Source organism: Streptomyces sp. NPDC048560, from assembly GCF_040650955.1.
Lineage (GTDB): Bacteria > Actinomycetota > Actinomycetes > Streptomycetales > Streptomycetaceae > Streptomyces.
In genome coordinates, this window is the sequence record NZ_JBEZIJ010000006.1 from 1 (window position 1) to 448,209 (window position 448,209).

Here is a 448,209-nt window from a genome sequence, read left to right on the forward strand (position 1 = left end):
CCCGTTTCACCGGGGCCCTCCGGGCGCTTCCCTTCGTTCTTGCGTTTCCGACTCTATCAGACTCTTTCGTGTCCGATTCCCGGTCGAAGCGGGTTTCGCTTTCCAGTTCTTCGCTTTCGCGTTTTCCCTTTCCGGCGGTTCCAACCTTACCAGACCCATTTCGTTCCGTTTCCGGTCCGAATTTGATTCCGGCGGCCTGTTGGAGGGCCTTTTGCCTTTCGGCGTGTCCACTACGTTAGCCGATTTCCATGGCTGCTCATAATCGAGCCGATGGGGCGAATTACGGCACGCCGAATTCGCACCCGCCAGGGTGACTCGTAGGTAGTGGTTGGCCGCTCCGAGAAGCCAGGACCCGGTTCGATGAACCGTTCCGACAACAGCATTCGTTCAAGCGGCTCGGACTACATTAGGGGCCGCCAGGTGGCGAGTCAAGTCGCGCGACGGCGGGGCGCGTGGGCCCGGTACCGGCTCACGGTCGGGTCGCCCTCGATCCAGAAACGCCAGGGCTGATGCGCGCCCCCGCCTCCCACGCCCGTGCGCGGACCGCTGCGTACGTGGTCGCGGGGCGGCGGGCTGCCGTGCAGTACATACAGAGGCGAGGACGGGCCCGCGACGACGTCGTCGCCGTTGAGTGCCCTGTCGACGCCGAGGGCCGTGGCGAGACGTGCCGGGCCTTTGGCCAGTTCCATGTCGCTGCGGGCCGAGTGCCTCCGCTTACGGGCCCGCTCCACACCGGCTTCGACGGCGCCGGCCCGGAGCAGGACACCGCTCGCCATACCTTCCGGGCCGCACACGAGATTGAGGCAGTGCCACATGCCGTACGTGAAGTAGACGTACGCGTGACCGGGCGGGCCGAACATGGCGTGGTTGCGCCGCGTGAGGCCGCGGAAGGCGTGCGAGCCCGGGTCGACCTCACCCGCGTACGCCTCCACCTCGGTGAGCCGTACCTCGATGGGTCCGTCCTCCGTCGTACGGACGAGCGTGCGGCCCAGCAGGTCGGGTGCGACCTCCAGTACGGACCTGTCGAAGAAATCCCGCGTCAGCGGCGTGCGTGCCATGCCGTCGGTCATGGCGTCCGAGGGTACTGGGGCCGCGCGTCCGGGAACCGGCTACGGTCGTGGCGCGTATGTAGGGGTCAGGACCAAGAAGGAGAGAACATGGGCTTCAAGAGGCTTCTCGCGAGCATGGGTGCCGGTGGCGCTTCGGTGGAGACCGAGCTGACCGAGCTGAACGTCGTCCCCGGTGGGGTCGTGCAGGGCGAGGTACGTATCCAGGGCGGGTCCGTGGACCAGCAGGTGGAGGCGCTCTCCGTCGGCCTGCAGGCGCGGGTCGAGGTAGAGGGCCAGGACCAGGAGACGAAGCAGGACATCGAGTTCACCAAGCTGCGGCTGGGTGGTGCCCTGGAGGTGAAGGCCGGTGCGGTGCACGTCGTCCCGTTCGGGCTGGAGATCCCGTGGGAGACGCCGATCACGATGTTCGGCGGGCAGCACCTGCGCGGCATGAACATCGGTGTGACGACCGAGCTGGAGATCGCCCGCGCGGTGGACTCCGGTGACCTGGACCCGATCAACGTGCACCCGCTGCCGGCGCAGCAGGCGATCCTCGATGCCTTCGGGCAGCTCGGTTTCGGCTTCCGCAGCGCCGACATGGAGCGCGGTCACATCCGCGGCACGCGTCAGCGCCTGCCGTTCTACCAGGAGATCGAGTTCGTCCCGCCGCAGCAGTACCGCGGACTGAACCAGGTCGAGCTGACGTTCGTCGCGGACGACCGCGAGATGGACGTCGTGCTGGAGATGGACAAGAAGCCGGGGCTCTTCAGCGAGGGCAGCGACTCGTACCGCACGTTCAAGGTCGGTCACAACGACTTCCAGGGCACCGACTGGGTGGCGTACCTCAACCAGTGGCTCGCCCAGGTCGGTGGACAGCGCAACTGGCTCTAGGGTCGGTGGGAGACCGCTGACCGCAGAAGAGCCGATTCAGGAGAGGTGCTGACGTGACCCACTCGAAGAGGGCGCCGCTGCCGCACGATTTCCATCCCGGGGTTCCCCCGTTCACCGTGGTGAGCCAGGACCTGGAGCCGGGGGGTGTGCTCGCGGACGCGCAGGTGCTCGCGGGAGGGAACACTTCGCCGCAACTGCGGTGGGAGGGCTTCCCCGCGGAGACCAGGAGCTTCGCCGTGACGTGCTTCGATCCCGATGCCCCTACGGGCAGCGGGTTCTGGCACTGGGTGCTCTTCGACATCCCGGCGTCGGTCACCGAACTGCCGGCCGGTGCGGGCAGCGGGAAGTTCGACGGACTGCCCGCCGGGGCCGTCCACGTCCGTAACGACTACGGATCCAAGGAGTTCGGCGGAGCCGCGCCGCCGGCCGGGGAGAACCACCGCTACGTGTTCACCGTGTACGCGGTGGACTCCGAGCAGCTCGGTGTGGACAGTGACGTGTCGCCGGCGGTCGTCGGATTCAATCTGCGGTTCCACACGCTGGGCCGTGCTCAGCTCGTCGGTGAGTACGAGGCTCCGGCGAGCTGAAAGTTCCGCCGCTGTTTGCCCTGCCCTGGTCTTGGAGAGATCAGGGCAGGGCATTTTTTAATTGCGTTGTCCATCACGGCCCGCCCAGCCAGAGTTGATCCGGGCCTGCCAGGGGGCGGGCGGCACACGGGAGGTGGGCGAGATGCGGGACACGCTGGTTCTGAATGCGAGCTTCGAGCCGCTGTCGACGGTGACTCTCAACCGTGCGGTGGTGCTGATCCTGACGGACAAGGCCGTGGTCGAGCAGTCGCATCCAGACCTCCGTATGCGCGGTGCCGCCGTCGACATTCCGGTGCCCCGGGTGATCAGGCTGTGCCGGTACGTACGGGTGCCGTTCCGAAGACAGGCCCCGTGGTCCAGACGGGGTGTGCTCATACGGGACCAGCACCGGTGTGCGTACTGCGGGCGCAGGGCGAGCACGGTCGACCACGTGGTGCCGCGTGCCCAGGGGGGTCAGGACTCGTGGCTGAACACGGTGGCCTCGTGCGCCGAGGACAACCACCGCAAGGCGGCGCGGACGCCGGAGCAGGCGGGGATGCCCTTGCTGCGGCAGCCCTTCGTCCCGTCGCCCGCCGAGGCGATGCTGCTGGCGATGGGGGCCGGTGACCGGTCGGCGCTGCCGGAGTGGCTGGAGCGGTCCGCGGCGTAGTCCGGGTGGGCCCTTCGACGTATCGGAAGCCCGCCTCCGGGGGGAGGCGGGCTTCCGCACGTCAGCGGAGCAGCAACTGGACGATGGCGGCCATGCCGACCACCACGATGAAGGCGCGCAGGAAGGCGGGGCTGAGACGCCGGCCCACCTTCGCGCCGATCTGGCCTCCGATGGCCGAGCCGACGGCGATGAGGACGACGGCCGTCCAGTCGAAGTCGGCGACGAAGAGGAAGAAGAGTGCGGCGATGCTGTTGACGACGGCCGCGAGGACGTTCTTGACGGCGTTCAGGCGCTGCATCGTGTCGTCGAGCAGCATTCCCATCAGGGAGAGATAGATGATGCCCTGGGCGGCGGTGAAGTAGCCGCCGTAGACGCTGGCGAGGGTCAGCCCCGTGTAGAGGGCCGGTCCTCCGTCGGGGTGGGGGCGGGTGCCGTTGCGCTCCCGGCGGCGCTGCACCACTTTGCTGATGCGGGGTTGCAGGATGACCAGCACGAGGGCGAGTGCGACGAGGACCGGGACGATCGTCTCGAACGCCGTCGAGGGCAGGGCCAGGAGAAGCGTGGCTCCGGTGAGGCCCCCGATGGCGGCGCCGACGCAGAGTTTCAGTACGCGGCGCCGCTGCCCGGCGAGCTCCTTGCGGTAGCCGATCGCGCCGCTCACCGAGCCGGGGATCAGGCCGAGGGCGTTGGAGACGGTGGCGGTCACGGGTGGCAGGCCGGTGGCGAGCAGGACGGGGAAGGTGATCAGCGTGCCCGAGCCGACGATCGTGTTGATCGTGCCCGCGCCGACACCCGCCGCGAAGATCGCGAGGATTTCCCAGATGGACAAGGCCATCTCCTTCGATGGTCAGTGATGCCTCCCCGCCATGAAGGTCGAGGGGCCGCACTGATCATGCACGAAGGTGGATTCCCGTCAGCTGACGGGGGGTTCCTCGCGGCGCTCCTGGCCGCTGTTGCCGTTGCCGTTGCCGTTGCCGCCGGTGTTGAAGCCGGGGGCGCCGCTGCCGAGGTTGCCGAAGGCGCCGCTGAGGCCCTTCAAGGCGTCGCCGATCTCGCTCGGGACGATCCAGAGCTTGTTGGCGTCGCCCTCGGCGATCTTCGGGAGCATCTGGAGGTACTGGTACGAGAGGAGCTTCTGGTCGGGGTCTCCTGCGTGGATGGCCTCGAACACCGTACGGATGGCCTGGGACTCGCCTTCGGCGCGCAGGGCCGATGCCTTGGCCTCACCCTCGGCGCGCAGGATCGCGGACTGCTTCTCGCCTTCGGCGGTGAGGATCGCGGACTGCCTGATGCCTTCCGCGTTGAGGATCGCGGCGCGCTTGTCGCGGTCGGCACGCATCTGCTTCTCCATCGAGTCCTGGATGGAGGTGGGCGGTTCGATGGCCTTGAGCTCGACGCGGTTGACGCGGATGCCCCATTTGCCGGTGGCCTCGTCCAGGACCCCGCGCAGCGCCGCGTTGATCTCCTCGCGGGAGGTGAGGGTCCGCTCCAGGTCCATGCCACCGATGATGTTGCGGAGGGTGGTGACGGTGAGCTGTTCGATCGCCTGGATGTAGCTCGCGACCTCGTAGGTCGCGGCGCGGGCATCGGTCACCTGGTAGTAGATGACCGTGTCGATGTTGACCACCAGGTTGTCCTGGGTGATCACCGGCTGGGGCGGGAAGGGTACTACCTGTTCGCGGAGGTCGATCCGGTTGCGGATGGAGTCGATGAACGGGACGACGATGTTCAGCCCGGCGTTGAGGGTGCGGGTGTAGCGGCCGAAGCGCTCGACGATGGCGGCACTGGCCTGCGGGATGACCTGGATCGTCTTGATCAGCGCGATGAAGACGAGCACCACCAGGATGATCAGGACGATGATGATCGGTTGCATCGTGTGCCTCGTGCCCTTCGGTTGCCGACGGATCGCGGTGATCTTGGTCGAGATCTCATGACTGTCGAATTCTCATGATGATCGACATCGAGTTTGTCAGAACTCCGGCTGCCGTGCGCGCAGTTCGGTCACATGACGACGGCGGTGGCCCCGTCGATGTCGACGACGTCGACCTGTTGACCGGGTTCGAAGGCCTGGTCGCTGTCGAGTGCGCGGGCGGACCAGATCTCACCGGCGAGCTTGATACGGCCGCCGCTGCCGTCGACCCGTTCCAGCACGACCGCCTGACGGCCTTTCAGGGCGTCGATGCCCGTCGCGTGAGGTGGGCGGGCGCCTCGGTGCCGGGCGGCGATCGGGCGCACCACGGCGATCAGGGCCACGGACACCGCGACGAAGACCAGCACCTGGGCCACGATGCCGCCGCCGAGGGCGGCGACGATCGCCGCCGCGACGGCTCCCGCGGCGAACATTGCGAATTCGGGCATCGCGGTGAGGACGAGGGGGATGCCCAGTCCCACCGCTGCGATCAGCCACCACACCCACGCGTCGATTTCCACATCGTCATCGTAGGACCGCGAGGGCCCCCGCCAACAGGGCGCGGGCGGGGGGCTGTTCCGCCAAGTGTCAGGAGAGCGGCAGTCCGTGGGCCGTGTAGCGGTCGCCGGTGTGCTCGACGACGAGGGGCAGACCGAAGCAGAGGGAGAGGTTGCGGGAGCTGAGTTCGGTCTCCATGGGGCCCGCGGCGAGGACCTTGCCCTGACGGATCATCAGGACGTGCGTGAACCCGGGCGCGATCTCCTCGACGTGGTGGGTGACCATGATCATGGAGGGTGCGAACGGGTCGCGGGCGAGCCGGCCGAGACGGCGGACCAGGTCCTCGCGGCCGCCGAGGTCGAGACCGGCGGCGGGCTCGTCGAGGAGGAGCAGCTCGGGGTCGGTCATCATCGCGCGGGCGATCAGCGTGCGCTTGCGCTCGCCCTCGGAGAGGGTGCCGAACTTGCGCTCCAGGAACTCGGTCATGCCGAGCCGGTCGAGGAATGCGCGGGCGCGGTCCTCGTCGACGGCGTCGTAGTTCTCGTGCCAGGTGGCCGTCATGCCGTACGCGGCGGTGAGCACCGTCTGCAGCACGGTCTGGCGCTTGGGCAGCTTGTCGGCCATGGCGACGCCCGCGATACCGATGCGGGGGCGGAGGTCGAACACGTCGGTGCCCACGCCGCCGAGCTGCTCGCCGAGGACCGTGGCGGTGCCGGTGCTGGGGAAGAGGTAGCTGGACGCGATGTTGAGGAGGGTGGTCTTTCCGGCGCCGTTCGGTCCGAGGATGACCCAGCGCTCACCCTCCTTGACCGACCAGGAGACGTCGTCCACCAGAGCGCGTCCGTCGCGGACCACGGATACGTCCACCAGCTCCAGTACATCGCTCATGAGCGCGTTGTCTCCCCATGCAGTCTCGAGATCGTCGCGTGCCTGAAGGCACAGCTCCCAGGGAAAACCTACGCCACCCCGGGAGCGCTTCAGCCGCTGGGCCGGTGTGATGACGGGCCCGGCGCGCATTCCCTAGGCTGTCGCCATGCTTTCGGAACCACGCTCAGGGCTCTTCGCGGCCTGGGGAAACGCGCTTGTGGCAGGACTCGTATCACCGGACGACGCGGCGCTCGCGATCGTCGGGGAGGACGCGGTGCACCGCGTGGAAGGGGTGCCCGGTGAGGCCGGTCCGGTCGGGCTGACGCTGGCGCTCGGGCGGCTGCGGGCGCTGGGGGCGACCGGTTTCCGGGTCGCGCTGCCGGTGTCGGGGCATCCGCTGGGGCTCAGCGGGCCTCCGGAGTTCAACGCGCGGGCGCTGGAGGCGGAGGAGGCCGTGGTGGCTTCCGGGGTGCCGTACGGGCTCGTGCCCGAGGTACGTGAGGTGGGGCCCGCGGGGGATCTGCACGTCGAGGTGGTGTGGCGCTGCCTGCCGGTGCGGGACGCGCCGCCCGCGGACGTGCCGTCGCTCGGCGAGGCGGAGCGGGAGCTGGCGGAGGCGTTGCGGGATGCGACGGCGGTGCTGGCGCGGCTGGACGTGGCGGGCTCCGGGCCGGTGGCCGAGGCCGCGGTGGACGCGTACCGGGCACGGGCGGAGCGGGGGCGCGAGGTGTTGGCCCCGGGATATCCGCCGCGGGCGGTGCGGGTGCTGGAGCTGGCGCAGCGGGTCGGGCTGCTGGTCTCGGTGGCGTACGAGAACGGGCCGGGCGGTGCGGTGACCGCTGCGGAGATCTCGGCGCGGGGGGAGGCGCTGCGGCCGGTGGAGCGGGTGGCTCGGCGGGCTCAGGTGGCGGCGTACAACGCGTATGTGGAGGAGGGCGAGAGGGGGCGGCGGTAGCGGGTGCGGTGCGCGGCGGGGTGGGTGCCCGGGGTGCTCTTGTCCTCGGACGCCGGACGGGCTTGATCCGGGGCACCGCTCCTGTGCGCGAGATCCGTCCTCGAACGCCGGGCGGGCTGGGGGAATGGGCCCGCCCGGCGGTCTGGCCGACGAGTCGGTCAGTGGTTCACGCCGAAGTTGCCGAACGCCGGGTTGAGCAGGCCGATCACGTTGACCGTGTTGCCCACGACGTTGACGGGGACGTGCACCGGGACCTGGACGAGGTTGCCCGAGCCGACACCCGGGGAGTTGACGGCCGTGCCGTGGGCGCCCGCGCCGTGAACGGTGGCGGAGGCGGCGCCCGCACCGGCGGCGATGATCCCGCCGGCGATCATGGTGACGGCAGCGGCCTTCTTGAGGTTCTTCACTTCTGGCTCCTCCTGGAAACGCTGCGGCCTACCGCCGCAGCACGCCATGGAGAACGCCCGGGAGCCCCACAGGATGCGCCGTGTGGGTGACATACACCCGACAGTATGAATCTTCGGCTATCAGTCTGCCGCCCCGTTACGCACCGCCCATAGTGCCGCCTGGGTTCGGTCCGAGAGGTCCAGCTTCATCAGGATGTTCGAGACGTGGGTCTTGACCGTCTTCTCCGAGAGGACCAGCGCCCGGGCGATCTCCCGGTTGGAGCGGCCGTCGGCGATCAGTCCGAGCACCTCGCGTTCCCGCTCGGTGAGGGTGCTCCCCCGGCCCGTACCGCTGCCCGCGTCGTCCTGGGCGAGGAGTGCCCCGGCGACCTCGGGCTGGAGCAGCACATGCCCCGCGTGGACGGAGCGGATGGCGCCGGCCAGCGCGTCCGGGTCCACGTCCTTGTACACGTAACCCGAGGCTCCGGCGCGCAGTGCCGGGACGACGGTCCGCTGTTCGGTGAAGCTGGTGACGATCAGGACCTTGGCCGGGTTGCCCAGCTCCCGGAGCTTGCGCAGGGCGTCGATGCCGTCCGTGCCCGGCATCTTGATGTCCATCAGGACGACGTCGGGACGCAGCTCCTCGGTCCGGGCGACGCCCTCGGCGCCGTCCGCGGCCTCTCCGACGACCTCTATGTCGTCCTGGACCTCCAGGAACGTACGCAGCCCTCGGCGCACCACCTGGTGGTCGTCCACCAGCAGCACCTTGATGGTCTTGTCAGCCACTGGGCACCTCCATCTCGATCGTGGTGCCCTTTCCGGGCGCCGATTCGACGGTGAGTCTTCCGCCGACGCTGCCGGCGCGGTGGCGCATGGACACCAGGCCGAGGTGACGGCCGGCCTTCCGGACGGCCGCGGTGTCGAAGCCGCTGCCGTCGTCGGTGATCCGCAGGACGGCGCCGGCGCCGTGGCGTACCAGGGAGACGGCGACGTGTGCCGCGCCGGAGTGGCGCAGTGCGTTGTGCAGGGCCTCCTGGGACACCCGGAGCAGCGCCTCCTCCTGGGTGGCGGGCAGGGCCCGTACCCCCGCGCTCTCGAAGGTGACCTGGGCGGTGTGCGCGCGGTCCAGGACCTGGCTCTGGGTCCGGAGCGTGGCGACCAGGCCGTCCTCGTCCAGGGCGGCGGGACGCAGCTCCACGACGGCCGCGCGCAGTTCGTCCACCGCTTCCGCGGCGAGGGCGGCGACCTGCTGGAGCTCGTCCTTGGCGCGGGCGGGGTCCCGGTCGACGAGGGCGGCGGCGGCCTGGGCGGTCAGCCGGAGAGAGAAGAGCTTCTGGCTGACCGCGTCGTGCAGCTCGTGGGCCAGCCGGGAGCGCTCCTCCACGATGGTGAGCTCGCGGCTCCTCTCGTAGAGCCGCGCGTTGGTGAGGGCGATCGCCGCGTGCTGGGCGAGGATCGAGAGGAGCTCCTCGTCCTCGGCGGTGAAGCCGCAGCTGCCCGCCGGTTTGGGGCAGCGCTTGTTGGCGAGGAAGAGCGCGCCGATGATCTCGTCGCCGTCCTGGATGGGCAGGCCGAGGAAGTCGGACATGTCGGGGTGGGCGTCGGGCCAGCCCCCGAAGCGGGGGTCCTCGCGGACGTCCGCGAGCCGCTCGGGCTTCGCCTGGTGGAGCATCGCGGCGAGGATGCCGTGCTGTCTGGGCAGGGGGCCGATGGCCTTCCACTGCTCGTCACTGACGCCGTCCACGACGAACTGGGCGAAGCCGCCGTGGTCGTCGGGGACGCCGAGGGCGGCGTATTCGGCGTCGAGCAGTTCGCGGGCCGAGGCGACGATCGTCTTGAGGACGTCACGCATTTCGAGATGCCGGCTCATGGCGAGCAGCGCGGCACTCACCGCGGCGAGGCCCGACGGTGGGCGATGGCTCATGGGCTCACCGTACCGGCGGGGGTGCGACAGCCGTATCGGGCTGTGGACGGCCGGTCCGCGGGGCGGGGGGACTAGGACTTCCGGCGGGTGGCGGTGGCCGGTCCTAGGACCGGACGGGCGTAGGACGAAGTGCGGGGCACGGGTGCGGCTCGCGGACGAGGCGCGGCGCGGGGGGCTGTTCCTACGTTGGTTTCACCGGGGGCTGCCCGGTGGAGGCCGAGGTTTCGAGGGGACGGTTGTCATGCCGGTCGCGTTGATCACGGGTGCGTCGAAGGGACTGGGGCGTGCGCTGGGAGCGGCGCTCGCGCGGCGGGGATGGGATCTGGTGCTGGACGCCAGGACGGCCGGGGCGCTGGAGGGGACGGCGCAGGAGCTCGGCAGCCGGTACGGGACCCGGGTGGTGGCCGTGCCGGGGGATGTCAGGGACGCGGCGCACCGCGGGGTGCTGGTGGCCGCCGCCGGGGAGCTGGGCGGGCTGGATCTGCTGGTGAGCAACGCGAGTGCGCTGGGGGCCGAGCCGCTCGTACGTCTGGAGGAGCTCCCGCTGGACGGGCTGCGGCTGGCCCTGGAGACGAATGTGGTGGCGGCACTGGGTCTGGTGCAGGAGTCCTTGCCGCTGCTGCGGGCGTCGGCGGCGGGGGCCGTGGTGGTGGTGAGTTCGGACGCGGCGGCCGAGCCGTACGAGACGTGGGGCGGTTACGGGGCCTCGAAGGCGGCCCTCGACCAGCTGGCGGCGGTGCTGGGCGAGGAGGAACCGGGGCTGCGGGTGTGGGCCGTGGACCCCGGGGACATGGGGACGGAGCTGTACGCGGCGGCGGTGCCCGGGGACGACGGCCCGAGGCCGCTTCCGGAGAGTGTGGCTCCCGCGTTCCTCCGGCTGCTGGCGGAGCGGCCGGCGAGCGGCCGTTATGCGGCGGTGTCGCTGCTGGACCCCTCCGGTGCCGGGCGATGACCGCGCTGGAGTCCCTGCGGGTGCCCGAGGAGCTGTCGGCACGGGTTCCGGCCGAGCAGCGGGGTACGGGGCGTGACGACGTACGGCTGCTGGTCTCCCGGGGGCCGCGGGTCTCGCACCACGCGTTCCGGGAGCTGCCCGGGCAGCTGAGGGCCGGGGACGTGCTGGTGGTCAACACGTCGATGACGCTGCCGGCCGCGGTGAACGGGCGGGTGCGCGGTGAGCGGGTCGTGGTGCATTTCTCGACCCTGGGTGAGGACGGGCGGTGGTCCGTGGAGCTGCGGCGGCCGGACGGTGCGGGGGCGACGCTCCCCCGGCACGGCGGGCCGCGGGGGACGCGGGTGCGGCTGCCGGGCGGGCACGGGCTCGTACTGGAGGAGCCGCTGGGGCCGTCGGGGGCGGCGCGGCTGTGGTGGGCGGCGGCGCCGTTCGACGTACCGGAGCTGCTGCGGCGGTACGGGCGTCCCATCCGGTACGGGTACACGGAGCGGGATCAGCCGCTGTCCGCGTACCAGACGGTGTTCGCGGTGCCCTCGCGGGACGGCCGGGGTTCGGCGGAGATGCCGAGCGCGGCCCGGCCGTTCACTGAGCCCGTGGTGGCCTCGCTGGTGCGGCGCGGGGTGCAGTTCGCTCCCCTGTCGCTGCACACGGGTGTGGCTTCGGCGGAGGTGCACGAGCCGCCGTACCCGGAGTGGTTCTCGGTGCCGGGCTCGACGGCGTGGCTGGTGAACGCGGCACGGGCGGGCGGGGGGCGGGTCATCGCGGTCGGCACGACGGCGGTGCGGGCCCTGGAGTCCTCGGTGGGGGCGGACGGGGCCGTCCGGGCGGCCGAGGGCTGGACCGGACTCGTGGTGACGCCGCGGCGGGGCGTCCGTGCGGTGGACGGCCTGCTGACCGGGCTGCACGAGCCGGAGGCCTCGCATCTGCTGATGCTGGAGGCGGTCGCGGGCCGGGAGGCGCTGCGGCACGGATACGCGGAGGCCCTGCGGCGGTCGTATCTCTGGCACGAGTTCGGCGACGTCCATCTCCTGCTGCCCGAGGAGCCGGGAAGGCCAGAAACAGAGCCTCACATTCCGCATTGCTGAAGCAACACATCGTGAGCTCGCCCCATGCCCCATGTGAGCCCAGGCATAGGACCCAGGTCACTTACGAAGTCCACTAGTGGATACAAAAGGGGCATCAATGCTGGAATGAGTGCGGGCAAGACGGGCAGACCGGGCACCTGATCCACTACCCGGCTTCGTACGTCACACCTTTGCCAGGGCATTTTGCTGGAGCTAAGAATTGCGGCTGTCCCCGACGGAGATGCGCAGCGCGGCGCTTCCGTCTCGTCCTCCGTGAGGACACCTGCTATTCGAAGAGGTATGCCTGTATGTTCGCGTCCAGCACCCCCAGCCGTAGCCGTCGTCTGAACAAGACCCAGAAGCTCTCCGTCGCCGGAGTCTCCGCCCTTGGCGCGGCTGCCCTCGCCTTCTCCCTCGTTCCCGCCGAAGCGGGAGCGGAGACCAAGACCCAGGCCCTGTCCGCCGCCCCGGTCGTCTTCGCCTCCGCGGCAGGCGCCCCGCAGGCCAAGACCGTGCAGGCCAGCATCATCGAGCAGCACTCCACCGCCGAGAGCCTGGTGAAGGCCGCCGACGCCGCCCGGGCCAAGGCCGCCGCCGCGAAGGCGAAGACCGCCGCGCAGGCCAAGGCGAAGGCCGAGGCCGCCGCGGACGCCAAGGCGAAGGCCGCTGCCGCCGCGAAGGCCAAGGCCGACGCCAAGAAGCGTTCCGCCGAGGCCGCCAGCCGCAGCGTCGACCGCAAGCCCGTCTACGCCGACAACCTGGACGGCTGGATCCGCGAGGCCCTCGCGATCATGAAGGACAAGGGCATCCCCGGCACGTACAACGGGCTGCACAAGAACATCATGCGTGAGTCCAGCGGCAACCCGCGTGCCATCAACAACTGGGACATCAACGCGATCAACGGTGTCCCGTCCAAGGGCCTGCTGCAGGTCATCAAGCCGACGTTCGACTTCTACCACGTCGCCGGCACGCCCAAGGACCAGTACGACCCGGTCGCCAACATCACCGCCGCGGCCAACTACGCCGCGGACAAGTACGGCTCGATCGACAACGTCAACAGCGCGTACTGATCGGCATCCGAACCTGACCGGCCTCGGCCGGACCGGACATGCGCCGGAGGGCGGCACCCCGTGCGGGGTGCCGCCCTCCGGCGTCCGTGCGTGCGCGGTGGGTGGGCCGGCTGCGCGCGGCCCACCCGTTACTTACGCATGACCTCCGGCTCGTGGCGGCGCAGCAGTCGCGCGACCGCGACGCCGCAGAGGATGCCGATGAACAGCAGCACCGAGATGTTGAAGCCCCACTGGCCGGCCGTGCTCTCCCAGAGCGGGTCCAGGTTGGTGGGGTCCTTCTGGTCCCACGGCGGCATGAGGTGGGCCAGGTCGAGCGTCGAACCGGCCGCGGCGATGGCCCAGCGCGAGGGCATGAGCCAGGCGAACTGCTCCAGGCCGGGCGAACCGTAGACCTGGAAGAGGATGCCGGTGAAGACGACCTGGACGATCGCGAACATGACGAGCAGCGGCATCGTCTTCTCGGAGGTCTTCACCAGCGAGGAGATGACCAGGCCGAACATCATCGAGGTGAAGCCGAGCGCGATGATCGTGACGCAGAGCTCGACGGCCGGCGGCATGATCAGGCCCTCGGCGGGCAGCTCGCGGGTGGCGAAACCGATGCCGCAGATGATCACGCCCTGGATGGCCGTGATCACTCCGAGGACGATCACCTTGGACATCAGGTACGCGGAGCGGGAGAGGCCGGTGGCCCGCTCGCGCTCGTAGATGACCCGTTCCTTGATCAGCTCTCGTACGGAGTTGGCCGCGCCCGAGAAGCACATGCCGACCGCGAGGATCAGCATGATCGTGCCCGCGTCGCCGTTGAACCGGGACGGCGGCGTGGGCGGTGCCAGGCCGAAGTCGGCCGGGATGACCACGCTGACGATGCCGAGCACCGCGGGCAGGATCACCATCAGACCCATGAAGCCCTTGTCGGACGCGATCACCGAGGTGTACCGGCGGATCAGCGTCCACAGCTGCGTGCCCCAGCCCTGCGGCTTCGGCGGGCGCATCTGCTGCGGGGGAGGCATGTGTACGGACTGTGCGGCGACCGCGTCGATGTCCGCGGCGTACATCTGGTAGTGCTGCGAGCCGCGCCAGCGTCCCGCCCAGTCGTAGTCGCGGTAGTTCTCGAACGCGGAGAAGACGTCGGCCCAGCTGGTGTAGCCGAAGAAGTTGAGCGCTTCCTCCGGCGGGCCGAAGTAGGCGACCGAACCGCCGGGCGCCATCACCAGGAGCTTGTCGCAGATGGCCAGCTCGGCCACGGAGTGCGTGACCACCAGGACCGTACGGCCGTCGTCGGCGAGGCCGCGCAGCAGCTGCATGACATCGCGGTCCATGCCCGGGTCGAGACCGGATGTCGGCTCGTCCAGGAAGATCAGCGAGGGCTTGGTGAGCAGCTCCAGGGCCACGGAGACGCGCTTGCGCTGGCCACCGGAGAGCGAGGTGACCTTCTTGTCCTTGTGGATGTCGAGCTTGAGCTCGGCGAGGACCTCAAGAATGCGGGCCTGGCGCTCGGCCTCGGTGGTGTCCGCGGGGAAGCGGAGCTTGGCCGCGTACTTCAGGGCGCGGGTGACGGTGAGTTCCTTGTGCAGGATGTCGTCCTGCGGGACCAGACCGATGCGCTGGCGCAGCTCGGCGAACTGCTTGTACAGGTTCCTGTTGTCGTAGAGGACGTCGCCCTGGTTGGCGGGCCGGTAGCCGGTGAGCGCCTTGAGCAGGGTGGACTTTCCGGAACCGGAGGGGCCGATGACGCCGATCAGCGACTTCTCCGGGACGCCGAACGACACGTCCTGGAGGATCTTCTTGCCGCCGTCGACCGTGACCGTGAGGTGACGGGCGGCGAAGGAGACCTCACCGGTGTCGACGAACTCCTCGAGGCGGTCGCCGACCAGCCGGAAGGTCGAGTGACCGACGCCGACGATGTCGTTCGGGCCGATGAGGGCGGACCCGGACTTGCTGAGCGGCTGACCGTTGACGTACGTGCCGTTGTGCGAGCCGAGGTCACGGATCTCGAAGCGGCCGTCGGGCGTCGCGTGGAACTCGGCGTGGTGGCGGGAGACCTGGAGGTCGGAGACGACCAGCTCGTTCTCCAGCGCACGGCCGATGCGCATCACCCGGCCGAGGTCCAGCTGGTGGAACGTCGTGGGGCTGCGGTCTCCGTACACCGGCTGGGCACCCGGGAAACCACCGGGACCGCCCGTGCCGGGCGCCTTCTGGACGCCCTGCTGGTGCGGGACCTGCGGCGGGGCGTACCCCTGCTGGGCCTGGGCCGGCTGCTGGGGCTGCTGCTGCCAGGCCTGCTGCTGGGGCTGGGCCGGGTCGGGCCCGGCCGGGCCGCCCTGCTGCGGGTGGCCGGGGGCCGGGGCCTGGGCGCCTCCCGCGGCCTGGCCGCTGTAGAGGTCGGCGGCGGCCCCGCTGAGGCTGAGCCGCGGTCCGTCGGTCGCGTTGCCCAGGTGTACCGCCGAGCCGGGCCCGATCTCCATCTGGTGGATCCGCCGGCCCTGCACGTAGGTGCCGTTGGTGCTGCCGTGGTCCTCGATGAACCAACTACGGCCCCCCCAGCTGATCGTGGCGTGCCGCCACGACACCCTGGCGTCGTCGACCGTGAGATCGCCCTGCGGATCACGTCCGAGGGTGTACGACCTGGACGGATCGAGCGTCCAGGTCCTGCCATTCAATTCCAGTACGAGTTCCGGCACTCCGCGCCCCACTAATCGTCCCCCGAGAGACTCCCGTCACAGGGAGTCTAGGGATGCTGAACATCGTGGGGAACTATTCCAGGAGCAGTCGCCGATCGGAAAGCCGGGCGGAGTGAAGAGCCCGGAGAGACCTGTGCCTCCGCACCGTTGACTCGGACGAAACGGGCTCGGACAGTGGTAACCACGCACGAGTACGCACGGATCATGAGCGAATAGGTCAACTCAGGGCATCTCGGCGCAGATTGGGGGGGTCCTGTATGGCTGCGGACACGCGGGCGGGCTCGGGGGCGGGAACGGGGGCGGGAACGGGGCCGGGCGGGCCCCGGGGCGCCGCGGGCCGGGGCATCCCCTGGCCGGACATCGTGCTCGCTTCGGTCGCCTCGGTGAGCTGGGCGCTGGCCGCGATGGCGGGGACGGCGGCCCTGGGCCTGCACCTTCTCGGCGCCGGTTCCGTCGGTGAACTGGCCCCGATGGCCGCGGCGGTGGTGGTTCTGGGGGCCGGCGGCACGGTCACTCCCTCCGGTGACGTGTCGGCCTTCGGGCTCGACGGGGCAGAGGCCCGTACCGCGGTCGACATGACTCCGCTGGGGGTCGGCCTAGTGGGCGCGCTCGCCCTCTCCTACTTCTTCCTGCGCTCGCTGCGGGGTGCGGGCGCGGGCCCTTCCTGGGGCGAACTCGGGGCTCGTGTGGGGGTGATGGTGGCCCTGTTCCTGGCGATGGTGGGGGGACTCGCCTGGGCAGGTCACGATGTCGTGACGATCGACGGGGGCCGGCTGCCGGGGGCGGGTGAGGGCGCCGCCGGCGGTGTGCCGGACGGGCTGGGTGATCTGGGCGGGCTGCTGCCCGACCGGCTCGCCGATCTCGGGCGGGCCGAGGCGCGGGTGGGGTTCGCCGTCGACACCGGGGCCTCACTGGCGGGCGGGGCGTGCTGGGTGCTCGGGGTGCTCGCGATCGGTCTGCTCGCCTCCCGTACACCGCTGCCGGGCGCCGCCGCACGGTTCCACGGGATGGTGCGGCCCGCCGTCTCGGCGCTGGTCGCCGTGCTGCTCGTCGCGGTACTGGCCGGGTGCGCGGCTGCGGCGTACGCGGCGGTCGGTGACGCCCACCCGAAGCGGATCGCGGGAGCCGCGCTGCTCGGGGCGCCGAACGGTGCGTGGCTCGGGGTGCCGCTCGGGCTGTTCGTGCCGTGGGACGGCGAGGCCACGGGAGAGCTGTCCGGGGTGCTCCCGGACCCGTTGGACGAGTTGTTACGAGGCTCCGCGGAGCAGCCGGTGACGGTCGGGAGGCTGGCCGAACTGGACGGCAGGATCTGGCTTCTGGCGCTGGCCTCGGGGATGACGCTGCTGTACGCGGGGGTGCTGGCGGCGGCCCGCACGCCACGTGCGCCGGGGATGTCGGCCGCCGGGTTCGCGGGGCGGTGTGCGGTACGGCTCGGGGGCGTGAGCGCGGTCGCGCTGCCGCTGCTGGTGTGGCTGACCGAGGTGTCCGTGGACGCGTCGCTGTCGGTGCTGGGCTTCGACGCCTTCGGGGCGGGGATCGAGCTTCACGGGCGGGCGGGCGCGGCGGCGGGGCTGGGTGCGGCGTGGGGAGCCGGAGCGGGAGCGGTGGGGGCGGCGCTCGCGTGGGCGGTGGGAGCGGTACCGGTGGCGGGCGGCGGGTATCCGGGGGCTGATCTCGCCGGGCCGTACCGGCCTTCGCTCCCCTACCGGGCGTCGAACCCGGATACGAATCCGTATCTGCGGATACCGGAGGGGATGCATGGCGCGCCGACGGTGATGGGGCGGACCGGGCGTCCCGTGCCGCCGCCACCGGGCCCGGGGCCCGGGGCGCCGCCGGAGGAGTCACCGGGGCGGAGGTGAGGGCGGTGTTCTCGCCCTCCCATGGCCGGCGGGTGCGGGAGGTTGCCCGGACGGCCCTGGCGTGGCGGCCCTTGTCGTGCGGGAGACGGGTGGGGACTGCGGGGAGAGCTGTCCGGGTGGCGGGACAGGGGGCCGGTGCTGCGGGCGGGACCGATACGGTGGGAGCACCATGAGCGCATCTCAGCCACCTCAGTCTCGTCCGTCTCCTGAGTTCCCTGAGTCCCGTCAGGGCATCGACGATCCCACCCTTCTCGTGAAGATCTTCGGGAAGGACCGTCCCGGCATCACCGCCGGACTCTTCGACACACTCGCCGCGTACTCCGTCGATGTCGTGGACATCGAGCAGGTCGTCACCCGGGGCCGCATCGTCCTGTGCGCCCTGGTCACCGCCCCGACCGCGGGCGGCACCACCGAGGGCGACCTGCGGGCGACCGTGCACAGCTGGGCCGACTCGCTGAAGCTGCAGGCCGAGATCATCTCCGGCACCGGCGACAACCGTCCCCGCGGCTTCGGCCGCTCCCATGTGACCGTGCTGGGACACCCGCTCACCGCGGAGTCGACCGCCGCCATAGCGGCCACGATCACCTCGACCGGCGGCAACATCGACCGGATCTTCCGGCTGGCGAAGTACCCGGTCACCGCCGTCGAATTCGCCGTCTCCGGCACGGGCACCGAGGAGCTGCGGACCGCGCTGGCGGTGGAAGCCTCGCAGATCGGTGTCGATGTCGCCGTCGTTTCCGCGGGGCTGAGCCGCCGGGCGCAGCGGCTGGTCGTCATGGACGTGGACTCCACGCTCATCCAGGACGAGGTGATCGAGCTCTTCGCGGCCCACGCGGGCTGCGAGGCCGAGGTCGCCGCCGTGACCGAACAGGCCATGCGGGGCGAGCTCGATTTCGAGCAGTCGCTGCACGCCCGGGTCGCGCTGCTCGCGGGGCTCGACGTGTCGGTGGTGGACAAGGTGCGGGCCGAGGTCCGGCTGACGCCCGGTGCCCGCACCCTGATCCGTACGCTGAAGCGCCTCGGCTACCAAGTGGGGGTCGTCTCCGGTGGGTTCACCCAGGTCACGGACGACCTGAAGGAACGTCTCGGCCTGGATTTCGCGTCCGCCAACACGCTTGAGGTCCTCGACGGGAAGCTGACGGGCCGGGTCATCGGCGACGTGGTGGACCGGGCAGGCAAGGCGCGGCTGCTGCGGAGCTTCGCGGAGCAGGCGGGCGTACCGCTCGCCCAGACCGTGGCCATCGGTGACGGTGCCAACGACCTGGACATGCTGAACACGGCCGGGCTCGGTGTGGCCTTCAACGCCAAGCCGGTCGTGCGCGAGGCCGCGCACACGGCGGTGAACGTGCCCTTCCTGGACACGGTGCTGTATCTGCTCGGCATCACACGTGAAGAGGTCGAGGCCGCCGACGGCCTGATCGACTGAGCGGGTGTACGCAAGGAAGGGCCCCGGTGCGGATGCCGCACCGGGGCCCTTCCCTCGTTCTCCCGCGGTCAGTCGTTCGGAGTCCAGTAGTCGACCAGCTTGCCGACCCCGTGCTCCAGCGACTTCCAGGTGCCGGTGAACTCGATGACACCGTAGGCGGCGGTCGGGAACCCGTCCCGGGCCACCCTCGCCAGTTCGTCCCCGGCGGCAGAGCCCGAAAGCGCGTCCACGGCCGCGTGCATCCCGGGGTTGTGGCCGATGACCAGGAGGTTGTGTACCTCGTCGGGAGTCTCGTTGAAGACGGCGATCAGTTCGCCGAGCGAGGCGTCGTACAGCCTCTCCTCGTACACGGTCCTGGGACGGTGCGGGAACTCGTGGACCGCGAGCTTCCAGGTCTCACGCGTCCTGACGGAGGTCGAACACAGGGCCTGATCGAAGTCGATGCCGGAATCGGCGAGCTTGCGGCCCGCGACGGGCGCGTCTTTGCGGCCGCGTTCCGCCAGCGGCCGCTCATGGTCGGATTCCTGCGACCATTCCGCTTTGGCGTGCCTGAGAAGGACGATCCTGCGAGGTGTATCGGCGCTCATACACCTCAGCTTCGCACGAAATGTGCCGCCGGGCGCAGGGTGTTGACGTGCTGCCCCGGTCCGGGTGAATCACTCGAACGGCCCACCGGACGGGTGTCAGCGGGAGAGCAGGGCCATGATGTGCGCGAGCAGCCGGCCGAGTGCCGGATCGCCGGTGGCGGCGCGCGCCTCGCCCGGTCCCACGATCAGTAGCAGGAGGGCGGCGAACGCGAGCGCGGGCAGCGCGACGGCCCACCAGGGCAGCCGCACCTCGATGCCGTCCGACGGGGGCGTGGTGGACCGGGTGTGCGTACGGGCCGGCATGTCGCCTCCGTGGGTGTTCGGTTCGGTACTCAGAACCTACGGACCCGGCGGCGCCGGTCACATCCGGTGACCCACCCACTTCACCCTGACCCTGTCCCCCTAGGGGATGGTGGGGCCAGCCCCACCATCGGAGCCTCAGGGTGAGGCGATGGAGGCGATCACACCGATGATCACGGTGATGAGCAGCATCGCCCCGAAGACGAGGAGGAGCTTCTTCTGGCCGTTCTGGGGGTTCGGGTCGAGCACAGGAGACATGGCTCCAGTCTCGCATCTCAGCATTCGTCCTCGATGGTCCGGTCCCGTCCGGCGAGCACGCCCGCGGCCATCTGCGGCAGCATGAGCGCGGCCATGAGCGCGATCGGCAGCTCCCAGCCCCCGCTGTGCTGGTAGAGCACGCCGACGAGCAACGGTCCGGGGATGGAGATCAGATAGCCGGTGGACTGCGCGAAGGCCGACAGCCTGACGACGCCCGCGCCGGTGCGCGAACGCATGCCGATCATCGTGAGCGCGAGCGGGAAGGCGCAGTTGGCGATGCCGAGGAGCAGCGCCCAGACCCAGGCGCCGGCGGCGGGCGCCAGGTAGAGCCCCGCGTAGCCGATGAGACCGCAGATGCCCAGGAAGACGGCGATGGGGCCCTGGTTGCGCATACGGGAGGCGACGCGGGGGATGACGAAGGCGAGGGGTACCCCCATCGCCATCGTCACCGCGAGCAGGAGGCCGGCGGTGCCCGCCGGGACTCCGGCGTCGCGGAAGATCTGCGGCATCCACCCCATGGTGATGTAGGCGGCGGTGGCCTGGAGGCCGAAGAACGAGGCGAGGGCCCAGCCGGTCCTGCTGCGGGTGATCCGGAGGACCGGGGCGTTCCGCTGCTGGTGGGCGGTGGGCTGTCCGGGCGCGTTGCCCCGGTCCCGTACGAGGAGGATCCACGGCAGGACCGCGACGGCCGCGAGCCCGGCCCAGACCGCCAATCCGGCCTTCCAGCTGCCGCCGAGCGCCTGCGTCATGGGCACGGTGAGCGCCGCGGCGAGCGCGGTGCCCAGGGCCAGGGCCATGGAGTAGAGGCCGGTCATGGTGCCCACGCGGCCGGGGAACCAGCGCTTGACGATCACCGGCATCAGGATGTTGCTGACGGCGATGCCCATGAGGGCGAGTGCGCTGGCCGCGAGGAAGCCAGCCGTGCCGCCGGCGAAGGGGCGGATCGCCAGGCCCGCGGCGATGGCCACCATGCCCGCGAAGACGACCGCGCCCGCGCCGAAGCGGCGGGCGAGGCGGGGCGCCATGACGCCGAAGAGCGCGAAGCACAGGGGCGGTACGGAGGTGAGGACACCCGCGACGCTGCCGCTCATGCCGAGCCCGTCCCGTACCTCTTCGAGGAGGGCGCCGAGGCTGGTGATGGCGGGGCGGAGGTTGAGCGCGGCGAGAACGAGTCCCGCCATGACCAGTCGCAGGAGCCACGGGGAGGGGCCCGTGGCGGGCGCCTCGGGCAGCGGGTCGAGGCGCGTCGTCTCCGGGCTCAGGGTCCGTGTCTCGTCGTCGGGCATGTGCCCATCATAGAATCATGGGATGATTGGTTGTCCAATCCCGAACAAGGAGCACCATGGCGCTGACGTCTCCGCGGCGTTCGGCACTCGCCGACCAGGTGATTGCCCAGCTGAGGAACCAGATCACGTCGGGCGAGTGGCCCGTGGGGTCGCGGATCCCCACCGAACCCGAGCTGGTCGAACAGCTCGGGGTGGCCCGCAACACCGTCCGTGAGGCGGTGCGCGCCCTCGCGCACAACGGCCTGCTGGACATCCGGCAGGGCTCCGGCACGTACGTCGCCGCCACCAGTGAGCTGGCCGGGGTCATGCACCGGCGCTTCGCGTCCGCCGATCCGCGCCATGTCGCCGAGCTGCGCTCGACGCTGGAGTCGTCGGCGGCCCGGCTGGCCGCCGTCCGGCGCACGGACCGGGACATGCGGCAGCTCGACGCGCTGATGGCACGGCGTGAGGAGGCCTGGGGCACGGGCGACGCCGAGGCCTTCGTGGCGGCCGACGCGACGCTGCATCTGGCCGTGGTCGCCGCCTCGCACAACGACTTGCTGACGGAGCTGTACGCGGATCTGGGTGATCTGCTGCGCGACTACCTCCGCGACGACGTCGGCCCCGAGCTGCGGCCCGAGAAGCACATGGACCACGCACGGCTGGTCGAGGCGATCCGGGCGGGCGACGCCGAGACGGCGGCGGCGGAGGCCGCGAGCCACGCGCTGAACTGCCTGGTGGACCGGCCCTGAGGGCTGTACGTAACCCCTGGCGGGCGCACGACGACAGCTACGGCACCTCGCCGTGTCGTCGGAACGCCCGGATACATCCAGTACGCGGACGTCCCTCCGCCTTGCGATGCACCGCATCCGACGCCGCGCGCTGATCCACCAGGGATTACGGGAGAGCCCCTAGCCCGGGCGGTGGCTGACCCAGGCCGACGCGACCTCTTTCCAGCAGCGGTCGTCGAGCCGGACCGTCCGGCCGGGCTCCACCGCGACCGCCTCGCCGTCCGCGTCGACGTCCCACCAGCGGGTGCACTCGGTGTGCAGCTGCACCAGGTCGATGGAGGGGTACGGGTTGTGGCAGTACGCGATGACCCGGGAGCCCTCGACCGACGTACGGCATTCCGAGCCCGCGGGCTCGGGGGTGGGGGCGAGGGGGGCGGCGGCCCCGGAGCCGGCCCGGTTCGCGGCGTACACACCGACGGGGGTGACGAGGCCGGCGACGGCGGCCGAGACAGCCAGCAGGGCCGAGGTTCGGCGACGCGTGGGGCGCACAGCAGTCTCCTCCCCGCAGCCTGACCAAAAGTCCGGTTCCACCACATTCTGCGGTGGATCGACCAGCTTTTCGACTTGAGGCGGCGGGTTCCGGGCGGAGGCCACGTCCCGGAACGCACGACGGCCGCGCACCGGATACCGGTACGCGGCCGTGAGACGTGAGACGTGAGACGTGAAGGGTCAGGCGCCCATCATGTGCACGCCACCGTCGACGTGGATGATCTCGCCCGTGGTCTTCGGGAAGAAGTCCGAGAGCAGCGCGACGACACCGCGGCCGGCCGGCTCCGGGTCGGACATGTCCCACGCCAGCGGGGAGCGGTGGTTCCAGACGTCCGCGAGCTCACCGAAGCCCGGGATGGACTTGGCGGCCATGGAGCCGAGCGGTCCTGCCGAGATCAGGTTGCAGCGCAGGTTGTCCTTGCCCAGGTCACGGGCGAGGTAGCGGGAGGTGGCCTCCAGCGCCGCCTTGGCCGGGCCCATCCAGTCGTACTGCGGCCAGGCGAACTGCGCGTCGAAGGTGAGACCGACGATCGAGCCGCCTTCGCTCATCAGCGGCTTGCAGGCCATGGCCAGCGACTTCAGCGAGAACGCCGAGACGTGCATCGCCGTGGCGACCGACTCGAACGGGGTGTTGAGGAAGTTGCCGCCGAGCGCGTCCTGCGGCGCGAAGCCGATGGAGTGCACGACGCCGTCGAGCGAACCGAGCTCGTCGCGGACCAGGCCGGCGAGGCGGTCCAGGTGCTCCTCGTTGGTCACGTCCAGCTCGATGACCTTCGCCGGCTTGGGCAGCTTCTTGGCGATGCGTTCGGTCAGCGTGGGCCGGGGCCAGGCGGTGAGAATCACCTCGGCGCCCTGCTCCTGGGCCACCTTCGCGGTGTGGAAAGCGATGGACGACTCCATCAGCACACCCGTGATGAGGATGCGCTTGCCGTCGAGAATTCCGCTCATGGTGATCAGTGACCCATGCCCAATCCGCCGTCAACGGGGATGACGGCTCCAGTGATGTACGACGCGTCGTCGGAGGCGAGGAAGCGCACCGCTGCGGCGATCTCCCCGGGCTGCGCGTAGCGGCCGAGCGGCACCTGGGCGACGATGCCCTTGCGCTGCTCCTCGGTGAGCACCTGGGTCATGTCGGTGTCGACAAACCCGGGCGCGACGACGTTGAAAGTGATGTTCCGCGAGCCGAGCTCACGGGCCAGCGACCGGGCGAAGCCGACGAGGCCCGCCTTGGAAGCGGCGTAGTTCGCCTGTCCCGCCGAGCCGAGGAGGCCGACGACGGAGGAGATCAGGACGACGCGGCCCTTCTTGGCGCGCAGCATGCCGCGGTTGGCACGCTTCACGACCCGGAAGGTACCGGTGAGGTTGGTGTCGAGTACGGACGTGAAGTCCTCCTCGGACATCCGCATCAGCAACTGGTCCTTGGTGATACCGGCGTTGGCGACCAGTACCTCGACAGGACCGTGCTTCTCCTCGATCTCCTTGTAGGCCTGCTCCACCTGCTCGGTGTCCGTGATGTCGCAACGGACGGCCAGGCAGCCCGCCTCGGTGAGTTCCTCGGGCGGCTCGCCGGAGCGGTAGGTGATCGCGACCTTGTCGCCGTTGTCGGCGAAAGCGCGGGCGATGGCGAGGCCGATGCCCCGGTTTCCTCCGGTGACGAGAACCGAGCGGCTCAACGGATCACCCTTTCCTTGGCGGTCTGGTACATCGAAAACCTATCGGTACCGTGCCGTCTGCGGGCAATCGCCCTCTGACAGCGCCGCCGGGCGGCCTCTGTGGGGTTCCTACAGAACGGCGCCGTGCACGGAATCCGGACAAGGAAACCGGACAGGGAAAAGCGAAGGCCCCCGGGAGGCCGTACCCCTCATGATTCACTGCGGAGACATTGCAGAGGTGGAGAAGGGGAGGCCCACGTGGCCCACGAGGTAGATCAGTCATTCCTGGCGCTGCCGCTGCGTGCCCTCGCCGACGCGGCGCTCGCACGGGCACGCGCGCTCGGCGCGGTACACGCGGACTTCCGGTTCGAGCGGGTACGGAGCGCGACCCGGCGGCTCCGTGACGCCCGGCCCTCCGGGTCGTCGGACACCACCGACCTCGGATACGCGGTACGGGTCGTGCACGGCGGGGCGTGGGGGTTCGCGTCCGGGGTCGATCTGACGATGGACGCAGCGGCGAAGGTGGCCTCGCAGGCCGTGGCCATGGCAAAGCTGTCGGCGAAGGTGATCGCCTCGGCCGGCTCGGACGAGCGGGTGGAGCTGGCCGACGAGCCCTCGCACGGGGAGCGGACCTGGGTCTCGGCGTACGACGTCGACCCGTTCTCCGTACCGGACGAGGAGAAGGCGGCGCTGCTCGCCGAGTGGAGCAGCCGGCTCCTGGGGGCCGAGGGTGTCGCGCACGTGGACGCCTCGCTGATGACGGTCCACGAGAACAAGTTCTACGCGGACACCGCGGGCACCGTCACCACGCAGCAGCGGGTGCGCGTGCATCCGCAGTTCACGGCGGTCGCCGTGGACGGGACCACCGGCGAGTTCGACTCGATGCGGACCATCGCTCCGCCGGTCGGGCGCGGCTGGGAGTACCTGACGGGCACCGGCTGGGACTGGGACGCCGAGCTGGAGCGGATTCCCGGGCTGCTGGCCGAGAAGATGCGTGCGCCGAGCGTCGAGGCCGGGTCGTACGACCTGGTCGTCGACCCGTCCAATCTCTGGCTCACCATCCACGAGTCGATCGGCCACGCCACCGAGCTCGACCGCGCTCTGGGGTACGAGGCGGCGTACGCGGGAACCTCGTTCGCCACCTTCGACCAGCTGGGCAAGCTGACGTACGGCTCCCCCGTCATGAACGTGACGGGCGACCGGACCGCCGAGCACGGGCTCGCGACCATCGGGTACGACGACGAGGGCGTCGAGGCGCAGTCGTGGGACCTGGTGAAGGACGGCACGCTGGTCGGCTACCAGCTGGACCGCCGGATCGCGAAGCTCACGGGCCTGGGCCGGTCCAACGGGTGCGCGTTCGCGGACTCGCCCGGCCATGTCCCCGTCCAGCGCATGGCGAACGTGTCGCTGGCGCCCGATCCCGGCGGACTGTCCACCGATGATCTGATCGGCGGGGTGGAGCGCGGTATCTACGTGGTCGGCGACCGCTCGTGGTCGATCGACATGCAGCGCTACAACTTCCAGTTCACCGGGCAGCGCTTCTTCCGGATCGAGAACGGCAAGCTGGCCGGTCAGCTCCGCGACGTCGCCTACCAGGCGACGACGACCGACTTCTGGGGCTCGATGGAGAAGGTCGGCGGCCCGCAGACGTACGTCCTGGGCGGCGCCTTCAACTGCGGCAAGGCCCAGCCGGGCCAGGTGGCGGCCGTGTCGCACGGCTGCCCCTCCGCTCTTTTCCGCGGCGTGAACATCCTCAACACCACGCAGGAGGCCGGACGATGAGCCGGGTCAGCAAGCCGTACGAGATCGTCGAGCGGGCCCTCGGGCTGTCCACCGCCGACGGATGCGTCGTCATCGCCGACGAGAACTCCTCCGCCAATCTGCGCTGGGCCGGCAACGCGCTCACCACGAACGGGGTGACCCGGGGGCGGACGCTCACCGTCATCGCCACGGTCGACGGCGCCGAGGGCACGGCGACCGGCGTGGTGTCCCGCTCGGCCGTCACCGCCGACGACCTGGAACCGCTCGTCCGTGCCGCCGAGGCCGCCGCGCGCGGCGCCGGTCCCGCGGAGGACGCCCAGCCGCTGGTCTCCGGGGTACCGGCCTCCCCCGACTTCACGGACGCGCCGGCCGAGACGGGCGCCGACGTGTTCGCCGACTTCGCCCCCTCGCTCGGTGACGCCTTCGCCCGCGCCAGGGCGGGGGGCCGTGAGCTGTACGGCTTCGCCAACCACGAGATGACCTCGACGTACGTCGGTACGTCGACGGGGCTGCGGCTGCGTCACGACCAGCCGAACGGCACGCTGGAACTGAACGCCAAGTCCCCCGACCGCGCGCGGTCGGCCTGGGCGGGCCGCTCCACCCGGGACTTCAAGGATGTCGACCCGGCGGCGCTGGACACCGAGCTCGCGCAGCGGCTCCGCTGGGCGGAGCGCCGTATCGAACTGCCCGCCGGACGGTACGAGACGCTGCTGCCGCCGACCGCCGTCGCGGATCTGCTGATCTACCAGCTGTGGTCCTCGACCGGCCGGGACGCCGCGGAGGGCCGGACGGTCTTCTCCAAGCCGGGCGGAGGCACGCGGCTCGGCGAGACGCTCTCCGGGCTGCCGCTGACGCTGCGCAGCGACCCGCACGCCCCGGGCCTGGAGTCGGCGCCGTTCGTGATCGCCCACACCTCGGGGGACGGCGGTTCCGTCTTCGACAACGGTCTGCCGCTCGCGCCGACGGACTGGGTGAAGGACGGCAGGCTGGAGCGCCTGACCACGACGCGGCACTCGGCGGGCCTGACGGGACTGCCCGTCGCCCCGGCCATCGACAACCTGGTGCTCGACGCCGGTGGTGAGCGGTCGCTGGAGGAGATGGTCGCCGCGACGACCGGCCGCGCCCTGCTGCTGACCTGCATGTGGTACATCCGGGAGGTCGATCCGGCGACGCTGCTGCTGACCGGGCTGACCCGCGACGGGGTGTATCTCGTCGAGGACGGGGAGGTCGTCGGCGAGGTGAACAACTTCCGGTTCAACGAGTCGCCCGTCGATCTGCTGTCGCGGGCCACGGAAGCGGGCCGTACGGAGAAGACGCTGCCGCGGGAGTGGGGCGACTGGTTCACCCGGGCCGCCATGCCGGCGCTGCGGATTCCGGATTTCAACATGAGCTCGGTCAGCCTCGGCGTATGACCGCCATAGACTGACCGGTGCCAATCGACACGAGTAGAGGAGACACGGAACCGTGACGGACATCGTCGACGAGCTCAAGTGGCGCGGGCTGTTCGCCCAGTCCACTGACGAGGACGCCCTGCGCAAGGCTCTCGCGGACGGTCCGGTCACCTTCTATTGCGGCTACGACCCCACGGCGGCCAGCCTCCACGTCGGGCACCTGGTGCAGGTCCTCACCATGCGCAGGCTCCAGCAGGCCGGGCTCCGGCCGCTCGCGCTGGTGGGCGGGGCCACGGGGCAGATCGGTGACCCGCGCCCGACCGCCGAGCGCACGCTGAACGATCCGGAGACGGTCGCCGCCTGGGTGTCGCGGCTGCGGGCCCAGATCGAACCGTTCCTCTCCTTCGAGGGTGAGAACGCGGCGGTCATGGTGAACAACCTGGACTGGACCGCGGGCATGTCCGCGATCGAGTTCCTGCGGGACATCGGGAAGCACTTCCGGGTCAACAAGATGCTGACGAAGGACTCGATCGCCCGGCGGCTGGAGTCCGACGAGGGCATCAGCTACACCGAGTTCAGCTACCAGCTGCTCCAGAGCATGGACTTTCTGGAGCTGTACCGGCGCTACGGCTGCACCCTGCAGCAGGGCGGCAGCGACCAGTGGGGCAACCTCACGGCGGGTCTCGACCTGATCCACCGCCTGGAGCCGGGCGCCGCGGTGCACGCGCTGGCGACGCCGCTGATGGTGAAGGCCGACGGGACGAAGTTCGGCAAGTCCGAGAGCGGGGCCGTCTGGCTCGACGCCGAGATGACGACGCCGTACGCGTTCTACCAGTTCTGGCTGAACGCGGACGACCGGGACATCTCCCGGTACATGCGCATCCTCAGCTTCAAGAGCCGCGAGGAGCTCGAAGAGCTGGAGAAGCTGACCGAGGAGCGTCCCCAGGCCCGTTCGGCACAGCGTGCGCTGGCCGAGGAGCTGACCACGCTGGTGCACGGCGGCAAGCAGTGTGCCGCGGTCATCGCCGCGTCGAAGGCCCTCTTCGGGCAGGGTGACCTGGCCGAGCTGGACGAGGCGACGCTGAGCGCCGCGCTCTCCGAGGTGCCCCACGCACGGGTCACCGAGCTCGGACCGCTGGTGGACCTGCTGGTCGAGGTCGGACTGGCGCCGAGCAAGTCGGGTGCCCGCCGGACGGTGAAGGAGGGCGGCGCCTACGTGAACAACGTGAAGGTCGCGGACGGCGAGAGTGCTCCGGCCCGCGAGGAGCTTCTGCACGGGCGCTGGCTGGTACTGCGCCGGGGCAAGAAGAACCTGGCGGCGATCGAGGTCACGGCCGGCTGACACCGGTAGGGCCGGGTCTCCCGGCACGAACGCGGCACTGCGGCCGGACACGCACTTCGTGTCCGGCCGCAGTGCTCCACGGGAGCAGAGCTCCCGTGGCGGTCCTCAGGTTTTCCGTCTGCCGCGGACGGAGGCCCACAGCATGTCTCCCACACCGACCACCACCACGGCGCCGATCAGCTGCAGCAGGTGACGCGTCCAGTCGATGCCCTTGGTCTCATTGACACCGATCCACGTCGCGACGGCGTTGCCGAGGACGCTGCCGAGGATGCCGAACACGGTCGTCAGCCAGAGGGGGATGTCCTGCTTGCCCGGCAGGATCGCCTTGGCGATCAGGCCGAGCACCAGACCTACGATGATTGCCCACAGCCAGCCCATTTCGCCTCCTGGTGCGGCGCGGTGTGCGCACGTCCGGCCAGTCTCCGGCCGTCGTGGGTACGCCGCATTCCGGAGCGGTCCGTACGTGGGCGGGCCGGAGCCGTTCGCCCGGACGGACCGGCCCCCGCTCTCGAACACGGCGCATCCCCGGCGTACCGTGGAAGGGACCGGGTCCGGGAGTGTCCGGCGCAGTGATCTGGTGGTGGAGCATGACACGGAAGCGGAGCGACGCAGAGGTCTTCCGCATCACGGGCGCGCGACAGGGCCTCGCCGACGACGTACGGGGCAGGCAGCGGCGCTATGTGATCTCGATGTCCGTGCGCACCCTCGCGGTGGTGCTGTCGGCGGTGCTGTGGAACGTCGAGAGGCATGTGGCGGTCGTGGCGCTCGTCCTGGGTGGACTACTGCCCTATGTGGCGGTCGTCATCGCCAACGCGGGCCGGGAGAAAGCGTCTTCACTTCCGTCGACCTTCGTGCCCGCGCCCATGCGGCCGGCCATCGACGCCGCTCCCGTGGTGGACGGACAGGAAGCCGACGAGGAGGCGGAAACGGCCCGGGAGGCCCCGTTTCCGCAGGCGCACGGCTGAGCCGGAGGCGTCCCCGAAGCTCAAGAACAGCTCAGATCAATCATGAGGTTCCGGTGCACCGCACCATGGTCCCCGTGGCATACTTCGTACGCGCTCCGCATCCCCCGTCGGAGCGACGGACCGACGCCGGGCAGCTCCCCCCGTGGCTGCTCGGCGTCGCCTTTTCTCCGGCGGGGACGATGCGTCGGCAGGTGGCCGGAACAGCTCATCTAGGGTTGGGCCCGTGAACCTCTTCGAGACCCACGCCGAGAGCGCCGCCCCTTCGCCGATCTGTTCAGCCAAGGGCTGTCGTGACGCCGCCGTGTGGGTGCTCGCCTGGAACAATCCCAAGCTTCACACTCCCGAGCGCCGCAAGACCTGGCTGGCCTGCGACGACCACCGGGAGCACCTTTCGTCGTTCCTCGACGTGCGCGGCTTCCTGAAGGATGTCGTGACCCTGGCGGAGTGGGAGTCCTCGGCAGCCGACCGCTGAGATCAGCCGCCGATCGCGGACATCGGACGGTCGGGCTGGAGGAACGACGGGTCGTCCAGTCCGGAACCGGCCTTCTTGCCCCACATCGCCAGCTTCCAGATCCTGGCGATCTCCTCGTCGGGAGCCGTCGAGCGCAGCGCGCCGCGCAGGTCCGTCTCCTCGCGGGCGAAGAGGCAGGTGCGGATCTGGCCGTCGGCGGTGAGCCGGGTGCGGTCGCAGGCGCCGCAGAACGGCCGGGTGACGGAGGCGATGACGCCCACGCGGTGCGGTCCGCCGTCCACGGTCCAGCGCTCGGCGGGTGCGGATCCGCGCTCCTCCTCGCCCTCGTCGGTGAGTGTGAAGCGGGTGCGCAGCGAGGCGAGGATGTCGCCCGCCGTGATCATCCCGTCCCGTTTCCAGCCGTGCTGGGCGTCGAGGGGCATCTGCTCGATGAAGCGGAGCTCGTAGTCGTGGGCCACGGCCCAGGCCAGCAGATCCGGTGCCTCGTCGTCGTTGAGTCCGGGCATCAGGACGGTGTTGACCTTGACGGGGGTGAGGCCGGCGTCCCGGGCCGCTGCCAGTCCGTCGAGCACGTCCTGGTGGCGGTCGCGGCGGGTGAGGGTCTTGAAGACGTCCGGGCGCAGGGTGTCCAGGGAGACGTTGACCCGGTCCAGGCCGGCCGCCTTGAGGGCGGCGGCGGTGCGCTTGAGTCCGATGCCGTTCGTCGTGAGCGACATCCTGGGGCGGGGCTCCAGGGCGGCGCACTGTTCGACGATGGAGACGAGGCCGGGGCGCAGCAGCGGCTCGCCGCCGGTGAAGCGGACTTCTGTGATGCCCAGGTCGGTGACGGCGATACGGATGAGCCTGACGATCTCGTCGTCGCTCAGCAGGTCGGTCTTGGAGAGCCACTGCAGGCCCTCTTCGGGCATGCAGTAGGTGCATCGCAGATTGCATTTGTCCGTCAGCGATACACGCAGGTCGGTGGCGACCCGGCCATAGGTGTCGATGAGCACTGTGGGCCCCCTCCCCCGGTGGTGTCCGCGGTTGCGGTCTGACAGCTCCGAGACTACGCGAGACCTGTGACATCGACAGGGGCCCGTTTGCCACGAGGTGCGGCGCGGCCGCGTCGTAGGACTCTACGACGCGGCCGGGCCGACACGGTTGAGCGGGGGTGGAACAGCTCCGTGAACTCTTGCTCTCAGTGCGCTCCGGTGCCGGTGAGGGACTTGACCTCGAGCTCGGCGTACTTGCCCTTGTCCGGCTCCTCCTTCGAGATGAGGGAGCCGGCCCAGCCGAGCAGGAAGCCCAGCGGGATGGAGATCAGGCCCGGGTTCTCCAGCGGGAACCACGCGAAGTCGAGGTCGGGGAACATCGACGACGGCTTGGAGGAGACCACCGGGGAGAACAGCACCAGCAGGACGGACGAGGCGAGACCGCCGTAGATCGACCACAGGGCGCCCTGGGTGGTGAAGCGCTTCCAGAACAGGCTGTAGAGGATCGTCGGCAGGTTGGCCGAGGCGGCGACCGCGAAGGCGAGGGCGACGAGACCCGCGACGTTCATGTCGCGGGCGAGCGCGCCGAGTGCGATGGAGACGACGCCGATGGCGACGGTCGCCCAGCGCGCTGCGCGGACCTCCTCCTTCTCGGTGGCCTTGCCCCTGCGGATGACGTTGGCGTAGATGTCGTGCGCGAAGGACGACGAGGACGCCAGGGTCAGTCCGGCGACGACGGCCAGGATCGTGGCGAAGGCGACCGCGGAGATCACCGCGAGCAGGATGGCTCCGCCGGTCGAGCCGGAGCCGCCGCCGATCTCCAGGGCGGCCAGCGGGGCCGCCGTGTTGCCCGCCTTGTTCGACGCGATGATGTCGTCGGGCTTGAGCAGGGCCGCCGCGCCGAAGCCGAGCACGATCGTCATCAGGTAGAAGGAGCCGATGATGCCGATGGCCCAGTTCACGGACTTACGGGCGGCCTTGGCCGTGGGCACGGTGTAGAAGCGGATCAGGATGTGCGGCAGGCCGGCGGTGCCCAGGACCAGGGCGATGCCGAGCGAGATGAAGTCCAGCTTCGAGGTGCCGGTGGCGCCGTACTTCAGGCCGGGCTCCAGGAAGGCCGAGCCCTGTCCGCTGTTGCTCGCCGCCGTGCCGAGCAGGTCGGAGATGTTGAAGTTGAACTTCAGCAGGATCAGGAAGGTGATGAGCAGGGTGCCCGCGATGAGGAGGACGGCCTTGACCATCTGCACCCAGGTGGTGCCCTTCATGCCGCCGATGGTGACGTACACGATCATGAGCAGCCCGACCAGGGCGACGATCGCGATCTTGCCGCCGTCGCTGGTGATGCCGAGCAGCAGGGAGACCAGGACGCCCGCTCCGGCCATCTGGGCGAGCAGGTAGAAGATCGAGACGACGATCGTCGAGGCGCCCGCGGCGGTCCGGACGGGGCGCTGGCGCATCCGGTAGGCGAGGACGTCGCCCATCGTGTAGCGGCCGGAGTTGCGCAGGGGTTCGGCGACCAGCAGCAGGGCGACGAGCCAGGCGACCAGGAAGCCGATGGAGTAGAGGAAGCCGTCGTACCCGAAGAGGGCGATGGCGCCCGCGATGCCGAGGAACGACGCGGCGGACATGTAGTCGCCGGAGACGGCGAGGCCGTTCTGGAAGGCGGTGAACTGGCGTCCGCCCGCGTAGAAGTCCGAGGCGCTCTTGGTCTGGCGGCCTGCCCAGACGGTGATGAAGAGGGTCGCCACGACGAACGCCCCGAACAGGGCGATGATCAGCGGCCGGTGCTCGCTCGCGCCTTCGGCTGCGAGCTGGACGCTGGGGTGGGCGAGAGCGGCGGCGCTCATGCGTCGGCCTCCATACGGGACTTGATCGCTGCGGCCTTCGGGTCGAGCTGGGTGGAGGCGTGGCGTGAGTAGAGCCAGGCGATGAGGAACGTGGTGACGAACTGGAGGAGCCCGAAGACGAGGGCGACGTTGATGTTGCCCACGACCTTGGTGCCCATGAAGTCGCCGGCGTAGCTGGACATCAGCACGTACAGCAGGTACCAGAGCACGAAGGCGATGGTCAGGGGGAAGGCGAAGGCGCGGTGCGAGCGGCGCAGCTCACCGAACTCCGCGCTCTCCTGCACCTCGATGAAGGCCTCGGTGGTGGGTTGGGCCGGCGCCGTACTGGCCGGGGGCGGGAGTGCATCGGTAGCCACGGAATCTCCTCGCGACGCGGGTGCGGTGGTGGTGGGAAGGGTGTTCTTCATGGGCGTGACCTCTGTGTCGGGAGCGGTGGTACGACTCCCTGACAACGGCACGGAGAGCGTCGCGAAGCGGTTCACCACCGCTCTCGTTGTCTCCGGATCACCTCTTCGGCCGCATGTCCGTCACGACACGCTTCGAACTCACTTGCCCTTAGTCATTGATGCGCCGGGATGATCAGAGATAACTTCACTCGTCATGTACGCGACCGCACACACCCCGTGTCCGGTCGCCTGACACGGATGATGTGGAGAACCCATGGCTCATCTGGCATCCAGACGGACTCGCGCACTCGCGCTGCCCGTCGGACTTGCACTCACCGCTTCGCTGGGCTTCCTCCCGACGGCGGTGGCCTCGGCCGCGCCGACGGACGGATCGTCCACCGCCGCGGTCACGACCGACGGGCCCAAGCTGTCCTACGTCGTGAACACCAAGGCCGGCTACGGCTCGGTGAAGCAGGTCAAGAAGGCCATAGCCGCCGCGGGCGGCACGATCGTCATCTCGTACGACCAGATCGGCGTCATCGTCGTCCACTCGCAGAACCCGGACTTCGCGAAGACGATCCGCCAGGTCAGGGGCGTCTCGTCGGCCGGTGCCACGCGCACCAACCCGATAGTGCCCCAGGCGACGAACGACGTGGGCGCTGCCGCCCAGGCGCTCTCCGCCGACGAGGCGGCCGCCGCGGCGGCCGACGCGACGGCGGATCAGGACCCGCTCGAGCCCCTGCAGTGGGACCTGCCCGCCATCAAGGCGGACAAGGCCCACGCGATCTCGCAGGGCAGCAAGAGGGTCACCGTCGCCGTCATCGACACGGGTGTCGACGACACGCACCCCGACCTCGCGCCGAACTTCGACCGTGCGGGCTCGGCGAACTGTGTGACCGGTGCGCCGGACACCACCGAGGGTTCCTGGCGGCCGATGGCCGGCGAGAGCGACCACGGCACGCACGTCGCCGGAACCATCGCGGCGGCGAAGAACGGCGTCGGTGTGACCGGTGTCGCGCCCGGCGTCAAGGTTTCCGGTATCAAGGTGTCGACCCCGAGCGGCTTCTTCTACAGCGAGGCCGTCGTGTGCGGCTTCATGTGGGCAGCCGAAAAGGGCATCGAGGTGACCAACAACAGTTATTACACCGACCCGTGGCTGTTCAACTGCAAGAACGACCCGGACCAGAGCGCCCTGGTCGAGGCGGTCGGCCGTGCCTCCCGTTACGCGGAGCGCAAGGGCACCGTCAACGTCGCGGCCGCCGGTAACTCGGACCACGACCTGGCCGTCGAGGCGATAGAGGACACGACCAGCCCGAACGACACCACGCCGGTGACCCGCACGATCAACCCGGCGGAGTGCCTCGACATCCCGACGCAGCTGCCGGGCGTCGTGACCGTCGCCGCGACGGGTGCGAAGGGCCTGAAGTCCTCCTACTCGAACTACGGTCTCGGTGTCATCGACGTGGCCGCCCCCGGTGGCGACTCGACCGTGTACCAGCCGCCGGCGGCGCCTGCCGTCAACGGACGCATCCTGTCCACGACGGTGGGCGGTGGCTACAACTACAAGGCCGGTACGTCCATGGCGTCCCCGCACGTCGCGGGTGTCGTGGCCCTGATCAAGTCGTCCCACCCGTACGCCTCGGCGTTCCAGGTGAAGGCGATGCTGACGCACCAGGCCGACGCCACCGCGTGCGGTGCGCCGTACGACATCAACGGTGACGGCACGGTCGACGCGGTCTGCGAAGGCTCCACGAACTACAACGGCTTCTACGGAACCGGTCTCGTGGACGCGCTGGACGCCGTCCGCCGCTGATCCGGCCGGACACCATGAGGAAGGGCCGGGGACGGCGGTCCCCGGCCCTTCCTGCTGCTCTGGGGGCTTCTACGGCTTGATGAGGACCTTCAGGGCCGTGCGCTCGTCCATCGCCTTGTAGCCGCCCGGCACCCCGTCGAGGCCGACCGTCAGGTCGAAGACGGGCGACGGGTCGATCGTGCCGTCCAGTACGTCGGGGAGCAGCTCCGGGATGTACGTGCGCACCGGGGCGACGCCGCCGCGCAGGGTGATGTTCCGGTCGAACATGACGTCGAGGTCGAGTCCGGTGCCGCTGCCGTGCGGGACACCGACGTAACCGATGGCGCCGCCGTCGCGGACGATGCCGGTCGCCGTACGCATCGACTGCTCGGTGCCGACGGCCTCGATCACGCAGTGGGCGCCTTCGCCCCGGGTCAGTTCCCTCACGGCCGCGAGGGCCGCCTCGCCGCGCTCGGCGACGACGTCCGTGGCGCCGAAGGCGCGGGCGATGTCCGTACGGGCGCTGTGGCGGCCCAGCGCGATGATCCGCTCGGCACCGAGACGCTTGGCGGCCATGACGCCGCACAGGCCGACCGCTCCGTCGCCGACGACGGCGACCGTGCTGCCCGGCTTCACGCCCGCGCCGAGGGCGGCGTGGTGGCCGGTGCCCAGCACGTCGGACAGGGCCAGGAGCGAGGTGAGCAGCCGCTCGTCGGCGGCCGCGGCGGCGGGGAGCTTGACGAGGGTTCCGTCGGCGAACGGCACCCTGACCGCCTCGCCCTGGCCGCCGTCGGAGCCCACCGAGCCCCAGAAGCCACCCTGCGGGCAGGAGGTGGTGAGGCCCTCCGCGCAGTACGTGCAGGTGCCGTCGGACCAGACGAACGGCGCGACCACGAGGTCACCCGCCGCGAAGCCGTTGACCTCGTGGCCCGCCTCCTCGACGATGCCGAGGAACTCGTGCCCGATGCGCTGGCCCGGCTGCCGGGCGGACTCTCCCCGGTAGGCCCACAGGTCGCTTCCGCAGATACAGGCCCGCAGGACCCGCAGGACCACGTCGGTGGGCTGCTGGATCGTGGGGTCGGGCACCTCCTGCACGCGGATGTCGTGGGGAGCGTGGATGACGGTGGCGCGCATGGGGCGGTGTCCTCGCTGGTCTCAGATGGTGATACGCCGTTCACGGTACGCCCCGGGGCCGTCCGGCGCCGCATCCGCGCGGTGTGCGAGCACCCCGGTGGTCAGGAGGTACTGGGCCGCGAGATAGGTGAGCATGACCCAGAAGTCGGGGGCGGGCAGCTGGGGCCAGTCCGCGATGCCGGTGGCGATCAGCGCGTCGGAGAGCAGGAAGAGCGCCCCGCCGGCTGCGGCGTACCGCCCGATGACACCCGCACGCCAGGCCATGGCGGTGAGCAGCAGGCTGTAGCCGGTCAGGGGAATCCGCAGGCCGGCGGGGAGGTCCGGCCAGATGAGCACGAGGAAGCCGGTGAGCACGACGGCGTACACGGCGGCGGCGGTCACCGGTCCCCGGGCGCGGCCGAACAGGCGCAGGTAGCAGACGTGACCGAGCGCGAAGGAGCCCATGCCGAGGAGGAAGGCGATGTCGTGGTCGGCCAGCAGCAGGACGTCGCCGCCCCAGCCGAGGAGCAGGGCGGCGACGAGCAGCCCGGGACCGCGGCGGGCCACCGCGTACGCGGCGAGCAGCGGCATCAGCAGGGGCTTGGCGATCAGGTGCACGAGGGACATGCCGGCCAGCACCCCGATGAGGTCGACGGCCGCGGCGACGAGGAACGCGAGGAGCAGGGCGCGGACGAGCCGGTCCCGGCGCTGCACGGGAGCGCTCATCGGGTGCCTTCCTGGACGGCGGCCGTGGTGACGGGGGCGACAGCGGCGGTGGTGGCCGCGGGCTGCCAGCCCGGTCCGCCGAAGACCCGTCCGGCGCGCTCGCGCCAGGTGCGCGCCGCGCGGACGTCGCGGGCGATGGCCGCGTACTCATGGGTGGCCACGCGCAGCGGGTTGTTCGTCGCGATGTTCTTCGTGAGTCCGAACACGGGCCGCTCGGTCTCGGGGGTGAACGACCGGAAGAGCCTGTCCCAGACGATCAGGATGCCGCCGAAGTTGCGGTCCAGGTAGCCGCCCTGGGAGGCGTGGTGCACCCGGTGGTGGGAGGGCGTGTTCAGGACGTACTCGAAGGGCCTGGGCAGCTTGTCGACGCGCTCGGTGTGCACCCAGAACTGGTAGACGAGGTTGACCGCCGAGCAGAAGGCGAGGGCGGCCGGGTGGACCCCGAGGGCGACGAGCGGGACGTAGAACGGCCAGACGGTGAGTGAGGTCCAGGGCTGGCGGAGCGCGGTGGTGAGGTTGAACTTGCGGCTGGAGTGGTGGACCACATGACACGCCCAGAGGATCCGGATGACGTGGTGGCCGCGGTGGGACCAGTAGTAGAAGAAGTCCTGGGCGAGCAGCATCAGCAGGACCGTCCACCAGAGGACGGGGACGCGGAGCGGGGTCAGTTCGTAGACCGCGGTGTAGATCGCGACGATGGGGATCTTCCACAGCAGGTCGAAGACCAGGCTGCCGAGTCCCATGGTGACGCTCGTGGCGGCGTCCTTGGTGTCGTATCCGGCGGCGTCCTCGTCCGGATGGAACCGGTAACTGACCATTTCCACCACGGTGAGCAGGACAAAGGCCGGTATCGACCACAGCACGACATCGGGCAGGTTCGGCTCCATGCGAGCACCGTAGAGGCGCCGGTCGGCTGCCGCTAGACGTTGTTACCCACAAGTATGCGAGACAGGGTGTCAGCAGTCTTCGGTGACTTCCGCCAAGCGCCGCAGCGGTGAGGGGGAGAGTCCCGGCCCATGCGACAGCTCCCGGCGCCCGGCCGCCGGTGCGGCCCCCCTCGGGTCGCGCCGGATCCGGACCCACGCGTACCACGGGCCGCCCGGCCGAACCGGCCCCCGCCTCGCGGGAGTTGCCCGTACGGCGCCGGGGCGGCGCCCGGCGCGCACAGCCGCCGCCCCGGCTTCGACCCGGCGCCCGGCCGTTCACGGAGACGGCCGAATAGGGAACTGTCAGTCGCGGCCCGTATTCTCTGTGACCATGCTCGACGACCGTCAGACCGCAGCGCCGTGGCCGACCGCGTATCCCAAGGGGTACGCGGTCGTCGACGTGGAGACCACCGGACTCGCCCGTGACGACCGGATAGTGTCCGCTGCCGTCTACCGGCTCGACGCCCAGGGCAACGTCGAGGACCACTGGTACACGCTGGTCAATCCCGAGCGGGATCCCGGCCCCGTCTGGATCCATGGCCTGACCAGCGACGTCCTCGCAGGCGCCCCGCTCTTCCCCGAGGTGGCCGCGCAGTTGTCCGAGCGGCTGGCGGACCGGGTGCTCGTCGCGCACAACGCGGCGTTCGACTGGTCGATGATCGCCCGGGAGTACGCACGCGCCTCGGCCGTCGCCCCCGTGGAGCACCGGCTGTGCACCATCGCCCTCTCCAAGGAACTGCGGCTGCCGCTGCCCAACCACAAGCTGCAGTCGCTGGCCGCGCACTTCGGCGTGGTGCAGCAGCGCGCGCACCACGCGCTCGACGACGCCCGGGTGCTGGCCGAGGCGTTCCGGCCGAGTCTGCACGCGGCGGCGCTCGGCGGTGTACGGCTGCCCCTCCTGGAGTGCCGGCCGCTGACCGAGTGGTCCGACTCCCCCGTCACACCCCGGGTCGGCTATCAGGCGTCGCACGGCCAGAACAGCTGGCGGGCCTCACGCAAGCTCCCGGCGTGCCCGTATCCGAATCCGGGACGGTACGAAAGCGACAAGCCGCTCATGCAGGGAATGCGGGTGGCGTTCTCCGGCGACACCTCGATCGACCGCGAGCTGCTGGAGGACCGCGCCGTGGAGGCCGGGCTGCACGTGGCGAGCAGCGTCTCCCGGCTGACCAGCCTGCTCGTCACCAACGATCCGGACGCCACGACGTCGAAGACGGTCAAGGCGAAGTCGTTCGGCACGCCGATCCTGGAGGAGAGCGCCTTCACCCATCTCCTGCGGGATGTGGCGGCGGCACCGTCATCGGAGTGAACCGGGCGCGACTCGCCCGCCACCCGCTCGCCCGCCGACGTCCCGCGTCACACCCTGTGGCGCATGGCACGTTGTGAGGTTTGCGGAAACGACTACGGCATGTCCTTCGAGGTGCACGCGCAGGGCGCGGTGCACGTCTTCGACTGCTTCTCCTGCGCCATTCACCGCATGGCGCCCATCTGTGAGCACTGCCGGGTCCAGGTCATCGGCCAGGGCGTCGAGGTCGAGGGCCACTGGTTCTGCGGCGCCCACTGCGCCCGGGCCGAGGGAAGGGCGGGCATCGTGGACAAAGTGTGACGCGCGGGCCCGACCCCACCCCCTGCGTCCGGCACCCCATGACCCAGTTGTACCGTCATGGGGTGTACCGCTTCCTGTTGACCCGGCAGTGGGTGATCCTCACCCTGCTCGCGCTCGTCCTGATTCCGACGATGGTCGAGCTGGGTTTCTGGCAGCTGCACCGGCATCAGCACCGGGTCGCCCAGAACTCGCTGATCTCCCAGAACCTCAAGGCGAAGCCGGTCCCGGTCTCCGAACTGACCTCCCCGGGGCACATCGTCCCGCGCGCCGACTACTGGCGGGCGGTCACGGCCACGGGCACGTTCGACACCGCGCACGAGGTGGTCGTACGGCGGCGGACCTCCGACGACGACCGGCTCGGGGCGCACGTCCTGACCCCGCTCGACCTCACGGACGGCGGCACCGTCCTCGTCAACCGGGGCTGGGTGCCCACCGACGGCGACCAGCGCGCGTTCCCGAAGGTCCCGGCCCCTCCGCGGGGTGAGGTGACCGTCACCGGACGCCTCAAGGCCGACGAGACCACGGGCACCAGCGGCATCAAGGACCTGTCCGGTCTGCCGGACCGCCAGGTCATGCTGATCAACAGCGACCAGCAGTCCGAGCTGCTGTCCAGGCCCGTGCTCGGCGGCTATCTCGAACAGACCGGCCCCGAGCCCTCCGGCGGCCTCCCCGAACAGATCGCCTCCCCCGACGACAGCTCCATCGGCCCGCACATGGCATACGCCGTGCAGTGGTGGCTGTTCGCCGCCGGTGTGCCCGTCGGCTGGGTGGTCCTCGTACGCCGGGAGAGGCGTGACCTCCAGGATGCCGCGGCACGGGACGGGAGCGCCGGTGAGCCGGGCCGGCCCGAGCCCGCCGCCGCGACCGTCTGACACGTCGGCGCGTTCCTCCGGGAAGCGCGCCCGCCCGTTCCGGTCTGCTTAACAGGGCACTGGTTCGGGAACACGCCAGAGCGTGACCCCACGCATCGAGGACTACGCCCTCATCGGCGATCTCCAGACCGCCGCCCTGGTCGGCAGGAACGGTTCTGTCGACTGGCTCTGCCTGCCCCGCTTCGACTCCGGCGCCTGCTTCGCCGCGCTGCTCGGCGACGAGGACAACGGCCACTGGCGCATCGCCCCCAAGGGCACGGACAGTTCGGACAACTGCACCAGACGCGGCTACGCGGGCGACACGCTCGTCCTGGAGACGTTCTGGGAGACCAGGACAGGCACCGTCAAGGTGACCGACTTCATGCCCCAGCGCGACAAGGCCCCGGATCTCATGCGGATCGTCGAGGGGATCAGCGGCAGCGTGGACATGAGTTCCGTGCTGCGGCTGCGCTTCGACTTCGGCTCCGTCGTGCCCTGGATGCGCAAGTCGCACGGCCACCGGGTGGCGGTCGCCGGACCCGACTCCGTATGGCTGCGCAGCGATCCGCCGGTCAAGACGTGGGGGCAGCAGTTCTCCACCTGCTCCTCGTTCACGGTGGCCGAGGGCGAGCAGGTGGCGTTCGTCCTCACCTGGCACGCCTCGCACGCGCCGCGTCCCAGGCTCGTCGATCCGTACAAGGCCCTCAGGCACGCGCTCTCCGACTGGTCGAAGTGGTCGGCGCTGTGCACCTACGACGGCAAGTACCGCGAGGCGGTCCTGCGCTCCCTCATCACGCTGAAGGCACTCACCTACGCCCCGACGGGCGGCATCGTGGCGGCCCCCACCACCTCGCTGCCGGAGGAGATCGGCGGCGTACGGAACTGGGACTACCGCTACTGCTGGCTGCGGGACTCCACACTGACGCTCAACGCCCTGCTCTCGGCCGGGTATCTGGACGAGGCCGCCGCCTGGCGGGACTGGCTGCTGCGCGCCGTGGCCGGGGACCCGGCGGACCTGCAGATCATGTACGGCCTGGCCGGCGAGCGCAGACTCCCCGAGACGGAGCTGTCGTGGCTGCGCGGATACGAGCACTCCCAGCCGGTCCGCTCGGGCAACGAGGCGGTGAGGCAGCGGCAGCTGGACGTGTACGGAGAGGTCGTGGACTCGCTCAGACTGGCCCACGACGCGGGACTGGAGAACAAGTCGCACGTCTGGAAGCTCCAGCTCAGCCTGCTGGGCTTCCTGGAATCCACCTGGCGCGAACCGGACGAGGGGCTGTGGGAGATCCGCGGGGAGCGCCGCCACTTCGTGCACTCCAAGGTGATGGCGTGGGTCGCGGCCGACCGGACGGTGCGCTCCCTGGAGGAGAACCCGGATCTGCCGGGTGACGCCGACCGGTGGCGGGCGATGCGGGACGCCGTGCACGAGGAGGTCTGCGAGAAGGGCTACGACCCCGTGCGCAACACCTTCACGCAGTCGTACGGATCCAGGGCTCTGGACGCCGCGACGCTGCTCATCGTGCGGACCGGGTTCCTTCCGCCGGACGACCCCCGGGTCGTCGGCACGGTCGACGCGGTACGGGCGGAACTGGGCAGCGACGGTCTCGTACGCCGCTACAGCACCGACGGTGTGTCCCTCGACGGACTGCCGGGCGGCGAGGGCGCGTTCATCGTCTGCTCGTTCTGGCTGGCGGACGCACTGCTGCGGACGGGGCGGCCGGCGGAGGCTGCGGAACTCTTCGAGCGGCTGCTCGCACTGCGCAACGACATGGGCCTGCTCGCCGAGGAGTACGACACGGTGGCCGGACGTCAGCTCGGCAACTACCCGCAGGCGTTCAGCCATATCGGACTGGTGAACACCGCGGTCGCACTCGCCGCACAGGACCCGGCAGGATAGGGCCATGGATCTTGGACTGAAGGACCGTGTGTACATCGTCACCGGCGCGTCCCGTGGGCTGGGCGGCGCCACCGCGCGCGCCCTGGCAGCGGACGGCGCGAAGGTGGTCATCACAGGCCGGGACGAGAAGAGCGTCACCGCGGCGGCCGGCGAACTGGGGCCCGGCGCCGTGGGGCTGGCCGCCGACAACGCCGACCCGGCGGCCGCGCAGCTCCTCGTCGACACCGCGAAGGAACGGTTCGGCCGACTGGACGGCATTCTCATCAGCGTCGGCGGTCCGGCGCCGGGCTTCGTCGCGGACAACAGCGACGAGCAGTGGCGGACCGCCTTCGAATCGGTCTTCCTCGGGGCCGTACGGCTGGCCCGCACGGCGGCGGCCGCGCTCGGCGAGGGCGGGGTCATCGGCTTCGTGCTCTCCGGCTCGGTCCACGAGCCGATCGCCGGTCTGACCATCTCCAACGGGCTGCGCCCCGGTCTCGCCGGCTTCGCCAAGTCGCTGGCCGACGAGCTGGGGCCGCGCGGCATCCGTGTCGTGGGGGTGCTGCCCGCCCGCATCGACACCGACAGGGTGCGGGAGCTCGACGCGCTGTCCGGCGACGCGGAGGCCTCCCGTACGGCCAACGAGGCCCGGATTCCGCTGCGCCGCTACGGCACGCCCGAGGAGTTCGGGAAGACCGCGGCCTTCCTGCTCTCCCCCGCCGCCTCCTATCTGACCGGGATCATGGTCCCCGTCGACGGCGGTTCGCGGCACGGGTTCTGACCGCGCTGCCGGGCCGGATCCGTACTGTCCCGGTGTCAGCTCACGCGCTCCGCACGGTGCTTCACGGCTGCCAGACGGACCTCGGCCGGCAGCTCGTCCAGACCGGCGGAGTCCCTGGCGTGGGCCAGTGCCTCGTCGGCGAGGCCGCGCAGCACCTGGTCAGGAGCGGCGTGCGGCTCCATCACCAGCCGGACCCTGGCCTGCGGTGCCGAGCGCCGGCCCGTCAGCAGGACGTCGGCGCGTGAGACCCCGTCCAGGGAGCCGGCCTCGCTGGAGAGCACGCCCTCCAGGGCCCGGCCCCGCAGGAGGGCCCCCTCGCCGTCCCCGCTGTCGACCAGCACCTCGGCGAGGCGGGCGCGGCGGAGCTGAGCCAGCAGCCACCACAGGGCGAGGACGACCACGACCGCGAGGACCGCGATCACCGTGGGCCACCACCAGCCGCTGTCCCGCCAGCGGTCCCGGTCGGCCTCGCTGAGAAGCACGTCGTCCGTGCCGTCCCACGGCCACCAGGAGGGCAGGTTCGCGCCGAGCCCGGCGGCGAGTACGGCCCCGCCGGTGACCGTCAGCAAAAGCCCTGCCAGGCCGAGCAGTACCCGGTTGACGGTCCTGCGCACGCCGCTCACCCCTTCTTCGCCGGCCGGCGGACATGCACGGAGAGGCCCGGCGGCTTGGCCAGGCCCAGCTCCTTGATGCCCGTTCCCAGTACGGAGTCCAGGTCGGCCCGTACGTCATCGAGTTCACGGAAGTGCGACACGGCCCGCACCGCGACCTTGCTCCGCCCCATCCGCACCCGCACGGACTGCACACCGGCCACCTCCACGGCCCGGTCGCGCAGCACCATGGCGGCGGCGGTGCGGTCCAGCCCCGCCCTGACGTCGGCGTGTGCACGGCGCATCGGGAGCAGTTCCCGCAGCCCGGGAGTGAGCGCGAGGAAGATCAGCCACAGGCCGAGCGCCGCCGCGACGGCGGCGCCTGTCAGTACCCATACGTCGTCCAGGGGCCGCTGGGCCAGCTCGTCCGCGAGCGAGCGCCGCCAGCTCATCGCCGGATGGTCGGCGCGTACCGCGGCGACGTCGTACAGCAGGATCCCCGCGCCGCCGATGACCACCAGGGCGAGGAGTGCCGCGGGGATACGGCGTGCCGACCAGAACCGGCCCGCCTTGCCGCCGTGTTCCAGCGTGGGGACGGGCTCGTGTTCGGCGGCCGAACTCGACTGGTCCAGTTCCTTGACGTCACCCTTGGCCAGGGGGTCGGCGGTGGGCAGCCGCTGGGTACCGCTCTCGGTGCTGCCCGTTCTTTCGGTGCCTTCGCCGTGGGGCTCGCTCATCGGATCCTCCCCTGCGCCGCGGCGCCCGGTCCTGTGGCGTGGAGCCGCTCGACCTGCACGGCCACCTCGGGCACCTCCATTCCCGCCAGCGTTCCTACCCGCTCGACGACCTGACGACGCACGGCCCCGCACTGGCGGCCGATGTCGGACGGGTAGCCGAGCTCCAGGCTGACCCGCACGCGGGCCATGTCACGGTGCACCGTCACCGTGGCGCGCGGGGCAACGCCCTCCTTGGGCAGCTCGCTGATCGCCTCCCTGGCCGCCTGTGCGGCGATCTTGGCGACGACCCGGTCGGCGATCCGGGTCTCCCCGCGCTCGGCGGCGGCGACCCGGTCACTCACCGCCGTCACCGTCGCCGGTCGCCGCGCTCGCGACCCCGGAAGGAATCGCCGCGCTCGCGGCTCCGGAAGAAGTCGCCGGGTTCCAGGTCACCGTCCACGAAACGGCCGGCGATGAAGCCGACCGCGCCCAGGGCGGCCACCAGCAGAAAGGCTCCGAATCCACCGAAGTATCCGGCGAATCCCAGCGCCATGCCGGCCAACAGGCCGACCACAGCCATGCTCATCGTGCGCTCCTCAACTGCCTTTCGGCGCAGGGCTACTGCAGACGTGGCTCGGGCTCGGACTCCTCGTCCTCCTCATCGGGCAGCTTGACGTCGCTGACCGCGATGTTGACCTCGACGACTTCGAGACCCGTCATGCGCTCGACGGCCGCGATCACGTTCTCGCGTACGTCGCCGGCGACATCGGCGATCGACACGCCGTAGTCGACGACGATCTCCAGATCGAGTGCGGTCTGCGACTCGCCGACTTCGGCCTTGACGCCACGGGTGACGGACTTGCCGCCGCCGGGGACGCGGTCGCGAACGGCGCCGAAGGTCCGGGAGAGGCCGCTGCCCATGGCATGGACTCCGACCACATCACGTGCGGCCATACCGGCGATCTTCTCTACGACACCGTCGGCGATCGTGGTGCGGCCCCGTGTCGCGGGGGGTCCCCCGCCGCGCCGGGTCAGCGTCCTGCCGTCGCCACCGGTTACCTTCTCAGGGGTGCGCTGCTGTTCGGTCATCGCCGCTCTTCCCTTCGGGACGGATTTGGACTTCGCTGCCCACATTAAGTGTGCTTGCCCCATTCCGCGCCGTGGATGCGGCAGGCTGGGTTCATGACGACGGCGGACAGCCCCCAGCGGGCCGATGGATGGACGGCCGCGGTACGGCAGCGACTCGGCCTCGGCCGGTTGCTCCCTCTGGGCGGGCCCGGGGACGGAACCTGGATCGCGGAGAGGGCCGCGGCCGCGGTGCTGCGGGACGCCGCCACCGGATCGGGCGCGGTGCTCGGGAAGCTCCGGATCGGGCCGGTGGACCCCGACACGGCGCCGGCACCCGCGACGGACGGCCCCACGGTGGTGCCCGCTCCCCCCAGCGCCTATCCGGCCGGACAGCTGCGGATCGAGGCGGAGTTCTCGGCCATGACGGACCAGCCGCTGCCCGCCGCCGCGGAGGACCTGCGCGCGGTGCTGCTGGACACGGCTCGGGAGCGGCTCGGGATGGTGGTCACCGAGGTCGATCTCCGCGTGACGGAGCTGCTGGACACCGCGCCCGAGCCGGCCGCGGCCGCGACCCCCTCCGAGGTGCGTGCGGCGAGGACGGACGGAGTGGCGGCGACAGCCGCTGCCGCGGTGCCCGGCGTCGTGGCGCTCACCGGGGTCCTGGGCAGTCCTGTCCACACCGGCGAGGACCACGTCCGGGTCGAGGTGGCGACGGCCGGGAACCACCGGGCGCTCGATGTGGCCCTGGCGGTGCGCACGGCGGTGACGGCGGCGGTGGAGGGCCACCCGCCGGTCGGTGTGCTCATCACCGCCGTGGTCGCTCCGGTCTGACGGGGCGCCGGTCAGTCGGTGACGCCCGCCAGGTCACGCAGCCTGCGGGCCTGGGCCGCTCGCTCGGCGGTGCGCTGCTCCTCGTACGAACGGGAGCCGGCGCCGCTCAGCAGGGCCTTGGTCTCGACCACGGCGTCACGAGGGGCCGCCAGAAGCGCCGCGGCCAGGTCGTGGGCGGCTGCTTCGAGCTGGTCGGCGGAGACGACGAGGTTGGCGAGGCCGGTGCGCTCGGCCTCCTCCGCGTGAACGAATCGGCCGGTGGCACAGATCTCGAGCGCGCGGGCGTACCCCACGAGGCTCACCAGGGGATGGGTGCCCGTCAGGTCGGGGACGAGACCGAGGCTGGTCTCACGCATGGCGAACTGCACGTCGTCGGCGACGATGCGGAGATCGCAGGCGAGGGCGAGCTGGAAGCCGGCACCGATCGCGTGACCCTGGACGGCCGCGATCGACACGATGTCGTTGCGGCGCCACCAGGTGAACGCCTCCTGATATTCGGCGATGGTCGCGTCGAGCTCGGTCTCCGAGCCGCGCGCCATGTCGAGGAAGGACGGCTCACCGTCGAACCCTTCCGGGGTGAACGCCTGCCGGTCGAGTCCCGCGGAGAAGGATTTCCCCTCGCCACGGAGCACGACGACCCGCACACTGCCGGGCAATGCCCGTCCGGCCTCCGTCAACGCCCGCCACAGAGCGGGAGACTGAGCGTTGCGCTTGGCCGGATTGGTGAGAGTCACTGTGGCAACCGCGTCATCGACGGTGAGCCGTACGCCGTCCTTGTCGAGCACAGAGTCGAGCGAGGTCATGGGACGCCTCCGGATCGGGTGCTGTCAGCACTTCACTGGTAAGTGACTGAACAGTAACCACCCGGACGACCTTGCGGCCGGTCGGGTGGCCACCACGATGTCCGGTGAACCCCGAGGCCGGTCCGTGGACCGCCCCGACCGTCGTCGGCGGTCAGGCCGCAGGGGCCTTCTTGCCGCGTGTCGCTCCGCCGCGTCCCCGCAGCGTCACTCCGGACTCACTGAGCATCCGGTGAACGAATCCGTAGGAGCGGCCGGTGTCCTCGGCCAACGCCCGGATGCTCGCACCGGAGTCGTACTTCTTCTTCAGGTCTGCCGCGAGCTTGTCACGCGCGGCGCCGGTAACCCGGCTGCCCTTCTTCAGAGTCTCGGCCACCCGTGCCTCCTCATAGGAAGTGCGCTCTGGACTCTCATGATCACCCCTCCCGCGCTTCCTGGCCACCCATTCGGCAAGGTCTGTGCGAGCGGTTTCGCGGTCCGGGCGCACGACGACACGAACGGAATCTTGGATTCCGCAGCTCAGGGCGGGCGGTGCGGAAGAGCGGCCGGAAGAACCGCCAGGTCAGGGCTGTGGGGGCTCAGCGGCCATAAACGGGTGCGCCCGGCAGGTATCTGCCGGGCGCCACACCGAGGTACGAGAGCCGCTCACTCAGATGATGGATCACGCGTACGCCGAATGATCCAGACGGAGTGGATCAGTGAGCGGAACAGCCGGCACCGCCCCCTCCTGGGAGGGGTCGGGCGGGCCTCTGGAACGGTCAGGCCAGGGCGACCAGGTCGCGGTAGTCCGCGCCCCACAGGTCCTCGACACCGTCGGGCAGCAGGATGATGCGCTCCGGCTGGAGCGCCTCGACGGCACCCTCGTCGTGCGTGACGAGGACGACGGCGCCCTTGTACGTACGCAGGGCGCCCAGGATCTCCTCGCGGCTGGCCGGGTCGAGGTTGTTCGTGGGCTCGTCGAGGAGCAGGACGTTGGCGGAGGAGACCACCAGGGTCGCCAGGGCGAGACGGGTCTTCTCGCCACCGGAGAGCACTCCGGCGGGCTTGTCGACGTCGTCCCCGGAGAACAGGAACGAACCGAGCGTCTTGCGGACCGCCACGAGGTCGAGGTCGGGCGCGGCGGAGCGCATGTTCTCCAGGACGGTGCGGTCCGGGTCGAGGGTCTCGTGCTCCTGGGCGTAGTAGCCGAGCTTGAGGCCGTGGCCCTCGATGATCTCGCCGGTGTCGGGCTTCTCGGCGCCGCCGAGGAGGCGGAGCAGGGTGGTCTTGCCCGCGCCGTTGAGGCCCAGGATGACGACCCGGGAGCCCTTGTCGATGGCGAGATCCACATCGGTGAAGATTTCGAGCGAGCCGTAGGACTTGGACAGGCCCTCCGCCATCAGCGGGGTCTTGCCGCACGGCGACGGGTCGGGGAAGCGCAGCTTGGCGACCTTGTCGGAGACCCGTACGGCCTCCAGTCCCGAGAGCAGCCGGTCGGCGCGCTTGGCCATGTTCTGGGCGGCAACGGTCTTGGTCGCCTTGGCGCGCATCTTGTCGGCCTGCGCGTTGAGGGTCGCGGCCTTCTTCTCGGCGTTCTGACGCTCGCGCTTGCGGCGCTTCTCGTCGGCCTCGCGCTGCTGCTGGTACAGCTTCCAGCCCATGTTGTAGACGTCGATCTGGGCGCGGTTGGCGTCGAGGTAGAAGACCTTGTTGACGACGGTCTCGACGAGGTCGACGTCGTGGGAGATCACGATGAAGCCGCCGCGGTACGTCTTGAGGTAGTCGCGCAGCCAGACGATCGAGTCCGCGTCGAGGTGGTTGGTGGGCTCGTCGAGGAGCAGGGTGTCGGCGTCCGAGAAGAGGATGCGGGCCAGCTCGACGCGGCGGCGCTGACCACCGGAGAGGGTGTGCAGGGGCTGGCCGAGCACCCGGTCGGGCAGGCTGAGCGCGGCGGCGATGGTGGCGGCCTCGGCCTCGGCGGCGTACCCGCCCTTGGTGAGGAACTCCGTCTCCAGGCGCTCGTACTTCTTCATCGCCTTCTCGCGGGTGGCGCCCTGGCCGTTGGCCATGCGCTCCTCGTTCTCCCGCATCTTGCGCAGGATGGCGTCCAGCCCGCGGGCCGAGAGGATGCGGTCGCGGGCCAGGACCTCCAGGTCGCCGGTGCGCGGGTCCTGCGGGAGGTAGCCGACCTCGCCCGAGCGGCTGATGGTGCCGCCGGCGGGGGTGCCCTCACCCGCGAGGCACTTGGTGAGCGTGGTCTTGCCCGCTCCGTTGCGGCCGACGAGGCCGATGCGGTCGCCCTTGGCGATGCGGAAGGAGGCGGACTCGATGAGGATGCGGGCGCCGGCGCGCAGCTCGATGCCGGAAGCGGTGATCACGGGGAAAACTCCAGGGCGGTATGGACGGCGGAGGGAGGACTACGGGTTCACGACTCGACGCCGTCTAATGCACAAGGAGAATTGCCATAGAGCCATTCTACTGGCGGTGTGCAACTTCTTTTCCGCGTGCTGCGCGGGACGGACCGCCCGTCCGGGGGCGCCGGACGGCTCGCCGACGCCCCGTCCGAGGGTCTGCCCGGAGGTGTCGCGGCACTCCACGGCGCCGGCGCCCCGGCCGGTGGAGAACCGCCGCAGGCGCCGCGCGACCCGCCCGGAAGGCGGTCCAGCCCAGGGCATTGCCGGCGCCCGGTGGAACACTGAGACACAGATCACATCAGAACGGTGGGACGCGGAAAGAGGGTGGCCGTCATGGCAGGGGCAGCGAAGGGCGTACCGACGATCTATCCGACGATTCTCTACGCGGACGCGAAGGCCGCGATCAGGACCCTGACCCAGGCCCTCGGCTTCACCGAGGAGGCGGTGTACGAGGGGGAGAACGGCTACGTGCTCCATGCCGAGCTGTCCTGCGGCAACGGGCGCGTGATGCTCGGGTCCAAGGGGCGCGAGGGGGTCTTCGCCAAGGCGATGGAAGGGGCGGGCCCGGCGGGTGTGTACGTCGTCGTGGACGAGGTCGACGAGCACCACGCGCGGGCGGTGGAGCACGGGGTGGAGATCCTGATGCCGCCGACCGACCAGGACTACGGCTCGCGGGACTACATGGCGCGGGACGCGGAGGGCAACGTGTGGAGCTTCGGTACGTACGCCCCGGGATCATCCGACTGACCCCGGGAGCGTGCGTCACGGTGCTCGTTCACGCGCCGCCGGTGTGGACCTGGAAGGCGGCGCGGCGTACGGCTTTGGCCAGGGCGGGGTCCGGATGCGCGGCCGCCAGGGCGACCAGTACCTGGACCGTGCGCGGGTGGCCCACGGCACGGACCTCGTCCAGCAGGGCCGGGACGGTGCCCTGGACGGCGGTGTCGAGGTGGCGGACCAGCAGTCCGGTCTCCCCGTGGTCGGCGACGGCGGCGGCCGTGTCGACCCAGAGCCAGGTGGCCTCCTCGCGGCTGAGGACCTCCTGGGCGTCGTCCGGGTCGGCTCCCTCGTACTCGGCGAGCCACAGCAGGGCGTAGGGCCGCAGCGACACGTCGGTGACGACGGAACGCACCACGGGTTCGGCGGGGGCGCCGACGACGCGGAGCGCTTCGAAGGCGAGGCCGCGCAGGAGCGCGTCCTCGCCGCGGGCCACGGCGAGGAGCTCCGCGACGGCGCTGCCGACCGGGCGGGCGGCGAGCCAGGCGCGGTATTCGGCACGGGCGGGGCCGGGGGTGAGCCGGGCGCAGCCGAGCAGCATGTCGGCGGCGGGCTGCTCGATGTTGCCGGCCGGGCTCTGGGCGGCGACGCAGATCTGTTCCAGCTTGACCCAGACCGCCCAGTTGCCGAGCGGGGTGAGAGTGGCGTGTCCGGAGCCGAGGGTGAGGGCTCCGACGGCGGCCAGTCCTTCCAGCGCCCAGTCGAGCAGCAGCGCGTTCAGGTCGGCGGGCGCCTCTCCCGGCCTGGCGGTCGGCGCCGGGGCGGGCTCGGCGGGCAGATGCGGGCCGTAGGCCACCTCGCACCGCTCCTCGTGGAGTTCCGCGACGCGCTGGCCGAGGAGATCGAGGAGGGCGGGGACGGTGACCGGCCCCGCGGAGAGCTGGAGGAGGGAGAGCACCTGGGGCACCGCCTCGACCGCTTCGGCGACGGTGGTCGCCTCGATGTCGCGGGGGGCCGCGTGGACGAGCGACCAGGCGTCGAAGAGCGCCACCCAGCCCCGGAGCACGGCGGAGTCGTCGCGCTTCCAGGCGCGCAGCCGCCAGCCGGGGCGCACGGTGTCGCCGTGCAGCTCGACGAGTCCGGCGAGCCTGGCACGGTCCCAGCCCGCCCGTACCCGGGCCGGGGAGAGGTCCAGTGCCGCAGCGGCCCGTTCGAGGGCGTCGGCGGTCAGCGGGGCCGGGCCGGGGTTCGCGTCGTCGGACGCCCAGTGGGCGATCCGTACGGCGTCGGCGAGCACGGTCCTGGCCTGACGGGCCAGTTCCGCCGGGGGCGGGGTGCCCTCGGGAGGGCGGGGGGCCGGCCGGGTGCGCCGGGTCGTCACGGCCTTGCGGGCGGTGGCAAGGGGTCGCGGGCGGACAAGTCGCAGCCTGGAGTCGCGCGGAGTACGGGACGTCACGGGGAGCAGTCTTGCCTCTGACGGCCCGAAAGCCCAAACGGAAGCCGGCCCGACGGTTTGCGGGGGCCTCCGCGGCCCGTTCACCAACCGGGCCTATCGGTCACAACGTCTCACATCAGAGGGGTGAGGAAGCGCCTGAGCGTCTCTTCGTACCGCGCCGGGCCGGCATTCCACATCGCCGCATGCGGAGCCTGCGGTACGGCGTGCAGCGCGATCAGGTCGGGGCGGAGTCCGGCGAGGGCCTTCGTCGCCGCCCAGGGGGCCAGGGTGTCGTCGGGGCCGTGGAAGATCAGCGTCGGGACGTGCAGGGCGGCGGGGAGGGAGGTGTCCAGCAGCCGGGCGCCGTGAAGGCCGGTCTTCCCCTGGGCGGCGCGGACCGCGAGCGGCAGCAGCGCGGCGGGGACGCCGCGGGCGAGGGCCAGGGCGCGCAGGGTGGTCCGCCAGTCGAGGACCGGTGAGTCGAGGACGAGGCCGCCGATGCGGTCGCGGAGCGCGCAGTTCACCGCGGCGTGCAGGGCCATCGAGGCTCCGGTGGACCAGCCGTGGACGATGACGCTCTCGGCTCCGTAGCGCACCGCGTAACGGATCGCCGCGTCCAGGTCGCGCCACTCGGACTCGCCGAGGTGGCCGAGGCCGTCAGGGGGGCGGGGGGCGCCGGCGTCGCCCCGGTAGGCCAGGTCGAGCACCGGGAGCTGGTGGGCGTTCAGGAACCCCAGCAGGTTCATGGGGTGCTCCCGGGTGGTCCCCAGGCCGTGCACCGTGATCACCCAGACGTCACGGGGAGCGGGCACGAACCAGGCGGGCAGGACTCCCAGCTCTCCGGGGATCTCGACCTCCTTGAAGTCGAGCCCGAGTGCGCTGCCCGGGTCCCCGCTGTACAGCTCGGGGGTCATACGGACCTTGGCCCCCGGCTTCAGGGTGCCGTGGACGACGCGCTCCAGCCTGCGTACGACGGTGTCGGCGCCGTGCTCCGCCAGCTCGACCACCGGTCCCACGACGGCGTGGACGCCGGGGCCCACCAGTCCGTACCTGCCGGGCCGGAGCGCGGCGAAGGAGCGGGTCAGGGTGACCTGCCCCGCAGCCGTGGCGTGCACGGTGAGTCTCCGGTCCCCGGGGAAGGGGCGTCCGGACGGCACCTTGAGGGCGGCGTCACTGGCGTACCGGCCGGCGGCGACCGCTGCCGCGCCGGCGCCGAGGATCGTGGTGACGGCCGCTGCCGTCGCTGTAGCCGGGCGCATTCTGTCAGTGTCGGGGCGCCCGGCGCGGGGGGCCAGCGGGCGGGGCCGTCCGGTGCCCGCCGGTGGGCGCGCAGCCGGGAGTCAGCCTGGCTGGCCGTAGTTCTGCAGGGCGTCCCGCACGTCGCTCAGCTGGGCCGCTGACAGCAGGTTCGGACGGTGGCCCGGTACGGAACTGGCGGTGATCCAGAGCCTGCACAGCCATTCGAGCTGGGCGGTGCGTTCGAAGGCCTCGTCGAGGGTGTCCCCGTAGGTGACGGTCCCGTGGTTCTGGAGGAGGCAGCCCGTGCGGTCGCGCAGGGCGACGAGCATGTTCTCGGCCAGCTCCCTGGTTCCGTAGAGCGCGTAGGCGGCGGTGCGGACGGGCCCGCCCAGCAGGGCGGCGGCGTAGTGCACGAGCGGGACCTCGGCGACGAGCGCGGAGACCGCGGTGGCGTGCACGGCATGGGTGTGGACGACCGCGGACGCGCCGGTGTCCGCGTAGACGGCGAGGTGGAGCGGTAGTTCGCTCGTCGGTGCGAGCTCGCCGAGCACCTGGCGCCCCGCGAGGTCCACGCCGACCGCGTCCTCGGGGCGGAGCCGTTCGTAGGGCACGCCGCTGGGGGTGACCAGGACGACGTCCCCGACCCTGGCCGACACGTTGCCCGAGGTCCCGACGACGAGGCCGTCGGCCGCCGTCCTGCGGGCCGTCGCGACCACGCCGTCCCAGGCCCGCCGGACCGCTTCCCGATGCTGATCACTCATAGGGAAATCCTATGGGCCCACAGGGGACGGGGACCGGCGGTGCGGCTCGGGTGACCAGGATCTCTTCGGGGTCTGAAAATGGCCGAAATGAGCCCCCGACGTCCGGTACGGAATGACTTCCTCCGGGCGCAGGACGGGCTCTACCGCCCCTCCCCGCCAAAGCGGAGGGGTGGCACTCCGGTTGGGGTCACCACAGCGCCCTACTCAGTTCACCTTCCGTTCATCCAGGTTGCCTACGGTCCACGTGCCACTGACGTCGAGCGATTGCCTGGGTAAATGGAACACATCACACTGCTGCTTGCGATTGTGATCGTGACAGCTCTCGTGTTCGATTTCACGAACGGTTTCCATGACACCGCCAACGCGATGGCCACCACCATCTCGACCGGCGCTCTGAAGCCCAAGACAGCGGTGGCCATGTCCGCCGTCCTCAACCTGATCGGCGCGTTCCTGTCGGTGGAGGTCGCGAAAACGATCTCCGGCGGGATCGTCAACGAGGACGGCCTCAGAACCGAGGTCATCTTCGCGGCGCTCGTCGGCGCCATCCTGTGGAATCTGCTGACCTGGCTGGTGGGTCTGCCCTCCAGCTCCTCGCACGCGCTCTTCGGCGGTCTCATCGGCGCCGCGGTCATGTCGGCCGGCTGGTCCTCCATCGACGGCGGCACCGTCGTCACCAAGGTCCTGCTCCCCGCCATCGCCGCCCCGCTCGTCGCCGGTCTCGCTGCACTGCTGGCCACGCGGCTGACGTACCGGATCAACCGGAAGGTCACCGACGAGGCGCAGCTGAAGTCGACCGCCAAGGGCTACCGGGCCGGCCAGATCGCCTCGGCCGGGCTCGTCTCCCTCGCCCACGGCACGAACGACGCGCAGAAGACGATGGGCATCATCACCCTGGCCCTGGTCACCGGCGGCGTCCTGGCCCCCGGCTCCAACCCGCCGGTCTGGGTCATCGTCTCCGCGGGTGTCGCCATCGCCCTGGGTACGTACCTCGGTGGCTGGCGCATCATCCGCACCATGGGCAGCGGCCTCACCGAGCTCAAGCCGCCGCAGGGCTTCGCCGCCCAGACCAGTGCGGCCACGGTCATCCTGGCCTCCTCGCACCTCGGCTTCTCCCTCTCCACCACCCAGTCCTGCTCCGGCGCCGTCATGGGCGCGGGTCTCGGACGCAAGGGCGGCGTGGTCCGCTGGTCCACCGCCACCCGGATGTTCATCGCCTGGGGCCTGACCCTGCCGGCCGCGGGACTGGTCGGCGCGGGCGCCGAGCTCCTCACCAAGCAGGGCAGCTGGGGCGTCGCCGTCGTCGCGGCCCTCCTCATCGCGGGCTCCGGAGCCATCTGGCTGCTGTCGCGCCGCAAGCCGGTCGACCACACCAACGTCGTCGACACCCAGGAGCCCGAGCCCGCCGGAGTCGTCACGACGGCCATGGCGGCCGTGACGACTCCTCCCACCGCCACCGCGGCCATGGAGATCAAGTCCACCATCCCGGCCCCGGCCGGAACCACCGCCGACCCGGCCCGCCCGGCCACGGTCTAAAGGGCAGGAACTACCACCATGAAAATCGACTGGGCAGCTCTTGCCTCCGTCTTCGGCGTCAGCCTCGTGGTCACCGTGGCGCTCGTCGGCCTGTTCACCCTCGGCATCATCGGCCTGTCCAAGCAGGCCGCCGCCACCTCGGCCGGCGCCACGGGCGGCTCGTTCGCCCTGGCCCGCAGCGGCGCGTACCTCTGCTTCGGGCTCTGCGCCGCGGCAGTGTCCTACGGGATCTACCTGATCGTCGTCTGACGAAGCGGCCGCGGTGGACGCGGCCGGGTATCCCCCCTCGCCGTTGATCTGCGTGCGGTATCGCAGGTCAACGGCGAGTTGACGGGCGTTCGCACAGCGTGGTGGACTGCCCGTGCCGTTTACGGCGACAGAAGAGGAAGCCGGTGCGAATCCGGCGCGGTCCCGCCACTGTCACCGGGGAGCACTCCCCCCACACCGGAAGTCACGGTCCGTTCGCGGACTGGAAGGCCGGGGGGAACTGCGGATCCGGAAGCCAGGAGACTCTCGTCGCCGGTCACGTCGAACCAGGGCGCGGACCCTGAGTGAGGACATACGTCATGCCTGGCCGCCGTGCGCCCGATCCCGTGTCACCTGTCTCCAGAACGTCCCGTGCATCGGCGGGCTGAGCCATGCGTGCCGACCGCATATTCGCGTACGGCGCCACGACCGGTCTGATCGGCGATCTGCTCCTGGGTGACCCCCGCCGCGGGCATCCCGTCGCCGCGTTCGGGACGGCCGCCGCGAAGGTCGAGGACCGTCTGTGGCGCGACCACCGCGGGTGGGGCGCGCTCCACACGCTGATCTGCGCCGGAGGCGCGGCGGGCGCCGCCGCGCTCACCGCCCGTGCCGTACGGGGCCGGCCCGCCGCCGCCGTCGCACTGACCGCCGCCGCCACCTGGTCCGTCATCGGCGGAACCTCTCTGGGCCGCGAGGCGCGCGCCATCGGCGGCGCCCTCGCCGCCGGGGACATCGAGGTGGCCCGGGAGCGGCTGCCGCATCTGTGCGGGCGCGACCCGCACTCACTCGACGGGCCGCAGATGGCCCGTGCCGTGGTCGAATCCGTCGCCGAGAACACCTCGGACGCCGTCGTCGGCGCGCTCGTCTGGGGTGCGCTGGGCGGAGTGCCGGGTCTCGTCGGCTTCCGGGCCGTCAACACCCTCGACGCCATGGTCGGGCACAAGTCGCCCCGGTACCGGCGGTACGGCTGGGCCTCGGCCCGCCTCGACGACCTCGCGGGCTGGCCGGGCGCCCGCCTCACCGCCGCACTCGCCGTGGCCGCCGGGGGGCGGCCACGGCAGGCGGTACGGGCCTGGCGGGCGGACGCGGGCAAGCACCCGAGCCCCAACGCGGGGCCGGTCGAGGCAGCGTTCGCGGGCGCGCTCGGCGTACGGCTCGGCGGGACGCTCGCGTACGGCGGCCGGGTCGAGCACCGGCCGGTACTCAACGGGGCGGCCGGCCGCGCGGTGGAGACCGCGGACATCGAACGTGCGGTGCGGCTGTCGCGCCGGGTGAGTGCGCTGGCCCTCGGCGTCTGTGTGGCCGGCCGGCTGATCGCGGGACGGAGACGGATATGAGCGGCGGACTGCTGGTCGCGGGGACCACATCGGACGCGGGCAAGAGCGTCGTCACGGCGGGGATCTGCCGTTGGCTGGTGCGGCAGGGGGTGAAGGTCGCGCCGTTCAAGGCGCAGAACATGTCCCTCAACTCCTTCGTCACCCGCGAGGGCGCCGAGATCGGACGCGCGCAGGCCATGCAGGCACAGGCCGCCCGGGTGGAGCCGACCGCGCTGATGAACCCGGTGCTGCTCAAGCCCGGAAGCGACCGGTCCAGCCAGGTCGTCCTGATGGGGAAGCCGGTGGGCGAGATGAGTGCGCGCGGCTACCACGGAGGGCGGCAGGAATCACTGCTCGGGACCGTCGTGGACTGCCTGGAGCAGCTTCGGGGCACGTATGACGCCGTGATCTGCGAGGGGGCGGGCAGTCCGGCCGAGATCAACCTGCGGCGCACGGACATCGTGAACATGGGCATCGCGCGGGCCGCCCGCTTCCCCGTGCTCGTCGTCGGCGACATCGACCGCGGAGGTGTCTTCGCCTCGTTCTTCGGCACGACGGCCCTGCTGAGCGCGGAGGACCAGGCGCTGGTCGCCGGGTACCTCGTGAACAAGTTCCGGGGCGACGTCTCGCTGCTTGAGCCGGGTCTCGACATGCTGCACGAGCTGACGGGGCGGCGGACGTACGGGGTGCTGCCGTTCACCCACGGGCTGGGTATCGACGAGGAGGACGGGCTGCGGGTGTCGCTGCGCGGCGCCGTACGGGAGTCGGCCGTCAGCGCGCCGCACGGCGAGGACGTCCTGCGGGTCGCGGTGTGCGCCGTCCCGCTGATGTCGAACTTCACCGATGTGGACGCGCTGGCCGCCGAGCCGGGAGTCGTGGTGCGGTTCGTGGACCGGGCGGACGAGCTGGCCGACGCGGACCTCGTGATCGTGCCGGGCACCCGGGGCACGGTGAAGGCCCTGGCGTGGCTGCGCGAGCGGGGGCTCGCGGACGCGCTGGTGCGGCGGGCCGCGGAGGGACGGCCGGTGCTGGGCATCTGCGGCGGGTTCCAGGTGCTCGGTGAGCGCATCGAGGACGACGTGGAATCGCGTGCCGGGCGGGTCGAGGGGCTGGGGCTGCTGCCGGTACGGATCCGCTTCGACCGGGAGAAGACGCTGGCGCGCCCGGTGGGGACGGCGCTCGGGGAACCGGTCGAGGGGTACGAGATCCACCACGGGGTCGCCGATGTGCGGGGCGGTGAACCCTTCCTGGACGGGTGCCGGGTCGGCGCGGTGTGGGGGACGCACTGGCACGGGTCGCTGGAGAGCGACGCGTTCAGGCGACGGTTCCTGACCGAGGTGGCGCGGGCCGCGGGGCGGCGGTTCGTGGCCGCGCCGGATACGAGCTTCGGGGCACTGCGGGAGGAGCAGCTGGATCTGCTCGGGGACCTGGTGGAGGAGCACGCGGACACGGACGCCTTGTGGCGGCTGATCGAGAGTGGGGCGCCGGCGGGGCTGCCGTTCGTGCCGCCGGGGGCGCCGGTGGGGGTGGCGGGTCCTGGTGCGCCTGCGGGGGGCGAGGCGGGGGCGCCTGCGGGGGCGGGGGTGCCTGCGGGGGGCGTTCCCCTGCCCGCCCCTTTCCGAGACCGGGGCTCCGCCCCGGGCCCCGGTCCTCAATCGCCGGACGGGCTCGAAAGGCCCCTAGGCGCAGCCCCGGGCCCTGGTCCTCGAACACCGCACGGGCTTGAAGGGCCCGGAAGCACCGCGCCGGAATCGCCGTATGCCGAGAAGGAGACTCTGTGAGTACGCCGTATCCGTTCACCGCCATCGTCGGGCAGGACGATCTGCGGCTCGGGCTCCTGCTCAATGCCGTCAGTCCGGCCGTCGGCGGTGTCCTCGTGCGAGGGGAGAAGGGGACGGCCAAGTCCACGGCCGTGCGCGCACTCGCGGCGCTCATGCCCGAGGTCTCCGTCGTACCGGGGTGCCGGTTCTCGTGTGATCCCGTGGTTCCCGACCCGGCGTGTCCCGACGGGCCGCACGGTGCCGCGGGCGAGGTGTCGCGGGCCGCTCGGACCGTCGAACTGCCCGTCGGGGCCTCGGAGGACCGGCTCGTCGGGGCGCTGGACATCGAGCGGGCGCTCTCCGAGGGTGTGAAGGCGTTCGAGCCGGGGCTCCTCGCCGACGCGCACCGCGGCATCCTCTACGTCGACGAGGTCAACCTGCTGCACGACCACCTCGTGGACCTGCTGCTGGACGCGGCAGCCATGGGTGCCTCGTACGTGGAGCGGGAAGGCGTCTCCGTACGGCACGCGGCGCGTTTCCTGCTGGTGGGGACGATGAACCCCGAAGAGGGCGAGCTGCGGCCGCAGTTGCTGGACCGGTTCGGGCTGACCGTCGAGGTCGCGGCCTCCCGCGACACCGATCTGCGGGTCGAGGTCGTACGGCGCCGGCTGGCCTACGACGACGACCCGGCGGGATTCGCCGCCCGGTGGGCGGACCAGGAAGGGGAGTTGCGCGAGCGGATCGCCGCCGCGCGCGCCCTGCTGCCCCATGTGGTCCTCGGCGACGGCGTGTTGCGGCAGATCGCGGCGACCTGTGCGGCCTTCGAGGTCGACGGGATGCGTGCCGACATCGTCATGGCGCGTACCGCCACGGCCCTGGCCGCATGGGCCGGGCGCGAGGAGGTGCTCCCCGAGGATGTGCGCCAGGCTGCGCTGCTCGCGCTCCCCCACCGGCGCCGGCGCAACCCGTTCGACGCGCCGGGGCTCGACGAGGACAAGCTGGACGACACCCTCCGGGACGCCGCGCGGGACGAGGGCGGGGACGAGGGCGAGGGCGACAACGAGCCCGATCCCGACGGGCCCGGCGGCGGGGGCGGCGGGGTGCCACCGCAGAACGACGGCCCCGAGGGTCCCGCCGGGGCCGACACGCCGGGTCAGCAGCCGGAGAGCGGTGGTGACGCGCCCGGGCAGGGCCGGCTGCCGGGCGGCGGGGAACAGCAGCCCGTACGCGCGGCGGAGCCGTTCCGCACCAAGATGCTGAGCGTGCCGGGACTGGGCGAGGGAGCGGCGGGGCGCCGCTCCCGTGCGCGCACCGAGCACGGCCGTACGACCGGGTCGCGGCGGCCCGAGGGGGCGCTCACGAAGCTGCACCTGGCGGCGACCGTGCAGGCCGCCGCACCGCATCAGCGCGCCAGGGGCCGGTCGGGGCGGGGCCTCGTGGTCCGGCGCGACGACCTGAGGCAGGCGACGCGGGAGGGCCGCGAGGGGAATCTCGTGCTGTTCGTCGTGGACGCCTCGGGGTCGATGGCGGCCCGGCAGCGGATGAGTGCCGTGAAGGGCGCGGTGATGTCCCTGCTGCTGGACGCGTACCAGCGGCGGGACAAGGTCGGCCTGATCACCTTCCGGGGCAAGGGCGCCGAGGTGGTGCTGCCGCCGACGTCGTCGGTGGACGCGGCTGCCGCCCGGCTGGAGTCGCTGCCGACCGGCGGGCGCACCCCGCTGGCCGCCGGCCTGCTGAAGGCGCACGACGTACTGCGCGTGGAGCGGCTGCGCGACCCCTCACGGCGCCCCTTGCTCCTCGTGGTGACGGACGGGCGTGCGACGGGGGGTCCCGACCCGCTGGCGCTCGCGGCGCGGGCGGGGCGGCTGCATGCCGCCGAGGGCACCGCGTCCGTCGTCGTGGACTGCGAGTCGGGCATCGTGCGGCTCGGCCTCGCCGCGCAGCTGGCCAGGGATCTCGGCGGCAGCGCCGTCACGCTCGACGAACTGCGGGCCGACACGATCGTCGGGCTCGTGAAGGACGTATCAGCAGCCGGGAGGGCCGCGTAATGCCACAGGGACAGCCGACATCGGTGCCGGACGACGGCCTGACCACCCGGCAGCGGCGCAACCGCCCGCTGCTGTTCGTCCACACGGGCACAGGCAAGGGGAAGTCGACGGCGGCCTTCGGTCTCGCGCTGCGCGCCTGGAACCAGGGCTGGCCGATCGGGGTGTTCCAGTTCGTGAAGTCGGCGAAGTGGAAGGTCGGCGAGGAGAACGCCCTGAAGGTGCTCGGCGCGAGCGGCGAGGGCGGCACCGTCGACTGGCACAAGATGGGTGAGGGCTGGTCCTGGGTCCAGCGGGACAACCAGCTCGACAACGAGGAGAAGGCCCGCGAGGGCTGGGAGCAGGTCAAGCGCGACCTGGCCGCCGAGACGTACAAGCTCTACGTCCTCGACGAGTTCGCCTACCCGATGCACTGGGGCTGGATCGACACCGACGAGGTCGTCCAGGTGATGCGTGACCGTCCCGGGACGCAGCACGTGGTGATCACTGGGCGCAACGCCCCGGACAAGCTGATCGAGGCCGCCGACCTGGTGACCGACATGTCGAAGGTCAAGCACCCGATGGACGCCGGTCAGAAGGGCCAGAGGGGCATCGAGTGGTGAGCGTTCCCCGTCTGGTCATCGCCGCCCCGGCGTCCGGCAGCGGCAAGACGACCGTCGCCACGGGTCTGATGGCGGCCTTCGCGGGCCGCGGACTCGCCGTGTCCCCGCACAAGGTGGGCCCCGACTACATAGACCCCGGATACCACGCGCTGGCGACGGGCCGCCCGGGACGCAATCTCGACGCGTACATGTGCGGTCCCGAGCTGGTCGCCCCGCTGTTCGCCCACGGGGCGGGCGGCTGCGACCTCGCGGTGATCGAGGGCGTCATGGGGCTGTACGACGGTGCCTCCGGGCAGGGCGAACTGGCCTCGACCGCCCAGGTGTCCAAGCTGCTCAGGGCGCCTGTGGTGCTCGTGGTCGACGCCTCGTCGCAGTCGCGTTCGGTGGCGGCCCTGGTGCACGGTTTCGCTTCCTGGGACCCGCAGGTGCGGATCGGCGGGGTGATCCTGAACAAGGTCGCCTCCGACCGGCACGAGGCGTTGCTGCGGGAGGCGCTCGACGAGTCGGGTCTGCCCGTGCTCGGGGTACTGCGGCGGTCCGCGCAGATGGCGACGCCGTCCCGCCATCTCGGGCTCGTTCCGGTGGCCGAACGGGCCTCGGACGCCGTCGACGCCGTACGGGCCATGGGCGACCGCGTCCGGGCCGGCTGCGATCTGGACGCCCTGATGGCGCTGGCCAGGACGGCGCCGCCGCTGCCGGACGAGGTCTGGGAGCCGCGTCCGGCGGCGGGCACGGAGCCGGCGGCGGGCGCGCGGCCCGTGGTGGCCGTGGCGGGCGGGGCCGCGTTCACGTTCGCGTACGCCGAACACGCCGAACTGCTCACGGCGGCCGGCGCCGAGGTCGTGGTCTTCGATCCGCTGCGTGACGAGAAGCTCCCCGCGGGCACCTCGGGGCTCGTCATAGGGGGCGGCTTCCCCGAGATGTACGCGCCTGAACTGTCGGCGAACGAGCCGCTGCGCCTCGCCGTGACGGAACTGGCGCGCGGCGGCGCCCCGGTGGCGGCCGAGTGCGCGGGGCTCCTGTATCTGGCGCGCGAGCTCGACGGCCGCCCGATGTGCGGGGTGCTGGACGCGGACGCCCGGATGTCGGAGCGGCTGACGCTCGGATACCGGCAGGCGGTGGCGGTGTCCGACAGCGTGCTGGCGGTGGCCGGGACCCGTATGCGTGGCCACGAGTTCCACCGCACGGTGCTGGAGCCCGGTGCCGGGGACACACCCGCCTGGGGGATGCACCAGCCGGAGCGCCGCGTGGAGGGGTTCGTCCAGGGGGGCGTGCACGCCAGCTATCTGCACACCCACTGGGCCGCTTCGCCGGGTGTGGCCGCGCGCTTCGTGGAGAAGTGCCGGGAATGAGTTCCATGGAGGCGGGCCGGGGCACCCTCGTGGAGGCGTTCCGGCGGTGAACGGATGAGTGCGGGTGCCGCGGTCCGTCCGGCGGCGCCGCACTCACTCGGCGACGCCCACGACCAGCCAGATGAAGCCCACCCCGGCGACCGTGCACAGCAGAGTCGAACGGGCCGGGTGGGTGTGGTGTGCCTCGGGCAGGATCTCGGCGGCGGCGAGGTAGAGCAGGGCGCCGCCGAAGAAACCGAGATAGCAGCCGAGCAGCTCCTCCGGAAGGGTGAACAGGAGCGTCGTCGCCGCGCCCACGATCGGGGCCAGCGCGTCGGCGAAGAGCATCAGCAGGGCCTTGCGGCGGGCGTTCCCGTAGAGCCTGGTGAGGGTGTACGTGTTGAATCCGTCGGCGAAGTCATGGGTGATGACGGCGAGCGCGACTGCGGCACCCATGCCGCCGCCGACCTGGAAGGCGGCGCCGAGCGCGATGCCGTCCATCAGGCTGTGCCCCACCATCGCCGCCGCCGCTGTCATACCGACCTGCGGCACGCGTTCGTCGCCCGCCCCGTGTGCCGCCTGGCGTCCGGCGAGCAGGCGCTCGACCAGATGGGCCACCAGGAAGCCGCCCACGAACAGCAGCAGGGCGGCCGGCACCCCGAACACCTCGGTGCCCGCCGCCTCGATCGCCTCGGGCAGGAGGTCGAGGCCGACCACACCGAGCATCAGCCCGCCCGCGAGGCCGAGCACCAGGTGGCGGCGGTCGGTGACGCGTTGAGCGACCCAGCCGCCGGCCAGAGTCATCAGGAACGCGCCGAGCGCGACGAACACCGCCATGGCCCCTTGCTAGCCGATCGGCACCCCCGCGCGCATCTCAGGGCGCCCTCACCCCGCGCGGTCCCCGTGACCCGCGGTCAGGGCGTCCTCGTACGAAAGGAATCCGTACCGTGAACCGCCCCGCCTCCCTCGTCGTGGGCGTCGGTGCCCGCAAGGGGGCCACGGCAGACGAGCTCCTGGAGCTGATCGCCGGGACACTCCGCACCGCCGGGCTCGACCCGGCCGAGATCGCGGAACTGGCCACCGTCGAGACGAAGGCGCAGGAGCCGGGCATCGTGGACGCGGCGGCCGCACTCGGGGTGCCTGTGCGCTCCCACCGGGCGCGGGAGCTGGCCCTGGTGCGTGTCCCGCACCCCTCGGGTGCGGTAAGGGACGCGGCGGGCACGCCGTCGGTCGCCGAGGCCGCCGCGCTGATGGGCGGGGGTGAACTGCTGGTCCCGAAGCGGAAGTCGGCCCCCCCGGGCGGCGGCCCCTCCTCGGTGACCTGCGCGGTGGTCCGGCGTTTCGTCGCCGAATCGATGTCCGCTGCACCGGTGACGTACGGCTCCGGGCCGTTCACCATGGCTGCCATGAAACCCCCCACGCACGACCTCGATGTCAGCGCGCACGATCTGCGCCACCACGGGGACGCGGAAGTACGCGGCCACGATCTGACCGACCTCGCCGTGAACGTGCGGACCGGCACACCCCCCGGCTGGCTCCGGGACCGGATCGCCCTGTCGCTGAGCGCGCTGGCCGCCTATCCGGACGGACGGCCCGCGCGGGCTGCGGTCGCCTCGCGGCACGGACTGCCGGTGGAACGCGTGCTGCTGACGGCGGGCGCCGCGGAGGCGTTCGTCCTGATCGCCCGTGCGCTGCCCGCCAGGCGCCCGGTGGTCGTGCACCCCCAGTTCACCGAGCCCGAGGCTGCGCTGCGGGCGGCCGGGCACGAGGTGGAGCGGGTTCTGCTGCGCCCCGAGGACGGTTTCCAGCTGGACCCGGCGGCGGTGCCGGACGAGGCCGATCTCGTGGTGATCGGCAATCCGACCAATCCGACGTCCGTGCTCCACCCGGCGGGCGTCCTGGAGAAGCTGGCCCGGCCCGGGCGGACGCTGGTGGTCGACGAGGCGTTCATGGACGCGGTGCCGGGCGAGCGGGAGGCGCTCTGCGGGCGCACGGACGTTCCGGGACTCGTCGTCCTGCGCAGCCTCACCAAGACCTGGGGTCTCGCGGGTCTCCGGATCGGTTACGTGCTGGCCGGCCCGGAGACGATCGCCGCCCTCCAGGAGGCGCAGCCCCTGTGGCCGGTGTCCTCCCCCGCCCTCGCGGCGGCCGAGGCGTGCATGGAGCCGCGGGCGCTGGCCGAGGCGGCCGCGGCTGCGGACCGGGTCGCGGTGGACCGGGCCCATCTGCTGGCCGGGCTGGCGGAGTTCGGTGAGGTACGGGTGGTGGAGCCGGCCCAGGGGCCGTTCATCCTGCTCCGCGTGGAGCGGGCCGCGGAGATACGGGAGCGGCTGCGGTGCCTGGGGTTCGCCGCACGGCGGGGTGACACCTTCCCGGGCCTGGGGCCGCAGTGGCTGCGGCTGGCCGTACGGGACCGTGCGACGACCAACCGCTTCCTCCAGGCGTTCGACCAGGCGCTCCAGGCGCTGCCCCGGAGACCCTAGGCGTCACCGCCGGGCGGGCCGGTTCCTTCCCCGGACCGCCCGGCGGGACCCCTTGTCAGCCCTGGGCGCGCCTACGGGCCACCACGGTGGCCGCGGCGCCGACGGCCAGCAGGAGGGCCGCACCGCCGGCGATGTACGGGGTCGTGGAACTGCCTCCGGTCGCCGCGAGGTTCGGCTCCTCGGCGGCCGGGGCGGGATCGGAGCCGGTCTGCGGCTTCACCTCACCGCCGGACGAACCACCGGAGGAACCACCGGACGATCCACCGGTCGCCCCGTCGGTGGAGCCGCCGCTCGAACCGCCGGTGCTTCCGCCCGTGGAGCCGCCCGAGGTGCCTCCGTCGGTGCCTCCCGGCTTCTCCGGGGCCTTCGGCGTCTCGCAGGTCGCCTCGGCCAGCGTCACCTCTCCGTACACCTCTGCGACGTTGAGCTCGAGCGGGTTCACCGACACCTTGAGCTGCAGCGCGACGGCCGCCGCGGTACGCGAGGTGGTCGACGTCTTCGACAGGTCGAGGGTCACCTCACCGACCTGCGGCACCTGCACGCTGGTGGTCCCGCCCGCGGTGAGCGTGACCTTCTTGCCGAGGACCGAGACGTGGCCCAGCACGTTCGACTCCGCGACCGGCTTCCTGCCCACCTCGCAGACGGCGCTGGAGGTGACCTTCTCGACCTCGATGAGAGAGAGCAGCGGGAGTCCCGGCACATGGACGGTGGCGTTGGCGAGGTTGGAGCGGCCCTCGGCCCTGTGCCCGTCGACGGTCGCCTTCGCCGTGGCGACATCGGCCTTCAGGAGGCTGAAGGGGTTTCCCCCGTCCACGCCGTCGAGCCGGACGCTGAGCGCGGTCTTCTCGGCGCTCGCGGGAGCCTGCACCTCGTTGAGCGTGGCCTTCAGCGGGACGTTGACCGTCTTGTTGACGAGTGAGACATCGAGCGCGGTACGCAGGACGACCGCGCTCGCCTTTCCGTCGCCGGTGGCCGGGGTCGCGGGTGCGGCGTGCGCGGGAACGGCGACGAGCAGCGCGACAGGGGCGGCGGCCGCCAGGGCGGCGAGGCGGAAGGTGTTGCTGTTCAAGATGGTGGAACCCCCACAAGAGACATGGAGCCACCGGCGCCGCCCAATGGGGGACATCGCGGGCGCCGGTGACCTCGACTCCGTGAATCCTTACGCACAGAGGGTGAACTGGCGGATACCTGGCGTGAGTTCACCCCAAAGGGGGGTTTCCGTGTGCGTATTCGATTCTTCCGGCACGTGCGTTCCCTGGAGTCACCCGTTTCACGGCGCCTGGAGGCGCGGGAGTTGACGAAACGGGGTGTGCGCAGAGGTGCTTCAACGAAACAAGCCCGCCCCGGTCACCGGCCGTCAACAGGGCGCCGCACCCGGCCCGATCATCGGGTCAGCCGGTCACGCGCCCGTCGAGGACGATCCTGCGGGGCGCCGCGAGCACCCGTACGTCCGCCCTCGGATCCTCGTCGTAGACCACGAGGTCGGCCGGGGCGCCCTCCTCCAGGACCGGGCGGCCGAGCCACCGCCGCGCGCCCCAGGCCGTCGCCGAGAGGGCTTCGAGGGGCGGGATCCCCGCCTTGACCAGTTCGGCGACCTCCTCCGCGACCAGGCCGTGGGCCAGTGAGCCGCCCGCGTCGGTGCCGACGAAGACCGGGATGCCGGCGTCGTAGGCGGCGCGCACCGTGTCGTAGCGGCGCTCGTGCAGCCGGCGCATATGGGCCGACCACCGGGGGAACTTCGCCTCTCCGCCCGCCGCCAGGTCCGGGAACGTGGCGATGTTGACCAGCGTCGGGACGATCGCCACGCCCCGCTCGGCGAAGAGCGGGATGGTGTCCTCGGTCAGACCCGTCGCGTGCTCGATGCAGTCGATCCCGGCTTCCACGAGATCCCGCAGAGCCGCCTCGGCGAAGCAGTGGGCGGTGACCCGGGCCCCGAGCCGGTGCGCCTCCGCGATGGCCGCCTCGACCTCTTCGCGCGGCCAGCACGCCGTCAGGTCCCCGGCGTCCCGGTCGATCCAGTCCCCCACGAGCTTCACCCAGCCGTCGCCGCGGCGCGCCTCCCGCGCGACGTACGCGACGAGGTCGCCGGGCTCGATCTCATGGGCGTAGTTCCGGATGTACCTGCGGGTCCTGGCGATGTGGCGGCCGGCCCTGATGATCTTCGGCAGGTCCTCGCGGTCGTCGATCCACCGGGTGTCGGAGGGTGAACCGGCGTCCCTGATGAGCAGCGTGCCGGCCTCCCGGTCGGCGAGTGCCTGCTTCTCGCTGGTCGCCTCGTCGACGGGGCCGTGGCGGTCCAGGCCGACATGGCAGTGCGCGTCCACCAGACCCGGCAGCGCCCAGCCGGTGACGGTCACCGCGTCGTCCGCGCCGGGTGGGCGCTCGTAGGAGATCCGCCCGTCGACGGCCCACAGTTCCTCCCGGACCTCGTCCGGGCCGACGAGCACCCGCCCCTTCACCCGCAGCACCCGCGGTTCTTCGTGATCGCTCATACGCGGCACTGTACGAGGCCCTCGGTACCCTCGACCAAGCACTGTTCGTACGCGGTCGGCCGACCGCGCGCCGAACCCCTGACCCGTACCGGAGAGAGCACCACCGTGACGCACCCCTTCCTCGACCTCGCCCCGCTCACCGCCGCCCACTTCGCGGCCGTCGAGCGGCGGGTGGCCGGCCTCCTCGCCACGCGTGCGGACGTCGTGATCATGCAGGGCGAGGCGCTGCTGCCCCTCGAAGGCTGCATCCGGGGCGGCGCCCGGCCCGGCTCGACCGCGCTGAACATCGTCACGGGGCCCTACGGGCAGACCTTCGGGAACTGGCTGCGGGACTGCGGGGCCGAGGTCGTCGACCTCGCGGTTCCCTTCCACACGGCGGTGACGGCGGACCAGGTCGCGGCGGCGCTGACCTCGCACCCGGAGATCGACTTCGTGTCGCTGGTCCACGCCGAGGCCGCGACCGGCAACACCAACCCGGTCGCCGCGATCGGTGAGGTGGTCCGGGCGCACGGGGCTCTGTTCATGCTGGACGCAGTCGCCTCGGTGGGCGCCGAACCGCTGCTGCCCGACGAATGGGGGGTCGACCTCTGCGTGATCGGCGCGCAGAAGGCGATGGGCGGCCCCGCCGGGGTGTCGGCGGTGTCGGTGAGCGAGCGCGCCTGGGAGCGCATCGCCGCGAACCCGCAGGCCCCGCGGCGGTCCTACCTCTCGCTCCTGGACTGGAAGGAGCGCTGGATCGACGGCGGCCGTTCCACCCTGCTGCACGCGCCCGCGCAGCTGGAGATGCTGGCGCTGGAAGCCTGTGTGGAGCGGATCGAGAGCGAGGGCCTGGACGCGGTGACGGCCCGCCACGCCTCGGCCGCGGCGGCCACCCGGGCGGGAGCGCTGGCGCTCGGCGGGGGCCTGGAGCCGTATGTCGAGGACGCCCGCGACGCCGCTCCGGTCGCCACGACGCTGCGCACCCCGGCGGGCGTCGACGCCGCCTCGCTGGTCGCGCGGGCACGCGCGGCCGACCCGTCGCTGCCGCTCGTCGCGGGGGGCGGGGCGCTGTCCAAGGAGATGATCCGGGTCAATCACTACGGGGTGGACGCGACGCGGGGCGTGGTGCTGTCCTCGCTCGCGGCTCTGGGGTCGGCGCTGGCCGACCAGGGCAGGCAGGTCGATGTCGAAGCTGCCCGCAAGGCCGTGTCGGAAACCTGGCCGAACGAATAAATCAAAAGAATTCACAAATGCGGGGAGCTGCTTTATCGAGAGTAGCTTCCCGCATTCTTCTGCCCGCTTTCCCTCACCCTAAACGCCAGAGTTCCATCACGAGTGATCTTCGTGATCCAGGCATGTCTCCGACGGGTCACGCGCCTGTGACCGACTCCACACCGCAGGCGTTATGTCGGATAAATTCTGGTCAAAGGGGGCGAATTCACCGCCGATTCGCGCGAAGGCACGCGCCCGCGTGATAACACGAGAGCCGCGCTCACCCAACCCCTCTCCTCGATGCAATTTTGATTTTTGCTGGGTAAATTCAATTCGCATGACCGCCGCACCAGCAGACTTTGCAAGTGCCCGAAGCGAATTCCTGAGAATCGACACCCCGCGAGTGGAGGACGGAGCCGCGATCTGGCGCATAGCCCGCGACTCCGAGGTCCTGGACCTCAACTCCTCGTACAGCTACCTGCTGTGGTGCCGTGACTTCGCGGCGACCTCCGTGGTCGCCCGCGACGAGAACGGCGACGCGATCGCCTTCGTGACGGGATACCTCCGCCCCGACCGCCCGCAGACGCTCGTCGTCTGGCAGGTGGCCGTCGACGAGGCGCACCGGGGGAAGGGACTGGCCGCCACCCTGCTGGACGCGCTGACCACACGGGTCACCGCCGACCAGGGACTGGTCGCGGTCGAGACCACCATCACCCCGGACAACACGGCGTCCGACCGGCTGTTCACCTCGTACGCGCTGCGTCACGACGTGGGCGTGGAGCAGGAGGTCCTCTTCGACGGCGATCTGTTCCCCGAGGGAACACATCTGCCGGAAGTGCTGTACCGCATCGGCCCGTTCCACGCCTGAGAGCTCCCCCCGCTCCCGGGCACCGTGCCGTACGAACCACCTGCGCACCGCCGAGCGCAGCCCGTCACACCCCCCCTCACCCGCAGGAGATCCGCTGTGACCATCACCCCGCCCGCCGACCTGTCTCCCGCCACCGCCAACGGGCAGGCCTACGGCCTGACTCCCCCCGACATGAGTGTCTTCGAGACCCTGGAATCCGAGGTACGGAGCTACTGCCGCGGCTGGCCGGCGGTCTTCGACCGTGCCCAGGGCGCCCGGCTCACGGACGAGGACGGCCACTCCTACCTCGACTTCTTCGCCGGGGCCGGCTCACTCAACTACGGCCACAACAACCCGGTGCTGAAACGCGCGCTGATCGACTACATCGAGCGTGACGGCATCACCCACGGCCTGGACATGGCAACCACGGCCAAGCGCGCCTTCCTGGAGACCTTCCAGAACGTGATCCTGCGTCCGCGCAACCTGCCGTACAAGGTCATGTTCCCCGGCCCGACCGGCACCAACGCCGTCGAGTCGGCGCTGAAACTGGCCCGTAAGGTCAAGGGCCGCGAGTCCGTCGTCTCGTTCACCAACGCCTTCCACGGCATGTCGCTCGGCTCGCTCGCCGTCACCGGCAACGCGTTCAAGCGGGCGGGCGCCGGCATCCCGCTGGTCCACGGCACGCCGATGCCGTTCGACAACTACTTCGACGGCCAGGTGCCGGACTTCCTCTGGTTCGAGCGGCTCCTGGAGGACCAGGGCTCCGGGCTCAACAAGCCCGCCGCCGTAATCGTGGAGACCGTCCAGGGCGAGGGCGGCATCAACGTGGCCCGCGCCGAGTGGCTGCGCGCCCTCCAGGACCTGTGCCACCGCCAGGACATGCTCCTGATCGTCGACGACATCCAGATGGGCTGCGGCCGCACCGGCGGCTTCTTCTCCTTCGAGGAGGCCGGGATCACGCCGGACATCGTGACCCTCTCCAAGTCGATCAGCGGGTACGGGATGCCGATGTCCCTCTGCCTGTTCAAGCCGGAGCTGGACATCTGGGAGCCGGGCGAGCACAACGGCACCTTCCGCGGCAACAACCCGGCCTTCGTCACCGCCGCCGCCACTCTCGACGCCTACTGGGCCGACGGCCAGATGGAGAAGCAGACCCTGGCACGCGGCGAGCAGGTCGAACAGGCGCTGCTGGCGATCTGCGACGAGAACCCCGCATCGGGCGGGCAGTTCCGTGGCCGCGGTCTGGTCTGGGGCCTGGAGTTCTCCGACCCGACCCGGGCGAGCGCCGTCTGCGCCCGCGCCTTCGAGCTGGGACTCCTGCTGGAGACCTCGGGCCCCCAGAGCGAGGTCGTGAAGCTGCTGCCGCCGCTGACCATCACTCCCGAAGAGCTGGACGAGGGCCTGCGCACACTGGCCCGCTGCGTCCGTGAGACCGCCTGACCCGGAGAGAACCGGGCCGGGCCCGAAGAAGCACCACCGCAGAGAGAAAGGCACCACCCACCGTGATCGTCCGATCGTTCAGTGACATCGAGAACACCGACCGGCATGTGAAGGCCGCCTCCGGCACCTGGGAGAGCAAGCGCATCGTGCTCGCCAAGGAGAAGGTGGGCTTCTCGCTCCACGAGACCGTGCTGTACGCGGGCACGGAGACGTCGATGTGGTACGCGAACCACATCGAGGCCGTGCTGTGCACCGAGGGCGAGGCCGAGCTCACCGACGACGAGACCGGCGAGAAGCACTGGATCTCCCCCGGCACGATGTACCTGCTGGACGGGCACGAGCACCACACGCTGCGGCCCAGGACGGACTTCCGCTGCGTCTGCGTCTTCAACCCTCCCGTCACCGGACGGGAGGACCACGACGAGAACGGTGTCTACCCACTGCTGACCGAGGAGGCCTGAACCATGACCACTGATGTACGCGCAGACCTGTACCCGTCGCGCGGCGCCGCCGAGATGACCACTCCCCGCCAGGACCCGGTCATCTGGTCCGCGCCCGGCGCACCAGGGCCGGTCGCCGTGAAGGACCTCCAGGGGTTCGAGCGGGACGGCTTCCTCACCGTCGACCAGCTGATCACGCCGGACGAGGTCGCCGTCTACCACGCCGAGCTGAACCGGCTGATCGCCGATCCGGCGGTGCGGGCCGACGAGCGTTCCATCGTCGAGCCGAAGTCGCAGAAGGTCCGTTCCGTGTTCGAGGTCCACCGGCTCAGCGAGATCTTCGCCGGGCTGGTCAGCGACGAGCGGGTGGTGGGCCGGGCCCGCCAGATCCTCGGCTCGGACGTGTACGTCCACCAGTCGCGGATCAACGTGAAGCCCGGCTTCGGCGCCTCGGGCTTCTACTGGCACTCGGACTTCGAGACCTGGCACGCCGAGGACGGTCTGCCGAACATGCGGACCGTGTCCGTCTCGATCGCGCTGACCGAGAACCACGACACCAACGGCGGGCTGATGATCATGCCCGGCTCGCACAAGTCGTTCCTCGGCTGCGCGGGCGAGACGCCGAGGGACAACTACAAGAAGTCCCTTCAGATGCAGGACGCCGGCACCCCGTCCGAGGAGGCGCTGACGAAGATGGCCGACCGCCACGGCATCAAGCTCTTCACGGGCGCGGCCGGTTCGGCGACCTGGTTCGACTGCAACTGTATGCACGGTTCGGGGGACAACATCACCCCGTACCCGCGCAGCAACGTCTTCATCGTCTTCAACAGCGTGGAGAACGCGGCGCAGGAGCCCTTCTCGGCTCCGGTCCGCCGCCCGGAGTTCATCGGGGCCCGGGACTTCACCGCGGTGAAGTGACATACCGGCGCGGTTCGGGCGGGGGCGGGTGCCCCGCCCGAACTCACTGGACCGGGAAGGTCAGATGACGCGACAGTGGCGCACATGAGTTCTCATGTACACCACATCACGATCGACTGCGCCGACGCCTACGGACTCGCGAAGTTCTGGGCCGGGGTGCTGGGCGCCGAAGTGTCCGACGCGGACGAGCCCGGTGATCCCGAGGCCCTGGTCGAGGCGCCGGGCGCCGCCCTGCTGTTCATCGCCGTGCCCGAACCGAAGAGCACCAAGAACCGTATCCACCTCGACATCCAGCCCGACGACCGCACCCGGGACGAGGAGGTGGAGCGGCTCCTGGCGCTCGGCGCCACGATGTCCGCCGATCACCGCAGGCCTGACGGGCGTGGCTGGGCGACCCTGGCCGATCCGGAGGGCAACGAGTTCTGCGTGGAGTGCGGCGCCGCCGAACGGGCCAGGCTGACCGGGAGCCGGCTCCCGGTCACCGCGGACGACGTCACCCTCGCGGTGCGGCTCGCGGTCGACACCCTCGCGACAGCCGGTGCCGCCGACTGGCGCACCCCGGCGGGCTCGTTGGACTGGGACTGCTGGGAGACCGCGGAACATCTGAGCGACGACCTCTTCGCGTACGCCGTCCAGCTCGCTCCGCGCAAGCCCTCGGTGGAGAGCGAGGTGCCCTACCGCTGGGCCCCCGTGCGCGAGGGCGGCCCCTGGAACGCGGTCCTCCCGGACCCGGAAGCGGGCACCGCCGGCCTGCTCCAGACGCTGGAGGCGAGCGGCGCACTCCTGGCCGCCATGGTCCGTACGACCGCTCCGGAGGTCCGCTCGTACCACGTGTACGGCGTCTCAGACGCGGAGGGCTTCGGCGCGATGGGCATCGTGGAGACGCTGGTGCACACGCACGACATCGCCGAGGGTCTCGGCATCACCTGGTCCCCGCCCCGCGACCTCTGCGACCGGGTACTGGCCAGGCTCTTCCCCGACGCCCCTGCCGACGAGGACCGGTGGACCGTCCTGCTCCGGTCCACCGGCCGCGCCGAGCTGCCGGGCGGTGACCGTGTCACCTCGTGGAAGTGGCACGGCGCGCCGCTCGGCTGAGTCCGCTACCGGTGGGAGAACCAGCTCGCTGCCGGGAGCAGCTTCCCGTTGTAGTCGAACACCGCCTGGTTCTCCCACGCGTTGCCCGATGACGGGTCCGCCGGGTCCCAGCCGCTGCCGGTGACGGCGGTCCAGGAGGGCTCCCAGTAGACGGCGCCCAGACCGCGGCCGTTCGGCACGGCCTCGACGACGTTCATGACGTCCCGGAGGTTGGCGGCCTGGCCGGCCGGGGTCGCCGGGTAGCCGGCCACGAGCTGGTCGGCCGTGGCCACGTTGTTCTCCAGGCCGTCGTCGTCGGCGAGCGTGTGGGCGTAGGCGGTCTCCGCGACGAGAACGGGCTTCCCGTACCGTGCGGCGGCGTCGTCCAGGTTGGTCTGGAGCTCGGCCAGGGAGCCGTGCCAGTACCCGTAGTAGGAGAGCGCGACGACGTCGAACGGCACGCCGCGCGACACCGCGTTGTCGAACCACCAGCGGGTGCCCGCGTTGTCGCCGCCCTTGGCGAGGTGCAGGGCCACCTTCGTACCCGGGGAGACGGCCTTGGCGGCGTGGGCCCCGGAGGTGAGCAGACCGGCCAGCTGGGGCCAGTTGTCGGTGGAGCCCTCGGGCCAGAGCATCCCGGCGTTGGTCTCGTTGCCTATCTGCACCATGTCGGCGGTGGTGCCCTGTGCCTTGAGGGCGTTCAGCACGTCGTACGTGTGGTTGTAGACGTCCGTCCTCAGCTGGGTGTAGCTGTGGCCGGCCCAGGCGGCGGGCTTGATCTGCTTGCCCGGGTCGGCCCAGGCGTCGGAGTAGTGGAAGTCGACGAGGACCTTCATGCCGAGTGCCTTGGCGCGCTTGGCCATGGCCAGGACGTGGGCCTTGTCGTTGTAGCCGTCGGCGGGGTTCACCCACACCTTGAGGCGTACGTAGTTCATCCCGGAGTTCTTCAGGATGCCCATGGCGTTGCCGGCCGCACCGCTCGCGTCGCGGTACACCGCGCCCTTCGCCTCGTTCTTGGGGAGGGTGGAGAGGTCTCCGCCCCTCACGGCGAGACCGGTGGTCCCCTGGGTGAAGGTGATGTCGTCGAAGTTGGCCCACTCCCCCGCGTGCGCGTCGGAGTTGAGACTGAGGGTGCAGGCCCCGCCGGTCACCTTGACGGAGGTGACCAGGCGGATCCAGGCGCCGTCGGCGGTGGGCGGCAGGTCGGTTCGCTGCTCGGCGCTGCCGCAGTTGCGCAGTGCGAGGTACGCGGAGTTCTGCCCGCCGCTGGAGCGGACCCAGGCGCTGAGGGTGTACGTGCCGGCGTTGAGGCCGGAGAGGTACTGGTAGGTCTCCACCTTGTAGGCCGACGAGGACCAGTGGCTGAGCCGGGTGCTGCCGCTGTGGCCGCCCGCCTCGGTGAAGGAGGCGGCGTTCTGGCCGCCCGCCGAGTAGGTGGCCCAGCCGGTGGCTCCGGACTCGAAGCCCGGGTTGGCCGGGGTGGTGGCCGCGTGGGCGGTCGTGGCGGGGAGTGCGGCGAACAGCAGCCCCCCGAGGGCTGCCGCTGCCGCGGCTCTGAGCTTTCCGTGCGACGTTCCGTACATCGTCGATGTCCCTTCGACAGTTGTGCGGTGCGGGTGTGTGGTGCGGGTGGTTCGCCTCAGCCGTCGAGCCGTACGACTCGGACCGCGCCCGCCGGAACGGCGAGGTGGTCCTTGGCGGGCTCTCCGGTGAGGAGTTCGGTGCCGGGGGCGTCGAGCGGCACTTCGGTGTCGCCCTCGGTGTGGTTGATCACGAAGAGGTACGTCCCGCTCTCGCCGGTGCGGCGTACGACCTCGACGTCGTGGGGCAGGCCGGTGCGGGGCACGATCCCGGCGTCCGCGCAGGCCCGGTCGAGGACGGCGTCCAGAGCGGGGCCGGTCAGCCGGGTGGAGACGTACCAGGCGGTTCCCTCGCCCAGGCGGTTGCGGGTGACGGCGGGGCGGCCGGCGGGGATGCCGTCGGCGTACGACCAGACGGTCTCCGCGCCGCGCGGGATCACGACGTCCGACCAGAGGTCACCGGTCAGTTCGGGACCCTCGGGCGCGCCCTCGGGGGTGATGAGCCGGACCGTGCCGCCCTCGCCGAGCGGGGAGAACTCCTCGATGTGGAGGCCGAGGACGTCCCGCAGGACACCCGGGTACGGCCCGGGGTGCACGGCGTCGTTGGTGTCGACGATGCCGGAGAAGTACGAGACGACGAGGGTGCCGCCGCCTTCGACGTAACGGCGCAGATTGCGGCCGGTCTCCTCGGTGGCGAGGTAGAGAGCCGGGACGACGATCAGCGGGTAGCCGGAGAGGTCGGCCTCGGGGTGGGCGAAGTCGACGGTCAGGTGCCGGTCGTAGAGCGAGGCGTAGAACGCGTCGGCGCGCTCGCGGGCGTCGTGCTCGTCGCTGGGGCGCCACTCCAGGGACTGCGCCCACCAGGACTGCCAGTCCCACAGCATCGCGGCGTCCGCGACGGTCCGGGTGCCGCGGATGTCTTCCAGCAGGCCGAGGTCCGCGCCGAGCGCGGTGACCTCGCGCCAGATCCGCGAGTCCGTTCCGGCGTGCGGAACCATCGCCGAGTGGAACTTCTCCGCGCCCCTGCGGGACTGGCGCCACTGGAAGAACATCGCGCCTTCGGAGCCCCGGGCGACGTGGGCGAGGCTGTTGCGGGCCATCTCGCCGGGGCGCTTGGCCGGGTTGCGGGGCTGCCAGTTGACCCCGCTGGTCGAGTGTTCCAGCAGCAGCCAGGGGGCGCCGCCCGCCACCGAGCGGGTGAGGTCGGCGGCCATGGCGAGGTTCACGTGGGTGCGGCGGCCGTCGGTGATCAGGTAGTGGTCGTTGCTGACGAGGTCGACCTCGCGGCCCCAGGCCCAGTAGTCGACGGAGTCGCACTGGCTGAGCGCGGTCATGAAGTTGGTGGTGACGGGGGCGCCGGGGGCGAGGCGGTGGATGATGTCGCGCTCGGCGCAGAAGTTCTCGCGCATGGTGGCGTCGGCGAAGCGGGCGTAGTCCAGCTGCTGGGCCGGGTTGCCGACGGTCGGGGTCGTGCGGGGCGGGTCGATCTCGTCGAGGGAGCGGTAGCGCTGCCCCCAGAAGGCGGTGCCCCAGGCCTCGTTCACGGCTTCGACCGAGCCGTGCCGTTCGGCGAGCCATAGGCGGAAGTGGGCCGCGCACCGGTCGCAGTAGCAGGCGCTGACCGGCACACCGTACTCGTTGTGGACGTGCCACATCGCGAGGGCGGGGTGGCCGGCGTACCGGAGGGCGAGCTGCTCGGTGATGTTCGCCGCCGCCGCGCGGTAGGCGGGTGAGCTGTGGCAGATCGCGCCGCGCGAGCCGAAGGCGTACCGCACGCCGTCGCGGCTGACCGGCAGCGCGTCGGGGTGGGCGCGGTAGAACCAGGCGGGCGGCACGACGGTGGGGGTGCCGAGGTCGACGCGGACACCGTTGGCGTGCAGCAGGTCCAGGAGCCGGTCGAGCCAGCCGAAGTCGTGGACGCCCGGTTCGGGCTCCAGGAGGGCCCAGGAGAAGATCCCGACGCTGACCATCGTCACGCCGGCCTCCCGCATCAGGCGCACGTCCTCCTGCCAGACCTCCTCGGGCCACTGCTCGGGGTTGTAGTCACCGCCGAAGGCCAGCTTGTGCAGGCCGAGCGGGGCGCTCGCGCTGGCGGGGTGCGGCATGGGTGTCTCCTGGGCTCTTTGGTACAACTTCTGGGAACGTGCACACACACTCTCGGTGGCGTAGAGCCAACATAACCGCACAGCAACAACCATTGACAAGTGTCGGTTTGGTTTCTCTACTGTGAACGCTCACAGCGCACGTCGTCGCTGCAGCCCGCTTTCTCGCCAGGGGAGAAATCCATGAAGTACCGCATCGCCGCGGCATCCACGGCCACCGTGCTCGCCGCCACCGCCCTGCTCTCGGGCTGCGGCTCGCCGGACGGTGACGGCCCCAGCTCCTCGGGCCCGGTCGAGCTCACCTACTGGGCCTGGGCGCCCGGTCTGGACAAGGTCGCGGACCTGTGGAACGCGGGCGAGGGCAAGAAGTCCGGCATCACCGTCACGGTGAAGAAGCAGGCATCGGGCGACGACCTGGTCACCAAGATCATCACCGCGGCCAAGGCGCACAAGGCGCCCGACCTGGTCCAGGCCGAGTACCAGGCGCTCCCCACGCTCGTCTCCAACGACGTCCTGGCCGACATATCCAAGGAGGCCGGCGACGCCGAGGACGAGTTCGCCGCTGGTGTCTGGCAGCAGGCGACACTGGGCTCGGACGCCCTGTACGCGATGCCCCAGGACTCGGGCCCGCTGATGTTCTACTACCGCCAGGACCTGTTCAAGCAGTACGGCCTGACCGTCCCCACCACCTGGGACGAGTTCGCCGAGACGGCCCGCGCGCTGAAGGAGAAGGCGCCGGAGAAGGACCTCACCACGTTCTCGTCCAACGACTCCGGTCTCTTCGCCGGCCTCGCCCAGCAGGCGGGCGCCACGTGGTGGACCACCGGCGACGACAAGTGGAAGGTCGCGATCGACGACCCGGCCACCCGGAAGGTCGCCGACTTCTGGGGCGGCCTGGTCAAGGAGGGCGCCATCGACAACCAGCCGATGTACACCCCGGCCTGGAACAAGGCGCTCAACACCGGTAAGCAGGTCGCCTGGGTCAGCGCGGTCTGGGCACCCGGCACCCTGACCACGGCGGCCCCCGACACCCGGGGCAAGTGGGCCATGGCGCCGCTCCCCCAGTGGAAGACCGGCGAGAACGTCACGGGCAGCTGGGGCGGCTCCTCCACCGCCGTCACCAACGACTCCGAGCACAAGGAAGCCGCCGCGACCTTCGCGAAGTGGCTGAACACGGACGCCACCGCGCTCACCGCCCTGGTGAAGGAGAGCGGCATCTACCCGGCCGCCACGGCCGCGCAGACCGGCGGAGCGCTCACCCAGGCCCCCGTCTTCTTCTCCAACCAGCCGGACTTCTACGCCACGGCCGCCGAGATCGCCAAGGGCACCGCCCCCGCCGCCTGGGGCCCGAACGTGAACGTCGCGTACACCGCCTTCAAGGACAACTTCGCGCAGGCCGCGAAGAACAAGTCCGGCTTCGGCCCCGCCCTGACCGCGATGCAGGACGCCACCGTCGCCGACCTCAAGAAGCAGGGCTTCGGAGTCTCCGAGTGACACGCGCACGCCGCAGGACGCCGTACGGGGTCAAGAGCGCCCCGTACGCGTTCCTGATCCCCGCCACCCTGCTCTTCCTGCTCTTCTTCGCCCTGCCCATCGGCTACGCGCTCTACCTCAGCTTCCGCAGGACCGAGGTCTCGGGCCTCGGTCTGGGCAAGGGCGCGCGCACCGAGATCTGGGCGGGCCTCGCCAACTACACCGACGCGCTCACCGACTCGGAGCTGCTGCACGGAGCGCTGCGCATCCTCGGGTACGGCGTGATCGTCGTCCCCGTGATGCTCGGCCTCGCCCTGCTGTTCGCCCTGCTCCTGGACACCGACAAGGTCCGGCTGCGCGGCTTCACCCGGCTGGCGATCTTCCTCCCGTACGCGATTCCGGGCGTCGTCGCCGCGCTGATGTGGGGCTTCCTGTACCTGCCGGACGTCAGCCCGTTCTACTACCTGCTGGACAGGGCGGGACTGCCGCAGCCCGATCTCCTGGACGGCGGGCCCCTGTACTTCGCCCTCGCCAACATCGCGGTCTGGGGCGGCACCGGCTTCAACATGATCGTGATCTACACCTCGCTGCGGGCGATCCCTGCCGAGGTGTTCGAGGCGGCGCGGCTGGACGGCTGCTCGCAGCTGCAGATCGCGCTCCGGATCAAGATTCCGATGGTGGCGCCCTCGCTGGTGCTGACCTTCTTCTTCTCGATCATCGCCACGCTCCAGGTGTTCAGCGAACCGACGACCCTGAAGCCGCTGACCAACTCCCTCTCCACCACGTGGAGTCCGCTGATGAAGGTCTACCAGGACGCCTTCGTCAACAACGACATCTACGCGGCCGCGGCGCAGGCCGTCATCATCGCCTCCGCCACCCTGGCCCTGTCCTTCGGCTTCCTCAGGGCGGCCAACTCCCGTACGAAGCAGGGAGATTCCCGATGAGTGACCTGGCCACCCCGCGCCTGCGCAAGGCGGCGCCCGCCGCCGGAACCACCCCCGGCACCCCCCAGGGTCCGCCGGCCCGGCGCCGTCCCGCCCTCGTCCCGACCGCCGTACTGCTGATCGGAGCCGTCTACTGCCTGCTGCCCGTCGCCTGGATCCTCGTGGCCTCCACGAAGTCCGGCAGCGAGCTCTTCTCCACCTTCACCTTCCTGCCGGGCACCGGCCTCGCCGACAACGTCGCCGATCTGTCGGCGTACCGGGACGGCGTGTACTGGAAGTGGATGGCCAACTCGGCCTTCTACGCCGGACTCGGCGCCCTGCTGTCCACGGCCGTGTCCGCGATCACGGGCTACGCCCTGGCCGTGTACCGCTTCCGCGGGCGCGAGAGCGTCTTCAACATCCTGATGGCCGGGGTGCTGATGCCTCCGGTGATCCTCGCCGTGCCGCAGTACCTGCTGATGGCGAAGGCCGACATGACCGACTCCTACCTCTCGGTCCTGCTGCCGGTCATCCTCTCGCCGTACGGCGTCTACCTCGCCCGCATCTACGCGAGCGCCGCGGTGCCGGCCGACGTGATCGAGGCCGGGCGCATGGACGGCGGCAGCGAATGGCGGATCTTCCGGACCATCGCGCTGCCGATGATGCTGCCGGGCCTGGTGACCGTCTTCCTGTTCCAGTTCGTCGCGGTGTGGAACAACTTCCTGCTGCCGTACATCATGCTCGGCGACGACGAGAAGTTCCCGGTGACACTGGGTCTGTTCACGCTGCTCCAGCAGGGGTCGAACACCCCGGCGCTCTATACGCTGGTGATCACGGGCGCACTGCTGGCGATCATCCCGCTCGTCGCTCTGTTCCTGGTCATCCAGCGCTTCTGGAGCCTCGATCTGCTCTCCGGCGCCGTAAAGTCCTGACAGCTCCTCACCAGGGCTTCACTTGATGAAAGATCATGCACCATGAGCCGCTCAGAACAGCCCGGTCACTCCGGTAGCCCGGGGCAGTCCGCACAGTCCGCCTCGCAGTACGGACCGTACGGACAGTCCGGCACGGGGCGGCGCCGGCCGCCGACGATCCATGACGTGGCACGTGAGGCCGGCCTCTCGCGGGGCACGGTCTCCCGGGTGCTCAACGGTGGGCACAACGTCAGCCCCTCCGCGCTGGAGGCGGTCAACGCCGCGATCCGCAAGACCGGGTACACCGTGAACCGCCATGCCCGCTCGCTGATCACCGGCCGGTCGGACTCGGTGGCGTTCCTGCTGACCGAGCCCCAGGAGCGGTTCTTCGAGGACCCGAATTTCAACGTGCTGCTGCGCGGGTGCACCACCGCGCTGGCCGCGCACGACATCCCGCTGCTGCTGATGATCGCGGGCACGGAGGCGGAGCGCCGCAGGAACATGCGGTACATCGCCGGTCACGTGGACGGCGTCCTGCTGGTCTCCAGCCACTCGGGGGACCCGGTCTCCGCCCAGTTGCACGAGGCGGGGGTACCGCTGGTGGCCTGCGGGAAGCCGCTCGGGCACGGCTCGAAGGTCAGCTACGTGGCGGCGGCCGACCGCGACGGGGCGCGCGACATGGTGCGGTTCCTGTACGAGTCGGGGCGCCGCCGCATCGGTACGGTGTGCGGCCCCCTGGACACCCCGGGCGGAGTGGAGCGGCTCGCGGGCTACCGGGAGATGATCGCCGACTGCGGGCTGCCGGCCGACGACTCGCTGATCGTCCCGGGCGACTACAGCCGGGCCGGCGGCCAGGCCGCCGCCGCGCTGCTCCTGGAGCGCGCCCCCGACGTGGACGCGGTGTTCGTGGCGTCGGACCTGATGGCTCAGGGGGTGCTCGCCGCGATGGAGAAGGCGGGACGGCGCGTGCCGGAGGACGTCGCCGTCGGCGGCTTCGACGACTCCCCCGCCGCGCTCGCCTCCCGCCCGGCCCTGACGACGATCCGGCAGCCGTGGGACCGGATCAGCTCGGAGATGGTACGGGTGCTGCTGGCCCAGATCGGTGGGGAGGATCCGTCGGCGGTGATACTCCCCACGGAACTGGTGCGGCGCGAATCGGCGTAGCCGCCGTACACGCGGCGGGCGCCGACGGGCCTGGCGCTACAGGGGCTGCACCGGTTACGCGTCGAGCGGCGCGTAGTCGGTGTAGCCCTTCGCGTCTCCGCCGAAGAAGGTGGCGGCGTCGGGGGTGTTGAAGGGGCCGCCGGCCTTCAGCCGGGCCGGCAGGTCCGGGTTGGCGAGGAACAGGGCACCGTAGGAGATGATGTCCGCGATCCCGTCGTCGATCACCGTGTGGTCCCCGGGACCGGTGGGGCCCTCGGTCAGCGCGTTGATGACGAAGGTGCCGGTGAACTGCTTGCGCAGCGCGAGCGTCAGTTCACGGATCTCCACACCCTCCAGCACGTGCAGGTACGCGAGCCCGAGCGGCTCGATCTCACGGACCAGCGCGGTGTAGACGGCGTCCGGCGCGGGCTCCTCGATGCCGTTGTACGGGTTGGAGGGCGAGATGCGCAGCGCGGTCCGCTCCGCGCCGATCTCGGCGGCGACGGCCTTGACCACCTCGACGGCGAAGCGGATGCGCGCCTCTTCGGAACCGCCCCAGGCGTCCTCGCGCAGGTTGGTGTTGGGGGCGAGGAACTGGTGGATGAGATAGCCGTTGGCCCCGTGCAGCTCGACGCCGTCGAAGCCGGCCTCCACCGCGTTGCGCGCGGCGGTGACGAAGTCGGCGATCGTGGCACGCACCTCGGCGTCGGTCAGCTCGTGGGGCACCACGAAGTCCTTCGGGCCCTCCTGGGTGTAGACCTGGCCGGGAGCGGCGACCGGGGACGGTCCCACAGGCACCAGCCCGTCGGGCAGCAGCACCGGGTGGCCGATCCGGCCGGTGTGCATGAGCTGGGCGAAGATCCGGCCGCCCGCCGCGTGCACGGAGTCGGTGACCTTGCGCCAGGAGGCGACCTGCTCGGCGCTGTGCAGACCGGGGGTGGCGGGGTAGCCCTGACCCACGACGGAGGGCTGGACCCCCTCGGTGATGATCAGTCCGGCCGAGGCGCGCTGCGTGTAGTACTCGGCGACGAGGTCGGTGGCCGTGCCACCCTCGCCGGCCCGGCTGCGGGTCATCGGGGCCATGGCGATCCGGTTGGCGAGCTGCGTACCGGCGAGGTCGATGGGGTCGAACACGGTGGTCATGAAAAGCTCCCAGGAATATGTGGCCGACCAATATTGGGTCGGCCAAGTAATCGCTCCACCGTCACTGTAGCGCAATGCTTGGCCGACCAAGGTAAAGTTTCCGGCAGGGAGCCGGGAACGACGTGGACCGGTCGGCCCCCACCGCGAGCATCACCCCGAGGAGTCCCGATGAAGGCCGATTCCACAGCCGCCGCAGACCCCGCCTGTACGGAGAGCCTGCTGCCCGTGGCCGCCCGGGGCGGCCCGGTGAGCCATGCCCTCTCGCGGGTGGCACGGCTGCACCGGATCGCGGCGGGCAAGCTGCTCAAGGGGCTCGGCCTCTACCCGGGCCAGGAGCACCTGATGATGCACCTGTGGGACTCCGGGGCCGTACGTCAGTCGGACCTGATCAGGGCCATGGACCTGGACCCGTCGACGGTCACGAAGATGCTCCAGCGCCTGGAGCAGACGGGGTACGTCAGCCGCCGCCCCGACCCGGACGACCGCAGGGCGGTCCTGGTCGAGGCCACGGGCGGCAGCTGCGGCCTGCTGTCGGACGTCCAGGCGGCGTGGGCGAGCCTGGAGGAGCACACGCTCGTGGGGCTGGACCCCGCGGAGCGCGCGGAGCTGGCCCGGCTGCTCGGCAAGGTCGAGGAGAACCTCTGCCAGGAGACGGCCAACTGCCCCGAGAGGCTCTGAGCGGACTCAGCCGCCCAGGGCGTCCAGTGCCCGGTCCACGTCCGCCTCCGTGTTGTAGAGGTGGAAGGAGACCCGCAGATTCCCGGCGCGGTCCGAGACCATGATCCCGTCCTTCGCCAAGTCCGGGGTGCGCGGGCCGAGTCCGGGCACAGCGACGATCGCCGACGTACCGGGCACCGGTTCGTGGCCGAGCGACGCGAGGCCGCCGCGGAAGCGGGCGGCGAGTCCGGTGGCGTGGGCGTACAGGGCGTCGACACCGATCTCCGCCAGAAGCGCGAGGGACCGCTCCGCCCCGTGGTACGCGAGGAACGCGGGCGGTTCGTCGAAGGCACGGGCGGTGGAGGCGAGCCGCTCGACCGGGCCGTACGTGCTGTTCCACCGGTCCTCGGCGGAGACCCAGCCGGCGAAGAGCGGCGGCAGGGTCGCCTGCGCTTCCTCGGTCACGGTGAGGAAGGACGCGCCCCGCGGGCAGAGCAGGTACTTGAATCCGCCGGTGACGGTGTAGTCGTAGGCCCCGGCGTCGAGCGGGAACCAGCCCGCCGACTGGGAGGCGTCGAGAAGCGTCCGGGCGCCGTGCGCGGCGGCGGCCGCCCGGACGGCGTCGAGGTCGGCGACGCGGCCGTCGGCGGACTGGACGGCGGAGAAGGCGACGAGACCCGTCTCGGGCCGCACCGCGGCGGCGAGTTCGTCCAGGGGGACGTACCGCATCCGCAGATCCCCACGGAGTGCGAACGGACTCACCACGGAACTGAACTCGCCCTCAGGGGCCAGGACTTCGGTCCCCGGCTTCAGCGAGGCCGCGACCAGCCCCACGTGGACGGTGACCGACCCGCCGGTGGCGACCCGGTCGGGGCCGACCCCCGCGAGCCCGGCGAACCCGGCCCGGGCCGCGTCCACCGTGTCGAAGCTGCCGGCCCCGCCGAACGTGCCCGCGGCGCTCTGGTCGGCCAGGGCCCTCACGGCCTCCACCGTGCGGCGGGGCAGAAGCCCGCACGTGGACGTGTTGAGGTAGGTGGTCTCCGGTGCGAACTCGGCAGCTGCCGCTTGGCTGAGCGTCGTCGTCTACATACGCCCAGCCTGGGCGCCCCTCAACCCATAGTCAATTGCAAGGAGTTGAGGGGCAGACCCAAGGAGTGCTTATGCATAACGCCGGTGACCGGGCTGCTCAGGCGGAGACTCCGGGCTGCGGAACCTCGCAGGAACCGTCCGCGTCACATGCGGCCGCCTCGTCGCCGAGCGTCGTGAGCGCGGTGACGGGGCGGTCCTTCCACGCCTGCTCGAGCGCCTTGAGGAACACCTCGGAGGGCTGCCCGCCCGAGATCCCGTACCGCCGGTCGAGCACGAAGAACGGCACCCCGTTGGCACCCAGCTCGGCCGCCTCGCGCTCGTCGGCCCGGACGTCGTCCGCGTACGCGCCGGGGTCGGCGAGCACCGCGAGGACCTCGTCCCGGTCGAGCCCCGCCTCGACGCCGAGCTCCACGAGGACGCCGTCGTCGAAGACCGAACGCTCCTCGGCGAAGTTCGCCCGGTAGGCAAGATCCAGCAGCTCGTCCTGACGGCCGCGCGCCTTGGCCAGGTGGAGCAGCCGGTGGATGTCGAAGGTGCTGCCGTGATCGCGCCCCTCGGTCCGGTACGCCAGCCCCTCGGCCTGCGCGTTCCCCGCGACGTTGGCCTCCATGGCCCGCGCCTGCTCACGGGTACGCCCGTACTTCTGCGCCAGCATGTCGATCACCTGCGCGGTGTCGCCCTTGGCCCGCCCCGGGTCGAGCTCGAAGGAACGGTGCACCACCTCGACCTCGTCGCGGTGCGCGAACTCGGCCAGGCCCTTCTCGAAACGGGCCTTCCCGATGTAGCACCAGGGGCAGGCGATGTCGCTCCAGATCTCGACGCGCATGACTCTTCTTCTCTCCAGGATCTCGGCACCATGAATCGGCACCCACGGATGTGCACCCGCGGACGCGCACCACGGAGGCACCCTCCGCTACCCCCGTTCAACATTCAACGGCTCTGGCTGATTCCCCGGCGGGAGAGTGCCTCGCTCGTCCGCCGGAGGGGCGGCGGGGCGCGACGCCGAACCGGCCGGGGAGTGGGAGTGAAGCGGCCCCACCCCCCGACCGGGGATGGGGCCGTATACCGGGCCGGTGCGGGTTAGGGGCCTACGCGAGGTGCCCGTCCACCCGGCGGGGCAGGCCCAGCGGGTTGGACTCGCGGAGCTCCGGGGGCAGCAGGGCGTCCGGGGTCGTCTGGTACGTGACCGGGCGGAGCCACCGCTCGATCGCCGTGGCGCCGACCGAGGTGGACGTCGACGTGGTCGCCGGGTACGGGCCGCCGTGGTGCTGGGCGGGGGCGACGGCCACGCCGGTCGACCAGCCGTTGACCAGGACGCGGCCGGCCAGCGGGGTGAGCGCGGCGAGGAGCCGTGCGGCGCCCTCGTCCGTCTCGTCGGTGGCCGTCTGGAGCGTGGCGGTGAGGTTGCCCGGGAGCCGGGAGAGGACCGCGGTGATCTCGTCCTCGGTCTCGTAGCGTGCGACGACGGTGACCGGGCCGAAGCACTCCTCCAGGAGCGCGTCGTGCGGGCCGTCCCCGGTGAGCCGCTGCGCCGGTACGGTCAGGAAGCCCGGGGCCACCGTGTGCTCGCCGCCCGCGCCCGGGGTGACGGGGGTCGTCACGTCCGGGAGTTCGGACCGTTCCCGTACGCCCGCGACGAAGGCGTCGCGCATGCGCCGGTCGAGCATGACCGCCGACCCGCTGTCGCTGACCGCGTCGGTCAGGGACTTCAGCAGCTGGTCGCCGGACCCGCCGGCCGGCAGGAGGACGAAGCCGGGCTTCGTGCAGAACTGGCCGGCGCCCATGGTCATCGAGCCCGCGAGCCCGGCCCCGATCTGCTCGCCGCGCTCCGCGGCGGCGGCTTCGGTGACGACCACGGGGTTCAGCGAGCCGAGCTCGCCGTGGAACGGGATCGGGGTGGGCCGGGCCGCCGCCGCGTCGAACAGGGCGCGTCCACCGCGGATCGAGCCGGTGAAGCCGGCGGCCGAGACGAGGGGGTGCTTGATCAGGTCGACGCCCGCGTCGAAGCCGTGCACCAGGTTCACCACGTCCTCGGGCAGGCCGTTCCGCACGGCTGCCCGGCGCAGGACGGACGCGCAGAGTTCGGATGTGGCGGGGTGGTCGGGGTGCGCCTTGATGACGACGGGGCAGCCCGCGGCGAGCGCGCTGGCCGTGTCGCCGCCGGGGACGGAGAAGGCGAGCGGGAAGTTGCTGGCCGCGTAGACGGCGACGACGCCGAGCGGGATCTTGTAGCGGCGCAGGTCCGGCCAGGGCGGGGTCCGCGTCCCGTCCTCGTGGTCGATGTGGATGTCGAGGTACGCGCCCTCGTCCACGACCTCCGCGAACGCCCTCAGTTGCGCCGCCGTGCGGGCGAGTTCACCGGTGAGCCGGGCCGGGCCGAGCGCCGTCTCGGCGTCGGCGGCTTCGATGATGTGCTCCCCCGCCTCCGCGAGCAGATCGGCCGCGGTGCGCAGGAACGCGGCGCGCACCGTGCGGTCGGCGAGCGAACCGCGTACGGCGTGGGCAGCCCGGACGGTCCGGTCGACCTCCTCCGCTGTAGCCTCCACCGCAACCTGCTCGCGCTGGTTCCCGGTTCGGGGGTCGACACTCCAGACTGGTGCTGCTGCCACCGTGATTCCTTCCCGCTCCTCTACCGCACAACCAGGAGTTGTTCGGTATTCTGAACAGAGTTCCTGATCGTGAACTTGTTGCGGACTCTATTTCCGGGCGATCAGTGTTGGCAAGAAGTCGCAGGGTTTTGCCGTGAAGGTTGGAAGGGGCGTAGGGCATGTCGGTTGCCGAGTCTGGTGGGGCGCAGGTCAAGTCCGCGGTACGGACGGTTGAGCTGCTCGAATACTTCGCGGGGCGGCCCGGTATGCACGCCCTGGCCTCCGTGCAGGAGGCGGTGGGATACCCCAAGTCCAGCCTCTACATGCTGCTGCGGACGCTGGTGGAACTGGGCTGGGTGGAGACCGACGCCACGGGCACGCGGTACGGGATCGGCGTACGGGCCCTGCTCGTCGGCACGTCCTACATCGACGGGGACGAGGTCGTGGCCGCCGCCCGGCCCACTCTGGACCGGCTCTCCGACGACACCACCGAGACCATCCACCTCGCCCGGCTCGACGGGACGAACGTCGTCTATCTGGCCACCCGGCAGTCCCAGCACTATCTGCGCCCCTTCACCCGCGTCGGCCGCCGGCTGCCCGCCCACTCCACCTCCCTCGGCAAGGCGCTGCTCGCCACCCACAGCGACGAACAGGTCCGCAAGCTGCTCCCCGAGACGCTGCCCGCGCTGACCGAGCACACCATCACCGACCGCGAGAAGCTCATCGACGAGCTGAACGTCATCCGCGAGCAGGGGTACGCGGTGGACCGCGAGGAGAACACCCTCGGACTGCGCTGCTTCGGCATCGCGATCCCCTACCGGACCCCCGCGCGCGACGCGATCAGCTGCTCGGTGCCGGTCGCCCGCCTCACTCCGGGACACGAGCAGATGGTCAAGGACGCCCTCTTCGACGCCCGCGACCGCCTCACCCTCGCCACCCGCAGGCTCTGACGGTGGACGGCGTGGACGTGACGCTGCGCGAGGTGCGGGACGGGGACCTGCCCCTCTTCTTCGCCTTCATGAGTGACCCGGAAGCGAGCCGGGTCGCCGCCTTCACCAGCAAGGACCCCACCGACCGGGCGGCCTTCGACGCCCACTGGGCCCGTATCCGCGCGGCCGACCACATACTGATGCGGACCGTGCTCGCCGACGGAGTCGTGGTGGGCAACACCGGGGTGTACGGACCGCCGGACGACCGGCAGGTCACGTTCTGGATCGACCGGGCCCACTGGGGGCGCGGCCTGGCGACCGCCGCCCTGCGCGCGCTCCTCGGTCTCGTACCGGAGCGTCCGCTGTACGCACGGGCCGCCGCCGACAACCTCGGCTCGGCCGGGGCGCTGCGGAGGTGCGGGTTCGTCGTGACGGGCCGCGACCGCGGCTTCGCCGAGGCGCGGGGCGAGGAGACCGACGAACTGCTGCTCACCCTGGACGCCTGAGGAGCGCCCCGGGGCCACCCCGGGGCGCGCTCTCCCGCGAAGTGGGCGCCGGGTGCGTCGGCTGCGGGGCACGTGAGAAATGGGTGAGAAGGGGCACAGACGGGAACGTCCCGCCCGGCCCCGCTCGTCCCTCCAGCAGATGAACAGGACGATCAAGCGTGCGTCGGTCTTCTGTCTGCTGATGGTTCTCGCCCTGCTGGTGCGGGCGACCTGGGTGCAGGCGTACGAGGGCCGGGCGCTCGCAGACGACGAGCACAACCGGCGGAACACCATCGCGCAGTACGCGCAGCCGCTCGGTGACATCATCGTGGCCGGTTCCCCGGTCACCGGATCGAAGAGGACCAGCGGCGGCGATCTCGAGTACAAACGCACCTACACGCGGGGAGATCTGTACGCGTCCGTCACCGGCTACAGCTCGCAGGCGTACGGCGCGACCCAGCTCGAAGGCATCTACAGCGACGTCCTCGACGGCACCGACGACCGGCTGAAGAACCCGGCCGACATGATCACCGGGAAGCAGACCGCGCCGGGCAGTGTCGTGACGACGATCGACCCGGGCGTCCAGAAGGCCGCATCCGAGGCGCTGGGTGACGACAAGGGCGCCGCCGTGGCGATGGACCCCAGGACCGGCCGGATCCTGGGCATGGTCTCCTCCCCCTCGTACGACCCCTCCGGCATCAGTGGGACAGCGGACGGCGACACCTGGCAGAAGCTGCTGGAGGACAAGGACAAACCGCTGGTCAACCGGGCGCTGCGGCAGCCGCTCGCCCCCGGTTCCACGTTCAAGCTGGTGGTCGCCGCGGCGGCCCTGGAGGACGGGCTGTACAGCTCCGTCGACGAGCCGACGGACAGCCCTGACCCGTACACACTGCCCGGGACCACGACGGTCCTGAAGAACGAGAGCTCCACCGCCCCCTGCGAGAACGCCACCCTGCGCACCGCCCTCAAGTACTCCTGCAACACCGTGTTCGCCAAGATCGCCGCGGACCTCGGCCAGGACAAGGTGAAGGCGATGGCCGACGGTTTCGGCTTCGACAGCAAGGAGCTGGACGTACCGGTACGGGCGTCGGAGAGCGTCTACCCGACCGGTATGGACAAGGCGCAGACGGCCCTGACGGGCATCGGCCAGTTCGAGGTGACCGCCACCCCGATGCAGATGGCCATGGTCTCCGCGGCCCTCGCCAACGGGGGCGAGCTCGCCTCCCCGCACATGGTCTCCCAGGTGACCGACGCGGACGGGAGCGCGCTGCAGGAGTTCGCGGACGGCGACACCGAGCGTGTCGTGTCCGCGTCGACGGCCGAGCAGCTGCGCAGCGCGATGGTCACCGTCGTGGAGGAGGGCACCGGCACGAACGCGCGGATCGCCGGGGCCGAGGTCGGCGGCAAGACGGGCACCGCGCAGAACGGCGTGGACAACAGCAACACCCCGTACGCCTGGTTCACCTCGTACGCGAAGGACAGCTCCTCCGGCAAGGAGGTCGCGGTCGCCGTGGTCGTCGAGGACTCGGGCTCGGCCCGGTCCGAGGTCAGCGGCAACGGTCTCGCGGCGCCGATCGCCCAGAAGATGATGAAGGCCGCGCTCGCCGGCTGAGGCCGGGTGGCGGTGGGGCTCCCCGGACGGGAGGGGCCCGGCGGGGAGCGGCCCCTCGCCGAAGCGCCCGTGGCGGGCGCTGGTACGCTCTCGCCCCGCCTGCTCCCCGCGGGTGCCCGGGCGCGGCAGAGCGGTCGGGTCCTCGCGCCGGGAGGGATTCGACCGCAGAGGGAGGTACCCGTGGGCAGGGCCGTCGACGATGCCGCCGCCGCCGAGTTCCACGTGTTCTTCGAGAGCCACTACGCCGAACTCGCGCGGCTGGCCCACATGCTGACCGGCGAGGCGGACGCCGCCGACGACCTGGCGGCGGACGCGCTCATGGCCCTCTGGCACCGGTGGGACCGGGTGCGGGCCGCCGAGCATCCGGTGGCGTACGCGCGGGGTGTCGTCGCGAATCTGGCGCGTACCCGCATCCGCAGCGCGGTGCGGGAGCGTCGCAGGGTCGCACTGTTCTGGGCGCCGCGTGGTGACGGGGACGGATCCGGGGTCGAGGGCCCCGACGTGTCGGCGGTCGTGGACGTCCAGGAGGCACTGCGCAGGCTGCCGTTCCGCAAGCGGGCGTGCGTGGTGCTCCGGCACGCCTTCGACCTGTCCGAGCGGGACACCTCGCTGGTGCTCGGGATATCGGTCGGCACGGTGAAGAGCCAGACTTCGCGCGGTGTCGCGGAGCTGCAACGCCTGCTCGGGCCGCGGGGGGACGCCGCGCAGATACAGGTGGCCGCCTCGGCGCGGCGCAGCGAAGGAAGGCACTGATGGACGACGAGCTGCGGCAGCGGCTGCAGGACGCGGCACGGGCCCACCACCCGGACAGGGAGCGGATGCTGGCCCGTGTCGAGCGCGGGATGGCGCAAGAGCGCCTGGCGCGCCCGGGACGGGCCTGGCGGCCCTTGCGTGCACCGATGCCGTGGCTGCGGGTCGTGGGCGCGACGGTGGCGGTGTGCGGGGTGCTGGCCGTGGGCGCGCTCACGGTCACCTCGGCGGGCGAAGGCGACGGGGGTGCTCGGCAGGTGGCAGGGCCGGCGCCGGCTCCGACGGCGGATCCCGTCCGCGGCGGCGCGCTGCCCGCCGAGGACGGACCGCTGCGGTCGGACAGTTCGGTGAGCACGAACAGCAACCGCTACTGGGCGCAGAGCCATGTCACGGTGACGACCGGAGAGGCCCTCTCGGCGCTCGTCGTCGAGCTGCGGGTCGCGCAGACGGGCGGGGTGAACTCCACCGGGTCCTGGCGTTCCCTCCCGGTGGAGGACTTCACCGTCTCGGCGCGGGAGACGAACGGCTTCCTGGTCTACCGCTGGACGCTGAAGCAGGGACGGACCGTCCCCGTCGGAACGCACACGTTCGCGGGCCAGTACAACCACGCCGAGGGCGCCAGGTCGGCGCGGCGCGACGACTACACGGTCCGCGCCGGCATGTCGGGCCGGCAGACGGCGGTGGGAGGGAAGTTCACCTCCGCCGCCCGCTGACCCGGAGGGCGCCGGGGGCGCGGCCGGCCGCCCGGCGTCACCCGTCGCCTCAGAGGTGCGGGTGCCAGTCGCCCAGGTAGGTGGCGCGTGTGTGCAGCCTCGCCTCGGCGGAGCTGAGCCGGGGGCGGTTCTCGGGAACCAGGACGCGCGCTCCGGGGCCGGTGTTGGCGTACTCCGCGAAGCGCTGCTCCTGCCAGGGGTATCCGGCCGCCATGTCGGTGTAGGGGGCGGCGGCGTCCGTGCCCGGGCCGATGACCGAGTCGCGTACGACGAGGGACGGCCAAGCGGTGGGGTCGGAACTCGGCACCCACGGCCTGGCCAGCTTGTAGGCCGCGTCCTCCGCGCCGCTGGTGAAGCGGGACCGCACCGCGAGGTAGCCGTGCGGGTTGGCGCGGGCCGTGGAGGGGGCGAAGACCATGCCCTTGGGGGTGAAGTCGACGTCCCGGGCCAGGGTGTGGAAGCGGCAGTGCTCGAAGACGCTGGTCGCGCGCCCGAAGACGAAGTCGACGTCACCCTCGGCGTAGCAGTGCGAGAAGTAGTGCCGGGCGAAGACCGGCAGCGACGTCGTGTCGGAGTACAGGGTGTCCTGGTGTCCGAGGAAGCGGCAGTGGTGGAAGGCCGAGCGGTCGCCCATGACCTTGATGGCCACGGCCTGGGTGCCGGTGATCGTGGGATGGTCGGCGCGCAGCCAGTCGTTGGCGAAGGTGATCCGGTGCGCGGTGAAGTCCGCCGCCCTGACGGTGGTGGTCGCCGATCCGCTGGTCCCGTAGGTGCCGGAGCCGTCGGGCTTGGGGGTACCGGCCGCGTTGTCGTACACGATGACCGTGGCGCGGGGGTCCTCGCTCGCACCGATCAGGGTGAGGCCGGCGCGGGCCTCGGTCACCGAGACGGTCTCGCGGTACACGGCCGGGGCCAGCACGAGGAAGTGGCCGGTGCCGGAGGCGTCGACGGCCGCCTGGACGGTGGTGTGGTCGCCGCGGCCGAGCGGATCGACGTACAGGGTCCGCTCGTTGAGGCGCCTGGACGGCGATCCGTACCGGCCGAAGGCGGCCGGCCCCGTGGCGTACGCCCGGGGGGCGAGGGCGAGTCCGGCGGTGGCGAGGGCTCCCGCGAGAAGGGAGCGACGGGCGAGGGTGGCGTGCGGGGTCATGCGGGAGGTACCTCCGTTGCTGCGCGGGAACAGGAGGGGCCGGGGCGGGCGGAGCGGCAGGACCCGCCCCGGCGTCGTGGGGCGGTCAGCAGACCTTGCCCGCACCGGCCTTCCCGGTGACAAGGCCGGGGAGCGCGCGCGGGTCGTTGACCTTGGTGCGGAGCTCGGGGGTCCAGCCCGCGCCGGACGCCAGCTGCTCGGCCGGGTACTGCGCGTTGTGGACGGCGATCAGGTCGGTGGCGGCGCCGTTGACGTAGTTGCCGGCGGCCGTCAGGGGGGCCTCCTTCCACTTCTTGAGGACCGCGCCCGCCTGCACCGACGGCGGCAGGGAGATGGAGTTCTTCTCCGCGACGAGCTGGGACTCGATGCCGATGCCGAAGGAGTAGCCGTACTTCTGGCCCGCGGTGACGGTGAAGTGGTTGTTGTACGCGTCGACCTTGCCGAAGCGGACGCGGGGGGCGCGCTCGACGACTCCGTCGAAGTGGTTGTGGTGAAGGGTGACGCGCAGCTTGCCCCGGTCGTCGGCGCCCGCGCTGTCGCTGTTGCCGATCATGAGGGTCTTGTCGTGGTCGGTGAGGACGTTCCACGAGGCGGTGACCAGGTCGGCGCCCCGGACGATGTCCAGCAGGCCGTCGTGCTGCTGGTAGATCTCGCCGAAGTAGGTCGGGAGGGTGGAGTCCGGGTAGCGGCCGTCGGTCAGGGTGTTGTGGTCCACCCAGACGTGGTGGGAGCCGTAGACGACGACCGCGTCGTACTCGGAGTTCCAGGCGCCGGTGGGACCGTCGGTCGGGTCCCAGGCGGGGAAGCAGTCCAGCGGGGCCTCGATGGTGAGGTTGCGCAGGATGACGTTCTGCACGCCCTTGATCTGGAGGCTGGCGCCCCTGATCCCGGCGTTCCTGCCCACGCCCACGATGGTCGTGTTCGCGGGGACGAACGCCATGATGCCGAGCTTCTGGTTCTCGGCCGAGGCGGCCCGCAGTTCCTCCTGCTCGCCGGTGAGGGGGTTGTCCAGGCCCCAGACCGCCGGGTCGTAGTCGGCGAGGTACCGGGCGAAGTCGTAGCCGGGTGCCTCGAAGGAGGCGCAGCCCTCGGACGTGGCGTCGATGACGCCCTTGACCTTGATGATCGAGGGGGCGTCGGCGGCGGCGGTGAGCGCGGCCTTGAACCCGGCCCAGGTGGTGACGGTGAAGACGTGGCCGGCGTCGGCCGCCGAGCCGCCGGTGGTGCCGGGGCCCTCGGAGGCCCAGCCGTCCTGCGCGGCGAGGGTCTGGCGGGCGGGGTCGCTCCGGTGGTGGTCCGCCTGGGCGGTCCCGGTGGCGGCGAGGACGAGGGCGGTGCAGCCGACCAGTGTGGTCATGACGCGCCCATGACATGTTGGGGTTCTCATCGTGCGGCTCTCCTTCGTGCGGTTCAGGCTTGGGGCCAGGTGATCCAGGACTCGGGGATCTCGTCGTCGAGGCGGCGCACCTCTCGCGGGGCGAGTGCGCGGTGCTCCAGCAGCCCGGTCGCGACGAGGCGGGCCACGGCGATCGCGCCCGGCGGGTTGAAGTGGGTGTTGTCCTGCTCGGTCGCGGTCCAGTTGAAGTACGTCTTGGTCGCCTCGGCGCCGAGCTGCTGCCAGAGGGCGATCGACCGTGCCTGGATGTCGACCAGCGCCACGTCCTCCTCCTCGGCCAGCGCCCGCATCGCCGCCGGGTACTCCCCGTGGGTGGGCACGGCCGTGCCGCTCGTGTCGAACTTCCTGCGCTCGACGGAGGTGGCGAGGACGGGCAGCGCGCCACGGGCCCGCGCACCGTCGATGTACTGGCGCAGGTGTTCCTGGTACGTCGACCAGGGCTCCGTGTAGCGGGCCGGGTCGGCGCTCTTCGCGTCGTTGTGCCCGAACTGGATGAGTACGAGGTCGCCCTCGGCGACGCCCTCCAGGAGCACGGCGAGGCGGCCCTCGTCGATGAAGCTCTTCGAACTGCGGCCGTTCACGGCGTGGTTGGCGATGCCGACGCCATGACCGAGGAAGAAGGGCAGCGCCATGCCCCAGCCGGTCTCGGGTGCGGCGTCGGCGTACTTCTGGGCGGCCGTGGAGTCGCCCGCGATGTGCAGGGTCCGAGGTCTCGGCCGGCCGCCGCCGCTTCCGGCGAAGGCGGGGGTTGCGGCGAAGGCCAGGGGCAGCGCGAGCAGTGCGGCTGCCGTCCTTCTGCGGGTGAGGGACACGGGGGACTGCCTCCCTGGGCGGTGGTGGTGCTGGGTGGAGCGGGACCGGCGGCGGGGCGCGACCCGTACCGCCGCCGGTCCCGGTCAGGGGAGCGGGGCCGGCCTGGTCAGCCGTTGCCCAGCTCGATCCACTCCTTCTGGGCGGCGTTCAGCTCTTCGGCGATCTTGTCGAGGAACTGCTTGGCCGTGACCTTGCCGAGGAGCAGCTTCTGGAACTCCGGCTCGTTGTCGGCCTTGCTGATGTTGTTCCAGTCGGGCAGGTAGTACGGCAGCTGCACGATCGAGGTGGAGCCGTCCGTCAGGGCCTTGGCCCCGAGCGCGGTCGGCTCGGACGCGGCGATCCACGGGTCCTTCGCCGCCTCGGTGTTGGCGGGGATGGCACCGGCCGACTCGTTCCACTTGCTGTTGGCCTCGTGCGAGGCCGCGAACTCGATGAACTTCCAGGCCGCCGTCTTGTTCTTGCTCGCGCGGAACATGCCGAGCCCGTCGACGGGGTTGGAGACCTGGACCCGCTGGCCGCCGTCACTCAGCGGGTTGGGGATGCCGGCGAACTTGTCGGGACCGAGGGCCTTCAGGTGGTCCTGGTAGGAGCCGAGGTTGTGGCTGAGCATCCCGATGCTGCCGGTGTCCCACTGGGCGACCATCTTGGTGAAGTCGTTGTTGACGTCGGCGGACGGCGTCGTCTTCTTGAAGAGGCCGGCGTACTTCTCCAGCGCGGCGACGTTCTTCGGGTCGTTGAGCGTCGTCTTGTCGCCGTTCCAGAACTCCGTGATGCCGGACTGGCCGTACGAGGCGTCGATGGCCTGGGCGATGGAGCCCGCGCCGCCGCGGATGGTGTATCCGAACTTGTTGTTCTTGGAGTCGGTCAGCTTCTCCGCGGCCTCGTAGAACTTCGCCCAGGTGGTGGGCGCCTCAAGGTTGGCGGCCTTGAACAGGTCGGTGCGGTACCAGAGGGTGCCGTTGTTCGCGGAGGTCGGCACCGTGTACATGTCCTCGCCACGGCCGCCCGCGACCTTGACGCTCGCGACCATGGACTCGACCAGCTTGCCGTCCAGCGCCGATCCCTTGATGCGGTCCTGAACGGGCTCCAGCGCCTCCTGCGAGACGATGTTGGACAGGTACGCGGTGCCGACGCCGCCGACGTCCGGCAGCCCGCCGCCCGCGATCGCGGTGTCGTACTTGGACTGGACGTCCGCGATCGGGATCGGGACGTACTTGACCTTGATGTCCGGGTTCTTCTTCTCGAAGTCCTTGATGATCTCGGTCCAGATGGCCGTGCGCGGGCCGCCGTTGTTGTCCCAGAACGTGATCTCGCCCTTGCCGCTGCCCTCTTTGCCGGAGCTGCTGCCGTCGTCGCCGCAGGCCGTGGCCGTCAGCGCGAGCACTGCCGTGAGGGAGACCGCTGCCGCGGTACGCCCCCGGTACGTCTTCGAGATGTTCATGGTCGGCTCTTCTCTCTCGGTTCGGTCGCTGTGCTGTATAGCGGGGGGATTTCGGGAAGGGAGTTCAGTGCTGCGTACTGCGGTGGGGGGTCCAACCGTCCTCGCCCGCGAGGTAGTCGGCCACGTCGTGGTGTGCGGCGTCCCGCGCCGGCATCTGGGGGCGGTCCGCGGTGACGGCGGCGCCGGGGCCGTACGTCCGGTACTCGCTGAACCGCGCCTCCTGCCAGGGGAAGCCGCTCATGCCGGTCCAGGGACTCGCCTTGACTGCGGCCGGCAGCAGGGTCTCGCGGACGAGGACCTGGCCGATCGCGTCGGGGTTGCCGCCCGGGTGCCAGGGCCTGCCGAGGTGGAAGGAGTCCGCGGGGGCGTCGCTGATGATCCGGCTGCGGGTGATCAGGAAGCCGTACGGGTTGCCCTTCCAGGTCGAAGGGGCCGTGATGTAGCCGTTGTTCGTCTCCGAACCCCGGCTGAGCGCCTTGATCACGGAGCGTTCGACGACGGTGGTGGCGCGCCCGTAGATGAAGTCGACGTCGCCCTCGATGTAGGAGTCCCGGATGTGGACGCGGGCCTTCTGGGTGAGGGTCGGGGTGTCGGTCATCAGGGTGTCCTGGTTGCCCAGGAAGCCGGTGTCCGTGAAGGTCAGCCGGTCGCCCGTGGTCTTCACGGCGAGCGCCTGCTCGCCGTTCAGCTCGACGGCCGCCTCGTCGAAGTCGTTGGAGAAGGTCAGGTTGCGGGCACTGAAGTCGTGCCCTTCCACGACGAGGGTCGCACTGCCCCAGGAGCCCTGGGTGGTGCCGTCGGGCTTCAGCTCACCTGCCGGGGTGTCGAACACGACGAGGGTGTCGTCGCGGTGCTTTCCGGTGCCGACGAGGGAGACGTAGGGCTGATTCTTACCGACCCTGACGTGTTCGCGATAGGTGCCGGGAGCAAGTCGCACCGTGATCCGCCCGTCGTTGCCGGCGGGCACCGCGTCGACGGCCGCCTGCACGGTCGGGTAGTGCGCCGGTACGCGCAGCACGGTGTCGGTGCCGATGCCCCTCTGCGGCCCGGAGTAGCGGGTGACCAGCTTCGGGACGTCGGCTGCGCGGTCCAGGGTGTACGGGTAGAAGTCACGCGGCGTGAAGGCGGCGCCCCAGGCGTCGGTGCGGCCCGTGGTGTCCTTCAGGATCGAGCCGCGCTGGACCAGTTCGGCGGTGGCGTCGGCCTGATAGGGGTGCTGGACGCCCTCGTAGTAGCTGTTCTCGATGACCATCTTCGTGCCGCCGCGCGCCCAGTTGCCGTACGTCCACAGCGGGTCCCCGTCCGCGACCTGCGCGGAGAGGTAGTTGTTGTAGAGGTGCGCGTAGGCGCAGTTGTCGGCGGACGGGTTGCGCTGCTTGGTGCCGCTGAACCAGTTGTGGTCGATCGTGATCTGCGTCCTGACGTTCGGGGTCCAGCCGATGCCGAGCGCCTTGTTGTGGTTGTCGAAGTGGTTGTAGGAGACGGTGACGTACTCGCTGTCCTTGCGGATGTCGAGCAGGCCGTCGCCCATGTGCGTGAGGCGGTTGTGGTCGATCCAGACGTGGTCGACGGAGTCCATCTGGATGGCGTCGAAGTCGGTCGTCTTGCCGTCCCAGTCACCTTCGACATAGGAGTCGCGGATGGTGAGGTTGCGGATGATGACGTTGCTGGTGCCGGGGTTGAGATGGAGCTCGCCGTGCACGATCTCCGCGGTGTCGCCCACGCCGACGATGGTCTTGTCCGAGGTCACGTCGATGTCGCCGCCGAAGGGCTCGACCGCGAGCGAGCCCGCGACCCGGATGATGTAGGGCCCTTCGGCCCCCGCGTACCTCGCCAGGTCCGCCTGGGTGGAGACGGTGACGACCTTGCCGCCGAGTCCCCCGGTGGTCCCGCCGGCCAGTGACGCGAAACCGTGCGGGGTGTCGGACCAGACGCGGTGGCCCGCGGGGTCCGGCGCGGCGGTACCGGCCGCGGCGGCCTGACCCGGCGCGCTCGGTACGAGGAGGGCCGCGCCGAGGGCGAGTGCCGTGGTGAGCGTTCTGACGTGGGTGCGCTTGGTACGGAGGTGCATCGTTGCGGCTCCCATACAGGCGGGTTGCGAAGGTGGGGCGGAGTTTCAGTCCGCGGTGCGGAAGGCGGTGAAGTCGGCGGTGCCGGCGGGTCCCGTCCCGGCCGGCGCGGTGGCGAACAGTCCGAGCAGTGCGCCGACCCAGCGCCAGGGCGTGGCCGCGAAGACCTGGCCCGAGGGACGGAGACCGGCGCCGTCGCCCGTGTCCGCGTAGAAGCGGCAGCGGGCGCCGGCCGTGACCTCGATACGGAGGCGGACACGGCCCTGCGGCGCCGGGCGCGGGTGCTCGGCGTCGCGTTCGTGCTCGGCGACCGTCTCCGCGTACCGGTGCACGAGGCGCGGAGCCCCGTCGTCCCCCGCTTCGAGGCCGATCCAGCTGAACGCGTCGCCCAGGACGGCGAGTCCGGCCTTGGCCCCGGGCTCGTCGCTCCTCAGGACCAGCCCCGTCTCGACGGTGAACGTCTCGGCCGGCAGCCGCTGGACCAGCACGTTGGGCAGCGCCCGCAGATCGTGTGCGTACGCGGTCCGTACGCAGCTGAGCCGCAGTCCGTCGCCGGCGTGCTCGACCGTCCAGCCGGGCCGGGGCGCGGCCGTCCACTGCCACTGCCGGCCGAACCGTCCGCCGGGGAAGTCGTCGTCGAAGGCGGGGACCTCCCGGGGCTGCTCGGGGGCGAGGGGCTTGGCGTGCACGGAGACGGGTTCGCCCTCGTCGCCGATGACGGGCCAGGGGCCCGCGTCACCGTCGGTGCTCCAGCGCATCGGCTGGAGGTGCACGACGCGTCCGTACGCGCCCTTGGCCTGGAAGTGCAGGAACCAGTCCTCGCCCTGCGCCGTACGCACCCAGCCGCCCTGGTGCGGTCCGTTGACCGTCGTGCCGCCCTGGGCGAGGACGACACGCTCCTCGTACGGTCCCGCGAAGTCCCGGGACCGGAAAGCGCCCTGCCAGCCGGTCTCCACCCCGCCCGCCGGGGCGAAGATCCAGAAGTACCCGTCGTGGCGGTAGAGCTTGGGGCCTTCGAGGGTGAACCAGCCGGGGATCCGGTCGGCGTCGATCAGCGTCTCGCCCTCGTCGAGCAGTTCGCGCCCGTCGGGGCTCATCCGGTGGCCGGTGAGCCGGTTCTTGATCCCGGAACGGGACTTGGCCCAGGCGTGCACGAGGTACGCCTCGCCGGTCTCCTCGTCCCACAGCGGGCAGGCGTCGATCAGCCCCTTTCCGGCCTTGATGAGGTGCGGTGCGCTCCACGGGCCCCGGATGTCCTCGGCGTTGATCTGCTGGATGCCGTGGTCCGGGTCGCCCCAGAAGATCCAGAACCGTCCGTCGTGGTGGCGCAGGGACGGCGCCCACACCCCGCAGTCGTGGCGCGGGACGGCGAAGTCGGCGGCTGGTTCGAGGCTCTCCAGGGCGTGCCCGACGAGGGTCCAGTTGACCAGGTCACGGGAGTGGAGCAGAGGCAGCCCGGGGACCCTGCCGAAGCTGGACGCGGTCATGTAGTAGTCGTCGCCGTGGCGCACGACGTCCGGGTCGGACCAGTCGGCGTCCAGCACCGGGTTGCGGTAGGTACCGTCGCCGAGGTCGGCGGAGCGGAGCGTGGTGGAGCCGTTCATGCGGTCACGACCTTGCGGACGTACGCCTCCGCGGCGTCCCGGTCGAGGGTGCCGTCGGCGACGACGGTGACGACGCGGCGTACGACGGTGGCTCCGGCGGCGACGTCGAGGCGCCGGTCGGCGGCGAGGGAGGAGCCCACTCCGGGGTACTCGGTGCTCCGGACGAACCAGGGGTCGTCGCGGGTGTCCCCGGTCGCGCCGGCGAAGACGAGGGTCCAGCCGTTCCCGGCGAGGGCCACCCAGTCGGCGGCGGTGCCGTGGACGGCCTCCTCACCGTCCAGATCGGCGCTGAACACGGCCGGAGCCGCGCTCTCCTTGGGTGCGCGCCAGAAGAAGCCGCCGTAACCGGCGCCGGGGCGGCCGTTGGTGGCGGGGCTGCCGATGGACAGGTCGCCGCTCCCCCGGTTGGTGAGGGAGAAGGAGAAGTCGAGCGCCCAGGCGGTGTCGGAGAGTCCGGTGACGGCGACCGTTCGGTGCTCGCGGAGCAGTTCGGTGCCGTCGGCCTCCCAGCTCAGCTCCTCCACGAAACCGTCCGGATCGCGGAGCTTCCAGCCGAGGTGCCGCTGCACCCCGTGGTTGTCGAGCTCGGTGGGTCCCTGGTCGCGGACGAAGGTGCGTCCGCCCCAGAAGTTGTACCCGGCCACGTCGGGTACGGCGATGGATGCTCCGAGGTGGTGGATGTGGTCGTCGGGCCGTTCCTCGGTGACGGGGATGCCGGCCAGGGTGGTGACGGGGTGCAGGAACGGGCGGCCGTCCTGGGCAGCGGGGAGGTAGCTGTAGCGGCCGACAGGGCGGCCGGCGCAGCTGAGGAGTGCGGTGGTCACGGTGTACTCACCTCGCTGGGGTGCGCCCAGGGGGCGCCGAGTTCGGAGAAGAGGCTGAGGGTGTCCGCGCCCGCGGCGACCATGCCGTCGATGCCGCGCACGACGCGCCGTACGCCGGTGGTGGCCGCTGCCGGTGCGGTGTACCAGGAGCCCATGGGCAGCGCGGCGGGTTCCGGTGCGGTGCGCACGGCCTCGACGACGCGCATGAACGCGCCGGTGCGGTGCGGCGGTACGAGGAGCGCCGTGCCGTGCGCGAGGTGGCCGGCCAGGTTCTCCAGGAGGTCGGTCCGCCCGTGGACGACCTCCTCGGGGCCCCGGCCCGCGCGCTGGACGAGAACGCGGTCCTGCTTGTACCAGAAGGTGATCCGGCCCCGGTCGCCGTGGACGATCACGTACGGTTCGGCGGCCTGTTCGGCGCAGAGGGTGACGGCGACGGTGACCGGCGGCCCGCCCGCGGTGGTGACGCGGAGGCAGGAGGTGTCGTCGGCCTCGATGTCGTTGGCCCGGAACAGCTGGGTCTCGATGGCCAGGACGTCCTCGGCCGTCCCGCTGTCCGCGAGTTCGAGCGCGGTGGCGACGGCGTGGGCGAGAGGGTTGGTGAGGACCCCGTCGACCACGTCGGTGCCGCCGATCCTGCGGCGCCCGGCCCAGGGTGCCCGCCGGTAGTAGGCCTCGTCGCGGACCCAGGCACCGGCGGCGCCGAAGCCCTGGACGGCGCCGATCGCGCCGGTGCCGATGAGTTCCCGGATGGCGGGGACGGAGTGCGAGCCGAAGGACTGGAAGCCGATCTGGCAGGCGACGCCCGCTTCCCGCACCCCGTCGGTCATACGGACGTAGTCGGCGTACGTGGCGGCGGGCGGCTTCTCCAGGAGGAGGTGTACGCCCCGGGCGGCGGCGGTGAGCGCCAGTTCCGTATGGGTCTGGATCGGGGTGCAGATGACGGCGGCGCGGGCCCCGGTGGAGTCCAGGAGCGCACCGAAGTCGGCCGACTGCTCCGGGAGTTCTCCGGCGAAGGCGTCCAGTTCGGCGGGGTCGAGCGGGGTCAGTTCGCAGATTCCGGCGAGCCGGACGACGCCCTGGTCCTGGAGCCGGCGGATGTTGGCGAGGTGCCAGCGGCCGTGGCCGCGTGCCCCGGCGAGGACGATCGGAAGGGGGGTGGCGGTCGTGTTCATCCGGCCCTCCCCGCGCCCGCGCCGCGTGCCACGTCGGCGGCGGCCCGTGCCGCGCTGTCGACCGGTCCGTGCAGGGTGGGCGTCCAGCCGACGTCCGCGGTGAGGTCGCGTTCGCTGCCGGAGTTGTACGCGTTGTAGATGGCGAGGAGGTCCACCGGGAAGCCGTTGAACTCGTTGCCGCTCTGGGCCAGCGCGCTGCCGTTCCAGCTCTTCAGCAGGTCGGCGACCTCGATGTGGCCGGGGGCGGTGAACGCGTTGTTCTCGGCGACGGTCCGGGACTCGGTGGAGACTCCGATGGAGTACCGGTAGGCGGCGCCCTCCGGGACGACGTACCGGTTGTTGTAGAGGTGGACCTGGCCGAAGCGGACGCGCGGGGCGCGCTGCACCACGGCGTCGAACTCGTTGTGGTGCAGGGTGACCCGCAGCTTGCCCCGGTCGGTGGTGACGCCGTCCCCGTTGCCGATCAGCATGGCCTTGTCGTGGCCCTGGAAGCGGCTCCAGGAGACGGTGACCAGGTCGGAGCCGTTGGTGATGTCCAGCAGACCGTCGTGCCGCAGGTAGTTGCGGCCGAAGTGGGTGGGCTCCTTCTCGTCGGGGTGGCCCTTGTCGCTGGCCGTGACGTGGTCGACCCAGACGTGGGTGGCGCCGCGCAGCCAGAGCGTGTCGTACGCGGTCTTCCAGTCGCCGAGGCCACCGGTGTTGGGCTGCCAGACGGGGAAGCAGTCGTAGGCGTCCCGGAGTTCGAGGTTGCGGACGATGACGTTGTCGGCGTCCCTGACCTGGAGGCTCGCGCCCTTGAGCACGGCGCCGCGGCCGAGGCCGAGGAGCGTCGTGTTGGAGCCGACGAGCAGCTCGACGCGTTCCGCCTGCCGGGCGGCGGATGCCTTGCGGGCCTCCTCCTGCGGCCCGGAGGGCTTCGCCGCGCCCCAGGTGCGGGGGTCGTACGCGGCGAGGTAGGCCGGCAGGCCGTAGCCGTCGGTGGCGTAGTCCTCGCAGTCCAGTGCCCGTCCACGGTCGTCGGTGTTGGCGTCGATGGTCCCCGCGACACGGATGATCTTCGGTACGGAGCTGCCGCCGTCCAGCGCGGCGGCGAGCTGCGCCCGGTTGCGTACGGTGAAGACATGGGCGTCGTCGGCGGCCGAACCGCCCGTCGTCCCGGCGCCCTCAGCGGCCCAGCCGTCGCCGGCCGCGAGGACCTCGCGGTCCAGGTCCGGTACGGCTGCCGCGGGCGCGGCGGACGTGACGGCCTGCGTTGCGGCCTGGGCTCCTGGCTGGAGCGCGAGACAGCCTGCGAGCAGGACGAGCGCGGCGGCGGCGCGGCGGCCGGTGCGGGGCCGGAGCGCCGGGCGGGTTCGTGCGGTCATGTGCGTCAGCCCTTCACTGCGCCGGCGCTGAAACCGGTGATCAGCCACTTCTGGATGAAGGCGAAGACGATCACCACGGGCACGGCGGCGATGACACCGCCCGCGGCGAGCGCCCCCAGGTCGACGCTGTCGGCGCCGATGAGGGTGTTCAGGCCGACCGGGATCGTCTGCTTGTCCTGCTCGCTGAGGAACATCAGGGCGAACAGGAAGTGGTTCCAGCTGTGGACGAAGGCGAAGGAGCCGACGGCGATCAGTCCGGGCCTGAGCAGCGGAAGTACGACGGCGCAGAAGGCGCGGAAGCGCGAGCAGCCGTCCACCCACGCGGCTTCCTCCAGCGTCATGGGCACGTTTTTGATGAAACCGCTGATCAGGATGATCGACAGCGGGAGCTGGAAGACCGTCTCGGCGATGATGACGCTCCCGAGGGAGTTGATCATCTGGAGGTTCTTGAAGATCTCGAAGAGCGGTACGAGCATCAGCGCGCCCGGGATGAACTGCGAGCACAAGAGCGCCAGCATGAACCCGTTCTTGATCCGGAAGTTGAAGCGGGCCAGTGCGTAGCCGCCGGCCAGGGCGACCAGGGTCGTGGTGAACAGGGTGGCGACCCCGACGATCATGCTGTTCTGGAAGAAGATCGCGAAGCTGCGCTCGTTCCAGACCTTGGAGAAGTGCTCGCCCGTCATCGGCCAGGGCACCAGCGAGGTGGAGCCCGCGGGCCGTACCGCGAAGAGGAACATCCAGTAGAACGGGATGAGCGTGAAGAGCAGATAGATGCCCAGGGGCACGTAGATCTGCCAGCGCGGTACGTCGTCGAAGGCGCGCTCGCGCCCGCGGCGGTGCCGTGCGGGGGGCGGCGGCGGGGTGCGTACGGGTTCCGGGGCCGTGCCCGAGTGCTTCTCGGCGAGTGCGGCAGTCACTTGTGGTCGCCTCCGAACTTGCTCAGGCGCAGATAGACGATCGAGCAGAAGAGAAGGATCACGAAGGCGACGGTGGTGAGCGCGGATGCGTAACCGAAGTCGTGGCCCTCGATACCGGTGTTGGCTACGTAGAGCGGCAGCGTGGTGGTCTCGCCCGCAGGTCCGCCGCCGGTGAGGGTGTACAGCAGGTCGACGTTGTTGAACTCCCAGACCCCGCGGAGCAGGGTGGCGAGGATGATCGCGTCGCGCAGGTGCGGCAGGGTGATGTGGACGAACTGACGTATGCGGCCGGCGCCGTCGACCGACGCCGCCTCGTACAGCTCCTTCGACACGGACTGCAGGTCGGCGAGGATGAGGATGGCGAAGAAGGGGACTCCTCGCCAGAGTTCGGCGACCGTGGCGGCCCAGAAGACGGTGCCGGTGTCGGAGAGCACCGAGGTGCCGTAGTCACCGATTCCGGCGTCCGCGAGGTAACGGCTGAAGCCGGTCGAGGAGTTGTAGAGCAGGATCCAGATGGTGCTGGTGAGGACGCCGGAGACGGCCCAGGGCGAGAAGACCATCGCCCGGGAGATGCCGCGGCCGATGAAGGTCTGGTTCACGATCAGCGCGAGGGCGAGGCCCAGCGCGAGCTGGAGCGAGACCTGGACGCCGACCCACTGGGCGCTGAAGCCGAGGGTCGACCAGAAGTGGTCGTCCTCGGTGAAGATGCGGGTGAAGTTGTCGAAGCCGGCGAAGCCGTTCCGCCACGGCTTCGTGACGTTGTAGTTCTGCAGGCTGTAGTAGAAGACGCTGATCACCGGGTAGGCGATGAAGCCCAGCATCAGCAGCCCTGCGGGCGCGATCAGCAGGTAGGGCAGTCGGCGCGGGCTCGCCGATCGGCGCTTGGGCACCTTGGGCGGTTTGGCCACGGCTGCGGCTTGGGCCATGACACGTCTCCGTTCTTTGCGGTGTGCGGGTGTCGTACGTGCGGTGCGTGTGGTGCACAAGCGCTTGCCGCATGTCGTTCGGCCTGCCGAACGAGGCGGTGCGCAGGAATTCTCGGCGCCGGTCGAGCGGCGGTTCAGCCTGCGTACGGGTCGGGCACGTCGCCCTGCCGGGCGAGGAAGGCGAAGTCGCAGCCGGTGTCGGCCTGGGTGATCTGGTCCTGGTAGAGCGCCCCGTAACCGCGCCCGTACCGGTTGGGCGGCGGGGTCCAGTCGGCCCTGCGGCGCTCCAGCTCCTCATCGGACACGTCGAGGTGGAGCAGTCGGGCCCCCACGTCCAGCGTGATCGCGTCACCGGTACGGACGAGGGCGAGCGGCCCGCCGACGTACGACTCGGGCGCCACGTGCAGGACGCACGCCCCGTAACTGGTGCCGCTCATCCGGGCGTCGGAGATCCGCACCATGTCCCGTACGCCCTGCTTCAGCAGGTAGTCGGGGATCGGCAGCATTCCGTACTCCGGCATACCGGGCCCGCCCTTGGGGCCCGCGTTGCGGAGCACCAGGACGTGGTCGGCGGTGAGCGCGAGCGCCGGGTCGTTGATGGTGGCCTGCATCTCCCGGTAGTCGTCGAAGACGACCGCGGGGCCGGTGTGACGCAGCAGGTGCGGCTCGGCGGCGATGTGCTTGATGACCGCCCCGTCCGGGCAGAGGTTGCCGCGCAGCACCGCCACGCCGCCCTCGTCGGCGAGCGGGTTGTCCCGCTCCCGGATGACGTCCGCGTTGTGCACGAGCGCCCCGTCGATCTGCTCACGCATCGAGGTGTGCGAGACGGTGGGGCGGTCCAGGTGCAGTACGTCGGTGAGGCGGGCCAGGAACCCGGGCAGCCCGCCGGCGAAGTGGAAGTCCTCCATCAGGTACTTCCCGCCGGGGCGGAGGTTGGCGAGTACCGGCACGGTGCGGGCGATGCGGTCGAAGTCGTCCAGGGTGAGCTTCACTCCCGAGCGGCCCGCCATGGCGATCAGGTGGATCACGGCGTTGGTGGAACCGCCGAGTGCGAGCACCGTGGCGACGGCGTCCTCGTAGGCGTCCGCCGTGAGGATCTTCGACAAGGTCAGCTGCTGCCACACCAGTTCGACGATCCGGATGCCCGACTCCGCCGCCATCCGGTCGTGACCGGAGTCGACGGCCGGGATGGAAGAGGCGCCCGGCACCGTGACGCCCAGCGCCTCGGCGGCGGCCGTCAGGGTCGAGGCGGTCCCCATCGTCATGCAGTGGCCGGGCGAGCGGGCGAGCCCGTTCTCCAGTTCGGCCATCTCGCAGTCGCCGATGAGACCGGCCCGCTTGTCGTCCCAGTACTTCCACATGTCCGTGCCTGAGCCCAGGACCTCGTTGCGCCAGTGCCCCGGCAGCATCGGGCCCGCGGGGACGAACACGGTCGGCAGGTCGACCGACGCGGCGCCCATCAGCAGCGCGGGGGTCGACTTGTCGCAGCCCCCGAGCAGGACGGCGCCGTCGACCGGATAGGAGCGCAGCAGCTCCTCGGTCTCCATCGCCAGCATGTTGCGGTAGAGCATGGGCGTCGGCTTCTGGAAGGTCTCCGAGAGCGTGGAGACCGGGAACTCGAGCGGGAAGCCGCCCGCCTGCCAGACCCCCCGCTTGACCGCCTGCGCGCGGTCGCGCAGGTGGACGTGGCAGGGATTGATGTCCGACCAGGTGTTGAGGATCGCGATGACCGGCTTACCCAGGTGCTCCTGCGGGAGGTAGCCGAGCTGACGGGTGCGGGCACGGTGGCTGAACGAGCGGAGCCCGTCCGTGCCGTACCACTGGTGGCTGCGCAGTTCCTCGGAGGTGAGTCGAGCTGTCATATGGACCACCCGGCGACCTGGTCGGCGACCTCGGCGCGCTGGGCCTGGGGCAGCACCCTGCTGGGGGCGCGGACATCGCGCCGGCAGAGTCCGAGCGAGGCCAGGGCCTCCTTGACGACCGTGACGTTGTTGGCGGACTGCCGGTCCGCGCGCAGCTCCTCGAAACGGCGGATCTGCTCCCAGACCTTCATCGCCGCCGCGTAGTCCCCGGCCCGCAATGCCTCCAGCATGGTCAGCGAGACGCCGGGGGCGACGTTGACGAGGCCGGAGGTGAAGCCGGTGGCGCCGGTGGCGAAGTAGGAGGGGGCGTACAGCTCGGCGAGGCCCGCCACCCAGACGAAGCGCTCCAGGCCCGCGTCCCGGGCGAAGGCGCCGAAGCGGGCCGCGTCCGGCACGGCGTACTTCACGCCGATGACGTTGGGGCAGCTGTCGGCGAGGGTGCTCAGTGCCTCGCCGCCGAGCAGCGGGTTGCGGATGTAGGGGACGACTCCGAGCTCGGGTACGGCTTCGGCGATCGCCCGGTGGTAGTCGATCCAGCCGTCCTGCGAGACGTAGGGGTGCACCGGCTGGTGCACCATCACCATCTCGGCGCCGGCGTCCCTGGCGTGCCGGGCGGCGTCGACGGCGGTCGGCACGTCGTGTCCGACGCCCACCAGGACGGTGGCGCGGTCGCCCGTCTCCTCGATGGTCAGTTCGGTGACGGCCCGTCGCTCGTCGGGCGTGAGCGCATAGAACTCCCCGGTGTTGCCGTTCGGGGTGAGGATGCGTACGCCGCCGTCGAGCAGCCGTCGCAGCAGGGCGCGGTGCGCCGCCGTGTCGATGGTCCCGTCCTCGGCGAACGGGGTCACCGGGATGGCCACGACATCTGCGAGGGCCGCCTTCAGCGGAGTGAGGTCCATGCGGACACGCCTTTCGTCTGTGTGCTGGTGGTTCACGCCGCGTCACCCCCGTCGACGTCGTCGGGGAAGGCGCGGCGCACGAACGACGCGATGTGGTCGTGGAGAGCCCCGGCGGCCGCGGTGGCGTCGGCGGCGAGCGCGAGCCGCAGGATCTCCCGGTGCTCGGCCGCCTCCCGCTCCCAGGTCGGGATGGCCGACCAGGCGACGGTCGAGACCAGGGCCGCCTGGTCGCGGACCTCGTCGAGCATCCGGGCGAGCAGCGGGTTTCCGCAGGGCAGGTAGAGCGCCCGGTGGAAGTCCCGGTTGGCCAGGGAGCGTTCGGCCTTGTCCTGCGCCGAGTCGGCCCGTTCCAGGGCCTCCTGGGCCTCGTCGAGCGAGCCCCTGCGGGTGATCGAACGGCGCAGCGCCTCGGGCTCCAGGAGGAGCCGTACGTCGTACACCTCGCGGGCCATGGTCGCGTCGACGAGCCGCACCGTGGCGCCCTTGTACTGGCTCATGACGACGAGCCCGGTACCGGCCAAGGTCTTCAGCGCCTCCCGCACCGGGGTCTTGGACACCCCGAACTGTGCGGCGAGTTCGGTCTCCACCAGTGCCTGCCCTGGGCTCAGCTGCGCGGTGAGGATCGCGTGCTTGATCGCCTCCAGCACGTACTGGGTGCGGGACGGAATCGGGGTGGGCGCAAAGGTCATGGGTGAAGGGCTCTCGCATCTCGCGTATCGCGTCTCATATATGACGTACGAAGTACGACGCGATGAAGCTAGAGCTGCTCCGAATGTTTCGTCAACGCTTCTGACAAAAGAAGTTTCACGGCTCGTCGTGCGCCGCTGCCGTTATGTCCTCAATGAGGCCGCACGCCGTGCGCGCCGGGCATCCGCCCGATGCCCGGCGCCCCCCTCGGTGACCAGCGTCGGCAGCGTGAAAGACGTACTGCGCGACGGCACGGCGACCCTCTTCCCGGCCGATGTCCTCGTCTTGAGGTTCGGGACCTGGGCGATGCGGCTGAACGCCGGGATCCGGGTCAAGTTCCGCGCGGGCCCCGACAGTTCGGCGGCGCTGACTGTTCGCGACGCGGCGGCCGGGATCGCCCCGTTCTCGGTGGGCGCGGGGGCGAGGGCGCCGCCGTACGACGCGGTGACCCTGGGGGCGAGCGCGGCGATCGGGGTGGGGCTGCCGCGTGTGCTGAGCGCGGCGATGACGGCGGTGCGGCGGGAGACGACCGCGGCCTTCCTGGGACGCACTGCGGCCACCGCGGGCTCCCTGATGACGGCGCCGAACGCGGTGGCACCGACGCTCGGCACGGGACTGCTCGCGGTGGCCTACGTACGGGTAGTGCTGCCGCCGAGCGCGGCGGCGGGGACGCTGACGGCGGCCCTGGTGGTCACGGGCCGGCGGGGGAGGCTGACGGGCTCCCCCACCGGCCCGGTTCCTTCATCGCCCGACGTGGGAGAGCGCGTCGGCGACGGCTTCGAGGTCCGGGCCCGAGGCAAGACCGGCGTGGTAGAGGCGCAGTTGGTTCGCGCCGAGCGAGGCCGCGTGGGCGGCGTCGCGGGCGAGGGTGCCGGGGCTGCCGCCCATCCCGGAGACGACGCCGAAGTTCGCGGCCAGCACGCCGGCCCCGCCCGCGAACGGCTCCAGGACCGCCTCGCGCGCCGCGTCGCCACCGGTGCAGGGCAGCACCACGCCGTCGGCGACGGAGAGGATGTGCCGCGCGTCGACACCCACGTTGGCCCCCGTGCGGTACGCGGCGGGGTCGGCGTGCAGCAGCACCTGGAACCCGGCCCCGGCAGCCGCCCGCACGGCGGCGACCGCGGACTCCTGCAGCGTACGGGCGACCTGGCCGCGCCACCGGAGGGTGGCCTCGGCGAGCTCGGCGCCGAGCAGCTCGCAGACGGCGGACCATCCCGCCCCGGCGGTGGCGGAGCCGGCCCAGACCGGCTCCAGGGCGCGTCGCACCGACGCGCCCAGCTCATCGGCGTCCAGGCCCTGCCCGCCGTACCCGGCCCGGCAGTGCGGGCAGAAGCACAGCGACATCAGGTACTGCGCCGCGTCCCCCAGACCGACCCCCGCGGTCTTGTCGTGGGCGTGCAGGTGGGCGAGGCCGTACCAGCCGCAGGACTCCAGCTCGGTGCCGAGCGCCCCCTCGCGGACCGCGGCCTCGGCGGCCAGGGCGACCAGATAGGCGTGGACGTCCGGCTGGGCGATGCAGGGCGCCCACGGGTAGCGGTCGCCGTAGGCGTTGACCACCGAGGTGTCCGGATGTTCGGCTCCCAGCCGCGAGTTGTGCGCCAGCACGACCCAGCTGTGGACCTGGAGCCCGGCATCGGTCAGCGCCCGCGCCGCCTCCGCGTACGGGTCATCGCCCGGCACCCAGGACTGCCCGTAGGGCCGCAGCGCGCGCCCCGACCAGCGTTCCGCGTCCGGCGGGTAGAGCACCGCGGCGTGCTCGGCGGTGACGATGCGGCGGCCCGGATGACGCGGGGTCAGTGCCCGGGTCGAGTGGTAGGCCGAGGCGAGGGTGACCTGCTGGACCCCGAGGGCGGCGACGCGCGCCGCGGCGTCCGGGTCGCCGACGACGTCCCAGGGGTAGAGGAAGGCGGACGTCTTCACCCGCGTGCCACCGCCTCCGGCGCCTCGGCCCCGGGCGTACCGGCCTCGCGTGCCTCCAGCACGGCGCGTCCGCCCGCGATGATCCCGACGAGCTCCTCGATGTGGGCGGCGGGCGGCTCCATGAGCGGGGTGCGCACCTCTCCGACCTCCCGCCCACCGAGACGGACAGCCGCCTTCACCAGCGAGACGGCGTAGCCGTGCCCCTTGGCGCGCAGCTCTACCAGTGGCCGGTAGAAGTGGTCCAGCAGGGCATTGGCCAGCTCGTCGTCACCCGAGTCCAGCGCCCGGTAGAAGGCGAGGGCGATGTCGGGGGCGAAGGCGAAGACGGCCGAGGAGTAGAGCGTGATGCCGATGCCCCGGTAGGCGAGCCCGGTGAGTTCGGCGGTCGGCAGGCCGTTGAAGTACAGGAAGTCCTGGCCGGGCGACCCGGTGCGTACGGCACTGACGATCCGCTGCATCAGGTCGAGGTCACCGAACCCGTCCTTGAGCCCGATGATCCCGGGCGTCCCCGCGAGCGCGACGACGGTCTCCGGAGTGAAGACGGCGTTGTCGCGCTGATAGACGATCGTCTCCAGTCCGGTGGCGGCGGCGAGCGCGGTGTAGTGGCGCAGCAGCCCTTCCTGACCCGCGACGACAAGGTACGGGGGCAGGGCGAGAAGTCCGTCGGCGCCCGCCTCCTCGGCGATCTTCGCGTACTGGATCGCGAGCGCGGTGCCGTATCCGGCGCCCGCGACGACGGGCACCTGTCCGGCGGTCTCCTCGACCGCCGCGGCGACCAGGAGCCCGAACTCGTCAGGGGTCAGCGCGTGGAACTCGCCCGTGCCGCAGCACGCGAAGACCGCGGCCGCACCGGCGTCGATACCGTCCCGCACATGCGCACGGAACGCGGTCAGGTCGACGGCACCGTCCGGCCCGTACGCGGTGACGGGGAAGAAGAGCGGCCCGGCGACTCGCGTGAGCCGGGCGGCAAGGGGGGCTGAGGTCACGGGCGCTCCCTGAGCGGATTCAGGCGTGCACAACTATGATTGACGTCCATATTCATGAACGGCGCCACGCTAAGGCAGGCACCGGGGCAAGGTCAAGACGGAAACGCCGAGCTGGAGGAGGGACCCGCTCCGGATCCACCCGGCCCACGAGACACTTGACGTGATCCGTCGGGCGTTCGTAACTTGTCCATGCATGTGAATGTCATCCATGGATTTGATGTGTTGCGCACGTCCGTCACGTCCGCGACCGCACCGAGGAGAACCCCGAATGCCCGCTCCCCGCACCGTCCTGCTCACCGGCGCCGCCGGTGGTCTCGGCACCCTGATGCGCGCGCTGCTGCCCGCGCACGGCTACGAGCTCCGGCTCCTCGACCTCGTCCCCATCGAGGGCGAGCCGGACGCGATCGTCGCCGACCTGGGCGACAAGGAGGCGCTCCGCGAGGCCGTGCGGGGCGTCGACGCGATCATCCACCTCGCGGGCATCTCCCTGGAAGCCTCCTTCGACAAGATTCTGCGCGCGAACATCGAGGGGACCTACAACCTCTACGAGGCCGCGCGCGAGGAGGGCGTGCGCCGCGTCGTGTTCGCCTCGTCCAACCACGCCATCGGCTACACCCCGCGCCCGCTGCCCGGCGACCCGCTGATCCCGGTCGGCGTCACCCGCCGCCCGGACACCTTCTACGGCCTCTCCAAGTCCTTCGGCGAGGACCTCGCCCAGCTCTACTGGGACCGGTACGGCCTGGAGACCGTATCCGTGCGCATCGGCTCGTGCTTCGAGGAGCCCACGTCGGTACGGATGCTGTCGGTCTGGATGAGCCCCGCCGACGGCGCCCGGCTCCTCGACGCCGCCATCACCGCCGAGAACGTCGGGCACACGGTCGTCTACGGCTCCTCCGACAACACGCGCCTGTGGTGGGACCTGAGCTCCGCCCGGTCCCTGGGCTACGAGCCCCAGGACGATTCCGAGCCCTACGCGGACAAACTCATCGCCGAGCAGGGCGAACTGGACCCCGCCAAGCCGGAGCACGCGCACATCGGGGGCCACTTCGTCACCGACCCGCCGATCTGGCCCCACTGACCGGGCGCCCGGGCCGGCCGAAACCCCGGTGACAGCCCGCCGCCCCGCCCGGCATCATGCGGGCCATGCCGAAACCTTCCGGATTCCTGTACGAGCGGCACGCCCACGCGAGCGTCACCATCACCCATCACGGCCGCCCGGCGGGCACACTGCGCGGGAGCCGGGCGGAGAAGTTCGTGGCCGAGGTGACCTCGGGGGACGCCCAACTGGTCATGGCCCGCTGGACCGGCGCGTACAAGCACGGCAACGAGCGCGCCGCCCGCAACCACCCGCGCAACCAGCGGGGCGGTCGCTGAAATCGAACGCCGAAGCCCCTGCGGAGCTCGCGCGGGCAGAAGCGGAACCCGTACGGAGCAGGGTGCGGGGAGAGCGGAACCCGTACGGAGCAGGCGGGGCAAAGGTAAGGGAACGGCAAAGCGGGGTCGTTCGTTACCCCGTGCATGACCGCAATGACCCCCGGCTCGAACATCCCTCTCTCCGCCGTCCGCGTGGCGGTGGACGTCGCCGCTCCCGTGCGGCTCGACGTCTCGGGCCTGCTGCTCACCGCCGATGGCAAGGTGCGCTCCGACGACGACTTCATCTTCTACAACCAGCCCACGGGCTCCGGCGTGACCTACCGGTCCGGCGGCGGCTCGGCGCCCGACGCGATCGTGGTGGACACCTCGGCGATCCCGCCCGGCATCGAGAAGGTCGTCGTCACCGCGAGCCCCGACGCCGCGGGCCAGTCCTTCCAGGGCATCGAGCCCACCGCCACCGTGCGCAACGCGGACGACGGCACGGCGCTCGCCACCTTCACCCCGCCCCGGCTGGGCTCCGAGACAGCGCTCGTGGTCATCGAGATCTATCTGCGCAACGGCGCCTGGAAGGCCCGCGCCGTAGGCCAGGGCTACGCCAACGGGCTGGCGGGTATCGCCACGGACTTCGGCGTCTCGGTGGAGGAGCCCGCCCCGGCCGCCGCTCCCGCCCCGCAGGCCGCCCCCGTCGACCCGAGGATCGCTCCCCCGGCCCCGGCGGCGCCGCCCGCCCCGCCCGCGGCCGCACCCGCGGGCTCCGGCAAGATCAACCTGGACAAGGGCCGCGTCAGCCTCCAGAAGAACCAGACGGTGTCCCTGGTCAAGGGCGGCAAGCCGCTGCTCTCCCAGGTCAAGATGGGCCTCGGCTGGGAGCCGGCGTTCCGCGGCAAGGACATCGACCTGGACGCATCCGTCATCGCGTACGGGCCCAACCGGAATCACCTGGACAGCTGCTACTTCGGCAAGCTCTCCATCCTGAACGGCGCGATCAAGCACTCGGGCGACAACCTCACGGGTGAGGGCGCCGGAGACGACGAGGTGATCGTCGTGGACCTGGGCCGCATCCCCGCGGAGGCGACCGGTCTGGTCTTCACGGTCAACTCGTTCACCGGCCAGAAGTTCACCGAGGTCGCCAAGGCGTACTGCCGGCTGATCGACGCGGCCACCGGCGAGGAGCTGGTCCGCTTCGACCTGACCGGCGCCGAGCCGCAGACCGGTGTGCTGATGGCCAAGCTGATCAAGCAGTTCTCCGGCGAGTGGGAGATGACCGGCATGGGCGAGTTCGTGAAGTCGCGGACCGTCCGGGGCATGGTGAAGCCCGCCGCCAAGTCCCTGTAACCAGGCGACGGGCCTGGCCCGGAAACGGCTTCCGGGGCACCTGATGACTCTCAGGTGCCCCGGGTCCGGAGATTCTCCAGGCGGACGCTGTGTGAGCTCGTGATCCTTCTCAGAGCTTGGTCAGCTTGGAGTACGGGCTCAGAATCCTCCCCTGTCGCCCAGAGAAGTCGATGAGGACCGCATCGTTGTCGCCCTCGACAGCGAGGATTCTGCCGAGCCCGAACTGGTCGTGCGACACCCTGTCGCCCACATCGAAACATTCGACCGGTGGGGCCGCCTGGGCCGGGCGGTTGAAGGGACTGGAAGGCAGGTGACGCCGGGAACCGGCTGACTGTTTCATTAAGTCGAGTATGCGCCTTGAGAGCGCCCGACGCCATGCCCGACCACTCCTGGGGGCCCAGTAGTGCCGGATTCGTAATCAGCCGTTCCGGTGCCCGGCACGGCTTCTGCGCGCTGCCACCAGGGGAGCTATCCGGAATCCCGTCCGCGAACGCCCCCCGAAGGTGTGGCGGTTCTCGCTTCCCGACGGGGCGCGGCCGGCCCGCCCGCCGGCCTCCCCGGCGGCATCACCACGCACGGTGCGCGTGGTGTGCCGCTGCGTCGTGGTCAGTCCGACGCCGCCGCACCCGCGTGGCCGGGCCGGTTCGGCTGACGCTTCCAGGGGCCGGTGATGGCGAGCAGGATTCCGGGCGTCTGGATGTTGGCGAAGAGCGTCCTCCCGTCGGGCGAGAACGTCACTCCGGCGAACTCGCTGTACTGGGGGCTCTCGGTCGTGCCCACATTGAGGTCGTTGCGCGCGATCGGGTACGTACGGCCGTTCTCCGTCGCACCGAAGAGGTGCGAGATCCCCTCGCCGTCCTCGGCGATGACGAGACCGCCGTAGGGCGAGACGGTGATGTTGTCCGGGCTGTCGAACGCGCCGTCCACGGACGGGTCGGGGTTGACGCCGAGAAGCACCTTCAGGGTCAGCGTGCGGCGCTTGGGGTCGTAGAACCAGACCTGGCCGTCGTGCGGGACGGGGCTCTCGTCCCGGGCGTAGGACGCGACGAGGTAGGCGCCGCCGTCGCCCCACCACATGCCTTCGAGCTTGCGGCCCCGGGTGACGTCCAGCTGGCCGAACTGCTTGCGCACGGGGACGGTCTTCGCGTCCCGGTCGGGGACGTCGGCCCAGTCCACGCCGTACACGGTGCCGATCTTCGTGGCGCGGGACAGGTCGTCGACGAACATGCCGGCACGGTCGAAGCACTTGGCGGCCTGGAGGACACCGGCGTCGTCGGCGAGGGTGCGGAGCCTGCCGCGGCCGTGCTCGAAGCCCTGCGGCGGGACCCAGCGGTAGAACAGCCCGTTGGGGCCGGAGGCGTCCTCGGTGAGGTAGGCGTGGCCGCTCCTGGGGTCGATGACCACGGCCTCGTGGTCGTACCGGCCGAACGCCTTGACGGGCCGCGGGTCACGGTTGGCGTGACGGTCGTACGGGTCGACCTCGAACACGTAGCCGTGGTCCTTGGTCATTCCGTTCTGACCGGCCTTGTCGGAGTTCTCCTCGCAGGTCAGCCAGGTCCCCCAGGCGGTGGAGCCGCCGGCGCAGTTGGTGGAGGTGCCCGCGATGCCGACCCACTCGGCGGTGCGGCCGTCCCTGCGGGTCTCGACGACCGTGCAGCCACCGGACGCGGCGGGGTCGTAGACGAGGCCCTCGGCGAGCGGGACGGGGTACTGCCACTTGGAGCGAGGGCCCTTGAGCTCGTGGTTGTTGACGAGCAGCGTCACTCCGCGGGGGCCCGCGAAGGCGGCCGTGCCGTCGTGGTTGGAGGGCGTGGACTCACCGGTCTCCAGCTTCGTGACGCCGCTGCGCGTGAGGATCCGGTACGAGAATCCGGCGGGCAGCGCCAGGATGCCCGCGGGGTCGGGCAGCAGCTCCCCGTAGCCGGGGGCCTTGTCGTGCCCGTGCCCGTGACCGTTCTCGGAGCCGTGACCCCGGCCGTGCTCCGGCTCCTCGGCGGCGAGGGCGCCGGGCGCGGTGGCGAGTGCGCCGACGGCGCCGGTGAGGGCGATGCCCGCCCCGGTGAGGGCGGACTGCCGGGTGAATTCCCTGCGGGTGAAGGACATCGCGGACTCCATGTGAGGTTTCGGGCCGGGGGGGCGCGCCCAGGCTTCCCTCCTCACACCAACGGAGGTTGAACAAGAAACGACATTGAGCGGCACCCTTCCTGTGATGCCGTGGCCACGGAAAGCCTGTGACCTGCCGTCCGTCCACCCGCGAGGCACGGCGCGCACGTGACGGCGCCCTCGACCACCGGGGGTGCCGTCACGTGAGCCCGCCGGGACGCCCGTCCGGCGAGCGCGCCCGCCGGTCGGTGACCAGCCGTCAGCCGCTCTTCCTGGAACGCGCCTTGAACGCCGCCTTCCGTGCTTCCTTCGCCGCCTTCTTGTCGCTGTGCAGCCGCCCCATCGCCTCAAGGACCTCGGCCGTGCCGGGATGGTCCACCCGCCACACCTCGTCGAAGAAGCCGCTGTGCTGTCCGGAAAGCCCCTCGACCAGACCCTGGAGCTCGTCCAGATCGCTGTCGGCGTCGAGCTGGGCGGCGATCGTGTCGACGGCCAGCCAGAAGATCATCGACTCCGGCGGCGCCGGTACGTCGGCCGCTCCCCGCTCCGCGAGCCAGACCCGCGCGAGGCCGCCCAGCTCGGGGTCGTCGAGCACCGCCCGCACGGCGGGCTCCGCCTCGGGACCCGCCAGGGCGAGGGCCTGCTGGCAATGGAGCCGGCGCAACGGCGCGCCCGCGTCGGAACCGCGCGAGGCACTCAGCAGCTCGCGGGCGGCCGTCACCGCGCCGGCGCTCCCGTGCCGGCCGAGCCACAGCTCGGTCTCGGCGCGGACGGCCGCCTCGGGGTAGTACGCGATGCCCGCGAGAAGCTCCTCGGCCCCCTTCTCCGCGAGGTCCCCGATTGCGGGGGCGTCCACGCCCGCCTCCAGCATCCTGGCCCGGATGCCGTACAGGCCGAGGGGAGTGAGCTTCACGAGACCGTAGCGGGTGACGTCCTCCTCGTCGGCCGGCGGTGCGCCGTCCCCGCCCTCCTCGGTCAGCAGCGTCTCGTCCAGCGGGCGGTACTCGACGATGCCGATGGGTTCGAGCACCCGGAACTGGTCGTCGAGGCGCATCATCGCCTCGGACACCTGTTCCAGCACGTCGTCGGTGGGCTCCCCCATGTCATCGGGCACGATCATCGAGGCGGCGAGCGCGGGCAGCGGAAGCGGGCCCTCGCCGGGACCGGCCTCCGAGACGGTGAGCAGATACAGGTTGCCGAGGACGCCGTCGAGGAACTCCGCCTCCGCCTCCGGGTCCCAGTCCAGGGCGTCGAAGTCGATCGTGCCGTCCTCGTTGACGAGGTCGGCGAAGTCGTCGAAGGCCGGGGCGGTGGCATCGGCGTACACGGCCTCCAGACCGTCGAGCCAGATCGCCAGCACGTCCTGCGGTGAGCCACCGGTCAGCAGGGCGAGGTTCTCGCCGACGGTGACGGTGCCCTCCGCCTCTCCGCCCCCGGGACCGCCGTCCTCGCCCGCTCCCCCGTCCTCGGAGTCCGCGGGGTCCTCCACGTCCAGGAGCCCGGTGTCGACCGCGAGGCGCCACGCCTCGCTGGCGTACGCGGCGCCGTCCTCGTCGTCGTCGAGGCCCAGGTGCGCGGCAGCCGCCGGCAGCTGCGCCTCGGCCAGTTCGCCGCCCGCGCCGACCCGTGTCCCGGGGCCGGCCCAGCGAGCGAGCCTGACGGCGCGGGCGAGCAGCGGAGCGGCGAGCGCGTCCCGTGCCAGTTCGGCCTCGGAGTGCAGCCGCACCGGCGGCAGGGAGGGGCGCTCTGCGGACATCAGGTGGTTCTCCTCGGGAGAGTGACTCGGGCGTACCTGAGGGGTACGGAGTTCAGGCCGCCCAGCCTAAGGGCTGTCCCGCGATCCCTGGCGGGCGCACGACGACAGCTGCGGCCCCTCGTCGCGTTGCCGGAACGCCCGGACACCTCCGGCAGGCGGACGTTCCTCCGCCTCGCGATCCGAGGCCTCCGGCGCCGCGCGCTGATCCACCGGGGACAACGGCACAGCCCTCAGCCGCACTTCACACCTCGCCGCCCGGGACCATGCTCAACGCGGGCGTGTAGCGGTTCACGCGGCCGCCGGTCACTCCGGGGAACGTCTGCACCTTCCGCCATTGCGGAGTGAGTGACCCGATCCCGTCCCCGGGCCCGGCGAGCGCGTCGATGTGCGCCTGCGCGCTTTCCCACTCCGCGTAGTTGAGCACGCGGGTCCCGTCCGTCCCCAGGTGGAAGTGGCCGGAGATTCCGCCGGGGGCGGGCGCCGGATCCGTGCCGAGCGCTTCGAACACCGCGTCCACCCACTGCCGTTGTCTGGCCGGGCCGGGTCCCTCGAACTCGACGTCGACGATGACGACGGCCCCCGGCTCGCGGACGTCACCCGCCGCGAGTGGCGTGGAGCGGTACAGCTCGAACGAGTGCGTGCCGAGCCGTTCGATGCCCGGTACGGCGGCGTCGACGGCCGCGTCGCGGTCGTCCCTGCCGTCGGCGACGAAGGCCAGGTAGCTCTCCTCGCCGGTCCACTGCGCGTAGGTCAGCAGCGTCCTGCCGTCCTCCCCGGTGTGGACGGTGTACGAGAGCAGCCCGGGGTGCGGCCACGCGCGGCCGGCCCATGCCGTGCGGATGGCGTCGACCGCCCGCCGCTGCCGCTCGGGGGTGTCTACGTCCCAGGTGCTCGCCTTGACGGTCCGGGCGTCCGGACGGGTGAGGTCGGGCCGGGAGATGAACTGCGCGGGCATGACGGTGATCCCTTCTCGGCCCGCCCTCGCGGCGTGCCTGCGTTCATCACCCTCGTGGCTCAAGCGCGCTTGAGGTCAAGGCAGGGGAAGCACCGGGGTCAGGGCTGGGCGCTTCGCCGTGCGGCCGTCACCGGAGGAGCGCCCCCTGATCCGGCGGACCGCCCACGGCCCCAGGAAGCTCGCGGCCCAGCCCGCCTCCACGGCCGCCCTGCGGACGAGGGAACGGGCGGGCGAAGGCGGCAGGGGCGCGGCCCAGTCGGCGTGCCCGGGCACGCCCAGTACGTGAGCCATGCCGGAGGCGATACGGGAGTGGCCCAGCGGCGCCGCGTGCAACCGGTCCTGGCTCCAGAGGCGGGGGTCCACCATGGCGGCCTGCGGGAACGTGTCGAGGACGAGGGCGCCGTGCCGGGCGGCGGCCTCCCTGATCCGGGCGTTGAGGTCGAGGACCCGGGGCACCGCCCGGCGGGCCATCGGTGAGATGCGGCCGATGTCGGGGAAGGTGACGGTGACCACCGTGGCGCCGGACGCGGTCAGCGCGGCGAACATCTCCTCCAGGTCCGCGGCGATCCGCGCGGCGTCGAAGCCGGGGCGCACGAGGTCGTTCATCCCCGCCATGACGGTGACGAGATCGGGCCGCAGCGCGAGGGCGGGTTCCATTTGCTCCGCCTTCACGCGGCCGGCGAGCCTGCCCCGTACCGCGAGGTTGGCGTAGAGCAGTTCCGGGGAGTCGGCTGCCAGGATCTCCGCGAGGCGGTCGGCGAAACCACGATGACCACGGACGTCGTCGCCGTCCCCCAGTCCTTCGGTCTGGCTGTCGCCGATGGCCACGTACCGGGTGAAGGTGCGTCGTGCCGTCATGCCCGGCTCTCCTCGGGTCAGTTGGGTTCCTGTACGTGCCAGGCGGTCATGTTCAGTTCGTCCATCAGCCGGATGTCGTGCCCCACCAGCGGGAAGACACGGGCTCCGGCGTCCGGGGCCGCGGCGATCTCCAGCGCGTCGCCCTCGATCAGGTCGCCGCCCTCCCGCGTCGGGACCCAGGCGAGGATCGAACGCAGGGCGCTGCCCGGCTTCAGCGTGACCGGCTCCGCGCCGGGGTCGGCGCCGAAGTACGAGCCGCCCGGGTTGACCTTCACCGCAAGCCGTTCACCGTCCTCGCCGAGGGCCTGGACCGACGGATAGCCGGCGACGGCGTACGGCTTCCCGCCGCAGTTGGTGAGGGTGAGGACGACGGCCCGGTGGAACATCGCCGTTTCGACCTGCCCCATGTCCACGCGCGCACCGGAGGCGGGACAGCCGCCCCTGGCGGAGGCGGGCGCGGAACCCCGCGCCGTGACGTCGGCCGTGGGCGGCGCGGGCGGAGGAGCGGTGGTGCGTGCCGGGCTCACCGTCGGCCCGGGTTCGCCCTCGCCCGCCGGGACGAGGAACCCGGCACAGCCCGAGAGGACCAGCGCGCCCGCCAGGACGAGGACCGCCGCAACCGGTCCGCGTACCCCGTCACCTGGCCGTGCTGCCATGCGTCCGCCCCGCTTCGGCCCGTCGTTCGTGCGTTCGATCATGCCAGACGCGGTGCCGCATTCGGGATACTGTTCAGCACATCTACGACATCACTCCAAGAAGAACTAAGTAGACCTTCACGATCCTACGGCCGAGACTGCGGGCATGACAGCCGACACCCGTACGCCGCCACCCTTCGGCCGCACCCTCTGCGCCATGATCACGCCCTTCACCGCCACCGGCGCCCTGGACCTGGACACCGCCCGGCAGCACGCCTCCCGACTGGTCGCCGAGGGATGCGACGGGCTCGTGCTCAGCGGCACGACGGGCGAGTCACCGACCACGACGGACGCCGAGAAGGCCGCACTGCTGCGGGCGGTACGGGAAGCGGTCGGCCCCGCGGTCCCGCTCGTCTCGGGAGTCGGCGGTCCGGACACCCGGCATACGCTGCGGCTGGCCCGGGAGGCCGAAGAGGCGGGCGCCGACGGCCTGTTGCTGGTCTCGCCGTACTACAGCAGGCCGCAGCAGTCCGCCGTGGAGACGTACTTCACCCGGGTCGCGGACGCCGCCGGCATCCCGTTGATGCTGTACGACATCCCGGGACGCACGGGCACCCGGATCGAACCGGACACCCTGCTGCGCCTCGCGGAACACCCCCGCATCGTGGCCGTCAAGGACTGCAGCTACGACCTTCTCGGCGCCACGAAGGTGATGTCGAGGACCTCGCTCGCCTACTACTCGGGGTGCGAGGAGCTGAACCTGGCGCTGTACGCACTGGGCGGAGCGGGCTATGTGAGCACGGTCGCCAACGTGGCGCCGCGCCAGATGCGGGCCGTACTGGACGCGTTCGACGCCGGGGACACCACCGGGGCGGCCCGCCTCAACGGACTCACCGTCGAGCTGGTCGAGTTGATGATGGCGTCCGGACTGCCCGGCACCGTCACGGCCAAGGCCCTGCTGCCCACGGGCCCGGTCCGCGAACCCTTGCAGCCTGCCGGGGAAGAGGCAGCCGACGCACTGCGGGAGGCGCGGAGGAGACTGGTCGCGACTACGCCACCCAAGAGCCCCTGAGGGAGAACGAAATGGAAAGTGCGGGCAGTGCGCCGGCGCTCCTGGTGTGGGGCGCACCCGTCGCATCCATGTTCCTGGTCGCTGCCGTCGCCGTCCTGGTGACCCGGTGGCGCAGGGCCGCGATCGCGGCCCTGCGCCAGGAGCAGGACGAGGTCGTCGTTCCGGACCCCTCCGGCGACCGATGACACGGCGGATACGGACCGGTTCCGCGTCCGCCCACCGCTCGTCGTCCTAGTTGTGGTGGTGCAGGATCTCGTTGAGGCCGCCCCACACCGCGTTGTTCGGGCGGGCCTCCACCGTGCCCGTGACCGAGTTGCGGCGGAAGAGGATGTTCGAGGCGCCGGAGAGCTCACGGGCCTTGACGATCTGTCCGTCGGGCATCGTGATCCGCGTACCCGCGGTGACGTACAGCCCGGCCTCGACGACGCACTCGTCACCCAGCGCGATCCCGACGCCTGCCTCCGCACCGACCAGGCAGCGCTCGCCGATCGTGATGCGGACGTTGCCGCCGCCGGAGAGCGTGCCCATCGTGGACGCGCCGCCACCGATGTCGGAGCCGTCGCCGACGACGACGCCCGCGGAGATGCGGCCCTCGACCATCGACGTACCGAGCGTGCCGGCGTTGAAGTTGACGAAGCCCTCGTGCATGACGGTCGTACCGGCCGCGAGGTGCGCACCGAGCCGGACACGGTCGGCGTCGGCGATCCGTACGCCCTTGGGCGCGACGTAGTCCGTCATCCGCGGGAACTTGTCCACCGAGGTCACCTGGAGGTGCAGACCGTCGGCGCGCGCGTTCAGCCGGACCTTCTCCAGGTCGTCGACGGCGACCGGACCGAGCGAGGTCCAGGCGACGTTGGCGAGGAGGCCGAAGACCCCGTCGAGGTTCTGCCCGTGCGGCTGGACGAACCGGTGCGAGAGCAGGTGCAGACGCAGGTACGCGTCGTGCGCGTCGAGCGGCTTGTCGTCCAGCGAGGAGATGACCGTGGCGACGGCCACGACCTCCACACCGCGGCGGGCGTCCACGCCGATGGCCCGGGCCGCGGCCTCGCCGAGCCGGTTCACGGCCTCGTCCGGCGTGAGGCGCTGCGTACCGGCCGGGCCGGGCTCGGCCGAGAGCTCGGGGGCGGGGTACCAGGTGTCGAGAACGGTGCCGTCACCGGCGATGGTGGCGAGGCCGGCGGCGACGGCGCCGGTGGTACGGGGGGAAGCCTGGGAAGTCGTGTCGGTCATGACCAAAACCTAACCGCCCGGGGCCCGAGCGGGCGAACCGGTCTCACACAGCCAACCCCGTCAACCGCCCGCGAGCACCGCGCGGACCGGCCGGAGCGGCGCGGGCGCGGTCGCGTACAGCACTCCTCCCAGCGCCGCGAGGCCCTGGCCGCTGAACGGGACAGCGACGTACCGCCCTGAGCGGCCCCGCGCGTGGGCGGGAGCCTGATCGGGGGCGTACGAAGCGGCGGTCGTCCCCGACACAGGATCGGTGGTCCGGAACAGCGCGAGCCGCTGAGCGGCGCCGGGGGACGCTACGGTGTCCCGACCGGTACATCGGACGACTGTACGAACAACAACATGACGGAGAAGCAGTGTCGCAGGACGCAGGGTGGGGCGGCGGCGCATACAGAGGCGCGCATCTCGGGGGATCGCCGTACGGCGAGGGTGTGTACGGCGGGCCGCCGGGATGGGGCGGCTGGACGCCGCCGCCCAAGCCCGGGGTCATACCCCTCGCACCGCTGAGACTCGGTGACCTGCTGGGCGGCGCCTTCGCCACGATGGGCCGGTACTGGAAGCCGCTCTTCGGCATGGGCCTCGCCCTGTGGGGCGGATCCGCGCTGGTGATGGTGGCGGCGCTGGTGATCGCCTACTCCGCCGTCTCCGACACCTTCGAGAAGGTCGTCGCACTCCCCCAGGGCATCGAGCCCGACTCCTCGGACGTCGTACCGCTGGTGACCGCCTTCGGCGTCGTCGCGCTGCTCGGCATCGTCCTCGTGGTGCTCGCGTCCGCCCTGATGTACGGGGCCGTGCCGGCGATCCTCCAGGACGCCGTGCTGGGCCGGCAGGTCGGCTTCGCCACGGTGTGGCGGCGGTCCCGTGAGCGCATGGCGTCCATGATCGGCACCGTGTTCCTCATGGGCCTGGTCGGAGCCGTCCCGGTGCTGCTCGCCATGGTGGCCTTCTTCGCCATGACGGTCGCCATCATCGCCCTGGACGGTGGCAACGGCGCCCTCACCATCATGTCGATCGGCGCACTGTGCGCCCTGCTCACGGCGCCGATCGCTGTCTGGCTCTGGGTGAGGTTCTCTCTGGCCCCCGCGGCCGTGGTCTTCGAGGGGCAGCGTCCCGTCGAGGCCCTGCGCCGCTCGTCGCAGCTGGTGCGCGGCGACTGGTGGCGGGTGCTCGGGATCACGTGGCTGTCCTCCGCCATCGCGGGCGTCGCCGCCTACCTCATCCAGATGCCGTTCTCGATCCTCGGCATGTTCCCGACCATCATCAGCAGCGCGAACCTGGACGCCGATCCGAGCCCCACCGCCGTGATCATCGCGATGAGCGGCTACGGGGTGGCGATCATGGTCGGACAGATGGTGGGCCAGGTCGTCTCGGGCCCCTTCCCGCTCCTGGTGAACGGCCTGCTGTACGTCGACCGCCGGATACGCACGGAGAACCTGGGCCCGGTGCTCGCCGAGGCGGCGGCCGTACCGCCGCAGGGTGGCGCTCCCCAGGACGCCGTCCCGCAGCACGGCGGATAACCCGGCATGGCGCGGTGCCGGACCGCTGCCCGGCACCGCGCACAGCACCGCGGGGCGCCTCTCCCCTCTACAAGGGAAGAGACGCCCCGCGGTGAACGTGTGTGCTGACCGGTCAGACGTTGAAGCCGAGCGCGCGAAGCTGCTCGCGGCCGTCGTCCGTGATCTTGTCCGGGCCCCACGGCGGCATCCAGACCCAGTTGATCCGCAACTCGCTGACGATGCCGTCGGTCGCGGACTTCGCCTGGTCCTCGATGACGTCGGTCAGCGGGCAGGCCGCGGACGTCAGCGTCATGTCGAGGGTGGCGATGTTGGCGTCATCGACGTGGATGCCGTAGATGAGGCCCAGGTTGACGACGTCGATGCCCAGCTCGGGGTCGACTACGTCGTACAGAGCCTCGCGGACCTCCTCCTCGGAGGCCGGCTTCAGTGCGACTGTCTCTTCACTCATGCGGTCTTCCCTTCGGACAGCGCCTGCGCCGTCGCGTCCTTCCACGCCATCCAGCTCAGCAGCGCGCACTTGACCCGGGCCGGGTACTTGGAGACACCGGCGAACGCGACCGCGTCCTCCAGCACCTCCTCCATCGCGTCGTCCGGCTCCAGCTGGCCCTTCGACTGCATCAGCTCCAGGAACGCGCCCTGGATCTTCTGCGCCTCGCCGAGCTGCTTGCCCACGAGGAGCTCGTTCAGCACGGACGCACTGGCCTGGCTGATGGAGCAGCCCTGACCGTCGTAACTGATGTCGGCGATCTTCTCGCCGTCGTACTTCACCCGGAGTGTGATCTCGTCGCCACACGTCGGGTTGACGTGATGCACCTCGGCGTCGCCGTCCCGCAGGCCGCGCCCGTGGGGGTGCTTGTAGTGGTCCAGGATCACGTCCTGGTACATGGAATCAAGCTTCACCAGTCAACCCTCAGCAGCTGTGGCATTTAACCGAAAAAGTTCCGGACGTGTTCGAGACCGTCCACCAGGGCGTCGACCTCGGCGGGCGTGGAGTACAGATAGAACGACGCTCGCGTCGTCGCAGGAATTCCGTACCGCAGGCACACCGGCCGGGCGCAGTGGTGACCGACCCGGACGGCGATGCCCTGCTCGTCCAGGACCTGGCCCACGTCGTGCGGGTGGATGTCACCCAGTGTGAAGGAGATCGTCGCACCACGGTCCACGGCCGTCGACGGACCGATGATCCTGAGGTCCGGGACCTCCAGGAGCCGCTTCACCGCGTACTCGGTGATCGCCTGCTCGTGACGGTGGATGTTCTCCATGCCGACCGCCGTGAGGTAGTCCACGGCCGCACCGAGGCCGACGGCCTGGGCGATCGGGGGCGTACCCGCCTCGAACTTGTACGGCGCGGGAGCGTACGTCGACGAGTGCATCGACACGGTCTCGATCATCTCGCCGCCGCCGAGGAACGGGGGCAGGTCCTCCAGGAGTTCCTGCCGTCCCCACAGCACGCCGATACCGGTCGGACCGACCATCTTGTGACCGGTGAAGGCCACGAAGTCCGCCTGCAGCGCCTGCACGTCGAGCACCATGTGCGGTGCCGCCTGCGAGGCGTCGATGCAGACCAGGGCTCCGACCTGCTGGGCACGGCGGATGATCTTCTCGACCGGGTTGATCGTGCCCATGATGTTCGAGACCAGGGTGAAGGAGACGATCTTCGTCTTCTCCGTGATGATCTCGTCGATGTTGGACAGGTCGAGACGGCCGTCGTCGGTGATGCCGAACCACTTCAGCTTCGCGCCGGTGCGCTGCGAGAGCAGCTGCCAGGGCACGATGTTGGAGTGGTGCTCCATCTCCGTGGTGACGATCTCGGTGTCACGGTCCACCCGATAGGGCTCGTCGGCCCAGCCGAGCATGTTCGCGACGAGGTTGAGCGACTCGGAGGCGTTCTTCGTGAAGATCACCTCGTTGCGGCTCGGCGCGTTGATGAAGGCCGCGACCTTGTCACGGGCACCCTCGTACAGCGCGGTGGCCTCCTCCGCGATGGTGTACACACCGCGGTGGACGTTGGCGTTGTGCCGCTCGTAGTACTCGTTGAGCGCATCGAGGACCTGGCGCGGCTTCTGCGACGTCGCAGCGCTGTCCAGGTAAACGATCTTCTTTCCGTCGTGGACCGTGCGGTCCAGGATCGGGAAGTCCTTACGGATCGCCTCGGTGTCGAGGAGGCCGGTGAGCCCCTGTCGGGCGTCAGTCACGCGGAAGCGCCACCCTTCGTGTAGGCCTCGTAGCCCTCGTTCTCCAGCTTGTCGGCGAGCTCGGCTCCGCCGGACTCGGCGATGCGGCCGTTCGCGAAGACGTGAACGAAGTCGGGCTTGATGTAACGCAGGATCCGCGTGTAGTGCGTGATCAGCAGCGTGCCGACCTCGCCGGTCTCGCGGACGCGGTTGACGCCCTCGGAGACGACGCGCAGGGCGTCGACGTCGAGGCCGGAGTCGGTCTCGTCGAGGATGGCGATCTTCGGCTTGAGGAGCTCCAGCTGAAGGATCTCGTGGCGCTTCTTCTCACCGCCGGAGAAGCCCTCGTTGACGTTGCGCTCGGCGAAGGCCGGGTCCATCTGGAGTTCCGCCATCGTCTCGCGGACCTCCTTCACCCACGTACGCAGCTTGGGCGCCTCGCCGCGGACGGCGGTGGCGGAGGTGCGCAGGAAGTTGGAGACCGAGACGCCGGGGATCTCGACCGGGTACTGCATGGCGAGGAAGAGACCGGCGCGGGCGCGCTCGTCGACGGTCATGTCCAGGACGTTCTCGCCGTCCAGGGTCACCGTGCCGTTGGTGATCGTGTACTTGGGGTGACCGGCGAGCGAGTACGCGAGGGTGGACTTGCCGGACCCGTTGGGGCCCATGATGGCGTGGGTCTCGCCCTGCTTCACGGTCAGGTCGACGCCCTTGAGGATCGCCTTCGTGGTGTTGTCGGCCTCGACGGTGACGTGCAGGTCGCGGATTTCAAGCGTTGCCATGGGTGACTCAGGTCTCCTGGGTGACGGAGACGAGCACATCGTCCCCTTCGATCTTTACGGGGTAAACGGGAACGGGGCGCGTCGCGGGAAGGCCGGAGGGCTTGCCGGTACGCAGATCGAAACTCGATCCGTGCAGCCAACACTCGATCATGCAGTCCTCGACCTCGCCCTCCGACAGCGAGACGTTCGCGTGCGAGCAGATGTCGTTGATCGCGAACACCTCGCCCTCGGTGCGCACCACGGACACCGGCGTGCCTTCGAGCTCCACCCTCTTGGGGGTGTCGTCCTCCAGCTCGCTCAGCGCACAGGCTTTGACGAAGGCCATCAGACGGAGGCCTTCAGCTCGGTCTCGATCTTGTCGAGGAGACGGGCTTCGACGTCCGGCAGGCCGATCTGCTGGACGAGCTCGGCGAAGAAGCCGCGCACGACGAGACGGCGGGCCTCCTCGGCGGGGATTCCCCGCGACTGGAGGTAGAACAGCTGCTCGTCGTCGAAGCGGCCGGTCGCGGATGCGTGACCGGCGCCGACGATCTCGCCGGTCTCGATCTCCAGGTTCGGCACGGAGTCGACCCGGGCGCCGTCCGTGAGGACGAGGTTGCGGTTCATCTCGTACGTGTCGGTGCCCTCGGCCTTGGCCTGGATGAGGACGTCACCGATCCACACGGCGTGCGCACCCTCGCCCTGCAGCGCGCCCTTGTAGGCCACGTTGGACTTGCAGTGCGGGGTGTTGTGGTCGACGAGGAGGCGGTGCTCCTGGTGCTGGCCCTTGTCGGTGAAGTACAGACCGAAGAGCTCGGCCTCGCCGCCGGGGGCCGCGTAGCTGATCCGCGGGTGGATCCGGACGAGGTCGCCGCCGAAGGTGACGACGATCGACTTGAACGAGGCGTCCCGGCCGATCAGCGCGTTGTGCTGGCCGACGTGCACCGCCTTCTCGTCCCAGTCCTGGACCGAGACGACGGTGAGCTTGGCACCGTCTCCCAGGACGTAGTCGACGTTGGCGGCGAGCACCGCGTCACCGGTGTGGTCGATGACGACGACGGCCTCGGCGAAGGCTCCCAGCTCGATGAGCTGGTGACCGTACGCGACGCCGCCCTCGCCGTGCACGGCGATCCGGATCGGCTCGGTGAGCACGGCCTCCTTGGCGACCGTGACGACCGAGGCCTGAGCGAAGGACGAGTACGCCTGGGCGGCGACGCGGTCCACCGGGGTGCCGGCCTTGCCGAGCCGCGAGTCCTCGCGGCCGACGGTCTCGACGGTGACCCCTTCCGGGGCCTCGATCGCGACCTTCACGGCGTCGCCGGTGACGACGGCGGTGCCGTCGTGCAGCCCACGAAGGCGCTCCAGCGGCGTGAACCGCCACTCCTCCTCACGGCCGTGCGGGACGGGGAAGTCCGCGACGTCGAAGGACGGGGGCGCGCTCATGCGCGTGGCGACGGTCGACTCGGCGGCCACCGCGATGGAACCGGCGGTCGTCGAACCGGCCGGGATGTTCTGAGCCTCAGCCATGGCTGTCGTAGTGCTCGCTTTCTCAGTCAAGAAGTAGGGGGACGCGGTCGGCGGGCGTACTAGCCGACCGAACCCTCCATCTGCAGCTCGATCAGCCGGTTGAGCTCAAGTGCGTACTCCATGGGCAGCTCCTTGGCGATCGGCTCGACGAAGCCGCGCACGATCATCGCCATGGCCTCGAACTCGGTGAGTCCGCGGCTCATGAGGTAGAAGAGCTGGTCCTCGGAGACCTTGGAGACGGTCGCCTCGTGACCCATGGACACGTCGTCCTCACGGACGTCGACGTACGGGTAGGTGTCGGAGCGCGAGATCGTGTCGACCAGCAGCGCGTCACAGAGCACGTTGGACTTCGCGCCCGGCGCGCCCTCGCCAATCTCGATGAGGCCGCGGTAGGAGGTGCGGCCGCCCCCTCGTGCCACCGACTTGGAGACGATGTTGGACGAGGTGTTCGGGGCCATGTGGACCATCTTGGCGCCGGCGTCCTGGTGCTGGCCCTCGCCCGCGAAGGCGATGGACAGGGTCTCGCCCTTGGCGTGCTCGCCCATCAGGTAGATGGCCGGGTACTTCATGGTGACCTTGGAGCCGATGTTGCCGTCGACCCACTCCATGGTCGCGCCCTCGTACGCCACGGCGCGCTTGGTGACGAGGTTGTAGACGTTGTTCGACCAGTTCTGGATGGTCGTGTAGCGGCAGCGGCCGCCCTTCTTCACGATGATCTCGACGACCGCGGAGTGCAGCGAGTCCGAGGAGTAGATCGGCGCGGTGCAGCCCTCGACGTAGTGGACGTAGGCGTCCTCATCGACGATGATCAGCGTCCGCTCGAACTGGCCCATGTTCTCCGTGTTGATACGGAAGTAGGCCTGGAGCGGGATCTCCACGTGCACGCCCTTCGGCACGTAGATGAACGAGCCGCCGGACCACACGGCCGAGTTCAGCGAGGCGAACTTGTTGTCACCGACGGGGATGACGGTGCCGAAGTACTCCTGGAAGAGCTCGGGGTGCTCCTTCAGCGCGGTGTCGGTGTCCATGAAGATGACACCCTGCGCCTCCAGCTCCTCGTTGATCTGGTGGTAGACGACCTCGGACTCGTACTGCGCGGCGACACCGGCGACGAGGCGCTGCTTCTCCGCCTCGGGGATGCCGAGCTTGTCGTACGTGTTCTTGATGTCCTCGGGCAGGTCCTCCCAGGACTCCGCCTGCTTCTCCGTCGACCGCACGAAGTACTTGATGTTGTCGAAGTCGATGCCCGAGAGGTCGGAGCCCCAGTTCGGCATCGGCTTCTTGCCGAAGAGCTTCAGGCCCTTGAGCCGCAGCTTCAGCATCCAGTCCGGCTCGTTCTTCTTCTCCGAGATGTCGCGCACGACAGCCTCGGAGAGGCCGCGCTTGGCCGCAGCGCCTGCCGCGTCGGAGTCGGCCCAACCGAATTCGTACGTGCCCAGACCCTCGAGCTCAGGGTGGGCAGTCTCCGTGGGGAGCGTCATGCGGGGTTCCTCCCGGCAGTGCTTGCAGATACTGAGGTGGTCTCTGGTGTTGCGTGGCCGCGGCGCGGCACGTACGTCGTGCACACGCCGTCGCCGTGGGCGAGGGTGGCCAGACGCTGCACATGGGTCCCGAGCAGGCTGGAGAAGATTTCCGTCTCCGCCTCGCACAGCTGCGGGAACTGCTCGGCGACATGTGCGACCGGGCAGTGGTGCTGGCACAGCTGCTCACCCTGCTGAGGGCCGGGCGCGCTTCGCGCCGTAGCAGCGTACCCGTCGGCCGACAAGGCCTTGGCCAACGCCTCGGTACGGTCTTCGGGGTCGGCCGCCTCGACCGCGGCGCGGTACATCTCGGCCTGTGCCGCCATACGGGCGCGGGCGAACGCGATGACCGCCTCGTCGCCCGCGGTCTCGGCGATCCAGCGCAGTGCGTCCGCGGCGAGCTTGTCGTACGACTGGTCGAAGGCGTCACGGCCGCAGTCCGTCAGGGCGAACACCTTGGCGGGCCGCCCCCGGGTCCGCGCCCCGTACACCCGCTGTTCGCGGGCTTCGACGACTCCGTCGGAGACGAGGGCGTCGAGGTGACGGCGGACGGCGGCCTGGGTGAGACGCACGCGCTTCGCGAGATCGGCGGCGGTGGACGGGCCGTGGTCCAGGATGGAGCGCGCGACCCGGTTGCGCGTGGAGCGCTCGCCGGTCGCGAGATCCTCCTGCGGAGCCTCGCCAACGTATTTCACAACGCCATTGTTGCGTAATTCACCGGAGCCTGACAACCCGGCCCCCGATCATGACCCGATGGGCTTCGTCACTTAGGCATACCTAAGTTGACCTGCGGAAATGATCAGCCCGCCCTCCCGCGCCACCTGCTCCACCCGTGCCACGGCCCGCCCGGCGGGGCCGGGCGGGCGTGGACGCCGCTGTGTCAGATACCGCTGGTCAGCCGGTCAGGTCCGGCCGCTGGGAGACCCGGATCGAGTTCACCAGGGACTTGCCGTGGATGGCCGACAGCCGGACGTTCAGCTGGCCGTCGGTGACCTCCACGGTGAGGGTCCTGTCCAGGGCCACGTACACGCCCTTCTCCAGCGCGATGTCGAGGTTGGGGACGAACTCCCTGCCCTCGGCGAGGACGTCGAAGACGCGCGCGCCGGGCTTGGTGCCGCTCACCTCGGCGAAGCCGAGCTCGACCCGGTAGACGCCGTCGGGGACGTTGTCGAAGCGGTACTCCAGCGCGCCGCTCCGTGCGGTCCGGTACAGCGCCTGCTCGTCCGTGCCGGAGATCGTCTTCGTCGTCGCGACCTTGCTCGTCGTGCCGATGTGGCCGTACGACCCGGCGGCGTACGCCCGGTCAGGACCCCAGGTGTCGCCCAGCAGGTCCGTCACCGAACCGGCTGCGCCGGTGTCGAGCGCCGTCTGATAGGCAGGGACGACGACCTTCAGCGGGATCTCGACGACCGGTCGACGGCCGCTGTCCGACGAGACGAGCAGCGTGCCGGTCAGGACCGAGCCCGGGGTGACGCCCGAGGTGTCGAACGTCAGCTCCACCTTCTGCTCGGCGCCCTTCGCCAGCTCGCCGGACGCGGGCGTGGCCGTGACCCAGGCGGCGTCGCCCCGCTCCCTCACCGTGTACGGCGTGGCGGTGCCCGCGTTGCCCACGGTCAGGGTGCGGGTGCGGTCCCGGTCCGCCGGGACCACCAGGGTGTAGTCCGCCGCGGAGGCCGTGACCAGCCCCGTTGCCAGGACGGCGTCGGCCACGGCGACGCCCTTGGCCTTCAGCGCGCGCTCCGCGGTGACGCCGGCGTAGTGATCGGCCCCGACCGTGATGCCGTAGCCGGCCTCGGTGGCCTCGGCCGGGACCTGGACGAGGTAGGCGCCGTCGGCGCCGGTGGTGCCGGTGGCGAGGGCGGTCCCGCCCCGGCCGACCTTCACCGTGGCGCCGGCCACCGGTTCCCCGTCGTTGGCGTCGGTGACCGTGCCGGTGACCACCGCGCTCCTGCTGGTGCTGAAGGAGAGAGACATGCCGTCGGCGACGGTCGCCTGGTTGTACGAGTACAGGAGGGCGTCCGTGCCGGTGTCGCTCTCGATCCCGACGGTGGCGCTCGACCCGTTCTCGTACGTGCCCGGTCCGATGTCCTTGTAGTGGTAGGAGACGCTCCCGTCCTCACCGATGACCGCGGCGAAGCTGATCCGCTGGGTGGTCGAGGCGGTGATCTGCACGTCCCGCCACTCGACGACCACGGAGCGGTGCGGCGCGGTGCCGCGGGCCGCCCAGTAGACGCCGGACTCGCTGGAGGCGCTGTCGATCTGGAGGTTGTCCCAGAAAGGGTAGAGCGCCCCGTTGGGCCCGCCCGTCGTCGGCAGGCTCGCGTTGACCGAGGAGGAGCTGACGGTGCCGAAGGCGAGGACACCCTCGGTGGTGGCACTGGCCGCCCGGTAGGTCCTGCCGTAGAGCCCGACGGGGAACGGCAGGTCGAAGCGGCCCGTGCCCGCGGTCTGGCTGCTCATGGCCAGCTTCGTGTCACCGGCCGGGAAGGCGCCGGCGCCCAGCCGGCAGGTCGTGCCGAAGGTGTCGGACCGGCCGGCCAGTTCGATGTTCCGGGTGAGTGGAGCGGTCAGCTCCACGCTCACGCTCGTGCCGGTGGCGCAGCGGCTGACGGGGGTCACGGCGATGTCGTACGTGCCGACCGGCAGGGTCAGGGTGTACGAGCCGTCGGCGGCCGAGACCGTCTTGACCGGGGTGCCCCGGACGGTGACGCCCGCGCCCGCCTCGGCGCCCGCCTCGGTGGTCACGACGCCGCTGAGGGTGGCGCTGGGAGCCTGCACGAGGGCGAAGTCCTTGGTCGCCGTCTCGTTCTCGACGACGGTGACGGTGGCCTCGGCCGCGTGGAAGCCGAACTTGGACGCGTTGACCCTGTAGTCGCCTGCCATCACCTTGGGCAGGGCGTAGGAGCCGTCGGCGCCGGTGGTGACGGTCGCCTTCATCGGCCCGTCCAGCGTGATCGTGGCGTCGGCGACGGCCGTGTCACCGAAGCCGACCCGGCCGCCGAGTGCGCCGAGCGGACCGCGCGGGGTGGCGCCGACCGCGGCGTACGCGTCCAGGCGCCCTTCGCCCCAGACGTTGTTCCTGGCCGCGGTGCCGCCGCAGGCCGTGTTGTCGGTGTCGATCGCCGTTTCGTCGAGGAGCTTCTCGGTCGCGGCCACGTCGCCGCGGATCGCGGGCGAGGCGGACCACATCAGCGCCACGGTGGCGGCGGTGTGCGGGGAGGCCATCGACGTACCGGAGATGGTGTTGTAGCCGCCGCCCATCCAGGAGGAGCGGACATTGACGCCGGGCGCGGAGAGGTTGGGCTTGACGGTGCCGGCCTCGCCCGTGCCGCGCGAGGAGAAGCTCGCGATGGCGTTGTCGACGTCGAAGGCGCCCGATGAGTAGCTGTTCGCGTAGGCGCCGGGCGAACCCGCGGTGTTGCAGCCGGAGCCGTTGTTCCCGTTGGAGAAGGCCGGGAAGATACCGGCGTCACGCCACGACTGCACGGTGGCCTTGTACCAGGTGTCGATGACGTTGGAGCCCCACGAGTTGTTCACCACGTCCGGGGCGAGGTCCGGGCGCGGGTTGGCGCCCGAGGCGTCCGTGGGCGCGACGATCCACTGACCGGCGGCGAGCAGCGTCGCCTGGGCGCAGGAACTCGTGCCGCAGCCCTTGGCGGCGATCCAGCGGGCGCCGGGAGCGACGCCGACCTGGTTGCCCGCGCCGTCGTCACCGACCATCGTGCCCATGGTGTGGGTGCCGTGACCGTTGTTGTCGCAGGGCGCGGTGCCGGTGCACACCCCGGTGGGGTCGAACCAGTTGTACGCGTGGTCGTACGTGCCGTCGGACTTCAGCCCCCGGTACCTGGCCGCGACCGCGGGGTGGTCGAACTGGACGCCGCTGTCGATGTTGGCCACGACGATGCCGTCACCCCGGACGCCCAGGTCGTTCCAGACCTTGGGCGCGTTGATCCGGTCGAGGTTCCACTCGACGGCGTCGACCTCGGGCTCCGTCGTTCCGGGCAGCGGGTCGGGGATCGTCACGGGGTCGTCGGCCTCGATGGCCGCCACGTCCGCACGGGCCGCGATCTTCTCGGCGAGCGCCTTGTCACCGGTGATCTGCACGGTGTTGGCGATCCAGAACGAGGTGTACGTCGCTCCGGCCTTCCTGGCCAGCTCGATGACTCCGGCCTGGGACTTCCTGGCGAACGCGCTCTTCGTTTCGAGAACTGCGCGGGCCTTGGCCGCCTTGCCCTTCGCCCTGTGGGCGGACGAGACGTCGGCCTCCGCCTTCAGGGCGACCCAGAAGGTCACCTCGTCCCGCGTGGCGAGTTGCCGGAGGAGTCCGCTCTCGGTCTTGTCCCGGTACGCGGACCGCGCCGCCGGCTCGGTCTCTGCGGCCTGGGCCGGCGCTGCGCCGATCAAAAGGGGTAACGCGGTCGCTGCCGCGGTGAGGAGTGCGGCGGCTGACCGCCGTCTGAGACGCGTGGAACGTCGGATCACGAGCTCTCCTTCAGGGAGCGGCGGGGGTCGCCCGCCGTAGGGGGGATGAAGGAACAGGCGCGGGTGCCACTCACAACCGCCGCTGCCCGTGAGCGTGTGGGGGGCACAGCAACCGCATGAGCTCAGGGAGGAGCATGGGGGACGTGACGCAGGACACGGAAGTGGGCGCCGGGGAGCCCGGGGCGGCATTGGCCGAACTTTGAGGTGTGCCGAGGTTTGGCCCAGGGAAGTACGGCCGACGCACTCGGGAGACCCCCTGCCCCGGCCCGGAGCCACATTGGCGAAATCGCGCGCCGCGGGACCCGCGCCCCGGTGCCCCGCGGTCACTGCCTAGACTTACCGGCCATGAACAGCGAGTCGGTCGTCCAGGTCGCCGGCCTGGTGAAGCGGTACGGCACCAGGACCGCGGTGGACGGCCTCGACCTCGACGTCCGGGCCGGTGCGGTCACCGCGGTCCTCGGCCCGAACGGCGCCGGCAAGACCACCACCATCGAGACCTGCGAGGGATACCGGCGGCCGGATGCCGGGACTGTACGCGTCCTCGGTCTCGACCCGGTCACCGACGCGGCGGCCCTGCGCCCCCGGGTGGGCGTGATGCTGCAGTCGGGCGGCGTCTACTCCGGTGCGCGGGCCGACGAGATGCTGCGCCACATGGCCAGGCTGTACGCCGACCCGCTGGACGTGGACGCGCTGGTCGAACGGCTCGGCCTCGGCAGCTGCGGGCGCACCACCTACCGGCGGCTGTCGGGCGGACAGCAGCAGCGGCTCGGCCTGGCGATGGCCGTCGTGGGCCGTCCCGAGCTGGTCTTCCTGGACGAGCCGACCGCGGGTCTGGACCCGCAGGCACGCCGCTCCACCTGGGATCTCGTACGGGAACTGCGCGGCGACGGTGTCTCGGTCGTGCTGACCACGCACTTCATGGACGAGGCCGAGGAGCTCGCCGACGACGTCGCCATCATCGACGCGGGCCGGGTCATCGCCCAGGGCAGCCCGGAGTCGCTCTGCCGCGGCGGCGCCGAGAACACGCTGCGCTTCACCGGCCGCCCGGGGCTCGACATCGGCTCGCTGCTCAAGGCGCTGCCCGACGGCACAGCGGCGGCCGAGCTGGTTTCGGGCGCGTACCGCATCACGGGTGACGTCGATCCGCAGCTGCTGGCCACCGTGACCTCCTGGTGCGCCCAGCACGGAGTGATGCCGTCCGGCATCTCCGTGGAGCGGCACACGCTGGAGGACGTCTTCTTGGAACTGACCGGCAAGGAGCTGCGCGCATGAGCGCCGGTACGTACACCCCCCGTCCCGGTGCGGCTCCGCTGCCGCGCATGATCGCCGCGCAGACCGCTCTGGAGACGCGGATGCTGCTGCGCAACGGCGAGCAGCTGCTCCTCACGGTGATCATCCCGACGCTGCTCCTGGTGCTGTTCAGCGTGGTCGACGTCGTGGACACCGGCGCGGGCGAGCCGGTCGACTTCCTGACCCCCGGCGTCCTGGCGCTGGCCGTGATGTCGACGGCCTTCACCGGCCAGGCCATCGCCACCGGCTTCGAGCGGCGTTACGGGGTGCTCAAGCGACTCGGTGCCTCACCGCTGCCGCGCTGGGCGCTGATGACGGCGAAGACTCTGTCGGTGCTGGTCACCGAGGTGCTGCAGATCGTGCTGCTGACCGGGATCGCGTTCGCGCTGGGCTGGTCCCCCGAAGGCAACCCCTTCGCCGTACTGCTGCTCCTGGTGCTGGGCACCGCCGCGTTCTCCGGCCTCGGGCTCCTGATGGCCGGGACGCTGAAGGCGGAGGCGACGCTGGCCGCCGCCAACCTGGTCTTCCTGCTGCTCCTCGTGGGCGGCGGCGTGATCGTGCCGCTCGACAAGTTCCCGGACGCGGCCCAGGCGGTCCTGGGGCTGCTTCCGGTCTCGGCCCTTTCGGAGGGGCTGCGGGACGTCCTCCAGCACGGCGCGGCGATGCCGTGGGGCGAGGCCGCGGTCCTCGCCGTCTGGGCGGTGCTCGGACTGGGCGCGGCTGCGAGGTTCTTCCGCTGGGAGTAGGCGCCCGGGGCCGCGAACGGGGGCATTCCGGCCTGACCCACCCCTCGTGAAAACGTGCACAAGCCCCCGCTTACGATGGTTCGCGTGGAAACCCCCCTCTCCTACATCGCCAAGCGCTGGACTCCGTCCACCGAGGTGGTGCGGCGCGCCGCTCTCTCGGCCGTCGTGATGAGCGTGTTCATCATCGTCACGGGCGGTGCCGTCCGGCTGACCGGTTCCGGCCTGGGCTGCGACACCTGGCCCAAGTGCACGGACGACAGCCTGTTCGCGACGCCCGAGCAGGGTCTGCACGGCGCGATCGAGTTCGGCAACCGGATGCTCACCTACGTCCTGTCGGCCGCGGTCGGCTGGGCGATCATCGCGGCACGTTCCGCCAGGCCCCGCCGTCGCACGCTGACCCGGCTCGCCTGGTCCCAGTTCTGGCTCGTGATGGGGAACGCCGTGCTCGGCGGGATCACGGTGTGGGCGGGACTCAACCCGTGGACGGTGGCCGGTCACTTCCTGCTCGCCAACGCTCTGCTGGCGGTCACCGTCATCACCTGGGTGCGCGCCGGTGAGGGCGACGGCGCCCCCCGCCCGCGTGCTCCCCGGCCCGTGCGCGGCCTGTCGCTGGCGATCGTCGTCACCACGGTCGTGCTGATCGCCCTCGGCACGACGGTGACCGGATCCGGCAAGCACGCCGGGGACAGCAGCGACGTGCCGCGTATGCCCTGGGACTGGGCCGCGGCCGCGCATGTGCACGCCATCGCCGCGTGGGTCGTCTGCGCGCTGGCCATCGCGATGTGGCTGGCGCTGCGGGTGGTCGACGCCCCGGCCGACTCCCGGGCCCGCGCCCGTGACCTGCTGCTCGTGCTGCTGGCGCAGGGCGCGATCGGTTACGTGCAGTACTTCAGCGACGTCCCCGAGATCCTGGTCGGCGTCCACATGCTCGGCTCCGCCCTGATGTGGATCGCCGTGCTGCGGCTGTTCCTGACCATGAGGGAGCGTCCGCAGGTCACGGCCGGCGTCCCCGTGCGGGAGACCCCGGCCGTGACCGTCGCGAGCTGAGCCCGGCCGCCGCGGCGGGTCAGCCGTCCAGTCCGTAGACCCGCCGGGCGTTGCCCGACCCGACCATCGTGGCGACGCGTGCCGCGTCCTGGCGCGACCAGGCCCCGTCGGCCACCCAGGCGCCCAGCACCCGGCCGAGCGCCTCGTGGAACTGCCGTGCCGCGACGAGATGGAGCTCGGGCAGCGCCCGCGCCCCGCTGGAGTACATCAGCTTGCCGAACGGGGCGAGTTCGAGGAACTCCGCCAGTACGTCCCCGCCACGCGCTCCCGTCCGGGCGCAAGCGGGGCCGATGTCCGCGTACACGTGCGGGTAGGCGGAGGCCAGCAGCGCGGCGCCGCGATGGTGCGGGTAGCTGTGCAGCAGTACGAGGTCGGTGCCGAGACCGGCGGTGGCGGTGACGAAGCCCGCCAGCCGCACCGGGTCAACCGCCCCGAGGGGGAGCTGGAGCGGCAGCCCGCACGCGACGGCGGTCCACATCAGGTGTCTCAGCAGCACGGGATCGGCCGGCGGCCCGCAGCCGCTTCGGCGGTCGCCGGCTCCGCTGCGGGCCGCGCGGCGCTCCGATTCCCGGCCCGCCAGCCACCGGCCCGCCGCGATGCGCACCTCCCCCGGCCCCGGCGGTCCGGCCTCCTGTGCCGGGACCGCGCGCGCACCGGCCACCGACGTGAAGGCGACGGCGGAGGCGGAGGCGGCGTGGACGGCCTCGGCGAGGTTCACCAGAAAGGAGTCGACGGTGCCGGAGGTGTCGGCGATCTGTGTCGCCAGCACTTCGAGCCGGACGATCTCCCGGGCCTCGGCTCCGGCGGCCGATGAGAGCTCCTTCGGGCTGAGGAGGTCCTCCGGGAGCCCGGTGTCGACGAGACGGGCGCGGACTCCGGTGGCGCGCAGCAGGCGGCGGGTGGTCTCCACCACGCCCAGTTCCCTGCGCCTGGCCAGATAGTGCGCGGGCGCGCTGTGCGCCTCCAGGCCGAGCAGGGGCGGGCACCAGCGGCGTACGGCGAATCCGGTCTGGGTGTCGAAGAACGTGGTGCCCGGGGCGGGCCCTGAGCCGGCCGTGGACAGCTGGGCCTCGAAGGTGGCGAGGCCCAGCTCGGCGCGGAGCACCCCGTGGCAGTTCTGGTCGACCAGATCCGCCACGGGCAGTGTGTCGGTCATCCGGGGCTCCCTGCGATGGCGTGCGTATGCACGGCCTAACGGGTGAGCCCCGTGTCAGGTGTTGCCCGTGTGCTGTCCCGAACGGCTCAGCGGTTGTTGGAGGGCCCGCCGAGCTGGATGCCGGCCATCCGGGACCACTCGTACGGTCCGGTGCGGATCCTGGCCGCGAAGTCGCCGTCGAACTCGGCGTGCATCGTTATCCCGGACTTCAGGGCCGCGCTGTCCGCCACCTCGTACGAGGGAGCGACGAGGTCGCCCCAGCCGCCGTCCTGTCCTACGAGGACGATGCGGGTACCCGTCTGCCCGGTGTGCGCGAGGTGGCCCTCGGCGCCGCCGTGCTCCTTGGCGAACGCGCCGATCTGCTTGGCCAGCTTCGCCGCCCTGCGCTCCGCACGCGCCGCCTGCCTGCCGTCCACCTGCTGGGTCTCTGCCGTCTCTGCCATGTAATGGATGCTATCGAGCGGTAGATCAACTGGCGACGGGCGGGCCACGTGGTCTGTGCCACGTGACCCGCCCGTAGGCCGGAGCGTCTGCTGGGAAACGCCGCAGAAGGCGTGGTCAGCGCAGGAAGGGGTCCACCGCCACGGCGACGAAGAGCAGCGAGACGTAGGTGATGGACCAGTGGAACAGCCGCATCTCCTTGAGCTTGGCCCCGGTCACTCCGGACTTGGCCCTGGTCTGCAGGCCGTGCGCCTCCCAGAGCCAGAAGCCGCCGGTCACGAGGGCCACCGCCGTGTAGAACCAGCCGGTGTAGCCGAGCGGGGTCAGCAGCAGCGACACCGCCACCATCACCCAGCTGTAGATCACGATCTGGCGGGCGACGACCTGATTGGTGGCGATGACCGGAAGCATCGGCACGCCGACCCGGGCGTAGTCATCCTTCACCTTCATCGACAGCGGCCAGTAATGCGGCGGCGTCCAGAAGAAGATGACGGCGAAGAGAATGACCGCGGCCCACGAGAGGGAATTGGTCACGGCCGACCAGCCGATGAGCACCGGCATACAGCCGGCGATTCCGCCCCAGACGATGTTCTGCGAGGTGCGGCGCTTCAGGAGCATCGTGTAGACGACGACGTAGAAGAGCAGTGCCCCGAGAGCGAGGGCCGCCGAGAGCCAGTTGACGAGCAGCCCGAACCAGACGGTGGAGACCACCGCGAGCGAGATACCGAATACGAGGCACTCGACGGGGCTCACCATGCCGGTGACCAGCGGACGCTGCGACGTGCGGTCCATCAGCGCGTCGATATCGCGGTCGATGTACATGTTCAGCGCATTGGCACCACCCGCGGAGAGATATCCGCCGATGGTGGTAGTGAGAACGAGCCACAGGTCTGGAACACCTTGAGCGGCGAGGAACATCACCGGAACAGTGGTGATGAGCAACAGCTCGATGATCCGCGGCTTGGTAAGCGCCACGAATGCCTTGATGCGGGCCCCGAACGGGCGATGGCCCCCTGGGCTCGGAGTCAAGGCGACCCCTGCGGGTCGGGACTCGACGGCCGTCACGCACACCCCTGACAGAGAAATCCCAGCAAGCTCCGGGAGTGAAGGCCCGGTAAAGACTTGCGCGAACCAGACCACTGTAGACGTTGCGGATACGCCGCCCTTCGCGGGGGTGGGCTCGTGTTGGGGTTGCGCGGTAATGAACGGACAGCTTCGGTCAGGAGGCGAACTCCGCAGGTCGCCGTCACCCTGGTAACTACTCGAAAGCAGCGCGTGGCGTCGGGGGTAGGCTCGACATCGCCCGGTGCGGTAGACAGCCACCGGCTTACGACAGTGGAGAGGAGCCCTGACTCAGGGTGAGCACCAAGCCGACCACCACAGACCTCCAGTGGACCGAATTGGACCAGCGGGCCGTGGACACTGTCCGCGTCCTCGCCGCGGACGCCGTACAGAAGGTCGGAAACGGCCACCCGGGTACGGCGATGAGCCTGGCTCCCGCCGCGTACACCATCTTCCAGAAGGTGATGCGGCACGACCCCGCGGACGCGGAGTGGGCCGGACGTGACAGGTTCGTGCTCTCCGCGGGCCACTCCAGCCTGACCCTGTACATCCAGCTCTACCTGGCCGGATACGGCCTGGAGCTCGACGACCTCAAGGCGTTCCGCACCTGGGGCTCCAAGACCCCGGGTCACCCGGAGTACGGCCACACCACGGGCGTCGAGACGACGACCGGGCCGCTCGGCCAGGGTGTCGCCAACGCCGTGGGCATGGCCATGGCCGCTCGTTACGAGCGCGGCCTGTTCGACCCCGAGGCGGCCCCCGGCACCTCCCCGTTCGACCACAACGTCTACGTCATCGCCGGTGACGGCTGCCTCCAGGAGGGCATCTCCGCGGAGGCGTCCTCGCTGGCCGGGCACCAGAAGCTCGGCAGCCTCGTCATGCTGTGGGACGACAACCACATCTCGATCGAGGGCGACACGGAGACCGCGGTCTCCGAGGACACCCTCAAGCGGTACGAGGCGTACGGCTGGCACGTCCAGCGCGTCGAGCAGCTGCCCAGCGGCGACCTCGACCCGGCGGGCCTCTACAAGGCGCTCCAGGCGGCGAAGGCCGAGACGGAGCGCCCGTCGTTCATCGCGGCCCGCTCGATCATCGCCTGGCCCGCCCCGAACGCCCAGGACACCGAGGCCGCGCACGGCTCGGCGCTCGGCGACGACGAGGTCGCCGCGACGAAGCGGGTGCTGGGCTTCGACCCCGAGAAGAGCTTCGAGGTCTCCGACGAGGTCATCGCGCACACCCGCGAGGCGCTGGACCGCGGCCGCGACGCCAAGGCCGAGTGGGAGAAGTCCCTCGCCGCGTGGCGCACCGCCAACCCGGAGCGCTCCGCCGAGTTCGACCGGATCTCCTCGGGTGAGCTGCCCGTGGGCTGGGAAGAGAAGCTTCCGGTGTTCGAGGCCGGCAAGGGTGTCGCCACCCGCGCGGCCTCCGGCAAGGTCCTCCAGGCCCTCGGCGAGGTCATCCCCGAGCTGTGGGGCGGCTCCGCCGACCTGGCGGGCTCGAACAACACGACGATCGACAAGACGTCGTCGTTCCTCCCCGCCGGCAACCCGCTGCCCGAGGCGGACCCGTACGGCCGGACGATCCACTTCGGCATCCGCGAGCACGCCATGGCGGCTGCCATGAACGGCATCGCGCTGCACGGCCACACCCGCGTCTACGGCGGCACCTTCCTGGTGTTCTCCGACTACATGCGTAACGCCGTGCGCCTGTCCGCGCTGATGCACCTCCCGGTGACGCACGTGTGGACGCACGACTCGATCGGTCTCGGCGAGGACGGCCCGACCCACCAGCCGGTGGAGCACCTGGCCTCGCTGCGCGCGATCCCGGGCCTGAACGTCGTGCGCCCGGCCGACGCGAACGAGACCACCATCGCCTGGCGCGAGATCCTGCGCCGTTACACCAAGGTGTTCGGCAAGGGCGCTCCGCACGGTCTGGCACTGACCCGGCAGGGCGTGCCGACGTACGAGGCGAACGAGGACGCGGCCAAGGGCGGTTACGTGCTCTTCGACGCCGAGGGCGGTGAGGCACAGGCCGTGCTGATCGGCACGGGCTCCGAGGTGCACCTCGCCGTCGAGGCGCGCGAGCAGCTCCAGGCCGCCGGTGTGCCGACGCGAGTCGTGTCGATGCCGTGCGTCGAGTGGTTCGAGGAGCAGGACCAGGCGTACAAGGACAGTGTTCTGCCGCCGTCCGTGAAGGCCCGCGTCGCCGTCGAGGCGGGCATCGGCCTGACCTGGCACCGGTACGTCGGGGACGCGGGCCGGATCGTCTCGCTGGAGCACTTCGGTGCCTCCGCCGACGCGAAGGTCCTCTTCCGCGAGTTCGGTTTCACCGCGGAGCACGTCGCCGCCGCCGCCCGGGAATCCATCGCCGCCTCCGCGCGCTGACGCACTTATACGACAGTAGGAGATGCAATACCAATGACAGACGCACTCAAGCGCCTCTCCGACGAGGGCGTGGCGATCTGGCTGGACGACCTCTCGCGCAAGCGGATCACGTCCGGCAACCTCGCCGAGCTGATCGACCAGTCGCACGTGGTGGGTGTCACCACGAACCCGTCGATCTTCCAGAAGGCGATCTCGCACGGTGACGGTTACGAGCAGCAGCTCACCGACCTCGCCGCCCGCAAGGTCACCGTCGACGAGGCCATCCGCATGATCACGACGGCGGACGTCCGTGACGCCGCCGACATCCTGCGTCCGGTGTTCGACGCCACGCAGGGCCAGGACGGCCGGGTCTCCATCGAGGTCGACCCGCGCCTGGCGCACCACACGGTGGCCACGATCGCCGAGGCCAAGCAGCTCGCCTGGCTGGTGGACCGCCCGAACACGCTCATCAAGATCCCGGCGACGAAGGCCGGTCTGCCGGCGATCACCGAGGTCATCGGGCGGGGCATCAGCGTCAACGTGACGCTGATCTTCTCGCTCGAGCGCTACCGCGAGGTCATGGAGGCCTACCTGACGGGCCTGGAGAAGGCGAAGGCCGCCGGCCTGGACCTCTCCAAGATCCACTCGGTCGCCTCCTTCTTCGTGTCCCGCGTGGACACCGAGATCGACAAGCGCCTGGACGCGATCGGCAGCGACGAGGCCAAGGCCGCCAAGGGCAAGTCCGCCCTGGCCAACGCACGCCTTGCCTACGAGGCGTACGAGGAGGTCTTCGCGGGCGACCGCTGGGCCGCCCTCGACAAGGCCCAGGCCAACAAGCAGCGCCCGCTGTGGGCCTCGACCGGCGTGAAGGACCCGTCCCTCAAGGACACCCTGTACGTCGACGAGCTCGTCGCCCCGAACACGGTGAACACCATGCCGGAGGCCACGCTCGACGCGGTCGCCGACCACGGCGAGATCACCGGCAACACCATCGCGGGCAGCTACGACCAGGGCCGTGCCGACCTCGACGCCATCAAGAAGCTCGGGGTCAGCTACGACGACGTCGTCCAGCTCCTCGAGGACGAGGGCGTCGAGAAGTTCGAGGCGTCCTGGATCGACCTGCTCAACTCCACCGAGGCGGAACTCAAGCGCCTCGCCCCTTCGGAGGGCTGACCACTTGTCTGGTGTTCCCGGAGCCAACCCGCTTCGTGACGCCCAGGACCGACGGCTCCCGCGTATCGCGGGGCCGTCGGGCCTGGTCATCTTTGGCGTCACGGGCGATTTGTCCCGTAAAAAGCTGATGCCCGCTGTCTACGACCTGGCCAACCGCGGCCTGCTGCCGCCGGGCTTCTCGCTCATCGGCTTCGCGCGCCGCGAATGGCAGAACGAGGACTTCGCACAGGAGGTCCACGACGCCGTAAAGCAGCACGCCCGTACGCCGTTCCGCGAAGAGGTCTGGCAGCAGCTCATCCAGGGGATGCGCTTCGTCCAGGGCAACTTCGACGACGACGAGGCCTTCGAGACCCTGAAGGCCACCATCCAGGAGCTCGACAAGGCGCAGGGCACGGGCGGCAACTTCGCCTTCTACCTGTCCGTGCCCCCGAAGTTCTTCCCGCAGGTCGTCCAGCAGCTCAAGAAGCACGGGCTGGCCGACCAGAAGGAGGGCTCCTGGCGGCGTGCCGTCATCGAGAAGCCCTTCGGGCACGACCTCACCAGCGCGCAGGAGCTCAACCAGCTCGTGCACGACGTGTTCCCGCCCAACGAGGTCTTCCGTATCGACCACTACCTGGGCAAGGAGACCGTCCAGAACATCCTGGCGCTGCGCTTCGCCAACACGATGTTCGAGCCGATCTGGAACAGGTCCTACGTCGACCACGTCCAGATCACGATGGCCGAGGACATCGGCATCGGTGGCCGGGCCGGTTACTACGACGGCATCGGCGCGGCCCGTGACGTCATCCAGAACCACCTGCTCCAGCTGCTGGCGCTGACGGCGATGGAGGAGCCCGGCTCCTTCCACCCCAAGGCCCTGGTCGCCGAGAAGCTCAAGGTGCTTACGGCGGTCGAGCTGCCGGACGACCTGGGCAAGCACACCGTGCGCGGCCAGTACGCCCACGCCTGGCAGGGCGGCGAAGAGGTCCTCGGCTATCTGGAGGAGGACGGCATCGACCCCAAGTCGGTGACCGACACCTTCGCCGCGATCAAGCTGACGATCAACAACCGCCGCTGGGCGGGCGTGCCGTTCTACCTCCGCACGGGAAAGCGGCTCGGCCGCCGGGTCACGGAGATCGCGGTCGTCTTCAAGCGCGCCCCGTACCTGCCCTTCGAGTCCGGTGCGACCGAGGAGCTGGGCGGCAACGCCCTGGTCATCCGGGTCCAGCCGGACGAGGGCGTGACGGTCCGGTTCGGCTCGAAGGTGCCCGGCACCTCCATGGAGGTCCGGGACGTCACGATGGACTTCGCGTACGGCGAGTCCTTCACGGAGTCCAGCCCCGAGGCGTACGAGCGGCTCATCCTCGACGTGCTGCTCGGCGACGCCAACCTCTTCCCCCGCCACCAGGAGGTCGAACTCTCCTGGAACATCCTCGACCCGATCGAGGAATACTGGGACAAGCACGGCAAGCCCGCTCAGTACGCGGCCGGCACCTGGGGTCCGGCCGAGGCTGACGAGATGCTCGCACGCGACGGACGGAGCTGGCGCCGGCCATGAAGATCGATCTCACGGAAACCACGTCCAGCAAGATCAATCAGGCGCTCGTGTCGGGCCGCCGTGCCATCGGCACCCCGGCGATCGGCATGGTGCTCACCCTCGTCATCGTCACCGACGAGGAGAACGCCTACGACGCACTCAAGGCGGCGAGCGACTCCTCCCGCGAGCACCCCTCGCGGATCATCGCGGTGATCAAGCGGGTCAGCCGTTCACCGCGCAGCCGGCGCGACGCACGGCTCGACGCCGAGGTGCGGGTCGGTTCCGACTCGGGCACCGGCGAGACCGTCGTCCTGCGGCTGCACGGCGAACTGGCCAACCACGCCCAGTCGGTGGTCCTTCCGCTGCTGCTGCCGGACGCACCCGTCGTGGTGTGGTGGCCGCAGGACGCGCCCGCCGACCCGGCGAAGGACCCGCTCGGCGCGCTGGCCCAGCGCCGCATCACGGACACCTACTCGGCGGTCAGGCCGCTCGACGAGCTGGCCGTGCGCGGGGCGACGTACAGCCCCGGCGACACGGACCTGGCGTGGACCCGCATCACACCGTGGCGTTCCATGCTGGCCGCCGCGCTCGACCAGCAGGCCGCGGAGGTCGTGGCCGCCTCCGTCGAGGGCGAGTCGGACAACCCGAGCTGCGAGCTGCTCGCCATGTGGCTCGCGGACCGGCTCGGCGTCCCGGTGGAGCGGACGCAGTCCGAGGGTCCAGGTCTGACGGCCGTCCGCATGGAGACGAAGAACGGCACGGTCACGCTGCACCGGCCCGACGGGTCCCTGGCCACGCTCTCCATGGAGGGCCAGCCGGACCGCGGGGTGGCGCTCAAGCGCCGGGAGACCGCCGAACTCCTCGCCGAGGAGCTGCGGCGTCTCGACCCGGACACCACCTACGCCTCCGCGGTGAAGTTCGGCCCGGACAAGCTGGCCGGACCCGAGGCGGAGTCCGGGAAGTCCGGGGAGAAGGCCCCGGCCGCCACCCCCGCTGCCACCCCGGGAGCCGCCAAGAAGGCCGCTGCCAAGAAGGCGGCCTCGAAGTGAACGCTCCCCAGCTGGTCGTGCACCGCGACAAGGAGCTGATGGCGCAGGCCGCGGCGGCCCGGCTGATCACGAAGGTCGTGGACGCCCAGGCCGCTCGCGGATACGCCTCGGTGGTGCTGACCGGCGGGCGCAACGGCAACGGCCTGCTGGCCGCTCTCGCTGCCACGCCCGCACGGGACGCGATCGACTGGTCGCGGCTCGACCTGTGGTGGGGGGACGAGCGTTTCCTGCCCGAGGGCGATCCGGAGCGCAATGTCACGCAGGCCCGCGAGGCCCTGCTGGACTCGGTGGCGCTCGACCCGTCCCGGGTGCACGCGATGCCCGCATCCGACGGCCCGTACGGCGACGACGCGGACGCGGCCGCCGCCGGGTACGCGGCCGAGCTCGCGGCGGCTGCGGGTCCGGAGAACCACGGCCCCGTACCGACGTTCGACGTGCTGATGCTGGGCGTCGGACCGGACACGCACGTCGCGTCGCTCTTCCCCGAGCTGCCCGCGGTACGGGAGACCGAGCGCACCGTCGTCGGTGTGCACGGTGCGCCCAAGCCGCCGCCGACCCGCGTCTCGCTCACACTGCCCGCCATCCGGGCGGCGCGTGAGGTGTGGCTGCTGGCGGCGGGCGAGGACAAGGCGGAGGCCGCGGCGATCGCCCTGTCCGGCGCCGGGGAGATCCAGGCCCCGGCGGCGGGGGCGTATGGACGCAGCCGCACGCTGTGGCTGCTGGACGCGTCGGCGGCCTCGCAGCTGCCGCGCGCCCTCTACCCCCCGGCCTCTCCCTGAGGGACCGTCAGCAGGATGATACGGAGGCCCGGTCGCTCTCAGGAGCGGCCGGGCCTCCGTCATGAAAGCCTCGTGCCCATGATGCGTATCGGAACCGTGGTGATGGGTGCGTCGGACGTGCGGCGTGCGGCGTCGTTCTGGAAGTCGGCGCTCGGCTATGTGGAGCGGGAGCCGCTGAAGGAGGACTGGGTGGTCCTGGTCCCGGCCGGGGGAACGGGCGTGGGCCTGTCCCTCGGGCGCAGCGAGGTACCCGTGCAGGAGGTCCCCCGGGTCCATCTCGACCTGTACACCGACGAGCAGGACACCGAGGTGGAGCGGCTGCTCGCCCTCGGGGCGCGGCGGGTGGCGTGGGAGCTCTACCCGCCGGACCCGGACTTCGTGGTGCTCGCCGACACGGAGGGCAACCGCTTCTGCGTCATCGACACGACGCACGGTCAGCCGTAGGGGCTTTGGTGGTGCGCTCCAGGAAGGGCTCCAGCAGGCCGGGTACGGCCTCGGCGGCGAAGCCCAGGCCCTCGGAGGCATCGGCGTCGTGCACCGTGTAGGCGCCCGCTCCCGCGGCCGTCGTGGCGGTGACGCTCAGGAGCCCGGCCCGCCGCTGGAAGTACGACTGCCGCACCGTCCAGCCGATCACACCGGCCCGTTCCAGCGCGGCCGTCGAGCGCCGGACCGTGCCGGAGCGGGTCACCAGGTAGGAGCCGACGACGGCGTGGCCCAGGGCGCGGTACGCGTCGAGGGCGAGGAGGACGGCGAGCGGCAGGATCAGCACCGCGCAGGCCAGGGCGATCCAGCTGAGGACGGGCGTCAGCAGGGCGCCGATGAGGGCCGAGGCCGCCACGGGCACCAGCACGGACCACAGGGCCCAGCCGAGCCGTCGGCGGCGGGCGGCGCGCGGGTGACCGGTCAGCGCGGCGCCCGTGGGCGTCGTGCGCTCGCGCAGGACATCGGCGGCGACCCTGCCGGCGAGCTGACGCGGCACGGCCGGCAGGAGGGTGTTGCGGGACCCGTGCTGTTCCTCGTCGTCCTCGGCGAGGCCGGTCGTGATCGCGTCCAGCCTGGCGGCCCCCATCAGCCGCACCCCGAGCGGTTCGACGAGGTCTACCCCGCGCAGCCGCCGTTCCTCGATGGAGACCGACCGGGAGGTGAGGAGACCGCGGCGCACCCGCAGGGTGCCGCCCGGTTCGCGCTCCAGGCGGTAGCTCCACCACATCTCGACCCAGAGTCCGAGCGCGCCGACGACACCCGCGACCACAGCGGCCAGGACCAGCACGAGGACGGTCCACAGGAGCGGGGTCTCGCGGAACAGATCCTCGGCCCAGGCGATCACCTGCCCCTGTGCCCCGACCCATTCGCTGACCTGCATCACGGCCCCGGCCGCCGCGCCGCCCAGCATGGGGGCGACGAAGGAGACCGGGGCATATCTGATCCACCTGAGGTCCAGCGCGACCAGTTCGCCCTCGCGGTGGCTGCCCGCGGCTCCGGTGTCCGCGCGCTCCAGGAGCAGACGGCGCAGCCGCTCGCCCTCGGCGCGGGTCACCGGGTCGAGTTCCAGGGCCGAGTCGCCGCCCACGTGCTCGCCGGTGCCGATACGGACCGTGACGAGCCCCAGGAGGCGCAGCAGCGGACGGGCGGTCAGGTCCACGCTGCGGATGCGCTCACGGGCCAGCGAGCGCTCCTTCACCAGCAGGAGGCCGGTGTGCAGCGCGACGCGCTCGGCACCGACGCGGTAGCGGGTGCGGCGCCAGCGCACGTGGTCGATACCGGCGGAGCAGCCGGTGATCACCACGACGGCGACGGGGACCCAGGTCACGGCGCTGCCGGTGCCGAAGCGGCCGGCCAGGGCGAACCCGACCGGCACGGCCGCGCCCAGCAGCACCCCCGCCGTGACGAGTGCGGTGACCAGGACCGTACGCCGGTCCAGGCGCCGCCAGTCGTCGGCGGGGGTGCTCATGTGGCGTCCCCCGGAGTGTCCCGGGTGATCCGGGTCAGCCGCTCGGCGAGCTCCGCCGCCACCTCGTGGTCGAGGCCCTCGATCCGTACGGCGCCCTTGGCGGAGGCCGTGGTCACCGTGACCGTGGCGAGCCGCCAGAGCTGCTCCAGGGGGCCGCGCACGGTGTCCACGGTCTGGATCCGGGACATCGGCGCGATCCGCCACTCCTGCCGGAGGACTCCGGTGCGGACGTAGACCGCTTCGTCGGTGACTTCCCAGCGGTGCGTGCGGAACCACCAGAGGGGGAGGAGGACGGCACAGACCGTCCCGGCGGCCGCCAGTACGACGGCGGCCGTCAGGAGCCAGAACCGCGCGGGCGCGAGGTACGCGCCCAGTACACCCAGCACCAGCACGGGCACAGCCGTCAGCAGCAGCCACTGGGCCCGCCACCAGCCGACGGCTCTGCGGTCCAGCGTGTTGCGCGGCGGACGCAGCCGTACCGTCCCCTCCCCCGTCACCACGTCGCTCAGCGTCCCCGCAGGGTGCGGTAGGCGGCGACGAGCGCGGCGGTCGAGCTGTCGAGCCGCTCTCCGCCGGTGCCCTCGGTCAGTACCGGCTCGATCTTCTTGGCCAGGACCTTGCCGAGTTCGACGCCCCACTGGTCGAAGGAGTCGATGTTCCAGACGGCTCCCTGGACGAAGACCTTGTGCTCGTACAGCGCGATGAGCTGGCCGAGCACCGACGGGGTGAGCCGGTCCGCGAGGATCGTGGTCGTCGGGTGGTTGCCGCGGAACGTCTTGTGCGGCACCAGTTCCTCGGGCACGCCCTCGGCCCGGACCTCGTCAGGCGTCTTGCCGAAGGCCAGCGCCTGGGTCTGGGCGAAGAAGTTGGCCATCAGCAGGTCGTGCTGGGCGACCAGCCCGGGCAGCAGGTCATCGACCGGCTCCGCGAAACCGATGAAGTCGGCGGGGATGACCTTGGTGCCCTGGTGGATCAACTGGTAGTAGGCGTGCTGCCCGTTGGTCCCGGGCGTGCCCCAGACGACCGGTCCGGTCTGCCACTCCACCGGATTGCCGTCCCGGTCCACGGACTTGCCGTTGGACTCCATGTCCAGCTGCTGCAAGTACGCGGTGAACTTGGACAGATAGTGGCTGTAGGGCAGCACGGCGTGGGACTGGGCGTCGAAGAACCCGCCGTACCAGACTCCCAGCAGGCCGAGCAGCAGCGGGGCGTTCTCCTCGGCCGGGGCGTTGCGGAAGTGCTCGTCGACGAGGTGGAAGCCGTCGAGCATCTCGCGGAAGCGGTCCGGACCGATGGCGATCATCAGGGAGAGCCCGATCGCCGAGTCGTACGAGTAACGGCCGCCGACCCAGTCCCAGAACTCGAACATGTTGGCCGTGTCGATGCCGAAGTCGGCGACCTTCCCGGCGTTGGTCGAAAGCGCCACGAAGTGCTTGGCGACGGCGTCCTGACCCGCGCTCAGGCCCGTCAGCAGCCAGTCGCGCGCCGAGGTGGCGTTGGTGATGGTCTCGATCGTGGTGAACGTCTTCGAGGCGATGACGAACAGCGTCTCGGCCGGGTCCAGGCCCTGCAGGGCCTCGTGGAGGTCGGCGCCGTCGACGTTCGACACGAAACGGAGGGTGAGCGAGCGGTCCGTGAAGGAGCGCAGTGCCTCGTACGCCATGGCGGGACCGAGGTCGGAGCCGCCGATGCCGATGTTCACGACGTTCTTGATGCGCCTGCCCGTGTGGCCCGTCCACTCCCCCGACCTGACACGGTCGGAGAAGGCCGCCATCTTGTCCAGGACGTCGTGCACGGCGGGCACCACGTTCTCGCCGTCGACCTCGATCACGGCGTCGCGCGGAGCGCGGAGCGCGGTGTGCAGGACGGCGCGGTCCTCGGTGGTGTTGATCTTCTCGCCGCGGAACATCGCGTCCCGCAGCTCCGCGACCTGGGTGGTCGCGGCGAGCTCGCGCAGCAGGCGGAGCGTCTCGTCGGTGACCAGGTTCTTGGAGTAGTCGACGAGCAGGTCGCCGACCCGGAGCGAGTAGTCGCTCCCGCGGTCCGGTGCCTCGGCGAACAGCTGTCGCAGCTGGGTCGCGCCGAGTTCCTCACGGTGCTTGCCGAGAGCCGTCCACTCGGGCGTCTGATTGAGCTTCGTTCGGCTTTGTGCGTTCATCCCGGGTATCAGCCCACTTCTTCTCGTACCTGCACATGCCCCGCTGCCCCACCAACCTAATTGATCCGAGGGGTGTGCGGCGCGAGGGCGGTATGCGGCACGGGAAAAGCGGCCCGGCCGGGCACCCTTGGGGTGACCGGCCGGTGAACAACAGGCGGGGAGCTAGATTTCGCCGCGGAGTTTCGCGAGCGCTTCGGCAAGAATGGCCTCGCCGTCCGCGTCGCTGCGCCGCTCGCGTACGTACGCCAGGTGCGTCTTGTACGGCTCGGTGCGCGGCGGGTCGGGCGGGCTGTCCCGGTCCTGGCCGGCCGGGAAGCCGCAGCGCGGGCAGTCCCAGGTCTCCGGGACCTGCGCGTCATGGGCGAAGCTCGGCTGCGTCTCGTGCCCGTTCGAGCACCAGAAGGAGATGCGGAGGCGCGGCGCGGACTCGCCCCGCTCGGCCTCTCCCATCGGCCCCGCTCCGACCCGGCTTCCCCGGATCGCGTTGCCACTTGCCACGGTCGTAACTCCCTGCGTGATGGTGCTCGAAGATGCCCCAGTCTACGTAAGGCCCAACGCGCGTCCAGTGATTGGAGTTACTTCACCGGGAATCGCGGACGCCGGGTCAGTTGTCCAGCTTCATCAGCAGACCAAGTACGACAATGCATGCGAACCATGCCAGACCGACCACCACGGTGATGCGGTCGAGGTTGCGCTCGGCGACGGAGGAGCCACCGACGGACGACTGCATACCGCCACCGAACATGTCGGAGAGGCCGCCGCCCTTTCCCTTGTGCATCAGCACCAGCAGCATCAGCAGCAGGCTGAAGACGATCAGGGCGATCGAGAACCCCATAATCACGGCTGGTCCCTACTTTCCGGAATTACCTTGGACTGCACACACGGACAACGGGGGCCGGAGGGTAACCCCCCTCGGCCCCCGCTAGGGTACGACGGATCCGCGCTACCGCATACTCACTGGTCGCGGAAGCGGACGATCTTGACGAACTCCTCGGCGTCCAGCGCAGCGCCGCCGACCAGTGCGCCGTCGACATCGGGCTGCGCCATGATGGCCGCCACGTTGCCGGACTTCACGGAGCCGCCGTACTGGATGCGGACGGCGTCGGCCAGCTCCTGCGAGTACAGCTCGGCCAGCCGGCCACGGATCGCTCCGCAGACCTCCTGGGCGTCCTCGGGGGTGGCGACCTCGCCCGTCCCGATGGCCCAGACCGGCTCGTAAGCGATCACGATGGACTCGGCCTGCTCGGCCGGGATGTCCTTGAGGGCGCCGTCGAGCTGCGCGAGGGTGTAGGAGACCTGGTCACCGGCCTTGCGGATGTCCAGGCCCTCGCCGACGCAGAGGATCGGGGTCAGGCCGTGCTTGTACGCGGCCTTCACCTTGGCGTTGCAGATCTCGTCGTTCTCGCCGTGGTACTGGCGGCGCTCGCTGTGGCCGACGGCCACGTACGTGCACTTCAGCTTGGCAAGCATGGCGCCTGAGATCTCACCGGTGTACGCACCGGACTCATGCGCCGAGATGTCCTGGGCACCGAACTTGATCTTCAGCTTGTCACCGTCCACCAGCGTCTGCACGGAGCGCAGGTCGGTGAAGGGCGGCAGGACGGCGACCTCTACGGCGTCGTAGTCCTTGTCGGCCAGGGCGAAGGCGAGCTTCTGGGTGTGGGCGATGGCCTCGAGATGGTTGAGGTTCATCTTCCAGTTGCCCGCCATCAGCGGGGTGCGGGTAGTCATTGAGTGTCAGTCCTCCAGTGCGGCGAGGCCGGGAAGCGTCTTGCCCTCGAGGTATTCGAGGCTGGCGCCGCCACCGGTCGAGATATGGCCGAATGCATTCTCGTCGAAGCCCAGGATGCGCACGGCGGCGGCACTGTCTCCGCCGCCGACGACGCTGAAGGCCGGGGAGTCGACGAGGGCCTGGGCGACCGCCTTGGTGCCCTCGGCGTAGTCGGGGTGCTCGAAGACACCCATGGGACCGTTCCAGAAGACCGTGGCCGCGTCGGCGAGCTTCGCGGCGTACAGCGCGTTGGTCTCGGGGCCGTTGTCCAGACCCATCGAGCCGGCCGGGATGGCGTCGGCGGCGACCGTGACGGGGTGGCTCGGGGCCTTGGTCTTCAGGTCCGGGAACTGCTCGGAGACGACGACGTCGACGGGGAGGACGAACTCCACGCCCTTCTCCTCGGCCCGCTTCAGGTACTTCAGCACCGCCGGGATCTGGTCCTCCTGCAGGAGGGAACTGCCCACCTCGTGGCCCTGGGCCTTGAGGAAGGTGTACGCCATGCCGCCGCCGATGAGGATGCGGTCGGCCCGCTCCAGGAGGTGGTCGATGACGCCGAGCTTGTCCGAGACCTTGGAGCCGCCGAGTACGACGGCGTACGGGCGCTCGACGTCCTCGGTGAGCTTCTTCAGGACGCCGACCTCGGTGGCGATCAGATCGCCGGCCGCGTGCGGCAGCCGGGCCGGGAGGTCGAAGACCGACGCGTGCTTGCGGTGGACGGCACCGAAGCCGTCGCCCACGTACAGATCGGCGAGCTCCGCCAGCTGGTCGGCGAAGGCACCGCGCTCGGCGTCGTCCTTGGACGTCTCACCGGCGTTGAAGCGGAGGTTCTCGACGACGGCGACGTGGCCGTCGGTGAGGGCGGCGACCGTGGCCCGGGCGGAGTCGCCGACCGTGTCGGTCGCGAACGCGACCTCGGCGCCGAGCAGCTCGCCGAGGCGTGCCGCCGCGGGTGCCAGCGAGAACGCCGGGTCGGGTGCGCCCTTGGGGCGGCCGAGGTGCGAGGCGACGATGACCCGCGCGCCGGCTTCGGCGAGTTTGGCGATCGTGGGCGCGACGGCGCGGATGCGGCCGTCGTCCGTGATCGTGGTGCCGTCGAGCGGCACGTTGAGGTCGGCGCGGACGAATACCCGCTTGCCCGCGACCCCTTCGGCGAGAAGTTCGTCGATCGTCTTCATCTGTTCCGGTACTCCTTGGAAGGGCGAGAGAGCACACGACGGGGCTCGAACGGCGCCACGTTGCGCCGTCCGAGCCCCATGCTCACATCGAGTTGCCTGCCGCTCCGAAGATCAGAGCTGGCCGCCGACGAATTCCGTCAGGTCGACGAGACGGTTGGAGTAACCCCACTCGTTGTCGTACCAGCCGAGGATCTTCACCGTCTTGCCTTCCTGAACCATCGTCATGGAAGAGTCGAAGGTGCAGGACGCCGGGTCACCGACGATGTCCGAGGATACGATCGGGTCCTCGGTGTACGCGAGGTACCCCTTGAGGTCACCGTCGTCGGACGCCTTCTTGAACGCGGCGTTGACCTCGTCCTTGGTGACCTCGCGGCCCAGCTCGACGACCAGGTCGGTGGCCGAACCGGTCGGGACCGGCACGCGCATCGCGATGCCGTCGAGCTTGCCCTTGAGCTGCGGAAGGACCAGAGCGGTGGCCTTGGCGGCACCGGTCGTGGTCGGGATGATGTTCTCGGCGGCGGCGCGGGCGCGACGCAGGTCCGAGTGCGGGAAGTCCAGGATCCGCTGGTCGTTCGTGTACGCGTGGACCGTCGTCATCAGGCCCTTGACGATGCCGAAGTTCTCGTCGAGAACCTTGGCCATCGGCGCCACACAGTTGGTGGTGCAGGAGGCGTTGGAGATGACGTGGTGGTTGGCCGCGTCGTACTTCTCCTGGTTGACGCCCATCACGATCGTGATGTCCTCGTCCTTGGCCGGAGCCGAGATGAGGACCTTCTTGGCGCCACCGGCGATGTGCTTCTCGGCGTCGGCCTTCTTGGTGAAGATGCCGGTCGACTCGATGACGACGTCGACGCCCAGCTCGCCCCAGGGCAGGTCGGCGGGGTTGCGCTCGGAGAGCACCTTGATGGTGTGACCGTCGACGGTGATGGTGTCGGCGGTGTGGCTCACCTCTGCCTTGAGACGACCCAGAATGGTGTCGTACTTCAGCAGGTGGGCCGTGGTCGCAGTGTCACCCAGGTCGTTGACAGCCACGATCTCGATGTCCGCACCCTGCTCCAGCAGCGCGCGGAAGTAGTTACGTCCGATGCGGCCAAAGCCGTTGATGCCTACGCGGATCGTCACGAACCGATCTCCTCGTTAGGTACGCCGGTTTTCGACGCCGGCGAGTTGTATAGGGATGTCCCCGACCGCCTCCGACCCTACCCCTCCGGGGACCGGGAAGTGACATCGAGAGCGCCCTGACGGGGCCGGGAAGTCCTACTCCCGAGTAGGACTTCGCGCCTCCGCTCCTGGGTCGCGCCACGGCCGGGAGCCCGGCGACGGCCCGACGACGGAGCCGGGCGCACCCGCCGTCGGGCGCCAACACCCCTGTGTCCTGCGCCTCTTTCCGGCAGGACATGCTTGCGCGCGGCCGCGCCTGTGAGGTATCCGGACCCGGACATGCCACTGCCGGCGCACCGTTGCGGGGCGCCGGCAGTGGCATGTCCGGGCGAGATGTCCGGGCTGGATATCCGAGGGAGTATCCGGGCGAGGTGTCCTGACGGGAGAGCGGTCAGCCGACGAGGCCGTCGGCCAGCTCCTCGCTCAGGGTGGACTCCGTCCCCGGGATGCCCAGGTCCTGGGCCCGCTTGTCGGCCATGGCCAGCAGCCGGCGGATGCGGCCGGCGACCGCGTCCTTGGTCAGCGGCGGCTCGGCCAGCGCTCCCAGCTCCTCCAGGGACGCCTGCTTGTGCTCCATGCGCAGCCGTCCGGCCGCCGCGAGGTGCTCGGGAACCTCTTCGCCGAGGATCTCAAGCGCGCGCCCCACACGGGCGCCCGCGGCCACCGCCGCCCGTGCCGAGCGGCGCAGGTTGGCGTCATCGAAATTGGCGAGGCGGTTCGCCGTGGCGCGGACCTCGCGCCGCATCCGGCGCTCCTCCCAGGCCAGCACGGCGTCGTGTGCGCCGAGCCGGGTCAGGAGCGCGCCGATGGCATCGCCGTCGCGGACGACGACGCGGTCCACGCCGCGCACCTCGCGCGCCTTCGCCGCGATGGAGAGCCTGCGGGCCGCGCCGACCAGGGCGAGCGCCGCCTCGGGACCCGGACAGGTCACCTCCAGCGAGGACGAACGGCCCGGCTCGGTGAGCGAGCCGTGCGCCAGGAAGGCCCCGCGCCAGGCCGCCTCGGCATCGCAGGTGGCCCCCGAGACCACCTGCGGGGGCAGCCCGCGGATGGGACGGCCGCGGCCGTCCACCAGTCCTGTCTGGCGGGCCAGCTGGTCGCCGCCCGCCACCACCCGTACGACGAAGCGGGAGCCGCGCCGCAGCCCGCCGGGCGCCATCACGATCAGTTCCGAGCTGTGCCCGAAGATTTCGAGAATGTCCCGCTTCAGCCGGCGCGCCGCGTTCGCGGTGTCCAGCTCCGCCTCGATCACAATCCGGCCGCTCACCAGGTGCAGCCCACCCGCGAACCGAAGAATCGCCGAGACTTCTGCCTTCCTGCAGCAGGTCCGGGTTACGGGAAGCCGAGAGATTTCGTCCTTCACCGCTGGCGTCATCGCCATGGGCCGATCCTTCCATGCATCCGAAAAATACGGTCGTACGCGGCGGCCAACAGCTCCGGATCATGGATCGGAACGCCATCGGGTGAAGCAACCGGCGCCAGCTCGACCGCGGCGCCGAGCCGTTCTGCGGCGTCGGCGAGGGACTCACGGTCGGGCACGGCGGCCTCGTCGGCCAACACCACGTCCAAGGCGAGTTTAGGGGCGTGTCGTCCCAAAACCTCCAAATGACGCTGCGGTGAGAAGCCTTCTGTTTCACCGGGTTGCGGCGCGAGGTTCAGCGAGAGCACCTTCCGGGCCTTCGTGGCGACCAGCGCGTCGAGCAGTTCCGGGACGAGGAGGTGCGGGATCACCGACGAGAACCAGGATCCCGGACCGAGCACCACCCAGTCGGCGTCCAGGACGGCGGCGACCGCTTCCGGTACGGCGGGCGGGTCGGCCGGGACGACGTGCACGGACTGCACCTCGCCCGGGGTGAGCGCCACGGTCGCCTGCCCGCGCACGGTGACGATGTCCTCGGGGTGCTCCGGGTCGTGCCCCCGCACGAGCGCCTGGAGCTCCAGGGGCACGGCCGACATCGGCAGCACCCGGCCGTGGGCGCCGAGGAGCTTGCCGACGAGGTCCAGCGCCTGTACGTGGTCGCCGAGCTGCTCCCAGAGGGCGACGATCAGCAGGTTGCCGACCGCGTGTTCGTGCAGGTCGCCCTTGGACTCGAAGCGGTGCTGGATGACCTGGGCCCAGGTCTGGCCCCATTCGTCGTCGCCGCAGAGCGCGGCCAGCGCCTTGCGGAGGTCGCCGGGGGGCAGCACGCCGAGCTCCTCGCGGAGCCGGCCGCTGGAGCCCCCGTCGTCGGCGACGGTGACCACGGCCGTGAGATCGCCCGTTATCCGGCGCAGAGCCGTGAGGGAGGCCGACAGTCCCATGCCGCCGCCCAGGGCGACGACCTTGGGCTGGGCGCCACGCTTGCGTCCGGACAGCGCGGAGGTCGCCCTGCTCAACCGCCGGAGACGCAGGTTGCGATTGGTCACTCGCGCCCCATGTCCCTGTGGACGAGGACGGTCTCGATGCCTTCCGTGGCCAGCCGGGCGGCCAGCTTCTCCGACATCGCCACGGAGCGGTGCTTGCCGCCCGTGCATCCCACGGCGACGGTCACGTAGCGCTTGCCCTCGCGGCGGTACCCGGTGGCGATGAGCTGGAGCAGCTCCGTGTACTGGTTCAGGAACTCCTTGGCGCCCGGCTGGTCGAAGACGTACGCGGACACCTCCTCGTTCAGCCCGGTGAACGGGCGCAGCTCCGGGACCCAGTGCGGGTTCGGCAGGAAGCGGCAGTCCACGACCAGGTCGGCGTCGACCGGAAGCCCGTACTTGTAGCCGAACGACATCACCGTGGCCCGCAGCTCGGGCTTCTCGTCGCCGGCGAACTGGGCGTCCATCTTGGCGCGCAGCTCGTGGACGTTGAGGCTGGAGGTGTCGATCACCAGGTCGGCGTCGCCGCGCAGCTCGCGCAGCAGATCGCGCTCGGCGTCGATGCCGTCGACGATGCGGCCGTCGCCCTGGAGGGGGTGCGGGCGGCGGACCGACTCGAAGCGGCGCACGAGGGCGTCGTCCGAGGACTCCAGGAACACGATGCGCCGGGTGACGTGCTTGGCCTCCAGGTCCGCGAGGGACTCCCGGAGGTTGTCGAAGAAGCGGCGGCCCCGGACGTCGACGACGACGGCGATCCGGGCGACGTTGCCCTGGGACCGGGCGCCGAGCTCCACCATGGTGGGGATCAGCGCGGGCGGGAGGTTGTCGACGACGAACCAGCCGAGGTCCTCCAGACACTTGGCGGCGGTGCTTCGCCCGGCGCCGGACATGCCGGAGATGATCACCAGTTCGGGGATGGCCGGCGCGGTGGCCTCGTCCGTCTCGTTCGTGGCGCCCGTACTCACGTGTGCTGCTCCGTCTGCTCGGTCGGTGCTGTGATGCCCGGCTTCGGTCTCGTGTGCGCGTTCGTTCTCGTGCTCAGTCATGACGTTCCCCCGTCGTCCTCTTCAATGATCTCTCCTGTGGCCGTGTTCACGGCGGGCGCGGCCGGGGCGGTCGAGGCGAGGGCGGCGGCCACTGATTCCGCCGTCCTGCGTCCTATCCCCGGAACCTCGCAGATCTCCTCGATTGTCGCCTGCCGCAGCTTCCTCACGGAACCGAAATGCTTGATCAGAGCCTGCTTCCGGCTCTCTCCGAGACCCGCGACGTCGTCCAGGGGGCTGCTGCGGATGCGCTTGGCGCGCTTGGCGCGCTGATACGTGATGGCGAAGCGGTGGGCCTCGTCACGGATCCGCTGGAGGAGATAGAGCCCTTCGCTGGAGCGGGGCATGACGACGGGGTCGTCGTCATCGGGCAGCCAGACCTCTTCGAGGCGCTTGGCGAGGCCGCAGACGGCGATGTCGTCGATGCCCAACTCGTCGAGGGCGCGTTTGGCTGCGGCCACCTGGGGCTGCCCGCCGTCGACGACGACGAGCTGCGGCGGATACGCGAACCGCTTGGGCCGGCCGTCGTCCTCCCGGGGCTCGCTCCCGGAGTCGCCGTCGGCGGCCAGGAGGCCGGTGGGAGCCGGTACGGGGCCGGTGGGAGCGGGGCCGCCCGGGGCCGCGCCTTCCGGGGCGAGGGCCGTCGGAAGCGTGCCTGCCGGGGCGACGCCTGTCGGAGCTGGGCCTGTCGTGGCGGTGACTGCAGGGGCGGGGCCCGTCGGGGCGGGGCCCGTCGGGGCGGGGGTCTCCTCCCACTCGCCCGTCCGCTCCTTGTCCTGGAGGTACCGCCTGAAGCGGCGTCCGATCACCTCGTGCATCGACCGGACGTCGTCCTGGCCCTCGAAGCCCTTGATCTGGAAGCGGCGGTATTCGCTCTTGCGTGCGAGGCCGTCCTCGAAGACCACCATGGACGCCACCACGTCGTCACCCTGGAGGTGGGAGATGTCGTAGCACTCGATGCGCAGCGGGGCCGTGTCGAGGCCGAGCGCCTCGGAGATCTCCTCCAGGGCGCGGGAGCGGGTCGTCAGGTCGGAGGCACGCTTGGTCTTGTGCAGGCCGAGGGCCTGCAGGGCGTTGCGCTGGACCGTGGCCATCAGGTCCTTCTTGTCGCCCCGCTGCGGAATGCGCAGGCTGACCTGCGAACCCCGGCGAGCGGCGAGCCACTGGGCGACGGCCTCCGCGTCCTCGGGAAGTGCGGGAACCAGGACCTCCTTGGGCACGGAGTCGCCCGTCTCCTCCCCGTACAGCTGCTGAAGCGCGTGCTCGACGAGACCCGCGGTGTCGACGGCCTCGACCTTGTCGGTGACCCAGCCGCGCTGGCCGCGGACCCGGCCGCCGCGGACGTGGAAGATCTGGACGGCCGCTTCGAGCTCGTCCTCGGCGACGGCGATCAGGTCGGCGTCGGTCGCGTCGGCCAGGACGACGGCGCTCTTCTCCATGGCCCTCTTGAGGGCCTCCACGTCGTCGCGGAGCCGCGCCGCCCGCTCGTACTCCATCTCCTCGGCCGCCTGCATCATGTCCTTCTCCAGGCGGCGGATGTACGTACCGGTCCGGCCCGCCATGAAGTCGCAGAAGTCCTCGGCGAGCTCGTGGTGCTCCTCGGGGGTCACGCGGCCGACGCAGGGCGCGGAGCACTTGCCGATGTACCCGAGGAGGCAGGGCCGGCCGGTCCGCGTGGCGTTCTTGAAGACGCCCGCGGAGCACGTCCGCACGGGGAAGACCCGGAGCATCAGGTCGACGGTCTCGCGGATCGCCCACGCGTGCCCGTACGGCCCGAAGTAGCGCACGCCCTTCTTCTTGGCCCCTCGCATCACCTGGACGCGCGGAAATTCCTCGTTGAGGGTGACCGCGAGATAGGGATAGCTCTTGTCGTCGCGGTACTTGACGTTGAACCGGGGGTCGAACTCCTTGATCCAGGAGTACTCCAGCTGGAGCGCCTCGACCTCGGTGGAGACCACGGTCCATTCCACGGAGGCGGCCGTGGTGACCATCGTGCGCGTGCGCGGGTGGAGATTGGCCAGGTCCTGGAAGTAGTTGGCCACGCGCTGGCGCAGGTTCTTGGCCTTCCCGACGTAGATCACCCTGCGGTGCTCGTCGCGGAACTTGTAGACCCCCGGGGAGTCGGGGATCTGTCCCGGCTTGGGGCGGTAGCTGGAGGGGTCTGCCATGTCTCACACCCTACTTGTGAGCAGTGACAGCGCGGTTTCCTCGGCGGACCCGCGGAGTGGGCCGAAGGCGCGGCCGGGGCCCCGCTGCCGGTCCGTCAGGCGTCGGGGCCCGCGACGAGCCTGCCTCCCTCGGCGGTGACCGGGACGGAGGGCAGCGGCACGGTGGCCGGGCCGTGCAGCACCTTGCCCGTCATGGTGTCGAAGCGGCTGCCGTGGCAGGGGCAGTGGCCCTCGGTGCCCTCGACCTTGTCCAGGACGCAGCCCCCGTGGGTGCACTGCGCGCTGAACGCCTTGTACTGGCCCTTGGCGGGACAGCTCACGACGAGCCGCTGCTCCCGGTAGAGCTTGGCTCCGCCGACCGGGACCTCGTCCGCCGCGCCGAGCGCGACGGGCGCGGTGGGCGTGGGCGTCTTCGCGTGGCCGAGCTTCGACTCGGTCGAGCAGGCGGCCACGCCCAGCCCGGCGGCACCGGCGAGAGCGGCGCCCTTCAGCACGGTACGGCGGGCGGCGGGCAGGCCTGACATGCGGGCTCCACGGGGTGAGGGGGCAGAGCCGCCAGGACACCCGAGGAGTCGGGGCCCGGAGGCGGCAGCGACAGAACCGACGATACCGGCGGAGATCGGAGGCCTTTCCGCCGGGCCGGTTCCGGCAGGTGACAGGGCGGATGAGGCCCGACGCGAGGTGGCGGCCCCCGGGCCGGGGACCGCCACCTCTTCACCGCCGTACCGGACAGCGGGTCGCTGTCCGGTCAGCCCGTGCTCACGCCTTCTTGGCGGCCGCCCTCTTCGCGGCGGGCTTCTTCACGGCCGCCTTCTTGGCCGCCGCCTTCTTCGCGGCGGGCTGCGCCGACGTCTTGGCCGTGGCCGTCTTGGCCGTGGCCGTCTTGCGGGCCGGGGTCGTCCTGGCCGCCACCGCCTGCTTGGCGGCCGCCTTACGGGCGGGCTTGCGGGCCGCCGGCAGAGCGGCTTCGCTGATCCGGTCCGCTCCCAGGATTCCCTGGAGGAACTTCCCGGTGTGGCTGGCGGGCACCGAGGCGATCTCCTCGGGCGTGCCCTCGGCGACGACCAGGCCGCCTCCGTTGCCGCCTTCGGGACCCATGTCGATGACCCAGTCCGCGGTCTTGACGACATCGAGGTTGTGCTCGATGACGATCACCGTGTTGCCCTTGTCGACCAGACCCGAGAGCACCGTGATCAGCTTGCTGATGTCCTCGAAGTGCAGACCGGTGGTCGGCTCGTCCAGCACGTAGACCGTGCGGCCCGTGGAGCGCTTCTGCAGCTCGCTCGCCAGCTTCACACGCTGTGCCTCACCACCGGAGAGCGTCGGAGCGGACTGTCCCAGCCTGACGTAACCGAGGCCCACCTCGTTGAGGGTGCGCAGATGGCGGGCGATCGTCGGGACGGCCTCGAAGAACTCGAGCCCCTCCTCGATCGGCATGTCCAGCACCTCGGCGATGGACTTGCCCTTGTAGTGGACTTCCAGGGTCTCCCGGTTGTATCGCGCTCCGTGGCAGACCTCGCACGGGACGTACACGTCGGGCAGGAAGTTCATCTCGATCTTGATGGTGCCGTCACCGGAGCAGTTCTCGCAGCGGCCGCCCTTGACGTTGAAGGAGAAGCGGCCCGGCAGATAGCCGCGCACCTTCGCCTCCATCGTCTCGGCGAAGAGCCGGCGGACGTGGTCGAAGACTCCGGTGTACGTGGCCGGGTTGGACCGCGGCGTACGGCCGATCGGCGACTGGTCGACGTGCACCACCTTGTCGACGAGGTCGTCGCCCTCGACGCGGGTGTGCCTGCCGGGCACCGACTTGGCGCCGTTCAGCTCGCGGGCCAGGTGGGTGTAGAGGATGTCGTTGACCAGGGTCGACTTTCCCGATCCGGAGACACCGGTGACCGCGGTGAGCACACCGAGCGGGAAGGAGACGTCGATGTCCTGGAGGTTGTTCTCACGGGCGCCGTGCACGGTGAGCTGTCGCGTCGGGTCGGCCGGGCGCCGGATGTCGGGCAGCGGGATGGCGCGCTTGCCCGCCAGGTACTGGCCGGTGATCGACTCCTTGTTGGCCAGCAGGTCCTTGAGCGAGCCCGAGTGGACGACCTCTCCGCCGTGCTCACCGGCGCCGGGGCCGATGTCGACGACCCAGTCGGCGACCTTGATGGTGTCCTCGTCGTGCTCGACGACGATGAGCGTGTTGCCCATGTCGCGGAGCCTGACCAGGGTCTCGATCAGCCGGTGGTTGTCCCGCTGGTGCAGTCCGATGGACGGCTCGTCCAGTACGTACAGGACGCCCACGAGGCCGGAGCCGATCTGGGTGGCCAGCCGGATCCGCTGGGCCTCGCCGCCGGACAGGGTGCCCGCGGCGCGGTTCAGGGAGAGGTAGTCCAGGCCGACGTCCACCAGGAACTTCAGCCGCTCGTTGACCTCCTTGAGCACCCGCTCGGCGATCTTCTTGTCGCGGGCGTTCAGCTTCAGGCGGCCGAGGAAGTCGGCGCACTCACTGATCGACATCGCGGCGACCTCGGCGATGGACCTCTCCATCACCGTCACCGCGAGGACCAGCGGCTTGAGGCGGGTGCCCTCACAGGTCGGGCAGGGCACCTCGCGCATGTACCCCTCGAAGCGCTCCCGGCTCGAGTCGCTCTCGGCCTCGGAGTGACGGCGCTTGACGAACTGCACCGCGCCCTCGAAGGAGGGCGTGGTGTAGGCGCGCTCGCGCCCGTACCGGTTGCGGTAACGCACCTCGGTCTGGATCTTGTGACCGAAGAGCAGGGCCTTCTTGGCGCGCTGGGGCAGTCCGGCCCAGGGGATGTCCGTACGGAATCCGAGGGCTTCGGCCAGTGCGCCGATCTGCCGCCCGAAGTACTCCTTGGTGTGCCCGTGCGACCAGGGGTGGATCGCGCCCTCGTCGAGGGACTTGTCCTCGTCCGGGACGATCAGCTCCGGGTCGACCTCCATGCGCGTACCGATGCCCGTGCAGTCGGGGCAGGCGCCGAAGGGCGAGTTGAAGGAGAAGGAGCGGGGCTCCAGCTCCTCGAAGGAGAGGTCGTCGTACGGGCAGTAGAGGTGCTCGGAGAACATCCGCTCACGCTCGGGGTCGTCCTCCGGAAGGTCGACGAAGTCGAGCACGACCATGCCGCCGGAGAGGCCGAGCGCGGTCTCCACCGAGTCGGTCAGACGGCGCTTGGCGCTGTCCTTGACCGTGAGGCGGTCGATGACCACCTCGATGGTGTGCTTCTCCTGCTTCTTCAGCGTGGGCGGCTCGGAGAGCTGGATGGTCTGCCCGTCGACCCTCGCCCGGCTGTAGCCCTTGGTCTGCAGGTCGGAGAAGAGATCGACGAACTCGCCCTTGCGCTCACGGACCAGCGGCGACAGCACCTGGAAGCGGCTGCCCTCGGGCAGGCCCAGCACCTTGTCGACGATGGCCTGCGGCGACTGACGCGAGATGGGACGCCGGCACTCCGGGCAGTGCGGCTTGCCGATCCGGGCGAACAGCAGCCGGAGGTAGTCGTAGACCTCCGTGATGGTGCCGACCGTGGAGCGCGGGTTGCGCGAGGTCGACTTCTGGTCGATGGAGACCGCGGGCGAGAGGCCTTCGATGAAGTCGACGTCCGGCTTGTCCATCTGGCCGAGGAACTGCCGGGCGTACGAGGAGAGCGACTCCACGTAGCGTCGCTGGCCCTCGGCGAAGATCGTGTCGAACGCGAGGGACGACTTGCCCGACCCGGAGAGCCCGGTGAAGACGATGAGGGAATCGCGGGGGAGGTCGAGCGAGACGTTCTTGAGGTTGTGCTCGCGCGCGCCACGGACGATGAGACGGTCGGCCACGCCGGTCCGCACCTTTCTTGAGAGAAGCGGGGGAACTGAGCCCCTGTCCCAGGGTATGGGGGGCGCCACAGCGATGGAGAAGGCTTTCAACTCCGAGCGTATAGCACGCACATTCGATTTACGGCCGTGCTCCGACTCCTTCACCCGATCGAGTGGCGGAGCTAGGCTCGGCGTCATGATTGATCATGTGCGCGACCTGGGCGCTGTACGCGAGGCAACCGATCGACTGCTCAACGCGACGGGCAAATTGGACAACGTTTCGCTCGCCGAGCCGTCACGGCTTCCGGGGTGGAGCCGGGGCCATGTACTGGCCCACCTCTCACGTAACGCCGACGCCCTCGCAAATGTTCTCCAAGGGCGTCCGATGTACGCGAGCAGCGAAACCCGGGACCGGGACATCGCCCGCGACGCCCCCCGGCCGCTCGACGAGCAGCTGGCCGACCTCCGCGGGAGCGCCGCCGGATTCCTGCAGGCGGCGGCCGGCACGGCCGACTGGGCACGCACCGTCACCCTGCGCAACGGTGTGACGGACACGGCCTCCCGTGTCCCCTTCCGCCGGCTCATCGAGGTCGAACTGCACCACGTCGATCTGGGGATCGGCTATGAGCTGGAGGACCTGCCGGAGGACTTCGTGGCCCGGGAGAACGACTTCCTGGCGAAGCGGTTCACCGGGCACCCCGACGTCGTCGCGACGACAGTGGTCGGCGACGGCCGGACGTGGACCACGGGCGGCGGCGCCGACGGCGGCCCCGTCACGGTCCGCGGGACGGCCCCCGAGGTTCTCGGCTGGCTCTGCGGGCGCCGCGACGGCTCCGCGCTGACCGTGGAGGGAGGCCCCCTTCCCGTACTGCCTCCGCTATAGGCTGAGTCGTATGACGTACAGCGGAGCAGTCAGGGTCGGCGGACCTGCGGACGTGCACGAACTGACCGATCTGATGATCTCCAAGGTCGCGGTCGGGCAGATGGACAACAACGCCTATCTGCTGCGCTGCCGGGCCACAGGCGAGCAGCTCCTCATCGACGCGCCCACGGAGGCCGGAACCCTGCTGCGGCTGATCGGTGACGACGGCATCGCGTCCGTCGTCACCACGCACCGGCACGCCGACCACTGGCAGGCGCTGGCCGAGGTCGTGGCCGCCACCGGAGCCCGTACGTACGCCGGGCGGTACGACGCCGAGGGCATCCCGGTCCCGACCGACGTGCTTGTCGAGGACAACGACATCATCCGGGTGGGCCGGGTCGAGCTGACCGCGCGCCACATCGCCGGACACACCCCGGGCTCCATCGCCCTGGTCTACGACGACCCGCACGGGGCACCGCACCTGTTCACCGGGGACTGCCTCTTCCCGGGCGGGGTCGGCAACACGCGCAAGGACCCCGAGGCCTTCGCGACCCTGCTCCACGACGTGGAGACGAAGTTCTTCGAGCCGCTCCCGGACGAGACCTGGGTCTACCCCGGGCACGGGCACGACACCACGTTGGGCGACGAGCGGCCTCATCTGCCGGAGTGGCGCCGGCGCGGCTGGTGAGCGTTCCCGGCCACCGAACACCACACCGGCCGGGGTGGGCGGAACGTTCCGCTCACCCCGGCCGGTGCCGGTTGCTCTGATTCTCTTGTTCCTCTACGCCACGGGGTCAGCCGTTTCAGGCGTCGATGCTCTTGCTTTCCTCGTCGGTCGGCCCGGCCGCCTTCGGCCCCGCCTCGGCAGCCTCGGCCGCCTCCTGCTTCTTGTTCGCGATCAGGCTGGTGATCGTGGTGACCACCAGGACGCCGCAGATGAAGGTCAGCGAGAACGGGATGGAGATCTCCGGGACGTGCACCCCGGACTCGTGGAGCGCGTGCAGCACCAGCTTGACGCCGATGAAGCCGAGGATCACCGACAGGCCGTAGCTGAGGTGGACCAGCTTCTTCAGCAGACCGCCGATGAGGAAGTACAGCTGACGCAGACCCATCAGGGCGAAGGCGTTGGCGGTGAAGACGATGTACGGGTCCTGGGTCAGGCCGAAGATCGCCGGGATGGAGTCCAGCGCGAACAGCACGTCGGTGGTGCCGATGGCGAGCATGACCACCATCAGCGGGGTCAGGACGCGCTTGCCGTTCTTCACGATGAAGAGCTTGGTGCCGTGGTAGCTGTCGGCCACACCGAAGCGCCGCTCGACGGACTTGAGCAGCCGGTTCTCCTCGAACTCCTCTTCGTCCTCACCGGCCCGCGCCTCCTGGATGAGCTTCCAGGCGGTGTAGATGAGGAACGCGCCGAAGATGTAGAACACCCACGAGAAGTTCTCGATGACCGCGGCCCCGGCGGCGATGAAGATCGCTCGCAGGACGAGTGCGATCAGTACACCGATGAGCAGCACGCGCTGCTGGAGGTGCGAGGGAACCGCGAACTTCGCCATGATCAGGACGAAGACGAAGAGGTTGTCGACGCTCAGCGACTTCTCGGTGATGAATCCGGCGAAGAACTCGCCCGATGCCTGGCTCTCGCCGGCCACGAGCAGGCCGAGCCCGAAGAGGACGGCCAGCACGATCCAGACGATCGTCCAGATTCCGGCTTCCTTGGTCGACACGTCATGAGGCTTGCGCCCGATGAAGAAGTCGACGGCGATCAAAGCACTGAGACCAAGAATGGTCAGTGCCCATAGGGTCCATGAAACGTCCACTGCGCCTCCGGCAGTTCGCTACGGCTACTGATCAGCGTCGTCGCTGCCGGAGGTCTCTTCCACCGGAACGCGCGGGATGCGCGGCCGACCGACGCCCCGGGACCGGTCACAGTCCGTACTGACGGGAACGTCGCGTATGGGAATACTCCCCTCCGTCCCAGAAACAGTACAGGAAACACCAAGAGAAGGTAAAGGAAAGGGTAAAGAAGTCCCTAGGGGCCAGGTCAGAGGCATGACGAGAGGCCGTTTCCCGGCGCCTGAGGTCAGCGACCGCCGTTTCGGCGTGCCTCGGCGACCCTGGCGAGCACCTGCTCCAGCACGCGGCTGCCGGCCGGCAGTCCCAGGGGTTCGTACGTCCACGCGTGACCGACCCAGGGGTCTGCCAGATGGTCGTCGGCGACGGGAGTGATCCGCAGAAGCGAACGCCAGAGCGGGTCGAGCACCGGGCCGTACGCCGAGGCGTCCTCCCGGTCCGCCACCATCAGCAGATGGACGCCCACCGAGGGGCCCTCGTCCGCCAGGTAGCGCAGCTGCGTGACGGCCCGGTCGTCGAAGCCGTGCGGGAAGTCGTTGACGATGAGCAGCTGCTCCCCGGTGTCCAGGTCCGGCGGGAGCGAGTCGGCGGCGCCTGCCCGGATCGCCATCTGTACGAGATCGACGCGCCTCGTCAGGTGGGCGAGGACCGAGGAGACTCCCCCGGGCCCGGCGGCGGGCTGCCCCGCGAGGACACCGGACCGGACCAGGGGCGCGAGCGCTCCGGCACCCGAGCCCGCCGGGTCGATGACGTGCACGGAGAACTCGCCCGCGGGATAGACGGCGAGCATCCGGGCCGCGTGCGTGACGGCCGTCTCCATCGCGAGACGGCGCAGCTGGTCCGTCTCCATCAGCGCGGCCGCCTCCGAGGCGGTACGCCCGCTGTCGACCCAGATCCCGCGCTCCAGGGGCAGCCGTACGAGCAGGGGGATGCGCAGTTCGGTGGCCTCGGGCAGGTGGAGGTCGCCGATGCGCAGGGCCATCGGCATCTCCATCGGGACCCGGTAGGCGTGCCAGACGGGGTTGGCCCAGCCCGCGTACGCGGCGGGAAGCGCGGGTTCGACGACGGCTGCCTCGGCGGCGAGCTGGGTGAGGTCCCTGTCGAGGGCTTCCCGGGCCCGGGAGGTGAGCTCGTCGCGCTTGGCTCGGGCCGCTTCACGGGCCCGGTCGCCCGCCCCGCCGATCCGGCTGCGCGGGTCGGACAGGGCGCGGTCGAGCTCCTGGTCCATGCGGGACTCCGCGAAGTCGACCGCGCTGCGGTACGCCGCGGTGGCACGGGCCAGGTCCTCGAACATGCCCCAGATCTGGTTGTAGAGGCGCTCGTCCATGGACCAGCCGGTGGCGTCGCCCGCGACCGGCGGGGCCGGTGATCCCGGCGGCGCGGACGGAGCCGCGGGCGGGGGCGGCGGGGGTGCGGTGGCCCGGCGGGGGTGCGCGTAGTTGATGGGGCCGCCCGGCGGTGACGCGGGGGCGGGGCTCCCGGCGGTGGGGCCCCCGGCCGATGGGCCGGGCAGCGGTTCCGGGGCAGCCGGGGCGGGTGATGCCGGGGGCTGCGGGTCGAGCGAGGACGGTGCGGGGCTCGCCTGGCCCGCTCCATGGCGCACCCGGTCGCCGTCGGGTGTGCGGGGCGGGGGCGGGGCCACCGAACGCGCGAGGCCCCGGGCGACCGCGGCCTGGATCGAAGCGGCCAGCTCGGCCGCCTGGGCGACCCCCTGGTCGGCGAGCATCTCGGCGAGCCCGTCCGCGTACCCCTGTCCGACGGCGCGGACCTTCCAGACGCCCTGGCGTCGGTAGAGTTCGAGGGCGGTGACCGCTGATTCGGCGTCCAGGCCGGTGAGGGTGAAGGTGGCGATCTCGGTGCCGTCGAGGCCTGTGACGGCGACGAAGGGTGCGGCGACCGCGCCGAACCTCACCGGGCCGCCCGCTCCGACGGGCAGGGCCAGCAGCACCGTCACCCGGTGGACCGAACCGGGCAGTGCGTCGAGGTCTACGGCGAGCCGGTGATCGGCGGCGGCCTGCTTGGAGACTTCGAGGCCGGGCAGCTGCGGGGATCCGGGGTGGGCGATCCACTCGACGCCGTGCACCGTGCCCTGTTCGTCTCCGAGGGTGGCACCGGCCACGACGGGTGAGCCCGCCGATACCCGGATCTCCAGACGGGTCTGGGGCAAGGTGTGGTTCTGCCCCCGGACCAGCTCGGCCGTCATTGCCCTGTCCCCTCGACGATGCGTCGTTGCCGTACGTGCGGTGCTGCGGTGGATGCCGCGGTGCGACGGTCGTCGCGGCGCGGTGGATGGTTGGCGCGGTGCGGAACGCGGCCGCCATGCGGTGCAGCTCCCGGCGGCGGGTGCCTCCGGGAGCTGCTCGGACCGATGCGTGCCAGGTCTGCCGTGCCTACAGGTGCGGCAGGATGGAGGGCATCAGGTCCTGGAAGGTGCGGCCGTTGGCCGGGTTTCCGAGGGCGGTCATCTGCCACCCGTTACCCGCGCGGTGCACCTTCGCCATGATCTGGGCGGTGTACTGCCCCCCGCCGTCGAGCGTGTAGCGCGCGAGCTCCTGGCCGTTGGTCTCGTCGACGATGCGGCAGAAGGCGTTCTGCACCTCCTGGAACGTCTGGCCGGTGAAGGAGTTCACCGTGAAGACGATCTGGTCGATGTGGACCGGGACCCGCTGCAGGTCCACGAGGATGGCCTCGTCGTCCCCGCCCGAACCGGCTCCGCCGACCAGGTTGTCACCGGTGTGCTTGACCGAGCCGTCGTCGCTGACGAGGTGGCGGAAGAACACGACGTCGACGGGCTGCTTGTCGGCGAACAGCACCGCCGAGGCGTCCAGGTCGATCTCCCGGGTGCGGGAGCCGAACAGGCCCCGGCGCGGAGCCGCCTGCCAGCCGAGCCCCATCCGCACGGCGGTGAGCGCTCCCCCGCCCCGCTTCTCCAGGCTGATGGCCTGCCCCTTGGTCAGATTGACGCCAGGGCCCCCGGGCGCATTGCCCTTGGATACGTCCACCACGCGCTGTCCCCTCTCAGAGTGTTCCCGCAACCACCTGTGTGTGCGGTTGTCCCGCACCCTACGCAGTCGCACTGACAGCGCAGGAGGGCCGGGGGGCTTTTGTGTCGGTCCTGCAACACAGCAGGTGCTCTGCCGTCAGGCGAGCCCCGCCTCCCTCATCTGCCGCAGTTCCTTCTTCAGTTCGCCCACCTCGTCGCGCAGCCGCGCGGCCACCTCGAACTGGAGATCCGCGGCGGCTGCCCGCATACGGTCCGTCATCTCCTCGATGATCCCGGCGAGTTCCGTCGCGGGCCGGTCCGTGACGACCGTGCCGCCCTTGGCCGCCTTGCCGCCGAGCGTGGGGACGGGCGCCTTGGCTCCCTTCGTCTGGCGGTAGCCGGAGCCGAGGAGCTGCTCGGTGTCGATCTCCTCGCGGGCGATGGTCGCGACGATGTCGTTGATCTTCTTGCGCAGCGGCTGCGGATCGATGCCGCGCTCGGTGTTGTAGGCGATCTGCTTCTCGCGCCGGCGGTTGGTCTCGTCGATGGCCTGCGCCATGGCCGGGGTGACCTTGTCCGCGTACATATGGACCTGCCCCGACACGTTGCGCGCCGCGCGGCCGATGGTCTGGATGAGCGAGGTGCCGGAGCGCAGGAAGCCCTGCTTGTCGGCGTCGAGGATGGCCACGAGCGACACCTCGGGCAGGTCGAGCCCCTCACGGAGGAGGTTGATGCCGACCAGGACGTCGTACTCACCGGAGCGCAGTTCGCGCAGCAGCTCGATGCGGCGCAGGGTGTCGACGTCGCTGTGCAGATAGCGGACCTGGATGCCGAGTTCCAGGAAGTAGTCGGTGAGGTCCTCGGACATCTTCTTGGTGAGGGTGGTGACCAGGACCCGCTCGTCCCGCTCGGTGCGCTTGCGGATCTCGTGCACCAGGTCGTCGATCTGGCCCTCGGTGGGCTTGACGACGATCTCCGGGTCGATGAGGCCCGTCGGGCGGATGATCTGCTCCACGAAACCGTCGCCGCGCGAGAGCTCGTACTTCCCCGGGGTGGCGGAGAGGTAGACGGTCTGGTCGATCCGGCCGAGGAACTCCTCCCACTTCAGCGGGCGGTTGTCGAGGGCGGAGGGCAGCCGGAAGCCGTGGTCCACGAGAGTGCGCTTGCGGGAGGCGTCGCCCTCGTACATCGCGCCGATCTGCGGCACGGTGACGTGCGATTCGTCCAGGACCAGGAGGAAGTCCTCGGGGAAGTAGTCGAGGAGGGTGTTGGGGGCGGTGCCCGGTGCGCGGTCGTCGAAGTGCATCGAGTAGTTCTCGACGCCGGAGCAGGTGCCGATCTGGCGGAGCATCTCGATGTCGTACGTGGTGCGCATCCGGAGCCGCTGGGCCTCCAGCATCTTGCCCTGCTTCTCCAGCTCGGCGAGGCGCTGTCCGAGCTCCTGCTCGATGCCCCTGACCGCCTTCTCCATGCGCTCGGCGCCCGCGACGTAGTGGCTGGCGGGGAAGACGTGGAGGGACTGGTCCTCGCTGATGACCTCGCCGGTCAGCGGGTGGAGGGTGGAGAGCGCCTCGATCTCGTCACCGAACATCTCGATGCGGACGGCGAGCTCCTCGTACACCGGGAAGATCTCGATGGTGTCGCCCCGCACCCGGAAGGTGCCCCGGGTGAACGCCAGGTCGTTGCGCGTGTACTGGATCTCCACGAAGCGGCGCAGCAACTGGTCGCGGTCGATCTCGTCGCCGACCTTGAGCTGGACCATGCGGTCCACGTACTCCTGGGGCGTACCGAGGCCGTAGATGCAGGAGACGGACGCCACCACAATGACGTCACGCCGGGTGAGCAGCGAATTCGTCGCGGAGTGGCGCAGCCGCTCGACCTCCTCGTTGATCGAGGAGTCCTTCTCGATGTAGGTGTCCGACTGCGGTACGTACGCCTCGGGCTGGTAGTAGTCGTAGTACGAGACGAAGTACTCGACGGCGTTGTTGGGCAGGAGCTCGCGGAACTCGTTGGCGAGCTGGGCCGCGAGCGTCTTGTTGGGTGCCATCACCAGGGTCGGGCGCTGCAGCTTCTCGATCATCCAGGCGGTGGTCGCCGACTTGCCGGTGCCGGTCGCGCCGAGCAGGACGACGTCCTTCTCACCTGCACGGATGCGCCGCTCCAGCTCCGCGATGGCCGCGGGCTGGTCGCCGCTGGGCTGGTAGGGACTGACGACCTCGAAAGGCGCCACCGAACGTTCGATCTTCGAAACGGGCCGCATGGAACCACCGTACGACCCACCACTGACAACGGGGCGGGATCACCGGTTCCGCGGGACCCGGGAACCCCGTTCCACCGGTGTCCGGTGGGGCGCGTAGCCGCGCTGGGCGGGAATGACGGACTGCCGGCCCGCCCCGTGGACGGCGCGCCCCGGCGCGTACGCGGCCCGCTCCGGGGTGCCCATGACGACCAGGGGGTCGAACATCACGACCACGCCGGCGAGCAGCAGGAAGCAGCAGGGCCCGACCAGCATCGGGACGAGCAGCGAGGCCGGGGTGTCGCCGCCCGCGGCCGCCGCGGTTTTGACGGCCGGGTGGAGATGCACGCTGAGCGCGGCCATCCCGGTGTAGTGCATACCGCTCACCGCGACGCCCATCACGACACTCGCGCCGAGGCTGGGCAGGAAGCCGTGGATGGACACGGCCGCCCAGAGCGCCGTCGTCGCCGCGACGACGGCGATGACGACCGAGAGCGCCACGGTGACCGTGTCGTACTCGAACTGCCCCTGGAACCGCATCCCGGCCATTCCGAGGTAGTGCATCGACGCGACACCGAGGCCCATGATGACGCCGCCGGTGATCAGTGCCATGCGGGTCGCTCCGCGGTAGCCGACAATGAAGATGCCGATACCGACCATCACGATCGCCAGGGCCAGGCTGGCGAACGTGATGGGTTTGTCATAGCCGACCGGCGCCTCCCGGACGGTGAAACCCATCATCGCGACGAAGTGCATCGTCCAGATGCCGGAGCCTATGGAGGTCGCCCCCAGCGCCAGCCAGCCGGCTTTGAAGGAACGCTCGGCACGCAGCGACCGGGTCGTGCAGCGCAGCCCCAGGGCGGCGCCGAGGCACGCCATGACGAAGGCGACGAGCGGGGTCACGAGGCCGTAGCTGAATCCGTCAACTGTGCCCTGCATGCTGGTAAGCCCTTCGCGGAAGCCCGGAATCGGGGGTGCCCCAAAGGGCGAGGCCCGGCAGGCAAACATAGGAATCGCATGGTATCGGCACGGAATCCCGACCGGGATCCGGTACCGAAGGTTCCGTTCACGTGGTGGCCATCGCCGCCCTGTTCTCCGTTTGTGATCGGCTGCCACGCTCGTTGTGCCCGCATCTCTGACCGCGAGGAGAACCCGTGTCCGTACGCACCGTAACCGCTTCGGCGACTGCCGCCGCTCTGCTCGGCGGCAGTGCTCTGCTGCTGACCGCTTCCCAGACGCAGGCCGCCGGGACGCAGGCACCCGGGGCGCAGACAGCCAGGACGCAAGCAGCCGGAACGCACGACGCCCCGGTCGTCTTCGCGCACCGGGGCGCTTCCGCGTACGCCCCGGAGAACACCCTGGCCGCCGTGGACGCGGCGGACGATCTGGGCATCGACTGGGTCGAGAACGACGTGCAGCGCACCCGGGACGGCGTTCTGGTCGTCATGCACGACACGAACCTCAAGCGGACCACCGACGCCGAGCAGGTCTTCCCCGACCGCGCACCCTGGGCGGTCAAGGACTTCACCGCCGCCGAGATCGGGAAGCTCGACGCGGGCAGCTGGTTCGGGGCGCGGTACGCGGGAGCCCGGGTCCCGACGCTCGAACAGTACGTGCGCCGGGTCGAGCGCAACGATCAGAAGCTGCTCCTGGAGATCAAGGCTCCGGAGACCTATCCGGGCATCGAGAAGGACACCCTCCGGGTCCTGCGCGAGCAGGGCTGGCTCAACCACCGGCACGTCCAGGACAAGCTGATCATCCAGAGCTTCGGCGCGGAGAGCGTGAAGCGGGTCCACGCGCAGAGCCCGGACGTGATCACCGGATTCCTCGGCACACCCGCGGTGGGAGACCTGCCGTCCTACGCCGAGTTCACCGACCAGATCAACCCCGCCCACGGCACGCTCAGCCTCGGCTACGTGGCCGCCGTGCAGGCGTTGAAGGGCGCACACGGCAAGCCGCTCCAGGTGAACACCTGGACGGTCAACGACGCGGCGACCGCGGCCAAGGTCGCCGGCTACGGCGTCGACGGCATCATCACCAACTACCCCGACGTGGTGCGGGACGCCACCCGCTGACGCACGGGGCCGCGGGCGGAGCGCCGGACGGACCGTGCGTTGTCGGTGCCCGGCCGTACGGTGGTTCGCATGAGGAGCACCGAGCAGGACGTGCAGTGGTCCGCTGTCGCGAGCGACATCGGTCCACTGCTGCTTGTCGCGACCGGCACAGGTCTCGTGAGCGTGATCTTCCATGCCCGTCCCGCCGTGCGGGAGAAGGCACTCGGTCAGCTGGGGGCCCGGCTCGGCTCGGCACCCGTGGAGGCGCCGCCCGGTTCCGTGCGGCTGGCCGAGCCGATACGCCAGTTCGCGGCGTACTTCGCGGGTGAGCTGCGCGCCTTCACGCTGGACCTGGACTGGTCGCTGACGTCCGGATTCAACCGTGAGGTGCTGCGGGAGCTCGCCTCCGGTGTGCCGTACGGGACCGTCGTCGGATACGGGGATCTGGCGCGACGGGTGGGACAGCCGGGGGCCGCCCAGGCCGTGGGGGCCGCCATGGGGTCCAATCCGCTGCCGGTGGTGGTGCCGTGCCACCGGGTCGTGGAGAGCGACGGCGGTCTCGGGGGCTTCGGCGGCGGTCTGGAGACCAAGCGGCAGCTGCTCGCGCTCGAAGGCGTCCTGCCGCAGCCGTTGTTCTAGGTGGCTCGCCCGCATCGGGCTCGACGGGGCTGGACGGTGCTCGACGGTGCTCGATCAAGCGGAAGCAGGCGGGATCAGGCCGGGTCGCGGGGTTCAGGCCGGGGTCGCGCAATTCGTTTTCGTACCCGCGTACGAGCTGGCACACTGCGCCAGTGACGAAGGCTCTCTCCGCATCTCCTGTCACGGTCGCCGATCTGCCTGCCCTGCAGCGCCGGACGTCCGCCGTGCTCATCGCCAGTCAGATACTCGGCGGCCTCGGCGTGCCCATCGGCATCGCCCTGGCCCCGGTCCTGGCGACGGAGGTGAGCGGTTCCGAGGCACTGTCCGGTCTCGCTCCCACCGCCTCGGTGGCCGGCACCGCTCTGCTGTCGCTGCCGCTGGCCGCACTGATGACCTCCCGGGGCCGCCGCCCGGGCCTCGTCCTCGCCTACCTGATCGGTGCGGTCGGCGCGGGTCTCGTGGTGCTCGCCACCGTCGTGGACAACTTCCCGCTGCTGCTCATCGGCATGGCGGGCTTCGGCGCCGGCTCGTCGGCCAACCTTCAGGCCCGGTTCGCCGCCGCCGACCTGGCGGAGCCGGACAGGCGCGGCCGGGCGATCTCCACCGTCATCTGGGCGACCACGATCGGCTCGGTCCTCGGACCCAACATCGCGGCACCGGCCGGCCGGGCCTTCCGGGACACCGCCATCCCCGAGACGGCGGGCCCGTTCGTGTGGGCGGCCGCCATCTTCCTGCTCACGGGGCTCGTCGTAGCGGTGCTGCTGCGCCCGGATCCCCTGCTCACCGCACGGGCCCTGGCCCCGGCCGGCACCCAGAGCGCGGCGAAGCGCTCGCTGCGCGCCGGCGTCGCCGCGGTGCGTGCCTCGCCGATGGCCAGGCTCGCACTGGTGACCGTGGCCGTGTCCCATACCGCCATGGTCTCGATCATGGTGATGACGCCGGTCCACCTCGGTCATCACGGGGCCGGCATCCAGCTGATCGGGCTGGTGATCAGCGGACACATCGCGGGCATGTACGCGTTCTCGCCCGTCATGGGCTGGCTGGCCGACCGGTTCGGCCGGCTCTCCGTCATCGGACTGGCTGTCGGCCTGCTGTCCCTTGCCGCGCTGCTGGCCGGCACCGCGGGTCCCAGCCACGGCCGGACCGCGGCCGGACTGTTCGTGCTCGGGCTCGGCTGGTCGGCCGGGCTGGTAGCCGGTTCGGCGCTGCTCACCGACTCCGTGCCGCAGGCCGCCCGGGCCGCCGTGCAGGGTCTGTCGGACCTGACCATGAACACGGCGGCGGGCATCGGCGGCGCGGTCGCCGGGGTGATCGTCTCCCAGTGGAGTTACAGCTGGCTCAACGTGGTCGGCGCCTGTCTGCTGCTGCCGATGGCCGCGCTTGCCCTGCGGCGGGCGCTGACCCGGCCGGCCGCCGCGCCCGGCGCGGTCCCGGACGCGCGCGCCGACGCGACAGTCGCTGCCGCGGTCACCGACAAGCCCTGAGCTCCTCAGCCCTCAGAGGCTGATGTGGTAGGCCTTGCGCAGGGTCTCGTGGACGGTCCACGTCGTACGGTCGCCCTCCCGCAGCACGCAGGCGTCCCCGGGTCCGATCTCCAGCGTCTCGCCGCCCTCGACCACGACCGTCGCCCGTCCGCTCACCACCACGAACAGTTCGTCGGCCTCGGTGTCGGTGACCACGCCCGGCGTGATCTGCCAGATTCCGCGGACCTGCTTCCCGTCGGCGGACTCCCAGAGCACCTTGCCGCTCACCTCGGGGTTCCCCGAGACCACCTGGGCCGGGTCGAGCGGGTCGGGTTCGAGTTCCGCGTCCGGGATGTGCACGGCGAAGGAGGCGGGCCCTTGATCAAGTGTCGTCATGGCCGGTCACCCTAGCGAGGGGTCAGCGGCCACCCGCCCGCAGGGGCAGGCGTGCGCTCCTCCCGTGGTTTGCGGCCGCCCCGCGCGCGACAGGGATGGGGGCATGTCATACAACGCACCGGAGCACACACCCGAGGACGGCGCCCGACGGTACGAACCGGCGCTCTCCGTCGAGGTCCGCGACGCTCTCTCCGCCCGGCGCCCCGTCGTCGCCCTGGAATCGACGATCATCGCGCACGGTCTGCCGCGTCCCCGCAACCTCCAGGTCGCCCTGGAACTGGAGGAGCTCGTACGGTCGGCCGACGCCGTCCCCGCCACGATCGCCGTACTGGACGGCCGGGCCCGTGTCGGCCTGGACAAGACGCAGTTGGAACGGGTCGCCGGCGACCCGGCGATGCGGAAGCTCGGCCACCGGGACCTCGCGCCCGCGCTGGCGGCGGGCGCGAGCGGAGCGACGACGGTGTCCGCCACGGCGTTCCTGGCGGCCCGGGCCGGACTGCGGGTGTTCGCGACCGGGGGGCTCGGCGGCGTACACCGGGAGTGGACCGAGACCCAGGACGAGTCGGCGGATCTGCGGCTGCTCGCCCGCACGGCCATCACCGTGGTGTGCGCCGGGGTGAAGTCGATCCTGGACGTTCCGGCCACGCTCCAGCGCCTGGAGACGCTCGGGGTGGGCGTGCTCGGTTTCGGCACCTCGCACTTTCCCGGCTTCTACCTCAGCAGTTCGGGCGAGCCGGTCGACTGGACGGTGCGCACCCCTGAGGAGGTGGCCGAGGTGATGCGGGCCCGGGAGGCGCTCGGCGGGCCGCAGGCGGCGCTGATCGTCGCCAACCCCGTACCGGAGGAAGACCAGTTGGATCCCGGCCTCCACGACCGGGTGCTGGCCGACGCTCTCGCCGCGTGCCGGGAGCACGGCATCACGGGACAGGCCGTCACGCCGTTCCTGCTCGGCCATCTGACGCGGCACACCGAGGGAGCCTCCCTGGAGGCCAACCTGGCCGCGGTACGCGGGAACGTGACGCTGGCCGCCCGAATCGCCGCAGCGGCGGCGCGGTGAACAGCACCGGTCCGCGGAGCGGGTGCGGGCTGCTCGTCGTCGGGGACGTGGTGACGGATGTGGTGGTGCGGCACGGTGCGCCGCCGGTCCGCGGCACCGACACGGCGGCGCGCATCCGTACGCTCCCCGGCGGGGCCGGGGCCAACGTCGCCTGCTGGGCCGTGCGTTCGGGGTGCCGCGAGGTCCGTCTGCTGGCTCGGGCCGGCGCCGACTCCGCGGCCTGGCACCGGGAGATCCTGCTGCGCGCCGGTGTACGGGCCGAACTGGCGGTGGACGAGGAGGTGGCGACCGCCACCGTGGTCGCGCTCGTCGACGGCAGCGCGGAGCGCACCTTCCTCACCGACAGCGGCTCGGTGCTGCGCCTCGCCCCCGCCGACTGGTCGCCGGCACTGCTCGACGGCGCCGGCCACCTCCACCTCTCCGGCTATCTCCTCTTCGCCCCGACGAGCCGGGCCACCGCCCTGCTGGCCCTGGGTGAGGCGCGGCGGCGGGGCATCCCTGTGAGCGTGGATCCGGCGTCCGCCGGGTTCCTCGCCGGGCTCGGCGTAGACCGGTTCCTGGACATCGTCGAGGGGGCGGACCTGCTGCTGCCGAACGCCGACGAGGCCTGCCTGCTGACCGGGCTGCCTGATCCCGCCGACGCGGCGGCGAAGCTGAGCCGCCACGTGCCGCTCGTCGCGGTCACCCTCGGCGAGCGGGGCGCCCTGCTGGCCGCCGCGGGAGCGGTGACCGCGCGCGTCGCGCCCGTGGCGGTCCGGGAGCCGGTCGACTCGACGGGCGCGGGGGACGCCTTCACCGGCGGCTTCCTCGCGGCGCGCCTCGCCGGAGCGGACGCCGTGGAAGCCGCCGCGGCGGGCTGCCGGGCGGGGGCCGAGGCCGTCACCACGGTCGGCGGGCGCCCCGCGCAGGACGGCCGCCCGCCGCGAGCGAGCGCCTGAGGGAAGACTGGGGCTCATAGTCAGGACCAGGCCGGATCAGGAATCCCGCGAGCCGGGCATGGTCCGGACGAGAGGTTCTGGCTAAGGGCTGTCCAGCCCGGACCAGGCGGGGTGGAGCGGGTCGTCGGCCCGTACCACCGCGTCCGCGCGATCGGCGGGCGCGACCTCGTCCTCGTACCGGGCGAACGCGGGCAGGGTCCACCGTTCACCCTCCTCGGTGCGACGGCGCAGCGCACCGGGTGAGAGCCGCACATGGACGCTCAGGTCGAACGGGAACCAGTGCCCGAGCAGGAACGGACCGTCCACGACGACCACCCCGCCCTCCGGCAGGAGCTGGTACGTGCTCCTCGTGGCCCGGTCCTTCACCGGATCCCAGAAGTCGGGCAGCACCCTTCCGCTGCCGCCCGCCTCCAACGGCCCGAACACCTCGCGCCACAGTGCTCCGGTGTCGAACCATCCGTCGAGGAAGGAGTCGGGGTCCTCCTTGCCGTACTCGTACCGCAGACTGGCCGGACGCAGGAAGCCGCTGGTGGGGATGGTCAGCACCGAACGGCCACGCCCCCGCAGCGCCTCGGCGGTCCGTTCGGCGAGCTCGCCCGTGCGTGCGGCAGGCGCGCCGTCGACGGCGAGCTTCAACCAGGGGCCGCCGTCGGAGGGCTTCAGCGTGTCGGCGTGGACGGCGAGGGCCTCGGCCAGCCGGTCCCAGGTGATCGGTTCGAGTCGCACCCCTCCATCATCGCCCGGGCGCCGCGCGGCCGGCGTATCTCATCCACAGTCCACGGCCTCGGCGTCGTCGGAGAGCGCGCGGCCCTCGGGGAGCAGATAGGTCACCCACAGCACTACCGGCTCGCTGCCGGCGTTACGCCCGATGTGCCGGTGTCCGGATCCGGACGGCTCGACGAAGGACGTGCCCGCGGGCGTGACCTCCACCGAACAGTCGCTGAGCGTCCGGGTCAGCGTCCCCGACTTCACCACGGCGATCAGCTGACCGGCATGGGTGTGCCAGCCCGTCGAGCCGCCCGGCTCGATCGTGATCGTCCGGAAGGTCACGTCCGCCCGCCCCTTCGGGCTCGCGATCTTCAGCTTGCCCACCGAGGTGCCCTTGGCGACGACGGTGCCACTCACCCCGCTGCCCGGTGTCGCGGTCGCGGCCGTCGGCACGAAGCCGAGCGCAACCACGCATCCACCGACGAGCAGAGCCTTGCGTACGCCTGAACGCTGCCGCATGTGTGACGCCTCATTCTCCAGTTGTGGCCGAAATGGCTACGCTACGCGGGAGTTGAGTGGCGGGAAAGCTTCGGTGCGCGTTCATTCACCCCGGATCTCGGCGGCGAGCGGGCCGTCTCCGGACACGGTGATCCGTCCGTCCCCGACCGCCTCGGCGAGGGTCACATCGCCGCGCCCCAGCTCCAGGCACAGCGCGGCGTCGAGCGCGATACGGACCTCGGGACGCTCCGCGGGACCGAAGCCGTACACCTCCGCAGCCGCTCCTCCCCCACCGGCTCGCACATGGAAGTCCCCCTCGTTTAGGGCCACTTCCACCACGCCCTCGTGGGTCAGGCCGTCCAGGGCGCGCAACAGCGGGAGGGCGAACCAGTGGGCACGCACCGCGTCGGTCGGGCGGCGCTCGTCCAGGGCGTGCGTCCCCCACGCCGCGAGGGCCGCCAGCACCGGCAGCAGGCCATGGCCGCGCTCGGTCAGCTCGTACACCGAAGCGGGCGCCGGCGGCGGCAGCCGGCGGCGCACGGCCAGCCCGTTGTGTTCCATGTCCTTGAGCCGGGAGGCGAGGACATCGGTGCTGACGCCGGGCAGATCGGCGTGCAGATCCGTGTACCGGCGCGGCCCTCCCAGGAGTTCACGGACGATCAGCAGCGTCCACCGGTCCCCGACGGAGTCGAGAGCACGGGCGTTGGCGCAGAACTGGTCGTAACTCCGGCGGCGGACCGGTCGTGCCGCCTGCTGTTGCTGACGTGGCATGAGACGCAGTCTAGACATGTTGTTGGACTTTCCAAGCTCGAACTTGGTAAAACCAAGTATCGCAATCGCGTCGGGGAGGCACCGCATGGAGTTCCGGCAGTCCAGCAAGCTCAACGAGGTCTGTTACGAGATCCGGGGCCCGGTCATCGAGCACGCCAACGCCCTTGAGGAGGCGGGGCACAGCGTGCTCCGGCTGAACACGGGCAATCCGGCGCTCTTCGGCTTCGAGGCGCCCGAGGAGATCGTCCAGGACATGATCCGGATGCTCCCGCAGGCGCACGGCTACACCGACTCCCGGGGCATCCTGTCGGCGCGGCGCGCCGTGGCCCAGCGCTACCAGGCGATGGGGCTGACCGAGGTCGGCGTCGACGACATCTTCCTCGGCAACGGTGTGTCCGAGCTCATCTCCATGGCGGTGCAGGCCCTGCTGGAGGACGGGGACGAGGTCCTGATCCCCAGCCCCGACTATCCGCTGTGGACGGCGGTGACCACACTCGCGGGCGGCAGGGCGGTGCACTACACCTGCGACGAGGGCGCGGACTGGAACCCGGACCTCGCCGACATGGCGGCGAAGATCACGGACCGCACCAGGGCCGTGGTGATCATCAATCCCAACAACCCGACCGGCGCGGTCTATCCGCGCGAGATCCTGGAAGGGATCCTCGACCTGGCCCGCAGGCACGGACTGATGGTGTTCGCGGACGAGATCTACGACCAGATCCTCTACGACGACGCCGAGCACCACAGCGTCGCGGTCCTCGCCCCGGACCTGGTCTGCCTCACGTTCAGCGGACTCTCGAAGACGTACCGCGTAGCCGGCTTCCGCTCGGGCTGGATGGTGGTGTCCGGTCCGCAGCAGCACGCCCGCAACTACCTGGAGGGGCTGACCACGCTCGCTTCGATGCGGCTGTGCCCCAACGCGCCCGCGCAGTACGCCATCCAGGCCGCCCTCGGGGGCCGGCAGTCGATCAGGGAGCTCGTCGTACCGGGAGGGCGGCTGTACGAGCAGCGCAACCGGGCATGGGAGAAGCTGAACGAGATCCCCGGGGTGTCGTGCGTCAAGCCGAAGGGCGCGCTCTACGCGTTCCCCCGCATCGACCCCAAGGTGCACAACATCGTCGACGACGAGAAGTTCGTCCTCGATCTGCTGCTGCGGGAGAAGATCCAGGTGGTGCAGGGCACCGGCTTCAACTGGTCGCGCCCGGACCACTTCCGCATCCTGACGCTCCCTCACGTCGACGACCTCGACGCGGCGATCAGCCGGATCGGCCGCTTCCTGAGCGGCTACCGCCAGTAGGGGCGGTCAGCCGCCGAGCAGTGCGGTGAGCGCGCCCACCGGGTCGTTGTCCGGGACGGCGCGCGGCCACCAGTCGTCCTCGCCGGCGTCCGATTCGTAGCCGTACCAGCGGCCGTCGCGGCCGAAGCGCAGCTGGAGGGTGCCCTGCGGGTGGGTGAGGTGGTTGCGCCAGGGCTGGAAGCGCGGGAAGTCGGCCGCCGCGAGAGCGGGGCGGGCCCGGTCGAAGGGGCCGGCCGGCGGGTCCCAGGGAGTCTCCAGGACGGCCAGGCCCTCGGCGCCGCCCTGCCGCCAGGCGGCCACGGCACGTGCCAGGTCGGTGGTGGAGCGGCCCGTCGCGTAGGCCAGCTCGCGGTAGAGGGCCCGGGTGGTCGCGGTCAGTCCGGCGGTGGGGCGGGCGGCGGCGAGCCGGACCGCGTCCTGCCAGGTGGTGAGACCGGCCAGCGGGTCGGCGCCCGTGGTGAGCAGCGCGTGGGCGCGGGCCGCCGCGTCGGTGGCGAGGTGGTCGAGCGAGAGCGGGTCGCGCGCCCCGGGCAGGTCGGGGTACGAGGGGGGCTGGCCGGGGTGCGTCGGGACCGGGAGGGGCGCGGGCAGCGGGGGCAGGAAACGCTCGGCCACGGCATCCCGGGCCTGGACCGAGGGGGTCGCGGATGCGGCGGGGCGTTCCCGGGCGGAGTGCTCCGCGTTGCGGCGGCCCAGCTCGTCCAGCAGTTCCCGCTCTCCTCTGCCGCGCATCAGCAGGAGGACGAACGGGTCGGTGTCCAGCAGCCGGGCCGTCTGGAAGCAGAGCGCCGCCACGTGCTTGCAGGGCCAGCCGTGATCGGGACAGGAGCAGTCCGGGTCGAGGTCGCCCGCGGTCGGCAGCAGCCGGATGCCGGTCTCCCCCGCCGTCTCGACCAGGGAGTGCGGCATCTCCTTGTCGAGCAGCGCGGAGAGGTGTCCCGGCCGGGCGGCGACGGCGTCGAGGAAGGTGTCCCAATCCGTGTCCGAGAAGGTGCGCAGGCGCAGTTCAGCACGGTAGGGGCGGGGGCGGCTGCCGTGCACGTACGCGATGACCCGGCCGGGCGTCACGGTGATCGCGGCGACGTGACCGCTGTCCGCGTACGTACGGCCCCGGGCGAGCCGCCCCTCGTCCATGGAGAGGGACTCCAGGGCGTCCACCCAGGCGCGGCCCCACCAGCTGTCCGCGAACGGCCCCTCGTCCTCGCGGGTGCGGGCCGGAACCGCTTCGAAGGTACGCCGCAGGTCGTCGGGGCCCGGACGGGAGCGGGGAGCCGCCGAGGTCCGGGACGCCGCCGCGGAGCGGACCTCGGGCGAGCGGCCGGGGCGGGAGGCCGGGCGGGGGCTCATGCCGGCCTCCTGAGGGAGACGAGATCGGCCAGGTCGCGGTCGCTGAGCTCGGTGAGCGCCGTCTCCCCGGTCCCGAGGACGGCGTCCGCCAGGGCCCGCTTGGACTCCAGCAGCTCACCGATCCGGTCCTCGACCGTGCCCTCGGCGATCAGCCGGTGCACCTGCACCGGCTGGGTCTGGCCGATGCGGTAGGCACGGTCGGTCGCCTGTTCCTCGACCGCCGGGTTCCACCAGCGGTCGTAGTGGATGACGTGGGCGGCCCGGGTGAGGTTCAGTCCGGTGCCGGCGGCCTTGAGGGAGAGCAGGAAGACGGGGACCTCGGCCGACTGGAAGCGGTCCACCATGCGCTCCCGCTCGGGCACCGGCGTGCCCCCGTGCAGCAGCTGTGAGGGGATGGCCCGGGCGGCGAGGTGCGCGGAGAGGAGCCGGGCCATCGTCACGTACTGGGTGAAGATCAGGACCGAGCCGTCCTCGGACAGGATCGTGTCGAGGAGTTCGTCGAGCAGGGCGAGTTTGCCCGAGCGGCCGGTGAGCCTGGTCGGCTCCTCCTTGAGGTACTGCGCGGGGTGGTTGCAGATCTGCTTGAGCGAGGACAGCAGCTTCATGATCAGTCCGCGGCGGGCGATGCCCTCCGACGCCTCGATGTGGGCCATCGTCTCGCGGACCGCGGCCTCGTAGAGCGTGACCTGTTCCCGGGTGAGGAAGACGGCGTGGTCGGTCTCCGTCTTGGGCGGCAGTTCGGGGGCGATGCCGGGGTCGGACTTCTTGCGCCGCAGGAGGAAGGGGCGGACCAGCCGGGAGAGCCGCTCGACCGCTTCCTCGTTGCCCAGTCCGGCCGCCGTCCCGGTGTTCTCGACGATCCGCGCGTGCCGGGCGCGGAACGCCTTGAGCGGGCCGAGCAGTCCGGGGGTCGTCCAGTCGAGCAGGGCCCAGAGCTCCGAGAGGTTGTTCTCCACGGGGGTGCCGGTGAGCGCGACGCGGGCGGGGGCCGGGATGGTGCGCAGCGCCTTGGCGGTCGAGGAGTGCGGGTTCTTCACGTGCTGGGCCTCGTCGGCGACCACGAGGCCCCAGGTCTGTTCGGCGAGTTCGACGGCGCTGGAGCGCATGGTGCCGTACGTCGTGAGGACGAAACCGCCGTCGGGCTCCGCGAGGGACCGGTCGGTGCCGTGGAAGCGGCGGACGGGGACCCCCGGCGCGAAGCGGTTGATCTCCCGGTGCCAGTTGCCCAGGAGGGAGGCCGGACAGATGACCAGCGTGGGCGCCGGATGGGCGCGGTGCAGATGGAGGGCGATGACGGTGATCGTCTTGCCCAGTCCCATGTCGTCTGCGAGGCAGCCGCCCAGGCCGAGGGAGGTCATCCGGTCGAGCCAGGCGAGCCCGCGCAGCTGGTAGTCGCGCAGCGTCGCGTCGAGCCCGGGCGGCGGCGGGACGGTGGCGTCGTCGGAGACGATACGGGCGCGGAGCGCGGCGAGGGCGCCGACCGGCACGGCCTCGACCTGCTCCCCGTCGACCTCCGCGCTGCCGGTGAGGGCGACGGCCAGGGCGTCCACCGGGTCCAGCAGGCCCAGCTCCCGTTTGCGTGCCTTGCGTACGAGCGCGGGGTCGACCACGACCCATTGGTCACGCAGTCGCACCACGGGCCGGTGCGCCTCGGCCAGCGTGTCCATCTCGGCCTCGGTGAGGGGTTCGTCGCCCAGTGACACCTGCCAGTTGAACGAGAACAGCTGCTCGGCGTCGAAGAACGAGGTGCCGTCGGTGGCGGAACCGGGAGCGGTCCTGACGACGGCCGCGGCGGTCAGCGAGCGCGCCAGCTCCCGCGGCCAGTGGACGGTGACGCCCGCAGCCGCGAGCCGCGCCCCCGCGTCGCTCAGCAGCTCGTAGAGCTCGTCCTCGGTGAGCGCGAGCACATCGGGGACCGGCTGGTCGAGGAGCCGCTCCAGCGGCGACCACACGCGAGCGGCCCGGCGCAGTGCCAGCACCGCGTCGATCCTGGCCCGGGGGCCGAACGCGTCCCCTCCGCCGTCGTGCCACAGGGCCGCCGCGTCGATGACGTACGTCGGGTCGGCCAGGCTGTGGATCTGGGTGACGGCCGCGGCGGCATGGCGGGCGGCGGGCGCGCGGTCGCTCCCGTCGTCCCCCTCCCGGTCACTGCCGGCGCCGTAGGTGTCCGCCGTGTCGAACAGTTCGTACGCCGAAAGATCCAGGCGCAGCGAGACCCTGACCCCCGCGTCCAGACCGGCGGCCACCTCGACGGCCCAGGCGCGCGCGCCGGGCAGGTGCTGCGCCTCGCGGGCGGCGAAGGGCGCCCCCATCGCGTGCGCGGCGGCCGGTGTGCGGGGCAGGGTGTCGGCGACCGCGTCGAGGAAGGAGCTCAGGAGGGCGGCCGGCTCGGGGACCCGGAGCGGTGTCGGGCCGGGCAGCGGAACCGCGTGGCCCTCGGACGGCATGGCGGCGGCGACGGCTCTGAGGTGGGCCACGTCCTCCGCGTCCCTCGGCCCGGCACGCCAGGCGTCGTGGTCGTCGGCCGTCAGTCCGGGAAGGAGCCTGCCGCGCGCCACCAGATTGAGCGCGTGCAGTGCGGCGGCGCCCCAGCACCGGGTGGCGGGGTGGGCTGAGGCGAGGTGCCGGGCCCGGACGAGCAGGGGCACGGCGTCGGCGACGGACAGCAGCACCGCCCGCACCGTATGCCTGCGGACGCCGTCCGTGCCGTGGCGCCGGACGACGGTCAGCTCAGCCGTGGTGCACGGCAGGCCGTCGACGGAAGCGGGTTCACCGGGCGCCTCCGGGTCCCAGAAGGCGATCCGGCCGTCCCTGGGCAGGGCCGCGGGAAGGAACACGGCGGGTCGGCGCAGCAGACGGTCGACGGCGACGGCCTGTTCGTCCCGATCGCCGCGCACGCCCCACCGGTTCTGTCGATCCCGTTCGTTTCGCACCCTGATGCCGCCCCCCCTTCCGCCTCGATACGCGATTGCGTCCCTATGACCGGCGAGTCTAGGCGGGCGGTCTGACAGCGGGCCCCACGCCTGGATCACCGCAGGCCGGAGCGGGCCGAGCAGGGTTCGGAGCAGGCAGGTGCGCTCCGATCAGTGCGAGGTGAGCTGCCCGGTGTCCGAAGGCGTCGGCACCGGCGCCGCGGCATCCGGTGGCTGCTGGGGCCACACGGGGGGCTGCGGCTTCTCGCCGAGCCGCTCCGGGGCGGGTTCCTGCTGCTGCGCGGCCCGTTCCAGGAACCGCAGGAGCTCCACGGGGAACGGCAGCACGAGGGTGGAGTTCTTCTCCGCCGCGACGGCGACCACGGTCTGCAGCAGTCGCAGCTGCAGCGCCGCCGGCTGCTCCGACATCTCCTTGGCGGCCTCCGCGAGCTTCTTGGACGCCTGAAGCTCGGCGTCGGCGTTGATGACCCGCGCGCGACGCTCGCGGTCGGCCTCGGCCTGCCGGGCCATGGAGCGCTTCATCGTCTCCGGCAGGGACACGTCCTTGATCTCGACCCGGTCGATCTGGACGCCCCAGCCCACGGAGGGGCTGTCGATCATCAGCTCCAGCCCCTCGTTGAGCTTTTCGCGGTTGGACAGCAGGTCGTCCAGGTCGCTCTTGCCGATGATCGAGCGCAGCGACGTCTGCGCCATCTGCGAGACGGCGAAGCGGTAGTCCTCCACCCGGATGACGGCACTCGCCGCGTCGACCACCTTGAAGTAGATGACGGCGTCGACCCTGACCGTGACGTTGTCCCTGGTGATGCCGTCCTGGGCCGGCACGGGCATCGTCACGATCTGCATGTTGACCTTGTGCAGCCGGTCGACCCCCGGAACGATCATGGTGAAGCCCGGCTGGCGCACCTCCCGGCGGAGCCGGCCGAGGCGCAGCACGACCCCGCGCTCGTACTGCTTGACGATCCGGGCGGCCGAGGCAAGGTAGACCACGCCTGCCACCCCTGCTCCCACCGCTGCGATCACTAGCTCCTGGACCATCACGGCCCCCTGACAGCCGACCCGAGAAATGCTCCTATTACCACGGTATGCCCTATTCGGATAGTGCCCGAACCTCCGTTCGTGCGGCTGTCGCCCGGCCGGCCGCACACCGGATGCCGGACCGGTGGGGAGCGGGCAGGCTGGCCAGCGCCAGCATGTCTCCGCGACGTAAAGAAGTGCCGGACGAGCAGACGAGGACCCGCCCATGGCCGTGACCGTGCCCGATCGCCACCGCCGACGCCGTCTCGGCATCTCAGCCGGAACAGCGCTCCTGACCCTGACCGTCGCGGGCTGTTCGGGCCTGGGACGCACCGCCGTCGGGCCTGTCATCTACACCACCCCGCGGCACGCCGTGATCTCCGTGAACAGTCCGAGCGTGAAGGGCTGCCACCGGCTGCCGCTGGGGGCCCACGAGGTCCACAACGGCACCCTGGTCGACATCGTGCTCCACCGCACCCGCGACTGCTCCGGTGACGACACCACGTACCTGGCGACCACGCTCACCGACAACACCGAGCCCCGCACCGGCCCCTGGCGCAGCTACACCGTCATCCACTGAGCGCCCGCACCACCGCAACAGAGGGCGCCCCGCCCCGTCGATGACCGCCGGCCGGAACGGCCGCGGGTCGCCGAGGCCGGGGCGCGAAGCGGAGCGCTCACGCACGCCTGTTCAGAAGCGCGAGCAGTCCGGTCGTCCGGTCGTGCCGGTCGCGGGCGATCAGCGCGAACACGAAGACGAGCAGGGCGGGCATGACCGCGAGCGGCGGGTCCAGGAGCGTCAGTTGCACGATCGAGGCGCCCGCCGACAGCGCCGCCAGCGCGATCGCGGCCACTCCTGAGAGCAGCGGGACCAGAAGGGCGACGGCCCCCGCCAGTTCCAGGCCGCCGATCGTGTACATCGCGCCGTCGCCCCAGCCCATCCGGCCGAAGGACTCCACCGCCGACTCGTGCGCCATGAGCTTGGCGGACGCGCTGAAGGCGAAGAAGAAGGCGAGGAGCCACCGGGCCCCGGACAGCGCGAGGGCGCCGCGGCCGCGCTTCGGCCGGGCGGGGGCTGCGGTCCGGGCGGGAGCGGCGGTCTGGGCGGGAGCGGTGGAACGCGTGGTCGCGGACATGACAGAGGTCTCCTCGGGGGTGTGTGAGGCGGAAGGCCCGGGTGCCGCGCTTCCGCGGCGTTTCAAGGAGGTAGACCGGGCCGGGGCCCGGAACTCATCGCCTTCCTGGCCACCGATTCCCTTCTTTCGGGCGCTACTTGGGACGCGCGCGCACCCATACGCCGTCATCGGTGAGATACCTGTCCACCATCAGACCGGCCGCGTCGAGATGGTTCTCGAACTCTTCGACGGAGAGCTCACGGGAGAGGAACGTCTGTGTCCACAGCGCGTCATCGAAGTGGTACTCGGCGCGCACCGAGCGCACCCCGTCCCCCACCGGTTCGGCCGAGACGATCCGTATGGTGCAGCCCGCGTCGACGTCCACACGCTCACGAGGCAGGTTCGTGCCGTAGTCGGCACCCTCCCGCTGGACGAGGACGACCCCGCCGTCCTTGACGTGCCTACGGCAGGTCCGCAGGAGTCCCTCGCGGACCCGGTGGTCGCTCGTGTGCACCAGGAACGACGCGAGCATCACCACGTCGAAGGTCTCCCCGCCGAGATCGAGCGACTCGGCAGGGCTGCGCACGGTGCGCACGCCCTGTACGCACTCCAGCATCTGCGGTGACTCGTCGACGGCTGTCACCCGGAAGCCGCGCGCGGCGAGCGCGTGAGTCACCCGGCCCGCCCCGCAGCCCAGTTCAAGGATGCTCGCCCCAGCGGGCACGGCCGCCTCGATCACATCAGGTTCGTCGCCGACCGACAGCCGGGAGTAGAGCTGCACCGCGCAGCCGTCCGGGGTGATGACGCCGGGCCCCGTCCCTGAGTGCCCCTCACGTATCCGCTGTCCGCTCATGCCGGTCGAACGTGCCGTGGACGGCGCCCGTTCCCGGGCGGCAGGGGCAGGGGACAGGGGGCCGACGGCACGCGCCGGGCCCGGATGGTCACACCGCGTCGCCGCACTTTTCCGCGAAGGGCGGGAGGTCCATGCTGGAGGGGAGGCGATGCGTATGCGTACCGGCAGCGAACCCGCGACCGCCCGCAGCCCGCTGCGGATGCGGCTGGCCCTGGCCCTGTTCGGCCTGGTGTGGACGACTTTCGGCCTGGTGGCGTTCACCCTGACCGACCGGGTCGGATGGGCGGTGGCCTGCGGCATCCTGGTGGCGCTGACCCTCACGGATGTATGCGTAGTCGTCCACCGCATCCGGCAGGGGCCGCACTACCAGCCCGGACCCGACATCCCGCCCTACGAACCGGATCACGGCGGAGGCGGCAGACCGCGCCGCTGAGTCCCGACGCGCAACGGCGCCGCGGACCCGGGCCTCGGCGGGACCGGGGAAGGGACGGGATCAGGCCCGATCGTCGAAGCGGGCGGCCTTCAGGTACTCCGGATTCGGGTCGAGCGCCGCGGCGAGCCGGAAGTGACGGGTGGCCTGCTCAGGACGCCCCGCCCGCTGGAACGTGCGGGCCAGCGCGAAGTGCGCGAAGGCGTTGTCCGGCTCGCGCTCCAGCACGAGCTCGAATTCCAGCTCGGCCGGGCGCAGTTGCGCCGCGGCGAAGAAGGCGCGAGCCCGCAGCAGACGCGCCGCCGTGTTCTCCGGATGGGCGGCTATCACCGAGTCGAGCAGCTTGACGGCACCCCGCGGATCGCGTGCCGCCAGCAGATGCTCGGCAGCACGGAAGTCGATGACATGGGTTTCCGGGTTCCTCTCGGGCACGGTGGCATCCTTCCCCTCACTCGCCCGGTTCCAACGTCCGGCCCGGAAACGGTATTCCGTACGGGCGGGCCCGCGGCCGGGTGCGGATCAGCCGGCCGCCGCTCGCTCCACCAGCTCGGACCAGACCTTGCGGACCTGCGGTTCCAGCGCCTCCAGCGGCCCGTCGTTGTCGATGATCAGGTCGGCGACGGCCCTTCGCTGCTCACGCGTGGCCTGGGCCGCCATCCGCGCGCGCGCATCGGACTCCGTCATCCCGCGCAGCCGTACGAGCCGGTCGAGCTGGGTCTCCGGACCGGCGTCCACGACGACGACCAGGTCGTAGAGGGGCGCGAGGCCGTTCTCGGTGAGGAGCGGGACGTCGTGGACGACGACGGAGCCGGGGCCCGCGGCACGCTCCAGCTCCGCGGAGCGTGCGCCGACCAGCGGGTGGACGATCGCGTTGAGCGCGGCGAGCCGGCCGGGATCGGCGAAGACGATCGCACCGAGTGCGGGCCGGTCCAGGGTGCCGTCGGCGCCCAGGATCCCGGCCCCGAAGGCGTCCACGACGGCCGCGAGCCCGGGAGTCCCGGGCTCGACGACCTCGCGTGCGATCCTGTCGGCATCGATCAGCACGGCGCCGAGGCCGACGAGCAGCCTTGACACCTCGCTCTTGCCGGCTCCGATACCGCCGGTCAGGCCCACTTTCAGCATGAACGGCAGCCTAGGCCCTTTCGTTCGGGTCATGCCAGGCTCACGAGGTCCGGCAGGCACGGTCGCGGCGCCCGCCGGGCCGTCGGGGCCCGGTCAGACGTCGCCCTCGCGCTCCGCGAGGAACCGCTCGAATTCGAGACCGATCTCCTCCGCGGAGGGCAGATCGACGGGCTCCGCCACGAGATTCCCCCGGGTCTCCGCGCCCGCGACCGCGTCGTACTGGTGCTCAAGGCCCTCGACGAGGGTCACGAGTTCCTCGTCGCCCTGCCCGATCTGCCGGTCGATCTCGGTCTGTGTGCGATGTGCCTCCGTACGCAGCGTGTGCGCGACGCTCGGCAGGACCAGGCCGGTCGCGCCGGTGATCGCCTCCAGCGCGGTGAGCGCGGCGTCGGGGTAGGCGGAACGGGCCACGTAGTGCGGTACGTGGGCGGCGACGCCCAGCACGTCGTGCCCCGACTCCATCAGGCGGTACTCGACGAGAGCCTCCGCCGAGCCGGGCACCTGCGCCTCGTCGAACGGGCTGCGGTGGCCTGGCATCAGGTCGGTGCGGTTGCCGTGCGGGGTGATGCCGACCGGGCGGGTGTGCGGGACGCCCATGGGGATGCCGTGGAAGTTGACCGCGAGGCGCACCCCGAGCCGCTCGACGATCTGCTCAACGGCGACCGCGAAGCGCTCCCACTCCGTGTCCGGTTCGGGTCCGGACAGCAGGAGGAAGGGCGCTCCGGTGGCGTCCTGGACGACGCGGACGTCCAGGGTCGGGGCCTCGAAGGACTCCCAGCGGTCGCGCTTGAAGGTCAGCAGCGGGCGCCGGGCACGGTAGTCGACGAGCCGGTCGTGGTCGAAGCGGGCCACGACCTGGTGGGGCAGCGTTTCGAGCAGGCCGTCGACAATCTGCTCGCCGGTCTCACCCGCGTCGATGTATCCGTCGAAGTGGTAGAGCATGACCAGGCCGGCCGACTCCTGGGCGAGCGCCATGTCGACGACGGCCAGGCCCTTCGGCTCCCATTCATACAAACTCTGCGGATCAGGCACGGTTACCGCTCCTCCTCGTATTCCTCCGGAAGAACGCCTCCGGGGGCACGGGCATTCCCAGGCCTGTACCCGTTTCACAGCCGGTCAGCCCGGAACAGGGCCACGCAGCGCGGCAATCAGCTTCCCGGAGCGGCGACATCACGGCCCGTCAGCTTCCCGCCGCCCCATGCGGCTCCCTCCGCCCACCACACCCCCAAGAAACGCATTGGTCCAGACCTTGACATGCTCACACTCGCTCCCTACCGTCACTGGGCAACACGTTCAGTCACACACTCGATGTTCATGTAGGAGAACGACGCAGCTCTCCGACGGGAAGGCACCCCCACATGCGAACCCGCACCTCACTCATCGCACTGCTCGCCACGTCTCTGGCGACCGGCGGCCTCGCCCTGGCCTCCGCCGGCCCCGCGCAGGCCGCCGTCATCGACGTGAGCACGACGGCCCAGCTCAAGTCGGCACTGGCCGCCGCCGCCCCGGGCGACACGATCCGGCTCGCCGACGGCACGTACACCGGCAACTTCAAGGCGACCACCCCGGGCACGGCCACCGCCCGGATCACCCTCACCGGCTCCAGCCGGGCCGTGCTCACGGCGGGCGGCGGCTACGGGCTGCACCTGAACGGCGCGTCCTTCTGGACCGTTCACGGGGTCACCGTCACCGGCGGACAGAAGGGCGTCATGGCCGACGCCGCGAACAGTGTCGTCATCGACTCGGTGACCGTGCACGACCTCGACATGGAGGGCGTCCACTTCCGCAAGTCCAGCCGGAACGGGATTCTCAGGAACTCCCGCGTCTACGACACCGGACACGACGGCCGCGGCATGGGCGAGGGCGTGTACGTCGGCACGGCCGGCGATCTCACCGACCGCAGCGACCGGGCGCAGATCCTGAACAACGTGATCGGCCCCGGGGTGGGCGGCGAGAACATCGACATCAAGGAAGGCACGACCGGCGCCCGGATCATCGGAAACACCTTCGACGGCAGCGGCCTGACCGGAGCCAACTTCGACGACTCCTGGGTCGACGTGAAGGGCAACGACGTCCTCGTCGAGGGCAACAAGGGCTCCCGCACCACCAACAACGGCTACGAGACACACACCCAGCAGAGCGGCTGGGGCTGCGGCACCGTCTTCCGCGGCAACGTCTCCGACCTCACCGGCGCCACCGGCGGCAAGCAGCTCGCCATCAACGTCACCAACAGCTCGGAGAGCTGCCGCACCACCGTGTACGGCAGCAACACCGTGACCGGCGGCAAGGGGCTGACGAACATCACCGTCACGCCGTAATCCCTGGCAGGCCCGGAGACATGAGTGAGGCCCGCCCCCCGAAGGGAGCGGGCCTCACTCAGTGCTCTACAGCTACTGCCGATGAGCGACCGGGGTCAGAGCGTCAGCTCTGGCCGCCCGCCAGCTTCTCGCGCAGCGCGGCCAGTGCCTCGTCCGACGCCAGGGCGCCGGAGTTGTCATCGGACTCCGAGGAGTACGAGCCGCCGCCACCGGTGCCGCCCGAGGCAGCCGGAGCGCTGCCGGCCGGGGCGGCAGCGCCCTCGGCAGCAGCGGCCTCGTCGGCCTCGCGGGACTTGATGACCTGGGCCTGGTGCTGCTCGAAGCGCTGCTGCGCCTCGGCGTACTGGGTCTCCCACACCTCGCGCTGAGCCTCGAAGCCCTCGAGCCAGTCGTTGGTCTCGGGGTCGAAGCCCTCGGGGTAGATGTAGTTGCCCTGGTCGTCGTACGACGCGGCCATGCCGTACAGCGTCGGGTCGAACTCGACCGAGGCCGGGTCGCCACCGAAGGACTCGTTGGCCTGCTTCAGCGAGAGGCTGATGCGACGACGCTCGAGGTCGATGTCGATGACCTTGACGAAGATCTCGTCGTTGACCTGGACGACCTGCTCCGGGATCTCCACGTGGCGCTCGGCCAGCTCGGAGATGTGGACCAGACCCTCGATGCCCTCGTCGACGCGCACGAACGCACCGAACGGAACGAGCTTCGTGACCTTACCCGGGACGACCTGACCGATCTGGTGCGTCCGGGCGAACTGCTGCCACGGGTCTTCCTGCGTCGCCTTGAGCGACAGGGACACGCGCTCGCGGTCCATGTCCACGTCGAGGACCTCGACGGTGACTTCCTGGCCGACCTCGACAACCTCGGACGGGTGGTCGATGTGCTTCCAGGACAGCTCGGAGACGTGCACGAGACCGTCGACGCCACCCAGGTCCACGAAGGCACCGAAGTTGACGATCGAGGAGACGACGCCGGAGCGGACCTGACCCTTCTGCAGGGTCGTGAGGAACGTCTGGCGAACCTCGGACTGGGTCTGCTCGAGCCAGGCGCGGCGGGACAGGACCACGTTGTTGCGGTTCTTGTCCAGCTCGATGATCTTGGCCTCGAGCTCCTTGCCCACGTAGGGCTGGAGGTCGCGGACACGACGCATCTCGACGAGGGAGGCCGGCAGGAAGCCACGGAGGCCGATGTCGAGGATGAGACCACCCTTGACGACCTCGATGACGGTACCGGTGACGATCCCGTCTTCTTCCTTGATCTTCTCGATGGTGCCCCAGGCACGCTCGTACTGAGCGCGCTTCTTCGAGAGGATCAGGCGGCCTTCCTTGTCCTCCTTCTGGAGAACCAGGGCCTCGATCTCGTCGCCGACCTTGACGACCTCGTTCGGGTCGACGTCGTGCTTGATCGAGAGCTCGCGGCTCGGAATGACGCCTTCGGTCTTGTAACCGATGTCGAGGAGAACCTCGTCCCGGTCAACCTTGACGATGACGCCGTCAACGATGTCGCCGTCGTTGAAGTACTTGATCGTCTCGTCGATCGCCGCGAGGAACGCGTCCGCGTCGCCGATGTCGTTGACCGCAACCTGCGGAGTGGTGGCGGTGGTCTCGGTGCTGCTCGTCATGTGGGAAAGGGCTCCGGTACGGACAGTGAGTCGTAGGTACTGCTACGCCGAAAGCCCGTATCGCCTCTGCAGAAGCCGGACAGCCTGGAAAGCGACCAACCCGTTGTGCGGGCGCCGCCTCGACAACCGAGGGGACATACAACAGACGCGAGCGCGGCCTGCTAGGTCTGAGGCGCGCAGGCTCGCAGCGCAACTTGTAGCATACGGGGGCAGCCGGACAGGGTCAATGCGCGAAGGCGCACACCCGGGGCACAACGGCCCATTTCCGGCACAACTCATGTTCAGCGAGGCCACATCGGCCACGGCGATGTGTCGCACGCACCGCCCCCGCGCGTGGCGGGTGAAGGCAAACTACAACGACGGGCACGATGAGCCAAGAGATCCACGGGGCAGAACCGGAAGCGACCCGCCGGAACGCCGGAGAATCGGAAAGCAGCCGGGCAAGTCGCGGCTGGTGGGACCGGAACGCGGACGAGTACCAGAGCGACCACGGGGCCTTCCTGGGGGACGACCGCTTCGTCTGGGGACCGGAAGGACTCGACGAGGCCGACGCGGCGCTGCTGGGCCCCGCCGGGTCACTGAAGGGCCTGGACGTCCTGGAGATCGGCGCCGGCGCCGCCCAGTGCTCCCGCTGGCTGGCCGCGCAGGGCGCGCGCCCGGTGGCCCTGGACCTCTCCCACCGCCAGCTCCAGCACGCGCTGCGCATCGGCGAGGGCCTCCCCCTCGTCGAGGCGGACGCGGGGAAGCTGCCGTTCCGGGACGCGTCCTTCGACCTCGCGTGCTCGGCGTACGGCGCGGTGCCGTTCGTCGCCGATCCGGTGCAGGTGTTCCGGGAGGTGCACAGGGTGCTGCGGCCAGGTGGCCGGTGGGTGTTCTCGGTGACCCACCCCATCCGCTGGGCCTTCCCCGACGAGCCCGGCCCCGAGGGGCTGTCGGTCGCCGCCTCGTACTTCGACCGTGTCCCCTACGTGGAACAGGACGAGGAGGGCAACGCCGTGTACGTCGAGCACCACAGGACGCTCGGGGACCGGGTCCGGGACGTGGTGGCGGGAGGCTTCAGGCTGGTCGATCTCGTCGAGCCCGAGTGGCCCGCGTGGAACAGCCAGGAGTGGGGCGGCTGGTCCCCGCTGCGCGGCAATCTCATCCCCGGGACGGCGATCTTCGTCTGCGAACGGGACTGACGCCTCCGCCGCGTGGGGCGGCCGGTGCCTCCCGGGCGTACGGGCCGCAGGCGCGGCGTACGAGACTGGGGGCGTGATCCGTACCGACGCGCTGGACCAGCTGCCCGTACGCACCGCCGTGCCCGCCCTGGAGCGGGCCCTCGACGAGCGGGGCGTCGCCGTGCTCTGCGCGCCGCCCGGCACCGGCAAGACGACCCTCGTCCCGCTGGTCCTGGCCGGGCTGACCGGTCCGGGACCGGCGCGGCGGGTCGTGGTCGCGGAACCCCGGCGGATCGCTGCACGGGCGGCGGCACGGCGGATGGCCTGGCTGCTCGGGGAGCAGCCGGGCGGCCGGGTGGGGTTCACGGTCCGCGGGGAGCGGGTGGTGGGGCGCGACACGGTGGTGGAGGTCGTCACCACGGGGGTGCTCCTCCAGCGGCTCCAGCGCGACCAGGAGCTCGCCGGGACCGATGTGGTGATCATCGACGAGTGCCACGAGCGGCACCTTGACGCGGACACGGTCGCCGCGTTCCTGCTCGACGTACGGGCCGCGCTGCGCCCGGATCTGCGGCTCGTGGCCGCGTCGGCGACGACGGACGCGCAGGGCTGGGCGCGGCTGCTGGGCGACGCCCCGGTCGTGGAGGCCCACGGCGTGTCGCACCCGGTCGAGGTCGTGTGGGCGCCGCCCGCCCGGCCGGTGAGGCCGCCGCACGGGATGAGGGTCGATCCGGCGCTGCTGACGCATGTCGCGTCGGTGGTACGCCGGGCGCTCGCGGAGCGGGACGGGGACGTGCTGTGTTTCCTGCCCGGGGTCGGGGAGATCGGGCGGGTCGCCGGGCAGCTCGGCGGGGTGGCCGCCGAGGTGCTCCAGGTGCACGGGCGGGCTCCGGCCGCCGTGCAGGACGCGGTGCTGGCCGGCTCGTCCGGCGTGCGGCGGGTGGTGCTGGCGACATCCGTCGCCGAGTCGTCGCTGACGGTGCCGGGGGTACGCGTCGTCGTCGACTCGGGCCTTGCCAGGGAGCCCCGTACGGACCATGCGCGGGGCCTGAGCGCCCTGACGACCGTACGGGCCTCGCAGGCGGCGGGACGGCAGCGGGCGGGGCGGGCCGGGCGCGAGGCCCCGGGCGCCGTGTACCGGTGCTGGGAGCAGGCGGAGGACGGCCGGCTCGCGCGGTTCCCTTCGCCGGAGATCAAGGTCGCCGACCTCGCGGCGTTCGCGTTGCAGGCGGCGTGCTGGGGAGATCCGGACGCCTCGGGGCTCGCGCTGCTCGATCCGCCGCCCGCCGGGGCGATGGGCGCGGCCCGGGAGGTGCTGACGGCGGTGGGCGCCGTGGACGCCGCGGGGCGGGTGACGGACCGGGGCGTACGCATGTCCCGGCTGGGCCTGCACCCCCGGCTGGCACGGGCCCTGCTGGACGGCGCGGCGGAGGTGGGCGGGCGGCGGGCGGCCGAGGTGGTGGCGCTGCTGAGCGAGGAGCCGCCCCGGGAGTACGGGGACGACCTGGCGGCGGCGCTGCGTACCGCGCGGCGGGGACAGGACGGCTATGCGGCGCGCTGGCGGCAGGAGGTGCGGCGGCTGTCGTCCTCCCTGGGGTCACCCAAGGGGGAGGGCCATGGATCCGACGACGCCGCGGTCGGCCTGGTCGCGGCCCTGGCATTCCCGGAGCGGGTGGCGCGGGCGCGGGGTGAGGGAGCGTTCCTCATGGCGTCGGGGACGGGGGCGGAGCTCGGGGCGGGTTCGCGGCTCCGCAGCGCGCCCTGGCTGGCGGTCGCGGTCGCGGACCGGCCGGCGCACTCGGCGTCCGCCCGCGTACGGCTGGCGGCCGTCGTCGACGAGGACACCGCACGGCTGGCGGCCGGGCACCTTCGGTTCTCGGGCGAGGAGGTCCGCTGGGTGGACGGCGATGTCGTGGCCCGTTCCGTGGAGCGGCTGGGGGCCGTCGAGCTGTCGGTGCGCGCGCTGAAGCAGCCGAAGCCGGAGCTGGTGCGCGGGGCGCTGGTGGAGGGCCTGCGGCGCGAAGGGACCGGGCTGCTGCGGTGGACCCGGGACAGCGAGCAGCTGCGGTCCCGGCTCGCCTTCCTGCACCAGGAACTGGGGGCGCCGTGGCCCGACGTGGCGGACGAGGCCCTGCTGGCCCGCACCGAGGAGTGGCTCGAACCCGAGCTGTCGCGGGCGCGGCGCCGTTCGGACCTGGCGCGGATCGATGCCGGTCAGGCCGTGCGGCGGCTGCTGCCGTGGGCGACGGGCGAGGCGGCCCGGCTCGACGTACTGGCACCCGAGCGCATCGAGGTGCCGAGCGGGTCCCGTATCCGGGTGGAGTACGGCGGGGCGCAGCCCGTACTCGCGGTGAAGCTCCAGGAACTGTTCGGACTGCGGGAGACGCCCAGGGTCGCCGGGGTGCCCGTACTGGTCCACCTCCTGTCCCCCGCCGGGCGTCCGGCGGCGGTGACGGCGGATCTGGCGTCGTTCTGGCGCGAGGGCTACAAGGCGGTGCGGGCCGAGCTGCGCGGCCGGTATCCGAAGCATCCGTGGCCCGAGGACCCGACCACGGTCGAGGCGACCCGTTTCACGTCGGCGCGGCTCAGGCGGGAGTAGCCTCCGGCCCCGGCGAGGGTGCGCCGGTGCGGCGGGAGCGGGCCTCGAGCCAGAGGGCGAGCGCCAGGAGTCCGGCGGCCAGGACCAGGAAGCCCCAGGGCAGGTACGAGGTCAGCAGGAGGATCAGGACGCGCTGGGACTTCACCAGCTCGACGGTGTCCACGATGTAGTCCTCGCGCATCTTCACGTGCCCGGCGAACGCGGTGACGGTGTCCTGCGACATGCCCATCTTCTTCGCGTCGCGCAGCTCCTCGCGGTGGATCTCCTCGCCGTTGACGGGTGCTCCGGTGACCGGGTCGACCCAGAACATCCGCTTGGTGGTGTACCAGCGGGTCATGCCCGTCTCGGCCACCTGCGCCGCGGTGACGCCCTCGATGGGCATCTTCTTCGGCATCGGCACCCGGGTCCACGGGATGGTCTGCTCGAAGTAGTAGACGTCCATGCCGCGGAACGTGCGGGTGCCCTTGTAGTGGATGGGCGAGGTCGTACGGCTCTGGGCGTCGAAGTACTCGTAGTCACGTTTCTCGGTGAGGAACGGCCACTTGTACTCGATGCCCTCGCGTCGGACCGGATCTCCGTCGACCATTTCACCGGTCGCGTGGACGGGGGCCTGGCTGTGGGCGTCGAAGATGTAGCGCTCGGGGATCTGGGAGACCATCTTGCCGTCGGGGCCCTCGATGTAGGAGAGCGAGTCCCAGACGACCACATCGCGTCCGGCGCTGCGCTCGATCCGCTCGGACTCCTCCACGTTGCCCTTGAGGGTCTGCACGATGGTGACCTTCTCGACCTCCTCGGACCTGAGGGTGGCGTAGTCGAGGAGGGTGGCGGGCTTCGCCTCCAGGACCATCTCCTGGTACTGGCTCGGCGGGACCTTCGCCAGCCTCGGAAAGGCGTACCAGCGCAGCAGCGGTGACATGGCGGCGAAGAAGACGGCGAAGGCCAGGAGTACGAGGCCGGCTCGGCGGCGCATGGTGGTGTCCTCCCTCTGTGTGCAGCCCGGACGCGGCCCGCGGCTCGCTACTTCTTGGGGCCCGGGACGGTGGTCAGCAGGGGTTCGGGCGAGGTCTCGCCGGGCGGTGCTCCGATCGCGGTGACGGTGAGAACGAGCGCGAGGGCCGCGGCCAGTCCGATGGCGGCGGCTACGAGGGCACGCATGGCTCGGCCTCCCGGGAGTACGGATCTGATGGGGCGTCAGGGTTGGGCACCGTAGCAACAGAGGCGCGAGATGAGAACACGCGGGCGCGAAGGGGACACAAGCAGAACCGCCCCCGCGCCCGGTGAGGGCGCGGAGGCGGCTGGGTGCCGTGATGCCCGGACGGGCTGCGGTCAGGACACCGTGAGCACGATGTCGAGCGTGGCGCCGCCCTCGGTGGTGAGGCGCAGCGTGTACGTGCCCGGGGTGCTGTCGGCGTGGATCGCCGGGAGCGTCAGGAGGCCGTCGGCACCGGTCGTGAGCCCCGTGAGGGTGCGTACGGGAGCGCCGTCCGCGCCCTCGAAGTACGGGCCCTTGTCGTTCGCGGCCGGCTGCTCGGCACTGGTGATCATCGTGGCGGTGACCGCGACGCCCGCGGCAGCCGCGCCCTTGTAGGTCGCCTTGACCTGGACGGCTTCGAACACGGCGCCGGCGGCGGCCGTCACGGCCGCGTCCCCGGTCCTGGCGATGGCGTCGGCCTGGCGGGCGGTGACGGTCGCGCCGTAGGTCAGCGTGCGCGGGTTTGTGGTGCCCGCGACGGCCGTCACCTTGAACTCGCCGGTCTTCTCGCCCGCTTGCAGCACCGGTGAGGTGACCGTGCCGTCGGCCGCGGTGCGCAGGGTGACGGCGGTCAGCCCGCCGGAGAAGCGCGTGTCGGTGTCGCCGGTGATGGTGAAGGTCACGGAGGCCTTGGCGAGCGGAGCGCCGAGGGTGCTCCTGGCCCGCACGCTGACCCGCTCGCCGAACGCCTGGCCCGCCGTGGCCCTCAGCGGGCCGGTGCCGGCGTTCTCCAGGCTGCCGAGCCGCGGAAGCGGCGTGGGACTGGGGGTGACCGGCGGGGTGGTGGGGGGCGGAGTGGTGGGCGGAGTGGTGGAGGGCGGCGTCGGTGACGGGGTGGCCGGACCGTCGGCCGCGGGCGGCGTCTTGCCCGGAGACGTACCCCCGCCACCGCCGGAGGCGGGCGGCGTGGGCGAAGGGCTCGCCGAGCCCCCACCGTTGCCGCCACTTCCGCCACTTCCGCCACGGGGACCGGCCGGCAGGACTCCGGTGCCGTCGGGAACCTCGTGGGTGCCGCGCTTGTAGTAGTCGAACCAGGAGCGCACCGTCCGCAGGTACTCGCGCGACTGGTTGTAGCTCAGTACCGCCCGGTCGAGGTCCGTGGCGACCGACAGGTCGCGGGGACCGGCGCAGAGGTAGAGCCCGGCCGCGAGTGCGGCGTCGTAGATGTTGTTGGGGTCCTCACGGCCGTCACTGTTGCCGTCCTGGCCCCAGGTCGCCCAGGTGGAGGGGATGAACTGCATGGGGCCGACCGCGCGGTCGTGAGTGGCGTCGCCGTCGAAGGCTCCGTCGTCGGTGTCCTTGATCAGGGCGAAGCCCTGGCCGTTCAGGGCCGGTCCGAGGATCGGGGAGAAGGTGGTGCCGTTCGCGTCGACACGGCCGCCGCGGGCCTGGCCGGACTCGACCTTGCCGATCGCGGCGAGGAGCTGCCACGGCAGGCGGCAGGCGGCGTCGCTCCCGGCGACGGACTGCTCGGCCTTCTTGTACGCGGCCAGGATCGAGGCCGGTATCCCCGCTTCGGCGCTGCCGGTGACCGGCAGATTCACCGACGTACCGGGCTTGTCGGGCGTGGTGAGCGGCGGCAGGTCCGTGAAGTAGGGCGAGTTGCCCGTGGCGGCGCCGTCACCGGACGACGAGGAACCGGCTGTCTTGTGGTCTCCGCCTCCGGCACCGTCGGCCGATGGTGAGCCGGGACCCTGCGAGGCGGTGAGGGCTGCCACAGCAGCCGCGGCCACCGCTGTGGTGGTGGCCCCCCTGCGCAGTCGGCGGCCGAATTGCGCTGCCATACGTTCTGGTCCCTCCCCATCGACGGCTGCTCACGCTCCCCAGCGCGAGAGTTCAGGCGACCCTACGACAACTCCTGCCGCCCGGACACCGTGCGTTGACCGGTTCTTACCGTATTTTCACGTTCCCGCCAGCAAGTTGTACGGCATGGCCCGAGCGCGGTACAGGGCGCCCCGACGGCTCGCTCATACTTGCCGCCATGCCCTTCACGCTCAGCCATGCCGCCGCCGTGCTGCCGGGGATCCGCAGGACGGGGAGCGGACGTGGACCGCTCATCGCCTCGGCCCTCGTCGCCGGTTCGTTCGCACCCGATATGACCTACTTCGCGGACACCGCGATCCCGGGGGCGATGGAATTCGGCCAAGTGACGCACGCCGTATGGGGCGTGTTCACCGTGGACGTCCTGATCGCCGCGATGCTGGTGGCGTTGTGGCTGCTGCTGCGTGAGCCGCTGGTGGCGCTGCTGCCCACCCGCCGGCAGGGGCAGGTGTACGCGTTCCTGCGGGGGCGGTCGCGGGAGCCCGGCCGGCCGAGGCCGCCGGAGGCCCTCCGGTTCGCACTCTCCGCCGCCATCGGGGCTGCCACCCATGTCGGCTGGGACGCGTTCACCCATCACGACCGGTGGGGAACGGAACTCGTCCCTGCCCTCAACACGAGCGTGGCGGGCTTCCCCGCCTACCAGTTCGTGCAGTACGGCAGTTCGGCGGTGGCGCTGACGGGCATCGTCTGGTTCACGGTGTCGGCACTGCGGCGCACCGGCACGGTCCCGGTGCCGGACTCCGTCCCCGCGCTCGGCCGGCGCGAGCGCCGGTGGGCGTGCGGGCTGCTGGCCCTCTGCGTGCTCCTCGGCGTCATCCACCGCTGCGCGCGCTGGTACGCCTACTTCGGGCAGGTCTCCACGCCCCTGGACATCATCCCGACGGCCTGCTTCGGCGCCGGGGCCGGGCTTGCGGCCGGACTCGTGCTGTACGGGGTGGGGATGCGGCTGCGGAGCGACGGACGCACCGGAGCGGGGACCGGCCCCGGGCGGGCGCCGAGCACCGGCCCCACGGAACGCTCCCGCCCGGGACGGCGCTGAATCGACCGGGACCGCACTGCGCCTCCCGGACCCGCTGAACCGGCCGGACGTGACCGGTGCGGCGCGTCCCGGCTACCGGGCCCGCAGGGCCACGCCCCGGGAGCGCGCCGCAACCCGTCTCGTCTCCTGCCTCAGTGCGCGGCGGACTCCCAGTCAGGACCCACGCCGACGGAGACGTCCAGCGGGGCGCGCAGCTCCACCGCCGTCGACATCTCGTGGCGCAGGATCTCCTCGACCCGCTCGCGCTCGCCCGTGGCGATCTCCAGGACGATTTCGTCGTGGACCTGGAGCAGCATCCGCGACTCCAGCTTCGCTTCGGTCAGCGCCCGGTCCACGTGCAGCATCGCGACCTTGACGATGTCGGCGGCCGTCCCCTGGATCGGGGCGTTGAGCGCCATCCGCTCGGCCGTCTCACGACGCTGGCGGTTGTCGCTGTTGAGGTCGGGGAGGTAGCGGCGGCGGCCGAAGACCGTCTCCGTGTAACCGGTGGCCCTGGCCTCCTCCACGACACGGTGCAGATAGTCACGGACTCCGCCGAAGCGCTCGAAGTAGGTGTCCATCAGACCGCGTGCCTCACCGGCCTCGATGTTCAGCTGCTGGGAGAGACCGAACGCGGAGAGCCCGTAGGCCAGTCCGTACGACATGGCCTTGATCTTGCGGCGCATCTCGGCGTCGACGGACGACTTGCCGACACCGAACACCTGCGAGGCGACCGTGGTGTGCAGGTCCTCCCCGGAGGTGAACGCCTCGATCAGGCCCGCGTCCTCCGAGAGGTGGGCCATCACCCGCAGTTCGATCTGGCTGTAGTCGGCCGTCATCAGCGACTCGAAGCCCTCACCGACGACGAACCCGCGGCGGATCGCCCGGCCCTCGTCCGTACGGACCGGGATGTTCTGCAGGTTCGGGTCGGTGGAGGAGAGCCGGCCGGTCGCCGCGACCGTCTGGTTGAACGTCGTGTGGATGCGGCCGTCCGCCGCGATCGTCTTGACGAGGCCCTCGACCGTGACCCTGAGCTTCGCCTGCTCGCGGTGGCGCAGCATGATGACGGGCAGCTCGTGCTCGGTCTGCGCCGCGAGCCAGGCAAGGGCGTCGGCGTCCGTCGTGAAACCGGTCTTCGTCTTCTTCGTCTTCGGCAGGCCCAGCTCACCGAAGAGGACCTCCTGGAGCTGCTTGGGCGAACCGAGGTTGAACTCGCGGCCCACCGCGGCGTGCGCCTCCTTCACCGCCTGCTGCACAGCACCGGCGAACTGCTGCTCCATGCCTTCCAGATGAGCGCGGTCGGCGGCGATGCCGTGCCGCTCCAGCCGGGCCAGGAGGATCGAGGTGGGCAGCTCCATGTCGTGCAGCAGCTCAAGGGCGCCGACCTCCTTCAGCCGCGTCGTGAACGCGTCACCGAGGTCGAGGATCGCGCGGGCCTGCGCCATCAGCGCGTCGGCCTCGGCCTGGTCGTCCGCCCCGAAGGCCAGCTGCCCGTCCCCCGCCGCCGCGGGGGCGAGCTCGCGGCCGAGGTACTCCACGGCCAGCGCGTCCAGCGCGAAGGAACGACGCCCCGGCTTGACCAGGTACGCGGCGAGCGCGGTGTCCATCGCGACGCCCTCGATCCGCCAGCCCTGGTCCGGGAAGACCCGCATCGCGCTCTTCGCGTTGTGCAGGACCTTCGGCCGCAGCGGGTCCGCGAGCCAGGCGGCGAACGCCTGCTCGTCGGCCTCGCCCAGCTGCGCCGGGTCGATCCAGGCGGCCGCCCCGTCGGCCGCGGCGAGCGCGACCTCCGTGACCGTGCCCGTCCCCAGCGCCCAGGTGTCGACCGAGGCGACGCCGAGCGTCTGACCGCCGTGGGCCTCCAGCCAGGGGGCCACCTCGCCCGCGCCCAGCACCGCGCCGTCCAGCTCGACACCCGCCGCGGGGACCGGACTCTCGTCCTCGACGCCGCCCGGGTCCACGGCCAGCAGCCGCTCGCGCAGGCTCGGGTTACGGATCTCCAGGACGTCCAGCACCCCGGTGACCGCCGTGCGGTCGTACGGAGCACGCTCCAGGTCGAGCGGCGTCTTCGGCAGCGCCACGTCACGGACCATCTCGGTCAGCCGGCGGTTCATCTTCACCGCGTCGAGATGATCACGGAAGTTCTGGCCCGCCTTGCCCTTGACCTCGTCCGCGCGCGCCACGAGGTCGTCGAACGAACCGAACTGGTTGATCCACTTCGCGGCCGTCTTCTCCCCCACGCCCGGGATACCGGGGAGGTTGTCCGACGGGTCACCGCGCAGCGCCGCGAAGTCCGGATACTGCTGAGGCGTGAGCCCGTACTTCTCCTCGACCTTGGCCGGGGTGAAGCGCGTCAGCTCCGAGACGCCCTTGGTCGGGTACAGCACCGTCACGTTGTCCGTGATCAGCTGGAAGGAGTCCCGGTCGCCGGTGACGATCAGCACCTCGAAGCCCGCCGCCTCCGCCTGCGTCGCCAGCGTCGCGATGACGTCGTCGGCCTCGAAGCCGTCGATCGCGAACCGGTCGGCATGCATCGCGTCGAGGAGCTCACCGATCAGCTCGACCTGCCCCTTGAACTCGTCGGGGGTCTTGGAGCGGTTCGCCTTGTACTCCGGGAACTCCTGCGAGCGCCACGTCTTGCGGGACACGTCGAACGCCACCGCGAAGTGCGTGGGCGCCTCGTCGCGCAGCGTGTTCGCCAGCATCGACGCGAAGCCGTACACGGCGTTCGTCGGCTGCCCCGTCCCCGTCGTGAAATTCTCCGCGGGCAGCGCAAAGAACGCCCGGTACGCCAGGGAGTGCCCGTCCATCAGGAGCAGGCGCGGTCGGTTGTCTGCCGTCTTCTTCGATGCCGTCTCAGCCACGCCCCCGATCCTGCCACGGCCCACTGACAATCCGGACCGGGCACGGCGCCGCACCCCACCGTGCGAAGGCCCCCGGCGCCGACGCGTGACAGGATCGTGAGCAGGAACACCCGCGGGGCACGGACCCCGTGGACACCACATACACGCACCACCGTGCGGGCTCGGCAGAACCGCGCAGGCTCAAAGGGGAGCATCATGGCCACCAGGCCCCCGACCGGTGACCCGGTCCAGGACGCGCCGCAGGTCGAAGCGGTCCAGCACTCGGCGGCCGGACTGCCCGCCGTCGCACACACCCTGCGCGCCGCCCACCAGCAGATGGGCGTGCGCCGCACCGCGCGGACGCTCCTCAAGGTCAACCAGAAGGACGGCTTCGACTGCCCCGGCTGCGCCTGGCCGGAGGGCGACAAGCGCCACACCGCCGAATTCTGCGAGAACGGCGCGAAGGCCGTCGCCGAGGAGGCGACACTGCGCCGCGTCACCCCCGACTTCTTCGCCGCGCACCCGGTCGCTGACCTCGCCACCCGCAGCGGCTACTGGCTGGGGCAGCAGGGCCGCATCACCCAGCCGATGTACCTGCCCGAAGGCGCCGAGCGGTACGAAGCCATCCCCTGGGAGAAGGCCTTCGCCGTCATCGCCGAGGAGCTGAAGGCACTCTCCTCCCCCGACGAGGCCCTCTTCTACACCTCCGGCCGCACCAGCAACGAGGCCGCGTTCCTGCTCCAGCTCTTCGCCCGCGAGTTCGGCACCAACAACCTTCCCGACTGCTCGAACATGTGCCACGAGTCGTCCGGCTCCGCACTCACCGAGACGATCGGGATCGGCAAGGGCAGCGTCTCCCTGGAGGACCTCCACCACGCCGACCTGATCATCGTCGCCGGACAGAACCCGGGCACGAACCATCCCCGGATGCTCTCCGCCCTGGAGCAGGCCAAGTCCGCCGGCGCGAAGATCATCTCGGTGAACCCGCTGCCCGAAGCCGGCCTGGAGCGGTTCAAGAACCCCCAGACCCCCCTCGGCATGATCAAGGGCACCAACCTCACCGACCTGTTCCTCCAGATCAGGCTCGGCGGCGACCAGGCACTCTTCCGCCTCCTCAACAAGATGATCCTGGAGACCGAAGGCGCCGTCGACGAGACCTTCGTACGCGAACACACCCACGGGTACGAGGAGTTCGCGCAGGCCGCCCGCACCGCCGACTGGGAGAGCACCCTGACGGCCACCGGCCTCGACCGCGCCGCGATCGAGGAGGCCCTCGCCATGGTCCTCGCCTCGAAGCGCACCATCGTCTGCTGGGCCATGGGCCTCACCCAGCACAAACACTCGGTGCCCACCATCCGCGAAGTGGTCAACTTCCTCCTGCTGCGCGGCAACATCGGCCGCCCAGGCGCCGGCGTGTGCCCCGTGCGCGGCCACTCCAACGTCCAGGGCGACCGCACCATGGGCATCTTCGAACGCCCCTCGACCGCCTTCCTCGACGCCCTCGACAAGGAATTCGGCATCACCTCGCCGCGCCACCACGGCTACGACGTCGTGCGCTCCATCCAGGCCCTGCGCGACGGCGACGCCAAGGTCTTCTTCGCCATGGGCGGCAACTTCGTCGCCGCGACACCCGACACCACCGTCACCGAAGCCGCCATGCGCCGCGCCCGCCTCACCGTGCACGTGTCGACCAAACTCAACCGCTCGCACGCGGTCACCGGCACCCGCGCCCTGATCCTTCCCACCCTCGGGCGCACCGACAAGGACACCCAGGCCGGCGGCAAGCAGTTCGTGACGGTCGAGGACTCCATGGGCATGGTCCACGCCTCCCGCGGCAACCTCACCCCCGCGAGCCCCCACCTGCTCTCCGAACCGGCCATCGTCGCCCGGCTGGCACGCGCCGTCCTCGGCACCGGATCCGCCACGAACTGGGAGGAGTTCGAGAAGGACTACGGCACGATCCGCGACCGCATCTCCCGCGTCGTCCCCGGCTTCGAGGACTTCAACGCCCGCGTCGCCGTACCCGGCGGCTTCACACTCCCCCACGCACCGCGCGACGAACGCCGCTTCCCCACCGCAACGGGCAGGGCCAACTTCACCGCGGCCCCCGTCGAATACCCCGAACTCCCCGAAGGCAGGCTGCTGTTGCAGACCCTTCGCTCGCACGACCAGTACAACACCACCATCTACGGCCTCGACGACCGCTACCGCGGCATCAAGGGCGGCCGCCGCATCGTCATGGTCAACCCCGCCGACGCCGAGGCCCTCGGCCTCACCGACGGCGGATACACCGACCTCGTCAGCGAGTGGAAGGACGGCGTCGAACGGCGCGCCCCCGGCTTCCGCGTCGTGCACTACCCGACCGCACGCGGCTGCGCCGCCGCCTACTACCCCGAGACCAACGTGCTCGTCCCGCTCGGCGCCACCGCCGACACCAGCAACACCCCGGCCAGCAAGTCGGTCGTCGTGCGCTTCGAGAACACGCGGTGACCCGTCTCGCGGCGGCCACCCACTAAGCGTTCGCTCAGCGGTCTGATAAGAACAGTGCACACAGCAATCAGTCAGCGCAGACGATCGGAGCCGGACCCCATGGGCGAGCACACCACACCCACGTTCCCCCAGGAGATCATCGCCGAGTACGCCGCACTCGGCATCGACCTCCCCGCCCTCTTCTCCGCCGGACACCTCGGCGAGCGCATGGGCGTCACCGTCGTCGAGGCCTCCCCCGACCGCGTCGTGGGCACCATGCCCGTCGAGGGCAACACCCAGCCCTACGGACTCCTCCACGGCGGCGCCTCCGCCGTACTCGCCGAGACCCTCGGCTCCATCGGCTCCATGCTCCACGGCGGCAGCTCCAAGCTCGCGGTCGGCGTCGACCTGAACTGCACCCACCACCGGGGCGTGCGCAGCGGACTCGTGACCGGCGTCGCCACCCCCGTACACCGCGGCCGCACCACCGCCACGTACGAGATCGTCATCACCGACGAACAGGACAAGCGGGTCTGTACCGCTCGCCTCACCTGCCTGCTCCGAGACGCCCCGGCCCCCGCCGCCGGATAGTCACCGACAGCCGCACACACCCGCCTGCCCGGCCCGGAACGCAACGCGCATTCCGGCCGGGCAGACCCATATCCCCGCCGGCGCCGAGCCGTTGACCAGCAGAATCTTCCAACTCCCTTGACCACAGCGCCCGTTCCGTGAGGAACTCGTCACTCACACGTACGACAGCGGCCGGGTACACCTACTCCCGATGTAACACTGCGTAACGTGCGCGCAATGAGGCGCCCGCCCCGGCGACCGCCCCCCGGGGCGCGGGGGCAGCTGCAACGCGCCCCTCGGCACCCCCCGAGCGCGACAGCACCAAGATCACTTCAAGCGCCTTAGCAGAGCTGCACGTTCTCAGCATGCGGTCACTTCTGCGTCAAGCGATAAAGCCGCACATGTCCACACAGTCACCTCAAGCCTTCCTCAAGGGCATAACAAGAGCGTCACATCCTGCCGCTGCCCATCCCGCACCCCCGGCACTGCCCATAGAGTCACGGCCAGTCACCGCGCCGCCGGGCGTGTCTACTGCACGGCCTAGTACCAACCCAGTACGGCCCGGCGAAGCCACGGCACCTCATGCAGAGGAGGCCGCGCCAGGGAAAGGACCTTTCGTGCGACACCGTTCTTTGATCATCCTCACCGCAGTGCTCACCACCGGAGCACTCACCCTCACCGCCTGCGGCTCGCGCGACGACGACAAGAAGAGCAGCGACGGTGACAGCAAGACCACCGTCGTCATCGGAGTCGACGCCCCGCTGACCGGTTCCCTCTCCGCACTCGGCCAGGGCATCAAGAACTCCGTGGACCTCGCGGCCAAGACCGCGAACAAGAACAACGAAGTCCCCGGCATCGAGTTCAAGATCGAGGCCCTCGACGACCAGGCCGTCCCCGCCTCCGGCAAGGCCAACGCCGCCAAGCTCGTCGGCATGAAGGACGTCATCGGAGCCGTCGGCCCGCTGAACTCCGGCGTCGCCCAGTCGATGCAGGGTGACTTCGACAAGGCCAAGATGGTGCAGGTCTCCCCGGCCAACACCAACCCGGCACTCAGCCAGGGCGACAACTGGGGCAAGGGCGACTTCAAGCGCCCCTTCGCCTCCTACTTCCGCACCTGCGCCACCGACGTCGTCCAGGGCAAGTTCGCCGCCCAGTACCTCTTCAACGACGCGAAGAAGAAGAAGGTCTACGTCGTCGACGACAAGCAGACCTACGGCGCCGGCCTCGCCGCGATCTTCTCCGCGGAGTTCAAGCGCCTCGGCGGCAAGATCGCCGGCACCGACCACGTCACGGTCAAGGAGACCGACTTCTCCAGCACCGCCGACAAGGTGAAGAGCTCGGGCGCCGACTCCGTCTACTTCGGCGGCCAGTACCCCGAGGGCGGCCTGCTCTCCGACCAGATCAAGAAGACCGGCGCGAAGATCCCCACCATGGGTGGCGACGGCATCTACGACCCCGCCTTCATCAGCGCGTCCGGTGAGGCCAACGAGACCGACCTGGCCACCTCCATCGGCTACCCGGTCGAGGCGCTCCCGACCGCGAAGAAGTTCATCGCGGACTACAAGACCGAGGGCTACAAGGACCCGTTCGCCGCATACGGCGGTTACTCCTACGACGCCGGCTGGGCCATCATCCAGGCCGTCAAGGCCGTCGTCGCCGAGAACGACGGAAAGCTCCCCGAGGACGCCCGCGCCAAGGTCGTCGAGGCCATGTCCAAGGTCTCCTTCGACGGCGTGACCGGCAAGGTCGCCTTCGACGAGTTCGGTGACACCACGAACAAGCAGCTCACCGTCTACGAGGTCAAGAACGGTGCCTGGAAGGACGTCAAGAGCGCCACGTTCGAAGACTGATCCCCGGCACAACCCCTAGCCCAACCTGCACTTAGCCGCGCGAGGGCGCAAACAGCGCCCTCGCGCGGTGTCATATCCGACAAGCTCATCGGAGGCACTGCGGTGAACGAACTGCCGCAACAGCTGGTCAACGGCCTCGCCCTCGGCGCACTCTATGGCCTCATAGCCATCGGGTACACCATGGTGTACGGCATCGTCCAGCTCATCAATTTCGCCCACGGCGAGATATTCATGATCGGGGGCTTCGGCGCCCTCACCACCTACATCGCGCTCCCATCCGGAACGTCGCTGATGGTGACCATTCCCCTCATGATCGTCGGCGGCGCAATCGCCTCCGTCGCCGTAGCCACAGCCGCGGAACGCTTCGCCTACCGACCCCTGCGAACAGCCCCCCGGCTCGCCCCCCTCATCACCGCGATCGGCCTCTCGATCGTCCTCCAGCAGCTCATCTGGGGCTTCTACCCCGACGCGAAGAAGCCCCGCAGCTTCCCCGAATTCCAAGGGGAAAGCTTCAAGCTCTTCGACAACCTGTACCTCCAGCGAGCCGACGCCTTCGTCCTCGTCCTCGCCCCCATGTGCATGCTCGCCCTCGGCCTCTTCGTCGCCAAGAGCCGCAGCGGCCGTGCCATGCAGGCCACCGCACAGGACCCCGACACGGCCAAGCTCATGGGCATCAACACCGACCGCATCATCGTGATGGCCTTCGCCATCGGAGCCGCGTTCGCCGCCATCGCCGCAGTCGCCTACGGCCTCGACAAGGGCCAGATCAACTTCGAGATGGGCTTCATCCTCGGACTCAAGGCGTTCACCGCCGCCGTCCTCGGAGGCATCGGCAACATCTACGGAGCCATGGTCGGCGGAGTCGTCCTCGGCCTCGCGGAAGCCCTCTCCATCGCGTACATCGAAGAGATCCCCGGCATGCAGCAGCTCGGCGGCGGCGCCTGGGCCAACGTATGGGCATTCGTACTTCTCATCGTCGTCCTCCTCGTCAGGCCACAAGGCCTGCTCGGTGAGCGCGTCGCGGATCGGGCGTGAGAGCCATGACAACCGACACCACCCAGATCACGGCCGCCACCCCGGCCGACTCCGCCTCACGGACCACCGGCCTGCGCCGGCTCACCGCCCTCGGCGGCGCAGCCACCCTCGCGGCCACGTTCCTGTCCTGGACCTACACCGACGAATTCCCCGGCGACCTCACCGTCTACGGCTACCCCGGCGGCCTCCAGGTCCTCAGCCTCGTCGCAGGAGTCCTCGTACTCCTGTACGCACTCGCCGCACTCGACATCCGCGGCCTGCGCTGGCTCGCCCCCACGGGCACCACCAAAGCACTCCAGCTCCTGGCACTCGGCGCCTTCGGAACCACCTGGTTCACCGTCATCGCCATCACCGTCGAACTCGGCGGCATCGTCAACCTCGAACCCGGCGGATTCGTCGCAGCCGTGGCCTCGGCCATCCCGCTCGTGGCCTTCCTGCTCCCCGACGACACCCGCAAGGCCACCCGGCCCAAGGACCTCCCCTCCTGGGCCGAGATCCTCATCATCGTCGCCGCCTTCGGCATCGGCCTCTTCGTCGTCACCTACGGCATCGACACCGCGTACGCCGAACTCTTCACCGGCTACATGATCGTCGCCGGCTTCGCCGTCACCGCCCTGTTCAAATCAGGGCTCATGGCACGGCTGTCGGCACTCACCACCAAATACCGCTCCATCGCCCTGTCAGCCGCGTTCGTCGCGGCGGCAGCGTTCCCCTTCACCCAGAACACCGACGAGTTCACCCTCATCGCGGTCAACATCCTCATCTTCGCGACCGTCGCACTCGGACTGAACATCGTCGTCGGCCTCGCCGGACTCCTCGACCTCGGATACGTCGCCTTCCTCGGCGTCGGCGCCTACACAGCCGCCCTCGTCTCCGGAACAACCGCCTCCGCGTTCGACGTCCAGTTCCCCTTCTGGGCATCCGTCCTCACCGGCGCAGCCGTCTCCCTGATCTTCGGCGTCGTCATCGGAGCGCCCACCCTGCGCCTCCGCGGCGACTACCTCGCCATCGTCACCCTCGGCTTCGGCGAGATCTTCCGCATCACCGTCGGCAACCTCGACGGCGTATCCGGACCCCAGATCACCAACGGCCCCAACGGCGTCCCCAACGTCCCCGACCTCAACTTCTTCGGGTACGACTTCGGCGACTCCCACACCGTCCTGGGCTTCGAACTCGGCGCCTACGCCAACTACTACCTGCTCATGCTGCTCGCGATGATCTTCGTGATCCTCGTCTTCAGCCGCGCAGGCAGCTCCCGCATCGGCCGCGCCTGGGTCGCCATCCGCGAAGACGAGACAGCCGCCACCGCCATGGGCATCAACGGCTTCCGCGTCAAGCTCATCGCCTTCGCACTCGGCGCCACGCTCGCCGGCATCGCCGGCACCGTCCAGGCCCACGTACAGAGCACCGTCGTCCCGGAGATGTACGTCTTCGCCGGCCCCGTGCCGCCCAACTCCGCCTTCCTCCTCGCCGCGGTCATCCTCGGCGGCATGGGAACCATCAGCGGACCCCTGATCGGCGCCACCCTCCTGTACATGATCCCCGCGAAGCTGCAGTTCCTCCAGGACTACCAGCTCCTCGGCTTCGGCCTCGCCCTCATCCTGCTGATGCGCTTCCGCCCCGAAGGCCTCATCGCCAACCGGCGCGCCCAGCTCGAATACCACGAGACCGACCAACTCGACACACCCGGGGGCACGTTGCCCGAATCCGGCGTCGGCACCGTGAAGGCTGGGGCGTGAACGACATGACGACCACCACCACGAACGAGACCACCCCGGTGCTGGACGCCAGCGGCGTCACCATGCGCTTCGGCGGCCTCACCGCCGTACGCTCCGTGGACCTCACCGTCTCCGCAGGCGAAATCGTCGGACTCATCGGCCCCAACGGCGCCGGCAAGACCACCTTCTTCAACTGCCTCACCGGTCTCTACGTCCCCACCGAGGGCAAGGTCAGCTACAAGGGCACCGTCCTGCCCCCCAAGCCCCACCTCGTCACCCAGGCAGGCATCGCCCGCACCTTCCAGAACATCCGGCTCTTCGCCAACATGTCCGTCCTGGAAAACGTGCTCGTCGGACGCCACACCAGGACCAAGGAAGGGCTCTGGTCCGCCCTCGTACGCGGCCCCGGCTTCAAGCGCGCCGAAGCAGCGTCCCACGCACGCGCCATGGAACTCCTCGAGTTCATCGGCCTCCAGGACAAGGCCGACAACCTGGCGCGCAACCTCCCCTACGGAGACCAGCGCAAGCTCGAAATCGCCCGCGCGCTCGCCAGCGACCCCGGCCTCCTCCTCCTGGACGAGCCCACCGCCGGCATGAACCCGCAGGAAACCCGCGTCACCGAAGAACTCATCTTCGCCATCCGGGACATGGGCATCGCCGTACTCGTCATCGAGCACGACATGCGCTTCATCTTCAACCTGTGCGACCGCGTCGCCTGCCTCGTCCAGGGCGAGAAGCTCGTCGAAGGCACCCCCTCGGTCGTCCAGGGCGACGAACGCGTCGTCGCCGCCTACCTCGGCACCCCCTTCGAGGCCGACACCCCCGCCGAGCCGGCGAAGACCCCGGCCGAAGCGGACACAACCGAAGCCACCACGACGGAGCCGGCCCCCGAAGCCGACCCCGCACCGGAGGCCGAAGCGCCCGAGAACGCCACGGCCGAGACCGACAAGGCGGCCAAGGCGGACACAGCGCAGCGCACCACCAGCACGGAAGGAGAAGACCAGTGACCGCTCTGCTCGAGGTCGAGGACCTCAGGGTCGCCTACGGCAAGATCGAAGCCGTAAAGGGCATCTCCTTCAGCGTCGAAGCCGGCCAGGTCGTCACCCTCATCGGCACCAACGGCGCCGGCAAGACGACCACCCTGCGCACCCTGTCCGGGCTCCTCAAGCCCTCAGGCGGCCGGATCCTCTTCGAAGGGAAGCCCCTCCAGGGCATCCCCGCACACAAGATCGTGGCACTGGGCCTCGCCCACTCCCCCGAGGGCCGCCACATCTTCCCCCGCCTCACCATCGCGGAGAACCTCCAGCTCGGCGCGTTCCTGCGCACCGACAAGGCAGGCATCGAGAAGGACATCCAGCGCGCCTACGACCTCTTCCCCATCCTCGGGGAACGCCGGAAGCAGGCCGCAGGCACCCTCTCGGGCGGCGAGCAGCAGATGCTCGCCATGGGACGCGCCCTCATGTCCCAGCCCAAGCTGCTCATGCTCGACGAGCCCTCCATGGGCCTCTCCCCGATCATGATGCAGAAGATCATGGAGACCATCGTCGAACTCAAGGCGTCGGGCACCACGATCCTGCTCGTCGAGCAGAACGCCCAGGCGGCCCTGTCCCTCGCGGACCATGGCCACGTCATGGAGGTCGGCAAGATCGTCCTCACAGGCACCGGGTCGGACCTCCTGCACGACGAGTCGGTCCGCAAGGCGTACCTCGGCGAGGACTGACCCCCGCACGCGTACGCGAAGGAGGCCCGCACCCCGATCGATCCGGGGGTGCGGGCCTCCTTCGTACGTGGATCCGGTACGGGCTACTCGGCCGCCTTCTTCTTCTCCTCGGCGTCCTCGATCAGCGCCTCGGCGAGCTGCTGCATGGAGAGCCGGCGGTCCATCGACGTCTTCTGGATCCAACGGAACGCGGCGGGCTCGGAGAGGCCGTAGTCCGTCTGCAGGATGCTCTTCGCCCGGTCGACCAGCTTCCGGGTCTCCAGACGCTGGGAGAGGTCCGCGACCTCGCCCTCCAGAGCCTTGAGCTCCGCGAACCGCGACACCGCCATCTCGATGGCCGGCACCACGTCGCTCTTGCTGAACGGCTTCACGAGGTACGCCATCGCACCGGCGTCCCGGGCACGCTCGACGAGGTCGCGCTGCGAGAACGCGGTGAGCATGAGGACGGGGGCGATGGACTCCTCCGTGATCTTCTCGGCGGCGGAGATCCCGTCGAGGACGGGCATCTTCACATCGAGGATCACGAGGTCCGGCTTGTGCTCCCGGGCGAGCTCGACGGCCTGCTGCCCGTCACCGGCCTCGCCGACGACCGAGTAGCCCTCCTCCTCCAGCATCTCTTTGAGGTCGAGGCGGATGAGGGCCTCGTCCTCGGCGATGACGACACGGGTCGTCAGCGGCGGGACGTGCGACTTGTCGTCGTCGACGGCGTCTACGGGCTGGGGCGACTCGGGGGTGGTCACGGGGCTCCTCGCTCAGGGCATACGGCTCCCCATGAGCCTACCTAGCTACGGTATGGTGTCACTACGCAGGGCACTCGTTGCCCTTCCTTTCTAAGGCCCCAGTACTCCAACTGGTTAGAGAGGCGGCTCTCAAACAGCCGACAGTGTGGGTTCGAATCCCACCTGGGGCACTTTCCTTCGATTCGAAGGTTGCAAGGAATCGGCAAGCATTCACGTGATCGTGTGACTGCAGTGCCGTTTTCACTTCCGTACCGGTCGATCCGATCAGGCTCGGCAATATGTACGACGTCGAATCGCGCAAGCGCGTTGGCCCTCCTCGATCAGGGTTTCAGCCAGAACTCGGTAAGTAAGCAGACCGGCATATCCCGTGCCGCGATCCGCTCATGGTCGGTCCGGATCGCTCCACTCGACCGCTCCACGCCGTGCCCCAGATGCTGCGACAAACCCGTGGCGCCTCAAGATCCCGTCGCCTACAGCTACTTACTCGGTCTGTACCTCGGTGACGGCTGCATCAGCGCCACCCGGCGGGGCGTGTACTCGCTGCGCATAGCTTGCGCCGACGCCTGGCCTGGTCTCATCGACGCCTGCGCCGACGCCGTAGGGAAGGTTCGACCGTCCAACAAGGTGTGCAGGGTACGAAGTCAGGGGTGTCAGTACGTCACGAGTTTCAGCAAGCACTGGCCGTGCCTCTTCCCCCAGCACGGCTCCGGCAAGAAGCACGAGCGGAAGATCGCTCTCGAACCCTGGCAACAGAAGATCGTCGATGCGCATCCCTGGGAGTTCGTCCGGGGACTGATCCACTCCGACGGCTGCCGCGTCATCAACTGGACCACCCGGCTCATCGGCGGGAAGCAACGCCGCTATGAGTACCCGCGCTACTTCTTCACCAACCTGTCCGACGACATCGTGGGGCTGTTCACCGGCACACTGGACCGGGTCGGCGTGGAGTGGAAGCGCTCCAACTCGCGCAACATCTCCGTCGCCCGACGGGCGTCCGTGTCGCTGATGGACGCCCATGTCGGGCCGAAATACTGAGCTCCTACTTCGGGCTGTCGTCCTCGCCGATGTGGTGGACGCGGACCAGGTTCGTCGAGCCGGCCACCCCGGGCGGGGATCCTGCCGTGATCACCACCACGTCACCCTTCCGGCAACGCCCGATGCGCAGGAGTTCCTCGTCGACCTGGGCCACCATCGCGTCCGTCGAGTCGACGTGCGGGCCCAGGAAGGCTTCCACGCCCCAGGTGAGGGTGAGCTGGGAGCGGGTGGCCGGGTCCGGGGTGAAGGCGAGCAGGGGGATCGGGGAGCGGTAGCGGGAGAGGCGCTTGACCGTGTCGCCGCTCTGGGTGAAGGCGACCAGGAATTTCGCGCCGAGGAAGTCGCCCATTTCTGCGGCCGCGCGGGCGACGGCGCCGCCCTGGGTGCGGGGCTTGTTGCGGTCGGTGAGGGGCGGGAGGCCCTTGGCGAGGATGTCCTCCTCGGCGGCTTCGACGATGCGGGACATCGTGCGGACGGTTTCGACGGGGTACTTGCCGACGCTGGTCTCGCCGGAGAGCATCACGGCGTCCGTGCCGTCGATGATCGCGTTGGCGACGTCGGAGGCCTCGGCGCGGGTGGGGCGTGAGTTGTCGATCATCGAGTCGAGCATCTGGGTGGCGACGATGACCGGCTTGGCGTTGCGCTTGGCGAGTTTGATGGCGCGCTTCTGGACGATCGGGACCTGTTCCAGGGGCATTTCGACGCCGAGGTCTCCGCGGGCGACCATGATGCCGTCGAAGGCGGCGACGATGCCGTCGATGTTCTCGACCGCCTGGGGTTTTTCGACCTTGGCGATGACGGGGAGGTGGCGGTTCTCCTCCTTCATGATGCGGTGGACGTCGTCGATGTCGCGTCCGCTGCGTACGAAGGAGAGGGCGATGATGTCGGCGCCGGTGCGCAGGGCCCAGCGGAGGTCGTCGATGTCCTTTTCGGAGAGGGCGGGGACGGAGACGGCGACGCCGGGGAGGTTGAGTCCCTTGTGGTCGGAGACCATGCCGCCTTCGATGACGGTGGTGCGGACGCGGGGTCCGTCGACTTCGGTGACTTCGAGGGTGACGCGGCCGTCGTCGACGAGGATGCGTTCGCCTGCGGTGACGTCGGCGGCGAGGCCGTCGTAGGTGGTTCCGCAGGTGTGGCGGTCGCCTTCCATGGGTTCGACGGTGATGGTGAAGTCGTCGCCGCGTTCAAGGAGTACGGGGCCTTCGGCGAAGCGTCCCAGGCGGATCTTCGGGCCTTGAAGGTCGGCGAGGATGCCGACGCTGCGGCCGGTTTCGTCGGATGCGGTGCGTACGTGGTGGTAGCGCGCTTCGTGTTCCGCGTACGTGCCGTGGCTGAGGTTGAAGCGGGCGATGTCCATTCCGGCTTCGACCAATGCCTTGATCTGGTCGTATGTGTCGGTTGCGGGTCCCAGGGTACAAACGATTTTTGCTCGGCGCATGGTTTGAGCCTAGACCTTACCTATGGGTAGGTAATTGGCTCTGCATGACTCCTCAACAACCTTTGCGTGAAGGGTTATTGACAAGTGTTGAATTGTGCGGCGGGGTGCTCTGATGAGCGTTTCCCGAGGGGCGGGCGGGGTGTGTGAGCGGGGTCGGTTCGAAGGGTTCGGTACGGGGTCCGAGCCGTAGGGGCGGGGTGTCCGGTCGGTCACGTGTTCGCTGCGGCGTGGCGTGGGTGGGGTCCGTGCGGGGTGTGCGTGCAGTGGTCATCAGATCGAAACCTGCACGGGGTGTTGCGGAGGGTACTTACTGAGCCAGAATCTACGCGCGTTGCTCAACTGAACGAGGAGTCAAGGATGCCGTTGAACCGTAGGACGTTTCTGGGCCGATCGGCTGCTGCCGGTGCGGGTGTGGCGATAGCGGGCGGTGCTGTCGCGGGGCAGGCCGTGGCGGTGGAGCCGGCGAGCAGCCGGCGTCCGGCGAAGCGGTACTCCTTCACCGTGATGGGGACGACCGACCTGCACGGCAACGTCTTCAACTGGGACTACTTCACGGACAAGGAGTTCGACGACAAGGCCCACAACGATGTGGGTCTGGCGAAGATCTCCACGCTCGTCGACCGGATCCGGGAGGAGCGGGGACGCCACAACACGCTGCTGATCGACGCCGGTGACACGATTCAGGGCACACAGCTCTCGTACTACTACGCGAAGATCGACCCGATCACGGCGAAGCGTGGTCCGGTGCATCCGATGGCGCAGGCGATGAACGCGATCGGCTACGACGCGGCGGCGCTCGGCAACCACGAGTTCAACTACGGGATTCCGGTGCTGCGGAAGTTCGAGGAGCAGTGTGATTTCCCGCTGCTGGGTGCGAACGCGCTGGACGCGAAGACGTTGCGGCCGGCGTTCGCCCCGTATGTGATCAAGCGGCTGCGTACGCCGCACGGGCGTGATGTGCGGGTGGCGGTGCTGGGGCTGACGAATCCGGGTATCGCGATCTGGGACAAGGCGAATGTGGGCGGGAAGATGGTGTTCCCGGGTCTTGAGGAGCAGGCGGCCCACTGGGTTCCGAAGCTGCGGTCGATGGGCGCGGATGTGGTGATCGTGTCGGCGCACTCGGGTTCGAGCGGTACGTCGTCGTACGGGGACCAGTTGCCGTATGTGGAGAACGCGGCCGGTCTGGTGGCGGAGCAGGTTCCGGGGATCGACGCGATTCTGGTGGGGCACGCGCATTCGGAGATTCCCGAGTACTTCGTGACGAACGCGGAGACGGGGAAGCAGGTCGTGCTGTCAGAGCCGTTGAAGTGGGGGCAGCGGCTGACGTTGTTCGACTTCGATCTGGTCTGGGAGAAGGGCCGTTGGTCGGTGGAGAAGGTCGGCGCCGAGGTGCTGAACTCCAACGTGGTGGCCGAGGACCCGAAGATCACTTCTCTGCTCGGTGACGAGCACACGAAGGTGGTTGCCTATGTGAATCAGGTGATCGGTACGTCGGTGGTGGCGATGTCGACGGCGCGGGCGCCGTGGCTGGATGAGCCGATCATCGATCTGATCAATCAGGTGCAGGCGGAGACGGTGAGGGCGGGGCTGGCCGGCGGGGCGTACGCGGCGTTGCCGGTGTTGTCGCAGGCGTCGTGTTTCTCGCGTACGGCGGGGATTCCGGCGGGCGAGGTGACGATCAAGGATGCGGCGGGGCTGTATCCGTTCGAGAACACGCTTGAGGCCCGGCTGCTGACGGGCGCGCAGTTGAAGGATTACCTGGAGTACTCGGCGCGGTATTACATGCGGACGGCCGTGGGTGTTCCGGTGGATACGTCGAAGCTGACGAACGCGGACGGTATTCCGGATTACAACTACGACGCGGTGTCGGGGGTGGCGTACGACATCGATATCGCGCAGCCGGTGGGTTCGCGGATCGTGAATCTGACGTTCGAGGGTGCGGCGGTCGATCCGGCGGCGGAGTTCGTGTTGGCGGTGAACAACTACCGGGCGAGTGGTGGGGGCAACTTCCCGCATGTGCCGGGTGCGAAGCAGGTGTGGGCGGATTCGGACGAGATCCGTAACACGATCATCAACTGGGTGAAGGCGAAGGGGTCGGTGGATCCGGCGGAGTTCGCGACCGTGGGGTGGCGGCTGACGCGGGAGGGTTCGCCGGTGTTCTAGGCGGTTGGTCGTCTGTGTGGCGGTGTGCGGCCGTTCCCCGGGTTGGGCTGGGGGGCGGCCGCTTTTGTGTGCCGTTGGTCAGTTGCTCTGGACGAGTGGGGTGAGGGCGGGGCTCTGGTTGGGGATGCGGGGGTGGTTGGAGGGGGTGAGGCCGAAGGTGGTGAAGGCGGTGCGGTCGGGGAGGGGGTAGGGGTTGGTGCCGGTGAGGTTGTTGAGGATGGTGGCGCTGCGCCAGGCGGCGAGGCCGAGGTCGGGGGCGCCGACTCCGTGGGTGTGGCGTTCGGCGTTCTGTACGTAGACGTGGCCGGTGACGGTGGGGTCGAGGACGAGGCGGAAGTGGTCGTCGATGCGGGGGCGTGCGGAGGCGTCGCGGCGCATGTAGGGGTCGAGGCCGGTGAGGAGGCCGTCGAGGGGGCGTTCGCGGTAGCCGGTGGCGAGGACGACGGCGTCGGTGGTGAGGCGGGAGCGGGTGCCTTGCTGGGTGTGTTCGAGGTGGAGTTCGACGCGGGTGGTGGCGACGCGGCCTGCGGTGCGTACGGAGACGCCGGGGGTGAGGGTGGCGTCGGGCCAGCCGCCGTGGAGGGTGCGTCGGTAGAGCTCGTCGTGGATGGCGGCGATGGTGTCGGCGTCGATGCCTTTGTGGAGTTGCCATTGGTGGGGGACGAGTTCGTCGCGTACGGATTCGGGGAGGGCGTGGAAGTAGCGGCTGTAGTCGGGGGTGAAGTGTTCGAGGCCGAGTTTGGAGTACTCCATGGGGGCGAAGGCGGCGGTGCGGGCGAGCCAGTGGATCTTTTCGGCGCCGACGGGGCGGGCGCGGAGGAGGTCGAGGAAGATTTCGGCGCCCGACTGGCCGGAGCCGATGACGGTGATGTGTTCGGCTTCGAGGAGGCGTTCGCGGTGGTCGAGGTAGTCGGCGGAGTGGATGACGGGGACGGAGTGGGCTTCGGCGAGGGGTTTGAGGGGTTCGGGGATGAAGGGTTCGGTGCCGACGCCGATGGCGACGTGGCGGGTGTAGGAGCGGCCGAGTGCTTCGGCTTCGCCGTCGGCGTCGAGTTGGGTGAAGTCGACTTCGAAGAGGGCGCGTTCGGTGTTCCAGCGGACGGCGTCGACTTGGTGGCCGTAGTGGAGTCCGGGGAGTTGGTCGCTGACCCAGCGGCAGTAGGCGTCGTATTCGGCGCGTTGGATGTGGAAGCGCTCGGCGAAGTAGAAGGGGAAGAGCCGGTCGCGGCTGCGTAGGTAGTTGAGGAAGGACCAGGGGCTTGCGGGGTCGGCGAGGGTGACGAGGTCGGCGAGGAAGGGGACTTGGAGGCTGGCGCCGTCGATGAGGAGGCCGGGGTGCCAGTGGAAGGCGGGGCGTTGTTCGTAGAAGGCGGCGTCGAGTTGCCGGGGGTGCCGGGGGGTGCGGGGTACGCCGTGGGCGAGGGCGGCGAGGGAGAGGTTGAAGGGGCCGATGCCGATGCCGACGAGGTCGTGTGGCTGGTCGGGTTCGGGGGTGGGCCGGTCGGTCATCGGGGTGTGCTGCCTTCCGCGAGGTCGTCTGTGACGGTGGTGACGAGGTCGATGAGGGTGTGGAGGTCGTGGGGGGTGGTGTGGGGGTTGAGGAGCGTGGCTTTGAGCCAGCGGCGGCCGTCGGCTTCGGCGCGGCCGAGTACGGCGTGGCCGCGGTTGAGGAGGGTGCGGCGGATGGTGGCGACGGTGTGGTCGGTGGCGCCGGTGGGGCGGAAGAGGACGGTGCTGATGGTGGGGCGGTCGTGGAGTTCGAGGGTGGGGTGTTGGGTGATGAGGTCGGCGAGGTGCTGGGCGGTGGTGAGGGTGCGGTCGATGAGGTCGGCGAGTCCGGTGCGGCCGAGTGCCTGGAGGGTGACGGCGATCTTGAGGGCGTCGGGTCTGCGGGTGGTGCGCAGGGAGCGGCCGAGGAGGTCGGGGATGCCCGCTTCGGTGTCGTCGTCGGCGTTGAGGTAGGGGGCGTGGTGGTGGAGTGCGTCGAGGTGGTGGTGGTCGGGGACGGCGAGGAGTGAGGCGGAGGCGGGCTGCCAGCCGAGTTTGTGCAGGTCGAAGGTGACGCTGTGGGCGCGGTCGATGCCGTGGAGTGCGGTGCGGTGGGTGGGGCTGAAGAGGAGGGGGCCGCCGTAGGCGGCGTCGATGTGGAGTTCGGCGCCGTGGGCTGTGCAGAGGTCGGCGATGGTGTCGAGGGGGTCGATCTGTCCGGTGTCGGTGGTGCCGGCGGTGGCGGTGACGAGGAGGGGGTGGTGGTGGCGGGTGAGGGCTTCGTGGAGGGCTGCGGGGTCCATGACGCCGGTGGGGGCGGGGATGACGATGGGTTCGGGGAGTCCGAGGAGCCAGGTGGCGCGGGTGATGCTGTGGTGGGCGTTGGCGGCACAGATGGTCTGTACGGGGCCGTGGCGTTCGCGGGCGAGGAGGAGGGCGAGTTGGTTGGCTTCGGTTCCGCCGGTGGTGATGACGGCGTCGGGTGTGGTGGCGTGGGGGTAGATCTCGGCGGCGAGTGCGGCGGTGAGATCGGCTTCGAGGGCTGAGGCGGCGGGGGCCTGGTCCCAGGAGTCCATGGAGGGGTTGAGTGCGGAGGCGGCGAGGTCCGCGGCGGCGGCGAGTGCGAGGGGTGGGGTGTGGAGGTGTGCGGCGCAGTGGGGGTGTGCGGGGTCGGCGGCGCCTTCGGTGAGGGCGGTGACGAGGGTGCGCAGGGCGTGTTCGGCCCCGGTCCCGGTGTGGGGGATGCGGGGGCGGCCTGTGGCGCGTATCCGGGCGGTGGTGGTGTCGGGTCCGCCTGCGGGGAGCGGTCCGCCGCGCCGGGTGGCTCCCTGTTCGAGGGCGTTGAGCACCGTTTCGAGGAGGGGGCGCAGGGCTGTGGGGCCTGTGGTGCCTCCGGCGAGGGGTGTGGGCATGGGTGATGTGGCCCTTCGGGTGCGCGGTGGTGGACATGCCAGCTTGTCCAGGTTTCGGGCGGCGCGGCCGAAGAGCTCAACGATCTGAACCCTAAAGGGGTACTGCTGGTCCGTGGGGTCTGTTTGCCGGGGGTTCGCCTGCTATGGGTGTGCCCGGCCGCCCTTGGGCGGGTGGCCGGGCACGGGTGGTGCGTGGGTCGTGCGGTCAGTGGGTCTCGCGGACGGTGAGGGCGCGGCGGAGGTCGTCGAGCTGGTCGATGAGTTTGCGGCGCAGTGCGGGGATGAGTGCCTGGTCGTCCAGGGCTGCCTTGCCGAGCTTGAGGCTGTGGGTGTCGATGGTGGTGGCGGGGAAGGCGTAGCGGCCTGCGGCGTCGGCGATGGCGGGGCCCCGGCGGATGGCGAGTGCGGTCGCGTCGGGGTAGTAGCGGGGTACGTACTCGCGTACGAGGTCGTCCTGTTCGGGTTGCCAGAAGCCTTGGGCGGTGGCGGTGAAGAGGTAGTTGGAGAGGGTGTCGTCGCCGAACATGGCCTGCCAGGCGGCGGCCTTGGCCGTCGGGGTGGGGAGGGCGGCGCGGCAGCGGGCGGCGCCTTCCTGTCCGGTGGCGCTGGGGTCCTTGGCGAGTTCGGCGTCGATGGCGGTGTCGTCGGTGGCGCCGAGGACGGCGAGGCGGGTGAGGATGCGCCAGCGGAGTTCGGGGTCGAGTTCGGGTCCGCCGGGGACGGTGCCGCCGGCGAGCCAGTCCTGGATGCCGTCGGGCTGGGTGGCGGCGTCGATGAAGTGGCGTACGGCGATGAGGCGCAGGCCGGGCGCGGAGCCGTCCTCGGTGCGCCGGATGAGGTCGCGGCAGATGGCGGTGAGGGTGGCCAGGGCGGTGGGGCGGTCCTGGGGGGCGAGGTAGCGGTCGGCGATGTGGAGGGACGCGAAGGTGAGGACGCCCTGGACGACGGCGAGGTCGGTTTCGTACGGGAGGTGGGTGCGGGCGGCGGACAGGTAGGCGGCGGGGGCGAGTTCGCCGTCGCGGACCATGTCGCGGGCGGTGTTCCAGACGAGGGCGCGGGTCAGGGGCTCGGGGATGCCGGAGAGCGACCGCAGGACGGTGTCCCAGGACTGGGGGTCGAGGCGGACCTTGGCGTAGGTGAGGTCGCCGTCGTTGAGGACGAGGAGGGCGGGGCGGCGGCCGGGCCGGGGGGTGACGGTTTCGCCTTGGGGGACGTCGATGTCGAAGCGCTCGCGCAGGACGAGGCGGTCCGGTCCGGACTGGGTGTCGAGGGTGTGTTCGTAGGTGCCGACGGTGATGCGGTGGGGGCGGCTGCCGTCGCGGTCGACGGTGAGGGTCCACCGGCCGTCGCTTTCGGCGACCTGGGCGGTGAGGGTGTCGATGCCGGTGGTGCGGAGCCAGTGTCCGGCCCAGGCGTGGACGTCGCGGTCGGTGGCGGATGCCAGGTTGTCGATGAAGTCGGCGAGGGTGGCGTTGGCGAACTTGTGGCGGGCGAAGTGGGTGTTGATGCCGGCCAGGAAGTCCTTCTCGCCGAGCCAGGCGACGAGCTGGCGCAGGGCGGACGCGCCCTTGGCGTAGCTGATGCCGTCGAAGTTGAGGAGGGCGGACGCGGTGTCGGGGACGGCGTCGGGGTCGGGGGCGACGGGGTGGGTGGAGGGGCGCTGGTCCGCGTCGTAGCCCCAGCCCTTGCGGGCGACGCCGAATTCGACCCAGGTGTCGGTGAAGCGGGTGGCTTCGGTGAGGGTCTGGTAGCCCATGTACTCGGCGAATGACTCGTTGAGCCAGATGTCGTCCCACCAGGAGAGGGTGACGAGGTCGCCGAACCACATGTGGGCCATCTCGTGGGAGATGACCATGGCGCGGGTCTGGCGTTCGGTGTCGGTGACGGCGGAGCGGTAGACGAATTCGTCGCGGAAGGTGACGAGGCCGGGGTTCTCCATGGCGCCCGAGTTGAACTCGGGGACGAAGGCCTGGTCGTAGGAGTCGAAGGGGTACGGCTCGTCGAACTTCTCGTGGTACCGGTCGAAGCAGGCCCGGGTGATGCCGAGGATCTCGTCGGCGTCCGCGTCGAGGTAGGGGGCGAGGGAGCGGCGGCAGTGGATGCCGAAGGGCAGTCCGGCGTGTTCGGTGGTGACGGAGTACCAGGGGCCGGCGGCGACGGCGACGAGGTAGGTGGAGATGAGGGGGGTGGGGGCGATGGTCCAGCGGCCGTCGCCGGTGTGTTCGGCGATGCCGTTGCCGAGGACGGTCCAGCCGTCGGGGGCGGTGACGGTGATCTCGAAGACGGACTTGAGGTCGGGCTGGTCGAACGCGGCGAAGACGCGCTGGACGTCGTCCATGAAGAGCTGGGTGTAGACGTAGGTCTCACCGTCGGTGGGGTCGGTGAAGCGGTGCATTCCCTCGCCGGTGCGGGAGTAGCGCATGGCGGCGTCGGCGCGCAGTTCGTGGGGTCCGGCGGTGAGCCCGGTGAGGGGGTAGCGGTTCTCGACGAGGAGGTCGGGGTCGAGGGGCTGTCCGTCGAGCGTGACGGAGCGCAGGGTGGCGGGCTTGAGCTCGACGAACGTGTCTCCGGCCGCGTGGGCGGTGAAGTGGATGACGGTGCGGGAGTCGAAGGTCTCCTCGCCAGCGGTGAGATCGAGGTCGATCGTGTACCGGGTCACGTCGAGGAGCTGGGCTCGGGTCTGCGCTTCGTTGCGCGTCAGTACGGACATGCGCCCATGCTGCCGTACGCGTACGGGGGTGTGCAGTGGGGTTCTCGCAGGGCTGATCACGGGCCGGGCGGGGCGGTGGGGTTTTCGCAGGGCCGGTCGCGGCCGGGCGGGGGCGGTGGGGTGGTCGCCGTCGGTGGTGGTGCCGGTGGGCGGGGTGTGCCGGCCACGGTGCGGGGTGGTGCGCCCCGCACGGCGGCTCGCCTACGGGGTGTCGCCGTTCGCCGATTCGTCCGCGATGCGTTCGTGGTGGCGGATGACCTCGGCCACGATGAAGTTCAGCAGTTTCTCGGCGAACGCGGGGTCGAGTTTCGCGCTTTCGGCGAGCTGTCGCAGCCGGGCGATCTGCCGGCCCTCGCGGGCGGGGTCGGCGGGCGGCAGCTGGTGCTCTGCCTTGAGGAGGCCCACCTGCTGGGTGCACTTGAAGCGCTCGGCGAGCATGTGGACGACTGCGGCGTCGATGTTGTCGATGCTCTCGCGCAGCCGGTTCAGTTCGGCGCGTACGGACTCGTCGATGTCGCTCGTGGTCATGGTCAGGGAGCTTAAACGAAGGTGGTCATCCCCTGATCGTGGGCGGGTGTTCCGGGTCGGGGACGGTGTCGCTCCAGCCGCCGGGGACACTGCGTCCCTGCTGGTCGCGGAAGCGTACGGGGGCTGCGCCGACGCGGCGGGCGAACAGCCGGGAGAAGTAGGCCGGGTCGTCGTAGCCGACGCGGCGGGCGACCGCGGCGACGGGCAGGTCCGTCGCGGCGAGGAGTTCCTTGGCGCGGCCGAGCCGGATGCCGAGGAGGAAGTCCTTGGGGCTGCATCCGGCGCCTCGTCGTACGGCGGTGCGCAGTTCGGCGGGGGTCATGCCGTGGCGGGAGGCGTGTTCGGCGACGGACAGCGGCTGGAAGGCGTCGCGGGCCAGGGCCTGGAGCACGGGGTCGCCGTCGGGGCCGATGTCGGCGCGGGCGCGGCGCAGGGAGACGAGGAGTTCGTGGACGGCGGCGCCCGTCTCGACTTCGAGGAGGGGATTGCCCCTGCGGGCGGCGCGCACGATGCGGCCGACGGCGGCGCGTGGTCCCGCGGTGTCGGAGAGCGGGACGAGGGGGCGGTCGGGTTCGATGCAGCCGAGTTCGGTGTACGTCGTGGTGGCGGGGCCGGTGAAGTCGACGAAGCTCTCGTCCCAGCCGGCGCCCGGGTCGGCCCCGTAGTGGTGCGGGGTGCCGGGGGTGAGCCAGATGAGGCTGGGGGCGGTGACGGTCAGGCGTCTGCCGTCCGGGCCGATGAACCAGCCGCTGCCGGAGTTGATGATCACGGCCACGTGGTGGTCGAGGGTGCGTGGGCCGACCGGCGGCAGGGCGCCGTGCTGGAGGCCCACGCCGAGACAGACCAGGCCCAGGCGGTGGTGGAGCGGGCTGGGAGTGAAGAAGCGCATCCATGTGTGGTACATCGGCCGGCTCCCCTCCCGTTCTTCGTTCTGCTTCACGTTGTGTCCAAACAGCAGTGATCTTTGTCCATGGACCCGTCGTACGCCAGAGGGCGACAGTGGGTCCGGCCGGCCGGTGGGGAGCCGGCCTCGGACACCGAGGCACACAGGAGAGTACGAGCACGATGCCTGACTTCACCGTGGGGGACGACCACTTCCTGCTCGACGGCGAGCCCGTACGTCTGCTGTCGGGGGCGATGCACTACTTCCGGGTGCATGAGGAGCAGTGGGATCACCGGCTGGCGATGCTTCGGGCCATGGGGCTCAACTGTGTGGAGACGTATGTGCCGTGGAATCTCCATGAGCCCCGGCCCGGCCGTTTCCGTGACGTGGAGGCGCTGGGCCGTTTCCTGGACGCGGCGCAGCGGGCCGGTCTGTGGGCGATCGTCCGCCCGGGGCCGTACATCTGCGCCGAGTGGGAGAACGGCGGGCTGCCGGTCTGGGTGACGGGGAGGTTCGGGCGGCGGGTGCGCACGCGTGACGCGGAGTATCTGGCCGTTGTGGGGCGGTGGTTCCGGGAGTTGCTTCCGCAGGTGGTGCGGCGGCAGATCACCCGGGGTGGGCCTGTGCTCATGGTGCAGTGCGAGAACGAGTACGGGAGTTACGGCAGCGACCGGGTCCATCTGGAGGAGCTGACGGGGCTGCTGCGGCAGTGCGGGATCACCGTGCCGCTGTTCACGTCCGACGGTCCGGAGGATCACATGCTGACCGGTGGTTCCGTGCCGGGGCTGCTGGCCACGGCGAACTTCGGGTCGGGGGCGCGGGAGGCGTTCGGGGTGCTGCGCCGTCATCAGCCGAGGGGGCCGCTGATGTGCATGGAGTTCTGGTGCGGCTGGTTCGAGCACTGGGGTGCCGATCCGGTCGTACGTGATCCGGCGGAGGCCGCCGGGGCGTTGCGGGAGATCCTGGAGTGCGGGGCTTCCGTGAACGTCTACATGGCGCACGGGGGGACGAACTTCGGGGGCTGGTCGGGTGCGAACCGCTCGGGTCCGCTCCAGGATCAGGAGCTGCGGTCCACGGTGACGTCGTACGACTACGACGCGCCGGTCGACGAGTACGGGCGGCCGACGGAGAAGTTCCGGCTGATGCGTGAGGTGCTCGCCGGGTATGCGGACGGGCCGCTTCCGGAACTTCCGGCGCCGCTGCCCGTTCTGGCGGGGACGGTGCGGGTCCAGCTGACCGAGTGGGCGCCCCTGGGGGGCGTGCTGGAGGCGCTGGGCGATGCGGAGACGGCGGAGAGCGGGGTGCCGCCGACGTTCGAGGAGCTGGGGGTGGACCGTGGTCTGGTGCGTTACCGGGTCGATGTGCCGGGTCCGCGCCTGCCGTACGCGCTGGGGACGGTGGGGCTCCGTGACCGGGCGGTGGTGTACGTGGACGGTGTGCGGGCGGGTGTGCTGACCGAGGAGGAGGGCACTCTCGCCGAGCCGGTCGGAGGGCCGGCGGAGGTGGAGTTGTGGGTGGAGTCGCTGGGCCGGGTCAATTACGGGCGCCGGCTGGGTGAGCCCAAGGGCATCACGGGCGGGGTGCTGCACGAGCGGCAGTTCCTGCACGGGGTGCGGGCGCGTGCGCTGCGGCTCGATGCCTTCGAGGGCGCGCGCGGGGTGTCGGCGGTCGCGTTCCGGTCGATCGGCGACTCGGCGGCCGGGCTGACGGGTCTGTTCCGGGGGACGTTCGAGGCTCCGGCGTCGGGTGTCGGTGATGGCGGGCTGGAACTGCCTGGCTGGGTGCGGGGGTTCGTGTGGGTGAACGGCTTCTGTCTGGGCCGGTACTGGTCCGCGGGTCCGCAGGGGACGCTGTACGTGCCGGGTCCGGTGCTGAGGGCCGGCTCCAACGAGGTGTGGGTGCTGGAGCTGGAGGGGGCGGGCGAGCCGTTCGTGGAACTGGGTCCGGGGGTGCCCGTCCGGACGGGCACCCCCGGGGATGTTCAGACGTGACCGGACTGTCGGGCCGGCCGGTGCCGTCGGTGGCAGCGGGCCGGCGGGTGCTGCCGGAAGCCGCGGGTCAGAGTGTGGCCGCCGCTGCCGCTATGGAGGAGGCGAAGGTCGAGACCTCGGTGTACACACCGGGGTAACCGGCCCGTGCGCAGCCCTCGCCCCAGCTGACGATGCCGACCTGGAGCCAGGCTCCGGCGTTGTCCTTGCGGAACATCGGGCCGCCGGAGTCGCCCTGGCAGGTGTCTACGCCTCCGGTGGCGAGGTATCCGGCGCAGAGTTCCTCACCGGGGACGAGGGAGCCGCCGTACGCGTCCTGGCAGTCGGCGTCGGAGACGTACGGCACGTTCGCCTTGAGGAGGTAGCGCTGCTGGCCGCCGCCTTCCCTGGCGGCGCCCCAGCCGGCGACGGTGAAGGTGCCCTGGTTGTAGGCGGTGGTCGTGGCGATCTTCAGAGTCGGCTGGTTGACGGGCGAGGCCAGTTTGATCAGCGCCCAGTCCTTGCCCGTGCCGTTGTAGCCGGGGGCCCGCAGGACCTTGGTGGACCTGACCTTGACGGCTGTGGACGACTGGAGGTCGACGACGCCCGTGGTGGCGACGATAGACGTGTTGTTGCCGGAGCCGCTGACGCAGTGGGCGGCGGTCAGGACGATGTCCTTGGCGTAGAGCGCACCGCCGCAGCCCATGGAGAGCCGGACCATGAAGGGGAACTCGCCCTGGGCGGCGCGGGTTCCGCCGACGACGGGGGCGGGGGCCGCGGAGGCGGCGGGCTGGAGGCTGACGGTGGCGAGGGCCACGGCGGCTATGACGGTGCATCTTTTCAGTGCACGCAGAAGCTGCTTCAAGGAACTGCCTTCTTTCGTGGGGGGTGCATGGGGGGTTTCGTGGGGGTGCGCGCCCGGACCGGAGTCCCGCCACAGGCAGTTCTCGGCATGACCCCGACAAGAGCGTGGTCGGATTATCGGGAAGTGATCACCGTGTTCACAAGGCGTACTTTCCGGCCACGCCCACCGGGTGAACGACGGCGCGTCGCCGCACCGGTCGGCATACAGTGGAGCTCCGTCGAGCGTCACGGATGGGGGTTGCGGCGTGAGTGACGGCAGCCCGGTGGTCCATGGTTTCCCGCATCTCGGCACGGTCCGGTCCGCGATCACGGCGCTCTACCGGCGGATCTCCCCCGACGGGATGTACGCCTACGCCACGAGCCTCGCGCCCGCCGACGCCGCCTTCTCGGACGTGGACGATCTGCACCTCGGAGCCCAGCGGGTGGCTCACGCGATGGTCCAGCACCTGCGGCTGCCCGATGCGCGCATGATCGTCGGCTTCCGGCGGATGGACCATGCCGCGAGCGTCGAACTGGCGGCGGGGCCGGAGTACTTCATCGAGCTCAACGACCGCTTCCGCACGCACCGCCGGGACATCGGTGCCGCGCTGGCGCACGAGGTGATGCACGTACTGCTGCACCGGCTGGGGCTCGAATTCCCCGGCACGCGCGACAACGAGATCCTCACGGACACGGCGGCGGCCTATCTCGGCGCCGGGTGGCTGCTGCTGGACGCCTTCCGGGAGGACGCCACGTCCAGCCAGAAGCTCGGATACCTCACGCCGGAGGAGTTCGGGTACGTCCTGGCGAAGCGGGCGCTGGCCTTCGACGAGGACCCGTCGCCCTGGTTCACGAGCCCGCAGGCGTACACGGCGTACGCGAAGGGGCGGGAACTGGCTCTGCGCGACGGGCGGCAGCCGCCGTTGACGGCGGCGGGGTGGGCGGGCCGGCGCCGCTACGCGAAGGACCGGCGGCACGCGCGGGACCACCCTGGAGGCGTGGCGGACCCGGAAGTTCCGTACGCGTTCGAGGGCGGCGGTGAGGGGCTGCGGGTGTCGTTCGGCTGCCCCACGTGCCACCAGCGCATCCGGGTCGCGGTGCGGGGGCGGGTGCGCGTGCGGTGCGGGGTGTGCCGGACGGTGGTGGAGTGCGATACGTGACGGGAGCGAAGGCCTCCCCTGCCCGGCGGCTGCAGCAAACCTCCCGGCGACTGCGCCCACAGGCACCCGCCCCGCGCCCGCACCTGGGGCAGCCCTTCCCCGGCCCCGCCTGCCCCTGACCTCGGCCGGGCCGCGCCGCCCGGGCGCCGGCCCTCAGGCCCCGGAAAGGCCGGGACCGGCCGGCCCAGCCGGGGGTGAGCCGGGACCGGCCGGCCCCGCCGAGGGTGGGACCGCGTCGGGCGGCCGAACCGGCGGGGCGGGAAACGTCGCCCCGTACACCGCGCCCGGGGCCTTCGCCTCGTTCAGCAGGGCCCGGACCGTCTCCCCCGCCTCCTCCGGCGTCCAGCGGGCTCCCCGGTCCTTCGCGGGGCCCGGGTGCCAGCCCTCCATGACCGTGATCCGGCCCGCTTCCGCCTCGAAGACCCGGCCCGTCACCCCCGCGCTCGCGGGCGAGCCGAGCCACACCACGAGCGGGGAGACGTTCTCGGGCGCCATCGCGTCGAAGGCCCCGGCCTCGGGGGCCGCCATCGCCTCGGCGAACGTCCGCTCGGTCATCCGGGTCCTGGCGGCCGGGGCGATGGCGTTGACCTGGACTCCGTAGCGGTCCAGTTCGGCGGCGGCGACCAGTGTCAGGGCGAGGACGCCGGCCTTCGCGGCGGCGTAGTTCGCCTGGCCCACGCTGCCTAGGAGTCCGGCGCCCGAGCTGGTGTTGATCACCCGGGCCGATGGCGCCCGCCCCGCCCGGGCCTCCGCCCGCCAGTGCGCCGCCGCGTGCTTCAGGGGCAGGAAGTGGCCCTTGAGATGGACCCTCATCACGGCGTCCCAGTCGTCCTCGGGAAGGTTCACGAGCATCCGGTCACGCACGAACCCCGCGTTGTTGACGAGGGTGTCCAGCCGGCCGAAGGCGTCCAGCGCGGCCGTGATCAGGGACGAGGCGCCCTCCGTCGTCGCGATGTCCGCGCCGTTGACCACCGCCTCGCCGCCCGCCGCGACGATCTCGTCGGCCACCTCCCGGGCCGGTCCCGACGAGGCGCCCTCACCGGCGGGGCCGACGCCCAGATCGTTGACGACGACCTTCGCCCCCTCGGCGGCGAAGGCCAGCGCGTGGGCCCGGCCGAGGCCCCGCCCCGCTCCCGTCACGACGACGACCCGGCCCGCACAGAGGCCGGTACTGCCCGCGGTCGCGGTCATCTGTTGTCACCTCTCCCCTGTTGGCGATGCGGAGGCAGGCTGCTACCTTCCACACCTAACAAATGTTTGGTGGAAAGGTAGCTGATCCGCCCATGGGTGTCTCCACCTCACGCCCCGCCGAGGCCGTTTCCGTCGTCACCGTCGACTACCCGCCCGTCAACGCCCTTCCCGTACAGGCCTGGTACGACCTCGCCGACGCGGTCCGTACCGAGGGCCGCGACCCCGAGGTCCGCTGTGTCGTCCTGGCCGCCGCCGGGCGCGGCTTCAACGCGGGCGTCGACATCAAGGAGATGCGGGGGGATCCGGGACACGGCACCCTCATCGGCGCCAACCACGGCTGCTCCGAGGCCTTCTCCGCCGTGTACGCGTGCGAGGTCCCGGTCGTCGCGGCGGTGAACGGCTTCTGCCTGGGCGGCGGCATCGGCCTCGTCGGCAACGCCGACGTGATCGTGGCGAGCGAGGACGCCACCTTCGGCCTGCCCGAGCTGGACCGTGGCGCACTCGGGGCCGCCACCCATCTCGCCCGGCTGGTCCCGCAGCACCTGATGCGCGCGCTGTACTACACCTCGCGCACCGCGACCGCCGCCGAGCTGCACGCCCACGGGTCGGTCTGGAAGGTGGTCCCGGCCGGTGAACTCATGTGCGCCTCACTGGAGTTGGCCAAGGAGATCGCCCGGAAGGACGGGTACCTGATCCGGCTGGCGAAGGCCGCGATCAACGGGATCGACCCCGTGGACGTACACCGCAGCTACCGCTTCGAGCAGGGCTTCACCTTCGAGGCCAACCTCAGTGGGATCGCCGACCGCGTCCGTGACACCTTCGGCAAGGAGGCACGACCGTGACCGACAAGACCATGACGGCCGAGGAAGCCGTCGCCCGGCTCGACAGCGGGATGACGATCGGCATCGGCGGCTGGGGTTCGCGCCGCAAGCCGATGGCGCTGGTACGAGCGCTGCTCCGGTCCCCGGTCACCGATCTGACCGTGGTGGCGTACGGCGGCCCCGATGTCGGGCTGCTGGCCGCCGCCGGGAAGATCCGCAGACTGGTGGCGGCTTTCGTCACGCTCGACTCGATCCCCCTGGAACCGCACTTCCGGGCGGCACGCGAACGCGGCGCGTTCGAACTGACGGAGATCGACGAGGCGATGTTCATGTGGGGGCTGCACGCCGCCGCGAACCGGCTGCCGTTCCTCCCCGTGCGGGCCGGTCTCGGGTCGGACGTGATGAGGGTCAATCCGGGCCTCCGTACGGTGACCTCACCGTACGAGGACGGCGAGGAACTGGTCGCCGTGCCCGCCCTGCGCCTGGACGCCGCGCTGGTCCACGTGAACCGAGCGGACCGGCTGGGCAACGGGCAGTACCTGGGACCCGATCCGTACTTCGACGACCTGTTCTGCGAGGCCGCCGACACCGCGTACCTCTCCTGCGAACGGCTCGTGGAGACCGCCGAACTGACCAGGGACGCCGCCCCGCAGACGCTCCTCGTCAAACGGCACACCGTCACCGGTGTCATCGAGACCCCGAACGGGGCGCACTTCACGTCCTGCGTCCCCGACCACGCCCGTGACGAACCGTTCCAGAAGGCGTACGCGAGCGCCGCCGCGGACCCGGCCGCCTGGGCTGCGTTCGAGGAGCGGTTCCTGCCCCCTCACGGCAGTGAGAAGGGCTATCAGTCAGCGGTCCAGGCCTGGCACGAGGAGCAGCGGTGATGCGGCGGAACGTCACCCGGGCCGAGTACTGCGTGATCGCGTGCGCCGAGGCGTGGCGTGACAACGGTGAGGTGCTCGCCAGTCCCATGGGGCTGATCCCCTCCGTGGGCGCGCGTCTCGCGCGGCGGACCTTCTCCCCCGGACTGCTGCTCACCGACGGCGAGGCGCTGATCGTCGGTGCGGACGGTGCCACGGAGGGGTGGCTGCCCTACCGCCAGCACCTCGCGATGGTCACCGGTGGCCGACGGCACGTGATGATGGGCGCGAGTCAGATCGACCGGTTCGGCAACCAGAACATCTCCTGCATCGGCGACTGGGACCGGCCCACGCGCCAGCTCCTCGGAGTGCGGGGGGCGCCGGTCAACACACTGAACAACCCGGTGAGTTACTGGGTTCCCCGGCACTCCCCCAGGGTGTTCGTCGAGCGTGTCGACATGATCAGCGGTGTGGGTTACGACAGTGCGGCCGCGGCGGGTCCCTCGGCGTCCCGCTTCCACCGCATCCCGCGTGTCGTGACCGATCTCGGGGTGTTCGACTTCGCTACCCCGGACCGTTCCATGCGGCTGGCCTCGCTGCATCCGGGGGTGAGCGCCGACCGGGTCCGCGCGGCCACCGGTTTCGCGCTGGTGATCGCGGACGAGGTCCCCGAGACCCGCGAGCCGACCGCCGAGGAGCTCCGCCTGATCCGCGAGGTCATCGACCCGTCGGGGTCCCGCGAACACGAGGTCAGGTCCTGATGCGCACCGCGCTCACCGAACTCGTCGGTGTCAGGCACCCGGTCGTGCAGACGGGCATGGGGTGGGTGGCCGGCCCGCGGCTGGTCTCCGCCACCGCCGAGGCGGGCGCGCTCGGCATCCTGGCGTCGGCGACGATGACCGTGGAGCAACTGCGGGCGGCGGTACGGGAGGTCAGCTCCCGGACGAGCGCGCCGTTCGGCGTGAACCTGCGCGCGGACGCGGGTGACGCGCGGGAACGGGTACGGGTCATCGTCGAGGAGGGGGTGAAGGTGGCGTCCTTCGCGCTGGCCCCCTCGCGGGATCTGATCGCGGAACTGAAGGACGCGGGGGTGGTCGTCATCCCGTCGGTCGGAGCCCGGCGCCATGCCGAGAAGGTCGCCGCGTGGGGGGCGGACGCGGTGATCGTCCAGGGCGGTGAGGGCGGCGGGCACACGGGGGACGTGGCGACGACGGTGCTGCTGCCGCAGGTGGTGGACGCGGTCGGCATCCCGGTGGTCGCGGCGGGCGGATTCCATGACGGCCGTGGTCTCGTCGCCGCGCTGGCGTTCGGGGCGGCGGGGGTCGCGATGGGGACGCGCTTCCTGCTGACGTCCGACTCGACCGTCCCGGACGCGGTGAAGGCCCGCTATATGGCGGCGGGCGTCAAGGACGTCACGGTGACGCGGGCCGTGGACGGTCTTCCGCACCGGATGCTGCGTACGGAGATGGTGGCCGCGCTGGAGGGTGCGGGCCGGGTGCGGGCGCTGGCGACGGCGGTGCGCAGGGCTGCCGGATTCCGGCGGCTCTCGGGGCTGGGCGTGCGGGAGATGGTGCGGGACGGTCTCGCGATGAAGCACGGCAAGGAGCTGTCGTGGAGCCAGGTGCTGCTGGCGGCCAACACGCCCATGCTGCTCAGGGCCGCCATGGTGGACGGCAGGACGGACCTGGGGGTGATGGCGTCGGGTCAGGTCGCCGGGCTGATCGAGGACCTGCCGAGCGTGGCGGAACTGGTGGACCGGGTGATGGCGGAGGCCGTCCGCACCCTTGAAGGTCTGCCGCGGGGGTAGCGGGGCCGGGGTGGTCGGGCTCCCCCGCGTCCCCGGTCACCGGGGGCTCGATTCGCCGGGAGTGGCGGCCCGGGGGGCTCGGCTCCTCCGCGTCCACGGTCACCGGGCGGGCTCGGTCTGCCGCTCGATGCCCTCCGGGTGTGTTGCCGGGCGGGCCCCGGACATGACTTCGCCGGACGGGCCCGGTTCTTCCGAGGCCGTCCGGCGAATGAGGACCGGGGGTGCGGGGCTGAGCCCCGCGATCACGCCGGTCCGGCGTCCGTGGACAAAGGGGTGACCAGGTGACCGGTCACCCCGTCATCGTGCTACGCGGCCCGGCGGCCACGCGACGCGGAGCCACCGCGCCCGGCACCCGCCGTACGGCCCGCACCACCCGCGCGGCCGGCCCCGCCGCTCCGGGACTCACCGCCACGGCCCGCGCCGGCTCCGCCACGCACGGCGCCGGCACCGGCGCCCGTACCGCCGGTGCGGCCTTCGCCGCCGCCCGAGGCGCCACCCGCGCCGCCACGGCGGCCACGGCCACGGCTGCCGGCGCGGAATCCGCCGGACGTCGAGCCCGCCGCACCACCCGGCCGCGTACGCGGCTTCGGCTGGGTCGGCTGCGGGACCTCGATGATGATCGCGATCCCGGAGGGCTCGCGGGCGCCCGTGATCCGGGTCAGTTCCTCGTCGCTCGACTTGATGCGGGTGGTGCGCGGCGCGATGCCGGCGTCCTGCATCAGCCGGGTCATCTCGCGCTTCTCCTCCGGCAGGACGAGCGTGACGACGCTGCCGGACTCCCCGGCACGCGCCGTGCGCCCGCCGCGGTGGAGGTAGTCCTTGTGATCGGTGGGCGGGTCCACGTTCACGACGAGGTCGAGGTCGTCGACGTGGATGCCGCGGGCCGCCACGTTGGTCGCGACGAGTGCGGTGACCTCGCCGGTCTTGAACTGGTCCAGGGTCCGGTTGCGCTGCGGCTGGGACCGGCCGCCGTGCAGGGCGGCTGCCCGTACACCGCTGGCGAGCAGCCGCTTCGCGAAGCGGTCGGCTGCACGCTTGGTGTCGACGAACATGATCACGCGTCCCTCACGGGCGGCGATCTTCAGGGCGACGGCCTTCTTGTCGGTCTCGTCCATCACATGCAGCACGTGGTGCTCCATGGTGGTGACGGCACCGGCGGACGGGTCGACGGAGTGCACGACCGGGTCGGTCAGGAACATCTTGACCAGGCGGTCGATGTTCTTGTCCAGGGTCGCGGAGAACAGCATCCGCTGTCCGTCCGGCTCGACCTGCTTGAGCAGTGCGACGACCTGCGGCATGAAGCCCATGTCGGCCATCTGGTCGGCCTCGTCGAGGACGGTGATCGCGACCTCGTCGAGCCGGCAGTCGCCACGCTCGATGAGGTCCTTCAGCCGGCCCGGTGTGGCGACGAGCACCTCGGCGCCGCGGCGCAGCGTGCCGGACTGCTTGCTGATGGACATACCGCCGACGACGGTGGCGAGCCGCAGGTTCACGGAGGTCGCGTACGGCGTGAGGGCGTCGGTGACCTGCTGTGCGAGCTCGCGGGTCGGTACGAGGACCATCGCGAGCGGGGCGCGCGGCTCGGCGCGGCGGCCGGCGGTGCGGGCGAGCAGTGCCAGGCCGAAGGCCAGCGTCTTACCGGAACCGGTGCGGCCGCGGCCGAGGATGTCCCGGCCGGCCAGCGAGTTCGGCAGGGTGGCGCCCTGGATGGGGAAGGGCTCGGTGACGCCCTGCGCGGTGAGCGTCTTGAGCAGTGCTGCGGGCATGTCCAGCTCGGCGAACGCCTCGACGGCGGGCAGGGCGGGGGTCATGGTTTCCGGCAGGGCGAACTCGCCCTGGGGGGAGGGGGCGCGGCGCCTGGTCGGTGCCTTGCCGGCTCCCCGGCCGGATGCCTGTGCCTGGGCCGGGCCACGCCCTCTGGCGGGACGGGTGGTGCGCGTGGCCGGTCGGTCCTGGCGTTCGGAGCGGGTCATACGGAATTGCCCTCCTGGGGGATTCCTGGGTTACTGCGGAATGCTTGGTGGACTGCTTGATGTGCGCCCCAGGATGCAGCACAAAGCGGGATGTCCCGGAGACAGCACAAACCGGGGCCCGCACCTTCACGGTGCGGGCCCCGGTTGCGAGGTACGCGTCCGGCAATTAGGCCGGGACGATGTTCTCCGCCTGCGGGCCCTTCTGGCCCTGCGTGACGTCGAAGGAGACCTTCTGGCCCTCCTGGAGCTCACGGAAGCCCTGGGTGGCGATGTTGGAGTAGTGGGCGAAGACGTCAGCGCCGCCGCCGTCCTGCTCGATGAAGCCGAAGCCCTTTTCCGAGTTGAACCACTTCACGGTTCCAGTAGCCATGTCGATCTCCTAAAAGAGGTGCAGTGCCGGAAATCCGCACTTTACGAATTCCAAGTCGCCGCATTGAGCCCCACCCGGAGAAAGCCGGAAAACAATAAAGCGCCTGAGGAAGCATTCCCGTCAGGCGCACATAAAGTTCATGGGTACCAAAACTGCAACTGGACCACCGTAGCACGTCCTCTCGTCCGGCGGAGGGTCTTGTGGATCACACCACGCCGCCGGACGGAGATTTTCGCCGTCAGAGCCGTTCGACGACCGTGACGTTGGCCTGGCCGCCGCCCTCGCACATGGTCTGCAGGCCGTAGCGGCCGCCCGTGCGCTCCAGTTCGTGCAGGAGGGTCGTCATCAGCCTGGCGCCGGTCGCGCCGAGGGGGTGGCCGAGCGCGATGGCGCCGCCGTTGACGTTGACCCGTTCCGGGTCGGCACCGGTCTCCTTGAGCCAGGCCAGCACGACGGGTGCGAACGCCTCGTTGATCTCGATGAGATCCATGTCGTCGATCGTCATCCCGGCCTTCCTCAGCGCGTACGCGGTGGCGGGGATCGGCGCCGAGAGCATCCGGATGGGGTCCTCGCCGCGCACCGAGAGGTGGTGGACGCGGGCGCGCGGGGTGAGGCCGTGGTCGGCGACGGCGCGTTCGGAGGCGATGAGCAGGGCCGCGGCGCCGTCGGACACCTGGGAGGAGCAGGCCGCGGTGATCGTGCCGCCGTCCACGACCGGTCTCAGTGCGGCCATCCTCTCCAGGGTGGTGTCGCGGCGCGGCCCCTCGTCGCTGGTCACGTCCCCGTACGCCACCGTCTCGCGCGCGAAGCGGCCCTCGTCGACGGCGCGGACGGCCCGGCGGTGCGAGGTGAGCGCGAACTCCTCCATGTCGCGGCGGCTGATGCCCCACCTCTCGGCGATGAGCTCGGCGCCGTGGAACTGGTTGACCGGCTGGTCGCCGTACCGGGCGCGCCAGCCCTTGCTGCCCGCGAACGGGCCCTGGGTGAGGCCGAGCGGTTCGGCCGCCTGGCGTGAGGCGTAGGCGATGGGGATCTGCGTCATGTTCTGCGTGCCGCCGGCGACGACGAGGTCCTGGGTGCCGGAGAGGACCCCTTGGGCGGCGAAGTGCAGGGCCTGCTGGGAGGAGCCGCACTGGCGGTCGACGGTGACGCCTGGGACCTCCTCGGGGAGACCTGCCGCCAGCCAGGCGGTGCGGGCGATGTCCCCGGCCTGGGGTCCGACCGTGTCGAGGCAGCCGAACACGACGTCCTCGACGGCGGCCGGGTCGATACCGCTGCGGGCCACGAGTGCTCTGAGGACGTGCGCGCCGAGGTCGGCGGGGTGGACGGCGCCGAGGCCTCCGCCGCGCCTGCCGACGGGGGTGCGTACCGCTTCGACGATGTATGCCTCGGCCATGACTGCCGCTCCTCGGGTCTCGGAACTCGGTACGGGTGTCAGGTGCGCAGGGCGATGCCGTCCAGCACCATCGACAGGTACTGGCGGGCGATCTCCTCGGGGCTGTGCTGTCCGCCGGGCCGGTACCAGGAGGCGGCGACCCAGACGGTGTCGCGGACGAATCGGTAGGTGAGCCGGATGTCCAGGTCGGCGCGGAAGACCTGGTCGGCGACGCCGCGTTCCAGCGTGCCGAGCCATGCCTTCTCGAACTTCTGCTGGGAGTCGGTGAGGTAGCCGAAGCGCGGCTGGGTCGCGAGGTGCCTGGACTCCTTCTGGTAGATGGCGACGGCTGCGCGGTGCCGGTCGATCTCCCGGAAGGACTCGGTGACGAGGGCCTCGATGGTCTCCCGGGGGCCGAGTCCTGCGCCGAGCACCGCGTCGTAGCCCTCCCAGAGCTCGTCGAGGAAGGTGGAGAGGATCTCGTCGACCATCGATTCCTTGGAGTCGAAGTGGTAGTAGAGGCTGCCCGCGAGCATCCCCGCCTCGTCCGCGATCCTGCGGACGGTGGTGGCGTTGTATCCCTGCGCGGCGAAGACTTCGGCGGCGGTGGCGAGCAGTTCCCCGCGCCGCACGGGTGAGGGGGTCACCTGGGGCTTCTTCTTGGTAGGCACCCGCCCATTGTCCGCCCGGTGCGCACCGCCTCAGGCATGCTGGCTGCTGACGGAGACGACTTCGCCCGTCATGTAGGAGGAGTAGCCGCTCGCCAGGAAGACGATGACGTTGGCGATCTCCCAGGGTTCGGCGTGCCGGCCGAAGGCCTCCCTGGTGGTCAGTTCCGCCAGGAGTCGGGCCGAGGTGACCTTGGCCAGGTGCGGGTGCATGGCGAGGCTGGGGGCGACGGCGTTGACGCGGACGCCGTACGCGGCGGCCTCGACGGCGGCGCAGCGGGTGAGCGCCATGACGCCTGCCTTGGCGGCGGCGTAGTGGGCCTGGCCCGTCTGGGCGCGCCATCCGATCACCGAGGCGTTGTTGACGAGGACGCCGCCGCGGCCCGCCGCCTTCAGTGAGCGCAGGGCGGCGCGGGTGCAGCGGAAGGTGCCGTTCAGGGTGACGTCGAGGACGGTGGACCACTGGTCGTCCGTCATCTCGGTCAGTTCGGCCGTGCCGCCGAGCCCCGCGTTGTTGACGACGATGTCGAGGCCGCCGTGGGCCTGTTCGGCGCGTGCGAAGAGGGCCTGGACGTGCGTCTCGTCGGTGACGTCGCAGTGCACCGCGGCGACCCGGTCGGGGCCGAACTCCTCGGCGAGGGCCCGTGCGGTCTCGTCGAGGCGCCTGGCGTGGGCGTCGCCGATGACGATCCGCGCGCCTTCCTCCAGGAATCTGCGGGCTGTGGCGCCGCCGATGCCCGCGCCCGCCGCCGCGGTGACGACGGCGGTCCGGCCGGCCAGCAGCCGGTGTCCGGGCACCTGGGGCGGCCGGCCGGTGCCGGGCCCGTGCCGGTGGGTGGCGTCCGCTGCGTCCCCGGGTTCCGCGTCCTCGACGGTGCTCATGGCCGTACGTTAATCTACCAAACACTTGTTAGGGAAGGATGGCCGATGGATCTGTCGTGCACCGACGCGGAGAACGCCTTCCGTGCCGAGGCCCGTGACTGGCTGCGGGACCGGGTCCCGGACCGCGCCCTGCCCTCTCTGGAGACGGCCGAGGGCTTCGCCGCGCACCGGGAGTGGGAAAAGCTGCTGTACGCGGACCGCTGGTCGGCCGTCTCCTGGCCGGCCGAGTACGGCGGCCGGGGCGCGGACATCTTCATGTGGCTGGCCTTCGAGGAGGAGTACTACGCGGCGGGCGCGCCCGGCCGGGTCTCGCAGAACGGGGTCAGTCTCCTCGCGCCGACGCTCTTCGGCCACGGCACCGCCGAGCAGCGGGCCCGGATCCTGCCTCCGATGGCGAGCGGGGAGGTGATCTGGGCGCAGGCGTGGTCGGAACCGGAATCCGGGTCCGACCTCGCGTCGCTGCGTTCGCGGGCGGTGCGCACGGCCGGCGGCTGGCTGCTGTCGGGCCAGAAGGCGTGGTCCTCGCGGGCCGCCTTCGCCGACCGGGCCTTCGGCATCTTCCGTACGGACCCGGAGGCCGGCAGGCCGCATCACGGACTGACGTACCTGATGTTCGACCTCGCAGCGCCCGGGGTCACGGTCCGGCCGGTGGGGCGGCTGGACGGAAAGCCGGCGTTCGCCGAACTCTTCCTGGACGACGTGTTCGTACCGGACGAGGACGTCATCGGGGAGCCGGGCCAGGGCTGGCGGATCGCCATGTCGGCGACGGGCGACGAGCGGGGGCTCACCCTGCGCTCCCCCGGCCGGTTCCTGGCGGCGGCGGACCGGCTGACGGCGCTGTGGCGTACGCACGGCGACCCGTCGGACACCGGGCTGCGGGACCGGGTCGCCGACGCGGTGGTGGGCGCGCGGGCCTATCAGCTGTTCACCTTCGCGCACGCCTCGCGCTTCGCCGCGGGCGGCACGATCGGCGCGGAGTCCAGCCTGAACAAGGTCTTCTGGTCGGAGTACGACATCGCCCTGCACGAGACGGCGCTCGACCTGCTGGGCCCGGAAGCGGAACGCGCGGACGGCGAGTGGGCGCAGGGGTACGTCTTCGCTCTCGCCGGTCCGGTCTACGCGGGGACGAACGAGATCCAGCGGGACATCATCGCCGAGCGGCTGCTCGGCCTGCCGAAGGGGCGGCGCTGATGCGATTCCTTCTCGACGAGGAGCAGCTGGAGTTCGCCCGCTCCCTGGACGCGCTGCTCACCGCCTCGGACACGCCGGGTGCGGCACGGGCCTGGGCCGCCGGGGACCACGTGCCGGGGCGTGCCCTGTGGTCGCGGCTCGGGGACGCGGGCGTGTACGCGCTCGCGGTCCCGGAGGCGTACGAGGGAGCGGGGCAGCTCCCGGTGGAACTCGCCGTGGCCTTCACGGAGTTGGGTCGGCACGCCGTGCCCGGGCCGGTGGTGGAGACGGTCGCGGCCTGTGTGCTCCTGAGCGCGGTGGGCGGCCCCGCGGCGAAGGAGTGGCTGCCCCGGCTGGCATCCGGGACGGCTTCGGCGACCCTGCGCCTGGACGGGCCGTACGCGCTGGACGCGGACGTGGCGGACGCCGTGTTCACGGTGCGCGGGGATGAACTGTGGCTCGCGGCCGGGCCGGGGCCGTTCCACGCGTCGGCTGACCCGGCGCGACGGCTCTTCTCGCCCGGTCACGGGGGGACGCTGCTGGCCGGCGGGGCGCACGTGGCGGACGGGGCCGGGGTGGCGGCCGACTGGGCGGCGTTCGCGACGGCGGCCCAGGCGCTGGGGGTGGGAGAGGCGTTGCTGCGGGCCACGGTGGAGTACGTCAAGCGGCGGACCCAGTTCGGTGCGGCGATCGGGTCCTTCCAGGCCGTCAAGCACCGGCTGGCCGACACTCTGGCCGGGCTGGAGTTCGCCCGGCCGCTGGTCCACGGCGCGGCGCTCTCGCTCGCGGACGGGGCGGTGCGGGCGGGTGCGGACGTGGCGGCCGCCAAGCTGGCGGCGGGCGAGGCCGCGTACGCCGCTGCCCGCACCGCGCTCCAGCTGCACGGTGCGGTGGGCTACACGGACGAGCTTGACCTCGCGCTGTGGCTGCGCAAGGCCCGGCCGCTGCGGGACGCGTGGGGCACGCCGGGGGCGTGCCGGGCCCGGGTGCTCGCGGGGTGAGGCGGGACCGACCGGTCCCGTCCGGCGGACGAGGGCGGGGTCAGGTGGGCGGGCTGTCGTCGTTGGTCCGGCGGATCATGCGCAGGGAGTGGCCGGGACGCCACGCCTGCACGATCAGGGTGTCGCCGCCCTCCAGACCGGTGTGGACCACCTCCGTGAGTTCCGCACGGAACAGATGGAACGGCTCCGGCGGTTTCGCGTCCTCGACGTAACGCGCCAGCGTCCGAGGATCGGTCACCTCCACCGCGCGGCCGGAGATCCGGACGTCGCCGTCCGCCATCTCCGCGTCGGGTCCCGGGTTCGCCTGCACCCCGAACCTCGGGTCCCGCCGCAGGTCCAGGGCCTTGCGCGAGTTCGGCATCATGCCGAACAGCAGCTCGTCGAAGCGGAAGTCCACTTCGATGCCCGTGACCCGGGGCGAGCCGTCCTTGCGGAGGGTCGCCAGGACATGGTGCTTGTACAGCTGGAACCGCTGCCGCACGGTCTCGGCGAACGCCGGTTCCGCCGTTCTGAAATCTGCCCACGAACTCGATGTCATGGGACCAGGAAACCCCGGATACCCGACACCTTCTGTCCGGTATTCCTCAAGGTCACCCTGGCGGATGCCGCCGGTCGGCGGACGTGGTGTTCTGAAAGGGGTACGGCCGCCGTCCGGGCGGCCGGGGGGCCGGCCCGCACCGAACGAGGTGAGTTGCCATGGCGATCTTCATGAAGGCCACGATGACCGGCGTCACCGCGGCCCAGTACGACGCTCTCAACGCCGAACTCCAGGCGCTGCCCGGTGACACGTTCGCCGGCTGCCTCTCCCATGTCTGCGTCGCCACCGACACGGGCCTGGAGATCTACGACCTCTGGGAGTCGCAGGAGGCGATGGACAAGTTCGGCGCCACGGTCATGCCGGTCGCCGAGCGGTTGGGGTTCCCGCAGTCTCCCGAGCCGCCGACGTCCGTAGCGGTGCACAACTACTGGGTCCCGGGGGCGTAGCGGCTCACCGGCCCGAGCGTCACCAGCACGGCGGAGCCCATCGTCCGCAGCACCGCCGCCGGCCGGCCGGAGGGTTCGTCGGTGAGCAGCACCGCGTCGTAACGGCCGAGTTCGATGTCCGTGCCGTCGAGGACGGCGCCGTCCTCCAGTGCGAGGGCCAGTACCGCGCCACCGTCCGGCGGCATCAGGCGGACGGTGCCGCGGACGACGGCGGTCGCGGCCTCCGTACGGCATCTGCGGTACATGACGTTGAAGTTGACGACCGGGCCGCCGAGGAGGTGGCCGACGGTCTGCAGGTCGCCGGGGAAGTCGTACGGCCAGTACGGCTCGTCGACGATGTGGTGCTCCCCGCCCACCATCAGGTCCATGCCCTCGCCCTCGACGACGGTGAGGGTGCGCTGGACGCCCGGGAACGCGGAGAACGGTCCGTCCGCCGCGACGTCCGCCAGGCTGATCCGCCAGTCGAAGGCGTCCGACGCGGCGCCCTCGGGCCATACGGCGATCTCCCGGGTCACTCCCCCGCCGTTGCGCCACGGCGCCGGCGCCCGCCCGGCCGCCCTCAGTACACGCGGCGTCATCGGACGATGCCCTGGGCCGTGGCTGCCGTCAGCCACTGCGGGAACTCGGCGACCAGCCGGTCGTACAGCTCCGCGTCGGGCACCTGCCGGGGATCGGCTCCGGCGTGGAAGAAGCCCGCGTTGTCTATGGGGCGCTTGGCGGGCACGGCCAGCTCGTCGAGCTTGCGCAGGAAGTCGAACTGCGAGCTCCGCTTGTTGCCGAAGCCGATGAACTGCCAGAACAGCGGCAGCTTCGCCGCCTTGCACAGATAGCGTTCCGCCGCGTGCTTGCTGATGGGGCCGCCGTCGGTCTGGAAGACGACGAGGGCGGGCGCCGTCGAACCGCTGTCGAGGTAGTGGTCGATGACGGCGTCCATCGCCAGGTGGTAACTGGTCCTGCCCATGTGTCCGAGGCCCGCCACGATGCGCTCGATACGTCCGTGGTGGTCGTCCAGCGCGATGTCGGTGACCGCGTCGATGTCCGTGGAGAAGAACACGACGGGGACGCGGCCGTCGTCGTCGAGGTGGGCCGAGAGGCCGAGCACCCGGTCGGCCAGCGCCTGCACGCTGCCGTCCGCGTAGTAGTCCTTCATCGAGCCGGAGTAGTCGAGGACCAGGTAGACGGCCGCACGGTGACTCGACATCCCGTGCCGTGCCAGGGAGACGCCTGCGCTCTTGTAGAGGCTGACGAGCGCGGGCGCCGTCTCCTGGACCTTGCGGAGGCTGATGGCCGGCCCCGGGGCCGGGGGTGAGCCGGTCATGACGGTCTCCGTTCTGCGGTCTGCCGACTTCTGAGGGTAGGTCACGCCAGGTACCCGGGCCGACGGGTTGACAGCGGTGTTCGCTATCTTGATCGCCGCCGTCCCCATCGGCCCCTTTTTTGTCTGTCGACCCACGAAGGAGCCGGCCATGGAGGCCGCCGCCACCAGGTGCTACCGCCACCCCTCGTACGAGACGTATGTGAGCTGCACCCGTTGTGACCGCTACATCTGCCCCGACTGCATGCGTGAGGCGGCCGTCGGCCATCACTGCGTGGACTGCGTGAAGGAGGGGCAGCGCACCGCCCGGCGGGCCCGCAGGATCTTCGGCGGAACCGCCTCCATGGCGACGACGCCCGTCGTGACGTACGTCCTGATGGGGCTGAACGTCTTGGCGTACATAGCCGAGGTGGCCCTTCCCCAGCTGGTGGACCGGTTCGCCGTACTCGGTGCCGTTCTGGTCGACGCGCAGGGCGAGCACTACTACTACGAGGGCAGGGTCTTCCCCGGGTACGACCTCGTCGGGATCGCGGACGGCGAGTGGTACCGGCTGCTGACCGGTGCCTTCCTTCATCTGCCGCCCGACACCTCGTTCGGGGTGATGCACCTGGTCTTCAACATGCTCGCGCTCTGGAACCTGGGCCGGGCCGTCGAGGGACAGCTGGGCCGGGCCCGGTATCTGGCGCTCTATCTGCTGGCCGCCGCGGGCGGCTCGGTACTCGTCTACGTCATCGCGCCGGAGACGGTGACCGTCGGCGCCTCGGGCGCGATCTTCGGTCTGGCCGCGGCGTACTACATCATCAGCCGGCGCCTCGGCCGGGACATGCGAGCCGTGAACCGGATGTTGACGGGCCTGCTGCTCTGGCTGGTCATCTCGGCCGCGTTCACCTCGTGGCAGGGGCACCTCGGCGGGCTGCTGACGGGCGGCCTGGTCACCTGGGCCATGGCCTACGCGCCCACGAGGTTCAAGACCACCCCGGCGCAGATCGGTGCCGCCCTGGTCCTGCTCTGCCTGCTCGCGGTGGTCGTGGCCGTCAGGACCGCCTCGCTGACGGGCGCCGCCTGACGCCGGACACGACCGCGGCCCAGCCCTGGTCGGGGCTGGGCCGGGCGGGGAGCGATTGCCCCCGGACGCGCCACGGCGCCCACCAGAGTCCGGTCGGGGACAAGGCAGGCGCCGCGTTCAGTTCCGTACGCCGTTGTACGGGACGTCTTTGTGTGCCGCGATCAGACCATCAGTGAACGGTCCGTCGGGCGGATCGGGGCCGGCAGTGCGCTGGTCCCGGTCAGGAATCGGTCCACGCCGCGTGCCGCGGAGCGGCCCTCGGCGATGGCCCAGACGATCAGTGACTGGCCTCGGCCCGCGTCACCGGCGACGTACACGCCGTCGACGTTGGTCGCGTAGTCCTCGTCACGGGCCACATTACCCCGCTCGTCGAGGTCGAGACCGAACTGGTGGACCAGACCGTTGGCCTGGTCGGTACCGGTGAAGCCCATGGCCAGGGTCACGAGCTGAGCGGGAATCCGCCGCTCGGTACCGGGCTTCTGCTCCAGCTTACCGTCCTTGAACTCCACCTCGACCAGGTGGAGGGCCTGGACGTTGCCGTCCTCGTCTCCCTCGAAGTGGGTGGTCGAGACGGAGTAGACCCGCTCGCCGCCCTCCTCGTGCGCGGAGGTCACCTTGTAGAGCATCGGGAAGGTCGGCCACGGCTGGTTGGCGTTGCGGTCCTCGCCCGGCCTCGGCATGATCTCCAGCTGGGTGACGGATGCCGCGCCCTGACGGTGTGCGGTGCCGACGCAGTCGGCGCCCGTGTCGCCGCCGCCGATGACGACGACGTGCTTGCCCTCCGCGGTGATCGGGGAGACCGTCAGGTCGCCCTCCTGCACCTTGTTGGCGAGCGGCAGGTACTCCATCGCGAAGTGCACGCCGTTCAGCTCACGGCCCGGGACGGGCAGATCGCGCGAGACGGTGGCACCTGCGGCGATGACGACCGAGTCGTAGCGGCGGCGGAGCTTCGCGGCGTCGATGTCCTTGCCGATCTCCACCTCCGTACGGAACTTGGTGCCTTCGGCGCGCATCTGCTCGATGCGGCGGTTGATGTGCGACTTCTCCATCTTGAACTCGGGGATGCCGTAGCGGAGCAGGCCGCCGATGCGGTCGGCGCGCTCGTAGACGACGACCGTGTGGCCGGCCCGGGTCAGCTGCTGGGCGGCGGCCAGACCGGCCGGGCCGGAGCCGATGACGGCCACGGTCTTGCCGGAGAGGCGCTCGGGCGGCTGCGGGGTGACGTCGCCGCTGTCCCACGCCTTGTCGATGATGGAGACTTCGACGTTCTTGATGGTGACGGCCGGCTGGTTGATGCCGAGCACACACGCCGACTCGCACGGAGCGGGGCACAGACGGCCCGTGAACTCCGGGAAGTTGTTCGTGGCGTGGAGGCGCTCGGACGCCGCCGTCCAGTCCTCGCGGTAGGCGTAGTCGTTCCACTCGGGGATGAGGTTTCCGAGGGGACAGCCGTTGTGGCAGAACGGGATGCCGCAGTCCATGCAGCGGCCGGCCTGCTTGCTGATGATCGGGAGCAGCGAGCCCGGAACGTAGACCTCGTTCCAGTCCTTGAGCCGCTCACCGACGGGGCGGGTCTCGGCGACCTCGCGGCCGGTGGTCAGGAAGCCCTTGGGGTCAGCCATTGGTCGCCGCCTCCATCATCTTCTCGGTGGTCTCCTGCTCGGAGAGACCGGCGAGCTCAGCGGCGTCCTTGGCGGCGAGCACTGCCTTGTAGGCGGACGGGATGATCTTGCTGAAGCGGGTGACCTCGGTGTCCCAGTCGCCCAGCAGCTTCTCGGCGACCGTGGAGCCGGTCTCCTCGTGGTGGCGGCGCACGACGTCGTGCAGCCACTGCCTGTCGGTGTCGTCGAGTGTCTCGACCGCACCGAGGTTGCCGATGTTGACGTTGTCGCGGTCCAGGTCGATGACGTACGCGATACCGCCGGACATGCCCGCGGCGAAGTTGCGTCCGGTCTCGCCGAGGACGACGGCGTGACCACCGGTCATGTACTCGCAGCCGTGGTCGCCCACGCCTTCCGAGACGACCGTCGCGCCGGAGTTGCGGACACAGAACCGCTCCCCGGTCCGGCCGCGCAGGAACAGCTCGCCGCCGGTCGCACCGTAGGCGATGGTGTTGCCCGCGATGGTGGAGTACTCGGCGAGGTGGTCGGCGCCGCGGTCCGGGCGGACGATGATGCGTCCGCCGGAGAGGCCCTTGCCGACGTAGTCGTTGGCGTCGCCCTCCAGTCGCAGCGTGATGCCGCGCGGGACGAAGGCGCCGAAGGACTGGCCGGCGGAACCGGTGAAGGTCACGTCGATGGTGTCCTCGGGCAGGCCCGCACCGCCGAACTTCTTGGTGACCTCGTGGCCGAGCATGGTGCCGACCGTCCGGTTGATGTTGCGGATCGCGATCTGCGCGCGGACCGGCTGGGCGGCCTCGGCGCTCTCCGCGCCGAGCGCGTCGGCTGCGAGCCTGATCAGCTCGTTGTCGAGCGCCTTGGTGAGGCCGTGGTCCTGCTCGATGATCTGGTGGCGGACCGCGCCCTCGGGCAGTTCCGGCACGTGGAAGAGCGGCTTCAGGTCGAGGCCCTGCGCCTTCCAGTGCGTGATGGCCCGGTCGGTGTCGAGGAGTTCGGCGTGACCGACGGCCTCCTCGATCGTACGGAAGCCCAGCTCGGCGAGGATCTCGCGGACCTCTTCGGCGATGAACTCGAAGAAGTTGACGATGTACTCGGCCTTGCCGGAGAACCGCTCGCGCAGGACGGGGTTCTGGGTGGCGATGCCGACCGGACAGGTGTCCAGGTGGCAGACGCGCATCATGACGCAGCCGGAGACGACGAGCGGCGCGGTCGCGAAACCGAACTCCTCGGCGCCCAGCAGTGCGGCGATGACGACGTCGCGGCCCGTCTTCAGCTGACCGTCCGTCTGGACGACGATGCGGTCGCGCAGGCCGTTGAGCAGCAGGGTCTGCTGGGTCTCGGCGAGGCCGAGCTCCCAGGGGCCGCCCGCGTGCTTGAGCGAGGTGAGCGGCGACGCGCCCGTGCCGCCGTCGTGGCCGGAGATGAGGACGACGTCCGCGTGTGCCTTGGAGACACCCGCCGCGACGGTGCCGACGCCGACCTCGGAGACCAGCTTCACGTGGATGCGGGCCGACGGGTTGGCGTTCTTGAGGTCGTGGATCAGCTGAGCCAGGTCCTCGATGGAGTAGATGTCGTGGTGCGGCGGCGGGGAGATCAGACCGACACCCGGGGTGGAGTGCCGGGTCTTGGCGACCCACGGGTAGACCTTGTGGCCGGGCAGCTGGCCGCCCTCGCCGGGCTTGGCGCCCTGCGCCATCTTGATCTGGATGTCGTCCGCGTTGACCAGGTATTCGCTGGTCACACCGAAGCGGCCGGAGGCGACCTGCTTGATGGACGAGCGGCGCGCCGGGTCGTACAGGCGGTCGGCGTCCTCGCCGCCCTCACCGGTGTTGGACTTGCCGCCCAGCTGGTTCATGGCGACGGCGAGGGTCTCGTGCGCCTCGCCGGAGATCGAGCCGTACGACATGGCGCCGGTGGAGAAGCGCTTGACGATCTCGGAGACGGGCTCGACCTCGTCGATCGGGATGGCTCCCCGGTCCGAGGCGAAGCCGAACAGGCCGCGGAGCGTCATGAGGCGCTCGGACTGCTCGTTCACCCGGCCCGTGTACTTCTTGAAGATGTCGTACCGGCGGTTGCGGGTGGCGTGCTGGAGGCGGAACACCGTCTCGGGGTCGAACAGGTGCGGCTCGCCCTCGCGGCGCCACTGGTACTCGCCGCCGATCTCCAGCGCGCGGTGCGATGCGGCGATGCCGGAGGAGGGGTACGCCTTGGTGTGGCGGGCGGCGACTTCCTTGGCGACGACGTCGAGACCGGCGCCGCCGATCTTGGTCGCGGTGCCGTTGAAGTACTTCCCGACGAACGCCTCGTCCAGGCCGACGGCCTCGAAGACCTGGGCGCCCCGGTAGGAGGCGACGGTCGAGATGCCCATCTTGGACATGACCTTCAGGACGCCCTTGCCGAGCGCGTAGATCAGGTTCCGGATGGCCTGCTCGGCCTCGATGCCCTCGATGAACGTGCCGGCGCGGACCAGGTCCTCGACGGACTCCATCGCCAGGTACGGGTTGACCGCGGCGGCGCCGTAACCGATCAGCAGGGCGACGTGGTGGACCTCGCGGACGTCACCGGCCTCGACCAGCAGTCCCACCTGGGTGCGCTGCTTGGTGCGGATGAGGTGGTGGTGGACGGCCGAGGTGAGGAGCAGCGACGGGATCGGCGCGTGCTCGGCGTCGGAGTGCCGGTCGGAGAGGACGATCAGGCGGGCGCCGTCCTCTATGGCGGCGTCGACCTCGGTGCAGATCTCCTCGATCCGGGCGGCGAGGGCGTCGCCGCCTCCGCCGACCCGGTAGAGACCGGAGAGCGTGGCCGCCTTCATGCCCGGCATGTCGCCGTCGGCGTTGATGTGTATGAGCTTGGCCAGCTCGTCGTTGTCGATCACCGGGAACGGCAGCGTGACGCTGCGGCACGCCGCGGCGGTCGGCTCCAGGAGGTTGCCCGCCGGGCCCAGCGTGGAGCGCAGCGAGGTGACGAGCTCCTCGCGGATGGCGTCCAGCGGCGGGTTGGTGACCTGGGCGAAGAGCTGGGTGAAGTAGTCGAAGAGCAGCCGGGGGCGCTCGGACAGCGCGGCGATCGGCGAGTCCGTGCCCATGGAGCCGAGCGGCTCGCCGGCGGTTCGGGCCATCGGGGCGAGGAGGACGCGGAGCTCTTCCTCGGTGTAGCCGAAGGTCTGCTGGCGGCGGGTGACGGAGGCGTGGGTGTGCACGATGTGCTCGCGCTCGGGGAGGTCGGAGAGCTCGATCTCGCCGGTCTCCAGCCACTCCTGGTACGGCTGCTCGGCGGCGAGGGACGCCTTGATCTCGTCGTCCTCGATGATGCGGCGCTCGGCGGTGTCGACGAGGAACATCTTGCCGGGCTGGAGGCGGCCCTTGCGGACGACCTTCGCGGGGTCGATGTCCAGGACGCCGACCTCGGAGGACAGGACGACGAGGCCGTCGTCGGTGACCCAGTAGCGGCCGGGGCGCAGACCGTTGCGGTCGAGGACCGCGCCGACCTGGGTGCCGTCGGTGAAGGTGACGCAGGCCGGGCCGTCCCAGGGCTCCATCATCGTTGAGTGGTACTGGTAGAAGGCGCGGCGGGCCGGCTCCATCGAGGCGTGGTTCTCCCAGGCCTCGGGGACCATCATCAGCACCGAGTGCGGCAGCGAACGGCCACCGAGGTGGAGCAGCTCCAGGACCTCGTCGAAGGAGGCCGAGTCGGAGGCGTCCGGGGTGCAGACGGGGAAGATCCGGTCCAGCGTCTCGCCGCTGAAGAGGCTGGAGGCGAGCTGGGACTCGCGGGCCTTCATCCAGTTGCGGTTGCCCTTGACCGTGTTGATCTCGCCGTTGTGCGCGACGAAGCGGTACGGGTGGGCGAGCGGCCAGCTCGGGAAGGTGTTCGTGGAGAAGCGCGAGTGGACCAGCGCGACCGCGGTGGCGAAGCGGCGGTCGGAGAGGTCCGGGAAGAACGGCTCCAGCTGCCCGGTCGTGAGCATGCCCTTGTAGACGATCGTGCGCGCGGAGAGGGAGGGGAAGTACACCCCGGCCTCGCGCTCGGCGCGCTTGCGCAGCACGAACGCCTTGCGGTCGAGTGCGACGCCGGTGCTCGTGCCGTCCGCGACGACGAGCTGGCGGAACTCGGGCATGGTGACGCGCGCCCCGTTGCCCAGGAGGTCGGGGGTGACCGGAACCTGGCGCCAGCCGAGGACGTTCAGGCCCTCCTCGGCGGCGATCTTCTCGATCTTGCGGACGGACTCGGTGGAGTCGTCCGCGGGCAGGAAGGCGATTCCGACGGCGTAGGAGCCGGCCTCGGGGAGGTCGAATCCGACCTCTTCCCGCAGGAAGGCGTCCGGGACCTGAAGGAGAATGCCGGCGCCGTCACCCGAGTCGGGCTCGGATCCTGTGGCGCCGCGGTGTTCGAGGTTGCGCAGTACGGTCAGCGCCTGCTCGACCAGCTCATGGCTGGCCACACCGGTCAGAGTGGCCACGAACCCGACGCCACAGGCGTCGTGCTCGTTACGGGGGTCGTACATCCCCTGCTGGGCGGGGCGACCGTCCATGGGCGACCAGGCGTCGGAACGCATCGGCTCTCCCGTCGTCGTCGTGGCATATGCAGTGCCGAGGGACGACGTTGGCCCTCTGCGAAATTTCGTGCAGGTTACATGATGGAACGCTTCTCAAAAAGCGGATAGTCCGTTCCACCATGCGGACACCACGAACCCGTGGCGGAGGTTGGGTCACAGTCGGGGCGGACCGTCATCGGTCAGTACCCGGGGAGAACGCAGAGAGCGAGCGTCGTTGCCCGCGTGTGTCTACGCCTCTTGCCCGGCGGTCGCACAAATGAAACCGCCGAGTAACGACTACTTATGTGTAGTCCTGTATAGAGACTCATTTTACGTCGCGCAGGGCCATTCCGCCCAGTGAGGTTCATCAAGACGTACGTCACACCCCCGGCGCATGGGCAACGCCCGGGACTGCGGGTACGGGGCCGGTGCGAGGACGGGGCCGAGGGTCAGCCGACGGCCACGCCGAAGACCATGCCGAGTCCGTACGTCAGCGCGGCGGCGGTGCCGCCGAGCACGAGCTGGCGCAGGCCGCTGAACCACCAGCTGCGGGCGGTGACCCTGGCCACCACGGCCCCGCAGCCGAAGAGACCGGCCAGGGCGAGCAGCACGGCGGGCCACAGCACGGTGGCGCCGAGCAGATAGGGCAGGACGGGCAGCAGCGCGCCGAGCGCGAAGGCGCCGAAGGACGAGACGGCGGCGACCAGCGGCGAGGGCAGGTCGCCGGGGTCGATCCCGAGCTCCTCGCGTGCGTGGATCTCCAGTGCCTGCTCGGGATCCGTGGACAGCTGCCGGGCGACCTCGTGGGCGAGGTCGGGGTCGACCCCGCGCGAGGTGTAGAGCGCGGCCAGCTCCGCCATCTCGTCCTTGGGGTGCTTACGCAGCTCGCGGCGCTCGACGTCCAGCTCGGCCTCGACGAGCTCGCGCTGCGAGGCGACGGATGTGTACTCGCCTGCCGCCATGGAGAACGCGCCCGCGGCCAGGCCCGCAAGACCGGTGATCACGATGGTCTGCTGCGAGACGGAGCCGCCCGCGACCCCGGTCATCAGCGCGAGGTTGGAGACCAGCCCGTCCATCGCGCCGAAGACGGCGGGACGCAGCCAGCCGCCGTTCACGTCGCGGTGGGTGTGGTTGTCGCGGTGCGCCTCGTGCAGGACGGCGTCGGTCTCGATGATGGACACAGCTCTCCCCTTCTCCCGAGGCGGATCTCTACGCTCCGGTCCCCCTCAACATCATCGAAAATACGCACGAAAAACGTCTCCCGCCAGCAAGGAAGGCCGTACTTACCTGCCTCCAGGGGCGGTTGGGACCCGTGCGACGCGGGGAGTCCGCGCTGTCATCCGTGTGGCCCTTTTGTTGCTCCGGGCGGCCTCCCCGGGGTCCTCGCGTGGGACAGATCGCTCAGGTGGTCCCACCGGTGGCCCCTCGGTGGCGCACCGACGGCCGGCCGGTACGAGCGAAGGGTCGACGCGATGGAACTGACGGCAGGCAACCCGGCCGAGCCGCAGGGAGGTGTGGGCGTCGAGGACCCACCACCGGTGCGGGCGGAGGCGGACGGCGGCGAGCCCCACCCCGCGGCGGTACGGGGCGACCGGGCCCGGGGCGCGCTGCTCGGCCTGGCGGTGGGCGACGCGCTGGGGGCACCGGCGGAGAACCTCCGCCCCTCGGAGATCCGCCGCCGCTGGGGCCGGATCGAGGGCTTCGTGAGCGAGGACCCGGCGGGCACGGACGACACGGAGTACGCGATCTTCTCGGGGCTCCTGCTCGCCCGGCACGGTTCGGCGCTGACCGTGGCCCATGTGGAGCGGGCCTGGCACCACTGGATCGCCGATCTCGACGAGGGGCCGTTCCGCGGGGCCGGATTCAGTGAGCGCGGCACGCTGGAGAACCTGCGCAGGGGCCTGGCCGCACCGATCTCGGCGCAGCACCGGCACGCCTGGAGCGACGGTCTCGCGATGCGGGCCGCCCCGTTCGGGGTCTTCGCGGCAGGGCGTCCCGCGGAAGCGGCCCGGCTGGTGGCCGTGGACGGCGGGGTGAGTCACGACGGGGAGGGCATCTACGGCGGGCAGGCGGTCGCGGCCGGAGTGGCGGCGGCGATGGTGGGCTCCGGACTCGCGTCCGTGATCGCCGCCGCGCTCTCCGTCGTGCCGATGGACTCCTGGACGGCCCGGTCGCTGCGGCGCGCGGTGTCGGCCGCGCAGCGCTCGTACCCCGACCGGCTGACGATGGAGCGTGCGGTGCGTTCCGCGGTGGTGATCGGCGGATATCCCTGGACGGATCTGGCGCCCGAGGCGGTGGGCCTGGCCTTCGGCGCGTTCACCGCGGCGCGGGGCGACTTCCGTACGTCGGTGCTGACGGCCGTCAACATGGGGCGCGACGCGGACACCACGGCCGCGGTGGCGGGAGCCCTGGCCGGGGCGCTGAACGGGGCGTCGGCGATCCCGCCGGAGTGGGGTGCGGCGATCGGACCGGTACGCGGCAGCTGCCTGCCCTCCATGCGGGGCTACCACGTGCTGGACATCGCGGAACTCCTGACGCCCGACGAGGCGCAGGAGGCGCAGGAGGCTCCCCGCGCGCATTCCTTCGGCACGACCAGGCCCACCGGCGAACAGGGAGCGGGACGATGACGACAGTTCAGCCGCCGGCTTCCGCCCGGCCGGCGCCCGTGGACGCCCTCCGGACGGGGAGCGCGCCGGACCGGCGGTCACGGATCGAGGGCCTGCTGCTCGGTCTCGCCGCCGGGGACGCGGCGGGCTGGCCCGCCGCGCGGCACCGGGCGGCCCGGATGCCGGAGTGGACCCGGCGGCTGACCCGCGAGCTCGACACCTTCGCCGAGCAGAACGCCACCACCACGCTCCCGGTCCCGATCGCCCTCAACCAGCCGCCCGAACCGCTCAGGCTGGGGCCGTCCGACGACGCCGAGTGGGCCGCCTTCGCGGCGCGTACGGTGCTGGCCGCCGCGGCCGACCGGGGGCTCGGGCTCTCCGGCGAACGCCGGATGCGCGATGCCATCGACCGGGCCTGGAACGCCCTGGCCGCGAAGGTCGCCGAGGCGGGCGCCCGCGCGGCCGAGGTCGAGGCGGCCGTACTTCCCCTGCGTGCCCGGATCTCCGTACGGGCCGGGCTCGGCAACCTCGCCGCGGGACTGCGCCCGCCCGCCACCGGCCATGACAACCCGCACTACTTCGACGACGCCGCCTGTGTGCGTGCCGCCGTCCTCGCGGTCGCCCATCCGGGCGACGCCGAAGCCGCCGCCGCCCTCGCCGAGTTCGACGCCCGCTACACCCAGGACGGTGACGGGGTGCACGGCGCGCGGGCCGTCGCCGCCGCGATCGCCGTGGCCCTCGCGGGGGCCGACGTCGACACCGCGGTGGACGCGGCCCTCGCCCAGCTCCCGGACGGTACGGAGATCGCCCGCAACGCCGCGCACGCCGTCCGGCTCGCCCGGGAGTTCGCCGGCGAACCGGCGGGCGCGTTCGCCCTGGTACCCGTGCTGGAGCACCAGATCGTCGACCACGTCTACAGCTACGGGATCGCCGCGGCCGAGACCGTGCCGGTCGCCCTGGCGCTGGCCACCGCGGCCAGGGGCGAGCTCGCGCAGGCGGTGCCGTCGGCGGCCTGCCTGTCCAGGGTCGCCGACTCCGCCCCCGCTCTCGCCGGGGCACTGACCGGAGCCCTCGGCGGCAGCGGCACCGTGCCCGCGGGCTGGAGGGAGGCGTGCCGCACGCTCGCGGGGTGCGCGCTCCCCCGTTTCGCCGGCACCGATCTCATCGAACTCGCCGGGCTCCTCGCAGACACGGAACCGGCCACCCCGGGTGGACAATTCCGACATGACGCCCACAACATCCATGACATCCACCGCACCCACCACCCTGACCCTCGATGAACGGATCACCGGCGCGCTGATCGGCGCCGCCGTCGGCGACGCCCTGGGCGGTCCGGTCGAGGGCTGGACCCCGGAGCAGATCAGCGAACGCCACGGCGGCCGGATCAACGGCGTCGTCGGCCCCTGGTACGGCGAGGACTGGCGGACCGCCCGCCCGATCGCCCCGTACCACAAGGGCGACGGGCACATCACCGACGACACCCTGATGACCCACGCGCTGGTACGGGTCTACGCCACCGTGCGCGACCACCTCGACGCGTACTCCGTCGCCGACCACCTCGTGCCCGACCTGATCTCCAGCCCCCGCTGGATCCCGGAGCTGGAGGCCGAGGCGCTCCCGCTCCAGCGGATCTTCCTCGCCGAGAAGTGGATCGTGGCGCGGCTGCACTACGGGCACGTCGACCCGCGCGAGGCCGGCTCGGGAAACATCGTCAACTGCGGGGCGGCGATGTACATGGCACCCGCCGGACTGGTCAACGCCGCCCACCCGGAGGCCGCGTACGCCGAGGCGCTGGACATCGCGGGCGCGCACCAGTCCTCGTACGGGAGGGAGGCGGCCGGAGTCTTCGCTGCGGCCGTCGCCGCCGCCTGCACCCCGGGCGCCACGCCCACCACCGTGGTCGACACCTGCCTGGCACTCGCCAAGGACGGCACCCGGGCCGCGATCGAGGCGGTGTGCGAGACCGCCGCCGGATACAGCGACTTCGAGGCGGCACTGACTCCCCTGCGCACCGCGGTCGCCCCGTTCGACACGGTGGGCCCCGACTACCGTGCCCCCTCGCTCGGTGCCCGCCGCCCATCCCGGCTGCACTCCATCGAGGAACTCCCGGTCGCCCTCGGCATGTTGCTGGTGGCCGGCGGCGACTTCCGGCACGCGGTCCTCGGCTCGGTCAACTACGGCCGCGACTGCGATTCCATCGCCACGATGAGCGGCGCGCTGGCGGGCGCGCTCCACGGCGAACAGGGCGTCCCCGCCGCCTGGGCCAAGACGGTCGCCGAGGCCAGCCGCCTCGATCTGCACGCCCCCGCCAGGACCCTGACCGAGGTCGCCCGGGAGATCTTCGAACGGGACACCGCTCGGCGCCGCGCGCACGAATCGGCGTTCGCGACCCTGGCCGGTACCCGGTGAACGTACGCCTGACCTGGGTTCAGCCCGAGGACCTGATCGGACACGAACTGCGCCAGGCCGCCCAGGACGGCCGGGACGCGCGGGACGTCGAGCGCCGCTGGTACGAGGCGGGCGGCGCCCCCGCCCCCGAGCGGGCCGGCGCCTCGGAACCTCCCGCGCCGCCCCGGCTGCGCGCACTCGCCGAGCGGCTGCTCGACGAACTGGCCGGGCTCGCCTCCCCCCTGGCCGACGACGAGCCGGCCTGTCTGGAGGAGATCCGGGCCGCCTGCCCGCGCTGGCCCGCCACCCGTACGGAGCCCGTCCTCGTCGAGCCCGACCGGCTGCACGCGGCCTGGCTCGGCCGGGCCGCGGGCTGCCTGCTCGGCAAGCCCGTCGAGAAGCTGCCGCTCGCGGGCATCCGCGCGCTGGCCGCCGCCGCCGGGAACTGGCCGCTCACCTCCTGGTTCACCGAGAAGGGCCTGCCGGCCGAGCTGCTGGCCGCGTACCCGTGGAACCGCCGGTCCGCCGCCACCTCCCTGGCGGAGAACATCGACGGGATGCCCGAGGACGACGACCTCAACTACCCTCTGCTCACCGTGCGGTTGCTGCAACGGAACGGACGCTCGTTCACCACGGCCGACGTGGGCCGGCTCTGGCTCGACGACGTCCCGGCGGGCCGGGTCTTCACCGCCGAACGGATCGCCTACCGCAATCTGCTCGACGGCATGGAGCCGCCCCGCACCGCCCGGCACCGCAACCCGTTCCGTGAGTGGATCGGCGCCCAGATCCGCGCCGACGTACACGGCTGGACCCACCCCGGTGACCCGGCCGCCGCCGCGGCGCAGGCCCACCGGGACGCCGTACTCACACACACGGCCAACGGGGTGTACGGGGCCATGTTCACGGCCGCGGCCCTCGCCGAGGCGGCCGGTGGCGAGACCGATGTGCACGGCTGCCTCGCCGTGGGCCTGCGGGTGGTGCCGCCCCGCTCCCGGTACGCGCGCGCGGTGCGCCTCGGCATCGAAACGGCGCTCTCGGAACCGGACTTCGACCAGGTCGTCGACCGGCTCCACGCCACGTACGGGGAAAGCCACCACTGGGTCCACGTCCTGCCCAACGCGGCTCTGCTGGCCGCTGCCCTCACGCACGCCGACGGGGACTTCACCCGCTCCATCGGGTGTGCGGTCTCCGGCGGCTGGGACACCGACTCGAACGGCGCCACGGCCGGTTCCCTCGCGGGCCTGCTGGCGGGACGGCCCACCGCACTCCCCGCCGACTGGACCGCCCCGCTGAAGAACCGCCTCGCCACGTCCGTCCCCGGTTTCGACTCCGTCGGCTTCGACACCCTCGCCGATCTGACCTACCAGGAGGTACTGCGCCCATGACCGGTATCGCGGTGCTCGGCAGCACCAACATGGACCTTGTCGCCTACGTCGCCCGCGCCCCCGCCCGCGGCGAGACGGTGACCGGCCGGGAGTTCCGGACGGTGCCCGGCGGAAAGGGCGCCAACCAGGCCGTCGCCGCCGCCCGGGCGGGCGGAGAGGTGGTGATGATCGGGGTGGTCGGCGACGACGTATACGGGCCCGCCCTGCGCTCCAATCTGGAGCACTCCGGGGTCCTCACCGATCTCCTGCACACCGCCGAGGGCCCCAGCGGCACCGCGCACATCGTCGTGGACGACGAGGGAGGCAACGCGATCGTGGTGATCCCCGGCGCCAACAGCACCATGACGGCGCTCGGCGCCGGGGAGACGGCCGCCATCGCCGCCGCCGACCTCCTGCTCCTCCAGCTCGAACTCCCGCTGTCCGCCGTGGTGGAGGGCGCCCGGACGGCCCGCGCCCAGGGGGTGCGGACGATCCTCACCCCGTCCCCCGTACAACTGCTGCCGGACGAACTGCTCGACTGCGTCGACCTGTTGATCCCCAACGAGCACGAGGCGGCCGCCCTCACCGGGGTGTCCGACCCGCAGGCGGCGGCCGCCGTCCTGCTCCGCCACGTCCCGGAGGTCGTCATCACCCTCGGCGCGAAGGGCTGCCTGTACGCGTCCCGGGACAACGCGCCCATCCTCTTCCCCGCCCCCACCGTCACGGCGGTCGACACGACCGGCGCAGGGGACACCTTCGTCGGCACCCTGGCCGTGGCTCTCGGCGAGGGCAGGCCCGTACCGGAGGCCCTGGCCTGGGCATCCGCGGCCGCCGCGCTCTGCGTACAGAAGGCCGGCGCCTCCACCTCCATGCCGTACCGCAGCGAGATCGATGCCGCATGAACACATCCACGACCACTCCCCTCGCCGGTCTGCGCGTCCTGGACCTGGCCACCCTCTTCGCGGGCCCGCTCGCGGCCACGATGCTCGGCGACTTCGGCGCCGAGGTGATCAAGGTCGAGCATCCCCGCAAGCCCGATCCCTCGCGCGGGCACGGTCCAGCGAAGGACGGCATCGGCCTGTGGTGGAAGGTGCTCGGCCGCAACAAGCGCAACCTGACCCTCGACCTGTCCAGCCCCGGCGGCCGTGACGTCCTGCTGAAGCTGGCGGCGGAGGCCGACGTCGTCATCGAGAACTTCAGGCCCGGCACCCTGGAGCGCTGGGGCATCGGCCCGGCGGAACTCCACGCGGTGAACCCCCGCCTGGTGCTGGCGAGAGTCACCGGCTTCGGCCAGTACGGCCCCTACTCCCACCGCCCCGGCTTCGGCACGCTGGCCGAGGCCATGAGCGGCTTCGCGGCGATCACCGGCGAACCGGACGGCCCGCCGACCCTGCCGCCGTTCGGCCTCGCCGACTCGATCGCCGCGCTCGCCACCGCCTACGCGGTGATGACGGCGCTGGCCGGCCGGGACCGCACGGGGCAGGGGCAGGTCGTCGACATGGCGATCATCGAGCCGATCCTGATGGTACTGGGCCCGCAGCCGCTCTGGTACGACCAGCTCGGCTACGTACAGGAGCGCACCGGAAACCGCTCCCGCAACAACGCGCCGCGCAACACGTACCGCACGTCCGACGGCCACTGGGTGGCGGTCTCCACCTCGGCCCAGTCGGTCGCCGAACGGGTGATGCGCCTGGTCGGCCGCCCGGAACTGATCGACGAGCCGTGGTTCGCCGCCGGGACGACCCGGGCGGAGCACACCGAAGAGCTCGACGAGGCGGTCGGCAACTGGATCGCGCGGCACACCCGCGAGGAGGCGGTCTCGGAGTTCGAGAAGGCGGAGGCCGCGATCGCCCCGATCCATGACGTACGGGACGTGATGGAGGATCCGCAGTACCGGGCCCTCGACTCCATCACCGAGGTCGACGATCCGGAACTGGGCCCGCTGCGGATGCAGAACGTCCTGTTCCGCCTGTCGGAGACCCCCGGTTCGATCCGCTGGGCGGGCCGCCCCCACGGAGCGGACACCGAGGAGATCCTCGGCGAGCTCGGCCTCTGCGCACCGGAGATCGCGGCCCTGCGTTCGGAGGGCGCCCTGTGACCGCTGCGGTGCCCCTGACCTGGCTGTACGTGCCCGGGGACCGGCCGGGGGTGGTGAACAAGGCGCTCTGCTCGGGCGCGGACGTGGTGATCGTCGACCTGGAGGACGCGGTCGCACCGGAGCGGAAGGAGTACGCGCGGGCGGCCACCGCCGAGCTCCTCACCGAACCGGCGGCGCCCGGCGCGGTGCCGGTCCATGTCCGGGTGCACGGCGAGGACGACGTACGGGTCCTGGCAGGGCTGCCGGGCCTCTCCGGGCTCCGGCTCCCCAAGATCACTCATGCCGCGAGCGTCCACCGTCTGGCGGCGCTGGCGCCGGGCGTCCCGCTCTATCCCCTCCTGGAGTCGGCTCTCGCCGTCGAGCACGCCTACAGCATCGCCTCCGCCCATCACGACGTACGGGGCGTCGCGCTGGGCGAGGCGGACCTCCGGGCGGACCTGGGGGTACGGGACGACACCGGCCTCGACTGGTCCCGCAGCCGGATCGTGGTCGCCGCGCGGGCGGCCGGGCTCGCCCCGCCCGTCCAGTCGGTGTTCGCCGACGTCCGGGACCTGGACGGGCTGTGGTCCTCCTGCGGCCGGGGCCGGTCCCTGGGACTGTGGGGCCGGGCGGCGATCCATCCGCGCCAGCTGCCCGTCATCGAGCGGGCCTTCCGGCCCACGGCGCAGGAGATCGAGTCCGCCGAGGAGATCATGGCTGCGTCCCTGGTGGAGGCGGGTGCGCAGGCGCTGCCGGACGGAAGGTTCGTGGACGCGGCGGTGGTCGCCTCGGCACGGCGGACGCTGTCGCTGGCCGGGCGGGCATGAAAAACGCCGGACGGGCTTGATGATCAAGCCCGTCCGGCGATGGGGACAGCGTGTGCGTCCGGGAGCGGTCAGCTCTTGTCGGCGGTCTCCGGAGCACCGTTCGTCTCGGGCTCACCCGTGTCGTCGGCGGTGTCGTTGACGGCCTGGGGGCCGTCCGTGGCCTCGGTGGCCTTCCCGGCGTCACCGGCGTCCGTGTCGGTGGCCTCGGCGTCGTCGCCTTCGCCGTCCTTGGACGGGACCGCCTTGTCCGCGGCCTGCGGATCGGGCTCGACGATCTCCTCGCGGCCCGGCCGCACCTTCGCCGAGATCACGATGTAGGCCACGGCGAGCACGAAGACGACGATCGCGGTCCACACGTTGAGCCGGAGTCCCAGCACGTGGTGGGCCTCGTCGACCCGCAGGTACTCGATCCAGGCACGTCCCGTGCAGTAGGCCGCGACGTACAGCGCGAACGCCCGCCCGTGTCCGAGCTTGAACCGGCGGTCGGCCCAGATGACCAGCAGCGCGACGCCGATGCACCAGAGCGACTCGTACAGGAAGGTCGGGTGGTAGGTGCCCGCGACCCGGTTCGGGCCCTCGCTGATCTCCAGTGCCCACGGCACGTCGGTCGGCTTGCCGTAGAGCTCCTGGTTGAACCAGTTGCCCCAGCGGCCGATGGCCTGGGCGAGGGCGATACCGGGTGCGAGCGCGTCGGCCCAGGCGGGCAGCGGGATTCCGCGGCGGCGGCAGCCGATCCAGGCGCCGACCGCGCCGAGCGCGATCGCGCCCCAGATACCGAGGCCGCCTTCCCAGATCTTGAAGGCGTCGACCCAGTTCTCACCGTCGCTGAAGTACAGCTGGTAGTCGGTGATGACGTGGTAGAGCCTGCCGCCGACAAGTCCGAAGGGCACGGCCCAGACGGCGATGTCGGCGACTGTGCCGGCTCTGCCGCCGCGGGCGACCCAGCGCTTGTTGCCGAACCAGACGGCGACGAAGACACCGATGATGATGCAGAACGCGTAGCCGCGCAGGGGGATCGGGCCGAGATCGATCACACCGGTCGACGGGCTGGGAATGAAGGCAAGGTTCATGACGGGGTCGACGCTACCCTGCCGAGAGGGACGTACGGCAAGCCGTCCGGCAACTTCTGGGTAACGAGGCGGCCCGCACGGCCCCCCGCGCCCCCGTCAGGAGGCCGAAGGCGTCGGCGTGACCTGCGCGGGTTTCTTGCCCTTGTTGGCCTCGGCGACCCACTTCTTGAGGTTCGCGTCGGAGATCTGCTGCCCGTCCTTGGTGGGGAAGATCGACTCCCCGTTGAGCAGCGCGGTCGGCGTGCCCTGGAATCCGCCCTCGCGGAAGGCCGTGTCGGACTTCTCGACCCAGGTGTCGTGCTTCCCGCTCTCCACACAGCTGCGGAAGCCCGGCGTGTCGAGGCCCTCGACCTTGCCGGCCAGTTCGATCAGCTTGCTGTTCTTGCTGAAGGCGTCGTCCGACTCGGCGGGCTGATTGGCGAAGAGCACGTCGTGGTATTCGGGGAACTTGCCGGCATCCTGCGCGCAGGCCGCCGCGTTGGCGGCGCGCAGCGATCCGCTGCCCCCGAGGTTTCCGTCGATGATCGTGGCGAGGTGGTACTCGACCTTGATCTGGCCGCTGCTCTGCAGCTCGTGGATCGTCTTGCGGAAGGCGTTCTCGAACTGGGCGCAGACGGGGCAGCGGAAGTCCTCCCAGATCGTGAGCGTGGACGGTGCGCCGTCCGCGCCGACCTGGAGGGCGAGGCTGTCCTTGCCGGTCGCGCCCGACGGTGCGACCGCGGGCCCGGCGTCGCTGCCGGAGTCGTCCTTGCCCGCGTTGGCGGCGATCAGCCCGACCACGGCGGCCAGCCCCAGCACCCCCACCACCGCGCCGGCGACGATCAGCGTGCGGCGGCGGCGCTCGCGCGCCTTCTCCCGCTCACGCTGCTGGACGAGCCGGTCGCGCGCGGCCCTGCTTCCTTCACGGTTCTTGTCGCTCACACCCGCAGCAACGAACCGGGGAGGCACGCGCGTGCCTCCCCGGTCCATGTCCACCCGTACGGGTTACACCCGGTGTCAGCGCTTTCGAACGCCTTCGGCCAGTTCGCCCGCCAATGCGCGGACCGCTTCGAGACCGGCGGCCTCGTCGGGGGCGTCCAGCATCCGCTGGACGAAGGCCGAGCCGACGATCACGCCGTCCGCGAAGCCGGCGACCTCCCGGGCCTGCTCGGCGTTGGAGACGCCGAGGCCCACACAGACCGGCAGGTCGGTGGTGGCGCGGGTGCGCCGCACCAGGTCCTGGGCCTGCTCGCCGACCGACGCGCGGGTGCCGGTGACGCCCATGAGCGAGGCGGCGTAGACGAAGCCGGAGCCCGCCGCGGTGATGGTGGCGAGGCGCTTGTCCTGGCTGCTCGGCGCGACGACGAACACGGTCGCCAGGCCGTGCTTCGCCGCGTGCTCGCGCCACACCGCGGACTCCTGGACCGGCAGGTCGGGCAGGATGCACCCGGCTCCGCCCGCCTCGGCGAGCTCGGTCGTGAAGCGTTCGATGCCGTACCGGTCGATGGGGTTCCAGTACGTCATGACGAGGACCGGGACGCCGGTCGCCTCGTACGCCTCACGGACCGTGCGCATCACGTCGGCGATCCTGACGCCGCCGCGCAGCGCGATGTCGTCGGCGGTCTGGATGACCGGTCCGTCGAGCACCGGGTCGCTGTGCGGGAGGCCGATCTCGACGACGTCCGCACCGCCGGCGACGACCGCCTTGACCGCGGCGATGCCTCCGTCGACGGTCGGGAATCCGGCGGGCAGGTACGCGATGAGCGCCGCCCGGTCCTCGGACCTGGCCTTCGCCAGGGTCACGCCGAGCAGTTCCGTGTTTCCGCTGTGCCCGCTCACTTCTCCCCCTCCGTGTCGTACAGCCCGAAGTACCGCGCCGCCGTGTCCATGTCCTTGTCGCCCCGGCCGGAGAGGTTGATCAGGATCAGCCCGTCCGTGCCGAGTTCCTTGCCGAGGTCCAGGGCCCCCGCGAGCGCGTGGGCGCTCTCGATGGCCGGGATGATGCCCTCGGTGCGGGAGAGGAGGCGCAGCGCCTGCATGGCGGCGTCGTCGGTGACCGCGCGGTACTCGCCGCGGCCCAGGTCCTTCAGATAGGCGTGCTCGGGGCCGATGCCCGGGTAGTCGAGTCCGGCCGAGATGGAGTACGGCTCGGTGATCTGGCCCTCGTCGTCCTGGAGGACGTAGGACCGGGAGCCGTGCAGGATTCCGGGCTCGCCCGCGGTCAGCGTCGCCGCGTGCTCACCGGTCTCCATACCGTGTCCGGCCGGCTCGCAGCCGACCAGGCGGACCTTCGCGTCCGGGATGAAGGCGTGGAAGAGGCCGATGGCGTTGGAGCCGCCGCCGACGCAGGCGACCGCGGCGTCGGGCAGGCGGCCGGCCCGCTCCAGGATCTGGCGCCTGGCCTCGACACCGATCACCCGGTGGAAGTCGCGCACCATCGCCGGGAACGGGTGCGGGCCCGCGACGGTGCCGAAGAGGTAGTGCGTGCGGTCCACGTTGGCGACCCAGTCGCGGAACGCCTCGTTGATGGCGTCCTTGAGGGTCCTGGAGCCGGACGTCACCGCGATGACCTCGGCGCCGAGCATCCGCATCCGCGCCACGTTCAGCGCCTGCCGCTCGGTGTCGATCTCGCCCATGTAGATGGTGCATTCGAGGCCGAAGAGCGCGCAGGCGGTCGCGGTCGCGACGCCGTGCTGGCCCGCGCCCGTCTCGGCGATGACCCTGGTCTTGCCCATGCGCTTGGTGAGCAGCGCCTGGCCCAGCACGTTGTTGATCTTGTGCGAGCCGGTGTGGTTGAGGTCCTCGCGCTTGAGGAAGACCCGTGCGCCCCCCGCGTGCTCGGCGAAGCGCGGAACCTCGGTGAGCGCGCTCGGCCGGCCGGTGTAGTTCACCATCAGCTCGTTGAGTTCGGCGGCGAACTTGGGGTCGCTCTTCGCCTTGTCGTACTCGACGGCGACCTCGTCCACGGCCGCGACGAGCGCCTCCGGGATGAACTTGCCACCGAACGCGCCGAAATAGCCCTCGGCGCTGGGGATCAGACCCTCGGGGTCCGGAATGAAGAAGTCGGACGACATGCGACATGCTCCTCGACATTGCAACGGGTGGTGTCACCGTATGCGCCGTGAGCGGAGCGCCACGCCTGCCGCGGTGCGGTCGGGGCGGTGCGGTCGTGGGTGTCCCTCGTGTGCCACGAGGGGTGACGGCCGGGGCTCGCTACGGCGCGGACCCCGTGCGCCATCGCATCCCGTTGACCTGTCCCGGCTCGTCGCCGATGACGTACCGCACGCGCCGGCCGTGCACACGCCGGGCGGGGGCGCGGCAGCCGCGTGGGCGGCAGCCGCGCGCCAGCGGCGCGTGCGGTACCCGGGCCGTCGCCCCGGCGGGGCGCAGGCCCGGCCGGACGCGGCGGACGGGACGGTCGGCGGACATCGAGCGGGTCAGCTCCGTCCGTGCCGCAGTGCCGGATGGGCACCCGCGGCGACCAGGTCGGCGACGGCGGCCCGCGGGTCGCGGCCGGTGACCAGGGACTCGCCCACGAGCACGGCGTCGGCGCCCGCGTTGGCGTACGCGATCAGGTCGTGCGGCCCGCGGACTCCGGACTCGGCGATCTTCACGATGTGGCCGGGGATCTCCGGGGCGACGCGGTCGAAGGTCGAGCGGTCGACCTTGAGGTCCTTGAGGTTGCGCGCGTTGACACCGATGATCTTCGCTCCGGCGTCGACGGCGCGCTCCGCCTCATCCTCGTCGTGGACCTCGACGAGCGGCGTCAGGCCGATCGACTCGGCGCGCTCGATCAGCGAGACCAGGGCCTCCTGGTCGAGGGCGGCGACGATCAGCAGCACGAGGTCGGCGCCGTAGGCGCGGGCTTCCCACAGCTGGTACGAGGTGACGATGAAGTCCTTGCGGAGGATCGGGATGTCGACCTTCGCGCGGACGGCCTCCAGGTCCGCGAGCGAACCGCCGAAGCGGCGCTGCTCGGTGAGGACGGAGATGACGGCCGCGCCGCCCGCCTCGTAGTCCGCGGCGAGCGCGGCAGGGTCGGCGATCGCGGCGAGGGCCCCCTTGGAGGGGCTGGAGCGCTTGACCTCGCAGATGACGTTCACGCCTTCGCCGCGCAGTGCGGCGACCCCGTCCTTCGCCGCGGGAGCGCGTGCCACGCGCTCCTTGAGCTCGTCGAGGCTGACGCGCGCCTGCCGCTCCGCGAGGTCGGCGCGAACGCCTTCGATGATCTCGTCGAGCACACTCACGCGAGCGGCCCCCTTCCGGAACGGTGATGACGGTGATGAGAGAACAGGATCAGCCATACCGATGGTATCCGCAGGACGCCGTGGAGCTGGCATCGTGTCGGCGCGCGTCCCACTACCTGGGCATTCACGGTGCCAGCGCCGATCCGAACGGCAGGTTCCGGACGACCGCGAAGACCAGCAGAAGGCCGCCGAGACCCCACCAGTAGACCGGGGCGAGCGTGATGCGCAGCCGCTCCCCCCGGCTCGCGCGGACCGTCCACAGGGCCCAGACCGCGGCGAACACGACGTAGCCGACGACGGCGAACGCGTTCGAGCCGAGTGCGGTGGCGAGGTCACCGTGTGCGAAGGCGTGGGCGCTGCGCAGTCCGCCGCAGCCGGGACAGAGCACCCCGGTGAGCTGGAGCAGCGGGCAGACCGGGTAGTGGCCCGGCTCGTTCGGGTCGACCGTGCCGACGTAGGCGAAGGCTCCGACGACGGCGGCCATCACGCCGACGGGCGTGGCGAGCAGCCGGAGCCGGGAGGCGGGCACCGGGGCGGGGACGAAGGCGGGTGCGTGCGGCGGCGGCCCGGGCTGCGGCCGGTCGGCTTCTTGTGCTGGCGAGGGGTCCACCCGGTGATTGTCCCCGCTCATACGGAAAGGCGCAGCCCGGGCCGGGCTGCGCCTCGCGCGGTGTCCTGCCGGTGGTGGCCGGAGGTCAGGAGGTCTGGGCCTGTCCCGCCCGCGCCCTGGCCTGCGCCAGCTCGTCCGACTCCTTCGGCATACCGAGACCGGCGGCCCTCATGGCGAGACCGACGATCCCGCCGATGACGACGACGGCGATGCCGGCCCAGAAGCCGAGCGGGTTGGCCGCGACCATGAAGACGCCTGCGACACAGAAGCCGATGAACGCGATGATGACACCGGTCCAGGCGGCCGGGGTGTGTCCGTGGCTGGTGCCCGCCATGAGTTGCTCCTCGTTGGTGTTGCGCTGAAGGTATCGCTGTGCGGAAAGCTCGGTCCCATTGTCCCGTACGTGCGGGTGGGACATGAGCTGGGGGGTCATGCGCCGCGCGTCGGGTCCTCGCCGCGGTCCAGGGCCTTCCACAGGTCCTCGGGCCGGTCGGGGTCCGGTGCGGCGGGTGCCGCCTTGCGGGGCCGGGGGGTGCCGTCGCGCTCGTACCGTCCCGACATCGTGGGCCAGCGGCTTCCGTAGCGCAGGGCGAGCAGCCCGGCGAGGAGGATCAGCAGCCCGCCGACGGCCGTGACGTAGGGCCAGGCGGTGTGGGTCAGGGCGTCGATGGTGGCCGAGGTGTTGCCGGTGGTCTGCGCGGCCTTCTCGTCGAGTGCCGCGCTGTCCGACGCGCCGAGCACGGAGCTCAGGCCGGCGCCGAGGCCGCTGAGGGCGAGGAGCCCCGCGACGAGGGCGCGGCTGCCGCCCCGGACGGCGAACACGGCGACCAGGGCGGCCAGCGCGACGATGGCGAGGGCGGCCGGGAGGCCGGTGACGTCCTGGCCGTCGGCCGTCAGTGGCAGGGTCCCGCCGCCGACGGCGGCCTCGCCGCCCGCCCACGTCTGTCCTGACGCGAGCAGTACGACGGTCGAGCCTGCCGCTCCGAGGAGCAGGGCGGCGGCCAGGCTCCGGCGGCTTCCCGCACTGTCGGGCGCGGTGGCGGCTGGGGCACGGGTCTGGGGTACGGGCACGGCACTCACGTACTCCACTATCCCTTACGTCCTCAGAGGGCGTGGAGGCGGTTGGCCGTGTGGACCGCGCGGAGGACGGCGGCGGCCTTGTTGCGGCATTCGGTGTCCTCGGCCACGGGGTCGGAGTCGGCGACGACGCCCGCCCCTGCCTGGACGTACGCGGTGCCGTCGCGCAGGAGGGCGGTGCGGATGGCGATCGCGGTGTCCGAGTCGCCGGCGAAGTCGAGATAGCCGACGCAGCCCCCGTACAGACCGCGCCGGGTCGGTTCCAGCTCCTCGATGATCTGCATCGCCCGCGGCTTGGGCGCGCCGGAGAGGGTGCCCGCGGGGAAGCAGGCGGTGAGGACGTCGAACGCGGTGCGGTCCTCGGCGACGCGGCCGGTGACGGTGGAGACGATGTGCATCACGTGCGAGTACCGCTCGACGGACATGAAGTCGACGACCTCCACGCTGCCGGGTTCGCAGACCCGCCCCAGGTCGTTGCGGCCGAGGTCGACGAGCATCAGGTGCTCGGCGCGCTCCTTCGGGTCGGCGAGGAGCTCGTCCGCGAGCGCCTGGTCCTCCTGCGGGGTGGCCCCGCGGTGCCGGGTGCCCGCGATGGGATGGACCATGGCGCGCCCGTCCTCGACCTTGACCAGGGCTTCCGGGCTGGAGCCGACGACGTCGAAGCCGTCGAAGCGGAAGAGATACATGTACGGCGAGGGGTTGGTGGCGCGCAGCACGCGGTAGACGTCCAGGGCGCTCGCCGTGCACGGCGTCTCGAAGCGCTGGGAGGGCACTACCTGGAAGGCCTCGCCGGCCCGGATGCGCTCCTTGATGTCGTCGACCGCGTCCTGGTAGGCCGGGCCGCCCCAGAGGGCGGTGTACGGCGGGAGCTCGGAGGGCGGGAGCGTGGCGGGGGCGTTCTCGACGGGGCGGCGCAGGTCCTGCTCCATGGCGTCGAGCCTGGCCACGGCGTCCGTGTAGGCCTCGTCCGCACCGGTCTGCAGGTCGTTGTGGTTGATCGCGTTGGCGATCAGCAGGACCGTGCCGTCCCAGTGGTCGAGGACGGCGAGGTCCGAGGTGAGCAGCATCGTGAGCTCGGGGAGCTTCAGGTCGTCGCCGCCGTGCTCCTCGATCCGTTCCAGCCGGCGCACGATGTCGTAGCCGAGGTAGCCGACCATGCCGCCGGTGAACGGTGGCAGCTTCTCGTCGTGGGCCAGGTCGCGCGGGGTGTGGAGGGTCTCGATGGTGACGCGCAGCGCGTGCAGCGGGTCCCCGTCGACGGGGACTCCGACGGGCGGGGTGCCGAGCCAGTGGGCCTGCCCGTCGCGGGCGGTCAGGGTGGCGGCGCTGCGGACGCCGATGAAGGAGTAGCGGGACCAGGTCCGGCCGTTCTCCGCGGATTCGAGGAGGAAGGTGCCGGTGCGTTCGGCCGCGAGTTTGCGGTAGAGCCCGACCGGGGTGTCCCCGTCCGCGAGGAGCCGGCGGCTGACGGGGATGACGCGCCGGTCGACGGCCAGCTTGCGGAAGGTCTCAAGATCCATGGCCGGTGACCTTACTGCGCGAGGGGGAGGACGTCGGCGTCGAAACAGGTGCGGTCGCCCGTGTGGCAGGCGGCGCCGGTCTGGTCCACCCGGACGAGGACGGTGTCAGCGTCGCAGTCGAGGGCGACGGACTTGACCAGCTGGATGTGGCCGGAGGTGTCGCCCTTCACCCAGTACTCCTGCCGGCTGCGCGACCAGTAGGTGCAGCGGCCCGTGGTGAGGGTGCGGTGCAGCGCCTCGTCGTCCATCCAGCCGAGCATCAGTACCTCGCCCGTGTCGTATTGCTGGGCGATGGCCGGGACCAGTCCGTCGGCTCCGCGCTTGAGGCGGGCGGCGATGGCGGGGTCGAGGCTGCTGGCGGGCGACGGCGTGCCGGGCGTGGGCGTGCTGCTCATGTGCCCCATTGTGCCGTGACGGGGAGGGACGTCCGGGCGTGCGTCCACTGGGCGGACCGTGGTGCCCGGTCGTACGCTGGCGGATATGTCGACCCATGCGAAACGTGAACGTCTTCTGTTCGCCGACCTGTTGGAGGCGGCGGGTCCCGACGCGCCGACTCTCTGCGAGGGCTGGCGCACCCGTGACCTGGCCGCCCATGTGGTGGTGCGCGAGCGCCGTCCGGACGCGGCGGGCGGGGTAGTGGTGGGAGCGCTCAGGAACCGGCTGGAGCGGGTGCAGGCCGAGTTCACCGCGAAGCCGTACGAGGAGCTGATCCAGCTCATCCGTACGGGTCCCCCGCGTATGTCCCCGTTCGCCATCAAGCAGCTGGACGAGGCGGCCAACACCGTCGAGTTCTACGTCCACGCGGAGGATGTCCGCCGGGCGCAGCCGGACTGGTCGCCGCGCGAGGTGGACCCAATCTTCGCCGATGTGCTGTGGTCACGCCTCGAACGCACGGCTCGGCTGGTGGGCCGCAGGTCCCCGGTCGGTCTGGTGCTGCGCCGCCCGGACGGCCAGACGGCCGTCGCCCACAAGGGATCGCCGGTGGTGACGGTCACCGGCGAGCCTGGAGAGCTGCTGATGTACGTGTTCGGTCGCCAGGACAGCGCGAAGGTGGGGCTGGAGGGCGACGAGGCCACGGTGGCCAGGCTGCAGCTGTCGCAGCTCGGCATGTAGGGCGGAGCCCCCGTCCCGGGGCGGTGCTCCGGGACGGGGGCGGTGCGCGCGCTACCGCGCGAGGAACTCCGTGCGGTTCCTGCGCGCGACCGGCTCCGGCCCGCGCGATCCCAGCCACCCCAGCAGGAAGCCGGCCGGGATCGTCACCAGGCCCGGCGTCTGGAGCGGGAACACGTGGAAGTCCGACTCGGGGAAGAGGGCCACGGGCGTCCCCGAGACGGCGGGCGACAACGCCATCAGGACGACGATCAGCGGCAGCGTCCCGTACACGATCCAGCGCACCCCGCGGGCGGTGAAACCGGGCCGGAAGAGGGCGTACAGCAGCACGGGCGGCAGGATCGAGGCCGCGGCGGCGAAGGAGAGCGAGAGCAGCACCTGGGGGTTGCGGTCCTGCGTGTACGTGGACGCCAGGACACCGAGCGCGCCGATCGCCACAACGGTCCAGCGGGCCAGACGGATCTCTCTGCGCGACGCCTTCCCGGCGCCCTGGGCACCGGAGCGTACGGCGAAGTCACGGGCGAGGGACGAGGCGGCGGCCAGGGTGATGCCGGCGACGGCGGCCAGGGTGGTGGCGAAGGCGGCGCAGGCGACGAGGGCGAACAGCGGGCTGTGCCGGGGTCCGTCGGCGCCCGGGTCGAGTGCACCGGTGACCAGGAGCAGGGAGGTGTTGCCCGTCGGGTGGGCGGCGCGCAGGACCTCGTGCCCGAGCAGGGCCGAGGCACCGAGTCCGACGATGACGATCCCGGTGCACAGCAGGGCGACCGGGCCCACGGACCAGACGGTGGCGCGGCGTGCGGTGTAGGCGTCCTTCAGCGGATACAGCCGCATCATGATGTGCGGCATACAGGCGGCGCCGAGCACGAGCGTGCACTGGAAGCCGATGAGGTCGAGGCCGCCGGCGACGCCGTGGCCGAACTGGAGCCCGGGCAGTGCGTAGTCCCGCCCCTGACCGCTGCCGTTCCGCGCCGCCTCGAAGAGCGCGAACGGGGACCAGCCGTACCGGGAGAGCACCAGACCCGCGAGCAGGGTGACTGCGGCCAGGACGACGCCGACCTTGAGGATCTGGATGTACCCGGTGCCCCGCATCCCGCCGAACGCCGAGTAGCAGACCATCAGGGCGCCACTGGCGACGGTGCAGCCGGTGAGGGCGCCGTCGGGCAGCCCGAACATCGCGGTCATGACGTGTCCCGCGGTGGTGAGCTGCACCAGCAGGAGCGGCACGAGGACGACGAGGGTGGTGACGCCGAGTGCCCGGCGCACGGAACGGTCGCCGAGCCGGTCGGCCAGGAAGTCGCCGAGGGTGAACACGCCTTTGCGGCGCATCCGTTCGGCGAGTACGCGCATGACGAGGACCAGCGAGGCGACGGTCGCGAGGGCGAACAGCACGCCGTCGAAACCGGCGAGGGCGACGGAGCCGGTGGTGGAGAGCAGGGTGGCGGCGGAGATGTAGTCCCCGGCGATGGCGAGCCCGCCGCCCACGGGGCCGAGCGCCGCGCCGCCGCCCGCGTAGAAGTGCTCGGGGTCGTCCTGGTCGGCGGCTGCCAGCCCGCACAGGAGCAGGGACACGGCGACGAACCCGAGGAAGATGACGACGGCGAGTGACCGTGCGTCGAAGTCGCCGCTCATCGGGGGACCTCCGGTGCCGGAGGTGGTGGTGTGGACATGCCGGTCACGGCATCAGGTGACCGGGGCCGGGTACAGCGGCCGGCGCGCGGCGGGGGCGTGGGGACAGGGCACCGGGGAGAGGTCTGTGCGGGGGCACATGCGGTGTGGGGACGCGGGAGTCGTGCGGACACGCGGGGGGGGGCGTACGGGCACAGGGCCGGTGAGGACGCGGGGGGACACGCGGGGCACAGGGCGGGTGAGGACGCGGGGGGCTGTGACAGCACACGCGGGGGCAGGGATGCGGAAGTCGTGCAGGAACACACGCGGGCGGGAACGCGGTATCCGTGCCCGCACACGCGGGCACGGACGTGGAGCGGAGGCCGTGCCCGCACACGCGGGCACCGACGTGGAGCGGAGGCCGTGCCCGCACACGCGCGCGTCAGGAACGCGGGAACCGTGCGGTGGTGGCGATGGCGGGCGGGGCCGGGGGCCCGGTCCCGCCCGCCCCTCCCTTGCTCAGGCGCCCAGCAGGCGGCGGGCCGCCAGCGCCAGGGACACCTCCACCGCGTCGGAGGGCCGGGTCAGGCACCGGCCCGTCAGCTGCTCGAAGCGCCGCAGACGGTTGAGCACCGTGTTGCGGTGGCAGTACAGCCGCGCCCCCGCCCGCTGGGCCGAACCGTCGGAGTCGAGCCACGCGGTGAGCGTCTCGATCAGCACGTCGCGGTCCGTGGGGTCGAGGCGGTCGAGCGGCCCCAGCACCCGGGCGGCCAGCGCCTTGCCGAGGCCCGGGGAGGACACGACGAGCGCGGTCGGCAGATGCTCGTCGAGCAGGACGACACCGCCCGAGGACGGGCAGGAGCGCAGTGCCGTCTCGGCGAGCCTGCGGGCGTCGCCGAGCGCGGCGAGTCCGCCGACCACGGAGCTGATGCCCACCCGGGTCCCCGGCGCCGCCGTCAACGCGGCCGCGAGACAGGCGAGTTCCTCCTGGCCGGGGGCAGCGGCAGCCTCGCCCTCCGCCTGTCCGTGCTCCCCTGCCTCCGGAGCGGCGGGCTCCGCGGTCAGCGGCAGGATCGCGAACTCCGCGTCCTGGCCCGGATGCCAGAGAACGTCCGTACCGTCGGGCAGGCTCACGGGCTGCTCGCCCGCGCCGTGCGGGGCACGGCGGGCGGCGGCGACCGCGAGCACCGCGTAACGGCCGTCCGGCGCGAGCCCGAGCGCCGCCGCCGCGTCCGGCAGGTCCGCGATCCGGGCGGTGCCGTCGAGCAGGGCGGCCGTCATCAGCCGCTGCTGGTTCTCGCGCCGCCAGACCAGCCGGCGTTCGGCCTGCCGATAGGCGTCCGCGACGACGGCGCAGTGCTCGTCGACGAAGTTCCAGACGTCGGCGGCGACATGGACGAGCAGCCGGATGTCCTCGGGGTTGCGCCGCGCCGTCTCGTCGACGAGGTCCTGCCAGACCATCGCGCCGCCCATCCGGAAGGCGTGCAGCACCGCGTCCAGCGGCACGCCCTGCTTGGCGCGGGACTCGCCGATCCACCGGGAGGTCCGGTGGGCGGCGTCCCGGTACTCGCGGGGCTGGATCAGCGAGCCGACGTTGTGCCGCAGCGAGTGGTGCACCTCCTGCCACACCTCGGCCGGTTCGTTCTCGATGGCCGTGCGGTAGGCCGGCTCCTGTTCCCGGAGCGCCTCGACGAGCCGGTCCGTGAGCTCGGGGAGGCCCGCGATGAGCACCCGGGCGGCCCGGTGCAGTGCGGCGATGGCCTCGCGGTCGGCCAGCGATCGGAAGCGGTGCGGCAACGGCGCTACGGGGGGCGGCCCGTGCAGCGCCCTGATCCGTGAACGTACGACCTGTGGCATGGCGGCCTCCACCGGGAATCGGCCGGCTCGTGGAGATACCGGCTCCGGCGCACCCGGCCCGGCCTTGGGCACGAGCACACCGAATGATCCTGACGCCCGCAGAATGGCATACCGCCCAGTCGGTACCTAGGGGTCTGCCGCGTTCTTATCATCACGGTCCTGCAACCTCCCGGACACAGGCACGTCCCCGGGCCGGAACTCAGGGCCGGCCCAGCACCCTGGCGAGTTCGGTGCGGGACCTGACGCCCAGGGTGGCGAAGACGTTGCGCAGGTGGTGGTCGACGGTCCGGGGGCTCACCGAGAGCCGTACCGCCACCTCGCGGTTGGTGGCGCCCTCGGCGACGTACCGGGCGATCCGCTGCTGCTGCGGGGTGAGCTCGGCCAGGGGCGCCGGGCCGGTGGCCTCCGGTACGTCGACCGCCTCCCCGGCCGCACGGAGCTCTCCGGCGGCGCGGGCGGCCCAGACGCGGGCCGAGCAGCGCTCGAAGGCGACCAGGGCGTCGCGCAGGGGCCCCCTGGCGGCTCGGGTCTGCCGGCGGCGCCGCAGCCACTGTCCGTGGAGGAGCTGGGTGCGGGCGCGTTCGAAGTCGCCGCCCGCCCGCTCGTGATGGGCCATGGCTTCCGCGTAACGGCCGGCGGCCTCCTCCGGGGGCGCCAGCAGGGCCCGGCAGCGGGCCAGCTGGGCGGGGACCTGCGGGTCGGTGGTGCGCCCGGCCCATGCGGCGAACTCCTCCAGGGCCGCCGCGAGACCGTCCGGCGACTCGTCCGCGCGACCCGAGAGCACCGCTGCCTCGATGTAGCACGGTATGGCGAGCAGCCGGGTGGCGAAGTGGCCGCGCCGTGGCCCGGGTCCGACCAGCGGCGCGAGCCGGGCGGCCGCCTCGCCGGGCCGTCCGGCGGCCAGGTCGGCGCGGGCGACCGCCCAGGTGGCGAGTGTCGCCGCCTGGGCGAGGCCGTGCGGCCCGGCGCCGGCCAGGGCGGCGTCGCAGTGGGCGGCGCACGCTTCGGCGGGGCCCTCCACCGAGGCGGCGAGGGCCAGGACGGCGTGCAGATGGGCGGAGGAGTTGGGCTGCCCGGTACGGCGGGCGGCGTGCAGCCCCTCCAGGGCGTGCGCGCGGGCCCTGGCGTGGCGGCCGGCCCGCAGTTCGGCGTAGGCGAGGTGCTCAAGCACCTGCGGCAGCAGTGCCTCGGGCCCCCGGGTGCGTACGGCGGCGAGGGTGCGGGCACCGGCCCGGCAGGCGTCCTCGACGTCCCCGAGCACCAGCGCGCAGACGCCGGCCCGCAGCAGGGCCGTGGGGTCCTCGGCCGCCTCGGCGGCGTCGAGGCAGCCCTGCAGCAGGGCGTGGCCCTCGCCGGTGCGCCCGGCGAACATGGCGCACATTCCGGCGCGGTACCGCTCCACGCCCCGGTCGGGCACGGTCTCGGGGATCCGGTTCATGGCGTCCAGGTAGGCGAGGGCGTCCCCCATCGCCCAGGCGGCCTCGGCCGCGCCGAGCAGTGCGTCCAGGGTGCGTCGGGGGTCGTGGGCGGCGAGCAGCACGGACGCGGCGATGAGCGCTTCCCTGGCATCGGCGGCCGGTCCGTCGCGCAGGGCGAGCATCCCGCGTACGTAGGCGGCGAGACCACCGGCGGTCGGGGTGCCGCTCCCCCGGGCGGTGCCGTACGAGGAGGGGGCGCCGGTCACCGGGTGCGGCCCGGTGCGGGCCAGCAGGGCGCGGGCGCGGGCCGCGTCGCCCGCGAGCCTGGCGTGTTCGGCCGCGGCGGCGAACCGCGCTGCGCGCAGCGCGTCGTCGGTGGAGAGCGCGGCGGACCTGGCGAGGGCCGCGGACCGTTCGGCGTGCGGGCGGGGCGCGACGGCGGCCGCCGCGAGCTGCCCGGCCAGGGCGGCGTCGGGGCCCGGCGCCGCGCAGGCCCGCTGGACGAGCGCGGGCAGTGGCGGTGCGCCCGGCCCGGACAGCAGGGTGGCGAGCAGTTCATGGACGGCGCGGCGCCTGGCCGGGGGAGCGCGGTGCAGGACAGCGCGGCGCAGCAGCGGATGGCTGAAGTGCAGGCGGCTGCCCGTCCGTTGCAGGATTCCGGCGATGCCGGCGGAGCCGAGGAGCACGTGGTCCAGGAAGCCGGGCGCGAGCCCGGCCCCGGCACCGGCCCGCATCAGCAGCGCGGCGTCCGCTCCCCCACCGTCCGGTTCGTGTTCCTCGGCGGCCGCGGCGAGCAGGAGCAGGGTCCGGGTGTCCGGGGCGAGGGCGTCGAGGTGCGCCGCGTGGGAGTCCAGGACGCTCTCGCCGCCCGGCAGCGGATACGGCAGTGCGGTGCGCCCGGCCAGTTGGTCGGCCGTGAGGCGGCCGGCGAGTCCGGCGAGCATCCGCGGGTTCCCGGTGGCCTCCCTCAGCAGTTCGCTCCGTACGACCGGGTCGACTCCCCCGGTTTCCTCGGTGAGCCGGTCCAGCAGGGCGGCCGCCGCGTCGTCGTCGAGCGGGCCGAGCCGGAGGGCGGGCAGCCCGGCGAAGCTGCTTTCGTCCTCCGCGCCCAGGACGACGGCGACCCTGCTGCCCTCGCCGAGCCTGCGGGCCGCGAAGCCGAGCGCGGCGCGCGAGTCGGGGTCCCAGGCGTGGGCGTCGTCGACGCAGACGAGCAGCGGCTGTTCGGCGCCGAGGCCCCTCAGGAGGCCGAGCAGGGCGCCGGGGGTGATGCCGGAGCGCAGCACCTGGTCGGCCTGTGCGGGCAGGACGCCAGGCGCCGAGCAGAGCAGGGCGTGGAGTCCGCTGTAGGGGAGGCGCTGCTCGGCGGGCGCCCCTGTCGCGTACAGCACCGGCCCCTGCTCGCGGGCCCGGTGCGCGGCGGCGGCCTGCCGGAGGAGTGCGGTACGGCCGAGGCCCGGCGGCGCGGTCAGGACGAGAGCGCCGCCGTCACCCGCCCGCAGTCGCCTCAACAGCGTGTCGAGGATGGCCAGTTCACCGCTGCGGCCGTACAGCCGGAGCGGACTGTGCACGGTCGTGGATGAGGTCACGCCGTCACGTTACTTCCGCGTAAACAAGCTCGGAAGACGCCCGTCCGGATGCCCCGCCGGGGCGGCCGGGTGCGGGGCATCCTCCCAACGGGAGGCGCCTGTCGCTGTGCGGCGGCACAGCACCGGACAGGTGGCGGCATACGGAAGGGCCGGACCGGGGTGCCCGGTCCGGCCCTTCCCCCCGTGCGCTAGGAGGTGTGCGGGCAGGTGCCGCGGTACTCGGCGATCGTCAGGCTCGCCTGCGGCAGCGGGCAGAGGAACTGCTCGTACCGGGTGTCGTTGTCGATGAACCGCTTCAGCCACGAAATGCTGTACTTCGCGATCGTGGTGTTGGAGGAGTTCGGGGTGAAGTGCGAGGCGCCGCGCAGCTCCAGGTACGCCTTGTCGAGCGTGCTGGGAAGGGAGTTGTAGAACGGCTCGGAGTGCGAGGCGACCGATGCCACGGAGTCACCGTCCGCGCCGACGACGAGGGTGGGCGTCCGCACCTCCGGCCACGTCTTGTCGAGGTTCCAGCCGGTCAGCGGGATCGCCGCCTGCAGGGAGGGCCGGTCCTTGGCGGCCTCGAGCGTGCCGCCACCGCCCATGGAGTGGCCCATCACGCCGAGCCGGGAGCTGTCGATCCGGCTGCGGACCGAGCTCTGCTGCGTCAGGTAGTCCAGCGCGGCCAGGAGCTGGTCGCCCCGGCTGGCGGGCTGGTCCGACGTGGTGTTGGTGTCGATGGTGAAGACGACGAAGCCCTGGGATGCGAGCCGCGGGCCGAGCCAGGCGATGCTGGACTGGTAGGCGGTGAAGCCGGGTGCGATGGCGATCGCGCCGAAGGTGCCGTCGGCGGTGGACGTCGGGTAGTAGATCGTGCCGCCGCCGAAGCCGCTCACCAGCGAGGAGACCGAGGTCTCCGAGACGGCGTACGAGCCGCGGCTCGCCTCGATGCTCGACACGGTCGGCGCGGGACCGCGCTGGTAGGGGTTGTCTGCGGCCTGGGCACCGCCGGGGATCAGCGCGGTGAACAGACCGGCACCGGCGGCGGCGGTGACCAGCAGGTTCCTGAGCGTGCGGGTGCGGCCCGTGGACGTCCGGTGACGGCGCGGGGAGGTGCCGCCGGAGGGGAGGAGCTGGTGCACGAGGGGGGTCCTCTCGGTTGGGGAGCAACCACACCGTGCTCGGGGAACCCGAGAACCTCGCCCAAGGCTTCGGGGTGCACCGCGTGGCTGCCGCCGTTGTTCGTTGGCGATCGCCACTTTCGCGGTGCACCCCGGGTGCGCACATCGGCGAGATCACCGGTCTTCGCGACCGGGCCCCGCCTGTCCCTTGGGACCTTCTGCCGTGGAGCGGCCCTCAGCGGACCGGGTGGCCGGCCTCCCGCAGAGCGCCCTTGACCTCGGAGATGCGCAGATCACCGAAGTGGAAGACGGACGCGGCGAGCACCGCGTCGGCGCCCGCGTCGACGGCCGGCGCGAAGTCCGCCAGCCGGCCGGCGCCGCCGGAGGCGATGACCGGGACCGTGACGTGCTTGCGTACGGCCGCGATCATCTCGGTGTCGTAGCCGTCCTTGGTGCCGTCGGCGTCCATCGAGTTGAGCAGGATCTCGCCCGCGCCGAGCTCGGCGGCCCGGTGCGCCCACTCGACGGCGTCGATGCCGGTGCCCTTGCGGCCGCCGTGCGTCGTCACCTCGAACGTGCCCGCGGGGGTACGCCGGGCGTCGACCGAGAGCACGAGCACCTGGCGTCCGAAGCGTTCGGCGATCTCGCGGATCAGCTCGGGCCTGGCGATGGCCGCGGTGTTGACGCCGACCTTGTCGGCCCCGGCGCGCAGCAGCTTGTCGACGTCCTCGGTGGTGCGGACGCCGCCGCCGACGGTGAGCGGGATGAAGACCTGCTCGGCGGTGCGGCGCACCACGTCGTACGTGGTCTCCCGGTCGCCGCTGGAGGCGGTGATGTCGAGGAAGGTCAGCTCGTCGGCGCCTTCGGCGTCGTACAGCTTCGCCATCTCGACGGGGTCACCCGCGTCCCGCAGGTTCTGGAAGTTGACGCCCTTGACGACCCGGCCGTTGTCCACGTCCAGGCAGGGGATGACTCGGACCGCGAGGCTCACTTCGTACCGTCCCTGAATGCTTCGACCTCGACCTCGACGACCAGGCTCGGGTCGACGAACCCGGACACGATGATCATCGAGGCGGCGGGCCGTACGTCGTCGAACAGTTCCTTGTGGGCGCGGCCCACCTCTTCGACGTCCCGGGCGTGCGTGATGTACATCCGGGTGCGGACTACGTCCTCGCGGCCGAGGCCGAGCTCCTTCAGCGCGCCGAAGGCGACGTCGAAAGAGGCTCTGGTCTGCTCGTACGGGCTGCCCGCCGAGATCTCGCCCTTGACCACCGAGGTGCAGCCGGCGACCAGGACGAGTCCGCCGGGCAGTTCGACCGCGCGGGAGTAGCCGAACTTCTCCTCCCAGGGGGCTCCGGTGGAGAGGCGGCGTACACGGTCCGTCATGCGGAGACCGCCTTCAGCGCCTCTTCCAGGGTGAACGCCTTCGCGTACAGCGCCTTGCCGACGATCGCGCCCTCGACGCCCTCCGCGACGAGCGAGGAGATCGCCCGCAGGTCGTCCAGCGAGGAGACGCCGCCGGAGGCGACGACGGGCTTGTCGGTGGCGGCGCAGACGTTCCTGAGCAGTTCCAGGTTGGGGCCCTGGAGCGTGCCGTCCTTGGCGATGTCGGTGACGACGTAGCGGGCGCAGCCCTCGGAGTCGAGGCGCGCGAGCGTCTCGTAGAGGTCGCCGCCGTCGCGGGTCCAGCCCCGGCCGCGCAGGGTGGTGCCGCGGACGTCGAGGCCGACGGCGATCTTGTCGCCGTGCTCGGCGATCACCTTGGCGACCCACTCCGGGGTCTCGAGCGCCGCGGTGCCGAGGTTGACGCGGGTGCAGCCGGTGGCGAGCGCCTCGGCGAGCGAGGCGTCGTCGCGGATGCCGCCGGAGAGCTCCACCTTGATGTCCATGGAGCGGGCGACCTCGGCGATCTGCGCCCGGTTGTCACCGGTGCCGAACGCGGCGTCCAGGTCGACGAGGTGCAGCCACTCGGCGCCGGCCCGCTGCCAGGCGAGGGCGGCCTGCAGGGGGTCGCCGTACGAGGTCTCGGAGCCGGACTCGCCGTGGACGAGGCGGACGGCCTGGCCGTCGCGGACGTCGACGGCGGGGAGCAGTTCAAGCTTCGGCATTACAGCGTCTCGATCCAGTTGGTCAGCAGCTGGGCGCCGGCATCGCCGGACTTCTCGGGGTGGAACTGGGTGGCCCACAGGGCGCCGTTCTCCACGGCCGCCACGAAGCGCTCGCCGTGCGTGGCCCAGGTGACCTTGGGAGCGCGGATCTTGGCGTTGGTGACTTCGAGGGACCAGTCGTGCGCCGCGTAGGAGTGCACGAAGTAGTACCTGGCCTCCGCGTCCAGACCGGCGAAGAGCTGGGAGTCCCCGGGGGCCTGGACGGTGTTCCAGCCCATGTGCGGGACCACGTCGGCCTGCAGCGGGCCGACGGTGCCGGGCCACTCGTCCAGCCCTTCCGTCTCCACGCCGTGCTCGATGCCGCGCTCGAACAGGATCTGCATACCGACGCAGATGCCCATGACGGGGCGTCCGCCGGCCAGCCTGCGGCCGATGACCCATTCACCGCGGGCCTTCTTCAGGCCCTCCATGCAGGCGGAGAACGCTCCGACGCCGGGCACGAGCAGCCCGTCGGCGTTCATCGCCGTGTCGAAGTCGCGGGTGATCTCGACGTCCGCGCCGACGTGGGCGAGGGCCCGCTCGGCGGAACGTACGTTGCCGAAGCCGTAGTCGAAGACGACGACCTTCTTCTTGTCACTCACAGACGTCCCTCAGTCCCAGAGTCCCTGAATCCGCAGAATGCCCGCCAGCAGGCACATCGCGGAGCCGATCCCGAGCAGGACGACGATGCCCTTGGGCATGTCCTGTTTCGAGAAGGAGTAGACGCCGCCGGCCAGGAAGAGGCCGACGACGATCAGAATCGTGTTGAGCCCGGTCACAGCGCGCCCTTCGTGGACGGAAGGATTCCGGCCGCGCGCGGGTCGCGCTCGGAGGCGTAGCGCAGGGCGCGGGCGAGCGCCTTGAACTGGCACTCCACGATGTGGTGGGCGTTGCGCCCGTACGGAACGTGGACGTGCAGGGCGATCTGCGCCTGGGCGACGAACGACTCCAGGATGTGCCGGGTCATCGTCGTGTCGTACTCGCCGATCATCGGCGCCATCTTCTCGGGTTCGGTGTGCACCAGGTACGGCCGGCCGGAGAGGTCGACCGTGACCTGGGCGAGCGACTCGTCCAGCGGGACGGTGCAGTTGCCGAAGCGGTAGATGCCGACCTTGTCGCCGAGCGCCTGCCTGAAGGCGCCGCCGAGCGCGAGGGCGGTGTCCTCGATCGTGTGGTGCGAGTCGATGTGCAGGTCGCCGTCGGTCTTGACCGTGAGGTCGAAGAGCCCGTGGCGGCCCAGCTGGTCGAGCATGTGGTCGTAGAAGCCGACCCCCGTCGACACATCGACTTTTCCGGTGCCGTCGAGGTTGATCTCGACGAGCACGGACGTTTCCTTCGTGGTGCGTTCCACGCGGCCTACGCGGGGGTTCATGCCTCGTGCTCCTTCTTGGCGTTCTCAGTGACAAGCGTGCGCGCCGCATCGAGGAACGCGTCGTTCTCGGCCGGGGTCCCCGCGGAGACCCGCAGCCATCCCGGCACCCCGTTGTCCCGGACCAGGACGCCCTGGTCGAGGATCCGCCGCCAGGCGGTGCGGCTGTCGGCGAAGCGGCCGAACTGGACGAAGTTGGCGTCCGAGTCGGTCACGTCGAAGCCGAGTGCGCGCAGCTCGTCGACGATCCGGTCGCGCTCGCTCTTGAGCTGCGCGACGTACCCCAGCAGCGTATCGGTGTGCTCCAGGGCGGCGAGCGCGGTGGCCTGGGTGACGGAGGACAGGTGGTAGGGCAGCCGCACCAGCTGTACGGCGTCGACGACGGCCGGGTCCGCGGCGAGGTAGCCGAGGCGCAGTCCGGCGGCACCGAACGCCTTGGACATGGTGCGCGAGAGCACCAGGTGCGGGCGGCCCTCGATCAGCGGGAGCAGCGAGGGGTGGTGGCTGAACTCGCCGTACGCCTCGTCGACGACGACCATCGACGGCTTGGCCGCCTGCGCCGCTTCGTACAGCGCGAGGACGGTCGCGGCGTCGACCGCGGTACCGGTGGGGTTGTTGGGCGACGTGATGAACACGACGTCCGGCCGGTGCTCGGCGATGGCCTTGAGGGCCGCCGGGAGGTCGATGGTGAAGTCCTCGTCGCGCGGTCCGGAGATCCACCCGGTGCCGGTGCCGCGCGCGATCAGGGCGTGCATCGAGTACGAGGGCTCGAAGCCGATCGCTGTTCGCCCCGGGCCGCCGAAGGTCTGCAGCAGCTGCTGGAGCACCTCGTTGGACCCGTTGGCCGCCCATACGTTGGCGGAGCCGACCTCGTGCCCGGCGGTGCGGGTGAGGTAGCGGGCGAGTTCGGTACGGAGCTCGACGGCGTCCCGGTCGGGGTAGCGGTTGAGGCCGCGGGCGGCCTCACGGACCCGCTCGGCGATCCGGTCGACCAGTGCCTCGGGGAGCGGATACGGGTTCTCGTTGGTGTTCAGGCGTACGGGGACGTCGAGCTGCGGGGCCCCGTAGGGGGACTGGCCGCGGAGCTCGTCACGGATGGGGAGCGCGTCCCAGGGGTTGCGGGTGGTGCTGTCGTTGCTCACGCCTGGGGAACCTCTCCGCCGAACCTCGCCTTGAGCGCGGCGCCGTGCGCCGGGAGGTCCTCGGCCTCGGCGAGGGTCACGACGTGGTGCGTGACCTCGGCGAGCGCGTCGCGCGTGTAGTCGACGATGTGGATGCCGCGCAGGAAGGACTGCACGGACAGGCCCGAGGAGTGGCAGGCGCAGCCGCCGGTGGGCAGGACGTGGTTGGAGCCCGCGCAGTAGTCCCCGAGGGAGACCGGCGACCACGGGCCGACGAAGATCGCTCCGGCGTTGCGGACGCGGTCCGCCAGCGCGGCGGGGTCCGCCGTCTGGATCTCCAGGTGCTCGGCGGCGTACGCGTCGACGACCTTGAGTCCGTCCTCCAGGTCGTTGACCAGGACGATCGCGGACTGGCGGCCGGCCAGGGCGGGGACGATCCGGTCGGTGACGTGCTTGCTCGCGGCGACCTGTGACTTCAGCTCGGCCTCGGTGGCGGCGGCGAGCTCCTCGGAGTCCGTCACGAGGACCGCGGCGGCCATCGGGTCGTGCTCGGCCTGGCTGATCAGGTCGGCGGCGACGTGCACGGGGTCGGCGGTCGCGTCGGCGAGGATCGCGATCTCGGTCGGGCCGGCCTCGGCGTCGATGCCGATGCGGCCCTTGAGGAGGCGCTTGGCGGCGGCCACGTAGATGTTGCCGGGGCCGGTGACCAGATTCACGGGCAGGCAGTCCTCGGTGCCGTACGCGAACATCGCGACGGCCTGGGAGCCGCCGGCCGCGTACACCTCGTCCACGCCGAGGAGGGCGCAGGCGGCGAGGATGGTGGGGTGCGGCAGTCCGCCGAACTCCTTCTGCGGCGGCGAGGACACGGCGATGCCTTCGACGCCCGCCTCCTGGGCCGGTACGACGTTCATGACGACGGACGAGGGGTAGACGGAGCGCCCGCCCGGTACGTAGAGCCCGACGCGGTCGACGGGCACCCACTTCTCGGTGACCGTGCCGCCGGGGACGACCTGGGTGGTGTGCGTGGTGCGGCGCTGCGCGCGGTGGACGAGCCGGGCGCGGCGGATCGACTCCTCCAGCGCGGCCCGCACGGCGGGGTCGAGCTGATCGAGGGCCCCGGTGAGGGCCTCGGCCGGGACCCGGATCGAGTCGAGGCGTACGCCGTCGAGTTTCTCCCCCCACTCGATCACTGCCGCGGAGCCTCGATGGCGTACGTCCTCGCAGATGGGCCGCACCGTCTCCAGGGCGGCTTCGACGTCGAACTCGGCACGGGGCAGCAGGTCGCGCAGGTCGCCGCCCTCGGGGAGGGCATTGCCGCGCAGATCGATTCGAGAGATCACACCCCAATTCTCGCAGACCGCTTCCGGGCCCCGGACGTCCGTATCACTGGCTGATACATGCCCCGGCCGTCACTGCTGACTACTAGCGTTCACGCCGTCACACAGGGGGAAGAACAGGTGTACGGCACCTGCACAGAGGGGACGGCAGTGACCGAGCCGCAGGATGGCGATATCCCGGACGGCCTCAGCGCAGCGGAGCTGGGTATGTGGCAGTCCTTCCGTAACGGCACCACCTACGACCTGCGCACCCGTGACCCGGTGCGCGACGATCCGTTCGCGGCGCACATCTGGGGACCCGAGCGGAGTGTCGGCGCCCGGACGGTGGCCAGGCTGCTGCTGAGCGGACCGGCGGCGCGCCCCGGCCGGGTGGCGGCGCTGAAGCTGCGGGGCGTACGGATCACGGGGCGGCTCGACCTGGCGGGCGGGCGTGTCTCGCCGTACGTGGAGCTGACGGGCTGCCGTTTCGAGCAGGAGGTGGTGCTGCCCGAGTGCCATTTCACGACGCTGCGGATGGTCGGCTGCGCGATCCCGCGCCTTGAGGCGGCCCGGCTGCACACGGAGGGTGACCTGCATCTGCCGCGCTGCCGCATCGAGCGCGGCATCCGGCTCACGGACGCGCAGATCGGGACGGATCTGCTGCTCAACCAGCTCAGCGTCGGACCTGACAGGCGGGGCCGGGCCCTGACCGCCGACGGGCTCGCGGTGGCGCAGGACCTGCAGGCCGAGATGATCGAGACGCGGGGCGAGCTGAGTCTGCGCGGCGCGAAGGTCGGCGGTTCGCTGAGCCTGCGCGGCAGCAGGCTCCGGGGTACCGAGGGGCGGCGGGCGCTGAACGCCCCGCAGCTGACCGTCGAGCGGACGCTGTACATGACCGAGGCGTGGGTGAGCGTCGACACGGGGAACCAGGGCACCACTCCCCCGTACGGCATCACGCGGTCCACGGGCACCCCGGCACGCGGCACCCGTTCCCAGGTCTTCGAGTGCCGGGGCGGGGTACGGCTGGACGACGGCAGGTTCGGCGACGCGGTGGACCTGCACAAGGCGCGCTTCGTGCTGGCCCGGCACGAGGAGCTGTCGTTGCGCAGGATCGTCACGCCCGAGCTGCGCTTCAACGCGGAGCGGCCGGAGGAGGGCCGCGTCGTCCTGAACGGCGCGAAGGTCGTCACGCTGATCGACGTGTCGACCAGCTGGCCGGGCCCCGGCGGTCTGGCGATGGGCGGATTCGTGTACGAGAACCTCGTCCCGTACGGGCACTTCCCGCTCACCAGGCGGCTGGAATGGGTGCTGGCTGCGACCCCGGAGTACGTACCGGAGCCCTATGAGCGGCTCGCCTCGGTCATGCGCAGCTGCGGCGAGGACGCGGACGCCCGGGAGGTGCTGCTCGCCAAGCAGCGGCGGCGACGGGAGACGCTGCCGCCCGCCGCCCGGCTGTGGGGCTACATCCAGGACTGGACGGTGGCGTACGGCTACCGGCCGGGGCGGGCGGCGGTGTGGATGGCCGTGCTGTGGGCGGCGGGCACGGTGGCGTTCTCCCGGTACGACCCCGCGGCGATCAAGCGGGACGAGCACCCGGAGTGGAACGCCGCCCTGTACGCGCTCGATCTGCTGGTCCCGGTGATCAATCTCGGGCAGGACGGCTACTGGCGGCTGGAGGGCGGCTGGCAGTGGGTGGGGGCGGCGCTCGTCCTGCTGGGCTGGATATTGGCCACGACGGTGGCGGCGGGCGCCTCCCGGCTGCTGCGCCGCGGCTGATCCGGGAACCGCACCGGATTCCTCAACGGCCTTTCGTACAAGGGCTGTAGCCGTCCGGCGCCGGAGCGGCGAGATATGACCAACAGGGCGGATTCAAGCCAGAATCCGGCATTTCCTTTGCCTTATCTTGACCCGCGTCAGGGCAACCCCCGCACTCGGCACAGAAGCTTCACCTCACCCCACTGGCGCGCCCCTCACCAGCGCTTTTCAATGGTCTGAGCCATGTCATTCCTTCGCGCTCTGCTCAGCACCACGCGCATGATCCGGCACAGCCCCGAGCTGTCCGCCGGGCTGCCCGTGGATGACGCGGTGCTGCTCGACGCCCCCGACGAGCGGCTGTCCCCCGCGCTGGTGGCCGCCGCCCTCGGCGCGTACGAACCCGCCGCCGAACTTCTCGCCGCCACCAGGGAGGGCGCCGAGTGGGAGACCCGCGACCGCTTCCTCACCCGCCTGGTCACCTTCGCGCACAGCCGTGACGGCTGGCTCGCCGGCTGGCTGGCCGCCGCGCCCCGCGACCCCGACGCGCTGCTCGTCAAGGCCGGGCTGGCGGTCCGCCGGGCCTGGGAGTCACCGGCCCGCGCCGAGCGGCTGCGCGAGGTGGGCCCGCTCATCTCGGCGGCGGCCGAGGCCCAGCCGGGCGACCCTGTGCCCTGGCGGCTCGCCCTGGACCACGCCCGCGGCACACACGCCACCCACACCGCCTTCGAGGCCCTCTGGGAGCAGGCCATACGGCGCTCCCCGCACCACTACGGCTGCCATGTCGCGGCCCTCCAGTACCTCTCCGCCGCCTGGTACGGCTCGCACCGCGAGTGCTTCGACTTCGCCGAACAGGCGGCCGAGGACGCCCTGCCCGACTCCCTGGTGCAGGCGTTGCCGGTACGGGCCGCCTTCGCCCTGCTGCTCGACGCGCCGCCCGCCGACCGGGCGGGCCCGGTGCACGTGGAGCGGATCGACGCCGCCGCCGATCTCGCGATCAGGCTCTCCGCCGCCTACCGGCCCGGTGACCTCTGGCCGGCGGAGACGCGCAACCTCCTGGCGTACGTGCTCGTGGTGCGCGGGCGGTGGGGCGAGGCCCTGGACCAGTTCCGCCTGATCGGACCGCACGCGACGTCGTTCCCGTGGGCCTCGGTGTCCGACGATCCGCTCGGTCAGTTCCTCGACGCGAGGGACGGCGCGCGCCTCCAGGTGGCCTCCATGACCCCCTTGCGCAACCGGGAAGGCCGCAGCGGCGCGCGTGGCCATTACGCTTGACCGTTGTGACCACCGCTCGCCTCCCCCTCTTCCCGCTCAACGCGGTGCTGTTTCCCGGCCTCGTGCTGCCGCTCAACGTCTTCGAGGAGCGTTATCGCGCCATGATGCGCGCGCTGTTGCAGACCGACGAGGACGACGCGCGCCGCTTCGTCGTGGTCGCGATCCGCGACGGCCGCGAAGTCGCCCCGACAGCCACCGGGATGCCGGACAGCCTCACCGCGGCCGTCCCCACCGACCGCGCACCCGCCGACGGCTTCGGGCCCGACCCGATCCAGTCCTTCCACCGGGTCGGCTGCATCGCGGACGCCGCGAAGATCCGTGAACGCGCGGACGGGAGCTTCGAGATCCTGGCCACCGGCACGGTCAGGGTGAAGCTGCTGTCCGTCGACGCGAGCGGCCCCTATCTGACGGCCGAGGTCGAGGAGCTGACCGAGGAGCCGGGCGACGAGGAGAGCGGCGGGACGAACGGGGCGGAGGAGGCGGGCGCGCTCGCCGAGGGCGTCCTGCGGGCCTTCCGCGGCTACCAGAAGCGGCTCGCGGGGGCCAGCGAACGCTCCCTGACCACCGGCGCGGACCTGCCCGACGACCCGTCGGTGGTCTCGTACCTGGTGGCCGCCGCCGCCGTGCTCGACATCCCGTCGAAGCAGCGCCTGCTCCAGGCCCCGGACACCGCGACCCGGCTGCGCGAGGAACTGACCCTCCTGCGCCAGGAGACCGCGGTCATCCGGCATCTGCCGTCACTGCCCGCGGTGGAGCTCACCCGGGCCCCCACGCACCCCAACTGACCCGAGGAACCTGCCCCGTGGCGAAGAAGCCGAAGAAGCAGCAGGGCGGCACCCCGGCCACGGTCGCCCTGACCGCGGCGGGCACCGCCTTCACCGTCCACGCCTACGACCACGACCCGTCGTCCCCGTCCTACGGCGAGGAGGCGGCACAGGCCCTCGGCGTCTCCCCGGACCGGGTGTTCAAGACCCTGGTGGCCGACGTGGACGGCGAACTGACGGTAGCGGTCGTCCCGGTGGCCGGCTCCCTGGACCTGAAGGCCCTGGCTTCGGCGGTGGGCGGCAAGCGGGCCACGATGGCGGACCCGACGGCGGCGGAGCGCACCACGGGCTACGTACGGGGCGGAATCTCCCCCCTGGGCCAGCGCAAACCCCTGCGCACGGTCCTGGACGCCTCGGCGGAGACCCACGCGACCATCTGCGTCTCGGCGGGCCGCAGGGGCCTGGAGGTAGAACTGAAGGCCGCGGACCTGGCAGCACTGACGAACGCGCTGTTCGCCCCGATCGGCCGCACCTGACGCCCCACCGGAGAACGCGCCGAGGCGAAACCACCCGCCCCGCCCGTCGAGCCACCTTCCAGCCCGTGCCGGGCAACCACCCGGCCCGTCCGGCGTCCGAGGACAGGGGTCCGGGGCGAAGCCCCGGTTCAGGGAAGGGGCGGGCAGGGGAACAGCCCGCCGCGGGCGCCCACCCGGAGCCTAGGACCGCACCGGCTCCCCGCCACCCGAACCCGCGCCGGACCCACCCGGAGCACCCGGCCCCGCCCCCCACGTCTCCTCCGGCACCCACTCCGGCTCAGGATCCCGCGGAGCGAACAACGCCGTCAGACCCAGATGCACCAGCATCGCGACGATCGGCCACGCCAGCACCACCCCCGCGGCATGCAGCTTCAGCGGCGCGTCGAAGGTGACTCCCTTGCCGACCTCCCGCGCCCGCGCGACCACGTCGGACGAGGGTCCGAACCAGACGCCGATCCCCCACGCGAGCAGCGACCCCAGCAGGGCGCCGAGCGCCAGCCCGGCCACCAGCGGGATGCCTCCGCGGCGGCGGTAGAGGAACACCGCGAGCGCGGACACGACACCGAAGGCGAGCGCCAGCAGCACGAACGTGCCGTCCGCCGCCACCGCCTCCTCGCCCTCACTGTCCTTGAGGAAGACCGCCGTGTCGTCGGAGATCAGCGGCACGCGGGGCGCCAGCCACAGCCACAGCAGCCCGAGGACCACACCCGCGGCAGTCAGCAGGGCGGTGATCACGAAGGCCTGCCGCAGCTCCGTCGCCAGTTCCTGGCCGTGCGCCGGCTTGTGGCCGGGCGCCGGCGAGGCACCCGACGGCGGCGTCTGCCACGGATCGTTCGACGAGGGCTGGTCCGGCGGCGTCAGAGGTGCTGTCACCGTGCCATCGTGCCAGGTGGCCCCGTGCCGCGCCTCACCGGACCGATCCCCGGCTGCCGGAGACCCGCTACCGGACCGCGGCCCGCCGGTAGGCCCATGTGGCCACAGCCAGCGACAGGACCCCCACCACCGCGCAGACGGCGAGGTCCAGGAGGATGACCGGCCAGTCCGGGTGCGCGTCGAAGGACCGCGCGAGCGCCTCCACCCCGTACGTCGAGGGCAGCAGATCGCGCGCCCATCCGACCGGCTGCGGCAGCCGCTCAGCCGGCAGCACGCCCAGCAGCAACGCGGCGGACATGCCCAGCTGCCCGAGCAGCGTCGCTAGTTCCTGACGCGGCGCCAGCAGCCCGAGCGCCGCCCCGAGACCGGCCAGCGCGGCCCCGGAGAGCGGGACGACGGCGACCAGCACCCACAGGTGAGTCATCGGCAGCTGGAAGAGAACGCTGCCGGTCACGGCCGTGACGATCGTGCCGGGCACGGTGAAGGACGCGTACGCACCCGCCGCACCCAGCACCACCGCGGCCGGAGGCACGGGCAGCGTGGCGTAGTGGTCGAGTCCGCCGCTCGCGCGCAGCTGCCCGAAGTACTGGGCGAGCAGGTTCAGCGCGACGAACGCCACGACCAGCACGCTCGACCCGGCGACGACGGCGCGCGCCTCGGACCCCCCGTCCACGACCCCGCGCATCAGGACCATGATCCCGATGGACTGGAAGGTCGCCACGAACAGCAGCGGGATGCGGGCGACCCGGGCCCGCGAGAGCTGGGCGCGGTACACGGCGGCGAGCGCGGGCAGCAGCCTCGCCCGCGGGGCCAGCGGCGCGGGCTCCGCGGCACAGGCGTCGTACGGAGCGGCCGCGGACCGGACGTGTCCGGACACCGCCCCCGCCTCCGCCGCCGTCCCGGGTCCCTTGGCCGCCTCCGTGCGAACGATGCTCGTCACCTGGCGCTGCTCCCCTTCGATACGCGAGACACGTCCATGTTCACGTTCACGCCTTCACCAGTCCCTCGGTCGCCCTGACCGCGTCCCCGCCGAGCGCGAGATAGACGTCCTCCAGGCTGGGCGTGGCCAGGGTGAAGTCGTCGAGAGCGGCGAACGCGGCCCCGCCGGTCACCGCGGCCACCGCCGCCCGCGCCTCGTCGGGAGCCAGCCGCAGCACCCAGCGCCGCCCGGACTCGGTCGCGGACCCGCGCAGGGCCGCCACCTCGGGGACGTCCAGAGGGGCACGCTCGCGCCAGACCAGCTCGACACGGACCTCCCCCGCCACCTGCTCCTTGAGCCCGTTGGGGGTGTCGCAGGCGATGACCTTGCCCCGTTCCAGGACGGCGACCCGGTCGAGGACCGTCTCCGCCTCGATCACGTTGTGGGTGACGAGCAGCACCGTGGCGCCCCGCTCGGCCCGGCGCCGGTCCACGGCGGCCCAGACGGCACGCCTGGCGACCGGGTCCATACCGGTGGTCGGCTCGTCCAGCACGAGGACGGGGCGCTCCCCGACCAGCGTCGCGGCGAAACAGGCGAGCCGCCGCTGACCGCCGGAAAGCCTCTTCAGGGGGCGCCCGGCAAGTTCGGTGAGTCCCAGCTCCTCGAGTACGGAGTCACGCGCCGCGCGCGCCTCGCGGGCGGGGAGGCCGCGCAGCCGCCCGGTCGTCTCGGCGGCGAGGGAGACGGTCAGTTCGTCGAGGGCGGTGGATTCCTGCCCGAGGTAGCCGATCAGCCGGGAGGCCCGCTCGGGGTGGCGCACGAGGTCGTGGCCCAGCACCTCCACGCTGCCGGAGTCGGGCCGCATCAGTCCGGTGAGCTGGCGCACCAGGGTGGACTTGCCCGCGCCGTTGGGTCCGAGGAGACCGAAGATCTCGCCCTGCCGGACATCGAGGCTGATCCCGTCGGTGGCCCGCACCTCGGGCGTGGCTGCCGCGCCGCGGCGGCCCCGGACGGCGGGATAGGTCTTGACCAGATCACGCACCGCGCACACGGTCCCGGTCTGCGCCTGTGCTGTGCCCGTACTCACGAGGTACGAGGGTACGGGGTCGGATGCCCCGGATTGCGCCCGGGGTCACACCGGCCCCGCGTGGCGGCGCCCCGGCACAGCGGGGCCGCACCCGCCGGGCACCGCGCTCCGGCGGGGTCCCGGACGCTCACCTGGGGGAGACGCCCGGCCGGCGGACGGGCGCTACTCCGCGACCGGCGTCTGCTCCGCGGCGGCCCGTACGTCGATCTCGCGCCAGAAGCCCGCCCGGATGGCATAGCGGTCGTGCTCGTCGATCTGGTCGTCCTTGTGGGCGAGCAGACCGAACCGCGCGGCGTACCGCAGGAGCTCACCGTCGATCCGGTGCGGGATGCGCGGGTACATGGTCGAGAGCTTCTGGAGGTGGACGGTCTCCGGCAGCCGCTCCATCCACCGGCGGGCGAAGACCTGGCCGACCTCGAACGGATCGCCGCCGACGGTCGTGATGTCCTCTTCCCTGTCCGCCCAGCGCTGTTCCGCGCTGGTGAGCTGGGCGAGAGTCGGCAGCGAGGCAGTCTCCGCCGGTTCACCGAGCGGTCCGCCGCGCTCGACCCAGCCCTTGTCGGACGACCAGCGGAGCGTGGCGTTGGCGGGTGAGGGCGAGGCGGGGTGCTGCGCGGCCTGGCTGCCGGGACCGCGCAGGGTCGCCAGGTCCTTGGGGGTGGGGACCCCCCGGTGGCCGGGGCCGGACGGCGTGTCGCCGCCCTGGTCGGCCGGTGCGGAGGCACCGTTGCGCGCCGCGGCGGCCTGGGCCTCGGAGGCCCGCTCCGCGGATGCCGCGAGGGCTGCCTCGGGAAGGGGGGCGGAGAGGATCGCGGCGATCTCGGGGCGCGGGACGGGCGGCGGTGCGCAGATGCCGCCGATCTCCTTGGCCCGTACGGCCTTGGTGATCCAGGCCCGGTCCAGAACCCGCCGCTCGTCGGCCTCCGCGACCAGGTCCTCGGACTGGTTGTAGTCGCCGTCGGCGGCCTGGACGGCCCACAGGTGGACGGCCACCCCGTGTTCCTTCGCCGACATCAGTCCGGGCAGCAGGTCGCCGTCGCCGGTCACGAGCACCACGTCTGAGCAGGCGCGGTTCCTGGCGAGCTCGGTGAGCTCGGCGTGCATCGCCGCGTCGACCCCCTTCTGCGCCCAGCGGCCGTCACTGCGGGTGAGGGCGCCCAGCCGGACGGTCACCCGGGGCATCACCCGGAGCCTGCGGTGTTCCGGCTGCGGTACGCGGTCGGGGGCGCCGTCGAACCAGTAGATCCGGAGCAGGGGCTGCTGGGTGTCCGCCTCCGCGCGCTCGCGCAGGCCCTGGATCAGGGCCGCGTGGTCCACGGTGATGCGGGAACGGGCGGGCTCCCCGGCCAGCAGACTCGCGGCTGCGCCCAGCAAATAACCGGCGTCCACCAGGACGACGCAACGGTCCACGCGTTCCACCCTCTTCCAGGAATTCGGGAACGGTTTTCGGCGGGCCCGGTCGTGGGGGGGTGGGCCTGCTTACTCAGGGTTTCCTTGGAGTCTGCCCGACCACACGGGGGTTAACGTCCGGAACTCGATCATCGGCGTGGCGGATCGGGAAAACGGCGCGACCTGGCCCTCACTACGCACGGTAATGATCCAAAATGCGACGCTTGCGGCGCTATGTGAGTCTGACATCGGTCCTGGCCCCGAGAGTCCCCCTAGGAGGAACACCATGGCCAAGAACAAGAACCGCAAGCAGGGCAGCCAGCAGGATCGCGCCGCGTCCACCGCGGAGCGGAGTGCGCAGGACGCGAAGTCCTCGTCGTTCGAGGCACAGAGCGCCCCTCAGTCCCAGCCCCAGGGCAGCCCGGCGGATGTTGCGCGTAAGCACCAGCGGCGCTTCGGCCACAACTGACCGGTCGTTTCCCGGTCCGGCCGCAGGCCGAACAGACGAGAGGGGCGCTCCGCTTCCGCGGGGCGCCCCTCTCGTACGGCCGTCGAGGTCTCAGCCGGCCAGGCAGGACGGGCCGAGCAGCACCTTCAGGTCGCCGAAGAGCGCGGGGTCCGGCTTCACCCGGTGCCGGTCGAGCCGGAGCACGGTCGTCTTCCGGGGGCCCTGGAGCCTGATCCGTACCTCGGTGTCGCCGCGGTGGCTGCTGAGGACCTCCCCGAGGCGGCTGACCATCGGCGGGGTGATCTTGACCGTGGGGATGGTGAGCACGACCGGTGCGTTGGTCCCGGCCGATGACACGTCGGGGACCTGCATCTCCATGGCGACCAGACGCGGCACGTCCTCGCGCTTGTCGAGCCGTCCCTTGACGAAGACGACGGTGTCCTCCACGAGCTGGGTGGAGACCAGCTGGTAGGTGGCGGGGAAGAACATGCACTCGATGGAGCCCGCGAGGTCCTCGACGGTGGCGATCGCCCAGGCGTTGCCCTGCTTGGTCATCTTGCGCTGGAGGCCCGAGATGATGCCGCCGATGGTGACGATCGCTCCGTCGGAGTGCTCGCCGCCGGTGAGCTGCGAGATCGCGGCGTCGGACTTGTCGGACAGCACGTGCTCGATACCGAAGAGCGGGTGGTCGGAGACGTACAGGCCGAGCATCTCGCGTTCCTGGGCGAGCAGGTAGGACTTCTCCCACTCGATGTCGGAGAACTCCACGTCGAGCCCGAAGCCCGGCTCGTCCGTCTCCTCCTCGCCCATGCCGCCGAAGAGGTCGAACTGCCCCTCGGCCTCCTTGCGCTTGACCTGGACCACGTTGTCGATCATCGGCTCGTGGTGCGCGACGAGGCCCTTGCGGGTGTGGCCCATCTCGTCGAAGGCGCCGGCCTTGATCAGGGATTCGACGGTGCGCTTGTTGCAGACGATCGCCTCGACCTTGTCGAGGAAGTCGGGGAAGGAGCTGTACTTCCCCTTCGCCTTGCGGGTCTTGATGATCGAGTCCACGACGTTCTGGCCGACGTTGCGGATGGCGGTCAGGCCGAAGAGGATCACGTCGTCGCCCTGGGCGGCGAAGTTGGACACGGACTCGTTCACGTTGGGCGGCAGCACCTTGATGCCCATGCGCCGGCACTCGTTGAGATAGACCGCGGACTTGTCCTTGTCGTCCTTCACGGACGTGAGGAGCCCCGCCATGTACTCGGCCGGATAGTTCGCCTTGAGGTACGCCGTCCAGTAGGTGACCAGCCCGTACGCGGAGGAGTGCGCCTTGTTGAACGCGTATCCGGCGAAGGGCACCAGGACGTCCCACAGCGCCTTGATCGCCGCGTCGGAGAAGCCCTTCTCCTTGGCGCCCGCCTCGAAGAGGACGAAGTTCTTCGCCAGTTCCTCGGGCTTCTTCTTGCCCATCACGCGGCGCAGGATGTCGGCTTCGCCGAGGGAGTACCCGGCGACGATCTGGGCGGCCTTCTGCACCTGCTCCTGGTAGACGATCAGGCCGTAGGTGAGGCCGAGGACCTCCTTGAGGGGCTCCTCCAGCTCCGGGTGGATCGGGGTGATCTCCTGGCGGGCGTTCTTCCGCTCGGCGTAGTTCGTGTGCGAGTTCATTCCCATCGGGCCCGGCCGGTACAGGGCCGAGACGGCGGAGATGTCCTCGAAGTTGTCGGGCTGCATCTGGCGCAGCAGGGAACGCATCGGCCCGCCGTCGAACTGGAACACACCGAGCGTGTCACCGCGGCAGAGCAGTTCGTACGTCTTGGGGTCGTCCAGCGGAAGGGAGAGCAGGTCGAGCTTGACGCCCTTGTTGGCCTCCACCATCTTGACGGCGTCGTCCATGATGGTCAGGTTCCGCAGGCCCAGGAAGTCCATCTTCAGCAGGCCGAGCGACTCGCACTGCGGGTAGTCCCACTGCGTGATGGTGACGCCGTCGGTGTGCCGCACCCAGATCGGGGCGTGGTCGACGATGGGCTCGCTGGACATGATCACGCCTGCGGCGTGCACGCCCATCTGCCGGACCAGGCCCTCGACGCCCTTCGCGGTGTCGATGACCTTGCGGACGTCCGGCTCGTTCTCGTACATCCCCCGGATCTCGCCCGCCTCGCTGTAGCGCGGGTGCTTGGGGTCGGTGATGCCGTTGAGGTCGATGCCCTTGCCGAGGACGTCGGCGGGCATGGCCTTGGTGAGGCGGTCGCCCATGGCGTACGGGTAGCCGAGGACGCGGGCGGAGTCCTTGATCGCGTTCTTGGCCTTGATCTTTCCGTACGTGCCGATCATGGCGACCTTGTCGGCGCCGTACTTCTCGGTCACGTACCGGATGACCTCGACGCGCCGGCGCTCGTCGAAGTCGATGTCGACGTCGGGCATGGAGACGCGCTCGGGGTTCAGGAACCGCTCGAAGATCAGTCCGTGCTCGATCGGGTCGAGGTCGGTGATGCCCATGGCGTACGACACGATCGAACCGGCCGCCGAGCCTCGTCCGGGGCCGACCGCGATGCCCTGGTTCTTGGCCCACATGATGAAGTCGGCGACGACGAGGAAGTACCCCGGGAACCCCATCTGGATGATGATGTCGAGCTCGTACTCGACCTGCTTCTGCCGGTCCTCGGGGATTCCGTTCGGGAAGCGGCGGTTCATGCCGACCCGGACCTCTTCCTGGAACCAGGTGACCTCGGTGTAGCCCTCCGGGATGTCGAACTTCGGCATGAGGTTCCTCGCCTCGAACATGCCGGAGGTGTCGATCTGCTCGGCGACCAGCAGGGTGTTCGCGCAGCCCTGCTGCCAGGCGTCGGACGAGTCGACGCCGTACATCTCGTCGGTCGTCTTGAGGTAGTAGCCGGTGCCGTCGAACCGGAAGCGGTCCGGGTCGGAGAGGTTCTTCCCGGTCTGGATGCAGAGCAGCGCGTCGTGCGCCGTGGCCTCGTTGGCGTACGTGTAGTGCGAGTCGTTCGTCACGAGCGGCGGGATGCCGAGCTTCTTGCCGATCTCCAGCAGGCCGTCACGGACCCGGCGCTCGATCTCGATCCCGTGGTCCATCAGCTCCAGGAAGTACTTGCCCTCGCCGAAGATGTCCTTGTAGTCCGACGCCGCCTGGACCGCCTCGTCGAACTGGCCGAGCCGCAGCCGTGTCTGCACCTCACCGGAGGGACACCCGGTGGACGCGATCAGGCCCTCGGACCACTGGGAGATGGTCTCCCGGTCCATGCGGGGCCACTTCTGGAGCCAGCCCTCGGCGTACGCGTCCGAGGACAGCCGGAAGAGGTTGTGCAGCCCGGTGCTGTTCGACGCCCAGATCGTCTTGTGGGTGTAACCACCCGAACCGGAGACGTCGTCGCGCTTCTGGTGCGGCTGTCCCCACTGGACCTTCCGCTTGTGCTTGCGGGACTCGGGTGCGACGTACGCCTCGATCCCGATGATCGGCGTCACACCCGCCTTCTTCGCCGAGTGGAAGAAGTCGTAGGCACCGTGCAGGTTGCCGTGGTCCGTCATCGCGATGTGCGACATGCCCATCTCGTTGCACGCCTCGAACATGTCCTTGAGCCGCGCGGCACCGTCCAGCAGGGAGTACTGGGTGTGGACGTGAAGGTGCGTGAAGGGCGGCTTGGTCACGGCGCTGGGCCTCCGGGAGAACTGGCGATGATGGTTGGGGGGACAGCGTGGAAGTCTACGTCTCCGCAGTGACAGACGAGGGGCACTCCCGGGTACGGTCGCGCGTTGAAGGGGCGGACACGCCCGTCCCATTTGTCATGAACGCCATGCACCAGGAGGCACCCAGCCATGTCGGAGACGCAGACCGGCGCAGCGCGGCGCGGGGAACAGATCCTCGCTGTTTTCGATACCGCTTTCGGTGAGCTGCTGGCCGCCGATCCGGCCGCCTTCCGGGTCAAGTTCAGGAAGATGGCCGGCTCGGCCTTCGCGTTCTACCGGGGCACCGCCTGCCTCTTCTACGACGACCTGGGGCGCGAGCAGCACGACGGCCCGTACATGGACGAGCGCACCGGCCGGGTGTGGGTGCACGGCGACCTCCACGCGGAGAACTTCGGCACGTACATGGATGCCAACGGGCGCCTGGTCTTCAACGTGAACGACTTCGACGAGGCGTACGTCGGCCCCTTCACCTGGGACCTCAAGCGCTTCGCCGCCTCCGTCGCCCTCATCGGCTACGCGAAGGCGCTGGGCGACGACCAGATCACCGAGCTCGTCCAGGTCTACGCCGCCGCCTACCGGGAGCGCATCCACGCCCTGGCGACGGGCGCGAAGAACGACGAGGTGCCGCCCTTCACGCTGGACACCGCCGAGGGCCCCCTGCTGGCCGCGCTGCGTGACGCCCGCTCCCTGACCAGGTTCTCGCTGCTGGACTCGATGACGGAGATCAGGGACTTCGAGCGCCGGTTCGCCGCCGACGGCGGGGCGATCGACCTGGACGCCGCGACCCGGTACAAGGTGCTGGCCGCGTTCGACGGCTATCTGGAGACGCTGCCGGAGTCGAGCCTGACCCGCCCCGACTCCTACCGGGTGAAGGACGTGGTCGGCCGCCGGGGCATCGGCATCGGATCGGCCGGGCTGCCTTCGTACAACATCCTTCTGGAGGGCAACAGCGACGCCCTGGAGAACGATGTCGTGATCTACCTCAAGCAGGCGCAGACCCCGGCGGTCTCCCGGCACATCACCGACGCGGCGGTGCGGGAGTACTTCCAGCACGAGGGCCACCGCACCGTCATCTCGCAGCGCGCCCTCCAGGCGCACGCCGACCCGTGGCTCGGCTGGACCGAGCTGGACGGTTCGGGGCAGCTGGTCGCCGAGGTCTCGCCGTACGCGGTCGACCTGGACTGGTCCGACATCGACGAGCCGGAGGAGATCGCCGCGGTCGTCGCCGACCTCGGCCGCGCCACGGCCACGATGCACTCGGCCGCGGACGACGAGAGCGGGCACTCGCTGGTGCCGTTCTCCACGGAGCGGGCCATCGACGCCGCGATCGCGGCCGACGAGGAGGGCTTCGCCGGACTGCTCGTCGACTTCGCCCACAGCTACGGGGCGCGGGCCCGCGCAGATCACCAGATCTTCGTGGACCTCTTCCGCAACGGCCGCATCCCCGGCCTGTAAGGCTCCCCACACACACAGGCGATCTTAAGGAGCGCCTACAGGTTCACATGGGACACTCCTCGGCGATGGACGTATCAGGGACGCAGCTCAGAGCGGTTCGCGCGGCGCTTTTCACAGCGCTCGTCGTGACGCTCTCCGCTGCGTCCCACGTACTGCTCTCCCGGGTCCCGCTGCCGCTGACCGTGCTGGCCCCGCTGGCCTGCGGTGTCTTCGCGGTCGCCTTCGCACTGGCCGGCCGCGAGCGCGGTTTCCGGGCCATCGCGGGGGTGCTGGTCCCGCTGGAGCTGGCCGCCGACACGGTGTTCACCACCGGACAGCACCTCTGTTACGGAGCGGCGGGCGGCCCGATCGCGGGGCCGCTGCGCTCCGTGGGTCTGGACGTCCTGTGCGGTGGCGGCGAGGCCGGCGCGGGTCCGGCCCGGCTGGCCGGTGTCGGCGCGGTCGGCACCCCGCTGGCCGGGGTGACGGGCGCGGGCGACCGTGCGGCCGCCCTGCTGGCTTCGCCCGGTCCGCTGGTGCCGTGGCTGCTGCTCGCCGCCCATGTGACCGTCGGCCTGCTGGCCGCCGCCTGGCTGAGCCGCGGCGAGGCCGCGCTCGCGGGGCTGTTCCGCGCGGCGGCCGCGGTCGCGTTCCGCCCGCTGCTCGTCGCGTTCGCCGTGGCCGGCGCCACCCGCCGCCCCGCGCGGCGCGACACGCGCCCGGCGGGGCACCCGCGCCCTCTCTGCCCCGCCCGGCTCCTGGGGCACTCCGTGGCACGGAGGGGACCACCGCGCCAGGCCTTCGCCTGAGCACGTACGTCCCCCGCACGACACCACGCACACACGGAGATCCACCATGAGCAAGCGCAACACCCAGGCGAACAAGGCAGCGGCCCGTGAGCGGCTGCGCGCGGAGCGCGAGCGCCAGGTCAAGAAGGACAAGGCGCGCAAGCAGATCGTCGTCGCCGTCTCGGTCGTCGCCGTACTGGCCGTCGCCGGCGGTGTCGGCTACGGCGTGATGCAGCTCAACAAACCTTCCGCCTGGGAGGCCGCCGCGGACGCGAAGAACGTGACCGTGCCCAAGAACACCTCCGGCGACGACGGCACGACCGTGGTCATCGGAAAGTCGACGGCCAAGAAGACCCTGGAGATGTACGAGGACTCGCGCTGCCCGATCTGCGCCACCTTCGAGCAGGCGGTCGGCGAGACCGTGACCAAGGACGTCGACGCCGGCAAGTACAAGGTCAAGTACGTCGGCGCCACCTTCATCGACAACACCGACAACGGTGAGGGCTCGAAGAACGCCCTGAGCGCCCTGGGCGCGGCACTGAACGTGAGCCCCGAGGCCTTCATGGACTACAAGGCCGCGCTGTACTCCGCGAAGTACCACCCGCAGGAGAGCGAGGACAAGTTCGCGAAGGACAGCTACCTGATCGAGGTGGCGGGCTCCGTGGACGCGCTGAAGGGCAACGCCGCGTTCGAGAAGGACGTCAAGGACGGTACGTACGACAGCTGGGCGATGAAGATGTCCGAGGCGTTCGACAAGAGCGGGGTCGAGGGCACGCCGACGCTGAAGATGGACGGCAAGACCGTCACCGCCGAGGGCAGCAAGAACGCGCCGATGACGGTGGACGAGTTCAACGCCGCGGTCACGAAGGCGCTCAAGGCCTGACGGACGGCGGCCGGACAGCCGGGCATCCGGCGCCCGGGGCGCCACGCGGCCGGGTGCAATTCCGGGCGACTGTTTCCCGACGGGCGGGCGAACTTCCTCTGTTCGTCCGCCCGTTCGCCAGTTTTACCTGCGGTGGCGCCCTACCGCTCAGTAGGGTCATCGCCCGTGACCAGTCGAGAATTCTCCGCACCCACCCGCCGTACGGTGGTCAGGGCCGCCGCCGCCACCGCGGTCGCCGCCCCCGTCCTCGCCTCCGCGACCAGCGCCCGGGCGTCCGGGACAGCCGCGTTCCTCCACGGGGTCGCCTCCGGCGACCCGCTGCCCGACGGAGTCCTGCTGTGGACCCGCGTCACCCCGACGGCCGACGCGGTGCCCGGTTCCGGCCGCGGTGCCGACACCGCCGTGAGGTGGGAGATATCCGAGGACGCCGCGTTCGCCCGGATCGCCGCGCAGGGCACGGTCGTCGCGCGCGCGGCGTCCGACCACACCGTCAAGGCCGATGTGCGCGGGCTGCGTCCGGCGACGGCCTACTACTTCCGCTTCGCCGCGGGTGACGGGGACCAGGTCCTCTCCCCCGTCGGCCGCACACGTACGGCGCCCGCCGCCGGTGCCGCCGTCCCCGGCGTCCGGTTCGGGGTGGTGTCGTGCGCCAACTGGGAGGCCGGCTGGTTCTCCGCGTACCGCCACCTCGCGGCCCGAGCCGACCTCCACGCGGTGCTGCACCTCGGCGACTACCTCTACGAGTACGCGTCCGGGGCGTACCCGGCCCAGGCCGGAGCCGTGCGGCGGCACGAGCCCGCGCACGAGATCGTCGATCTCGCCGACTACCGCGCCCGCCACGGGAAGTACAAGACGGACCCGGACCTGCGTGCGCTGCATGCCGCCCATCCGGTGATCGCGATCTGGGACGACCACGAGTTCGCCAACGACGCCTGGGCGGGCGGTGCCGAGAACCACACGCCGGGGGCCGAGGGCGCCTGGGCGGACCGGGTGGCGGCGGCGAAGCAGGCGTACTTCGAGTGGATGCCGGTCCGGGCGTCCACCGAGGGCACCGTCTACCGCCGTCTGCGCTTCGGCTCCCTCGTCGATCTGCACCTGCTCGACCTGCGCAGCTTCCGCTCCGAGCAGGCCTCCGTCGGCAACGGCGCGGTCGACGACCCCGAGCGCTCCCTCACCGGCCGGGCGCAGCTGGACTGGCTGAAGTCGGGCCTGGCCGGATCGGACGCCTCCTGGCAGCTGGTCGGCACGTCGGTGATGATCTCACCGGTCGCCTTCGGCGCGCTGCCCGCCCATCTGCTGGCGCCGCTGGCCGAGTTGCTCGGCCTTCCGGGGGAGGGACTGGCCGTCAACGTGGACCAGTGGGACGGATACACGGATGACCGCAGGGAACTGATCGCGCATCTGCGGGACCGGGCGGTCAGAAACACGGTGTTCCTGACCGGTGACATCCACATGGCGTGGGCCAACGACGTACCGGTCAGGGCGGCGACGTACCCGCTGTCGGCGTCGGCGGCCACGGAGTTCGTCGTGACGTCGGTGACCTCGGACAACCTGGACGACATCCTGCGCGTGGCGCCCCAGACGGTCTCGCTGGTCGCCGCCACGGCCGTCAAGGCCGCCAACCGCCATGTGAAGTGGGTCGATCTGGACTCGCACGGCTACGGCGTGCTCGATGTGACCGCCGAGCGGTCGCAGATGGACTACTACGCGGTCTCCGACAAGAGGGATCCGGCGGCCACCTCGTCCTGGGTCCGCTCCTACCGGACGCTCAGCGGCACCCAGAAGATCGAGCGGGCCGACCGCCCGGTGCGCTGACCGATCAATTCAAGCCATCCGCCGTCATGTTAAGGACGGATCACCTCGTGACGGCGGGTGGCTGGAATCGGCGGCCGAATGCGGACACACCACCCGTCGAGGTAACGCCACACGTTACGTACTTATCTCAAACCCTGGTACGGACCGCAGATTTTCTCCCCATTTACCAGGTACGCGCAATGAATCATTGGGCCGGATCGATTCTCTTCAAGACCTGACATGGCCACGTAATCTCCCGGCGGCGGGTGAGGAAGTACCTCCCCCACATGTCCGCAAGGAGTCACTGTGCGCGCTCTTGTACGCATATCGCCCCGACTGCGCCGTCACGCACTGAGCACGGCCGTACTGGCTGGAACTCTGGCACTGGCTCCGCTCTCCGCCGCGCCCGGCAGCGCCGTCGCCGCACCCTCGACGGCCCTGTCCGCAGAGAAGTGCGACGAGACCTCCGGTGCGAGCGCGACCGCCCGTGAGGCGCACCCCGGCGGGTCCGACCACGCCGCCGAGCCCAACGAGGTGAGCGCCGCCAAGGCGAAGGCCATGGACGCGGACCTCCAGAAGAAGCTGGCTGACCGCCGCGTCAACGGCCAGGCCCTCGCGGCCGGGGCGACGATCCCCGTCTACTTCCACGTCATCCACTCCGGGACGACGGGCAAGCTCAGCGCGACCCAGGTCACCAACCAGATGAACGTCCTCAACGCCGCGTACAGCGGTGCGGGGACGGGCAACACCGACTCCGGCTTCCGCTTCACGCTCGCCGCCACGACCTACACGGACAACGCCTCCTGGTACAACCTGACCTCCGGCTCCACGGCCGAGAAGGCCATGAAGAGCTCGCTCCGCCAGGGCGGCGCCGGCGCGCTCAACGTGTACACCGCCAACCTCGGCGGCGGCCTGCTCGGCTGGGCGACCTTCCCGAGCTCCTACAACTCCAGCCCGTCCATGGACGGCGTCGTCGTGCTCGACACCTCGCTGCCGGGCGGTTCGGCCGCCAACTACGACGAGGGCGACACCGCCACCCACGAGGTCGGCCACTGGCTGGGTCTCTACCACACCTTCCAGGGCGGCTGTAACGGGAACGGCGACTACGTCACCGACACCCCGGCCGAGAAGAGCCCCGCCTACGCGTGCCCGACCGGCCGTGACAGCTGCGCCAGCAAGACCGGCGTCGACCCGATCCACAACTTCATGGACTACACCTACGACGCCTGCATGACCCAGTTCACGACGGGCCAGGTGGCGCGCATGAGCGACTACTGGACCGCCTACCGCGCGGGCTGACCGCCCGGCACCGTACGGAACGAGGGCCCCGCGCACCCGCGCGGGGCCCTCGCCGTGTCCGTACCGACGGACCTCCTAGAGGGTGGCCAGGAAACCCAGCGCGACCTTCCATGCCTGCTCGGCAGCCGTTTGATCGAAGTCGGGCAGCTCGGCGTCGGTGAACATGTGCCCGGCCCCCGGGTACCGGTAGACCTCCACATCGGCGCCGGTCCGCTGCATCTGGAGATACCAGGACGTCAGCCAGTCGTGCGACTCGAACGGATCGGGGTCCGCGACGTGCAGCTGTACGGGCAGCTCGTCGACCGAGGCGCTCTCGGCGATGTCCGAGGTGCCGTGGAAGAGCAGCAGACCGCGCGCCTTCGCGTCACCGAGGGCGAGCGTCTGCGCGGTGGACGCGCCGAAGGAGAAGCCCGCGTACACCAGACCCTGGTCGGAGTAGGGGGCGGCGGCCAGCACGGCACGCCGCAGCAGCTCGTCCTTGCCCACCCGCTCCTTGAAGGCCATGCCTTCCTCGGCCGAATCAAAGGTGTGCCCCTCGAAGAGATCGGGCACACGCACGACGTGCCCCGCGGACCGCAGTCGGTCCGCAGCCGCGTGCACCGCGGGCCTCAGCCCGTACATCGAGTGGAAAAGCATGATGTTCATGAGGCCCATGGTGCCAGCTGTGCCCTAAAGCTTGGAGGACGAGGGGATGGAGAACGTACTGCGCCCGCTGAGCGTGGTCGTCGGTGTGCTGGTGATCACCCTGCTGGCCGGCTGGCTGGTCGACCTGGCGCTTCGGCGCGCCGACAGCAGGCACGGGGAGACCCCGCTGTGGGGTCTCCTGCGTCGCTGCCGGCTGCCGCTTCAACTGGTGCTCTGCACCGCGCTGCTGGGGGCCAGCTACACCCAGACCCGGCTCGACCTGGTGCACCGGCACCGGACCGTGATCGGCCAGACCCTCACCCTCGTCCTGATCGGAGCCTCGGCCTGGCTGGTGGTCAGGGTCGCGGCGACGGTCGTCGAGGCGTCGTACTCCCGTTACGCGACGGCCACCCGTGATCCGGCCAGGGTGCGCCGGGTCCGTACGCAGGTCACGCTGATCCAACGGGTCGTCATCGCCGTCGTGGCGACGGTCGCGGTCGCGGCGATGCTCCTGACGTTCCCCGCGATGCAGACGGTGGGCACGTCGATGCTCGCCTCGGCCGGTGTCCTCGGCATCGTGGCGGGCGTGGCCGCCCAGTCGACGCTGGGCAACCTCTTCGCCGGGCTGCAGATCGCCTTCGGGGACATGGTCCGCATCGGCGACACCGTGGTGGTCGACGGCGAGTGGGGCACCATCGACGAGATCACCCTGACCTTCCTCTCCGTGCGGACCTGGGACGAACGACGGATCACGATGCCTGTGTCGTACTTCACCAGCCAGCCGTTCGAGAACTGGTCGCGCGGCGGGGCGCAGATGACGGGCACCGTCTTCTTCCACCTCGACCACTCGGCGCCCGTCGCCGCCATGCGTGAGCAGCTGCGGGAGGTGCTCGGCGAGTGCGCGGCCTGGGACGGCCGCGACTGGTCGCTCGCGGTCACGGACACCACTCCCTCGACGATCGAGGTACGCGCGGTGGTCACCGCGAAGAACGCGGACGACATATGGACGGTGCGCTGTGCCGTGCGGGAACAGCTCGTCGGCTGGCTGCGCGACCACCATCCGTACGCGCTGCCGCGCATCGCGACGTCGCCCGCGATTCTCCCTCCGGGCGAGCAGTGGCCCACGCCGGCCCCGCTGGACGGCTGGGACTCCGGCAAGGCTCAGGCAGTGGGCAACGGCGTGAACGCCCCGCGTACCGGCCGGGGCTGACGCCGGGCGGCCGGTGAGGTGCGGACTCCGCACGTCCGCGGGACCAGGGCGTGGACCCGGCGGGAGTCATCAGGACCTGCCTGGAGGCGCGGGCAGGCGTCCAAGCCCGAACGGTCAGAGAACGCGGCGCATCGAGCGGTGAGGCATCCCCGCGTCGGGGAATTCGGGGCCGTACGCCACGTACCCGAGCCGCTCGTAGAAGCCGAGCGCGTGCGTCTGGGCGTGCAGGTCGACGGCGGCCAGGCCGAGCCCGCGCGCCTCGTCCTCGATGGCGCGCACCAGGGCCGCGCCGACGCCGAGGCCGCGGGCGGCCCTGGTCACCGCGAGCCGGCCGAGCGAGCCGACGGTGAGGTCACCACCCGTCCTGCCGGCCGCCGCGGCGCCGTGCAGCAGCCGTCCCGTACCGAGCGCGGAACCGTCGGCGGCGACCGCCAGGACATGGAGCGCGGTGGCGTCGAGGGAGTCGTACTCCAGGTCCTCGGGCACCTGCTGCTCACCCACGAACACGTCCTTGCGGACCTGGAAACAGGCGGCGAGATCGGTCTCCTCGAACGCCCTGCGGGTGCTGTACGGGGCGGGCGCGCCGGTCATTCGCTCTCTGCCGCGATCTTGTCGAGGGCCTGCTGCAGGTCGTCCGGGTAGGTGCTGGCGAACTCGACCCAGCTGCCGTCGGAGGGGTGCTCGAAGCCGAGGCGCACGGCGTGCAGCCACTGCCGGGTCAGGCCGAGGCGCTTGGCCATCGTGGGGTCGGCGCCGTAGGTGAGGTCGCCGACACAGGGGTGGCGGTGCGCGGCCATGTGCACCCGGATCTGGTGGGTGCGGCCCGTCTCCAGCTTGATGTCGAGGAGGCTGGCCGCGCGGTACGCCTCGATGAGGTCGTAGTGCGTGACGGAGGGCTTGCCCTCGGCCGTGACCGCCCACTTGTAGTCGTGGTTGGGGTGGCGCCCGATGGGGGCGTCGATCGTGCCGCTCATCGGGTCCGGGTGGCCCTGGACGAGCGCGTGGTACTTCTTGTCGACGATCCGGTCGCGGAACTGCGCCTTGAGCAGGGTGTAGGCCCGCTCCGACTTGGCTACGACCATCAGCCCGGACGTGCCGACGTCCAGCCGGTGCACGATGCCCTGGCGCTCGGCGGCGCCGGACGTCGAGATCCGGTACCCGGCCGCGGCGAGACCGCCGATGACCGTGGTGCCCGTCCAGCCGGGGCTGGGATGGGCGGCCACGCCGACCGGCTTCATGATGACGACGATGTCGTCGTCGTCGTGGACGATCTCCATGCCCTCGACGGGCTCGGCGACGATCTGCACCGGAGCGGCTGCCTGCGGCATCTCGACTTCCAGCCAGGCACCGCCGTGCACCCGCTCCGACTTCCCGGCCACCGAGCCGTCCACCTGGACCTTCCCGGCGGCTGCCAGCTCTGCGGCCTTCGTGCGGGAGAAACCGAACATCCGGGAAATGGCGGCGTCGACACGCTCGCCTTCCAGGCCATCGGGTACGGGCAGGGTGCGGACCTCGGGATGCGTACTCACCTGTCGAGTATGCCTTGCGCCCGCTAGTCCTTGTGCACGGTGCCGTCGGGGTCCAGGCCCTTGAAGGAAAGGATCACGATCAGGATGCCGCCGCAGACGATCGCGGAGTCGGCGAGGTTGAAGACGGCGAAGTGCGCGGGGGCGATGAAGTCGACGACCGCCCCTTCGAAGACTCCCGGCGCGCGGAAGATCCGGTCGGTGAGGTTCCCGAGCGCACCACCGAGCAGCAGCCCGAGGGCGATGGCCCACGGCAGGCTGTAGAGCTTGCGGGCCAGCCGGGCGATCACCACGATCACCGCCGCGGCGATGAACGTGAAGATGATCGTGAACGCCTCGCCGAAACCGAACGCGGCACCCGCGTTCCGGATGGCGTCGAACTTCAGCCAGTCGCCGAAGATCTCGATGGGCTCCTGGTGCTCCAGCTTCGCGACCACGATCATCTTGCTGATCAGGTCCAGCAGGTACGCGAAGACGGCCACCCCGAACAGCACGAGGATCCTCCGCCTGCCCTTACCGCCGCCCACGCCGTCGGCGGCCGTGCCCTCGCCGTCCGAAGCGTCGGCCGCCGGGGCCGCCGTGCCCTCGGCGGGCTGCTGGGCCTCGGCCCCTTCAGCCCCCTCAGCATCAGGGATATCCGGCGTATCGATGATGCGCTCCGCCTCTGCCACGTGAGTCCCTCAACCTAGGTGCCTGACTGAGGACGAGGGTACGACACGCCTCATCCGATCACCCGCGCCGCTCCTGCTTCTGTTTGTCCTCCACGCACAGCGTGGCCCGCGGGAACGCCTGCATCCGCGCTTTGCCGATCGGCTTCCCGCAGACCTCGCACAGTCCGTACGTCCCGGCGTCGAGCCGGGCGAGGGCGCGTTCGCTCTGCTCCAGCATCTCCTGCGCGTTGGCGGCGAGGGAGAGCTCGTGCTCACGGGTGATGTTCTTGGTGCCCGTGTCCGCGTCGTCGTCGCCCGCCCCGTCACCGGAGTCCCGCATCAGTCCCGCGAGCGCCGCTCCGGACGCCTCCAGCTCGCTGCGCAGCCGCAGGACCTCGCCGGTCAGACCCGTCCGCGCCTCGGTGACCTCCTCCGGCGTCCAGGGGTCCTCACCCGGCCGTACGGCCAGCTCTCCCGGCGCCGTGGCGGCGACGCGGGCCTGGGGCACCGCCGTCGCGCTCGTCCCGGCAGCCGCCGTGGTCCGGCTCGCACTCTTCTTGGCTACCACCGTGTGGGCTCCCGTCTGCTCGGCGGCCTCGGCCGCCTCCGTGGCCGCCGCCTTCTTGGCGGGTGGCTTCCCGGCAGCGGTCTTCTTCACCGCCGCCTTCCTCACTGCCTTCGCGGCCTTCTTCACCGCTTTCCTCGCCGTCTTCTTCGCGGCCGGTGCCTTCCCGCCCGTCTCCGGCACCGTCCCCGAGCTCGTCTCCCCGGTCGCCTCCGCGGCTGCCGCCACCGTGGATCCCGCGGACGCCGTTCTTGGTACGGCGGTCTTCTTCGCCACCATGGCCGCGGCCCCTTCACACATTGTGATCTTGCTCGCGAATCGTGCTGGGACGATAAATCGACCCCAGCCCCGCGGCAACGGGGCACGCCGCCCGTTCGCCCCTCCCCGTGCCCGGGTGCGACGCGCCTGCATCCGTTGTTCCCAGCTCCCCGCCCGGTAATCCGCTCCCGCGGACCCGCCGGGACTCCGTCCGGCCCATCTGGCCATTCGGGTCACGCCCCGCCCCGCGGTTGAACCGGTCAGCCGTCGGCCGTACGGGCCCGTACACTGGCCGCAGCGAGAGGCGTGGATGGGACGAGTAGCGTCGTACGCAGCCAGGAGCGACCCGGGGACGGTGGAAGCCCGGGGGCGAGCGCGTCGTGAAGATCACCCCGGAGCCGTCGGAAGAACGCCGCAAGGCGCGTAGACCCGGCATCGCGACCCCAATGAGGGGGCCAAGGGCGAGCACGTCCGGGGCCAAGGAGGGTGGTACCGCGGGGACCGCACGGTTCTCGTCCCTCCGACGGAAGTGGAAAACGTCCGCCGGAGGAAGCCCGCCCATGACATCGCCGCAGTACCACCAGGTACCCGCCCAGGTCGACCTGCCCGCGCTGGAGCACGCAGTGCTCGACTTCTGGCGCGACAGCAAGGTCTTCGCCAAGAGCCTCGAACAGTCCGAGGGCCGCCCGGAGTGGGTCTTCTACGAGGGCCCGCCGACCGCCAACGGTATGCCGGGGGCGCACCACATCGAGGCCCGCGTCTTCAAGGACGTCTTCCCGCGCTTCCGCACCATGCAGGGCTACCACGTCGGCCGCAAGGCCGGCTGGGACTGCCACGGTCTGCCGGTCGAGCTCGCGGTCGAGAAGGAACTGGGCTTCAACGGCAAGAAGGACATCGAGGCGTACGGCATCGCCGAGTTCAACGCCAGGTGCCGCGAGTCCGTGACCCGCCACACCGACGCCTTCGCCGAGCTCACGACCCGCATGGGTTACTGGGTCGACCTCGACGACGCGTACCGCACGATGGACCCGCAGTACGTCGACTCCGTGTGGTGGTCCCTCAAGGAGATCTTCAACAAGGACCTCCTGGTCCAGGACCACCGCGTGGCCCCCTGGTGCCCCCGCTGCGGCACCGGCCTCTCCGACCACGAGCTGGCCCAGGGCTACGAGACGGTCGTCGACCCCTCCGTCTTCGTCCGCTTCCCGCTGACGAGCGGCCCGCTGGCCGGCGAGGCCGCGCTGCTGGTCTGGACGACCACTCCCTGGACGCTGGTCTCCAACACCGCCGTCGCCGCCCACCCCGACGTCAGCTACGTCGTCGCGACGAACGGCGAGGAGAAGCTCGTCGTCGCGCAGCCGCTGGTCGAGAAGGCGCTGGGCGAGGGCTGGGAGCTCACCGGACAGTCGTTCACGGGCCGCGAGATGGAGCGCTGGACGTACGAGCGCCCCTTCGCCCTCGTCGACTTCCCCGCCCCGGCGCACTACGTCGTCAACGCGGAGTACGTCACGACCGAGGACGGTACGGGTCTGGTCCACCAGTCCCCCGCGTTCGGCGCCGACGACCTCGTCGTCTGCCGCGCCTACGGGCTCCCGGTCGTGAACCCGGTCCGCCCCGACGGCACCTTCGAGGAGGACCTGCCGCTCGTCGGCGGTGTCTTCTTCAAGAAGGCCGACGAGGCGCTCACGGCCGACCTGGACGCCCGCGGCAAGCTCTTCCGCCACGTCCCGTACGAGCACAGCTATCCGCACTGCTGGCGCTGCCACACCGCGCTGCTCTACTACGCGCAGCCGTCCTGGTACATCCGCACGACGGCCGTCAAGGACCGCCTGCTCCAGGAGAACGAGAAGACCAACTGGTTCCCGGAGTCCGTCAAGACCGGCCGTTTCGGCGACTGGCTGAACAACAACGTCGACTGGGCCCTGTCCCGCAACCGCTACTGGGGCACCCCGCTGCCCATCTGGCGCTGCGAGGAGAACCACCTCACCTGCGTCGGCTCGCGCGCCGAGCTCACCGAGCTGACGGGCACGGACCAGTCCGCCCTGGACCCGCACCGCCCGTTCATCGACGAGATCACGTTCACCTGCACGCACGAGGACTGCCACCTGGAGGCGTTCCGCGTCCCGGAGGTCATCGACGCCTGGTACGACTCCGGGTCGATGCCGTTCGCGCAGTGGGGCTACCCGTACCAGAACAAGGAGATCTTCGAGAGCCGCTACCCGGCGCAGTTCATCTCGGAGGCCATCGACCAGACCCGCGGCTGGTTCTACACGCTGATGGCGGTCGGCACGCTCGTCTTCGACAAGTCGTCGTACGAGAACGTGGTCTGCCTGGGCCACATCCTCGCCGAGGACGGCCGCAAGATGTCCAAGCACCTGGGGAACATCCTCCAGCCGATCCCGCTGATGGACCAGCACGGCGCCGACGCGGTGCGGTGGTTCATGGCGGCGGGCGGTTCGCCGTGGGCGGCGCGACGGGTCGGCCACGGCACGATCCAGGAGGTCGTCCGCAAGACGCTCCTCACCTACTGGAACACGGTCGCCTTCCAGGCCCTGTACGCCCGCACGTCCGACTGGGCGCCGTCCGAGGCCGACCCGGCACCGGCGGAGCGCACGGTCCTGGACCGCTGGCTGCTCAGTGAACTCCACGCCCTCGTCGACCAGATGACGCAGGCCCTGGAGAGCTACGACACCCAGCGCGCCGGCAAGCTGCTCTCCGCGTTCGTCGACGACCTGTCCAACTGGTACGTACGCCGCTCGCGCCGCCGCTTCTGGCAGGGCGACAAGGCCGCACTGCGCACCCTGCACGAGGTCATCGAGACGGTGACCCGGCTGATGGCACCGCTCACCCCGTTCATCACCGAGCGGGTCTGGCAGGACCTGGTCGTCCCGGTCACCCCGGACGCCCCTGAGTCGGTGCACCTGTCCTCGTGGCCGAAGGCCGACCTGTCGTCGATCGACCCGGCCCTCTCCACGCAGATGTCCTTGGTGCGCCGCCTGGTGGAGCTCGGCCGCGCGACGCGCGCGGAGTCGGGGGTCAAGACCCGGCAGCCGCTGTCCAGGGCCCTGGTCGCGGCCTCGGGCTTCGAGGCCCTCTCCCCGGAACTGCGCGCCCAGATCACCGAGGAACTGAACGTCTCCTCGCTGGCCTCGCTCTCGGAGGTCGGCGGCTCGCTGGTCGACACGACGGCGAAGGCCAACTTCCGCGCGCTGGGCAAGCGGTTCGGCAAGGGCGTCCAGGCGGTGGCGAAGGCCGTCGCGGACACGGACGCCGCCGCGCTCTCCCTGGCCCTGCGCGAGGGCACCGCGTCGGTCGAGGTCGACGGCGAGACGGTCACGCTCTCCCCCGACGAGGTCATCATCACGGAGACCCCGCGTGAGGGCTGGTCCGTGGCCTCCGACTCGGGCGCGACGGTCGCCCTGGACCTGGAGATCACTCCCGAGCTCCGTCGCGCGGGTCTGGCCCGTGACGCGATCCGCCTGATCCAGGAGGCCCGCAAGAACAGCGGCCTGGACGTGGCCGACCGGATCGCCGTCCGCTGGACGTCCGCGTCCCCTGCCACGGTCGAGGCCCTGACCGAGCACACGCCGCTGATCGCGGACGAGGTGCTGGCGGTGGACTACGCGGAGGGTGAGGCGGACGACACGTACGGCACCCCGTTCGAGGACGAGGGCCTCTCCCTCACGTTCCGCCTGCGCAAGCAGCTGTAACGAGCACAGACAGACCGAAGGCCCGGCCGGAGCGATCCGGCCGGGCCTTCGGTCTGTCCCCTGCCCGTCCCTTCCAGGAATGGCCCAGGTGGTGTGTCCGGCCTCACCGGCGTTCGGGGCGCGGAGTCCGGGGGGGCGGAGCCCCCGGGACCGGGAAGGGCCGGGCGGGAGCGGGCGGGAGGGCCCACGGCAAAGGGCCGGGCCCCGGGAAAATCCCGGGGCCCGGCCCTTCAGCCTGCCGACGGCTACGCGCTCAGCGAGCGCGTACCGCTCAGTTGTCGTCCTCGTCGATCAGGAACCCGCGCATCGGCGAGGGTGCCTGCTGCATCGGCTGCGGCGCCTGCGGCCGCACCGGTGCCATCGGCTGCGTCATCGCGGGCGACATCTGCTGCTGGCCACCGTACGAGGGGCCACCGCCCATGGACGGGTTGCCGCCCATCTGCTGGTTGCCGTGACCACCGTGGTTGCCGCCCATGCCGTGACCCATCGCACCCGCACCGGCCGGAGCCAGCGAGGGCGACGGCGGCAGGGAAGCGGCCGCCGGAGTCCGCGGCGGGGCCAGCGAGTCGTCGGCCTGGGTCTCCAGCTGACGCAGCTGGCTCTCCAGGTAGGACTTCAGCCGGGTGCGGTACTCGCGCTCGAAGCCACGCAGGTCCTCGACCTTGCGCTCAAGCGTCGCGCGGGCCGACTCCAGCGAGCCCATCGCCACGCGGTGCTTCTCCTGCGCGTCCCGCTCCAGGGCGTCCGCCTTGGCTCGCGCGTCGCGCTCCAGACCCTCGGCGCGGCTGCGCGCCTCGCCGACGATCTTGTTGGCCTCGGAACGGGCCTCCGCGATCGCCTGGTCGGCCGTCTGCTGCGCGAGCGAGAGGACACGGGCGGCACTGTCGCCACCGGGTCCCTGCTGCTGCATCTGCGGCTGCTGCTGCTGCATCTGCATCTGCTGCATCTGCTGCTGCTGCGGGTTGTGACCCATGGGGCCGCCCATCGGGCCACCCTGCATCGGGCCGGGGCCGTGCGGGCCCTGCGGACCGCCATGGCCACCCTGGGGGCCGTGGCCGCTGGGACCGGCGGGCAGCTGCGGAGCGCCACCGGGCAGCTGGGGCGGGCCCATCTGCGGGGGCTGCTGCTGCACCGGCGGACCGGATATGGCGGCGGGAACGGGCGCGCCGGGACGATCCTGCGGCTCCGGCTTGCGCATCTGCTGCTGCTGCTGGTTCTGCGCGGCAGCACGCGTGGCGGCGGCCAGCTTGGCGCGCAGGTCCTCGTTCTCGCGGAGCAGGCGCGTCAGCTCGGATTCGACCTCGTCGAGGAAGGCATCGACCTCGTCCTCGTCATAGCCTTCTCGGAGGCGGACGGTCGTGAACTGCTTGTTCCGCACGTCCTCGGGGGTCAGCGGCATCTCTTCTTCACCTCTACGTAGTCGTCGGCAGTCGGCAAGACCGTATCGCTCACAGCCTGATCACGATGCTGATCAGGATGTAGACGATGATCATCAGAACGAAGAAGGACAGGTCGAGTGCCACGCCCCCGAGACGCAGCGGCGGGATGAACCGCCGCAGAAGCTTGAGCGGTGGATCGGTGACTGTGTAGGTGGCCTCGAGTACGACCACCATCGCCTTGCCCGGCTGCCATGAACGTGCGAACTGGAAGACGTAGTCCATGACCAGCCGGAAGATCAGCACGATGAGGAAACACATCAGCGCGATATAGACCACATCCAGTGCGACGCCCATACTCGCGCTTCCCTCTCCCCTGGCTCTCGTAGCTCCGGCCTCTCGGCCGGGTCGTTCCCGGTGTCGTGTTCTCAGCTCTGGTTGAAGAATCCGCCCTCTGCGATCCGGGCCTTGTCCTCCGCCGTGACATCGACGTTAGCAGGCGACAACAGGAACACCTTCTGCGTCACGCGTTCAATGCTGCCATGGAGACCGAAGACAAGTCCCGCGGCAAAGTCGACAAGTCGCTTCGCGTCCGTATCGTCCATCTCCGTGAGGTTCATGATCACCGGAGTGCCCTCACGGAAGTGTTCCCCGATGGTACGGGCCTCGTTGTAGGTCCTGGGGTGCAGCGTGGTGATCCGGTACGGCTCCCGCTCGGACACGACCTTGGGCATGATCACGGGTGCATTCTTCTCCATGTTCGGGCGTTCAGGTGTGATGGATGCCACGGGTGCGATTCGGGCGGGTCGTCCGCTTTCCGCGGGGAGCTGAACCGGCTCCCGCTGTGCGGGCGGCTGTACGACTCGTACCGGTTCGTCCCGTTCGCGGTCACGTTCCCGCTCCACCTGATGCACGGGCTGATGCCGCCGCCGGTCCCTCTCGGGCTCCGGCTCGGGTTCGAATTCGTCGTCGGGGTCGAACCCCGGACCGTCGTACCCATCGTCCTCCACGAGGCCGAGGTAGACCGCCATCTTGCGCATCGCGCCGGCCATGCTCTGAGTCCTCCGCTCTGTGGTGGATCGGCATTCGTCACCAAGTGCCAGCGATCCACTGTGGCCTGACCGCTTTGAGCGGAAATGACCATATTTTCTACTGTGGTCCGACTTGCTTCGCGACGTTACCCGAGGCCGGGTCGGACTCCGAGCACCGCCGTACCGACGCGTACATGTGTCGCTCCGGCCGATACCGCGTCCTCGAGATCCGAACTCATCCCTGCGGAGACCATGTTCGCAGCCGGATGGTCCCCGCGCAGGCTGGATGAGATTTCCATCAGCCGATCGAACGCCGCCCGTTGCCTGCCCGCGTACGGACCGGCCAGCGGCGCCACGGTCATCAGCCCGTCGAGCCTGAGCGCCGGAGCCGCCGCCACCGCCGCGGCCAACTCCTCGACGCCGTCCGGCGAGACACCGCCGCGGTCACCTCGCTCACCGCTGCCGGCGTCGAGCGCCACCTGGATGAGACATCCGAGTTCGCGCTCACCGCGCACGGCCGCCGCCGAGAGGGACGACACCAGCTTGGTCCGGTCCACCGACTGCACCACATCGGCATAACTCACCACGGAACGAACCTTGTTCGTCTGCAACTGCCCGACAAAGTGCCAGGTGAGCGACAGATCCGCACACGCCGCGGCTTTGGGGGCCGCGTCCTGGTCACGGTTCTCGGCGACGTGCCGCACACCGAGTCCGTGCAGGATCCGCACATCGCTCGCGGGATAGGTCTTGGTGACCACGATGAGGGTCACTTCCTCCCGCTTGCGGCCGGCAGCGGCGCAGGCGGAAGCAATGCGTTCCTCCACCTGTGCCAGATTTGCGGCGAGTTGAGCTCTACGGTCCGTCATGCCCTATCAGTCCAACCAGACATATCCGGCGAGCCGCCCGGTGGTGCGGTCGCGGCGGTACGAGAAGTGGTCGCCCGATTCCAGTGTGCAGAACGGGGAGCGCTGCCGGTCACCCACCCCGAGAGCGTCGAGCTGGGCGTGGACCCCGGCGGTGACGTCCACCGCCGGCGTTCCCCAGCTCGTCTCGGACCAGGAGGCCGGGACCGCTTCGGCGACCTCGGCCCGCATCGGCGCCGGGACCTCGTAACACCGTCCGCAGACGGCCGGCCCGGTCTGTGCGCTGATCCGGGAAGGTTCGGCCCCGAGAGCGATCATGGCCTCGACGGCGGCCGGTACGACTCCGGCGACCAGACCCGGGCGGCCGGCGTGCGCCGCGGCCACGACTCCCGCGACCGGGTCCGCGAGCAGAACCGGCGTGCAGTCGGCCGTGAGGACGGCGAGGGCGAGTCCGCGCCTGGCGGTCACCACCGCGTCCACGGCGGGGATCTCCGGGGCCTCGCCCCAGGGCCCGTCGACCACCGCGACGTCGCGCCCGTGCACCTGGTTCATCCAGACGACCAGCGCCGGATCGAGACCGAGCGAACGGGCCGCGTACTCACGGTTGGCGCGCACGGCTGCCGGGTCGTCCCCGACCGCGCCGCCGAGGTTGAGCTCCTCGTACGGAGCGGCGCTCACCCCGCCCCACCTGTCGGTGAAGGCGAAGTGGGCGCCGCTTCCCGCAGAGCGCGCTGCGGGCACCGCGTCGAGCGGACCTATCACTTCAAGAAGTCCGGAACATCCAGCTCTTCGGCCTGGGTGTCCTGGTAGGGACGGGCCGTCGGGACGTGCGGCGGCGAGACCGGCGGAAGCGGGTTCTCGTTCGCGGCGGGTGCGGGCTCGGCCTGGACCGGGGTCTCCTCGCGCGAGGGCACGGAGCCCAGTCCGCCCGACTGACGGGCGGGCTCGGCGGCCCGCACCGGCGGAGCCGGCTCCTCGCGCTTGGTGGAACCCGCGCTCAGGACGTTCTCCCGACGGGCCGGCGGCTGTCCGCCGTCGAACCCGGCGGCGATCACGGTGACCCTGACCTCGTCACCCAGCGCGTCGTCGATGACGGCGCCGAAGATGATGTTCGCCTCCGGGTGGGCCGCCTCGCTCACCAGCTGCGCCGCCTCGTTGATCTCGAAGAGACCGAGGTCGCTGCCGCCCGAGATGGAGAGCAGCACGCCGCGGGCGCCGTCGATGGACGCCTCGAGGAGCGGCGAGGAGATCGCCATCTCCGCCGCGGCCACCGCGCGGTCGTCGCCGCGGGCCGATCCGATACCCATGAGCGCCGATCCGGCCTCGGACATGACCGACTTGACGTCGGCGAAGTCGAGGTTGATCAGGCCGGGGGTGGTGATGAGGTCGGTGATGCCCTGGACGCCCGAGAGCAGCACCTGGTCGGCCGACTTGAACGCGTCGAGCACGCTCACCTGGCGGTCCGAGATGGACAGCAGTCGGTCGTTGGGGATGACGATGAGGGTGTCGACTTCTTCGCGGAGCTCGGCGATGCCGTCCTCCGCCTGGTTCGCGCGTCGCCGGCCCTCGAACGTGAACGGGCGGGTGACCACGCCGATCGTCAGGGCGCCGAGCGAGCGCGCGATGTTGGCGACGACGGGCGCGCCGCCGGTGCCGGTGCCGCCGCCTTCTCCAGCGGTGACGAAGACCATGTCGGCCCCCTTGAGGACCTCCTCGATCTCCTCACGGTGGTCTTCTGCCGCCTTGCGACCGACGGCCGGGTTGGCCCCGGCGCCGAGGCCACGGGTGAGTTCACGGCCGACGTCCAGTTTGACGTCGGCGTCGCTCATCAACAGGGCTTGCGCATCAGTGTTGATCGCGATGAACTCGACGCCCTTGAGACCGACCTCGATCATTCGGTTGATGGCATTGACACCACCGCCGCCGACACCGATGACCTTGATGACTGCGAGGTAGTTCTGCGGTGCTGCCACGTCGAAGGCCTCTCGCCTCGAGTTACGTGTCGTCGCGTTGCGGTGATTCCGCCGCGACGACGGATGCCGATTGGGACGGTCCGAACGCCGACCCGAACCCTAACGTTCAAGTTTAGGGTTACCAGTGTGTCCGCTTCTTGGACTCTTCCGAACAGGACACTAAGTCGACAAGTGGCGCACGTTCAACGAACACGCCGAACCTCCCGTTTTTCTTTTCACCCTATGTGATCACCCGTAGCGCTGACCAACCAGGGTGCTGGCCAGGCCAAACGTGCGTCAACTATCCGATACGGCCGGGGCCATGGGCGCACTCACGTCGAAGTGCCCCGCTTTGGGAGCGGCTTTCATGAGAGCGGTGAGGACTCTTGCCTTCATCGGCCCCTCCTCGCTGCTCCCCCAGTGCACCGTCCGGTCCCGGGTGAGCTCCAGAGAGATCGAGTCGAAGGAGGTGATCCCTACGACCCGGGTGTCCCTGGCGATACTTCGCGGGAGTTCACCCGCGACCCGGACCGCCTCCCGCAGCAGCCGGTCGCTGCCGAAGCGGCGCAGACTCGCGGACTGACCGGGTGTCAGCTCCAGCAGAGGTACGCCCGCGGGCGCTTTGTCCACCGTTGCGAAGCGAACACCGTCGGCGTCCACTTCGATGAACTTTGCGCCCTTTTTCACCAGCAGAACCGGCTTCCGTTCGGTCACTTTAAGTCCGATGTCGTGCGGCCATGACCGTACGACATCCACGGAATCGATCCGAGGCAACTTCTGGCGCAACCTGTCCGCGATCGCGTCGGTGTCAACGGAAATCATCGGCGCCCCGACCGGCACCGCGGCGGCGGCGTCGACCTCGGCCTCGGTCAGTACCTCGACACCGGTGATCCGCACCTGCTCCGCTCGCAGCCAGGAAGAGCCGTAGAGCACCCAGATTCCGCCCGCGGTGAGCAGGGCGACGCCCACCGCGATCAGGATCAGCAGCGCGCGGCGGCCCATCCGGCGCCCCCCGGGGCCGGTGAGCGGTGGGCGGGCGGAGGCGTCCGCCCGCTGCCCTGCACCGCGCTGGGCGGTCGTCGGTCCGGCCACGCTCGCTCCTTAGCCGGACCCGGGGCGCACGCCCCGGGTCCTGCACCGCCTCACGCCTGGCGGCGTGCGGCAATCGCCTCGTACACCATGCCGACGAGCAGGTCGTCGGCGTCCCGCCGTCCGAACTCCGCCGCGGAACGGGACATCTCGTACAGCCGGTGCGGATCCGACAGCACCGGGAGGACGTTGCCCTGCACCCACTCCGGGGTGAGCGCCGCGTCGTCCACCAGGAGGCCGCCGCCGGCGTTGACCACCGGCTGGGCGTTGAGCCGCTGTTCGCCGTTGCCGATCGGCAACGGGACGTAGGCGGCGGGGAGCCCGACGGCGGAGAGTTCGGCGACGGTCATCGCGCCCGCGCGGCAGAGCATCATGTCGGCCGCGGCGTACGCGAGATCCATCCGGTCCACGTACGGTACCGGGATGTAGGGCGGCATTCCGGGCATGTTGTCGATGCGCGGCAATTCGTTCTTCGGACCGACCACGTGGAGGATCTGGATTCCGGAGCGCTGGAGCAGGGGCGCGACCCGCTGGACCACCTCGTTGAGGTGGCGGGCACCCTGCGAACCGCCGGAGACCAGGAGCGTCGGCAGGTTGGGGTCGAGGCCGAAGGCGGCACGCGCCTCGGGGCGGACCCGGGCCCGGTCGAGCGTGGCGATGGTGCGCCGCAACGGGATGCCGATGTAGCGGGCACCGCGGAGCTTGCTGTCCGGGGTGGAGACGGCGACCCCGTGCGCGTACCGGGAACCGATCTTGTTGGCGAGGCCGGGGCGGGCATTGGCCTCGTGGACGATGATCGGGACCCCGGCACGCTTGGCGGCGAGGTAGCCGGGCAGCGCCACGTAGCCGCCGAAGCCGACGACACAGTCCGCCTTGGTGCGCTCCAGGATCTGCTCGGCGGCCTTGATCGTGCCGCGCAGCCGTCCCGGGACAGTGATGAGCTCGGGAGTGGGCTTACGGGGCAGCGGCACAGCCGGGATCAGCGCCAGTTCGTACCCCCGCTCGGGTACGAGCCTGGTCTCGAGTCCGCGTTCAGTGCCGAGGGCAGTGATGCCCACGGTCGGGTCCTGCCTGCGCAGGGCATCTGCGAGGGCAAGCGCGGGCTCGATGTGGCCGGCGGTCCCCCCACCGGCGAGTACGACATGCACCGAAATTCACCGCTCTCCGGACGGACGCTTCTTGACGCGCCGTCTCATCGTCTTCCATCTCACCCCGGGCCTCCGCATGGCCAGGGCCGCTTTCGCCGCGGGGTCCTCTCGCGCGAAGGCGATCATGAGCCCGACAGCGAACATCGTCGGCAGCAGGGCCGACCCCCCGTATGAGAACAGCGGGAGCGGGACACCGGCGATCGGCAACAGGCCGAGCACCGCACCGATGTTGATCACGGCCTGCGCCGTGATCCAGGTGGTCACACCTCCCGCGGCGTACCTCACGAAGGGGTCCTCCGTGCGTCCGGCCACGCGGATACCCGCATAGCCTAGAGCCGCGAAGAGGGCGAGTACCGACAGCGTCCCCGCCAGCCCCAGTTCCTCCCCGGTGATGGCGAAGATGAAGTCGGTGTGCGGTTCAGGCAGTTGACCCCATTTTTCCACACTCGCACCCAGACCGGAACCGAACCATCCGCCGGACGCCAGAGCATAGATTCCGTGTACGGCCTGCCAGCAGGAGCCCCCGGGGCCGGGCTCACTGGCGCCCATGCAGTCCAGGCGGGCCATGCGGTTCGGGCTCGTCTTGATGAGCAGCAGAACGAGGGCGCCGGCGACGGCGAGCACCCCGACGAACAGTCTGGTGGGTGCGCCGGCCAGCCAGAGCAGGCCGAAAAGGATCGCGGTGAGAATCATCGCAGTTCCCATGTCACCGCCGAGCATGATGAGCCCGAGGAGCATGAACGCGACCGGGACGAGCGGCACGAGCATGTGCTTCCACTGGGCCAGCAGCCGCCTGTCCTGTTTGCGGGCCAGCAGGTCGGCGCCCCACAGGATCAGGGCGAGCTTGCCGAACTCACTGGGCTGGAGCTGGAAGGGTCCGCCCAGGTAGAGCCAGTTCTGGTTGCCGCCCACCGCCATCCCTATGCCCGGCACCTGCACCAGCACCATGAGGAAGACAGTGATCATGAGCAGGGGGTAGGCGAGTGCCCGGTGGAGCTTCACGGGCATCTTCGAGGCGATCAGCATCAGCCCGGCCCCGATGGCGGCGGCGAGGAACTGCTTGCGGAAGAAGTAGGTGGAGGGCTTGTCGATGTCCAGCGCCTTGATCATCGAGGCGGAGTAGACCATCACGAGACCGAGCACGGTGATGAGGAGGCTGGAGCCGAGGATCAGGTAGTAGGCGGTCAGAGGGCGGTCCCAGGCCCGGCGTGCCTGCTCGTAGAGCCGACGCACCCCGCCCGCGCGGGGCGGACGGGGGCCGCCCGGGGCGCGGACGCCCTTGGATGCCGCCGGCCGGCGGGAGCCCGCTGCCAGCCGGCCGCGCAGGGCGAGGCCCACGGGGAGCGGGGGTCCTGCGGGGGCGGAGAGGGCCAGGAGCCCCGGGGTGAGCGCCCGGCGCGCCGGTACGGTCGCGCGTGAGCGGCCCCGGCTTCGCGCGGAGCTCTCTTCGGCCGGCATGTCGCTGTCCCCTCCACTGCTCGTGCCCGGGGCTGACGGACCGGACCGGGCGGGGCAGCTGCCCCGCCCGGTCCGTCAGACGTTCTCGGCCGCGAGCGCGCGGACCGCGTCCGCGAACGCCTCGCCCCGCTTGTTGTAGTTGACGAACATGTCCATCGAGGCACAGGCCGGAGCCAGCAGTACGGTGTCGCCCGGCCGGGCGAGCCCTGCCGCTTCCCTGACCGCCTCGGACATCGCCCCAGTGTCGGTCCGGGCCAGGTCGACGACCGGTACCTCCGGCGCGTGTCGCGCCAGGGCTTCGCGGATCAGTTCCCGGTCGGCGCCCATCAGTACGACGCCGCGCAGCCGCGCGGCGGCCCCGCTGACCAGCTCGTCGAAGGTGGCGCCCTTGGCGAGGCCGCCCGCGATCCAGACGATCGGGTCGTAGGACGCGAGGGACGCCTCGGCGGCGTGGGTGTTCGTGGCCTTGGAGTCGTCGATGTACGTCACCGAGGCGATGTCCGCGACGTGCTCGATGCGGTGCGGATCGGGGCGGAAGGCCCTCAGTCCGTCGCGTACCGCTGCCGGCTCCACGCCGTAGGCGCGGGCGAGGGCCGCCGCCGCGAGGGCGTTGGCGATGTTGTGCGGGGCCGGCGGGTCGATGTCCGCGACCTCGGCCAGTTCCTGCGCCTGCTTCTGCCGGTTGGCCACGAAGGCCCGGTCGACGAGGATGCCGTCGACCACGCCGAGCTGCGAGGGACCGGGGGTGGCGAGGGTGAAGCCGATGGCCCGGCAGCCCTCCTCGACGTCGGCCTCGCGCACCAGGTCCTCGGTCGCCGGGTCGGCGACGTTGTAGACGCAGGCGACGCTGTTGCCCTCGTAGACGTGGCCCTTGTCGGCTGCGTACGCCTCCATGGAGCCGTGCCAGTCGAGGTGGTCCGGGGCAAGGTTGAGGACGGCCGCGGAGTGGGCTCGTACCGAGGGCGCCCAGTGCAGCTGGTAGCTGGAGAGCTCGACGGCCAGGACGTCGTAGGGCTCATCGTCCAGGACGGCGTCCAGGAGGGAGACGCCGATGTTGCCGACCGCGGCCGTACGCAGCCCGGCCGCTTCGAGGATCGAGGCGAGCATCCGGACGGTCGTGGTCTTGCCGTTGGTGCCGGTGACCGCGAGCCAGGGTGCCGGCTTCCTGCCGTCCAGTCCCCGCAGCCGCCAGGCCAGTTCGACGTCGCCCCATACGGGGACGCCGGCCTCGGCGGCTGCGAGGAAGAGCGGCTTGTCGGGCTTCCAGCCCGGAGCCGTGACGATCAGCTCGGTGGACTCGGGCAGGGTCGCCCCGTCGCCGAGGCGCACGGTGATGCCCAGCGCCTCCAGCTCGGCGGCCTGGGTACGCGAGCGCTCGTCGTCGCCGTCGTTGACGACGGTGACCAGCGCCCCCAGTCCGTGCAGGACACGCGCCGCGGGGATTCCGCTGACGCCGAGCCCGGCGACCGTGACGTGCTTGCCCTGCCAGTCCACGTTGCTCACTTCTTGGCTGCCCATCCCGCGTAGAAGAGGCCGAGTCCGACGATCACGCACATGCCCTGGATGATCCAGAAGCGGACCACCACAAGGACTTCGGACCACCCCTTGAGTTCGAAGTGGTGCTGGAGTGGCGCCATGCGGAACACGCGCTTGCCGGTCATCTTGAACGAGCCGACCTGGATGACCACGGACATCGTGATCATCACGAAGAGGCCGCCGAGGAGGGCGAGCAGGAACTCCGTGCGGGAGCAGATCGCGAGACCCGCGAGGGCGCCGCCGAGAGCGAGCGAACCGGTGTCGCCCATGAAGATCTTGGCGGGCGAGGTGTTCCACCACAGGAAGCCGAAGCAGGCGCCCATGAGGGCGGACGCGACGACCGCGAGGTCGAGCGGATCGCGTACCTCGAAGCAGGCACTGGGGTTGGTCAGGGTGTCCGCGTTGGCGCAGGACTCCTGGAACTGCCACAGCCCGATGAAGGTGTACGCGCCGAAGACCATCACCGACGCGCCGGTGGCCAGGCCGTCCAGACCGTCCGTCAGGTTCACGCCGTTGGACATGGCGAGAATCATGAACAGCGCCCAGACGCAGAAGAGCACCGGGCCGATGGACCAGCCGAAGTCCTCGACGAACGAGAGCCGGGTGGAGGCCGGGGTGTTGCCGCGGGCGTCGGCGAACTGGAGCGAGAGCACCGCGAAGGCGATGCCGACGATCAGCTGGCCGGCCATCTTCGCCTTGGCGCGGAGGCCGAGCGAGCGCTGCTTGACGATCTTGATGTAGTCGTCGAGGAAGCCGACCAGGCCCATTCCCGCCATCAGGAAGAGGACCAGCACACCGGAGAAGCGCATCTCCTCGCCGGTGATCACCTTGGCCAGGACGTACGCGATGATCGTCGCCAGGATGAAGGCGATCCCGCCCATGGTGGGCGTGCCCTGCTTGCTGCCGTGGCTGCGCGGGCCATCGTCCCGGATGAACTGACCGTAGCCCTTGCGGGCCAGGAGCTTGATCAGCAGCGGAGTACCGACCAGGGTCAGGAAGAGCCCGATGGCCCCCGCGAAGAGGATCTGCCTCATCGGACGGCGACCTCGCCCTCGGCCGAGTTCTCCAGCAGCGCCAGAGCGACCTTCTCCAGGCCGACCGACCGGGACGCCTTCACCAGCACGACGTCTCCCGGGCGCAGTTCACTGCGCAACAGGTCGACGGCCGCCTGTGCGTCGGACACGTGCACCGACTCCTCACCCCACGAACCCTCGTTATATGCGCCCAGTTGCAGCCAGGAGGCTTCTCTTCCTCCGACAGCGACGAGCTTGCTGACGTTGAGCCGGACGGCGAGCCGTCCGACAGCGTCGTGCTCGGCGAGCGACGCGTCACCGAGCTCGGCCATCTGACCGAGCACCGCCCACGTGCGTCCCCCTCCGGCCCGTGAGGCTTTGCCCATGGCAGCCAGCGCACGGAGTGCGGCTCTCATGGATTCGGGGTTCGCGTTGTAGGCGTCATTGACGACCGTCACACCGTCCGGACGCTCGGTGACCTCCATGCGCCAGCGGGAGAGGGTGCCCGCCTCGGAGAGCGCCACGGCGATCTCAGTCACGGACATGCCCAACTCATGGGCGACGGCGGCCGCGGCGAGCGCGTTCGACACGTGGTGCTCACCGTACAGGCGCAAGGTCACGTCGCTGCACCCGGTGGGTGTGTGGAGCTCGAAAGCGGGGCGCCCGTCGTCCGTGAGCCGGACGTTCTCACCCCGTACGTCCGCATCCGCGGCCTCTCCGAAGAGCAGGACCCGGGCTTTTGTGCGGGCGGCCATGGCCCGCACGAGGGGGTCGTCGGCGTTGAGGACGGCGACGCCGCCCTCCGCCGCCTCCGGAAGTGCCTCCACGAGTTCGCCCTTGGCCACGGCGATCGTCTCGCGGCTGCCGAACTCGCCGATGTGCGCGGTGCCGACGTTGAGGACCAGACCGATACGCGGCGGCGTGAGGCCCGTCAGGTAGCGGATGTGGCCGACTCCGCGGGCGCCCATCTCGAGGACGAGGTGCTTGGTCTCCTCGGTGGCGCGGAGCGCGGTGAGCGGCAGGCCGAGCTCGTTGTTGAAGGAGCCGGGTGTCCAGACGGTGGGTGCCTTGCGCTCCAGGAGCTGGGCGATCAGGTCCTTGGTGGAGGTCTTGCCCGCCGACCCCGTGAGCGCGACGAGGGTGGCTCCGAGCCGCCGGACGACGGCGCGGGCGAGTGCGCCGAGCGCCGCCTCGACGTCGTCGACGACGATCGCCGGGACACCGACGGGGCGGGCGGCCAGCACTGCTGTCGCGCCCGCCTCGACGGCGCGCTGCGCGAAGTCGTGGCCGTCGACCTGCTCGCCCGGCAGGGCGACGAACAGGCTGCCGGGCTTCACCTCTCGGGAGTCGATGACGACGGGCCCGCCGACGGTGACTGCCGGATCGGGTATGTCGTGCGGCTGCCCGCCGACGATTTCGGCGATCTCGGTGAGGGAAAGGGTGATCACTTGGTCATCCCTGACTGTTGTTCTCGTGGGTGTGGGCGCGGTCCGCGGCGCCCTCGGGGGCGTCCTCGGTGCTCTCGCGTCCCATGGAGCGCTCGATGGCGGCGCGCAGGACCTTGCGGTCGTCGAAGGGGCGTACCACTCCGTGGATGTCCTGGCCCTGCTCGTGTCCCTTGCCGGCGACCAGGACGGTGTCGCCCGGTTCGGCGCGGGCGACGGCCGCGGCGATCGCCGCGGCCCGGTCGGCGTCGACGAGGACGTCGCCGCGCTCGTGGACGGGGACCTCCGCGGCGCCCGAGAGCATCGCGGCGAGGATGGCCAGGGGGTCTTCGGAGCGGGGGTTGTCCGAGGTCAGTACGGCGGTGTCGGCGAGACGGGCCGCGGCGGCGCCCATGGGGACGCGTTTGGTGGTGTCCCGGTCTCCGCCGCAGCCGAGCACGATGTGGACCCTGCCCTCGGTGACCTTGCGCAGGGAGCGCAGGACGGACTCGACCGCGTCCGTCTTGTGGGCGTAGTCGACGACGGCGAGATACGGCTGTCCGGCGTCCACGCGCTCCAGCCGGCCCGGGACGCCCGGGACGGCCGCGACACCGTCGGCGGCGGTCTGCGGGTCGACGCCGGCGGCGGCGAGCGTGACGATCGCGGCGAGGCTGTTGGCGACGTTGAACGGGCCGGGCAGCGGCGCCTTGGCGCTGATCCGCTCGCCCTTGGGACCGACGACCCGGAAGGTGCTGTCCTGCTGGCCGACCTCGACGTCCTCGGCACGCCAGTCGGCGTCCGGATGGCCCTCGGCGGAGAAGGAGACGACCGGGACGGTGGCCTCGGCGATCAGCCGCCGGCCGTACTCGTCGTCGTAGTTGACGACTCCCTGCCTGCTGCGGGCCGGCGTGAACAGCTGGGCCTTGGCCTGGAAGTAGTCCTCCATCCCGGAGTGGAACTCCATGTGCTCCGGGCTGAGGTTGTTGAAGACCGCGACGTCGAAGACGCAGCCGTCGACCCGGCCGAGGACCAGGGCGTGGCTTGAGACCTCCATGGCGACCGCCTCGGTGCCGCGTTCGCGCATCACGGCGAACAGGGCCTGGAGGTCGGTGGCCTCGGGGGTCGTGCGCTCGGACTTGATGCGCTCGCCACCGATGCGTGTCTCGACGGTGCCGATCAGGCCGGTGGTGCGGCCGGCGCCGCGCAGTCCGCCCTCGACGAGGTACGCCGTGGTGGTCTTCCCGGACGTTCCGGTGATCCCGATCTGGAGCAGGTCCGCGCCCGGCCGCCCGTAGATCTCGGCGGCCATCTCGCCCATCCGGCCCCGGGGGTCCTCGGTGACGAGGACCGGGAGGCCGGTGGCGGCGGCGCGCTCCGCGCCGGCCGGGTCGGTGAGGACCGCGACCGCGCCGAGCCCCGCTGCCTGGGCGGCGAAGTCGGCTCCGTGCAACCGGGCGCCGGACAGGGCCGCGTAGACATCACCCGGGCGCACGGCCCGTGAGTCATGGGTGATGCCGGTGACCTCGCCGGACCCGGGTGGTTCGACACCGAGCATCGCGGCCAGCTCGCCGAGGGAGGTGGGCCGGAGCCGGTCCGGTCGAGGCGCTCCCGGGTAGCTCACAGGCGCGTCCTTCTGGGTGTTCTGGAACTGATCAGGGTGGGGCACGGCGGTGAGCGTACCGGGCTCACCCGGCCTCTCGCGAAGCGAGGGGCCGGGGTCGCGGTACTTCTCGTTCCGGTTCCGGGGATCAGGGGTGATCGTTGTCACTGACGGTTCCCTCGGGGCTACTGCGGATCATGAGCCCGGCCAGGACCCGCAGCGCCTCCTTATTGCTCGCCGGGCTGGAAGGACACCGGCAGCCGGGCGGGCTTGCTGCCGGACGGTGCTGTCTGGAGTGTCTTGAGAGCGAACTCCATGACCTTCTTGTAGATCGGACCGCAGGTCTGGCCGCCGAAGTAGCTGCCCTTGGTGGGGTTCTGGATCGCGCAGTAGACGGTGACCTGCGGGTCGTCGGACGGTGCGAAGCCCGCGAAGGAGGCGGTGTAGCCGTGGTAGCCGCCGCGCTCCGGGTCGACCCGGTTGGCCGTACCGGTCTTGCCCGCGACCCGGTAGCCCGGGATCGCCGCCTTGGTGCCGGTGCCCTCGTGGTCGTCGACGACCGATTCGAGCATGACCGACAGGGTCTTGGCGGTCTTCTCGCTGACCACCCGGGTCTGTTCGGGGGCGGGCGCCGCGGTGTATCCGCCGTCCGCGTCCTTCGTCCCGCGTACGAGGGTCGGGGCGATCCTGACCCCGCCGTTGGCGATCGTGGAGTAGACGGAGGCGGCCTGCATGGCGTTCAGGGAGAGGCCCTGGCCGAACGGGATCGTGAACTGCTGCGAGGTCGACCAGTCCTGCGGCTTCGCGAGGAGGCCGGGTGACTCACCGGGGTATCCGAGTCCGGTGACGGAGCCGATGCCGAACTTGCGCAGATACGAGTGGAGGACCTTGTTGGCCTGGGCCTGGGTCCTGCCCAGCTGACCCGTCGCCAGGATGGTCCCGATGTTGCTCGACTTGGCGAGGACGCCGTTGAGGGTGAGGTACCAGGTGGGGTGGTCGACGTCGTCCCTGAACAGCCGGTCGCCGCGGTGCAGCCGGTTGGGGACCGTGACGTGGGTGTCGGGCGTGGCGGCCTTCTCCTCCAGCACGGCGGCCATGGACATGACCTTGCTGGTGGAGCCCGGCTCGTACACGTCCTGGAGCGCCGCGTTGCCCAGGGTGGCCGCGTTGGCCTGCGAGAGGTCGTTCGGGTCGTATCCGGGAGCGTTGGCCATGGCCAGCACCTCGCCGGTCCGCGTGTTCTGCACGATCACGTAACCGCGGTCCGCCCTGGACTTCTTGACCTGGTCGGCGATGGCCCGCTGGGCCGCCCACTGGATGTCACGGTCGATCGTCAGCTCGATGTCGGCCCCGGGGACGGCGGGGACCTCCCTGGCACCGGCGGTCGGCACGCGCCGGCCGCCGGACTGGGCGTACCTGATCTTCCCGTCCTGCCCGGCGAGTTCCTCGTTCAGCTTCGATTCGAGGCCGCCGCCGCCCTTGCCCTCGGCGTTGACGAATCCCAGTATCCCGGCGGCCAGATCGCCGTTCGGGTAGACCCGCTTGGTGGTGGGCTCCTGGAGGACACCGGCCAGCACGTCGGCCCCCGGCCCACCGTTGGCCTTGTCCTCCTGCGCCTTCTGCGCGAAGGTCGCCTTCAGGTCCTTGATCTGCTTCCAGACCTGCGGGGTCTGCCGGCTCGCCAGGAGCGTGTAGCGGCTCTTGGCGAGCAGCTTCTTCGTCAGCTCCCCGGCGTCCTTGCCGAGGATGGGAGCGAGGAGCGCCGCGGCCTGCTGGGGTGCGTCGGGGGCCTTGCTGTCCTCGGGCGTGAACATCTTGGGGTCGGCGGTGATGTTGTGCGCGTCGACGCTGGTGGCCAGCGCGATCCCGTTGCGGTCGGTGATCTCCCCGCGCTCGGCGGCGACCGTGTACTCCAGGTAGCGGTTCTGCTGGGCCTTCGCCGCGTACGTGCTGGCGTCGACGGCCTGGACCTGGAGGAGCCGGACGACGAACGCCAGCATGACGACGGTCAGACCGAGACCGACCAGACGCAGCCGGGGGCGCGGGCTGCCCAGCCGCAGGGAACGCGGGGTGCCGCCGCGAGGCCGGCCGGCCGGGGGGCGCGGCCGGCGGGCAGCGGGCCGGGGACGTCCGGCGGCGCCTGCCGCGTTGCGGGGGCGTGCCGGGCCGGGTACGCGGCGGCGCGGCGGTTCCTTGGACGGCACTGGGTCACCTGCCGGGGCTGGTCGTGGGCGGGGGCACCGAGGCGCGCTGCCGCGCGGCCGGTGTGGTCTCTGCTCCGGGCTCGGGCTCCGGTGCGGCGGATCCCACTGCGGTCTGCGACGCCGCCTGCGACGCGAGCTGTGAGTTCCCCGGGGAGGGCGACGCGGAGGCGGGCCGCGAGGGCGACGGGTCCGGCGAGGTGGCGCCGGCCGGGTCATCGGCGGAGGGGGTCGGAGCGGCGGCGGGCTGGATCTCCACCGGCTTCGGCGGGACCGTGGGCACCGGATCGGCTGTCGACTCCCGGGGCACGCCCCGCACGGTGCCGTCCGGGCCCAGGAAGGCGGGACTGCCGCCCGGGACCATGCCCAGTTCCCTGGCGCGCCGCTCCAGCGCGTCCGGCTCGGAGTAGCTGTCGACGTCCCGCTGGAGGGCCTGCTGTTCGTCGGTGAGCCCGGTGGTCTCCCGCTTCAGCTCGCTCAGTCTGAACGAACCCTCGTTGAGTGCGGAGTTCAGCAGGAGCAGCGTGATCAGGCCGCCGCCGAGGAGCAGGACGACCAGCAGGACGAAGGGGGTACGGGCCGCGTTGCTCGGCCCGGACGGCATCATCCGGGCGAGCCGGGCGGCCCGCCCCTTCAACTGTTCGGCCGGTTTGCTCACGGCATCGCCTCGGACGTCCCGGGTGCCGGTCCGGCCGGAGCGCTGACGCTCATCGCTCCTCCTCGCGGATGCGCTGGGCGCCGCGCAGCCGGGCGGGGGCGGCACGCCGGTTCTCCGCGACCTCCTCCTCCGTGGGCAGTTCGGCGCCGCGGGTCAGCAGCTTCAGCCGTGGCTGGTAGCGCTCGGGGACCACGGGCAGGCCGGGGGGCGCCGTGTTGGCGGCACCGGCGGCGAAGACCTGCTTGACCAGCCGGTCCTCCAGCGAGTGGTACGAGAGGACGGCGATTCGGCCGCCGACGGCGAGGGACGCCACAGCTGCCGGAATGGCCCTCTCCAGGACGGTGAGTTCGCCGTTGACCTCGATGCGCAGTGCCTGGAAGGTGCGCTTGGCCGGGTTGCCACCGGTCCGCTTGGCGGCCTGCGGCAGCGCGTCCCGGATCAGCTCGACGAGCCGGGCGCTGTTGGTGAAGGGCTCCTTCTCGCGCTCGCGCACGACGGCGGAGACGATCCGCTTGGCCTGCTTCTCCTCGCCGTACTGCCGCAGGATCCGCACGAGCTCACCGGGCGGGTAGGTGTTCAGCACCTCGGCGGCGCTCATCCCGGTCGTCTGGTCCATGCGCATGTCCAGGGGGGCGTCCTGGGCGTACGCGAACCCCCGGCCGGCCTCGTCGAGCTGCATGGAGGAGACACCGAGGTCGAAGAGCACGCCCTGGACCTTCGGGATGCCCAGCCGGTCCAGGACCTCGGGCAGTTCGTCGTAGACGGCGTGCACCAGGGTCGCGCGCTCGCCGTAGGGGGCGAGGCGCTCGCCGGAGAGCCGGAGCGCCTCCTTGTCCCGGTCGAGTCCGATCAGCCGGGCTTTCGGGAAGGCGGCGAGGAGTGCCTCGCTGTGTCCGCCGAGGCCGAGGGTGCAGTCCACGACCACCGGTGGCCGCGGGCCCGAGTCCTCCAGAGCCGGGGCCAACAGGTCCAGGCATCGCTGGAGCATCACCGGGACGTGTCGGGTCTGGCTCATGCGCCCTCTCAGGCTCGGTTCATGCACGGCTCGTGCGTACGGCCTGGTCCCCGCCCGCTCCGAAGGGGAGGTCCACCGGCGCCGGGGAAGAGGGCGCCGACCGACCGGGAGCGGGAGAGGGCCGGGCCGCACGCACGCCGCGCATGGCGGGGGCGTACGGAATATGAAGAATGTGCGAGGCGTGTCGGTAACTTCGCGTCACTTTAGTCCACCCTGCCATTCGATCGATTCCCGATCAACGAGGCGGGCAGCGCGTCGCACCGGCCTCTTCGTCCGCGGGTCCTCACTCGACCGGGTGCGCTTCGGTGAGGCTTGTGGGTTACCTCACAACAAGCCTCGTTGACGTTCTTTGTCCCCTTCCACAGCACGCCAGGGCCGGTCTTGAACGCTAACGTCGTATCCATGTCGACATCCGCGCACTCCCCTGCCGAGCCCGCCGTCCCCACCGCAGGCGCGGCCCGTTCCGGCGGCACGGTCACCGACCGGCTCGTCGAATCGAACGCCCGCTACGCGGACAAGTTCAGCGACCCGGGCATGGACGCCCGGCCGGTTCTGAACGTTGCCGTGGTCGCCTGCATGGACGCCCGTCTCGACCTGCACGCCGCGCTCGGTCTGGAGCTCGGCGACTGCCACACCATCCGCAACGCCGGCGGTGTGGTCACGGACGACGTGATCCGGTCCCTGACCATCAGCCAGCGCGCGCTGGGCACCCGCAGCGTCATCCTCATCCACCACACCAACTGCGGCCTGGAGTCCCTCACCGAGGACTTCCGGCAGGAGCTGGAGCGCGAGGTCGGCCAGCGGCCGGTCTGGGCGGTGGAGGCGTACTCCGACGCCGACCAGGACGTACGCCAGTCGATGCAGCGGGTGCGCACCTCGCCGTTCCTGCTGCACACGGACGACATCCGCGGTTTCGTCTTCGACGTGACCACCGGTCTGCTGCGCGAGATCCAGCCGGCCTCCTGACCCGTCCTCGTTCCCCCCGGTGTGGCGCGAGCGGTGGTCATCGCACTCCGAATTCGCATCAACACCTGACATATCGCACCCACTTATCCACAGGCGAGTGACACGAAGCGGTAACGGCAACAAGAATGCGGGTGTGACATCTCCACGGGCCTTCCGCGGAGTGTCCGTATGTCGGGGTGGGCCGGGCAGCTATGCGCCTCGGCCCTGCACAAAGGTGCCGAGGAGGGCCGGGTGACGACCTATGACGATCGAGCGAGCCTTACAGATCTGACCACCACAGTGGAGCAGGTGCGCAGGTCGGTGGAGAGTGTGATCGAGGGCAAGCCCGAGGTCGTACGGCTTTCGCTGACCGTGCTGCTCGCGGAAGGACATCTCCTCATCGAGGATGTCCCCGGAGTCGGCAAGACGATGCTGGCCAAGGCTCTGGCGCGGTCCATCGACTGCTCGGTGCGGCGCATCCAGTTCACTCCCGACCTGCTGCCCTCGGACATCACCGGAGTGTCGATCTTCGACCAGCAGCGGCGGGAGTTCGAGTTCAAGCCGGGCGCGATCTTCGCCCAGATCGTGATCGGCGACGAGATCAACCGCGCGTCGCCCAAGACCCAGTCGGCGCTGCTCGAATCGATGGAGGAACGCCAGGTCACCATCGACGGGCACACGTACGAACTGCCCAACCCCTTCATGGTGGTGGCCACGCAGAACCCGGTCGAGATGGAGGGCACGTACCCGCTGCCCGAAGCCCAGCGCGACCGATTCATGGCCAGGGTGTCGATCGGCTATCCGAGCCCCGAGGCCGAGCTCCAGATGCTCGACGTGCACGGCGGGGTCTCGCCGCTGGACGACCTCCAGCCGGTGGCGCATGCCCACGACATCGTGAAGCTGATCGACGCCGTGCGTACGGTCCACGTGGCCGACTCCGTCCGGAGGTACGCGGTGGAGCTCGTGGGCGCCACCCGTAACCACCCGGACCTCCGGCTCGGCGCATCGCCGCGCGCGACCCTGCACCTGCTGCGCGCCGCGAAGGCGTCGGCCGCACTCAGCGGGCGCGAGTACGCCCTGCCGGACGATGTGCAGGCTCTCGCGGTGGCGGTGCTCGCCCACCGGCTGCTGCCCACCGCGCAGGCACAGCTGAACCGCAGGACCGCCGAGCAGGTGGTGCAGGAGATCCTGCAGCGCACGCCCGTACCCACCTCGGCCGGCGGCGGAGCGGCCCCGGCCGCGGCTCCGCACCAGCCCGGCCGCCCGGTGTACGGCCAGCAGCAGCCCGGCATCCGGCGGCTGTGATGGCCGCCGGGGAGCCCGGCGCCGTGGACAACGACGGCGAGAAGGGCGGCCTCCGGGCCGCCCTCAGCGGGCTGACCACACGCGGCCGCTCCTTCCTGGCGGCCGGTGTGGCCGCCGCGGTCTGCGCCTACGTGCTGGGCCAGGGGGACCTGCTGAGGGTCGGTCTGCTGCTCGCGGTGCTTCCGTTGATCTGCGTGACCGTGCTCTACCGCACCCGCTACCGGGTCACGGGAAGCCGCTGGCTGTCGCCCTCGCGGGTACCGGCGGGCTCGGAGGCGCGGGTGCACCTGAGGATGGACAACATCTCCCGGCTGCCCACCGGGCTGCTCATGCTCCAGGACCGCGTTCCGTACGTGCTCGGCCCCCGGCCCCGGTTCGTCCTTGACCGGGTGGAGGCGGGCGGCAGGCGCGAGGTGTCCTACCGGGTCCGGTCGGATCTGCGCGGGCGCTATCCGCTGGGGCCGCTGCAGCTGCGGCTCAGTGATCCGTTCGGGATGTGCGAGCTGACCCGTTCGTTCAGTGCCTACGACACCCTGACCGTCATCCCCCGCACCGAGTCGCTTCCGGTCCTGCGGCTGGCAGGCGAGGCTTCCGGGTACGGCGACGGGCGGCAGCGGTCGCTGGCCCTGGCCGGCGAGGACGACGTCATTCCGCGCGGCTACCGGCACGGCGACGACCTCCGCCGCGTCCACTGGCGCTCCACCGCGCGCTACGGAGAACTGATGGTGCGCCGCGAGGAGCAGCCGCAGCGTGCCAGGTGCACGGTGCTGCTGGACACCCGGCGGATCGCCTACCAGGGGGCCGGCCCGGATTCGGCCTTCGAGTGGGCCGTCTCCGGAGCGGCTTCGGCGCTGGTGCACATGCTGGAGCGGGGCTTCGCCGTGCGGCTGCTCACGGACGACGGCAGTTCCGTGCCGGGCGAGGGTTCCGACGGTTTCGCCGGATCGACGCAGGAGTCCGCCGATTCGGCGGGGCTGATGATGGACACGCTCGCGGTCGTCGATCATTCGGACGGCGGCGGGCTGTCGCGCGCCTACGACGTACTGCGGGGCGGCAACGAAGGGCTCCTGATCGCGTTCTTCGGTGATCTCGACGAGGAGCAGGTGGCGGTGGCGAGCCGGATGCGGCAGCGCAGCGGCGCCGCCGTGGCGTTCGTCGTGGACAGCGAGGGCTGGGCACGGGGCGGGGACGGGACACCGCCCGCCTCGGTCGCGGCGCGTCTGCGGCTGCTGCGGGAAGCGGGCTGGACGGCCGTGGCGGTTCCTCCCGGGACACGGCTCACCCAACTCTGGCAGCAGGCCGGACGGCAGCACGGTGACACACGGTCCGCCACGACCGGCGGTTCTACGGGCTTCTCTGGGGGATGGTCATGAGCAGTCGTGGTCGGCTGGCGCTGTGCGCCTTCGCGGCGACGCTGATGGCGTCGGGCGCCCTGCTGCCGCTGGTCGATCCGGCCGGCTGGATTCTGCAGGCAGCTCTTCTGCTGGCGATCCAGAGCGGGGTGGGCGCGCTGGCCCGCCGCGTGCCGCTGGCGAGGACGCTGACCCTCGGCGCCCAGGTTCTCGTGACGGCGGTCCTGCTGACCGTGGCGTTCGCGAGGGATCACGCGTTCCTCGGTGTCCTTCCCGGACCTCAGGCCGTCCAGTGGCTGATGGAGCTGTTCGGCGCGGGATTCGACGATGTCGGCAAGTACGCGATTCCGGCTCCCGCCACGGACGGCATCCGGCTGATGCTGGTCGGCGGTGTGCTGCTCATCGGTCTTGCGGTGGACGCCCTTGCGGTGACCTTCCGCAGCGCGGCCCCTGCCGGGCTGCCTCTGCTCGCGCTCTACTCGGTCGCCGCCGGACTGTCCGAGGGAGGTGCGGGCTGGGCCTGGTTCCTGCTCGCCGCCTCCGGTTATCTGCTGTTGCTGCTGGCCGAGGGACGCAGCCGGCTCTCCCAGTGGGGGCGGGTCTTCGGCGGTGCGACCGGGTCGGGCGGTCTGACCGCGGGTATCGCGGATTCGGGCGGGCGGACGTTCGCCTCGGTCCGCACCGGGCGGCGTATCGGGGTACTGACGCTCGGTATCGCGCTGGTCGTCCCGGCGGCGCTGCCCGCTCTGGACAGCGGGCTCCTGGCCGGTTCGGGATCCGGGACGGGCAGGGGCGGCGGCGGAGGCACGATCTCCGCGGTCAATCCGCTGGTGTCGCTCCAGAACAACCTGAACCAGCCGGAGGACCGGGAGGTGATGACGTATCGCACCAACTCCGGAGCCCCGGAGGAGTTCTACCTGCGCATCCTGGCCCTGGACCAGTTCAACGGAACCGAGTGGCGGCCGTCGACCCGCCGTCTGACGGATGTGCCGGGACGGCTCCCGCAGCCCGCCGGTCTCGGATCGGGCGTCGCCGTCACGGAGGTCAGGACGAACCTCTCCTCGTCCCCCTCCTACCAGCAGACGTATCTGCCGCTCCCCTACCCGGCGACCGAGGTGAAGATCGACGGGCGCTGGCGGTACGAGCCGGAGGGGCGGACGCTCGTCGGGGACGACGGGCAGACCACGGGTAACGCGAAGTACGAGATCAGCAGCCTGGTGGTGCGGCCGACCGCGGACCAGCTCGCGTCGGCGGGCCCGCCTCCTCCCGAGCTGGCCCGCGAGTACACCAAGGTGCCCGATTCGCTGCCAGACGTGGTCCGCAGGACCGCGGCCGAGGTGACGAAGGGCTCCACCAACGCGTACGAGAGGGCCGTCGCGCTGCAGGACTGGTTCGCATCGGAGGGCGGCTTCACCTACGACACGACGGTGAGTTCGGGTACGGGCACGGCGGCGATAAGCCGGTTCCTCAGGGACAAGCAGGGCTTCTGCGTCCACTTCTCGTTCACGATGGCGGCGATGGCACGGACCCTGGGCATCCCGGCCAGGGTCGCCGTGGGCTTCACACCCGGGACGTTCCGGTCGAACGGCTCGATGTCCGTCGGGCTGCGCGACGCCCACGCCTGGCCGGAGCTGTATTTCGAGGGTGTGGGGTGGACGCGCTTCGAGCCGACCCCGACCCGGGGTTCCACTCCTTCGTACACGCTGCCCGACGCCCCGACGGGCGGGACGAACGATTCCGCGGAGCCGACGGCTGACGCTTCGGAGGCACCATCGGCTGCCCCGTCCGCCTCGCAGAACTGCCCGGAACAGCTGCGCCGACAGGGTGAGTGCGGCGCTGCCGCGCTTCCCGGCGCGGTGGGTCCGGCCGATCCGGGTACTCCGCTGCGCACGGTGGTGCTGCTGAGTCTCGCTGCCGCGCTGGTGCTGGTACTGCCCGTGTTGCCACTGCTCTGGCGCACCCGGGCACGCGGCCGGAGGCTCGGACACTCCACGGGCCGTACGCCCGCGGACGCCACGGCCCGGACGCTGGCCGCCTGGCGGGAGCTCACGGACACCGCCTGGGACCACGGCATCCCGCCGGACGATTCGCAGACACCTCGCAAGACGGCGGCGCGCATCGTGCGGCTGGGTGAAATCGACGGCGCCGCCGCCGCTTCGGCACACCGGGTGGCGGGTGCGGTGGAGCAGGTGCTGTACGCACCGAAGCCGCAGGCGGCCACGGGGCTCACCGAGGACGTCCTGGCCGTGCGGGCCGCTCTGCGGGCCTCCGTGAGCCGTCCCACCCGGCTCCGCGCGGTCATCGCGCCGCGCTCGGCCGTCCGGGTGGTGTGGACGGCTTCGGAGCGCTGGGCGGCGCTCGCCGGCCGCTGGGCGGACCGGCCGGGCCGTGGCCGTTGGGCCGGGCTGTTCCGCCGGCTCTCCCGCCAGCGGGTCTGACCCAGGACCCCGCGCCCCCGGCACCACCGGGGGCGCGGGCCGGGTGGCGAGGCGCGGGCCCAGGAACAGAGGCACCGGGGACAGCTGAGGGGCGGCCGCAGAAATGCGGCCGCCCCTCACCCATATGTGTCCGGCGCTCAACTGCCCGGCGTCATGTCTTCAGTCCTCCCCGGAATGCTCCCGGGACGGAAACGCTTATTGGCCCTGTTCGTCACGGCGGCGCTGCCACCGCTGCTCGATCCGGTTCATCACTGACCGGCGCTGCTTGGGCTGCCGGCGTTCGCCTGCAGCCCCGCTCCCCGCCTGCTGTTGTTCCCCGGGCTTGGGCGCTTTGCGCCACCCGGTGACCGCGAGCACGGCACACCCCAGCATGACGAGGAACCCCACCACGCTGATCCAGATCTGCTGGGCGACCATTCCGGCCATGAGGAGCGCGATACCCACGAGAAAGCCAGCGACCGCCTGGTAGACCCGTCGTCGGGTGTACGTACGCAGCCCGCTTCCCTCGAGCGCTGTCGCGAACTTGGGATCTTCGGCGTACAGCGCTCGCTCCATCTGCTCGAGCATTCGCTGCTCGTGCTCCGAGAGCGGCACGGAGTCCTCCTAGTCGTCGGCCGCGGGGGGCGACCGGTATGCGGCCCTTCCAGGATAGGCAGGGATTCGCCCCCGTGAAACCCGCCCTGTAGCCATTTACCAGTCCGGACCGCCATGTCGGTTCGTCTGCTGAGGCGTAGATTCCCCGGCGTCCGATCCGTCATGCCGACTGGTGTCACCCGATCATACGGGGCCGGAGCGCCGATCGGGGTCCTGGAGCCGTACTCCGTCTGCGGTTGCGTTGCTGATCAGGTGTGCTTCTCGCCCAGCACGTGCAGCTGGGTCGCGACAGCGTGGAAGGACGGCAGTTCGGCCACGGCGGCCTCCAGCTTGAGAAGTGCCTCGACCGCACCCGGTTCGGTGTCCACCAGACCGCCCGGGACGAGGTCGGCGAAGACACGCACGCCGTGGACCGCTCCCACCTCCATGCCGGCGGCGACGACCAGCTCGGTGAGCTGGTCGGCACTGAAGCGCCGGGGCACCGGGTCGCCGTCGCCCCAGCGGCCCGCCGGGTCGCTCAGCGCGTGCCTGGCCTCGGTGAAGTGCCCGGCGAGCGCCCGGGCCATGACCGCGCCGCCGAGACCGGCGGCCAGCAGGCTGAGGGCGCCGGACGGGCGGAGCGCGTCGACCGCGTTCCTTACGCCCTCGGCGGGGTCGTCCACGTACTCCAGGACGCCGTGGCACAGCACCGCGTCGTAACTGCCGCGCTCCACCACGTCGAACAGGCCGAGGACGTCGCCCTGGACCCCGCTGACCCGTTCGGCCACGCCGTCCTCGGCCGCGCGGCGCTCCAGCGCGAACAGCGCGTTGGGGCTGGGGTCGACGACGGTGACCCGGTGGCCGAGCCGGGCTACGGGCACCGCGAAGTTTCCGGTGCCGCCACCGGTGTCCAGCACGTCCAGGGTGTCCCTGCCGGTCGCCTTGACCCGGCGGTCGAGAGCGTCCTTCAGGACCTCCCAGACCACGGCGGTACGGAGGGAGGCGCGGGGGCGCAGCTGGTCCGACACGGCAGTTGACTCCTCGGCACGGTGCCGCCACTGACGGGCGGAGCGTGAACAGTGCAGGTGGTACGGGTCCGTCCACCCTATTGCCTCGGGCCGCCGCGCCGGTCACCCCGCTTCGGCCTGTCCTTCCCGGGGCTGCGGGAGCACCGTCCGGAGCGCCAGCAGCCGTTCGACCAGGCGGAGGAACAGGGCGGCGTCGCGCAGGAGGTCGTCGGCGTCACGACTGGTCGCCGCGCCCGGTATGCCGGCTTCGGCACGGGCCCGGCGTACGGCTCCGGAGGCGAACAGGGCGCTCCACTCGGTGAGCTCGGGGGCTATCTCCGGCAGGATCTCCCAGGCGCTGCGGATCCGCTCCCGGCGGCGCCTGCCGGTCTCGGGGCGGGCGCGGGCGGCGAGGACGGCGGCTGCGGTGCGCAGCGCGGCCAGGTGCGCGGTGGCGTAGCGCTCGTTCGGTACGTCCAGGACGGCCGCCTCGGCCAGGCCGCCGTGGGCCTTGGCGAGCAGTTCGAGTGCGGCGGGCGGCGCCGTGGCGCGGCGCTGCACGGGGTGGACGTCGCTTGCCGGACCGGTCGGTGAGGGGGCAGGGCTGTCTGGGCGGCGCCGCGGTGCGGCGGCTGCGGAAGAGCTGGCCATGACGAACCTCCTGTCGTCGCGTGACGGCTTCGTGGCCGTCTGTGTCCATCGTGACGGTCACCACTGACAATTCCCGTCCATCAGCCGCTGACCTGGCCTTTTGCTTCGATCGCGAGTTCGGGATAAGTTTTTGCACTGACTGGTCAGTTCAAAAAGGGGAGAGTCTGTGGACAGCCCGCACGGGGCAGCCGTCAGCGCCGAGGACTTCGGGCTCAGAGGACCGCGCGGATGGGCCTTCCGGGGGGTCGGCTTCACCGCCGGGCCCGGCTCGCTCCTGGCGGTCGAAGGGCCGTCCGGCTCCGGGCGCACCTGCCTGCTCCTGGCCCTCACCGGCCGGATGCGCTCCACGGAGGGCCGTGCGGAGACAGGCGGTCTGGCTCTGCCCGGCAAGCTCGCCGCCGTACGGCGGATCAGCGCGCTCGGCCCGGTCCCGGGCGTCAGCGAGCTCGACCCCGCCTTCACCGTCGCCGAGCACCTGCGCGAGCGGGCCCTGCTCCAGCGCCGCTACGACGGTTCCCTGCGCGCGCTCCTGCGGCCCCGCGCCGAGCGGAGCGCCACCGCGCGGGCCCGTATCGACGCGGCCCTGGAGGCGGCCGGGCTCGACCCCGCCGCCCTGCCCAAGGCCGAACGCACCTCCGTGCGCGATCTGGAGCGCCTGGAGGCGCTGCGCCTGTCCATCGCCCTCGCCCTGATGGCCCGCCCGCGAGTGCTCGGCGTGGACGACACCGACCTGAAGCTCTCCGACGCCGAACGCGCCGATGCCTGGGCGCTGCTGCGCACCATCGCCGACGCCGGCACCACCGTGCTCGCCGTGTGCAGCGAGGCCCCGGAGGGCGCGATCACCGTACGCACCGACATCACGACCGAGGAGGGGACGGCCGATGCGATCGCCGAGACTGGCCGCGCTTGAACTGAAGCGGTTCGGCCGGGGGAAGCTGCCGCGCGCCGCACTCGTGGCGCTCCTGCTGCTGCCCCTGCTGTACGGAGCCCTTTACCTGTGGTCGTTCTGGGACCCCTACGGGCGCCTCGACAGGATTCCCGTGGCGCTGGTCAACGACGACAAGGGGGCGACCGTCTCGGGGAAGCGTCTCGCCGCCGGGGACGAGATCACCGGAAAACTGCGCGACTCCAAGGTCTTCGAGTGGCACGAGGTCAGCTCCGCCGAGGCGGGCCGTGGCGTCGAGGACGGCACCTACTACCTCTCCCTGACCATGCCGTCCGACTTCAGCGAGCGGATCGCCTCCAGTTCGGGAGACTCCCCCGAGACCGGCGCTCTCCAGGTGCGGACGAACGACGCGAACAACTACATCGTCGGGCAGATCTCCCGGACGGTGTTCTCCGAGGTGCGCACCGCCGCTTCGACCAACGCCTCGCGCGGGTTCCTGGACCGGATCTTCATCTCCTTCTCCGGCATCCACGACGCCACCCAGAAGGCGGCCAAGGGGGCGGACGACCTGGAGGGCGGCATCTCCAAGGCGAAGAAGGGCTCCGAGGATCTCGCCAGCGGCCTCAAGGACACCAAGGCGGGCAGTGGCCGGCTGGCCGGCGGGATCACCAGGCTCGACAAGGGCGCGGGCGACCTGGAAACCGGCTCCAGGCAGGTCGCGAACGGCACCCAGGCCCTCGCCGACAAGGTCAACGGCATCGCCGCCGACGTACGTCCGTTCCTCAAGGACAACGGCGGGGCCATCGGCGACACGGCCCGGCTGGTCGCCGATTCGTCGAAGACGGTGCGGGACAACCTCGACCTGCTGGTGAAGGCGGCTCCCACCGCCGCCGCCGCGGCCCACACCTCCGCCGACGAACTCACCGAAGCGCATCGCACCGCGTGCGAGGACGCGCTGCTGCCCGACCCTGCCGTCTGCCCCCCGCTGAAGCGGGCCGTGACGGCGGCGGCCGATGTCGCGAAGGTCGCCGACGACGTGAACGTGCTGGTCAAGAACCAGCACGGGGACCTGACCAGGCTCCGCGGCCATCTGACGACGCTCCAGCAGCAGGCCGAGGCCCTCGCGAAGCGCTCCCCGACCCTGGACACCGATCTGGAGGCCGCGGTCTCGAAGATCAACGCGCTGAACAAGGGCGCCCACAAGGTGGCCAAGGGCGCGGACGCGCTCCACACCGGCCTGGGCACCGCGAAGACCGGTTCCTCGGCCCTGGACACCGGGGTCGGGAAGCTCAAGACCGGTGCCTCCGATCTGGACAGCGGGCTCTTCCGGCTCGGCGACGGCTCGGCGACCCTCGCCCAGGGGCTGAACGACGGCGTCGGCAAGATCCCCGACTACTCCGAGAAGGACCGCGACACGCGTACGGACGTCATGGCCGATCCGGTCCAGCTGGCGTCCAAGTCGCTCCACGCGGCACCCAACTACGGCACCGGCTTCGCCCCGTACTTCATCCCTCTCTCCCTCTGGGTCGGCGCGATGGTGGCCTACATGCTGATCCAGCCGCTGAACAGGCGGGCCCTGGCCGCCGGGGCCTCCGCCTGGCGGATCGCCCTCGCCGGCTGGCTGCCCGTCGTCGCGATCGGTGTTCTCCAGGTCGCCGCGCTGATGTCCGTACTGCACTGGGGGCTCGGCCTGCAGATGGCGCACCCCGCTGCGACGATCGGCTTTCTGGCCCTGGTGACCTGCTGCTTCGCCGCGATCGTGCAGTGGCTCAACGCACGCTTCGGAGCAGCGGGACGCATCCTCGTCCTGGCCGTACTGATGCTGCAGCTGACCTCGGCGGGCGGAACGTACCCGGTGCAGACGAGCCCCGGATTCTTCGGCGCGATCCACCCGTTCCTGCCGATGACCTACATCGTCGAGGGCCTGCGCCGGCTGATCACCGGCGGCGGACTCGGCCCGGTCTGGGAGGCCTGTGCGGTCCTCGTGGCGTTCACCGCGGGCGCGGTGGCCCTGACCGCGCTCTCCGCCCGGCGCAAGCAGGTGTGGACCCTGGACCGGCTGCATCCCGAGCTCAGTCTGTGAGAGCGCCCGGACCTGTGAGAATCGACCGTATGGAAAGCAGTAGCACCACGCGCCGCCAGGCCACCCGCCAGAAGCTCTACGAGGCCGCGGTGACCCTCATCGCCGAGAAGGGGTTCTCCGCCACCACGGTGGACGAGATCGCCGAGCGCGCCGGGGTCGCCAAGGGCACGGTCTACTACAACTTCAAGAGCAAGACCGAGCTCTTCGAGGAGCTGCTGCGGCACGGTGTCGGGCTGCTCACCGCTTCCCTGCGTGCCGCGTCCGAGGAGACGGACGCGCGCGGCGGCACCCAGGTGGAGGCCCTGGACGCGATGATCCGGGCGGGCCTGGCCTTCATCAACCGCTACCCGGCCTTCACCCAGCTGTACGTGGCGGAGCTATGGCGCACCAACCGTGCCTGGCAGGCCACGCTCCTGGTGGTGCGTCAGCAGGCCGTGGCCGTCGTTGAGGACGTCCTCAGGGAGGGAGTACGCAACGGTGAGCTGAGCCAGGAGATCGACATTCCGCTGACGGCGGCCGCGCTCGTCGGCATGGTCCTCGTGGCAGCCCTCGACTGGCAGGCGTTCCAGCCGGAGCGGTCGATGGACGACGTGCACTCGGCGCTGTCGCTGCTGCTGCACGGGCGGGTCAGCGGGCGCTGACCCCGAGCCCTGATCCCTGGCCCGCGGGGCAGGACCAGGTCCGGGCACGAAGACGCCGGTCCGGTGGAGTTCGATCCCCCTCGAACTCCACCGGACCGGCGCTTTCCGTGCTGCCGGAGAAACCCTTCCCCCGTGACCCCGTGTCCCCCGTGGTCCCGGGCCCTCCGCCGCGCACCCCCGTTGCGACCGGAGTGCCGCTCCGTTCCGCCACCCCGTGTCGGCGGTCCCGGAGCCGCGCCCCTTCCGTGCTCCACACTCTGCCGTCCGCGCAGGTGGGGGCCTACCCGCATACCTACTCATCTCACCCGCTAGGTACGGATACTCAGGGCTGGGTGCACGACCCCACCCGCTGCCGGCGCCGTCTGGTTACGATCGCGTCCGTGTCCGTACTCCCCCTGGTGTTCACGAGTGGCTGGGCGAGCGGGATCAACGCCTACGCGGTGGTCCTGTTGCTCGGCATCTTCGGTGCGACCGGTGTCAGCGACGAGGTGCCCGCCGCACTGCAGCGCACCGATGTCCTGGTGGTGGCGGGTGTGCTGTTCCTCTGCGAGACGGTGGCCGACAAGATCCCGTACGTGGACTCGGTCTGGGACTCGGTGCACACGGTCGTCCGGCCGTTGTCCGGGGCCGTCGTCGCCGCCCTGCTGGCGGGTGAGAGCGGTTCACTGCCGGAGCTCGCGGCCGGGGCCGTCGGCGGTTCCACGGCGCTGATGAGCCATCTGGTGAAGGCGGGCACCAGGATGGCGGTCAACACCTCCCCGGAACCCTTCAGCAACATCGCGGTGAGCGTGGCCGAGGACCTCGGCGTCGCGGCGATCATCACCTTCGCCATGTTCCATCCGCTGGCCGCCGCGTCCATCGCCGCGGCGCTGCTCGTCCTCGGGATCGTCATATCGGTCTTCCTGGCCTCCCGGATCCGCCGGTTCCTGCGCCGCAGGGCGCAGCGGCGCGAGGAGAGGGGCATGGCGCAGGCGGGCGGGCACCGGCCTCCCGGCTGAGCTGTCGGTGGCACCGTCTAGGGTCTCTGACATGGCACGAATTGCGGTGATCGGCGCCGGGACGGGCGCGATGGCGGCGGCGGCCCGGCTCGCCGTGGCAGGCAACCGGGTGACGGTGTACGAGCGGTCCGCGACGTACGGCGGCTCGGTCGGCCGGTATGCCCGTGACGGATTCTCGTTCGACACCGGGCCGGGTCTGCTGCATCTGCCCGCCGTCTACCGCGACCTGTTCGTGAAGACCGGCAAGGAACCTCTGGAGCAGTGCGTCACGCTGACCCAGGTGGACCCGGCGAGCCGTCATGTCTTCGCCGACGGCACCGCGGTGTCCTTGCCGAACGCCTCCCGGGCCGGCGTCGTCGCCGCTCTCGACGGAGCGCTCGGAGCGGGCACGGGCGACCGATGGGGGGCGTTCCTGGACCGGGCGGGTGACGCCTGGGACCGCTCGCGGCGCCCGCTGCTGGAGGAGCCGCTGCGGCCCGACTGGCAGGTCCTGGGCCGCGATCCCTACCCCTCGCTCAGGCAGCGCAGACTGCTGCGTCCGCCCCGGCAGGCGGCGACCGTGGCGGAGATCGGCGCGTGGGAGCTGGCGGACCCCCGGCTGGCAGCGCTGCTCGACGGGTACGCCCTGGCGTACGGGCTGGACCCGCGCCACGCCCCGGCGAGCGCCGCCCTCGTGGCGTACATGCAGGAGACCTTCGGCAGTTGGTACGTCGGCGGGGGGATGCGGGCGCTGGCCGAGGCGCTGTACGAGCGGTGTGTGGCCCGGCGGGTGAGCTTCGTCTTCGGGGCCGAGGTCGTCCGGATCGTCGAGAAGGACGGCCGGGCCGCGGGCGTCGAGCTTGCGGGCGGCGAGAGCGCCGAGGCCGATCACGTGGTGCTGGCCGCGCAGCCGCGCCAGGACCTGGTGTCCGGTCAGGAGTTGTGGCAGGAGGGGGACGTGGCGCCTTCGCCACGTCCGGGGAGCGGACCGGCGCCGGGCCGGTTCCTGGTCCTGCTGTCGCTGCGCGGTGCCCGGGAGCCGGACGCGGTGCACCGGACGGTGGTGCACGCCGCGGACGGGGCGGCCGAGCGCGACGCCGTGTTCGGCGGCCGGATCGCCGAGCGGCCGACCGTGACGGTCATGCGGCCCGACGACCCCACCACCCGCCCTGACGAGTCGCACGAGGCGGTGACCCTGACGGCGACGGTGGCACCGCACGGCCCGGTCGACTGGACGGACGGGGCGCTGCGCGAGCGGTTCGCCGACACGGTGATCGACACGGCCTGCGCCGCCGTGCCGGGCCTGCGGGACCGGGTGATCCACGCGGAGGTTCGGACCCCGGCCGAAACCGCGGCGGAGACCGGCGCCGAGGGCGGCTCGGTGCCGGCGCCCGCGCTGGCCGGGGCCGGTGGGGCCTGGCTGCACCCGGGCAACCGCACCCGGCTGCCCGGCCTGTATCTGGCGGGCGGCTGGTCGCATCCCGGCGGCGGACTGGCGCACGCCGGGATGTCGGGGGCGCTGGTCGCGGGACTCATCGTGGAGGGCGACGGCTTCCGCGGCTCCCGCTGAGATCCCCGGGAGCGGCCGAGCGGCTCAGTAGCGGTACGGCTCGTTGTGACCGGTGTCGTACCCGTTGCCGTACGGGGCGGGTTCCACGGGCTCCTGCGGCGGCATCGGCGGGTACTGCTCGGCATCGCGCTGCTGGGGAACCCAGACGCCGCCGGGCGGGGTCTCTCCGTACTGCTGCGGGTAGGGCTCGGCGTACTGCTGCTGGCCCCCGTAGCTGTCGTACCCGTTGCCGTAGCTGTCGTAGGAGCCGTACGGCGCGGATCCGCCGGTGGTGCCGGTCCCGATGTACGGGTCGGAGTACGCGGCATAGCTCTGCTGGCCTGTGCCGTAGTCGTACTGCCCCGCATGGGTGTCCTGGCCCGGGGTGCCCTGCGTGGCGTAGCCGTCCTGCGTGGCGTAGCCGTCCTGCCCGGCGAAGGTGCCCTGGGCCGACTGGCTGTAGTCGGGGTAGGGCGCGTAGGCGTCGTACTGGGCTTCGCCCTGCTCCGTACGGATCGTGCCGGCGCCCGCGGCTGCGTAGGCGGACTCGGAGTACACGCCGTACTGGCCGGTGTCGTCCGGGAGGGGTTCCGGCGCGTAGACCGCGGCGGGCTGATCCGGTTCCGGCTCGTACTCGAGGTCGGAGACCTGGAGGGTGGGCTCCCTGGTCTCGGGCTTCTCGGTCCGTCCGCGGCGTCGGCGGCTCTCGCCGGGGCTGCCCCCTATGGCCCAGCCCGTCGAGAAGCCCTGCCGGAAGGAGAGCGTCACGTAGGTCTGGCCTGTCGCGAAGGCGATCGCGCCGAGGGCGATCACCAGCACGGACGGGATCAGGACGCCTATGACCACACCGAGGAACCCGGCGAAGGCGAGCAGACGCCAGCGCAGCCGTGCCTTGTACTGCAGCAGCACCTCACCCAGCAGCCACAGCGCCACGATGCCGAATGCGATGTAGAGGACCGTCCAGCCCACGCCCGCCCCCTCCTACGGCCACCGCCCCGGTTGGTGGCGGGTACGGCCGGTCAGGACTGCTTGTGCAGTCCGAGATTCTCGTAGATCTCGAGCGTCGCCGTCGAGTTGTTGAGCGTAATGAAGTGCAGTCCGGGGACACCCTCGGAGAGCAACCGCGCGCAGAACTCCGTTGCGAACTCGATGCCAATGGAGCGTACAGCGGCGGGATCGTCCTTGGCGGCGAGGATGCGCTCTTTCAGCGACGAAGGGAAGGACGCGTTGCTCAGCTCGGCGAATCTTTCCAGCTGTCTGGCGCTGGTGAGCGGCATTACTTCGGGAATGATGGGCGTATCGCAACCCGCCGCGACCACACGGTCACGCATACGCAGATAATCCTCCGGATTGAAGAACATCTGGGTGATCGCGTAATCGGCACCGGCACGGCACTTGTCCACGAAATGACCGATGTCGGTGTCCCAGTCGGCCGACCGCGGGTGCATTTCGGGAAACGCGGCGACGCCCACACAGAAATCGCCGGACTCCTTGATGAGCCGGACGAGGTCGGCCGCGTACCGCACGCCCTGCGGGTGCCTGACCCACTCGCCCATCGGGTCGCCGGGCGGGTCTCCGCGCACGGCGAGGATGTTCCGGATCCCGGCGTCCGCGTACTGGCCCACCATGTTGCGCAGTTCCGCGATGGAGTGGTCGACGGCGGTGAGGTGCGCGACGGGCGTCAGCGTGGAGTCCTCGGCGATCTGCTGCGTCGCCCTGACCGTCCCGGAGCGGGTGGAGCCTCCGGCGCCGTACGTCACGGAGACGAAGCTCGGGGCGACGGCCTCGACGCGGCGCAGCGCGTTCCAGAGGTTCCGCTCGCCCTTCTCCGTCTTGGGCGCCCAGAACTCGAACGAGTACGAGGTCTTGCCGGTCGCGAGCAGCTCACGCACGGTCCGCGCGTGATCCGTCCTGGTGGAGGGTGTGCCAAGGGCCATACTGGGAGGTTAACCAGGGCCGGGCGGTACCCCAACCAGATCGGTGCCATTTGCCCGAATTGCAAGGGTTGTTGTCCACCCCTCGGACACGGACATGGACAATCACCCTGGCGGCGGCCCCGGACAACGCCCCTGTTCAGCTGGTGCGCGCCCTGACGCGCGCGGCGAGACGGGCGGCAGCGGCGGCGGGATCGTCGGCCTCGGTGATCGCCCGGACGACGACGACCCGGCGGGCGCCCGCGTCCAGCACCTCGTCCAGATTGCCCGCGTCGATGCCGCCGATGGCGAACCAGGGGCGGGGCTGGTCGAGCGAGGCGGCGTACCGGACGAGCCCGAGGCCGGGTGCGTAGCGGCCGGGCTTGGTCGGGGTGGGCCAGCAGGGGCCCGTACAGAAGTAGTCCACGCCGGGCTCGGCGACCGCGGCGTCGACCTCGGACTCGGCGTGCGTGGAACGGCCGATGACCACGTCCTGGCCGATGACGGCCCGCGCCGCGGGCACGGGCAGGTCGCCCTGCCCGAGGTGCAGCACGTGGGAGCCGATGGCGTGGGCGACGTCGGCGCGGTCGTTCACCGCGAGGAGCTTCCCGTGACGCTTGCAGGCGTCGGCGAACACCGCGAGGTGTTCGAGCTCCTCGGCGGCTTCCATGCCCTTGTCGCGCAGTTGGACGATGTCCACGCCGGACGTGAGGACGGCGTCCAGGAAATCGGGGAGGTCGCCCTGCCGCTTACGTGCGTCCGTGCACAGGTAGAGCCGGGCGTCGGACAGCAGCGTGCGAGGCGTGGACATGGTTCCCCCGTCGGTACGGCGGGGTGCGGGCCGGTCCGTGTGGCACGGCCCGCACTCCGTGTGCGGTTGTCTCGGTCAGACGGCGAGCGCCTGGGCGCGGCGCTTCACCTCCGTACCGCGATTCTCACTCAACGCCTGCGCGGGGGTACCGGGCAGGGTCGGGTCGGGAGTGAAGAGCCACTCCAGCATCTCTCCGTCGTTGTAGCCGTCGTCCCTCAGGACCGTCAGGAGCCCCGGAAGGCCCTTGACCACCTTGTCGCCGTCGATGAAGGCGGCAGGCACCTGGAGCGCCCGGTTCTCACCACGTCGTACGGCGATGAGCTGGCCATCCCTGACCAGCTGTCGCACGCGCGTCACCTCGATATCGAGCATCTCCGCGATGTCGGGGAGGTGGAGCCAGGCAGGGACGAGAGCATCGATCTTTGCGTCAATCTCGGTCACAAGGACAAGCGTGCCATCCCGGACCGACAGCCGGTAGCCGGGCCGACCGTAAGGGGGTCACGAGGTGGTGTCGGAGCGAGGTCAGAGCTTCGCCGACTTCAGCGGTACGGACGGGTCGGCGGCCCGCTCCGGGTCGACCCGGGCGGCCGATTCGATGAGTCTGCGCCCCTGGGCGAGGTCACGCGGGCGGCCGACGGCCAGTACGGCGACCATGACTCCGTCGCGCAGCCAGCACACCGACCAGGCGGCTTCCGCGGGGTCGCCCCGCCACAGCAGGGTGTCGGCGCCCGCGTGGTGTCCGGCGTACTGCACGAAGCGGCCGAACTGCTCGGACCAGAAGTAGGGCACCGGGTCGTACGGCGGCGGCTGCCCGTCGGCGTCGCCCGCCACGATGGCGGCGGCGACGGTCCGCGGGCCCTGGAGCGCGTTGTCCCAGTGGTGGACGAGCAGGCGTTCGCCGTAGCGGGCCGAGGGGAAGGAGGCGCAGTCCCCCACCGCGTACACATCGGGAAGTGAGCTGCGCAGCGCACTGTCCGCGGTGACCGAGCCGTCCGGGCCGAGTGCGATTCCGGAGCCGGCCAGCCAGGAGGTGGCGGGCCGGGCACCGATGCCGACGACCACCGCTCCGGCGGGGATCGTCCGGCCGTCCGCCAGCAGGACGGCGCCGGGTTCGATCCGGGCCACCCGGGCGCCGGTGAGGAGTTCGGCGCCGCTCTGCGCGTACCACCGGGCCATCGGGGCGGCGACCTCGGCGGGCAGGGCGCCCGCGAGGGGATGCCCGGCCGCCTCGACGACGGTGACGTCGCAGCCGGCGGCGCGGGCGGCGGTGGCGAACTCCGCGCCGATCCAGCCCGCCCCGACGACCACGATGTCGTGCCGGCGTTCCAGGACGGGCCGCAGCCGGGCGGCGTCGTCCAGGGTGCGCAGGAGGTGGACGCCCGGGACTCCTTCGGAGCCGGGCAGCATGACCGGTTCCGCGCCGGTGGCGACGACCAGGGTGCCGTACGGAACGGGGCCGCCCTCGGTGTCCAGTTCGTGCGCCCCGGGCCGCAGTCCCACCACGTCGAGGCCGAGGCGCAGGGTGATGTCGAGCGCCTCGAAGTCGACGTCGAAGGCGGAGTCCTCGGCCTTGCCGAGCAGGACAGCCTTGGAGAGCGGCGGCCGGTCGTACGGCTGATGCGGTTCGGCGCCGATCAGCGTGACGGGCCCGGTGAAGCCCTGTTCTCGCAGGGCGACGGCGGTCTGCACGCCGGCCATGCCCGCTCCGACGACCACGACGTTCTGCTGTTCCGTCTGCTCACTCACGCGTCCACCTTAAGCACCTGACGAATCGTCAGGAAGAGCGCTGTCCCCCGGCGGTCCGCACACCCTGTCCCGGCCAGGTCGTCCGGACGGTCTTACTGACCACGGGTGACGGGGTCTAGGGTGGCCTCCGTACTCGCGGGAGCCCGGACGCACCGGGCTGAGAGGGAGGCTGGGCGGCCTCCGACCGTACGAACCTGATCCGGGTCATGCCGGCGAAGGGAGGGGCTGGAAGCCCATGCGTGCTCCACGGACCGCGAACGGTTACGACGTCCTGGTCATCGGGGGCGGCATCATCGGACTTGTGACCGCCTGGCGGGCGGCACAGCGCGGCATGTCCACGGCGGTGGCCGACCCGGACCCCGGGGGCGGAGCCGCCTCCGTGGCGGCCGGGATGCTTGCCGCCGTCACCGAGCTCCACTACGGCGAGCAGACCCTGCTCGGCCTCAATGTCGCCTCCGCGGCCCGCTATCCCGCGTTCGCGGCCGAGCTGGAGGAGGCGAGCGGCCAGGAGATCGGCTTCCGCGCCTGCGGCACCCTGGCCGTGGCGCTGGACTCCGACGACCGGGCCCATCTGCGCGAACTGCACGCGTTGCAGCAGCGTTCCGGGCTGGAGTCCGAGTGGCTCACCGGCCGCGAGTGCCGCCGGCTGGAGCCCATGCTGGCCCCCGGTGTACGCGGCGGGCTGCGCGTCGACGGCGACCACCAGGTCGACCCCCGGCGCCTCGCCGCAGCGCTGGTGACCGCCTGCGAACGCGCCGGGGTGGTCTTCCACCGGGCCTGGACGCGGCGGCTGACCGTCACGCACGACCGGGCCGCGGGAGCCGTGACGGAGGAGGGCGCGGAGCTCTTCGCCGATCAGGTCGTCCTCGCGGCGGGCAGTCTCAGCGGCCGGCTCGCGGGGCTGCCCGACGATGTCGTCCCCCCGGTCCGCCCGGTCAAGGGCCAGGTGCTGCGGCTGACCGTGCCCCCCGCGTACGCGCCCTTCCTCAGCCGGACGGTGCGCGCCGTCGTCCGGGGCAGCCACCTCTACCTCGTCCCCCGGGAGAACGGCGAGCTCGTCGTCGGCGCCACCAGCGAGGAACTGGGCTGGGACACCACCGTCACGGCGGGCGGGGTGTACGAGCTGCTGCGCGACGCGCACGAGCTGGTGCCCGGCATCACCGAGCTGCCGCTCACCGAGACGCGGGCGGGCCTGCGCCCGGCCTCTCCCGACAACGCGCCGCTGCTGGGCCCGACGGCCCTGCCCGGCCTCCATCTCGCCACCGGCCACCACCGCAACGGGGTGCTGCTGACCCCGGTCACCGGCGACGTGATGGCGCACGTGCTGACCACCGGCGAGCTGCCGGAGGTGGGCCGCCCGTTCACTCCGAGCCGTTTCGCCCCCTCACCCTCCGCCGCCCCCGTGCCTCAGGAGCAGCCCGCATGACCGAGCACCTGTCCGGCCCCGTTCTGATCTCCGTGAACGGGGAACGCCGGAGCATCCCCCTCGACACCCCCCTGGAGACGCTCGTGGCGACGCTCACCGCCTCGCACTCCGGGGTGGCCGCCGCCGTCAACGAGGCCGTCGTACCGCGCAGCGAGTGGTCCTCCACCGCGCTCGCCGACGGAGACCGCGTCGAAGTTCTCACCGCCGTCCAGGGAGGCTGACCCGATGTCCGACGATCTCTTCACTCTCGCCGGCAGCCCGTTCACCTCCCGGCTGATCATGGGTACGGGCGGCGCTCCGAGCCTGGAAGTCCTCGAACGCTCCCTGATCGCCTCCGGCACCGAGCTGACGACCGTGGCGATGCGCCGGCTGGATCCGACGGTGCAGGGCTCGGTCCTCTCCGTCCTGGAGCGGCTCTCCATCCGCGTCCTGCCGAACACGGCGGGCTGCTTCACCGCGGGCGAGGCCGTGCTGACCGCCCGGCTGGCCCGGGAGGCGCTGGGAACCGACTGGGTCAAGCTGGAGGTCGTGGCGGACGAGCGGACACTGCTGCCCGACCCGATCGAGCTGCTGGACGCCGCCGAGATCCTCGTGGACGACGGGTTCACGGTGCTGCCGTACACCAACGACGATCCGGTGCTCGCCCGGAAGCTGGAGGACGTGGGGTGCGCGGCGATCATGCCGCTCGGCTCCCCCATCGGCTCCGGGCTCGGCATCCGCAACCCGCACAACTTCCAGCTGATCGTCGAGCGGGCCGGTGTGCCGGTGATCCTGGACGCAGGTGCCGGCACGGCCTCGGACGCGGCCCTCGCGATGGAGCTGGGCTGCTCGGCCGTCATGCTGGCGTCGGCGGTGACCCGGGCGCAGGAGCCGGAGCTGATGGCGGGCGCGATGAGACATGCGGTGGAGGGCGGGCGTCTGGCGTTCCGGGCGGGCCGGATTCCGCGCCGCCACTTCGCGGAGGCCTCGTCCCCGGGTGAGGGCCGCGCCGTACTGGACCCGGAGCGTCCGGCGTTCCGGTAGGCCCCTTGGATGTGCCCCTGTCACGGCTCGGCTGCAGTAGGGCACCGGGACCGCCCGGACCGTCGGCGGTGTCAGCGGCGGCTCGTAGACTCGGTGCGTGGATACGACCCTCCAGGACCCCATGATCGGGCAGCTGCTCGACGGCCGCTATCGCGTCGACGCGCGCATCGCCGTCGGCGGCATGGCCACGGTCTACCGGGCCATGGACACCCGGCTCGACCGGGTGCTCGCGCTCAAGGTGATGCACCCGGCCCTCGCGACCGACGCCTCGTTCGTCGAGCGCTTCATCCGCGAGGCCAAGTCGGTGGCCAGGCTCGCGCACCCCAACGTCGTCGCGGTCTTCGACCAAGGCGCCCAGGGGGCGTACGTCTACCTGGCGATGGAGTACGTGGCGGGGTGCACCCTGCGTGACGTCCTGCGCGAGCGCGGCGCCCTGCGGCCCCGGGCCGCGCTGGACATCATGGAGCCGGTCCTGGCCGCCCTCGGCGCCGCGCACCGCGCGGGCTTCGTGCACCGGGACATGAAGCCGGAGAACGTCCTGATAGGGGACGACGGCCGGGTGAAGGTCGCCGACTTCGGGCTGGTACGGGCGGTGGGCACCGTCACCGAGACCACCGGTTCGCTCCTGGGCACCGTGTCGTATCTCGCACCCGAACAGATCGAGCACGGCACGGCCGACACCAGGGCCGACGTGTACGCGTGCGGGGTCGTCCTCTACGAGATGCTGACCGGCGGCAAGCCGCACACCGGCGAGACCGCCGCCCAGGTCATCTACCAGCACCTCAACGAGGACGTCCCGGCCCCGTCCGCCGTCGTCCCGGGTCTCCCGGTCGGGCTGGACGGCCTGGTGGCGAGCGCGACCGCCCGCAACCCCGAGGTGCGCCCGCACGACGCGGTGGTCCTGCTGGCCGAGGCGCGGGAGTGCCGGGCCGCCCTCACCGACGAGCAGCTGGATACCAAGCCCCCGCAGGCACGCGGCGAGGAGCACGACGGCGCCGACGACCGTACGAGCGTGATTCCGCGGGTGCTCCCGCCCGGCGCGGGCACCACCCATCACACCAGCCGGCTGGAGATGCCGCCGCCCCTGCCGCCCCGGAGGACCGGGCCCGGCCGGCGCGGCCTCCTCGGCGCGGGTCCCCGGCGCGGCATAGTCGCCGCGCTCGCCGCCGTCCTGCTGGTGCTGGGCGTCGGCGCGGGCGTCTGGTACATCAACTCCGGACAGTTCACCCGGGTCCCCTCGCTGCTGGGCCAGACGGAGAAGACCGCCGAGCAGCGGCTCCGGGACGCCGGTCTCGACGTGAAGCGGATCGACCGCGCCTTCAGTGACACCGCCGCCCGGGGCACCGTGATGGGCAGCGACCCGGGTTCCGGCGAGCGCATCCGGGGCAACGACTCCGTTCGGCTCGTCGTCTCCAAGGGGCCGGAGATGGTGGACGTCCCCGATCTCGCGGGCGTCACTCCCGCCGAGGCGCGGCGCGATCTGAAGGAAGCCGGTCTGGTGCCCGGGATGGTGACCCGGGAGTTCAGCGAGGACGTGGCACGGGGCGACGTAGTCCGTACGGACCCCGAGGCCGGCACCGAGCGCCGCTCCGGGTCCGCCGTGGCCCTGGTGGTCAGCAAGGGCGCCCCGGTCGAGGTCCCGGACGTCACCGGTCTCTCGGTCCAGGACGCCACCGCCGCGCTGGCGGAGGAGGGCCTGAAGGCAGAGGTCCGGCCCGGCCGGGTGAACTCCGCCGAGGTCGCGGGTGACATCGCCGAGCAGTCACCGGCGGAGGGCGCGGAGGCCGCCGAGGGCGACTCCGTGGAGCTCACGGTCTCCAAGGGGCCGCGGATGCTCGACGTCCCGGACGTCACGGGCATGGACGTGGACGAGGCCAGGGGCACACTGGAAGAGGCGGGATTCGAGGTCGAGGTCGACCGGCCGTTCCTGTCCTTCAGCGACACCGTCGAGAAGCAGTCCGTCGACGGCGGCGAAGAGGCCGCCGAGGGCTCCACGATCACCATCAGGACCAAGGGACTGTAGATCCACATGCGAAACCCGGTAGGCGCTCATGTCCCGGTGGCGGGCGGGCTCGCCAAGATCGGCCTCGAGTACGCTCGCGAGCTGAGCGCGGAGGCCGTCCAGGTCTTCGCCGCCAATCCGCGCGGCTGGGCGACTCCGGCCGGGAATCCGGCGCAGGACGAACTGTTCCGCACGGAGTGCGAGGCGAGGTCGGTCCCGGCGTACGTCCACGCGCCGTATCTGATCAACTTCGGCTCGCACACGCAGGCCACGGTCGAGCGGTCCGTGGAGTCGCTGCGCCACTCCCTGCGCAGAGCCAGGGAGATCGGGGCGCTGGGCGTCGTGGTGCACACGGGTTCGGCGACCGGCGGGCGGCCGCCGTCGGAGGCCCTCGCGCAGGTGCGCAGGCACATGAGGCCGCTGCTCGACGAGCTGACGCACGACGACGATCCGTTCCTGCTGCTGGAGTCGACGGCGGGGCAGGGAGCCTCGCTCTGCTCGCGGACGTGGGACTTCGGCCCGTACTTCGAGGCGCTGGACTCCCATCCCAAGCTGGGCATCTGCCTGGACACCTGCCACATCTACGCCGCGGGGCACGATCTGACCGGCCCCGCCGGTATGCGCCAGACCCTGGATCTCCTGGTGGACACCGTCGGCGAGGGCCGGCTGAAGCTGATCCACGCGAACGACTCCAAGGACGTGGTGGGGGCGCACAAGGACCGGCACGAGAACATCGGCGCCGGCCACATCGGTGCGGAGCCGTTCCGCGAGCTGTTCTCGCACCCCGCGACCGACGGCGTACCCCTGATCATCGAGACGCCCGGCGGCAAGGCGGGACATGCGGCGGACGTGGCACGGCTGAAGGAGCTACGCGATACCGAGAACGCTTGAGGAATACCCCTAGGGGGTATACGGTTCATGTTGTCGACAGGAACCGCCATCCGGCTTTGGGGGAAGACCATGAGGCACGACCACGACACCCGCCACGACCCGCACGCCGGGCACACCCGGACGCACGGCGAGCACACGGGACACGGGGGCCACGGCGAGCACGCGGGTCACGGCACTCCCGCCCCCGCGCCCGCCCGGGCAAGCTGGGGCATGGCCGCGAAGGCCACGCTGCACTGCCTCACCGGGTGCGCCATCGGCGAAGTGCTCGGCATGGTGATCGGCACCGCGCTCGGCTGGGGCAACGTACCGACGATGGTGCTGGCGATCACCCTGGCGTTCTTCTTCGGTTACGCGCTCACGCTGCGCGGGGTCCTGAGGGCGGGCGTCGACTTCCGTACGGCGTTCCGGGTGGCCCTGGCGGCCGACACCCTCTCGATCGCGGTGATGGAACTGATCGACAACGGCGTGCTGGCGCTGTGGCCGGGGGCCATGGACGCCCACCTGGCGGACGCGATGTTCTGGATCGTCCTGGCCATCGCACTGGCTGCGGCATTCGTCATCACGGTGCCGGTCAACAAGTGGATGATCGGCCGCGGCAGGGGCCACGCCGTGGTGCACCGCTACCACCACTGAGGCACGGAACCCCGCAGGTCAGAGCTCGGGGCCGTCTCCGGGCCCTTCCTGGTAGGAGTAGCGCTGCTCGCTCCACGGGTCACCGATGTTGTGGTAGCCGCGCTCTTCCCAGAAACCGCGACGGTCGGCGGTCATGTACTCGATGCCGCGGACCCACTTGGGCCCCTTCCAGGCATAGAGGTGCGGCACGACCAGCCGCACGGGAAAGCCGTGCTCGGCGGTCAGCAGTTCGCCGTCCTTGTGGGTGGCGAAGACGCTTCCCTCGGCCACGAAGTCGGCCAGACGGAGATTCGAACTGAATCCGTACTCGGCCCACACCATCACGTGCGTGACATGGGGTGCGGGTGGCGCCAGTTCCACGAGCGTGCGGGCGAGGACCCCGCCCCATTCGGCGCCGACCATGCTGAACTTCGTCACGCAGTGCAGGTCCGCGACGACCGAGGAGAACGGCAGAGCCGTGAACTCCTGGTGGTTCCAGCAGCGTTTCTCGCCGTCCGCGGTGGCTCCGAAGACCCGGAACTCCCAGCGGTCGGGCTTGAACTTGGGTACGGGCCCGTAGTGGGTGACCGGCCAGCCGCGCTGCAGGCGCTGCCCCGGCGGAAGCTCGGACTGCCCTGATTCGCTGTATTCCCGGCTTTCCGGCTGACCCATGCCTCCATGGTGACAGACAGCCAGGGGTGGTCATGACCAGGGCAGAGTCGATTGGGGCAACTCGTACTAAGCGTGCACTTACTGGACGACCGGGAAGCGCAGTGCGAGGATGCGGCCAACTTGCCCAGTACACCGGTTGGAAGGAGCCTCTGCGATGCAGGGCGACCCCGAGGTCCTCGAGTTCCTGAACGAACAGCTGACCGCCGAACTCACTGCGATCAATCAGTATTTCCTGCATGCAAAGATGCAGGACAACTTCGGCTGGACGAAGCTCGCCAAGTACACCAGGGCAGAGTCGTTCGACGAGATGAAGCACGCCGAGATCCTGACCGACCGGATTCTGTTTCTCGACGGTCTGCCCAATTACCAGCGACTGTTCCACGTACGGGTCGGCCAGACGGTCACCGAGATGTTCCAGGCGGACCGGCAGGTCGAGGTCGAGGCGATCGACCGTCTCAAGCGGGGCATCGAACTGATGCGCAACAAGGGCGACGTCACGTCCGCAAATATCTTTGAGTCGATCCTCGCGGACGAAGAGCACCACATCGACTACCTCGACACCCAGCTGGAACTGGTCGAGAAGCTCGGCGAGGCGCTGTACATCGCGCAGTTGATCGAGCAGCCCGAGAGCTGAGCCTGGAGAACGGACTCGCGCCCGAAGGCCGAGCCGGAGGCCCGGAGGGGCTCAGGCGGCGTCGGAGAGCCGAATGTCCGGCGACGTACCGGCGCCGACGGGTGCGGCGCCGATGGCCGGGCCGGCCACCGAGCCCTGCTTCTGGTCGAGCAGATCGCGGCGCGGGCAGTCACCACGGCCCAGGAGCGCCTGGATCCTGCGGACGCAGCCACCGCAGTCCGTACCGGCCTTGCAGGCGGAGGCTATCTGGCGGGGCGTGCAGGCGCCTTCGTCCGCATGCTTCCTGACCTGCTGTTCCGTGACTCCGAAGCACGAGCAGACGTACACGCGGTTCACCTCCCGCCGGGGATCGTTCGCTGGGGCCGCCCCGATCTTTTCGGTGAGGCTAACCTAACCTTACCCGCCACCCCTGGCGGGTAAAAGCCCCGGAACGCCCTGTGGGGCACGGATCACATCGATCCGTGCCCCACAGTCGTACAGTCCGGCGGTTCCTACTGGTCGCGGTACATCTCGGCGACGAGGAATGCCAGGTCGAGGGACTGGCTGCGGTTGAGGCGGGGGTCACAGGCCGTCTCGTACCGCTGGTGCAGATCGTCCACGAAGATCTCGTGGCCGCCGCCGACGCACTCGGTGACATCGTCACCGGTGAGCTCGACGTGGATGCCGCCCGGGTGCGTCCCGAGGCCCTTGTGCACCTCGAAAAAGCCCTTGACCTCGTCCAGGACGTCGTCGAAGCGGCGGGTCTTGTGACCGGACGCGGCCTCGAAGGTGTTGCCGTGCATCGGGTCGGTGACCCACACGACGGTGGCACCGGAGGCGGTGACCTTCTCGACGAGCTCGGGGAGCTTGTCGCGGACCTTGTCGGCGCCCATGCGGACGATGAAGGTCAGCCGGCCCGGCTCGCGGTCGGGGTCGAGGCGGTCGATGTAGCTGAGCGCCTCGTCGACGGTGGTCGTCGGGCCGAGCTTGATGCCGATGGGGTTGCTGATCTTCGAGGCGAACTCGATGTGCGCGCCGTCCATCTGGCGGGTGCGCTCACCGACCCACACCATGTGGCCCGAGGTGTCGTACAGCTTGCCGGTACGCGAGTCGACGCGCGTCAGCGCCGTCTCGTAGTCCAGCAGCAGACCCTCGTGCGAGGCGTAGAACTCGACCGCCTTGAACTCGGCCGGGTCCGTGCCGCACGCCTTCATGAAGTTCAGCGCGTTGTCGATCTCACGGGCCAGGGCCTCGTAGCGCTGACCGGAGGGCGACGACTTCACGAAGTCCTGGTTCCAGGCGTGCACCTGGCGCAGGTCGGCGTAACCACCGGTGGTGAAGGCACGGACCAGGTTCAGCGTGGAAGCGGATGCGTGGTACATCTGCTTCAGCCGCTGGGGGTCCGGGATGCGGGCGGCCTCGGTGAAGTCGAAGCCGTTGACGGAGTCGCCGCGGTAGGTCGGCAGCGTCACGCCGTCGCGGGTCTCGGTCGACTTGGAGCGCGGCTTGGAGTACTGCCCCGCGATCCGGCCGATCTTCACGACGGGAACGGAGGCGGCGTAGGTGAGGACGGCGCTCATCTGGAGCAGCGTCTTGAGCTTGGCTCGGATGTGCTCGGCCGACACGGCGTCGAACGCCTCGGCACAGTCGCCACCCTGCAACAGGAAGGCCTCGCCCTTGGCGACGGCTCCCAGGCGGGCACGCAGCTGGTCGCACTCGCCCGCGAAGACGAGCGGCGGATACGACTCGAGGTCCGCGAGCACATCGCGCAGGGCCTCGGAGTCGGGGTACTCAGGCTGCTGCGCCGCGGGAAGGTCTCGCCAGGTCGCCTTGTCGGCGACGCTTTGGGATTCAGCTTTCACGATCACGACAGCAAGACTACGGGGTCGCCGCTCCTCGGCAGGTACTCGCTCGCCTGATGAGACAGACCGTCCGAATCGGGCTTTCCGCGAAGGTCCGCGCCATGAGCGCCCCGGACCGGCCGTCGTGCGCTACGATCCACGGCATGTTCGCGCAGACAGTTCAGAACTGGTGGTGGACCGCTCATCCGGCGGCCCGCTGACTCATCGCGCGTACACACTTCGCGAAGGCCGCCCGAGGGGCGGCCTTCTCTGCGTTTCGGAGCCGTTCCTCCTCCTCATCGGAAGGAACACCCATGCCCGACCGCGTGACCGACCTCGTCCAGCGACTACTCCGGGACGACTCCCCGCCGTTCGCACTGCTGCGCAGGCGTACCCCCGGCCACGACCACGACACGGTCGACGTCCTCATCGGCCAGGTCAGGGAGGCGGACCGGCTCGCCGACATCGCCGTGGGCGAGCGGCCCTCACTCGCCCTGGTGCCGTTCAGGCAGATCGCCGAGCGGGGCTTCGACGTCCGGGACGACGGCACGCCGCTGTCCGTCCTCCTCGCCGATGAGTCGTACGCGCTGCCGCTCGACGAGGTGATCGCCGCACTGCCCGCCCATGAGGTGCGCGTGGAGGGCGGAGGCTTCGACGTGCCCGACGCGGAGTACGCGGAGACCGTCCGGCGCGTGATCGAGGACGAGATCGGTCAGGGCGAGGGCGCGAACTTCGTGATCCGGCGGACCTTCGGCGGCGAGATCCCCGGGTTCGGCAGGGCCGACGCGCTGTCCCTGTTCCGGCGGCTGCTCTCGGGCGAGCGGGGCGCGTACTGGACGTTCGTCGTCCACACCGGGGACCGGACGCTGGTCGGTGCCAGCCCCGAGGTGCATGTGCGGATGTCCGGCGGGACGGTCGTGATGAATCCGATCAGCGGCACCTACCGCTATCCGGCCGGCGGGCCGACGGCGGAGAGTCTGCTCGCCTTCCTGGGCGACCGCAAGGAGACCGAGGAGCTCTCCATGGTGGTCGACGAGGAACTGAAGATGATGTGCACCGTGGGCGACATGGGCGGGGTGGTGATCGGCCCCCGGCTGAAGGAGATGGCCCACCTCGCGCACACCGAGTACGAACTGCGGGGCCGCTCCTCGCTGGACGTCCGCGAGGTCCTGAAGGAGACGATGTTCGCGGCGACGGTCACCGGCTCCCCCGTACAGAACGCCTGCCGCGTCATCGAGCGCTACGAGCCGGACGGCCGGGGCTACTACGCGGGCGCGCTGGCCCTCCTCGGTCTCGACGCGAACGGCGCCCAGACCCTGGACTCGCCGATCCTGATCCGTACGGCCGACATCTCGGCCGACGGCCGGCTGAAGGTGCCGGTCGGCGCCACCCTCGTACGCCATTCGGACCCGGAGAGCGAGGTCGCCGAGACCCACGCCAAGGCGGCCGGTGTGCTGGCGGCCCTCGGTGTGCGCCCGGGGCGGCCGCGCGCGGAGGCGGCCAGGCCGCAGCTGGCCGCCGATCCCCGGGTGCGGGCGGCGCTGGACGACCGGCGCGGCGGGCTCGCACCGTTCTGGCTGCGTATGCAGGAACGCACGCGTGAGCTGTCCGGTCACGCGCTCGTGGTGGACGGCGAGGACACCTTCACCGCGATGCTGGCGCATCTCCTGCGGTCGTCGGGTCTCGACGTGTCGGTGCGGCGCTACGACGAGCCGGGACTGCGCGAGGCCGTGCGGGCGCACGAGGGGCCCGTCGTGCTGGGACCCGGGCCCGGGAATCCCGCCGACGCCGCCGATCCGAAGATGGTGCTGCTGCGCGGACTGGCCGCCGAACTGCTCAGGGATCACCGGCACGGGCTGCTGGGAGTCTGCCTCGGGCACGAGCTGATCGCGGCGGAGCTGGGAGTGGAGATCGTCCGCAAGGCCGTGCCGTACCAGGGGGCTCAGACCCGGATCGAGCTGTTCGGCCGTCCCGAGACCGTCGGGTTCTACAACAGCTTCACGGCCCGCTGCGACGGGGCGACGGCCGCCGGGCTGGCCGTGCGCGGCATCAAGGCGAGCCGGGACGCGGACACGGGTGAGCTGCACGCACTGCGAGGGCAGGGTTTCGCCTCGGTGCAGTTCCATCCGGAGTCGGTGCTGACGCTGCGCGGGGCCACGATCGTGACCGAGCTGCTGGCAGGGCTGCCGGTCCTCAGCTGAATCCGGGGAACGCGGGCCCCGGTGACCCTGCCGGGGCCTCAGTTCGAGGGCGGGGCCGGCACGAGCACGTTCTCGCTGCGCCGGCCGGCCAGGTAGTCGGCGACGTTCCGCACGGTGGCCTCGATGATCTGGCCCACCGCGTCCCGGGTGTAGTAGGCCTGGTGCGAGGTCACGACGACGTTCGGGAAGGTGACCAGCCTGGCCAGGGTGTCGTCGTCGATGCCTTCGAGGGACTTGTCGAGGAAGAAGAGCCCGGCCTCGGCCTCGTACACGTCGAGTCCGACACCGGTGAAGCGGCCGGCCCGCAGCTCGGCGACCAGGGCCCTGGTGTCGATGAGTCCGCCGCGGCTGGAGTTGACCAGGATCACGTCGTCCTTCATCGAGGCCAGGGCCTCCTCGCCGATGATGTGGTGGGTCGACGGGAGCAGCGGTACGTGCAGGCTGATCAGGTCGGCCTCGGCGAGAAGCTGGTCCTTCTCGACGTACTTCATGCCGAGCTCCAGGCAGGCCGCGTTCTCCGCGATGTCCCAGCCCAGGAGGTTCATGCCGAAGCCGTGGGCGATCCGGGTGAAGGCCTCACCGATCTTCCCCGTGCCGATCACTCCGACGGTGCGCCCCCGCATGTCGCGTCCGAGGAGACCGTCGAGGCGGAAGTCGAAGTCCCGGGTGCGGCTCGCGGCGCGGATGATGCGCCGGTTGACCGCCATCGCCAGGGTCCAGGCGAACTCGGCGACGGAGTACGGCGAGTAGTACGAGACGCGGGCGACGCGCAGGGCCAGGCGTTCGGCGACGTCGAGGTCGATGTTGTTGAAGCCCGTGGAGCGCTGGGCGATCATCTGCGTGCCGCCCGCGGCGAGGGTCTGCAGGACCTTGCCGCTGAGGTCGGCGTTGACGCTGGTGGAGACGATCTCGTACCCCGCCGCGATCGGCGCGGTGTCCCTGTTCAGGAAGACGTCCAGGCACCGGACGTCGTGCTGTCCCGCGAAGGCGTTCTCGATCAGGGGCTTCTCGTCGGACTGCACACCGAAGGCCAGGATTTCCACGACGTCTCCCGATTTTCGCACCCGTGCCGGTCTTCGCGAATATACGGCCGGGACCTGCCGCGCGCCGCTCAGCCGACGTCGTCGAGGCCGCGCTCGATCGCGTACCGCACGAGCTCCACCCGGTTGTGCAGCTGGAGCTTGCCGAGGGTGTTCTGCACGTGGTTCTGGACGGTGCGGTGGGAGATGACGAGCCGCTCGGCGATCTGCTTGTACGAGAGTCCCTTGGCCACCAGACGCAGCACCTCTGTCTCGCGGTCGGTGAGTTCCGGGGCCTTCGGTACGTCGGACGCCGCAGGGACCGGGTCGGAGGCGAGCCTGCGGTATTCACCGAGGACGAGACCGGCGAGGCCCGGGGTGAAGACGGGGTCGCCGGCGGCGGTGGAACGCACCGCGTCGGTCAGCTCCTGGGTGCTGGCGGACTTCAGCAGGTAGCCGGTGGCTCCCGACTTCACCGCCTCCAGGACATCGGCGTGCTCTCCACTGGCGGAGAGCACCAGGACCCGCAGTGCGGGAGAGGAGCCGACGAGTTCCTTGCAGACCTGGACACCGGGCATCCCCGGCAGATTCAGGTCGAGTACGAGGACATCGGGCCTCGCGGCCTTCGCCCGGCGGACCGCCTGCGGGCCGTCGCCCGCGGTCGCCACCACGTCGAAGCCGGACTCGGCCAGGTCCCGGGCGACCGCGTCACGCCACATGGGGTGGTCGTCGACGACCATCACCCTGGTGGCCTTCGCCTGGGCTTCCTGCGCGTTCGGTGTGGTCATCGGACCGGCCCTGCCTTCCCCCGTGAAACTTTCGGAATCTTCAACTCGACCTCGGTTCCCTGGCCGGGCACCGAAATCAACGCGGCCGTGCCGCCCAGGTCACGCAGGCGCCCGCGGATCGACAGGGCCACCCCGAGGCGCCCCTCACCCTCCGCCTGGGCGAGCCTGCCTTCCGGGATGCCCGGGCCGTCGTCCCGGACGGTCACGATCACTTCGTCCCGCTCGTCCTCGACCAGGATCCACGCCTGGGCGTCCTGTCCGGCGTGCACCCGCACATTGTCCAGGGCGGCACCGACGGCGGCGGCGAGTTCCCGGGCCGCCCCGGGCGGCAGCAGCACCGGAGCACCCGGTTCCGCGAAGCTGACCCGTGAGGAGGCGTGCGGCGCGAGCAGGGCGCGCAGATCGCACTCGGCTCCCTCGGCCCCCTCGTCCACATCCACGATACGGACGACGGCGCCGTCGGCCGCGTCCTCGGAGACCCGGGTCGCGGGGACGAGGCCGCTGGAGACGAGGGTGCGCAGGGCGACTTCCTGTTCGCCGGCCATCCTGCCGAGTGCGGCGGCCTCCCCGCCGAGTGCCGAGCCGCGGCGCTGCACCATCGCGAGGACCTGGAGGACGCCGTCGTGGATGTCGCGGGCCAGTCGCTCCCGTTCACGGGTGGCGGCCTCGATCTCCAGGGCGCGGGCCAGGGTGCGTTCACTGGCGCGGGCCACCTCGACGACGTACCCGATCGCGATGGAGGCGACCCAGACCAGCAGGACGTTGTGCACGGTGTCCCTGCTGGGGTGGCCGCGCTCGACGATGTTGGCGGCGGCGACGAAGGTGGAGGCGAAGGCAGCCCACCGCCAGCCGCCCTTGATGGCGAAGGCCAGGACCGAGCCGGCCGTCCAGATCGAGGGGAGCGTCGGGCCGTCGATGTGCCGGGCCTCGAAGTCGGCGAGCGGGGTGAGGAGGATGCCGGTGAGGGCGATGACGAGGTCCGCGCCGAGGAAACGCTTGCTGCAGCGCGCGGCGCCGGCGACCCGGGGAAGGGTGGCCAGGGTCCAGACGACCATCACGGCCAGATAGACGACCGCCACCCACAGCCGCTCGTAGTCCCCGCGGCCGATGACCGCGATGAGCACCGCGTAGCCCATGGTCAACAGGCGGTACGCCGTCAGAGCACGCCACAACGGCTGCTCGACGGACATCCGCACGACCCGCTCGCGCTTGGTCATCTCCCCCACCCCCCGGCGGACAGCGGCGCGACTACGCGCCGGTCCGGTCCGTTCCGTCCGTGCCCGCGACGTCCGTCGCGTCCTTGGCGTCGCCCTGCTTCAGTGCGCGCTTCTCGTCCTCGGCCCGGAGCTTCGCCTCGTCGGCGATCTGCCGCTTGGCCGCCGTCGCGTAGATGTCGACGTACTCCTGGCCGGACAGCTTCATGATCTCGTACATGACCTCGTCGGTCACCGAGCGCAGGATGAAGCGGTCGCCGTCCATGCCCTGGTAGCGGCTGAAGTCGAGCGGCTTGCCGATCCTGATGCCCGGCCGCATCAGCCTGGGCACCACCTGCCCGGGCGGCTGGATCTTCTCCGTGTCGATCATCGCGACGGGGATGACGGGCGCACCGGTGGCGAGGGCCACCCGCGCGAGACCGCCGGGCTTGCCGCGGTAGAGGCGGCCGTCGGGCGAGCGGGTGCCCTCGGGGTAGATGCCGAAGAGTCCGCCGCTCTCGATGACCTGGATGCCCGCCTTGATGGCCGCCTCACCGGCGCCGCGCGCCCCGGAGCGGTCCACCGGGAGCTGGCCCACGCCCTTGAAGAAGGCAGCGGTCAGCTTTCCCTTCACCCCGGGAGCCGTGAAGTACTCGGCCTTCGCGATGAAGGTGACCTTGCGGTCCAGTACGGCCGGCAGGAAGAACGAGTCCGAGAACGACAGATGGTTGCTCGCGAGAATCGCGGGTCCGTGCGCGGGGATGTTCTCCAGGCCCTCCACCCACGGCCTGAAGGCGAGCTTCAGAGAGCCGCCGATGGAGAACTTCATTGCGCCGTAGATCAACTCGGGTGCCTCCTGTGTGCTGTCGGTCAGACCATAACCTGTGGGATCGTCCGGCCTTCCGCCCGGCATGGGGCCGCTCGTGCGGCCCGCGAGCGGTGACGGCCCTGGTCGGTGTCGGTCCGGTCGCGTACGGTGAAGTAATCCTTCTTCGCACTCCCTTTTCGCACTCCCTTTTGAGACATAGCCTCACGAACAGGAGACCCCCGGTGCCGGTCCTCCCTGGAGCCGAGCCGTTCCGCCACGAGGGCGGAGAGGTCGGCGTCCTTCTCTGTCACGGATTCACCGGGTCGCCGCAGTCGCTGCGCCCCTGGGCCGACTACCTCGCCGAGCGGGGACTGACCGTCTCCCTCCCCCTCCTGCCGGGACACGGCACCCGCTGGGAGGACATGGCCGTCACCGGCTGGCAGGACTGGTACGCGGAGGTGGACCGGGAGCTGCGCGTCCTGCGGGAGCGGTGCAGCCAGGTCTTCGTCTTCGGACTCTCCATGGGTGGTGCGCTCTCGCTGCGGCTGGCCGCGAAGCACGGGGACGCGGTCGCGGGCCTGGTGCTGGTGAACCCGGCGAACAAGGTGCACGGCCTCTCGGCGTACGCCCTGCCGTTCGCCCGTCATCTCGTGCGTACGACGAAGGGCCTCACCAGCGACATCGCGATGGCCGGCGTCGAGGAGGTCGGCTACCACCGGGTGCCGCTGCACGCGGCCCATTCGGTGCGCAATTTCTTCCGCCTGGTCGACGCCGAGCTTCCGCAGGTCACCCAGCCGCTCCTGCTGCTGCACAGCCCGCAGGACCACGTGGTTCCGCCCGCCGACTCCGCCCGCATCCTGAGCCGGGTCTCGTCGACGGACATCGAGGAGATCCTGCTGGAACAGAGCTACCACGTGGCGACGTTGGACCATGATGCGGAGCGGATCTTCGAGGAGAGCTACTCGTTCGTCGGCCGCCTCGCACCCAGCGTCGGGAAGAAGGGGAGCACGTCCGGTGGCTGAGCACGACGCGGAGCGCACAGGCAGTGACGAGGAGCGCGAACCGCGTCCCACGGAGGGCACCGGTGCCCCGGAGGGGACCGAGGGTGCCCGGCCGGTGGACGAGGACGCGGCCTGGGAGGCGATCGTCGCGGGATACGGCGAGGAGCCGCCGGACCCGCCGGGCGCGAAGCCGTTCAAGTCGATCGAGGACCTGGCCCTCCTGGAGGACGATCAGCTCAACGTCCTGGAGCCGGACGCGGGCACGAGCGACGACGCGGACAAGGGAGCGGGCAAGCCCAAGCCCGCGAAGCCTCCGGAGAAGAAGGCGCTGGGCAGCTCCGTCGTCTTCGCTCCCGGTGTGGCCGGCCCGCGCGACTACGAGGTCGAGGAGCCGAAGAACGGGGACACCGACGGCTCCGACGACGGCGAGGAGGGGCATTTCGTCCCGCCGGAGCCCCCGCCTCTGCCGGAGGCCGATGTCACGGCGAAGTTCGCCTGGCTCGCGGTCGTCGGTGGTCCGGTCCTGATGCTGATCGCCGTCCTGCTGCAGTGGGAGATGACGTGGTGGCTCACCACGCTCTGCATCGGCGGCTTCCTCGGCGGCTTCGCGACGCTGGTGGCACGGATGCCCCACGACGACGACGAGGACGACGACCCGGGGCGTGGCGCGGTCGTCTGACGCCTCGCGTGTGAGGTGACGGCCCGTCCGGTCAGACCGGCCGGGCCGTAGCGGACAGGGCGGGCACCCGGAGTGCCGCCAGCACCGGCAGGTGGTCCGTGGCCGCCCGCAGGTCCGCGTCGGTGATCCCCGGGAGGCCCGACGGAACACCGCAGCCGAGCACCTCGACGCCCTCCGTGGCGAAGACGGCGTCGATACGCCGCCGGGGGTCGTCCGGTGAGAAGGTGTGCTCGCCGCCCCACGGACGTACGGCCCGGCAGTCCTGCAGCCGCCCGGCGAGCCGCTCGAACGCCGGTCCTTCCGGCCCCTCGTTGAGGTCGCCCGCCGCGATCGCGTGGGGTACCCGCATGGCGTCCAGCCGTTCGAGCAGCAGGTCGGCCTGAGCGAGACGTTCCTCGCGCTGAAGGCTGAGATGGCAGCTCAGGAGTCCGATCCTGGTACCCGCGATCCGCACGACCGCTGTGGCGAAACCCCTGCGGTGCAGACCGGGCGTGAGCGGCAGCAGGACGTCCTCGGTCCGCTCCACCGTGGCCCGCAGCGAGCAGAGCAGCATGGGGCCGGCCGCCGTGGCGCCTCCGGACAGGATCACCAGATCGGTCGCCGCGGCGAGTCTGGCGGCAGCCTTGCGCCAGCGGAAGAAGCGCGGGGCCTCCTGGACGAACACCAGGTCGGGACTGGAGGCGCGGATCACGCGGGCCAGAGCCGCGGTGTCGTCACGCATGGACCGGATGTTGTAACTGAGCACTCTGACGACGGCTGAACCGTCCGGCTCGGTACGGGAGTCGGGCAGCGGCGTCATGACCATGTCCTCACGATACGACGGACGCCCGCCGCTCCCCAGAGGGCGCGACGGGCGTCCGGCTGCGCTGTGGATCAGCCCTGGCGGGCCAGGTCGGCCGCGCCCACCAGGCCGGCCTTGCCGCCGAGCTGAGCGGCGAGCACCTGCGCGTGCGGGCGCCATTCGCCGCCGATCAGCCAGCGCCGGAAGGACTTGCGGATCGGGTCGAGGACGAGTTCGCCCTCGTCCGAGACGCCGCCGCCGACGATGAACGCGGAGGGGTCGAAGAGCGAGGCCAGGTCGGCGAGTCCGGCTCCGGCCCAGCGGGCCAGCTCACGGAACGAGTCGACGGCGACCAGGTCGCCCTGCCGGGCGGCTGCGCTGACGTGCTTGCCCTCGATGCCCTCCACCGTGCCGTCGCCGAGCGACAGCAGGATCGCGGCGTTCTCCGGGGTGGCGTTGGCGCGCTGCTTCGCGTACCGGACGAGCGCGCGCCCGGAGGCGTACTGCTCCCAGCAGCCCTGGCTGCCGCAGCCACAGAGCAGGCCGTCCGGGACGACCCGGATGTGGCCGAACTCGGCGGCCACTCCGAAGCGTCCGCGTCGCAGCTTGTTGCCGATGATGATGCCGCCGCCCAGGCCCGTGCCGAGCGTGATGCAGATGACGTCGTCGTGGCCCTTGCCCGCGCCGAAGCGGTATTCGCCCCAGGCGGCCGCGTTGGCGTCGTTCTCGACGACGACCGGCAGACCGACCCGCTGCTCGACCTTGTCCTTCAGCGGCTCGTGCCGCCACTTGATGTTCGGTGCGAACAGCACGGTGGCGCGCTTGTCGTCGACATATCCGGCGGCCCCGATGCCGACCGCCTCGACGTCGTGTCCCTCGCTCGCTCCGGCCACCGCTGAGCAGATGGCGTCGACGATGCCTTCGGCCGTCGGCGGGGTCGGTACCTTGAACATCGAGAGGATCTGGCCCTCTTCGTCGACCACTCCAGCCGCGATCTTCGTGCCGCCGATATCGACGCCGATGGTGAGTCCCATGAATCCCTCAGTTTCGGTCGAGCCCCGCTACGGCCAACCGTACCCGAGGCAGGGCAGGCCCTGGGCCTTCTGCCTCCGGCCCGGGGTCAGTCCAGGTCGATCTGCTCGCTGCCGCCGGCGCCCTCGTCCCGCGGGTCGGACGGGTCCTCGGCGGCCTTTTTCGGGGTGCCGGCCCCGCCAGCGCCTTCGGTGGTGCGGGTCCAGCGGGCCTCCTGGCCCTCGACGGCCGAGCGGTAGGCGGCCAGGAGTTCGTTGCCCGCTGCTGCGAGATGGTCGAAAAGGTCCGGATTGCGCTCGATGACGGGCTCCACCGCGGACTTCGCCTGCCTGATCACCTGCTGGACCGCGCCCTGGGCTGCAACGCCGAGCAGCGGTGACTGGAGCGAGGCGACCTTGTCGGCCACGGCGTCGACGAGCTTGCGCAGCTCCTCGGCGGCGGATCCCGGCTGCGGTCCGTACTGGGCGCGGCGCCTGGCCTTCTCGGCTTCCAGGTCCTCGGCGCAGGCATCGGCCCACGCGTCGCCGTCGGCGGGACGATCGGTGGCTTCACTCATGGCGGGCTCCTGCGGCAAGGGTGACGTAGTACCGACGTTACCCGAACGGGGTAAACCGTTCACCGGTTCCGGGGCCATAGCGCCGGATCCGGGGCGAACCGGACACGCAGCACGCCGTCGGTGAGCGCGGCCCCGGAGACGGTGCAGCGGCGCAGTCCGGACTCCAGGCGCACGATCCGGTGGAACGGGCCGACGGTGAGGAGGAGTTCGTCGCCGCGCCGGACCAGATGGACGTCCTTCTTGTCGGCTCCGGGCAGCGGCAGGCACCAGACGAGGACTCCCTCGGCCGGATCGCCGGAGGTCTCGGACGCGGTGTCCGCCCGGGTGTCCTCGATCCACCACGGGTCGCCCGCGTGGCCGGGTGTCCGGACGTCGGGGGCGAGGCCGCCGAGCAGGGCCAGGTCGTCGGGGCCGTGCGGGTCGTGGCCGAGGTGGGCAGCCTCGCGCAGTGTTCCGGCGGGCCATTCCTGCGCCCAGTGGCCGAGGCACTTCTCCTGCTGGGCGGCGAGACCGGCGAACCAGGGGTCCGAGGAGTGCCGGGGCAGCACCCGGCTGGCGACGAGCGCGTCGGCGCGCAGACCTTGGAGCGCGAGCCCAGTGCGGGCGGTGCGCAGTGCGTCCTCGGCGGCCGTGCCGGGCTCGGCGACCAGGCGTACGGTCGTCGACCCGTCCTCGATCAGGGCCTGGACCGCGGCCAGCTCGCCGTCCTTGCGGGCGGCCGCGTCGTAGAGCCACTGCGCGGGTGCGGGGACCCCGGCGAGCTGGGCCAGTACCGGGCGCAGGGCCCGTGCGGCCTGGCGTTCCTGCGGCAGGAGGCGACGCAGGTAGCGGCGCAGCTGCTCGGGCAGGGCGAGTACGGCGAGGGCTTCCGGCAGCGGCGGCAGGTCGACGACGAGGACGTCCGTGCCGTCCTTCGACCAGTCGCCTGCCGCGGCGCGGTGCAGGGTGTGCAGGAGCGCGAGCTGGGCGCTGCCGGGCAGTTCGGTGAGTTCCTCGCCGTCCAGGCGGTTGGCGCCGAGCAGGCCGAGGACCCCGGACGCCCGGTCCTGGAGGGCGAGGAGTTCGCCGCGGAAGTGCGCGCCCGAGTCGATGCGGGCGTACCGCAGGCCGTCGGTGACCTCGACGGGTTCCGTACCGGCGGGGAACCCGGGCACGGCGTCGGCGGAGACGAGCAGGGTGCGCAGACCGGCGCGGGCCGCGGCGAGTGCGGTCGCCGCCGCGACCGTCGTACGGCCCGCACCGCCGGGGCCGGTGACCAGGACCGTACGCACGCGGTCAGCCCCGCGGGACGGACTCGACGCGCTTCTTCAGTCCGGCGAGGGCGCGGTCGATGATGACCTTCTCCGCCTTGCGCTTGATCATGCCGAGGAGCGGGATCTTGACGTCGACGGCCAGCCGGTAGGTGACCTCGGTGCCGTCGCCGACGGGCGCCAGGGTGTAGGAGCCGTCGAGGGCCCGCAGCATCTGGGACTTCACGAGGGTCCAGCTGACCTCGTTGCCGCCGGTCCAGGTGTAGGCGAGGACGTGGTCGTCCTTGATGGCTCCGGCGTCCAGCACCAGGCGGACCTGCTCGGCACGGCCCTGGTCGTCGGCGGCCAGCACCTCGGCCTGCTTCACCTCGCCGGTCCACTCGGGATAGCGGTCGAAGTCGGCGATCACTCCCATGACGTCGGCCGGTGCCGCCTCGATCATGATGCTCGAGCTGGTGTGTTCAGCCATCGCCGTGGCCCTCCAGTGCGGTGTACCGGTCGCGTTCGGCAGAGGTCTGCCGCGTGCAGGCTATCGCGTACAGGAGGCTCGTCGTTCCGCGGTCCGCGTCACCACTCCAGCGCCCATGGCCGCCCGGTGGAGGCGAAGTGACCCACGTTGACACACTCGGTGACGCCGATCCGCATCCGACGGGCCAGCGGCTGGTGAACATGGCCGAAAAGCGCGTATCGCGGACGGGTGCGCCGGATGGCTTCGAGCAGGGCCACGCTGCCCCGCTCGAAGCGGCGCGCCACCGTGTCGTACGTCAGCTCGGGGACGTCGGGCGGGATGTGCGAGCAGAGCACGTCCACAGGTCCGAGCGCCTCGACCTTGGCGGCGTACTCCTCGTCGCTGATCTCGTACGGAGTGTTCATCGGGGTCTTCAGGCCGCCGCCGACGAAGCCGAAGACGCGGCCGCCGATCTCGACACGTTCGCCGTCCAGGACGGTGGTGCCGGGTGCCGCGTACTCGGGCCAGAGGCCGGGGATGTCGACGTTGCCGTAGGTGGCGTACGTCGGGGTGGGCAGGGCGGCGAACATCTCCGCGTACTGCTTGCGTACGGCGGCCACGATTGCGGTGTTGCGGTCCATGCCCGCCCACAGGGAGCGGCCGAAGGCGCGGGCCTCCTCGAAGCGGCGGGCGGTGCGCAGTTCGACGATGCGGTCGGCGTTCTCCACGCCGAAGAGGTCGGGGAAGATGCCGCGCGAGTGGTCGGCGTAGTCGAGGAAGAGCACCAGGTCACCCAGGCAGACGAGGGCGTCGGCGCCGTCTCCGGCGCGGGCCAGCGCCTCCGTGTTGCCGTGCACGTCGCTGACCACGTGGATGCGCGTACCGCTTCTCCCGGTCGCGCTTCGGCCGTCCACTCCGCTGCCTCGCATCCGATCACCCTAGATCTCGGTCCGCCGCCTGGGTAGGGGCGGCCGGACCTGCGGTTACTTCCGGGTCGTCACAGGGGTGCACTACTGTGCGCGGAAGGCCCACCTCTATGTGTGATGCATAAGACATCTGGCCGGAACCCCCTATCGGGAACCACGTACCGGTGGGTAACGTCCGGCCAGTCCAGTCGTGCTCACCCCACGGAGCACGTGCCAGTCTTGGACCGCATCCGGTGCGTCACACAGAGCCGTGGCACCGGAGCCCGATGAGGAGCAGCAGTCTTGCGCGAGTTCAGCCTTCCGGCCCTGTACGAGGTCCCCTCGGACGGCAACCTGACGGATCTCATCCGCCGCAATGCCGCTCAGCATCCCGAAGTCGCGGTGATGAGCCGCAAGGTGGCCGGCGTCTGGACGGACGTCACCGCCACCCAGTTCCTCGCAGAGGTCAGAAGCGCGGCCAAGGGCCTGATCGCGGCGGGCGTGCAGCCCGGTGACCGCGTCGCCCTGATGTCGCGCACCCGCTACGAGTGGGTGCAACTGGACTTCGCGATCTGGAGCGCCGGCGGGGTCACCGTCCCGGTCTACGAGACCAGTTCGCCCGAGCAGGTCCAGTGGATACTCGGCGATTCGGGTGCCGTCGCCGTCCTCGTGGAGAGCGACGCCCACGCCGAGTCCGTCGCCTCCGTACGCGACGCCCTCCCCGGTCTGCAGCACGTGTGGCAGATCGACAAGGGAGCCGTCGACGAGCTCGTCGCCGCCGGGGCCCAGGTCTCGGACGAGACCATGGATCTGCGCACGGTGAGCGCGAAGGCCGACGACCCGGCCACGATCGTCTACACCTCGGGCACCACGGGCCGCCCCAAGGGTTGCGTGCTGACCCACCGCAGCTTCTTCGCGGAGTGCGGGAACGTGGTGGAGCGGCTGAAACCGCTGTTCCGTACCGGCGAGTGCTCCGTACTGCTCTTCCTTCCCGCCGCGCACGTCTTCGGCCGGCTGGTCGAGGTCGCCTCGGTGATGGCGCCCATCAAGCTCGGCTGCGTGCCTGACATCAAGAACCTCACCGATGAGCTGGCGGCCTTCCGGCCGACGCTGATCCTCGGTGTCCCCCGGGTCTTCGAGAAGGTCTACAACTCGGCTCGCGCCAAGGCGCAGGCCGACGGCAAGGGCAAGATCTTCGACCGGGCCGCCGACACGGCGATCGCGTACAGCCGGGCACTGGGTACGCCGCAGGGCCCGTCCCTCGGTCTCAAGCTCAAGCACAAGGTCTTCGACAAGCTGGTCTTCGGCAAGCTGCGGGCCGTGCTCGGCGGCCGGGGCGAGTACGCGATCTCCGGCGGCGCACCGCTCGGCGAGCGGCTCGGGCACTTCTACCGGGGCATCGGCTTCACGGTCCTGGAGGGCTACGGCCTGACCGAGACGTGTGCGGCCACCGCCTTCAACCCGTGGGACCGGCAGAAGATCGGCACGGTCGGTCAGCCGCTGCCCGGTTCGGTCGTCCGGATCGCCGACGACGGCGAGGTGCTGCTGCACGGCGAGCACCTGTTCACCGGCTACTGGAAGAACGAGACGGCCACCGCCGAGGCGCTGGCCGACGGCTGGTTCCACACCGGTGACATCGGCACGCTCGACGAGGACGGTTACCTCGCGATCACCGGCCGCAAGAAGGAGATCATCGTGACGGCGGGCGGCAAGAACGTCGCCCCCGCGGTGATCGAGGACCGGATCCGTGCCCACGCGCTGGTCGCGGAGTGCATGGTGGTCGGTGACGGCCGTCCGTTCGTGGGCGCGCTGGTCACCCTGGACGAGGAGTTCCTGGGCCGCTGGGCCGAGGAGCACGGCAAGCCCGTCGGCTCGACGGCCGTGTCGCTGCGCGAGGACCCCGAGCTGCTGGCCGAGGTGCAGCGCGCCGTGGACGACGGCAACGCCGCGGTGTCCAAGGCCGAGTCCGTACGCAAGTTCCGCATCCTGGCAGCCCAGTTCACCGAGGAGGCGGGCCACATCACGCCGTCGCTGAAGCTGAAGCGGAACGTGGTGGCGAAGGACTTCGCCGACGAGGTGGAGTCCATCTACCGCGCCTGATCGGGCAGTTGCGCGAAGGGCCTGTCTCCTGACCGGAGACAGGCCCTTCGGCGTAGGTGAACTGACGCTGCGTCAGGCTCTCAGAGCAGTGCCTTGAGCCGTTCGGCGAGCAGGTCCCAGCGCCACTTCTCCTCGACCCAGGCCCGGCCCCGCTCCCCCATCCGCCGCCGCAGTTCCGGGTCGCCGAGCAGCGTGACGATCCGGTCGGCTGACTCCTCGGCGGAGCCGCCCCGCACCACCCAGCCGGTCTCCCCGTCGAGGACGGCGTCGGGCGCGCCGCCCGAGTCACCCGCCACCACCGGCAGTCCGGTCGCGGACGCCTCCAGGTACACGATGCCGAGGCCCTCGACGTCGAGGCCGCCGCGCCGGGTCCTGCACGGCATGGCGAAGACGTCACCCGCGCCGTAGTGCGCGGGCAGTTCTTCCCACGGCACCGGTCCGGTGAAGCGGACCGAGTCGCCCACCCCGGTCTCGGCGGCCAGCTTCCTCAGCTGCCTGGCGTACGGTCCGCCGCCGACGATCAGGAGGACGGCGTCCGGCACCCGCGCCAGGATCGCGGGCATGGCGAGGATCAGCGTGTCCTGGCCCTTGCGCGGGACGAGGCGCGACACGCAGACGACGACGGGCCGGTCCGTGAGCCCGAGCCCGGCTCTGACCCTGTCCCCGCCCGAGGCCGGGTGGAAGGTCTTCTCGTCGACCCCGGGCGGCAGCTGGACCATGCGGGCCGCCGCTTCGGGGGTGAGCGCGGCCGCTATCCGCGAGCGGGTGTACTCGCCGAGGTATGTGATCGTGTCCGTGCCCTCGCCGATGCGGCGCAGCAGCTGACGGGAGGCGGGGAGCTGGGCCCAGCCCGCCTCGTGCCCGTGAGTGGTGGCGATGATCCGGCGCGCACCGGCCCTGCGCAGGGCCGGTGCCATCAGACCGAGCGGGGCAGCCGCGCCGAACCAGACGGACGAGCAGCCGTGTTCGCGCAGGAGCTGTACCGCTCGACGGGTGACCCCCGGGGTCGGGAGGAGCATCGTCGTACGGTCGCGCACCACGGTGAAGGGCTGCTCGGCGTCGAAGGCCGCGGTCGCCGCGGCACCTTCGGGTCCGCGCTTCCAGGTGGAGGCGTAGACGACGAGCTGCCCGGGGTCCACGCGCAGCGCCATGTTGTGCAGGAACGCCTGGATACCACCGGGCCGGGGCGGGAAATCGTTCGTCACGATCAGGGTCTTGTCCATCGCCGCCGACAGTACCGAACGGCCCCGCTTCATCGCGCCGGCACCGTCCCGCCGGGCATCATGGCTCCCCGAACCACCTCCTAACCGGATGAGGCTGGCATGACGGGAGCAACCGGCACACGACTCTCGCTCGCCGTGTGGGCCCTCACCAGAGCGGTGCTGCTGCTCTGCGTCCTCAAGGTCTTCACGGTCCCGGGACCGGACGTCACGAGCGACGTGTCGGCGATCTACCGCGGCTGGTACGAGGTGCTGCGGAGCGGCACCTACCCGGTCGACGACGTCACCTGGCAGTACCCGCCCGTGGCCGCGCTCGCCGTCCTCTCCCCCGCCCTGCTGCCGTTCCTGGACTACCCGTCGGCCTTCTACGTCCTGGTCCTGCTGTGCGACGCGCTGGTCCTCGGCCTGCTGCTCCACGCGCGGCGGCTGCCCGGCAGGAGCGGCGCCGGGGCCTGGGTGTGGGTGGCGGGGGTGCCGCTTCTCGGCCCCACCGCGTACGCGCGGTACGACCTGATGGTCACCGCGGTCGCGGTGGCGGCGCTGCTGGCCGGGGTGCGCCGGCCACGGCTGCTGGGGGCGCTGGCCGCCTTCGGGGCGCTGCTGAAGGTGTGGCCCGTCCTGCTGCTGGTGGGCACGGCGCGGGGCCGTGCGAGCCGGAGCGCGTGGACCGCCGCCGCGACGACGGCGGCGGTGCTGGCCACGCTGTGCGCGGCGGCGCTGCCCGGCGCGTTCGCGTTCCTGTCGTTCCAGCGGGACCGGGGTACCGAGATCGAGTCCCTGGGGGCGCTGGTGTTCCATGTGGCCCGGCAGTTCGGCTGGCAGGGCGGGGTGGAGCTGCGTTACGGCTCGATGGAGTTCACCGGCCCGTACGTCCCGCTGGTCTCCACGCTCGCCATGGGGCTTTCGGTCCTCGCCCTCGGCTGGCTCCTGGTGTGGCGGCTGCGGGCCAGGACGTTCACGGTGCGTACCCCCGCGGACGCGGCGTTCACGGCGGTCCTGCTGTTCACCACGACCAGCCGGGTCATCAGCCCGCAGTACATGCTGTGGCTGGTCGGCCTCGCGGCGGTCTGCCTGGGGTTCCGGGGCGGGCGCATGGTGCTGCCGGCCGGTCTGGTGCTGGTGGCCACGGGCGTCACGCTGCTGGAGTTCCCGCTCGGCTTCGCGCATGTGGCCGCCAGCGACGCGGAGGGGGTGTGGCTCCTCGTCGTACGCAACGGGCTGCTGGTCGCGGCCTCGCTGACGGCCGGGCGGCGGCTCTGGCGGGAGACCGTGCCGGCCCGGTCCGGGAGCGGGCCGGGCGCGGAGTCCGCCGAAGGTCCGGAGAACCGTCAGCCGAGCCGGGCGGCCAGATAGTCCCGCCAGCTCGCGCCGAACTCCTGCGGGGTCGTGCCGAGCACCGTGTGCAGCGCCTGCTCCACCGCCCCGTCCCGCCCTGGATGGCCCCCCACGGCCCGGTAGAAGGCGATCAGCTTCTCCGCGCCCCAGTGGTCCTCGATCAGCTCGCAGGCCATCCAGCCGCCCTCGTAGGCCCTCGCCAGCTTCCCGGCGTCGCCGCCGAAGCCGAAGTCCGCGTCGACGGGCAGCTCGGCGGGCAGCTCGCCGCCACGGACCGCCTCGGCCAGCTCGGGCGCGATCAGGTCGGCCGGACGGTCCTCGTCCCGGTAGGCGACCCAGTCGGCGAAGCCCTCGGAGAGCCAGACCGGTGTGGACGGGGACGTGTGGACACGGGTCGCCACATGGGTGGTCTCGTGGGTGAGGACGACCTGCTGTCCGAACGTGCCGAGGACCGTGTACGCCTGCGGATTGACGATGACCCGGTCGGCAGCGCCGGGCGCCTTCCCCGAGCCTCCGACCTCACCGGTGGTGACGGCCGCTATGCCCCGGTAGCTCGCGGCCGGCGAGCCCAGCAGCCCCGCCATGTCCTCCACCGATCCGGGGACGAGCACGACGACCCGGCGCGCCCAGGAGTCCGGCCAGGCGGCGGTGACGGCCGGCACGGCGCGGTCCGCGGTGTCGGCGACCCGGCGCAGTTCCTCCTCCGGGCGGTCCACCCCGAGGACGAGGCTGTGCCTGCCCCGGACGACCTGGACGTCCCCCTGCTGCCACAGCTGGCCCGCGGCGCCCGCGGCGGGCCGGTCGGCGGCGATGTACCAGCGGCCGTCGGTGTCGTCCCGGGCCAGCTCCAGGGTTCGGGCGGCGGACACGGGCGCACGGTCGTAGCCGTCGATCCGGTAGCGGAGGTCGACGTCCGCGGTGGCCCGGCCCGTGCCGTGCGGGGTCACGGTCCTCACCTCGTACGACCACGACTTCAGCGGTACGTCGGCGAGGTTGGCCAGCTCTGTGCGCTGGGCGGCCCGCAACGCCTTGGCCTTCGGGGAGAGGACGGCCAGGAACGCGGCGGGGTCGTGGTTCAGGACCGCGCCCGCGCGGCGGTCCAGGGTGGCCCGGATCTCCTGGGCGGCCGTGTCCCGGGCCGGGTCACCGGGGGACGCGCAGGCGGACGCGAACAGCAGGCAGGCGAGCACGGCGCCCGCCGTACGCCGTGCCCGGACCCGCTCCCGTACCGCACCATGCCTCTGAACAGCCATCCCGCCGATCGTACGGTCACAGACGGGTGACCGAGGAGACGGGCATCATGCCGACGGGGTCGTAGCGCACCGGGGCGCCCGGGTAGGGGGCGTGGATCACCTGGCCGTCGCCCGCGTACATCCCGATGTGACTCGCGTCCGCGCGGTAGGCGACCAGGTCCCCCGGGCGGGCCTCGGAGAGCGGCACCATCCGGCCGGCGTACCGCTGGGCCTGGGAGGTACGCGGGAGGCTGACCCCCGCCTGGGCGTACGCCCACTGCATGAGGCCGGAGCAGTCGAATCCGCCGGGCCCGTTGGCGCCCCACACGTACGGCAGGCCGAGCGCGTGCCGGGCCGCCGCGAGGGCGGCCGTCGCCCTTCCCGATCCGGGTGCCTGCTCCGAGAGGGCCTGGACCGGCTCGTCCCTGCCGTCCCGCGATGCCCGGTCGAGGGTCTCCCGCTCCTCGGCGGGCAGCGAGTTCAGCAGCGCCCTGGCCTGGGCGAGCTTGCCCTCGACCGAGCGCTTGTGGCGGGAGACGGCGGCCCGGCCACTCTCCAGCTCCGCGAGGGACCTGGTGGCCTCCGCGCGGGTCTGGGCGACCGTGCGCCGGACCGCCTGGAGCTTGTGCAGCTCGGCGGTCCGGCGCGCGCTCAGCCGGTCCAGGGTGGCCGCCCGGTCGAGGAAGGTGTCCGGGTCCGACGAGAGCAGCAGCGCGATCGACGGGTCGATGCCGCCCGTGCGGTACTGGGCACCGGCGAGCGAACCGAGGGCGGTGCGCATTCGGTTGATGTTCTCCTGGCCGCGGGCCGCGGCGTCCTGCGCGCGGGTCACCACGCCGCGCAGCCGCTCGACCTTCTCCCCGGCCGCGTTGTAGCGCTCGGTGGCCTTCTCGGCCTCGCCGTACAGCCGGTCGACGCGGGCCCTGGTGGCCTCGTGGGTGTCCTGGGGGTCGGCGCTCGCCGGAGCGCCTCCGAGTGTGGCAGCGGCGGTCGCCGCGGCGGCCGACAGAACAGTGACCCGGACGGTCCGGTTGAGGCCGGACTGCGTGGAACGGCGATGGGACACCACAGGAAGCCGTACTCCCTTCCGCGTACCCGCCCGCTGGACGCCGGACGGAGCGCAGCCCCTGCCGCCCGGGCGGGCGGAACGAGGACCGGGAGCTGCGCAGCAGGCAGACAGTAATCGGACTGCTACACGGCGGCCAAAGACCGCGCCCGGCGGCGCGGGGCGGGAAAACAGCTCCGCCCCGCCGGTGACCTCGGTCTCCGGCGGGGCGGGGCGTCAGTGAAGGGTGCCGCAATTCGCCCGTTCGGGCGTCAGACGCGCACGCCGAACTGGAAGGTGCCCATGTAGTCCATCGACTCGTAGCGGACCACGGCGCCCGGCTTCGGGGCGTGCAGGATCTGGTTGTTGCCCGCGTACAGGCCCACGTGCGAGGTGTTGTTGAAGAAGACCAGGTCGCCCGGCTTCAGCGCGCTGCGTCCGATCCGGGCACCGTCGTTGATCTGGGTGTACGTGGTGCGGCTGATCTGGACGCCGGCCTGGGCGTAGGCCCACTGGGTCAGTCCGGAGCAGTCGTACGAGCTGGGGCCCGTGCCGCCGGAGACGTACGGCTTGCCCTGCTGCGTGGAGGCGGCCTGGAGCGCCGCTGCCCCGCGGGCGGATGCGGGGACCTCGTTGCCGAGGCTGACCCGGTCGCTCGACGCCCGGCTGGCGCGGACCTCTTCCTGACGCATCTTCTCGCGCTCGGCCTCGGTCAGGGTGTTGAGGAGCTGCTGGGCGTCGGCGAGCTTGCCCTGGAACTTCTTCTTGTTCTCGCCGAGCGCCTTGCGCACGTCAGCGAGGTCGCCGAGCTTCTCCTGGGCCTCCTTGCGCTGCTGCGCGAGGGTGCGCTGCTTGCCCTGGATCTTCTGCAGCGACTCGGTCTGCTTGGCGGTCAGCTGGTCGAGCGCCGAGGCCTTGTCGAGGAAGCTGTCCGGGTCCGAGGCGAGGAAGAGCTGGATGGACGGGTCGATGCCACCGGAGCGGTACTGCGCGGTGGCGAGCGAACCGAGCTCGCCGCGCAGGGTGTTGAGCTCGTCCTGGCCGCGGGCGACCTTGTCCTGGAGCGCGTCGACCTGCTTCTTGAGCTTGTCCTGCTGCTCCTTGGCCCCGTTGTACTTCTCGGTGGCCGCCTCGGCCTCGTGGTAGAGCTTGTCGACCTTCGCCTTGACCTCGTTCTTGGTCGGCTTGGGATCGGCGTGCGCTGCCTGAGATGTCAGAGCCACGGCCGCGGCGGCGGTGGCGGTGAGCACGGTCACGCGGGTGCGGCTCGGCTGCTTGGGACGACGGTGGGACGCCACGAAGGCGAGCTCCTTCTTCCTCGAGCCGCCTACCGGGCTGTGGGGGATGGAATCCCCGGCTCCGTGCTCTCACGGACTCGGCGGTTCCTTCGCTGCCACCCCGGATGGGTGGTCAACCGTGCGAAGGTTCGAGGGCTGACCCTAGTGACCAACTTGTGATGAGTTCAAATCCTCACGGGCAAAATCTCGCCACACGAGGCACTTATTTACTCACAGCACACCGCGTGTAGCTGCAACTTGACGGTACGTTCCCAAAATACCGGCATGTCACACATGCGGGACACAAGGCCCTAGACGCGCGAAAGCCGCTTCAGGAGCAAGGCGGACGCGACGGGTCTCGCACCCGCCTTCGCCACTCCGTCGGCCACTTCGCGGTCGGTGGAGACCACCACGACGGGCCGGCCGGGCGGTTCGGCACGGGCCAGTTGCCGGATCAGCTCGTCGGCGGTCACGCCCGCCTTGCTGAACAGCACCCGCACCCCGCGCGGCGGCGCGAGCAGCACCGGAGCGGCCAGTTCGGCTCCGTCGAAGACACAGGTCATCTCCGCCCCCGTCTGTGCCGCCAGGACCGAGAGACCGCCCAGCAGCCTCAACCGCTGCTTCTCCAGCGGCATCTGCGGATAGCCGGTCTTGGTGACGTTGTAGCCGTCGACGATCAGATGCGCCTGGGGCAGCGCGAGCAGCTGGTCGAGCAGGGCGGGATCGGTCTCCGAAAGGGCTCTGGCGGCAATGTCCTTGGGCGACATCCGGCCCGGTTCGACGGCCTCGACGCTGTCCGCGGGACGGATCGAGGAGGGCGGCAGGGCGAGTTCGCGCCGCAGTCCCTGCGCCGCGTCGAGCACCGTGTCCAGGAGCAGCCGCAGCCGCATGTCCTCGACCGAGCGCCCTTCCCTGGCGGCCCTGCGGCTCGCCTCCACGGACGCCTCCGCCTCGCCGAGCCGCGCCTTCAGCCTCCGGGACTCGCTCTCGGCGGCCGAGATCTGCACCGCCGCCTCGGCCCGTACGGTGTCGGCCTCGGCGCCACCGCGGCGCAGGGCCGCCTCGCTGCGCTTCACCTCGCTGAGGGCACTGCGGAGTTTGCGCTGGAGGGACTCAGCCTCCTTGCGGGCGGCTTCGAGTTCGGCGCGCAGCCGCTCGGTCTCGCTCTTCGTCTGACTGCGTGCCTGGGCCAGCTCCTCGCGGAGCCGCTCCAGTTCGCGCCGGGTCTCCTCGTCGACCCGCTCGGCGTCGGCCCGCTGAACCTCTTCGCCCGCGGCCTCGACCAGCTTGACCCAGCCTGCCGGCCGCAGCACGTAGGCGGCGGCGGCCACGTCGACGGGATCGGCGGCGGCGGGCGGCGCTCCGGCCTCCAGCGTGGCGGCCAGCTCGGGCTGCGCCTGCGCGATCCGCTCACCGATGCGCAGGCGGAAGGCCGGCTCGCTCTCCAGCGCTGCCGCCATCGCGTTCCCGGCGAACTTGGCGCGCCGGGTGGGCGTGAAGCGGGCGTACTGTCTGAGCTGGGTGGGAAGTTCGCCGACGGTCAGGCCGCCGAACGCGTCCGAGACCAGCGCGATGACCCGCCGTCGCACTCCCTCGGGCAGCGGGCGGTCGAGTGCCTCGACGGCGCCCTCGGCCTCATCGGCCGGTTCGGCGCCGCTAGTCGGCTGCTCCACCATCCGTCACCCCAAAAGTTTGTCCGCGGCCCCGTCAGGAGTCGGCGCCGGGCCTGTCTACCAGCTCGATCTGATCAACCGCGTTGCACCAGCGGCAGCGCACCGACTCGATGGTCTCACTGACCACCTCGCGCTCCTCGACGCTGGACTCCCCGGCCAGGTCCAGATGGACGTACTCCACGACCTTGGAGGAGCGGGTCACATCGAACCGGGTGAGGTTTCCGCAGAGCGTGCAGCGCCAGCGGGTCCCGTCGGTCGGCATGGGAACCGTCGTCATCGTTGCGTCCTCTTTCGTCGTTCGTCGAGCCTGAAGCTGTCTGTATCAACGATCTCGCGGTGCGCCGTCGAACTGCGGATGTCCTGCTGCAACCCTACGGCCTCGGGCATACCCGGAGACACGGCGAGGCGCCCTGTCCCGTTCTCCGCCGGTACGTCATGCTCTGTGCATGATCGATCGGCGGGAAGTCTGGGGGGACAAGGCCAGGAGGGTCCGCGCCGCGGCCGCGGCGGACGGGGCGCCCGTCACCTACGGGCTCATCGCGCTGTGCTGCGCCATCTTCCTGATCAGCCCGCTCTCCGGGTTCAACCTCTCCTACGGCACGGCCGACCGGCTGCTCGCCGCGCAGGCCGCCTACTTCGAGCGGTGGGGCGTGATCCCCAGCGAACTGTGGGACGGCTCCACGCGTGCGCTCCTCACCCCGCTCACCGCGCTGTTCGTGCACGGCAGCTGGCTGCACCTGCTCGGCAACATGCTGTTCCTGTACGTGTTCGGGGCGATGGCCGAGGAACGCATGGGCCACCTCGGGTTCGCCGTCTTCTACCTCTCCTGCGGCTACCTGGCCCTGCTCGTCTACGCGGCGGCGCACGCCGAGTCCGACCAGACCCTGGTCGGCGCGTCGGGGGCGATCTCCGCACTGCTCGGCGCGTTCCTCTGCCTCTTCCCCAAGGTGCGGGTCACGAGCATCTTCCCGTTCCTCTTCTTCCTGCCGCTGCGCTTTCCCGCCTGGATCGTGCTGATGTTCTGGTTCATCCTCCAGTGGCTGGCGGCGCAGAGCGTGGGAAACAGCCCGGGCGTGGCGTATCTCGCCCACGTCGCGGGCTTCGCCGCCGGGTTCCTGTACGCCTGGGTGTGCTACCGCCGTGGGGCTAGAGTGAAGTCTCCAGCCACGGCCACCGAGGGAGAAAGCCAGCCGTGATCACCGCGATCGTGCTCATCAAGACCAGCGTGGACCGGATTCCGGAGATCGCCGAGGCCATCGCCGCGCTGGACAGTGTCAGCGAGGTCTACTCCGTCACCGGTACCTACGACCTCATCGCCATGGTCCGGGTGGCCAGGCACGACGATCTCGCCGATGTCATCCCCGGCCGGATCAGCAAGATCCCGGGCGTCGAGGGAACGGACACCCACGTGGCCTTCCGTACGTACTCGCAGCACGACCTGGAAGCGGCCTTCGCGATCGGCCTGGACGCCTGAGAGCTGTCGGACCTCTCGTCGCACGCCGGCCGAGCACGGGGCGCACCCGTGCCCGGCCGACGTGTCGCGGCCGTCAGACCTGAGCGGCCCCGCGGTCCGGGACGCAGCGGCCGTCCTCCGTGCGGTACTTCCAGCGGGCGCCCTCGCGGACCAGCTCCTTCACCGCCCTTACGAAACGCTCGACGTGCTCGTCCGGCGTACCGGCCCCGAAGCTGACCCGGATCGCGTTGAGCGACTTCTCTCCCGGCTCGGACTCCGGGGCGCCGCACTCGCCCGGGTCCTGGGCCTCACCGCCCAGCAGGGTCCGCACCAGCGGGTGGGCGCAGAACAGTCCGTCGCGGACCCCGATGCCGTACTCCGCGGAGAGCGCGGCGGCGAAGTGCGAGCTGTTCCAGCCCTCGACGACGAACGAGATGACACCGACCCGCGGGGCGTCGTCGCCGAACAGGGAGAGCACCCGGACCTCCGGGACCTCGGCGAGTCCCTCGCGGACCACCGAGACGAGGTGCTGCTCGCGGGCGACGAGCGTGTCGAAACCCGCCTCGGTGAGCGCCTTGCAGGCGGCGGCGATCGAGTAGACGCCGATGACGTTGGGCGAACCGGCCTCGTGACGGGCCGCGGTGGTGTGCCACTCCACGTCCACGCCGCCGTCGGCGCGCCGGGCGACCTTGCGCGAGGCGCCGCCGCCCGCCAGGTACGGCTCCGCGTCCCGCAGCCAGTCGGCGCGGCCCGCGAGGACTCCCGAGCCGAAGGGCGCGTACAGCTTGTGGCCGGAGAAGGCGACCCAGTCGACGTCCAGCTCCGCGATGTCCACCGGGTGGTGCGGCGCGAGCTGCGCTGCGTCCAGGACGATCCGCGCGCCGTGGGCGTGGGCGACGGCGGCCAGTTCCCTGACCGGCCACAGCTCCCCGGTGACGTTGGAGGCGCCCGTGACGCAGACCAGCGCAGGTCCGTGGGGGTCGCGTCCCGCGAGCGCCCGCTCCAGGAACTCCACGGCCTGACCGGGCGTACGGGGGGCGTTGAGGTAGGTCACGCGGGCGTCGCGCCAGGGCAGCAGCGAGGCGTGGTGCTCGGTCTCGTAGACGAACACCTCGCAGTCCGCGGGGATCGCGGCGGCGAGCAGGTTGAGGGAGTCGGTCGTCGAACGGGTGAAGATCACCTGGTCGTCCGCCCGGCAGCCGAGGAACTCGGCGACGGTCCTGCGGCTGTTCTCGAAGAGGTCCGTGGAGAGCTGCGAGAGGTAGCCGGCCCCCCGGTGGACGCTGCCGTAGTACGGGGCGTACGCGGCGACGTCGTCCCACACCCGCTGGAGAGCCGGGGCGCTCGCCGCGTAGTCGAGGGCCGCATAGGTGACTTCGCCACCCGTCACGAGCGGAACCGTGACGTCCTTGCCCAGAACGGGCAGCGGCGCACAAATGGACTGGTCGAGGGCAGCGACGGAGACAGACATGGCGAACTCCCGTAAGAGGCAGGCGAATTCCACACGCCGGCGGGTACGCGGCAGCGCGGGAGAAGAAAAGAGGGTGCGCGGAGGAGGGCGAAAAGGCCCTAACGCATTCGCTTGCTCACAAGGGACTCCCTAGGGACCAGGACCCCGGGGGCTGGCATTCACAGATGCCGAGGGGCCCGCGCTTGCCGCAGACCTCGCTGCCTGCGGCCTGGTCTTCACCCGGGGCACCCCGCCACGGACGGAGGGTTGCCGGACAGCGAGCCGGGGCCTATTCGCTGTCACTCATGACCTGCGCAGCATCTTGCCATACGCACGGACATACGCAAGGCGCGGTCCGGCATCCGGACCGCGCCCCGCGCGCGCCATGCGTGTTCAGGCGTTGCTGGCCGCCACCCAGCGCTCCAGCACGCGCTTGGCCGCACCGGAGTCGACCGACTCCCTGGCCCGCACGATCCCGGCGGCGATCTGCTCGTTCAGCGTGCCGGGTCCCGGGTCCAGGGCGGTCAGCGCGGCCGCCGTGTTGAGGAGCACCGCGTCGCGCACCGGACCGGTCTCGCCGTCCAGCAGACGGCGGGCCACGTCCGCGTTGTACGAGGCGTCCGCCCCGCGCAGGGCCTCCACGGGCACCAGCTCCAGGCCGACGTCACGCGGGTCGAACGCCTCCTCGCGCACCGCCCCGTCCCGGACCACCCAGACCCGCGACGTCGCCGTCGTGGTCAGCTCGTCGAGGCCGTCGTCGCCGCGGAAGACCAGCGAGGAGTTGCCGCGGTCGGCGAGCACGCCCGCCACGATGGGCGCCATCCGGAGGTCGGCGACGCCGACGGCCTGGGCGCGCACCTGTGCCGGGTTGGTGAGCGGGCCCAGGATGTTGAACGTGGTCTGCGCGCCGAGTTCCTTGCGGGCCTTGGCCGCGTACCGCAGGGCGGGGTGGAACTTCACGGCGAAGCAGAAGGTGATGCCCGCTTCCTCCGCCACCTGCACGACGCGCTGCGGCGTCAGTTCGAGGTTGACGCCCAGCTTCTCCAGGACGTCGGACGCCCCGCTCGCCGAAGAGGCGGCGCGGTTGCCGTGCTTGACGACCTTCGCGCCGGCCCCCGCGATGACGATCGCGGACATGGTGGAGATGTTGACCGTCTTGGCGAGGTCGCCGCCGGTGCCCACGATGTCGACCGTGCGGCCCGGTACGTGGATGGTGTTGGCGTGCGCGTACATGGTCCGTACGAGCCCCGTGACCTCCTCCACCGTCTCGCCCTTGGCCCGCAGCGCGACGGCGAAGCCGGCGATCTGCGCGTCGGTCGCCTCGCCGCTCATGATGCGGTCCATGGCCCACGCGGTGTCGTCCGCGCCGAGGTCCTCGCCGCGCAGCAGCGGGTTCAGCACGCCCGGCCAGGAACGAGCCGCCACGCTGTCGCCGCCGTCCGGGGTCACAACGTTCATGGTCCGCTCCTGGGGTCCACAGCCGATAAGGGGATCGGCTCCACCTTATCCAGCCCGGAGGGCAGCAAAGAGCCCCGTCCACCCGATGGACGGGGCTCTCACTGTGGCGATCAGTTCAGGTGATCAGTGGTGGCCGTGGCCGCTGGTGATCTCCTTGTACTCCTCGGCGGTGGGCTTGGCGATCTGGTTGTCCCCGCCGTAGTAGCCCTTGCTGAGCTTGATGCGCAGCTTCTCCATCGCGGAGACCTTGCGCTTCACGCCGTTCTCGTCGACCGCCGGGCCGATCTCGGCCGGCGTGTACTGCTCGTGCGCGGTCAGCGTGTGCAGCTGGCCCGGGCTGAGCGGCTCGTGGATCTCGACGAACTCACCGTGCGGCAGGCGCTTGATGATGCCGGACTCGCGTCCGTGCAGCACCTTGTCCTTGTCGCGGCGCTGGAGGCCGAGGCAGATCCGCTTCGTCACGATGAACGCGATGACCGGGGCCACGAAGAACGCGATCCGCACGAACCAGGTGATGGAGTTGATCGACAGGTGGAAGTGCGTCGCCCACAGGTCGTTACCACCACCGACGAGCAGCACGAAGTACCACGTGATCCAGGCGACGCCGAACGCCGTGCGGGTGGGCACGTTGCGCGGGCGGTCCAGGATGTGGTGCTCGCGCTTGTCACGCGTGACCCAGGACTCGATGAACGGGTAGACCGCGATCGCGACCAGGACCAGCGGGAAGACCATCAGCGGGATGAACACACCCAGGACGAGGGTGTGACCCCACGCGTTGATCTCCCAGCCCGGCATCACGCGGATGAGGCCTTCGGAGAAGCCCATGTACCAGTCGGGCTGCGCGCCGGTCGACACCTGGTCGATGCGGTACGGGCCCAGGGCCCAGATCGGGTTGATCGAGGCGATCGCCGAGATGATGGCGATGACACCGAAGACCAGGAAGAAGAAGCCTCCGGCCTTCGCCATGTACACCGGCAGCAGGGGCATACCGACGACGTTCTTGTTCGTCTTGCCGGGGCCCGCGAACTGCGTGTGCTTGTGGTAGAAGACCAGGATCAGGTGAGCGACCACGAGCCCGAGCATGATGCCCGGCAGCAGCAGGATGTGGACCGAGTAGAACCGGGCGACGAAGTCGACGCCGGGGAACTCCCCGCCGAACAGGAACATCGAGAGGTACGTACCGACGACCGGCACCGAGAGGACGGCGCCCTGCATGAAGCGGACACCGGTGCCCGACAGCAGGTCGTCCGGGAGCGAGTAACCGGTGAACCCGGTGAACATGCCCAGGACGAACAGCAGGAAGCCGAAGACCCAGTTGACCTCACGGGGCTTGCGGAACGCACCCGTGAAGAAGACGCGCATCATGTGCACGAACATGGCCGCCAGGAAGATCAGCGCGGCCCAGTGGTGGATCTGCCGGACGAGCAGACCACCGCGTACGTCGAAGCTGATGCGGAGCGTCGAGGCGTAGGCCTCGGACATCCGGATGCCCTGCAGCGGCTCGTACGAGCCGTGGTACACGACCTCGTTCATGCTGGGGTGGAAGAACAGCGTCAGATACACACCCGTGAGGATGATGATGATGAAGCTGTAGAGCGCGACCTCGCCCAGCATGAAGGACCAGTGGTCCGGGAAGATCTTGCGCATGTTGGCCTTGGCCAGGCCGTAGATGCCGAGCCGGCCGTCCGCCCAGTCGGCCACCCGCTCACCGGCGGGTGCCTTGCGCTTGGTGTCTGTCGCAGTACTCATCCGCGCTCCCAGAATGCAGCACCGACGGGCTCTTCGAAGTCACCCAGCGCCTCGAGGTTGCCCTCAGTGTTCACGCCGATCCGCAGCTGCGGGAGCGGGTGACCGGCCGGACCGAAGATGACGCGGGCGCCGTCGGAGAGGTCGAAGGTGGACTGGTGGCACGGGCAGAGGACGTGGTGCGTCTGCTGCTCGTACAGGCTGATCGGGCAGCCGACGTGGGTGCAGATCTTCGAGAACGCCACGATGCCCTCGTGGGCCCACTCGCGCTCACGCTTGCTCTTGATGTCGTCCGGCTCGATCCGGACGATCATCAGGGCGGCCTTGCCCATCTGCGTCTGGAAGTCGTGCGCGTCCTCCTCCAGGCCCTCGGGCATGGCGAAGGTCAGCGAGCCGACGACGATGTCCTCGGGACGCAGCGGCTCCATGGTGTTCATGTTGATGAGCTGCTTGCCCTTGCCCCACATGGTGTTGCGGAGCTTCTTCTCCGGCAGCGGGCCGAGGTCGCGCAGCAGCATGACACCGGAGAGCGGCACCAGGGCCAGCGCACCGAACATGGTGTTGCGGATCAGCTTGCGCCGGCCGAAGCCGGACTCGGCGGCACCGGCCGCGAAGTCGGCCAGGACCTGCGCCTTGACCTCGGGCTCGGCCTCGATGGGGTGACGCTCGGCAGCCGTCTCCACGTCGGACATCAGGGTGCGCGCCCAGTGGACGGCTCCCGCGCCGATGCAGAAGAGCGCCAGACCCAGGGTCACGCCCAGGGAGAAGTTCAGCGCACTCACGTGGCCGAACGGCCAGATGAAGACGATCTTGTCGACCGGGAAGATGACGAAGGAGGCGATGAACGCGACCGTCGACAGCATGGACAGCATGAACAGGGTCGCGACCGCGCGCTCGGAGCGCCTCGCCGCCCGCTCATCGATGTCCTGGATGCGCGGCTTGTGGGCCGGCAGCCCCGGATCGGCGAACGGGTCGTCCGCCACCTTTACCGCGCCGTGCGCGGTGTCCTGCTCGACCGGCAGGATCTCTTCTGGAATCTCTTTGCTACTCATGACTTCTTGGCCTTAGCGGTGTGGGCCGCGACCCAGACGGCAACTGCGATCAGTGCGCCGAGTCCGAAGATCCAGCCGAACAGACCCTCGCTGACCGGACCGAGACCACCCAGCTTGAGCCCACCGGGGCTCGCGGAGTCTTCTCCGTTCACGGTCTGGACGTACGCGATGATGTCCCGCTTCTGCTGCTCCGGCATCGTCGTGTCGGGGAAGGACGGCATGCTCTGCGGGCCGGTCTGCATGGCCTCGTAGATGTGCTTCGGGCTCACGCCTTCAAGGCTCGGGGCGTACTTGCCGTGTGTCAGCGCGCCGCCCTCACCGGTGAAGTTGTGGCACTGGGCGCAGTTGGTACGGAACAGGTCGCCGCCCTTGGCCGCGTCCGCGCCCTCGGGGCTGACCTGCTTCTCGGTCGGCGTGATCGGACCGGCGCCGAGCGACGCGACGTACGCCGCGAGCTGGTCGATCTCGGCCTGGGTGTAGACGACCGGCTTCTTCGGTACCTGGGCGCCCGGCTGCTGAGCCGGCATACGTCCGGTACCGACCTGGAAGTCTACGGCGGCGGAGCCGACGCCCACGAGGGACGGCCCGTCGGTGGTGCCCTGACCGCCGGTTCCGTGGCAGCTGGCGCAGCCTACGGAGTAGAGCTTCTTACCCTCGTCGATAGCGAGGGACTGGGCGGTTTCGTCTGCCTGCGCCTTACCCGCAGGCGCAAAAGCGGCGTACAGCCCCCCGGTAGCCGCCAGCGCGAGGAGTAGTACGACGACCGCCGCCAGCGGATGGCGTCGTCGTGCGGAGAGCTTTTTCACGGATTACCCCGGTGTCAGGATCTTCTGCGTCGATGGTGGGTGGGTGCGAGCCGGTTACTTGATCATGTAGATCGTGGCAAACAGGCCGATCCACACGACATCGACGAAGTGCCAGTAGTAGGACACGACGATGGCGGCGGTGGCCTGTTCGTGGGTGAACCTCCTGGCTGCGTACGTCCTGCCGAGAACCAGCAGGAAGGCGATGAGACCGCCTGTCACGTGCAGACCGTGGAAGCCGGTGGTCAGGTAGAACACCGAGCCGTACGGGTCGGACGACAGGGAGAGCCCCGCGTCCTTGACCAGCTCGGTGTACTCCAGGACCTGGCCTCCGATGAAGATCGCACCCATCACGAACGTGATGATGAACCAGGTGCGGAGCTTCTTCACATCGCCCCGCTCCGCGGCGAAAACGCCGAGCTGGCAGGTGAGTGAGGAGAGCACCAGGATCGTGGTGTTGGTCGCCGAGAACGGGAAGTTCAGATGATGAGCCATCTCCTTCCAGTGATCCGGTCCCATCACCGATCGCAGGGTGAAGTACATCGCGAAGAGGGCCGCGAAGAACATCAGCTCGGAACTCAACCAGATGATGGTTCCGACGCTGGTGAGGTTCGGTCGATTGACCGACGGGTGCGCGTGCCCGGTTTCTACTGTCGTTGCTGTCGCCACGACCGACATTATGTCGGTCGCTTATCCCGCCCTCACTCCCGGGGGTGCCGTTCGGTGTGTCAACCGCGTGTGTCCTCCCCGAACGGCCCATCGAATCGGTGTCATTACCGGTGCTGACAGGCTGTCCGTCGGAGTACGATCCGCGCATCGGTTCATGCCCGGAGAGCCCCGAAGACGCAGATGTCACGGAGGAACAATGCAGCCGACCGCCACGGTCCTGGTCTACAGCGACGACGCCAACACCCGCGAGCAGGTGAGGCTGGCAGCAGGTCGCAGGCCGGCGGCGGACGTGCCCCCGGTGGAGTTCGTCGAGTGCGCGACCCTGCCCGCCGTTCTCAGCGCCCTGGACAGGGGCGGCATCGACGTCTGCGTACTGGACGGCGAGACCGCCCCCGTGGGCGGTATGGGTGTCTGCCGGCAGATCAAGGACGAGGTCTTCCACTGCCCGCCGGTGCTGCTGCTGATCGGGCGCCCGCAGGACGCCTGGCTGGCCACCTGGAGCCGCGCGGACGCCGCCGTGACCCTTCCGGTCGAGCCGGTCGAGTTCGCCGACGCCCTCGCGGCTCTGCTGCGGGGCAGGCTGTCCCTGGACGCCTGAGGGTTTCCGGTCTCCGGACCGCGGTTCCGCCGGATGGCGGGGCACTCCGGCCGGATCAGACGTGGGGGCGCAGGCGCGCCGCCTGGACGGTGTTCCTGACCGGACTGTCGGGCGCGCCTTCGTGCAGCGCGCTGCCCTCCTGCCACTTCTCCCAGGACAGGTTCCAGTCGCCGAAGCCGTTGTCGAACGGCGTCATCATGTCGCCGATGCTTCCCACGACCTTGACGATGTCGCCCTGGCGCACGGTCTCGTAGAACCACTCGGCGTTGTCCATGCTCATGCCCGTGCAGCCGTGGCTGACGTTGGCGTTGCCCTGGGAGCCGGTCGACCAGGGGGCCGCGTGCACGTACTCGCCGCTCCAGGTGACGCGGGTCGCGTAGTACACCGGCAGGTCGTACGACTCGGAGGAGCCCTCGGCGATGCCGATGCTCGTACCGCGCATCCGTACGTAGTACTCCTTGCCCAGCACCACCTTGACGCCGTTGCGGGTGGAGAAGCCGGGCTTGCCCGTGGTCACCGGGATGGTGTTGATCACTTCTCCGTTGCGCTTCACCGTCATCGAGTGGGACGAGGCGTCCGTGACGGCCTCGATCCGGTCCCCGGTGGTGAGCTTGAGGGGCTTCGACGCGGCTCCGTAGAGGGCGCTGGTCACCTTGATGCCCTCCAGATTGCTCCGGACGTCGATGGTGGCGTTGGCGGGCCAGTACTCCTGCGGCCGGTAGTGCAGGTTCTTGTCGTCGACCCAGTACCAGGAGCCGCTGGCGGCCGGTGTCGACCTGACCTTCAGCGCGCGCTCCACGGTGGCCCTGGCGGCCTTGCCCTTCACCGGAACGCTCAGTTCCGCCGTGATGGGCTGTCCGACGCCGTAGGTGCCCTTCTGGGGGCCGAAGGAGACCTTCAGCAGCTTCTTGGCCGAGGTGGTGTCGAACGTGAGCGTACGGCTGCCGGGGGCGCCGTCCTCGTCCTCGGTGGAGACCTTGACGGTGTACCGGGCCCCGGCCGCCAGCGAGACCGTCGAATGCCAGCGCTTCCCGTCGGCGGCGAGCTCGCCGGCGAGATGGCGGCCGTCCGCGTCGACGGCCGTGACGTCGGTGATGCGGCCGCCGTCACCCTTGACGGTGACTTCGAGGGGCTTCTCCGGATCGGCCTTCTCCTTGCCGGAGGGGCCGTTGAAGGACACCTGTCCGGCCGCGTCGAACGGCCGTACAGAAAGGGGATGACCATCGGGCTCGCCACAGGCGGTCGCACCTGCAACCAGGGTCACGACCAGCAGAGTGCAGCTCACTACGGTGCGGATGCGCGGCGTGTGCGTCATGAACTCAACGTAAGAAGATTCATCCGATCCAGCGCGTTAAATGACTGCAAACGAGCGAAAGGGCCCGGCCGCTCGGTACTGAGCGGCCGGGCCCCTTGCGAGGTGGAACGGGTCCTACGGGTGGAGCGGTGTCACTGGGTCTGGTTCTCGCCCCGGTAGTACTCGAAGACCCAGCCGAAGAGACCGATCAGCAGGAGCGGGGCCGAGAAGTAGAGCAGCCACCAGCCGAAGATGACGCCCATGAAGGCGAAGGCGCCACCGATGGCCAGCGAGAGCGGCTGCCAGCTGTGCGGGGAGAAGAACCCCACCTCGCCGGCCTCGTCCGCGACATCGGCTTCCTTGTTGTCCTGGGCCATCGCGTCGACCCGGTTGGCCGTGAAGGCCAGGTAGAAGCCGATCATGATGGACAGTCCGAAGGACAGGACCAGTGCGGTGGTACCGACCGGCTCCTTCGACCAGACGCCGTACGTGATGGCCATCGCGAGGATGAAGACGCTCAGCCAGATGAACAGCTTGCCCTGGATCTTCACTTGCCTGCCTCCTTGCCACCGGCGAGAGCCTTGTCGGCGTCGGAGTGGTGCTCAAGCTGCTCGAGCGCCGCGATCTCCGGGTGATGCAGGTCGAACGCCGGGGATTCCGAACGGATCCGCGGCAGCGTGATGAAGTTGTGCCGCGGCGGCGGGCAGGACGTCGCCCACTCCAGCGAACGGCCGTAACCCCACGGGTCGTCGACCTCGACCTTCTTGCCGTACTTGGCGGTCTTCCACACGTTGTAGAAGAACGGCAGGATCGACAGGCCGAGCACGAACGAGGAGATCGTCGAGATGGTGTTCAGAGCGGTGAAGCCGTCCGCCGCGAGGTAGTCCGCGTAGCGTCGCGGCATACCCTCGGCACCGAGCCAGTGCTGCACCAGGAACGTGCCGTGGAAGCCCACGAACAGCGTCCAGAACGTGATCTTCCCGAGCCGCTCGTCCAGCATCTTGCCCGTGAACTTCGGCCACCAGAAGTGGAATCCGGAGAACATCGCGAAGACCACGGTGCCGAACACCACGTAGTGGAAGTGCGCGACGACGAAGTACGAGTCGGAGACGTGGAAGTCCATCGGGGGCGAGGCCAGGATGACGCCGGTCAGACCACCGAAGGCGAAGGTGATCAGGAAGCCGACGGACCAGAGCATCGGAGTCTCGAAGGACAACGACCCCTTCCACATCGTGCCGATCCAGTTGAAGAACTTCACACCGGTCGGCACCGCGATAAGGAAGGTCATGAACGAGAAGAACGGCAACAGCACGCCGCCCGTGACGTACATGTGGTGCGCCCACACCGTCACGGAAAGGCCCGCGATGGAGATGGTCGCCGCGATCAGACCGATGTAGCCGAACATCGGCTTCCGGCTGAAGACCGGAATGACTTCGGAAACGATTCCGAAGAATGGCAGGGCGATGATGTACACCTCTGGATGGCCGAAGAACCAGAAGAGGTGTTGCCAGAGCAATGCGCCGCCATTGGCCGCGTCGAAGATGTGCGCACCGAATTTCCGGTCCGCCTCCAGCGCGAAGAGCGCGGCTGCCAGCACCGGGAAGGCGAGCAGGACCAGCACACCGGTCAGCAGCACGTTCCAGGTGAAGATCGGCATACGGAACATCGTCATGCCGGGCGCGCGCATACAGATGATCGTGGTGATGAAGTTGACCGAACCGAGGATCGTGCCGAATCCGGAGAAGGCCAGACCCATGATCCACATGTCCGCGCCGATACCCGGCGAGCGGACGGCGTCCGACAGCGGGGAGTAGGCGAACCAGCCGAAGTCGGCCGCACCCTGCGGCGTCAGGAAGCCCGCCACCGCGATGATCGAGCCGAAGAGGTACAGCCAGTACGCGAACATGTTCAGCCGCGGGAACGCCACGTCGGGCGCGCCGATCTGCAGCGGCATGATCCAGTTCGCGAATCCGGCGAACAGCGGCGTCGCGAACATCAGCAGCATGATCGTGCCGTGCATCGTGAACGCCTGGTTGAACTGCTCGTTCGACATGATCTGCGTGCCCGGACGGGCCAGCTCGGCGCGCATGAAGAGCGCCATGAGTCCGCCGATGCAGAAGAAGACGAACGACGTGACCAGGTAGAGCGTGCCGATCGTCTTGTGGTCAGTGGTGGTCAGCCACTTGACGACGACATTTCCCGGCTGCTTGCGCCGTACCGGCAGCTCGTCCTCGTACGAGTCGTCTGCTGCCGCGGCACCCTGAGGTTCGTTGAGGATGCTCACAGTTTGTTCGTCTCCGCATTCCTGGCCGGGTCCGTCTGCTCGATGCCTGCCGGCACGTAGCCCGTCTGACCCTTCTCCGCCAGCTCCTTGAGGTGCTGCTGGTAACGCTCGGGGGAGACGACCTTGACGTTGAAGAGCATCCGGGAGTGGTCGACGCCGCAGAGCTCGGCGCACTTGCCCATGAAGGTGCCCTCCCGGTTGGGAGTGACCTCGAACGCGTTGGTGTGGCCCGGGATGACGTCCTGCTTCATGAGGAACGGCACCACCCAGAAGGAGTGGATGACGTCACGGGAAGTCAGGACGAAGCGGACCTTCTCACCCATCGGCAGCCACAGGGTCGGGCCCGGGTTGCCGTTCTGGGGGTTACGGGTACCGGGGACGCCCACGTCGTAGACGCCGCCGGCGCCTTCCGGGAAGTCCTTGCGGTACCGGTCGGGGATGGCGTCGAGCTCCTTGGGGATCTCGCTGCCGGCGGAGGGCTGGCCCTCCACCTTCTCGATGTAGTTGAAGCCCCAGCTCCACTGGTAGCCGACCACGTTGATCGTGTGGGGCGGCTTCTTCTCAAGCGCCAGGAGCTTCGATTCATCGCGCGCGGTGAAGTAGAACAGCACCGAGACGATGATCAGGGGAACCACTGTGTACAACGCCTCGATGGGCATGTTGTACCTGGTCTGCGGAGGGACCTCCACCTTGGTGCGCGAACGCCGGTGGAAGATGACGCTCCAGAGGATCAGCCCCCAGACAAGGGCACCCGTGACGAGCGCTGCCGCCCACGAGCCTTGCCAGAGGGAGAGGATCCGAGGGGCCTCTTCCGTTACCGGTGTGGGCATACCGAGGCGGGGGAAATCTTCCCAGTTGTACGAACAACCGGAGGCCGTCGCCAGAACCAGGCCCGCAGTCAGCACCTGTGGCAGCTTCCGCCGCATCGGGCGCCGCGACGAGCGGTCGGAGCCGTTGGGACTCACGTAGCGCCTTCCCGAGAGTCTCGCCCGCACGGTCGGCGCGCCCGTCTCTCTGGTCGGTCGCCGGCCCTGACGCGGGCAGGGGTTTGGATGTTTATGCGGACCAAACCCTACTGGACGCTATTTGGGGTCGCGCGGGGAGGGTGCCCAACGCGCCGTCCGACACCCCGAAGGGATGGAATCCTGGCCTCCGGGCGCCATCTGACGCCCCCTCTCATGCCCGGACGGGTGTCCCCTTCCCCGCCGCCGGCCGGGTGCGGGCTAGCGTGGCGCCGTGCCCTACTTCGACGCCGCCTCCTCGGCCCCGCTGCATCCCGTCGCCCGCCAGGCGCTGCTCGCCTCACTCGACGAGGGCTGGGCCGATCCGGCCAGGCTCTACCGGGAGGGGCGGCGGGCCCGGATGCTTCTGGACGCCGCGAGGGAGGCCGCCGCGGAGGCCGTCGGATGCCGCCCGGACGAGCTCGTGTTCACCTCGTCGGGAACCCGGGCCGTGCACTCCGGGATGGCCGGGGCCCTTTCCGGGCGTCGGCGTGTCGGCCGCCACCTGGTCGTGTCCGCCGTCGAACATTCTTCGGTGCTCCATTCGGCCGCCGCCCATGAGGCGGCGGGCGGCTCGTTCTCCGAGGTGGCCGTCGACCGGTCCGGGGCGGTCGGTCCGGCCGCCTTCGCCGAGGCCCTGCGGGAGGACACCGCGCTGGCGTGCCTGCAGTCCGCCAACCACGAGGTCGGCACCGAGCAGCCGGTGGCCGAGGTGGCCGGTCTCTGCCGGGAGGCGGGGGTTCCGCTGCTGGTGGACGCGGCCCAGTCGCTGGCGTGGGGGCCGGTACCGGAAGGCTGGTCACTGCTGGCCGCCAGCGCGCACAAGTGGGGCGGGCCGGCGGGGGTGGGGCTCCTGGCGGTGCGTAAGGGGGTGCGGTTCGCCGCTCAAGGCCCGGCCGACGAGCGGGAGTCGGGGCGGGCAGCCGGGTTCGAGAACCTTCCGGCGATCGTGGCGGCGGCTGCGTCGCTGCGGGCGGTACGGGCCGAATCGGCCGCCGAGTCCGTACGCCTGCGGGCTCTGGTGGACCGGATCAGGACGCGGGTGCCACAGCTGGTGGCCGACGTGGAGGTGGTCGGTGATCCGGTGCGGCGGCTGCCGCATCTGGTGACCTTCTCCTGTCTCTATGTCGACGGGGAGACAGTTCTCCAGGAACTGGACCGTGCCGGATTCTCCGTATCGTCCGGTTCGTCCTGCACGAGCAGCACCCTGATGCCGAGCCATGTGCTCAAGGCGATGGGGGTGCTCTCGGAGGGGAACGTCCGGGTGTCGCTGCCCCTGGGGACCACCGAGGCGGACGTCGACGGCTTCCTCGACGTGCTTCCCGGGGTCGTCACCGGTGTACGGGAGCGGCTGGGCGCCCCGGTCACCGCGGCCCCCTCCCCCTCCGTCACGGCCTCGCTCGTCGTCGACGCGCTGGGCAAGCGGTGCCCGATCCCGGTGATCGAACTCGCAAAAGTGATCGGAGACGTACCGGTGGGCGGCACGGTGACGGTCCTCGCCGACGACGAGGCGGCCCGGCTCGACATCCCAGCCTGGTGCGAGATGCGTGAGCAGGAGTACGCGGGTGAGGAGCCGGCGGACCGGGGCTCGGCCTATCTGGTCCGCCGGCTCCACTGAGCCCGGCCCGGACGGGCGGTCCTAGCCGAGGTGCGTCTGGACCTCGGCGGCGGCCTCGTGGCCGTACGCCTTGGTGAATCGGTCCATGAAGTGGGTGCGGCGCAGGGTGTACTCCTGGGTGCCGACCGTCTCGATGACCAGGGTGGCGAGCATGCAGCCGACCTGGGCGGCGCGCTCCAGGCCGACGCCCCAGGCCAGACCGGAGAGGAAGCCGGCGCGGAAGGCGTCGCCGACGCCGGTGGGGTCGGCCTTCCTCTCCTCCTCGGGGCAGCCGACCTCGATCGTCGCCTCGCCGACGCGCTCGATCCGGACGCCGCGGGCGCCGAGGGTGGTGACCCGGTGGCCGACCTTGGCCAGGATCTCCTCGTCGGTCCAGCCGGTCTTGGACTCGATGAGCCCCTTCTCGTACTCGTTGGAGAAGAGGTACGTGGCGCCGTCGAGGAGGATGCGGATCTCCTCGCCGTCCATCCGCGCGATCTGCTGCGAGAAGTCCGCGGCGAAGGGAATGGCGCGCGAGCGGCACTCCTCGGTGTGGCGGAGCATCGCCTCGGGGTCGTCGGCGCCGATCGAGACGAGGTCGAGGCCGCCCACGCGGTCGGCGACGCTCTTCAGCTCGATCAGGCGGGCCTCGCTCATCGCGCCCGTGTAGAAGGAGCCGATCTGGTTGTGGTCGGCGTCCGTGGTGCAGACGAAGCGCGCCGTGTGCAGGACCTCGGAGATGCGGACGGAACCGGTGTCGACGCCGTGCCGGTCGAGCCAGGAGCGGTACTCGTCGAAGTCCGAACCCGCGGCGCCGACCAGGACCGGGCGCGTACCGAGAAGTCCCATGCCGAAGGAGATGTTGGCCGCGACACCGCCCCGGCGCACATCGAGGTTGTCGACCAGGAAGGAGAGCGAGACCGTGTGCAGCTGGTCGGCGACCAGCTGGTCGGCGAAACGGCCGGGGAAGGTCATGAGGTGGTCGGTGGCGATGGAGCCGGTGACTGCAATGCGCACGGGGATGCTGCTCCTGCGGAAAGCGGAGGAAACGGGTGAGCGGACCCTCCGGGACGGCGTGACAGTTCACGCTACCCGTTCACCGCACCCGACTCGAAAGGGGAAAACTACCCGATAGTAGGGCTTTCTACCTGAGTGACCTGGTGCGTACGGTGCGGATATGTCGAAGCACATCGCCCCGCGCGAGTCCGAGATGAGCCTGGCCGAGCTGCGCGGTGACTGCGCGCGCATGGCGCCGCACTGGGTGGTACCCACGAAGACTGCCACGGCGCCGGTGGCTCCGTCGCTGATTCACGGAGTCACGGTGCCGCCCGCCTCCGCCCGGCTCATCGACGCCATGTCCGATTACGGCGACTGAGAACGCGCTCCGCCGTGGAACCGCGCGCTGCTCCGCTCCGTCCCACCGGTGTCCCCACTCGGGGGACGGACGGCAGGACCGACCGGCGAACGCAGCCGAAGGAGCGATCCGGTGAGCACCGAGCGACCTGACAACGACCTGTCCGGCCCACGGCGGAGGCGTTCGCCGCTTGCGGTCGCCTCCGTGGCGGCCGCCGTGCTGCTCGCCGGAGGCGGTGGCGCGTACTGGGCCGCCGCCGCGGGCAGTGACGGCGCCGCGGATGACGCCGCCGCGGCCCGGGACGGACACACCCCTCCCCCGCTCTCCCTGGACGCGCCGGCCGACAGTCCCCCCGGGCCGTCGAGGAGCATCGCCCCCGGCGAACCGCCGCCCGGCGGGGACGGCGTCGTCTACCGCTCGTCGGGCGAGCTGCCCGACGGCCCGGACTCGGCGGCCGTGCACCGCTCGACGGGCACGGTGAGCGCCGCGGAGGTGGCACGGCTGGCGCGGGCGCTCGAACTGGACGGCACCCCCAGGACGGCGGGCACCGTCTGGAATGTGGGCTCGGACAAGGACGGCTCCGGTCCGGTCCTCCAGGTCAACAAGCAGGCTCCGGGCACCTGGACGTTCTCCCGGTACGCCTCGGGCGGCCCGGACCGGTGCGCCTCCACCACGGTCTGCGAGAGCGGGACCGCCGGGGACGCCACGGCCGACAGGGTCGCCCCGGTCCCACCGATCGACGAGAAGGCCGCCAAGGCCGCCGCGGCGCCCGTGCTGAAGGCGCTGGGCCGGTCCGCCGACCGCTTCACCGTCGACGCCCGCCAGGTGATGGGCTCGATCAGGGTGGTGAACGCGGACCCGGTGGTCGGCGGGCTGCCGACGTACGGCTGGGCGACCGGCGTCCAGGTGGGCGCCGACGGCGAAGTGGTCGGCGGCAGCGGGCAGCTGAAGGGGCTGGAGAAGGGCGACAGCTACCCGGTGACCGACGCCGAGGAGGCGCTGAAGCGGCTGAACGCCTCGGCGAAGGGCGGCGGCGCCCCCGATACGGGCGGGTGCGCCACACCCGTACCCCTGGAGGGCGAGCAGACGGCTCCGCCGAAGGACTGCGCGATGCCGCGCGGCGGCGCGAAGCCGGTCGTCATGACGGTGGACAAGGCGGTCTTCGGTCTCGCCGCGCAGTACGTGGACGGGCAGCAGACGCTCGTGCCGTCCTGGCTGTTCTCGGTACGGCCCGCCCCGGGCGGACCGGTCAGCACGGTCTCACAGGTGGCCGTGGACCCGGCCTATCTGACGGAGCCCGAACCCGCCCCGACGACCGAGCCGGGCCCGAAGGCCGGGGACCGGAAGATCACGTCGTACAGCGCCGACGGGCGGACCCTGACGGTGACGTTCTGGGGCGGTGTCTGCAGCACCTACTCGGCCCACGCCGAGGAGAGCCCGGGTGAGGTACGGGTGTCCGTCACGGAGAACCCGGGGGACGGGAAGAAGGTCTGCATCATGATCGCCAAGGAGCTGAAGCGGACGGTGACGCTGGACGAGCCGACGGGCGACCGCCGGATCGTGGACGCGGCGTCCGGTGCCGCCGTGCCGCGCGCCTGAGCTCCCCGGCACGTACGACGACGGCGGCTGTCCCGGATACCGGGACAGCCGCCGCTGTCGTGTCGCTGTTCGTCTCACTGTCGTGCGCGAACCTCAGCCTTAGCTGAAGGAGTCGCCGCAGGCGCAGGAACCCGAGGCGTTCGGGTTGTCGATCGTGAAGCCCTGCTTCTCGATCGTGTCCACGAAGTCGATGGAGGCGCCGCCCAGGTACGGGGCGCTCATCCGGTCGGTGACGACCTTGACTCCGTCGAAGTCCTTCACGACATCGCCGTCGAGCGAACGCTCGTCGAAGAAGAGCTGGTAACGCAGGCCGGAGCAGCCGCCGGGCTGGACGGCGACGCGCAGCGCCAGGTCCTCGCGGCCTTCCTGCTCCAGCAGGCCCTTGACCTTGGCTGCGGCGGCGTCGGACAGGAGGATGCCGTCGCTCACGGTGGTGGTCTCGTCCGATACGGACATCTGCTTCTCTCCCGGGTTGTACGGACTGCTTGCCGACGTTGCAACCGTCGGAGCCTCGGATTCATTCCGGGCCGGCGCTTGCCTGTTCCTTTTCATGCTCGCACACCGCGGGCCCGAGGGGATGCGTCACATCGACGCTATCGGCATCGTCAAACTGACACGAAGCGGTTATGATAGATAGCGTCAAATAGACGAAAAGGCTCGCCGCAGAACTCGCCGCAGAACTCGCCGCAGAAAAAGAAAGGGTGCGTGACGTGACCACCGCCCAGCCCCTGGATGTACAGCCGACGCCCCTCGCCCTCCTCCTGCTCGGCCGCGAGGCCGACCCGAAGAGCGAGCGCGGCGTCGAATGCCCGGGGGACCTCCCCTCCGCGTCCGACCCGGACCTGGTGGAGCGCGCCCGCGTCGCCAAGGAGAAGCTCGGGGACAAGGTCTTCGTCCTCGGGCACCACTACCAGCGCGACGAGGTCATCCAGTTCGCGGATGTCACCGGCGACTCCTTCAAGCTTGCCCGGGACGCCGCCGCGCGCCCGGAGGCCGAGTACATCGTCTTCTGCGGCGTGCACTTCATGGCCGAGTCCGCGGACATCCTGACCGGTGACGAGCAGAAGGTCGTACTGCCCGACCTGGCCGCCGGCTGCTCGATGGCCGACATGGCCACCGCCGAGCAGGTCGCCGAGTGCTGGGACGTGCTGACCGAGGCCGGCGTCGCCGAGCAGGTCGTGCCCGTCTCGTACATGAACTCCTCCGCCGACATCAAGGCCTTCACCGGCCGGCACGGCGGCACGATCTGTACCTCGTCGAACGCGAAGCGGGCCCTGGAGTGGGCCTTCGAGCAGGGCGAGAAGATCCTCTTCCTGCCGGACCAGCACCTGGGCCGGAACACGGCCGTACGGGACATGGGCATGACCCTGGAGGACTGCGTCCTCTACAACCCGCACAAGCCCAACGGCGGCCTGACCGCCGAGGAGCTCCGCAACGCGAAGATGATCCTGTGGCGCGGGCACTGCTCGGTGCACGGCCGCTTCTCGGTGGAGTCCGTCAACGACGTACGGGCGCGGATTCCCGGGGTCAACGTGCTGGTGCACCCGGAGTGCAAGCACGAGGTCGTGGCCGCCGCGGACTACGTGGGCTCGACGGAGTACATCATCAAGGCCCTGGAGGCGGCCCCGGCCGGCTCCAAGTGGGCGATCGGCACCGAGCTGAACCTGGTGCGGCGCCTCGCCAACCGCTTCGCGGCCGAGGACAAGGAGATCGTCTTCCTCGACAAGACGGTCTGCTTCTGCTCGACGATGAACCGGATCGATCTTCCGCACCTCGTGTGGACGCTGGAGTCGCTGGCCGAGGGCAACCTCGTGAACCGCATCGTGGTGGATCCGGAGACGGAGAAGTACGCGAAGCTGGCGCTGGAGCGGATGCTGGCGCTGCCGTAGGGGTGCGGTCGGGCGGGCGCTCGGCGCCCGCGGCGGGCTCGTCCCCTGTGTGTACGAAGGCCCCGGCACCGTTCCTACGGTGCCGGGGCCTTCACGCGTGTGGCCGAGTCGTCAGGCCTTCGCGGGTTCCGGTTCGTCCGAGGCGGTTTCCTCGGAGGTGCCCGGAGCCGGGATGCCGGCCTTCTTCTCGCGCTTGGCCGCCTTCTTCTTCGCGCGGCGCTCCTTGCGGAGCTCGACCATCGCGTAGAGCGTCGGCACGAGCAGGAGGGTCAGCAGCGTGGAGGTGATCAGGCCGCCGATCACCACGACGGCGAGCGGCTGCGAGATGAAGCCGCCGTCGCCGGTGACACCCAGCGCCATCGGGAGCAGCGCGAAGATCGTCGCCAGCGCCGTCATCAGGATCGGGCGGAGCCGGTGGCGTCCGCCCTCGACGACCGCCTCGACGACGCCCAGACCCTGGGCCCGGTACTGGTTGATCAGGTCGATCAGCACGATCGCGTTGGTCACCACGATGCCGATCAGCATCAGCATGCCGATCATCGCCGGGATACCCATCGGGGTGCCGGTGGCGACGAGCAGGCCGATCGCGCCGGTCGCCGCGAACGGGATGGAGACCAGCAGGATCAGCGGCTGGATCAGCGAGCGGAACGTCGCGACGAGGAGCATGAAGACGATCGCGATGGCCGCCAGCATGGCGAGACCGAGGTTGAGGAACGCCTCGTTCTGGTCCTCGGAGACCCCGCCGATGGTGGCGGTGGCGCCTGCCGGAAGGTCCAGCGCGTCGATCTTCTTCAGCAGCGCGGCGCTCACCTCACCTGTGTTGTCACTGGTGGGCTTGGCCGTGACGGTCGCGGAGCGCTGACCGTCGATCCGGGTCATCGAGACCGGTCCGGGGACCAGCTCGACATCGGCGATCTGGCTGAGCGTGACCGCACCGAGCCGGACGTCCTTCAGCTCGGCCATGGTGGCGGCCGGGCGGGACGAGGTCACGACGACATCGCGCTCGGTGTCGTCGAGGATCGCCTTGCCTGACGGGGTGCCGCGCACGGCGCCCGCCACGGCCGCACCGAGGGTGGCGTCGCTGAACCCGGCAGCGGCGGCCTTGTCGTTGGCCTTCACCGAGATGCGCGGGACGCTCTGCGACAGGTCGCTCTGGACGTCGGTGACGTCCTCGAGTCCGGCGACCGCGGTGCGCACCTCTTCGGACGCCTTCTTCAGGACGTCCCCGTCCGCGGCCTTGACCACGACGCTGAGGTCCTGGCTGCCGAAGCCGTCGCCCGCCGCGATGGTGGTGTCACCGATCCCGTCGAGCTCGCCGAGGGCCTCGTCGATCCGGTCCTGGGTGGCGTCGAACTGGGCCGAGTCCTTCAGGGTCACCTGGTAGGAGGCCTGGTTGGCTCCCGTACCGCCGCCGAAGGCCGCCATGAAGCCGGACGAGCCGACCGTGACCTGGTAGTCCTCGACGTTCTTCTCGCCGGCGAGGACCTTCTCGACCTTCCGCGCCGCCTCGTCGGCCGCCGCCAGGCTGGTGCCCGCGGTGAGCTCCTGCTTGATGGAGAGGACTTCCTGCTCGCCCTGGTCGAAGAAGTTGGTCTTCAGCAGCGGGACCATGCCGAAGGTGCCGAACAGCACGGCGACGGCGAGGACGATGCTGGTGATCCGGCGCCGGGTCGCGAAACGCAGCACCGGGACGTAGAGCCGCTGGAGCCTGCTGCTCGCTTCCTTCTCCTCCGCCTTGCGGCGGGCCTCCGCCGGATTCTCCGTCGCGCCCTCGGGGGCGCGCAGGAACCAGAACGACAGGACGGGAACCACGGTCAGCGAGACGAGCAGCGAGGCCAGCAGCGCCGCCGTGACGGTCAGGGAGAACGAGCCGAACAGCTGGCCGACCATGCCGCCGACCAGACCGATCGGGAGGAACACGGCGACCGTGGTGAGCGTCGACGACGTGACCGCTCCGGCCACCTCCTTGACGGCGGTGATGATCGCCGAGTGGCGCTCCTCGCCGTAGCCGAGGTGCCGCTTGATGTTCTCCAGGACCACGATCGAGTCGTCGACGACCCGGCCGATGGCGATGGTGAGGGCGCCGAGCGTGAGCATGTTCAGCGACAGGTCGCGGGTCCACAGCACGATCAGCGCCAGGACCACGGAGAGCGGGATGGAGACCGCGGTGACCAGGGTCGAGCGCAGGGATGCCAGGAAGACCAGGATCACGATGACCGCGAAGAGCAGTCCGAGCGCGCCCTCGGTGGTCAGACCGGAGATGGCCTTGGAGACGGCGGGGCCCTGGTCGGAGACGACGGTCAGTTCGGCTCCGTCACCGAGGTCCTCGCGCAGGTCGGGCAGCTTGTCGCGGACCGCGTCGGAGATGGCGACGGCGCTGCCGTCCTTGTCCATCGTCGCCATGACGGCGAGGCTCGGCTTGCCGTTCGTACGCGTGATGGAGACCGCGGTGGACGGCTCCTCCTTCACCGTGGCGACGTCACCGACGCGGACCGGCTTGCCGGGCTTGCCGGTCGCCGGGTTCTGCGCGGAGACCGTCAGGTCCTCGATCTGCTTCAGCGAGGTGTAACCGCCGCCGACCTGGATCGTGCGGCTCTTGCCCGCCTCGGAGAACGAGCCGCCCGGGACGGTGGCGCCGCCCGCCTGGAGGGCCTGGGACAGCGATCCGGCGGTCAGACCGGCCTTCGCGAGTTTCTTGTCGTCGGGGGTGACGGAGATCTGGAGGTCCTGGACACCGTCGACCGTCACCTGGCCGACACCGTCGATGTCCTGCAGGGCGGGGACGACCGTGCGGTCCAGCTGGTCGGCGAGCGCCTGCTGGTCGGTGCCGGAGGTGACCGCGAGGACGACGGCCGGGATGTCGTCCGTCGAACCGGCGATGACCTGGGGGTCGACGTCGTCGGGGAGCTGGATCCGGGCGCGGTTCACGGCCTGCTGGATGTCCGCGACGAGCTGCTTGGTGTCTTGGTCACCGAAGTCGAAGGTCGCCATGATGACGGCGTTGCCCTCAGCGGCGGTCGAGGTGATGCCCTCGACGCCGTCGACGGCCTTGATGGAGTTCTCGAGCGGTTCGACGACCTGCTTCTCGACCACATCGGGGGACGCACCCTGGTAAGGGGCAAGCACCGACACCATCGGGAACTCGATGGTCGGCAGCAGTTGCTGCTTGAGCTGCGGGATCGCGATCGCTCCGAATACGAGAGCGACGATCGAGATCAGCCCGATCAGGGCCCGTTGCGCGAGGCTGAATCTGGACAGCCAGGACATGGGTGGGTCTCTCTTCTGTGGCGTACGCGGCAGATGGGCGGGGCGATCAAGGGGGGACACCCCACCCGCTTATACGATCGCCGCTCCCCGTGGCCGAAGCGTCGGCCCCCGGGGTGCTTTCTTATGCCGCGCATACCGCAGGTGGAGTACACACCCTCTCCACCCTTGCCGGGACCGCTACTCGACCCTGGGACGCACCAGGCCCGATTCGTACGCGATTACCACCAATTGAGCCCGGTCGCGGGCGCCGAGTTTCGCCATGGCCCTGTTCACATGGGTCTTGACGGTGAGCGGGCTGACGGTGAGCCGCTCGGCGATCTCGTCGTTGGAGAGCCCGCCCGCGACCAGGACAAGCACCTCGCGTTCGCGCACGGTGAGCGCCGCGAGCCGCTGGGAGTACGCGGCGGCGTCCGGCCCCTCGCCCCAATTCCCGCCCTGGGCGAGGAAGGTGGCGATGAGCCCCTTGGTGGCTGCCGGGGAGAGCAGCGCCTCGCCTCCCGCGGCGATACGGATGGCGTTGAGCAGTTCGTCCGGTTCGGCGCCCTTGCCCAGGAAGCCCGACGCCCCCGCGCGCAGGGACTGCACCACGTACTCGTCGACCTCGAAGGTGGTGAGCATGACGATCCGGACATCCGCCAGCTCCGGGTCGGCGCTGATCATGCGGGTGGCGGCGAGGCCGTCCGTGCCGGGCATCCGGATGTCCATCAGCACCACGTCGGCGCCCGTCGAGCGGGCCAGGGCAACGGCTTCGGCGCCGTCCGCGGCCTCTCCCACGACGTGCATGTCGGGCTCCGAGTCGACGAGCACCCGGAAGGCGCTGCGCAGCAGTGCCTGGTCGTCGGCGAGGAGCACCTTGATCGGATTCACGCCTGTCCCCCCGTTCCGCCCAGCACCGCGGACGTCGCCTGCTCACCCGTGCGGGCCTTGACCGGCAGGATCGCATGAACCCTGAAGCCGCCGCCGTAGCGGGGGCCCGCCGTGAGGGTGCCGCCGAAGGCGGTGACGCGTTCGCGCATACCGATGAGCCCGTGGCCGCCGCCGTCGGCGTCCCCGGCCGCTCTCCCGGCCCTCTCGCCGGTGAGGGAGCGCTCGCCCGCGCGCGCCCGGCCTCGGCCGTTGTCGAGCACCGTGATCTCCACGGTCGCCCCGACCCGTACGACACTCACCTCGGCCTTGGCGTCCGTCCCCGCGTGCTTGCGCACATTGGTCAGCGCCTCCTGGATGACCCGGTAGGCGGCCAGGTCGACGGCGGCGGGCAGCGGGTTCTCCGGGTCCGTGCAGGCGACCTCGACGGGGAGCCCGGCGTTGCGGAAGGTGTTCACCAGTTCGCCGAGCACGGCGAGCCCGGGAGCCGGTTCCGTGGGTGCCTCCGGGTCGCCGGACTGGCGGAGCAGCCCGACGGTGGCGCGGAGTTCGTTGAGTGCGGAGCGGCTGGCGTCCCTGACGTGGGCGAGCGCCTCCTTCGCCTGGTCCGGCCGCTTGTCCATGACGTGGGCCGCGACGCCCGCCTGCACGTTGACGAGGGCGATGTGGTGCGCGACGACGTCGTGGAGGTCCCGGGCGATCCGCAGCCGCTCCTCGGCGACCCTTCGGCGCGCCTCCTCCTCACGGGTGCGCTCGGCGCGTTCCGCGCGCTCCCTGATCGCGTCGACGAACGCGCGCCTGCTGCGTACGGCGTCCCCCGCCGCGGCCGCCATGCCGGTCCACGCGAAGACGCCGAGATTCTCCTGGCTGTACCAGGGGGCCGAGCCGAAGAACATCGCCGCAGCCGTCAGTACCGTCATGGTCAGCAGGCCGACCCGCCAGGTGGTGGGGCGGTCGGTGCGGGAGGCCACCGTGTAGAGCGCGATCACGGCGCTCATCACCACGGGGGCCGGCGGGTCGATCACCACGAACTCGGCGGCCGACAGTGCCCCGGTGGCGGCGAGCACCGCCATCGGGCTCCGCCGCCGCAGGACGAGGGCGGCGGCCCCGAGCACCATCAGCAGGACGCTGAACGGTCCGGGGGTGCGGCTGCCGAAGGAAGGTCCGTTCGCCCCGTGGTTCGGGTCGGCGAACGACGCGCAGATCATGCAGAGGAGCACGCCCAGCGCGAGCCCCGCGTCGAAGGCGAGGGGGTGGTCGCACAGCCAGCGACGGGCACGTGCGAACCGGGTTCCGAGGGTGGTCACGTCGAGCAACGGTACGGCGTGTCGCGCGCCGCCATGTCCCGTAGGTGCGCGGATTCCGCTACAGCACTGTGCCCCGCGGCCGGCGGACCGGGCGGGGCACAGAGGCGGGTGCTGGAGCGGGTGGTGCGTCAGCCGGGGATCAGGCCGTCGTCGCCGAGCATGTCGCGCACCTCTTCGAGGGTCGCGCCGGACGTCGGCAGGATCAGTTCGGACGGCTCCAGGGAGTCGTCCGGCAGGGGCGAACCCAGCTCCCGCACCTTGTCCAGGAGCGCTTCGAGCGTGGAGCGGAACCCTGCGCCGTCGCCGCTCTCCATCTCGGCGAGCAACTCGTCGTCGAGCTTGTTGAGCTCCGCGACGTGACTGTCGGCCAGCGTGAGCTGGCCCTCCCCCATGATCCGTACGATCATGACGTTGCCCTTACTGCTTGTCGAACCTGTGCGGACTCTGCTGCGACTGCGGGGCGGCGTCCTGCGTGCCGCCTTCGATGGCCTGCTGCTGGGCGGAGGAGCCGCCGGCCAGTTCGGCCTTCATGCGCTGCAGCTCCAGCTCCACATCCGTACCACCGGAGATCCGGTCCAGCTCGGCGGCGATGTCGTCCTTCGCCGTGCCGGTCGGGTCGTCCAGGGCGCCGGAGGCGAGCAGCTCGTCGATGGCGCCGGCCCGCGCCTGGAGCTGCTGCGTCTTGTCCTCGGCCCGCTGGATCGCCAGGCCGACATCACCCATCTCCTCGGAGATGCCCGAGAAGGCCTCGCCGATCCGGGTCTGCGCCTGTGCGGCCGTGTACGTCGCCTTGATGGTCTCCTTCTTGGTACGGAAGGCGTCGACCTTGGCCTGGAGCCGCTGGGCCGCGAGGGTGAGCTTCTCCTCCTCGCCCTGCAGCGTCTGGTGCTGCGTCTCCAGGTCCGTGACCTGCTGCTGGAGGGCCGCACGGCGCGACAGCGCCTCACGGGCCAGATCCTCGCGGCCGAGCGCGAGTGCCTTGCGGCCCTGGTCCTCCAGCTTCGACGACTGGCCCTGCAACTGGTTGAGCTGCAGTTCCAGCCGCTTGCGCGAGGTCGCCACGTCGGCGACACCGCGGCGCACCTTCTGAAGCAGCTCCAGCTGCTTCTGGTACGAGTAGTCGAGGGTCTCGCGCGGGTCCTCGGCCCGGTCAAGGGCCTTGTTTGCCTTCGCGCGGAAGATCATTCCCATACGCTTCATGACACCGCTCATGGGCTTCGCGCGCCCCCTTCTGACGGACTGAGCTCCGGCACTCCAACAGAACCCACAGTACGGGCCCTGTCTCTATTACCGCACTGTCGGAGCACGGATGTGCTCCTCCCCAAGGACGACTGCCGCTGGTCACCACTCCCGCGCAGGGAGTAGGTGACCGTCAGGGAAACGCACGGCACCGTCCGTTCTGCCCCTGTCGGGATGCCTTTAAGGACGCGGGCCGTTGCCGGATCGTTCCCGACCGGTCGGGACTCCTCACGATCGACCCCGTACCCTTGGGTTTTGTGTTCCGTAGCCGTTCCTCCAAGGACGAGAAGGCCCCCACCGGCAAGGTGACGGCGGACCTCTCCAAGCAGCCCCGCGACCCCCAGTCCCCCAAGGGTCGCCCCACCCCCAAGCGCAGCGAGGCCCAGACGCAGCGGCGTCGTGCCTCCAGTACGCCGACCGACCGCAAGGAGGCCATGAAGCGCCAGCGCGAAGCGAGGCGTACCGATCTGGCCAAGCAGCGCGAGGCCCTCGCCACCGGCGACGAGCGCTATCTGCCGCCGCGTGACAAGGGGCCGGTCCGGCGCTTCGTCCGTGACTTCGTGGACTCGCGCTTCTGCATCGCCGAGTACTTCCTGCCGCTGGCAGTGATCATCCTGATTCTCAGCGTGATCCAGATCCAGAACATCCAGAACATCTCCCTGCTGCTCTGGCTCGGCGTGATCGTGCTGATCGTCGTCGACTCGATCGGTCTGGCGTTCCGGCTCAAGAAGCAGCTGCGGGAGCGCTTCCCCGACACCCCGAAGCGCGGCGCCGTCGCGTACGGCCTGATGCGTACGCTCCAGATGCGCCGACTGCGGCTTCCCAAGCCGCAGGTCAAGCGCGGAGAGCGGCCCTGAGCGCGGCCTCCGGCTTCACGGGGGCCGCTCCGGCGTGGATGAGGGGTCTCGGCGGACTGCGTAACGCGGTCCGCCAGGAGCTCGTCGCCCGGCAGCTGGACGAGCAGATAGCCGCGCGCTTCCCGGTGGGACAGCGCCTGCGGGTGCTCGACGTCGGCCTGGGGCAGGGCACCCAGGCCCTGCGCCTGGCCCGGGCCGGTCACTCCGTGACCGGGCTGGAGCCCGACGGCACGATGCTGGCGGCCGCCCGTGAAGCGCTCGCGGGGGAGCCCGAGGGTATCCGTGAGCGGGTCCGGCTGATCGAGGGCGACGGCCAGGAGACCGGGGTCCACTTCCTGCCCGGAAGCTTCGACGTGGTGCTGTGCCACGGCGTGCTCATGTACGTCCAGGAGCCCGATCCGATGCTGGCGGGCCTCGCCCGGATGCTGGCGTCCGGGGGGCTCCTCTCGCTGCTCGTGCGGAACGCGGACGCGCTGGCGATGAGGCCCGGGACCGCCGGGGACTTCGACGGGGCGCTCGCCGCGTTCGACACGGACACGTACACCAACCGGATCGGCGTCACGGTGCGGGCCGATCACCTCGCCGCCCTGACCGCCACGCTCGCCGGGATCGCCGCGCCGCTGCACGCCTGGTACGGGGTGCGGGTGTTCTGCGACAACGTGAGCAACGACGCGGAACTGCCGGCCCCGGCGGAACTGGCCCGGCTGATGGACGCCGAGGACCGGGCCGGACGGACCGATCCGTACCGCCGGGTGGCGGCGCTGCTGCACCTCTGCGGCGTACGCGGCTGACGCTTCCGGAGCGGCCCGGGGGGTGGCGGTGCCGGGCAGGCGCCGTGCACCCGGCCGGCGTATCAGCGCAGGCCCTCGCGCCGGGGCGCCGGTGATACTCCGGACATGCGTGTATCCCCCTCCCGCGGCCGGCTGCTGCTCTCCCTGACCGCCGGCGTCTGCGTGATCGCCCTGGCGAGTGGCTGCTCCGGCCCGGAGTCCGGCTCCGCCGCGCCCGAAGCCACCCCGTCGGACCCGGCACGGCAGGGCCCGGTGTCCCGGGCGACGAACGATCTGCAGGACGACTACCAGACCGTCATCAAGAACGTCCTGCCGTCCGTCGTGCAGATCGACGCGGCGGGCGGCCTGGGCTCCGGCATCGTCTACGACTCCGACGGCCACATCGTCACCAACGCCCATGTGGTCGGCGACGGGAAGGCCTTCAAGGTCACCGTCGCCACCGGCGGGGAGGTGCTGGGCGCCTCCCTGGTCTCGGCGTATCCGCAGCAGGACCTCGCCGTCCTCAAGCTCGACGAGATGCCCGACGGGCTGAAGGCCGCGAAGTTCGGTGACTCCGACAAGGTGGCGGTGGGGCAGATCGTGATGGCGATGGGTTCACCGCTCGGCCTGTCCAGCAGCGTCACCCAGGGCATCGTCTCGGCCCTCGGCCGGACCGTCACCGAGAGCGGTGCGGGCGGCGGCACCGGGGCGACCATCGCCAACATGGTGCAGACCTCGGCGGCGATCAACCCGGGCAACAGCGGCGGCGCGCTCGTGAACCTCGACAGCGAGGTGATCGGCATCCCGACCCTGGCGGCGACCGACTCGCGGATGGGTGACAGCCCGGCGCCGGGGATCGGATTCGCGATTCCGGTCTCCATGGTGCGAACGGTCGCCGACCAGATCATCAAGGACGGCAGGGTCACCGACTCGGGCCGGGCGGCCCTGAACATCACCGGGCGCACGGTCGTCGACGACGACTACCGGCCGGCCGGAGTCGCGCTGGTCAGCGTGACCGAGGGCGGAGCCGCCGACAAGGCGGGGCTCCGGGCCGGAGACATCATCACGAAGATCGGCGACACCGAGGTCACGACGATCACCTCGCTGTCGGAGGCTCTGGCGGACGACGAACCCGGCCAGAAGGTCACCGTGACGTACCAGCGCGACGACACGCAGAAGACGGCCGAGGTCACGCTGGGCGAGATCTAGGGCCTGCCGTTCGGATCAGGCCGGATCAAGGAGGGCCTGTCCCTCGCCCCCCCGATGTCCCCTCGACCGCCGGGCAGGCCCGTGGACCGGGTCTGTCCGGCGGCCGGGTACGGGGACGGAGCGTCAGGCCTGGTCTGCCGAGAGGCTCATCGGACCGTAGATCTTCGTCGTGTCCTCGAAGAGCGTGACCTGTTCCGCCCCGCCCTCCAGAAGCTCCTTCCAGAACTCACCGATCCAGGACTCCGCATCGCCCTGGGTCGTGAACTCGTCCGGCGTCAGAGCCGGCTCCGTCTCCGTACCGTCGGACTTCTCGAACCGCCACGTCCACGCCATGTCCGCCTCCTGGGTCACGTTGCTGCCCAGAGCCTAGTGCCTGTCCCGGGCGCGCACGGGGTGCCCGGACGGGGGAAGATCAGTACGTGGAACTGACTCTGCTCGGCACCGGAGCCCCCGACGGGCTGCCGCGGCCCGAATGCCCCTGCGCGGCCTGCGCCTCGGCCCGCGGTGTGCGTGCGCGTGCCGCGACCGCGCTCCTGGTGGACGACGCGCTGCTGCTGGACCTGACCCCGGGGGCCGTGCTCGCCGCCGCCCGGGCGGGACATTCGCTCACCGCCGTACGCCAGGTGCTGCTCACCCATCCCCATGACGGGCCGGCCCTCGAACTGCCTGCGGGGCTGCCGTCGGCCGGCCGGGTGCCGGACGGTCAGGTGTTGACGCTGATCAGCGGCCACCGGGTGCGGGCGGTGGCGATGGACGCTCCGGGGACCGGTTACGAGGTGACGTCACCGGAGGGCGAGCGGCTGCTGTACCTGCCGCCGGGCGCCGCTCCCAGCGGGCTCGCCGACCGGGCCGCCGAGCCGTACGACATGGTGGTGGGCGACGTGATCGGTCGGCCCGACGCGGTGGCCCGCCTGCGGGCGGTGGAGGCGATCGGCCCGACGACCGAGGTGATCGCCGTCCATCTGGACCACGACGCGGCGCCCGGCGTCGCCCTGGACCGGCGGCTCGCCGCGTCCGGGGCGCGGGCCGTGCCGGACGGGACGACGCTGGTGGTGGGCGAGTACCACGCGGTGCCCGATGTCCCGCGACGCACGCTGGTGACCGGTGGCGCACGGTCGGGCAAGTCCCTGGAGGCCGAACAGCGGCTGGAGACCTTCCCCGAGGTCGTGTACGTGGCGACCGGCGGCGGCCGGGACGGGGACGCGGAATGGGCGGCGCGGGTCGGGCTGCACCGGGAGCGCAGACCGGCCGCGTGGCGTACGGAGGAGACCTGCGAACTGGCGGAACTGCTGGCGGCCGACGGTCCCCCGCTGTTGATCGACTGTCTGGCGCTCTGGCTGACGGATGCCATGGACCGGGTGGGGGCCTGGGACGACGCGACATGGGCGGGGAGCGGGGAGGAGGCCTTGCGGGCGCGGGTCGCGGAGCTGGTGCGCGCGGTGCGCGGGACCCGGCGGACCGTGGTGGCGGTGACGAACGAGGTGGGTTCGGGGGTGGTCCCCGCGACGGCCTCCGGGCGGCGCTTCCGGGACGAGCTGGGGCGGTTGAACGCCGCCTTCGCCGCGGAGTGCGAGCACGTGCTGATGGTGGTCGCCGGGCAGGTGCTGGTGCTCCGGGGTGATCCGGGGGCGCCCGTCTGACGGAGGGTCAGAATGACCCCGGGTACTGTTCCGTCGGGGAGCCCGCCGCCGGGTTCCCGGGCCATCACGTACCGACCCCGCGAGGCAGACCCCCGTGAATCTGGACGACTTCTCCGACCTGATCGAACGCCCCGACGGCGGCGTACGGCGCGACGCCGAGGAACGGCGGGAGCGGCTGAGCGTGCCGCCCGGAGCGCTCGGGCGCCTCGACGAGCTGGGCGAATGGCTCTCCGCAGCCCAGCAGGCCGTACCGGTCAGGCCGGTGGAGCAGCCACGCGTGGTCGTCTTCGCCGCGGACCACGGGGTGGCGGCGCTGGATGTCTCGGGCCGCGCCGCGGGCACCGCGTACGAGCTCGTCCGGGACACGCTGGACGGTGCGAGCCCCGTCGCCGTACTGGCCCGCCGCTTCTCGGTTCCCGTACGGGTCGTCGACGCCGGCCTCGACTGTGATCCCGGGCTGCTGCCCGAATCCGTCGTACGGCACCGGGTGCGGCGCGGAAGCGGGCGCATCGACGTCGAGGACGCGATGACGGCCGAGGAGGCCGAGCAGGCCGTACGGCTGGGCATGGCGATCGCCGACGAGGAGGCCGACTCCGGCACGGACCTGGTGGTGCTCGGTGATCTGAGTGTCGGCGGGACCACGTCGGCCGCCGTCCTGATCGCCGCCCTGTGCGGCACGGACGCCTCGGTGGTCACCGGCCGCGGCGGCACCGGGATCGACGACCTGGCGTGGATGCGCAAGTGCGCCGCGATCCGTGACGCACTGCGCAGGGCGCGGCCGGTGCTGGGCGATCAGCTGGAGCTGCTGGCCGCGGTCGGCGGGGCCGACCTGGCGGCGATGACGGGCTTCCTGCTGCAGAGCGCGGTCCGCCGGATGCCGGTGATCCTGGACGGTGTCGTCGGGTCGGCCTGCGCCCTGGTGGCGCAGCGGGCCGCGTTCCGGGCACCGGACTGGTGGCTGGCGGGTCAGGCGAGCGGCGAGCCGGCGCAGGCCAAGGCGCTGGACCGGATGGCACTCACACCGCTGCTCGATCACGGGGTGACCGTGGGCGGGGGCAGCGGGGCGATCCTCGCGCTTCCCCTGGTTCAGGCCGCGGCGGCGCTGGCGGCCGAACTGCCGGAGCGTGCGGAGGAGAAGGCGGCCGACGAGGTCGAGGAGGACCCCGAGACCGGTGAGACCGGTGAGGCCGCCGAGCACGCTGGATCCGTCGACGAGAAGGCCGGCGCCTGACCCGGCGTGCGGCGGTCAGGGTTTGGCGGTGGGGAGCGGGGTCCGGTCGGGAGCGCCGCCGATCAGGTCCTGGAAGCGGCGGCGCGGACCGGCCCAGCGCCGGTCGTGGTGATAGGCGCGCAGCACCGCTTTCGATCTGGCCCGGTGCCGGTTCCGGTAGAACCGCTTCGCCCACGGTGAGGTCGGGCGGGCCAGCCTCACCGCGCCCACCAGGGCGACGAACGGAATCAGCGCGCCGAGTACCGCCATGCGCACCTTGCCCTTGAACAGGGCGATCAGTACGAAGGCGAAGTTGACGACGAGCGTCGTGACGATGCTCAGCCGGCCCTGCTGCTCGTCGTCGCTGAGCTCGTCCACCCCGAGCGGCGAGAAGCCGCCGAGGAAGAGCCCCACGAGCGCGGCGGTGAGGACGACGACCTCCACGCTCTGGCGGCCCTGTTCGGTCCAGTACACGTCGTCCAGGTGCAGGATCAGCGCGAACTCGTCGAGTACCAGGCCCGCGCCCACGCCGAAGATCACCGCGCAGAGCGAGGCCCCGAAACCATGCCGGCCGCTGGCGACCGCGCCGAAGCCGCCGAGCACGGTGAGCACCACCCCGGGCACCACGTGATGGACGTGCACGCCCCCGGGCGTGACGTTGCGGAAGGGGCCCTTCCCCGCACGGATCAGCCGGGTGATCATCCGAGTGATGGCGAACGTCAGCACGAAGGCGGTCAGGGCGAGAAGCATCGGAAGCTTGCCCGGCTCGACGAAGTTCTGGTGCAACCAGTGACCCATGCCACCCACTCCCGATAAGTCACATCAGATACATTTGAGGCGATTTGCCCAATCTATCGTCGACGGGCACCGGCTAGCCTGCGCGCGGTGACCTCCCTGAACAGCCACGGCCTGCGTTTCGCCTTCGGCACCCTCACCGCGCTCCCCGTCCGCGTGACCCGCTGGGACCGCGAGACCGCCCGCGCCGGCATGATGTGCGCCCCCCTCGCCGGGCTCCTGGTGGGCCTGCTCGCAGCCGTGCCGGGCGCCCTGTCGCTGCTGCTGGGTTCGGGGCCCCTGCTCGCCGCGGTGGTCTCCGTCGCCGTACCGGCGGCCGTCACCCGGGGGCTGCACCTGGACGGCCTCGCGGACACGGCGGACGGCCTCGGCAGCGCGAAGCCCGCCGGGGAGGCGCTGCGCGTCATGAAGCAGTCGGACATTGGTCCGTTCGGTGTCATCACCCTGCTCCTCGTCCTGCTGGCACAGGTCGCCGCCCTCTTCGAGCTGTTCGGGCAGAGCTGGGCGCACGGCGCCGCCGGGGCGGTGGTGGCCGCGGTCGCCGCCCGGCTGGCGCTCACCCTGGCGTCCCGTCAGGGCGTCCCGCCGGCCCGGCCCGAGGGCCTGGGGGCGGCGGTGGCGGGAACGGTCCCCCGCGGCGGTGCGGCGGCCGTGGCCGTCCTGGCCGTCGTGGCCTGTGCGGGCGCGGGGGCCCTGCTGGGCGGTTACGGGGCGGCGCACCACGCCCTGGCCGTGGTCGTCGCCCTGGGCGTCGCCCACCTGCTGCTGCGGCACTGTGTACGGCGCTTCGGCGGGGTGACGGGGGATGTGTTCGGGGCGCTGGAGGAGACGGCCGCGACGGCGGCGCTGGTGGTGCTGGCGTTCTAGCTCCCCGCGCAGGTCTCGCGCCAGGGGTCGAGTGCGTACTCCTTGCGCAGGGAGCTCAGCTTCAGCCGCCGTGACTGGGCGCAGTACTCGGCCGGCTCCAGCTCGTACTCCGCGTGGAGGACCGCCTTGCCCGCCTCGATGAACGGGGAGACGGCGTCGCACTCCTCGTACTGGGCGCACTGCTCGTTGACCGCGAAGTCGAAGTCGGGCTCCAGCTCCGGGATCTGGTCCAGGTCGTTCTTCAGTCCCACCGAGAGGTCGTGCCCGTGGGCGAGGCGGGCGATCAGCCGGTTGTAGCGCAGCTGGTCGTCGGCGGTGAGCGGAAAGCCGGACGGGTTGAGGTAGGCGTCCATGTTGTCCGGCTCCACCGCGTCGAAGCCCTTCTTCGCGCACATCGCGATCCGTGCGTCCATCAGCGGCTCCAGGACGTCGGTGCGGCGGATGTCCAGCCAGCGCTCGCCCTTCCAGCCGTTGCCTTTGCCGAGCACCGCCGCCGGGAACTTCCCGGCGTCCGGGCGGAACTCCTCCCAGGCGCCGGTGGAGAGGTAGCAGATGACCTTGCGGTCCCGGCGGTGCAGTTCCGCCACCTGCGCCGCACCGTTCTCGAAGCCGTCGATGTCATAGACCGGCGCGTCCACCGAGGTGTCGAGCTTCCCGGAGAGCTGCCACTGCCAGTCGGTGCCGGGCTCGGGGCGCCAGTACGCACCCGGGTCCCGTCGTCCGGAGGCGGAGGGGTCCGCCGAGGATGCGGCCGGGGAGGGCGGCGGCGAGGACTGCGGCGGGGTCGGCGGCGCCGAGGTGCAGGCGGCGAGCAGAAGCAACAGAATCGGTACGGCGGCGGACGGCGGCGCCCACGGCCGCGTACCTCGGACCCGGCCCTGCCACCGCATCGTTCTCCCCCTGTTCGAGCCGGCCCCGGCAACGACCCTACCGGCGCGGCCCCTTCGTGCCGGACCCGGCCGCCCGGCGGACGCGCGTACACCCGGGCGGGGCCGGGGACGGCCCGCCGCTGTGAGGCAACAGGAAAGGCGCGCGTAGGCTCATTCCCGGCACATTGCGGCGCCGTCTACGATGCGCCGGGCACGGTCGGCCCACCCCTCGACCGACAACAGAACTCAACGGAAGCGAGATTTCACCACCGTGACTGCTCTCACTCTCAGCACTGCCGGTGCGGCGACGCTGCGCGCCGACGCTCTCGTCGTCGGCGTCGCCAAGGGCGCTGGATCCAAGTCTGGGGACCTGGTCCTCGCGCCGGGCGCCGAGGCCGTGGACAAGGCGTTCGACGGAAAGCTCGCCGCCGTCCTGGAGACCCTGGGTGCCTCCGGTGCCGAGGGCGAAGTGACCAAGCTCCCCGCGCCGGCCGGCCTCAAGGCCCCGGTCGTCATCGTGGTCGGCCTCGGTACGGTCCCGGACAAGGACGACGCGTTCGACCCCGAGACGCTGCGCAAGGCCGCGGGCTCCGCCGCCCGCGCGCTGGCCGGTTCCAAGAAGGCCGGCTTCGCGCTCCCCGTCACGTCCGTCGAGGACGCCGGCGCGGTCGCCGAGGGCGCGCTCCTGGGCGCGTACGCCTTCACCGCCTACCAGGGCGGCGAGAACTCGCTCGCCCCCAAGGGCGCCAAGAACAAGGGCCCGAAGCTGCCGCTCGCCGAGGTGGCCCTGCTCGGCACCAAGCCGCGCGACAAGGCGTTCAAGGCCGCCGCCGAGCGCGCCACCGCGCTCGTCGAGGAGATCAACCGCGCCCGCGACCTGGTCAACACCCCGCCGAACGACCTGTACCCCGAGTCCTTCGCCGCCGTGGCCACCGCCGCGGGCAAGGAGCACGGCATCAAGGTGCAGGTGCTCGACGAGAAGGCCCTCGTGAAGGGCGGCTTCGGCGGTCTGCTGGGCGTCGGCCAGGGCTCGGCCCACGGCCCCCGTCTCGTGAAGCTCGCCTACACGCACCCCAAGGCGGAGAAGACCCTGGCCCTCGTGGGCAAGGGCATCACCTACGACTCGGGCGGCATCTCGCTCAAGCCGGCCGGCCACAACGAGACGATGAAGTGCGACATGAGCGGCGCCGCCGCCGTGTTCGCGGCCGTCGTCACCGCCGCCCGTCTCGGCCTCCGGGTCAACGTCACCGGCTGGCTCGCGCTCGCCGAGAACATGCCGTCCGGCAACGCCACCCGCCCCGGTGACGTCCTGCGCATGTACAGCGGCAAGACCGTCGAGGTCCTGAACACGGACGCCGAGGGCCGGCTCGTCCTCGCCGACGCGCTGACCCGCGCCTCCGAGGAGAACCCGGACGCCATCGTCGACGTCGCCACCCTGACCGGCGCGATGGTCCTCGCCCTGGGCAACCGCACGTTCGGCATCATGGCGAACGACGACGCCTTCCGCACCTCCATCCACGAGATCGCCGAGGAGGTCGGCGAGGCCTCGTGGCCGATGCCGCTCCCCGCCGACCTGCGCAAGGGCATGGAGTCCCCGACCGCCGACATCGCCAACATGGGCGAGCGCATGGGCGGCGGCCTGGTCGCCGGTCTGTTCCTCCAGGAGTTCGTGGGCGAGGGCATCGCCTGGGCGCACCTGGACATCGCGGGCCCCGCCTTCCACGAGGGCGCACCCTACGGCTACACGCCGAAGGGCGGCACCGGTTCCGCGGTCCGCACCCTGGTCGCGCTGGCGGAGCACACCGCCGCCGGCGACCTCGGCTGACCCGGTCCTCCGTGACGTCGGCCCCGGGCATACGTCCGGGGCCGTACGCGTTCACGCAGGGGCGCCGGAAGGCCTCACCCATTTTTTGTACGCAGCAGTAACCCCCGGAGGCGGCTGATCATCCGCCTCCGACCCGGGCCCCGCGTCCCGCCCGCCGTCAACAAGTGCGAAGATGGGTTCTCGGCAGGACAGGGCCCCCACCACAGGGCCGAAAGACAAAGCGGCCGAACACCAGCCGACCGGCCGGTCACACCCCAGCGACGGGGCCCCGGCGTACGGCGCACATGCATGGAGGACGTGACGTGGCGAACGACGCCAGCACCGTTTTCGACCTAGTGATCCTCGGCGGTGGTAGCGGCGGGTACGCCGCGGCCCTTCGCGGAGCGCAGCTGGGTCTGGAAGTCGCCCTGATCGAGAAGGGCAAGGTCGGCGGCACCTGCCTGCACAACGGCTGCATCCCCACGAAGGCGCTGCTGCACGCCGGCGAGATCGCCGACCAGGCCCGCGAGGCCGGTCAGTTCGGCGTGAAGGCCACCTTCGAGGGCATCGACATCGAGGCCGTCCACAAGTACAAGGACGAGGTCATCTCGGGCCTGTACAAGGGTCTGCAGGGACTCATCGCCTCGCGCAAGGTGCACTACATCGAGGGTGAGGGGCGGCTCTCCTCCCCCACCTCCGTCGACGTGAACGGCGAGCGCGTCACCGGCCGCCACGTCCTGCTGGCGACCGGCTCCGTGCCGAAGTCGCTGCCGGGCCTGGAGATCGACGGCAACCGCATCATCTCCTCGGACCACGCGCTGAAGCTCGACCGTGTCCCGAAGTCCGCGATCGTCCTGGGCGGCGGCGTCATCGGCGTCGAGTTCGCCTCGGCGTGGAAGTCCTTCGGCACCGACATCACCATCGTCGAGGGCCTGAAGCACCTCGTCCCGGTCGAGGACGAGAACAGCTCGAAGCTTCTTGAGCGCGCGTTCCGCAAGCGCGGCATCAAGTTCAACCTCGGCACCTTCTTCGACAAGGCCGAGTACACGCAGGACGGGGTCCGCGTGACCCTCGCCGACGGCAAGACCTTCGAGGCCGAGGTGCTTCTGGTCGCCATCGGCCGTGGTCCGGTCTCGCAGGGTCTGGGCTACGAGGAGGCCGGCGTCGCGATGGACCGCGGCTACGTCCTCGTCGACGAGTACATGCGGACCAACGTCCCGACGGTCTCGGCCGTGGGCGACCTGGCCCCGACCCTTCAGCTCGCGCACGTCGGCTTCGCCGAGGGCATCCTCGTGGCGGAGCGGCTGGCCGGTCTCAAGACCGTGCCGATCGACTACGACGGCGTGCCGAAGGTGACGTACTGCCACCCCGAGGTCGCCTCCGTCGGCATCACCGAGGCCAAGGCCAAGGAGATCTACGGTGCGGACAAGGTCGTCGCCCTCAAGTACAACCTCGCGGGCAACGGCAAGAGCAAGATCCTGAAGACCGCGGGCGAGATCAAGCTCGTCCAGGTCAAGGACGGTGCCGTGGTCGGCGTCCACATGGTCGGTGACCGTATGGGCGAGCAGGTCGGCGAAGCACAGCTGATCTACAACTGGGAGGCGCTGCCCGCCGAGGTCGCGCAGCTCATCCACGCCCACCCGACGCAGAGCGAGGCGCTCGGCGAGGCTCACCTGGCCCTGGCCGGCAAGCCCCTCCACTCCCACGACTGACCCGGTCGAACGGGCGCGACGAGACGACCGACCACTTCCGCACTTTCGTAAGGAGCAACTGAAACCATGTCGGTTTCCGTAACCCTTCCGGCGCTCGGCGAGAGCGTCACCGAGGGCACTGTCACCCGTTGGCTGAAGGCCGAGGGCGAGCGCGTCGAGGCCGACGAGCCGTTGCTCGAGGTCTCGACCGACAAGGTCGACACCGAGATCCCGGCGCCCGCCTCCGGCATCCTGTCGTCCATCAAGGTCGCCGAGGACGAGACCGTCGAGGTCGGCGCCGAGCTGGCCGTCATCGACGACGGTTCGGGCGCGCCCGCCGCCGCTCCGGCTGCCGAGGCCCCCGCGGCCGAGGCTCCCGCCGCCGCTCCGGCCGCTGCCGCATCCGGCACCGACGTCACCCTTCCGGCGCTCGGCGAGAGCGTCACCGAGGGCACCGTCACCCGCTGGCTGAAGCAGGTCGGCGAGGAGGTCACCGAGGACGAGCCCCTCCTCGAGGTCTCCACGGACAAGGTCGACACCGAGATCCCGGCCCCGGTCTCCGGCGTGCTGCTGGAGATCGTCGTCGGCGAGGACGAGACCGCCGAGGTGGGCGCGAAGCTCGCCGTCATCGGTGCCCCGGGTGCCGCTCCGGCGGCCGCCCCGGCCCCCGCCGCTCCGGCTCCTGCCGCTGCTCCGGCCCCGGCTCCGGCCGCCCCGGCTCCGGCGCCCGCCGCCGCAGCTCCGGCCCCGGCAGCTCCGGCTGCCCCGGCTCCCGCGCCCGCTCCGGCGGCGCCCGCCGCCGCGGCTCCGGCTCCGGCCGCCGCTCCGGCACCCGTCACCCCGGCACCGGCCGCACCGGCCGCGCCTTCCGGTGACGACGGCGCGTACGTCACGCCGCTGGTCCGCAAGCTCGCCGCCGAGAACGGCGTCGACCTGGGCGCGGTCAAGGGCACCGGTGTCGGTGGCCGTATCCGCAAGCAGGACGTCGTCGCCGCCGCGGAGGCCGCCAAGGCCGCCGCTGCCGCTCCGGCTCCGGCCGCCGCAGCTCCGGCCGCCAAGGCGCCGAAGCTCGAGACGTCCCCGCTGCGCGGCCAGACGGTCAAGATGACCCGTATGCGCAAGGTCATCGGCGACAACATGATGAAGGCCCTGCACTCGCAGGCCCAGCTGACCTCGGTGCTCGAGGTCGACATCACGAAGCTGATGAAGCTGCGCAACCAGGCGAAGGCCTCCTTCGCCGCCCGCGAGGGCGTCAAGCTGTCCCCGATGCCCTTCTTCGTGAAGGCCGCGGCCCAGGCGCTGAAGGCCCACCCGGTCGTCAACGCCCGGATCAACGAGGACGAAGGCACCATCACGTACTTCGACTCGGAGAACATCGGCATCGCCGTGGACGCCGAGAAGGGCCTGATGACCCCGGTCATCAAGGGCGCGGGCGACCTGAACATCGCCGGTATCGCGAAGAAGACCTTCGAGCTGGCCGGCAAGGCCCGCGGCGGCGGTCTGACCCCGGACGACATGTCCGGTGCCACCTTCACGATCAGCAACACCGGTTCGCGCGGTGCGCTGTTCGACACCGTCATCGTGCCCCCGAACCAGGCAGCCATCCTGGGCATCGGTGCCACGGTCCGCCGTCCGGTGGTCATCAACCACCCGGACCTCGGCGAGACGATCGCGGTGCGCGACATGACGTACCTCTCGCTCTCCTACGACCACCGTCTGGTGGACGGCGCGGACGCCGCCCGTTACCTGACGACGGTCAAGGCGATCCTGGAAGCCGGTGAGTTCGAGGTCGAGCTCGGCCTCTGAGCGACGCGCCTGTAACCAGCCTCACCAGCGGCGCCCCCGTCCGGATCACTTCCGGCCGGGGGCGCCGCCGTATTGTCTAGACACCAGCGGTCGCCCAGGTGGCCGCGTGGTGCAGGCAGCGCCGGATTGCTCAGAAGGAGCCCCTCATGACCCCGCCCGTCGTCCACTCGCTGCGCGAACAGATCCGCGAGCACATCGTGGACGGGATCGTCAGCGGGCGCTGGAAGCCGGGCGAGCGGATCGTGGAGCGCCGCATCGCGACCGAGCTGGAGGTGAGCCAGACCCCCGTACGGGAGGCCCTGCGCGAGCTGGAGACCCTCCGCCTGATCGAGTCGGCGCCCAACAAGGGCGTACGGGTGCGGAATCTGACGGCGGCCGACCTGGAGGAGAGCTACCCCGTACGTGCGGGCCTGGAGCAGATCGCGGCAGAGCTGGCGGCCCCCCGCCTCGGGGACGACTGCTCGGCGCTGGCGCCCCATGTGACGGCCCTGTACGAGGCGGACCGGCTGGCCGACGGCGAGGCCCAGGTGCGGCACACCGTGGCCTTCCACCGGGAGATGGTGCGGGCCGCGGGCAACGCCGTGCTCCTGCACACCTGGGAGGGCCTGGGCATCGAGGTGTTCACCGCCCTGTCGATCCGGTGGCTCGGCACGGTGCAGAAGTCGTACGCGGAGGAGCACGAGGCGCTCATCGAGGCGTTCCTGCGGAAGGACCCGCAGATCGGCGCCCTGGTCAAGGCACACGTCCTCGGCTGCGCGCCTCGTGCGTGACCCCCTTGCCCATCTGTAGCACCCGGCGCTCGCCTGCACAGTCGAGCGCCGTTTTTATCCTATTTGTGACGTCACTGCGTGCCCTGTTTCGAGGCACCGAATGCCACTTTCTTCATATCGAGAAGTTTTGCCCTTCAACCCTTTGATCGATCATCGATCAGCGCTCTACAGTTCACTCCGCGGGCCCACCGGCCCCATCGCCCTGTCCTGCCAGCCAGGGCCTTCTCCACCCCCCTCCTCTCCGGAAGGCGGCGATCATGACCGACCCCGTAGGAAAGCTTCCGAGCGAGCTCGACCAGCTCCCGGACCGTGACCCCGAGGAGACCGCTGAATGGGCGGCCTCCCTCGATGCCGTCACCAAGGCCGCCGGCCCGCACCGGGCCGCGTACCTCATGCGGCGCTCGCTCCAGCACGCCGAGGGTGCCGGTCTCGCGCTGCCCAAGCTGCTGGAGACCGATTACGTCAACTCCATCCCGACCGCCGCGGAGCCCGCCTTCGACGGTGACCTGGAGATGGAGTCCCGCATCACCGCGTGGAACCGCTGGAACGCGGCGGCCATGGTGACCCGTGGCGCCCGCTACGGCGTCGGCGGCCACATCGCCACCTTCGCGTCGGCCGCCTGGCTGTACGAGACCGGCTTCAACCACTTCTTCCGCGGCAAGGAGGGGGACGGCTCAGGCGACCAGCTCTACATCCAGGGCCACGCCTCCCCCGGCATCTACGCCCGCGCCTTCCTGGACGGCCGGCTCAGCGAGCAGCAGCTCGACAAGTTCCGCCAGGAGGCGGGCGGCGAGGGCCTGCCCTCCTACCCGCACCCGCGGCGGCTTCCCTGGCTGTGGGAGTTCCCCACCGTGTCGATGGGCCTCGGCCCGCTCTCGGCCATCTACCAGGCGCGCTTCAACCGCTATCTGGCCAACCGCAACATCAAGGACACGTCGAACTCGCACGTCTGGGCCTTCCTGGGCGACGGCGAGATGGACGAGCCCGAGTCGACCGCCGCCCTCGCCCTCGCGGCCCGTGAGCAGCTCGACAACCTGACCTTCGTCATCAACTGCAACCTGCAGCGTCTCGACGGCCCGGTCCGCGCCAACTTCCGCGTGGTCCAGGAGCTGGAGGGCGCGTTCCGCGGAGCCGGCTGGAACGTCGTCAAGACGCTCTGGGGCAACGCCTGGGACGAGCTGTTCCAGCTGGACACCTCCGGTGCGCTGATACGCAGGCTCCGGGAGGTCCCGGACGCGCAGTTCCAGACGTACGCCACCCGCGACGTCGCCTACATCCGCGAGCACTTCTTCGGCGCCGAGCCCGCGCTCGCCGAGCTGGCCGGACTGCTCACCGACGCGAAGATCGCCGAGTGCTTCTACACCTCGCGCGGCGGCCACGAGGCCCGCAAGGTCTACGCGGCGTACAAGGCGGCCGTCGAGCACAAGGGCGCGCCGACCGTGATCCTCGCGCAGACGGTGAAGGGCTACACGCTCGGCAAGGGCTTCGAGTCCAAGAACGCCAACCACCAGATGAAGAAGCTGTCGGTCGACGAGTTCAAGGACATGCGCGAACTCCTCGGTCTGCCGATCCCGGACAGCGCCTTCACCGACGGCCTCGTGCCGTACGGCCACCCGGGCGCGGACTCCCCCGAGGTCCGCTACCTCCAGGAGCGCCGCGCCGCGCTCGGCGGCCCCGCACCGGCACGCCGGGTGCACGCGGTGGCACTGCCGGAGCCGGAGGAGCGCGCGTTCCAGGCTCTGTACAAGGGGTCCGGCAAGCAGGAGATGGCCACCACCATGGCGTTCGTACGCCTGGCCAAGGACCTGATGCGGGACAAGCAGACCGGCAGGCGCTGGGTGCCGATCGTCCCGGACGAGGCGCGCACGTTCGGCATGGAGTCGCTGTTCCCGTCGGCGGGCATCTACTCGCCGCTGGGCCAGACGTACGAGCCGGTCGACCGCGACCAGCTGATGTACTACAAGGAAGCCAAGGACGGCCAGATCCTCAACGAGGGGATCACCGAGGCCGGTGCCATGGCGGACTTCATCGCCGCGTCGACGTCGTACGCGACGCACGGCGAGACGATGATCCCGTTCTACATCTTCTACTCGATGTTCGGCTGGCAGCGGACCGGCGACCAGATGTGGCAGCTCGCCGACCAGCTCGGCAAGGGCTTCATCGTCGGTGCGACGGCCGGCCGGACGACGCTGACGGGAGAGGGCCTCCAGCACGCGGACGGCCATTCGCACCTCATCGCGTCGACGAACCCCGCCTCGCTGAACTACGACCCGGCGTTCGCGTACGAGGTGGCGGTGATCGTCAAGGACGGTCTGCGCCGGATGTACGGCCCCGACGCCGAGGACGTCTTCTACTACCTGACGGTCTACAACGAGCCGAAGCGCCAGCCCGCGATGCCGGAAGGCGTCGAGGAGGGCATCGTCAAGGGCCTGTACCGCTTCAAGGAGGGCACGCCCGCGGGCGCGGACGCACCGCGGCTCCAGCTGCTGGCCTCCGGTACGGCGATCCACTGGGCCCTTGAGGCGCAGGAACTGCTGGCCGCGGACTGGGGTGTCACGGCCGACGTCTGGTCCGCGACCTCGTGGGGCGAGCTGCGCCGCGAGGCGCTGCTGGCCGACGAGGCGATACTGCACGGCGAACAGCGGGTGCCGTACGTGACGCAGGCGCTGTCCGGTGCGCCGGGCCCCGTGCTCGCCGTCAGCGACTGGATGCGTGCGGTTCCGGACCAGATCAGCCAGTGGGTGGAGCAGGACTGGTCCTCGCTCGGCACGGACGGCTTCGGTCTCTCCGACACGCGTGAGGCGGCCCGCCGCCACTTCGGTGTCGACGCCCAGTCGGTCGCGGTCGCGGCGCTGGCCCAGCTGGCGCGGCGCGGCGAGGTACCGGCGTCGGCGGTGAAGGAAGCACGGGAGCGGTACGGTCTCTGACCTGGCCGCCTTCGCCCTCGATCGCCGGGCAGGCTCGAACCTTCGAACCTGCCCGGCGATCGAGGGCTCTTTTCTTGCGCCTGCCCGGCCATGGGGGCGCAGTTCGGGGGCGCCCTCACAATGGCCCCATGCGTGCTGCCCGTCTGATCAAAATGGTGCTGCTGCTCCAGTCCCGCCCCTCCATGACCGCGGCACAGCTGGCGCGGGAGCTGGAGGTGTCCGAGCGGACCGTCACCCGGGACGCCCAGGCGCTGTCCGAGGCGGGGGTGCCCGTGTACGCGGAGCGGGGGCGGGCGGGCGGGTACCGGCTGGTCGGGGGGTACCGGACCCGGCTCACCGGGCTGGCACGGCACGAGGCCGAGGCGCTCTTCCTCTCCGGCCTGCCGTCCGCCCTGCGGGAGATGGGGCTCGACGACGCCGCGTCCGCGGCCCGGCTGAAGGTGTCGGCGGCTCTGCTGCCCTCGCTCCGCGACGCCTCTGCCAGCGCGGCTCAGCGCTTTCACCTGGACGCGCCGGGCTGGTACCAGGAGCCCGTGACGCCCGAGCTGCTGCCCGCCGTCGCGGAGGCCGTCTGGGACGACCGGATCGTCAGGGCGCGCTACCGCAGGGCCGGTGCGCGGGACGAGGCCGATCGGGAGCTCTCCCCGTACGGGCTCGTCCTGAAGGGCGGCATCTGGTACCTCTGCGCGCGGGCACAGGACGGCTTCCGGGTGTACCGGATCGACCGGTTCGCGGCCGTCACGGTGACCGACGAGCGCTTCGTCCGCGACGAGGACTTCGATCTGCCCGGCTTCTGGGACGCGCGCTCGGAGCAGTTCGCCCGGTCGATCCTGCGCACCGAGGTGACCGTGCGCGTCTCGGAGGCGGGTGCCCGGCGGCTGGCGCACACCGGCGACCGGGCGGCTGCCCGGGAGGCGCTGGAGCGCGCCGAGCCGCCCGGCCCCGACGGCCGGCGCACGCTCACCCTCGCCGTGGAGTCGCTCGACGTCGCGTACGGCCAGTTGCTGGGACTCGGGCCGGAGCTGGAAGTGCTCGAACCGGCCGGACTCCGCGCACGGTTCGCCGATGCGGCCGAACGGATGCGCGATCTCTATGGCTGAAGGGCTTCATTTCGGTGTCTCCGCGTGCGTCGCCCGTCGCCAAGGCCGATGCTTGACCCGTGATGGACGAGACGGAGTTCTGGGAGATCATCGACAGCACCCGCGAGGCCGCCGATGGCGACCCCGAGGACCATGCCGATCTGCTCGTCGAGCGGCTGGTGCAGCTCGACCCCGACTCCGTGCTGGACTTCGCCCGGCATTTCGAGGCCCGCTACAACCGCGCGTACCGCTGGGACCTGTGGGGCGCGGCGGCGGTGCTGCTCGGCGGGGCGAGCGACGACGCGTTCGACTACTTCCGCTGCTGGCTGATCGGGCAGGGCCGGGAGGTCTTCGAGGGTGCGGTGCACGATCCGGACAGCCTCGCCGAGCTCCTCGACGACTTCGACGAGGAGTTCGACGGGGACGGTGAGGATCTCGGTTACGCCGCCGACGAGGCGTACGAACAGCTCACCGGAGTGGTCACGCCGGACCTCGGTGTCCCGCCCCAGTCGGCCGAGCCGGAGGGCGTGCCCTTCGGCCTGGAGGACGACTCCCAGCTGGCCGCCCGCTTCCCCGCGCTCTGGGACCGCTTCGGCCCGGCCTGAGGCCGAAGGGCCTCGCGAGGGCCTGTAGGGGGGCCGGGCGCCATGATCCTGGGCGGCCGGGGATGTTCAGGGCGCGAGCGAACGGCCCATCAGTACGTCGTCGACGTACCGTCCGTGGAGGAAGAACTCGCCGGGGAGTACACCCTCGACCACGAAGCCCTCAGCCGCGTACAGCGCGCGGGCCGGGGTGTTGTGGCCGAGGACCCGCAGGGTGATGCGGTTGGCGCCCTGGCGCCGCGCCTCGGCGAACGAGGCGTGCAGCAGGGCTCGTGCGACGCCCCGCCCGCGCGCCCAGTCGGCCACGGCGAGGCCCTGTATCTGGCGCACGTGCGCGTTGCAGGCGAGCGGGGTGGGCGCGACCAGCCGGATGTAGCCGGCGAGGGCCGGCCGGCCCTCGGTGTCCTCCGCCTCCGCCACGAGGAAGTCCTCCGGCCGGTGCCCCTCGTCAAAGAACGGCTCGTACGGGGGCTGGGGCTGCGGCTGCACCGCGTGCAGCGTCGACCAGGTGGCCCGGTCGAGTTCTCCCAGCGCCTCGTTGTCGGCGAGGACGGCGTGACGGACGGGGCGCGTGCGCAGTTCGGGCATACGTTCCACTCTGGCACGCTCCACCCCCTGCGGTCAGCGCGTTCTCTCGAATCGCGACGCCCCACGGGCGGCCGGAACACGGCGTCGCGAAGCACGGCTGAGGCAGGATGGGGCCATGCCGCACTCCCGTATCGCCGTCACCGGTTCGACCGGACTCATCGGAGCGGCGCTGGTGCGTTCGCTCCTCACCGACGGGCACGAGGTGGTCCGCCTGGTGCGCCGGCCTGCCACCGCGGGCGACGAGGTGGAGTGGGACCCCAAGCGCCAGTACGTCGACGTGGCCGGGCTCGTCGGCTGTGACGCCGTCGTCCACCTGGCAGGCGCCGGAGTCGGTGACCGCCGCTGGACGGAGGCGTACAAGCGCGAGATCCGGGAGAGCCGGGTGCTGGGCACGGCGGCGATCGCCGAGGCCGTCGCCTCCCTCGACACCCCGCCGAAACTGCTGTTGTCCGGGTCGGCGATCGGCTACTACGGCGACACCGGGGACCGGGCGGTCGACGAGAGCGCTCCGCCCGGCGAGGGCTTCCTGCCGTCCGTCTGCGTGGAGTGGGAGGAGGCAGCGACCGCCGCCCAGGAAGCGGGCGTACGGACCGTGTTCGGGCGCACGGGCCTGGTCGTCGCGCGGGAGGGCGGGGCCTGGGGGCGGCTGTTCCCCCTGTTCAAGGCGGGACTGGGCGGACGGCTCGGCAACGGGCGGCAGTTCTGGAGCTTCATCGCGCTGCACGACCACATCGCGGCGCTGCGGCACATCATCGACACCCCGGCGCTGTCGGGCCCGGTCAATCTGACCGGCCCCGACCCGGTCACCAACAGGGAGGTGACGGCCGCGATGGGGCGGGTGCTGCACCGCCCGGCACTCTTCACCGCGCCGGCGCCCGCGCTGCGGGTCGCGCTGGGCGGCTTCGCGACGGACGTGCTGGGCAGCCAGCGGGTACTGCCCGGTCAACTGCTCGACTCGGGGTTCTCGTTCGCGTTCCCCGGCATCGACGCGGCGATCCGGGCCGCGCTGCGCTGACGCCGGTGTGCGACCCCGTGCCCCGGTGCCCGGTGCGCGCGCTGCTGCGCCCGTATCGGCCATCCTCCTAGCCTCGACCCGAACTCGGGCATTCCGGGGGCCTGTTGGGGGCAAGAGCCCCCCACCAGTCGCACCGACTCGGGGAGGGGTACGTGATCGGCACGGCACATCACGCAGACGTGATCATCATCGGGGCCGGGACAGCCGGCCTGTCGGCGGCCCATCAGCTGCACCGGGCGGGGGTGAGCGTCAGTGTCCTGGAGGCCGCCCCCTGTGTCGGCGGCCGGATGGTCACCCACGACATGGACGGATTCCGGCTCGACCACCTGGGACCGCTGCTCAGTTCCGCCTGCCCGGAGCTGAGCCTCGCTCCCGCTCTCGAAGGGCTGGTGCTGCGGGACTTCGCTCCGGGGCCGCTGGTCCACAGCGAGGGCCGCCTGTACCGCACCGGCACCATACGGAGCGCGAGGGGCGCACTGAGAGCGGTGCGCCCCCGATCGAGCGCCCCCCACGCACCGCTGGGCGGGGCGATCGAGCAGGCCCGCCTCGGCGCCGCGCTGGGGCGCCTGGCCTCCACGCCCGTCTCCCGGCTCCGGGCCCGCCCGGAACGGACCGCTCTCGCGGCCCTGTCGGCGCGCGGCCTCCCGTCCCGTACGGTCAACGGCTTCCTGCGCCCGCTGCTCTCCGCGCTGCTCGGTGACCCCGAACTCACCACGTCGAGCCGCGTCGCCGATATCGCCCTGCGCGGCTACGCGCGCGGCGGGCTGTGCGTACCGGCGGGCGGCTCGTCGACCCTGCCCGAGATCCTCGCGGCCACACTGCCGGCCGGCACCGTACGGACCGGCGTCCATGTCACCGCCGCCGGCATCAGCTCGGTGCGCACCAAGGAGCACGGCGAACTGCGGTGCCGCTCCCTGCTGCTGGCCACCGGGGCGGGCGCCGCCGCCGAACTGCTCCCGGGGCTGCGGATACCGTCGTTCCACCCGGTGACGGTGCTGCACCACACGGCCCCCTCTCCCCCGGCGACCGGCACCTCGCTGCTCCTGGACGCCGACCGCTCCGGCCCGGTCGCGCACACCGCCGTGATGAGCGAGGTCGATCCCTCACGTGCCCCGCGGGGCCGGGCGCTGATCACCTCGACGGTGCTCGGCACACCGCCGCCGGATCTCGACCGCGCGGTCCGCAGGCATCTCGCGGCGCTGTACGGAACGTCCACGGACGGCTGGGAGCTGCTGGCGGCCCATCACGATCCGGAGGCGGTCCCCGCGATGCCCGCACCGCACGATCCGCACCGGCCGGTCCGGATGCTCGCCGGGCTGTACGTGTGCGGCGACCACCGAGACACGAGCACGGTCCAGGGCGCCCTGCACTCGGGACGCCGAGCCGCCTCCGCGATTCTCGCCGACCTGGGCGTACAGGAGGGACACGGAGCCGAGGCGCCGCTCACCACGGCCGCCTGAGGCGGCGCGCACCGGAGGAGTCACCGGCAGCGCCACCGGGGCCGGGTCAGCCGAGGGCGGCGACGCGGTCCCGGTAGTGGCGTACGGCCGCCGCGTCCCGGTACGGCTCCAGACGGCGCTCGAAGTCGCGCACGTACTCCGTGGCCCGGACCGACCTCATCTCCGAGGCCTGCCGGGCCGCGTCGGCGCCCAGGGAGCACGCCTGGTCGAGCTCGCCGAGGCCGAGCCGCGCGGAGGCGAGCACCACCTGGCAGAACAGCCGGCTGCGGGCGTACGCCGGAGCGCGCAGCTGGAGCGAACGTTCCGCGTACTGGGCGGAGGCCCTGTGGTGCTGGAGATCGCGGTGGCAGTGCCCGAACTCGTCGGCGAGCTGGGCCTCGTCGAAGTACCTGGCCCAGTGCGGGGTCTCGTCCCCGGCCCTGGCGGTCTCCAGGGCCCGTTCGGCCCGGGCGAGCGCGGCTGTGCAGGTCCTGGCCTCACCGAGCACACCGTGTCCGCGCGCCTCGACCGCGTGCAGTATGGCCTGCACCACGGGCGGCGCCGCCGATCCGATGCCCTGCTGGGCGACGCGCGCCAGCTGGACCGCTTCCCTGCCGTGGCCGAGGTACACCGCCTGACGGCTCATGGTCATCAGGACGTAGCTGCCGTAGCCCCGGTCCCCCGCCGCCTGCGCGAGCCTCAGCGCCTGGACGAAGTACCGCTGGGCGAGGCCGTGGGCGGCGATGTCGTACGAGGTCCAGCCCGCCAGCCTGGTCAGGTCCGCGGCGGCGGAGAACAGCCGGCGGCCGGTGGCCTCGCCGTAGCTCCCGCGGAGCATGGGCTCCGCCTCGTGCTCCAGATAGCGGACGAGGGCCTGGCGGGCGTGCCCGCCGCCGTACGCGTTGTCGAGGGTGCGGAAGAGCTCACCGACCGAGCGCAGGGCGGCGACGTCACCGCTGCTCACCCGCTGGCCCGGGCCCCGCTCGGTCTGCCGCTGGCGCGGCACGGCCGAGAGTTCGGGAGGCGGTGGCGCCTGATGCGTGGGCGGCCTGGCGGGGCCGGGGCGGGCGCTGTTCCGGCCGGCCTGCCCCTGTGGGGCGTGGGAGCCGTGCGCTCCGTGGTGACCGCCCGCCAGGGTCACCGCCGCCGCCCCCACGGCGCCCTGGGGACCACCCGGACCGCTCCCCCCGCGCGAACCAGCCGCCCCCGCGGCTCCTGCGACCCCGTGAGCCCCGCCGCTCACGACCGGCCCGGTCGCACCGGCCGCGCCCGCCGCACCGCGCGACGCGGCGGCGGCGGCCGGTGGCTCGGTGCTGCCCACGCACTCGTCGGCCCGCCCGATCAGCCAGTCCCGGCTGGGGACGACGAGCCCGGCCGGCGTGAACGCGATCTTCCTTAACTCCGCGTGGCTTCCGGAATCCTTGCGCCAGAGCCCGCTGACGATGTCGACCGCCTCGGCGGGTGTGGCCGCGAACTCCAGACCGGCGTAGACGGGCGCGCAGGCGTCGAGCCCGAGGTCCTGGGCGGAGAGCCTGCGCCCCAGGCGTCGGGTGAAGACCTCGGCGATCAGCGCGGGAGTGGTGCCCCGGGGCTGCTGACCACGCAGCCACCGGGTCACGGACGTCTTGTCGTACCGCAGGTCGAGGCCGTGCTCCAGACCGAGCTGATCAACCCGGCGGGCCAGACCGGCATGGGAGAACCCGGCTTCGGCGATGAGCGCGGCGAGCCTGCGGTTGGGGGTGCGCTGCGGAGGTCGTTCCGACATCAGCTGTACGGTCTCCTGCCTTCGTGGCCGGGCGGGCAGCCCTTATGGAACGGCGCGAATTTAGCGGCCCCGGCCACACGCGCGGCCACCTTCGCCCCACATTCATCCGATCGTGTGAGGATTGTCGGCAGTGCTGACGGAAACGACCTGCCGGACTGCCCCGATGCGGGCGGTCGTACAGTGGCTGGGGGCGCACACCAGTGCAGGGTGAGGTGGTTCCGGGGACACCCCCGGCCCTTCCGGCACCGCGAATAGGGAGGCACCTGAAGTGAGTGAGCTGCGGTTCGTCCGTCTGGGATTCGGCGAGGACTCCGTCGAGTACCAGGAGGCTTGGCAGAAGCAGCGCGAGGTTCACGCCGCTCGCTTCGAGGACACGGTCCCGGACACGTGTCTGCTCCTCGAGCACCCGCCCGTCTACACGGCGGGCCGGCGCACGGCGGAGAACGAGCGCCCCCTGGACGGCACCCCGGTCATCGACGTCGACCGCGGCGGCAAGATCACCTGGCACGGTCCGGGTCAGCTCGTCGGCTACCCCATCCAGAAGCTTCCGCGCCCGGTCGACGTGGTCGCGCACGTCCGTCGCCTGGAGGACGCGCTGATCCGTACGGCCGCCGAGTTCGGCGTGGAGACCTCACGGGTCGAGGGCCGCAGTGGGGTCTGGGTCCTGGGCGACCCGGTCGAGGAGCGTGCGGCGCTCGGGGGGCTCTCCCTCGACTTCGACCCGCGCCTCCAGGACGAGGAGTTCGACCCGCGGATGAACGGCCCCGAGTACGCGCCGTCCAACGCGGGCCAGCGCCGCGAGGACCGCAAGCTCGCCGCGATCGGCATCCGGGTCGCCAAGGGGGTGACCATGCACGGCTTCGCGCTCAACGTGAACCCGGACAACACCTGGTTCGACCGGATCGTGCCGTGCGGCATCCGGGACGCGGGCGTCACCTCGCTCGCGTACGAACTGGGCCGTGACCTGACGATCGCGGAGGTGCTCCCGGTCGTGGAGAAGCACCTCAGGGACGTCCTGGAGAACGCGGCGCTCGCACCCCGGGCCGTCGAGCCCGCGGGCACCGCCGTCCCCGCCACCGTCCCGGCCTCCGCCTAGCGCCGGGGAATAGGCCCCGTCGGCCCCAGGTTGGCCAGACGTAAGGCCGTTCTAACTACGGGCGTACCCTGGTGTTCGCCGAAGATTCGAATGCAGTGAAAGCAAAGGGGAGCCGGAGTGTCCGCTGTCGCACCCGACGGGCGCAAGATGCTGCGCCTGGAGGTCCGGAACAGCCAGACCCCCATCGAGCGCAAGCCCGAGTGGATCAAAACGCGGGCGAAGATGGGTCCCGAGTACACGCAGATGCAGAAACTCGTGAAGAGCGAGGGACTGCACACCGTGTGCCAGGAGGCCGGCTGCCCGAACATCTACGAATGCTGGGAAGACCGCGAGGCCACGTTCCTCATCGGTGGAGACCAGTGCACCCGACGCTGTGACTTCTGTCAGATCGACACCGGCAAGCCCGCCGATCTCGATCTCGACGAGCCGCGCCGTGTCGGAGAGTCCGTCGTCACGATGGACCTGAACTACGCCACCATCACGGGCGTCGCGCGCGACGACCTGGAGGACGGCGGAGCCTGGCTGTACGCGGAGACGGTCCGCCAGATCCACGGCCTGACCGCGGAGCGGGAGGCGGGCGCCACCAAGGTGGAGCTGCTGATCCCCGACTTCAACGCGGAGCCCGCACAGCTGGCCGAGGTCTTCTCCTCGCGCCCCGAGGTGCTGGCGCACAACGTCGAGACGGTTCCGCGGATCTTCAAGCGGATCCGCCCCGGATTCCGTTACGAGCGCTCCCTGGAAGTCATCACGCGGGCCCGTGAGGCCGGCCTGGTGACGAAGTCCAATCTGATCCTCGGCATGGGCGAGACCCGCGAGGAAGTCAGTGAGGCGCTGAGGGATCTGCACGACGCAGGTTGCGAGCTCATCACGATTACGCAGTACCTGCGGCCGTCCGTGCGCCACCACCCGGTCGAGCGCTGGGTGAAGCCGCACGAGTTCGTGGAGCTGAAGGACGAGGCCGACGCGATCGGCTACTCCGGCGTGATGTCGGGCCCGCTCGTCCGTTCCTCGTACCGTGCCGGCCGCCTCTTCCAGCAGGCGATCGAGCGGCGTCAGGCGCTGGCGGCGGCGCCCGCGGCGACCACGCCGTCCGTGTGAAACCGGGCACAAGAAGCTACTGAGCGGTAACGCTCGAATCGACGCGGCCCATACGCTCCTCGCAGGTCGGGGACGCGTATGGGCCGCGTCGGCGTGCACGGCGCCGAATTCCAGGCTTCATTGGTGTTTGACCACCCGGTCATGCGCTGGTAACACCAAGCAGTGACCCTGGGTACACGCGCAGCAGCAGTTCCGTCGGCCGCTGCGGGTCGCCCCTTCCCGTACTCAGTCCGCGCCCAGTCAGCGCATCCGCTCCGAGAGGGAACCCCACCATGCAGGCCGTGCCGGTACGCGCCAACGCCATCCCGTCCGTCACCAGCGCCCTCCGGGCGGTCGAGTCGCTGCTTCTCAGCAGCGGCCAGCGCACCGCCCGCCGGAACGCCTGGACCGCGGTCCTGGAGGACCGCCGCAGGGCGAAGGACCGGGTCGAGGTCCAGCACGTACTGGAGGCCGTGGCCGACCACCGTTCCTAGGCCACGTAAACTCGGGTACATGGCGAGGAAGGCAAACACCGAGGGCGCGGACAGCGCCGAGAACGCGGGGCGACTCAAGCAGATCGCCCTGACCTACAAGATGACCCGGCGGACCGACCCCAGGATCGGTCTTGTCGTCGCGGGTGTGGGAATCGTCACCTTCGGCGTCCTCCTCGCGATCGGTTTCCTGATCGGCCACCCCGTCTACGCGGGCATCCTGGGCTTCGTCCTGGCGCTCCTCGCGATGGCGATCATCTTCGGACGGCGAGCCGAGAAGGCTGCCTTCGGACAGATGGAGGGCCAGCCGGGCGCGGCGGCGGCCGTACTGGACCGGGTGGGCCGCGGCTGGACCACGACCCCGGCGGTCGCGATGAACCGCAGCCAGGACGTCGTCCACCGGGCCGTCGGCAAGGCGGGCATCGTGCTGGTCGCGGAGGGCAACCCGAACCGGGTGAAGAGCCTGCTGGCGGCCGAGAAGAAGCGGATGGCGCGCATCGTGGTGGACGTGCCGGTGCACGACATCATCGTCGGTGACGGCGAGGGTCAGGTGCCGCTGAAGAAGGTCCGCACCAAGATGCTGAAGCTTCCCCGCGTGCTGACCGGCCCGCAGGTGACCGCGGCCAACGACCGGCTGCGGGCGATGGGCGACCTGATGAGCAACATGCCGCTGCCGAAGGGTCCGATGCCCAAGGGCATGCGGATGCCGCGCGGCGGAAAGATGCGCTGACCCCACACCCGTACAGCTGGTCCCTCGTACAGGGTTCCTCGTACAAGAAGGGGCGGTTCCGGACCCGACAGGTCCGGAACCGCCCCTTCGTCACGTCGCCGTCGGCAGGTTCTAGATCCTGACCTGCACGGCGCGCGCCAGCCGGTCGTGGAGGCCGCGGCCGTCGCGGTCCCAGACCAGCGCCGGAATGACCAGGAGGAGGAGCACGCTCCTGACGAGCACGCGTCCGGTGCCGAGCCGCTCGCCGTTCTCGGCGAGGACCCGCAGCCCCAGGAGGCGCTTGCCGGGCGTGCTGCCGATGGTTCCGACGGTCAGCACACTCAGTACGAGGAAGACGCCCAGCGCCCAGTTTCCGGCCGCCTGCTGGTCACCGCGAGCGAGCAGCCCGTATGCGATCACCATGCACAGCGCCCAGTCGACGAAGACCGCCGCGAAGCGCCGGCCCACCCGGGCCACGGACCCGGGTCCCTGCTCGGGCAGCCCGAGGCGCTTTCCCCGGTAGCCGAAGTCGACGCCCATGTCCTCGGCGGCCGCGCGGGGCCCGGACAGCCACGATCCGATTACTTGCCTGTTGTCCACCCGTCCACGGTACTGCGCCCGTGTTTGCACCCGGCCGGGCGGGGCACGGAACACGTCGCTGAGGTGCCGCGCCCAGTTCGCCCGGTTAACTTGGGCGAAACAAATGGGTCATGCTTGAGAAATCCCGTCTGCCTATGGTCGGGTCCAGCGTGTGCCACCGCACTGGCCGCAAAAGAGCTGCAACCCCGCCCTTCTCCGGGTCGGGAGTAGGAGGAGTTGGATGTTCCAGAACGCCGACGACGTGAAGAAGTACATCGCCGACGAAGACGTCAAGTTCATCGACGTCCGGTTCTGCGACCTGCCCGGAGTGATGCAGCACTTCACCATCCCGGCGGCGGCCTTCGACCCGACCGAGGAGCTCGCGTTCGACGGCTCGTCGATCCGTGGTTTCCAGGCCATCCACGAGTCCGACATGGCGCTGCGCGCGGATCTCTCCACCGCCCGTGTCGACCCCTTCCGCCGCGACAAGACCGTCAACATCAACTTCTTCATCCACGACCCGATCACGGGCGAGCAGTACAGCCGTGACCCGCGGAACGTGGCCAAGAAGGCCGAGGCGTACCTCGCCTCCACCGGCATCGCCGACACGGCGTACTTCGGCCCCGAGGCCGAGTTCTACGTGTTCGACAACGTCCGCTTCCAGACCTCGGCGAACGAGTCCTTCTACCACATCGACTCCGAGGCGGGCGCCTGGAACACCGGGTCGGAGGAGAACAACCGCGGGTACAAGGTCCGCTACAAGGGCGGCTACTTCCCGACCCCGCCGGTCGACCACTTCGCCGACCTGCGTGCCGAGATCTCCCTGGAGCTGGACAAGAACGGCCTCCAGGTCGAGCGTCAGCACCACGAGGTCGGCACCGCCGGCCAGGCGGAGATCAACTACAAGTTCAACACGCTGCTCGCCGCGGCCGACGACCTGATGCTCTTCAAGTACATCGTGAAGAACGTCGCCTGGCGCAACGGCAAGACCGCGACCTTCATGCCGAAGCCGATCTTCGGCGACAACGGCTCGGGCATGCACGTCCACCAGTCCCTGTGGGCCGGTGGCGAGCCGCTGTTCTACGACGAGCAGGGTTACGCGGGCCTGTCGGACATGGCGCGCTACTACATCGGCGGCATCCTGAAGCACGCCCCGTCGCTGCTGGCGTTCACCAACCCGACGGTGAACTCCTACCACCGCCTGGTCCCCGGCTTCGAGGCCCCGGTCAACATGGTCTACTCGCAGCGCAACCGCTCCGCCGCGATGCGTATCCCGATCACGGGCTCGAACCCGAAGGCCAAGCGCGTCGAGTTCCGCGCCCCGGACCCGTCCTCGAACCCGTACCTCGCGTTCTCGGCGCTGCTGATGGCCGGCCTGGACGGCGTGAAGAACAAGATCGAGCCGGCGGAGCCGATCGACAAGGACCTGTACGAGCTGGCTCCCGAGGAGCACGCGAACGTCCAGCAGGTCCCGACCTCGCTGCCGGCCGTGCTGGACGCCCTGGAGGCGGACCACGACTACCTGCTGGCCGGCGGTGTCTTCACCCCCGACCTGATCGAGACGTGGGTCGACTACAAGCGCGTGCACGAGATCGCCCCGATCCAGCTCCGCCCGCACCCGCACGAGTTCGAGCTGTACTTCGACCTGTAAGCCAGGCCGTGCCCGTGAGCTGGGGGGACTTCATTCCGACGCCCCCTTAGTCCGCACAGAGTCCGCAAGACTAATGATCTTGCCGTTCATCACACGCTCTACAGCGGTCCGCGTGGACTCATCCGAGTCCGGCCACAGGTGACCGTAGGTGTCCAGCGTCGTCTTCGCCGAACCGTGGCGAAGACGGTGCTGGACCACTTTCACGTCTGCCCCCGACGCGATCAGCAGCGAAGCGTAGAAGTGCCGCAGGTCGTGGAACCGGAAGCCTTCCGGCAGGCTGGCCACCTTCCCGCGGATTCGGCGCATCTCGCGCTCGATCTGCCACGGGCCGACCTGCTCGCCCTCCTCGTCGACGAGGAGGTGCGCCCGCCCTACGCACAGCGGCTTGAGTACCGAAACGAGACTGTCCGGGATCGGCACCGTCTCCCCACTCATCGCCGTCTTCAACGGGAGAGCCGGGTACTGCACCGCCGGGGTGATCGTCCGGGCTGCCAGGTCGACGTCCGCCGGCCGAAGCCCGCACGCCTCCCCCACTCGCAGGCCCACGAATGCACCGAGCAGCAGAGCAGGCTGGTACTTCGCTGCGGCCAGTTCGTACAGGGCCCACAGCTGCGCTTCCGTCGCCACGTAGGCACGCTGCTTCCCAGCGCCGGGCGACGTCCTCCGCGAGCAGGGGTTCGCCGACACCTTGCGGTCGAGCACGGCGTCCCGCATCACCTGCGACAGCCGCGAGTGCAGGGCGAACAGGTACGACGCGGACAGCCCCTCGGACCCCAGGCGGGCAAGCCAGTTGCGCACCATGCTCGGCTGAACCGCGACAAGCGGGAGCGGACCGAACTCCTGCCGGATGCGGGCCAAGTGCACGTTCGCCTGACGGACGCTCGATGCCCTGCGTGACCCGTATCCCTGAATCCATACGTCGCACCACTCGTCGACGGTGACCTTCCGCGACTTCGGGTCGACGTACTGACCCGTGACGATGCTCGCCGACTCCTCGTCGATCCAGCGCTGAGCGTCGACGCGCCGGCCGAAGTGCCGAGCGTGCTCACGGCCAGCAACGTCCCGGTACCGGGCCCGCCACTTCCCGTTGGGACGCTTAGCGATACTCGCCATCGCTTCCCCTCTCCTGTAGCTGGTGCAGCGCCGTCGTGAGCTGGTGAATGGACGTCTGGATGCCGTTGATCTGGTCGGCCCTGTCCTTGGCCGGCGGGAGGTACATGCGCCCCTGCTCGGCTTCCGGCATCTCGCCCTGGTGCTCGATGGCGTTGGACCCCGGCAGGGGCCAGTGCCCACGAATCCAGCCGCGGGTGTGATCTACAGGGTTCGTTCGTTCAGGGCTGACTCGGTACGGTTCGTCGCCGGCGCTCGCCTCGATGGGCAGCAACAGGTGTACCGGGCCGACGTTCAACACCACAGCCAGAGCCAGCCATTCAGTAAGCGTCAGCTCCTGCCGGTTGCCGTTCTCCAGCTTCGCCACCGTGCTGCGAGTCCAGGGAACGCCCTGTTCCGCCAGGCGCTCGGCTACCTGCTCGGCAGTCAGACCGCGTCGCTTGCGTGCCTCACGCACACGCTTCGCCACGGTGGCCGTGGGGGACCACGCTTCGCTTTGTTCCATGAGAGCACGCTAATGGGAACTTGCGGAACGCGCAAGAGCGGGGCACTATGAGCAACGACGGGCGACCATTGCCCGTGAGTGTTCTTTCAGAGGACGTTTACGGTCCTCTGGAACCCAAGGAGGGGTGATGGCTCTCAAGGTCCAGCTCTACTCGCCTGCCGCACTGGCCGAATACCTCGGCGTTCCGCTCAAGACCGTCTACCGGTGGAACCACACCGGCACCGGCCCGAAGCCCTGCCCGGTCGGAAGGCACGTCCGCTACCGGCCCACAGACGTCGAAGCATGGCTCGACCGGCAGCAGGGCGGGAGCGCGGCGGCGTGACCGGCACGCACAACGCCCCCGGCGGCGAACCGGGGGCGCAGAGAGACCAGCTGGGCGGCGGGTCGACCATCACGGTACCGAACACCGGGCAGGGGCGACGACTGCGCGCCGTGCCCGAGAACGTCACCGCGGGCGACATCACTGCACTCCGCGCCGAGCTGCAGGTGACCGCGCTCGGCATCGACGACTGGCCGGCCTACGGCTCCCCGGCCTGGCTGCGGCTCACTCCAAAGGACCCGCGTGCGTACGCGGCCATCCTCGAAGCTGCCGAGCGGCACCGCCGCGCCGAAGCCGAGACGCAGCGTCTCGACACGCTCATGAACGAGGACCCGGTGACGTGGTGGCGGGAGATCACCGCTGACGCCAACGCTTACGCGGCACGGCAGGGCCACGCGATTGCTGCCCGCCGCACCGCCGAAGAAGTTCGTATCGCCCGCGACAAGGCCACTCATCGGGAGCCGCACCAGCTGCGCGCAACGCCTGGCTGGCCGCCCATCGCCGTCCCCGGGCACCCGGGCCGGTACCTCACCCAGGGTCAGGAGATCAGCGCGTGACCACCTCATACGACCCCATGGGCCTGCCGCCGGACGACGTTCTCACGGCAGGACTGGCAGACCTGCCCGCCCTTGAGTGGGACGACGGCCCGGTTGAGCAGCCCGGCCGGAAGCTGCGTCTCACCCGCGCGTCCGACATCGAGCCCGAGCCCGTCGAGTGGGCCTGGCTAGACGCCGGAGAGGGACGCGTGCCCGCCGGGGCGCTGTCCATTGCGGCCGGGCGTGAAGGCACCGGTAAGTCCTCGTTCGGTATGTGGATGGCCGCACAGATCACCCGCGGCCTCCTCCCCGGGACCTACTCCGGTCGCCCCCGGGCCGTCTTCTACGTGGCCGTGGAGGACTCGTGGAAACAAACGATCGTGCCTCGCCTCATCGGCGCCGGCGCGGACCTCGACCTCGTGTACCGGGTCGAGGCCGTCGAAGCAGAGTTCGGCGAGACAACGCTCAGCCTGCCCCAGGACAACAGCCTTATGGAGCAGGCCATCAAGGACTACGACGTGGCCCTGGTCGTCCTCGACCCGCTCATGTCGTGCATCGGAGCGGGCATCGACACGCACCGGGAACGAGACGTGCGTACGGCGCTCGACCCGCTCGCCCGCATGGCCGATCGCACCAGCTGCGTGCTCCTCGGTATCGCGCACTTCGGGAAGGGCGCCGGCACGGATCCGTCCGCGCTCATTACCGGGTCCGGTGCGTTCAAGAACGTGCCTCGGGCCGTCTTCGGATTCGCCCGCGACGAGGACAACGACTGCCGGGTGATGAGCCAGTCGAAGAACAGCCTCGGCCGCTCCGACCTTCCGTCGCTCTCGTACAACATCGAAACAACCGAGGTCCCCACAAAAAAGGGCATCGCGTCCGTGGGCCGGTTCGCCTTCACTGGAGAGTCGGCCCGCAGCGTGCAGGAGATCCTCGCGCAGGGCCAGGAACCCGGAGACCGGGGCGAGCGGGACGAGGCCGCGGACTGGCTCCGCGGCTACCTCCTCGACCAGGGCGGTGAGGCCCCGGCGAAGGACGTGAAGAAGGCTGCGGCAGCCGACGACATTTCGGAGCGCACCTTGCAGCGGGCCAGGGTCAAAGCCGGTGTGAAGTCGGAGCGAGCAGGCTTCGGCAAGGGCGCCGTCTGGCGCATCGAAGCCCTCACCACCGCTACGGAGAGCGACAGCGCTCCGCCAGTCCCGCCACAGTCGCGCCATTCCCGCCAGCCTCAAGAGGCTGGCACGAATGGCGTGAATGGTGGCGCGACTGGCAGGACTGCCGAAACGCCATCACAGAACGTGACGGGCCCGGAAGTGCTCTGCACCGTCTGCCGTACCCCCCTCGACCCCGTCCACGCGACTACCGGCGACACCACACACCCCACCTGCTGACCCGAAGGGAGCACGCCATGAAGCCCACCCGCACAGACTTCGTCGCCGGACCGGCCAACACCCTGGCCGCCATGGTCACCAACTACCGGTGCGGCCACTGCACCGGCGTCGTCGAAGCCCTGACGACCGACGAGACGACCGGCGCCATGCACGCCTACGTCCGCCACGACGACGGCTGTCCGGTCCTCACCGGAGCCGTCTCCCCGATCCCCGACACCTTTCGCGCCGCGACCAAGGAGACCCGCCATGACGTCACCGACCGCTGAGACCGTCGTCGCCCTGCTCCGCGCGGGGCTCGCCAACGACCAGGAAGGCCAGGCCGTCATCCTCGCGTCCTGCGACCCGCTCGAACTTCTCGGTGCGCTCGCCGGCTTCACCATCGCCATGGGGCACAACGTGTTCCACGGAGCCGACAACTTCGACGAGTTCCTGTCCGACTGGCAGGCCGCCCACCTGAACGACCCGATGCCGTAACATCAGTCCCGGCACGGTGCAGGCTCCGCCTCACCCAACGACCACCGACCAGGGCCCCGCCCCGGTGGTCGCCTGAATCTCCCTCAGCGCCGATCTCCGGCCGCGCGAGTGCACCGCACCGCGGACCGTCGAGACCTCCGGCGCAGACCACCTCACTGCGTATCAGGAGACCCTCGTGCCTACCAACACCCTGCCCACCGCTGCCAGCCTCACCGAGCGCCAGCCCGGCCAGACCTTCCAGCAGCACATCGAAGCCGTACGCCAGGCCCAGGGCGCCCGGCTCGGTGCAATGCAGACCCTCACCGACAACGCGACCGTCGAAGGCCGCGACCTGCTCGCCTCCGAGCAGCGCGAGTTCGACGCCCACGACGACGAGATCCGCCGACTCGGCATCGTCCTGCGGCGCCTGGAGAACTCCCCCGAAGGTCGCACCGTCGACCGCTCGCAGATCATCATGGCCGGCGGCACCAGCCGCACCGTGGCGCCCGAACTCCCCCTGCTCACCCGGGGCCAGTCCTTCGCGGACTGGACCTCTCGGCACAGCCACGGCGAGCCGCAGCCCACCGAAGATGTGCGCCTGGGCGCCCTGCTCCGCACCTGGGTCACCGGGCGCCGCGACGGGCTCAACGACTCCGAGCTGCGCGCCATGGCCGAGGGCACCGCAACGGCCGGCGGGCACCTCGTACCCACGCCCACCGCGGCACAGCTCATCGACCGGGCCCGCAACGTGGCCCGCGTCTTCCAGGCCGGTGCCACCACCGTGCCCATGGACTCCCAGACGCTCAAGGTCCCGCGGCTCACCGGCAGCTCGGCCCCGGCCTGGCGCAACGAGAACGCGGCCATCGCCGAGGGGGACCTGACGCTCGACGCGGTGACGCTCACGGCCCGCTCGATGGCCTTCCTCGTCAAGATGAGCCGCGAGCTGATCGAGGACTCCGACCCGAGCATCGTCGGCGTGGTCGAGCGGGACCTGGCCGCGCAGGTCGCCCTCGAACTCGACCGCGTGGCCCTGCGAGGCAGCGGCACCGCACCCGAGCCGCGCGGCATCCTCAACCAGACTGGCGTCACCATCACCACCCACGGGGCGAACGGCACCGCGATGGCCACCCTCGGCCACGACATGCTCATCGACGCCCAGGCCGCGGTCCGTGCGCTCAACCACGAACCGACCGGCGTCATCGACGCACCCCGCACGGAACAGGCACTGGCCAAGCTCAAGGACCTGAACGGGCAGTACATCCAGCCCCCCGCCGGGCTCCTGCCTCGCTACCCGACCAACCAGATCCCGACCAACCTCACAGTCGGCACGAGCGCAGACTGCTCCGAGGTGTACACCGGGGACTGGGCACAGCTGTACTTCGGGCTGCGCACCGGACCGATGACGATCCAGCTGGTCGAGCGGTACGCGGACGTCGGTCAGGTCGCGCTCCTCATCTGGATGCGCGGTGACATCGCCCTGGCCCACGGGCAGGCGTTCGCCGTCGACACCGGAGTTCGCGCCTGACCAACCCCCAAGAACCCGGCGGGGCGTCAACCCGGACAGGGCATGACACCCGGCAAGGTCGGATAGGTGCTCCCACACCGTGACGCCGGCCTGCGCCCCGCCGCAGCACATCGCACAGAGTGAACAGAGCCCCGACACGATCACAGTGTCGGGGCTCTGTCACGTCCGGTCTCGCGCGTAGGGAGAGAGCTGGGTCAAATCTTGAACCCGCAGGTGGGCGACCCAAACGCCCTTGTCGCCCGTTTTTTTGCGCGGCCCGTTTCAAAGCTGATCTTGACCCGAGCCTCAACGCTGACCCGATTATGAGCATCACTTAGGGTTACCTAACCGAGCGTGACGGGTGGCGCTGGCTACTCCGGGGGCTGCTGCGTGACGTACACGCCCATGCCGTTCACGGTCTCGACCAGGCCCTCGTCCTTGAGCACCTTGACCGCCTTGCGGAGGGTGTCCCGCGCGACCCCGTACCGCTGCTCCAGCTCGACGAGGGAGGGGATGCGCCGACCGACGGGGATCGTGCCGTCGGCGATGCTCGCGCGCAGCTGGTCGGCGATCTGCCGGTACGGCGGTACGGGTCCCTCGCGGTCGATGCTCATGATCCGAAAGCTAGGCAGCAGACCACGGGCCGCCATAGCTACCCACGGGGCTAGCAGGGGGTAGTACGGTCATCTGGAGGAACGAATAGACCCCCGCGGCCGTGTCACCGGCCCGGGGGTGTGGACCACCTGAGAGAGCAGGCAGCCATGGCCGAGACTACCGGCGCCCCGTTGACTCCCGCAGGCCCTACGTTCGGCTGGTGCCACTGGCACAAAGGGCCGTCAGGGACCGCGGTACTGATCCGCATCATCGAGCAGGGCTCCGGCCCGGGGGCTGGCCTGTACGCCTGCGCCCCGTGCCGTGAGCAGCGTGGCATCGTGCCGGACTGGCAGGCGTAGGCGTGACGCCGGCGACCGAGGTGAAAGCGCCGGCCTGCCGAATCGGTGAGCACCAGTACTGCCCCGGCCCTTACGTCACCCGGCGATCGGGTGCCCCGGCGTGGGAGCGGCCGATCGAAGACCACCGGTGCGACTGCGCCTGTCACCGACGCTGAACGCGCGAACGGCCCCACCGATGGAGTTCGGTGGGGCCGTTCCTTGCGTGTCCGTTCAGTGTCCGCAGCCGGTGGTCCACCAGCCGCACTTGGCGCAGTACGTGTTCTTGAAGAGGGTCCAGATCATGATCCGTTCACCTCCTTGCGAACTACGTGCAGCGTGTAACTAACCCCTTCCGGGCCGTACTCCGCTCGGTCGAGTACAGGGTCCCCATCTGCGTAAACGTCCCCAACCCCTTCCGAGAGGGGGGCCGGGGGAGGGGCAGACGAATCGGACACCTGCCAGGCGGCCAGAGCCCACACCACGGGCACCGCGTACACGAACTGCGGCGCCCGCTCCAGGAGCCGACCGGCCAGCGCAAGCGCGGCCAGAGACCCGCCGCACCGCACGATGAGCGGCCCGAACCCGCCCGGGGCGAGAGCGTCACCGAGCCCGTGAAGGAGCAGCCCGGTGCCGCTGGACAGGCGCTGCCCTGCCTTCCGGATGGGCGTCACAGCAGCCCCATCACGGCGTCCCCGGCGGTCGACACGACCGGTGAGAGGACGTACCCGGCGACACCGGCGAGCCCGGATGAGAGGCCCAGGCTGATGCCGCAGAGGACGCTGGAGAACAGGTCCCAGCGGAACCCCCGCCGGATCGTCCAGACGGCGATCAGGATGACCGTGAGGATGATGACGACGCCATGCCCGCCGGCAGTGAGCGCAAGGTGTGAGGTGCGGGTGACGTCCGGGGCCTGGCCGCCGACTCCGTACTCCAGCACGGCGTCACCGATCGCCGAGGTGCCCCACAGGGTCCAGTCTGCGGCGAGACCGAGGAGCCCGCCGGCGGACAGGATGAGGAGCATCCCGTAGAGGGAGCAGAGCAGGAACGGGACGAGCTGTCGGAGCGACTTCAGGTTGTGCTTCTTGTTGCCGGCCCACCAGCGGGTGATGTTCCAGGCGGCGATGGAGAGTCCGATGATGACGCCGCCGAGGCTGACGGCGGTGTGCGTGGGGATGCCGAGAATCACGTGAAAGTCCTCAGTGGACGATGGCCGCGGCGAGTGCGGCGAGGGTGACGATGAGCGCGACGGTCCCGGTGATGCGGGGGACGTCGGACAGCGCGACGGCGCAGAGGCCGAGCAGCGCAAGCACGGTGGAGACCACGAAGAACGCGGCGAGGATCACCGCAGGCCAGGGCTTGTCGGACGCGTCGGACGCTCTGTCGGACGAGTGCTCTCCGGAAGGACACTGCAACCGAGAATGATCGGCTCCGTGCCGTCCGGTACGACGCCCGCCGCCCATGCGTTCCGGTACGTACCGGCCACGATCGATACGGCGATGCGCACCGCGTCGGACACGGTCATGCCGGCGCGCATCATCACGGCCAGGTCGTCGGACAGCTTCTCGTCGACGCGTACAGACGGGCGCGCTCCGGGCTTCGGCGGGGTACTCACTGGCCCTCACCGGCCTTGAGAACGGACAGCTGGCGGGCGAGGCGCCGCAGCGTCCCCGCGTAGTCGACGAGGACCGCGGCCAGCTCGTCCAGCTCGCCCGGGGTGAGTGCGCGGGCGAGTTCCCCCATCTCGACGAGGGCGCCGATGCTGCGGTCGGAGTGCACGACGAACGGGTCCTGGACGAGCATGGCTCTGGACAGCTCGTACCCGTAGAACTCGACGCGGTGCTCGGGCCCGCGGTGCCCAATGTCGCACAATGCCTCGGGCTGGTGGTCGTGGCTGTCGGCGCACCAGGACGGTTCGGGGATGGTGACGTCGCCGTGGTCGATGGTCTGCACCGTGACGGTGCGCTGCTCGCTCATCGGCCGGCCTCCTCAACGACGAGGTCGCGCACGTTCGCGTCGTCACGGTGGTCGGCGGCCCGGCGGTACCGCTCAGCCTCGGCGTAGCCGCGGGCGTCCTGCAGCGCGGCCATCTGGGCACGCAGGGCACGGAGCCGGTCCAGGTGGACGGCCATGTCGTCGACGAGCTCGTCGACCTGGTCGAGGTCGAGGTCAGGCCAGTCGCCCATGCCGACGAACGCCAACTCGACCTCGTCGTCGTTGAACTGCAGGAGGTGAACGGCCATGACGTCGAACCCGTAAGCCCCGTTCATGGACTGCTCAGGGCTGCGGTGGATGTGCTCGCGCGGGTCGGCGTGGCTGGCCGGGTCACCCGCGCACCAGGTGCGCCCGTCCGGGCAGGCAGGTCGCTCGGCCTGGCGGAGCCCGTCGGCGACGAGGGTAACGAACACGTCCCGCCGCATCTTCGCAGCGACCTCCGGCATCTCAGCGGCGATGCGGTCGGCGACCTGCTCGCCCAGGTGCCGGTACGTCGGGGCCGCGGCCACGGTCTGTACCTCGGGGGCGTCACTACTCGGGCAGGAGTCGGCACAGCGGAGCAGCTGCGCCCCGTTGCGGGCGTGCTCTCCGGTCGGGGCGAGCCAACTGGCGTTGCTGCCGCAGTCGACGCAGCGGGGAAGGTGGGCGGTGGCCTCGGCCTGCAGGCGCAGGGCACGGGCCGTTTCGAACGCGGATTGGGCCGGTACGGTTGTGCTCATGGTCTGGACTCCTTGACACAGAAGGTTCTGGATCAAGGCGCCGTTCGGTGGTTGCACACCGGGCGGCGCCGCGCGCGTCTCAGGAGACGCAGGGGAGCCGAGGTGGGCCGCGAGCAGCAGTCCGCACACAGTCCGCCGGACAGTGCAAAACGCTGGGGAATAGTGCGAACTGACGGGCAGACAGTCCGCAGGTCAGGACGGGTGCGCCGTACGTTTCCGCAGGTCGCAGACTTGCGCGATTAGTTCGAGCTGTACTTCGACCTCTAGACCGCGGGGTCGCGTGACCTCAGGGTTCAGTCCCTGACGTAGTCCCAGAACGCCGGCGAGGGCCGCCACGCGATCACCCAGGAGAACATACAGCTGCACGGCGGCACGATCCGGGCGGAGAACCCGCCGGGCGGCGGCGCACTCTTCACTGTGGAGCTGCC

General features: G+C 70.9%; 410 protein-coding genes, 1 tRNA gene, 2 pseudogenes and 3 riboswitches. Of the genes and pseudogenes, 172 read left to right on the top strand and 241 right to left on the bottom strand.

Translation table 11 applies throughout. The features are described from left to right. Window positions 1-428 precede the first annotated feature (428 nt). Window positions 429-1,070, bottom strand: a complete 642-nt coding sequence (locus AB0C82_RS17165; RefSeq protein ID WP_362842115.1) for a DNA-3-methyladenine glycosylase — start codon at window positions 1,068-1,070, stop codon at window positions 429-431. An 87-nt stretch (window positions 1,071-1,157) separates the two neighbouring features. Here AB0C82_RS17165 and AB0C82_RS17170 point away from each other — a divergent pair, with 87 nt between their 5' ends. From AB0C82_RS17170 to AB0C82_RS17180, 3 genes are all read left to right on the top strand, one after another. Beyond that, window positions 1,158-1,940 (top strand): sporulation protein, encoded by a 783-nt coding sequence (locus tag AB0C82_RS17170; protein WP_362842117.1) that lies wholly within the window; start codon window positions 1,158-1,160, stop codon window positions 1,938-1,940. A 53-nt stretch (window positions 1,941-1,993) separates the two neighbouring features. Beyond that, window positions 1,994-2,527, top strand: coding sequence for a YbhB/YbcL family Raf kinase inhibitor-like protein (locus AB0C82_RS17175; protein WP_362842120.1), 534 nt, complete (start codon window positions 1,994-1,996; stop codon window positions 2,525-2,527). 142 nt (window positions 2,528-2,669) lie between these two features. Beyond that, window positions 2,670-3,176 carry an HNH endonuclease gene (locus tag AB0C82_RS17180; RefSeq protein WP_362842123.1) on the top strand — a complete coding sequence of 169 codons (507 nt, stop codon included), beginning with the start codon at window positions 2,670-2,672 and terminating at the stop codon, window positions 3,174-3,176. Between the two features lie 61 nt (window positions 3,177-3,237). On the opposite strand, the gene AB0C82_RS17185 is transcribed toward AB0C82_RS17180, so the two are convergent. From AB0C82_RS17185 to AB0C82_RS17200, 4 genes are all read right to left on the bottom strand, one after another. Further along, window positions 3,238-4,005: a sulfite exporter TauE/SafE family protein gene (locus tag AB0C82_RS17185; RefSeq protein WP_362842126.1), complete on the bottom strand. Its 768-nt coding sequence runs from the start codon at window positions 4,003-4,005 to the stop codon at window positions 3,238-3,240. A gap of 84 nt (window positions 4,006-4,089) precedes the next feature. Beyond that, on the bottom strand, window positions 4,090-5,049 hold the full coding sequence (locus tag AB0C82_RS17190; RefSeq protein WP_362842129.1) for an SPFH domain-containing protein: 960 nt from the start codon (window positions 5,047-5,049) through the stop codon (window positions 4,090-4,092). A 128-nt stretch (window positions 5,050-5,177) separates the two neighbouring features. Next, complete coding sequence (locus AB0C82_RS17195) at window positions 5,178-5,606, bottom strand: NfeD family protein (protein WP_362842132.1); 429 nt, start codon at window positions 5,604-5,606, stop codon at window positions 5,178-5,180. Window positions 5,607-5,673: 67 nt separating this feature from the next. Beyond that, complete coding sequence (locus AB0C82_RS17200; RefSeq protein WP_362842135.1) at window positions 5,674-6,471, bottom strand: ABC transporter ATP-binding protein; 798 nt, start codon at window positions 6,469-6,471, stop codon at window positions 5,674-5,676. A 145-nt stretch (window positions 6,472-6,616) separates the two neighbouring features. Between AB0C82_RS17200 and AB0C82_RS17205 the strand changes: the two genes are divergently transcribed. Further along, window positions 6,617-7,405, top strand: a complete 789-nt coding sequence (locus AB0C82_RS17205; RefSeq protein WP_362842137.1) for a hypothetical protein — start codon at window positions 6,617-6,619, stop codon at window positions 7,403-7,405. A 158-nt stretch (window positions 7,406-7,563) separates the two neighbouring features. Here AB0C82_RS17205 and AB0C82_RS17210 read toward each other — a convergent pair whose 3' ends face one another. From AB0C82_RS17210 to AB0C82_RS17220, 3 genes are all read right to left on the bottom strand, one after another. Then, window positions 7,564-7,812, bottom strand: coding sequence for a chaplin family protein (locus AB0C82_RS17210; RefSeq protein WP_362843133.1), 249 nt, complete (start codon window positions 7,810-7,812; stop codon window positions 7,564-7,566). A gap of 120 nt (window positions 7,813-7,932) precedes the next feature. Beyond that, complete coding sequence (locus tag AB0C82_RS17215) at window positions 7,933-8,577, bottom strand: response regulator transcription factor (protein ID WP_362842140.1); 645 nt, start codon at window positions 8,575-8,577, stop codon at window positions 7,933-7,935. Beyond that, window positions 8,570-9,715, bottom strand: a complete 1,146-nt coding sequence (locus AB0C82_RS17220) for a GAF domain-containing sensor histidine kinase (protein ID WP_362842142.1) — start codon at window positions 9,713-9,715, stop codon at window positions 8,570-8,572. The genes AB0C82_RS17215 and AB0C82_RS17220 overlap by 8 nt, the downstream gene beginning before the upstream one ends. Window positions 9,716-9,956: 241 nt before the next feature. On the opposite strand from AB0C82_RS17220, the gene AB0C82_RS17225 reads away from it, so the two are divergent. From AB0C82_RS17225 to AB0C82_RS17235, 3 genes are all read left to right on the top strand, one after another. Next, entirely contained in the window at window positions 9,957-10,667 is a 711-nt protein-coding gene (locus AB0C82_RS17225; protein ID WP_362842145.1) for an SDR family NAD(P)-dependent oxidoreductase, read from the top strand. After that, window positions 10,664-11,752: an S-adenosylmethionine:tRNA ribosyltransferase-isomerase gene (locus tag AB0C82_RS17230; RefSeq protein ID WP_362842148.1), complete on the top strand. Its 1,089-nt coding sequence runs from the start codon at window positions 10,664-10,666 to the stop codon at window positions 11,750-11,752. The genes AB0C82_RS17225 and AB0C82_RS17230 overlap by 4 nt, the downstream gene beginning before the upstream one ends. A 287-nt stretch (window positions 11,753-12,039) precedes the next feature. Next, window positions 12,040-12,801 carry a transglycosylase SLT domain-containing protein gene (locus AB0C82_RS17235; RefSeq protein WP_362842150.1) on the top strand — a complete coding sequence of 254 codons (762 nt, stop codon included), beginning with the start codon at window positions 12,040-12,042 and terminating at the stop codon, window positions 12,799-12,801. Between the two features lie 128 nt (window positions 12,802-12,929). On the opposite strand, the gene AB0C82_RS17240 is transcribed toward AB0C82_RS17235, so the two are convergent. Continuing rightward, window positions 12,930-15,494, bottom strand: coding sequence for an FHA domain-containing protein (locus AB0C82_RS17240; protein WP_362842153.1), 2,565 nt, complete (start codon window positions 15,492-15,494; stop codon window positions 12,930-12,932). A 392-nt stretch (window positions 15,495-15,886) separates the two neighbouring features. On the opposite strand from AB0C82_RS17240, the gene AB0C82_RS17245 reads away from it, so the two are divergent. Both AB0C82_RS17245 and serB read left to right on the top strand, forming a co-directional pair. Further along, window positions 15,887-17,341 (top strand): streptophobe family protein, encoded by a 1,455-nt coding sequence (locus AB0C82_RS17245; RefSeq protein ID WP_362843136.1) that lies wholly within the window; start codon window positions 15,887-15,889, stop codon window positions 17,339-17,341. A 169-nt stretch (window positions 17,342-17,510) separates the two neighbouring features. Then, window positions 17,511-18,767: a phosphoserine phosphatase SerB gene (serB, locus tag AB0C82_RS17250; protein ID WP_362842156.1), complete on the top strand. Its 1,257-nt coding sequence runs from the start codon at window positions 17,511-17,513 to the stop codon at window positions 18,765-18,767. Window positions 18,768-18,835: 68 nt separating this feature from the next. On the opposite strand, the gene AB0C82_RS17255 is transcribed toward serB, so the two are convergent. The 4 genes from AB0C82_RS17255 to AB0C82_RS17270 all read right to left on the bottom strand — a co-directional run bounded on the left by AB0C82_RS17255 (window position 18,836) and on the right by AB0C82_RS17270 (window position 21,198). Next, entirely contained in the window at window positions 18,836-19,354 is a 519-nt protein-coding gene (locus AB0C82_RS17255) for a histidine phosphatase family protein (RefSeq protein ID WP_362842159.1), read from the bottom strand. Window positions 19,355-19,450: 96 nt separating this feature from the next. After that, a complete protein-coding gene (locus tag AB0C82_RS17260) occupies window positions 19,451-19,657 on the bottom strand; it encodes a hypothetical protein (protein WP_362842162.1) in 207 nt (68 codons plus the stop codon). A 135-nt stretch (window positions 19,658-19,792) separates the two neighbouring features. Then, complete coding sequence (locus AB0C82_RS17265; protein WP_256669232.1) at window positions 19,793-19,903, bottom strand: SGM_5486 family transporter-associated protein; 111 nt, start codon at window positions 19,901-19,903, stop codon at window positions 19,793-19,795. 26 nt (window positions 19,904-19,929) lie between these two features. Next, entirely contained in the window at window positions 19,930-21,198 is a 1,269-nt protein-coding gene (locus AB0C82_RS17270) for an MFS transporter (protein WP_362842165.1), read from the bottom strand. 56 nt (window positions 21,199-21,254) lie between these two features. On the opposite strand from AB0C82_RS17270, the gene AB0C82_RS17275 reads away from it, so the two are divergent. Then, window positions 21,255-21,929 carry a FadR/GntR family transcriptional regulator gene (locus AB0C82_RS17275; RefSeq protein ID WP_362842167.1) on the top strand — a complete coding sequence of 225 codons (675 nt, stop codon included), beginning with the start codon at window positions 21,255-21,257 and terminating at the stop codon, window positions 21,927-21,929. A 159-nt stretch (window positions 21,930-22,088) separates the two neighbouring features. On the opposite strand, the gene AB0C82_RS17280 is transcribed toward AB0C82_RS17275, so the two are convergent. The 3 genes from AB0C82_RS17280 to fabG form a co-directional block, all read right to left on the bottom strand. After that, window positions 22,089-22,457: a hypothetical protein gene (locus AB0C82_RS17280; protein ID WP_362842170.1), complete on the bottom strand. Its 369-nt coding sequence runs from the start codon at window positions 22,455-22,457 to the stop codon at window positions 22,089-22,091. 180 nt (window positions 22,458-22,637) lie between these two features. After that, entirely contained in the window at window positions 22,638-23,405 is a 768-nt protein-coding gene (fabI, locus tag AB0C82_RS17285; protein WP_362842173.1) for an enoyl-ACP reductase FabI, read from the bottom strand. A 5-nt stretch (window positions 23,406-23,410) separates the two neighbouring features. Then, window positions 23,411-24,130: a 3-oxoacyl-[acyl-carrier-protein] reductase gene (gene fabG / locus AB0C82_RS17290; RefSeq protein ID WP_362842176.1), complete on the bottom strand. Its 720-nt coding sequence runs from the start codon at window positions 24,128-24,130 to the stop codon at window positions 23,411-23,413. Between the two features lie 237 nt (window positions 24,131-24,367). On the opposite strand from fabG, the gene AB0C82_RS17295 reads away from it, so the two are divergent. From AB0C82_RS17295 to tyrS, 3 genes are read left to right on the top strand one after another with little or no spacing between them, the layout of a single operon-like run. Next, on the top strand, window positions 24,368-25,891 hold the full coding sequence (locus AB0C82_RS17295; RefSeq protein ID WP_362842179.1) for a TldD/PmbA family protein: 1,524 nt from the start codon (window positions 24,368-24,370) through the stop codon (window positions 25,889-25,891). Continuing rightward, on the top strand, window positions 25,888-27,282 hold the full coding sequence (locus tag AB0C82_RS17300; RefSeq protein ID WP_362842182.1) for a metallopeptidase TldD-related protein: 1,395 nt from the start codon (window positions 25,888-25,890) through the stop codon (window positions 27,280-27,282). Before AB0C82_RS17295 ends, AB0C82_RS17300 begins: the two co-directional genes overlap by 4 nt. Before the next feature lie 52 nt (window positions 27,283-27,334). Next, window positions 27,335-28,603, top strand: coding sequence for a tyrosine--tRNA ligase (tyrS, locus tag AB0C82_RS17305; protein WP_362842185.1), 1,269 nt, complete (start codon window positions 27,335-27,337; stop codon window positions 28,601-28,603). A gap of 105 nt (window positions 28,604-28,708) precedes the next feature. On the opposite strand, the gene AB0C82_RS17310 is transcribed toward tyrS, so the two are convergent. Continuing rightward, window positions 28,709-28,981, bottom strand: a complete 273-nt coding sequence (locus AB0C82_RS17310; protein WP_362842188.1) for a GlsB/YeaQ/YmgE family stress response membrane protein — start codon at window positions 28,979-28,981, stop codon at window positions 28,709-28,711. Window positions 28,982-29,190: 209 nt separating this feature from the next. Between AB0C82_RS17310 and AB0C82_RS17315 the strand changes: the two genes are divergently transcribed. Both AB0C82_RS17315 and AB0C82_RS17320 read left to right on the top strand, forming a co-directional pair. Further along, window positions 29,191-29,568, top strand: coding sequence for a DUF3099 domain-containing protein (locus tag AB0C82_RS17315; RefSeq protein ID WP_362842191.1), 378 nt, complete (start codon window positions 29,191-29,193; stop codon window positions 29,566-29,568). A gap of 223 nt (window positions 29,569-29,791) precedes the next feature. Next, on the top strand, window positions 29,792-30,040 hold the full coding sequence (locus AB0C82_RS17320) for a hypothetical protein (RefSeq protein WP_362842193.1): 249 nt from the start codon (window positions 29,792-29,794) through the stop codon (window positions 30,038-30,040). A 2-nt stretch (window positions 30,041-30,042) separates the two neighbouring features. On the opposite strand, the gene moaA is transcribed toward AB0C82_RS17320, so the two are convergent. The 3 genes from moaA to AB0C82_RS17335 form a co-directional block, all read right to left on the bottom strand. Continuing rightward, entirely contained in the window at window positions 30,043-31,032 is a 990-nt protein-coding gene (gene moaA / locus AB0C82_RS17325) for a GTP 3',8-cyclase MoaA (RefSeq protein ID WP_362842195.1), read from the bottom strand. 185 nt (window positions 31,033-31,217) lie between these two features. Next, window positions 31,218-32,858, bottom strand: a complete 1,641-nt coding sequence (locus AB0C82_RS17330) for a cation acetate symporter (protein ID WP_362842198.1) — start codon at window positions 32,856-32,858, stop codon at window positions 31,218-31,220. Then, window positions 32,855-33,214: a DUF485 domain-containing protein gene (locus tag AB0C82_RS17335; RefSeq protein WP_362842200.1), complete on the bottom strand. Its 360-nt coding sequence runs from the start codon at window positions 33,212-33,214 to the stop codon at window positions 32,855-32,857. The genes AB0C82_RS17330 and AB0C82_RS17335 overlap by 4 nt, the downstream gene beginning before the upstream one ends. Before the next feature lie 304 nt (window positions 33,215-33,518). Here AB0C82_RS17335 and AB0C82_RS17340 point away from each other — a divergent pair, with 304 nt between their 5' ends. Then, complete coding sequence (locus AB0C82_RS17340) at window positions 33,519-35,057, top strand: S8 family serine peptidase (RefSeq protein WP_362842203.1); 1,539 nt, start codon at window positions 33,519-33,521, stop codon at window positions 35,055-35,057. Between the two features lie 69 nt (window positions 35,058-35,126). Here the strand turns inward: AB0C82_RS17340 and AB0C82_RS17345 are convergent, their stop codons facing one another. From AB0C82_RS17345 to AB0C82_RS17355, 3 genes are read right to left on the bottom strand one after another with little or no spacing between them, the layout of a single operon-like run. Next, window positions 35,127-36,170 carry a zinc-dependent alcohol dehydrogenase family protein gene (locus AB0C82_RS17345; protein ID WP_362842206.1) on the bottom strand — a complete coding sequence of 348 codons (1,044 nt, stop codon included), beginning with the start codon at window positions 36,168-36,170 and terminating at the stop codon, window positions 35,127-35,129. 21 nt (window positions 36,171-36,191) lie between these two features. Further along, window positions 36,192-36,875, bottom strand: a complete 684-nt coding sequence (locus AB0C82_RS17350; RefSeq protein ID WP_362842209.1) for a lysoplasmalogenase — start codon at window positions 36,873-36,875, stop codon at window positions 36,192-36,194. Beyond that, window positions 36,872-37,762, bottom strand: a complete 891-nt coding sequence (locus AB0C82_RS17355; RefSeq protein WP_362842211.1) for a sterol desaturase family protein — start codon at window positions 37,760-37,762, stop codon at window positions 36,872-36,874. The genes AB0C82_RS17350 and AB0C82_RS17355 overlap by 4 nt, the downstream gene beginning before the upstream one ends. 364 nt (window positions 37,763-38,126) lie before the next feature. On the opposite strand from AB0C82_RS17355, the gene AB0C82_RS17360 reads away from it, so the two are divergent. The 5 genes from AB0C82_RS17360 (at window position 38,127) to AB0C82_RS17380 (ending at window position 42,912) form a co-directional block, all read left to right on the top strand. Then, window positions 38,127-39,107 carry a DEDDh family exonuclease gene (locus tag AB0C82_RS17360; protein WP_362842214.1) on the top strand — a complete coding sequence of 327 codons (981 nt, stop codon included), beginning with the start codon at window positions 38,127-38,129 and terminating at the stop codon, window positions 39,105-39,107. Window positions 39,108-39,170: 63 nt separating this feature from the next. Then, window positions 39,171-39,404, top strand: a complete 234-nt coding sequence (locus tag AB0C82_RS17365) for a hypothetical protein (protein WP_362842216.1) — start codon at window positions 39,171-39,173, stop codon at window positions 39,402-39,404. A gap of 62 nt (window positions 39,405-39,466) precedes the next feature. Continuing rightward, window positions 39,467-40,276 carry an SURF1 family protein gene (locus AB0C82_RS17370; RefSeq protein WP_362842218.1) on the top strand — a complete coding sequence of 270 codons (810 nt, stop codon included), beginning with the start codon at window positions 39,467-39,469 and terminating at the stop codon, window positions 40,274-40,276. Between the two features lie 82 nt (window positions 40,277-40,358). Continuing rightward, window positions 40,359-42,152, top strand: a complete 1,794-nt coding sequence (locus AB0C82_RS17375) for a glycoside hydrolase family 15 protein (RefSeq protein WP_362842221.1) — start codon at window positions 40,359-40,361, stop codon at window positions 42,150-42,152. Window positions 42,153-42,156: 4 nt separating this feature from the next. After that, window positions 42,157-42,912, top strand: a complete 756-nt coding sequence (locus AB0C82_RS17380; protein WP_362842223.1) for an SDR family oxidoreductase — start codon at window positions 42,157-42,159, stop codon at window positions 42,910-42,912. Window positions 42,913-42,947: 35 nt separating this feature from the next. On the opposite strand, the gene amaP is transcribed toward AB0C82_RS17380, so the two are convergent. From amaP to AB0C82_RS17405, 5 genes are read right to left on the bottom strand one after another with little or no spacing between them, the layout of a single operon-like run. Beyond that, entirely contained in the window at window positions 42,948-43,535 is a 588-nt protein-coding gene (amaP, locus tag AB0C82_RS17385) for an alkaline shock response membrane anchor protein AmaP (protein ID WP_362842226.1), read from the bottom strand. Next, complete coding sequence (locus AB0C82_RS17390) at window positions 43,532-44,239, bottom strand: DUF6286 domain-containing protein (protein WP_362842229.1); 708 nt, start codon at window positions 44,237-44,239, stop codon at window positions 43,532-43,534. Before AB0C82_RS17390 ends, amaP begins: the two co-directional genes overlap by 4 nt. After that, window positions 44,236-44,589, bottom strand: a complete 354-nt coding sequence (locus AB0C82_RS17395; RefSeq protein ID WP_362842231.1) for a hypothetical protein — start codon at window positions 44,587-44,589, stop codon at window positions 44,236-44,238. The genes AB0C82_RS17390 and AB0C82_RS17395 overlap by 4 nt, the downstream gene beginning before the upstream one ends. Then, on the bottom strand, window positions 44,586-44,804 hold the full coding sequence (locus AB0C82_RS17400) for a hypothetical protein (RefSeq protein ID WP_362842234.1): 219 nt from the start codon (window positions 44,802-44,804) through the stop codon (window positions 44,586-44,588). Before AB0C82_RS17400 ends, AB0C82_RS17395 begins: the two co-directional genes overlap by 4 nt. Window positions 44,805-44,836: 32 nt before the next feature. Next, on the bottom strand, window positions 44,837-45,307 hold the full coding sequence (locus AB0C82_RS17405) for an Asp23/Gls24 family envelope stress response protein (protein WP_362842237.1): 471 nt from the start codon (window positions 45,305-45,307) through the stop codon (window positions 44,837-44,839). 93 nt (window positions 45,308-45,400) lie between these two features. Between AB0C82_RS17405 and AB0C82_RS17410 the strand changes: the two genes are divergently transcribed. Beyond that, on the top strand, window positions 45,401-46,117 hold the full coding sequence (locus tag AB0C82_RS17410; protein WP_362842239.1) for a hypothetical protein: 717 nt from the start codon (window positions 45,401-45,403) through the stop codon (window positions 46,115-46,117). Window positions 46,118-46,128: 11 nt separating this feature from the next. On the opposite strand, the gene AB0C82_RS17415 is transcribed toward AB0C82_RS17410, so the two are convergent. From AB0C82_RS17415 to AB0C82_RS17425, 3 genes are all read right to left on the bottom strand, one after another. Continuing rightward, entirely contained in the window at window positions 46,129-46,920 is a 792-nt protein-coding gene (locus AB0C82_RS17415) for an enoyl-CoA hydratase/isomerase family protein (protein ID WP_362842242.1), read from the bottom strand. 151 nt (window positions 46,921-47,071) lie between these two features. Then, window positions 47,072-47,293, bottom strand: a complete 222-nt coding sequence (locus tag AB0C82_RS17420) for a helix-turn-helix domain-containing protein (RefSeq protein WP_185301582.1) — start codon at window positions 47,291-47,293, stop codon at window positions 47,072-47,074. 382 nt (window positions 47,294-47,675) lie between these two features. Beyond that, window positions 47,676-49,274: an ABC-F family ATP-binding cassette domain-containing protein gene (locus tag AB0C82_RS17425; protein ID WP_362842245.1), complete on the bottom strand. Its 1,599-nt coding sequence runs from the start codon at window positions 49,272-49,274 to the stop codon at window positions 47,676-47,678. Window positions 49,275-49,643: 369 nt separating this feature from the next. Here AB0C82_RS17425 and AB0C82_RS17430 point away from each other — a divergent pair, with 369 nt between their 5' ends. Next, window positions 49,644-50,057, top strand: coding sequence for a VOC family protein (locus AB0C82_RS17430; RefSeq protein ID WP_362842248.1), 414 nt, complete (start codon window positions 49,644-49,646; stop codon window positions 50,055-50,057). A 28-nt stretch (window positions 50,058-50,085) separates the two neighbouring features. On the opposite strand, the gene AB0C82_RS17435 is transcribed toward AB0C82_RS17430, so the two are convergent. The 3 genes from AB0C82_RS17435 to AB0C82_RS17445 all read right to left on the bottom strand — a co-directional run bounded on the left by AB0C82_RS17435 (window position 50,086) and on the right by AB0C82_RS17445 (window position 53,459). Beyond that, window positions 50,086-51,405 carry a hypothetical protein gene (locus AB0C82_RS17435; protein WP_362843139.1) on the bottom strand — a complete coding sequence of 440 codons (1,320 nt, stop codon included), beginning with the start codon at window positions 51,403-51,405 and terminating at the stop codon, window positions 50,086-50,088. 185 nt (window positions 51,406-51,590) lie between these two features. Then, window positions 51,591-52,718: a hypothetical protein gene (locus tag AB0C82_RS17440; protein ID WP_362842250.1), complete on the bottom strand. Its 1,128-nt coding sequence runs from the start codon at window positions 52,716-52,718 to the stop codon at window positions 51,591-51,593. An 81-nt stretch (window positions 52,719-52,799) separates the two neighbouring features. Continuing rightward, complete coding sequence (locus AB0C82_RS17445; protein ID WP_362842252.1) at window positions 52,800-53,459, bottom strand: class II aldolase/adducin family protein; 660 nt, start codon at window positions 53,457-53,459, stop codon at window positions 52,800-52,802. Between the two features lie 276 nt (window positions 53,460-53,735). Here AB0C82_RS17445 and AB0C82_RS17450 point away from each other — a divergent pair, with 276 nt between their 5' ends. The 7 genes from AB0C82_RS17450 to AB0C82_RS17480 all read left to right on the top strand — a co-directional run bounded on the left by AB0C82_RS17450 (window position 53,736) and on the right by AB0C82_RS17480 (window position 62,313). Continuing rightward, window positions 53,736-54,992, top strand: a complete 1,257-nt coding sequence (locus AB0C82_RS17450) for an inorganic phosphate transporter (RefSeq protein ID WP_362842255.1) — start codon at window positions 53,736-53,738, stop codon at window positions 54,990-54,992. A gap of 18 nt (window positions 54,993-55,010) precedes the next feature. Further along, window positions 55,011-55,241, top strand: coding sequence for a hypothetical protein (locus tag AB0C82_RS17455; RefSeq protein WP_362842257.1), 231 nt, complete (start codon window positions 55,011-55,013; stop codon window positions 55,239-55,241). A 131-nt stretch (window positions 55,242-55,372) separates the two neighbouring features. Continuing rightward, a riboswitch (cobalamin riboswitch) is annotated at window positions 55,373-55,505 on the top strand. Between the two features lie 125 nt (window positions 55,506-55,630). Beyond that, window positions 55,631-56,575: a cobalamin biosynthesis protein gene (locus tag AB0C82_RS17460; RefSeq protein WP_362842260.1), complete on the top strand. Its 945-nt coding sequence runs from the start codon at window positions 55,631-55,633 to the stop codon at window positions 56,573-56,575. Continuing rightward, window positions 56,572-58,335, top strand: coding sequence for a cobyric acid synthase (locus AB0C82_RS17465; protein ID WP_362842263.1), 1,764 nt, complete (start codon window positions 56,572-56,574; stop codon window positions 58,333-58,335). The genes AB0C82_RS17460 and AB0C82_RS17465 overlap by 4 nt, the downstream gene beginning before the upstream one ends. Further along, window positions 58,332-60,362, top strand: a complete 2,031-nt coding sequence (locus AB0C82_RS17470) for a putative cobaltochelatase (RefSeq protein ID WP_362842266.1) — start codon at window positions 58,332-58,334, stop codon at window positions 60,360-60,362. The genes AB0C82_RS17465 and AB0C82_RS17470 overlap by 4 nt, the downstream gene beginning before the upstream one ends. Continuing rightward, complete coding sequence (gene cobO, locus AB0C82_RS17475) at window positions 60,362-60,961, top strand: cob(I)yrinic acid a,c-diamide adenosyltransferase (RefSeq protein WP_362842269.1); 600 nt, start codon at window positions 60,362-60,364, stop codon at window positions 60,959-60,961. The genes AB0C82_RS17470 and cobO overlap by 1 nt, the downstream gene beginning before the upstream one ends. After that, entirely contained in the window at window positions 60,955-62,313 is a 1,359-nt protein-coding gene (locus tag AB0C82_RS17480; RefSeq protein ID WP_362842272.1) for a cobyrinate a,c-diamide synthase, read from the top strand. The genes cobO and AB0C82_RS17480 overlap by 7 nt, the downstream gene beginning before the upstream one ends. A gap of 93 nt (window positions 62,314-62,406) precedes the next feature. Here the strand turns inward: AB0C82_RS17480 and AB0C82_RS17485 are convergent, their stop codons facing one another. Continuing rightward, window positions 62,407-63,129, bottom strand: coding sequence for a ZIP family metal transporter (locus AB0C82_RS17485; RefSeq protein WP_362842274.1), 723 nt, complete (start codon window positions 63,127-63,129; stop codon window positions 62,407-62,409). A 110-nt stretch (window positions 63,130-63,239) separates the two neighbouring features. Between AB0C82_RS17485 and cobC the strand changes: the two genes are divergently transcribed. Continuing rightward, window positions 63,240-64,775: an Rv2231c family pyridoxal phosphate-dependent protein CobC gene (cobC, locus tag AB0C82_RS17490; RefSeq protein ID WP_362842276.1), complete on the top strand. Its 1,536-nt coding sequence runs from the start codon at window positions 63,240-63,242 to the stop codon at window positions 64,773-64,775. A gap of 55 nt (window positions 64,776-64,830) precedes the next feature. Here cobC and AB0C82_RS17495 read toward each other — a convergent pair whose 3' ends face one another. Together AB0C82_RS17495 and AB0C82_RS17500 are read right to left on the bottom strand one after the other, a co-directional pair. After that, window positions 64,831-65,844 carry an SCO1860 family LAETG-anchored protein gene (locus AB0C82_RS17495; RefSeq protein ID WP_362842279.1) on the bottom strand — a complete coding sequence of 338 codons (1,014 nt, stop codon included), beginning with the start codon at window positions 65,842-65,844 and terminating at the stop codon, window positions 64,831-64,833. Window positions 65,845-66,166: 322 nt separating this feature from the next. Continuing rightward, the gene (locus tag AB0C82_RS17500; protein ID WP_362842282.1) at window positions 66,167-67,267 is read right to left on the bottom strand and encodes an amidohydrolase family protein; all 1,101 of its coding nucleotides are present in this window, start codon (window positions 67,265-67,267) and stop codon (window positions 66,167-66,169) included. Window positions 67,268-67,372: 105 nt separating this feature from the next. Between AB0C82_RS17500 and AB0C82_RS17505 the strand changes: the two genes are divergently transcribed. The 6 genes from AB0C82_RS17505 (at window position 67,373) to AB0C82_RS17530 (ending at window position 73,198) form a co-directional block, all read left to right on the top strand. Then, window positions 67,373-68,479 (top strand): aminotransferase class V-fold PLP-dependent enzyme, encoded by a 1,107-nt coding sequence (locus AB0C82_RS17505; RefSeq protein WP_362842284.1) that lies wholly within the window; start codon window positions 67,373-67,375, stop codon window positions 68,477-68,479. A 316-nt stretch (window positions 68,480-68,795) separates the two neighbouring features. Beyond that, on the top strand, window positions 68,796-69,326 hold the full coding sequence (gene ectA / locus AB0C82_RS17510; protein ID WP_362842286.1) for a diaminobutyrate acetyltransferase: 531 nt from the start codon (window positions 68,796-68,798) through the stop codon (window positions 69,324-69,326). 171 nt (window positions 69,327-69,497) lie between these two features. Next, complete coding sequence (ectB, locus tag AB0C82_RS17515) at window positions 69,498-70,745, top strand: diaminobutyrate--2-oxoglutarate transaminase (RefSeq protein ID WP_362843142.1); 1,248 nt, start codon at window positions 69,498-69,500, stop codon at window positions 70,743-70,745. Between the two features lie 62 nt (window positions 70,746-70,807). Next, complete coding sequence (locus AB0C82_RS17520; RefSeq protein WP_362842289.1) at window positions 70,808-71,206, top strand: ectoine synthase; 399 nt, start codon at window positions 70,808-70,810, stop codon at window positions 71,204-71,206. Between the two features lie 3 nt (window positions 71,207-71,209). Next, entirely contained in the window at window positions 71,210-72,103 is an 894-nt protein-coding gene (gene thpD, locus AB0C82_RS17525) for an ectoine hydroxylase (RefSeq protein WP_362842292.1), read from the top strand. A gap of 84 nt (window positions 72,104-72,187) precedes the next feature. Further along, window positions 72,188-73,198, top strand: coding sequence for a VOC family protein (locus AB0C82_RS17530; RefSeq protein ID WP_362842294.1), 1,011 nt, complete (start codon window positions 72,188-72,190; stop codon window positions 73,196-73,198). Between the two features lie 5 nt (window positions 73,199-73,203). Here AB0C82_RS17530 and AB0C82_RS17535 read toward each other — a convergent pair whose 3' ends face one another. Continuing rightward, on the bottom strand, window positions 73,204-74,760 hold the full coding sequence (locus AB0C82_RS17535) for an arabinogalactan endo-1,4-beta-galactosidase (RefSeq protein ID WP_362842297.1): 1,557 nt from the start codon (window positions 74,758-74,760) through the stop codon (window positions 73,204-73,206). A gap of 56 nt (window positions 74,761-74,816) precedes the next feature. Then, entirely contained in the window at window positions 74,817-76,862 is a 2,046-nt protein-coding gene (locus AB0C82_RS17540; RefSeq protein ID WP_362842299.1) for a beta-galactosidase, read from the bottom strand. A 180-nt stretch (window positions 76,863-77,042) separates the two neighbouring features. Here AB0C82_RS17540 and AB0C82_RS17545 point away from each other — a divergent pair, with 180 nt between their 5' ends. From AB0C82_RS17545 to AB0C82_RS17560, 4 genes are all read left to right on the top strand, one after another. Continuing rightward, the gene (locus AB0C82_RS17545) at window positions 77,043-78,353 is read left to right on the top strand and encodes an extracellular solute-binding protein (RefSeq protein WP_362842301.1); all 1,311 of its coding nucleotides are present in this window, start codon (window positions 77,043-77,045) and stop codon (window positions 78,351-78,353) included. Next, window positions 78,350-79,276: a sugar ABC transporter permease gene (locus tag AB0C82_RS17550; protein ID WP_362842303.1), complete on the top strand. Its 927-nt coding sequence runs from the start codon at window positions 78,350-78,352 to the stop codon at window positions 79,274-79,276. Before AB0C82_RS17545 ends, AB0C82_RS17550 begins: the two co-directional genes overlap by 4 nt. Next, window positions 79,273-80,187, top strand: coding sequence for a carbohydrate ABC transporter permease (locus tag AB0C82_RS17555; RefSeq protein ID WP_362842306.1), 915 nt, complete (start codon window positions 79,273-79,275; stop codon window positions 80,185-80,187). The genes AB0C82_RS17550 and AB0C82_RS17555 overlap by 4 nt, the downstream gene beginning before the upstream one ends. Window positions 80,188-80,352: 165 nt before the next feature. After that, a complete protein-coding gene (locus AB0C82_RS17560) occupies window positions 80,353-81,330 on the top strand; it encodes a LacI family DNA-binding transcriptional regulator (RefSeq protein WP_362842309.1) in 978 nt (325 codons plus the stop codon). Between the two features lie 54 nt (window positions 81,331-81,384). On the opposite strand, the gene AB0C82_RS17565 is transcribed toward AB0C82_RS17560, so the two are convergent. After that, window positions 81,385-82,452 carry an alkene reductase gene (locus tag AB0C82_RS17565; protein ID WP_362842311.1) on the bottom strand — a complete coding sequence of 356 codons (1,068 nt, stop codon included), beginning with the start codon at window positions 82,450-82,452 and terminating at the stop codon, window positions 81,385-81,387. Between the two features lie 168 nt (window positions 82,453-82,620). Here AB0C82_RS17565 and AB0C82_RS17570 point away from each other — a divergent pair, with 168 nt between their 5' ends. Beyond that, entirely contained in the window at window positions 82,621-83,130 is a 510-nt protein-coding gene (locus AB0C82_RS17570) for a MarR family winged helix-turn-helix transcriptional regulator (RefSeq protein WP_362842314.1), read from the top strand. Window positions 83,131-83,136: 6 nt separating this feature from the next. Here the strand turns inward: AB0C82_RS17570 and AB0C82_RS17575 are convergent, their stop codons facing one another. The 3 genes from AB0C82_RS17575 to AB0C82_RS17585 form a co-directional block, all read right to left on the bottom strand. Beyond that, window positions 83,137-84,114 (bottom strand): aminotransferase class V-fold PLP-dependent enzyme, encoded by a 978-nt coding sequence (locus AB0C82_RS17575; RefSeq protein ID WP_362843145.1) that lies wholly within the window; start codon window positions 84,112-84,114, stop codon window positions 83,137-83,139. A gap of 181 nt (window positions 84,115-84,295) precedes the next feature. Further along, the gene (locus AB0C82_RS17580; protein WP_362842317.1) at window positions 84,296-85,024 is read right to left on the bottom strand and encodes a DsbA family oxidoreductase; all 729 of its coding nucleotides are present in this window, start codon (window positions 85,022-85,024) and stop codon (window positions 84,296-84,298) included. Window positions 85,025-85,286: 262 nt separating this feature from the next. Then, window positions 85,287-86,807, bottom strand: coding sequence for an aldehyde dehydrogenase (NADP(+)) (locus AB0C82_RS17585; protein WP_362842320.1), 1,521 nt, complete (start codon window positions 86,805-86,807; stop codon window positions 85,287-85,289). Window positions 86,808-86,965: 158 nt separating this feature from the next. Between AB0C82_RS17585 and AB0C82_RS17590 the strand changes: the two genes are divergently transcribed. From AB0C82_RS17590 to AB0C82_RS17610, 5 genes are all read left to right on the top strand, one after another. Then, window positions 86,966-87,736, top strand: a complete 771-nt coding sequence (locus tag AB0C82_RS17590) for an IclR family transcriptional regulator (RefSeq protein ID WP_362842322.1) — start codon at window positions 86,966-86,968, stop codon at window positions 87,734-87,736. A gap of 11 nt (window positions 87,737-87,747) precedes the next feature. Then, window positions 87,748-88,221, top strand: a complete 474-nt coding sequence (locus AB0C82_RS17595; RefSeq protein ID WP_362843148.1) for a GNAT family N-acetyltransferase — start codon at window positions 87,748-87,750, stop codon at window positions 88,219-88,221. A gap of 139 nt (window positions 88,222-88,360) precedes the next feature. Then, window positions 88,361-89,812, top strand: coding sequence for a penicillin-binding transpeptidase domain-containing protein (locus tag AB0C82_RS17600; protein WP_362842325.1), 1,452 nt, complete (start codon window positions 88,361-88,363; stop codon window positions 89,810-89,812). A 180-nt stretch (window positions 89,813-89,992) separates the two neighbouring features. Beyond that, entirely contained in the window at window positions 89,993-90,565 is a 573-nt protein-coding gene (locus AB0C82_RS17605) for a SigE family RNA polymerase sigma factor (protein ID WP_362842328.1), read from the top strand. Further along, window positions 90,565-91,275 carry a hypothetical protein gene (locus AB0C82_RS17610; RefSeq protein WP_362842330.1) on the top strand — a complete coding sequence of 237 codons (711 nt, stop codon included), beginning with the start codon at window positions 90,565-90,567 and terminating at the stop codon, window positions 91,273-91,275. Before AB0C82_RS17605 ends, AB0C82_RS17610 begins: the two co-directional genes overlap by 1 nt. Before the next feature lie 49 nt (window positions 91,276-91,324). Here the strand turns inward: AB0C82_RS17610 and AB0C82_RS17615 are convergent, their stop codons facing one another. From AB0C82_RS17615 to AB0C82_RS17680, 14 genes are all read right to left on the bottom strand, one after another. Beyond that, window positions 91,325-92,425: a pectinesterase family protein gene (locus AB0C82_RS17615; protein WP_362842333.1), complete on the bottom strand. Its 1,101-nt coding sequence runs from the start codon at window positions 92,423-92,425 to the stop codon at window positions 91,325-91,327. Between the two features lie 85 nt (window positions 92,426-92,510). Next, window positions 92,511-93,782: a polysaccharide lyase family 1 protein gene (locus AB0C82_RS17620; protein WP_362842336.1), complete on the bottom strand. Its 1,272-nt coding sequence runs from the start codon at window positions 93,780-93,782 to the stop codon at window positions 92,511-92,513. 53 nt (window positions 93,783-93,835) lie between these two features. Further along, window positions 93,836-94,633 carry a rhamnogalacturonan acetylesterase gene (locus AB0C82_RS17625; RefSeq protein WP_362842339.1) on the bottom strand — a complete coding sequence of 266 codons (798 nt, stop codon included), beginning with the start codon at window positions 94,631-94,633 and terminating at the stop codon, window positions 93,836-93,838. A gap of 107 nt (window positions 94,634-94,740) precedes the next feature. After that, complete coding sequence (locus tag AB0C82_RS17630; protein WP_362842340.1) at window positions 94,741-96,075, bottom strand: sugar ABC transporter substrate-binding protein; 1,335 nt, start codon at window positions 96,073-96,075, stop codon at window positions 94,741-94,743. A gap of 64 nt (window positions 96,076-96,139) precedes the next feature. Next, on the bottom strand, window positions 96,140-98,146 hold the full coding sequence (locus AB0C82_RS17635; protein WP_362842341.1) for a pectinesterase family protein: 2,007 nt from the start codon (window positions 98,144-98,146) through the stop codon (window positions 96,140-96,142). Window positions 98,147-98,191: 45 nt separating this feature from the next. Further along, complete coding sequence (locus tag AB0C82_RS17640) at window positions 98,192-99,748, bottom strand: glycoside hydrolase 43 family protein (RefSeq protein WP_362842344.1); 1,557 nt, start codon at window positions 99,746-99,748, stop codon at window positions 98,192-98,194. Next, window positions 99,745-100,572 carry a PmoA family protein gene (locus tag AB0C82_RS17645; protein WP_362842347.1) on the bottom strand — a complete coding sequence of 276 codons (828 nt, stop codon included), beginning with the start codon at window positions 100,570-100,572 and terminating at the stop codon, window positions 99,745-99,747. Before AB0C82_RS17645 ends, AB0C82_RS17640 begins: the two co-directional genes overlap by 4 nt. Continuing rightward, a complete protein-coding gene (locus tag AB0C82_RS17650) occupies window positions 100,569-101,744 on the bottom strand; it encodes a Gfo/Idh/MocA family oxidoreductase (protein WP_362842350.1) in 1,176 nt (391 codons plus the stop codon). The genes AB0C82_RS17645 and AB0C82_RS17650 overlap by 4 nt, the downstream gene beginning before the upstream one ends. Then, window positions 101,741-103,108 (bottom strand): pectate lyase, encoded by a 1,368-nt coding sequence (locus tag AB0C82_RS17655; protein ID WP_362842353.1) that lies wholly within the window; start codon window positions 103,106-103,108, stop codon window positions 101,741-101,743. The genes AB0C82_RS17650 and AB0C82_RS17655 overlap by 4 nt, the downstream gene beginning before the upstream one ends. A gap of 5 nt (window positions 103,109-103,113) precedes the next feature. Then, window positions 103,114-104,025 (bottom strand): carbohydrate ABC transporter permease, encoded by a 912-nt coding sequence (locus AB0C82_RS17660; RefSeq protein ID WP_362842356.1) that lies wholly within the window; start codon window positions 104,023-104,025, stop codon window positions 103,114-103,116. After that, complete coding sequence (locus AB0C82_RS17665; protein WP_362842359.1) at window positions 104,022-104,951, bottom strand: sugar ABC transporter permease; 930 nt, start codon at window positions 104,949-104,951, stop codon at window positions 104,022-104,024. Before AB0C82_RS17665 ends, AB0C82_RS17660 begins: the two co-directional genes overlap by 4 nt. 134 nt (window positions 104,952-105,085) lie before the next feature. Continuing rightward, complete coding sequence (araD, locus tag AB0C82_RS17670; protein WP_362842362.1) at window positions 105,086-106,813, bottom strand: L-arabinonate dehydratase; 1,728 nt, start codon at window positions 106,811-106,813, stop codon at window positions 105,086-105,088. Beyond that, entirely contained in the window at window positions 106,810-107,712 is a 903-nt protein-coding gene (locus AB0C82_RS17675) for a dihydrodipicolinate synthase family protein (protein ID WP_362842365.1), read from the bottom strand. Before AB0C82_RS17675 ends, araD begins: the two co-directional genes overlap by 4 nt. A 32-nt stretch (window positions 107,713-107,744) precedes the next feature. Next, window positions 107,745-108,401 carry a GntR family transcriptional regulator gene (locus tag AB0C82_RS17680; protein WP_362842368.1) on the bottom strand — a complete coding sequence of 219 codons (657 nt, stop codon included), beginning with the start codon at window positions 108,399-108,401 and terminating at the stop codon, window positions 107,745-107,747. A 379-nt stretch (window positions 108,402-108,780) separates the two neighbouring features. On the opposite strand from AB0C82_RS17680, the pseudogene AB0C82_RS17685 reads away from it, so the two are divergent. Next, a pseudogene (locus AB0C82_RS17685) lies at window positions 108,781-108,993 on the top strand (MFS transporter); the annotation flags it as partial. Between the two features lie 147 nt (window positions 108,994-109,140). On the opposite strand, the gene AB0C82_RS17690 reads toward AB0C82_RS17685, so the two are convergent. Both AB0C82_RS17690 and AB0C82_RS17695 read right to left on the bottom strand, forming a co-directional pair. Continuing rightward, window positions 109,141-110,319, bottom strand: a complete 1,179-nt coding sequence (locus AB0C82_RS17690) for a hypothetical protein (protein ID WP_362842371.1) — start codon at window positions 110,317-110,319, stop codon at window positions 109,141-109,143. Next, complete coding sequence (locus AB0C82_RS17695; RefSeq protein ID WP_362842374.1) at window positions 110,316-111,305, bottom strand: 5-dehydro-4-deoxyglucarate dehydratase; 990 nt, start codon at window positions 111,303-111,305, stop codon at window positions 110,316-110,318. Before AB0C82_RS17695 ends, AB0C82_RS17690 begins: the two co-directional genes overlap by 4 nt. 268 nt (window positions 111,306-111,573) lie before the next feature. On the opposite strand from AB0C82_RS17695, the gene AB0C82_RS17700 reads away from it, so the two are divergent. From AB0C82_RS17700 to AB0C82_RS17710, 3 genes are all read left to right on the top strand, one after another. Further along, window positions 111,574-112,383 carry an NAD(P)-dependent oxidoreductase gene (locus tag AB0C82_RS17700; RefSeq protein ID WP_362842377.1) on the top strand — a complete coding sequence of 270 codons (810 nt, stop codon included), beginning with the start codon at window positions 111,574-111,576 and terminating at the stop codon, window positions 112,381-112,383. Window positions 112,384-112,448: 65 nt separating this feature from the next. Continuing rightward, window positions 112,449-112,679, top strand: coding sequence for a hypothetical protein (locus AB0C82_RS17705; protein ID WP_362842379.1), 231 nt, complete (start codon window positions 112,449-112,451; stop codon window positions 112,677-112,679). Window positions 112,680-112,832: 153 nt separating this feature from the next. Then, window positions 112,833-114,014 (top strand): TerD family protein, encoded by a 1,182-nt coding sequence (locus tag AB0C82_RS17710; protein WP_362843151.1) that lies wholly within the window; start codon window positions 112,833-112,835, stop codon window positions 114,012-114,014. Between the two features lie 109 nt (window positions 114,015-114,123). Here the strand turns inward: AB0C82_RS17710 and AB0C82_RS17715 are convergent, their stop codons facing one another. From AB0C82_RS17715 to AB0C82_RS17740, 6 genes are all read right to left on the bottom strand, one after another. Further along, on the bottom strand, window positions 114,124-114,354 hold the full coding sequence (locus AB0C82_RS17715; RefSeq protein WP_073720249.1) for a hypothetical protein: 231 nt from the start codon (window positions 114,352-114,354) through the stop codon (window positions 114,124-114,126). 266 nt (window positions 114,355-114,620) lie between these two features. Then, complete coding sequence (locus tag AB0C82_RS17720; RefSeq protein WP_362842382.1) at window positions 114,621-116,117, bottom strand: alkaline phosphatase PhoX; 1,497 nt, start codon at window positions 116,115-116,117, stop codon at window positions 114,621-114,623. A gap of 259 nt (window positions 116,118-116,376) precedes the next feature. Further along, complete coding sequence (locus AB0C82_RS17725) at window positions 116,377-117,873, bottom strand: hypothetical protein (protein ID WP_362842385.1); 1,497 nt, start codon at window positions 117,871-117,873, stop codon at window positions 116,377-116,379. A 241-nt stretch (window positions 117,874-118,114) separates the two neighbouring features. Further along, window positions 118,115-118,828, bottom strand: a complete 714-nt coding sequence (locus AB0C82_RS17730; RefSeq protein WP_362842388.1) for an antibiotic biosynthesis monooxygenase — start codon at window positions 118,826-118,828, stop codon at window positions 118,115-118,117. 75 nt (window positions 118,829-118,903) lie between these two features. Beyond that, window positions 118,904-119,686, bottom strand: a complete 783-nt coding sequence (locus AB0C82_RS17735; protein WP_362842391.1) for an SGNH/GDSL hydrolase family protein — start codon at window positions 119,684-119,686, stop codon at window positions 118,904-118,906. 17 nt (window positions 119,687-119,703) lie between these two features. Further along, window positions 119,704-120,384 (bottom strand): DUF4232 domain-containing protein, encoded by a 681-nt coding sequence (locus tag AB0C82_RS17740; protein WP_362842394.1) that lies wholly within the window; start codon window positions 120,382-120,384, stop codon window positions 119,704-119,706. Between the two features lie 103 nt (window positions 120,385-120,487). On the opposite strand from AB0C82_RS17740, the gene dapA reads away from it, so the two are divergent. After that, window positions 120,488-121,393 (top strand): 4-hydroxy-tetrahydrodipicolinate synthase, encoded by a 906-nt coding sequence (gene dapA / locus AB0C82_RS17745; RefSeq protein WP_362842397.1) that lies wholly within the window; start codon window positions 120,488-120,490, stop codon window positions 121,391-121,393. A gap of 11 nt (window positions 121,394-121,404) precedes the next feature. Beyond that, on the top strand, window positions 121,405-121,578 hold the full coding sequence (locus tag AB0C82_RS17750) for a hypothetical protein (protein ID WP_362842399.1): 174 nt from the start codon (window positions 121,405-121,407) through the stop codon (window positions 121,576-121,578). A 46-nt stretch (window positions 121,579-121,624) separates the two neighbouring features. Here the strand turns inward: AB0C82_RS17750 and dapD are convergent, their stop codons facing one another. Next, on the bottom strand, window positions 121,625-122,623 hold the full coding sequence (dapD, locus tag AB0C82_RS17755) for a 2,3,4,5-tetrahydropyridine-2,6-dicarboxylate N-succinyltransferase (protein WP_362842401.1): 999 nt from the start codon (window positions 122,621-122,623) through the stop codon (window positions 121,625-121,627). A 60-nt stretch (window positions 122,624-122,683) separates the two neighbouring features. Next, the gene (locus tag AB0C82_RS17760; RefSeq protein ID WP_362842404.1) at window positions 122,684-122,866 is read right to left on the bottom strand and encodes a hypothetical protein; all 183 of its coding nucleotides are present in this window, start codon (window positions 122,864-122,866) and stop codon (window positions 122,684-122,686) included. Window positions 122,867-122,976: 110 nt separating this feature from the next. Between AB0C82_RS17760 and AB0C82_RS17765 the strand changes: the two genes are divergently transcribed. Beyond that, window positions 122,977-124,137: a hypothetical protein gene (locus AB0C82_RS17765; RefSeq protein ID WP_362842407.1), complete on the top strand. Its 1,161-nt coding sequence runs from the start codon at window positions 122,977-122,979 to the stop codon at window positions 124,135-124,137. Between the two features lie 112 nt (window positions 124,138-124,249). Here the strand turns inward: AB0C82_RS17765 and AB0C82_RS17770 are convergent, their stop codons facing one another. The 9 genes from AB0C82_RS17770 to AB0C82_RS17810 all read right to left on the bottom strand — a co-directional run bounded on the left by AB0C82_RS17770 (window position 124,250) and on the right by AB0C82_RS17810 (window position 134,601). Continuing rightward, window positions 124,250-124,585, bottom strand: a complete 336-nt coding sequence (locus tag AB0C82_RS17770) for a metal-sulfur cluster assembly factor (RefSeq protein WP_173312305.1) — start codon at window positions 124,583-124,585, stop codon at window positions 124,250-124,252. Further along, the gene (gene sufU / locus AB0C82_RS17775) at window positions 124,582-125,037 is read right to left on the bottom strand and encodes a Fe-S cluster assembly sulfur transfer protein SufU (protein ID WP_362842409.1); all 456 of its coding nucleotides are present in this window, start codon (window positions 125,035-125,037) and stop codon (window positions 124,582-124,584) included. The genes AB0C82_RS17770 and sufU overlap by 4 nt, the downstream gene beginning before the upstream one ends. Window positions 125,038-125,063: 26 nt before the next feature. Continuing rightward, a complete protein-coding gene (locus tag AB0C82_RS17780; protein WP_362842412.1) occupies window positions 125,064-126,332 on the bottom strand; it encodes a cysteine desulfurase in 1,269 nt (422 codons plus the stop codon). Further along, a complete protein-coding gene (gene sufC / locus AB0C82_RS17785) occupies window positions 126,329-127,093 on the bottom strand; it encodes a Fe-S cluster assembly ATPase SufC (RefSeq protein ID WP_362842415.1) in 765 nt (254 codons plus the stop codon). Before sufC ends, AB0C82_RS17780 begins: the two co-directional genes overlap by 4 nt. A 7-nt stretch (window positions 127,094-127,100) precedes the next feature. After that, window positions 127,101-127,418, bottom strand: coding sequence for a bifunctional 3-phenylpropionate/cinnamic acid dioxygenase ferredoxin subunit (locus AB0C82_RS17790; protein ID WP_362842417.1), 318 nt, complete (start codon window positions 127,416-127,418; stop codon window positions 127,101-127,103). After that, complete coding sequence (gene sufD / locus AB0C82_RS17795) at window positions 127,418-128,599, bottom strand: Fe-S cluster assembly protein SufD (protein ID WP_362842420.1); 1,182 nt, start codon at window positions 128,597-128,599, stop codon at window positions 127,418-127,420. Before sufD ends, AB0C82_RS17790 begins: the two co-directional genes overlap by 1 nt. Before the next feature lie 59 nt (window positions 128,600-128,658). Continuing rightward, entirely contained in the window at window positions 128,659-130,080 is a 1,422-nt protein-coding gene (sufB, locus tag AB0C82_RS17800; RefSeq protein WP_362842422.1) for a Fe-S cluster assembly protein SufB, read from the bottom strand. Then, entirely contained in the window at window positions 130,077-130,814 is a 738-nt protein-coding gene (locus tag AB0C82_RS17805; RefSeq protein ID WP_362842424.1) for a metalloregulator ArsR/SmtB family transcription factor, read from the bottom strand. Before AB0C82_RS17805 ends, sufB begins: the two co-directional genes overlap by 4 nt. A gap of 199 nt (window positions 130,815-131,013) precedes the next feature. After that, window positions 131,014-134,601 carry a S8 family serine peptidase gene (locus AB0C82_RS17810; protein ID WP_362842427.1) on the bottom strand — a complete coding sequence of 1,196 codons (3,588 nt, stop codon included), beginning with the start codon at window positions 134,599-134,601 and terminating at the stop codon, window positions 131,014-131,016. Between the two features lie 345 nt (window positions 134,602-134,946). On the opposite strand from AB0C82_RS17810, the gene AB0C82_RS17815 reads away from it, so the two are divergent. The 3 genes from AB0C82_RS17815 to AB0C82_RS17825 all read left to right on the top strand — a co-directional run bounded on the left by AB0C82_RS17815 (window position 134,947) and on the right by AB0C82_RS17825 (window position 137,684). Further along, window positions 134,947-135,873, top strand: a complete 927-nt coding sequence (locus tag AB0C82_RS17815) for an ABC transporter ATP-binding protein (RefSeq protein ID WP_362842429.1) — start codon at window positions 134,947-134,949, stop codon at window positions 135,871-135,873. Further along, window positions 135,870-136,637 (top strand): ABC transporter permease, encoded by a 768-nt coding sequence (locus AB0C82_RS17820; RefSeq protein ID WP_362842431.1) that lies wholly within the window; start codon window positions 135,870-135,872, stop codon window positions 136,635-136,637. Before AB0C82_RS17815 ends, AB0C82_RS17820 begins: the two co-directional genes overlap by 4 nt. Before the next feature lie 75 nt (window positions 136,638-136,712). Further along, a complete protein-coding gene (locus tag AB0C82_RS17825) occupies window positions 136,713-137,684 on the top strand; it encodes a COX15/CtaA family protein (RefSeq protein WP_362842433.1) in 972 nt (323 codons plus the stop codon). 19 nt (window positions 137,685-137,703) lie between these two features. Here AB0C82_RS17825 and AB0C82_RS17830 read toward each other — a convergent pair whose 3' ends face one another. The 3 genes from AB0C82_RS17830 to AB0C82_RS17840 all read right to left on the bottom strand — a co-directional run bounded on the left by AB0C82_RS17830 (window position 137,704) and on the right by AB0C82_RS17840 (window position 140,352). Further along, window positions 137,704-138,840, bottom strand: a complete 1,137-nt coding sequence (locus AB0C82_RS17830; protein WP_362842435.1) for an amidohydrolase — start codon at window positions 138,838-138,840, stop codon at window positions 137,704-137,706. 86 nt (window positions 138,841-138,926) lie between these two features. Beyond that, window positions 138,927-139,283: a hypothetical protein gene (locus tag AB0C82_RS17835; RefSeq protein WP_362842437.1), complete on the bottom strand. Its 357-nt coding sequence runs from the start codon at window positions 139,281-139,283 to the stop codon at window positions 138,927-138,929. 115 nt (window positions 139,284-139,398) lie between these two features. Next, window positions 139,399-140,352 carry a heme o synthase gene (locus AB0C82_RS17840; RefSeq protein WP_362842439.1) on the bottom strand — a complete coding sequence of 318 codons (954 nt, stop codon included), beginning with the start codon at window positions 140,350-140,352 and terminating at the stop codon, window positions 139,399-139,401. A 287-nt stretch (window positions 140,353-140,639) separates the two neighbouring features. Here AB0C82_RS17840 and tkt point away from each other — a divergent pair, with 287 nt between their 5' ends. The 6 genes from tkt (at window position 140,640) to AB0C82_RS17870 (ending at window position 147,667) form a co-directional block, all read left to right on the top strand. Further along, on the top strand, window positions 140,640-142,727 hold the full coding sequence (tkt, locus tag AB0C82_RS17845; protein ID WP_362842441.1) for a transketolase: 2,088 nt from the start codon (window positions 140,640-140,642) through the stop codon (window positions 142,725-142,727). Between the two features lie 33 nt (window positions 142,728-142,760). Next, window positions 142,761-143,879: a transaldolase gene (tal, locus tag AB0C82_RS17850; RefSeq protein WP_362842444.1), complete on the top strand. Its 1,119-nt coding sequence runs from the start codon at window positions 142,761-142,763 to the stop codon at window positions 143,877-143,879. A gap of 4 nt (window positions 143,880-143,883) precedes the next feature. Beyond that, on the top strand, window positions 143,884-145,416 hold the full coding sequence (zwf, locus tag AB0C82_RS17855; protein WP_362842447.1) for a glucose-6-phosphate dehydrogenase: 1,533 nt from the start codon (window positions 143,884-143,886) through the stop codon (window positions 145,414-145,416). Continuing rightward, window positions 145,413-146,444, top strand: coding sequence for a glucose-6-phosphate dehydrogenase assembly protein OpcA (gene opcA / locus AB0C82_RS17860; RefSeq protein WP_362842449.1), 1,032 nt, complete (start codon window positions 145,413-145,415; stop codon window positions 146,442-146,444). The genes zwf and opcA overlap by 4 nt, the downstream gene beginning before the upstream one ends. Beyond that, entirely contained in the window at window positions 146,441-147,223 is a 783-nt protein-coding gene (pgl, locus tag AB0C82_RS17865; protein WP_362842452.1) for a 6-phosphogluconolactonase, read from the top strand. The genes opcA and pgl overlap by 4 nt, the downstream gene beginning before the upstream one ends. Before the next feature lie 78 nt (window positions 147,224-147,301). Next, window positions 147,302-147,667 (top strand): VOC family protein, encoded by a 366-nt coding sequence (locus AB0C82_RS17870; RefSeq protein ID WP_362842455.1) that lies wholly within the window; start codon window positions 147,302-147,304, stop codon window positions 147,665-147,667. Here AB0C82_RS17870 and AB0C82_RS17875 read toward each other — a convergent pair. From AB0C82_RS17875 to uvrA, 14 genes are all read right to left on the bottom strand, one after another. Further along, window positions 147,639-149,174, bottom strand: a complete 1,536-nt coding sequence (locus tag AB0C82_RS17875; RefSeq protein WP_362842458.1) for a PH domain-containing protein — start codon at window positions 149,172-149,174, stop codon at window positions 147,639-147,641. The genes AB0C82_RS17870 and AB0C82_RS17875 overlap by 29 nt on opposite strands. Further along, on the bottom strand, window positions 149,171-149,674 hold the full coding sequence (locus AB0C82_RS17880) for a PH domain-containing protein (RefSeq protein WP_362842460.1): 504 nt from the start codon (window positions 149,672-149,674) through the stop codon (window positions 149,171-149,173). The genes AB0C82_RS17875 and AB0C82_RS17880 overlap by 4 nt, the downstream gene beginning before the upstream one ends. 5 nt (window positions 149,675-149,679) lie before the next feature. Then, window positions 149,680-151,332, bottom strand: a complete 1,653-nt coding sequence (pgi, locus tag AB0C82_RS17885) for a glucose-6-phosphate isomerase (protein ID WP_362842463.1) — start codon at window positions 151,330-151,332, stop codon at window positions 149,680-149,682. A 162-nt stretch (window positions 151,333-151,494) separates the two neighbouring features. After that, the gene (locus AB0C82_RS17890) at window positions 151,495-151,830 is read right to left on the bottom strand and encodes an RNA polymerase-binding protein RbpA (protein WP_136207022.1); all 336 of its coding nucleotides are present in this window, start codon (window positions 151,828-151,830) and stop codon (window positions 151,495-151,497) included. A 106-nt stretch (window positions 151,831-151,936) separates the two neighbouring features. After that, window positions 151,937-152,167 (bottom strand): preprotein translocase subunit SecG, encoded by a 231-nt coding sequence (gene secG / locus AB0C82_RS17895; protein WP_362842466.1) that lies wholly within the window; start codon window positions 152,165-152,167, stop codon window positions 151,937-151,939. Window positions 152,168-152,286: 119 nt separating this feature from the next. Then, window positions 152,287-153,063: a triose-phosphate isomerase gene (gene tpiA, locus AB0C82_RS17900; RefSeq protein ID WP_362842469.1), complete on the bottom strand. Its 777-nt coding sequence runs from the start codon at window positions 153,061-153,063 to the stop codon at window positions 152,287-152,289. Window positions 153,064-153,069: 6 nt separating this feature from the next. Continuing rightward, complete coding sequence (locus AB0C82_RS17905; RefSeq protein ID WP_362842472.1) at window positions 153,070-154,281, bottom strand: phosphoglycerate kinase; 1,212 nt, start codon at window positions 154,279-154,281, stop codon at window positions 153,070-153,072. Window positions 154,282-154,392: 111 nt separating this feature from the next. Then, window positions 154,393-155,403, bottom strand: coding sequence for a type I glyceraldehyde-3-phosphate dehydrogenase (gap, locus tag AB0C82_RS17910; protein WP_362842474.1), 1,011 nt, complete (start codon window positions 155,401-155,403; stop codon window positions 154,393-154,395). A 430-nt stretch (window positions 155,404-155,833) separates the two neighbouring features. Next, complete coding sequence (whiA, locus tag AB0C82_RS17915) at window positions 155,834-156,823, bottom strand: DNA-binding protein WhiA (RefSeq protein ID WP_362842476.1); 990 nt, start codon at window positions 156,821-156,823, stop codon at window positions 155,834-155,836. After that, window positions 156,814-157,848, bottom strand: coding sequence for a uridine diphosphate-N-acetylglucosamine-binding protein YvcK (yvcK, locus tag AB0C82_RS17920; protein WP_362842479.1), 1,035 nt, complete (start codon window positions 157,846-157,848; stop codon window positions 156,814-156,816). Before yvcK ends, whiA begins: the two co-directional genes overlap by 10 nt. Beyond that, on the bottom strand, window positions 157,845-158,831 hold the full coding sequence (gene rapZ / locus AB0C82_RS17925) for an RNase adapter RapZ (RefSeq protein WP_362842481.1): 987 nt from the start codon (window positions 158,829-158,831) through the stop codon (window positions 157,845-157,847). The genes yvcK and rapZ overlap by 4 nt, the downstream gene beginning before the upstream one ends. Continuing rightward, the gene (gene uvrC / locus AB0C82_RS17930; protein ID WP_362842483.1) at window positions 158,828-160,996 is read right to left on the bottom strand and encodes an excinuclease ABC subunit UvrC; all 2,169 of its coding nucleotides are present in this window, start codon (window positions 160,994-160,996) and stop codon (window positions 158,828-158,830) included. Before uvrC ends, rapZ begins: the two co-directional genes overlap by 4 nt. 95 nt (window positions 160,997-161,091) lie before the next feature. Beyond that, window positions 161,092-161,520 carry a Rieske (2Fe-2S) protein gene (locus AB0C82_RS17935; protein WP_362842485.1) on the bottom strand — a complete coding sequence of 143 codons (429 nt, stop codon included), beginning with the start codon at window positions 161,518-161,520 and terminating at the stop codon, window positions 161,092-161,094. A gap of 235 nt (window positions 161,521-161,755) precedes the next feature. After that, a complete protein-coding gene (uvrA, locus tag AB0C82_RS17940) occupies window positions 161,756-164,818 on the bottom strand; it encodes an excinuclease ABC subunit UvrA (protein ID WP_362842488.1) in 3,063 nt (1,020 codons plus the stop codon). 175 nt (window positions 164,819-164,993) lie between these two features. Here uvrA and AB0C82_RS17945 point away from each other — a divergent pair, with 175 nt between their 5' ends. Both AB0C82_RS17945 and AB0C82_RS17950 read left to right on the top strand, forming a co-directional pair. Then, complete coding sequence (locus tag AB0C82_RS17945; RefSeq protein WP_362842491.1) at window positions 164,994-165,680, top strand: maleylpyruvate isomerase family mycothiol-dependent enzyme; 687 nt, start codon at window positions 164,994-164,996, stop codon at window positions 165,678-165,680. Between the two features lie 10 nt (window positions 165,681-165,690). Continuing rightward, a complete protein-coding gene (locus AB0C82_RS17950) occupies window positions 165,691-166,347 on the top strand; it encodes an MBL fold metallo-hydrolase (protein WP_362842494.1) in 657 nt (218 codons plus the stop codon). A gap of 115 nt (window positions 166,348-166,462) precedes the next feature. Here the strand turns inward: AB0C82_RS17950 and AB0C82_RS17955 are convergent, their stop codons facing one another. From AB0C82_RS17955 to AB0C82_RS17975, 5 genes are all read right to left on the bottom strand, one after another. Continuing rightward, window positions 166,463-167,479, bottom strand: coding sequence for a TerC family protein (locus AB0C82_RS17955; RefSeq protein WP_362842497.1), 1,017 nt, complete (start codon window positions 167,477-167,479; stop codon window positions 166,463-166,465). A gap of 263 nt (window positions 167,480-167,742) precedes the next feature. Beyond that, window positions 167,743-169,716: a TerD family protein gene (locus AB0C82_RS17960; RefSeq protein WP_362842499.1), complete on the bottom strand. Its 1,974-nt coding sequence runs from the start codon at window positions 169,714-169,716 to the stop codon at window positions 167,743-167,745. Between the two features lie 187 nt (window positions 169,717-169,903). Beyond that, entirely contained in the window at window positions 169,904-170,518 is a 615-nt protein-coding gene (locus tag AB0C82_RS17965) for a TerD family protein (protein WP_362842502.1), read from the bottom strand. Between the two features lie 135 nt (window positions 170,519-170,653). Then, a complete protein-coding gene (uvrB, locus tag AB0C82_RS17970) occupies window positions 170,654-172,756 on the bottom strand; it encodes an excinuclease ABC subunit UvrB (protein WP_362842505.1) in 2,103 nt (700 codons plus the stop codon). A 39-nt stretch (window positions 172,757-172,795) separates the two neighbouring features. Beyond that, window positions 172,796-173,671 (bottom strand): MHYT domain-containing protein, encoded by an 876-nt coding sequence (locus tag AB0C82_RS17975; protein ID WP_362842509.1) that lies wholly within the window; start codon window positions 173,669-173,671, stop codon window positions 172,796-172,798. 215 nt (window positions 173,672-173,886) lie between these two features. Between AB0C82_RS17975 and AB0C82_RS17980 the strand changes: the two genes are divergently transcribed. From AB0C82_RS17980 to AB0C82_RS17990, 3 genes are all read left to right on the top strand, one after another. Further along, a complete protein-coding gene (locus tag AB0C82_RS17980) occupies window positions 173,887-174,807 on the top strand; it encodes a glycerophosphodiester phosphodiesterase family protein (RefSeq protein ID WP_362842512.1) in 921 nt (306 codons plus the stop codon). Window positions 174,808-174,876: 69 nt separating this feature from the next. Further along, the gene (locus tag AB0C82_RS17985) at window positions 174,877-175,425 is read left to right on the top strand and encodes a methylated-DNA--[protein]-cysteine S-methyltransferase (protein ID WP_362842515.1); all 549 of its coding nucleotides are present in this window, start codon (window positions 174,877-174,879) and stop codon (window positions 175,423-175,425) included. Window positions 175,426-175,577: 152 nt separating this feature from the next. After that, entirely contained in the window at window positions 175,578-176,909 is a 1,332-nt protein-coding gene (locus tag AB0C82_RS17990) for an MFS transporter (protein ID WP_362842518.1), read from the top strand. A 12-nt stretch (window positions 176,910-176,921) separates the two neighbouring features. Here the strand turns inward: AB0C82_RS17990 and AB0C82_RS17995 are convergent, their stop codons facing one another. Next, a complete protein-coding gene (locus AB0C82_RS17995; protein WP_362842521.1) occupies window positions 176,922-177,284 on the bottom strand; it encodes a cupin domain-containing protein in 363 nt (120 codons plus the stop codon). Between the two features lie 103 nt (window positions 177,285-177,387). Here AB0C82_RS17995 and AB0C82_RS18000 point away from each other — a divergent pair, with 103 nt between their 5' ends. Beyond that, window positions 177,388-178,341 (top strand): pseudouridine-5'-phosphate glycosidase, encoded by a 954-nt coding sequence (locus AB0C82_RS18000; protein ID WP_362842524.1) that lies wholly within the window; start codon window positions 177,388-177,390, stop codon window positions 178,339-178,341. Continuing rightward, window positions 178,338-179,279 (top strand): PfkB family carbohydrate kinase, encoded by a 942-nt coding sequence (locus AB0C82_RS18005; protein ID WP_362842526.1) that lies wholly within the window; start codon window positions 178,338-178,340, stop codon window positions 179,277-179,279. The genes AB0C82_RS18000 and AB0C82_RS18005 overlap by 4 nt, the downstream gene beginning before the upstream one ends. Window positions 179,280-179,360: 81 nt before the next feature. On the opposite strand, the gene AB0C82_RS18010 is transcribed toward AB0C82_RS18005, so the two are convergent. From AB0C82_RS18010 to AB0C82_RS18020, 3 genes are all read right to left on the bottom strand, one after another. Then, on the bottom strand, window positions 179,361-180,005 hold the full coding sequence (locus AB0C82_RS18010; protein ID WP_362842528.1) for a uridine kinase: 645 nt from the start codon (window positions 180,003-180,005) through the stop codon (window positions 179,361-179,363). 39 nt (window positions 180,006-180,044) lie between these two features. After that, window positions 180,045-180,506 carry a cupin domain-containing protein gene (locus AB0C82_RS18015; RefSeq protein ID WP_362842530.1) on the bottom strand — a complete coding sequence of 154 codons (462 nt, stop codon included), beginning with the start codon at window positions 180,504-180,506 and terminating at the stop codon, window positions 180,045-180,047. A gap of 81 nt (window positions 180,507-180,587) precedes the next feature. Then, window positions 180,588-181,256 carry a helix-turn-helix domain-containing protein gene (locus tag AB0C82_RS18020; protein WP_362842532.1) on the bottom strand — a complete coding sequence of 223 codons (669 nt, stop codon included), beginning with the start codon at window positions 181,254-181,256 and terminating at the stop codon, window positions 180,588-180,590. Between the two features lie 85 nt (window positions 181,257-181,341). On the opposite strand from AB0C82_RS18020, the gene AB0C82_RS18025 reads away from it, so the two are divergent. Next, the gene (locus AB0C82_RS18025) at window positions 181,342-182,553 is read left to right on the top strand and encodes a pyridoxal phosphate-dependent aminotransferase (RefSeq protein ID WP_362842535.1); all 1,212 of its coding nucleotides are present in this window, start codon (window positions 181,342-181,344) and stop codon (window positions 182,551-182,553) included. 6 nt (window positions 182,554-182,559) lie between these two features. On the opposite strand, the gene AB0C82_RS18030 is transcribed toward AB0C82_RS18025, so the two are convergent. From AB0C82_RS18030 to AB0C82_RS18040, 3 genes are all read right to left on the bottom strand, one after another. Beyond that, the gene (locus tag AB0C82_RS18030) at window positions 182,560-183,900 is read right to left on the bottom strand and encodes an SWIM zinc finger family protein (RefSeq protein ID WP_362842538.1); all 1,341 of its coding nucleotides are present in this window, start codon (window positions 183,898-183,900) and stop codon (window positions 182,560-182,562) included. Continuing rightward, on the bottom strand, window positions 183,897-186,797 hold the full coding sequence (locus tag AB0C82_RS18035) for a DEAD/DEAH box helicase (protein WP_362842540.1): 2,901 nt from the start codon (window positions 186,795-186,797) through the stop codon (window positions 183,897-183,899). The genes AB0C82_RS18030 and AB0C82_RS18035 overlap by 4 nt, the downstream gene beginning before the upstream one ends. Before the next feature lie 186 nt (window positions 186,798-186,983). Further along, on the bottom strand, window positions 186,984-187,868 hold the full coding sequence (locus AB0C82_RS18040; RefSeq protein WP_362842543.1) for a slipin family protein: 885 nt from the start codon (window positions 187,866-187,868) through the stop codon (window positions 186,984-186,986). 205 nt (window positions 187,869-188,073) lie between these two features. Between AB0C82_RS18040 and AB0C82_RS18045 the strand changes: the two genes are divergently transcribed. Continuing rightward, complete coding sequence (locus AB0C82_RS18045) at window positions 188,074-188,427, top strand: hypothetical protein (protein ID WP_362842546.1); 354 nt, start codon at window positions 188,074-188,076, stop codon at window positions 188,425-188,427. A 97-nt stretch (window positions 188,428-188,524) separates the two neighbouring features. Here the strand turns inward: AB0C82_RS18045 and AB0C82_RS18050 are convergent, their stop codons facing one another. Together AB0C82_RS18050 and AB0C82_RS18055 are read right to left on the bottom strand one after the other, a co-directional pair. Continuing rightward, window positions 188,525-188,983 carry a DoxX family protein gene (locus AB0C82_RS18050; RefSeq protein ID WP_362842548.1) on the bottom strand — a complete coding sequence of 153 codons (459 nt, stop codon included), beginning with the start codon at window positions 188,981-188,983 and terminating at the stop codon, window positions 188,525-188,527. 133 nt (window positions 188,984-189,116) lie between these two features. Further along, window positions 189,117-189,815: a class I SAM-dependent methyltransferase gene (locus tag AB0C82_RS18055; protein WP_362842550.1), complete on the bottom strand. Its 699-nt coding sequence runs from the start codon at window positions 189,813-189,815 to the stop codon at window positions 189,117-189,119. 148 nt (window positions 189,816-189,963) lie between these two features. Between AB0C82_RS18055 and AB0C82_RS18060 the strand changes: the two genes are divergently transcribed. Next, window positions 189,964-190,248: a DUF6343 family protein gene (locus tag AB0C82_RS18060; protein ID WP_362842553.1), complete on the top strand. Its 285-nt coding sequence runs from the start codon at window positions 189,964-189,966 to the stop codon at window positions 190,246-190,248. Window positions 190,249-190,308: 60 nt separating this feature from the next. Here AB0C82_RS18060 and AB0C82_RS18065 read toward each other — a convergent pair whose 3' ends face one another. From AB0C82_RS18065 to AB0C82_RS18075, 3 genes are all read right to left on the bottom strand, one after another. Further along, window positions 190,309-190,677, bottom strand: a complete 369-nt coding sequence (locus tag AB0C82_RS18065; RefSeq protein ID WP_362842556.1) for a tetratricopeptide repeat protein — start codon at window positions 190,675-190,677, stop codon at window positions 190,309-190,311. 87 nt (window positions 190,678-190,764) lie between these two features. After that, complete coding sequence (gene coaE / locus AB0C82_RS18070; RefSeq protein WP_362842559.1) at window positions 190,765-191,367, bottom strand: dephospho-CoA kinase; 603 nt, start codon at window positions 191,365-191,367, stop codon at window positions 190,765-190,767. 93 nt (window positions 191,368-191,460) lie between these two features. Then, the gene (locus AB0C82_RS18075; protein WP_362842561.1) at window positions 191,461-192,399 is read right to left on the bottom strand and encodes a PAC2 family protein; all 939 of its coding nucleotides are present in this window, start codon (window positions 192,397-192,399) and stop codon (window positions 191,461-191,463) included. Window positions 192,400-192,725: 326 nt separating this feature from the next. Here AB0C82_RS18075 and AB0C82_RS18080 point away from each other — a divergent pair, with 326 nt between their 5' ends. After that, window positions 192,726-193,685 carry a right-handed parallel beta-helix repeat-containing protein gene (locus tag AB0C82_RS18080; protein ID WP_362842563.1) on the top strand — a complete coding sequence of 320 codons (960 nt, stop codon included), beginning with the start codon at window positions 192,726-192,728 and terminating at the stop codon, window positions 193,683-193,685. A 103-nt stretch (window positions 193,686-193,788) separates the two neighbouring features. On the opposite strand, the gene rpsA is transcribed toward AB0C82_RS18080, so the two are convergent. Beyond that, complete coding sequence (gene rpsA, locus AB0C82_RS18085; protein WP_362842566.1) at window positions 193,789-195,303, bottom strand: 30S ribosomal protein S1; 1,515 nt, start codon at window positions 195,301-195,303, stop codon at window positions 193,789-193,791. Window positions 195,304-195,671: 368 nt separating this feature from the next. On the opposite strand from rpsA, the gene AB0C82_RS18090 reads away from it, so the two are divergent. Both AB0C82_RS18090 and hrpB read left to right on the top strand, forming a co-directional pair. Next, on the top strand, window positions 195,672-196,484 hold the full coding sequence (locus AB0C82_RS18090; protein WP_362842569.1) for a class I SAM-dependent methyltransferase: 813 nt from the start codon (window positions 195,672-195,674) through the stop codon (window positions 196,482-196,484). A 73-nt stretch (window positions 196,485-196,557) separates the two neighbouring features. After that, window positions 196,558-199,059 (top strand): ATP-dependent helicase HrpB, encoded by a 2,502-nt coding sequence (gene hrpB / locus AB0C82_RS18095; protein WP_362842571.1) that lies wholly within the window; start codon window positions 196,558-196,560, stop codon window positions 199,057-199,059. On the opposite strand, the gene AB0C82_RS18100 is transcribed toward hrpB, so the two are convergent. The 3 genes from AB0C82_RS18100 to AB0C82_RS18110 all read right to left on the bottom strand — a co-directional run bounded on the left by AB0C82_RS18100 (window position 199,046) and on the right by AB0C82_RS18110 (window position 202,095). Continuing rightward, window positions 199,046-200,029, bottom strand: coding sequence for a DUF3068 domain-containing protein (locus tag AB0C82_RS18100; protein WP_362842574.1), 984 nt, complete (start codon window positions 200,027-200,029; stop codon window positions 199,046-199,048). The two genes, hrpB and AB0C82_RS18100, sit on opposite strands and share 14 nt — an antisense overlap. A gap of 47 nt (window positions 200,030-200,076) precedes the next feature. Further along, on the bottom strand, window positions 200,077-200,214 hold the full coding sequence (locus tag AB0C82_RS18105) for an SPW_0924 family protein (protein ID WP_362842577.1): 138 nt from the start codon (window positions 200,212-200,214) through the stop codon (window positions 200,077-200,079). Between the two features lie 171 nt (window positions 200,215-200,385). After that, the gene (locus AB0C82_RS18110; RefSeq protein ID WP_362842580.1) at window positions 200,386-202,095 is read right to left on the bottom strand and encodes a lytic transglycosylase domain-containing protein; all 1,710 of its coding nucleotides are present in this window, start codon (window positions 202,093-202,095) and stop codon (window positions 200,386-200,388) included. Between the two features lie 197 nt (window positions 202,096-202,292). Between AB0C82_RS18110 and AB0C82_RS18115 the strand changes: the two genes are divergently transcribed. Continuing rightward, complete coding sequence (locus tag AB0C82_RS18115) at window positions 202,293-203,171, top strand: DUF4184 family protein (protein ID WP_362842583.1); 879 nt, start codon at window positions 202,293-202,295, stop codon at window positions 203,169-203,171. 131 nt (window positions 203,172-203,302) lie between these two features. Here AB0C82_RS18115 and polA read toward each other — a convergent pair whose 3' ends face one another. Beyond that, on the bottom strand, window positions 203,303-206,014 hold the full coding sequence (gene polA / locus AB0C82_RS18120) for a DNA polymerase I (RefSeq protein ID WP_362842585.1): 2,712 nt from the start codon (window positions 206,012-206,014) through the stop codon (window positions 203,303-203,305). A 195-nt stretch (window positions 206,015-206,209) separates the two neighbouring features. Here polA and AB0C82_RS18125 point away from each other — a divergent pair, with 195 nt between their 5' ends. The 7 genes from AB0C82_RS18125 to AB0C82_RS18155 all read left to right on the top strand — a co-directional run bounded on the left by AB0C82_RS18125 (window position 206,210) and on the right by AB0C82_RS18155 (window position 215,355). Continuing rightward, on the top strand, window positions 206,210-208,483 hold the full coding sequence (locus tag AB0C82_RS18125; protein WP_362842588.1) for an FdhF/YdeP family oxidoreductase: 2,274 nt from the start codon (window positions 206,210-206,212) through the stop codon (window positions 208,481-208,483). Between the two features lie 99 nt (window positions 208,484-208,582). After that, a complete protein-coding gene (locus tag AB0C82_RS18130; RefSeq protein ID WP_362842591.1) occupies window positions 208,583-209,053 on the top strand; it encodes a hotdog fold thioesterase in 471 nt (156 codons plus the stop codon). Window positions 209,054-209,649: 596 nt separating this feature from the next. After that, window positions 209,650-210,882 (top strand): branched-chain amino acid ABC transporter substrate-binding protein, encoded by a 1,233-nt coding sequence (locus AB0C82_RS18135; RefSeq protein ID WP_362842594.1) that lies wholly within the window; start codon window positions 209,650-209,652, stop codon window positions 210,880-210,882. A gap of 102 nt (window positions 210,883-210,984) precedes the next feature. Next, window positions 210,985-211,917: a branched-chain amino acid ABC transporter permease gene (locus tag AB0C82_RS18140; protein WP_362842597.1), complete on the top strand. Its 933-nt coding sequence runs from the start codon at window positions 210,985-210,987 to the stop codon at window positions 211,915-211,917. Window positions 211,918-211,922: 5 nt separating this feature from the next. Continuing rightward, window positions 211,923-213,656: a branched-chain amino acid ABC transporter permease gene (locus AB0C82_RS18145; RefSeq protein WP_362842600.1), complete on the top strand. Its 1,734-nt coding sequence runs from the start codon at window positions 211,923-211,925 to the stop codon at window positions 213,654-213,656. Window positions 213,657-213,661: 5 nt separating this feature from the next. After that, window positions 213,662-214,642, top strand: a complete 981-nt coding sequence (locus AB0C82_RS18150) for an ABC transporter ATP-binding protein (protein ID WP_362843153.1) — start codon at window positions 213,662-213,664, stop codon at window positions 214,640-214,642. Further along, window positions 214,639-215,355 carry an ABC transporter ATP-binding protein gene (locus AB0C82_RS18155; protein ID WP_362842604.1) on the top strand — a complete coding sequence of 239 codons (717 nt, stop codon included), beginning with the start codon at window positions 214,639-214,641 and terminating at the stop codon, window positions 215,353-215,355. Before AB0C82_RS18150 ends, AB0C82_RS18155 begins: the two co-directional genes overlap by 4 nt. 83 nt (window positions 215,356-215,438) lie before the next feature. Here AB0C82_RS18155 and AB0C82_RS18160 read toward each other — a convergent pair whose 3' ends face one another. Next, window positions 215,439-216,095: a response regulator gene (locus tag AB0C82_RS18160; protein ID WP_185301459.1), complete on the bottom strand. Its 657-nt coding sequence runs from the start codon at window positions 216,093-216,095 to the stop codon at window positions 215,439-215,441. 95 nt (window positions 216,096-216,190) lie between these two features. Between AB0C82_RS18160 and AB0C82_RS18165 the strand changes: the two genes are divergently transcribed. Both AB0C82_RS18165 and AB0C82_RS18170 read left to right on the top strand, forming a co-directional pair. Next, window positions 216,191-216,265 (top strand) — tRNA-Leu (locus AB0C82_RS18165). Between the two features lie 108 nt (window positions 216,266-216,373). Then, window positions 216,374-217,130 (top strand): annotated as a pseudogene (locus AB0C82_RS18170) (transcriptional regulator). Between the two features lie 4 nt (window positions 217,131-217,134). On the opposite strand, the gene pyk reads toward AB0C82_RS18170, so the two are convergent. Then, a complete protein-coding gene (pyk, locus tag AB0C82_RS18175) occupies window positions 217,135-218,568 on the bottom strand; it encodes a pyruvate kinase (protein WP_362842606.1) in 1,434 nt (477 codons plus the stop codon). A 357-nt stretch (window positions 218,569-218,925) separates the two neighbouring features. Here pyk and AB0C82_RS18180 point away from each other — a divergent pair, with 357 nt between their 5' ends. Beyond that, on the top strand, window positions 218,926-220,731 hold the full coding sequence (locus tag AB0C82_RS18180; RefSeq protein WP_362843155.1) for a 5'-nucleotidase C-terminal domain-containing protein: 1,806 nt from the start codon (window positions 218,926-218,928) through the stop codon (window positions 220,729-220,731). A 78-nt stretch (window positions 220,732-220,809) separates the two neighbouring features. Here the strand turns inward: AB0C82_RS18180 and AB0C82_RS18185 are convergent, their stop codons facing one another. The 5 genes from AB0C82_RS18185 to AB0C82_RS18205 form a co-directional block, all read right to left on the bottom strand. Then, on the bottom strand, window positions 220,810-222,240 hold the full coding sequence (locus AB0C82_RS18185; RefSeq protein ID WP_362842609.1) for a SidA/IucD/PvdA family monooxygenase: 1,431 nt from the start codon (window positions 222,238-222,240) through the stop codon (window positions 220,810-220,812). Continuing rightward, entirely contained in the window at window positions 222,237-223,631 is a 1,395-nt protein-coding gene (locus AB0C82_RS18190) for an aminotransferase class V-fold PLP-dependent enzyme (protein ID WP_362842612.1), read from the bottom strand. Before AB0C82_RS18190 ends, AB0C82_RS18185 begins: the two co-directional genes overlap by 4 nt. Window positions 223,632-223,836: 205 nt before the next feature. Next, window positions 223,837-226,341: an aminopeptidase N gene (gene pepN, locus AB0C82_RS18195; RefSeq protein WP_362842615.1), complete on the bottom strand. Its 2,505-nt coding sequence runs from the start codon at window positions 226,339-226,341 to the stop codon at window positions 223,837-223,839. A 201-nt stretch (window positions 226,342-226,542) separates the two neighbouring features. After that, a complete protein-coding gene (locus AB0C82_RS18200; protein WP_362842618.1) occupies window positions 226,543-226,869 on the bottom strand; it encodes a chorismate mutase in 327 nt (108 codons plus the stop codon). A 25-nt stretch (window positions 226,870-226,894) separates the two neighbouring features. Continuing rightward, on the bottom strand, window positions 226,895-227,773 hold the full coding sequence (locus tag AB0C82_RS18205) for an AraC family transcriptional regulator (protein WP_362842621.1): 879 nt from the start codon (window positions 227,771-227,773) through the stop codon (window positions 226,895-226,897). 161 nt (window positions 227,774-227,934) lie between these two features. On the opposite strand from AB0C82_RS18205, the gene AB0C82_RS18210 reads away from it, so the two are divergent. Further along, window positions 227,935-229,743 carry a beta-galactosidase family protein gene (locus tag AB0C82_RS18210; protein ID WP_362842624.1) on the top strand — a complete coding sequence of 603 codons (1,809 nt, stop codon included), beginning with the start codon at window positions 227,935-227,937 and terminating at the stop codon, window positions 229,741-229,743. 67 nt (window positions 229,744-229,810) lie between these two features. On the opposite strand, the gene AB0C82_RS18215 is transcribed toward AB0C82_RS18210, so the two are convergent. Next, the gene (locus AB0C82_RS18215; protein WP_362842627.1) at window positions 229,811-230,584 is read right to left on the bottom strand and encodes a serine protease; all 774 of its coding nucleotides are present in this window, start codon (window positions 230,582-230,584) and stop codon (window positions 229,811-229,813) included. Window positions 230,585-230,828: 244 nt separating this feature from the next. Here AB0C82_RS18215 and AB0C82_RS18220 point away from each other — a divergent pair, with 244 nt between their 5' ends. Then, window positions 230,829-231,722, top strand: coding sequence for a hypothetical protein (locus tag AB0C82_RS18220; RefSeq protein WP_362842630.1), 894 nt, complete (start codon window positions 230,829-230,831; stop codon window positions 231,720-231,722). Between the two features lie 153 nt (window positions 231,723-231,875). Here AB0C82_RS18220 and AB0C82_RS18225 read toward each other — a convergent pair whose 3' ends face one another. Further along, a complete protein-coding gene (locus tag AB0C82_RS18225) occupies window positions 231,876-232,913 on the bottom strand; it encodes an SDR family oxidoreductase (RefSeq protein WP_362842633.1) in 1,038 nt (345 codons plus the stop codon). 92 nt (window positions 232,914-233,005) lie between these two features. Between AB0C82_RS18225 and AB0C82_RS18230 the strand changes: the two genes are divergently transcribed. The 4 genes from AB0C82_RS18230 to AB0C82_RS18245 are packed head-to-tail and all read left to right on the top strand — an operon-like array spanning window position 233,006 to window position 236,404. Further along, the gene (locus AB0C82_RS18230) at window positions 233,006-233,755 is read left to right on the top strand and encodes an enoyl-CoA hydratase family protein (RefSeq protein WP_362842636.1); all 750 of its coding nucleotides are present in this window, start codon (window positions 233,006-233,008) and stop codon (window positions 233,753-233,755) included. Window positions 233,756-233,766: 11 nt separating this feature from the next. Then, a complete protein-coding gene (locus tag AB0C82_RS18235; protein ID WP_362843158.1) occupies window positions 233,767-234,621 on the top strand; it encodes a CoA-transferase in 855 nt (284 codons plus the stop codon). Next, window positions 234,621-235,358 (top strand): CoA-transferase, encoded by a 738-nt coding sequence (locus AB0C82_RS18240; protein WP_362842639.1) that lies wholly within the window; start codon window positions 234,621-234,623, stop codon window positions 235,356-235,358. Before AB0C82_RS18235 ends, AB0C82_RS18240 begins: the two co-directional genes overlap by 1 nt. Next, window positions 235,358-236,404, top strand: a complete 1,047-nt coding sequence (locus AB0C82_RS18245; protein ID WP_362842642.1) for a nitronate monooxygenase — start codon at window positions 235,358-235,360, stop codon at window positions 236,402-236,404. Before AB0C82_RS18240 ends, AB0C82_RS18245 begins: the two co-directional genes overlap by 1 nt. A gap of 305 nt (window positions 236,405-236,709) precedes the next feature. Here the strand turns inward: AB0C82_RS18245 and AB0C82_RS18250 are convergent, their stop codons facing one another. The 5 genes from AB0C82_RS18250 to AB0C82_RS18270 form a co-directional block, all read right to left on the bottom strand. Beyond that, a complete protein-coding gene (locus tag AB0C82_RS18250; protein WP_362842645.1) occupies window positions 236,710-238,377 on the bottom strand; it encodes a DEAD/DEAH box helicase in 1,668 nt (555 codons plus the stop codon). 166 nt (window positions 238,378-238,543) lie between these two features. Next, window positions 238,544-238,747 carry a cold-shock protein gene (locus AB0C82_RS18255; RefSeq protein ID WP_015607926.1) on the bottom strand — a complete coding sequence of 68 codons (204 nt, stop codon included), beginning with the start codon at window positions 238,745-238,747 and terminating at the stop codon, window positions 238,544-238,546. A gap of 238 nt (window positions 238,748-238,985) precedes the next feature. Continuing rightward, window positions 238,986-240,143, bottom strand: coding sequence for an acetyl-CoA C-acetyltransferase (locus tag AB0C82_RS18260; protein WP_362842648.1), 1,158 nt, complete (start codon window positions 240,141-240,143; stop codon window positions 238,986-238,988). A gap of 38 nt (window positions 240,144-240,181) precedes the next feature. Next, window positions 240,182-240,793: a TetR/AcrR family transcriptional regulator gene (locus AB0C82_RS18265; protein WP_362842651.1), complete on the bottom strand. Its 612-nt coding sequence runs from the start codon at window positions 240,791-240,793 to the stop codon at window positions 240,182-240,184. Window positions 240,794-240,823: 30 nt separating this feature from the next. Continuing rightward, on the bottom strand, window positions 240,824-241,672 hold the full coding sequence (locus AB0C82_RS18270) for an SDR family oxidoreductase (RefSeq protein ID WP_362842654.1): 849 nt from the start codon (window positions 241,670-241,672) through the stop codon (window positions 240,824-240,826). Window positions 241,673-241,717: 45 nt separating this feature from the next. Here AB0C82_RS18270 and AB0C82_RS18275 point away from each other — a divergent pair, with 45 nt between their 5' ends. Further along, window positions 241,718-242,863, top strand: a complete 1,146-nt coding sequence (locus AB0C82_RS18275; RefSeq protein ID WP_362842657.1) for an acyl-CoA dehydrogenase family protein — start codon at window positions 241,718-241,720, stop codon at window positions 242,861-242,863. Continuing rightward, the gene (locus AB0C82_RS18280) at window positions 242,863-243,843 is read left to right on the top strand and encodes an acyl-CoA dehydrogenase family protein (protein ID WP_362842660.1); all 981 of its coding nucleotides are present in this window, start codon (window positions 242,863-242,865) and stop codon (window positions 243,841-243,843) included. The genes AB0C82_RS18275 and AB0C82_RS18280 overlap by 1 nt, the downstream gene beginning before the upstream one ends. 40 nt (window positions 243,844-243,883) lie before the next feature. Here the strand turns inward: AB0C82_RS18280 and AB0C82_RS18285 are convergent, their stop codons facing one another. Beyond that, on the bottom strand, window positions 243,884-244,381 hold the full coding sequence (locus AB0C82_RS18285) for a pyridoxamine 5'-phosphate oxidase family protein (RefSeq protein WP_362842663.1): 498 nt from the start codon (window positions 244,379-244,381) through the stop codon (window positions 243,884-243,886). Window positions 244,382-244,539: 158 nt separating this feature from the next. Here AB0C82_RS18285 and AB0C82_RS18290 point away from each other — a divergent pair, with 158 nt between their 5' ends. Beyond that, window positions 244,540-244,827: a hypothetical protein gene (locus AB0C82_RS18290; RefSeq protein WP_362842665.1), complete on the top strand. Its 288-nt coding sequence runs from the start codon at window positions 244,540-244,542 to the stop codon at window positions 244,825-244,827. Here the strand turns inward: AB0C82_RS18290 and AB0C82_RS18295 are convergent. Both AB0C82_RS18295 and AB0C82_RS18300 read right to left on the bottom strand, forming a co-directional pair. Next, complete coding sequence (locus AB0C82_RS18295; RefSeq protein ID WP_362842667.1) at window positions 244,806-245,405, bottom strand: HutD family protein; 600 nt, start codon at window positions 245,403-245,405, stop codon at window positions 244,806-244,808. The genes AB0C82_RS18290 and AB0C82_RS18295 overlap by 22 nt on opposite strands. Beyond that, window positions 245,402-246,145 carry a VWA domain-containing protein gene (locus AB0C82_RS18300; protein ID WP_362842670.1) on the bottom strand — a complete coding sequence of 248 codons (744 nt, stop codon included), beginning with the start codon at window positions 246,143-246,145 and terminating at the stop codon, window positions 245,402-245,404. The genes AB0C82_RS18295 and AB0C82_RS18300 overlap by 4 nt, the downstream gene beginning before the upstream one ends. Window positions 246,146-246,293: 148 nt before the next feature. Between AB0C82_RS18300 and AB0C82_RS18305 the strand changes: the two genes are divergently transcribed. Then, on the top strand, window positions 246,294-247,208 hold the full coding sequence (locus AB0C82_RS18305) for a rhomboid family intramembrane serine protease (RefSeq protein WP_362842673.1): 915 nt from the start codon (window positions 246,294-246,296) through the stop codon (window positions 247,206-247,208). A 161-nt stretch (window positions 247,209-247,369) separates the two neighbouring features. Here the strand turns inward: AB0C82_RS18305 and AB0C82_RS18310 are convergent, their stop codons facing one another. The 3 genes from AB0C82_RS18310 to AB0C82_RS18320 form a co-directional block, all read right to left on the bottom strand. Continuing rightward, the gene (locus tag AB0C82_RS18310) at window positions 247,370-248,830 is read right to left on the bottom strand and encodes a glutamate synthase subunit beta (RefSeq protein WP_362842676.1); all 1,461 of its coding nucleotides are present in this window, start codon (window positions 248,828-248,830) and stop codon (window positions 247,370-247,372) included. Beyond that, entirely contained in the window at window positions 248,823-253,382 is a 4,560-nt protein-coding gene (gltB, locus tag AB0C82_RS18315) for a glutamate synthase large subunit (protein ID WP_362842679.1), read from the bottom strand. Before gltB ends, AB0C82_RS18310 begins: the two co-directional genes overlap by 8 nt. A 428-nt stretch (window positions 253,383-253,810) precedes the next feature. After that, the gene (locus AB0C82_RS18320; RefSeq protein ID WP_362842682.1) at window positions 253,811-254,542 is read right to left on the bottom strand and encodes a VIT1/CCC1 transporter family protein; all 732 of its coding nucleotides are present in this window, start codon (window positions 254,540-254,542) and stop codon (window positions 253,811-253,813) included. A gap of 291 nt (window positions 254,543-254,833) precedes the next feature. On the opposite strand from AB0C82_RS18320, the gene AB0C82_RS18325 reads away from it, so the two are divergent. Genes AB0C82_RS18325 through AB0C82_RS18355 form a run of 7 tightly spaced genes read left to right on the top strand, consistent with a single transcriptional unit; the run spans window position 254,834 to window position 262,623 of the window. Continuing rightward, window positions 254,834-255,988, top strand: coding sequence for an ADP-ribosylglycohydrolase family protein (locus tag AB0C82_RS18325; RefSeq protein ID WP_362842685.1), 1,155 nt, complete (start codon window positions 254,834-254,836; stop codon window positions 255,986-255,988). Next, a complete protein-coding gene (locus tag AB0C82_RS18330; RefSeq protein WP_362842688.1) occupies window positions 255,985-257,247 on the top strand; it encodes an ADP-ribosylglycohydrolase family protein in 1,263 nt (420 codons plus the stop codon). Before AB0C82_RS18325 ends, AB0C82_RS18330 begins: the two co-directional genes overlap by 4 nt. After that, entirely contained in the window at window positions 257,192-258,376 is a 1,185-nt protein-coding gene (locus tag AB0C82_RS18335) for an ADP-ribosylglycohydrolase family protein (protein ID WP_362842691.1), read from the top strand. The genes AB0C82_RS18330 and AB0C82_RS18335 overlap by 56 nt, the downstream gene beginning before the upstream one ends. After that, a complete protein-coding gene (locus AB0C82_RS18340) occupies window positions 258,373-259,740 on the top strand; it encodes an ADP-ribosylglycohydrolase family protein (protein ID WP_362842693.1) in 1,368 nt (455 codons plus the stop codon). Before AB0C82_RS18335 ends, AB0C82_RS18340 begins: the two co-directional genes overlap by 4 nt. Then, entirely contained in the window at window positions 259,737-260,621 is an 885-nt protein-coding gene (gene rbsK / locus AB0C82_RS18345) for a ribokinase (RefSeq protein WP_362842696.1), read from the top strand. The genes AB0C82_RS18340 and rbsK overlap by 4 nt, the downstream gene beginning before the upstream one ends. Further along, window positions 260,618-261,817, top strand: coding sequence for a CoA transferase (locus tag AB0C82_RS18350; protein ID WP_362842699.1), 1,200 nt, complete (start codon window positions 260,618-260,620; stop codon window positions 261,815-261,817). The genes rbsK and AB0C82_RS18350 overlap by 4 nt, the downstream gene beginning before the upstream one ends. Continuing rightward, window positions 261,814-262,623: a CoA ester lyase gene (locus tag AB0C82_RS18355; RefSeq protein ID WP_362842702.1), complete on the top strand. Its 810-nt coding sequence runs from the start codon at window positions 261,814-261,816 to the stop codon at window positions 262,621-262,623. The genes AB0C82_RS18350 and AB0C82_RS18355 overlap by 4 nt, the downstream gene beginning before the upstream one ends. 68 nt (window positions 262,624-262,691) lie before the next feature. Here AB0C82_RS18355 and lgt read toward each other — a convergent pair whose 3' ends face one another. The 11 genes from lgt to hisI all read right to left on the bottom strand — a co-directional run bounded on the left by lgt (window position 262,692) and on the right by hisI (window position 271,521). Next, window positions 262,692-263,693 (bottom strand): prolipoprotein diacylglyceryl transferase, encoded by a 1,002-nt coding sequence (gene lgt, locus AB0C82_RS18360; protein WP_362842704.1) that lies wholly within the window; start codon window positions 263,691-263,693, stop codon window positions 262,692-262,694. A gap of 96 nt (window positions 263,694-263,789) precedes the next feature. Next, complete coding sequence (locus AB0C82_RS18365) at window positions 263,790-264,614, bottom strand: thioredoxin domain-containing protein (RefSeq protein ID WP_362842707.1); 825 nt, start codon at window positions 264,612-264,614, stop codon at window positions 263,790-263,792. Between the two features lie 75 nt (window positions 264,615-264,689). Continuing rightward, window positions 264,690-265,511: a tryptophan synthase subunit alpha gene (gene trpA, locus AB0C82_RS18370; RefSeq protein WP_362842709.1), complete on the bottom strand. Its 822-nt coding sequence runs from the start codon at window positions 265,509-265,511 to the stop codon at window positions 264,690-264,692. Further along, window positions 265,508-266,746, bottom strand: coding sequence for a tryptophan synthase subunit beta (gene trpB, locus AB0C82_RS18375; RefSeq protein WP_362842712.1), 1,239 nt, complete (start codon window positions 266,744-266,746; stop codon window positions 265,508-265,510). The genes trpA and trpB overlap by 4 nt, the downstream gene beginning before the upstream one ends. A gap of 139 nt (window positions 266,747-266,885) precedes the next feature. Next, on the bottom strand, window positions 266,886-267,101 hold the full coding sequence (locus AB0C82_RS18380; RefSeq protein WP_362842715.1) for a tryptophan synthase subunit(beta): 216 nt from the start codon (window positions 267,099-267,101) through the stop codon (window positions 266,886-266,888). A gap of 8 nt (window positions 267,102-267,109) precedes the next feature. Continuing rightward, window positions 267,110-267,919 carry an indole-3-glycerol phosphate synthase TrpC gene (gene trpC, locus AB0C82_RS18385; protein WP_362842718.1) on the bottom strand — a complete coding sequence of 270 codons (810 nt, stop codon included), beginning with the start codon at window positions 267,917-267,919 and terminating at the stop codon, window positions 267,110-267,112. A 124-nt stretch (window positions 267,920-268,043) separates the two neighbouring features. Further along, complete coding sequence (locus AB0C82_RS18390; RefSeq protein WP_362843161.1) at window positions 268,044-268,448, bottom strand: DUF2752 domain-containing protein; 405 nt, start codon at window positions 268,446-268,448, stop codon at window positions 268,044-268,046. 166 nt (window positions 268,449-268,614) lie between these two features. Then, on the bottom strand, window positions 268,615-268,863 hold the full coding sequence (locus tag AB0C82_RS18395; RefSeq protein WP_362843164.1) for an HGxxPAAW family protein: 249 nt from the start codon (window positions 268,861-268,863) through the stop codon (window positions 268,615-268,617). Window positions 268,864-268,958: 95 nt separating this feature from the next. Next, window positions 268,959-269,618, bottom strand: coding sequence for a TIGR02234 family membrane protein (locus AB0C82_RS18400; RefSeq protein ID WP_362842722.1), 660 nt, complete (start codon window positions 269,616-269,618; stop codon window positions 268,959-268,961). Window positions 269,619-269,632: 14 nt separating this feature from the next. Further along, window positions 269,633-271,126 (bottom strand): anthranilate synthase component I, encoded by a 1,494-nt coding sequence (locus AB0C82_RS18405; RefSeq protein ID WP_362842725.1) that lies wholly within the window; start codon window positions 271,124-271,126, stop codon window positions 269,633-269,635. Window positions 271,127-271,137: 11 nt separating this feature from the next. Beyond that, a complete protein-coding gene (gene hisI, locus AB0C82_RS18410) occupies window positions 271,138-271,521 on the bottom strand; it encodes a phosphoribosyl-AMP cyclohydrolase (protein ID WP_362842727.1) in 384 nt (127 codons plus the stop codon). Window positions 271,522-271,606: 85 nt separating this feature from the next. Here hisI and AB0C82_RS18415 point away from each other — a divergent pair, with 85 nt between their 5' ends. Next, window positions 271,607-272,239, top strand: a complete 633-nt coding sequence (locus AB0C82_RS18415) for a TIGR03085 family metal-binding protein (RefSeq protein ID WP_362842730.1) — start codon at window positions 271,607-271,609, stop codon at window positions 272,237-272,239. 51 nt (window positions 272,240-272,290) lie between these two features. Here AB0C82_RS18415 and AB0C82_RS18420 read toward each other — a convergent pair whose 3' ends face one another. From AB0C82_RS18420 to hisD, 12 genes are all read right to left on the bottom strand, one after another. Further along, on the bottom strand, window positions 272,291-273,865 hold the full coding sequence (locus tag AB0C82_RS18420) for a cation acetate symporter (RefSeq protein WP_362842732.1): 1,575 nt from the start codon (window positions 273,863-273,865) through the stop codon (window positions 272,291-272,293). A 495-nt stretch (window positions 273,866-274,360) separates the two neighbouring features. After that, window positions 274,361-275,698: a helix-turn-helix domain-containing protein gene (locus AB0C82_RS18425; RefSeq protein ID WP_362842734.1), complete on the bottom strand. Its 1,338-nt coding sequence runs from the start codon at window positions 275,696-275,698 to the stop codon at window positions 274,361-274,363. 199 nt (window positions 275,699-275,897) lie between these two features. Then, window positions 275,898-278,705 carry a LuxR family transcriptional regulator gene (locus tag AB0C82_RS18430; protein WP_362842737.1) on the bottom strand — a complete coding sequence of 936 codons (2,808 nt, stop codon included), beginning with the start codon at window positions 278,703-278,705 and terminating at the stop codon, window positions 275,898-275,900. A 188-nt stretch (window positions 278,706-278,893) separates the two neighbouring features. Further along, on the bottom strand, window positions 278,894-279,826 hold the full coding sequence (locus AB0C82_RS18435; RefSeq protein ID WP_362842739.1) for an alpha/beta hydrolase: 933 nt from the start codon (window positions 279,824-279,826) through the stop codon (window positions 278,894-278,896). Between the two features lie 214 nt (window positions 279,827-280,040). After that, window positions 280,041-280,796 carry an imidazole glycerol phosphate synthase subunit HisF gene (gene hisF / locus AB0C82_RS18440; RefSeq protein ID WP_362842742.1) on the bottom strand — a complete coding sequence of 252 codons (756 nt, stop codon included), beginning with the start codon at window positions 280,794-280,796 and terminating at the stop codon, window positions 280,041-280,043. Continuing rightward, the gene (locus AB0C82_RS18445) at window positions 280,793-281,191 is read right to left on the bottom strand and encodes a RidA family protein (RefSeq protein WP_362842745.1); all 399 of its coding nucleotides are present in this window, start codon (window positions 281,189-281,191) and stop codon (window positions 280,793-280,795) included. The genes hisF and AB0C82_RS18445 overlap by 4 nt, the downstream gene beginning before the upstream one ends. After that, window positions 281,188-281,913 (bottom strand): bifunctional 1-(5-phosphoribosyl)-5-((5-phosphoribosylamino)methylideneamino)imidazole-4-carboxamide isomerase/phosphoribosylanthranilate isomerase PriA, encoded by a 726-nt coding sequence (gene priA / locus AB0C82_RS18450; protein ID WP_362842747.1) that lies wholly within the window; start codon window positions 281,911-281,913, stop codon window positions 281,188-281,190. Before priA ends, AB0C82_RS18445 begins: the two co-directional genes overlap by 4 nt. Continuing rightward, window positions 281,913-282,554, bottom strand: coding sequence for an imidazole glycerol phosphate synthase subunit HisH (gene hisH / locus AB0C82_RS18455; RefSeq protein WP_362842750.1), 642 nt, complete (start codon window positions 282,552-282,554; stop codon window positions 281,913-281,915). Before hisH ends, priA begins: the two co-directional genes overlap by 1 nt. Before the next feature lie 9 nt (window positions 282,555-282,563). Next, the gene (locus AB0C82_RS18460) at window positions 282,564-282,731 is read right to left on the bottom strand and encodes a hypothetical protein (RefSeq protein WP_362842752.1); all 168 of its coding nucleotides are present in this window, start codon (window positions 282,729-282,731) and stop codon (window positions 282,564-282,566) included. Next, window positions 282,728-283,324: an imidazoleglycerol-phosphate dehydratase HisB gene (gene hisB, locus AB0C82_RS18465; protein WP_362842755.1), complete on the bottom strand. Its 597-nt coding sequence runs from the start codon at window positions 283,322-283,324 to the stop codon at window positions 282,728-282,730. The genes AB0C82_RS18460 and hisB overlap by 4 nt, the downstream gene beginning before the upstream one ends. Then, a complete protein-coding gene (locus tag AB0C82_RS18470; RefSeq protein WP_362842758.1) occupies window positions 283,321-284,463 on the bottom strand; it encodes a histidinol-phosphate transaminase in 1,143 nt (380 codons plus the stop codon). Before AB0C82_RS18470 ends, hisB begins: the two co-directional genes overlap by 4 nt. Next, window positions 284,460-285,782 (bottom strand): histidinol dehydrogenase, encoded by a 1,323-nt coding sequence (gene hisD, locus AB0C82_RS18475; RefSeq protein WP_362842761.1) that lies wholly within the window; start codon window positions 285,780-285,782, stop codon window positions 284,460-284,462. The genes AB0C82_RS18470 and hisD overlap by 4 nt, the downstream gene beginning before the upstream one ends. Before the next feature lie 147 nt (window positions 285,783-285,929). Between hisD and AB0C82_RS18480 the strand changes: the two genes are divergently transcribed. From AB0C82_RS18480 to ybaK, 4 genes are all read left to right on the top strand, one after another. Then, window positions 285,930-287,534 carry an oxidoreductase gene (locus AB0C82_RS18480; RefSeq protein ID WP_362842764.1) on the top strand — a complete coding sequence of 535 codons (1,605 nt, stop codon included), beginning with the start codon at window positions 285,930-285,932 and terminating at the stop codon, window positions 287,532-287,534. Between the two features lie 222 nt (window positions 287,535-287,756). Further along, the gene (locus AB0C82_RS18485; RefSeq protein WP_362842767.1) at window positions 287,757-288,785 is read left to right on the top strand and encodes a hypothetical protein; all 1,029 of its coding nucleotides are present in this window, start codon (window positions 287,757-287,759) and stop codon (window positions 288,783-288,785) included. Window positions 288,786-288,790: 5 nt separating this feature from the next. After that, on the top strand, window positions 288,791-289,570 hold the full coding sequence (locus AB0C82_RS18490) for an LON peptidase substrate-binding domain-containing protein (RefSeq protein ID WP_362842770.1): 780 nt from the start codon (window positions 288,791-288,793) through the stop codon (window positions 289,568-289,570). A 17-nt stretch (window positions 289,571-289,587) separates the two neighbouring features. After that, complete coding sequence (gene ybaK / locus AB0C82_RS18495) at window positions 289,588-290,085, top strand: Cys-tRNA(Pro) deacylase (protein ID WP_362842773.1); 498 nt, start codon at window positions 289,588-289,590, stop codon at window positions 290,083-290,085. Window positions 290,086-290,265: 180 nt separating this feature from the next. Here ybaK and AB0C82_RS18500 read toward each other — a convergent pair whose 3' ends face one another. The 4 genes from AB0C82_RS18500 to AB0C82_RS18515 form a co-directional block, all read right to left on the bottom strand. Beyond that, a complete protein-coding gene (locus tag AB0C82_RS18500) occupies window positions 290,266-290,958 on the bottom strand; it encodes an ABC transporter permease (RefSeq protein WP_362842776.1) in 693 nt (230 codons plus the stop codon). 67 nt (window positions 290,959-291,025) lie between these two features. Beyond that, entirely contained in the window at window positions 291,026-291,772 is a 747-nt protein-coding gene (locus AB0C82_RS18505) for an ABC transporter permease (RefSeq protein WP_362843167.1), read from the bottom strand. A 172-nt stretch (window positions 291,773-291,944) separates the two neighbouring features. After that, on the bottom strand, window positions 291,945-292,928 hold the full coding sequence (locus AB0C82_RS18510; protein WP_362843170.1) for an ABC transporter ATP-binding protein: 984 nt from the start codon (window positions 292,926-292,928) through the stop codon (window positions 291,945-291,947). Between the two features lie 198 nt (window positions 292,929-293,126). Next, window positions 293,127-294,383 (bottom strand): NYN domain-containing protein, encoded by a 1,257-nt coding sequence (locus AB0C82_RS18515; RefSeq protein ID WP_362842779.1) that lies wholly within the window; start codon window positions 294,381-294,383, stop codon window positions 293,127-293,129. Between the two features lie 256 nt (window positions 294,384-294,639). Between AB0C82_RS18515 and AB0C82_RS18520 the strand changes: the two genes are divergently transcribed. Beyond that, a complete protein-coding gene (locus AB0C82_RS18520) occupies window positions 294,640-294,822 on the top strand; it encodes a hypothetical protein (protein WP_362842782.1) in 183 nt (60 codons plus the stop codon). 90 nt (window positions 294,823-294,912) lie between these two features. On the opposite strand, the gene dnaE is transcribed toward AB0C82_RS18520, so the two are convergent. After that, a complete protein-coding gene (gene dnaE, locus AB0C82_RS18525; RefSeq protein WP_362842784.1) occupies window positions 294,913-298,452 on the bottom strand; it encodes a DNA polymerase III subunit alpha in 3,540 nt (1,179 codons plus the stop codon). 168 nt (window positions 298,453-298,620) lie between these two features. Here dnaE and AB0C82_RS18530 point away from each other — a divergent pair, with 168 nt between their 5' ends. From AB0C82_RS18530 to AB0C82_RS18550, 5 genes are all read left to right on the top strand, one after another. Beyond that, window positions 298,621-299,946: a DUF2252 domain-containing protein gene (locus tag AB0C82_RS18530; RefSeq protein ID WP_362842786.1), complete on the top strand. Its 1,326-nt coding sequence runs from the start codon at window positions 298,621-298,623 to the stop codon at window positions 299,944-299,946. A 65-nt stretch (window positions 299,947-300,011) separates the two neighbouring features. Beyond that, window positions 300,012-300,734 carry a hypothetical protein gene (locus tag AB0C82_RS18535; protein WP_362842789.1) on the top strand — a complete coding sequence of 241 codons (723 nt, stop codon included), beginning with the start codon at window positions 300,012-300,014 and terminating at the stop codon, window positions 300,732-300,734. A gap of 46 nt (window positions 300,735-300,780) precedes the next feature. Continuing rightward, the gene (locus tag AB0C82_RS18540; protein ID WP_362842792.1) at window positions 300,781-301,596 is read left to right on the top strand and encodes a DsbA family protein; all 816 of its coding nucleotides are present in this window, start codon (window positions 300,781-300,783) and stop codon (window positions 301,594-301,596) included. Between the two features lie 165 nt (window positions 301,597-301,761). After that, window positions 301,762-303,411: an alkaline phosphatase D family protein gene (locus tag AB0C82_RS18545; protein ID WP_362842795.1), complete on the top strand. Its 1,650-nt coding sequence runs from the start codon at window positions 301,762-301,764 to the stop codon at window positions 303,409-303,411. 285 nt (window positions 303,412-303,696) lie between these two features. Next, a complete protein-coding gene (locus AB0C82_RS18550; protein WP_362842798.1) occupies window positions 303,697-304,689 on the top strand; it encodes a zinc metalloprotease in 993 nt (330 codons plus the stop codon). A 75-nt stretch (window positions 304,690-304,764) separates the two neighbouring features. On the opposite strand, the gene AB0C82_RS18555 is transcribed toward AB0C82_RS18550, so the two are convergent. Next, entirely contained in the window at window positions 304,765-305,343 is a 579-nt protein-coding gene (locus AB0C82_RS18555; protein WP_362842801.1) for a dienelactone hydrolase family protein, read from the bottom strand. Between the two features lie 37 nt (window positions 305,344-305,380). Here AB0C82_RS18555 and AB0C82_RS18560 point away from each other — a divergent pair, with 37 nt between their 5' ends. After that, complete coding sequence (locus AB0C82_RS18560; RefSeq protein WP_362842803.1) at window positions 305,381-306,523, top strand: mechanosensitive ion channel domain-containing protein; 1,143 nt, start codon at window positions 305,381-305,383, stop codon at window positions 306,521-306,523. Window positions 306,524-306,637: 114 nt separating this feature from the next. Here the strand turns inward: AB0C82_RS18560 and AB0C82_RS18565 are convergent, their stop codons facing one another. Genes AB0C82_RS18565 through AB0C82_RS18580 form a run of 4 tightly spaced genes read right to left on the bottom strand, consistent with a single transcriptional unit; the run spans window position 306,638 to window position 309,543 of the window. Next, window positions 306,638-307,114 (bottom strand): GNAT family N-acetyltransferase, encoded by a 477-nt coding sequence (locus tag AB0C82_RS18565; protein ID WP_362842806.1) that lies wholly within the window; start codon window positions 307,112-307,114, stop codon window positions 306,638-306,640. Then, the gene (locus AB0C82_RS18570; RefSeq protein ID WP_362842809.1) at window positions 307,111-308,052 is read right to left on the bottom strand and encodes an RluA family pseudouridine synthase; all 942 of its coding nucleotides are present in this window, start codon (window positions 308,050-308,052) and stop codon (window positions 307,111-307,113) included. Before AB0C82_RS18570 ends, AB0C82_RS18565 begins: the two co-directional genes overlap by 4 nt. Before the next feature lie 23 nt (window positions 308,053-308,075). Then, on the bottom strand, window positions 308,076-308,720 hold the full coding sequence (lspA, locus tag AB0C82_RS18575; RefSeq protein WP_362842812.1) for a signal peptidase II: 645 nt from the start codon (window positions 308,718-308,720) through the stop codon (window positions 308,076-308,078). Window positions 308,721-308,778: 58 nt separating this feature from the next. Next, the gene (locus AB0C82_RS18580) at window positions 308,779-309,543 is read right to left on the bottom strand and encodes a TraR/DksA C4-type zinc finger protein (RefSeq protein WP_362842815.1); all 765 of its coding nucleotides are present in this window, start codon (window positions 309,541-309,543) and stop codon (window positions 308,779-308,781) included. 539 nt (window positions 309,544-310,082) lie between these two features. On the opposite strand from AB0C82_RS18580, the gene ileS reads away from it, so the two are divergent. Continuing rightward, window positions 310,083-313,229 (top strand): isoleucine--tRNA ligase, encoded by a 3,147-nt coding sequence (ileS, locus tag AB0C82_RS18585; protein WP_362842818.1) that lies wholly within the window; start codon window positions 310,083-310,085, stop codon window positions 313,227-313,229. 271 nt (window positions 313,230-313,500) lie between these two features. Here the strand turns inward: ileS and AB0C82_RS18590 are convergent, their stop codons facing one another. From AB0C82_RS18590 to rsmH, 16 genes are all read right to left on the bottom strand, one after another. Next, on the bottom strand, window positions 313,501-314,628 hold the full coding sequence (locus AB0C82_RS18590; RefSeq protein ID WP_362842821.1) for a DivIVA domain-containing protein: 1,128 nt from the start codon (window positions 314,626-314,628) through the stop codon (window positions 313,501-313,503). A gap of 49 nt (window positions 314,629-314,677) precedes the next feature. Next, complete coding sequence (locus tag AB0C82_RS18595; protein ID WP_084996064.1) at window positions 314,678-314,962, bottom strand: YggT family protein; 285 nt, start codon at window positions 314,960-314,962, stop codon at window positions 314,678-314,680. Window positions 314,963-315,033: 71 nt separating this feature from the next. Then, on the bottom strand, window positions 315,034-315,657 hold the full coding sequence (sepF, locus tag AB0C82_RS18600; protein WP_362842824.1) for a cell division protein SepF: 624 nt from the start codon (window positions 315,655-315,657) through the stop codon (window positions 315,034-315,036). Between the two features lie 125 nt (window positions 315,658-315,782). Further along, window positions 315,783-316,502 (bottom strand): YggS family pyridoxal phosphate-dependent enzyme, encoded by a 720-nt coding sequence (locus AB0C82_RS18605; RefSeq protein ID WP_362842827.1) that lies wholly within the window; start codon window positions 316,500-316,502, stop codon window positions 315,783-315,785. 6 nt (window positions 316,503-316,508) lie between these two features. Continuing rightward, on the bottom strand, window positions 316,509-317,240 hold the full coding sequence (gene pgeF, locus AB0C82_RS18610) for a peptidoglycan editing factor PgeF (RefSeq protein ID WP_362842830.1): 732 nt from the start codon (window positions 317,238-317,240) through the stop codon (window positions 316,509-316,511). A 17-nt stretch (window positions 317,241-317,257) separates the two neighbouring features. Next, window positions 317,258-318,472, bottom strand: coding sequence for a cell division protein FtsZ (ftsZ, locus tag AB0C82_RS18615; protein WP_362842833.1), 1,215 nt, complete (start codon window positions 318,470-318,472; stop codon window positions 317,258-317,260). Window positions 318,473-318,748: 276 nt separating this feature from the next. Further along, complete coding sequence (locus tag AB0C82_RS18620) at window positions 318,749-319,543, bottom strand: FtsQ-type POTRA domain-containing protein (RefSeq protein WP_362842835.1); 795 nt, start codon at window positions 319,541-319,543, stop codon at window positions 318,749-318,751. Window positions 319,544-319,593: 50 nt separating this feature from the next. Then, window positions 319,594-320,688, bottom strand: coding sequence for an undecaprenyldiphospho-muramoylpentapeptide beta-N-acetylglucosaminyltransferase (gene murG, locus AB0C82_RS18625; protein WP_362842837.1), 1,095 nt, complete (start codon window positions 320,686-320,688; stop codon window positions 319,594-319,596). Window positions 320,689-320,694: 6 nt separating this feature from the next. Then, the gene (ftsW, locus tag AB0C82_RS18630; protein ID WP_362842840.1) at window positions 320,695-322,146 is read right to left on the bottom strand and encodes a putative lipid II flippase FtsW; all 1,452 of its coding nucleotides are present in this window, start codon (window positions 322,144-322,146) and stop codon (window positions 320,695-320,697) included. A 75-nt stretch (window positions 322,147-322,221) separates the two neighbouring features. Next, window positions 322,222-323,664 (bottom strand): UDP-N-acetylmuramoyl-L-alanine--D-glutamate ligase, encoded by a 1,443-nt coding sequence (gene murD / locus AB0C82_RS18635; protein WP_362842843.1) that lies wholly within the window; start codon window positions 323,662-323,664, stop codon window positions 322,222-322,224. Continuing rightward, window positions 323,646-324,716, bottom strand: coding sequence for a phospho-N-acetylmuramoyl-pentapeptide-transferase (gene mraY / locus AB0C82_RS18640; RefSeq protein WP_328909681.1), 1,071 nt, complete (start codon window positions 324,714-324,716; stop codon window positions 323,646-323,648). Before mraY ends, murD begins: the two co-directional genes overlap by 19 nt. Further along, window positions 324,713-326,143, bottom strand: a complete 1,431-nt coding sequence (gene murF, locus AB0C82_RS18645) for a UDP-N-acetylmuramoyl-tripeptide--D-alanyl-D-alanine ligase (protein ID WP_362842846.1) — start codon at window positions 326,141-326,143, stop codon at window positions 324,713-324,715. The genes mraY and murF overlap by 4 nt, the downstream gene beginning before the upstream one ends. 4 nt (window positions 326,144-326,147) lie before the next feature. Continuing rightward, the gene (locus AB0C82_RS18650) at window positions 326,148-327,740 is read right to left on the bottom strand and encodes a UDP-N-acetylmuramoyl-L-alanyl-D-glutamate--2,6-diaminopimelate ligase (protein ID WP_362843173.1); all 1,593 of its coding nucleotides are present in this window, start codon (window positions 327,738-327,740) and stop codon (window positions 326,148-326,150) included. Window positions 327,741-327,946: 206 nt separating this feature from the next. After that, window positions 327,947-329,923 (bottom strand): penicillin-binding protein 2, encoded by a 1,977-nt coding sequence (locus AB0C82_RS18655; RefSeq protein ID WP_362842849.1) that lies wholly within the window; start codon window positions 329,921-329,923, stop codon window positions 327,947-327,949. Window positions 329,924-329,927: 4 nt separating this feature from the next. After that, complete coding sequence (locus AB0C82_RS18660; RefSeq protein WP_362842851.1) at window positions 329,928-330,578, bottom strand: septum formation initiator; 651 nt, start codon at window positions 330,576-330,578, stop codon at window positions 329,928-329,930. 49 nt (window positions 330,579-330,627) lie between these two features. Then, window positions 330,628-331,593: a 16S rRNA (cytosine(1402)-N(4))-methyltransferase RsmH gene (rsmH, locus tag AB0C82_RS18665; RefSeq protein WP_362842854.1), complete on the bottom strand. Its 966-nt coding sequence runs from the start codon at window positions 331,591-331,593 to the stop codon at window positions 330,628-330,630. Between the two features lie 402 nt (window positions 331,594-331,995). Here rsmH and AB0C82_RS18670 point away from each other — a divergent pair, with 402 nt between their 5' ends. The 4 genes from AB0C82_RS18670 to AB0C82_RS18685 all read left to right on the top strand — a co-directional run bounded on the left by AB0C82_RS18670 (window position 331,996) and on the right by AB0C82_RS18685 (window position 337,633). Further along, window positions 331,996-332,559, top strand: coding sequence for a carbonic anhydrase (locus tag AB0C82_RS18670; RefSeq protein WP_362842857.1), 564 nt, complete (start codon window positions 331,996-331,998; stop codon window positions 332,557-332,559). 231 nt (window positions 332,560-332,790) lie between these two features. Then, complete coding sequence (locus tag AB0C82_RS18675; protein WP_362842859.1) at window positions 332,791-333,843, top strand: MoxR family ATPase; 1,053 nt, start codon at window positions 332,791-332,793, stop codon at window positions 333,841-333,843. Beyond that, entirely contained in the window at window positions 333,843-335,216 is a 1,374-nt protein-coding gene (locus AB0C82_RS18680; RefSeq protein WP_362842862.1) for a DUF58 domain-containing protein, read from the top strand. The genes AB0C82_RS18675 and AB0C82_RS18680 overlap by 1 nt, the downstream gene beginning before the upstream one ends. Next, window positions 335,213-337,633: a DUF3488 and transglutaminase-like domain-containing protein gene (locus AB0C82_RS18685; protein WP_362842864.1), complete on the top strand. Its 2,421-nt coding sequence runs from the start codon at window positions 335,213-335,215 to the stop codon at window positions 337,631-337,633. The genes AB0C82_RS18680 and AB0C82_RS18685 overlap by 4 nt, the downstream gene beginning before the upstream one ends. A gap of 195 nt (window positions 337,634-337,828) precedes the next feature. Here AB0C82_RS18685 and AB0C82_RS18690 read toward each other — a convergent pair whose 3' ends face one another. The 3 genes from AB0C82_RS18690 to AB0C82_RS18700 form a co-directional block, all read right to left on the bottom strand. Next, window positions 337,829-338,227: a DUF3040 domain-containing protein gene (locus AB0C82_RS18690; RefSeq protein WP_362842867.1), complete on the bottom strand. Its 399-nt coding sequence runs from the start codon at window positions 338,225-338,227 to the stop codon at window positions 337,829-337,831. Window positions 338,228-338,475: 248 nt separating this feature from the next. Further along, a complete protein-coding gene (locus tag AB0C82_RS18695) occupies window positions 338,476-339,234 on the bottom strand; it encodes a methyltransferase (RefSeq protein ID WP_362842870.1) in 759 nt (252 codons plus the stop codon). 102 nt (window positions 339,235-339,336) lie between these two features. Continuing rightward, entirely contained in the window at window positions 339,337-339,864 is a 528-nt protein-coding gene (locus AB0C82_RS18700; RefSeq protein WP_362842872.1) for an SAV_6107 family HEPN domain-containing protein, read from the bottom strand. A 166-nt stretch (window positions 339,865-340,030) separates the two neighbouring features. Here AB0C82_RS18700 and AB0C82_RS18705 point away from each other — a divergent pair, with 166 nt between their 5' ends. The 5 genes from AB0C82_RS18705 (at window position 340,031) to AB0C82_RS18725 (ending at window position 346,021) form a co-directional block, all read left to right on the top strand. Continuing rightward, window positions 340,031-340,774 carry an ATP-binding cassette domain-containing protein gene (locus AB0C82_RS18705; RefSeq protein ID WP_362842874.1) on the top strand — a complete coding sequence of 248 codons (744 nt, stop codon included), beginning with the start codon at window positions 340,031-340,033 and terminating at the stop codon, window positions 340,772-340,774. Then, window positions 340,746-342,833, top strand: coding sequence for a YhgE/Pip domain-containing protein (locus tag AB0C82_RS18710; protein WP_362842877.1), 2,088 nt, complete (start codon window positions 340,746-340,748; stop codon window positions 342,831-342,833). Before AB0C82_RS18705 ends, AB0C82_RS18710 begins: the two co-directional genes overlap by 29 nt. Before the next feature lie 29 nt (window positions 342,834-342,862). After that, window positions 342,863-343,474: a TetR/AcrR family transcriptional regulator gene (locus AB0C82_RS18715; RefSeq protein ID WP_362842880.1), complete on the top strand. Its 612-nt coding sequence runs from the start codon at window positions 342,863-342,865 to the stop codon at window positions 343,472-343,474. A gap of 380 nt (window positions 343,475-343,854) precedes the next feature. Then, window positions 343,855-344,472 carry a DUF4126 domain-containing protein gene (locus AB0C82_RS18720; RefSeq protein WP_362842883.1) on the top strand — a complete coding sequence of 206 codons (618 nt, stop codon included), beginning with the start codon at window positions 343,855-343,857 and terminating at the stop codon, window positions 344,470-344,472. A gap of 31 nt (window positions 344,473-344,503) precedes the next feature. After that, on the top strand, window positions 344,504-346,021 hold the full coding sequence (locus AB0C82_RS18725; RefSeq protein WP_362842885.1) for an NAD(P)/FAD-dependent oxidoreductase: 1,518 nt from the start codon (window positions 344,504-344,506) through the stop codon (window positions 346,019-346,021). A gap of 24 nt (window positions 346,022-346,045) precedes the next feature. Here the strand turns inward: AB0C82_RS18725 and AB0C82_RS18730 are convergent, their stop codons facing one another. The 5 genes from AB0C82_RS18730 to AB0C82_RS18750 form a co-directional block, all read right to left on the bottom strand. Then, complete coding sequence (locus AB0C82_RS18730; RefSeq protein WP_362842887.1) at window positions 346,046-346,969, bottom strand: hypothetical protein; 924 nt, start codon at window positions 346,967-346,969, stop codon at window positions 346,046-346,048. A 50-nt stretch (window positions 346,970-347,019) separates the two neighbouring features. Beyond that, the gene (gene metF / locus AB0C82_RS18735) at window positions 347,020-347,937 is read right to left on the bottom strand and encodes a methylenetetrahydrofolate reductase [NAD(P)H] (protein WP_362842890.1); all 918 of its coding nucleotides are present in this window, start codon (window positions 347,935-347,937) and stop codon (window positions 347,020-347,022) included. Between the two features lie 136 nt (window positions 347,938-348,073). Then, a complete protein-coding gene (thiE, locus tag AB0C82_RS18740; protein WP_362842893.1) occupies window positions 348,074-348,724 on the bottom strand; it encodes a thiamine phosphate synthase in 651 nt (216 codons plus the stop codon). A gap of 75 nt (window positions 348,725-348,799) precedes the next feature. Then, window positions 348,800-349,165: an Rv2175c family DNA-binding protein gene (locus AB0C82_RS18745; RefSeq protein ID WP_362842895.1), complete on the bottom strand. Its 366-nt coding sequence runs from the start codon at window positions 349,163-349,165 to the stop codon at window positions 348,800-348,802. Between the two features lie 81 nt (window positions 349,166-349,246). Continuing rightward, window positions 349,247-350,422 (bottom strand): FAD-dependent oxidoreductase, encoded by a 1,176-nt coding sequence (locus AB0C82_RS18750; protein WP_362843176.1) that lies wholly within the window; start codon window positions 350,420-350,422, stop codon window positions 349,247-349,249. A 173-nt stretch (window positions 350,423-350,595) separates the two neighbouring features. Further along, window positions 350,596-350,708, top strand: a riboswitch (TPP riboswitch). Between AB0C82_RS18750 and thiO the strand changes: the two genes are divergently transcribed. The 6 genes from thiO (at window position 350,706) to AB0C82_RS18780 (ending at window position 356,445) form a co-directional block, all read left to right on the top strand. Next, a complete protein-coding gene (thiO, locus tag AB0C82_RS18755; protein WP_362842898.1) occupies window positions 350,706-351,896 on the top strand; it encodes a glycine oxidase ThiO in 1,191 nt (396 codons plus the stop codon). (Overlaps the previous riboswitch by 3 nt.) Next, complete coding sequence (gene thiS / locus AB0C82_RS18760; RefSeq protein WP_362842901.1) at window positions 351,893-352,117, top strand: sulfur carrier protein ThiS; 225 nt, start codon at window positions 351,893-351,895, stop codon at window positions 352,115-352,117. Before thiO ends, thiS begins: the two co-directional genes overlap by 4 nt. A gap of 4 nt (window positions 352,118-352,121) precedes the next feature. Next, window positions 352,122-352,919 carry a thiazole synthase gene (locus tag AB0C82_RS18765; RefSeq protein WP_362842903.1) on the top strand — a complete coding sequence of 266 codons (798 nt, stop codon included), beginning with the start codon at window positions 352,122-352,124 and terminating at the stop codon, window positions 352,917-352,919. A gap of 97 nt (window positions 352,920-353,016) precedes the next feature. Beyond that, the gene (gene pknB / locus AB0C82_RS18770; protein WP_362842906.1) at window positions 353,017-354,942 is read left to right on the top strand and encodes a Stk1 family PASTA domain-containing Ser/Thr kinase; all 1,926 of its coding nucleotides are present in this window, start codon (window positions 353,017-353,019) and stop codon (window positions 354,940-354,942) included. Between the two features lie 6 nt (window positions 354,943-354,948). Next, window positions 354,949-355,812 carry a deoxyribonuclease IV gene (locus AB0C82_RS18775; protein ID WP_362842909.1) on the top strand — a complete coding sequence of 288 codons (864 nt, stop codon included), beginning with the start codon at window positions 354,949-354,951 and terminating at the stop codon, window positions 355,810-355,812. A gap of 69 nt (window positions 355,813-355,881) precedes the next feature. Then, window positions 355,882-356,445 (top strand): DUF4396 domain-containing protein, encoded by a 564-nt coding sequence (locus AB0C82_RS18780; protein ID WP_362842912.1) that lies wholly within the window; start codon window positions 355,882-355,884, stop codon window positions 356,443-356,445. Between the two features lie 18 nt (window positions 356,446-356,463). Here AB0C82_RS18780 and AB0C82_RS18785 read toward each other — a convergent pair whose 3' ends face one another. Further along, on the bottom strand, window positions 356,464-357,096 hold the full coding sequence (locus AB0C82_RS18785; protein WP_362842914.1) for a sulfite oxidase-like oxidoreductase: 633 nt from the start codon (window positions 357,094-357,096) through the stop codon (window positions 356,464-356,466). A gap of 154 nt (window positions 357,097-357,250) precedes the next feature. Here AB0C82_RS18785 and bfr point away from each other — a divergent pair, with 154 nt between their 5' ends. Next, entirely contained in the window at window positions 357,251-357,730 is a 480-nt protein-coding gene (bfr, locus tag AB0C82_RS18790; protein WP_362842916.1) for a bacterioferritin, read from the top strand. A 51-nt stretch (window positions 357,731-357,781) separates the two neighbouring features. Here the strand turns inward: bfr and AB0C82_RS18795 are convergent, their stop codons facing one another. Continuing rightward, on the bottom strand, window positions 357,782-358,057 hold the full coding sequence (locus tag AB0C82_RS18795; RefSeq protein WP_362842918.1) for a (2Fe-2S)-binding protein: 276 nt from the start codon (window positions 358,055-358,057) through the stop codon (window positions 357,782-357,784). 164 nt (window positions 358,058-358,221) lie between these two features. Then, the gene (locus AB0C82_RS18800) at window positions 358,222-359,571 is read right to left on the bottom strand and encodes a class II 3-deoxy-7-phosphoheptulonate synthase (RefSeq protein WP_362843179.1); all 1,350 of its coding nucleotides are present in this window, start codon (window positions 359,569-359,571) and stop codon (window positions 358,222-358,224) included. A 143-nt stretch (window positions 359,572-359,714) separates the two neighbouring features. Between AB0C82_RS18800 and AB0C82_RS18805 the strand changes: the two genes are divergently transcribed. After that, window positions 359,715-359,771, top strand: a complete 57-nt coding sequence (locus AB0C82_RS18805; RefSeq protein WP_356707688.1) for a trp operon leader peptide — start codon at window positions 359,715-359,717, stop codon at window positions 359,769-359,771. 93 nt (window positions 359,772-359,864) lie between these two features. Beyond that, window positions 359,865-361,751 carry an anthranilate synthase family protein gene (locus AB0C82_RS18810; protein ID WP_362842920.1) on the top strand — a complete coding sequence of 629 codons (1,887 nt, stop codon included), beginning with the start codon at window positions 359,865-359,867 and terminating at the stop codon, window positions 361,749-361,751. A 38-nt stretch (window positions 361,752-361,789) separates the two neighbouring features. Here AB0C82_RS18810 and AB0C82_RS18815 read toward each other — a convergent pair whose 3' ends face one another. The 4 genes from AB0C82_RS18815 to AB0C82_RS18830 all read right to left on the bottom strand — a co-directional run bounded on the left by AB0C82_RS18815 (window position 361,790) and on the right by AB0C82_RS18830 (window position 365,595). After that, entirely contained in the window at window positions 361,790-362,794 is a 1,005-nt protein-coding gene (locus AB0C82_RS18815; RefSeq protein WP_362842922.1) for a 2-hydroxyacid dehydrogenase, read from the bottom strand. Between the two features lie 68 nt (window positions 362,795-362,862). Then, window positions 362,863-363,558, bottom strand: a complete 696-nt coding sequence (locus AB0C82_RS18820) for a response regulator transcription factor (protein WP_362842925.1) — start codon at window positions 363,556-363,558, stop codon at window positions 362,863-362,865. After that, window positions 363,555-364,775, bottom strand: coding sequence for a DUF5931 domain-containing protein (locus AB0C82_RS18825; protein ID WP_362842928.1), 1,221 nt, complete (start codon window positions 364,773-364,775; stop codon window positions 363,555-363,557). Before AB0C82_RS18825 ends, AB0C82_RS18820 begins: the two co-directional genes overlap by 4 nt. A 31-nt stretch (window positions 364,776-364,806) precedes the next feature. After that, the gene (locus AB0C82_RS18830) at window positions 364,807-365,595 is read right to left on the bottom strand and encodes a lysophospholipid acyltransferase family protein (RefSeq protein ID WP_362842931.1); all 789 of its coding nucleotides are present in this window, start codon (window positions 365,593-365,595) and stop codon (window positions 364,807-364,809) included. Window positions 365,596-365,801: 206 nt separating this feature from the next. Here AB0C82_RS18830 and AB0C82_RS18835 point away from each other — a divergent pair, with 206 nt between their 5' ends. Continuing rightward, window positions 365,802-366,581 carry an alpha/beta fold hydrolase gene (locus AB0C82_RS18835; RefSeq protein ID WP_362842933.1) on the top strand — a complete coding sequence of 260 codons (780 nt, stop codon included), beginning with the start codon at window positions 365,802-365,804 and terminating at the stop codon, window positions 366,579-366,581. Next, window positions 366,574-367,239, top strand: a complete 666-nt coding sequence (locus AB0C82_RS18840) for a hypothetical protein (RefSeq protein ID WP_362842936.1) — start codon at window positions 366,574-366,576, stop codon at window positions 367,237-367,239. Before AB0C82_RS18835 ends, AB0C82_RS18840 begins: the two co-directional genes overlap by 8 nt. A 31-nt stretch (window positions 367,240-367,270) precedes the next feature. Here the strand turns inward: AB0C82_RS18840 and AB0C82_RS18845 are convergent, their stop codons facing one another. The 6 genes from AB0C82_RS18845 to AB0C82_RS18870 all read right to left on the bottom strand — a co-directional run bounded on the left by AB0C82_RS18845 (window position 367,271) and on the right by AB0C82_RS18870 (window position 372,235). Beyond that, window positions 367,271-368,044, bottom strand: coding sequence for an endonuclease/exonuclease/phosphatase family protein (locus AB0C82_RS18845; protein WP_362842938.1), 774 nt, complete (start codon window positions 368,042-368,044; stop codon window positions 367,271-367,273). 68 nt (window positions 368,045-368,112) lie between these two features. Then, window positions 368,113-369,054, bottom strand: coding sequence for an ROK family glucokinase (locus tag AB0C82_RS18850; RefSeq protein ID WP_362842941.1), 942 nt, complete (start codon window positions 369,052-369,054; stop codon window positions 368,113-368,115). An 86-nt stretch (window positions 369,055-369,140) separates the two neighbouring features. Beyond that, on the bottom strand, window positions 369,141-369,608 hold the full coding sequence (locus tag AB0C82_RS18855; RefSeq protein ID WP_362842944.1) for a DUF5304 domain-containing protein: 468 nt from the start codon (window positions 369,606-369,608) through the stop codon (window positions 369,141-369,143). A gap of 59 nt (window positions 369,609-369,667) precedes the next feature. Further along, window positions 369,668-370,879, bottom strand: coding sequence for an ArsA-related P-loop ATPase (locus tag AB0C82_RS18860; RefSeq protein WP_362842947.1), 1,212 nt, complete (start codon window positions 370,877-370,879; stop codon window positions 369,668-369,670). Between the two features lie 4 nt (window positions 370,880-370,883). Continuing rightward, window positions 370,884-371,327: an SRPBCC family protein gene (locus AB0C82_RS18865; protein ID WP_362842949.1), complete on the bottom strand. Its 444-nt coding sequence runs from the start codon at window positions 371,325-371,327 to the stop codon at window positions 370,884-370,886. A 98-nt stretch (window positions 371,328-371,425) separates the two neighbouring features. Then, window positions 371,426-372,235: a metallophosphoesterase gene (locus tag AB0C82_RS18870; RefSeq protein WP_362842952.1), complete on the bottom strand. Its 810-nt coding sequence runs from the start codon at window positions 372,233-372,235 to the stop codon at window positions 371,426-371,428. 279 nt (window positions 372,236-372,514) lie between these two features. Between AB0C82_RS18870 and AB0C82_RS18875 the strand changes: the two genes are divergently transcribed. Then, window positions 372,515-374,311 (top strand): AMP-dependent synthetase/ligase, encoded by a 1,797-nt coding sequence (locus tag AB0C82_RS18875; RefSeq protein WP_362842955.1) that lies wholly within the window; start codon window positions 372,515-372,517, stop codon window positions 374,309-374,311. 80 nt (window positions 374,312-374,391) lie between these two features. On the opposite strand, the gene AB0C82_RS18880 is transcribed toward AB0C82_RS18875, so the two are convergent. Continuing rightward, window positions 374,392-375,534, bottom strand: a complete 1,143-nt coding sequence (locus tag AB0C82_RS18880) for a glycosyltransferase family 4 protein (RefSeq protein WP_362842957.1) — start codon at window positions 375,532-375,534, stop codon at window positions 374,392-374,394. Between the two features lie 99 nt (window positions 375,535-375,633). On the opposite strand from AB0C82_RS18880, the gene AB0C82_RS18885 reads away from it, so the two are divergent. Next, window positions 375,634-376,884 carry a glycosyltransferase family 87 protein gene (locus AB0C82_RS18885; protein ID WP_362842960.1) on the top strand — a complete coding sequence of 417 codons (1,251 nt, stop codon included), beginning with the start codon at window positions 375,634-375,636 and terminating at the stop codon, window positions 376,882-376,884. Here AB0C82_RS18885 and AB0C82_RS18890 read toward each other — a convergent pair. The 5 genes from AB0C82_RS18890 to AB0C82_RS18910 form a co-directional block, all read right to left on the bottom strand. Beyond that, the gene (locus AB0C82_RS18890) at window positions 376,860-378,119 is read right to left on the bottom strand and encodes a hypothetical protein (RefSeq protein WP_362842963.1); all 1,260 of its coding nucleotides are present in this window, start codon (window positions 378,117-378,119) and stop codon (window positions 376,860-376,862) included. The two genes, AB0C82_RS18885 and AB0C82_RS18890, sit on opposite strands and share 25 nt — an antisense overlap. A gap of 16 nt (window positions 378,120-378,135) precedes the next feature. Next, complete coding sequence (locus tag AB0C82_RS18895) at window positions 378,136-379,167, bottom strand: NlpC/P60 family protein (protein ID WP_362842966.1); 1,032 nt, start codon at window positions 379,165-379,167, stop codon at window positions 378,136-378,138. A 248-nt stretch (window positions 379,168-379,415) separates the two neighbouring features. Then, window positions 379,416-380,441 (bottom strand): NlpC/P60 family protein, encoded by a 1,026-nt coding sequence (locus AB0C82_RS18900; protein ID WP_362842969.1) that lies wholly within the window; start codon window positions 380,439-380,441, stop codon window positions 379,416-379,418. A gap of 290 nt (window positions 380,442-380,731) precedes the next feature. Continuing rightward, window positions 380,732-382,093 carry an NYN domain-containing protein gene (locus AB0C82_RS18905; protein WP_362842972.1) on the bottom strand — a complete coding sequence of 454 codons (1,362 nt, stop codon included), beginning with the start codon at window positions 382,091-382,093 and terminating at the stop codon, window positions 380,732-380,734. 34 nt (window positions 382,094-382,127) lie between these two features. Then, window positions 382,128-382,370, bottom strand: a complete 243-nt coding sequence (locus AB0C82_RS18910) for a hypothetical protein (protein WP_328909734.1) — start codon at window positions 382,368-382,370, stop codon at window positions 382,128-382,130. Between the two features lie 169 nt (window positions 382,371-382,539). Here AB0C82_RS18910 and AB0C82_RS18915 point away from each other — a divergent pair, with 169 nt between their 5' ends. Together AB0C82_RS18915 and AB0C82_RS18920 are read left to right on the top strand one after the other, a co-directional pair. Further along, on the top strand, window positions 382,540-383,289 hold the full coding sequence (locus AB0C82_RS18915; protein WP_362842975.1) for a rhomboid family intramembrane serine protease: 750 nt from the start codon (window positions 382,540-382,542) through the stop codon (window positions 383,287-383,289). Next, window positions 383,286-383,567, top strand: a complete 282-nt coding sequence (locus AB0C82_RS18920) for an Lrp/AsnC ligand binding domain-containing protein (protein ID WP_362842978.1) — start codon at window positions 383,286-383,288, stop codon at window positions 383,565-383,567. The genes AB0C82_RS18915 and AB0C82_RS18920 overlap by 4 nt, the downstream gene beginning before the upstream one ends. Window positions 383,568-383,640: 73 nt before the next feature. On the opposite strand, the gene AB0C82_RS18925 is transcribed toward AB0C82_RS18920, so the two are convergent. The 6 genes from AB0C82_RS18925 to AB0C82_RS18950 form a co-directional block, all read right to left on the bottom strand. Next, window positions 383,641-385,017 (bottom strand): aminotransferase class V-fold PLP-dependent enzyme, encoded by a 1,377-nt coding sequence (locus AB0C82_RS18925; protein ID WP_362842980.1) that lies wholly within the window; start codon window positions 385,015-385,017, stop codon window positions 383,641-383,643. A gap of 173 nt (window positions 385,018-385,190) precedes the next feature. Next, window positions 385,191-385,307, bottom strand: a riboswitch (SAM riboswitch). Window positions 385,308-385,389: 82 nt separating this feature from the next. After that, a complete protein-coding gene (gene trpD / locus AB0C82_RS18930) occupies window positions 385,390-386,454 on the bottom strand; it encodes an anthranilate phosphoribosyltransferase (protein WP_362842983.1) in 1,065 nt (354 codons plus the stop codon). A gap of 123 nt (window positions 386,455-386,577) precedes the next feature. Next, window positions 386,578-388,203 (bottom strand): cytochrome bc complex cytochrome b subunit, encoded by a 1,626-nt coding sequence (locus tag AB0C82_RS18935; RefSeq protein ID WP_362842985.1) that lies wholly within the window; start codon window positions 388,201-388,203, stop codon window positions 386,578-386,580. Then, window positions 388,200-389,252: a Rieske 2Fe-2S domain-containing protein gene (locus AB0C82_RS18940; protein WP_362842988.1), complete on the bottom strand. Its 1,053-nt coding sequence runs from the start codon at window positions 389,250-389,252 to the stop codon at window positions 388,200-388,202. Before AB0C82_RS18940 ends, AB0C82_RS18935 begins: the two co-directional genes overlap by 4 nt. Continuing rightward, window positions 389,249-390,058 (bottom strand): c-type cytochrome, encoded by an 810-nt coding sequence (locus tag AB0C82_RS18945; RefSeq protein WP_362842991.1) that lies wholly within the window; start codon window positions 390,056-390,058, stop codon window positions 389,249-389,251. Before AB0C82_RS18945 ends, AB0C82_RS18940 begins: the two co-directional genes overlap by 4 nt. A 54-nt stretch (window positions 390,059-390,112) precedes the next feature. Next, on the bottom strand, window positions 390,113-390,733 hold the full coding sequence (locus tag AB0C82_RS18950) for a heme-copper oxidase subunit III (protein ID WP_173312778.1): 621 nt from the start codon (window positions 390,731-390,733) through the stop codon (window positions 390,113-390,115). Between the two features lie 187 nt (window positions 390,734-390,920). Here AB0C82_RS18950 and AB0C82_RS18955 point away from each other — a divergent pair, with 187 nt between their 5' ends. Beyond that, a complete protein-coding gene (locus AB0C82_RS18955; protein WP_362842994.1) occupies window positions 390,921-391,322 on the top strand; it encodes a hypothetical protein in 402 nt (133 codons plus the stop codon). 55 nt (window positions 391,323-391,377) lie between these two features. Here the strand turns inward: AB0C82_RS18955 and AB0C82_RS18960 are convergent, their stop codons facing one another. From AB0C82_RS18960 to coxB, 4 genes are all read right to left on the bottom strand, one after another. Then, window positions 391,378-392,637, bottom strand: coding sequence for an Ig-like domain-containing protein (locus AB0C82_RS18960; protein WP_362842997.1), 1,260 nt, complete (start codon window positions 392,635-392,637; stop codon window positions 391,378-391,380). A gap of 131 nt (window positions 392,638-392,768) precedes the next feature. Then, window positions 392,769-393,167, bottom strand: a complete 399-nt coding sequence (locus AB0C82_RS18965) for a cytochrome c oxidase subunit 4 (RefSeq protein WP_362843000.1) — start codon at window positions 393,165-393,167, stop codon at window positions 392,769-392,771. After that, window positions 393,164-394,900: a cytochrome c oxidase subunit I gene (ctaD, locus tag AB0C82_RS18970; protein WP_362843003.1), complete on the bottom strand. Its 1,737-nt coding sequence runs from the start codon at window positions 394,898-394,900 to the stop codon at window positions 393,164-393,166. The genes AB0C82_RS18965 and ctaD overlap by 4 nt, the downstream gene beginning before the upstream one ends. Then, on the bottom strand, window positions 394,897-395,865 hold the full coding sequence (gene coxB, locus AB0C82_RS18975) for a cytochrome c oxidase subunit II (protein WP_362843006.1): 969 nt from the start codon (window positions 395,863-395,865) through the stop codon (window positions 394,897-394,899). The genes ctaD and coxB overlap by 4 nt, the downstream gene beginning before the upstream one ends. 271 nt (window positions 395,866-396,136) lie before the next feature. Between coxB and AB0C82_RS18980 the strand changes: the two genes are divergently transcribed. Next, window positions 396,137-397,519, top strand: a complete 1,383-nt coding sequence (locus tag AB0C82_RS18980) for an aminotransferase class V-fold PLP-dependent enzyme (RefSeq protein ID WP_362843009.1) — start codon at window positions 396,137-396,139, stop codon at window positions 397,517-397,519. Between the two features lie 21 nt (window positions 397,520-397,540). Here the strand turns inward: AB0C82_RS18980 and AB0C82_RS18985 are convergent, their stop codons facing one another. Further along, window positions 397,541-398,515, bottom strand: a complete 975-nt coding sequence (locus tag AB0C82_RS18985; RefSeq protein ID WP_362843012.1) for a carbohydrate kinase family protein — start codon at window positions 398,513-398,515, stop codon at window positions 397,541-397,543. Between the two features lie 160 nt (window positions 398,516-398,675). Here AB0C82_RS18985 and AB0C82_RS18990 point away from each other — a divergent pair, with 160 nt between their 5' ends. Together AB0C82_RS18990 and AB0C82_RS18995 are read left to right on the top strand one after the other, a co-directional pair. Beyond that, window positions 398,676-398,873, top strand: coding sequence for a hypothetical protein (locus tag AB0C82_RS18990; protein WP_362843015.1), 198 nt, complete (start codon window positions 398,676-398,678; stop codon window positions 398,871-398,873). A gap of 111 nt (window positions 398,874-398,984) precedes the next feature. Further along, a complete protein-coding gene (locus AB0C82_RS18995; protein ID WP_362843017.1) occupies window positions 398,985-400,451 on the top strand; it encodes a hypothetical protein in 1,467 nt (488 codons plus the stop codon). A gap of 99 nt (window positions 400,452-400,550) precedes the next feature. On the opposite strand, the gene AB0C82_RS19000 is transcribed toward AB0C82_RS18995, so the two are convergent. Further along, window positions 400,551-400,907 carry an iron-sulfur cluster assembly accessory protein gene (locus AB0C82_RS19000; RefSeq protein WP_007451212.1) on the bottom strand — a complete coding sequence of 119 codons (357 nt, stop codon included), beginning with the start codon at window positions 400,905-400,907 and terminating at the stop codon, window positions 400,551-400,553. Window positions 400,908-401,152: 245 nt separating this feature from the next. Here AB0C82_RS19000 and nadA point away from each other — a divergent pair, with 245 nt between their 5' ends. Then, on the top strand, window positions 401,153-402,340 hold the full coding sequence (gene nadA / locus AB0C82_RS19005) for a quinolinate synthase NadA (protein WP_362843021.1): 1,188 nt from the start codon (window positions 401,153-401,155) through the stop codon (window positions 402,338-402,340). Between the two features lie 111 nt (window positions 402,341-402,451). Here nadA and AB0C82_RS19010 read toward each other — a convergent pair whose 3' ends face one another. The 5 genes from AB0C82_RS19010 to AB0C82_RS19030 form a co-directional block, all read right to left on the bottom strand. Beyond that, window positions 402,452-405,607 carry an efflux RND transporter permease subunit gene (locus AB0C82_RS19010; protein WP_362843024.1) on the bottom strand — a complete coding sequence of 1,052 codons (3,156 nt, stop codon included), beginning with the start codon at window positions 405,605-405,607 and terminating at the stop codon, window positions 402,452-402,454. Between the two features lie 177 nt (window positions 405,608-405,784). Further along, window positions 405,785-406,474 (bottom strand): response regulator transcription factor, encoded by a 690-nt coding sequence (locus AB0C82_RS19015; RefSeq protein ID WP_362843027.1) that lies wholly within the window; start codon window positions 406,472-406,474, stop codon window positions 405,785-405,787. Continuing rightward, window positions 406,471-407,778, bottom strand: a complete 1,308-nt coding sequence (locus tag AB0C82_RS19020) for a histidine kinase (RefSeq protein WP_362843030.1) — start codon at window positions 407,776-407,778, stop codon at window positions 406,471-406,473. Before AB0C82_RS19020 ends, AB0C82_RS19015 begins: the two co-directional genes overlap by 4 nt. A 128-nt stretch (window positions 407,779-407,906) precedes the next feature. Further along, the gene (locus tag AB0C82_RS19025; protein ID WP_362843032.1) at window positions 407,907-408,185 is read right to left on the bottom strand and encodes a hypothetical protein; all 279 of its coding nucleotides are present in this window, start codon (window positions 408,183-408,185) and stop codon (window positions 407,907-407,909) included. Window positions 408,186-408,195: 10 nt separating this feature from the next. Further along, window positions 408,196-408,978: a PspA/IM30 family protein gene (locus AB0C82_RS19030; protein ID WP_362843035.1), complete on the bottom strand. Its 783-nt coding sequence runs from the start codon at window positions 408,976-408,978 to the stop codon at window positions 408,196-408,198. Window positions 408,979-409,274: 296 nt separating this feature from the next. Here AB0C82_RS19030 and AB0C82_RS19035 point away from each other — a divergent pair, with 296 nt between their 5' ends. The 3 genes from AB0C82_RS19035 (at window position 409,275) to AB0C82_RS19045 (ending at window position 411,853) form a co-directional block, all read left to right on the top strand. Continuing rightward, complete coding sequence (locus tag AB0C82_RS19035) at window positions 409,275-409,874, top strand: DUF3043 domain-containing protein (RefSeq protein ID WP_362843038.1); 600 nt, start codon at window positions 409,275-409,277, stop codon at window positions 409,872-409,874. Between the two features lie 38 nt (window positions 409,875-409,912). Continuing rightward, the gene (locus tag AB0C82_RS19040) at window positions 409,913-410,665 is read left to right on the top strand and encodes a methyltransferase domain-containing protein (RefSeq protein WP_362843040.1); all 753 of its coding nucleotides are present in this window, start codon (window positions 409,913-409,915) and stop codon (window positions 410,663-410,665) included. 105 nt (window positions 410,666-410,770) lie between these two features. Continuing rightward, window positions 410,771-411,853 carry a trypsin-like peptidase domain-containing protein gene (locus AB0C82_RS19045; protein ID WP_362843043.1) on the top strand — a complete coding sequence of 361 codons (1,083 nt, stop codon included), beginning with the start codon at window positions 410,771-410,773 and terminating at the stop codon, window positions 411,851-411,853. Between the two features lie 123 nt (window positions 411,854-411,976). On the opposite strand, the gene AB0C82_RS19050 is transcribed toward AB0C82_RS19045, so the two are convergent. Further along, window positions 411,977-412,186: a hypothetical protein gene (locus AB0C82_RS19050; protein WP_362843045.1), complete on the bottom strand. Its 210-nt coding sequence runs from the start codon at window positions 412,184-412,186 to the stop codon at window positions 411,977-411,979. 86 nt (window positions 412,187-412,272) lie between these two features. Between AB0C82_RS19050 and AB0C82_RS19055 the strand changes: the two genes are divergently transcribed. Together AB0C82_RS19055 and cobT are read left to right on the top strand one after the other, a co-directional pair. Continuing rightward, window positions 412,273-413,493: a bifunctional adenosylcobinamide kinase/adenosylcobinamide-phosphate guanylyltransferase gene (locus tag AB0C82_RS19055; RefSeq protein WP_362843047.1), complete on the top strand. Its 1,221-nt coding sequence runs from the start codon at window positions 412,273-412,275 to the stop codon at window positions 413,491-413,493. Between the two features lie 94 nt (window positions 413,494-413,587). Further along, window positions 413,588-414,724, top strand: a complete 1,137-nt coding sequence (gene cobT, locus AB0C82_RS19060; protein ID WP_362843050.1) for a nicotinate-nucleotide--dimethylbenzimidazole phosphoribosyltransferase — start codon at window positions 413,588-413,590, stop codon at window positions 414,722-414,724. A gap of 15 nt (window positions 414,725-414,739) precedes the next feature. Here cobT and AB0C82_RS19065 read toward each other — a convergent pair whose 3' ends face one another. Beyond that, complete coding sequence (locus tag AB0C82_RS19065) at window positions 414,740-415,501, bottom strand: hypothetical protein (RefSeq protein ID WP_362843053.1); 762 nt, start codon at window positions 415,499-415,501, stop codon at window positions 414,740-414,742. A gap of 87 nt (window positions 415,502-415,588) precedes the next feature. Here AB0C82_RS19065 and cobS point away from each other — a divergent pair, with 87 nt between their 5' ends. Continuing rightward, window positions 415,589-416,365 carry an adenosylcobinamide-GDP ribazoletransferase gene (gene cobS / locus AB0C82_RS19070; protein ID WP_362843056.1) on the top strand — a complete coding sequence of 259 codons (777 nt, stop codon included), beginning with the start codon at window positions 415,589-415,591 and terminating at the stop codon, window positions 416,363-416,365. Here the strand turns inward: cobS and AB0C82_RS19075 are convergent. Further along, window positions 416,362-417,255 carry an endo alpha-1,4 polygalactosaminidase gene (locus AB0C82_RS19075; protein ID WP_362843058.1) on the bottom strand — a complete coding sequence of 298 codons (894 nt, stop codon included), beginning with the start codon at window positions 417,253-417,255 and terminating at the stop codon, window positions 416,362-416,364. The genes cobS and AB0C82_RS19075 overlap by 4 nt on opposite strands. 250 nt (window positions 417,256-417,505) lie before the next feature. Here AB0C82_RS19075 and AB0C82_RS19080 point away from each other — a divergent pair, with 250 nt between their 5' ends. From AB0C82_RS19080 to AB0C82_RS19110, 7 genes are all read left to right on the top strand, one after another. After that, window positions 417,506-419,059 carry a leucyl aminopeptidase gene (locus AB0C82_RS19080; RefSeq protein WP_362843060.1) on the top strand — a complete coding sequence of 518 codons (1,554 nt, stop codon included), beginning with the start codon at window positions 417,506-417,508 and terminating at the stop codon, window positions 419,057-419,059. Between the two features lie 302 nt (window positions 419,060-419,361). Continuing rightward, window positions 419,362-420,750, top strand: coding sequence for a dihydrolipoyl dehydrogenase (lpdA, locus tag AB0C82_RS19085; protein WP_362843063.1), 1,389 nt, complete (start codon window positions 419,362-419,364; stop codon window positions 420,748-420,750). A 66-nt stretch (window positions 420,751-420,816) separates the two neighbouring features. Next, window positions 420,817-422,535 carry a 2-oxoglutarate dehydrogenase, E2 component, dihydrolipoamide succinyltransferase gene (gene sucB, locus AB0C82_RS19090; protein WP_362843065.1) on the top strand — a complete coding sequence of 573 codons (1,719 nt, stop codon included), beginning with the start codon at window positions 420,817-420,819 and terminating at the stop codon, window positions 422,533-422,535. A 146-nt stretch (window positions 422,536-422,681) separates the two neighbouring features. Further along, on the top strand, window positions 422,682-423,305 hold the full coding sequence (locus tag AB0C82_RS19095; protein WP_362843068.1) for a GntR family transcriptional regulator: 624 nt from the start codon (window positions 422,682-422,684) through the stop codon (window positions 423,303-423,305). A 257-nt stretch (window positions 423,306-423,562) separates the two neighbouring features. Then, window positions 423,563-426,232, top strand: a complete 2,670-nt coding sequence (aceE, locus tag AB0C82_RS19100) for a pyruvate dehydrogenase (acetyl-transferring), homodimeric type (RefSeq protein WP_362843070.1) — start codon at window positions 423,563-423,565, stop codon at window positions 426,230-426,232. A gap of 128 nt (window positions 426,233-426,360) precedes the next feature. Then, a complete protein-coding gene (locus tag AB0C82_RS19105; RefSeq protein WP_362843073.1) occupies window positions 426,361-427,332 on the top strand; it encodes a WYL domain-containing protein in 972 nt (323 codons plus the stop codon). A 62-nt stretch (window positions 427,333-427,394) separates the two neighbouring features. Continuing rightward, entirely contained in the window at window positions 427,395-427,916 is a 522-nt protein-coding gene (locus AB0C82_RS19110; RefSeq protein WP_362843182.1) for a DUF4240 domain-containing protein, read from the top strand. 66 nt (window positions 427,917-427,982) lie between these two features. Here the strand turns inward: AB0C82_RS19110 and AB0C82_RS19115 are convergent, their stop codons facing one another. Further along, window positions 427,983-428,501 (bottom strand): GNAT family N-acetyltransferase, encoded by a 519-nt coding sequence (locus tag AB0C82_RS19115; RefSeq protein WP_362843076.1) that lies wholly within the window; start codon window positions 428,499-428,501, stop codon window positions 427,983-427,985. 115 nt (window positions 428,502-428,616) lie between these two features. Between AB0C82_RS19115 and AB0C82_RS19120 the strand changes: the two genes are divergently transcribed. Further along, the gene (locus AB0C82_RS19120) at window positions 428,617-429,516 is read left to right on the top strand and encodes a TIGR01777 family oxidoreductase (protein WP_362843079.1); all 900 of its coding nucleotides are present in this window, start codon (window positions 428,617-428,619) and stop codon (window positions 429,514-429,516) included. Between the two features lie 152 nt (window positions 429,517-429,668). Next, entirely contained in the window at window positions 429,669-430,976 is a 1,308-nt protein-coding gene (locus tag AB0C82_RS19125; protein WP_362843082.1) for an NAD(P)/FAD-dependent oxidoreductase, read from the top strand. 46 nt (window positions 430,977-431,022) lie between these two features. Here the strand turns inward: AB0C82_RS19125 and AB0C82_RS19130 are convergent, their stop codons facing one another. Next, the gene (locus tag AB0C82_RS19130) at window positions 431,023-432,720 is read right to left on the bottom strand and encodes a regulator (protein WP_362843084.1); all 1,698 of its coding nucleotides are present in this window, start codon (window positions 432,718-432,720) and stop codon (window positions 431,023-431,025) included. Between the two features lie 268 nt (window positions 432,721-432,988). Here AB0C82_RS19130 and lipB point away from each other — a divergent pair, with 268 nt between their 5' ends. The 4 genes from lipB (at window position 432,989) to AB0C82_RS19150 (ending at window position 436,114) form a co-directional block, all read left to right on the top strand. Further along, window positions 432,989-433,816 carry a lipoyl(octanoyl) transferase LipB gene (lipB, locus tag AB0C82_RS19135; RefSeq protein WP_362843087.1) on the top strand — a complete coding sequence of 276 codons (828 nt, stop codon included), beginning with the start codon at window positions 432,989-432,991 and terminating at the stop codon, window positions 433,814-433,816. Between the two features lie 117 nt (window positions 433,817-433,933). Continuing rightward, on the top strand, window positions 433,934-434,914 hold the full coding sequence (gene lipA / locus AB0C82_RS19140; protein ID WP_362843089.1) for a lipoyl synthase: 981 nt from the start codon (window positions 433,934-433,936) through the stop codon (window positions 434,912-434,914). A 272-nt stretch (window positions 434,915-435,186) separates the two neighbouring features. Continuing rightward, window positions 435,187-435,387, top strand: a complete 201-nt coding sequence (locus AB0C82_RS19145; protein WP_362843091.1) for a hypothetical protein — start codon at window positions 435,187-435,189, stop codon at window positions 435,385-435,387. 19 nt (window positions 435,388-435,406) lie between these two features. Continuing rightward, window positions 435,407-436,114 carry a DUF4191 domain-containing protein gene (locus AB0C82_RS19150; RefSeq protein ID WP_362843093.1) on the top strand — a complete coding sequence of 236 codons (708 nt, stop codon included), beginning with the start codon at window positions 435,407-435,409 and terminating at the stop codon, window positions 436,112-436,114. Window positions 436,115-436,225: 111 nt separating this feature from the next. Here AB0C82_RS19150 and AB0C82_RS19155 read toward each other — a convergent pair whose 3' ends face one another. Continuing rightward, the gene (locus tag AB0C82_RS19155) at window positions 436,226-436,693 is read right to left on the bottom strand and encodes an RDD family protein (RefSeq protein ID WP_362843096.1); all 468 of its coding nucleotides are present in this window, start codon (window positions 436,691-436,693) and stop codon (window positions 436,226-436,228) included. A 220-nt stretch (window positions 436,694-436,913) separates the two neighbouring features. Between AB0C82_RS19155 and glnA the strand changes: the two genes are divergently transcribed. Then, entirely contained in the window at window positions 436,914-438,323 is a 1,410-nt protein-coding gene (glnA, locus tag AB0C82_RS19160; protein WP_362843098.1) for a type I glutamate--ammonia ligase, read from the top strand. 30 nt (window positions 438,324-438,353) lie between these two features. On the opposite strand, the gene AB0C82_RS19165 is transcribed toward glnA, so the two are convergent. Next, window positions 438,354-439,124, bottom strand: coding sequence for a site-specific integrase (locus tag AB0C82_RS19165; RefSeq protein WP_362843101.1), 771 nt, complete (start codon window positions 439,122-439,124; stop codon window positions 438,354-438,356). A gap of 295 nt (window positions 439,125-439,419) precedes the next feature. Then, window positions 439,420-439,938, bottom strand: a complete 519-nt coding sequence (locus AB0C82_RS19170) for a helix-turn-helix transcriptional regulator (protein ID WP_362843103.1) — start codon at window positions 439,936-439,938, stop codon at window positions 439,420-439,422. Between the two features lie 127 nt (window positions 439,939-440,065). Between AB0C82_RS19170 and AB0C82_RS19175 the strand changes: the two genes are divergently transcribed. The 6 genes from AB0C82_RS19175 (at window position 440,066) to AB0C82_RS19200 (ending at window position 444,159) form a co-directional block, all read left to right on the top strand. Beyond that, the gene (locus AB0C82_RS19175) at window positions 440,066-440,260 is read left to right on the top strand and encodes a helix-turn-helix domain-containing protein (RefSeq protein WP_362843105.1); all 195 of its coding nucleotides are present in this window, start codon (window positions 440,066-440,068) and stop codon (window positions 440,258-440,260) included. Further along, window positions 440,257-440,814: a hypothetical protein gene (locus tag AB0C82_RS19180; RefSeq protein WP_362843108.1), complete on the top strand. Its 558-nt coding sequence runs from the start codon at window positions 440,257-440,259 to the stop codon at window positions 440,812-440,814. Before AB0C82_RS19175 ends, AB0C82_RS19180 begins: the two co-directional genes overlap by 4 nt. Further along, window positions 440,811-442,181 carry an AAA family ATPase gene (locus AB0C82_RS19185; protein ID WP_362843111.1) on the top strand — a complete coding sequence of 457 codons (1,371 nt, stop codon included), beginning with the start codon at window positions 440,811-440,813 and terminating at the stop codon, window positions 442,179-442,181. Before AB0C82_RS19180 ends, AB0C82_RS19185 begins: the two co-directional genes overlap by 4 nt. A 17-nt stretch (window positions 442,182-442,198) precedes the next feature. Beyond that, entirely contained in the window at window positions 442,199-442,447 is a 249-nt protein-coding gene (locus AB0C82_RS19190) for a hypothetical protein (RefSeq protein WP_173312867.1), read from the top strand. Beyond that, window positions 442,428-442,655 (top strand): hypothetical protein, encoded by a 228-nt coding sequence (locus AB0C82_RS19195; protein ID WP_362843113.1) that lies wholly within the window; start codon window positions 442,428-442,430, stop codon window positions 442,653-442,655. Before AB0C82_RS19190 ends, AB0C82_RS19195 begins: the two co-directional genes overlap by 20 nt. A gap of 175 nt (window positions 442,656-442,830) precedes the next feature. Beyond that, on the top strand, window positions 442,831-444,159 hold the full coding sequence (locus AB0C82_RS19200) for a phage major capsid protein (protein ID WP_362843116.1): 1,329 nt from the start codon (window positions 442,831-442,833) through the stop codon (window positions 444,157-444,159). Between the two features lie 350 nt (window positions 444,160-444,509). Here AB0C82_RS19200 and AB0C82_RS19205 read toward each other — a convergent pair whose 3' ends face one another. The 5 genes from AB0C82_RS19205 to AB0C82_RS19225 form a co-directional block, all read right to left on the bottom strand. After that, entirely contained in the window at window positions 444,510-444,752 is a 243-nt protein-coding gene (locus AB0C82_RS19205) for a GntR family transcriptional regulator (RefSeq protein ID WP_362843118.1), read from the bottom strand. A 985-nt stretch (window positions 444,753-445,737) separates the two neighbouring features. Continuing rightward, window positions 445,738-446,256 carry a hypothetical protein gene (locus tag AB0C82_RS19210; protein ID WP_362843121.1) on the bottom strand — a complete coding sequence of 173 codons (519 nt, stop codon included), beginning with the start codon at window positions 446,254-446,256 and terminating at the stop codon, window positions 445,738-445,740. Window positions 446,257-446,266: 10 nt separating this feature from the next. Then, on the bottom strand, window positions 446,267-446,482 hold the full coding sequence (locus AB0C82_RS19215) for a hypothetical protein (protein ID WP_362843124.1): 216 nt from the start codon (window positions 446,480-446,482) through the stop codon (window positions 446,267-446,269). Window positions 446,483-446,678: 196 nt separating this feature from the next. Next, the gene (locus AB0C82_RS19220; RefSeq protein WP_362843127.1) at window positions 446,679-447,044 is read right to left on the bottom strand and encodes a hypothetical protein; all 366 of its coding nucleotides are present in this window, start codon (window positions 447,042-447,044) and stop codon (window positions 446,679-446,681) included. Then, a complete protein-coding gene (locus AB0C82_RS19225) occupies window positions 447,041-447,781 on the bottom strand; it encodes a hypothetical protein (protein ID WP_362843130.1) in 741 nt (246 codons plus the stop codon). The genes AB0C82_RS19220 and AB0C82_RS19225 overlap by 4 nt, the downstream gene beginning before the upstream one ends. Window positions 447,782-448,209 lie beyond the last annotated feature (428 nt).

Excerpts from the sequence above, each read along its gene's own strand:
- AB0C82_RS17165 (WP_362842115.1), bottom strand. The coding sequence starts at position 1,070 with ATGACCGACGGCATGGCACGCACGCCGCTGACGCGGGATTTCTTCGAC.
- AB0C82_RS17170 (WP_362842117.1), top strand. The coding sequence starts at position 1,158 with ATGGGCTTCAAGAGGCTTCTCGCGAGCATGGGTGCCGGTGGCGCTTCG.
- AB0C82_RS17180 (WP_362842123.1), top strand. The coding sequence starts at position 2,670 with ATGCGGGACACGCTGGTTCTGAATGCGAGCTTCGAGCCGCTGTCGACG.
- AB0C82_RS17190 (WP_362842129.1), bottom strand. The coding sequence starts at position 5,049 with ATGCAACCGATCATCATCGTCCTGATCATCCTGGTGGTGCTCGTCTTC.
- AB0C82_RS17200 (WP_362842135.1), bottom strand. The coding sequence starts at position 6,471 with ATGAGCGATGTACTGGAGCTGGTGGACGTATCCGTGGTCCGCGACGGA.
- AB0C82_RS17205 (WP_362842137.1), top strand. The coding sequence starts at position 6,617 with ATGCTTTCGGAACCACGCTCAGGGCTCTTCGCGGCCTGGGGAAACGCG.
- AB0C82_RS17220 (WP_362842142.1), bottom strand. The coding sequence starts at position 9,715 with ATGAGCCATCGCCCACCGTCGGGCCTCGCCGCGGTGAGTGCCGCGCTG.
- AB0C82_RS17225 (WP_362842145.1), top strand. The coding sequence starts at position 9,957 with ATGCCGGTCGCGTTGATCACGGGTGCGTCGAAGGGACTGGGGCGTGCG.
- AB0C82_RS17230 (WP_362842148.1), top strand. The coding sequence starts at position 10,664 with ATGACCGCGCTGGAGTCCCTGCGGGTGCCCGAGGAGCTGTCGGCACGG.
- AB0C82_RS17235 (WP_362842150.1), top strand. The coding sequence starts at position 12,040 with ATGTTCGCGTCCAGCACCCCCAGCCGTAGCCGTCGTCTGAACAAGACC.
- AB0C82_RS17245 (WP_362843136.1), top strand. The coding sequence starts at position 15,887 with ATGGCGGGGACGGCGGCCCTGGGCCTGCACCTTCTCGGCGCCGGTTCC.
- serB (WP_362842156.1), top strand. The coding sequence starts at position 17,511 with ATGAGCGCATCTCAGCCACCTCAGTCTCGTCCGTCTCCTGAGTTCCCT.
- AB0C82_RS17255 (WP_362842159.1), bottom strand. The coding sequence starts at position 19,354 with ATGAGCGCCGATACACCTCGCAGGATCGTCCTTCTCAGGCACGCCAAA.
- AB0C82_RS17260 (WP_362842162.1), bottom strand. The coding sequence starts at position 19,657 with ATGCCGGCCCGTACGCACACCCGGTCCACCACGCCCCCGTCGGACGGC.
- AB0C82_RS17270 (WP_362842165.1), bottom strand. The coding sequence starts at position 21,198 with ATGCCCGACGACGAGACACGGACCCTGAGCCCGGAGACGACGCGCCTC.
- AB0C82_RS17275 (WP_362842167.1), top strand. The coding sequence starts at position 21,255 with ATGGCGCTGACGTCTCCGCGGCGTTCGGCACTCGCCGACCAGGTGATT.
- fabI (WP_362842173.1), bottom strand. The coding sequence starts at position 23,405 with ATGAGCGGAATTCTCGACGGCAAGCGCATCCTCATCACGGGTGTGCTG.
- AB0C82_RS17300 (WP_362842182.1), top strand. The coding sequence starts at position 25,888 with ATGAGCCGGGTCAGCAAGCCGTACGAGATCGTCGAGCGGGCCCTCGGG.
- AB0C82_RS17310 (WP_362842188.1), bottom strand. The coding sequence starts at position 28,981 with ATGGGCTGGCTGTGGGCAATCATCGTAGGTCTGGTGCTCGGCCTGATC.
- AB0C82_RS17315 (WP_362842191.1), top strand. The coding sequence starts at position 29,191 with ATGACACGGAAGCGGAGCGACGCAGAGGTCTTCCGCATCACGGGCGCG.
- AB0C82_RS17330 (WP_362842198.1), bottom strand. The coding sequence starts at position 32,858 with ATGAGCGCCGCCGCTCTCGCCCACCCCAGCGTCCAGCTCGCAGCCGAA.
- AB0C82_RS17340 (WP_362842203.1), top strand. The coding sequence starts at position 33,519 with ATGGCTCATCTGGCATCCAGACGGACTCGCGCACTCGCGCTGCCCGTC.
- AB0C82_RS17345 (WP_362842206.1), bottom strand. The coding sequence starts at position 36,170 with ATGCGCGCCACCGTCATCCACGCTCCCCACGACATCCGCGTGCAGGAG.
- AB0C82_RS17350 (WP_362842209.1), bottom strand. The coding sequence starts at position 36,875 with ATGAGCGCTCCCGTGCAGCGCCGGGACCGGCTCGTCCGCGCCCTGCTC.
- AB0C82_RS17355 (WP_362842211.1), bottom strand. The coding sequence starts at position 37,762 with ATGGAGCCGAACCTGCCCGATGTCGTGCTGTGGTCGATACCGGCCTTT.
- AB0C82_RS17365 (WP_362842216.1), top strand. The coding sequence starts at position 39,171 with ATGGCACGTTGTGAGGTTTGCGGAAACGACTACGGCATGTCCTTCGAG.
- AB0C82_RS17380 (WP_362842223.1), top strand. The coding sequence starts at position 42,157 with ATGGATCTTGGACTGAAGGACCGTGTGTACATCGTCACCGGCGCGTCC.
- AB0C82_RS17390 (WP_362842229.1), bottom strand. The coding sequence starts at position 44,239 with ATGAGCGAGCCCCACGGCGAAGGCACCGAAAGAACGGGCAGCACCGAG.
- AB0C82_RS17400 (WP_362842234.1), bottom strand. The coding sequence starts at position 44,804 with ATGAGCATGGCTGTGGTCGGCCTGTTGGCCGGCATGGCGCTGGGATTC.
- AB0C82_RS17405 (WP_362842237.1), bottom strand. The coding sequence starts at position 45,307 with ATGACCGAACAGCAGCGCACCCCTGAGAAGGTAACCGGTGGCGACGGC.
- AB0C82_RS17410 (WP_362842239.1), top strand. The coding sequence starts at position 45,401 with ATGACGACGGCGGACAGCCCCCAGCGGGCCGATGGATGGACGGCCGCG.
- AB0C82_RS17415 (WP_362842242.1), bottom strand. The coding sequence starts at position 46,920 with ATGACCTCGCTCGACTCTGTGCTCGACAAGGACGGCGTACGGCTCACC.
- AB0C82_RS17430 (WP_362842248.1), top strand. The coding sequence starts at position 49,644 with ATGGCAGGGGCAGCGAAGGGCGTACCGACGATCTATCCGACGATTCTC.
- AB0C82_RS17440 (WP_362842250.1), bottom strand. The coding sequence starts at position 52,718 with ATGCGCCCGGCTACAGCGACGGCAGCGGCCGTCACCACGATCCTCGGC.
- AB0C82_RS17445 (WP_362842252.1), bottom strand. The coding sequence starts at position 53,459 with ATGAGTGATCAGCATCGGGAAGCGGTCCGGCGGGCCTGGGACGGCGTG.
- AB0C82_RS17450 (WP_362842255.1), top strand. The coding sequence starts at position 53,736 with ATGGAACACATCACACTGCTGCTTGCGATTGTGATCGTGACAGCTCTC.
- AB0C82_RS17455 (WP_362842257.1), top strand. The coding sequence starts at position 55,011 with ATGAAAATCGACTGGGCAGCTCTTGCCTCCGTCTTCGGCGTCAGCCTC.
- AB0C82_RS17460 (WP_362842260.1), top strand. The coding sequence starts at position 55,631 with ATGCGTGCCGACCGCATATTCGCGTACGGCGCCACGACCGGTCTGATC.
- AB0C82_RS17465 (WP_362842263.1), top strand. The coding sequence starts at position 56,572 with ATGAGCGGCGGACTGCTGGTCGCGGGGACCACATCGGACGCGGGCAAG.
- cobO (WP_362842269.1), top strand. The coding sequence starts at position 60,362 with ATGCCACAGGGACAGCCGACATCGGTGCCGGACGACGGCCTGACCACC.
- AB0C82_RS17485 (WP_362842274.1), bottom strand. The coding sequence starts at position 63,129 with ATGGCGGTGTTCGTCGCGCTCGGCGCGTTCCTGATGACTCTGGCCGGC.
- AB0C82_RS17500 (WP_362842282.1), bottom strand. The coding sequence starts at position 67,267 with ATGAGCGATCACGAAGAACCGCGGGTGCTGCGGGTGAAGGGGCGGGTG.
- ectA (WP_362842286.1), top strand. The coding sequence starts at position 68,796 with ATGACCGCCGCACCAGCAGACTTTGCAAGTGCCCGAAGCGAATTCCTG.
- ectB (WP_362843142.1), top strand. The coding sequence starts at position 69,498 with ATGAGTGTCTTCGAGACCCTGGAATCCGAGGTACGGAGCTACTGCCGC.
- thpD (WP_362842292.1), top strand. The coding sequence starts at position 71,210 with ATGACCACTGATGTACGCGCAGACCTGTACCCGTCGCGCGGCGCCGCC.
- AB0C82_RS17530 (WP_362842294.1), top strand. The coding sequence starts at position 72,188 with ATGAGTTCTCATGTACACCACATCACGATCGACTGCGCCGACGCCTAC.
- AB0C82_RS17535 (WP_362842297.1), bottom strand. The coding sequence starts at position 74,760 with ATGTACGGAACGTCGCACGGAAAGCTCAGAGCCGCGGCAGCGGCAGCC.
- AB0C82_RS17540 (WP_362842299.1), bottom strand. The coding sequence starts at position 76,862 with ATGCCGCACCCCGCCAGCGCGAGCGCCCCGCTCGGCCTGCACAAGCTG.
- AB0C82_RS17545 (WP_362842301.1), top strand. The coding sequence starts at position 77,043 with ATGAAGTACCGCATCGCCGCGGCATCCACGGCCACCGTGCTCGCCGCC.
- AB0C82_RS17555 (WP_362842306.1), top strand. The coding sequence starts at position 79,273 with ATGAGTGACCTGGCCACCCCGCGCCTGCGCAAGGCGGCGCCCGCCGCC.
- AB0C82_RS17565 (WP_362842311.1), bottom strand. The coding sequence starts at position 82,452 with ATGACCACCGTGTTCGACCCCATCGACCTCGCCGGTACGCAGCTCGCC.
- AB0C82_RS17570 (WP_362842314.1), top strand. The coding sequence starts at position 82,621 with ATGAAGGCCGATTCCACAGCCGCCGCAGACCCCGCCTGTACGGAGAGC.
- AB0C82_RS17580 (WP_362842317.1), bottom strand. The coding sequence starts at position 85,024 with ATGCGCGTCGAGATCTGGAGCGACATCGCCTGCCCCTGGTGCTACATC.
- AB0C82_RS17590 (WP_362842322.1), top strand. The coding sequence starts at position 86,966 with ATGTCGGTTGCCGAGTCTGGTGGGGCGCAGGTCAAGTCCGCGGTACGG.
- AB0C82_RS17600 (WP_362842325.1), top strand. The coding sequence starts at position 88,361 with ATGAACAGGACGATCAAGCGTGCGTCGGTCTTCTGTCTGCTGATGGTT.
- AB0C82_RS17610 (WP_362842330.1), top strand. The coding sequence starts at position 90,565 with ATGGACGACGAGCTGCGGCAGCGGCTGCAGGACGCGGCACGGGCCCAC.
- AB0C82_RS17615 (WP_362842333.1), bottom strand. The coding sequence starts at position 92,425 with ATGACCCCGCACGCCACCCTCGCCCGTCGCTCCCTTCTCGCGGGAGCC.
- AB0C82_RS17620 (WP_362842336.1), bottom strand. The coding sequence starts at position 93,782 with ATGACCACACTGGTCGGCTGCACCGCCCTCGTCCTCGCCGCCACCGGG.
- AB0C82_RS17630 (WP_362842340.1), bottom strand. The coding sequence starts at position 96,075 with ATGAACATCTCGAAGACGTACCGGGGGCGTACCGCGGCAGCGGTCTCC.
- AB0C82_RS17635 (WP_362842341.1), bottom strand. The coding sequence starts at position 98,146 with ATGCACCTCCGTACCAAGCGCACCCACGTCAGAACGCTCACCACGGCA.
- AB0C82_RS17640 (WP_362842344.1), bottom strand. The coding sequence starts at position 99,748 with ATGAACGGCTCCACCACGCTCCGCTCCGCCGACCTCGGCGACGGTACC.
- AB0C82_RS17650 (WP_362842350.1), bottom strand. The coding sequence starts at position 101,744 with ATGAACACGACCGCCACCCCCCTTCCGATCGTCCTCGCCGGGGCACGC.
- AB0C82_RS17655 (WP_362842353.1), bottom strand. The coding sequence starts at position 103,108 with ATGACCGCACGAACCCGCCCGGCGCTCCGGCCCCGCACCGGCCGCCGC.
- AB0C82_RS17665 (WP_362842359.1), bottom strand. The coding sequence starts at position 104,951 with ATGGCCCAAGCCGCAGCCGTGGCCAAACCGCCCAAGGTGCCCAAGCGC.
- araD (WP_362842362.1), bottom strand. The coding sequence starts at position 106,813 with ATGACAGCTCGACTCACCTCCGAGGAACTGCGCAGCCACCAGTGGTAC.
- AB0C82_RS17675 (WP_362842365.1), bottom strand. The coding sequence starts at position 107,712 with ATGGACCTCACTCCGCTGAAGGCGGCCCTCGCAGATGTCGTGGCCATC.
- AB0C82_RS17680 (WP_362842368.1), bottom strand. The coding sequence starts at position 108,401 with ATGACCTTTGCGCCCACCCCGATTCCGTCCCGCACCCAGTACGTGCTG.
- AB0C82_RS17700 (WP_362842377.1), top strand. The coding sequence starts at position 111,574 with ATGCCCGCTCCCCGCACCGTCCTGCTCACCGGCGCCGCCGGTGGTCTC.
- AB0C82_RS17705 (WP_362842379.1), top strand. The coding sequence starts at position 112,449 with ATGCCGAAACCTTCCGGATTCCTGTACGAGCGGCACGCCCACGCGAGC.
- AB0C82_RS17710 (WP_362843151.1), top strand. The coding sequence starts at position 112,833 with ATGACCCCCGGCTCGAACATCCCTCTCTCCGCCGTCCGCGTGGCGGTG.
- AB0C82_RS17715 (WP_073720249.1), bottom strand. The coding sequence starts at position 114,354 with ATGAAACAGTCAGCCGGTTCCCGGCGTCACCTGCCTTCCAGTCCCTTC.
- AB0C82_RS17720 (WP_362842382.1), bottom strand. The coding sequence starts at position 116,117 with ATGTCCTTCACCCGCAGGGAATTCACCCGGCAGTCCGCCCTCACCGGG.
- AB0C82_RS17725 (WP_362842385.1), bottom strand. The coding sequence starts at position 117,873 with ATGTCCGCAGAGCGCCCCTCCCTGCCGCCGGTGCGGCTGCACTCCGAG.
- AB0C82_RS17730 (WP_362842388.1), bottom strand. The coding sequence starts at position 118,828 with ATGCCCGCGCAGTTCATCTCCCGGCCCGACCTCACCCGTCCGGACGCC.
- AB0C82_RS17735 (WP_362842391.1), bottom strand. The coding sequence starts at position 119,686 with ATGACGGCACGACGCACCTTCACCCGGTACGTGGCCATCGGCGACAGC.
- AB0C82_RS17740 (WP_362842394.1), bottom strand. The coding sequence starts at position 120,384 with ATGATCGAACGCACGAACGACGGGCCGAAGCGGGGCGGACGCATGGCA.
- dapA (WP_362842397.1), top strand. The coding sequence starts at position 120,488 with ATGACAGCCGACACCCGTACGCCGCCACCCTTCGGCCGCACCCTCTGC.
- AB0C82_RS17750 (WP_362842399.1), top strand. The coding sequence starts at position 121,405 with ATGGAAAGTGCGGGCAGTGCGCCGGCGCTCCTGGTGTGGGGCGCACCC.
- dapD (WP_362842401.1), bottom strand. The coding sequence starts at position 122,623 with ATGACCGACACGACTTCCCAGGCTTCCCCCCGTACCACCGGCGCCGTC.
- AB0C82_RS17770 (WP_173312305.1), bottom strand. The coding sequence starts at position 124,585 with ATGAGTGAAGAGACAGTCGCACTGAAGCCGGCCTCCGAGGAGGAGGTC.
- sufC (WP_362842415.1), bottom strand. The coding sequence starts at position 127,093 with ATGGCAACGCTTGAAATCCGCGACCTGCACGTCACCGTCGAGGCCGAC.
- AB0C82_RS17790 (WP_362842417.1), bottom strand. The coding sequence starts at position 127,418 with ATGGCCTTCGTCAAAGCCTGTGCGCTGAGCGAGCTGGAGGACGACACC.
- sufD (WP_362842420.1), bottom strand. The coding sequence starts at position 128,599 with ATGGCTGAGGCTCAGAACATCCCGGCCGGTTCGACGACCGCCGGTTCC.
- sufB (WP_362842422.1), bottom strand. The coding sequence starts at position 130,080 with ATGACGCTCCCCACGGAGACTGCCCACCCTGAGCTCGAGGGTCTGGGC.
- AB0C82_RS17815 (WP_362842429.1), top strand. The coding sequence starts at position 134,947 with ATGAACAGCGAGTCGGTCGTCCAGGTCGCCGGCCTGGTGAAGCGGTAC.
- AB0C82_RS17820 (WP_362842431.1), top strand. The coding sequence starts at position 135,870 with ATGAGCGCCGGTACGTACACCCCCCGTCCCGGTGCGGCTCCGCTGCCG.
- AB0C82_RS17825 (WP_362842433.1), top strand. The coding sequence starts at position 136,713 with ATGGTTCGCGTGGAAACCCCCCTCTCCTACATCGCCAAGCGCTGGACT.
- AB0C82_RS17830 (WP_362842435.1), bottom strand. The coding sequence starts at position 138,840 with ATGACCGACACACTGCCCGTGGCGGATCTGGTCGACCAGAACTGCCAC.
- AB0C82_RS17835 (WP_362842437.1), bottom strand. The coding sequence starts at position 139,283 with ATGGCAGAGACGGCAGAGACCCAGCAGGTGGACGGCAGGCAGGCGGCG.
- tal (WP_362842444.1), top strand. The coding sequence starts at position 142,761 with ATGACAGACGCACTCAAGCGCCTCTCCGACGAGGGCGTGGCGATCTGG.
- opcA (WP_362842449.1), top strand. The coding sequence starts at position 145,413 with ATGAAGATCGATCTCACGGAAACCACGTCCAGCAAGATCAATCAGGCG.
- AB0C82_RS17870 (WP_362842455.1), top strand. The coding sequence starts at position 147,302 with ATGATGCGTATCGGAACCGTGGTGATGGGTGCGTCGGACGTGCGGCGT.
- AB0C82_RS17875 (WP_362842458.1), bottom strand. The coding sequence starts at position 149,174 with ATGAGCACCCCCGCCGACGACTGGCGGCGCCTGGACCGGCGTACGGTC.
- pgi (WP_362842463.1), bottom strand. The coding sequence starts at position 151,332 with ATGAACGCACAAAGCCGAACGAAGCTCAATCAGACGCCCGAGTGGACG.
- secG (WP_362842466.1), bottom strand. The coding sequence starts at position 152,167 with ATGGGGTTCTCGATCGCCCTGATCGTCTTCAGCCTGCTGCTGATGCTG.
- tpiA (WP_362842469.1), bottom strand. The coding sequence starts at position 153,063 with ATGACTACCCGCACCCCGCTGATGGCGGGCAACTGGAAGATGAACCTC.
- AB0C82_RS17905 (WP_362842472.1), bottom strand. The coding sequence starts at position 154,281 with ATGAAGACGATCGACGAACTTCTCGCCGAAGGGGTCGCGGGCAAGCGG.
- whiA (WP_362842476.1), bottom strand. The coding sequence starts at position 156,823 with ATGGCGATGACGCCAGCGGTGAAGGACGAAATCTCTCGGCTTCCCGTA.
- rapZ (WP_362842481.1), bottom strand. The coding sequence starts at position 158,831 with ATGACTGAGCACGAGAACGAACGCGCACACGAGACCGAAGCCGGGCAT.
- uvrC (WP_362842483.1), bottom strand. The coding sequence starts at position 160,996 with ATGGCAGACCCCTCCAGCTACCGCCCCAAGCCGGGACAGATCCCCGAC.
- AB0C82_RS17935 (WP_362842485.1), bottom strand. The coding sequence starts at position 161,520 with ATGTCAGGCCTGCCCGCCGCCCGCCGTACCGTGCTGAAGGGCGCCGCT.
- AB0C82_RS17945 (WP_362842491.1), top strand. The coding sequence starts at position 164,994 with ATGATTGATCATGTGCGCGACCTGGGCGCTGTACGCGAGGCAACCGAT.
- AB0C82_RS17950 (WP_362842494.1), top strand. The coding sequence starts at position 165,691 with ATGACGTACAGCGGAGCAGTCAGGGTCGGCGGACCTGCGGACGTGCAC.
- AB0C82_RS17960 (WP_362842499.1), bottom strand. The coding sequence starts at position 169,716 with ATGACGGCCGAGCTGGTCCGGGGGCAGAACCACACCTTGCCCCAGACC.
- uvrB (WP_362842505.1), bottom strand. The coding sequence starts at position 172,756 with ATGCGGCCCGTTTCGAAGATCGAACGTTCGGTGGCGCCTTTCGAGGTC.
- AB0C82_RS17975 (WP_362842509.1), bottom strand. The coding sequence starts at position 173,671 with ATGCAGGGCACAGTTGACGGATTCAGCTACGGCCTCGTGACCCCGCTC.
- AB0C82_RS17985 (WP_362842515.1), top strand. The coding sequence starts at position 174,877 with ATGAGGAGCACCGAGCAGGACGTGCAGTGGTCCGCTGTCGCGAGCGAC.
- AB0C82_RS17995 (WP_362842521.1), bottom strand. The coding sequence starts at position 177,284 with ATGACGACACTTGATCAAGGGCCCGCCTCCTTCGCCGTGCACATCCCG.
- AB0C82_RS18000 (WP_362842524.1), top strand. The coding sequence starts at position 177,388 with ATGTCATACAACGCACCGGAGCACACACCCGAGGACGGCGCCCGACGG.
- AB0C82_RS18015 (WP_362842530.1), bottom strand. The coding sequence starts at position 180,506 with ATGCGGCAGCGTTCAGGCGTACGCAAGGCTCTGCTCGTCGGTGGATGC.
- AB0C82_RS18020 (WP_362842532.1), bottom strand. The coding sequence starts at position 181,256 with ATGCCACGTCAGCAACAGCAGGCGGCACGACCGGTCCGCCGCCGGAGT.
- AB0C82_RS18025 (WP_362842535.1), top strand. The coding sequence starts at position 181,342 with ATGGAGTTCCGGCAGTCCAGCAAGCTCAACGAGGTCTGTTACGAGATC.
- AB0C82_RS18030 (WP_362842538.1), bottom strand. The coding sequence starts at position 183,900 with ATGAGCCCCCGCCCGGCCTCCCGCCCCGGCCGCTCGCCCGAGGTCCGC.
- AB0C82_RS18040 (WP_362842543.1), bottom strand. The coding sequence starts at position 187,868 with ATGGTCCAGGAGCTAGTGATCGCAGCGGTGGGAGCAGGGGTGGCAGGC.
- AB0C82_RS18045 (WP_362842546.1), top strand. The coding sequence starts at position 188,074 with ATGGCCGTGACCGTGCCCGATCGCCACCGCCGACGCCGTCTCGGCATC.
- AB0C82_RS18050 (WP_362842548.1), bottom strand. The coding sequence starts at position 188,983 with ATGTCCGCGACCACGCGTTCCACCGCTCCCGCCCAGACCGCCGCTCCC.
- AB0C82_RS18055 (WP_362842550.1), bottom strand. The coding sequence starts at position 189,815 with ATGAGCGGACAGCGGATACGTGAGGGGCACTCAGGGACGGGGCCCGGC.
- AB0C82_RS18060 (WP_362842553.1), top strand. The coding sequence starts at position 189,964 with ATGCGTATGCGTACCGGCAGCGAACCCGCGACCGCCCGCAGCCCGCTG.
- coaE (WP_362842559.1), bottom strand. The coding sequence starts at position 191,367 with ATGCTGAAAGTGGGCCTGACCGGCGGTATCGGAGCCGGCAAGAGCGAG.
- AB0C82_RS18080 (WP_362842563.1), top strand. The coding sequence starts at position 192,726 with ATGCGAACCCGCACCTCACTCATCGCACTGCTCGCCACGTCTCTGGCG.
- rpsA (WP_362842566.1), bottom strand. The coding sequence starts at position 195,303 with ATGACGAGCAGCACCGAGACCACCGCCACCACTCCGCAGGTTGCGGTC.
- AB0C82_RS18090 (WP_362842569.1), top strand. The coding sequence starts at position 195,672 with ATGAGCCAAGAGATCCACGGGGCAGAACCGGAAGCGACCCGCCGGAAC.
- AB0C82_RS18100 (WP_362842574.1), bottom strand. The coding sequence starts at position 200,029 with ATGCGCCGCCGAGCCGGCCTCGTACTCCTGGCCTTCGCCGTCTTCTTC.
- AB0C82_RS18105 (WP_362842577.1), bottom strand. The coding sequence starts at position 200,214 with ATGCGTGCCCTCGTAGCCGCCGCCATCGGACTGGCCGCGGCCCTCGCG.
- AB0C82_RS18110 (WP_362842580.1), bottom strand. The coding sequence starts at position 202,095 with ATGGCAGCGCAATTCGGCCGCCGACTGCGCAGGGGGGCCACCACCACA.
- AB0C82_RS18115 (WP_362842583.1), top strand. The coding sequence starts at position 202,293 with ATGCCCTTCACGCTCAGCCATGCCGCCGCCGTGCTGCCGGGGATCCGC.
- AB0C82_RS18125 (WP_362842588.1), top strand. The coding sequence starts at position 206,210 with ATGGCCACCAGGCCCCCGACCGGTGACCCGGTCCAGGACGCGCCGCAG.
- AB0C82_RS18130 (WP_362842591.1), top strand. The coding sequence starts at position 208,583 with ATGGGCGAGCACACCACACCCACGTTCCCCCAGGAGATCATCGCCGAG.
- AB0C82_RS18145 (WP_362842600.1), top strand. The coding sequence starts at position 211,923 with ATGACAACCGACACCACCCAGATCACGGCCGCCACCCCGGCCGACTCC.
- AB0C82_RS18150 (WP_362843153.1), top strand. The coding sequence starts at position 213,662 with ATGACGACCACCACCACGAACGAGACCACCCCGGTGCTGGACGCCAGC.
- pyk (WP_362842606.1), bottom strand. The coding sequence starts at position 218,568 with ATGCGCCGAGCAAAAATCGTTTGTACCCTGGGACCCGCAACCGACACA.
- AB0C82_RS18180 (WP_362843155.1), top strand. The coding sequence starts at position 218,926 with ATGCCGTTGAACCGTAGGACGTTTCTGGGCCGATCGGCTGCTGCCGGT.
- AB0C82_RS18185 (WP_362842609.1), bottom strand. The coding sequence starts at position 222,240 with ATGACCGACCGGCCCACCCCCGAACCCGACCAGCCACACGACCTCGTC.
- AB0C82_RS18190 (WP_362842612.1), bottom strand. The coding sequence starts at position 223,631 with ATGCCCACACCCCTCGCCGGAGGCACCACAGGCCCCACAGCCCTGCGC.
- pepN (WP_362842615.1), bottom strand. The coding sequence starts at position 226,341 with ATGTCCGTACTGACGCGCAACGAAGCGCAGACCCGAGCCCAGCTCCTC.
- AB0C82_RS18200 (WP_362842618.1), bottom strand. The coding sequence starts at position 226,869 with ATGACCACGAGCGACATCGACGAGTCCGTACGCGCCGAACTGAACCGG.
- AB0C82_RS18205 (WP_362842621.1), bottom strand. The coding sequence starts at position 227,773 with ATGTACCACACATGGATGCGCTTCTTCACTCCCAGCCCGCTCCACCAC.
- AB0C82_RS18210 (WP_362842624.1), top strand. The coding sequence starts at position 227,935 with ATGCCTGACTTCACCGTGGGGGACGACCACTTCCTGCTCGACGGCGAG.
- AB0C82_RS18225 (WP_362842633.1), bottom strand. The coding sequence starts at position 232,913 with ATGACCGCGACCGCGGGCAGTACCGGCCTCTGTGCGGGCCGGGTCGTC.
- AB0C82_RS18230 (WP_362842636.1), top strand. The coding sequence starts at position 233,006 with ATGGGTGTCTCCACCTCACGCCCCGCCGAGGCCGTTTCCGTCGTCACC.
- AB0C82_RS18235 (WP_362843158.1), top strand. The coding sequence starts at position 233,767 with ATGACGGCCGAGGAAGCCGTCGCCCGGCTCGACAGCGGGATGACGATC.
- AB0C82_RS18240 (WP_362842639.1), top strand. The coding sequence starts at position 234,621 with ATGCGGCGGAACGTCACCCGGGCCGAGTACTGCGTGATCGCGTGCGCC.
- AB0C82_RS18245 (WP_362842642.1), top strand. The coding sequence starts at position 235,358 with ATGCGCACCGCGCTCACCGAACTCGTCGGTGTCAGGCACCCGGTCGTG.
- AB0C82_RS18250 (WP_362842645.1), bottom strand. The coding sequence starts at position 238,377 with ATGACCCGCTCCGAACGCCAGGACCGACCGGCCACGCGCACCACCCGT.
- AB0C82_RS18255 (WP_015607926.1), bottom strand. The coding sequence starts at position 238,747 with ATGGCTACTGGAACCGTGAAGTGGTTCAACTCGGAAAAGGGCTTCGGC.
- AB0C82_RS18260 (WP_362842648.1), bottom strand. The coding sequence starts at position 240,143 with ATGGCCGAGGCATACATCGTCGAAGCGGTACGCACCCCCGTCGGCAGG.
- AB0C82_RS18270 (WP_362842654.1), bottom strand. The coding sequence starts at position 241,672 with ATGAGCACCGTCGAGGACGCGGAACCCGGGGACGCAGCGGACGCCACC.
- AB0C82_RS18275 (WP_362842657.1), top strand. The coding sequence starts at position 241,718 with ATGGATCTGTCGTGCACCGACGCGGAGAACGCCTTCCGTGCCGAGGCC.
- AB0C82_RS18280 (WP_362842660.1), top strand. The coding sequence starts at position 242,863 with ATGCGATTCCTTCTCGACGAGGAGCAGCTGGAGTTCGCCCGCTCCCTG.
- AB0C82_RS18285 (WP_362842663.1), bottom strand. The coding sequence starts at position 244,381 with ATGACATCGAGTTCGTGGGCAGATTTCAGAACGGCGGAACCGGCGTTC.
- AB0C82_RS18290 (WP_362842665.1), top strand. The coding sequence starts at position 244,540 with ATGGCGATCTTCATGAAGGCCACGATGACCGGCGTCACCGCGGCCCAG.
- AB0C82_RS18295 (WP_362842667.1), bottom strand. The coding sequence starts at position 245,405 with ATGACGCCGCGTGTACTGAGGGCGGCCGGGCGGGCGCCGGCGCCGTGG.
- AB0C82_RS18300 (WP_362842670.1), bottom strand. The coding sequence starts at position 246,145 with ATGACCGGCTCACCCCCGGCCCCGGGGCCGGCCATCAGCCTCCGCAAG.
- AB0C82_RS18305 (WP_362842673.1), top strand. The coding sequence starts at position 246,294 with ATGGAGGCCGCCGCCACCAGGTGCTACCGCCACCCCTCGTACGAGACG.
- AB0C82_RS18310 (WP_362842676.1), bottom strand. The coding sequence starts at position 248,830 with ATGGCTGACCCCAAGGGCTTCCTGACCACCGGCCGCGAGGTCGCCGAG.
- gltB (WP_362842679.1), bottom strand. The coding sequence starts at position 253,382 with ATGCGTTCCGACGCCTGGTCGCCCATGGACGGTCGCCCCGCCCAGCAG.
- AB0C82_RS18325 (WP_362842685.1), top strand. The coding sequence starts at position 254,834 with ATGGAACTGACGGCAGGCAACCCGGCCGAGCCGCAGGGAGGTGTGGGC.
- AB0C82_RS18330 (WP_362842688.1), top strand. The coding sequence starts at position 255,985 with ATGACGACAGTTCAGCCGCCGGCTTCCGCCCGGCCGGCGCCCGTGGAC.
- AB0C82_RS18335 (WP_362842691.1), top strand. The coding sequence starts at position 257,192 with ATGACGCCCACAACATCCATGACATCCACCGCACCCACCACCCTGACC.
- rbsK (WP_362842696.1), top strand. The coding sequence starts at position 259,737 with ATGACCGGTATCGCGGTGCTCGGCAGCACCAACATGGACCTTGTCGCC.
- AB0C82_RS18350 (WP_362842699.1), top strand. The coding sequence starts at position 260,618 with ATGAACACATCCACGACCACTCCCCTCGCCGGTCTGCGCGTCCTGGAC.
- lgt (WP_362842704.1), bottom strand. The coding sequence starts at position 263,693 with ATGAACCTTGCCTTCATTCCCAGCCCGTCGACCGGTGTGATCGATCTC.
- trpB (WP_362842712.1), bottom strand. The coding sequence starts at position 266,746 with ATGTCGTCCGACTTCTTCATTCCGGACCCCGAGGGTCTGATCCCCAGC.
- AB0C82_RS18380 (WP_362842715.1), bottom strand. The coding sequence starts at position 267,101 with ATGTCCGCCGACCGTCCCGTCCGCCGCGTCCGGCCGGGCCTGCGCCCC.
- AB0C82_RS18395 (WP_362843164.1), bottom strand. The coding sequence starts at position 268,863 with ATGGCGGGCACCAGCCACGGACACACCCCGGCCGCCTGGACCGGTGTC.
- AB0C82_RS18405 (WP_362842725.1), bottom strand. The coding sequence starts at position 271,126 with ATGGATCTTGAGACCTTCCGCAAGCTGGCCGTCGACCGGCGCGTCATC.
- hisI (WP_362842727.1), bottom strand. The coding sequence starts at position 271,521 with ATGAGCAGCACGCCCACGCCCGGCACGCCGTCGCCCGCCAGCAGCCTC.
- AB0C82_RS18415 (WP_362842730.1), top strand. The coding sequence starts at position 271,607 with ATGTCGACCCATGCGAAACGTGAACGTCTTCTGTTCGCCGACCTGTTG.
- AB0C82_RS18420 (WP_362842732.1), bottom strand. The coding sequence starts at position 273,865 with ATGAGCGGCGACTTCGACGCACGGTCACTCGCCGTCGTCATCTTCCTC.
- AB0C82_RS18425 (WP_362842734.1), bottom strand. The coding sequence starts at position 275,698 with ATGCCACAGGTCGTACGTTCACGGATCAGGGCGCTGCACGGGCCGCCC.
- AB0C82_RS18445 (WP_362842745.1), bottom strand. The coding sequence starts at position 281,191 with ATGACGGACCGTGTACGCCGCCTCTCCACCGGAGCCCCCTGGGAGGAG.
- priA (WP_362842747.1), bottom strand. The coding sequence starts at position 281,913 with ATGCCGAAGCTTGAACTGCTCCCCGCCGTCGACGTCCGCGACGGCCAG.
- hisB (WP_362842755.1), bottom strand. The coding sequence starts at position 283,324 with ATGAACCCCCGCGTAGGCCGCGTGGAACGCACCACGAAGGAAACGTCC.
- AB0C82_RS18485 (WP_362842767.1), top strand. The coding sequence starts at position 287,757 with ATGTCATTCCTTCGCGCTCTGCTCAGCACCACGCGCATGATCCGGCAC.
- AB0C82_RS18520 (WP_362842782.1), top strand. The coding sequence starts at position 294,640 with ATGGCCAAGAACAAGAACCGCAAGCAGGGCAGCCAGCAGGATCGCGCC.
- AB0C82_RS18530 (WP_362842786.1), top strand. The coding sequence starts at position 298,621 with ATGTCGGAGACGCAGACCGGCGCAGCGCGGCGCGGGGAACAGATCCTC.
- AB0C82_RS18535 (WP_362842789.1), top strand. The coding sequence starts at position 300,012 with ATGGACGTATCAGGGACGCAGCTCAGAGCGGTTCGCGCGGCGCTTTTC.
- AB0C82_RS18540 (WP_362842792.1), top strand. The coding sequence starts at position 300,781 with ATGAGCAAGCGCAACACCCAGGCGAACAAGGCAGCGGCCCGTGAGCGG.
- AB0C82_RS18555 (WP_362842801.1), bottom strand. The coding sequence starts at position 305,343 with ATGGGCCTCATGAACATCATGCTTTTCCACTCGATGTACGGGCTGAGG.
- AB0C82_RS18560 (WP_362842803.1), top strand. The coding sequence starts at position 305,381 with ATGGAGAACGTACTGCGCCCGCTGAGCGTGGTCGTCGGTGTGCTGGTG.
- AB0C82_RS18565 (WP_362842806.1), bottom strand. The coding sequence starts at position 307,114 with ATGACCGGCGCGCCCGCCCCGTACAGCACCCGCAGGGCGTTCGAGGAG.
- AB0C82_RS18580 (WP_362842815.1), bottom strand. The coding sequence starts at position 309,543 with ATGGTGGCGAAGAAGACCGCCGTACCAAGAACGGCGTCCGCGGGATCC.
- ileS (WP_362842818.1), top strand. The coding sequence starts at position 310,083 with ATGACATCGCCGCAGTACCACCAGGTACCCGCCCAGGTCGACCTGCCC.
- AB0C82_RS18590 (WP_362842821.1), bottom strand. The coding sequence starts at position 314,628 with ATGCCGCTGACCCCCGAGGACGTGCGGAACAAGCAGTTCACGACCGTC.
- AB0C82_RS18595 (WP_084996064.1), bottom strand. The coding sequence starts at position 314,962 with ATGGGCGTCGCACTGGATGTGGTCTATATCGCGCTGATGTGTTTCCTC.
- sepF (WP_362842824.1), bottom strand. The coding sequence starts at position 315,657 with ATGGCCGGCGCGATGCGCAAGATGGCGGTCTACCTCGGCCTCGTGGAG.
- AB0C82_RS18605 (WP_362842827.1), bottom strand. The coding sequence starts at position 316,502 with ATGACGGACCGTAGAGCTCAACTCGCCGCAAATCTGGCACAGGTGGAG.
- ftsW (WP_362842840.1), bottom strand. The coding sequence starts at position 322,146 with ATGCCGGCCGAAGAGAGCTCCGCGCGAAGCCGGGGCCGCTCACGCGCG.
- murD (WP_362842843.1), bottom strand. The coding sequence starts at position 323,664 with ATGGGCAGCCAAGAAGTGAGCAACGTGGACTGGCAGGGCAAGCACGTC.
- mraY (WP_328909681.1), bottom strand. The coding sequence starts at position 324,716 with ATGAGGCAGATCCTCTTCGCGGGGGCCATCGGGCTCTTCCTGACCCTG.
- rsmH (WP_362842854.1), bottom strand. The coding sequence starts at position 331,593 with ATGAGCCAGACCCGACACGTCCCGGTGATGCTCCAGCGATGCCTGGAC.
- AB0C82_RS18670 (WP_362842857.1), top strand. The coding sequence starts at position 331,996 with ATGTCGACATCCGCGCACTCCCCTGCCGAGCCCGCCGTCCCCACCGCA.
- AB0C82_RS18680 (WP_362842862.1), top strand. The coding sequence starts at position 333,843 with ATGGCCGCCGGGGAGCCCGGCGCCGTGGACAACGACGGCGAGAAGGGC.
- AB0C82_RS18685 (WP_362842864.1), top strand. The coding sequence starts at position 335,213 with ATGAGCAGTCGTGGTCGGCTGGCGCTGTGCGCCTTCGCGGCGACGCTG.
- AB0C82_RS18700 (WP_362842872.1), bottom strand. The coding sequence starts at position 339,864 with ATGGCCAGCTCTTCCGCAGCCGCCGCACCGCGGCGCCGCCCAGACAGC.
- AB0C82_RS18710 (WP_362842877.1), top strand. The coding sequence starts at position 340,746 with ATGCGATCGCCGAGACTGGCCGCGCTTGAACTGAAGCGGTTCGGCCGG.
- AB0C82_RS18715 (WP_362842880.1), top strand. The coding sequence starts at position 342,863 with ATGGAAAGCAGTAGCACCACGCGCCGCCAGGCCACCCGCCAGAAGCTC.
- AB0C82_RS18725 (WP_362842885.1), top strand. The coding sequence starts at position 344,504 with ATGGCACGAATTGCGGTGATCGGCGCCGGGACGGGCGCGATGGCGGCG.
- metF (WP_362842890.1), bottom strand. The coding sequence starts at position 347,937 with ATGGCCCTTGGCACACCCTCCACCAGGACGGATCACGCGCGGACCGTG.
- thiE (WP_362842893.1), bottom strand. The coding sequence starts at position 348,724 with ATGTCCACGCCTCGCACGCTGCTGTCCGACGCCCGGCTCTACCTGTGC.
- AB0C82_RS18750 (WP_362843176.1), bottom strand. The coding sequence starts at position 350,422 with ATGGCCGGCGTGCAGACCGCCGTCGCCCTGCGAGAACAGGGCTTCACC.
- thiO (WP_362842898.1), top strand. The coding sequence starts at position 350,706 with ATGCGTGCTCCACGGACCGCGAACGGTTACGACGTCCTGGTCATCGGG.
- thiS (WP_362842901.1), top strand. The coding sequence starts at position 351,893 with ATGACCGAGCACCTGTCCGGCCCCGTTCTGATCTCCGTGAACGGGGAA.
- AB0C82_RS18765 (WP_362842903.1), top strand. The coding sequence starts at position 352,122 with ATGTCCGACGATCTCTTCACTCTCGCCGGCAGCCCGTTCACCTCCCGG.
- AB0C82_RS18775 (WP_362842909.1), top strand. The coding sequence starts at position 354,949 with ATGCGAAACCCGGTAGGCGCTCATGTCCCGGTGGCGGGCGGGCTCGCC.
- AB0C82_RS18780 (WP_362842912.1), top strand. The coding sequence starts at position 355,882 with ATGAGGCACGACCACGACACCCGCCACGACCCGCACGCCGGGCACACC.
- AB0C82_RS18785 (WP_362842914.1), bottom strand. The coding sequence starts at position 357,096 with ATGGGTCAGCCGGAAAGCCGGGAATACAGCGAATCAGGGCAGTCCGAG.
- bfr (WP_362842916.1), top strand. The coding sequence starts at position 357,251 with ATGCAGGGCGACCCCGAGGTCCTCGAGTTCCTGAACGAACAGCTGACC.
- AB0C82_RS18810 (WP_362842920.1), top strand. The coding sequence starts at position 359,865 with ATGCCCGACCGCGTGACCGACCTCGTCCAGCGACTACTCCGGGACGAC.
- AB0C82_RS18820 (WP_362842925.1), bottom strand. The coding sequence starts at position 363,558 with ATGACCACACCGAACGCGCAGGAAGCCCAGGCGAAGGCCACCAGGGTG.
- AB0C82_RS18825 (WP_362842928.1), bottom strand. The coding sequence starts at position 364,775 with ATGACCAAGCGCGAGCGGGTCGTGCGGATGTCCGTCGAGCAGCCGTTG.
- AB0C82_RS18845 (WP_362842938.1), bottom strand. The coding sequence starts at position 368,044 with ATGGTCATGACGCCGCTGCCCGACTCCCGTACCGAGCCGGACGGTTCA.
- AB0C82_RS18850 (WP_362842941.1), bottom strand. The coding sequence starts at position 369,054 with ATGGGACTCACCATCGGCGTCGATATCGGCGGCACGAAGATCGCGGCT.
- AB0C82_RS18855 (WP_362842944.1), bottom strand. The coding sequence starts at position 369,608 with ATGAGTGAAGCCACCGATCGTCCCGCCGACGGCGACGCGTGGGCCGAT.
- AB0C82_RS18865 (WP_362842949.1), bottom strand. The coding sequence starts at position 371,327 with ATGGCTGAACACACCAGCTCGAGCATCATGATCGAGGCGGCACCGGCC.
- AB0C82_RS18870 (WP_362842952.1), bottom strand. The coding sequence starts at position 372,235 with ATGCGAGGCAGCGGAGTGGACGGCCGAAGCGCGACCGGGAGAAGCGGT.
- AB0C82_RS18880 (WP_362842957.1), bottom strand. The coding sequence starts at position 375,534 with ATGGACAAGACCCTGATCGTGACGAACGATTTCCCGCCCCGGCCCGGT.
- AB0C82_RS18885 (WP_362842960.1), top strand. The coding sequence starts at position 375,634 with ATGACGGGAGCAACCGGCACACGACTCTCGCTCGCCGTGTGGGCCCTC.
- AB0C82_RS18890 (WP_362842963.1), bottom strand. The coding sequence starts at position 378,119 with ATGGCTGTTCAGAGGCATGGTGCGGTACGGGAGCGGGTCCGGGCACGG.
- AB0C82_RS18910 (WP_328909734.1), bottom strand. The coding sequence starts at position 382,370 with ATGACGACGGTTCCCATGCCGACCGACGGGACCCGCTGGCGCTGCACG.
- AB0C82_RS18915 (WP_362842975.1), top strand. The coding sequence starts at position 382,540 with ATGATCGATCGGCGGGAAGTCTGGGGGGACAAGGCCAGGAGGGTCCGC.
- AB0C82_RS18925 (WP_362842980.1), bottom strand. The coding sequence starts at position 385,017 with ATGTCTGTCTCCGTCGCTGCCCTCGACCAGTCCATTTGTGCGCCGCTG.
- trpD (WP_362842983.1), bottom strand. The coding sequence starts at position 386,454 with ATGAACGTTGTGACCCCGGACGGCGGCGACAGCGTGGCGGCTCGTTCC.
- AB0C82_RS18935 (WP_362842985.1), bottom strand. The coding sequence starts at position 388,203 with ATGAGTACTGCGACAGACACCAAGCGCAAGGCACCCGCCGGTGAGCGG.
- AB0C82_RS18940 (WP_362842988.1), bottom strand. The coding sequence starts at position 389,252 with ATGAGTAGCAAAGAGATTCCAGAAGAGATCCTGCCGGTCGAGCAGGAC.
- AB0C82_RS18950 (WP_173312778.1), bottom strand. The coding sequence starts at position 390,733 with ATGTCGGTCGTGGCGACAGCAACGACAGTAGAAACCGGGCACGCGCAC.
- AB0C82_RS18955 (WP_362842994.1), top strand. The coding sequence starts at position 390,921 with ATGCAGCCGACCGCCACGGTCCTGGTCTACAGCGACGACGCCAACACC.
- AB0C82_RS18960 (WP_362842997.1), bottom strand. The coding sequence starts at position 392,637 with ATGACGCACACGCCGCGCATCCGCACCGTAGTGAGCTGCACTCTGCTG.
- AB0C82_RS18990 (WP_362843015.1), top strand. The coding sequence starts at position 398,676 with ATGTCGAAGCACATCGCCCCGCGCGAGTCCGAGATGAGCCTGGCCGAG.
- AB0C82_RS19000 (WP_007451212.1), bottom strand. The coding sequence starts at position 400,907 with ATGTCCGTATCGGACGAGACCACCACCGTGAGCGACGGCATCCTCCTG.
- AB0C82_RS19010 (WP_362843024.1), bottom strand. The coding sequence starts at position 405,607 with ATGTCCTGGCTGTCCAGATTCAGCCTCGCGCAACGGGCCCTGATCGGG.
- AB0C82_RS19025 (WP_362843032.1), bottom strand. The coding sequence starts at position 408,185 with ATGATCGTACGGATCATGGGGGAGGGCCAGCTCACGCTGGCCGACAGT.
- AB0C82_RS19030 (WP_362843035.1), bottom strand. The coding sequence starts at position 408,978 with ATGAAGCGTATGGGAATGATCTTCCGCGCGAAGGCAAACAAGGCCCTT.
- AB0C82_RS19040 (WP_362843040.1), top strand. The coding sequence starts at position 409,913 with ATGAGGGGTCTCGGCGGACTGCGTAACGCGGTCCGCCAGGAGCTCGTC.
- AB0C82_RS19045 (WP_362843043.1), top strand. The coding sequence starts at position 410,771 with ATGCGTGTATCCCCCTCCCGCGGCCGGCTGCTGCTCTCCCTGACCGCC.
- AB0C82_RS19050 (WP_362843045.1), bottom strand. The coding sequence starts at position 412,186 with ATGGCGTGGACGTGGCGGTTCGAGAAGTCCGACGGTACGGAGACGGAG.
- AB0C82_RS19065 (WP_362843053.1), bottom strand. The coding sequence starts at position 415,501 with ATGGGTCACTGGTTGCACCAGAACTTCGTCGAGCCGGGCAAGCTTCCG.
- AB0C82_RS19075 (WP_362843058.1), bottom strand. The coding sequence starts at position 417,255 with ATGCGGTGGCAGGGCCGGGTCCGAGGTACGCGGCCGTGGGCGCCGCCG.
- sucB (WP_362843065.1), top strand. The coding sequence starts at position 420,817 with ATGTCGGTTTCCGTAACCCTTCCGGCGCTCGGCGAGAGCGTCACCGAG.
- AB0C82_RS19095 (WP_362843068.1), top strand. The coding sequence starts at position 422,682 with ATGACCCCGCCCGTCGTCCACTCGCTGCGCGAACAGATCCGCGAGCAC.
- aceE (WP_362843070.1), top strand. The coding sequence starts at position 423,563 with ATGACCGACCCCGTAGGAAAGCTTCCGAGCGAGCTCGACCAGCTCCCG.
- AB0C82_RS19105 (WP_362843073.1), top strand. The coding sequence starts at position 426,361 with ATGCGTGCTGCCCGTCTGATCAAAATGGTGCTGCTGCTCCAGTCCCGC.
- AB0C82_RS19110 (WP_362843182.1), top strand. The coding sequence starts at position 427,395 with ATGGACGAGACGGAGTTCTGGGAGATCATCGACAGCACCCGCGAGGCC.
- AB0C82_RS19115 (WP_362843076.1), bottom strand. The coding sequence starts at position 428,501 with ATGCCCGAACTGCGCACGCGCCCCGTCCGTCACGCCGTCCTCGCCGAC.
- AB0C82_RS19120 (WP_362843079.1), top strand. The coding sequence starts at position 428,617 with ATGCCGCACTCCCGTATCGCCGTCACCGGTTCGACCGGACTCATCGGA.
- AB0C82_RS19130 (WP_362843084.1), bottom strand. The coding sequence starts at position 432,720 with ATGTCGGAACGACCTCCGCAGCGCACCCCCAACCGCAGGCTCGCCGCG.
- AB0C82_RS19145 (WP_362843091.1), top strand. The coding sequence starts at position 435,187 with ATGCAGGCCGTGCCGGTACGCGCCAACGCCATCCCGTCCGTCACCAGC.
- AB0C82_RS19150 (WP_362843093.1), top strand. The coding sequence starts at position 435,407 with ATGGCGAGGAAGGCAAACACCGAGGGCGCGGACAGCGCCGAGAACGCG.
- glnA (WP_362843098.1), top strand. The coding sequence starts at position 436,914 with ATGTTCCAGAACGCCGACGACGTGAAGAAGTACATCGCCGACGAAGAC.
- AB0C82_RS19165 (WP_362843101.1), bottom strand. The coding sequence starts at position 439,124 with ATGGTGCGCAACTGGCTTGCCCGCCTGGGGTCCGAGGGGCTGTCCGCG.
- AB0C82_RS19170 (WP_362843103.1), bottom strand. The coding sequence starts at position 439,938 with ATGGAACAAAGCGAAGCGTGGTCCCCCACGGCCACCGTGGCGAAGCGT.
- AB0C82_RS19175 (WP_362843105.1), top strand. The coding sequence starts at position 440,066 with ATGGCTCTCAAGGTCCAGCTCTACTCGCCTGCCGCACTGGCCGAATAC.
- AB0C82_RS19190 (WP_173312867.1), top strand. The coding sequence starts at position 442,199 with ATGAAGCCCACCCGCACAGACTTCGTCGCCGGACCGGCCAACACCCTG.
- AB0C82_RS19195 (WP_362843113.1), top strand. The coding sequence starts at position 442,428 with ATGACGTCACCGACCGCTGAGACCGTCGTCGCCCTGCTCCGCGCGGGG.
- AB0C82_RS19205 (WP_362843118.1), bottom strand. The coding sequence starts at position 444,752 with ATGAGCATCGACCGCGAGGGACCCGTACCGCCGTACCGGCAGATCGCC.
- AB0C82_RS19220 (WP_362843127.1), bottom strand. The coding sequence starts at position 447,044 with ATGAGCGAGCAGCGCACCGTCACGGTGCAGACCATCGACCACGGCGAC.
- AB0C82_RS19225 (WP_362843130.1), bottom strand. The coding sequence starts at position 447,781 with ATGAGCACAACCGTACCGGCCCAATCCGCGTTCGAAACGGCCCGTGCC.